The organism is Pseudohongiella acticola (assembly GCF_001758195.1).
In the GTDB taxonomy this organism is placed as follows: domain Bacteria; phylum Pseudomonadota; class Gammaproteobacteria; order Pseudomonadales; family Pseudohongiellaceae; genus Pseudohongiella; species Pseudohongiella acticola.
Map to the genome: position 1 here is coordinate 1,153,267 of NZ_MASR01000001.1, position 461,373 is coordinate 1,614,639.

Genomic DNA, 461,373 nt, shown 5'->3' on the forward strand with positions numbered 1-461,373 from the left:
ACATCGAGGCCTTTGTCTACCCTAACGAAGGCAATGCCTTTGCCCGACGCCCCGCACGCCGAATCACTGTTGCGCTGCGTTTTCCGTCAGCGGTCAGAATGATCAGTTCAGTACAGGAGGTCCGTGATCGCGCCAGCGACAGCGAAGTGATCCTGCCAACAACACGCGCCCTGCTGCCCCCGAATCAGGATAGTACTTCGTCACGCGCCGGTCCGGTCATGGAAGACCTGCTGATTCTGCTGGAAGACCAGGTCGATGTATTTTTTAGTGCACTGACACCGGAGTCCGAAGCGGACGATGACCGCTTTCTCGCCTCAATCGATTATCAACGCAACCGTGACGACTATGAAATTGATATCCGCCGCATCATTGATGAGTTTGATATAGAGGTCAATCGTGACGTCAGAGCGGTGGCACAGCGGCAGCCGGACGTCAGCCTGCCACTGAACGGTCAGTCCCGTCGTGGGGATATTGTCACGGTTGATCTCAATGCCAACGGCATGGACGATATCATTGTGTTCACCGAGCGTAATGATGAAGCCGTGACGGGTATGATATGGCTGTCAGGATTTAACTAAACAAAAACGCAATCAGAAAAATAATTCAGGTCAAAAATAATGAAAAAAATCGTCTGGATCAGCTTTATCAGTGCGCTCGTCATTGTCAATCTGCTGGCATTTGTTGCCGACTATCTGGGTGGCGTTTACATCGCTCTGCCCTATCGTCTGGTGGTTGTGCTCGGCATCACCATGATCAGCTGCGTATTCGGCGGCGCCTGGGTTCTGATGTCCCGTGCCGACGAAGAGGTGCCCAACAACCAGAACAGCCCTCAGAACAGCAACCAGAGAACTGACAACAGCAATGGGCAGTAAGCTGAAGCCTTTTCTTACAGCGGCCAGACCCAAAGCAGCACTGGCAGACTGACGGCGACCACAACAATTTCAACCGGCAGGCCCAGTTTCCAGTAGTCGCCGAATTTGAAACCACTGGGACCCAGAATCAGCGTGTTGTTCTGGTGCCCAATGGGCGTCAGAAATGCGCAGGAAGCACCGATGGCCACAGCCATCAGGAACGAGTCGGCATTGACACCCAGTTGTCCTGCAATACTGATGGAAAGTGGACACATGACAGCAGCCGTTGCGGCGTTATTCATGAAGTCCGACAGTGTCATGGTGACGATCAGCACCAGTGCCAGCGCCACCACCGGGTTGCCCTGGGCAACCGAATCCAGCAGCGCCGTTGCCAGCACATCCGCCGTACCCGTGCTGGCCATGGCCCCAGCGACAGGCAGCAATGCCCCCAGCAACACAATCACTGGCCAGTCAATGGCACTGTAGACTGCGCGCGGCGGCACGATGCGCAATGCCATATAGGCTAGCACGGCTGCTGAAAATGACACCGCAACCGGCAACAGCCCCAGTGCAGTGATGGCAATAGCACTCAGAAAAATGCCAACCGCCAGCACGGCCTGCCCCTTGACCGGCACGCGGATATCCCGGGTCGCCAGCGGCACACACAGGTAGTCCCCGGCAAACCCGGATACCGCTTCCGGTACGCCCTGCATCAGCAGAACATCACCGGCTTTGATGGTGGTTGAACGCAGGCGCTTGATAGAACGGCGACCCTGCCGGGACACTGCCAGCATGTTGATGCCATAACGTGTGCGTAACTCTATATCGGTTGCCGAGCGCCCCTGCAGTGGCGACCCCGGCATCACCACAAGCTCCTGAATCACCAGTTCATCTGATTTAGCCGGTGCCTTGCTGTCAGCTTCGCTGTCGTCGCTATCTGCGCTCTTGCCGTCCCCGCCAGAGGCGGAGCCCGCGCTCTTGGCAGCGCCTTTGCTCACAGTGGCTGCTTTCTTGCTGGAGCCTTTACCGCCAGCCGCTTCTGTCTTGACAGCGTCGTCCGAACCTCGCTTGGCTGAACGTGCCTTTTTGCTGTCAGTCTTTTTGCCTTCACTCTTTTTGGAGTCCTTCTGCTCAGCACCCTCTGCGTCTGCTTCTTCCTGGTCCTGGTCTTTGTCGCTTTCCAGCACCTCCTCTTCCAGTTTCAGGCCAACACTGGATAGCGCCGCGCCCAGCGACTCCGGTTCTGCTTCGATGACCAGAATATCGTCTTCCCGCAACACCCGGCGTGAATACGGAGCAATGACCCGTACTTCACCCCGCACCAGGCCGACAATCTGCGCATCTGCTTTTTCCAGATGCACTTCCACCTCGCGCAGCGTTTTGCCAATGGCCTTGCTTTCGGCTTTGATGCGGACCTCGGTCAGATAGGTGCCAGTATCAAAGCTGGCGGTCTCGGCATTGCGCCGTGCCGGCACCAGCCGCCAGCCCACCAGACCCACAAAAAGAATACCAACAACCGTGATGGAAAGACCCACCGGGGTAAAATCGAACATGCCATAGTGACCCATGCCCGCTTCCGCGCGAAAACCCGAGACAATCAGGTTGGGTGGTGTCCCGATCAACGTCGTGGTCCCGCCCAGTATCGAACCGAACGCCAGTGGCATTAATACTCGACCGGGCGGCAGGTCCTGTTTGACCGCCACCTGCAAGGCGACCGGCATCAATAGCGCCAGAGCACCTACATTGTTCATAAATCCGGAGAGAATGGCCGCGAGCGCGGTCAGGGAAAAAATACTGAGTGTCTGTCCGGCGCTGGCAGGCAACACTTTCTGTGCCAGTGCATCAACAGCACCAGTCACCTGCAGGCCGTAACTGAGCACCAGTACGCAGGCAACCGTGACCACCGCTGGATGGCCAAATCCGGCAAACGCGTCAGCCGAAGGCACCAGGCCGGTGAGGATACAGGCCAGCAACGCACCACCGGCAATCATGTCATGGCGCCAGCGCCCCCACATGAACATACCCATGCTGCAGACCAGAATGGCAATTATTATCAGCTGGTCTACCGTCATACGCGCACTCCATCCTTTGCCTACAGCCTGCATTGCATGCCCTGAACAACACCCTGGGGTCGCAGGCCTTTGCCGTATTAGACACTAACACCTGAACAGGAGCAATGCCCTGTCGTGGCAACCGTTCATCGCGTCCTGCTTGTTGTCTGTCCACGCTTTCTGGTACGCTCCAGCGACCCTGCAGCCTCTGCAGATCCGGCAAAACAAGGAGCTTGATCGTGAAAAAAACAATGTTTAAAACAATGATGAGTACCCTGGCGTCAATCACATTCGTGGCGCTGACCGCGCTGCTCGTACCGGCCCACGCGCAAGCCCAGGCACAGGACAATGGTCCCGTCTTCGAATTGCGTACCTATACTGCAACCCCCGGTAATCTGGACAAACTGCTGACACGATTTCGTGACCACACCATGGCGTTGTTTGAAAAACACGGCATGACCAATGTCGGTTACTGGGTGCCCACCGACCCGGAAGCCGCACAAAACACGCTGATTTACCTGCTCAGACATGACAGCCGCGCTGCCGCCAACGCCTCCTGGAGCGCCTTTGGCTCTGATCCAGCCTGGGCCGTGGTGAATGAAGAATCCAATCGCGATGGTGCGATCCTGCAGGGCGTCGAGCGCAAGTACCTGACTGCTACTGATTTTTCACAGATGAAGTAACAGACATTGATTAGACCGTCAGCGCAATCGTCATAATGGCCAGACAATGGGCATCAGGATTGCGCCGACAATAAAGATCAACAACGTCAATGGCAATCCCAGCTTGAGGAAGTCAACAAAGCGGTAGCCACCCGGCCCCATCACCAGCACGTTGGTCGGATGCGAAACCGGGCTGGCAACACTGACTGCAGCGGCCAGCGCCACCGCCATCATGGCGGCGTGTGGCTGAACATCCAGACCGATACTCACCGATAGCGCGATCGGCGCCATGATCACCACCAGCACCACGGTCGGAATGATCAATGTCCCCATGACGGTCAGCAGGTACAGGCTGGCCACAGTCAACCACGGGCTATGATTCCCGGTCAGCATCAGTAATTGATCCGACAGGTATATGGCGGCACCACTGCCCTGCATGGCCGCGCCCAGCGGCATCATGCCAGCCAGCACCACGATCGAGCGCCAGTGAATCGCCTTGTAGGCCTGCTCCATGTTCAGGCAGCGTCCCAGCACCATCAACGTTGCACCAATCAGCGCAGCGATATAGATTGGCATCACCCCCAATATCGACAGCAACACCACCAGCGCCATACTGCCGACCGCAACTGGCGCCCGTGACTTGTCCACCTCTGGTGCTGACACCGGGTTCAGAATGATCAGATCAGCATTCCGGTTCAGTGCGGCCAGCTGTTTCAGGGGCGCCACCAACAACAGGGCATCGCCGCGCTGCAGCTCCATATCACCCAGACCAGACCTGTGCGGCCGTCCGCCACGCCACAGAGCTGCGACCTCCACCTGCCATGCCTCCCTCAATTTCAGGCTGGCGACGGTTTTATTGTTGATCCATTTATGTGGATGCATGATCGCCTCCACCATCGCCAGCTTGCCCTGCTCAAAAATTTTCATGTAAGGCGTGGCGTCATCCAGCATGCGTAATTGCTGCAAACCCCGCAACAGATCAAAATCTTCCTGGCGGCCCTGCACCAGCAGCAGGTCACCACCCTGTATTTCCTCGTCAGCCGGCAAGGGCCGGATAAAATCGCCATCCCGGAACATGGCCAGCAGGCGCAGATCAAATGCCTTGCCCAGGCGGGTATCGCCCACACTGCGACCCGCCAGAGCCGCTTCCTTAGGTACCCTGAGTACCAGCAGACGTTCATCCAGCTGGTATTTCTGCTGCACGCGTTCCTTGTCGAGCGGCGTCCCGCCGATCAGCTGGTACTTCTCACGTAGCGTTTTGAGTACTTTTTCGTCCCCCTGGATCAACAACTGGTCGCCACTGCGAAAGGTATAATCAGCCAGTCGCGTGCGACGCACGGTTTCACCGCTGAGCACTGCCAGCAACCAGGACTGGGTTGAATCATAGAATTCGGCGGCGGTCATGCTTTTGCCTGCCAGCGAAGAGTCATCACTCAGTGTGACTTCGTACAGGCCTGCGTCTTCCAGCAGCCGGTCGTGTAGCACTGGTGCCTCACGCTCGATAGACAGTTCGCTCCATTGTCGCAGCAGTTTGAAACGATCCAGCCGCCCCTGTGTTAACAGAATATCGCCAGCCTGCAGCCGCGTCACTGACGAGGGCAGGGCCTGGGTATGTCCGCCGCGACTGAGCGCGATAATCATCAGTCCCGCCGCACTGGTCAAACCGGCTTCGCCCAGGCTCTTACCCACCAGCAACGACTCGTCGGGTACCTGGACTGCAAAAATACGCTCCTGCAGACTGTAGAGCTCACGCAGATCACGGCTGTCTCCGGTCTCGGCAACCGGATCCCGGGCCGGCAACCAGTGCCGACCGACCAGCGCAACAAAGGCGGTGCCAACCAGCAACACCGGCACTGCGATAGGGGCGAAGTCAAAGAATCCAAAACCCTCAAAACCCGCTTCCTGCAGCGCGGTGCTGACCAACAGATTGGGCGGCGTACCGATAATGGTCAATGCGCCGCCGAGCAGACAGCCAAACGCCATCGGCATCAACAGCCGCGACGGCGTCGCCCCCACCTGGCGCGCGACACCAACAACCACAGGCAGCAGCAATGCGGTGACACCGATATTGTTCATGAACGCGGACAATATACCCGCCAGCAGCATGAAAGTGATCACCAGTGCCATTTCGCTGCTGCCGGCGACCCTGATCACCCGCTGGCCCATGGCATCAGCAATACCGGCGCGGGTCAGCCCGTCACTGAGGATGAACATGGCCCAGATGGTTATCACTGCCGGGTGACTGAAGCCGGCAATGGCTTCTTCAGGACTGACCAGCCCGGTCACTGCCAGCGTGCACAGCACCAGCAACGCAACCACATCCATGCGTAATTTTTCGGTGGCAAACAGCAGCACCGCCACCAACAGAATGAGCAATACCAGTGCGATATCAAATGTCACTCAACGCATCCTTTTGTGTGTCACTCACGACGTCATGCCTCAGGGTTGCAAACAACGGTCAACAGCACAACCATAATCCCAAAAAAAACCTGAAACATCAATATGATAAATCTGTCTCCGCATAATTCCCAAGTCAACAGGGGCGTGGCACTCAGTTCTCCGCCTGATCGTAGCAGGCTGATTGAGCTTTGTTTGGAAATGTGATTATATCTGCGCCCATGAAGACACGACTGACAGTACTCTTGCTTGCCCTGATGTCCCTTGCTTCCTGCTCCGACGAGCTGGCGAGTAACCGGCCCTTTATTCTGACCACAGCAACCACCGGTGGCGCCTATTATCCCATCGGGGTAGCCATTGCGACCATCGCTAAATCCCAGCTCAGCGACGAATACGATATCAGCCTGTCCGCCATCAGCTCCGCAGGTTCACTGGAAAATATCAAACTATTGCGGGACAACCAGGCTCAGTTTGCCTTATTGCAGGGACCATTCGCCGCCTGGGGCTGGAATGGCGAAGGCCCGATCGGACGTCCCCAGACCGAACTACGCTCGGTCGGCGCGGTATGGCATAACGTGGAGCACTTTGTGCTGATGAGTGATCTGGCAGAGACCGGTACCATGCAGGATTTTCGCAACCTGGATGGCGAACGCTTTGTACTGGGCGCACGTAACTCCGGTGCCGAACAGACCGGCCGGTATATCTTCGACGCGCTCGACATTGACTATGAGAACCGTCTGTCGCTGGCCTACATGGGTTACGGCGGTTCCGCCAATGCCATTCAGGACGGCAACATTGTTGGCATGAACGTTCCCGCAGGGGCGCCGGTCAGTGCCATTACCCAGGCTTTTGCGCAGATGGGTGACAGTATTTCGCTGCTCAATTTCACGCAGGCAGACCTGGACGCAATTAACAGCCGCTACGATTTGTGGGACTGGTATGACCTGCCCGCTGGCACATACCCCAATCAGACAGAGCTGGTGCGCTCGATTTCCAGCCCCAACGTGCTCGCCGTTCGCGCCGATGTGCCGGAGGATGTGGTTTATCACATTACCCGTACTATCTGGGAAAACCTGGCGGCGTTGCAGGAAATTCATGGGGCGACACGCGACATGCGACTGGATCGCGCCGCGCGCGGTCTCGGAGCGCCACTGCATCCGGGTGCCATTCGCTATTATCGGGAACAGGGCCTTGAGATTGCTCCCCACCTGATAATGCCCGGCGACGACCGACCCGCAAATGGCGATGTTCCTTACGCCACTAACAGCGCCACAGAACAATAAAAGCAGCGAGACCGCATTATGAAATCACCTTTACTGAAATGGGCTGCGTTCTTGTTTGCCCTGTTTCATGTCTACGTCAATGTGTTTGCCACCATGTCGGAACTGTGGTTTTCCGCCATTCACTTTGGCGGTTTTGTTGCGTTGTGCGCGCTGTCAAGCAATGAAAGGAACGCAGATGGCGTAGCGCCCGGCATGGCCATGAAGATCCTGAACGTGGTACTGGCGGTTGCAGCGGTCATCGTGACCGCTTACATGATCCTGTTCGAAGATGCGCTGTACGCACGCGAAGCTGAATTCATTCTGTCCGACTATGTCATCACGGCGCTGGCAGTGGGCCTGGCCATCGAGTTCACGCGCCGCACCACGGGCTGGTTCATGCCCATACTGATTCTGATTTCACTGAGTTACATCCTGTTTATGGGTCGCTACATCAGCGGCGTGTTCTCATTTCCCGGTCTTAGCCTGGAGACAGTGCTTTACCGCAGTTATTTCAGTGAAGAAGGCATGTTTGGCATGACCGCCAACATCTCTGCCACCTATGTCTTCATGTTCATTCTGTTCGGCTCCTTCCTGCTCAAGTCCGGCGCCGGTGACTTCATTGTCAATTTTGCGCGTTGTCTGGCAGGCCGTTTTACCGGCGGTGCCGGTATCGTCGCCGTGGTTGGCTCCGGATTGATGGGGTCGGTTACCGGTTCTGCCGTCGCCAATACCGTGTCCACCGGGGTCATCACCATCCCGATGATGAAGCGCTCCGGCTTTAATTCCCAGTTTTCAGCCGGTGTGGTCGCCGCCTCTTCTACCGGTGGCGCGTTGATGCCGCCCATCATGGGCGCTGGCGCCTTTGTGCTGGCCAGTTATACCCAGATTCCCTACCTGCACATCATTGCGGTCTCGGCGCTGCCCGCGTTGCTGTTCTATCTGACCGTGATCTTTTTTGTACGTATCGAAGCCAAACGACTGGGCCTGCTTGCCGACAAGGCCGGTGACCATGAAAGTATCTGGCGGGTAGTCAAACAGGGTTGGCACTTCATCATCCCGCTGGCCGTGCTGGTAGGTTTGCTGGTCGCCGGCTACACCCCGATTCGTGCCGCTGCGGTCGCCATCCTGGCGGTCATTGCCTCATCCTGGTTATCACCGACACCCATGAAACCCGGTGACATTTTCGAAGCGACTGTGGATGGTGTGCGCACCATGGTTTCGACCGCGTTGCTGCTGGTCGCCGTTGGCCTGATCATCAACGTGGTCACCACGACCGGTGTCGGCAACGCCTTCTCACTGATGATCGTGGAATGGGCGCAGGGCAGCCTGCTGATCAGTCTGGTCCTGGTCGCACTGGCGTCTCTGATTCTGGGCATGGGCCTGCCGGTCACTGCCTCCTACATCGTGCTGGCAACGCTGGCCGCGCCCATTCTTTTCGATCTGATTGCTCAGGATCAGATGCTGACGGCATTGCAGGCCACCGACCTGCCAGCCAGTGTCACTGCCACCCTCAACCTGTTTGGCGGTGACCCGATGGTGGCACTGCGCGAAATGCCTCTGGAGATGCGCCAGATCCTGCGCCAGGAGCTGCTCAGCCCGGAGCTGCTGACGGGCATGCTGCTTAGCGCGCATCTGATCATCTTCTGGCTGTCGCAGGACAGTAACGTGACGCCGCCGGTTTGTCTGGCGGCCTTCGCTGCGGCCGGTATTGCCGGCACCAAACCCATGGCGACCGGCGTGACATCATGGAAGATTGCCAAAGGCCTGTATCTGGTGCCGGTGCTGTTCGCTTACTCGCCATTGATTTCAGGCACCTGGCCGGAACGGTTTTATACATTCTTCTGGGCCGTCATCGGTCTGTTTGCCCTGGCAGGTCTGTTACAGTGGCGATTGGATCGTCCCCTCAATCTGATGACAGCGGCGATGCTGGCAGTCGGCGCCGGTTTACTGATGTGGGCCCCCTTGAGCGTCTATCATCATATTGCAGGCGCATTGTTGGTCGCTGCTGTTGTATTCTGGCAACGGTATCAGGAAAAGGTGGCGAACACGGCACAGGCCTGACATATATACATTCATCCACGCCAGAACCGGACAAGCGTCAGCGCTTAAGAGAAGTTTCCGCTCATGTTTTCTGAAAAAGAACTTAATCTGGAAGAACATGAACTGCGGGAGCAGATCAGAAGCCTGTCCGGGCCGCAGCGGGCTTATTACCTACAACGGGAAAGCGCCGGACTAAAGAGCCCCGATCGTTATCTGCTGTTGAATCGGCTGTTTCCGCTGGGACTGCATCATTTTTACCTTGCCCGCTGGGGCCGCGGCCTCCTCAACAGTGGTTTGACCATTACCGGGCTGATTCTGCTACTGGGCACCGACCAGGTTGGTTTCGGCCTGATGTTGCTGACTGCCATGGTGTTTGTTGAAATCCCGCAACTGCTCAATGCCAGGCACCTGGTCCACAGTCGAAACAATCAAACCATGGCCAGATGCCTGGCGCGCGCTCAGAAATACAAGCCCAGTGGGGGCAGCCGCTGATGTCTGCTGCAATGCTGCTACCGCTTTCCTCACGGTTGCGAGTCGTCAGTGTTCGGGCTCAGCAGCTGTTCGTCCGCATTCGTCCTCACTTCCCGTTAACGGTGTCCGGCCTGGCGGTGCTTGCCATGGCACTGCTGGCATTGCAGGGTTTCGGCTACCGTCGCATGGACCTGGTCGTGTTTGCGCTGACCGTCTGTGCACTCAGCATCGTCACGTTCAGTGCCTTGATGGTTACCCTGTCCGGCCTGTGGCTGCGTCAACGTCTGCGACGTATCACCGCAGACGCCTTACCCCCTTGTCAGGCCGAAGCCGGATTCCCCAATGAAACCGGGTTCCGGTTGCCCGCGCTGGCCTGGTTGCCGCTGATGACACTGGAGTGGCGCGTCATCGCGCCCGATGACTTTGTCACGATTAACAGAATCAATTCGGATGATCACACCCAGGACGAAGAAATAACGCCGTGGCGACGCTGCCGTAGCAATCAGCTGGTGCGATTATTCACCCTGCGCGATGTGTTGGGTCTGTGTCGTTTTTCGTGGCGTCAGGCACAACACATGCCATTACTGGTATTGCCACAGACAGGCCGCATTCGCACCCTGCCGGTGCTGCGCTCAATGGAATCAGAGGATGGCATTCCCAACCCGGCCGGCAGGCCGGAGGGTGACCGCATGGATATTCGACGTTACGCTGCCGGTGATTCAGTACGCGATATCATGTGGCGGGTGTACGCCCGCAACCGACACCTGAATGTTCGGCTGGCAGAGCGAAGTGTTTTTCACAGTGACCGCACCCTGGCCTATCTGGTCACAGGCGACGCGGACGAGGCCGCAGCCGGCGTCGCCCGCTTCGCCCTGAGCCGTGGCGCCATTGGTTCACCCTGGGTATTCGGCGCCGATGCCAGCGACGACACGGCCACCTCACTGGCCGCCGCGTTACCGCTGATTGCCGGCTCCCGACCAATCAATGCAGCGTTGCGGCAATCCACACCTGATTACGGCCTGGATCGGTTTCTCAACCGACAGGGTTCGACGCAGTCTGCCTGCATCATTTTTGCACCGGCCACGCCCGGGCCCTGGACTCAGCGATTGCAAAAAACGCTGCAGTCCCAGCCCGGACCATTTTCGGTGGTTTTCAGCACTGATGGCATCAAAGACAACAAACCCGAACCCTGGTGGCGGTCTCTGATTCTGGCGCAGCCAGCGGCCGCCGGAACATCGAAGGACAGTCAAAGCACCGCAACGCTGCGACAACTGATGACCGAGTTTCACAAACTGGGGGCGCATGTTGTAATGGTTGACCGGCAATCCGGTCTGTCTTTTGACCAGCATCTGAAAAGAGTTTAATGTCATTCGCTTATGGCTGAGCAAATCAATGATTGAAACCACATCACAGACTCAGGGCCTGACCCCGACGTCATCGCCGCGCGCGCACCAGAGTGCCGTCCGGGCCTTGATACTGGCCATTGCCTGCTGGGTATTGAGTACGCCGCTGACCACCGTTGCCGGTTCGGCAGCTGCCTTCTCCGGCTGCCTGCTGGCCTGCCTCTGGCTGGACCGACAGACGGCGCAGGCTCGCATTTTTCATCTGCGCTCGCCCCTGATTGTGTTTATGATTGTGGTCGCGGTTGCAATCAGCGCCAGCATTGCCGGGTGGATGACCAGCACCTCGATGATTGCACGGACGCTGGGTGCAATGACGAGTTACCAGGCGGGACAGATCGTGTTCTGGCTGTTGCTGGCCGCGGGCATCGGTCTGACTCTGAGGTTGCTGGCGCGACGCCACAGCTGGGGCAGTATTCCGGAGCTGTTGTTTGTTGCCAGTGCCTTTGTCATTACCCTGGCAGCCCATCAGCGCGGCATGATCGACAGACCCTATTTCATAGGCGATTTTGCGCTGATACGGGGCATTGATCCGTCCTCCATTCTGATGGCGATTGGGGTCGTTGCGGTCTTGGCGCTGGCCGTCCTGTTGATGATGGAGAACAATCACAAACGCCTGCCCTACCATTTTTCCGTGCTAGCGGTGCTGTGTTTCTCGCTGTTGGCATACGTGCAGTTCTTTGGCATGCCCACGCCCAGCCTGACCGATGACCTTGGCCTGACTGGACAATCCGCAGCAGGCGGCGGGTCACAGTCTGACAACCCGTTCCGGGATGGTGAAAACGATGCCAGTGACCGCGAAGCGCCGGTTGCCATTGTTCTGTTCCGCGACGATTACGAACCTGACAGCGGTGCGTACTATTTCCGCGAATCGGCGTACTCACAATTTAATGGCACACTGCTGTGGACGGCTGAAGGTGACAGCCTGGATCAGGATCTGGTCAGTGACTTTCCCTCATCGGCGATCGAAGTATCAGACCAGATTCCGGCACAGGATAAACGCCGCCGGGTAACCACCACCATCGGCCTGCTGACGCCTCATCGCAGCCCCTTTGGTCTCGACGCACCGGTGCGTTTTGAGCGCGCTCCCAATCCCAACAGCCTGCGCTTTCGACAGACCTACACTGTCGAATCGCTGGTGCCAGAATTCAGTTTCGCTGATCTGATCGGACGTCAGGCCGGCTCACCGGACTGGACGGTTGGCCAATGGACCGAATATCTGGAAATGCCCGATGATCCGCGCTATGGCGATTTTGCCCGGGAGCTTATTTCAGGGCTACGCGCTGAATTTGCAGACGACCCTTATGCCAAGGCACTGGCGGTGAAGGAATGGCTGGACACCAATGGCATCTACAGCCTGGCCAATGAACATGCCTATGCCACCGACCCGGCCGCCTCGTTTCTGTTTGGCGACATGACCGGCTACTGTATTCACTTCGCCTACGCCGCCACCTACCTTTACCGCAGCCTGGGCATTCCGGCCCGTGTCGGTATCGGTTACTCGGTGCCGTCAGCCAATCGCGCCGGTGGCTCGGCATTGCTGATACAGGCGGTACATGGCCATGCCTGGCCGGAGATTTACCTGCAGGGTCTGGGCTGGGTCATCGTTGACCCCACGCCGGCACGCACCCTGGTTGACATGTCCACCGACCCGCAGGATTCATTGCAACAGATGCTCGCCGACATGTTACGTGATGACGCCGCCTTTGAAGCCTTTCTGCGCGATCAGGGTGGTGACAGTAACTGGTCGCTGGCCGGTCTCGTGCGCACAGCAGTGGCGATGATGGCAGCACTGCTGCTGGCTGCCTACCTGATCAGGATATATCGAGTGCTGGCGCCCAACTGGGCAAGCTCTCAGCAACAATACCGGTTGCAGTATCGGGCCGTCCTGGACTCGCTGGCAGCCTTCGGCATGACGCGCAGACGGGGCGAGAGTCGCGAAGCATTTGCCCGCCGTCTGGCACCGACACTGCCTGCTTTCAGCGAACTGACACAACGACATTTGTCTGTGACACCGGGTTACGGCGTATCACCTTCGGGGGCCTGGCAACTGGCTGCCAGCCAGGCAGGCGACGGCAGTGGCAGCGAAAAACGACACTGGCGGCAACAACGCAAACACTTGCAGCGCCAGCTGGCACAATCACAGACGCGGTGGCGACGCAGTATCGCCCTGCTGCACCCGGTCCCTTGGCTGGCCAGCCGTTAAGCCATGATCCATGACATCAACAGCAGCAACTTTATGCAGGAGTAAACAATGCAAGTGATGGAAGCGGAAGCCTCAACAAGCCCGGCACTGACGGAAGCCAGTGATGTCCTGCAACGATTGGCAGGCGCAGTGCGTGCGCAGGTAATCGGGCGCGATGACGTTATTGATCTGACCGTGATTGCTCTGATGGCCGACGGTCATGTGCTGTTGGAGGATTTTCCCGGCTCTGGCAAAACCACCCTCGCCAAAGCACTGGGTGAAGCCATTGTTGATGATCAGTCGCCCACAGAGACCAACCACGCTGTACCCATCGCCGCTTTCCGCCGCATCCAGTTCACACCGGATTTGTTGCCTTCGGACGTCACCGGCAGCCCTGTGTTTGACACCAACAGCAACAGCTTTCATTTCCGTCATGGCCCCATCTTTGCTCACGTTGTGTTGGCAGATGAAATCAACCGGACCTCCCCCAAGGTACAATCGGCGATGCTGGAAGCGATGGGTGAGAAACAGGTGACGGTCGATAATATTACCTATGCGCTGGACCCGCTGTTTTTTGTTATTGCCACGCAGAACCCCCTGGACCTGGTCGGTACATATCCGCTGCCGACACCGCAACTGGACCGCTTTCTGTTTAAGATCACCATGTCGCATATCGATCGCGATGCAGAACTGGCCGTGCTCGACACCTGGCAACAGCGCCGTAGCCCGGCTGCCGACCGCGTCCGCGTGACCCGCAATGAAATTCTTGCGGCCCGTCGCAGCATCGACGAGCATGTGTATATCGCCGATGGCATTAAATCCACACTGGTCGACATATCACGCGCATTGCGCGCAGATGAACGCGTATTACAAGGCAATTCCACACGCAGCCTGGTTCTGATACTGCCCGCACTGCAGGTGCTGGCCGCCCTGCGTGGTCGCGCCTACGTCAATGCCGATGACCTTGACATGCTGTTGCCCCATGTACTGGCGCACCGGGTAGAACTGGCGCCCGGCGTTGCCGATTTTGCCAAAGTGCTTCGTGATTGCATGCGCGAACCGCTCGAACAACTGGCACGAAGCACGCTCAAGGCTCACTAGCCAATCGACAATTACACTGGTTTTTATGTCATTTAAATATTTGTCACACGATGCCGGCATCATCCGCCTGCCCGCGTTTGCCACAGGCGTGATAGCGGTCGCCCTGCTGCTGGCTGCGCCGGCCCTGCAGGCGCAGGAAACCGGCAATGACTTCGATGGCATTCAATTCGGCTCGCAACGACTTTGTTTTGGCATGAGTGGTATATCTGAAGAGCCGGCACTGGCAATCTGTGACGCGCTGGCGCTGGGCGAGAATGTGCGCGCACGGGAACTGGCCCAGCAATGGGTTAGCGAAGAGCCTGAGGCACCGGGGGCGCAGTTTGCTCTTGCCGAAGTTCTGTTTCGTGTTGAAGGCAATTTACCCCGCGCCCTGTTCCACCTGAATATTGCCGAGTCCCTGACCGGCTACAGTTCTCTGGGGCGGGCCATGGCGTCGGGCAATCTGGAGTGGCATTACCTTACCCTGAGCCAGCTATCCTATGCCCATCAATTGATTGGCGACCAGGAAAAATCGCTGGCTTACCTGGATCAGATCAGCGCCATCTACGGACAGGACACAGAATCGTTTCGTGGCTGGCCACTGATTAAAATGAAACGCTACGATGACGCCCGCGCCAGTGCCGAAAAAGTGTTGAGTTCAAGCGACAACCCGCGTGAACGCAGCCGTGCCTGGAACACCCTGTGTGCGGTTGAACTGGCCGATCTGCGGCCGGCGGAATCCCTGCAGGCCTGCGAAAATGCAATGACTGAGGATGAAGGCATCGCGGCCTCTCAGGCCGAAGAGCTGGACACAGTACACCTGCTCAATGCATCGGAAGTGTCGCTGAACCTGCTGCGTTTCGAGGAAGCAGAGGACTATCTGGATCGCGCATCACGCCAGATTGACCCGGACAGCGTGGGCAATCCGTGGATCTATAAACTTTACCTGTATATGAACCAGGGCCGTTTCGATGACGCCCGCAATGCCCTGGACAATATGCTGGTCTGGCGCAACAGCCAGTCACCGCTGGTCGGGGTAATGAATCGTACCGACCATTTTATGGTCAGTGGTATTTTCCTGATGCTGGCCGGGTACCCCGAGGACGCTGCCAGACTCACCCAGACCGCGCTCAATCAACCCGACCGCACTGGTTCCTATACCGCTGACGAAGCGCAAAAAGACTCTTTCGCCGCGCTGGTCAACAGTGTCGCACATCAGGTCCGTTATCAGCGGCTTCGTGAAGAGCTGGCCACCCTCCCCCGTTTTGGGGCCTGGCGCCTGCGTATCGAGGCTCAGGCAGCACGTTTCCGCGCCTGGCGCTCCGCGCGACATGCCGCCTCCCTGTTTGCCAACGCCGAGACGCTGAGTAACCGACTTCGTCCCTATGCGCCACTGGACGTTCATATACCGGAATGGCTGGAACCGGAATTGATCGCATTGATTGGCCCGGGGGTCATGCAGGAACTGCTTAACGACACTGCAAGTGAAGGTGCATTCGCACTGAACCAGGGCTATGTGTTTGCCTACCAGACTGAAATCGCGGCTCGCCAGGGTCAGCATGCCGAGGTATTGACCATGGCGGAACAGGCCCTGGCACAATTGCCTGCCCAGGAAGCCATGCTACGGGCGCGGGTGTCAGCACGGCTGGCGCAGGCCGCGTGGCAGGAAGGCCAGCGTGGCCGGGCACTGGACCACTATGCGGCGGCGCTGCGCCAGGACCCGACTGTGTTGCGCCGTCTGGACCTGGCCGTTCCGATCACACCGGGCGGCAGCAACAGTCCATTTGGCGCCGAACTGATGTCTTACCTGCAACGCTCTCCCCGGTTCGCTGTTGTCGATCAGGGCCTGCCGCTGGAAATTCTGTCAACCGACACGCCCAGCCTGTGTCTGCGCGACCGCTCCGGCGATGCGCTCTCCTGTGTCGCCTTGCAGCCAGCAGACCCGGCGACGGCCCGCGCCGATTCTCTCCTCGATGACAGTACTGACGCGCAGAGGCTGGCACGTCAATTCCACGACAGCACCTTCAGTCTCGCGTATACTATTGACCGTTCTCAGCGCGTTGCCCTGCTCGGCAACAGCGTTATCTTCAGTAACCAGAACTCCGACCTGCAGCAACGACAAGAGTCCGTGCTGCAGCGCTGACACCACCTTCAGGCAGGTTTATGCACAATATCCCGGGATCATTGTCTCGCGGCTTGATACTGTTGCTCGCCGCCGCGTCCGCTCTGGGCCCGGTCGCCATGCAGATCATGTTGCCCGCCATCCCTGTTGTTCGCGAACGCTTTATGGTCAGCACCGGCACGGCGCAGCTTACGCTAAGCCTGTCGATGCTTTCCATTGCCATTGCCACCCTGATCTATGGTCCGCTGTCGGACCGTTACGGGCGACGGCCGATCATGCTCACGGGTATCTGTATCACCGTGTTTGGCTCACTGCTTTGCATGCTCGCAGGCAGTATTGAATGGCTTATCGTGGGACGCATCGTGCAGGCTGCGGGCGGTGCTGTCGGTCTGGTACTGGCGCGCGCCATCGTCCGCGACGTCTACCCGGCCGATGAAGCGGCTGGCATCATTGCCACGCTGGTAATGGTCATGGTGGTCATGCCCATGCTCTCCCCGCTGGTTGGCGGTGAAATGCTGGTGCGCTTTGACTGGCACTCAATTTTCTACCTGGTCGCCGCCATCTCACTGGTCATGCTGGTTGCGATGTTCCGCTACCTGCCTGAAACACTGCATCAAAAGGTCAATTTCACGGGCGTGGGCAGCATGCTGAAGGGATTTGCCACCTTGCTGCAATCGCGTACTTTCTCGGCCTATGCGTTTAACGTCGCCTTCGTGTCCGTGGTGTTTTTCAGTTTCATTTCGGCGGCGCCGGAAGTCATGGTGTCCGTGTTCAATCGACCGCCCAATGAATACGGGTACTACTTCATCATGGTCCCGCTCGCCTTCATGATCGGCAATTACATGGCACGCGGGCTGTCGAAGAAATGGGGCATTCACCGGATGATCAGCATGGGGTCCCGGCTCAGTATTGTTGGCATCTGCATCGCCATCGGCCTGCAGCTTGCCGGCTTTCACCATCCACTGGCGCTGTTTACGCCCATTGCACTGAGCACCTTCGGCAATGGGGTTTCCCTGCCCAACGCTCAGGCGGGCGCCATCAACGAATTTCCTGCCATGGCAGGCAGTGCGTCGGGGCTTACCGGTTTTCTGCAGATGGGTCTGTCGTCAATTGCGGCGCAGCTGGTCGCACTGCTGTTCAATGGCACCGTGTACCCGATGCTGCTACTGATGCTGGCTGCGGCGCTGATCTCATTGTGGAGTTTTACCCGGGTTCGGCGCTGATACATGGCCAAACGGGATTACACGCGGCGCCCGCAAAGGGCGCACACAGGAAGATTTGAAGTAGCGTTACAGGCCGGCGTGGGCTTCGACGTAGTTCACGGTGTGATTCTTGATGTGCTGCAGTGACATGAACATGTCGCTGTAGGTCTGGGCCGTGACTGCCTGGCAATCGCCAGTACGCAGACGATCAAGGTGTCGCTCACGCATTTCCTTACCCATCTTCCTGATCGCTTTCGACTCCGTGATCAGTGCTCTGAATTCGCTCGCATCAGCATCACGTTCGCGCGCCTTGGTCAGGCGATCAAAATAAGCGGCAACTTCATCAAAGAAAGTCAGTATGTCGGCCCAGGCTTCCGGGCTGATCTCTTCGTTGCGCTTGAACAGACGACTGCGATAGATACTGAAAGACTGCAGGGCGTCGGCAATGCTTTCGATTTCATCAGCCATGCGCATCAGGCCATACGAGCGCGACGATTGCCCTCGCGATACCGATCCCGTCAGCACAATGGTAATGAAATTGATCATCTCCTCTTCGATATTATCGGTGATATCTTCGAGGTGATTGATGCGGTCAAACAGTTTCTTTTTGTGTTTGGGGCTGGTCACATACTCCCGGGTGACCTCAAACATCTCCCGCGTAATGTCGACCATATTGTCCATTTCCAGCCCGGCCTGCTGCAACGCCACCTCAGGCGCCATGGTGGTGCGATTACCAAGGTAGCGAAGTTTGTGGACTTCTTTTTCTTCTTTCTGCGGCACCAGCCAGATCACGGTTTTGGTCAGGAATCCAATCAGGGGTATCCAGAACAACACGTTAAGCACATTGAACATGGTGTGGGCGACGGCAATATGCCAGCCGATATTGGGACGGGAACCGTCTTCTGCCTGCAGATTGGCCTCGCCAGCGACAACAAAATCGATAAAATCGACATACCAGGGGAAAACTGCCACAAACAGGGCTGCCCCCAGAATGTTAAAGATGGCGTGCGCGCGCGCTGCCCGCACGGCTGAGGTATTGGCACCGATGGCAGCCAACTGTGCGGTAATGGTGGTGCCGATATTCTCACCGATAATCAGTGCCACGGCGGTGTCAAAGTTGATGACGCCCGTGGCTGCCAGGGTGATGGTGATACCCAGCATGGCGGAACTGCTCTGCACAATCACTGTCAGGAAGCAGGCCAAGGCAATACAGGCAAGCAGGCTGCCCAGAGACTGCGCATCAAACAGATAGAGATAGGATATAAAGTTTTCGTCGGTCCGCAGAGGCACAAACGCGCCACTCATGAACTCCAGACCAGTGAATATCAGGCCCAGCGCCACCAGCGCCTTGCCCAGGGTGTTCAGCCAGGTGCGCTGGGCCGCCACCATCGGGTAAATACCCAGACCGATGAACAGCAGGCCGAACTTGCCGACTTTGAAAGAGATGATCCAGCCAGTAACAGTGGTGCCGATGTTGGCACCCAGGATGACACCGATAGCCTGTTTCAACTCCATCAGCCCGGCATTGACCAGACTGACGGTCATCACCGTGGAAATACTGCTGGACTGGACAAAAACAGTGATGCCGATACCTGCCAGCACCGCCAGTACACGGTTTCGTGTCAACGATGCCAGTATGCCGCGAATAGCTTCTTTGCCGCTCGACTGCAGCGACTCCGACAGGTATTTAAGACCCAGAAAGAAGATGCCCAGGCCACCAATCGCAGTGTAAGAAATTTCAAAATAGTCCATGGGCGCGAAGTCTATAAAACCAGCGGCCATATTACAATTTGTTTACAGTGTGGCAACAGAAAAATCTTACACGCGTATCAGGAGGCAGGACCGGTCAGAGTCGTAAACACCGCGGTTACCAGCAAAATGAGGATGGTCAGCCCAATCTGGCCAGCAATCGAGCGACGCAGGCGCAATGCACCTGTCAGCATCAATTGCGGCACCAGCATGAACTTGTGTCTGGCGCTCAGGCCCAGCAACCCGGCCACCAGCAGCAACTTTAAGGTCAGCAATTGACCGTAAGCGGTGGTTACCAGAGCTCCGGGGCTGTCGACCAGCTGCCATGTTAACCAGAGCCCACTCAGGAACAACGCGCAGAGCACAACCCAGGCAGACTGGCCAAACAGCACCATTAAACGCTGCAGAGACTGCCGATCAGCCTCCGGTCTGCCGGAAACCTCGGGGCGACTCAGGAGATACAACGGAACAAATGACCCCGTCCACAGACAGATCGCGGTGATATGCAGCACCAGCATCAGCCGACTGACCAGCGTCAGCTGACTGACATGGCCGAGCACGGCAAAGGACAGGGAAATGCACAGCACAGCCCCAGCAGCGAGCGCCACGGTGACAGAGGCAGACAGGATTCCGGACCGGGCTGTTGCCGTCGATACGGACTTCGCGATATACCACTGACCTGCAGCCAGCAGCGCCAGGAAAAAACCCGCCAGGCGCCAGCGAAGCCCGTCACCCAGCGAAGACTGCGCCAGAATCTGCGCGATTACCGGGTCGAACATCCCGCCAGCGCCACGCTGATTGATGGCACCCACCTGAAACAGAAAAAATGCGCTGGTCGCCAGGATGCCCAAAACCGTCGCTGGCAGTAACAGGTGGGACAGCACACGCCTGTCAACATCAGGTCTGTCGCCAGACAACTGACGGCATAACCAGGCCACAAAGACAGCGCCCGGTATTGCCAGCATGGCCAGGTACGACAGCCATTTGGCCAGCAGTACGGCGATATCCCACAGCGATGCGCTCAAAACCGGTCTCAGTGGTGGTGATGTTCGTTTTGCTCGTGCGTCTGCACTTCGGCCTCTTCGCCGCCATCACTGACCACAAAATTGAACAACCCGGTGATGGTGTGCCCATCAGCCCCAATGATTGTCCAGTTCACTGTATGGGCGCCCAGCATCAGATCGGGCAGCTCATAACTGAACATGCTTTGCGCGTCTGTCGACGGGCTGAAACCAAACTCGATATTGTGGCTGGCACCGTGGACCAGTGCCAGACGCAACATTCGCACATCACCATTAAAATTCAGCACCAGCTGCTCGGGAGACACCACTACCGCCTCATGACCGGGCGCCGACGAGGTCAGCTGATTGTGAGCCAGGGCCTTAGCTGCTGGCACCATGACAATAGCGACCAGCATGACTGCTTTCAACCAGGACAATATTTTCATAGTAACTCCTTGAAACTGATAATCAGGTGTACGGATGAATATCCGAATTTAGCCACATTGTACACCGATGTGCTGAATACGCGCTTAACATCGCCTGTGACAATTCGTCGCATGCTGCCACCCGATGCCTTCAACCGAGCAATCCATGCTGAAACAATACACGTAGTCCGATACAATGCAGTACAGTTGGAAAGCAACGTTAATTCATATGGGGAATGTTCATGAACAAGAAAACCTGGTTAAGCGCCGCCGCCATCACGCTGGGCTCCTATGCTTTGTCCTTTTCTGCTATCAACAATGCCCTGGCTCAGGGCCTGCCAGAATACAGTCTGGAGACGATTACCAGCGACATTCAGATGCCATGGGGCATGGTATGGCTGCCCGAAGGCGACATATTGGTCACAGACCGAAACGGAGATATCTTCCGGGTTAGCAATGGTCAAGTCGGCGACCCGCTGGGTGGCGTGCCGGAAGTACACACCAATGGCCAGGGCGGCCTGCTGGATATAGTGCTGCACCCGGACTATGCTGACACCGGCTGGCTCTACATCAGCTACGCCAGTGAGGAGGGCGCGGGCGAAGGCAGCAATACCGCTATCATGCGCGCACGCCTCAATGGCAACCAGTTGGTAGACCAGGAGGTACTGTACAAAGGCGCCGAGAATTCCATGCGCGGCCAGCACTATGGCGGACGTATGATTTTTGACAACGACGGCTACCTGTATTTCTCCATCGGTGACCGCGGCGACCACTTCACCAACGTACAGGATCTGACCCGCGATGGTGGCAAAATCTACCGCCTCAATGCCGATGGCAGTGTTCCCTCAGACAACCCCTTTGCCGGCCGTGATGACGCCAAAGCAGCGATCTGGTCCTACGGTCACCGCAACCCGCAGGGTATCGACATTAACCCGACCACCGGCCAGGTCTGGGCCAGCGAACACGGCCCGCGTGGTGGCGATGAAATCAATATTGCCGAAGCAGGCAAGAACTATGGCTGGCCCTATGTCGGCTATGGCATCAATTACAACGGTGAGCCGCTGGCTGAAGCCAAATTCGGTGAAGGCGTAGAGCAGCCCATCTGGTATTGGGATCCGTCCATTGCCGTGGCCGGCATCACCTTTGTCACCAGCGAGCGTTATCCGGAGCTGCAGAATCATCTGCTGGTGGGTGCTCTGCGCGCCACCAAACTGGAGTTACTGGAAATTCATGACGACCGCGTGCTGCGCCGCACAGATCTGCTGACCGATATTGGCCGCGTACGATCGGTACGTCAGGGTCCGGACGGTTATGTCTACCTGGGCATTGAAGGTGAAGGCATCAAGCGGCTGGTGCCCGCTGATTGAGCGGGTATTAACAAGTAAAAAGTAATCAACGTAACAGGCAGGAAATAGAAGACGGATGAGCGAGAAACTACTGGAAGGATACAAACGTTTCAAAGCAGGTTATTTTGCGCAGAACAAAGACAGACTCAGGGCGCTGGCTCAGGACCAGCGCCCCTCTTATGTGTTGATAACCTGTTGTGACGCCCGGCTTGAGCCATCATTGATTTTTGATACCGAGCCGGGTGACCTGTTTGTCATCCGCAATGTTGCCAACCTGGTGCCGCCTTACGAAATCGAGGGCTCCTATCACGGCACCAGTGCGGCATTACAGTTTGCCATTACAGTGCTGGAAGTGCCGGAGATTATCGTGCTGGGTCACTCGCGTTGCGGTGGTATTCGCTCGCTGGTAACGGGTCAGGACAAAATGGAAAAGGACTCATTCATTTCCCGCTGGATGTCGATCGTGGCACCAGTGGCGAAACTGGCGAACCCGGACAACCCCATTGATGACAAAACCCTGTCTCATTGTGAACAGACCGCTGTAGGATATTCGTTGTGCAATCTGATGACATATCCCTGGATTGCCAGCCGGGTGGAAGCCGGCACTCTGAAGATGAACGGCTGGCATTACGATATTTACAGCGGGGCGCTGAAAAAGATCCACGATCAGGACACCATCTCGACCATCATTGAATCGGACGAGACCTCAGCGGACTAGCCGATCGACCTCATCAACATCCGCCCCTTGTCAGGCGGATGTTGATGAGGTCGATGCACTGCTCTGTGCGCTGGCTTTGCGACCAGGCAAACGCGCTGCCAGGCGATCACGAAGATCATTGGCGGCGACATAAACGATCGGAATAAACACCAGCGTAATCAATGTCGACGCCGCAAGCCCGCCGATCACCACGCGGGCCAGTGACGCCTGCATTTCCGCGCCCGCCCCGATACCCACCGCCAGTGGGAACAGTCCCAACACGGTAGTCAATGTTGTCATCAGAATGGGTCGCAGGCGCAGACGACCTGCTTTCACCACGGCCTCAATCACCGGCATCTGTTCTTCGCGACGCATCAGATTGATATAGTCCACCAGCACGATGGCATTGTTCACCACGATACCAATCAGCATCACCATCCCCATGAAGCTTTGCATATTCAGTGTGGTGCCCGTCAGCAAGAGCGTTGGCACCACACCGATGAATGCCAGCGGCACCGAGAACATGACAATGAGCGGATCAAGGAAACGCTCAAACTGCGCTGCCATGACCATATAGATCAGTATCAATGCCATCACAATGGCCATGATGAAATCGCGCTGCGCCTTGATCTGCTCTTCATACTCGCCGCCATAAACGATGGAAAAACCGTCCGGCAAACTCATCGTGGCCAGGTCAGCCTGAATCGCCTGCACGGCATCACCCAGCGCAACACCGCTGTCGAGATTGGCATTAATGTACGTCACACGCTGACCATTAATTCGGCGGATATCCGTGGGGCCACGATCATAGGTCGTGGTAACGAGAGATGACACCGGCACCACCTGACCATCACCAGCGCGCACCGATATATTATCTATGTCCTGAACATTCAGGCGGTCTTGCGGGCGCAGGCGTACGATAATGTCCACTTCGTCGCCCTGCTCGCGGAACACACCTGCCCGCGAACCGCCAATGCTGCTCTGAATGGCACGACTGACGTCAGCTACACCAATGCCCAGACTCGCCATACGCTCACGATCAAACCGCACATTCTGCTCAGGACGCCCTTCCAGGCGACTCAGATTGACATCGGCAATACCAGGCACGGTTTCCACTCGATCACGAATCGACTGCGCCAGTGTTTCTGCCATATCAAGATCATAGCCGCGCAACTCGATCTGCACAGCGTCTTCGCCACCAGAGCCGAATATACGTCGCATGATCCACATGCCTGTCTGCGCGCGCACCTGCACGCGCATGCCGGGTATGGCTGATTCAACACGAGCCCGGATATAGTCGGTCAGGTCATCAGCATTCATGCTGCGCTGGCTCTGATCAACCAGCGCAAATTCGATCTCGGCATTGCTGTTGCGCACATCGCGCGTGTAATAAAGCACGTCATCCCAGGGCACGATTTCCTGAACGATGTTATCCATTTCCATCATGTAGGAATGCAGAATGGCAATGTTGGTGCCTTCGTCCATATTCATACGAATACTGATCTGATCGGCTTCAGTCTGGGGCGCCAGTTCGTAAGACAGATACCTGACGCCATACACCGACGCTCCCAGCAATAGTACTGTCGCCCCGACAATGGCAAGACGGTGATGCAGTGACCAGCTCAGTATCGACTCGTAGCGTGCCTCCACTGCCTGCAGGAAGCGCTCATTGCCTTTGAGCGGCCCGGTACGCTCAGTGTCAGGCACAACGTTCAGGAAACGGCTCGACAGCATTGGCACCAGTGTCAATGCGACAAACAGTGAACACACGAGCGAGAACACCACCACCAGGGCCAGCTCCTGAAACATGGTGCCGGTCAGCGTCTGCATGAACACCACCGGCAGAAAGATAACGCAGGTGGTAATGGTTGACGCCACGATGGCGCCGGTGACCTGGCGAGTGCCCTGGCGCGCCGCGCGTTTTTTTGAAGCACCGTTCTGGCGCAGACGCACGATGTTCTCGATCACCACAATGGCATTATCAACAATCAGCCCCACACCCAGTGCCAGACCACCGAAACTCATCTGGTTAAGCGTCAGACCACCAAAGAACAGCAAGGCAAACGTGGCCACAATGGCGATGGGAATGGAAACGGCGATAATGCTGGTGATTGAACCGTTACGGAAAAACGCCATCAACACGATAACAGCAAGAATGCCGCCCCAGACGGCGGAGTTACGGACGCTGTCTATCGAATCCTGAATAAACTCGCTCTGGTCAGTCACGATCAGCATGTTGATGTCGGAGCGTTCCTGATTGATACGCTCGGCCTCGCGGCGAATCTGCGCGGCAACTTCTACCGTATTGGCACCAGACTGTTTGCGAATACCCAGGCGCAGCATGGGAACGTCATTGATCTCCACGTAGCGCCCCATGTCAGCGCGGTCATACTCCACGTCGGCAACGTCGGAAACCCGCAGCGCGACGCCATTGACAGTGCGAATAACGGTATCCCGAATCTCATCAATAGTGCTGTACTCACCCAGCGATCGCACGTAAAGGTCGCTCAATCCGCGCTGCACATTGCCACCCGGTGAGTTGCTGCTCTCGCGGCCAATGGCCTGCACAATATCATTCATGGTCAGACCGCCGGCCAGCAGCCGGTCGCGATCAACCTCGATGCGGATCTCGCTGTCGATACCACCCCAGACATCAATCGCGCCGACCCCCGGAATTTGCTCAAAACGTCGCCGTAGATCGCGCTCTAGCACGGTGGTCAGGTCCATCAGGTCCATGTTGGACTGCGCACCTACCACCACAATGGCAGAATCATCAGGATTGAATCGGTTGATGCGTGGTGTGTCGGCATCTTCCGGCAATTGCCGACGCAGGCGATCCAGCGCTTCGCGCACATCATTGCTGACCGAGTCCAGGTTGGTGCCCTGGGCAAAACGTATTGACACCCAGCTGTTGCCCTCGCGTGAGTTCGAACTCATGCGCTCCACGTTCTGCACCGTTGACAGCGCATTTTCCAGCGGCTCGGTGACCAGCAACTCCATTTCTTCCGGACCGACATTGGGATAGCTGATCTGCACCGAAAGTTCAGGCATTTCGATTGGCGGCAACAGGTCAACCGGCAGATAACGAAACCCCAGGGTGCCCAGAGTGATGATGATCAGAAACACCATTGATGTGGCAATGGGCCTTTTTATTGAATTTGCAGTTAACGCCATGATGTTGTTGTCCGTCTGGGAATCGAAGGATTAACTGTCGGAGAGGGCCTGACGATCTTCGCGCGACTGCTCGATGATGTTGAAAATGTCACGGCTCTGCATTCGCTGCATTTCCATGATGCGATCCCAGGGCATCAATCGGGCGCGTGCCTCGCTGATGGCACCCACCAGCATGTTCTGGCCTACAGTGATGACCCACTGCCCTTCATTGACACCCCGAACACCACTGGCCATGCGGCCAGCTGCAATCACATCAATCGCAACAAAACTGACCGGCATCGGTGGTGATACTGCCGGTGCGCCGTCCACATCTGCCACCGGACGCAGTTCCTCACCGGGTGCATTCATGACATACACACCTTCAACACCGGTGCGTGGATGGCGATAAATGGCGCTGTTGGGAATCAGCACTGCCTGCTCGGTCTCGCCGTAAAGCACATCAACGTTAACGAACATGCCGGGGCGCATCAGATTGTCCGGATTGGCCATATCAATATAGGCTTCGGTACGCAAGGTCTCCGGATCGAGAAAAGGCGATATCCGAGAGATATCAGCATCCAGCATGGTGCCCGGCCAGTTCTCTGAATACAGATTCACCGACATGCCTTCGCGAATATAGTTCAGCATGCGCTCAGTCAGCAGAATCTCGATGCGCACCTGATCAACATCGCCAATCAGAAACAGCGGTGTGCCCGTGCTGGCCATCTGGCCACGCTCGGCATTACGCAGACCAACCAGACCGCTGATGGGCGCGCGCACTGTGGTATTGACCAGCTCCAGGCGACGTTCTTCCAGTTGCGAGCGTGCCTGATTTTCCTGCGCTTCGCGCAGGTCCATATTGGCGCTGGCCACGGCCACCTGCACTTCAATGGTTTCCAGATTGGCCGTTGTCTCAAGTTGTCGTTCGGTCAGCTCGCGGACTCGTCGCGCCTGATTCTCCAGTTGTTGCAGGTTGGCTTCCGCCTGTCTCGTCTGCGCACGCGCAATGTCGAGCCCGGCGACGGCCTGCTCATAGCGTTCCACATATTCCGAATCACGTAACTGTACCAACGGATCACCGGCATTAACGTAATCGCCATTGTCGACATAGATCTCGGTGACAGGGCCGGAGACTTCCGGATAGATCTCGGTCTGGTTGCGGGCACTGACCCGCCCGGTCAGACGCTCTTCCAATGGCAGGGCGCCGCGTTGAGCCTGAACCGCCTCAACCGCAGGAATCGTCATTTGCCGCTGCCCGCCGCCCGGGCCTCCGGGACCACCCGTATTGCCGCCCCGGCCGGGCTCAGCCGGCTCCTGGCTGCACGCTGCCAACCCTGCAATCACTGTTGATGCCAATAATGCCAGCAGGACCGGTCGAGACTTTTGCTCTGATGTGGCCATGAGAGAACGCCCAAATAAAGAAAAATGATTTGACTGCTTAATACGGACGCTACCCACAATCAGTTCAAGCGCCCGTGAAATCAATCAGTTGCGTCTTGCAGATTAAACAGCACAACGCTGTTAATCCATCTTAACACCCGGCACTGGTCTTGTTTTACAGGCCGTTCATAGTATTGTGTTACAAGTGTTGTCACGATTGTGGTTATTGCCAGATTTCCGTCCCAATTCGGGCCTCCAGCTGCCCAGTGACTGCACTTGGCAGAGTTGCACCGGTAGTTTAAGTTAGCCTGTACGAGTGAAATTGGGTTTCCCGTCGGTCTTTGAGCTGATTCGTGGGCAAATCCATGGATATCGATGCATTTACACTTGGTTAAATACCCCCGATCAGGGCGGTTCAGGACATATTTATGAGCAGTTGGGACAACGCCTTTACCGGCAAACCCGGCACGGGTGCCGTTAATTCACACAGCTTTGGCGGTGCCGTCAGTTTCTTTCGTACCCCCTTTGGTCGTGACCTGAGCGATATCGACGTCGCGGTCATGGGCATTCCACTGGATATCGCGGTCACCAATCGCTCCGGCGCCCGCCTCGGCCCCCGCGCCATTCGCAACGCATCCATGTCGCTGGCATGGGAGAGACCCTGGCCGTGGCAGACTGATCCATTACAGGCCCTGAAGGTTGTCGATTATGGTGACTGCGAGAATAATGAAGGCGGTGGCCTGCTCAGCGTCAAGCACATTGAAACCTGGGTCAGCCAGATACTGGAAACTGACACGGCCACCCTTCTGCTAGGCGGCGATCACTTCATTTCCTATCCCAGCCTGTGCGCGCATTACAAAAAACACGGCCCGATTGCCCTGATTCATTTTGATGCCCACACCGACACCTGGCCCTCTTCAGGCAACGGCATTAATCATGGCACCATGTTCTACAGGGCTGCCAAAGAAGGCATTGTTCTGCCCGAGCACTCGGTACAGATCGGCATTCGCACCACCAATGATGACACGCTGGGTTACGACATTGTTTCGGCGACCCAGGTGCACGAACAAAGTGCAGCCGCTATCGTCAAACGCATTCGGGAAAGAGTCGGCGATCGACCCACCTATATCACCTTTGACATCGACTGTCTCGACCCGGCGTTTGCACCGGGCACCGGTACACCGGTCCCCGGCGGCCTGTCGTCGTTCCAGGCTCTGAATATCATCCGCGGCCTGAGTGGTATCAACCTCATTGGCATGGATGTGGTCGAAGTCGCCCCTGCCTACGATCACGCCGAATTAACAGCCCTGGCCGGTGCGCAGATAGGCATTGAACTACTGGCGCTGTATGCCGAGTGCCAGGCTGCCAGATCCTGAGATTTAATTTTTGTTGCCTTCGGGGCAACGACCCATAACGCTTTTGAGGTATTTTGCATGACGACACAACAACCGCCCGCATGGAGCCTCGACGACGCTCAAACGATGTATGCCATGGATGTCTGGGGCGACGGTTTCTTCAGTATTAACGACAAAGGCAATGTCTGCGTTAAACCCATTGAGGGTATGGACATCAGTGTTGATATTAACGATGTCATTGCCGAGGCCCTGGCCGAAGGCTCAACACTGCCGCTGATCCTGCGTTTTCAGGACATCATCAGTTCACGTGTCAAACGCCTGAATCGCAAATTCCGCGAAGCCATCGAAGGCGCCGGCTATGAGGGTGTCTATCGCAGCATTTTCCCGATCAAGGTTAACCAGCTGCAGGAAGTGGTCGCCGAAGTCATAGAGGCCGGGCGCGAGTTCGATATCGGGGTTGAGTGTGGTTCCAAAGCTGAGCTGATGGCCGCCCTGCCGATGATCGGATCAGACACGCTGATGCTGTGCAACGGCGTCAAAGACCATGTCATGCTGACCATGATGCTTAATGCGCAACAGCTGGGACAGCAGGTGATTCCGATCATCGAAAAATATTCGGAATTCGAACAGTTGATGATTCTGGCGGACCAGCGTGAACTGAAACCACGCCTGGGTGTGCGGGTAAAACTCAACACCCGCGGTGCCGGGCGCTGGTATGAATCAGGCGGAGCACGCTCCAAATTTGGCCTGACCGTGCCGGAACTGGTGCGGCTGGTAAAAATTCTGGAGAAGCGGGGACAGGGCGACTGTCTGGAACTGCTGCACTTCCATCTGGGCAGTCAGATCTCTGACATTCAGGTCCTGCGCAGCGCAGTCAAGGAAATCACCCAGATCTACGCCGACCTGGTCCTGCGCGGCGTCTCAGTCAAGTTTCTGGATGTTGGCGGCGGTCTCGGTGTCAACTATGGTGGCGATTATGATAATCCGGAGTCATCCATAAACTACGGCCTGCGCGAATACGCCAATGTTGTGGTCTACGCGGTCAAGGAAATCTGCGACGAGCGCGGTGTGCCGGTACCCACCCTGTTGTCGGAAAGCGGCCGCGCGCTGACCGCGCATCACTCCATGCTGGTCGTCCCGGTACTGGGTGTGCACCGCCCCGACAGCCCACCCATGCATGATGAGACACCGCCCGACTCACCGTCAGTCGTCAGCCGTATGGAAACAGCGTACGAGGAGGCACGCAGCACCGACGTAACCGGGATTCTGTTGGAGTGCTATCACGATGCCCGTGAAGCGCGCGAAGAAGCGGATCAGCTCATGCGCCTGGGCTATATGACACTGGACCAGCTGGCACACACCGACAGTCTGTACTGGAGTACCTGCCGGGAAGTCCTGCAAAAGCTGGCGGCGGCGCAACTGACACCGCCCCCCACTGAACAGCTGGAACTGGAGGAACAGCTGACGGACCTGTATCTCTGTGATTTTTCCGTGTTCCATTCCATTATTGACCACTGGGCCATACAGCAGGTATTCCCGGTGATGCCACTACACCGACTGCAGGAGCGGCCAGACCGGCGCGCACAGGTTGTCGATCTGACCTGCGACTCTGATGGCAAAATCGATCAGTACGTGCATGGTCACAGCAATACCAGCTGGCTGCCGCTACATTCCCATAAACACGGCGATGCCTACCACATCGGCATCTTTCTGGTCGGCGCCTATCAGGAGATACTGGGCGACGCCCACAACCTGCTGGGGCGTGTAGATGAAGTGCACGTTTATGCCAAAGAAGACGAAACCGGCAATTTCTGGATCGAAGAGACACTAAAAGGCATCTGCATCAAAGACATGCTCAGTCAGGTTCAGTACTTCCCCAACGATCTTGATCGGCGCATGAGCGAATTGATCCGCAAGCAGATCAATGCCGGGGTCATCAAGGCTGCGGAGGGCACCCGGATTCTCAACAACTACACCAAACGCCTGGATGAGAGCACCTATTGCACAACGGAAGTCGTGCGTTGACATGCTTCACGGCAACAACCGTATTTTATTATTGACAGGGACAACCCAATGCAAAAGAAATATTCAGAACACCCGGCCATGTTCAGGAACAACCCGCTCGGATTCATTCTGGCAGTCATATTGATACCGCTCGCCGTCGGTATCATCATCCTGATGGTATGGTACCTCAAGTGCAAATCAACCCGACTCGATTTCATCGGCAACGATCTGGTACTGGAGCGCGGGCTTCTTAGTAAAAACCGGACTGAACTGGACGTGAGCCGCATTCGCACGGTGAATGTTTACCAGTCCTTTTTTAACCGCATTTTTGGTGTCGGCAGAATTTCCATCTACACCGCCGGAGATGATCCGGAGATCGATGTCAGTGGTCTGCCAGACCCTCACGACCTGCGCGAGTTGATCAAAGCGGAACAGGACGCCTGAACATGGTCGGCGAGAGCGGAAACAAGGACAAGAAAGACGCCAGAGCACTGGCAATCGTTTTGATCCTTCTGGTTGCGGTACTGGCAGTCACGGCGGTGTTTGCCATGCCCGCGCTGGCTGAGTTCAGCGCTCTTTACCTGGCCCCCGGATTGGGCCTGCGCGATGCCGCCATCATCGCATTTGTGGTTACCATCGCGGTGCTGGTGGTGTTTGCCATTGCTGCAGGCGATGGCCTGCTTGGCGAAATCCAGTTTATGTTGCTGGGTTTCTTCGCCTTCTTCGTGATGTTGTGGCTGATGATCGCCTGGGTATTCTGAGAGTAGCCATATGTTACTTGCCAGCGTGCAATAGCTATGCTGCAATTGACCCGGCGACCAAAAACAACAATACCCTGAACAGCCACACGCGAAGGAGTTCGATTATGAAGAACCGATCGTTAGCTGTAGCACTTGTTAGCTTGCTCACCCCCTCCCTGCTTTACGCTCAAAGCGCGCCCTCGGCGAATACTCCGGACGCAACTGCGGCGAATACCCCTCAGCAATACACTGCCCCTCGCACCGAGTGGGGCCACCCAGCATTGCGTGGCGTCTGGAATTTCAGCTCGTCCATACCCATGCAACGCCCAGCAGCGCTGGGAGATCGCGAATTTTATACCATGGAAGAAGTCATGGCCCAGGAACAGGCCCGGCTGGATCGCGAAGCAGCCGGCGTCGAGTTGACCAACATCATCGGCGGCACCATTGGCGGTTACAACGACTTCTGGCTGGAGACCAACCCGCTTGACTACAACCTGCGCACATCACTCATCGTTGAGCCTGCCAATGGCCGTCTGCCATCTCTTGTACCTGGCGCGCCTGTTGCAACAGGTGGCCTGGGACCCGACTCGGTCGGTGAACGTCCGGTACGCTTCACGGTTGGCGGTGTCGGCAAGGATGGGCCCGAAGACAGAGGTTTATCAGAACGCTGCCTGCTCGGTTTCAATTCAGTGCCCCCGTTTGAGCCCAGTCTGTATAACAACAATGTGCAGTTGTTCCAGACCGAAGACCACGTGGTGATTTTTAATGAAATGATCCACGAGTCACGTATCGTACCGCTGGACAACCGACCATATATTCCCGAGCAGATAACCCAGTGGACAGGCGATTCCCGGGGGCGCTGGGACGGTGACACTCTGGTGGTGGAGACACGCAATTTCAACAACAAGACACAGAGCTTTTCCGGCGTCGGTGTCAGTGCTGACAAACTACTGGTGGAGCGCTTCACCCGGGTAGGTGAAGACCGCGTTGATTACCAGTTCACGGTTCAGGACGACAGCGCCTTCGAAGCCCCTGTGACAGCCCGAATTCCGATGTTCCGTGCCGACGGCGACCTGTTTGAATACGCCTGCCATGAAGGCAACTATGGGCTGGTCAATGTCCTGCGCGGTGCGCGTGTTGAAGAAGGCACCTGGGACCATGAAAACAATCGGGCGGTCAGGTAGTACCGGTCATCGCAAAAGTGTCAGTCAGCACTACAACAGCCAGGCAAATTCCGTTATAAACCCAAAGACACATAAAGCAGTCAAAAACGCTACACCAGGCAAAAAAATAAGAACTAAACAATAAAAAAGGCGCGACAATTCGCGCCGTACAGGGCAGAACATATGAAGAGCGTAAAACGGGCGGCCGGCATCGGCATACTCGCCGGACTGACATTGACCACAATCCCCGCCATTGCACAGGATCAGGGAGAAGCCCTGTTGCAGGCTCTGACACCGGTGACAGACGCCATGCTGAGCAATCCGCCAGCGCAGGACTGGCTGATGTGGCGCCGCACGCTGGACGCCTACGGTTTCAGCCCGCTGGACCAGATCAACAAGGGCAACGTCGCTGACCTCAATGAGGCATTTCGGGTGCCGCTGGGGCCCGGCTCCAGCACGCCGACGCCACTGGTGCACGATGGTGTGATGTTTCTACTTAACGCCAATGACACTTTGATGGCAATGGATGCCAGCAGCGGTGAGCTGTTGTGGTCCTACAAACACACACTGGCAGAGGGCGCCGGCCCTAGTTCAAAATTTGGTATCGCCCTGCATGGCAACAAGGTCATCATGCCGACCAACGACATGCGCATGCTGGCGTTGGACACAAAAACCGGTGACATTATCTGGAACCACGCGGTTGCTGACGTGAGCACCGGCCGGAGCGGTCACACGCTGAGAGCGACACCCATTATTGCCAATGGCATGGTGATTCAGGGGGTCAATGCCACCATGGTACCCGAAGGTGGCTTCATCATTGGCCTGGATGTGGAAACCGGCGAGGAAGCCTGGCGTTTTTATACCATCCCGCGTCCCGGCGAACCCGGCGACATGACCTGGAACGGACTCGAACTGGCCCTGCGCAGCGGTGGTTCGGTGTGGATGCCACCGAGCTATGATACTGAACTCGACCTGGTATATTTTGGCACCGCTCCCACTTACGACACGGCGCCCCTGTTAAATCCAACTGGTGCGCCTGGTGTCACCAGCGACGCGCTGTATACCAACTCGACGCTGGCCCTGCGCCCAAAAACTGGCGAGCTGGTCTGGCACTTTCAACATGTTGCCAATGACCAATGGGATCTGGACTGGACCTACGAGCGGCAACCGGTTTACCTGCCCGTTAATGGTGACATGCGCAAAGTGATCATCACCGCCGGCAAAATGGCGCTGTACGACGTGCTGGACGCCGCCACCGGCGAGTACCTGTACTCCATGGACATGGGTCTGCAGAATGTTGTGAAGTCTGTGGATCCGGTTACCGGCGTCAAAACCATGAATCCCAACGCCACACCCAGCGCCGAGATCTCGCAACTGGTATGTCCGTTTGCCGCCGGGGGACGCAACTGGCAGGTTAGCTCGATCAACCCTGACAGCAAAATACTGTTCCTGCCCATCACCCAAATGTGCATGAACGGCGGACCTACCGGCCAGGGGGGCATTCTGTCCACGGGCGCCTCACTGATTCCAACACCGGTACCGGGACGTGAGGGCGAATTTGGCCGACTGCAGGCCGTCGATCTGGAAACCCGAGAACTGTTGTGGGACTTTCGCGAAATGGCGCCACCGACAACGGCCATCGTGGCAACGGCCGGCGGCGTCATTTTTGGCGGCACCCTGGATCACCAGTTCAAGGCGCTGGATGAAAGCACCGGCGAGGTGCTCTGGCAAACCAGTACCGGCGACATACCGGCCTCGTTCCCCATCACCTACATGGCTGGCGGTAAACAGCATGTGGCGCTGGTGATTGGCCAGCCCACCATCCACGCCGGCACCTTCATGGGCGCTGTTACCGCCATGACCGGCGGCGCTGAGGGCCCAATGGGGAAACTGCAGAACAGCGGCGCCGCACTGGTGGTTTACGCACTAGACTGACACGCTGTGACTGGCTGCCAGCTGGCTGCCAGGCTGTTTGGATGACAGACTGTTTGGATATGACAGTCAGCTGGCGACACCGATGACGCCGCACGCAACGCGTGGACCGGCGTCACCGGAGGGCTGGCTCTCCAGATCATCGGCACTGGCATGAATCACAACTGCACGGCCCAGTATGGAGTCTTCGCCAGCAAATGATAAGTCCGGGTCAACCTCATTGGTCTGGGCGACACCGGCACCATTGCTAATCAGGTTGCCCAGGTCACCGTCATGACTTCGTTCTTCGTCCGGCGCACCGTGTGGCATGCCATCCGGGCTAAAGTGACCACCAGCAGAACTGGCATCCGCCGCCCGACAATCCCCGAACCGGTGGATATGGAAACCGTGAGAGCTCATCGGGCCCAGACCACTGACCTGTGCCCCTACTCTGACACCTTCCTCAGTATTGGAAAACATCACCACGCCTTCAACATCATTACCATCAGTCGAATGCAAAACGGCAACAAATTCGGAGAATGAATCAGCCTGTGATGCCACCGCGGCGCTGGTCCCAACGACGTCAGATTCCTGACTGCAGGCCCCCAGGACCGTTGCCAGGGCAACGCTGGTTACTATGGGTTTCAGATTTATCATAGACACTACACTCCATGTTATGATTGCTTCATCGCCCGTATTGACCGCATCTGAATCTTTGATCCAAATGCCTGATTTATCGCGCGATTATTTCAAAATCTGTCGCTGTCAATACAGGCACCGTCAACCACAGTATAGAGATCTGCCGGGCAGTTGCCAAATCACGACCAGCACAGCCAGGATGTTCATGCAGGCACAAAATAAAGCAGGCAATCCGTGCGGGCTATCTCGGGATTGTTGGTAACCATAAAAAATTTCATACGCACGCGCGCGTATAAGCGACCCCGATCCACGTAGAAGAAATGCAACAGGCGTTCAGTATCGTCGCTACTCTTGGCCTGCAGAACCTCCGTCAGCTCACCCTTGATGCCACCCAGTTCCGTGCCCGGTTCAACATAGTTGAAGTTGAGTTGCTCCAGATCGGGATATAACGTGACACCCAGCTCCTTTGGTAATTCACGACCATAGCCAATGAGGGCGCCCGGCAACAACTCAAGCCGCAGCGGGTGATGGAAATAATCCATAATGACATCGCTGGGATTCAGATCCAGCACTGTCGTCAGACTGGCGTACTGTGTCAAGCCAATCAGCGCTGTGCGATCGGACTCCTCGCTGCGGGCACCACCACATTCAATGGTGACGACAGGACAGAAGCGACCACTGAGATCCATCACCGACCCCATCACCAGATCCGTCATCACGACGCGGTGAGTAAACAGGCTGATCAATGCTTCGTGCGCCGGATCAATCGCTGTGATCACACCAAACGATGGTCCCAGACCGGAGGTGTTGTGAATATCAATCAGCGCTTCGGGCGCCAGTGCCTGCCAGCAGTCCAGAAGTGTCCGCGCGAGCTGGCTTTGCGGATTGTCGTCAAACGGGGCCCTAAAGCAACGGTTCAGATCTCGCTCGCCCGGCAGCATTCTGTGCGAGAATAACGGCGGCGCCCGCGCCGCATCAACATTCACAATAAAAATATGCAGATCCACCGCCGGCTCAATACCCTGGCGCAATAACGCGTGCACAGCGCTGACCCCGGAAGGCTCATTGCCGTGAAGCAAGGTGACCACCACGCGACAGCGACTGGCGTCGCGGCCCGACAACTGGATATGGGTGGGTCCCGGCAACTCTGCGAGAAACTCAGGCAATGATCCGGCAAAAGTATCCGGCAGTGGATTGCGCCAGACATGCAGCTTTGGCACGTTCATGTCAGGCTCCATTGCGACACCGGTATATTATCAAGACTGTTGCGTTGATACTCCTGTTGCATGGCAAGCAGCGCCTGCTCAGATGTCAGTGTTTCCTGCAACCGGGCGAACCTGTCAAGCTGCCACTGGGCGCCGGTCTGTCGACTCTCCAGTCGGTCCCCGATTATGTCCAGCAAGGGTGCGAAATCGGTGTCAACAAAACCCATTTCTGACAGCTGCCGCGGCAACATGGGGAGCAGACGTGCCAAAATACTGGCCGCCGAATGGTATTCCGGTTCGCTTTGGCTGGTTGAGGGCCAGATCAACTTTGCCGCCAGCCCTTTCTCTGCAGCCCGATAGAAATTACGCACACAGTAGTCAAATGGAATCGACGGAATCAGCTCACGCATTGACGTCTGTAACAATCGTCCCAGGCCGATCAGTAGCGCCGAGTTGGCCATCATGTCCTTGATGCTCGGGCCCGCGGGGAGTGTGCGCATTTCGATACGCAGATGCCCGCCATCGGCGGGATCATAAACCGGACGGTTCCAGAGCCAGACTGTGCCCATTTGAAGTCGAAGTTCGCTCAGTTGTGGCGCCTTTCCGGCACTCATCACCACAAACGGATCTTCATCACTACACACCGGCAGAATGGGCCGGTACAGGCGAACCGCTTCCGCAAACAGCTCGTGGGCGCCATGTCGAACCCAGGCGTTGCCATAATTGACACGCGCAGGGCGAGGATGCAGCGGGTCAGGTCGACGACAATCAATGGATTGCTTGAAAAGCGGCACCCGGGTTTCATGCCACAGGCGTTTGCCAAACAACAAGGGGGAGTTGGCAGCAATGGCCATCACCAGGGGTGTTACCAGCTGAATGGCATTGTATAGATCAGCGAACTCTTCGGGCTTCACTTTCAGGTGTACCTGAAACGATGTATTGGCACCTTCCAGCGTGACATCTTCCATATTCAGATCAATCTTGTCTTCGCCCTGAATGTTGATATCAAACGGGCCGCCGCGAATGCGCCTGAGCTCATCGGTCAGGGCATGATAGCGCGGCTCGTCCGTCATCACCGAACGACCCAGGTCGTCTGGCCGCAACATTGGCAGAATGCCGACAGGAAAAACACTTCCCTGCCAGCGTTCGGCGCAGGCATTGATCCGTTTCAGGGCCGTCAACGCTTCCGCTTCGGTTTTCTGAAAGCAGTTATCAGAGAGCAACACCGGACTGAAGTTGTATTCAAGATTAAAGCGATTCAACTCCAGCGTCAGTTGATCGTCCGCCAGTGCCTGCTGTATCTCCTTATTGATGGGCAGCGGCCGGCCCTGTGCATTGACGATATACAGTTCCAGCTCGGCCCCGAATGATGCCGGGCCGTCGCCGAATCCTGGCGTCTGCAACAGCGTTTCCAGGCTTTTCAGGTTGCTGCCAAGCCGGTCACGGAATCTGGTAAAATCCTCTTCGTCAAAGTCTGTTCGCTCGGTGGCCTGTCCCATCAGTGCTCCTTTTCTCCGGGCCCCGGGCCTGACAGTATCCTGAGGCTTTGACTGCTGATGTTGTGGTAATGGCAAGATTATGGCTTCAGAATAACATGATCCGACACATTAGCCTGGCTCACGCTGCAAAAACGAGGACATCCCATGCCTGAGGACATTCTGACGTTCTGGTTCGACGAAATTAGACCAGCACAATGGTGGAAAAAAGACGCGAGCTTTGATGCGATGATTGTTGCGCGCTTCGCGGACCTGCATGCGCAGGCGAGCTGTTGTGAATTGTATTCCTGGCGCAGTTCCGCCCACGGACGCCTGGCCGAAGTGCTGGTACTGGACCAATTCTCGCGCAACATGTTCCGCGATACACCGCGCTCGTTCAGCGCCGATCCACTGGCGCTGGCACTCGCCCAGGAAGCTGTCGCAACGGGCGCCGACGCTGAGCTAAGCCCGATACAGCGCAGCTTTTTGTATATGCCATACATGCACAGTGAGTCCCTGCTTATTCACGAACGTGCCATTGAGCTGTATACCCGCAACGGCATCGCGGAAAACCTGAGCTTTGAGATCAGACACAAGGAAATCATTGAACGCTTCGGTCGTTATCCACACCGCAACACCATCCTGGGACGTGAGTCGACAACAGAAGAGCTGGCCTTCCTGAAGCAGCCGGGTTCATCATTCTGATCAAGATGCTTAGTCCAACACAATACGAATGATAATGATTTTTATTTGCGTTTTAGCTTTTTAGCTTTTATCATGCATTTTCTGGCAGAGCATCCGCTGCACGTCCGGGTGTCTGATCCTGACAATACGACATAACGATAATCGAAAAAAAGGAGCGCAACCCATGGCCGAACACGGTCACAAGGCGGCCAACGCCAGCGTCAGCACCACAGAACCCGCTATCAGCAGTAAAGCCCTGTTCAAAGGCCAAAGAATCATAAGCATTGAACATAATGGCGAACACTACGCCCTGCGCATCACTGCCAGCGGCAAGCTGATTTTAACCAAGTAACTGTTTTGACCAAGAAACTGTTTTGACCAAGAAACTATTTTAGCCAAGAAACTATTTTAACCAAGTAAGTGTGACCTACGCTGTGATCCCCTCATTGCAGCGACTTCGAGTCCAGCCAGCCACCCGATTGCGTCAAGCATGGCAGCCAGCCCGACTCTCTTTTACAGGAGAGCCATGCCCATGCCCATGCCCACAATCATTTTATCAGCAACACCCCATATTCCATGCGGGCGCAAAACGCTCAGCATGCTGATGCCTTTGCTGCCCTTGCTACCATTACTCGGCGGCGCCATCTCGGCCCATGCTCAGGAAAGTGACTCTGTTGACGAGGTGCTCGTCACGGCGACCTATCTGCAACGGAGCGCTCAGGACATTGCGGGCACTGTGTCCGTAATCACTGACCAGGAAATAAAGCAGACACTGGCCGACAGCCTGGCTGATGTCATCCGCTACCAGCCGGGACTGGGCATGGACAGTGCCGCTCGCGGTGGCGATGAAGGTTTCAGTATTCGCGGCATCGGTGGCAACCGGGTACTGACCGTCATTGACGGTGTGCGCAGCACCGACATGTACGCGGCCGGGCCTTCTTCTTATGGAAAAGACGGGTTTGAAGTTGATGACCTGAAAGCTGTCGAAGTCATCCGTGGCCCGGCTTCAGTGTTATATGGTGCCGACGCGCTCGGTGGCGTTGTGTTGCTGAGAACGCGCGACGCAGCGGACTACCTGGCACCCGGTCAGGGCCTGCACACTGAGTTACGGGCCGCTGGCAGCAGCGACAACAATCAGGGCAAACTCGGCGCAACCATTGCCGGTCAGTCGGGCCGACTCGGCAGTGTGCTACAACTGACCCGTCGGGACTTTGAAGAGCAGGACGTCAATGGTTCCGGCTCGCTCAATCCGCAGGACGGCAACAGCAACAACCTGTTCTGGAAAACACAATGGGAAGCTTCAGCCAGCCAGTCTTTCAGCATTGCCATTGATGCCAGCGAACGTGAAATAGACACTCAGCTCGATAGTGAACTGAGCAGCAGCGTGTCCCGATCCGTTGGCACAGACACTACAAGTCGACAACGAATCAGCCTGATGCACAACTGGGAACTGCAAACCTCACTGGTGGACAATCTCAGTACACGATTGCATCGTCAGCGTACCAATGCCGACCAGCAGACCGGGCAGACCCGGACCAGTTACGCCTTTGTAAATCCGCGGAATCCAGCCAGTTTCCGCGGTACGCAGGCCGAACGTTTCACCAGTCTGGAGTTCAATCAGGACACAATCAGCGGCATGATCATTGCCGGCAAAAGTCTGGCATTGGGCAACACAACACACGACATGGTCTACGGCATCAGCCATGAACAGACCGAAACCGAACGTCCCCGTGACCGCTTTGATACCGACCTGAGCACCGGCACAATCAGCCGTGCCATTCCCAGCTACCCAATGGCACCGCCGGAAATCTTTCCCAACAAGACTTTCCCGGATACACGCACGGTGCGCAGCGGGCTATTTTTTCAGGATGAAATTGCTCTCATGGACGAGAACCTTATTGTCATTCCCGGCGTGCGCTATGACCGCTACCAGATGGACCCGGACACCGAAAGCCTGTTCACCGGAACCGGCGACATTTCCGACTGGGGTGGTTTTGAGATCAGCAAATTTGACGAAACCAAGGTGTCATATAACCTGGGCGCGATCTACCGGCTGAATGCCAACCTGACGACCTTCGCCCAGTACGCAGAAGGGTTCAGGCCACCAAACTTTGATGAAGCCAACCAAGCCTTTGTCAACCTGGGCCATGGTTATGCCACGGTTCCCAACCCGGACCTGAAAGCAGAAACCAGCCAAGGTATGGAGCTGGGGCTGCGTGGCACAACAGACTCCGGCCGCTTCACCCTCGCGCTGTTCGACAACCACTATGAAGATTTCATCGAAAGCGCACTGGTTGGCATGCAGGACGGCATCATGCTGTTCCAGGACAGCAATGTCGGTGAGGCAAGAATTTATGGCGCCGAGGCCACGTATGACTGGCAGCTCAATGCACAACTATCATGGCGCAACTCGCTGGCCTGGGCCAGGGGCCACGACGAAACCAGTGACACGGCGCTGAACTCGGTGGACCCTGTCACACTGGTCAGTGGTCTGCGCTATCAACGTAGCGATCGCTGGGCCATTGAAGGCATTGCCACCCTGGTCGGCAACAAAAGCCGTGTCGCTGCCGATGATCAGATTACCGGCGAGGCATATCAGGTTTTCGACCTGATCGGTCATTATCATTTGTCCCGCAGCGCCAGTATCCGGTTCGGTGTCTTTAATGTGTTCGATGCGCAATACGCCCGCTGGAGTCGCATTCGCGGTCTGAGCGCCGACGACGCCGATGCCATCGCCGATCGTCAGGCACCGGGCACAAACGCCCGGCTCGCAGTCAATTTTTCATTCTAGGCCGATACTTCAACCAGATATCTAAACCAGATAATCCAACTAACGCAACGCTGCCCAATATACGGGCAGCAAGGAGAATTTTGTGATGACAATTATTCGGGGTATTTCATTGGCCACCTGGTGTTTTCTGATGCAGGCAACCGCCCTTCACGCGCAGAACGTCAGCCAGGTTGGTGAAGGCAAATTCGGTGTCGTGGTGATGGCACATGGCGGACCACAGGCCTGGAACGAGGGCGTGACCGACATGCTGCGACCACTGAGCCGACAATATGATCTGGAAATCGCGTTTGGTATGGCTGATGCCTATTCATTGCAGGAAGCCATCAGCAAGCTGGAATCGCGTGGCGTCACCGACATTGGCGTAGTGCGGCTGTTTATCAGCGGCGAAAGCTGGCTCGAGCGCACCGGACAGATTCTGGGCCTGCAGGAAGGAGCGCCGGAGCGACCAGAACCGGACCCACAAATGCATGGTGAGCATGGCAATCATGACACCGAAGCGCAGCATATGGGCCACCGTATGGAATTCTGGCGCGTGGACAGCGATGCCCGCTTTCGACTGAGCCAGGAAGGTCTGTCTGAAGCGCCTGAAATGGACAAGGTTCTGGTCGATCGGGTGATGGCGCTTAGCAGCAATCCGGAGAACGAGGATGTGCTGATTCTTGCACACGGCCCCGGCGATGATGCTGAGAACGAACGCTGGCTGCAGTATATCAATGAACGGGCAGCCGGTTTACGCAGTGGATACAATTTTAATGCTGTCAAGGTTGCTACCCTGCGGGAAGACTGGCCGGAAAAACGCGACGCCGCGCAACAGATCGTCCGTGATTATGTCGGAAGCGCCAATGCCGCCGGACGCAAAGCCCTGGTCATCCCCTACCGGGTTCATGGTTTTGGTCCTTACGCTGATGTGCTGGCAGGTCTTGACTATGTCGCCGATGAAACCGGTCTGGTGCCACACCCTGCGGTCGCCGACTGGATAGCCAGGCAGATACGCACTCTGGAATAACCTGTGGCAGGCCATCCATTCCCCTTCCCCTGTCGGCTGGACGCGTCGAGTGTTAGCGGCTATGCTCCCTGCGTACTGGCAGGGGGAACGAATGATGAAAACGATTGGCATGCTCGGCGGCATGAGCTGGGAATCGACACAGAGTTATTACCGGTCCATCAACGAGGGCATCAAGGCCAGACTCGGCGGCCTGCACTCAGCAAAGATTGCGCTATACAGTGTCGATTTCGCGGAGATAGAGTCACTTCAGCATCGGGGCGAATGGGAACAGACAGCAGAAATTTTGGGCGACGCTGCGCTGTCAGTGCAACATGCCGGCGCTGATTTTCTGCTGATCTGTACCAACACCATGCACAAGGTGGCGCCGCAGATTCAGCGCCGTATTGATATCCCGGTGCTGCACATTGCTGATGCCACAGCCCGGGTACTTTTAGCCGACGGCGTTTCCCGGGTGGGCCTACTGGGCACACGGTTCACCATGGAACAGGACTTCTACAGGGAACGCCTGCAGGCACAGGGAATCGACGTGCTTGTCCCGGGCGATGATGGCCGTAACGTGGTTCATGATGTGATCTACACTGAACTGTGCCTGGGCGTCATCAAAGACGACTCCAGAGCACGATACCTGGACATAGTTGCACGGCTGGCAGACAACGGTGCCCAGGCCATCATTCTAGGCTGTACCGAAATCGCGTTATTGATCCGTCAGTCGGACACTCAGGTGCCCCTGTACGACACGACCGCTATTCACGCCAGCGAAGCCATCGCCATGGCACTTGCTGAATGAAAACGCACGGGCAAGACTAGTTAGCAAAGATGCGTGCCGCCAGCAACAGAATCACGGCATAGCGCAGGCCCTTGCCAAGCAACACCAACACCAGAAACAGGCTGAAACGCATACGCATGGTGCCGGCGACAAAGGTCAGCGGATCACCGACCACCGGCAACCAGGCAAACAGCAGGCTCCAGTAGCCATAACGCTTGAAATGCCGTTGTGCTCGTTGCAAACTATCGCTGCTGACCGGAAACCAGCGCCGGTTCTGGAAACGCAGAACTTCGCGTCCCAGGTACCAGTTCACGCAAGAACCCAGGGTGTTGCCCAACGTCGCCGATAACCAGAGCAGGGCCGGCGACAGGCCCTGCTGAAACAGCGCCAGCAACAGCACTTCGGATGAAGCCGGCAACAACGTAGCGGCGAGAAAACCGGTAACAAAAAGCGAAAGGTAGGACACGTGACACTCTATACAGTTGGGAATTCAGGCACGGCAATGACCGGTGGTTTTTTATGTCGCGCACCCTGATTGTTGACCTGCGCATCAGTGCCGATGAGTTCCTGCGCCACTATCAAGGCTCGGCGCGCCATGTCTCCTGCTATGCCCGGGACGGACGGCGCGTGCAATTCCCCACATCAATCCTGCAGCGTTTTATCAGTCACAACGGCATTGCAGGCAGCTTCAAGCTGGAGCTCGACGAAAACAACAAGCTGATCTCAGTCTCGCAGGTTGGCAAACTCTGATGCCACTCAATTGCGGTAGCCAGGATCCTTGGCATCCAGTGTGCGCAATAATCCCGGCCACAGCAACGGCGCCACTTTAGGCAATGTCTGCGACTGTTTACGTGTGGTCTCAATGGCCTGCTGGGACGGATAACACAGTTCACCACCGGCCTGGGCACGAATCTGTTTCTCGCAGGCGTTTTCCAGAAAATACATCAGCGTAAAGGCTTCCGGTATGGTCTTGCCCAGCGTCAGCGTGCCGTGGTTTCGCAGTATCATGATGTCCTTGTCACCCAGATCCTGAACGATGCGTTCACGCTCTTCCAGATTCAGCGCGACGCCCTCGTAGTCATGGTAGGCAATGCGCGGATGCACCAGCATGGCGGTCTGGGTGATTGGCAACAGACCGTCTTTTTGTGCTGACACCGCCGTGCCTGCGTGATTGTGCAGGTGCATGACGCTGCCGGCGTCCTCACGCGCCATATGGATGGCACTGTGGATGGTAAACCCGGCTGGATTCACCTTGTAGCCATTGTCGGACAGGATCTCGCCTTCCTTGTCGACCTTGACCAGCGACGAGGCCGTGATTTCATGAAACATCAGTCCATAGGGATTGATCAGAAAGTGATGATCGCCACCGGGCACACGCGCAGACAGGTGCGTAAATATCAGATCATCCCAGCCAAAGTGCGCCACCAGGCGATAGGCCGCTGCCAGTTCGATACGAACTTGCCATTCTTCATCGCTGACATTATCCGGACGCGCGGAAAACAGGTCTTGGGGATTGGCACTCATGGGTCTTCTCCAGATCAGAAACTTGCTGATCGCAATTGTTGCGTTTTGCGCCGACGGTTTCCAGCATTTTCTGGTCTGTATGGGCTGAGCTCAACGGAATAGTCTGTCGTCCACTTGCGTCGGCGCGCTGCTAAACTATTTCCGGCGTGTCATCCGGCACCGGCAACTCCAGGGTTTCCTTGATTTCTTCCATGACAATGTAACTTTTTGATTCGCGCACGCCAGGCAGCTTCAGCAGAATATCGCCCAGCAATTTTCGATATGACGCCATCTCCGAAATTCTGGCCTTGACCAGATAATCAAAATCGCCGGACACCAGATGGCACTCCATCACATGCGGCAACTTGATGGCGGCACGCCGGAAGTCTTCAAAGATACTGGCAGACTTGGTGGTCAGGCTGATCTCGACAAAGACCAGCAGGTTTGCCTGCAGTTTGTGCGGATTAAGCCGGGCACCGTAGCTGATAATGAATTTCTCCCGCTCCAGTCGTTTGACCCGCTCCATACAGGGCGTTGTCGACAAACCCACCCGTTCGCCCAGATCGACGTATGAGATTCGCCCCTCGCGCTGCAGGATGCGCAGAATCTGGCGATCGATCTTATCCAGCTCGCGACTGGAGGCTCTGCGAGTTTTCACACTTTATTCCCGTTGTTATAAACATTTGCAGTGATTATCACTACGTCTGACCATTGAAACAGAAAATACACGCAGTCGACCCATCTTACAATAGGCGCTTAGTCCATCCACAAACCAGCTTGCATAATTCAGTTTGCACAAGTCAGCGAGCTAAACCGACAGGACAGGACAGGACAGGACAGGAGTTAGTATGCAGCACGTCAAACAAGGACACAGCCTGATTCTGGGCAGCGGCATCATCGGCATTACCAGCGCCTGGTATCTGGCCAAAGCAGGTCATCAGGTGACGGTAGTTGACCGTCAGCCGGGTCCGGCCCAGGAAACCAGCTTCGCCAATGCGGGCATGATATCCCCTGGCTATTCAGCGCCGTGGGCGGCGCCCGGGGTGCCGCTGAAAGCCATCAAGTGGTTGCTGTCCAGACATGCGCCACTGGCCATCCGGCCAACGGCGGACCTGAGCCAGTACCGCTGGATGCTGCAGATGCTGCGCAACTGTACCGCGGATCGCTACGCCATCAATAAGGAACGTATGATGCGCCTGGCCGATCACAGCCGCCAGTGCCTGATCGCACTGCGCTCGGAAACCGGCATTAACTATGAGCAGCGTCAACGAGGCACACTGCAACTGTTTCGCACCCGCAAACAGCGTGATGCGGCAGCGCAGGACATCACTGTGCTGCAGCAGCTGGGGGTGCCGTTTGAACTGCTCGATCAGGACGGTTGTATTCGTGCCGAGCCCGGTCTGGCCAGCAGCCGGGACAAAATTTTTGGTGGACTGCGCCTGCCGCTAGATGAGACCGGTGATTGCCAGCTGTTTACCAAAGAACTTGAAGCACGCTGTCGTGCGCTGGGCGTGGCGTTCCGGTACGGATGTCGTATCGACACCTTGAACAGCGACGGCAATCGCATTACCGGCGTCAATATCATTGAGAGGGATGGCGGTACCGAAACGTTGACGGCGGACAACTACGTGCTGGCACTGGGCAGCTACTCGCCTGAACTGCTGCAACCACTGGGCATCAACCTGCCGGTCTATCCCGTTAAAGGTTATTCACTGACCGTTCCCGTACAGGACCAGAACAGGGCACCGGTGTCGACCATTATGGATGAAACCTACAAGGTCGCTATCACCCGCTTTGATGACCGCATCCGTGTCGGCGGCACCGCCGAACTGGCCGGCTTCGACTTGCGCCTGCGCAGCAAACCACTGGCAACCCTGCGCATGGTGGTCAACGATCTCTTCCCGGGCGGTGGTGATAACAATGACACCCGTTACTGGGCTGGCCTGCGCCCGATGACGCCCGACGGTACACCGGTGGTGGGTGCAACGGCTCTCAAGAACCTGTTTCTGAACACTGGCCATGGAACTTTGGGCTGGACCATGTCTTGCGGTTCGGCACAGTTGTTGTCTGACATTGTCGATGGTCAACGCCCGGCAATTTCGACTGATGGGTTCGACATTGGCCGCTACACAGGTCGGGATCCTGGGTCAGCCCACCCCTATCGACCGCAGGCACCGGCAGCCGGTTTCTACCACTCATAAGTGGTCTTCCCGGTGTTAAATGCAACTTTATGGTTGCATTTAACACTTGCCTTCGATTACTCTAAACGCAACCAGGAGGTTGCATATGAAAAATCAAGGCAAAACGTCAGATCAACAAACACAAGACAGTATTGTAAAGCTCGTTGATATCAAGGCGCCCGTGCCCCGGGTCTGGCAGGCCATCAGTGACCACCGGCAGTTTGGTGAATGGTTTCGCGTAAAACTGAACGAACCTTTTGTTGCTGGCGAAAAATCAACGGGCGTCACCACCTACCCCGGCTACGAAGGTTACGAGTGGCTGGCCATTGTGGAAACGGTGACACCAGAAAGCCTGCTGGCATTTCACTGGTATCATGAGGGTGAAGGCTCCGAGCTTGCCCTGAACGAAGAACCCACAACACGGGTTGAGTTTCACCTGCAGGCCATTGCGGGCGGTACTCGCCTGACCATTACCGAATCGGGGCTGTCCGCTCTGCCCGAATCACGACGTCAGGACATCATCCGCAGCAATACGCAAGGCTGGGACATCCAGGCCGATCACATTCGTGAATTCGTGGCCGAACATGCCTGAATCATCTGGGCACTCGCATCATCTGCCGGAACTGGCCGTGCCGGTTTTTGCCGCGCTCGCTGATCCGACGCGGCTGGCATTGTTGAGCCGATTGCAGGACGGGCAGCCTCACGCCATCGTTGACCTGACCGAAGGCAGCGGTCTGAGCCGACAGGCCATCAGCAAGCATCTGACGGTATTACATGATGCCGGGTTGGTAGAAAGTCGGCGTCAGGGGCGCGAGAGCCGTTATCTGTACCGGCCGCAAGGCATGCAACAGGCGCGTAGCTACCTGGATAGAGTGGCACAGCAATGGGACGATGCCATTGATCGGCTGAAGGCGTTTGTTGAATGACGCGAACGCTGAGCGCCGGGCCCTCAGCCAGGGGGGGCAGTAGCCATCAAGCCAGCTAATGATTCAACACAGGCCTCAGCACAGCGACACTATTGTTTTCCATTCGTCGTCGCTGACCGGCATCACTGACAGGCGATTGCCCTTCCTGACCAGTGCCAGTGACTCCAGTTGCGGCAGTACCTTGAGTTCATCCAGTGTAATCAGTCGCGGAAATTTTCTCCCGAATATCATATCCACGGCCGTCCAGCGAGGGTTGTCGGGTGTGCTTTTTGCATCATAATAGTCTGACTTACTGTCAAACTGGGCAGGGTCCGGATAGGCGTCACGCACCACGGTGACCATGCCGGCAATGCCAATATGCTTGCAGCTGGAGTGATACACAAATACCTCATCACCTACCGTCATGTCCCGAATGAAGTTGCGCGCCTGATAATTGCGCACACCTTCCCAGACAATCGCTATATCCGGCGATCGGGCAAAGTCATCAATACTGCATTCATCGGGTTCAGTTTTTACCAGCCACCTGGTCATCTTCGTTGTTCCTCAAAACCAATACCGTTATTCCGTCTGCAGCCTGCAAACCCAGCACGTCAAATCAGTACGTTAAAACCGTGCGCAGCATCTGCAGTGCCAATAGAATTACCAGCGCCGCAAACAGTTTCTTGAGCGTGGCTACCGGCAGACTATGCGCCAGCTTTGCCCCCAGCGGGGCCGACAGGAAACTGGCCGCCGCCATCATCAGCACCGCCGGCCAATAAACGAACCCAACCGTGTAGGCTGGCAGGCTGGCAATACCCCAGCCATTCAGGATGTAACCCATCGACCCCGCGAGTGCAATGGGCAGACCCACTGCCGCGGACGTACCTATGGCTGTCTGCAACCGCACATTGCACCAGACCAGAAACGGCACCGTCATGGTTCCGCCGCCAATCGCCACCAGCGCCGACACGCCACCAATACCGCCGCCGACTGAGGAGAGCCCCGCCAGCCCCGGCAGTTCGCGGGCAGGATCAGGTTTACGATTAAGGATCATCTGCACAGCGACGTAGGTCATGAACAGGCAGAAGAAAATGGCCAGCGGCTGAGGTGACAGCCAGGCTGCCAGAAACGTCCCGGCAAAGGTGCCGACCACAATGCCCGGCGCCAACCCACGCACGGCTGGCCAAAGCACCGCGCCGTGTTTATTGTGGGCGCGAAGGCTGGCGATTGATGTCGGCACAATCGCCGCCATGGACGTGCCCAACGCCAGGTGCACAACGTAGTCGGGCGCAAACCCCTGCGCCACAAACATGACCGCGAGCACCGGCACCATGACGGCGCCCCCGCCGATGCCGAACAGGCCAGCCAGAAAACCCGTGAAGATGCCCAGCAACAAATAACTGCCAATCCAGATTATCATTTATGCCTCGCGCTGCTTTTCATGAAAACTCAATGCAGGCAAACATCGCATACCTCAGGGTGCTTGTCTAACAGGTGTTGTTGTAGCATATATCTGTATAACCGGCGCTTTCCAGATAAGCTCGGCAGGCCTGTCACCGACCTGTCGTACTCGCGCACTAGCATAGAGCACAAACAAATCATTCCATCGCAATAAGGTGTCCTCTCATGTCTTCGCCACGCCACTCGCTTAGCCGCCGCCGTTTCCTACAGATTTCTGCCGCCACGCTGGGTGCGCTGGCAATCCGCGGACTGCCCATTTATGCCGCTGCCGCAGCGCATTTTACGCACGGCGTTGCCAGTGGTGACCCATTGCAGGATCGCGTCATTCTGTGGACCCGGGTGTTGCCAGGCGACGGCCAGGCGGACACCCTTGATGTGCAATGGCAGATCGCCGTGGATCCGCAGTTTGAGCAGATCGTGGCGGCTGGCGACACACAAACCGGCCCTGCCCGGGATTTTACCGTCAAAGTCGACGCTGCCGGACTGACACCCGGGACGTCCTATTTCTACCGCTTTACGGCCACGGGTATCCACAGTGCCACCGGGCGCACACGCACCCTGCCTGCGGCCGGCGCAGCACAGGCACGACTGGCCGTGGTGTCGTGTTCAAACTATCCGCAGGGTTACTTTAACGCCTACCGCGAAATAGCGGCGCGCGAGTGTGACGCGGTTCTGCACCTGGGCGATTATATTTACGAATACGCCGACGGCGGCTACGCCAACGCGGACATGCTCAACAAAGGCCGCCACGTCCAGCCTGAGCATGAAATTGTGTCGCTGGACGACTATCGCATGCGCTATGGTCTATATCGCAGTGACGCCGATCTACAGGCTATCCATCAGGCACACCCTTTCATCTGTGTCTGGGACGACCATGAGATTACCAACAACACTTTCCAGACCGGCGCACAGAACCACAATGACGGTGAAGGCGAGTTTGACGACCGGCGCCGTGCTGCCATCCAGGCGTTTTACGAATGGCTGCCCATTCGCGAGCAGGGCAACGTGGAAGATGGCATCATTTATCGCAGTTTTGACATCGGTGACCTGGCAACCCTGATCATGCTGGACACCCGACTGATTGCCCGCGATGAACAATTAACCCATGACATGAACATCGATACCCTGCGTCGCGGCCTGGCAGACTCTACGCGCTCCATGTTGGGGGCCACACAACAGCAGTTTCTTGCCAATGAGTTACGCCGCTCTGCCAGTGCCGGTATCCCCTGGCAGGTAATTGGCCAACAGGTCATCATGGGCCGCAAGGAGATACCGCTGGTAGCCGATGTTGAGTTCGCTGAAGACATCCGCCCGGATATCGCGTCGAGCCGTTATGGCATGTTGCGGGAACGGGGCCAGATGGGGCTGCCTTTCAATCTGGATGCATGGGACGGATACCCGGCTGACCGGGAACGCGTACTGGACCTGTTCCGTCAGCACGCCAACAATGCCGTGGTGCTTTCCGGTGACACTCATAGCTCATGGGCGTTTGATCTGCACGACGATACCGGCGAGGCAATCGCTGTTGAGTTTGGCACCCCCAGCATTACTTCACCCGGATTCGAGAACTTCATGCCGCTGCCAGAGAACGAGCTGGTCGCAGCGTTCATGCGCAACAGCCCGGAGATGCGATACATGCGTGGTTTGGGCAGAGGCTGGATGGAACTGGACCTGACCCGGGAGCGCATCGCGACCCGGTTCCTGTATGTTTCCACCATTATGGAACAGGAGTACCTGGTGGAAGAAACGGATCCGATGCTCACCGTAGCCGGCGAGCATCGGATCCGTTAAGTGTGGTAGTGCCCCTCCTGCGGTCCGCCGTTTTTTGCTCCTGCAAAAACGGCATTTGACCACCAGGGATGGTGGAAATGCCTGCAATGCAGGAGCAATTGCAGGCACCGCCATCCATGGCGGTCACATATTCCTGCGGTATTGGCCGCCTACTTCGAAGAAGGCGTTGGTGATCTGACCGAGTGAGCAGCACTGGACGGCGTCCATCAGGACTTCAAACACGTTGTCGTTGTTGATGGCAGCCTGCTTCAGGCGGGCAATGGCCTGCTCTGATTCGCTGGCGTGGCGCTGCTGAAAATCACGCAGGCGGCTTATCTGACTCTGCTTTTCTTCGTCGGTTGAACGTGCCAACTCGACGCTGAATTCCGCCTCCTCGTCTTCGCCATTGGGATTGAGGAAGGTGTTCACACCCACAATCGGCAATGAACCGTCATGCTTCTTGTGTTCGTAGTGCATGGACTCATCCTGAATACGGCCACGCTGGTACCCGGTTTCCATCGCGCCCAGCACACCGCCGCGCTCGGCGATACGCTCAAATTCCTGCATCACCGCTTCTTCAACCAGGTCTGTCAACTCATCAATGATAAATGCACCCTGGTTCGGATTCTCATTACGCGCCAGGCCCCACTCTTTGTTGATGATCAGCTGAATGGCCACCGCCCGGCGCACCGATTCACCCGTGGGCGTGGTGACGGCCTCATCATACGCGTTGGTGTGCAGACTGTTGCAGTTGTCGTATACCGCGATCAAGGCCTGCAATGTGGTGCGAATGTCATTGAACGACATCTCCTGAGCGTGCAACGATCGCCCCGAGGTCTGGATATGGTATTTGAGTTTCTGGCTACGTTCGTTGGCACCATATTTTTCGCGCATGGTGGTTGACCAGATACGTCTGGCCACGCGTCCCAGCACGGTGTATTCCGCATCCATGCCATTGGAGAAGAAGAACGACAGATTGGGCGCGAAGTCGTCAATGTTCATGCCGCGGGCCAGCCAGGCTTCAACAAAGGTAAAGCCATTGGACAGGGTAAACGCCAACTGCGAGATCGGATTCGCGCCTGCTTCCGCGATGTGGTAACCGGAGATCGACACGGAGTAGAAGTTGCGCACTTTATTGGCGATAAAGTATTCCTGAATATCGCCCATCAGTTTCAGACTGAACTCGGTAGAGAAAATGCATGTATTCTGGCCCTGATCTTCCTTCAGGATATCGGCCTGAACAGTGCCCCGCACTGACGCCAGTGCCCCAGCCTTTAGCTGCGCCGCTTCTGTAGCATCGGGTTCGCGGCCCTGTTCGCTGCGGAAACGCTCCATCTGCTGCGCGATCGCCGAGTTCAGAAACATCGCCAGAATGGTGGGTGCGGGTCCGTTGATGGTCATCGACACTGAGGTGGTGGGGTGACACAGATCAAAGCCGTCGTATAACACTTTCATGTCATCCAGGGTGGCAATGGATACGCCGGAGTTGCCCACCTTGCCATAGATGTCAGGACGCTCATCGGGATCGAAGCCGTACAGTGTCACCGAATCGAAGGCAGTTGACAGGCGTTTGGCATCGGCATGTTCTGACAGAGATTTGAAGCGGCGATTGGTACGAAACGCGTCACCCTCACCGGCGAACATACGCGTGGGGTCTTCGCCCTCGCGCTTGACGGCAAACACACCCGAGGTATAAGGAAATCGACCTGGCACATTATCCAATGCCAGCCATCGTAGAATGTCACCATGGTCGCTATATCGTGGCAGCGACACTTTGGGTACTCGCGTGCCTGACATGGTGGTCCAGGCCAGGGAGTTGCGTTGCGACTTGCCCCGGATGTCAGTGACAAGTTCATCTTCAGAATATGCCTGCTTTAACGCGGGCCAGTTCTCCAACAGGGCTTCACTGTCACCGTGCAATTGCTGTTGCCGCGTTTTGATCAAGGCGTCCAGGCTGCCAGTCAGGTTGTCATCTGGATTCGCGCTGTTCGCCATGTCCCGGGTCGCCTGTAACTGCTGCAGCTCTCTGGCGATCACTGCCTGCTGCTCGACCCGCTGTCGGTAGTCACGCACGGTATCGGCGATTTCAGCGAGATAACGTTGCCGTTGTGGTGGAATGATGACCGACTGCTGGGTCGAAGTACGGGTTGTGACCGGCGCCAGCTGATGCGTGAAGTCCGGCAGTCCATGCTGCATCAGCACCGGCACCAGCGCCTGGTACAGCGCCGTCACGCCATCATCATTGAAGCGTGCGGCAATGGTGCCGTACACCGGCATCTGCTCCACGGTTCTGTCGAAGGCCACGCGGTTGCGCTGCACCTGTTTACTGACATCGCGCAGCGCGTCTTCGCCGCCTTTGCGATCAAACTTGTTGATGGCGATGACATCGGCGTAGTCCAGCATGTCGATCTTTTCCAGCTGACTGGCGGCGCCGAACTCGGGCGTCATCACGTAAAGTGAATTGTTCACATAGGGCACAATGCCCGCATCACCCTGACCAATGCCGGGCGTTTCCACAATCACCAGATCAAAACCTGCCACCTTTACACTGCTGATGATGTCACGCAGATAAGTCGGCACTTCAGTTTCCGAGCGGCGGGTGGCAATGGAGCGCATGTATACCGAAGGGTGGTAGATGGCGTTCATGCGCACGCGATCGCCCAGCAGTGCACCACCGGTGCGGCGCCGTGTCGGGTCGATCGCCAGTACTGCGATACGCAGCTTATCGCCGCTGTCCTGACGCAGGCGCAGTATCAGCTCATCGGTGAGTGATGACTTGCCGGCGCCACCGGTGCCCGTGATACCCAGTACCGGTACATTGTCCACTGCGGCAGCTGCCTGCTGCAGCTGCGACTTCTGCTCAGCGCTCAATGCATCAAGCTCCAACGCACTGATCACCCGCGACAGCGCGACCCGATCGCCGGACTGGGTCGCAGCGATATCCAGCGCCGGCCCCGTTTTGCGCTCCACCGTGACCTTGTGCATGATATCGTCAATCATACCCTGCAGGCCCATGCTCTGACCGTCATCCGGCGAATAAATCCGGCTCACGCCATAGTCGTGCAGCTCTTTTATCTCGCTGGGAATGATGACGCCACCGCCGCCACCAAATACCTGAATATGGCCCGCGCCGCGCTCACGCAACATATCGACCATGTATTTGAAATACTCGAGGTGACCACCCTGATAGGAGCTGATGGCAATGCCCTGCACATCTTCCTGCAGTGCCGATTCAACGACTTCCTGCACTGAGCGATTGTGTGCCAGATGAATGACTTCCGCACCCGACGCCTGCAGCATGCGCCGCATGATGTTGATGGCGGCATCATGGCCGTCAAACAGGCTTGCCGCGGTAATAAAACGGGGAAATTCCAGGGCCGGAGAGCTGGATGGATGGATACTGACGACTGATGACACGATGTTGCTCCTGTCGGTTCGACAACGAACCTGATCTTCAACCTGCCTAGGCTGCACTTGTTATTTTGCGGTTGCTGCCGCCGTGACATCAGCCACGATAGCTGGCGATAGTTGTCCTGTGGACCAAGGTCATTTATTATATTGACGTTTACGTTAACGTCAATCAAGGAATTCAAGCCAACATGCCAGACACCTCCCAAGCGCTCAGCGCCAGCTTTCTGCGCAGTAATGCCCTGGACCCGCTCGACGACGGCCTAAAAACCTACACCATCTCGCAAATGGCGAAAGAATTCGACATTACCACGCGCGCCATCCGGTTTTATGAAAGTGAAGGCTTGCTGACACCTGTTCGCGAAGGCCGCAATCGCCTGTATAGTCAGCGTGACCACACACGCCTCAAACTCATTCTGCGCGGCAAACGATTGGGGTTTTCACTCGATGAAATCGGTGAAATGTTTGATCTGTATGACTCAGCCACCGGCGAACTGGCCCAATTGAGACACGTTCTGGATAAAATCGGCGAACGCAAACAGGTCCTCAGACAGCAGCTGGAAGACATTCAGTTGAGTCTGCATGAACTTAAAGAATTTGAAACCCTGTGCAAACATCGTCTGTCCCAGATGCGCAGCAACCACTAAACCCGAACAACCCATTCAGCCTAACCCATTCAGAAATAACACAAAAGATCAGGACACCCACATCATGAGCAAAGATTCAGTTGTCATTCTCGGCGGCGCGCGGACCCCTATTGGCGGTTTTCAGGGCCTGTTTTCAGCCACCACGGCGCCGGCCCTGGGCGTTGCTGCTGCCAATGCAGCACTGCAGCGTGCCGGGCTCGACCCGGCAGCACACGACTCGGCTATCGATGACGTATTGATTGGCTGCGTATTGCCCGCAGGTCTGGCCCAGGCGCCGGCACGCCAGGTTGCGCTGGGCGCTGGCCTCGCCGTAACCACACCATGCACCACCGTCAACAAGATGTGTGGTTCGGGCATGAAAACCGTGATGATGGGTATGGACCAGATTCTGGCCGGGAATGCGGATACAGTGTTGGCGGGTGGTATCGAGAACATGACTCAGGCGCCCTATCTGATCCCCAAAGGCCGTAGCGGTCTGCGCCTGGGCCACGGCGAGCTTAAAGACCACATGTTTCTGGACGGGCTTGAGGATGCCTACACCGGCCGCCTGATGGGCAGCTTTGCACAGGAAACGGCAGACAAGCATGGTTTGAGCCGGGAAGACATGGACAACTATGCCATCGAGTCACTGACCCGCGCGCAAAAGGCAATCGACTCCGGCTGGTTTGACGCGGAATCCGTCGGCGTTGATGTCAAAGTCGGTCGTACCGACACCAGGGTCGAGCACGACGAACAACCCGGCAAGGCCAACCCCGACAAGATACCCACACTGCGCCCGGCATTTGCTGCCGATGGCAGCATTACCGCCGCCAACTCTTCCTCCATTTCTGACGGTGCTGCAGCCGTGGTGCTGATGCGCGAAAGTAGCGCGCTGGAGAAAGGTCTGAAGCCCATGGCAAGATTGCTGGCCCAGGCCAGCCATGCCCGCCACCCCAGCGAATTCACGGTCGCGCCCATTGGCGCCATTGAAAAAGTGTTGCAGAAAACTGGCTGGACGGTTGACGATGTCGATCTGTTTGAAATCAACGAAGCCTTTGCCATGGTGCCAATGCTGGCCATGCGTGAACTGGGACTGGATCACAACAAGGTGAACATTCACGGCGGTGCCTGCGCCCTCGGCCACCCGGTTGGCGCTTCCGGCACACGTATCATCGTGACGCTGATGTATGCCCTGAAGAAACTGGGCAAAACCCGTGGCATTGCCAGTCTGTGTATCGGCGGAGGCGAAGCAGTCGCCGTTGCGATAGAAATGCTGTAGAAATCAGCCGGGACGCGCGGTGGCAATCCACCTGGCGTCCCGGCAACTGGCCTTAAACGCTATCTAATCGCGATATTGCCGTTCTGTACACGCACGGGCACGCCCGCGCTGATCCCGGTCGCATCCGGGACATTGATGACCTGTTGACCACCTGTCTCCATATCGATAACCACTTCATAATACGTCGATGACCCGCGATTCCGCTCAATGGTATTGCCCACAAATGCACCACCGACGGCGCCTGCGGCAGTGGCAATATCCCGCCCCGAGCCACCACCAACCTGATTACCGGCCACGCCACCAACAATGGCACCGATGACCGCGCCTGCGCCGCTGGAGTCGCCCTGCTGGGTGACCGGATTAACGGCGCGAATCACGCCACATGAAGTGCAGACTGGTTCCGGCTGCGACGAATTGTCCGCACCACCAACGGCGCTTGCCGTTTCCTGAGGAGAACAGGCACTCATAATAACAAGCGCCAGCACGGTAAGAAGAGAGAGTTTGAGTATACGCATATTGTCAATTTCCATATTGTGAACATGATGTATTGAGTGTTTGGACACTGATTGATCTTAGCACGTCTGCTTTGTGCTGTAACACACACCGCCAACCCCCGCTTAGTCACCGCGTCACCGCTGTGAGGTCTGCATTTCTGCTACCGATATGGCAAAAATACGCCAGCCGCCGGCAATGTTCTGAAACAGAATATCAAAACGGATAGCCTGGGGTCGGAATTCAAACCCGCCCCGCAATCTGAGCACACCATCTTGGTCGATTGCCGGGGCAATGTGATACTCCGGTTCCAGCAATATTGCGCGACCGACGTCTACCCTGTTTTCCCGCAGCGTTCTGAATAGCTGGGCCAGATCTGCAACGGTGTTGCTGTTCTGGAAATCAGGAGAGCCCAGTGCGTGCAGCACGGAATAGTTCCCGGTCCTGTTGGCACTGTCGACTGCTACCATGCTGGTCCAGACCAGACGTGCAAGCGTTGATTCGTCCGGCACCGGCGCCGCCTGTTGAGCCACTGCCAGGCCCGGCGCGCTGCTACACAGCAGCAGGACCGCCAGCACAATCGTCCGCATCCGGTTGCGGGACCGAACCAGAACACATGTCAGTAAATCCATCCTGGTACTCATATAAACGTCCATTGCCAAGCGTGATTGAATTCGTCACAGTGAACCCGGTAAGGAGTAAACCCTGTGATGAGCGAACCTGGTAATGGCGGCAGGGCTGGACAATTATTCGCGCCGGCCCTTCCGCTATATGGCCAACAGGCTCTTGTCGTTGACCTGCCAGCCAGGCTTTACTACCAGGCCAGCTGGGCACCCACTCTGCCACCCACTTTGGCGTCAGAATCAAGTCCGGTTGACATGCCGGCTGAAAAAACCAGCCGGTCTGTTGCACGGTAACTACCCGAGAACGCAAACGCTGACTCGCTTTCGAAGTAACCAAACCCTCCGCCCACGGCGAAGGTGGCGTTAGCGGGAACATAGGGAGACTCCATCGCCATTGCCATGGCGATACCGGCGCGGTTCTCCCGGATGCTGCGACCCTGGCGGGCGATTTCAGAATTCTGTGCGCCCAGTAATCCCTGCACAGAATCGTTAAACAGTGCGCCCAGGTCCATGGTCGCCAGGTTACCATTGGCGTCGGACGTGACCACTCGGGTGGTGCCCGTCTGCCGGCTGCGACTGGCATCGGAAGCGACGCCCGGCAACGTGTAGGTCTGGCTGGAAGAACCAATCACAACCTGGTTTGCCGCGGTAGCATTGACGCCGGCACCAATAGCAATTGAATTGTCGAAATCAGCACTGCTTTCGTCACCAATAGCGATAGCCTGCAGACCCGATGACGAAGCTGCTTCCCCGACGGCGACTGAGCGCACGCCACTCGCGTTGGCCAGGTGACCGAGCGCCGTCGCTCTTTCGACGGACGCTGAGCGCCAGCCATAAGCCGTAGATCCCGGGCCTGACGCGTTGGACTCGCCACCAACCGCGGTCGTGGAGTTGCCCATCGCTACTGAAGTGTCACCGATTGCTAACGCATCGACACCGTTCGCGATCGATTCATTACCGATCGCGGTGGCATTGTCAGTCTGTGCATCAGCATTTTCGCCGACCGCAACCGCGCGCACACCTGATGCTGTCGCCAGATGACCAACGGCAGTGGATCGCTCCCCAGAAACCGTCTGCCACCCGAAGGCACTTGAGCCTGGACCGGTTGCCACCGCTTCGCCGCCGATTGACGTGGTAGAATTACCCATCGCTACCGATGTATCGCCGATGGCGAGCGCGTCAGTACCATTGGCAATCGATTCGTTACCGATGGCCGTTGCGTTGTCGGTCTGAGCATCTGCATTCTCACCGACTGCGACGGACCGCACGCCTGTCGCCGTCGCCAGGTGGCCAACAGCAGTGGCGCGTTCTCCTGACGCGCTCTGCCAGCCAAAAGCTGTGGAACCTGGCCCTGTTGCAACAGACTCGCCGCCCACTGCCGTTGTGGAATTACCGGTTGCCGTACTGTCGGCACCGACCGCAACCGCATCTACGCCGGTTGCAGTAGACCCCGGGCCACATTCGGTTGTTGTTGCTTCGCTGGCATTGGAATTACATTCAACTGAGCCATCAGCATACGCGGGCGCACTGACAACAAAGGAAGACAAAAGGCCTGCTGCGGTAGCAGCAACAATGAGGTGAGATCGTACAAACTGTCCTGGATTTTTCATAAAAAGATCCTTGGCAAAAGCCATTTTCAGATACTGTCAGGAATGCTGTCGGATTCCGGTTTACGATTCTGTCGCTCACGGAAAACCTCGAGCACTATCCGGGAGTACGGCGAAGCCGGCGGATGGATCAGCCCGAAGGATGCGGGTATGCAGATTTGAGAACTGCATCACAATAAAAACCGGGGCAGAAAGCCCCGGCGTTAAAACGGTGAAATTATGATGACGCCAGACAGGCGTCTAGCAGACGTTCATTAATCGGTAGCAAAACAATAGAAATAACCATTGCCACCACTGCCCTGCAGATCCTGCAGGCTGCAACCACGTGAACCATGAGCGCTGTTCCAGGAGGTCGGATTGGCGCCACCACCCTGTCGGTCATGATGGCCCACCTGGGCACTGCCTTCATCGTTGCTGGTCCAATTGTTACAGGTGTGGTCTTCACCGTCCGTAAAGGCATTACCCTCAAGATCCGAGCCAGTCAGGATATCGTGCTGGTTTGGGCTGTCGCCACGCCCGTTCACCATAGCGCCGGTTTCGGTCAGGGAGTTTTCTTTGCTCAACTGATTGTTGTCACTGTGCAGATCGTCAACGTCTGCAGCAACCTGCACACCATTGGCATTAAACCACGGACCTGCGCCAATACGGTCGCGAGCATTGACTGCCGGCATGCCATTGCTCTCCTGTGCACTCAGGTAAGCTGCCCAGGTTTTTCCAGTCACACCAGCGGCCTGCGCCAGCACTGCACAATGCATGTCGGCACCGGCCAGCCCGCCAAGATAGGCGCCATTACCGGTGCCACTGCTGGTAATAAAAAAGCTCAGGGAATCATCCTGAGCCATGGTGCCGGCAGACATGCCCAGAACCAATGATGTCAGTGCCACAGAAATCGATTTTTTCATGGTACGTCTCCTCACAGTTGTTGTCGTTGTTTTTGAAGCCAATGCCGCCCCTTATTTGGGTTGTTTCGCCACCCTCAGATAGGGTTTGAGCGCTTTCCAGCCCTCCGGGAATTTCTTTTTAGCTTCATCATCACTGACCGATGGCGGGATGATGATGTCTTCGCCATTTTCCCAGTTCACCGGCGTAGCCACTGTGTGGCGGGCGGTCAGTTGAATGGAGTCAAGCAGGCGCAGAATTTCATTAAAGTTGCGACCACTGGTCATTGGATAAACCAGAAACGCTTTGATTTTTTTGTCGGGCCCGATGATAAACACGGAACGCACGGTGGCGTTGTCGGCTGCTGTGCGGCCTTCCGCAGACCCTGCCTCAGCTTCCGGCAGCATGTCGTACAGTTTGGCAACGTTCAAATCGGTATCACCAATCATCGGGAAGTTGGGAGCCGTTCCCTGCGTTTCTTCAATATCTTTTGCCCAGCCAGTGTGATTTTCCACCGGGTCCACGGACAGTCCGATGACCTTGGTGTTGCGTTTATCAAACTCAGGTTTCAGCCGGGCAGCAAAACCCAGCTCGGTGGTGCAAACCGGCGTATAGTCTTTGGGATGGGAAAACAGAATGGCCCAGCTATCGCCAATCCAGTCGTGAAAATTGATATCACCGTCTGTGGTTTTTGCCGTGAAATCCGGCGCAGTCATGCCAATTCGAATACTCATATGACTCTCCTTTTGTGCGTTTGGCACACAGAATACTACTGTCTGCAGGCAATTTGCGAGTAAAGACGTGTGAGCAGGAGCGAGATCGGAGCTCAACCGGCCCACCTCGCGGCAGACCGGTCAATCCATATGGCATCAAAAGCGGGAGGTGGCCTCAAAGGCCCGGTATCATAGACTCTAAGTCAAAGGCGAGATACGGCCAGCTCAATGCGGCTGGCAGCGCCGTAGATAACCGATGGCTCAGTGTGCAGTCGCTGCGGAGGCTGCAGCCCTGTCCAGGCCGGGTGCACCAGGTCCAGTTGATTACGAATGGACGCCACGGCTGAGGTATCGTTGGTGAGTGCGGCGACGTTATCCAGCATGTCATAGGCAATTCGGATGAAACCCAGCGCATCCTGGTACTCGTGTGCATTTTCCAGCGACAGATCGTCGCCCACGGCAATGTCGTACTCCGCAGCGGCCGTGCTGACCAGGTCGACAATTACGTCGCCCAGCAAACGTGCACTCTGGTTGCTGACTGCCAGCTCGGCGGCCGTGATACCCTGCAACAGCGCCTCATACGCCGCCTCAACGTCAGCCACCGGCTCACCGTTTTCGACGGCAGTGGCCAGGGCGGCCAACTGATCGGCAAAACCCGGCGCATTGCGTGACTCCAGCGCGGGCTGCAGTGCTGCGTAGATCTCGCTCTCAGGGTGTTTCATGTGCGTCGCTGATGCGTCCTCATCACCCTCGCGGTACAGGTTGACGCCGACATTGAGATGGCCCCGAATGAACGCCAGCTGCCCCAGATAGACGGCATCACTGGCGACCGAGTCGGCGCTGCTGGCGCCTTCGCCACCCTCACCGCCTTCACTGGCCGTCATCGCACCATGGTCCATACCCGCCATATCCGAACTTTCGTCACTGCTGCAGGAGGTCATGGCAACGCCAGCAACACAGACGACACCCAGACCCAGCCAGAGTTTGTTTTTTGACTCCATGACAGACACCCTCTTTGTTATCTCAATTCAATTTTTCAGATTAATTCAACCGGGCGCCACGCTCGGCCAACCCTGTGATTGCCTTCTTGCTCGTGGCACACTAAACTGAGCACAGCTTACATTAACCAATAATCATTCTCAATCGCATTCACCATGATTCTACCTGTTGCCAGCATTTTATCCCCAGATCTGATCCAGTCCTGTCAGCAATTGGCCAGCGACGATGCATTGTTTGTTGACGGGCGCAGCACGGCAGGCTGGTATGCCCGACAACACAAAAACAATCTGCAGGCGCGACCCGAGGCATCGTTAGACACGTTATTTGAGCAGATCAGAGCCGCCATTCAGGCACATGAACTGGTTCAGGCCGCTACCCGCCCGAAAAATATCATCCGCCTGTTGCTGGGCCGGTATGACGAAGGCATGCACTACGGTACTCATGTTGATGATGCACTGATCGATGGACAGCGCACCGATGTCTCCTTCACTGTTTTTCTCAATGAACCCGACTCCTATGATGGCGGTGAACTGGTCATTGATGAACCCTCAGCCGAGCGTCCATTCAAACTCGCGGCCGGCTCCATGCTGCTCTACCCCGCCACCACACTGCACCAGGTAATGCCGGTGACACGTGGCCGTCGCCTGGTACTGGTGGGCTGGATCAGAAGTCTGATCAGGGATCCGGCGCAGCGTGAACTGCTGTTCGATCTGGAGCGCAGCATTGCGCAACTACGCAAAGCGCCCGATCAGGCCGGAGCGCTGTCGCTGCTCCTGAAAACGCGCAGCAATCTACTTCGGATGTGGGCCGAAGACTGACGGCGCGCCAGAACGATATCAGGCCGAGTTGCGCGCTGCATTGATATTGCCAAACAGCGTGCGCACCACCATTTTTTCGTAAACCTCCAGACGTTTCTGGTCGTCCTGCTCGCGGCATTCACGGATGCGAATCAGGGCATATTGCTGGATTGTCAGCAGTGGCAGCACCACCTGCTCTCGCAACCGAATGCTGAGCCGGCTACGGGCATTATCCTGTAACAGTTCGTCCTGCCCCGCTACCTTCAACACCATTTCCTTGCTCAATAGGTACTCCTGGTAGATGTCCTGCCAGAATTCGCCAAAGCGCGGGTCGTTCTCCATGTAACGTGTCAGCTCGAAATTGGTTTTGCTCATGCTCTGCATGCTGTTCGAGATCAGCGCACGAAAGAATCGCGAGCGCTGATACAGGTCCAGGCAGGCATCCAGCCGGCCAAACTCTTCCTGTGCTTTCAGTGCCGTACCCAGGCCATAAAAGCCGGGCACATTCTGTTTCAACTGGCTCCACGAGCCCACAAAGGGTATCGCGCGCAGGTCTTCAAATTTAAGCGCACCACCGCCACCGCGCTTGGATGGGCGACTGCCGATATTGGCCATGGCGTAATACTTGAGCACGCTCATTTCTTCCAGATACGGCATGAATAGCTCATGCTGTTTGAACGCTTCGTATTTGTCGTAGCTGCGCTCAGCCAGGTCGCGAATCAGATTACGCTGCAGATCGTCCAGCTCGCGATCGGCCCGGTCGACCAGATTATTCTCCAGCCCGGCCGTCATCAATTGTCCCAGGTTATGACTGGCAGCGACCTTGATGCCGTAGTGTGAGCTGATGGTCTGGCCCTGCACCGTCATCTGGATCTGATTGCTTTCGATATTCTTGCCGTGTGCCGCATAGAACAGATATGCGTCGCCACCGCCACGCGCGGGTGGACCACCACGACCATCAAAGAACACGACTTCAACGCCGGCGTCACGTGAGACCCCGGTAATGGTTTCCTTGGCAGAATAGATCGCCCAGTTTGCCATCAGATAGCCACCATCTTTGGTGCCATCGGAGAAACCCAGCATGACCGTCTGGCGCTTTTTCCGCTGCTCCAGATGACGCTGATAGTACTCGTTCTGATACAGACTGGTCATGGACTGGCCGCCCTGGCGCAGATCGTTGACCGTTTCGAACAGGGGCACAATGTCCACACTGATCGGGTTATCGACCCAGCCACAGAGCCGGAACAATGCCAGCACCCGTGCCACATCGACCGGGCCACGGCAGTTGCTGATAATATAGCGATGCGCGCCACGTTCACCATTGCTTGCCTGGATACGGCGAATGACGTCAAACGACTCAATCGTGTCCCGTACCACCGGATCATCAAACTGGCTGGCATCAATCGGCTCATCGCGTCGGCACTGAAACAGCGCGTCAACCTGCTCCTGCTCGGTCAGCATGGCAAAATCATCGGGCAACAGGCCTTGGTAATGTTCGGCAATGCTCTCCATGGCGCCGGTGATTACCCGACTGTCCTGACGAATATCGATGCTGGCGAAATGGAAACCGAACAGCGTCAATTTGCGCCGGAATGAGCGCAGTGGCTCAAGATACATGGACTGATAGCGTTTGACGATCAACGTCTCTGCTTCTTCCAACGCTGCCATCATATCGCTGAGCGTAATATCTTCGCGATCGGCTTTTTCGACCAGTTCATCACGTATTCGTTTTTCCAGCCGGTCCAGCAACTCATAAACGTCCTGAAAGCTCAGCCGCCGTTTTAATGCACGCAGATCCTGGTGGTAACACTGCAGAACGGTACGTCGCAGACGCGCGGCGACTCGTAAGGTGGTATCCGTGGTGACAAACGGGTTGCCATCGCGATCGCCACCCGGCCAGAAACCAATACTGATCAGTTCGCTGTTGTTGTTTATTGACTCCGGGTAACGCGCGGCAAGCGGATCTACAATGTCGCCGATGGCGGGATACAGAATATTGCCCAGATACCAGGTCAGCAGCACCGCCTCGTCGTAGGGCGTCGGTTTCTGCTTTTTGAAGAACGGCGTATTGCCAAGTTGTTGCAGCAGGTCTCGCACTTCAGCGATGCGGGCATCACCAATCGCGGCACTGAGGTCAGAAATAATCGCCAGCACCTGCCCCGGATAGAACTGCGTCGGGTGCGCGGTGAGCACCACGCGCACGCCGAAATTTTTCAACAGCTGCGCCAGTTTTTCCGTACGGCCTTCATCCTCAGCACGTTCGGTCAGCCGCATCAGCGAGCTTTTTTCCTCAATATGATGAATGCGGCTGTAGGCTGCATCCTCCAGCGCATCAACCAGGACGACCTGGCGCTCTACATACTGAATGATCTTGAACAAGAACTGAACCTGCTCATCCTGAGTAAAGTGATCCCGATGTTGTTCAAAAAAATCACCGATGATCTGTCGCGGATCATCGCCTTGCGTCAGGCCGCGTTCACACGCTTCAGCCATCAGCGGCAACAGGGTTCCGGTCTGTTCCACGGCATCAAGGGGCAGTGTCAGAAACAAGCTGTTGTAAAGCTGATAATTCAGCTCTACCAGTTCTTCAAACAGTTTTGCGGTCTGGTCAGTCATTCGGCACCTGGTACGGGTGTAGGGTTTTTGGGATACGACGCCATCATCAATAGCGACGCAAAGAATACATATACTGCGCAGACGCCAAACAAACCATAGGCGTCCACACCGTGATCAATAAAATAGCCAAACAGCACCGGCGAGATCGCTGTTGCCAGCACCATGATCGCCATCATCATGGAGCGGATTGCACCCAGTTTACGCGTGCCGTAGATTTCAGGCCATAGCGAGCCGGTAATCGGCGGGCTGCTACCGGCTGACATGCCCAGCAATGCCAGCATTAAGAGCGCCGCCAGGTCCCCCGGCATCAGCGCCGCAATCAGCATGCTCAATAGCATTGGCAGCAGAAAAATGCCGACCAGTCGCGGGCCTTTGAAACGATCCACCAATACCCCGGACACCAGCGAGCTGACCCAGTGCACGGCACCGTAAACAATAAAACAGGTCGCCAGCCAGCTCAGGCTCCAGCCTTTGTCTGTCACCAGAAAGTTCTGATGGATAAAGACGCCAGTGATCAGAAAGGGGTTTGCCATCAGGCCAGGTAAGGCCAGCCAGAAGCGATAGTCGCGCAGCATCTCCCGACGTCCGGCGCCGCCATTGTCGACATCGGTGGCTGTCTGCCCCGGCTGACGAGCAGGCATCGGTGGTGTTGCCGGTATATTGCTGCGCTTCAACAGCCAGAGCATGAAGGGTATCAGGACCACAACAGCGGCTATTGCAATCAGGCCAAAACTCGCCTGCCAGCCAATGGCGGCGATCATTGCTACTGCCATCAGCGGCAGTACAATCTCCCCCAACGGAACGCCCGACATGGCCACACTGATGGCCTTGCCGCGTTCAGCGACAAAGTAACGTGACATCGAGGTCATGCCACCATGCGGCAGCAGCGACTGGCCAAACAGTCGCAACAGAAAAAAACCGATCAGCAGCGTCACCAGACCGTTTGCCTGCGACAGCACGGTCAATGCTACTGCCAGTCCCAGTGCCACCGCCACCGCATACGACCGTAGCGGAAGGCGGTCGATCAGACCGCCCGCCCACACCACGGTCGCCGCCGAGACCAGTGTTGCCAGCGAATAGGCCGTGCCGTACTCACCGGCACTGAGGCCCAGCGTGCGCTGAATGTCAGCACCAAACCAGGCAACAAAAAACGACTGCCCGAAATTGCCCCAGAAAACAGCCGTAAACCCGAAGCCCAATAATGCCCAGTGTTGCCGCAAAAAAACCAGATATCCTGTCAACACATACTCCTGCTTATGACTGCCATTACCGCAACAGCTCATCCAGAGTCAGGCCATAGCTGGGCGCAAAAGTTTCCAGAAAATACTTCACCTCGGGACAGTCGTCCCGCTCCAGGCGTTTGTGCACATCTTCTTCTGCCTTGCGAAATTCCGGGTTACCGGCCTGTACCTCGGCCTTGCATTTAAGGTAAGCGCATATGGTGTCAGCAGACTTGATCAACGAGTGATATTCTGCGGAAATTTCCGCTTCCACCAGCACCGGCCGGAAATCCGCCTTCAGGTCCTCAGGCAGCAGGTTCAGAAGTTCATGATCTGCCTGGTGTTCAATGGCCTTGTAGGCTTTGGTGATCTCCGGCGAGTGATATTTGATCGGCGACGGCATATCACCGGTAATGACTTCGCTGCAGTCATGGTATAAGGCCGCTACCACCACGGCGTTGACATCAACGTTGCCGCCAAAATAACGATTCTTCGCCAGCGCCAGCACATGCGCGATAGTGGCTACCTCCCAGCTGTGCTCCATGACATTTTCGCTGATCACGTTGCGTTTCATGCCCCAGCGCTGTAGCCAGCGCAACTTGCTGATATAGGCATAAAAATGGCTTTTTGTGATCGCGGGTCCTGTTTTTGACGGCTGCTTTGACGCAGGCTGTTTTGACGAGGGCTGCTCTTGCGAGGACATAGTGGGCTCTTCAGTAAACCTTAAGCGTGACTTCTGGCCGCATTATACCCCCCAGAACCGGTTAATGTCCGTGCCAACTGTCGCAAACTGATCACCGTAGCGGCGGAGCGTTTGGTTCAGCGGCAGCGCACTGCTAATATACGGCTGCGCGCAGTCACACCCTTTTGATGCAACCAGAACCAGGCGCAACGACCAACAGCGAGCAAACCGAGCATGAGCAGTAAACCGGACCGGAACAGCGCCAGCAACCTGAAACACCTGATTAATGGAAAATATGGTCTGGCCCTGACTTACTGGACGCTCTACCTGGTTGGTGCAGGGGCATTTTTTGTGTCAGGAAGCCTTGCCGTAGCCGATGATGCCTGGACGGTTTATGTGGTCCTGCTCGGGTTGATGCTGGCATGGACGTTTGCCCTGCTCACAGGCATCAAGTTCGCCTATCGCGGAGAAGACCCGGGCAAGGCGCTGGGCCGCATTGCCATGCTGTTTCTACTGCTTAACATGACCAATGCCCTGGCGACCCTGAGCTTTATCTGAGACTCAAGCCAATGGTCAAGACTTGCTGGATTTGGTTTTTTGCCTTGCCGAGTCGTGGACCATGGCCGACGACGCTGCGGACGGTGTCCGCATGGCGGGCGGGTAGACTCTGGCGCCGGTTTTTCTGGCAGGGTCACGATCGGCGGGGAACAGATCACCCACATCCAGGCGGAACGCCTTGCACAGCTGCTCCAGGGTATCCAGCGTTACATTCTGATCTTCGTTCTCAATACGCATGATGGTGGATTGAGCCACGCCGATTTTGCGGGCAAACACCCGCTGCGGCACGTCGCCGCGGGCGTTCCTGATAAAAGCTGCCAATCTTGCGCGCAAGTGAACCATACATGGTTTATACTTTCATTAACGAACCACATGCGGTTCAAGCGAATCAACTGCAGTCGCAGGCACCGATCAACACCAGCAGGAAGCAGGCAACACCGTCAGGGGTTCCACTCAGCGCCAGCTGCTGGCGCCCCTGGCGTTTTTTGCCGTCACTTGGCTTTTCCTGCCTTCCCCGCCCTTCCCAGGGACGCCAGCCATCCTGCCCGGTCATCGACTGTTTGCGCCAATGCCTCAGCTGAACTATGCTTGCTGCCATATCAGCTTGTCTGCCCGACTTTCATCACAAGATCCCGTTAAAGGACTTCAACATGGCTCAGACCCCCCCTGTGACTCCCCGACAACCCGGCTTTCTTGGCTGGATCGAATATAACGGTAATCGCCTGCCCGACCCCGTGTTCATATTTTTCTGGCTTATTCTGTTTGTTGTGGCCATCAGTGTGGTTGCTGCGCTTGCTGGCCTGAGCGCAGTGCACCCTACCCAGTTTGAGGTTGATGGCAGTCCACTGATCATTGAAGCAGCCAGTCTGCTATCCGCAGACAACATTCAACGCCTGCTGGTTGAAATGCCAACAACATTTACTCACTTTCATCCTCTGGGTTATGTCCTGCTGGTGATGCTGGGCGCCGGTGTCGCGGAGCGCAGCGGCCTGTTTGCAGCGGTCATGAGCAGCGCGGTCAAAGCCGCACCGGCAGCTCTGTTGACGCCGGTGGTGGCGCTGCTGGCCATGGTGGGCAACCTTGCCGCCGACGCGGCGTATGTCGTTCTGATACCGTTGGCCGGGGTCGTTTTTGCCGCCGCCGGTCGACACCCGATCGCCGGTATTGCCGCCGGTTTTGCCGGCGTGTCCGGCGGTTTTTCCGCCAACCTGATTCCGGGTCAGCTCGATGCCCTGTTGTTTGGAATCACCGAGGCTGCGGTCGTGACGCTGGATACCAGCTGGGTGATGAATATTGCAGGCAACTGGTATTTTATTGCCGCCATGACTTTCATCTATCTGCCGGTGATCTGGTACGTCACTGATAAAGTGATTGAGCCCCGTCTGGCACCCTTGTCGGAGGAGAACAAAGGCTCGGCGGCGCTGGCGCAACGTGAATCGGACGTGCTCAGTGACAGCGAGCACCAGGGTATGCGACGGGCTGGACTGGCGTCGCTTGGGGTCATTCTGGTCTGGGCGCTGCTGTGTTTTGCGCCCGGCACACCGCTGATCAATGAGGATGCCGGTGCCGCCAGCATGCAGCCTTTTTATCAGTCACTGGTTGCTGCCTTTTTCATTCTGTTTCTGGCCAGCGGCTGGGCCTATGGCAGTGCCACCGGCAGTGTTAGCTCACACCGCGATGTCGTGCGCATGATGTCAGAAGCGATGGCAGACCTGTCCTATTACCTGGTGCTGGCCTTTGCGGCAGCGCATTTTGTGGCCATGTTCAACTGGTCCAACCTGGGTCTGATTTTTGCCATCAATGGTGCCGCAGTCATTCAGGCGACGTCGTTGCCAATGCCGATCCTGATGGCACTGATCATATTGCTGACCGGCATGATCAACTTGCTCATCGGTTCAGCGAGTGCCAAGTGGGCATTGCTGGCACCGGTGCTGGTGCCCATGCTGATGCTGCTGGGCATCTCACCGGAAATGGCCACCGCCGCCTACCGTGTTGGTGACGGTGCCACCAACATCATCACGCCACTGATGCCTTACTTTCCACTGATCCTGGCCTTCTGTCATCGCTGGCAGAAAGACTTCGGGCTGGGCAGTCTGGCTGCGACAATGATTCCTTACAGTATCTGGATGATGGTGACGGGTTTGATCCTGACCATGCTATGGATCTGGTTGGGCTTGCCGCTGGGGCCGGGGGCAGTGTCCGGCTACGAACTGCTGTAGATCACGCTGGTCCTTTCGCTCCAGTGTTGTCGGTCCATGGAAGTCCCGAAGCGCTTCGTTTCGGAAACGCCTGCCGTGGCTGGCTTGAGCAGATCTTCCACTGACGAGGATCCAGGCCGGATGTGGAGGGGGTTGTGAGCGAGGGTGTACCCGAGGAACCTCCCCCTCTGCAGCCGCGAGCCGCCAGGCGCTGACTTCGTGAGGCGTGTGCAAAGAAAAAGGGGACGAAGGATTAAATCCCTCCGTCCCCTTTTCAGTTGAGCTGCGTATTACTGCGCAGCGACTTCGGTCGCCGGGCTCTGATCTACGTACTGCCAATTGACCGCACCGAAGAACATCTCATCCCAGCTTTGCAGACCCCAAGGTACCGAACGCTCCGGATCCGGGTTGGCCTTGTTCTGGCTGGAGTTGTCGAAAGCGCCTGTGGCGACAATTTTGGTACCGGCAGGTACCAGCTTGGGTTCGCGCAGCTTGTAACTTAACTGCCAATTGTAATTGTAGTTGGCAATATTGATCAGCTCCTCACTGCTACCATCAGGGTATTGCGCTTCGAAACGCATACGCTTGCCGCGGAAATGCATGTGCGGCAGGAATGAATGCAGGTAGGCGTCACGTGGCACAGTAATTGTCTGCGCCATTTCGAAGTCTGGATCATTCGGTGGAATGTTGGTCCAGGTCGGCGTGAAGATACAGGCACACTGTCCAGACATGCGTTTCTCTGGCACATAGCCTTCGGGATAGAACCAGATACCTATCTCACTCTCATCTACCGTTTCGCGCCCGGTTGTGGTGTAGTGTAGCTGCAGCGCCAATTGTGAGCCAGCACGCAGCAGTCCACCGGTGTTTTCTGGCTCATGATACGGCGCAGCACCAGGGATATAGGCGGTGATGCTGGGTTCGTCAGGATTGCCACCACCCAGGAAGCTGCCGCGGCCATCAGAGCCGGGAGGCAGTATACTGTTCAGGGTATGGTGAAGTACCGTGCGATCACCCGCAATGTACTGACTGGCACGGACCCAACGGTCTTCGGTCAGCCCCTCAAACGGCACTACCACGCTACGATAATCCAGTACGCCCGTCGCCGGGATGCTCTGCGCCGGCACTTTCACAATCAGATCCGGCTCACCAAAAGCCCATTCGGTTGCTGGCCATTCCAGCATGGCCAGCGGGTCCTGGTCACCGTCTTTCTGTGAACCCTGAGCGATCCAGTGCAGCAGGGTTTGCTGATCGTCCACACTCAGTACGTAATCATTGGTGAAATCGCCAACATGGGGATCGATCTGACCCGGCGGCATACGCTTGGTCATCAGCACTTCACGAATCATGGGTGACCAGCCCTGAGCCATGGCATGGCTGTCCATGGCAAACGGCGCAATTCCGCCTTCCCGGTGACAGCTGGCGCAATTTTCCGCCAGAATCGGTGCCACTTCTTCACTATAGGATATTGTTCGTGCCATATCGGCATCGCGCGCCGGGTAGCTGATCGCCTCTCCGGTCACGGCCAATGACGACGTTGTCACGGCATTGCCGGCATCTATCTCCTGCAGGGCTGTTGCCAGGCCACTGACCGGCCCGCGATAGGTCACCTGAAAGCTGCGTGGGTCCAGCACCAGTACTTCGCCTGCTGCGCGCACACCCAGTGCATCTGCAACAATCTGGGCATCGTCAATCAGCACAGGTATGTCATGACCTTGTGACGACACGGTAGCGACGACCGAATCACGTGACTCCCCCAGGGGGTTAAGCATGAAAAACTGGAAATCATCAGCATGAGCTGCTTTGGCAGCCTGGAATTCGGGCAGGGCCTGCTGTACTGCCGTGCTGTTATTGGTTTGCACCATCAGCACGACGGCTTTGTGATTATCGTACCAGGCCATGTGGTGAAACAGGCCTTCATGATCCAGCAGGGCAAAATCGCCCACGCGCTCACTGGTCTGCTGGGCACTGGCACTGAAGCTAAGTGCAGCCAGCACCGACAACGACGCGGTTAACAAACGTTTTTTCATGACTTCCTCCGGGGGAAAATAACGCTATTAAATTTTCTTGTTCAGCCGGTCTACCGGGCCGATATCAGCAATCGGGCACAGCAACCGGACACGGCCCGCAGGGGAAGACAACCAGACCGTTCATCCATTTATTTGCTGACGCTAGCACAGCGTCTGATATCGCACAATAGCGCTTGCGCCGGTTACAACGGGGCTGCGACAGACGCCCATAAAGGTTGACTGGCACGCTTTATTTGCTGCCCGGACACGGCTATTTTCCGTTGTGTGATTTTTACGTTACACTTGGCGACGATGCAAAACCCGAACAAACGCTCAGTCACTCGCAGATCACAGCGGACAGGGTCTCCCGCATTGCTGTGATGTTACGAATTAACACTATAAATCAAAGGATTCATCATGAAAGAAGCTGTGATCGTCGCGACGGCGCGCACCCCGATTGGCAAAGCTTATCGAGGCGCTTTCAATAACACCGATGGCCCGACGCTGGGCGCGCACGCGATTCGCGAAGCCGTCAGCCGCGCCGGCATTGCACCGGATGAAATCGATGATGTGGTCATGGGTTGCGCCGTACAGCAGGGTACCACCGGTTACAACATCGGTCGTCTGGCCGCCGTGGCCGCCGGTCTGCCCAGCTCTGTCTCCGGTATGAGCATGGACCGTCAATGTGCCTCCGGCATGATGGCAATCGCCACAGCAGCCAAACAGATCGTCTGCGACAACATGCCGATTGTTATTGGCGCCGGTATGGAATCCATCAGTCTGGTGCAGAACGACCACCGCAACAAATACCGAACTGTCGATGACAACGTTGTTGCCATGTCACAACACGCCTACATGCCGATGTTGCAGACGGCAGAGGTGGTTGCCAAGCGTTACAACATCAGCCGCGAAGCCCAGGACGAATACAGTTTGCAGAGCCAGCAGCGTACAGCTGCCGCACAGGCTGCCGGAAAGTTTGACCAGGAACTGGCGCCCATGGAGTCCAACATGGGGGGCATGAACAAGGAAACCGGCGAAGTCAGTTTCAAAAAGGTCACACTGGCAAAAGACGAAGGCAACCGCCCGGAAACCAACATCGAAGGGCTGTCGGGCCTGAAACCTGTCATTGAAGGCGGCTGTATTACTGCCGGCAACGCCAGCCAGCTTTCCGATGGCGCGTCAGCAAGTGTCATCATGGACAGCAAACTGGCCGAACAGAAAGGTCTGACACCACTGGGCGCTTACCGGGGCCTGGCGGTGGCCGGTTGCGAACCGGATGAAATGGGTATCGGTCCGGTATTTGCCATCCCCAAACTGCTCAAGCGCTTCGGCCTGAAAATGGATGACATCGGGCTGTGGGAACTGAATGAAGCCTTCGCGGTTCAGGTTCTGTATTGCCGCGACAAACTGGGCATCCCCAATGACCTGTTGAATGTGAACGGTGGCGCGATTTCGATTGGCCATCCTTACGGAATGAGCGGTGCGCGTATGGTCGGCCATGCACTGATTGAAGGGAAGCGTCGTGGTGCCAAATACGTGGTCTGCACGATGTGTATCGGCGGCGGCATGGGCGCCGCCGGACTGTTTGAAGTGTACTGATACAGAAAAAGCGCACACGGGATTCCTTCCCGTGTGCGCTTATCTGACCATTAACACATCCGTGTTAACATCCTTGTCACAACTTCACTTACATCCTTGCACACATCCATGTTGAAACTGTCGTCGTGTTCAGAAGGTAAACTTCAGGCCCGCTGACAACACATCAACTTTGGAATCGAAATCGCCACCTGCGATCGGTCCGATTTCATCTTCTCCCAGATCAACGTCCAGTCGATCATAGGCCACGCGTAAATCAAGACTCTCAGTGATGCTGAACTGAGCGCCTACACCGTATGTCAGTTCACTACCACTGAAGGACTCACTAAACGGCCCCACGCGGACATCACTGTCCCACCAGAAGCGTCCTGCTTTTGCGATCAACGCAAAGCTGTCGGTTAGCGGCAGTCGCCCTGTAGCCGCCAGGCTGTAGCCGTCGATCTCGGATTCAGCGAGATCTCCTCCAGCCTCACCGAAGTCGGTATAACCGCCCTCGATGCCAAAATAAGGATTTAACTGCCACCCAGCAAATAGTTGGGCAGCGTTGTTGTCGTCGTCAAATTCGCTGTCGTCGACGCTGACGAGGCCCAAAGCACCACCGACGTAGGGCCCAGTTTCGTTGGCCAACAACGAAGTTGAGTATGAGCCTGCTGTCAGACCTGCAATGATGCAGAGGGTTTGTATTGTCGTTCTTTTCATATTCAGCTCCTGCTGTTTCCTATCCTGATGGTCGTAGACACCACGGCTTGTGTCCGTTCCGATGCACTGAGGGTGTTGCAACCGCCGTGCCAGAATTAAATATTCAATCTATTCAGAAGCTTATGAAAAAAGAAGGCGTTTGATTGGTCAGCCGGTGTCGGGCAAGCGCAACAGATTTGAATGCCAAATCACAGGCCATTGATTTAAATGAAATTTTAATGTCGGCGAGACCCAACACATGAATCAGACGCCGCAGTCAGGGGCCTGTGGCGGGGTATCCGAGCAATTGCAGAACGCCATCAACGGGGATCGCCGGATATTGTCCTGCGCTGATACCATCAACATTGCTGGCTTTAAACAGCGCGTTGTAGACAGCCTCTTCTGTGGCTTCAACAACCGACTGGAACAGCGGGGTCATATGCTCATTGGGCCAGTCCTGCAGCGTATGTAACTGCTCACGTCGCGTGATCGTACGACGGACGCTGGTGGCTGTTGAGAACGCCAGTGCGTAGTCGCCAGAGCCGTTCGACATGACTGAACCAGTGCGCGCAATGCCCAGAAAAGAGCGAGCAGCCAGGCGCTCAAGGTTGCGGTCAGACAGCGGGGCATCGGTGGCGATAATAATCATCACTGAACCATCCGGACTGGTGGCAACCGCCAACGGATCCCCTGGCACCTGCAGATCCTGCCGGCGCACGGGCGTGCCCATTATTGTCAATTCGCCGCCATAGTTGGTCTGCACCAGCACGCCCACGGTAAAACCGCCGGCCTCCTGAGGCAGAACCCGGGAACTGGTCCCGATGCCACCTTTCCAGCCAAAACTGACCGTGCCCATCCCGGCACCAATACTGCCCTCTTCAACCGGGCCCGGACCTGCCGCCTCAATGGCAGCAAGCGCATGTTGCGGTCGCACCGCGCGCAAACGGATATTATTGATACGGCCATCATTAGTCTCACCGACAACGGCGTTGACCGACCGCACTGCTTCGTTTCCGGGCTGCGCCAGCGTCCACTCAATGACACCGGCGGCCGCTTCCGGCACGGACAGGGTATTGGTCAGTAGAATCGGCGTTTCAATCTCACCCAGCTCAATAACCTGAGTGGTCCCCATCATCTTGCCATAGCCGTTACCCTGCGAAAATCCGGCGGGTACTTTGTCCTGATACAGGTTCCCTGTGTGCGGCAAAATTGCAGTGACGCCGGTACGCACATTGTCTTCCGCAGTGATCGTGACATGCCCTACCTGCACTCCTGACACATCAGTAATGGCATTGTGGGTGCCGGGTTGATAGATGCCCGGCGCGATGCCAGCCTCCCTTGCACGCGGGTCATCGTCATTAGCGAGTGTATTGCCGCAACAGAACATCAGCACCAGACTCAACTGGCGTATTTGCATCGTCAACTTCATCGGTAAAGGCTTCCTTTTGGCAATCGCTCAGACCGCGAACAGCTGTGTCTCAATGTCCTTGAATGCCTTGAACTCGAGCGCATTGCCGGATGGATCCAGAAAGAACAGTGTCGCCTGCTCGCCGGGTTCACCCTTAAAACGGATATAAGGCTCGATAATGAATTTTGTGCCAATAGCGCGCAGCCTGTCTGCCAGTGTGGCCCATTCCGCCATGCTCAGCACCACACCAAAATGCGGCACCGGCACGCCATGGCCATCGACATGATTATTGCTCTGGTTAACCTGCCCTTGCGACCCGATACCAGGGTTTACGTGCACCACCAACTGGTGGCCAAACAGGTTAAAGTCTATCCACTGATCGGAGCTGCGCCCCTGGGGCAGCCCCAGCTTTTTACCATAAAAATCATGCGCCTCTGCCAGATCCCGAACCTGGATGGCGAGATGAAAAGGCCTTAGTTGGGTGGTCATGCACACTGCCTCATGAAAGTTTTTGCCATTGTAGTCATTCCGGACTCGGTTTGCTTCGCAAAGATTTGGTGGTACTGAGCTTGCGTTTGCCTTCAAGGCGTTTTCGTTTCGCCGAACGTGGAACCCGCGTCGGCCGTCGTGGCGCATCCGTACGCGACGCATCCTCAAGCAGGGCCTGTAACCGCTGCAATGCGTCTTCGCGGTTTTTTTCCTGAGTCCGGAAACGTTGCGCCTTGATCACAATAACGCCTTCCGAGGTCATACGTCGGTCTCGCCGCGCCAACACCAAAGCCTTGATATGCTCAGGCAGTGATGACGCCGGCACATCAAATCGCAAATGAATGGCAGATGACACCTTGTTGACATTCTGGCCTCCAGCACCCTGTGCCCGAATAGCCGTCAATTCGATTTCTGTCGGCGGTATATCAAAAGAAGCCATAAAACATATCTCGATTCATCAAGTACGACACGATATTGTCAAGCTAACACAACGATCCGCCTCAAACTGGTGCAGACACCGATAAAAAGAACCAAAAAGTATCGTCAACCTGAGCGCTGTAAACTCAAACATCCAGATCCGAATTAACATTCAGACCGCCATAAAAATTAATTTCTTTACATATCATAAAGATAACAATACAGCATAAAAGCTGGCACGCACAATGCATTATTACAGACATAGCACTGATATTCCCCTATCAGTTGCTAGAAATGGAACTGACTCTCCCCTTTTCCATTGATGGGTGATACTAGCCCACGTGATGCGCGCGGATTACCTGCCATCACGTGGGCATTTTTTTGCCCGCCCGGAACCTGCAATCCGCCTGCGTCTGCTAAACTCGTCCTGCTCATTCAGTCTTCTTGTATTACTTTGAATCCGGGAACCATCATGCCTGCCGTCAAACCACTCCCTGCATGGCTCCGCATCTGCATCGTGCTGCCGATACTTGCGCTGGCTTCTCCACTGTACGCCTGGGACGCGACCGGACATCGGCTCAGTGTTTATGTCGCCTATCAGAGCCTGACTCAGACACAACGTGAGTACTGGCATGAGGTATTACAGCATCATCCTCGCTTTACCGCCGACTTTGAGCAAGCCATGCCTGACGCTGTTCGCGCTGCCTCCAGCGATGAGCAGACCCGCTGGCTTCTGGGTCAGGCGGCAGTCTGGCCGGACCTGGCCCGCGGTTTGCCCGAGATCATTCGTTCGCGTTACAACCAGCCTGACTGGCACTGGATAGAGGGCGCCTGGCTACGTGATCACGCGACAGTCCAGGGCAATCTCTACATCGAAACCAGGCCACTGCCTGACATTGCCGGCGCACCGGCAGACAACAGTCGCTTTGCTTCTCATGCCAGCAATGTCCTGACAGCGTTGGAGCGGGCTGCGTGGCAGCTTGAACACGAAACCGATGCGGGACAGCGTGCCATTGCACTGTGCTGGCTGCTCCACCTGATTGGTGATATTCACCAGCCGCTGCATACCGGTGGCCTGGTATCAGCAAGACTGTTTCCCGCCGGCGACCGCGGTGGCAATGCCATATCGACACGCGGCGGCAATCTTCACGCAATCTGGGACCAGGCCTTGCGCGGTTCTGATTTCAATGACAATCTGCAGGCAGTTTCCCGGCAAGCTGCCAGCCTGACCTGGCAACAGGCGTTCGCCCCGACTCTCTGGCTGCAGGAGAGCCGCAGTCTTCTGTTGCGGCAGGTCTATCCTGAACGCGTGATCGCCGAGGTGCGACGCGGTGAAAGCAGGGGGCAAAGGCCAGACAGCATCACCTTGAGCAACGATTATCAAAGCAATATGAGACAAACTGCCAGGCTGCGACTCGCCGAGGCCGGTTACCGAATCAGCAGTACTCTATCAGACATCACTGGAACCCTATGATCAGTTTTCACAACATTCCCAGCAAAAGAAAACCTTTCGCCGCGGTTATCGCCGCTCTTGCCATTCTGCCCTGGCCAGCGCTGGCAGCTGAGGAGGCTGAACCGGTGATGCTTGAGAAGCCACTGTGGGAGCTCGGTGCAGGGGCCGGTGTGCTGGTTCAACCGCATTACCCTGGATCATCACAGCACCAGACCCGCGGCCTGGGCCTGCCGTACGTGGTCTACCGTGGCGATGTGTTGCGCATAGGGGACGGCCAGACAGCGCGCGCAGTTGCCGCCGAAAACAATTTTTACGAACTGTCTCTGTCTTTCGCTGCCGCCTTTGATGCAGACAGTGATGGTAACGAGCTACGTGAAGGCATGCCCGATCTCGACTTTATTTTTGAAGTCGGTCCCCAGCTGGTCTTCAGCCTGGCTGATTTTCAGTTCAGCGACACCAGCTACAGTGAGCTTGAACTGTCATTACAGGCACGCGCTGCCTTGTCGACAGACTTCAGCGGTGTAGACCATCATGGTTATGTCTTTGAACCCATGCTGCGCTATCGCCACTACGGGTTTTTGTCACCACAACTTGAAGCGACCGTTTCGATCAGACCGGTATGGGCAACGCGTGATGTGCATGGCTACTTTTACGATGTAGAAACCGAATTTGCTACCGCTACCCGCACGCCGTTTGAGGCATCATCAGGGTACTTTGGCACCGGCGTCAATTTCTCCGGTACCTGGCACATCAATGACAAGGCACGGATAATTGCGGGTATTCAGACCAGCTTCCATCACGGCGCGGAAAATCGTGACAGCCCCCTGTTTGAGGACGACTTCACTGTCGGTGCTGCAGTGGGTTTCATCTGGTCGCTGTTTGAAAGCAAACGCACAGTCATGCGGCCATAACCCGAAAGAACGTAAATTGAGAACAGAAACAGAGTACCAAATCGATGGCAGAACCGCTGAAAAACCAGTACGGCCCGGAAATAGCGCATCGTATTGCCGACATGATCAGCGCCACATATCCCTCTTTCAGACGTCAAATCTTTCTGGATTATGTGCTAACGGATTACGACAGCCTGGAACTGATGCCACGTGGCTGGCATATGGCGGACGGACTGTTTCATGCACTGCCAGACAATTATGCCGAGGCTATCGATATTCTGTTGGCATCGTTGCCAACCGCCAAACCGGCAGTCAGCGAAACCTCCCCCACACAGGACCGTGAAGGTGGTTCACTGGCGCCGTTTCTGTTCATGCCGCATACATTTTTTGTTGCCCGTTACGGCCTGGCGGACTTCGAGACATCAATGCGTGCGCAGTACGAGTTGACGCAACGCTTTACCGCAGAGTTCAGTATCCGCCCCTTCCTGCAACAACAGCCGGAAGCCACATTAAAACGACTGCAAAACTGGGTAAACGACCCGAGTGAACATGTCAGAAGACTGGTGTCCGAAGGCACCCGGCCACGATTGCCGTGGGCCTCACGATTGCCCGCGTTTCAGCGTGACCCCGCGCCGGTTTTGGCGCTACTTGAGCAACTCAGGGACGATGACTCACTTTATGTGCGCCGTTCAGTCGCCAACAACCTCAATGACATAGGCAAAGACCATCCGCTGATATTGTTGTCCACTGCGGAGAACTGGTTCAGGAACGCCAGTGTCGAGCGAAAATGGATCGTCAGGCATGCCCTGCGAAACCAACTCAAGGAAGGACAGCCGCGCGCGCTGGCCATCTTTGGTTTCAAGTCAGCCAGCAACATCGGAACAGGTGATATCAATATTCAGCCGGGCAATGTGAATGTGGGTGAACGCGTCAAATTCAGCGCGACACTCACGAATAACAGTGGCCAGCGGCAGATGTTACTGATCGATTTTAAGGTGCATTTTGTCAAAGCCAATGGCGCTGCCCGCGCCAAAGTGTTTAAGCTTACCCAGACCAGCCTTGACAGCAATCAGTCCGTCACAGTCAGCAAACACATTTCACTGGCGCCGATGACAACACGCAAACTCTATGCTGGCAAACATCAGATAGAACTGCTGATCAATGGTCAACCCTACCCACTGGGGGCATTCAATCTGAACATTCCTGCCACAACCTAACGGGCATCCGTTAGGCGGTGCTTTTTCATAAACCCCTGGTCAAGGTGGTTCTTCCACTTGCCTATCAATCTGCCACTCAATGTAAAGCCCGCGTAATGCACCAGGGCCCCGCCATCGGCGGTCGACAACAGCGCCAATGCGCTTTTCTGCGGCCGGTAAGCTGTCAGCTCACCACCGGTCAGTTTCGCCTTGATATTGCGGGCAAGCACTGCGCCGTGTCGCACAGAATAAACACCTGATTTTTGACTGCCTGCATGTGCAGCACTGTCGCCGGCCACAAATACGTCAGACGAGCTTGTCGATCTCAGCGTATCGTCAACACGAATGAAACCACTCTGATCACACATCAGTCCACTATCCTGATACCAGCTCTGCGCAGCGGCACCGTTGACCAGTATCAGTGCGTCGAGCTGTTGCAGCGGGCGCTCACCATTCATCGCCTGCCCCTGACGCAGCTGATCAATGTAGACATCCTCTCGCAGCTTGACACCGCGCGCCAACAGCAGGTTGCGCGCGCGGTGCATCAGTCCACACGCATGACCCTCAAGCAACGCCCGTCCACTGAACACATGCACGTCACTGGCCGGCAGGCTTTTACGCAATGCCAGTGCCAGCTCCACAGCCGCAGCACCACCGCCGAGAATGCCCAGTCGCGCCGGCGCCTCCCCGCGCTGCCATAGCTGCCAGCGCTGAAAAAACTCGGCGAAAGGTTTGGCTGGCACCAGATCGATGCTGCCATCATTCAGAACCGGAGGCGGCGGCCTGGACCCAGTGTTGATGGACAGGGTCTGATAAGACAAAGCTCCTGCCTTTGCCAGCGTGATCACGTTACCAGCCGCATTTAGCGCCACCACACTATCGTCAATCAATTCGATACCCAGTGCCTGGCACAAGGGTGCCAATGCGATCGCACAATCCGCCGCTGTATACCGGCCAGCCAGCAAACCCGGCATCATGCCGGAATACCAGGCGTCAGGCCCCGGATTGATCAGTACTGTCCCGGCAGGCGGTCGAAAACCATCGTCGAGCCAGCGCCTGAATAACACCAGGTGGGCGTGGCCTGCACCTGCCAGTACAAGCGGACTATTAATCGGGGCGTCTTTCAAAATTCACAATCCAGGCATGGTCAAAGAGACTGTTCATGGGCCATCAATGGTACGCGACTATGGCGTGCGCCAACAGACTCTGGTGCCATATACATGAGGCCCCGAGACTGACAGCCGGAGACTGCAATCTGCAACCGAATCAGTTAGCATCACCTGACCAAGCCTTTCCATTGACACACGTTCAATCTGTACGAGGATACCATGCCCGATACCGACACCATTGCCTGGGTCGACCTGCGCAGCGATACCGTGACCAAACCCACAGCGGCCATGCGCCAGGCCATGTTTGACGCCGAAGTCGGTGATGATGTGTGGGGAGAGGATCCTACCGTCAGGCAACTTGAACAGACTCTGGCCAACATGACCGGCATGGAGGCCGGTCTGTTTATGCCGTCTGGCACCCAGTCCAATCTGGTGGCTTTGCTGTCACATTGTGGCCGCGGTGACGAATACATAGTTGGGCAGCAGGCTCACACCTATCGTTATGAAGGCGGTGGTGCTGCGGCCCTGGGCGGCATTCAGCCACAGCCACTGCCAATGACTGCGGCCGGCGCACTGGACCTTGATGAGGTGCTCGCCGCCATCAAGCCGGATGACTGCCATTTTGCCCGTACCCGACTATTGTGTCTGGAAAACACCGTTCACGGCCAGGTACTGCCGCTACAGTATCTTGCTCAGGCCCGGGCACTGGTCGATTCCAATAACCTGCAACTGCATCTGGACGGCGCCCGCGTTTTTAATGCGGCCGTCGCCCTGCAGTGCCCAGTGGCAGACATTACCCGTCACTTTGATACTGTGTCCATCTGCCTGTCAAAAGGTCTGGGAGCTCCGGTCGGTTCGGTCCTGCTGGGACCGGCGGATTTCATCGAACAGGCCAGGCGCTGGCGCAAAGTCTGCGGCGGCGGCCTGCGCCAGAGCGGTCTGCTGGCAGCAGCCGGCCTGCACGCGCTTGAGCACCATGTCGAACGCCTCGCAGACGATCATCGGCGCGCTAATGAACTGGCCCAGAGACTCACCAACGCCGGTTACACGCTGGCAATGCCGCAAACCAACATCATCTTCATCAAGGTAGACGGGCTGGACCGGGAACGGCTGGCACAATGGCTGGAACAACACCGGATCAAGGCAGACTGTCTGGGCCGCGACAGCGTCAGACTGGTCACACACCTTGACATAGACGATGCCGGGCTTGAGCGTGCTGCGCAGGCTTTCGAATCATTCATGACCGAGGAGCACAGAACATGAAAAATTTCCTGAAATCAGCTGTCATTACAATGGCGATGCTGCCCGTGCTGCTGTCATGCAATTCTGTGCAGGCTGCACGTGAAATCGCAGACGATCAAAGCATGATAACGGATGAGCGCGTTCAGCACCGAAGTTATACCTTTGAACCCACGGGCGAAACGCTGCCTTATGCTGTTTTTGTACCAACCAGTTACACGGCAGGCTCACCGTCTCCGCTGGTAGTGTCTCTGCATGGATTGGGACGAACTTACGACTGGCTGATGGGCTACGACGGCTTACTGGACTACGCGGAGGCGTACGGTTTTATCGTGGTCACACCACTGGGATATGTCAGACGCGGCTGGTATGGTTCTCGCCCCACCGAAACAGCTGTTCACGCCGAACATAGCGAAGCCGATGTGATGAATGTGATTGCGCTGGTCAGGAACGAATTCAGTGTTGATGAAGAACGCACTTACCTGTGGGGCCACTCCATGGGCGGCGCCGGTACCTACCACATCGCTGTCAGGAACCCGGGTATGTTTGCCGCCCTGGCGGTTGCAGCACCGGCGCCACGAGCTGATCTTTCGCCCACCGTGTTATCCCCGATACGGGACACACCGATACTGGTCCTTCAGGGCACCGAAGATGAACTGGTCCCGGTAGAAAGAACCCGCCAGTGGGTGGCAGCCATGCGGTCCCTTGGTATGCCGCACCTCTATATCGAGCTGGAAGGCGCGGATCACACTGATTTTATTGCCAGCAATCGCACCAACATGCGAAAAGTCATGAATTTTTTTGACACAGTGGGTGCGCGTCGCTGAAACGTCGGCGCCTTATCAGGCGCCGGTATCAGCTTCAGGCTCAGTTTCAGGGTTGGCAAAAATGCCCAAATCTCTGACCTGTTCGAAATAGCCGCTCACCCGCAGGTCAATCACAATTTCTGCGTCGGTATCATTCCGGTAGTACCAGCCGTGCTCACCGCTGACCGGCGCCACCAGGCTACCAAAGGAGTTCATACTCTGCTCCTGTTCTCGATAACGATACCAGTAGGAATCGTCATCCGGGTCATGGCCGTGGAAGTCGACATAGACGGGCGCACTGGAAACCCACTGATACATCAGCACCTGATCCTGCTGCATGACAGCCTTGATTTCCGTGCGTTCTGTGGGTTGCAAAACAACCTGTACGTTTTCGCTACGATAGGGCCCCTGCTGGTTCTGATAAACAGCCGGGTTTTCCAGTGGCGCCGGATCGCCTGATCCGGCCCCGGAGCATGCTGCCAACATCAGTGCTGCCACACCAAAAATGCCTGTCCTGATCACAAATCCCTGCATTCCCATGCTCCTCAATTAAACCTGACTTATTTATCTGCTAGTGCCGCTCAGTGTAACAGGTCACCCCTGTCCTGAAATAACAACGCGATTTCCGACGCATCGAAGCGATAGTCCGTGCCACAGAACTCGCAGGCAATGCTGACCTCGCCCTGCTCGATAATGATGCTATCAACTTCTTCTTTGCCAATGGATACCAGAGCTCGTGCGGTGCGCTCGCGAGAGCAGCTGCATTGATAGTGAAACTCTCGGGGCGGATACAGTTTCACATTTTCCTGGTGATACAGGCGATGCAGTAATTCTTCATTGCTCAGCGCCAGCATTTCGCTGGTGGTCAGGGTTTGTGCCAGGGTAACCAGGTGTTGCCAACGCTGCTCGCGCGTACCGTCGTCGCTGGCAGCCGTCGAGCCCGGCAATTGCTGCAGCAAAAATCCGCATACCTGATTGTCATCAACAGCGAAATAAAACCAGCTTTCCAACTGTTCCGATTGTTCGAAATAGGTCTGTAAAGACGCCGCCAGTGAGCCGCCTTCCAGCGACACGATGCCCTGGTAGGGATCCGCACGTCTTGAGTCAACGGTAATCACCAACAGGCCCTCACCGGCAAGCGCATCAAAATCAGCGCTCTCGGGGACTTTTTCGAATCTGGCAATGCCCCGAATGGCACCCTCGCTGGTGCACTCCGACATTACCAGGTTCAGTTCACCGTCACCGCGCACCTGCAACACCAGGCGCCCATCATATTTGATGGCGGACCCCAGCAGCACTGCCGCTGCCAGAAACTCGCCCAGCAGAGTGCGCACGGCAGGGGGATAGCCATGATCGCTGACGGTATCGGTGTAACTGCGCGTCAAACGGACAATTTCGCCACGCACATCGTCATCGGCGAACAAAAATCGCTGACAGATATCAGTTGTTGGCGCTTCGGGGGGTACTGAGCTTGATTCAGACATACGGCTTCCTGTACAAACGGTGCTTTGCTCTGAGGCTGAACATAGGGCAGCAGACGGTTTCAGTCCGCTCAATGCCTGCATTTTACGCACGCCGCGCAATGAATGCACTGATTACACGGATTGCACCGTGATCTGATTGAAAACAACAGGCCCTTGCGGCAAGATTAACCGGCATCGACAGCTTTTCCAACAACATCTGAAACACAAGGTGACTGCCCTGAACAAGAACGACAACTCACCAGGACCGGCTGCTGGCAAATTTATCCTGACTGCGTTGGCAGGCATTTTACTGATGTCATCGCCACTGGCAGGGCTGGCGCACGACATGACCGAAACCGCCCGTGAACGCATGGCATCAGGCGGCTATCTGGAAGTCATGTGGACAGGCGCTGAGCATATGTTAAGCGGTTATGATCATTTGCTGTTTCTGCTTGGCGTCATGTTTTTCCTGAGCCGCTTTGTCGATATTCTGAGATTTGTCACCGCGTTTACTGTTGGCCATACCCTGACCCTGATTGCTGCAACCTATGCCGGCATTACTGCCAATCATTATTTGATTGACGCGGTCATCGCCGTCACCGTTGCCTATAAAGGTTTCGAAAATCTGAATGGTTTCCAGCGCTGGCTGGGGGTGCAGGCACCAAACCTGTTGCTGATGGTGTTCATTTTCGGCCTCATTCATGGCTTTGGCCTGTCCGCCCGACTGCAGGAAGTCACACTGGCCGACGACCCAGCCCTGTTAAGCAAAATTCTGTTGTTTAATGTGGGTGTCGAATTTGGCCAGATTGCGGCGCTTATGGTGATGGCATTCGCCATACGCGCCTGGCAACAGGTTCGTGGTTGGGACCTTGCCAGCCGGCTCGTCAATATCGGACTCATCGTTGCCGGTGCTGCCTTGCTGATATTTCAGCTGTCCGGATACGTGCAGGACCGCAGCCTGTCACAGGACATAAGCTTTGACATCTTCACCGACCGCGAGCAGATGATGGGACAGGTGCGCCGTGCCGATGGCACTGCTCTGGTTAATACGGCACTGTTGATAGAGCCAATTTCCGTGCCAGCTGGCGAGACTGACGATGCCACTGAGCTGAGCACCGATGCGCAGGGCTGGTTTGTCTTTAGCGGCCAGATGAACCGGGATTATCGCTTGCAGCTGGCCGATGGCAGCGCTGCCACCGATATTGCGCTGGGCACCGTCGCCGATGCCCATCTGCATGAAGTGCATATACCCTTTTATGTTTACCTCGCTATTGCATTGCTGTTATCCGTGATTCCCGCCCGTGTATTGCGCAGGCGGGAAGCGACGCGCCAGCGCTGACGCCTGTGCAACATTGCGGATCAGCCGATCACCGGCACTCTGGGCCAGCGTAAGCAATGACTCGGGATGAAATTGCACCGCGCTCCAGGGCCTGGTTCTGTGCTCTATTGCCATCACACAGTGATCATCACTGCTGCGCGCACTGACAACAAAGTCATCAGGCACCTGACCCGCGTGAATTGAATGATAACGCCCCGCATTAAAGGGACTCATGACGCCATCAAACAGCCTGCCGCCCTGATGCACTATCGGCGAGGCACTGCCGTGTACTGGCCGTGACAGCAGCGCCAGGGACCCGCCCGCGTATTCGATCATTGCCTGTAAACCCAGGCAGACGCCAAATACAGGCAGGTCCAGCGTTTCGCACAGCGCCAGCGTGGTATTGCAATCAAAATCGGCTGGCCGCCCCGGCCCGGGTGATAAAATGACAAGATCAAATGCCTGCTTCTGCAATGCGGCTCGTGCAGCTTGAGGCCGCAAGGTGGTTACATCAACACCTGTCGCCCGAAAACTGGCTGCCAGTGTGTGAACAAAGGAATCCTGATGATCAATCATCAAAGCCTTCAGGCCAATGCCCGTTGCTGACGAAATTGACGTTGAACCCTTGTTCCCGGGTGAGTCCGTATTCTTCATCGCTGGTTGCAGCACTGATAGCAAGGCAGATGCTTTCAGGCGGGTTTCCTGTTCTTCCGCCACCGGATCGGAGTCCTGCAGCAGCGTCGCGCCCGCCCGCACCTGCGCCACCGCCTGCCGTATCTGCACCGTGCGTATAGTCAGACCAGTGTCCATGGCCCCATTAAATCCCAGATGACCAAACGCACCGCCGTACCAGCAACGCGGTGTTTTTTCATGGTCTTCAATAAACTGCATCGCCCGCTGTTTCGGAGCGCCAGTTACCGTCACCGCCCAGGTGTGAGACAGGAACGCATCCAGCGCGTCGAAACCGGACTGCAATCGACCCTGCACATGATCAACGGTGTGTATCAATTTTGAGTACTGCTCTACCTGACGGCGCCCGACAATGCGAACACTGCCTGGCACGCAGACCCTGCTCTTATCGTTGCGATCGACATCTGTACACATCGACAACTCGGCTTCATCCTTGCTCGAATTCAGCAGTTGCCGGATACGATCGGCATCTTCCATTGCATCGCTGCCCCGGGCAATGGTGCCAGAGATGGGACAGGTTTCCACCAGGTCACCCAAAGACGCATCAGGCCTGACTCGCACAAACATCTCGGGTGACGCAGACACCAGATATTCCTGCTCACCCAGATTGATCAGCGCAGCATAGGGAGACGGATTACTGGCCCTGAGCCTGTCAAAAATTGTTGACGGTTGACACTGCAGCTCGGTGGAGAATGTCTGACCCGGCACCACTTCAAACAGATCGCCGCATTTAAAACGGGCCCTGGCTTTGTCGACGACAGCGGCGTACTCTCCGGGCTGATGGTCGCTGGCAACTGTGGCCTGCGTTTGATGCAGGCTGGCGACGCTGGCACAAGAACGGGCGGTAGTATCAACCTCAGGTGGCACTGCCTTGCCCTGCCGATTCAGGCCCCCGGTAGTAAACACCTGACCGGCACTATCACGACAGTAGAAATCGAAGCGGTGGATTACACCCGCACCACTGTCACTGTCCACCGTCAGGATTTCATCGGGCAGGTACAGAACCAGGTCGCGTTGATCACTGGACCTGTGCTGGCGCTGCGTTATCGACTCAAACTGGAATGCCAGATCATAGGCAAACGCGCCGTACAGACCCAGCAACTGGCTGTGGACGCTGGAAAAATGTGTTATCAGGCGTCGCAGAATCGAAAACACGCTGGGCTGACGGGTTCGCATCTCTTCGGCAAAAAAGCCATTCGATGTTGTCACCCTGCAGACAATGCTGGTTTCTGACACTGACTCAAGCAGATAGTCGGAGCTGTCACCAGCAAGCGCCCTGTGACATTCGTGCAACAGCAATTCACCACGCGCATTAAGCGCCTCAATACGAACTGCTTGCTGGCGGGCGGTAATACGGACAGGGGGAGTGGTAAAAACCCGTTCGTGGCGACGGTAACGGCCCGGATAATCAACGCCGCAAACCATCGCCATGCCACAATAATTGTCGAGTAGCGCCAGTCGACGGTTCATCTCTGCTTTACCATCACAGACTTGTTGCTGGTGATTGATGCGGACACCACCGGCGGTGGTATAGGTAGTCTGGTTTATGTGATTCACGTTGTTTCCTCTCGTGTCGGAGAGGCTGCACCCGCTACTATGGCGAGGCCGGAATCGAGGAGTAATCACACAGTTGGAGCAGGATTTTTATCAAGACACAGGCCGCCTTCCTAACGGGGGCAGCCTGAAAAAGACTCAGATCAGATAGTCTGATCGTATTTTTTCTGGCGGCCCTTGTTGATAAACCGCCAGAAATACTGTGTTTGCATGTTCATGGGGCGAGATAATGCCCCGATTGCGGCCGGGCTGTCAAGACTCAACTGAACCCGTGCCGATTTACCAGGAAATGGCAGCTCCGTCGTAGGCGAAAAAGAAACCACTATCGACCGGCCGGGCGCTGTCAATCACCTTCAGCATTCCGGCAACACTTGTGTTGGTGTCGATCAGGGCATTGGGGCCACCCATGTCTGTCAACACCCAACCCGGATGCAGGCTCAACACGATGAACTGCTCCGGCTGCAAATCTATGGCCAACGATTTGGCGGCCTGGTTCAGTGCGCTTTTGGCCGTGCGGTACAAATATGAACCACCGCTGCCATTGTCACTGATTGACCCCATCTTTGAACTGATAAACGCCAATCGACGCTCAGTGCCTTTGCGCAGGTTTGGCAGCAACGCCTGGGTCAGCAGCACCGGCGCTATTACGTCGACCAGCATAACCTCCGCCCAGTCACTCTCGCGCAAAGATCCAATATTGGCATCCCGCGGCCCATACATGCCGGCATTGTTAATCAGGACATCAACGGCATCACCGTTAAGTGCATCTACCAGTACCTGACGCGACTCGGCGCTTGCCAGGTCCAGTGGTAACACGCGGAGTGCCGCATTGGCACGTTGCAGATCTCGCAGTTCGGGAACGTTTTCTGGTTTTCGGCAGGTTGCCACAACATCATGGCCCTGACCCAGCACCTGCTTGACTAATTCAAGCCCGATGCCGCGATTGGTGCCTGTGATAAGATACTTCGCCATAAACCTAACCTCATGTTTTAAATAAATATAACTTTGATCGTCTGGATTCTCTGACTAATACCACTAAAGTACCATTTCGGCCGCCCGCTGTCAGGCTGTCGCAAATATAAAGGAGCCTGACGCGGCGCACCTGACACGTGTGTGACTTCTGACGGTAGAGTGTTATAAACTTCCGGACGGTTGCTCCATAGTGCGCTGGCTACGTTGCTGTCAGGGCTGGGTGGATAGCCTGGCCGGTAGCTTGGTCGAAAGTCCGGCGCACAAAATCAACAGACAGAGGCTCATCATGAAAAGACTGTTACTGCCCACAAGACTGGCCGGATTACTGCTAGTTGGTTCAACACTGGCAACGCTGGCATTTGCCCCCTCACTGGTTGCACAGGAACGCGACCTCAGTCGTGCCAGCCCTGAAGAAGTCGGCCTCAGCGCTGACGGCGTCAATGATCTTGCCGATGCCATGCGCAAGGAAGTTGACGAAGGCAATCTCGCCGGAGTGGTCAGCGCATTGATGCGCAATGGCAAACTGGTTCACCTGGATGCTTATGGTTATCAGTCAATTGCGGACCAGGAACCGGTCACTGAAGACACCATTTTCCGTATCTTCTCGATGACCAAACCTGTGACCAGCGTGGCCATGATGATGTTGCTGGAGGAAGGGAAATTCTCTCTGGATGACGCCGTATCCCAGTACATTCCTGAGCTGGCCAACCTTGAGGTCGCAATTGAAGATGGCCCTGGTGGTTTCCCGGTCACCGAACCCGCCAACCATGAAATGACCATTCGTGAATTGATGTCGCACACAGGCGGACTCACTTACGGGTTATTCTCCCGATCGCAGGTCGACTCGCAGTATGTCGCAGCCAACATTCTGGACACCGAAGGCACATTGCAGGACATGATCGATAAACTATCGCGCATTCCGCTACGCCAGCAACCCGGCACACTGTGGCACTACAGCGTGTCCGTGGATGTTCAGGGTCGCCTTGTTGAAGTGTTATCCGGCATGCCGTTTGACGAATTTCTGCAGGAACGCATCTTTGAGCCGCTGGGCATGACCGATACCGGGTTTTATGTTCCAGAAGACAAACGTGATCGTTTCGCAACCATGTACATGTCCGGCCAGAACGGACTGACCGCACCAAACGATGGTTTCGGCGGTGATTATGCTGCCCCCGTTTCTTTTCATAGTGGCGGCGGCGGACTTGCATCGACAATTACAGATTACATGCGCTTCACGCAGATGCTGGCGAATGGCGGCGAATTCAACGGTGAGCGTTTGCTGGAAGAAACCTCGGTCGAGGCGATGCGCAGCAACCAGTTGCCAGCCGGCATGGACGAAATCCCTGGTTATCCGGGCAACCAGTTTGGTCTGAACTTTGCGCTCGTGACCGATCCGGCGAGAAATGATGGCGTCAGTGAAGGCAGCTACTGGTGGTGGGGAATCGGTGGCACCTGGTTCTGGATTGATCCGGTGCAGGATCTGGTTTTTATCGGCATGATCCAGAACCGCAACCTGGGTTATGCTCGACAACTGCAGGGTATCAGCAAGCGCATGGTTTATGATGCGATCGCTGAATAAATACTCTGCTCAAGCAGATCTTTAGGTAATGACCCCGCTATAGGCATGTCGCTAACATTACTGGCTGCTGCCAGAGCAGCGAACAGAAGGGGGTGGTACTTTTCGCATGGCGAAAAGTAACGCACCCCCTTCTTCTTTGGCTACTGCGGTGCGGCTTTCTCAGGTCATAACCCGGTCGTTATTGCCGCAGCTGTTTTGCCAGTCTGACTCGCCACTGCAGATAAAAGAGAGGCCACGGCGCGTGACCTTTGCTGGCCAAAGCCCACCGCCCTGGTCTCTCCTGCCACTGGCCGTAGCGTCCTTAATTCATACAGTCTTTAATTTCGTCCGCTATCAGCGGCGCAGAATCATCAGCCAGCGACCGATGTTGAGAATGTTGGCGAGCGCACCGGCAAAATAAGTCAGGGCCGCCGCTTTAAGCACCTGCCGCGCGCCCCTGTGCTGATCAGACGAGATGTATTCACCATCCACCAGAATGGGTAAAGCCTTGTTGAAACTGGCATCCCACTCCTCCGGCAATACAATCAGATACGCCAGTGCTCCCAGCAGTTGGAACAATACACTCAGCCCGATGACGATGCCGATTGCGATGGGGGAACGCAGCACCATCGCCGCAACCGGCACCGAGACCATCAACGCCACGCCTATTTTGCTGAACCTGGCCGCAGTGGGCATGTATTTCTGACGCAACTCAAATATCGCTTCGTTGCGGTGGAACTGTATCGCATGTCCCACTTCATGAGCGGCGACTGCGACCGCCGTGACAGACCGACCTTTGTAATTACTCGGACTTAAACGGACCGCGCGAGCGGCCGGATCAAAGTGATCGCGGCCCTCCTCGGTCGATTCCACGATAACGCCTTCCAGACGGAAGCGAGATATCAGGTGTTCCGCCAACTCACCACCGGTGCCGGACATGGCCGGGTCGTCGCGGTGGTGCTTTTTCATTACATAATTGACCCACATCTGTGGGAAGAACGCCAACACTGCCAGTAACAACCCCAGGACCAGCAATAGCATTGTCAGAACCCACGCAGACTGGCGTATCGATCACGGTGAAAAACGGCATCGCCCAGTGTCTGCTGGGCCACACGGGCACGCTTCAGGAAGAAACCGATATCAAACTCGTCAGTCATGCCAATACCACCATGCATCTGCACGCCTTCATTGCTGACCAGCATATAGACCTCCGACAACTTGGCTTTGCACATGCTTGCCAGCGCCGGTATGTCTTCGCCGGCATCGCCACGATCCAGTTCATATAAGGCTTTAAGCACCAGTGATTTGCATAGCTCAATTTCCGAATACATGATGGCGGCACGGTGTTGCAGCGCCTGAAATGCACCAATAGGCACTCCGAACTGGGTTCGCTGCTTCATATACTCGACAGTCTGTTCAAATACCTCCTGAACGCCGCCCAGCATTTCCGCGGCGAGGCCTATGCGACCAATATCCAGGGTGCGCGATAACGCTGGCCAGCCTTTATTTTCTTCTCCCAACAGGGCCTCAGCAGGTACTTCAACATCAACAAATTGAATGTTGCCAGCATTGCGGTTATCGACCATGTGCAATCTCTGAATGTCGACACCCTGACTCAATGGGTCGACCAGAAACAGACTGATGCCGTGCTGCTGCCCGGTCTCGCCTTCCGTACGGGCAACCACGATCAATTGATCGGCTACGTGGGCATCGAGGACAAAATCCTTGCTGCCATTGAGTATATAACCTGAACCGGTTTGCACGGCTTTCAGTTCGATATGCAGCGGATTATGAATAGCGGTTTCTTCCAGCGCCAGCGCCATCAGGCTCTCGCCATTGGCGATACCGGGCAGCAGCTCCTGCTTTTGCTCGTCGCTGCCGGCCAGATTGATCAGCGTCGCGCTCAATAACACCGTTGATATCAGCGGGGTCGGCACCAGCGTCCGCCCCGTTTCCTCAAGCACCAGCCCAAGACCGGAATAGCCGAATTCAAAGCCGCCATACGCTTCCGGAATAGCCATGCCGGCCCAGCCCAGCTCGACCATGGCCTGCCACAACTCTTCGGAATAACCATCGGGGTTCCTGTTGTCCCGCAGACCACGCATTACTGAGATGGGTGCCTGTTCGCGGCAAAAATCACGGGCCGATTGCTGCAACATCAGTTGATCTTCATTTAATACCATTGTCATGACTCAAGATCCCTCTTTCTATTTCGCCGCAGCGTTTTTTGCGGCCGCAGCGTTCTTAGCCGCTGCATTACTGACCATGGATGTCATATCAGGCAGGTCCAGTACGCGTTTGGCAATGACGTTCAATTGCACTTCATAAGTGCCGCCCTCAATCGAGTTGCCTTTGGAGCGTAACCACTGCCGCGCAACCGCCAGTTCCTGTGCCGAAAAATCACTTTCGTCTTCAGTCAGTGACTCCCAGCCCAGTGCCTGTGTCCCTGCGGCCTGAAGCGCCAACTCATAGCGGCGTTTGTTTAGTTCACAGCCATAATTCTTCAGCATTGACGATGTTGCATTTGGCCCCTTGCTTTGTTTCGCCTCTTGGGCAGAACGCAGGGAGGTCAGGCCAAACGCCTCACTGTCTATCCTGAACTGTGCAATCTGGTCACGCAGCACCGGATCCGAGAGCTCCACCACATCGCCACGGTACAACATTGCGGTTTCAGCCAGGTTGTCTGCCAGACCGCCACGATTGTTGCGACCACTGGTGAGACCAAACGCGGAAATCATGGTGCGTTCGTGCTGCAGCAGACGCTTTGCAATACTCCAGCCATCGTTGAGACGTCCTACCAGATTGCCTGCGGGCACCCTGACGTCATCAAAGAAGGTTTCGCAAAACACTGAATTACCGCTGATGAGCTTGATCGGTTTGGTACTGACACCCGGACTTGCCATATCAAACAGAATAAAGCTGATGCCGCTGTGTTTGGGCGCTTCAAAGTCAGTGCGTACCAGGCAAAATATCCAGTCGGCCTGATCGGCGTAGGAGGTCCAGATTTTTGAGCCATTGATGATGTAGTCGTCACCCGCCAGTATTGCCTTGGTGCCCAGCCCGGCGAGATCCGATCCGGCACCGGGCTCGCTGTAACCCTGACACCAGCGTATCTCACCGCGAATGATGCCGGGAATATGCGCCAGCTTTTGCTCATGCGTTGCCATCTCCAGCAACACAGGCCCCAGCATGCTGATACCGAAGCTGACCAGGGGCACTCTCGCCTTGATGCGCTGCATTTCCTCCGCCAGAATCAGGTTTTCAGCTTTACTCAAGCCACCGCCACCGTATTCGGCGGGCCAGGTTGGGGTGGTCCAGCCCTTGGCAGCCATGCGTTCCAGCCACAGCTTGCTGTCCGGGTTTTTGAACACTGCGTTTCGTCCACCCCAGACGGTTTCGTCTTCGGGCATGGGCGTACGCATGGAGGCTGGACAATTCTCCTCCAGCCAGGCGCGGGTTTCCGCGCGAAATGCTTCCAGTTCGGGCAAAACACACCTCCGATTAACCAAAATATGAATATCTGTCAGCGCTAAAGTCTAACAAGCAGCACGCAGAAACACTATGGAAAAACCGGGGTGAAATCAACGAAATTTATAAATATCGTCGGCTTTATACGCAGCCGTGATAGTCAGCGAATCAGACCAAGCATTCGCGGCAAGCGCCCATCGATAAACATAAGCCCGACAAAAATCACCAGCATACCTAGCAGGTGCGATGGCAGTATCACCTCGCCCAGAAATATCAGCCCCAGAATGATCGCTGATACGGGTGCAATCAATGTTGTCGTGGAGAAGTTGGTAGCTCCAACCAGTGGTAGCAGTCGATACATGACCTGAAAGGTGAAGGCGGTTGAAATCAATCCAATCGCCAGTGCCGCCAGCCAGGTTCCCGGCATTGTCATCACCGGCAAACCCTCAACTGACAACGCCACCGGTAACGCAATAACAGCGGCGCCAGTCAGCGCGATGCAGGTCAATGCAGTGGGTTCAACGGCCCGAAAACTACGCGCGATGTTCAACGCCAGGGCATAACACAGAGTAGCCAGCAGACACGCAGCTATCGCCCACAGACGAGTGTCGCCACCGGCACTGAGGGCAGGCAATGCAAGAATGGCGACGCCGGTAAAACCGACCATTACACCAATGCTTCGCGTCCAGGTGATGCGCTCACCGTTCACCCAAAAGTGCGCCACTATCACTGTCATGATCGGTGTCAGGGCGTTGATAATGGCCGCCACGCCGCTGGCGAGGCTGGCCTGTGCAAGTGGGAACAGGGCAAAAGGAATGGCGTAATTCAGAACGCCCAGCATGCCCAGCCGTAGCCATAATCCCGGATCACGCGGAATCGGCTTGCGCATGGCAAACAGGAATAGCCAGCAACCCAACGCACCAATGCTGACCCGCAGCGCCGTCACCCACAACGGCCCCAGCTCACGAATCAGTAGCGCGTTGAATATGAACGAGCCGCCCCAGATTCCGCCCAGTGCTACTATCCAGAACCATTCCCGCAACGTCATTCAGTCTCTTCCCTAAAATAATCCAACACTACCCTTGGGCTGCGGCATACGCTCACCGGAAACCGGGAAAAGAGGAATGGGTATTTCAATCCACAATCGCCTGATTAACAACGTTGTGAAAACCCTCACGAATTCGAATGTGCGAATACGGGCGTATCTGCGTCAACACGATCGCCACCAGTTCTTCAGCGGGATCAATCCAGAACAGCGTACCAAACGCGCCACCCCAGGATACCGAACCTTCAGAATCAGAGGTATGCGCGACTGCGCGATCCAGCACGACCGAGTAACCCAGACCGAACCCCATGCCTGGCCCGCTGAGCCACAGCGGCAGATCACCGGTATGATTGGCAAACATCAGTTCGACGGTTTTGGGACCCAGCAGGCGCACACCATCAAGCTCACCGCCATTGAGCATCATCTGTTGAAAACGGATGTAGTCATGGGCAGTTGATACCAGACCGCCCGCACCCGAGAAGAATGTGGTCGGTTCAGCAACGTAGCGGCTATTCTGATCACCGACCTCGGTCAGCATCATTCGATTGTTATTGTCCGCATCAGGCCCGTACAGCGTGGCAAACCGATCCACCTTGTCTGCCGGCAGGTAAAAATAGGTATCGTGCATCTGCAGCGGCGTGAAAACCCGTTCGCGCAGGAAGGTATCCAGATCCTGTCCGGAGATTACTTCAACCAGTCGCCCCACAACACTGGTCGCTGCCGAGTACTCCCAGCGTGTGCCCGGCTCGTAGCGCAGCGGCAGTGTCGCCAGGCGCTCAGTCCAGCTGGCCAGATCTTCGTCACCACGGACAGCCGATACCTGAGAGTAACGCGGCACGTCGCCGCGATAGCTGTTCATCAGCCCTGCGGTATGGGTCAGGATATGGGTAAAACTGATAGGTGTTTGTGCTGGCCGCAGGCTGGTACTGCCATCTTCGTTTTCAACTTCGAGCATCATGTCGCTGAATTCTGGCAACCAGTCCGAAATCGGATCATCAAGCTGAAACCAGCCTTCCTCATAAAGCATCATCAAGGCCATTGAGGCAATGGGCTTGGTCATCGACGCCATACGGAAAATGGTGTCGGTGGTCATTTCCTGAGCGCGCTCGACGTCCTTCATGCCGTGCGCCTCAAAATGCACAACCTTGCCCCGGCGCGCAACCAGCGTCACCGTGCCTGCGACCATTTCGTCGTCGATGTAACGCTGCATGAAGTCATCAATTCGGGTGAGCCGTTGCGCCGACATACCGACGCTTTCGGGACTTGCCATGGGCAGTCCGGATGCCGGTGTGTCTGCCGACGCAGAGAAAGACAAACCGAGCAGTAGCGGCATCAGGTATTGAGTTATTCGCATGTTGCAGTCCCCGTTCATTATTATTGACTTGAACTGTCAGTATACACGAAGGCGGGGGCGCCTCTAGGCCCAGACAGGCCGGTTAGGTCCACTTTACAGGCGCCGCAAAGTGGACCTCGCGTGGCATCAGCCGCGTGGCATCAGCCGCGCAGCACCACACGCCCCTGTACCTGACCTGCTTTCAGATCCGCCAGCGCCTGACTGGCCTGATCCAGCGCCCGCTCCTCGATCCTGATCGGAGCAATGCGACCAGCCCGGACCAACTCCATCAGCTCGCCCATCTCCTGCAGACTGCCAACGTAGGTGCCCTGGATGATGCGGGCATTCATTGGAATGAACGGCAGTGGAATATTGAGGGCGCCACCATAAAGCCCAACGATGATGATCTTGCCGCCTTTACGCAGGCAGCCCAGACCGTAATTGACAGAAGCCTCTGCACCAACAAAATCAATGGCTGCAAACGCCCCGCCACCGGTCAGCTTCTTGATCTCCTTCACCGTCGCTCTGTCCCCCGAATTGAAGACTGCCTTGGCGCCAAGCGCTTTTGCAGCCTCCAGTTTGGCGTCATCAATATCAACCACGATGGGTTTGATGCCCTGCGCCAGCGCAACCTGCAATGCCATCATACCAACGCCGCCAGCACCGATCAGGACGACTTCATCGCCTTCGGTCAGTGCGCCGACTTTTTTCAGAGCACTGTATGCGGTCAGGCCGGAGCAGGCATAGGTGGATGCCAGTGAGTCGTCGACGCTGCCTTTGTCAAACAGATAACGCGGATGCGGCACCATGACATGATCGGCAAAACCGCCCTGGGCCACAGTGCCCAGACCACGGCCCGGCGTGCACAAGTGCTCATCCCCACGACGGCAGGATGCACATTCGCCACAACCGATCCATGGATACACCACACGACGGTCACCGACGCTGACATCTTTCGCATCAGGCCCTACCGCCACTACTTCACCAAAGATTTCGTGACCCAGTACCAGCCCAGGTCGACCAACCTCAAGTTTCTTGTCATTGCCCAGATTGAATTCACCGTCGTGCAGGTGAATATCTGAATGGCATACACCGCAGGCCACCATTTTCACCAGCACCTGTGTATCTGTGGGTGCCGGGGTTTCAGTCTCTATGCGCTCCAGCGGCGCGCCGGGCGCCGCAGTCTGATAAGCAATCATGCGATGCTCCTTTATGAGTTTTCTTTGGCCCAGTCAGCAAAAGTTTTGCCTTCGCTGGCCAGTTTGACCAGCAACGGTGCCGGTTGCCAATAGTCCTCACCCAGTGTGCGGGCAAACTCATTAATACGGGCAACCACGTTCTTCAGACCGACCTCATCGGCGTAGAACATGGGGCCGCCCTTGGCGACAGGGAAACCGTAGCCGTACAGGTAGACCACATCGATATCACCCGGACGTTGCGCAATACCCTCTTCCAGAATCAGCGCACCTTCGTTGATCAGCGGGAAGAACAGACGATCAACAATTTCCTGCTTGCTGATTTCACGCTGCTCAATGCCCAGCTCTTTGGCCTTGTCGCGAATCAATGCTTCCACCTCGGGGTCATTCTGGCGCGCGCGGGTTGCTGCATCATATTTGTAATACCCGGCACCCGACTTCTGACCCATACGACCCATTTCCACCAGCGCAGTGGCAATGCAATGCGTCTTCGGGTCGTGCTCGACGTCGGTACGTGCCTGACGTGCCTTGTAGCCAATATCCAGCCCGGCCAGATCGCCCACGGCCAGCGGGCCCATGGCCATGCCAAACTCTTCTGCGGCCGAGTCAACCTGCTCTGGCGTTGCACCATCAAGCAACAGCATGTGCGCCTGACGACCGTAGCCCTGAAGCATGCGGTTGCCGATAAAACCGTAGCAGACACGTGACAGGGCACACACTTTGCCAATTTTCTTGCCAATCTGCATTACCGTGGCCAGCACATCGTCAGCAGTCTTGTCAGCGCGAACAACTTCCAGTAGTTTCATCACGTTGGCTGGACTGAAGAAGTGCATACCGACAACATCCTGCGGACGCTTGGTAGCTTCAGCAATCAGATTGACATCCTGATAGGAGGTATTGGAAGCCAGGATAGCGCCGGGCTTGCACGCAGCATCCAGCTTGGCGAATACCTCTTTTTTGATATCGGGGTTCTCGAACACAGCTTCAATCGCCAGGTCAACATCACCCAGATCAGCATAATCCGTTGTGCCACTGATCAGTTCCATACGCTTGCCCATATCCTGCTCGGACAGGCGACCTTTCTGGACGGTAATGGTGTAATTCTTGCGAATAATACCAAGACCACGCTCAAGCGCTTCGTCATTGATCTCCACCATCACCACCGGGATACCGGCATTGGCGAAACACATGGCAATGCCACCACCCATGGTGCCGCCGCCGATGATGGCTACTTTCTTGATCTCGCGAACCGGTGTGCCTTTGGGCAGATCCTTGATTTTTGCCGCTTCACGCTCGGCAAAGAAGGCATGACGCATGGCGCGCGACTGAGGTGAGGTCACCAGTTCGGTAAACAGTTCACGCTCGACCGCCAGGCCGTCGTCCATGGATTTGTTAACCGCCGCTTCGACACAGGAAACAATCCTGTCCTGTGCGATCTGACCACGAGCGCGTTTGGCCAACGCCTTGCGATAGCCGTCAAAGAAGCCGGGCTCGATGCTGGCCGGATCAATAGTGATATCCCGCACACGCTTCAATGGCGCCCCTGATTCCACCAGGTCCTGCGCGTAGGCCACAGCCGCCGCCTGCAGATCATCGCCGCTCAGCACTTCATCAATCAGCCCCATGTCACTCGCCTTGTTGGCAGCAACCGGATCACCTTTGGTGATCATGTCCAGGGCAGCTTTTGCACCGGCAATACGAGGTACCCGTTGCGTACCGCCTGCGCCGGGCAACAAACCCAGTTTCACTTCGGGCAAACCGACCTTGGCTGACGCAATCGCACATCGATAATGACAGCACAGTGCAGTTTCAAAGCCGCCACCAAGCGCGGTGCCGTGGATGGCGGCAACCACCAGCTTGGACGAGTTCTCCAAAGCGGTCAAAACGTCTGGCAGTGAAGGTTCTTTGGGTGGCTTGCCAAATTCAGTGATATCGGCACCCGCAATAAATGTGCGCCCCTCACACATCAGCACCAACGCCTCGGTATCATCGTTCTGGGCGTTCTGCACTGCAGTCAGAATACCTTCACGGACTGCCTGCGAAAGGGCATTGACGGGTGGACTGTCTACCTTGATAACACCGATATTCTTGACAACTTCGTAACTGACGACACTGGACATGAGTGAATCCTTTACATTATTTTAAGAAAATTTAGACTCCGGGAACCAACGCCCGCTGGCACTGCATCATGAGCACCAAATATTAAAACGCTGATTCCGGAATCAAGTTAAATCTGATCAATCAAGACGTTCTATAACAGCAGCAACACCCTGGCCGATACCGATACACAGGCTGACCATGGCATAACGGCCACCGGTTCGCTCGAGCTCGCGCAAGGTTGTCAACGCAATGCGAGCGCCGGACGCCCCCAGTGGATGACCTATGGCAATTGCACCACCATTGGGATTAACCCGTGGATCGTTAAAATCCACTTCCAGCATTTTCAGACAACCCAGCACCTGAGTCGCGAATGCTTCGTTGATTTCAATGATATCCATATCGGACAGCTTCAATCCGGCACGATCCAGTGCCTTGCGCGCTGCAAACACCGGCCCCAGGCCCATTACTCTAGGCTCAACCCCTGCCACAGCACCGGCAATGATGCGGGCGCGCGGTTTAACGCCATATTTTTCACCCATGGCGGCATTGCCAATAATCAACGCTGCCGCACCGTCATTGATGCCGGACGCATTACCCGCCGTGACCACGCCACCTTCAAACAGCGGACGCAGCCCGCCAAGTACGTCAACGGTGGAGTCCGCACGAGGATGCTCATCTGCATCCACCACACGCGGCGGCTTTTTACGACCTTGCGGCACCTCTATCGGAATGATTTCATCCTTGAAGAAACCGGCAACGCGTGCTGCCTCATATTTGGCTTGTGAGGCCGCCGCAAAGGCATCGCTGTCCTGGCGGCTGATGCCCAGATCAGAGGCAATATTGTCTGCCGTCTGAGGCATAGTATCATCACCAAATCCTTTAGATATCAACGGATTGGTAAATCTTGCCCCCAGGGTACTGTCGGCGATCTGCTGACCACGATCGAATGCAGACTGCGCTTTCGACAGAATCAAAGGCGCACGGCTCATTGATTCCACCCCACCGGCCACAAACAGGGCACCTTCACCGGATTTGACACCACGACTGGCATCCAGCACGGCCGCCAGACCAGAGCCGCACAGACGGTTCACCGTCAGACCAGCCACTGATGTCGGCATACCAGCCAGCAGCGCGGCAAATCGACCCACGTTACGACAGTCTTCGCCGGCCTGGTTGGTATTGCCCATGATGACATCTTCATAGGCCTCCGGGTTGAACACATTTCGTCCCACCACGGTTCTTATCACATGAGCAAGCAGATCATCAGGACGCAGTGGTGACAACGCGCCACCGTGACGGCCGAATGCGGAGCGGCCACCATCATAAATAAAGGCTTCTTGTAATTGACTCATAGCACTGTTCTCTTGTTCCCCATAGCATGCAAAATAAGCAGGGCCGCAATGGTAGCACAAGCAAACATACCGTGGAATTCGACTCGGGACGGGCAATCGCGTTATTATGACGAGCTTTCGTTCTATAGAATTATTGGCAACGTTTACGGCAGAGGCTAAGCATGATACGAGACCAGGAAACGCTTAATCAACTTATTGATATTGTTGATCGTTTTGTTCGCGAGCGGTTGGTTCCCGCCGAGCACCAGGTGGCTGAAGAATATAAAGTTCCTGACGACATTATTCAGGAAATGAAGGAGCTTGGCCTGTTCGGCATGACGATTCCGGAAGAGTACGGCGGCCTGGGCCTGACCATGGAAGAAGAGATTCACGTGGCGATGGCGCTGGGTCGCACATCACCCGCATTTCGCTCCATTCTGGGCACCAATAACGGCATCGGTTCAGCTGCCGTGGTCTTTGACGGCACCGAAGAACAGAAACAGAAATTCCTGCCCAAATACGCCAGCGGCGAATGGGTTGGCTGTTTCTGCCTGACCGAACCCGATGTCGGCTCCGATGCCGGCGCCCTGAAGGCCACCGCCGTTCGCGACGGTGACCACTATATTATCAACGGCACCAAGCGCTACATCACCAATGGCCCGGTCGCCGACACGTTTAATGTGATGGCCCGCACCAACCCGGACATCAAAGGCGCGCGCGGCATATCTGCTTTTATTGTGGAAAAAGGCACGCCCGGCATCACTCTGGGTGCCATAGACAAAAAAATGGGCCAGGCCGGGTCGCTGACCTGCGATGTCATCTTTGAAGACTGTCGTGTACCTGCCGCGAACCTGATTGGCGACGAAGGCCAGGGCTTTATTACGGCCATGAAAGTGCTGGACCGTGGCCGCCTGCATATCGCCGGCTTCAGCGTGGGCATCGCCGAGCGGCTGATTGATGACGCGCTGCACTATGCCATTGAACGCAAGCAGTTCGGCAAACCCATTGCCGAGCACCAGCTCATCCAGGCGATGCTGGCCGACTCCAAAACCGAAAGCTATGCCGCCAAATGCATGGTGCTGGATGCTGCTCGCATGCGTGACGAGAACAAAAACGTCAGCACTGAATCAGCCGCCTGCAAACTGTTCGCCACCGAAATGGTCGGCCGTGTGGCTGACCGCGCGGTGCAGATCCACGGCGGCGCGGGTTACATCTCGGAATATGCGGTTGAGCGCTTCTACCGAGATGTGCGCTTATTCCGTCTGTATGAGGGCACCAGCCAGATCCAGCAGATCATCATCGCCCGCAACATGATCAAGGATGCTTCCTGACGCCTGAAATTCCAGCCGACCGCTGTTCAGTGGCAGCCGGCTTCCGGAATCAGCGTGACGCTCCTCCGCTGGCTAGCGTCGCTCGCTGTCCCACTACTCCCGAAATCCTCGCTCACGGCAAGTAGTACAAGGGACGACCGGGCTGAAAGTGGATAGAGAGCATAATGTCGCAGGAATGCACTAGCCCAGCGGGTGGCGGGTGCTAACTTGAGGAGCGTATGCGACCCTTGGCAGGTTTTTGCTCCTGCAAAACCTGCATTCCCGTCATCCATGGCGGTCAGACGGTTGCCGCATCCGAGCCCCCCATGGATGGGTTCACGGGCGTCTCCGAAAGGCAGCACCCGCCGCCCGCTGGGCGGTCTCCACAACGACACTAATATCCTCCTTCCCCTTTACAGGCAACACGCTTTAACCAGCAAAATCAGCGCTGGAACGGCAAAAAACGCAAAATTCACTTGTATTTCAGCCAAAAATCCATAAACTGCGTTCCCTCTGTCACTTCTCGAATTTTAAGCCCTCGGGATGTCAGACCATCATTGATAAATTTACCACGCATGGTGTGGAGGCTTATAGCCCGACGAATACTGTCTAGTTACAGCAAAACGCAGGTTAATAAGTTCACCGCCATCTTTTTTTGGGGCCCGGATTATGAGCACAATCTCCTCCATTAAAGAGTCTCTCAAACCAACCGACACCAGCGCGAACGAGAGTGAATGGCCGACTTTCACCGGTGCGCCGGCGGACGACGCGAAAGATCACTTTATACACCGCAATGGTCTGGAATTTGCCGGCACACATTTGCTGATAGACTTTTGGGGTGCAGAGAATCTGACCGACCTCGACACCATGGAAAAAGCATTCCGTGACTGCGTAGATCACTGTGGCGCGACACTGCTGCACATTCATATGCACCACTTTACGCCTAACGGCGGCATTTCCGGCGTCGCCGTGCTGGCAGAGTCACACATCAGCGTGCACACCTGGCCAGAACGTGGCTATGCCGCTTTTGATATTTTTATGTGTGGCGATGCGCAACCCGAAAAAGCGGTCCCCATCCTCAAGGAAGCGTTTCACCCGACCCGCGTGACCGTTGGTGAACAGCTGCGCGGCCTGACCGAACCGGAAAGCGACGAGTAAGCACAGAACCCGTTGTTCATAATGCCTGGGCGCCCGCCGGCGCACAGGCTTCCCCAGCCCGGCTCATAGCCCTTTAACCGCAACAACTGCCTCGCAGCCACAGGAGACGCCTGATGTCAGCTCGTGATTGGACAGAAACACTCTATTCAGGCTATGGCCAATCATTCACTGTCGACGAAGTGCTGTTCGAGCATAAAACCGACCATCAGCACCTGATGATCTTCAATAACCGGCAGTTCGGCCGCGTCATGGCACTCGACGGTATCGTCCAGACCACCGAGCGGGACGAATTCATTTACCACGAAATGCTCACGCATGTGCCCCTGATGGCGCACGGCAATGCCCGCCGGGTGCTGATTATCGGCGGTGGCGACGGCGGCATCCTGCGTGAAGTCTGCCGACATCCTTCGGTAGAACACGTGACTCAGGTGGAAATAGACCAGGCCGTCATCGACATGGCTCGCGAATACCTTCCCGCTCACAGCGACGGTGCCTATGACGACCCCCGTGCCAATATTGTCATCGGCGACGGCTTTGATTTTGTGCAAAAAACCGATCAGCGCTTTGATGTCATCATCTCTGACTCAACCGACCCGCAAGGGCCAGGGGAGATCCTGTTTAGCAAGGATTTTTATGCCGGCTGTCAACGCTGCCTGAACCCGGGTGGCATTCTGGTCACCCAGAATGGCGTGGTTTTCATGCAAACAGATGAAGTTACCAACACCGCTGCACGGCTCAATCGCCTATACAAAGACTGGCATTTCTATGGCGCCGCGGTCCCCACCTATGTCGGCGGCATCATGACCTTTGCCTGGGCCAGCGACGACCCGGGCCTGCGCCGCACTGACCTCGCTACGCTGCAGAAACGCTGGCAGGCCAGCGCCATTCGCAGTCGCTACTACACCCCGGAATTACACCACGCCGCTTTCGCCCTGCCCCAGTACGTGCTGGACCAGTTGGCGCCGCTGAAACAGGCCTGACTCCAGGGCTGCCATCACATCGACCCGACTTGACAAGCAACCCGTTGTATACCCAATATGAGGCGCTGACTGGGACTTTGCGCGGGGCTTGCAACACTGTGACACGTCTGAAAAAACTACTGGTCATTGTTGATCCAGACGATGACAGCGATTTTGTTATTGAGCGAGCCATACTGCTGGCATTTTATGGTAAAGCGGACGTTCTGCTGGTCATGAACAAAGCCAATGCGTTGCCACAGCACAGCGATGTCCAGCCCGGCCTGGCAGCACGCTTTTTCCGCAGTCAAAAACAGCTTTTCACCGAGCACTATCAAGCCAGACTGGCAGCGCTGAAGACCCGGTTTGAAACCCAGGGCATTAACACAGAAACCTATTTTACCAGTGACAAGAACAGCGCTGACGTCATCCTGCGCAAAATCCGGGAATTTGAGCCCGACATGACGCTGAAAAGCGTCCAGGCCACGTCCGCATTGTCTCGCATACTGATTACCAATACCGACTGGAAACTGGTCAAAGGCTGCCCGACTCCGCTACTTCTGGTAAAGGCATGCCCCTGGGCCGAAGACGGTGCCATCCTGACCGCGGTTGACCCGCTACATACAAAGGCACAACAGAATCAGCTGGACCATCTAATGCTGGACACGACCGTCAACCTGGCCCGATCGTTACAATTGAATGCCAGGGTTTTTCACTGCTACTTCCCGGACCTGAGCGCCATGTTTCCCAAAGTGGTTGATGCGGAACTTTATATCCGGGAGGTCAGGGAGATTCATTGGAGCAAGGTCAAAGCCCTGCTTGGCGAACATGGCCTGAGCGAAGACCAGGCCACACTGACCCGTGGCGACCTGATCAAGACCCTGTCACAGACCATTCGCACTGCCCGGGCCAATATACTGGTATTGGGCGCGCTGTCCCGCAATGCTGTCGAAAGTGCCATTATCGGCAGCACGGCCGAAAAAATTCTCTACGACACGCCATGTGACGTACTCATCATGAAACACAACGGATAACACTCTGAATTATGCCTGCAACGCATTTGAGAATCCTGACGCTGAACATCCATAAGGGCTTTGCCATGGGACCCCGACGTCTGGTCCTGTCACACATTCGTTCTCAGCTTCGCGACAGCAAAGCGGACCTGGTATTTCTGCAGGAAGTGGTGGGCGACAACCAGAAACACAGCAGAAGAGTGCGGCACTGGCCCGCCGAGACGCAACTGGAGTATCTGGCCGATACCGTATGGACGCATCATGCCTATGGCAAGAACGCGATTTATCAGCATGGCCATCACGGCAACGCTATTCTCAGCGCCAACCCTTTCAGAAGCTGGGACAATATTGATGCTTCGTTTGTAAATTTCTCTCAGCGCGGTTTTCTGCATGGCGTGATTGCCGATGATATCCATCTACTTTGCATACATTTTGGACTATTCGAAAAAGAACGACGCCTACAGACCACCCGACTCATTGAGCATGTAAACCGAAGTATCCCGACGGATGCGCCACTCATTGTCGCGGGCGATTTCAATGACTGGCGACAGACGACGCACCGCGCCCTGCTCAACGGCCTTGGTGTCAACGAGGCCCATGAAACTGCCCACGGCGCCTGCGCAAAAACCTTTCCTGCGTTCCTGCCGGTACTTCCCATGGACAGGATCTACCTGCGCGGCTTTGATATTCACGCCTGCACTACGCTGTCAGGCAACCATTGGCGGGAATTCTCCGACCATTGTGCCATGATCACGGACGTCAGCTTACGCAACACTTAAAGCAGAGGACATGGAATAGCAAAAAGGAGCAAGGACGATGGCAATTGATGTACTGGTCTGGTTGTTACCCCCTTTCGTACTGACCATAGGGCTGCTGACTGCCGGGCATGCGCTGCTCAACAAGCGCGACCCGAAAGCCGCCTTTGGCTGGATAGCCCTGTGCATCATTCTGCCGCTGGCGGGCCCCATTCTATATTATCTCTTCGGTATCAATCGGGTTCGTTCCCGTGCGAGAAAAGGCTACGACAGTAAACTCAACCGGGATGCGCTCACCACGCTCAATGATCCACCCGGCACCTTCTTTCGACCGCTGTCGACGATTGGCGAAACGCTCACCGGCAAAGGTCTGAGTGCCTGCACGCAGCTGGATCTGCTGGAGAACGGCGAGGCGCTCTATCCCGCCATGATCAAAGCCATAAACACAGCCCAGAACCGTATCCTGCTGGCGTCCTATATATTCGACCACAACAACAGTGGCTTGCAGATTGCCGATGCCCTGGCCGCCGCCGTTGCTCGCGGAGTCGAGGTCAAGGTTATTGTGGACGGGCTGGGTGAGATGATGTATCTGCCGCGCATAGGTGAAGCGCTAAGGTCGCGGAACATAGAATTTGCCAGATTCAACCCATTGCGACTGTTCCCGCCCTCGCTGAACATCAACATGCGAAGCCACCGCAAGCTGCTTATCATTGACGGCACTCACGCCTTTACCGGCGGCCAGAACATCGGTGACCGTCACCTTGCAGATAATGAAAGCAACCCGGACCGAGTGCTGGATATGCATTTTTGCCTGCGGGGAAAAATAGTAGATGACCTGGAGTGGGCATTCTGGAAGGACTGGTACTTTTGTACCAATACCAAGCCCACCATTCCGTTTATGGGAAGCAACGCCAATGACGATAATGCCAAAATCTGGAGCCGGTTGATTCTGGACGGTCCCCACAAGCGTATCGACAAACTCAACAATCTGATACTCGGTGTAATCTCAGCTGCCAGATCGCGTGTCCTGATCATGACACCGTACTTCCTGCCCACATTCGACATTATCGGAGCTCTTATCGCGGCTCAGTTGCGCGGCGTCCAGGTGCAGATTCTGTTACCGGGACACAACAACATCGCAGCAGCACACTGGGCCATGCAGAATACCTTACGGCAGTTACTGGAAGCAGGACTGGACATACGTTATCAGCCTGCCCCTTTTGTCCACAGCAAACTGTTACTGATTGACGAGTGTTACACGCTGATCGGTTCCGCCAATATAGACCCGCGCAGCCTGCGACTGAATTATGAGTTGGCCGTGGAACTTTTTTCCACTGGTGCCAACGCCAGTATCAGCGCGTACTACGAAAAAAAGGCTGCGCAGGCGGTTTCAGTTACGCTGGATGATCTAAATAGCCGCAGCCTGCCCAGGCGCCTCAGAGATTCGCTGGCCTGGCTGTTCTCGCCATATCTGTGACCCGGGCTGGGTTGGCCGCACGAACAGCTCAACAATGCAGCGCCGGAGCATCGACTTCTCATTTTTCAGTGACTCAGTTACACTCTGATTGCCTGAAGTTTTTTTGATCCCAAGCAATTTCATTTACGACGGAGTACAGAATCATGAGCTATCAAAGCGTTTTAGTCGCCGTCGATCTATCCAATGAGTCCGCCAGGATAATTGAGCGCGCACTGGAACTGGCCGGAGGCGACGTTGGCAGAATTTACCTGGCTCACGTGGTCGAACCGGTCGCAGCCGCTTATCCAATTGATGCCTATGCCATCAATATGACCAAACTGCAGGAAGAGGCGATGGCCATTGCCAGCCAGAGACTGGCGGGCATTGCCGATAAACACGGTGTACCGGCAGACCGACAGCTGGTTCTGGCTGGCGCCGCCGCCACCGAAATTCGCAGTAAAGCCGAAGAAATCGATGCGGACCTTATTGTCATCGGCAGCCATGGTACGTCAGGCTGGAAGCTGTTACTGGGCTCCACCGCCAACAAGGTACTTCACGGTGCCTGTTGCGACATCATGACAGTTCGCGTCGGCGATTGACGCATAAGGATACTGGTAAACCTCCAGTGTCGAACCTGAAGGCCATTGCCGACGACTAAAGCAATCATGGGAGCATCACAGGCATGACCATAGACTGGATTGCGTTCACCCCCTGGACCGCGTTGGCAGGTGGCCTGCTAATTGGCCTGGCGGCTGCGATGTTTATTTTGCTGAATGGCCGCATTGCCGGTATCTCCGGTATCGTTGGCGGCCTGCTGACAGCAAAACAGGGCGACAACCTTTGGCGGGTGCTGTTCATTGTCGGCATGTTGCTGGCGCCGATACTCTGGCTGGGATTCTCGCAATTGCCGCCAATACAGATTGACGCTGATTATCCATTGCTGATCATTTCCGGGCTGATCGTTGGCATCAGCACCCGCTACGGCGCCGGTTGCACTAGCGGTCATGGCGTGTGTGGTATTTCGCGCCTGTCACCGCGCTCAATGGTGGCGACACTGGCCTTTATGGGGACCGGGTTTCTGACGGTTTATGTTATCCGCCACGTACTGATGCTCTGAGGATTGCACAATTGAAAACTCACTTCCCGACTGCATTTGTCACCGGGCTCATTTTTGGGCTGGGGTTATTAGTGTCGGGTATGGCCAATCCACACAAGGTCCTGTCCTTTCTCGACCTGGCCGGTGACTGGGATCCGTCACTGGCACTGGTCATGCTGGGCGCCATCGCGGTGAGCATTATCGCGTTCAGCTTTATTAGAGGACGTAACCAGTCCTTGCTGGGTGAACCACTGCGGCTCCCCGTTAAAACCAGACTGGACACACGGCTCGTCATCGGCAGTCTGGGTTTTGGTATTGGCTGGGGTCTGGCGGGATTCTGCCCGGGGCCAGCCCTGGTGGCACTGGGTGCGGGCGAGAGCAAAGCAGCGGTTTTTGTTGCTGCCATGTTGACAGGTATGGGATTGTTCGAATTGTTGGAAAAACGCAAATCCGCCAGTCACTGATCAACCAATCCTCTGCATCTCAGTTCAGCAGATTGGCCGGGGAGTATTGATCGGTCAGAATTCGTGTGGATGTATCCCAATCCGGTCGTGTTGTCAGACGCGGCGGATACTCCATCAGGTTAACGCCATAAGGTTCCAGCGCATCGTACAATTCTCGTGCCGGCGAGCGAAGCGATCCCGGCGAAGGCAATTCATTTTTTGTCGCCAAAATGAGCCTGTTGCCGCTGCCCGGCAGTTTAAAATTGTAGAACTCGCCAAACACCGCCTGGTAGGTTACCGACTCATAGTCGTACAGACGACTGGATGAAAACGTGTTGGCGACCACCACGCCGTCCGGCGTCAATATCGCCCTGACCTCTTCCAGAAACTCTTTGCTCAGCAAATGCTCCGGGATGTATTCGCCAGAAAAAGCATCCAGCACAATATAGTCATACTGCTCATCACGCAGCCCGGCACGTTTGATGAAAACGCGGGCATCGACAACATGTGCAGCCATCGCCTCGTCTTCACGGAAACCAAAAAATTCCTCCGCAACCGTCACCACCGCCTGGTCGACTTCCAGTACATCAATACTGGCATCAGGAAACAGATCGCGCATGGCCATTGGAATGGTACCGCCGCCCAGGCCGGCTACCAGAATTCGTTTCGGGTCCGGGTTGATCAACAAACCGGCAAAACTCATTTTGGTATAGTTGAACACCAGTCGCTTCGGATCCCGCAGATCAATACACGTCTGGTTCATGTCACCACGATGCACATTAAACAGCATGCAGCGCTGATCATTGAACTCGGTTACAACCACATCACGGTATTGCGATCGCTCTTCATGAATGATCTCGCGCTGGGCGTGTGTCTGCGTCATGCTCATGGCAAACAGCAATGCCATCACTATCGCTGCTGACATCAATGCAGTGCTCTTCATGGGCTGACCTCCGGTATCGCAGCGCTGTGTTCTGTTTCAGGAAGAGACGGACTGCGGCAGGTTCCCAGTACCACCGCAGCGCACAATAACAGGGCCGCCACACAGCCCCACATCACGGTATTGATATCAAACCACAAGACAAAATAGAACGACGTGCCCAGCGTGCCCAGCGCGCTGCCCAGCGTCGAGACAAAATACAGCATGCCGGCAACTCCGCCACTGTGCTCCTGCGACGACACCAGCAAGCGCACAGAATAGGGAGATACCATGCCCATCACGCAGATAGGCAGAAAATACAGCAACATGGCTGTCAGCAATGAGCCATAGCGCGGATCTTCCACGGCCACGAATATGGCGGTCATCACCGCATCGGCCAGAAAAATGATGGGCAGGCAAAGCAGCGCTGCCAGCACAAAGAACGCGCCGAACGTTCTGGGGCCCGGGCGACGCAAGGACAGGCGCCCACCCCACAGATAACCTAATGAAAGCGACAGCATGAACACAGCAATAATGCTGCCCCAGACGTGCACACTGCTGCCAAAATAAGGCGCCAGCACGCGTCCACCCAACAGCTCGATTGACATGATGACAAAGCCATTGAGAAACGCCACAGTCAGAATGACCATTCGCGTCCAGGGCGTGTGTTTGATCGGGGTGGCACTGGGATCAGGGGTTGACGGCGATGACTCCAAAACAGCTGACATCCGGGTAGTTCCTTGGGCAGGCGCAATCGTAAGAATTGAACGGTAAACGAGAATATCACAGCCTGACCGGTGGGTTCAGCCCCAATACGGCGATATTTGCCAAATCTCTGACGGCAGCGTATCCTCTTGCGCCTGATCTCCAGCCACCGCCCGATTAACACAAAGCAACCCTCATGTCGTCGCCCCTGCCATCTAAGTCGCCCGCGCGTTTGAGTCTGTTCAAGCTCGCCGGGCCTACTATCGTGGGCAATTTGCTGTTGTCTGTAGTGCATCTGGCGGCCATCAGGATTGTTGCCGCGCTGGGCTCAGACGCAGTCGCCGCAGTCATTGCGGCAGACCGCATCTATATGGCCGTGCAACTCATCGTTTTTTCCATCACCGCCGGCACCACCGCTATGGTTGCGCATGCCTGGGGCGGCAACAAACCGGAAGAAGCCGACCGGGTGGTAAAATTGTCTGCCGTGGTCACTCTGATCGCCTCTGCATCGCTGTGCCTGGTGATACCCTGGCTGGCACGCCCACTGGTGGGCATTTTTGGCCTGCAGGGTGACATGCTTGACCAGTCAGCGCTATACCTGACAGTGCTGGTCTTTTTTAATATCTTTTTTTCATTCCTGGCAGTGATCAGCGCAGCCCTGCGCGCCGCTGGTGATGCCATGACACCGGTCTGGGTCGCAGCCATTGGCAATGTCATCAATATCGCACTGGCCTATGCGCTGGTTTATGGCGTCGGTATAATTCCTGCGCTTGGCATCCTGGGCGCTGCCATTGCTGCCGGTCTTTCATACGCACTGGTGGCCATCATCTTCTACCTGATGTGGCGCAATCAACGGCTTCTGCTGAAACCTCTGCGACAACGCTTTTGGGAGTCTGCGCGGTTACGAAAACTGATACGCATTGCGCTGCCTGCAGGCATCGAACAGTTTGTGTTTAATGTTTCCATCATAGCGTTCATGTGGGTGGTTTCGCTGTATGGCACCGAGGCATTTACCGCTTACGGTATTGGCGTCAACGTGCTTTCCATCTCCATTGTTATCGGCATGGGCTTTGCAATCGCGACGGCCACCATGACCGGCCAGAATCTGGGCGCCGGCCAACCCGACGAGGCTGAACAGGCAGCATGGCGAAACCTGAAGATATCCTTTGCCACCATGGCGCTTATCGGGCTGGTGCTGGGTGTCAATGCCCGGGTGATTGGCAGCTTTTTCATCAACGATGCATTGGTGCTGGACTACCTGGTCGCGCTCACCATCATGGTCGCCGTTGTGCAGCCCATGATGTCGATTGAATTCACATTGGGCGGGGCACTGCGTGGTGCCGGTGATACGCGCTCACCTGCCCGTATCATGGCGACTGGCTTTCTGCTCGGGCGAGTCATTCTGACGGCCGTGTTCTATTGGCTGGAATTAAGCGTGCACTGGATCTACGCCGCGCTGATCGCGGATTACATCATCAAATCCGCCATGTACATGCACGTATTCCGTAAAGGCAACTGGAAAACAGCATACAACGGCGGTCCATAAATGCTCGTGTTTGAAGGGATTTTTCCGATTCTGGCGCTTGCGCTCGCGGGTTACCTGTCAGCTCGCACTGGTTTCCTGAAAGAGTCTGAATACCTTGCCATTGCCCGTTTCACATTCACTCTGGTGATTCCATGCCTGTTGTTTATCAACATGGTGCATGCCGATATTCCGGACAATTTCGGCCTGGATTTTCTACTGGCTTTTTACCTGCCGGTTCTGCTCGTTTACCTGTCGGCCTTACTACTGGCTCGCCACGTCTTTAAAGCCAATGCGCGCCTGCAGGCGGTAATGGCGATCGGTGCCACCTATTCCAATACCACTGTGGTTGGCATACCGCTGGTGTTACAGACGCTGGGTAGCGCAAGCCTGCTGCCATTGTTGATGATCATTGCCACCCAGAATCTGGTGTTGTTCAGTGTAGCGACCGTGTTCGCGGAGCGCGAACAGTTTGATATGCGCACCCTGGCTCGCAGTCTGCTGCGACTTCTGCGGCAATTGCTGAGCAGCCCATTGACGACGAGTCTGATCGCAGGCCTGGCGTTTAATCTGCTGGAAATCGGTTTGTATCGACCAATTGACCTTAGTCTGTCGCTGATGTCGGAAGCAGCAATTCCGACAGCGCTGTTTGTGCTGGGCACCTCACTGCACCAATACCAGGTCGGCCGACAATTGCCGGCTGCTCTGATGATCACGGCGATGAAACTGATCGTCCTGCCCCTACTGGTATGGGTTAGCATGTATCAGGTGTTTGACATTGACCCCCTGTGGGCAAAAACCGCCCTGCTCGGTTCGGCCATGCCGGTGGGCATCAGCGCCTATGTGTTTGCCATCCGGTATCACACCGGGCAGCCGGCTGTCGCGGCCGCGTCGGTGATATCAACCCTGTTGAGTCTTATACCGTTAACACTGATTCTGCTGTGGATTAGCTGAGTCAGAATCGGTAGCGCCTTACTCCACCACTGCTGACCTGAAGGCAGCTGTCACAGTCGTGAACGGCTGATGACCAGTTCGCACATTTTGCGCAGACTGTGAACCTTCTCAATCAGGCGCGCGAAACGTTCATCCTGGGTCAGGCCATTGGCGTAGCGATAATAGATCTGCTGTCCGATACCCGCCAGTCGAAACAGACCAAAACAGAAATAGAAATCGATGTTGTCGACAGGAATGCCGGTGCGCTCGCTGAATCGGGCAACGATCTCCTCGCGGGTCGGCGCGCCAGGTGCGTCGCTAGGCATGGCACGGTACTGGCGGAAGAATTCGGGGTCGTCGGCCTGTGCCCAGTATCCCAGTGTGCAGCCCAGATCCATTAACGGATCCCCCACCGTTGTCATTTCCCAGTCCAGCACTCCAATCATCTTTAGCGGGTTGTCAGCCGACCAGATAACATTGTCGAGTTTATAGTCATTGTGAATGACTCCAACCACACCACTTTCGGTCGGCATCTTATCTTTCAGCCAGTCCATCACCGGCGCAAAATCCGGTGCATCATCAGTCACCGCAGCCAGATAACGCTTACTCCAGCCTTCAACCTGACGCGTGACATAACCTTCGGGCTTACCAAAATTCTCCAGACCCGCCGCCTTCAGATCAACCGAGTGCAATTCGCCCAGAACATCAAACAGGGTAAAAAACTGCTGACGAACCTGTTCCGGTGACAACTGCAGACCCGATGGGTATTCACGCCGGATGACGATGCCTTCAATATATGACATCAGATAGAAGTCGCAGCCCAGCACATCGTGATCGTCACAAAAGTGCACGGGTTTGGGCGCATAAGGAAAAACCTTGTCAAGCGCGGTCAGGATCCTGAACTCCCGCCCCATATCGTGGGCCGACTTGACGGTGCTGCCAAAAGGCGGACGTCGCAGCACCCACTTGTGCTCACCGCTGGTCAACAGATAAGTCAAATTGGAATAACCACCGGGAAACTGGCGCACGCTCAACTGATCGACCAGACCGCCCAGCACCGGGCGCAGATGCTCGCGCAGCTTATCCATGTCCAGCTCTTCACCTGAGCGCACCTGCTGGGGCTGATCTACCAGTTTATGCTCTTCCTGTTTAACGTCGTGAGTCATGAGTTATCCTTATTTTTCAGCATCTGTTCTTGATTTTATCTGAAGCTAATGAGGTCACGCCAGGCGGGCACCTCCAGGTGCGCCAGGCTGTTGAAGCTGGCCAGCGATACCTTGCCACGGCCATAAACCAGACGGGTCACTGAGCTGTTGTTTACCATCCAGTTGGTCGCTAGAACCTGATTATCAGGCAATTGCAGGGCGCGCTGCAACGCCAGTGCGATGACTCCCCCCGAGGTCGAGATCAGCACACGGCTGCCGCCGGTATGGCGCTGCATCAACTCATCCAGCGCCCCATGCACGCGCGCCTGAAAATCACGCCAGGGTTCAAAATCAGTGTCCTGAGTTGATGCCTGCAAGGTACCGTTGATCCAGTGCGTGGTGGCAGCTTCCAATACCAGCTGGAAGGTTTTTCGATCCTTGATGGGCAGCGTCAGCCCGGCACCGAAGCCTTCCTTTTCGGCGTAATCCCTCATATACAGGCGCATTATCGGTTCGCCATTGTATTCATTGAATCCGGCGTGCAGTTGCGTTTCCTGCGGCTCACGCAGTAGCGACCGCAGGCAGTCTGCAGTTTCGATCTGGCGTTTCAGTTCGCCACTGTAGATGTGGTCAAAGGGGTCGTTTAAGGTCTGCCAGTACTGGGCCAGGATTTCGACCTGTCGAATACCCTGCGGACTCAACTTGTCGTAGGAGTCGGCACCAAAAGATGCCTGCCCGTGCCTTACTAATATGAGTTCGCTCACGTGATCGCCTCTCCTTGCAATGCGGTATTATAATTGAGTACCCGTTGATTCAAAAAAAAAGGCTGACCGCAATCGCAGGTCAGCCTTTTATCGTAGCAGCATACTGATCAGCAAGCAGATGCTGACAGCAGACTAGTTACGGCAGACCATCAGAGCGCAGCATAGCGCATGGTCTGATAGTCGGTATCACCAAACTGATGCTCAATGGTGGTAACCCGCTTGAAGTAATGCCCCACATCAAGCTCGTCAGTCACGGCGATACCGCCATGAATCTGAACAGCCTCCTGACCTACCAGGCGCATGGCGCGACCAACACGGCTTTTGGCCGCCGCCACTGCTTTGGCTTTGTCAGCAGCGCTGGCTGCACTGTCGAGTTTCATGGCTGCCATGATTACGATTGAACGCGCCAGCTCGCACTCGACAAACATGTCCGCCATGCGGTGCTGCAGCGCCTGAAAGGTGCCGATGGCAACGCCAAACTGTTTGCGCGTTTTGGTGTATTCCACAGTTTTCTGCAGCAGGCAGGTCAAAGCACCTACGGCCTCGGCACTGACTGCCAGCGTGGCTCGGTCGATTACGACCTCCAGTGATTCCAGCGCTTTGCCTTCCGTGCCCAGCAGCGCATCCGCCGTCACCTGCACATCCTGCAGATGTATTTCAGCGGCACGGTGACCGTCCACGGCGGTATAGCTTCGTGTGCTGACGCCTTTGGCGCCGGCATCAACCACAAAAACTGAAATGCCATCGCGATCAAACTTCTGCCCCGATGTACGCGCGACCACCAGCAGCTTGTCAGCGGCAGGACCGTTAAATACAACAACCTTGGTGCCGGAAATCACATAACCGTCGCCGGCCTTGCTTGCAGTAGTCGCAACTGAGGCCAGATTGTAACGGCTATCAGCCTCTGCGACCGCTGTGGCCAGTTGCAGCTTGCCTTCCATGATCGCGGCCAGCATGTCCTGCTTTTGTGCCTCACTGCCCAGCTCGCTGACCAGCCCTCCACTGAGCACGGTTGTCGCCAGGAACGGCTCAACCACCATGCCTTTGCCAAACTCTTCCATCACCACCATCAGGTCCACAGCAGAACCACCAAAACCGCCGTCCTCTTCGCTGAACGGTACCGTCAGCCAGCCAAGTTCGGCGAACAGGCTCCAGTAGTCCGCGCTAAAGCCCTGATCGCTCTCAACAATTTTTTTGCGTGTATCAAAGTCGTACTGGCCTTTGACAAATTTCTGCACGCTGTCCTGCAGCATCTGCTGCTCTTCACTGTAGGAAAAATCCACGATGTATTACCTCTCGAAAATAGTCAGTGTGCGATTACAGGCCCAACACAGCTTTGCTGATGATGTTCTTCTGAATCTCATTGGATCCACCGTAGATCGATTTCTTACGGTTATTGAAGTAGGTGTTGGCACTCGCTGCCACCGAGCCCTTACCTACATGCTCACCGTCAAAGCCGTCAGTGAATTGCTCTGGCACATGCGGCAGACTGTGGTAAGCCGCCACTTCCATATAGAGCTCATCGATAAACTGGGTAGCTTCGGTACCAACAATCTTTAGAATCGATGATTCAGGGCCTGGCGCCTTACCCACACTCACGGCGGCCAGTGTACGCAACTCGGCAAACTCGAGCGCCAGCACCTGGATCTCAACTTCCGCCAGCTTGCGTTTGAAGACCGGGTTATCCAGCAGCGTGCCGCCGTAACCATCGGCAGTATTGGCGGCCAGATTACGCAGCTTTTGCAGCTTGAGCTTTGAGTTTGGCACCTGGGCAATATTGGTACGCTCGTGCGTCAGCAGCACCTTGGCATAGGTCCAGCCTTTGTTTTCTTCGCCAATCAGGTTCTCGACCGGTACCTTGACGTTGTCAAAATGCACCTCGTTGACTTCGGGTTCGCCGTCCAGCAGCACGATGGGCGACAAGGTAATACCCGGCGTCTTCATGTCGATCAACAGGAAGCTGATACCTTCCTGCTTCTTCACCGTATTGTCGGTGCGCACCAGACAGAAAATCCAGTCAGCATACTGCCCCAGCGTGTTCCAGGTCTTGGTGCCATTAACGATGTAATGGTCGCCTTCGCGCACGGCCGTGGTTTTTAATGACGCCAGGTCTGAACCGGCATTGGGCTCGGAATAACCCTGACACCACCAGACGTTGCTTTGCAGAATATCGGGAAGGAATCGCTTTTTCTGTTCTTCGTTGCCGTAGCTGTAGATGACCGGCGCCACCATTTTCATACCGAAAGCGACCGGCTCCATGGCACCGTACAAGCCCATTTCCAGTGCAAAGATGTATTTTTGCGTTGGTGTCCAGCCAGTGCCGCCGTATTCCTCGGGCCAGTTCGGCGCAACCCAGCCTTTTTTGTAGAGAATTTTTTGCCAGCGCACAAAGTCATCTTTCTCCAGCTTGATGCCATTGTCTACCTTGTGCTTGATGTCTTGCGGAAATTCCGCTTTTAGAAAGTCCTGGACTTCTTTCTGAAACTCTAGTTCTTCAGTAGTGAAATCAGCATTCACAGGGAATCTCCCGAAACATTAGTAAATTCAACTATTTGCAGAATAAAATAGCAATACAAATACCATTTTTTTATGCCTGTATGACGACTTCAGGCAGTCCTCAGCCCCAGTATGGCAACAACAGGAACCGTGCAGGGAGGCAGACTTTAACACTTTTTACCCGTCGTGAGAATGCAGTATTCGAACAGTTGTTCGATAAATTTCACGCCTAATCACTGGCCTTCCTGCCTACTGCTTCTATATCATCGCGCGGGTCCGGTCATTAATACGATCCGAGGCTCAAAAGCGATTAAAACGACTCGATAGCACGCAAGGAATCATCATGACTGACGCGCCACTGGACATCTTCCGCCCTGATCTGTTCCGGGGAAAGACGGCACTGATAACCGGCGGCGCGCGTGGTATCGGGCTTGCCATTGCTGAGGCCTTTGCCCGTTACGGCGCCAACCTGGTGATCGCCGGTCGCCACGAAAACAGCCTTAATGCCGCTGCCGAGCGCTTTGCGGCCAACGGTACTGCCTGCCTTGCGGTAAAGACCAACATTCGCGAGGTCAGCGATGTGGAAGCCCTGGTCGCCGCCGCCACTGAACGCTTTGGTGATATCGACTTCCTGATCAATAATGCCGGCGGCCAGTTCCCGGCCCGGCCATCGCAGATCAGCGACGGTGGGTGGCGCGCAGTGGTTGACCTGAACCTGAACGGCACCTGGAACATGTGCAGCCGGGTCGCGCCCCTGATGGCTGCGCGCGGGTTCGGCGCCATCGTCAATATGGTTCACGTATATTCATTCAATCGCGGCGCGCCTCCGTTCGTGCACTCTGGCGCAGCGCGCGCCGGTGTCGTCAGCATGACGCAGAGCATGGCCTATTATCTGGCCCGACAGGGTGTCACCATCAATGCGCTGGCACCGGGCACCATCGACACCCAGGGCGTGCATGAGGAAGAGTTCGCTTCTGCCGAGTACAACGATCTGGCGGAAACGACGTTGCGTGATGTCCCCGCCCATCGTATGGGCACAGCCGAAGAAATGGCAGCCGTCACCCTGTTCCTGTGCTCCCCGGCTGCGCGCTATATCAATGGCGCCAGCATCGTTGCTGATGGTGCCCAGTTTATGGGCAACTGGGCGCCCATGGTCGACCCGGAACAATACTGACAATGATCAGCGTTTCGCTGGCGATACTGCCAAAGACAATGGCGCGGCATTAAACCATCCGACTTGAAGAGAAACGCACATGGATTGGCTACAAATAATAGTGCTGGCGCTGGTTCAGGGCATCACTGAATTTTTGCCCGTGTCCAGCTCTGCACACCTGATTCTGGTGCCCGTACTGACAGGCTGGCAGGATCAGGGACTGGCATTTGATGTTGCCTTGCACGTGGGCAGTCTGGCTGCGGTATTGATCTATTTCCGTGACGACCTGTGGGCGATGACGCAAAGCTGGCTGCAATCGATTGTTAGCCGCCGCCTGGACAGTGACGCCCGGCTTGCATGGGCGGTGCTGCTTGGCACGATTCCGGTGGGACTGGCCGGGCTTGCCTTTCAGAATGTCATTGCGGACACCCTGCGCTCACCACTCTACATGGCTGCCGGGCTTATTGTGTTTGGCCTTGCACTCGGCTGGGCGGACTGGAAACATCGCGGGCAACGTGACGAACGTCAGCTCAACTGGAAAGACGTTGCGTTTATCGGTTTCGCCCAGGCGCTGGCTTTAATTCCGGGCACGTCGCGTTCCGGCATCACCATCACGGCGGCACTGTTGCTGGGGTTGAGCCGGGAGGCGGCAGCACGTTTTTCTTTCCTGCTGTCGATACCTGTGATCATGATTGCCTGCGGCCTGGAAACAATTGAGCTGGTCAACGTTGGCGCGGCCACAGACTGGTCAGCGGTGCTGGCCGGCATCGTCATTTCCGGCATCAGCGCCTACCTGTGCATTCACTACTTTCTGGAGTTTATCAAACGCATGGGCATGCAGCCGTTTGTTATCTACCGCATTGCCCTGGGGATGGTGCTGATTCTGTATTTTCTCTGACCGCGACGGATTGGCAACCAATAACGAATCAGCCAAACCTGATTGATCGTACCCGACTCAACCCTGCCGTCATAACCAGCACGGTGAACACAGCCAGAACCGGCAGTACAAATAGCAGCAGATCACTCACGCGTTGATCGGACAGACCAAAAATCGCAATCACCAGATAAACCAGCGCCGCCATGATATGGATGATGAAATAAGTCATGACCCATTGATGGCGTCCACTGCCAACTGGCCAGGCCCGCCCGGTCAGCAGCCAGCGCAAGGCGACAACAACGCCAAACAGATCAGTCGGCCAGAACAGCAACAGATTCAGGTTGCCGTGAATATCCTGATGACTGGAAAACAACCAGCCCAGGCTCATGATCAGGCCATAGACGCCGCTGAACAGGGCTATGACCAGGCCCAGCAGACCCAGCAGGCGATAGCTCAGCGCTGGCATGCGCAAGGACAGACCGGGTTGGCTGGAGAATGAAGCAATTGACGCTGACCTCAGGCACAGCAGCAACAGCAGACCCGGGATCACCAACAGGCCAGCCATTTGGTAGGGGTCTACACCGGCCTCGGGCGAAGGAAACTCCATCAGAACCTGCTGATCGGTCAACAGCCCGGCACGATCCAGTTGCTCGCGCAATTCCAGTGGCAGAAACATCTGCTCCCACTGTGTCATACGCCGGTCGATGCGTTCATTCATCAACACATCAAGTGAAAACGAGATCAGTGGCCGGCTGGCATAATGCGCCTGCACTTCATCGCGGAATGTTGATCGGGTCAGCGCTCTGTTTTGCTCGCTGAGCAGACCGCCCAGCGCCTCATCCAGATAGTCGCGCACACGCGTTGTGCAATTATCGAAAAAATAATCGTATTCGTAGACAAGATTCTCATCCCGAATATTCCACGCCAGGCGCTCGTAAAGACGCTGCTTCTGGGTGTTACTCAGTACCAGCTGATCCTGCCAGACCGTGCGCGCTTCCTGCTGATATCGGCCCAACTCCCAGCCTGGTGGGGTCACTCCCAACTGATAGTCCATGATGCCGCGTGCAAAATTGGCCGCAAAACGCACATTGCCGATACTGGCATCAAACAGCCCCCAGTTGAACACCAGGTCCGTATTTGTACTGTCATCCACCAGGCGCAACGCAGTGTGGCCAAAGTTGTCCCAGACGCTATCGCCGACATCGACGGTGATCAGATAGAACCTGACCTGGTCAAAGTCCGTCGGCACGAGGATGGCAGGACCATCAATGGGAGGTGGAGATGAATTAACCTGCGTTTGCGCGCGCAAATCAGTGGCAGTCAGCAGCGCCCAGAAAGCGATAATGACGAACATCAGGCTCAGTAGCCCGCCACGCATGCCTGCGTCGGCCATGGGCGCGCGGACACGGTGGTGCGATGGCAAAACATGAGTCAATCTGGAGTAAATCAATGATCAGCGATGCTTCTGTTGTGTAACCCGTTATGGAGATAAGTCGGTGTTTCATCAGGCAAACACGCGGCCACTCTGTAGTGGCGTCATCATATCAAAGAAATCTACGCGATCAAGCATACAATGCGCCTGCCGCGGCCTGGCGGCACACTGACCAACTCCGGCTTGCCGTCATACCCGTCAGTGCCTATGATAAGCGCCCAGAACAAATCTCTTTGACAGGCCCCGGGTCCGTCAAATCTGCCAACCGAAACACGGAGAACAGTGCCATGAACGGTGCCCGAGCCCTTATCGAAACCCTGGCCAATGCCGGCGTAGAACTTTGCCTTGCCAACCCCGGCACATCCGAAATGCACCTGGTACAGGCACTGGACCAGGTGCCGAAGATGCGCAGCGTACTGGCCCTGTTCGAAGGGGTGTGCACAGGGGCCGCCGATGGTTACGGACGTATGACCGGCAAACCGGCAGCAACACTGCTTCATCTGGGGCCGGGGCTGGCCAACGGCATTGCCAACCTGCATAACGCGCGCAAGGCCGGTACTCCCATAATCAATCTGGTTGGCAACCACCCACAGTTTCACATGGGCTACGACGCCCCGCTGACGTCCGACATCGACACGCTGGCGCGTAATTTCTCCTGCTGGATCAAATCCTGCAGCACGGCGGACACCCTGGCGCAGGACGGCGCGGAAGCCTACACGGCGACCTTGCGCGCCACGCCGGGATCACAGGGGCAGATCTCTACATTGATCCTGGGCGCAGATGCAGCCTGGGGTGATTCGCCCGGAGTGGCCAAAGCCAATGGCATTCCCCGTCGCGCGGTGGTGGATGCAGCCAACGTCGAGGCCGTTGCGCAGGCGCTGGAAAGCGGCGAAAAATGTGTTGTTGTGCTGGAACATGATGGTGCCACCGCAGCATCGCTGGAGCTGGCAGGACGCATCAGCGCCAAGACCGGCTGCCGCATCATGACCGGCACCTTTCCGGCCCGCATTGACGGCGGCGCTGGCTCAACCGCGGTAGAGCGCATGCCGTACTTCCCGGAACATATCCTGGCGTCACTGGAAGGCGTCAGGCATCTGATTCTGGTTGGCGGCCAGATTCCAGCCAGTTTCTTTGCCTATCAAACCACGCCCAGCCGCCTGGTACCTGAAGGCTGCGAAGTCCATACGCTGGCACGAATTGAAGAGGATGCCAACAATGCCCTGCAGCAATTGTCGGAACGACTGGCCGCTGACCAAGCAACACCGGCCCGCTTTGAGCGCGCAGACCTGAGCATCCCCAACGGTGACATGAATACGCGCAACATGCTGCAGGTGATTGCGGCCACCCTGCCCGAGAATGTCATAGTCGCCACCGATTCAGGCGCCGGCAATGCGGCCCACCCGGTCTGCCAGACCGCGGCGCCGAACACGTGGTTAAGCCTGACCGGTGGCTCCATTGGTCAGGGCAGTCCGGTTGCCACCGGCGCCGCGCTGGCCTGCCCCGACAGACGCGTGCTGGCTCTGCTCGGCGACGGTGGCGCCGCCTACACGATTCAGAGTCTGTGGACACAGGCACGCGAGCAACTGAACGTGACCACCGTCATTTTTGCTAACCGAAAATACAATATCCTGAATATCGAATATGGCCGTCTGGGCGTCACTGACGTCGGGCCGATTGCCGCCAGTCTGTTTGATATCGGCAACCCGGACATCGACTGGGAAATGCTGTCCAAAAGCATGGGGGTACCGTCTGCGACGGCAAACACGGCGGAAGAGTTCGCCCGTCTGCTGCAACGCAGTTATCAGGAGCCAGGACCGTTTCTGATCCAGGCCATGTGTTGAAATTCGCTAAGAATTGGCGAGCCTCACCGGCGTGCAAACCAGGAACAAAAATAAACAACTGATTTTTATGATCTTTAATTTATTGGCACGGATCTGGCTTTAGTATTAATAATTGTAATAGTACAAGGTAGAGCCGGGTCGAGTGTCTGCCCGAGCATTGTTCTTTATCGCAGTCGCTGCAGGAGTGTCTGATCATGAATGTCGTTAAAAACGTTTGTACCATCCTGGTTTTCCTTGTTCTGGCCATGCTGGCTTTACCGTTGATTGGCGCCGGGCTGGGCCTGATTGTTGTGCTGGCAGCGGCTTTTATCTGGTTGCTGCCTATCCTGATCATTCTGAATTCGGACAAGACCAGTGGCGGCGAAAAGCTGGCCTGGATACTGGCCATCATATTTCTGTCGTGGTTTGCCTGGATATTCTATTTTCTGCTGGCACCGATCAAACCGCGCCGCGATTACTGGTATGATTAATAAATAACCACAGGTCAGCAAACTAAGTGAGGAGACATGACACAGGTGATAGCCCGCAATGCGGAATGGCTGCAGCAGGTTCAGGAAGACATCATTGACCCGCACCGCCCCATCATTGACCCCCATCATCACTTGTGGCGCAAACGTTTTAATCAGGACTATCTGCTTGCGGACCTGTGGGCAGATACTGACACCGGCCACAATATCAAACAAACTGTATTCATAGAATGTCGCGCATTCTATGACAAGGAAGTCGAGAGCCATCTGCAATCCCTCGGCGAAACCCGGGTCATTACCGATATCGCGAGACAGAGCCACCGGCAACCGGAAAAGGCGCAATTGAACGCCATCGTTGCCAATGCTGACCTGCGCCTGGGTGACGATCCCGGCTTTCTGCGCAGCGTACTGGAAGCCCATCAACAAATTGCTGGCGACCTGTTCAAGGGTATCCGGCAGGCCGGCGCACGTGACCCGAGACCCGAAGATCTGGTTATCCCCGGCCCCGCGCCTGCCTATCTGTACGGTCAGGAAAATTTCCGGCAGGGCCTGAAATTGCTTGGCACCATGGGGCTAACCTATGATACCTGGCACTATCATCATCAGAACGAAGATTTCTGCGATCTGGCCGAAGCGGTGCCAGATACCACGCTGATTCTGGACCACTTCGGCACGCCGCTGGGTGTCGGCGTCTATCGCGGCTCGCGCGATGCAATATTTACCCAGTGGAAGCAGGACATGCGGCGCCTGGCACGATGCCCCAACGTTTACGTGAAACTGGGTGGTCTGGCCATGCCTGACAATGGTTACGATTGGCATACCCGTGACCGCCCGGCCAGTTCAGACGAACTGGTCAGTGCACAGAAACCTTATTACATGCACATGATTGAGTGCTTTGGCCCGGAGCGCTGCATGTTTGAAAGTAATTTCCCGGTGGACAGGCTTTCAATCAGCTACCCGGTGGTGTGGAATGCATTCAAAAAACTGAGTGCTGATTTTTCAGAAACGGAAAAACACGCGATGTTTTATGGTACCGCAGCCAGATTATATCATCTGCCAGACCCTAAAGACTGAGAGGGGCGACTGAGGGCGGCACGATAAATACCACCTCTGCCGGGCTGACTCAGTCTACAGCGGGACGTGGCACGCGCTTTAGCACGGCGCTGCTGGTAAGAATGGTTTTGCCATTGGCCTCAATCACTGCGCGCGCGAATATCAGCGAACCGCCCTTGCGCGTCACTTCACCCCGGCCGGTCACCAGATCCCCGTCAAACGCCGGCCCGACGAACTCGTTGTTACAGGTAACGGTGACCACCCCTTCATGCGTGCCGCCGATAGCTGCCAGACACAAAGTATAGTCGGCGAACATCATCAGGATGCCACCATGCAGTGTGTTGTGCGCATTGCAATTCTCCGGCCCGACTCGAAAGACCGTGCTGATGTCATCGCCATCGAGCTTAAAAAAGAAAGGGCCGTTGTGGTCTTCTGCGCGATCGCCATGCCAGTGCGTGTAACCTGCAGGCACGTCCATTTGCCTCGGCGACCGGGTAGTGCCTTCCGCGTGACTAGTCATCCTTGTCCTCGTTATTAGCTTTGTCATCGTCATCATCGCCGCTTGCCACATCGATGGCAGCACCGGCAACCTTGAATGGAACCTTGGCAACTTCCAGCGTGACGTCAACGGCCGATCCCACCACGGTGCCCAGACAGCCCGCCAACAGCAAACATGTTGTCGCCATTACCAGCAGCCTGCAACCGCGCGAAACCGCATTTAGCAGCGTCATCCGATCAAGCATGTTTTATCCTCTGCGATTGAAACACCTGAATTTTCTCCAGCCCCCTTCCTGTCTCCACCAGCGCCCGGAAATCATCAGCCAGGCGCTCGCTTTCCTGCAGCACACGCTGCCAGTAGCGCAGGCGCTCAACGGCATCCAGGTGTTTAAAGTCATTGCGGTCAGGAATCTTGCCATAAGGTAATGAGGCGACGAACTCCCGCGATGGGGACAGTAACACTACATTGTCATAATAGTCGCGATGCGCTTTTCGCCAGGGTACGAACCTGTCGAACCAGCCCGGCGTTATCCCCGCGTAAAAGTGCGGGTACAGTACCAGCCCTTCAGACTGTTGGAAAGGCAAATCAAGGTGGTAATCGGTAATACCGCCATCACGAAAGACACTGCCCGGTTTTGTACCACTGACATTTTGTACAGACTCCATGATAAACGGAATCGAGCCACTGGCCATCAGCGCATCGGGCACATTCTCCGGCGTCAATGCAACGTACTGACTGGGAAGATCCGACAATGGCAACGTTTGTGCGCCGTCATGGGAATTGTGGAAAATATGGCGTTCAAAGAAGCAGGCCAATGCGCGCCGGCTGAGCAGATTGCCGGCAGCACTGGCCGCCAGTCCCAGGCTCAATGGCAAGCGGCGATCTGAGCGCAGCAATCCGCGAGCGCGATCAGCGATGACATGCAGGCGCATGACAGCGTTGCCGGCGATATCTGCCGCGCCCTGTGCTCCCATGACTGCTGACAGCATGGCCCGCGCTTCACGGCTGATCACCTGCGCATCGGGATTCTGCGAATAGGTCTGCTGAGAATAAAATTTTGCCAGTGTCTCCAGCGCGATCACCGGGTCGCGCTGCGCAAAACAGGCCAGCCGCCAGGCACCCGCAGACGACCCGATCATGTGTAAGGGTGTTTGCCGGTCGTGAAAAAAAGAAGACGCAAGGTAACGGTCAATACCATGCAAAACAAACCATTTCGGCCCCCCTGATGCGCCTGCCAGCCAGGAAAAACTGTCGGCAACGAACCCTTCCGAGCGCAAACGTTCCAGCGCACGCGGTCCGGCAAAGATCCTGAGCGAGGTCATGCCCTGACCCGGCCTCGGCAGCCTGACCGGCAGGCACGCGTGGAGTGCCCGCACAAGCACCTGAGTTGTGGCTTGAATGGAGGCCTGAGCGCAGGCTTGGATGGCGGCATGATGGAAAACTCCTTGAATCGGGTCAGTCGGCCCCAGACCCATCCCATTATAGGTGAATCAGGTGGCAAGATCAGGCACCGGCGTCACAAATTATCACAGCTTGATGCCACCACCCCTTGGCCTTCGCCCGTGTCGCCGTTAGTATTGTTGTTCAGGCTTGCCCGATCTGTCCGGTGCAGGCACAATCATGCTGGATTTCATGACGCAGGTTTGAACGAACGTATGAAAAAATCGATGAATACCCCGAGCCGCTCCCGGCTGGGCCCAGTGTTACTGGCCCTCGGGGCCTGCCTGTTAACCATTCAGGCCAGCCACAGCTTCGCCCAGACAGGCGCAACCGTGCAGGAGCGTGCAGTCGCGACATCAAGCTCAGAGCTGGCGCAGCGACATTACCGTCGCGCCAATACCTATAACAATCTCGAGCGCTACGACGAAGCGGTGGAAGAATACCGACTGGCCGTCGCTGCTGACCCGAATCTGGCCGATGCCTACCGTAATCTGGCCAATATCTATCTGAGCCGGGACCAACAGCAGGCGGCCATCCCCATGCTGGCGCGGTTTATTGAACTGCAGCAGGAGGCCAGTACGCCCCTGACAGCCTCCCTGAAAACCATCGGTGAACTCCTGCGCCGCGCTGAGCGCTTTGAGGAATCCATTGAGTATGATGTGCGTGCCATCCACGCCGACCCCCGGGACGACTCGCAGGTGCACCTGATTGGCAATCTTTACGACAGTAAAGGCCATACCGATAAAGCCATTCGGGTCTATCAGACGGCAGCCGAGGTGATGCCGGACAATGCCTTCATGAACCGGACGCTGGGCAGGCTCTACGAACGTGAAGGTCGCCTGGAAGACGCACTGGCGCAGTACCGCAAAGCTGCTGAAACTGATCTGAGCTCACAGTTTTACCGCGAGCTGGTGCAGAACCTGGAAACAAGACTCGATCAACAGCAGGGTCAGGGCTAATAGAAATGCTCGACACGGCTGGACTGAAAACAGGCTCAGCCGGCATAAGCGACTGGAGCCGGCCCTGCCGTGGCTCCGGTGGCAGAGCAGCCAGCTCAGCCACGGCGCGATAAAACTCCTCGAAGTCCTGACCACTGCTGTCAAACAGGGCTGAAAATGCCGGCACCCAGGTATAATAAGACCCTACGGTGGACAGCTGCGCGTTGTTCAGAGGCCCCCGGAACCACGCGCGATAGCGATCATTGCCTGACTCCGTTTGCTCGCGCCAGTCCTGCCGCATCTGTTCCTGTAACGCCTGCTTTTGTACAATCATGTCCTCCTCGCTCACATGACTGGCAAACAGGGCGGTAAAACGTCTGCGATAATCCAGCACAAAATCAATGAAGCGCTGTTGCTCAAGCAAATCCTGCACGGACTGCACAAACAGTTCCGGCTGCTGCTGCAGATCAAGCCAGCGCCGCAAACCTTCCTGACTGACGAAACTGGCAAAACTTTCGTTGAACGCTGTATCACCTGGCAGATATAGTTTCTGGTGCGCCAGTTCATGGAAAATCAACGCCACCAATTGATGATCCGGGCGCTGAATAACGGTACTGGGCACTGGATCATTAAACCAGCCCAGTGTTGAATAGGCATCCACACCACCAACAAAGACATCCATGCCCCGGGCCTGCAAATTGCTGGCATAAGCCATAGCTGCATCTTCAGAGAAGTACCCACGGTAGTCGACGCAGCCCGCAATCGGAAAACACCAGGACACCGGCTGAGTGGAAAATGGCGGCGCAGCAAAAACATCCCACACCAGGTGGCGCCGTTCCAGCTCCACGTAGCTCTGGTAGCTGCCGTTCGCTGACAGTTCGAGACTCTGCTCAGCGTAATCAGTCGCCTGCCGGACAACCTCCAGTTTTTGACGCAAGACTGGATCCAGTGAGGGATCTGACAATAGCTCTTCGATGGGCTGCCGCTGCCACAGCAGTGAAACCTGACCCGTCACTGCCTGGGTATAATACGCCACACTGTCGCAGGCGCTGACAGCAGCCAGCACCAGCGCAGCAATCAACAGGTTCCGCATTTTGCCAGGCATACGCTTGCTCAAGGTCGCTCGTGCAGTTCAATCTCGAAAATTTTCGCCCACAGCTTGCCTGTCACCAGCAAACGCTCGCGCTCAGCGTCCCAGGCTATGCCGTTAAGCACGGCGTCACTGCTCTGCGCATCAGCCAGTTCCCGTAACCCTGACAGATCAATCACAGACTGCACTTCACCCGATTGCGGATCAATGCGGACTATTTCGTTGCTGGTCCAGATATTGGCCCAGACTTCACCCCTGATATACTCCAGCTCATTCAGGTAACGCACAGGTCGCCCCTGAAAAGTCACTGCCACACTGCGCACTTCCTGGAAGCCATCCGGATCATAAAAAAACAGCCGATCGCTGCCGTCACTGATAATAAGATGCTCTCCATTCCAGGCCAGCCCCCAGCCTTCGGTGGCCAGATAATGCGAATCGAGGGTGTCAAAAGTCTCCAGATCGTGAACAAAAACCATGTTCTCCCGCCAGGTAAGCTGGTAAATGCGATCTCCGGCCACAGTGATGCCTTCACCAAAATAGCGGCGACCCAGCGCTTTCTGCTGCAGCACTTCGCCATCGTCCAGATTCAATTTGCGCAGGGCGGACTCACCGTACTGACCTGTACCCTCATACAAAAAGCCATCATGCATGAACAGGCCCTGGGTAAAATAGCGGGTATTGTGAGGATAACTATTAATCACTGTATAGTCATAAATGCTGATGTCGCCGCGCGCGCCGCAACTGACCAGAAACAGCAGCAACACCAGCATCTTGCGCGCTGCTCTGAGGTGTATTTGTGGATGCATCATGTTATTTTGCGCTCCAGACACTTTTTAAAATCAACGACGCCGAGGGAACCCATTCATGTCAAATGACTGCCTGTTTTGCCGTATTGCTGCCGGAGACATACCTTCGCAGGAAGTGTACAGCGATGAACATGTCTACGCGTTTCACGATATTAACCCGACAGCGCCAACACATATACTGGTAATTCCGCGCAAACATTTGAACAGTGTCTGCGACGCTGGCCCCGACGATGAAGCCCTGATGGGCAAGCTGCTACTGACCGGGCAACAGATTGCGCAGAAGCAGGGGGTCGCCAGTGACGGTTTCAGGCTGGTGATCAACACTGGCGACCAAGGTGGCCAGACCGTTCATCACATACACCTGCACATTCTGGGTGGCCGCCAGATGACCTGGCCGCCAGGCTAGGCCCGGACCTGTAGACCTGTCAGTAACTCGCTATAGTCGGGCCCGAATATCCTGTAAACCCTGCCCCGTGGCCGGAAAGACGCCTTTTTCAGTAATCAGGCCGGACACCAGTCGTGCGGGGGTTACGTCAAAGCCAAAATTGCTGACCCGGGTTGCCGCAGGTGCAATCGCGACCTTGCGCTTGACCCCTGCCTCATCAATTCCTGAAACATGAGTGACCTCATCACCGGCCCGCTCCTCTATCGGTATGTCACGCACACCCTCTTCCAGCTCAAAGTCGATGGTCGATGTCGGCAGGGCTACGTAAAACGGCACGGCGTTATCATAGGCTGCCAGTGCTTTGAGGTAGGTACCAATCTTGTTACAGACATCGCCACTGGCGGTGGTGCGATCGCTCCCCACCAGACAGACATCCACCATGCCATGCTGCATCAGATGGCCACCCGCGTTATCAACCACCAGTGTATGTGGTACGCCGCTCTGTGCCAGCTCCCAGGCTGTCAGCGAGGCGCCCTGATTACGGGGTCGGGTTTCGTCCACCCATACGTGCACGGGTAATCCTGCCTGATGCGCTTTGTAAATTGGTGCCAGCGCTGTCCCCCAACCGCCAGTAGCCAGCCAGCCCGCGTTACAATGGGTCAATATATTCAATACTGAGTCGCCACCGAGTGCCTGCTTTTCAGTCAGCAACGCTGACAGCAGCTCCAGACCAAAATCGCCAATGGCGCTGCAGGCGGCGGCATCTTCTTCCAGCATGGTTTTGGCCATCTCCAGCGCCGCCTCAGCACGTTGTGCCTGCGGCACCGACACGAGTCCTTCTGACAGGCGCGACAGCGCCCATTGCAGATTTATCGCTGTTGGCCGGGTTTTTGCCAGGGTTTCACAGGTCTGCGCCAACGCGCCGGCATCGCGCCGCAACGCCAGATGAACGCCAAATGCAGCCGTGATACCAATGAGCGGCGCACCACGCACCTGCATATTCACGATGGCGTCACAGGCCTGCTCCAGAGTCTCGATTGCGACGACCTGCAGCTGATGAGGTAGTTGCGTCTGGTCAATGATCCTGAGTTGCTGGGCGCTATCGTCATACCAGAGAGTGCGCTTTTGATCGCGAGAGGTGCTCACACGGGGCTCCTGTAAGGGAAAAAATCAGGGACTGCAGGCGCTTGGTGTGTGTAGTTTACCTGCCCGGAAACGAAAAACGCACCCCTGAAGGTGCGTTTTTATAGAACTGCGCTGAGCAATGCGGAGGGGCCGCGGCTCAGGGTTCCACAATCGAGATATTCATGATCCCGGCCTGGCGAGCTGCATCCATCACCATAACCAACACGTTGACGTTAGACGTCTCGGCTGGGCGGACGATGACCGTTGCAGAAGGATTCTCCGCCTTCAGGCGGTCAATGTTGGCGCGCACCTGACTTTCGAGAACGGCACGAGGTTCACCATTAAAACGAATCTCGTTATTCTGGCTCAACTCAATGAGAATGTTTTTGTTCTCATCATCCGTTTCCGGAGGTGTATCGTTATTTTCGTTACTGGCCGCGTCGATTGCCTGCTCGGACAGGAAAGTGGCTGTCACGACGAAGAAAATCAACAGGATGAAGACCACGTCAAGCATGGGTGTCAGGTCAATATTGCTTTCGTCTTTTTTTCTGCTGCCTGCCAGTTTTTTCATAAATTAATACCACAGAAACTTTAAATATTTGTTTTTATTGACTTTTAGCCACCCTTCACGCGGTGGAGACTAACAGCCCAACGACACTTTGCTGCCGGAACACCGACATTAGATGGCTCAAGTATACCTGATATCGACCCGACCACAACAGGGTAAACAACAGATAGACCTTGGGCCTTATATGCCGTAAACGGCGACTTTATTTCAGCGACTTGACAGTGAAGGCAACAACTTCCGCCAACTGCTTGGCACTCTTGCCTTCGCGTGAATGCACACGCAGCCCGCTAAGGGTATTGATCAGGATGTCAGCAGCCAGTTCCGGGCTGACACCCTTGGCCAGATTTCCTGCCTTGTCAGCATCCTTGAGGCGCTTCAGCAGGGATTTTCGGATATTGCCGTAGTAGGTCTTGACCAGCTTCTGGATGTCCTTGTCGTAGTTGATACTTTCACAAAAGGAATTAACCAGCAGACAGCCCATGGTGCGGCGCTTGTTACTTGCACTCAACACAGCCAGGTCAAAGTATTTTTCAATGGCGGCCCAAGGCGCCAGTTCTTCATTATTGAGGGAAGCAGACAGCTCTTTGTCAACCAGTTTGCTGTAGTGCTCCAGACAGGATTTGAAAAACGTATCTTTGTCGCCGAATGAGTTATACAGCGTCCCACGATTGATGCCGGTAACATCAAGCAATTTTTGTACTGAGCTGGCTTCAAAACCTTCGCGCCAGAACTGCTCCATTGCATTGGTCAACACATCTTCGTAAACAAACTCAACTGGTCTTGCCATAATAAATCACACACTCTGGGGTTAAAAAACGGGTTATTGGAACGATCCAATACTGCAATTCGATTTTAGTCCCGGCGATTCTAGACTATCAACATGGCTTTTTACATCTAATGATACAAAATGCCACAATTGCACATGATTGCGTCAACAACCTATGCAATTCCATGATCAGGAAATATTGCCGCGTCATTCATTTCTGAACACCCATACTGTTTAGCGCCCGGCGGTGCTCACAACAATCCGATCAAAGCAAAAACCAGCCCCAGTATACCGCCAACAACGCCGCCCCAGACCACCAGCCAGCCCAGATGTTGCTTTATCATTCTCTGCACAATCTCTTTGACCTGTTGCGGCGTCAGCTCCTGCAAGCGTCTATCGACCAGCTCCTCGATTTTGCTCAGCACTGCCTCGCTGCGACTGACAGCACCCACCTTTTCGTCAAGCGCACTGATAAAGGCAGGAGACGCCGCAAACGATCTGAGATACTCTCGCATGCGCTGAGCGAAGGGTTCGCGTAAACCTTCAAGTGCTTTAGGCCCGCCAATCATGCCTACCATGCCACCCATTGAAGACTGCATGATTGATTCAGACAGTGAATCAAACGCCCTGTCCAGATCAAGCTCATCTATCATGGCCGGCATCAATTGCTGCAGGCCGCTGCTCATCACGGACTCAGTATCAAAAAATCGCTCCAGATTATCGCTACTGAAGAACTGCTCCATGACCATGTCCTTGATGCCGACCTTGAATTCTTCGAAATGCAACGCGATGACACCCGAACCATAAAAACCGGGCACTCGCTCGAAAAGCATATGAATGGCCAGTGAATTGGTCAGTGCGCCCGATAACGCAAACAGCCCTACACTCAACACCACACTGCCAACAGCTCCTGGTAACAGCAACCCCGTCAGCGTCAGCAGCAATGCACAGATATTGGTCAGTAAACCTTTGTCCAACATGAAACTCCTTGCATCATTATTAATATCAGTTTTACAGGCGTCGGTGCGAAAACACCGGCATTTTTCGGCGCAGCTCGTGTAGCGCAGGCAAATCAATGTCCGCGACGACGATTCCTTCTCCGTCAGCCAGCACGTCCAGCACGCGACCCCAGGGATCGACAATCATGCTGTGTCCGTAGGTTTCACGGCGCTCATTATGCACGCCACCCTGACCGGCACCAATAACATAACACTGATTCTCGATGGCGCGGGCCCGCAACAGAACTTCCCAGTGTGCTTCTCCGGTTACCCGCGTGAACGCGGACGGCACCGTCACCAGTTCCGCACGTTCGTTGAACAGGCGCCGGAACAATTCCGGGAAGCGCAAGTCATAACAGATCGTCAGCCCCAGACGCGCGACCCCGGTATCCACCACCACAACCTCGTCACCCGCCTCAAAGCTGTCAGACTCGGCATAACGGGCCTGCCGATCACTGACCTCAACATCAAACAGGTGCATCTTGTCGTAGCGGGCGATAATGCCACCCTGTCGATCAAAAACCAGCGATGCGGGCCTGACCCGGCCATCAGTTAGCAGTTCAGCATCGACACCGTCGCGGGACGGCCGCGTCAGCAGAGGAATGGTACCCGCCACCAGCTCAATGCCATGGAGCCGGGCCTGTGCCGACAGAAATCCCTGCAGCAGGCCATTCATGTCGCCTTCGTGCTCAGCAAACTGAGCCTGGGGCCCGCCATCAAGCACAGCAAAGTTCTCCGGCAAAACCACCAACGCCGCGCCAGCGGCCGCTGCTTTGGCAATCAGTCTGCTGGCCGAGGCAATATTGGCATGGATATCAGCGCTACTGACCATCTGCACTGCCGCTACCCTGCTGTGAACCATCGACATATTAGTTACCTCCTCCCGTAAATACCTGATTCAGGCGCGGCTCGACACTCTCCCAGGGGCCGTCCAGGGTGTAATGTGCACTGGTCAGGTCATCCACCTGATCACCAAAAATCTGATCGAACAGGAACACACCAACGGCCACCTGCCAGTTGATCAAATTATTAAGCGCTGCGAGACCACTGAGCCAGGGAATATTGTCACTGACCGGCAGTGTAATATAAAGATCGCCGTCAATCGTTTCCGCCGCAAGATCCACTTCCCCGGCAATCTGGAACAGACTGGACGGACCAATGATCTGCAAACGGTCTTCAATCGACAAGAGCCCGTCCTCCAGTACAACCTTGCCGCGAATTTCATCGTAGGCAAGCCCTGAGCCGGTGATATCTTCGCTGAAACGCAGACGTCTGAGAATCGCGTCGAAATTGATGATGCTGATCAGGCGCAAGGCACTGTTGGCTACACCCGCGCGCTGCTGAAAGCGACCATTATTGACCTCAAGGTCAATCTCACCATTCAACCCCAACGCAGAAAAATAAGCGGGACTACCTCGCCAGTATAGCCGCGAGTCGAACCGTGCCGATTCACTCTGGATACTCGGAGCGTAACCATATGCACTTAACACAGATGCCAGGTCGCTGGCCGCCAGAATGCCGGTCAACTCACTGTCATGGCCGTCGCCATCATAGCGCCAGCGAAACGTTGCCGGCTCCTCTTCAGTGCCGATCCGCAGCCCTCGGGCATTCACAATGAGATCAGTGAATTCGGCTCCCTGCGCATCCGACTGCATCAGGAACTGCCATTTCCCGAAGGGCGAGCCCGCCAGTGTCAGCTCATCTATTGCCAGCTGAATATTGGGAAAGTCTCTTGGATCCAGCTCACTCAACGGATCATTGCGCGGCAATATGTATTCAACTGTCGGTAGCTCCTGCAGATCCAGCTCTGCGCCCGTGACCGGTGGTGTCCCGGCTTCACTGTCCAGCGCTGCCAGCTCATCTTCAGTGGCACCGCCAATGGATCGGCTAAGATGCAGATGCTCCAGATTGACCTGCCACGGCTGCGCTGCGGACTCCGGCAACTGTATCGAGCCGGCGATCGCATCGCTGCTCAGGCCCAATGTCCAGGTACTGTCGTTTTGCGCCATCTGTACACTGACCTGTTCAAATACCTCATCAAAAACAGTCAGCCGGCCTATCATCAACTCTGCGGTGCCGGTCACGCCCGGATCAAACCCGGATGTCATTGCCGCATTGCTACTGCCGGTTGTCACCAGTCGGCTAAATGCCTGCGACCAGTTCTGGAAATTAAATTCGGGTATTGTGCCCAGCACGGAGACGCCTGGGGCGGCCTCGTTCAGCCGTCGCACACGCAGACCATCTGCGTTAGCACCGAAATAGACCAGCCCGTTGTGAAGGTTGCCTTCGCGCAGACTCAAATTCATCTGCATTACATCCTGCAGAGACATGTTCAGCCCAAGCGACTGCGGCATGAAATCCAGTGTCAGGTTAAACGCCTGTGAGGCATCGTCAACCTTGGCAAACGGAGCGGGCAAGGCAAACCCGATACCACGCAGGTCACTATTGATCTGTAAGCGCGGATGGCGCTGTTCGGTAGCGCTGGATCCCGGCACCGGCAGCGTGACTTCGGCGCGGTAAGCGGATGTACCTTGTGCCTCTCGCAGCAGTGTCGACACCAGCGCCGGCATTCCTGGCCAATTCGACAATGCATCAACGCTCACTTCGCCGGTAACACCAACTCGGGTGCCTTCCGGCTCACCCTCCATGCCATCGGCCTGTACCTCTACGTCAACAACATTGCCCAGAAGCGTGGCCGTCATGTCCTGACTTTGCAGGCCATCTACGGAATTGTAGACCAACCGCCCGGAGATATTGCCCACATCCAGATCGTACTCGGGCATGAGTATTCGATTGTCCGCAAATGCAAACGCCAGATCGACCTGCGGCCGGGCATTGTCTACGTACAACGGAATATTCAGAGCAAGACTGAAATCGGTGTCACCGTCTGCCTGCCAGCTCGACAGGTATTGGCCAACACCTTGAGTCACCGGCGTCGACTGCAGGTAACGCAGTCCCTGTTGCGCACTGCCACGACCGGTACCGCTCACCGTCAACCAGCTACCGCCCTCGGGGCTGGCACGTACCGACGCCACGCTGGAGTTAAAATCAATACCCAGCGAGCTTCCCGCCGATGCCGTGATATCCACATCACCATTATCGATGGTGACAATGCCATCCAATGCTTCGATTGCAGGCCAGTCTGGATCAAACTTAAGTGTTCCATCTGATACTTTATAGAACATCTGAAGCGTTCTTGCAGCCGTCTCTGCACCGCTCTGTACCTGCCCGCGAAAAATCAGACCACTGCCGCCCGCCCGCCCACCGACCACGGCGTCATTGACCCAGCGCAAAATCCCCTGCGCAGATTGTGGTGCCCCGGGAGCAGTCGGCAGGTACAACGATTTGCGTGATACGTCCGCAGACAGGGCACCAACCATCAACTCAAGATTGATAAGCCGGTCTTCGCCATTCTGAATATCAGTGGCGAATTGCGCGCGAGCTTCCAGGTCATCAGACTCGACAACAATGACACCGCTGGCAAGACGAATATTCAGATCCGAGCGCCAGTCAGCATGGAACCCCATTCTGCCATTGAGTCGGTGATAGGCCCACTGATCGTTGAACAGACCGGGCAGGTGCACCATCACATCGTCGCTATCGACTTCGACAAACCCGTCGAGCAGACGCTGATCAGCATCGAAGGCAAGCTCTGCATAACCATCGACGCCCCAGAAGGCAGGTGCTCCACGGTGCGCACTGATAGCCGCAGCATTCAGGTTGGTCGTCACTGCCGCTGTTTTTAATGCATCACCCTCAAGTGCGGCCGCTATTCTGAGATCACGCACCTGGCCACGCGGATTGAACTGTTCGATTTCGTCACGCAATACACCTTCCGGCGCCAGCGCCACCAGCAGTCTCGACGCTACACCCAGTTCAACCACATCAATATGCGCTGTTGCCTGCTGCCCCACCGTGTAATCTGCGGTCAATCCGCCGAGTGGCCAGCGGCGATTGCCGAAGTCAAACGCCATGTCCTCGATATCGAGCCGCCAGCGTTCGGCATCTGCGTCATGTTGCAGATGCAGCCAACCCACTGTCAGGTTCTCAACACGCGTGGCCACCGAGCGTTCCACGCCCAGGTCTGCGCGACCGCGCCAATGCAATCCAGCCAGGGCACCCTGCTGCAGGGTCAGCCACAATTCACCGTCGAGGCTGAGTTCATTGATATCGATGTCGGCAGGCTGAACAGCATGCAGAAATTCGCTGTAATCTGTACCTGGGAACGCCAGATAAAGCTCGCCCTGCAATTGTTCAAGGGTGTCACCCGTCAGCTCACCCTGCGCATGCAGTGGCGTCTCAATACCTTCCTGATAGGCCGTCAGGCTGACCACGTGGCGCCCCTGCAGACTCTGAATCTGAAGATGAGTATCGTTAAACCGTGTGACCTGCCCACTAAGGTGATGAAACGCGACCCGGGTCTGCTCCAGCTCCAGCAGTGCCAGACTTTTTAGCCAGTCCAGAATCTGTGCCGGTGACACCGCCCCGGCTCCAGTTGTGGTCAGGCCGGCCAGCGACCACCTGCCATTGCTCTGTTCGTGCAGTGCCAGGTCAAGTTGGTGCAGTGTGGTGTGCCCCAGCACGGGTCTGAGTTGACGCACGCTGGCGGGTATATCGGGCGCAACACTGATCTGGTCCAACACCAGAGTTGCTGACTCGTCTCCGTTTCGGGGGTTGATGGTCAGATCCTGAATCAGAAATCGGGGACCAAAACCCTCCCATTCACCGTCAATACTGCCGAATGTTACGCTTGCATCCAGCATCTGTGACAGACGCTGCTCAAGCGCCTGCTGGTAGTTTCCCACCATCGGCGTCAGCTGCCGGCCCAGGGTGACATACAACGCCAGTGCCACCAGCATCACCAGTAGCAAGGCGAACACAACCTGCAATATCGCCCGGCCAAGGGATTTGGTTACTTGAAGAATCATAGATGCCTGTCAAAACCGCGGCCCGTCAGACCATTCCTGCTGCCCATCAAAACAGAACAACGTCATATTGTTCCTGAGTATACATGGGTTCAACCTGAAACCTGATGGTTTTGCCAGTCAGCGCCTCCAGGTCTGCAAGCGTGCCAGACTCTTCGTCCAGCAGGCGATCAACCACAAGTTGGGAGGCCATCACCAGCAACTCATCATTTTCATACGCCCGGGCAACACGGACGATTTCACGGAAAATTTCGTAGCAGATGGTTTCCGGCGTTTTCAGACGGCCGCGCCCCGAGCACATGGGACAGGGGCTACACAGTATCTGCCCCAGACTCTCCCGCGTGCGTTTGCGGGTCATTTCCACCAGTCCCAACTCTGAGATGCCTGAAATCATGGTTCGGGCATGATCCTTGTCCAGTGCTTTGCCCAGGGTCCGCAGCACCTGACGCTGATGTTCAGGCTCATCCATGTCGATGAAATCCAGAATAATAATACCGCCCAGATTTCTTATTCGCAGTTGCCGCGCAATGGCCGTGGCCGCCTCCAGATTGGTTTTTAACACGGTTTCCGCGTGATTCTTGTTGCCCAGATAACCACCGGTATTAACATCAATTGTGGTCATCGCCTCGGTCTGGTCAATAATCAGGTCACCCCCGGACTTCAGTTTGACCTGACGACCCAGCGCCTTTTCCATTTCATCGTCAATGTTGTACAGATCAAATATGGGCCGCTCACCGCGGTAAAGCTCAACACGGTGCAGAGACTCGGGAATGAAATCGCCGACAAAGGTGTTGATCTCCTCAAACGCTTCGGCGGAGTCTACCCGGATCTTTTCCACCTGCGGCGTAATCAGATCCCGGACCGCGCGCAGATACAATGGCAGGTCCTGGTACAACACCCTGACCTCTCTGCCTTTTTCGATACGCCTGGCGACTGCGGCCCAGAGCTTGCGCAGGAAACGAATATCCTCGCTCAGCTCGGCATCACTGGCGCCTTCGGCCGCCGTCCGGATAATAAAACCACCCTTGTCCGCCACCTGTTCCTGCGTCAGACAACGCTCAAGCGAGGCCTGTAGACGCTCACGCTCCGCTTCATCTTCAAGTCGCAGGGAAATGCCGATATGGGCATTACGGGGCAGGTACACGAGGTGCCGGGAAGGCAGTGTCAGGTGGGTGGTCAGGCGAGCGCCTTTGGAGCCAATCGGGTCCTTGGCCACCTGAACCACAATCATTTGCCCTTCATGCAGCAGTGTCTGAATGTCCGCAACACCGTCATCGCTGACTTCCAGACCATCGGCACCTATCGGCGTGATGTCGGCGCAATGCAGAAATGCCGCGCGCTCAAGGCCAATATCAACAAAGGCTGCTTCCATCCCCGGCATCACCCGGACCACCTTGCCCAGATAGATATCGCCAACATGACCACTGCGGCTGCGGCGCTCAATGTAGATTTCCTGCAGCAGTCCATTGTCGGTCAGCGCCAGGCGGGTTTCCCGGGGTGTGACATTTATCAATATCTCTTCACTCACGCGCGACTCTCCGGGCCTACAATTATTCTGTTACAAATCTATCTCGGATCATTTGCAGCTGCGGCTATCACCTGCCGTTTTCAAGCGTGTTCCTGATGCCAAAGTCTGCCAGCAGCCGGCCTGTTTCAAACAGCGGCAATCCCACCACACCTGAGTAGCTGCCTTCGATTTTCTCGACAAAAAGCGCACCCGCACCCTGCACTGCATAGGCGCCGGCCTTGCCTGCCGGTTCACCGCTGCGCCAGTAGCCAGAAATGTCCGCATGACTCAGGTCGCGAAACCAGACACGTGTGCTAACACTGACCTGTTTTATCTGCTCACCCCGCATCACACAGACAGCCGTCATCACCTCGTGACAACGCCCTGACAACAGACCCAGCATACGTGCAGCATCCGCTTCATCACGTGGTTTACCCAGCACCGACCGCCCACATACTACAATGGTATCGGCGCCCAGCACGGCGCTACGCCCGTAAATCTCCGGCAGGGCATTAACCGAAGCCGCCTTTTGCCGGGCCAGCCGGTTGACATAGGCTGCCGGTTGTTCCGCTGGCAACAGGGTCTCGTCAGTGTCATGCACCAGAATCCGGTACGCAACGCCAATCTGATCGAGCAATTCGCGGCGCCGTGGCGATGCCGAGGCGAGCACCAGGATCGATGATGGACTGGTTGAAATAATGGGTTCCGACTCACTCATGTCAGCGTACATTGAACCCGCGTCGCAGTTGACGCATGACCAGGAACAACCAGGGCCAGACAAAAGCACTGGATACCGCGCCCAGCAGGAACAACAGGCTGCCGGCATCGGTCTGCTCGGTTGCCACTTTAATCCAGTAGGTCATGGTCATGTTGATGCCCACCAGGGCCAGGATCATGCCGCTTTGCTGCAGAGCAGAAAACATGCGCAAGCGCTGGTGCAGGCTGAGGGTAATGTAGGCGATGAGGGCGAACGACAACGCGTTCAGCCCCAACAGCGAGCCTTCCAGAATATCCATAAACAGACCCGCGAACCAGGCCGCGCCAATACCGACTCGGTAGGGCAGCGCCATAATCCAGTAGATCAGCACCATCGCCACCCATTGCGGCCGGTAATGCATGGCCCAGTCAGGAAAAGGCACTATCGCCAGCAGATACGCCAGCAACAGGCTGAGAATGATGATCCACACGCCATTCGCTCTGGGTACCATGATCAAACGTCTCCCTGAGTAGTGGTCGGGGTGGCAGCCGCTTCAGACTCCGCAGCGTCAACAGGCGCGGCATCGGCGGGCGCGACGGCTTCTGCAGGCTGAGAGTCGGCGGTCTGAGAATCCGTCGCCTGGGGATCCGTAGCTTGGGGATCCGTAGCCTGGGGTTCTATATTCTGTGATTCGGCAGCTTGGGCCTCGCCATCGGCGTCATTGACCACGCCCGTGTCCGGCAACTCTGGTAACAGTTCCAGACTGCCTCCTCCGATCACCTCGTCGTCCGGCACCACCAGCATGACGTGTCGTGTCCGGTCCATCTGTGCCAGGGGTCGGGCTCTGATCAGGGCAAATGGCTGGCCCGGGTCATGAAACACACGAGTCACTTCAGCGACTGGATAGTCCTTGGGATAACGCTGCCCCAGCCCTGAGCTGACCAGCAGGTCGCCGACCACAATATCCGCAGTGTCCGGTACGTATTCAAGCTCCAGCCCGGGCACATCGCCTCTGCCGCCACGGGCGATGGCACGCTCGCCATTGCGATTGACCTGCACCGGGGTGCCGTGACGGGAATCCGTGATCAGCAGCACCCAACTGGTAAATGGCAGCACTTCGACCACCTGCCCCATCAGACCATGGGCATCCAGAATGGCCTGGCCTTCAAAAACACCGTTATGCGCGCCACGGTTGATCAGCACCCGACGGGAACCCGGATCATTGGAGACATTGATGATTTCTGCGGTGATGACACGCCCCTGCACGGCCTGTGATGCTTCCTGAAGTTCGCGCAGACGACTGTTCTCACTGGCCAGACCGGCCAATAGCTGCAACTCGCGCTGGGCGAACAGCAACTCCTGACGCAACTGTGCGTTTTCTTCAATGAGGTCGCGCTGGGACACAAATACATCGTCAATCCACGACGACGCGCGGGCGGGAATGTCCGCCACCCAATACACCGGTGTACTGACATAGGCGACGGTGTAGCGAACACGATCCAGGTAGTCGAACCGCGAATCGGCAAACATGACGCCAAGCGATAGCGCCATGAACACCAGCAGACGATACTCCAGCGACACCCCTTTGATAAATAAGGTTTTAATAGCAGAACCTCAGCCTGTTCAGCATTAGTCAACTGGTTGGCGTTAGATCCCGGACAGCAGATTCGGCCGGGACCGGGTATTCCACTCCGGAACCAGCACTCTGATTCCGGAGCCATGAATCACTCGAGCGTGAGCGCATCCATTTCGTTGGAATCCATCAGCTCCATGGCCTTGCCGCCGCCCCGCGCCACACAGGTCAGCGGGTCATCAGCAACAATCACGGGCAGGCCCGTCTCTTCCGACAGCAACTTGTCCAGGTCTTTCAACAACGCTCCGCCACCGGTCAGCACCATGCCGCTCTCGGCAATATCGGATGCCAGTTCCGGCGGAGACTGTTCCAGCGCACTCTTCACCGCCTGCACAATGGCTGACAGGGTTTCCTGCAGCGCTTCGAGGATCTCATCGCTATTCAGCGTAAAACTGCGTGGCACACCTTCGGCCAGATTACGGCCGCGCACGTCGATTTCACGCAGCACGCCTTCTGACGGATAGGCACAACCAATTTCCTTTTTGATGCGCTCGGCAGTGGCATCCCCGATCAGGCTGCCATAGTTGCGGCGCACATGCGTAATAATGGCTTCATCAAAACGATCACCACCGACACGAACCGATTCAGCATAAACCACGCCATTCAGAGAAATAATGGCAATTTCGGTAGTCCCGCCACCGATATCAACCACCATTGAACCACTGGGTTTCTCCACCGGCAGTCCTGCACCAATGGCGGCCGCCATGGGTTCTTCGATCAGACGTACTTCCCGGGCCCCGGCACTGATAACAGACTCACGGATGGCGCGGCGCTCAACCTGGGTGGACTTGCAGGGCACACACACCAGCACACGCGGGCTGGGCGGGAAAAAGCTGTTTTCGTGCACTTTGCTGATAAAATGCTGCAACATCTTCTCGGTCACCTGAAAATCGGCAATCACGCCGTCCTTCATCGGTCGGATGGCCGTGATGTTGCCCGGCGTCCGGCCCAGCATGCGTTTGGCGTCGGCACCGACCGCAGTCACCGTTTTCTGGCCATTGTGGTTACGGATCGCAACAACGGAAGGCTCATTCAGGACAATGCCTTCTCCACGCACGTAAATCAGTGTATTCGCCGTGCCCAGGTCAATTGACAGATCGTTGGAGAACATTCCCCTTATTTTTTTGAACATTGAATTCTTGCTTACCTCAACAATAATCGGAACGGTCCGGGAGCCGGACCCGTTAACCTGCTCTTACAGCAGACAGACAAAACGAGTGACAGTTCCGCCCGGAAAATCGCCCTCAGGATCGATCTTCGACGGAACCAGCGCAAACCTGGAAGGAAACTGTTGCCTCAGACCGGTCATAATCCCGTATAATCACGGCTTCTCCAGCAAATAGATACGCACTCTAGCAATGCTCATGTATTAGGGCAAGTATCAAAAACATTCCGGTGTCGGGCTTGAGTCAAGAACCTGGCAGGCCCGGTATTATCGCATACTCAGGAGCCTTTTGATGGCCTTAGACAACACAGACGTGGAAAAAATTGCGCATCTGGCACGACTGCAGATCAGCGAGTCAGACACCCTGGAAGTTGCCCAGCGAATCTCCAACATTCTCAATATGATCGACCAGATGCAAAATGTGGACACATCCCAGGTGGCGCCCATGGCACATCCTTTCGATGCCACCCAGCGGCTGCGCCCGGACGTCGTCACCGAAACCAATCAGCGCGACCAATACCAGAAGATTGCACCGGCCACACAGGACGGTCTGTATCTGGTCCCCAAGGTCATTGAATGACCCCGCCCGGTGTTGCCTGCCCGGCCCCGCTCGCACTTTGACAACAACATCGCTGACTGCTGACATTCATCAGATCAGGCAAGGATACAGACGCATATGTTAAGCAAAACCGTTGCTGAACTGGCCACCGCACTGGCCAAAAAGGAAGTGTCCAGTGTAGAACTGACACAGGCCTACCTGGATCGTATCGCACAACTGAACCCGGCACTGAATGCCTACGTGACGACAACGCCGGAACTGGCACTCAGCCAGGCGGCTGCGGCCGATGCCCAACGTGCCGCTGGCAATGCCACACCATTTACCGGCATTCCTGTCGCCCACAAGGACATCTTCTGCACGCGCGACGTACTGACCGCCTGCGGCTCACGCATGCTCGCCAACTTCACCTCTCCCTACGATGCCTGTGTTGTCGAACGCCTGCAGAGCGCCGGCGCGGTAATGCTCGGGAAAACCAACATGGATGAGTTCGCCATGGGGTCATCCAACGAAACCAGTTATTTTGGTGCGGTTCACAACCCCTGGGACCAGGACCGCGTGCCAGGCGGCTCTTCCGGCGGCTCTGCTGCAGCCGTTGCCGCCGACCTCTGTGCCATCGCCACCGGCACCGACACCGGCGGATCAATTCGCCAGCCCGCGTCCTTCTGCGGCATCACCGGCCTGAAGCCAACCTATGGCCGTGTTTCTCGCTGGGGCATGATCGCGTTTGCCTCCAGCCTGGATCAGGCTGGCCCACTCAGCAAGAGCGCCGAGGATGCCGCCCTGATGATGAACGTCATCGCTGGCGCCGATGCCCGAGACTCGACCTGCCTGGATATCCCGGCAGAAGATTTCAGCGCGCAATTGAACCAGCCACTGACCGGTCTGCGCATAGGTCTGCCGCGAGAACATTTCAGCGACGGCCTCAGTTCGCAGGTACAGGAAATTCTGCAACTGGCCATCAAGACACTGGAAAGCCTGGGCGCTACCGTCAAGACAGTGGAGTTGCCTAACAACCATCTGTCGGTGCCTGCCTACTACGTTATTGCACCCGCGGAGGCTTCAGCCAATCTGTCGCGTTTCGACGGCGCCCGCTTCGGCTACCGCTGCGAGAACCCGGTTAACCTGGAAGACATGTACAAGCGCAGTCGTGGTGAAGGTTTCGGCGACGAAGTCAAACGTCGCATCATGGTTGGCACCTACGCTCTGTCCGCCGGCTATTATGATGCCTACTACAAACAGGCGCAGAAAATTCGCCGCCTGATCAAGCAGGATTTTGACACAGCGTTCAAGGACGTTGATCTGATTCTCGGCCCAACCTCGCCGCACACTGCATTCAAACTCGGCGAGAAGAACAGCGACCCGGTCACCATGTATCTGGAAGACATCTACACCATCGCCGTTAATCTGGCGGGCCTGCCCGGTATTTCACTGCCCGCGGGCATGCTGGGTGGTCTGCCCATTGGCATGCAACTGGTGGGACCGGCGTTGTCCGAGTCACGTCTGCTTAATGTGGCACATCAGTTCCAGTTAAACACTGACTGGCACACACAAAGACCGGAGGTATAACACATGACCTGGGAAACCGTTATCGGTCTGGAAGTACATGTACAACTTGCAACACAGAGCAAACTGTTTTCGGGCAGCAGCACACGATTTGGCGCTGCCCCCAACACCCAGGCCAGCCTGTATGATCTCGCCATGCCCGGTACACTGCCGGTAATGAACGAAGAAGTTCTTCGCATGGCGGTCAGCTTTGGCCTGGCGGTGGACGCCGAGATCGGTCAGCGCTCTGTTTTTGACCGAAAGAACTATTTTTACCCTGACCTGCCCAAAGGTTATCAGATTAGCCAGCTTGACCTGCCCACGGTGGGTCGCGGCACGCTCAAGATCCAGCTTGAGGATGGCAGCGAAAAAATCATTGCCATTACCCGCGCGCACATTGAGGAGGACGCCGGCAAGTCCCTGCACGAAGATTTCCAGGGCATGTCCGGTATCGACCTGAACAGGGCCGGTACGCCGTTGCTGGAGATTGTGTCCGACCCCGACCTGCGCAACGCCAAGGAGGCCGTGGCCTATCTGAAGAAGCTGCACTCCATCATTCTTTACCTGGGCATTTCCGATGGCAACATGGCACAGGGTTCCATGCGCTGCGATGCCAACGTGTCGATCCGCAAAAAAGGAGACACGGAATTCGGTACGCGAACCGAAATCAAGAACGTCAACTCGTTCCGGTTTGTGGAAAAGGCCATTAACTACGAAGTACAGCGCCAGATCGAGATTCTGGAAGACGGTGGTCGCATTGTGCAGGAAACCCGCCTGTACGATTCAGACAAGGACGAAACCCGTTCCATGCGCAGCAAGGAAGTTGCCAACGACTACCGTTATTTCCCCGAGCCCGACCTGCTGCCGCTGGTGATCGACGATGCCTTTATTGAGGCCGTGCGGGCCACTCTGCCGGAGCTGCCGGGCGCCCGGTGCCAGCGCTTTGTGTCGCAGTACGGGCTCAGCGAATATGATGCTGACGTGTTGACCAGTAGCCGGGACATGGCTGAATACTTTGAGGCCGTGGCAGGTCTGTGTGGCGACGCCAAGCTGTCAGCCAACTGGGTTACTGCCGACCTGCTGGGCCTGCTCAACAAGCAGGATCTGAGCATCGACCAGTCGCCGATCAGCCCTGAATCACTGGGCATGCTGATCAGCCGCATCAAGGACAACACGATTTCCGGCAAGATTGCCAAAACCGTATTCGAAGCACTGAGTGAAGGCGAAACCGATGTTGACACCATCATCGAATCGCGTGGCCTGAAGCAGGTCACCGATACCGGGGCCATCGAAGCCTTGGTGGATGATGTGATCGCGGCCAATCCGGACCAGGTGGCACAGTATCGCGGCGGCAAGGAAGCAGTGTTCGGTTTTTTTGTTGGTCAGGCCATGAAACTGTCCAAGGGCAAAGCCAATCCGGCTCAACTCAACGAATTATTGCGCAAGAAACTGAGCGCGTGAAGGTGTTCCAATGATTGAAGAGAAAAAAACAGGCAAAGAAAGAACCCAGCCCGCCACACGCAACGAAGAGTGGTCGGACGAGCGTATTCAGGGGTTTCTTGAATTGGAACCGCCGGCCGGTGTACCGGCGGACTATCACATTCTGACCAAAGCCTATCGCGGCATGTTACCTGAGCACTTCAGCCGGTTTGTGCCGTTTTTTGTTGCCGCCGGACACGACATCAATGTGACCCTGTCCGATGGCACAACCTTTCTGGATCATGTGGCCCAGCATCGCGCGGCAACACCCTACATGGAAGTGCTGGAAGCGGCTGGCGCCAAATCCGGCAAACCGGCCTGACACCCACGGACGCACTCGCGCTACTGTTCCTTCATGGCGCTGAACGCTTCAGCGCCGAGGGCGGGGTTTACCGGAGCCGCCTTTGCCGCCACCGCTTCTGCCACCTCGTGCTGAGGGCTTGGATTCATCCTTGAAATGCGATGGCCGGGTAAAGGCCGGTGGCTCTGCCAGCAGATCTGCTTCTGGGTAAACACAGGGCAACTTCTGTCCCAGTTTGTCTTCGATATTGGGCAGCAGAAATGAATCCTCTTCACAGGCAAAGCTGATTGAGGTGCCGATGGCCCCGGCGCGCCCGGTGCGACCAATACGATGCACATAGTCTTCGGCTTCTTCGGGCAGGCTGTAATTGATGACATGGCTGACATCATCGATATGCAGGCCGCGACCGGCAACATCGGTTGCGACCAGCACCTGAATATCGCCATCACGGAATGCCTCCAGCGTTTTTACACGTTTATTCTGCGCTACTTCACCGGACAATAATCCGCAACTGACGCCGTTTCTATACAGGCTGTCTGCCAATTTGCGCACCTGGTCCCGGCGATTGTTAAAGACAATGACCTTGTCGGCGCCGTCAGCCTTGATGATGTTATAGAGCAATTTGTATTTATCTCCCGTGGTCACCAGATACACGATCTGTTCAATGGTGTCGGTCGCAACACGTTCCGGTGCAATCTCGATCATCACCGGGTCCATAGCCCAGCGCGAGGTCAGCTCGATAATTTCTGGCGTAAACGTGGCGCTGAACAACAGTGTCTGGCGGCAGTCCTTGTGCGGTGTGCGACTGACAATGGTGCGCACCTGGGGAATGAACCCCATGTCCAGCATTCGGTCAGCCTCATCAATCACCAGGATCTCGACGAGCCCAAGATAAAGCTGATCGTTCTGCAGGAAATCAATCAGGCGGCCCGGTGTTGCCACCACAATATCAACCGGTCGTGAGTCCACCGCCGCCAGTTGCTTCTTGTAATCCTCGCCTCCCACCATCGCCACGACATGAAGCCCGCAGCCTTTGCTGAGGTTCTGGGCATCGCTGGCAATCTGCATCACCAGTTCGCGTGTAGGCGCCAGAATCAATGCCCGCGGCTCGCCAATAAAGCGCTCTTCCGTGACCGGGTTCTTTAGCAGATCATTGATAATGGTAATCAGAAACGCTGCTGTTTTGCCGGTGCCGGTTTGTGCTTTGCCGGTGACATCAAAACCACGCAGCGTATAACGCAGGCTCTGTGCCTGAATGGGTGTACAGAACTTGTACCCCAGCTCCTTGATGGCGCGCTCCAGTGGTTTCTCCAGTTTAAACTGGCTAAATGGGATATCAGGCACCACCGGCGGCGCATCAACTGCCGCGTCGGGTTGAGGGCCTTCCTCAGCGGAGGAAGCGTCTTCCGCAGCAGCACTGGCATTGATGGTGGCAGCCTGGACAACGGCCTCGCTCATCTGTCCGGCTTTATCCGCTGATGGCTCTTTATGCGCTGAGGGCTCTTTATCCGCTAAGGGCTCTTTATTTGCTGAGGGCTCTTTATTTTCAACAGAGTCCGTGGTCTCGGCCGACTCTTTGTTTTCAGTGTTCTGCATGTATGACAACCTTTATAAATCTGTTCAGGAAGCGCCCGCCCCACATACTTTACATGCAGGGTCACGCGGCAAACGCAATTCTCGCCAAGTGGAACTCATGGCATCAAACAATAACAAACGCCCACACAGGCTCTTGCCCATGCCGGATAAAACCTTGATCGCCTCCAGTGCCTGCATACTGCCGATGACGCCAACCACAGGCGCCAGCACACCATTACGGGCACAGCTCATCTGCTCATCGTCGCCGTCCTGATACAGACACTGATAACACGGACTGTCAGGCTGACGACTGTCAAACACCGCCACCTGACCTTCCAGACGGATCGCAGCCCCGGAAACCAGCGCCACCTTGTGCTTTACACAGACCGCGTTGATGGCAAAACGTGTACTAAAATTGTCGCAGGCATCAACAACCAGGTCGACCGGTCGCCCGATCAGTTTTTCCAGTAACGTTCTGTCGACGCGCTCATTAACTGTCGTTATCTTAACATCCGAATTCAATGCCAGCAGTGTCTGGCGGGCGGACTCAACTTTACTGCCACCAAGCGCACTCTCTCGGTGCGCCACCTGTCGCTGCAGATTGCTGATCTCCACGACATCGTCGTCAACAAGAATCAGATGCCCGACACCCGCCGCGGCCAGATACATGGCCACCGGGCTGCCAAGCCCACCCACGCCAACCACCAGTACCGTCGCGTTCAGCAACCGGGTCTGCCCCTCTACATCAAAAGCGGGCAACATAATCTGTCGACTATAGCGCAATAACTGCTCATCACGCATATGTGTTTTCTCCCGATTCTGCAAATTGCCCCAGCGTCACGCGCTCATGGCCAGCCAGATCGCACTCGCTGCGCACTTTCCGGAAACCTGCTGTCGCCAGTAATGCACGCACCTCGGCGCCCTGTTGATAGCCGTGTTCAAGCAACAGATAACCGTCCTCACGTAGCTTGTGTCCGGCCTGTTGGCAGATTGTCGCCAGATCACTCAAACCACGGCTATCGGCAACCAGCGCAGTGCGTGGTTCGAATGGCAGACCGCCGAGCTCAAGATGTGGATCACCCGCGTCAATGTAGGGCGGATTGCTGATAATCATGTCAAAGCGAGTGTCGGCTGGCAACGCCTCGCACCAGTCGCCAACACTGAATTTGACCTGAGTCAGATTGAGCTGCACCGCATTGTCGCGGGCAACCTGCAGCGCCTGCTCACTGCGATCGGTCGCGTAAATGTGCCAGTGCGCCCGCTCGCTGGCCAATGCCAGGGCGATGGCGCCACTACCGGTGCCCAGGTCTGCCACGGTCAGAGCGGGGTCCGCGCGGCTGGTGCCGGGCTCCCGATTCATTATCTGACCCGTCTCCTGCCCCATCTCAAGACCCAGATTCAATGCCAGCTCCACCAACAACTCCGTTTCCGGCCGGGGTATCAGCACCGCAGGCGTGACCTTCAGGTCCAGCGTCCAGAAGCCGCGTTGACCGGTCAGGTAGGCGACCGGTTCGCCCGCAGCCCGCCGCACCACCAGCGCCTCGAACACAGCATGCTGGTCCTCGCTTAAATCGGTATCGGCATGACTGAACAGATAGCTTCGCGTTTTATGCAACACAAAGGCCAGCAGCACATCAGCATCAAGCTTTGCGCTGTCACTGGTTTTCAGAGCAGAGACCGCCTGATCCAGAGCCTGACGAATGCTGACCATCACAGGCTCACGCGGCCAGCTCGGCAAGCAGATCGGCCTGGTATTCATGCACCAGTGGCTGGATAACCACATCCAGCTGCCCTTCCACGACCTCGGCCAGTTTGTACAAGGTCAGGTTGATGCGATGATCGGTGACACGCCCTTGAGGAAAATTATAGGTCCGGATTCGCTCCGAACGATCACCGGAGCCAACCAGCAGGCGCCGTGCATCTGATTGCTGTTTGTCAGCCGCCTGCTGTGCCATGTCATTAAGGCGCGCGCTAAGCAGGGACATGGCACGCGCCCTGTTCTTGTGCTGCGAGCGCTCATCCTGGCATTCCACCACCATACCCGTGGGCAGGTGAGTGATACGAATTGCGGAATCGGTTTTATTGACGTGCTGACCACCGGCGCCACTGGCCCGGAAGGTGTCGATACGCAGATCGCCTTTGTTCAGCTCAATCTCTTCCAGCTCATCGGCCGCCGGCAGAATCGCCACGGTACAGGCAGAGGTATGAATACGCCCCTGAGTTTCTGTCTCGGGCACACGCTGAACCCGGTGTGCGCCTGACTCAAATTTCAGCTGACCGTAGACCTGCCTGCCTTCAATGCGGCAGATAACTTCCTTGAAACCGCCATGTTCGCCAGCGCGCTGGCTGATGATTTCCATCTGCCAGCCCTTGAGTTCGGCATAACGTGCATACATCCGGTGCAGGTCACCTGCGAACAGCGCAGCCTCATCGCCGCCAGTGCCAGCACGAATCTCCAGAAACACATTCATGCTGTCTTTTTCGTCCTTGGGCAGCAGCAGTTTCTGCAGGCTCAGCTCCAGTGTTTCAATAGCCTGGCGCAACTGTTTACATTCTTCGTCGGCCATCTCGCGAATATCGGGGTCTGCGTCACGCTGCATTTCCTGCGCCTGCACAAGCCCGGTCTGCGCTTCAAGGTAGGTTTCAAACTCACGCACGACTGGTTCGATGTCGGCAAATTCACGCGACAGGGCACGAAAGCGATCCTGGTCGGCGATGGTTTCGGCGTCACTGAGCAGGGCCTGCAGCTCCTGGCAGCGTTCGGCCAGGTGTTCCAGTTTTTGATAGATTGATGCTTTCATGATTTATTCACCCAACTCATACAGTTCCTGCGTCAGGCGAACCAGATCTTCACGGCCCTCGGCACTGGCCTTCTTCATTTGCACACTGGGTGAATGAATCAGCTTATTGGTGATACTGCGCGCCAGTGCTTCCAACACCTGCTCTGCCGGCATGCCCTTTTCCAGCGCCTTTAGCGCTTTCTCCAGTTCCAGCTGACGCGTTTGGTCCGCCTTCTCGCGAAATGCGCGCAGCGTCGCCACCGCGCTCAGCGCGCGCAATTGACGCAGATACTCATCGACGCCGCGCTCGATAATGGCACTTGCCTGCTCGGCGGCCAGCGCGCGGCTTTTGACATTGTCCTCAATCACATCACGGATATCATCGACACTGTACAGATAGGCATCACTGATCTGGCCGACTTCCGGCTCGATATCCCGCGGCACCGCCAGGTCCACCAATAACATGGGTTTGTGGCGACGTTTTTTGATGGCACGCTCAACCGCGCCCTTGCCCAGCAGTGGTAACTGACTGTTGGTCGAGGACACCACAATATCGGCCTGTTCAAGCTCATCCGGTATATCCGACAACAACACTCCGCGCGCGCCAAACTTGTCACCCAGCTTGACCGCGTTCTGCAGGGTACGATTGGCCACGACGATACTGCGCACGCCCCGGTCGGTCAGGTGCCGGGCGACCAGTTCGATGGTGTGGCCGGCGCCAATCAGCAGCGCGTGCAGACTGCCCAGGTCCGAGAATATCTGCTCCGCCAGCGTGACCGCGGCATATGCCACTGATACCGGGTTTTCGCCGATCGCAGTATCGGTGCGTACCTCTTTGGCAATGGAGAAAGCTTCCTGGAACGCTCGCGACAGCTCAGCTTTGGCGACGCCCAGCTCTTTGGCAACGGCATAGGCGGATTTGATCTGACCCAGAATCTGCGGCTCACCCAGCACCATCGAATCCAGTCCGCAGGCAACACGCATCAGATGGCGAATGACATCATCGCGCCAGTGAAAATAACTGCAGGCACTCAAGTCAGCAGCGTCAACACCGTGATAATGACTCAGCCAGAGCAACAGTTTTTGCTGCTCAAGCACCAGACGCGCCGGGTCGACACCGGCATCGCCAACAACCTGATTGCTGTCGCTTGCCATCAGCGCAGCGTCCGCCACAGGTCCACCCAGGTCGATATCAACGTACAACTCAGTACGGTTGCAGGTGGAAACAATCACCGCTTCCCGGACATGCTCCAGGGCAGTCACGCGCTGCATCGCATCGGCCATTTTTTCCGGCGGAAACGCAACCTGCTCCCGTAAGGAAACATTGGCGGTATTGTGATTGATGCCGAGCAGAACCAGCGCCATAGAGAGCCTTGCTGAAAAAATGCGCTATCTTACTAAAAGTTGGGGTCGTTTTCCTGCTTTTAACACAAACCATTATCCGGTCTGGCATGAACACTCACAAAAACAGGACTGTATTATGCGCGCGGGCCGGTCACAATTGTAGTCCTGCCGTGTGGTCTTGCCACAGTACAGTTGTTACAATCGATCAGCGCCCTGGTGGGCCAAGACCTGGAATTATGATTAAACTTCAACATTTTCTGTTACTTCTCAGCCTATCTGCGCTGGGCGCCTGCTCGGCGTTGCAACCCACTGCCGATGTGGACGCGACCGATTCAGCACCCGTTCTCGCGCAGCCTGACCCCCAACCGGTTGAGTCTGATCAAGCCGAACCGGACGCGGAAGAAGACATCGCTTACGGCAATTTCACCCGGGATCAACTGGAAACAGCCCTGCTCAGTGAATTTGGCGGTATGCGCGGCTACCTGCCGCAGGCGGCAGAGAACTACTACGAACTGGCACTGGAAACTGGCGATACCGGCATTATCCGCCGCGCCGTCGAATTTGCCTCGGCTACCGGCAACAATGATGCTTTGCTGGAGCTGGCAACGCTGTGGCTGCAACACGAGCCCGATGCACTGGACCCCCACCTGATCGTTGGTTACGAATTTCTGGAGCAGGCGTTGTATATGCGTGCCCTGCCGCACTTTAACCAGGTGCTGAACCTGGGAGGCAATGTTGACTTCACTGCGATGTCTGCACGCACCTATGACCTCGACGACAGGCAGCGCGATGTTATCGCCACTGAACTGGAAAGCATGCGTGAACAGCATTCGGACGAAGCCACCCTGTACTATGCGCTGGCCCAGATCTACGATCAGAGCGGCGATACCGCCGCTGGCCGAGCTATGCTGGAGACAGCCACTGAACGCTTTGGCGACAATCCGCGCACAGCATTGCTGGAGGCACAGCTGTTGCAGAATGCCGGTCAGGCCGGCGCCGCTGAAACCCTGCTCGGTGAAGCCGTCGCCCGGTACCCCAGGCACCGCCTGCTGCGCTACAGCTACGCTCAATTACTGGTGCAGAACGACAAGCTACGCGACGCTGCCGTGCACTTCACCGAGCTGCTGCGCCTGACCCCGGGCGACATGGAAACCCTGTATTCGCTGACGTTGATCAATCTCGAGCTGGAGGAATACGACATCGCTCTGGAGCAGCTGCGCACCTTGCTGAGCGCAGGCCACCGCGTCAATGAAGCACATTTCTACCTGGCCGTTATTTTTGAATCACGCGACCAGCTTGCCGATGCCCTACACCATTATCAGCAGATCGGTCCGCGCTCGAACGCCTTCCTCTCCGCCCAGCGCCAGATTATGCGGCTGTTTGTGGCGATGGAGCGCTTTGATGATGCCACCCGCTGGCGCCAGCAACGCAGCATCAGCACGCCGGAGCTGGGGCCAATTTTGCCCGCACTGGAAGCCGAAGCGCTGGTCAATGCCGGTTATTCAGAGCGGGCCTCGGTCGCACTGGATGCCGCGCTGACACAATATCCGGATAATATCGACCTGCTCTTTGCGCGGGCGCTGCTGAGCGAACAACAGGACAACCTGCCCAAGGCAGAGCAGGATCTGCGGCATATAATCCAGCTGTCGCCGGACAACGCTCGCGCGCTCAACCACCTGGGTTATGCTCTGGCCGTGCGCACCGATCGTTATCAGGAAGCGCTGGAATTGATACAGCGCGCCATCGACATAACACCGGACGACCCCGCCATCATCGACAGCCTGGGCTGGGTTCAGTACAAACTCGGCCGCCTGGATGCTGCCCTGACCAATCTGAGAGCAGCCTACTCGGCGTTCCCCGACGCCGAAGTGGCTGCTCACCTCGGAGAGGTACTGTGGGCAATGGGGGAGCAGAATGAAGCGCTTGAAGTCTGGCAGGAGGCACTGACCAAGCAGCCGGACAGCACACATGTGCAGGAGACCATGGAACGCCTGGTGCCCGCGCAATGAACCGGTTTCGTCAACCAGCCACGTTATTGCCCCACCCTGCCGCCTGGGCGTCTATCACCCTGACGTTGATGCTGGCCGCCTGCACCGGCACGCCGCGCATCGATGCACCGGTCAACACCGAATGGGAACAGCGTCGCCAGGTACTGCAGGATATATCGCACTGGGAATTCATTGGCAGCCTGAACGTGCGCGATGCCAGTGACGCACACAGTTCACGCATCCGCTGGCAACAGCAGGACGAAACCTATCAGATCAACCTGTGGGGCACCTTTAACGTGGGCGCGACACAGATTGATGGTCGCCCCGGCGAGGTGCAGATCGTGCAACAGGGTGAGGACCCGGTCTTTACCGAATCACCAGAAACGCTACTATATCAAGAGCTTGGCTATGAATTGCCGGTGACTGAACTGAATCACTGGATCAAGGGCATACCCGCGCCCGGCCCCAGCAGCAACCTGGTGTTCGGCGAGAGCAACCAGTTGCGGTCTTTTCAGCAGATCGGCTGGCAGGTCAGTTACATGGCGTACACCAATTTCGGACTGGAAACCTTGCCCACCCGCATCCGGATCGAAAAAGCCCCCCTGCGCCTGGACCTGACGCGGCTGCGCTGGACACTGCCTGACCTTCAGGCTGGCGCGGGCAATTGACCATGGCCAACGCTCTGACCCTCCTTGCGCCAGCCAAGCTGAACCTGTTCCTGCATATTACCGGGCGCCGTGACGACGGTTATCACAACCTGCAAACTCTGTTTCAACTGCTCGACTACGGCGATTCACTGCATTTCAGCCAGCGCGATGATGAACAGCTGCACTTCAGCTGCACTCAAACCGAACTGGAGAACGATGACAACCTGGTCATGCGCGCCGCCCGGCTGCTACAGCAGACCCTGACGCAACTGGCGTCAACAATGCCGGCCGGCGCCAACATCCATCTGGATAAACGCATTCCGGCGGGCGCCGGGCTGGGCGGCGGCAGTTCGGATGCCGCCACCACGCTGGTGGCACTGAACCGGCTCTGGCAGGGTGGCCTGTCCGCGCACGACCTCGCCAGCCTGGGCCTGAAGCTGGGCGCCGATGTTCCGGTGTTTGTCATGGGCCACTCTGCCTGGGCCGAGGGTATTGGCGAAAAACTGGAACCAATTGAGTTGGATAAGCAATTTTTTGTGGTGCTGACACCTGCCTGCCATGTCGCCACGGCAACGATTTTTTCGCATCAGCAATTGACACGGGACTCAACACCCATCAAAATGTGCGCCTTTCTGGCAGGGCAGTCCCGAAATGACTGCGAAACACTGGTCAGAAACCTGTATCCGGCGGTGGATGCCGCGCTTACCTGGTTGTCAGGATTCGCGCCAGCCCGCATGACCGGCACCGGTTCCAGTGTATTTGCCGCGTTCTCCGATGAGGCGCAGGCCAGAACGGTATTGAAGCAGTTGCCAGTCGGGATCGACGGGCCACTTGCCGGGATCAGTGGTTTTGTTGCCCAGGGGGTTAACAGATCAGCCCTCAGCGAGCTTTGATACCGACTGAAAATAGCTTAGAATAACGATGTTTTTTGGGGTGTCGCCAAGTTGGTAAGGCACAAGGTTTTGATCCTTGCATGCGTTGGTTCGAGTCCAGCCACCCCAGCCATATTCCAGAAGTCGGACTCTGTCCTCGCTACAATCAGGCGACTGACAGGGCCCGATTCCGGTCTGCCGGTTTGATGCAGCATCTAAGCGATCATTCAACGACCACAGCGAATGACCTGGGCGGATAAGACCATCAAACGACCACAGCAAAAACCAACCCCGAAGAAACGCTCTAACTGCGCAAACGGCAAGTCAGAAGGTAATCAATCCATGGCTAACAACCTGATGGTGTTCACCGGCAACGCCAACCCGGTACTGGCGGAAAAAATTGCCCGCTATATCGGCATTCCTCTCGGTGATGCCCAGATCGGCAAATTCAGTGACGGCGAAATCGCTGTTGAAGTCAGGGAAAATGTGCGCGGCAAAGATGTGTTTATCATCCAGTCCACTTGCGCCCCCACCAATGACAGCCTGATGGAACTATTGTTGACGGCCGATGCCATGCATCGTGCCTCGGCTAACCGGATTACCGCAGTGATTCCCTACTTTGGTTATGCCCGCCAGGATCGTCGCGTACGCTCAGCGCGTGTTGCGATCAGCGCCAAAGTTGTGGCTGACATGATTTCTGCCGTTGGCGTCAACCGTGTACTGACCGTTGACCTGCATGCCGAACAGATTCAGGGTTTTTTCAGCATTCCAGTGGACAATGTTTACGGCTCACCGGTACTGACCGATGATATCGAGCTGCAGAAATACGAAAACCTGACCGTGGTCTCACCTGACATCGGTGGTGTTGTCCGCGCACGCGCCGTGGCCAAGCAGTTGAACGTTGATCTGGCCATCATCGACAAACGTCGCCCGCAGGCCAACGAAGCACAGGTCATGCACATTATCGGTGAAGTCAAAGGCCGCACCTGCCTGATCGTTGATGACATGGTGGATACCGCCGGCACCCTGTGCAAAGCGGCGGCAGCATTGAAAGAACACGGCGCGCTCAAGGTCGTCGCTTACTGTACGCACCCGGTGCTATCCGGCAACGCGGCGGAGAATATCGCCAATTCCGAACTCGATTCACTGGTGGTTACCGACACCATCCCGCTCAGCGAAAACATCAGCAAACTGCCCAACGTACGCCAGCTCAGCATGGCGCGACTGCTTGCCGAATCCATTCGCCGGGTCAGCAACGAAGAATCCATCAGCGCCATGTTTGAAAGCGCTGAGCTTTAAGCAACAAAGCAGAAACAGGCAAAAATACGAATTTCCAACTGGAAATTTACACCGGGGTGCTGAATTGACGGTGCCCCTTTTACCGATACGTCTGTGGCGCCGGTCGCAAGCAAAACAGACGTTCTAGAACTGGAGACATAACATGTCTAATGAGTTTGATCTGAATGCAACAGCCAGAGAAGACCTGGGGAAAGGTGCGAGCCGCCGCCTGCGTCGTCTGGCTAACGAAGTCCCGGCAATCATTTATGGTGGCAGCAAAGCGCCACAGAATATTTCGATTCCGCACAAGGACATCCTGAAAGCAACGTCCAACGAAGCCTTCTTCTCGCACATCATCACGCTGCACGTGGATGGCAAGAAAGAACAGGTTGTTATCAAGGACCTGCAGCGTCACCCGGCCAAGCCGCGCATCATGCACGCTGACTTTCAGCGCGTCAGTGCCAAGCAGACCATTACCGTCAAGGTTCCGGTGCACCTGCTTAACGAAGACAAGTGCAAAGGCGTGAAACAGGGCGGCGGTAGCATCCTCAAGACCATGTCTGAAATCGAAGTCATCTGTCTGCCCAAGGATCTGCCTGAGTATCTGGAAATTGACATGGCGAACATCGATGTTGGCGACGCCGTGCATATCTCCCAGATCGACTTCCCGAAAGGCGTCAGCAGCCTGGAACTGTCACACGGCAATGACTCTGACCACGACCACGCTGTGGTAACAGTCCAGCCTCCACGTGGCGGCATGGCTGAAGACGAAGAAGACGAAGAAGCTGGCGAAGAAGCCGGCGAAGAGTGATCCCCGCCTGTTATGAGCACTGACACGCTCAAACTGATTGTGGGCCTGGGTAACCCGGGCTCACAATATCGTGGCAACCGGCACAATGTCGGCGTCTGGTTCCTGCAGGCAATCTGTCAGCAGTATCAGGCCGAGCTGCGCCCCGAAGCTCGTTTTCACGGCGAAACCGCTCGCGTCAGCATAGACGGGCACGACATCCGCCTGCTCTTCCCCACGACTTTCATGAACCGAAGCGGCCTTTCCGTCTCGGCGCTGTGTCATTATTTCGATGTTACGCCATCACAGATGCTGGTGGCTTATGATGAAATCGATTTTCCCGTTGGTACCACACGCCTGAAATCCGGCGGCGGCCACGGCGGTCATAACGGCATACGCGACATCATCAACGCCCTGGGCGGTGAACGAAATTTTTATCGTCTGCGTATTGGCGTTGGTCACCCGGGTGACAAAAACAAGGTTGCCAATTATGTGCTGAGTGATCCGGGCAAAGATGACAGCATCCAGATTCAGCATGATATCGATCAGGCGCTGCGCGTCCTGCCTATTGCGGCCAGCGGCAAGTGGAATCCGGCCATGCTGGAACTGCACAGCCAGGAAAAAACGTCAGGCGACTGACAACATGACAGACATTCGTCCATTCAGATTACAGGATACAGACACATGGGTTTCAAATGCGGCATTGTTGGCCTGCCCAACGTAGGTAAGTCCACACTGTTTAATGCCTTGACCAAAGCCGGCATCGCCGCGGAAAACTTCCCTTTCTGCACGATTGAACCAAACTCCGGCATCGTGCCCATGCCCGACCCACGACTGGACGTGCTGACAGACATCGTCAAGCCACAGAAAACCATTCCCACCAGCATGGAGTTTGTTGATATCGCCGGACTGGTTGCCGGTGCCTCCAAAGGTGAAGGCCTGGGCAACAAGTTTCTGGCCAATATCCGCGAAACCGATGCCATCGCCCATGTCGTACGCTGTTTTGAAGACAGCAATATTGTGCACGTGGCTGATGCCATCAATCCGGAAGCGGATATCGAGACCATCAACACCGAACTGGCGCTGGCTGATCTGGAAAGTGTGGAAAAAGGCATTCAACGCCTTACCCGCATCGCCAAAGGTGGCGACAAGGACGCAGTTAGACAGATTGCCCTGTTTGAACGCGTGCGTACGCACCTGGATACAGCAAAACCGGTTCGCACGCTGGGCCTGGACAAGGATGAACTGGCCGATATTTACGGACTTCACCTGCTGACGATCAAACCTACCATGTACATCGCCAACGTCGATGAAGATGGATTTGACAACAACCCCTTGCTGGATCGCGTCGCCGCGGTTGCAGAGTCCGAAGGCGCAGTACTGGTGCCTATCTGCAACAAACTGGAATCAGAAATTGCAGAACTGGCAGACGACGAAAAACTGGAATTCCTGCAGGACCTGGGCATGGACGAACCGGGCCTGGACCGTGTGATTCGTGCCGGCTATCAGTTGCTGGGACTGCAGACCTACTTCACCGCCGGCGTCAAAGAAGTCCGCGCCTGGACAATTAAAGCAGGCTCAACTGCGCCTCGTGCCGCCGCCGCCATTCATACCGATTTTGAGCGCGGGTTTATCCGCGCCGAAGTTATTGGTTATGACGATTTTGTCGCTGGCAAAGGTGAGCAGGGTGCCAAGGATGCCGGTAAATGGCGCCTGGAAGGCAAGGAATACATTGTGCACGATGGCGATGTCATTCACTTCCGCTTTAACGTCTGATCACTGACGCCTGGCTGCCGCCAGGCTCTACCGACTTCACAGGGTTCCCGACCAATACAGCGTGCTGCCATAACGCCTGAACAATTAGTGGTTGTAAATGCGAATCCTTATCATTAATATACTCACTCAAAATCATACGCCCACTACGCTATGCCGAGAGAGTACCCATGTCTGTAATCAAAGTTCCTGGCCCAAGTATCCTGACACTTGGCTGTGTCGCTGCGCTTCTTCCGCTGTCAGCCTTCTCCCAGAGTAACAACGCCAGCAGCGTGTCAGAAGAAATCATCGTCACTGCCACACGCTCGGAAAAACCATTGAGCCAGATCCCCAATACGGTCACTGTGATCGGAGAACAGGATTTGACTCAGCAGATTGGCGTCAACAACGATCTCTCGACCATTCTCGGCAATCTGATTCCCAGCTTTTCCCCCAGCCGCCAGAAAATGACCAGCGCTGGTGAGAGCCTGCGCGGACGTGATCCGCTTTACATGGTTGACGGCGTGCCGCAATCGAATCCATTACGTGACGGCTCCCGGGATGGCCATACCATCGACCCTCTGATGCTGGAACGCATTGAGGTCATTCATGGCGCCAATGCCATCCATGGCATGGGGGCGTCTGGCGGCATCATCAACATGATCACCCGCCGTCCCACAGAGCAATGGCAACACAACGTGCGCGTGGAAACCCTGGCACAACAGGAAGACCTGGGCGAAAGCCTGGGCTACGGTGCCAGTTACACACTGTCCGGCAAAACCGGCAATGTCGATGTGCTGGGCAGCGCCACGTATCGCAGCTCAGGCATCAGCTATGACGCCGACGGTGTAATTGTCGGTTTTGACAATGCCCAGGGCGACACCATGGATTCGGAAACACTTAATCTGTTTCTGAAAACCGGCTATGACTGGGATGACCAGCGTCTGGAACTGACCATCAACCGCTACGACCTGTCCGGCAATAACAACTGGACGGGTGTCGATGGTGACTACGCAAATGGCGTTCCCACCACCGCGTCCGAAACCGGTGTTCAGGGCGAACCCGTCAGCAATGAAATCACCATGTTCAGCCTGGCGTACAGCAAGGCCGACTTTTTTGGCCATAACCTGCGCCTGCAGGGTTTCGATCAATCGTTTGCCGGCACCTACGGCGGTGGCACTTTTGGCACCTTCGCTGACCCCGCCTTTGGCGGCACGGTGTTTGATCAGTCTCAGAACAACTCCGAGAAACGCGGTCTAAAACTGACACTGGCGCGCGATGATATTGCGGGTCTGCCACTGGGCATTGTATATGGCGCTGACTTTCTGAATGACAAGACCAATCAGGCCCTGATTCTGACCGGGCGCAGTTGGGTGCCGGACACCAACTACGAGAATCTGGCGTTGTTTGCCCAGCTTGAATACACCGGGATCGACAATCTGACGGTCACCGGCGGCGTCCGCCACGAAGAATCCGCGCTCGATGTGGATGATTTCACGACCCTGTTCTCATACAACGGCGGCCAATTTGTTGAAGGCGGCAGTCCTGAGTTCACCGATACATTGGGCAATATCGGCCTCACCTACCAGATCACCTCGGACTGGCGCACATTTGCCAATTATTCAGAAGGCTTCTCCATGCCTGACGTCGGCCGCGTACTGCGGGGCATCAACACGCCCGGACAGGACGTAGAGAGCTTCCTCAACCTTGAACCCATCGTCACCGAAAACACCGAGCTGGGTCTCGAGTTCGACAATCAGACCTTCTCCGCTCAGCTTAGCTACTTTGCTTCCGATTCCGACTTTGGCCAACGGCTGCAGGCCAATGCCGATGGCATCTTTAGCGTAAAACGCGAGCGCACTGAAATTGATGGCCTGGAATTCCGCAGTGAATGGACACTGTCAGCGACGGATGTGCTGGGTCTGCGTTACGCCCAGACCGACGGCGAATACGATTCCGATGGCGATGACCGTGTTGATACCGATCTGGGTGGTGCCAACATGGCTCCCGATCGCGTCAATCTGAGCTGGGAGCGCCTGTGGACGAACAATCTGAATACCCGCTTACAGATCAACGTGCTGCAGGATCGCAAATTCCGCAACGCCGCCGGCCTAAGCAGTGCGCGTTTTGCTGGCTACACAACCGTCGATCTGTTCGGCGAATATTCCACGAACATCGGGCAGTTCCGGCTTGGTATACAGAATCTGGGCAACAAGGACTATTTCACTTATTACTCACAGACACAGGGTTCTGATAGCCGAAACTTCAAGGGCATTGGTCGAAGCTTCAATCTGTCGTGGAATATGCAATTCTGATGCGCGCGATTCTGCTTCTGCTGCACAAATATACCGGGCTGTTTCTGGGGCTGCTATTGAGCATCACCGGCATCTCAGGCAGCCTGATTGTGTTTGATCGCGAGCTGGATGAAATGCTCGCCCCGGAGACTGCCAACTTTGAGCCGGCACAGTCTCTGGCCTCAATTCAGCTTGCCCTGGATAACGCCACAGCCGCAGTTGATAACGGCTCTTCCCCTACCCGCATCATGCTGGGGCGGGATCTTCAGGCGCCTCATATCGTGCGCTTTCCGGCTCCAGAAGGCTCACCCGGACCCATCGAAGCCAGTATTGATCCGGGCACAGCCCAGGTATTGGCAGTGCGAACCTGGGGCGAGTATCCGGTCACCTGGTTTTACCATCTGCACCTGTCGTTTTTAGCCGGTCCAGTGGGCGAAATAGTGGTCGGCATCATGGGCTTTTGCATGCTGTTTTTCACCATCAGCGGCATTGTCATCTGGTGGCCCAAAAACGGCCGGTGGCGCCGCGCACTGACCATCAAGCGTCATGCAGGCGCCTTCAGGCTCAATTTTGATCTGCACAAAACGGTGGGTGTTTACTTTACGCCTCTGTTCGTCATGCTGGCGCTTACAGGCATGGAAATCGTCTGGCATGATCCGGCTGAAAAGCTGGTGTCAGCGTTTCTACCGGTGACAGAAGCGGATGACGTGCGCTCGCAGGCCAGCGGTATCACACCGGTGTCCGCTGATCAGGTGGCGACGTCGGCGCAAGCCATCTTCCCGGATTCAGCAATCATGCGTATCTACCTGCCAAACGCAGACGACGCCGCCTTTGACGTGACTTTTAAGCATCCGGAAGAGCCCTGGAAGGAGTACGCCCGATCTGCTGTTCAGATCGATCAGTACAGTGGCGAAGTGCTGTCAGTGTGGGATGGGCGTGAAGCGCCAGCAGGCAATGTGTTTCTGGACTGGCTGTTTCCACTCCACAATGGCGATGCACTGGGCCAGATAGGTCGATGGCTGGTCTTTATCAGCGGTCTGCTGCCAGCCTTGCTGTTTGGCACCGGCCTCTACATGTGGTGGCGCAAACGACGGCCGGAAAAACCGCGACAGGTTAGCACAGGATCTTGACAAAGCTTTTCTAAATAGACAGAATGCGCATCCTCGCAATGGCTATGTAGCTCAGCTGGTTAGAGCACAGCATTCATAATGCTGGGGTCAGTGGTTCAAGTCCACTCATAGCTACCATATCAGGGCATCTGTCAGCGCCGCTGACGATGCCACAAAATGCCCCGACGTCATGCGCCGGGGCATTTTTTTAGAATCGCTGCGCAAATTTCCGTATACTGCAGCGTCAAGCTTTCACAGCAAGCGCTTTGACGCGACCCGGGTACCTGACGTCATGACCGACAGCCATTCTACCAATACACCACCACCCACTGACAAAACCAGCAAAGCCCCTGGCGGCTTTCTCGGCAACCTCGCCTTTAATATTCTGATTCCGGTGGTGATTCTGAGCCGGTTTAGCGGCGAGGAGAGTCTCGGCCCGACCTGGGGCATCGTCATCGCACTGCTGTTCCCGATCGCCTACGGCCTGTGGGATCTGCGCGAATCGGGCAAGATCAACCCATTCTCGGTATTGGGCGTGGTCAGTGTATTTCTGACCGGTGGCATCAGCCTGCTGGAGCTGGACCCGCAATATATTGCCATCAAGGAAGCCGCCATTCCCGCCATCATCGGCCTGGCTGTGCTGATCAGTCAGCGCACCCGCTTCCCCCTGGTCAAGACACTGATTCTCAATGCCCAGATGATCAGGGTAGACGCGTTGTATACAGCGCTGGCAGCCAAAGGCAATACTGCTGTGTTTGAACGGCGGTTGTCGCAGGCGTCACTGATCATCGCCGCGTCATTTGGACTGTCGTCAGTGCTCAATTACGTGCTGGCGCGCATCATTCTGGTCAGCCCGCCCGGCACCACCGAGTTCAATGCCGAACTGGGTCGCATGACAGCTTTGAGTTATCCCGTCATTGCCCTGCCCAGCATGATCGTGTTGCTGATTGCCATCTGGTTTGTTTTTTCCCAGATCAAACGCCTGACCGGAGACAGCCTGGAACAGTTTCTGGTGGACCAGAGTCAGGGCTAGACGCCGGTTTCCACTTCCATCGGAAATACCACCAGGTGCTCCATCTCTACCCGTATACCGATCTGCATGCCTTTGGCGTGCACATGGTGGCTGGGCACCAGGCTCAAAATCCGGGCGCCACTGTCCAGCGCCAGCGTGTACATGAACTCAGCGCCGCGAAAGGCTTTCTCCAGCACTTTTGCAGTCGCCTGACTGTCATCATCGTGAATGACATCATCAGGTCTGATCAGCACCGATACCAGCGCCCCGACCTCATGCCCCAGGCTCTGGTCCGAATGCAGCACGCCCAGCTCGGTACTCACTGACACATCGTCGATCACCGTGCCTGGCAGAAACACGCCTTCCCCGACAAAGTCGGCGACATAGGCCGTCTCGGGCTCGTGATACAGCGCAAACGCAGTGCTCCATTGCAGCAACTGCCCCGCCTTCATCACACCGATTTCATCCGCCATGGCAAATGCTTCGAGCTGATTGTGGCTGACCAGTATGGTGGTAATACCATCCTGCTTCAGCACCTCGCGGATCTCGCGAGCGATGTCTTCTCGCAACTCCACATCAAGACTGGCAAACGGCTCGTCAAGCAACAGAATCCGCGGCTTGGGCGCCATGGCGCGTGCGATCGCCACCCGCTGTTGCTGGCCGCCCGATAAACGATGGGGAAACGCCTGCAGTAATTCGCCAATACGCAGCATGTCTGCCAGTGCATTGATACGGCGCTCACGTTCGCTGGCCTTGACATGTTTCAGGCCAAACGCAATGTTCTGTTTCACGGTCAGGTGTGGAAACAGTGCATAATCCTGAAACACCATGCCCACCTGTCTCTTCTCTACTGGTACCCGGAAACCCGGCTCACTGACCCGATGCCCGGCAACACTGACACACCCGCTGGTCACGGCTTCGAAACCGGCAATTGCCCGCAACAACGTGGTCTTGCCACAACCACTGGGCCCCAACAGGCAGCCAATGTCACCCTCGTTCAGTTGCAGGTCAATGTGCTGCACGATAGGCGTGTTCTCCAGCGCCACCGAAACATTGTTTAACTCAAGTGCGTATGTCATGACCTGGCCTGGATGCGGATATCGATAGACTGATGATGATAACAGGAATGATGCCAGCCAGAACAATCATCAGCGCCGAGGCAGCAGCCTCCGTCAATCGTTCCTGGTTGGCCAGTTCATAGGTGCGAATCGCCAATGTATTAAAATTGAACGGCCGCAGAATCAAGGTAGCAGGTAACTCTTTTAAGACATCAACAAATACCAGCAGACTGGCGGTGAGCAGGCTGCCGCGCAACATGGGTATATGAATGCGGCGCAGAATCTGCCACGACCCCATGCCCATTGAGCGACCGGCATCATCCATGCTGGGCCGGATTTTACCCAGGCCGGCATCAACCGTGTTCATCGCCACTGGCAAAAAGCGCACGATGTAGGCAAAGACAACGGCTATCAGGGTGCCGCTGAAAACCAGGCCGGTCGAGATACCAAACTGCTGCAGCATCCAGGCGTCAATTGAGTTGTCGACCCAGGCGAATGGAATCAGCACACCGACCGCGATCACCGTGCCAGGAATGGCGTAACCCAGACTCAGTATGCGCACACTGCCACGCATCACCAGTACCGGTTGCAAACGTTTGGCGTAGCTGATGAACAGCCCCAGCACCAATGCAATGACCGCGGCGGTCAGTGCCAGCCGCAGGCTGTTACCCAGCAGCGTACTGAAGGCGCTGAAGTCAATCAGATTGCGGGTATCCCATGCCCAGTAGGCGAGCTGCAGAAACGGAACCAGAAAACCCAGCACAACCGGGGCGGCACAGAACACTAGCGCAAGCCATTTTCGCGCACCTAACAGCTGGATCTGGGGCAGTCGCGAATATTTGCTGCTGGTGTGGTGATAGCGGGCACGACTGCGTGACCAGTGTTCAGTCAATACCAGCACCAGGATGAACAACATCAGCACTGCCGACAGTTGCGCTGCTGCCGTACTGCTGCCCATGCCAAACCAGGTGCGGAAAATACCCGTGGTAAATGTGGACAGTCCAAAATATTGCACGGTGCCGTAGTCCGCCAGCGTCTCCATCAACACCAGCGCCAGCCCGGCAATGATGGCGGGCCGCGCCAACGGTACAGCAACACGGGTAAACGCCCGCCAGGGGCCAGCACCCAGTGTGCGCGAAACCTCCAGCACACAGACTGACTGTTCAATAAAGGCCATGCGTGACAGCAGGTAAACGTAAGGATACAAAACCAGCGCCAGCATGGTAATCGCGCCGCCCATTGAGCGAATAGGAGGGAACCAGTAGTCACCAAAACGCAGGTCAAATGTCTCGCGGATGAAGCCCTGCACCGGACCGGTCACATCGAGCATGCCCGTGTAAGTATAGGCAATGATGTAGGCGGGCATGGCCAGTGGTAGCACCAATGCCCACTCCAACAGTCGACTGCCGGGAAACCGGTTCATGGTGACCAGCCACGCCGGCGCAACGCCAAGTACCAGCACCAGTGCGCCGACACCCGTCATCAACATCAGCGACTGGCCAATGTAATCCCACAGCAAGGTGTCAGCCAGATGTGCCCAGACACCATCACTGTCGGATCCGATGGAGGAGAATACCGTGAGAACTGGCACACTCAACAATAAACAAAGGGCAATAATCGAAATTATTGCCCCGTGTTTTGTCATGGCGTCTCTGAGTGTAAACAATGCATTCAAAGCGATGTCATTCTCTGCATTATCTCCAGTCAGCTCTGTCCATCAGGCGCACAGCTTCAGCATTGTGGATACCCAGTTGTTCAAGTGCCAGCGGGTCCGCCTTGAACTCGCCCCAGGATTCCAGCGTGGCACTGACCGGAACATCAGTGCGAATCGGGTATTCGTTGTTGGCTTCAGCATACCAGGTCTGGGCTTCGTCGCTTACCATGAACTCCAGCAATTGAACGGCCTCTGCGCGGTTAGGCGCATGCTCGCTGACACCGGCACCACTGACATTGATATGCGCACCACGACCGTCCTGATTTGGCCAGAACACGTCAACGGCCTGCGCCTGCTCCAGCTGATCATCACTGGTCGCGTTCAGCATGCCGGCCAGATAATAGGTATTCACCACAGCAAGCTCGCACTGGCCGATGGCAACCGCAGCGATCTGGTCACGGTCGCCACCCTGAGGTGAACGCGCCATGTTGGAAACGAGCCCACGCGCCCACTCCTCTGTCGCCTCAACGCCATTATGGCTGACCAGTGACGCGGTCAAAGACTGGTTATAGATATTGGAGGATGAACGAATGCAGATCTTGCCGTCCCATTTCGGATCGGCCAGGTCCTCATAAGTAGACAGCTCGCCCGGGTCAACCCTGTCCTTGTCGTAAACGATGACGCGTGAGCGCAGAGACACGCTGAACCACTGATTGTCACTGTCACGATATTGTTCGGGGATACTGGACGTCAGCACGTCGGAGTCAACAGACTGCAGCAGGCCCATTTCTTTGGCCCGGTGCAATCGACCCACATCAACGGTCAGCAGGATATCAGCGGGTGAATTGGCACCTTCCAGATCCATCCGGGTGATCAACTCGTCAGCGCCACCGGTAATCAGGTTAACCGTAATACCGGTCTGCTCGGAGAACTGATCCAGAATGGGTTTGATCAGGTTTTCCTGACGCGCGGAATACACATTTACCTCAGCAGCACTGAGCACGCCGGCGGCCAGCAAACTCAAAGTCGCGACCGAGGACAAACAAACCTTTTTAAAAGATCGTGTTGCGCTACCACGACGTTGTAATCCAAACAGCATATCAACCTCCCGAAACAGAAATGTCTGAAATCCGGGATAATGATAATTGCTCTCATTTAGATTTGCAATTTATATCTTCTCAGCGCAACACATCTTTTGCAGAGCCTGAATTCATTGCCCGGCTGCGTCAGCTTCAGCCCGCCGTTCGCCCGCCAGAATGCCGGGCAAACCATAGTTGCCTTCATGGCAGGCGTACTCATACATGCGCGAGTCGCTGGCATTAAAGCTCATCTCGCCACGCCAGACCTGCGTGTAATAAACAGGGTCTTCCACTTCGAACTCATACAGGATCTGATCATCTGAATAGCGCGTAAAGCGCTCGATAACACGGCCTTCGTCAGACAGGTTGACCTGTCCCTCACCCGCCTGCTGCGGATGCAGATGTCGTGTTTCCACCACCAGCGTATCACCCTCCCACCAGCCAATGGCGTCTCCCAGCCACTGCTGCAGTTCAGGTGGCCGGCGCTCGCCATCAATCGGGATAATACGGGCATCCTGGTTCATTTCCACCTGAATCATCAGGTAGTCATCAGTCTGCACAAAGCGGTAATGATTGTTGTACAGCACATTGAGCATGGGCGGCCCGCCGGTGCCGCCAAAACCGATCAGGCAACGCTCACCCAGCGAGCGTCCCTCGGGGCCATCGTTGCTGCTGAATTTTGCGCGATATTCACGGCGCAGTTGTTGGCCCTGTTCGGAATACGGAATGCGACCATCTGCCGGTTCAGTGATCCAGGAAGTGCGATATTCACCTTTTACCAGGCCAAAGCTGCTGCCCGGATCAATCCAGAAGGCATTGTAACCACGTCCCATGCCCAGATCAGAGCCATCCAGCAGCTCACCCGCCTCAAGGTTGTCATCGGTGGCCTGCCGGACATTCTGTGGGTGGGCGGCGGTGACGGCTGCCAGCTCATCCGGGTCGATAACCAGTTCGTCGTAGCGACTGCTTCGCTGTAGCGTGGTGATAGAAGCATTCGTCCACAGACCCTGAAAATCGGGCTTGCCGGAGGGCGTTCTGGGGGGTTCATAGGATTCCTGAGCGGCAAGGGTGGGTAATGCCATGACTGAGACCGTCAGTGCCAGCACAGAAGCCAATCGAAATGCCCGGCGCACAGAGAGACTGTCGCCGCGGGTGGTTGTATAAGGAAGACGCATGGTCTCAATTCCCCTGTCATTATTGTTTAAGGAACAGCCTGCAAATTAAACCACCTGTGATCAGGAATCAAGCACGGTCGGAGCACTGCCGTAATCGTCGGAAACCGGCAATGCTGCGGCGAGTTACCGCAGTTCAGTGCCTGCACCTGTGTTGATATGCGATACTGATCGGGCTTATCATGCCCTACCATTATAGAGTCGACCTGCGCCGGACCTGACATCCTCGATCGCGATAGAACCGACCCACGGGAATCCATATGACACGCGTTAATCATCTGAAACCTTACCTGTTGCTTGGCGCCGTCGTGCTGACCGCCTGTGGTGAATCCGGCGTCGATGCGCCTGTTGCAGAAAACAGTGGGCCGGACTACAACCTGACCCTGAACATGACCGAATTTATGGCCCATGTACTGGAGCCAACGGCCGACGGCCTGTGGCGCTCAGCTGGCTGGGTGCTGGACGAAGTGGATGGTTACTACGAGCTGTATCCTACCGATGACGAAGGCTGGCAGCGTGTTGAGAATCAGGCAGCGATGATTGTCGAAGCTGGCAATGCGCTGATGCTGCCTGGTCGTGCCATGCCGCAGGCAGAATGGGCAACGTATTCTCAGGCCATGAGCACCGTGGGGCTCACCGCCATGCAGGCTGCCCGCGAGCAGGATGAGGAAGCGATATTCCAGGCCGGCGCACAACTCTACAGTGTCTGCACGGCCTGCCATCAGGCCTTCAACCCTGAAATACTGTCGCGTTTTGCGCCGGGCAGTCTGTCAGACTGATGCACATCACAAGCCCGACAAAATACGCCCTGATGATCATGATGGCCCTGCTGGCAACATTGCTGCTGGCAACCGGCGCCCACGCTCACAACATTGCTGACGGCGATGCCGCCTTTGTCGCCGGTAACGCCGGTGCCGCTGTATTCCCGTTTATCTATCTCGGCGCCAAACACATGGTGACGGGTTACGACCACCTGTTGTTTCTGGCCGGGGTCGTGTTTTTTTTGTCACGTCCCGCCCAGATCATTCAGTACGTCACCCTGTTTGCCCTGGGTCACAGCATCACGCTGATTGTGGGTGTGCTGGCTGACATTCACGCCAACGCCTACCTGATCGATGCTGTGATCGCCCTGTCGGTTGTCTACAAGGCCCTGGAGAACATGGGTGCCTTGAATGGACTGGGTCGCTGGCACCCCGACACGCGCCTGGCGGTGCTGGTGTTTGGCCTGTTCCATGGCTTTGGCCTGGCCACCAGTCTGCAAGAGCTCGAACTGCATCCCGACGGTCTCATCATCAACCTTATCAGCTTCAATATCGGCGTCGAAATTGGCCAGATCATTGGTTTATCGCTGATTGTTGCCGCTTTCAGCCTCTGGCGTCAGCACCCGAGCTTCGAGCGGACTGCATTTATCAGCAATGCCGTGCTGATGAGCGCCGGATTTATGTTGCTGATTTATCAATTGACCGCCTGGCAGCTTGCCAGCTGAGCCGCTTACAATTAAACCCGAAACGCAGGAACGTATTGTCATGGAAACAAACAAAACTAACCGCAACCTGGCCGTGGCCATCAGCGCCGCGTTCATCGCCGCGATTGCCGTGTTTGTCACTATCATTCTGCCTGCCGAGTTTGGTCGGGACCCGTTGGGCACTGGCCGCATACTGGGCCTCAGCAGCGTGTCGACCACGACGGCGGATGCCCTGAACTCACAACTGGAGTTTCACAAATCGGACGAAGTGGAGTTTATTCTTGAGCCTTTCCAGTCACTTGAGTACAAATACCTGATGGATGCAGGCAATGGTCTGGTTTTTAGCTGGCATGCTGATGGTGAGCTCTACTTTGACATGCACGCTGAGAACACAACCGTCGAAGACACCGAGGAAAGTTATGCCGAAGGTGACGCCGATCAGGCCATGGGCGTTTACGAAGCCGCATTTAACGGCATGCACGGCTGGTTCTGGGAGAACCGGGGCTTCGACACTGTCACGCTGCGACTGCAAACATCAGGATTTTATGTGCTGGCAACTGAATACAGAGGCGGCGGCAGCACTGATCGCACCCCTGCACCGGTGTTCAACGACTGAGTGCCTGCCAGCGGAATTGCAGAACAGCGCTAACCGACAAAAAAAAGCACCTGTCTGATTAATCAGACAGGTGCTTTTTTTGTTTCGCAAATTCAATCGTCGATTCCCGCCGGCTAGCCGGCGGAAAGTCGACCCGGTCTGTTACTGACCCGGATCAGCACCATCTTCCGGTGCGCCAATGCCTGAGGAACCCATGAACAGTTTGCGGCCGTCAGGGAACGTGATATCACGTCCGTTGGCGCGACAGGCTGGCGAGCACAGGCGGTCCTTACTCTGGTAACCGGTTACCACGATTTCCGTGCCGATTTCCAGTGAACGACGGTTGATGCCTCGACGCAGCAGCGTGTTGGGCGTGCCGCCCTCAGCCATCCAGGCCTGCTCACTGCCATCATCGTTGGTGTGGCGCAGATGGATCCAGGAATGGGGGTTAATCCACTCCACACGTGTAATCGGACCACGCAGTGCTACCGGCAGGTTGGCATCAAATTCGGCAGAGAACGCGTGGTGCGCGGTTGCCGGCGTTTTAACGCCCATGGCAGCAATGCCACCAACGACTGCGACAGCAGCTACAAGCAGTTTCATTTTCATAAAAATCACCCCTATTCATTTAGCTAAGCTAAGTAAAATGTTACCTCTGTAGACACCCTAAATCCAGTCCCTCGCAGGTCTGCCTGGCGCCTTTTAGCGGTCTTTTGTCTCATCATGCAGCATCAAGCCTTAACATTGCCTTAACACCGCCTTAACCCGTTAACGCCGCTCTGGTCAGAACGGCATCGTCATGTCTTCAATAGGCTCCCCTTTACGGAAGCGGCCAAACAACAATTCTTCTACAAACTCCACACATTTGAATTGGGGGAGTTCAAAATTCTCTTCCAGTCGGCGATACAGGGGCATGCTGATGGTCCACGGCTCAGTGTAGAGCTGCGGATCTTCGATTGTCGCTTCGTACTGAATGACATTCTCGTTCACCATGGTGTAACGCTCGGTGACGGTAGACTCCCAGGACCGATAGTTACCCGCCCGGTCATACCAGGTCTGATCAATCAGACCGGATACTTCCACCACGAAGGTATCACCTTCCCAGTAACCATGGGACTGGCCCATCCAGGAATCAATGGGCGCCTCGCCCGGATCTTCAAGATAGACATTACGCACAGCGCCGGCAAACGAGTAAGCAATAAAAAAGGCACTGTCACTCTGGAATACCTGGAATGGGTGCGGCAGATACGTGGCGCGCGGCACACCCGGCATGAAACACTTGATCTCGGGGTCGCGGGCCAGCCAGTTTTCGCGATTTTCATCGCGCTGCGCCAGCGCCTCCTCCTTGTAAGGAATATACCCGTCATTCGTGGTGATGACGCCCTGGCTGGCCGGGACCGCACCAATCGCGCCCATCGCCACCACTTCCGGCGCTGGCACCGGAACAAAGTCTCCGGGCACCATGGCAAAGGCTGATTTTGGTGGCGCCGGCTCCAGGTTGTTGTTGGCGTTGCTCAACACCTGCCAGATACCATTCATGTCCGGCTTGCCATCAGGCATGCGCGGAATGGAGGTGGCTGTAGGATTGCTCTGGGCCTCCGCAGTAGACGCGCTGGACGTCATTTGCGTGGAAGTTTGAGTGTTGTCTGGCGAGCAGGCCATAAAGCCTACGGCCACTGCAGCGGATAATAATTGTAGTTTTTTGAACCCGTTATGCATATTGTTTTTCACCTCCCCTAGTTATCGAATGATATAACCATTTCGATTTTTAGCTGTCAAGCGCAAAACGACAGGTAACCGATCTCTACCGAGGAGGATCGGGCCGGTCCGCGTGGCTACCGTTGACACGGAACCAGCCAGCGATGCTGTAACGGTCGCGAACCGCCGGTAACACCTCATGCGGCACCTCAGTGCTCAGGAACACGACGACGGTGCCATAGGCAGGCATGACCTTGTGCACTACCTCGGCACCTGCTTCGTCGTAGATGGCCAGTTCACCGCCATCGGCGAGCTGCCAACCCGGATTCAGGTATGTCACCAGTGACACTTCCCGCCGCGCACCGCGTTCAGTGCCATCAGGACGAAACGCATCAACATGCTTCTTATAGAAATCACCTGGCTGATAATGGGCAAAATGCGACTCAAAGGAAAACAGGCCCAGAAACAGCTCGCGATTCAGAAATCGCTGCAGACGCCCACTCCAGTCCAACCATTGCTGTTCTGCCTCAGCGGAGCCATCAATCCAGCGAATCCGGTCTCGCCGAACAAAGGGGTTGTGCACGTGATCCTGGCTGCGACCAACGCCTGCCTGCGCAAAAGCCTGCTCATCCGTCAGTCGGACCTGCTCAAACAGCGCTGCGGCCAGCTGCGGAGGCAAGGCATCAGGCACCACGCACCAGCTGCGGGCGCGCAAGCCACTGGCAATTTGTTGAAAAACTGACGATTCATATCCGGACCCATCGTCACCCGGTAGTTTGATGACCGCGCTCAATCAGTGATCTTCCTGGCTGCTTTTCATGATCTGATCCAGATAGGTACTGGTCCGGGTCAACTCGTAGCGTCTGAATTTGATCCGTGGGTGCAACTCCCGCATCCTCGAACTTAACAGGCCATGCGCGGAATGCAGCTGGGCATCAGTGATAATGCCGTTAATGTCACATTCACGAGCCAGTTTTAACAGTCGATCGAAGTTCACGATAAAATTCTCGGTATGTGTGGTGCGAATCTGGGTGCCATAAAACAAAGGCAACAGGTTTTCGCTGCGTCCGGATAAAATCAGAAAACGTCGGGAAAAAATCTCGAAGTCGCCAGTCGCAAACTGGTGCCACATCTCCATGAACTCGGCATCACTGACACTGCCATCGCCGGCCGGCCCTTTGCCTGACTGCAGCAACAGTCCGCTGATGCCGCCAAGCTGGCGTCGGGTATTGTCGGCTATCTTGAAAAAGGTTTCCTGCCGGGCATTGCGCTCATTCGCAGCCAGTGCCTCAGCCTGGCGCGCTGAAACGACATTGCTGTGATAAAGCTCACGGTTATTCTGCGCCAGAATCGTCTGTTGAATAAACAGGCCGATCACCAGCCAGAGAAATGCGAGCGGCGCAAAGGCACCTTCCAGGAAGTTGCCCATTTCATCAATTGGCAGATCCGCGAAATTGCCCCAGCCAACATTGGTGGAAATATACAGCATGCCCAGTAACAACCAGACCAGCGTGACCACCAGACCGAATAGAATCCGCCAGTCGCGGCGATCAAATCCGGTACCCATGCCAATATCATCCTCACTGTCATGTGCAGACTGCGATGACGTCTCGGCGAGCGCTTTATTGTGACTTTCTGACTTTGACATGCAACCACCCCGGTAAGGGCGGCAGAATACTTCGCTCCCGGGTTGTGGTCAACACGCGCTGGCGTTTCGCGATGCCGGTTTATCTGACAGCAGACTGGCCAGTTTGTCTTTAATCGCAAAATTGGCGTCCCGCTGACCGGGTTTGCGATGCTCGGTGGCATAGCTTGCAACACACGCCCGCAACGTTGGCAGTTCGGCAAAGAAACAGGCCAGCGCATCCTGGTCAGCCGACCCGGCATTGACACCAAACCCCAGCTCTTCCAGGCAGATTGCGTTGAGCTGCTGCTCAAATTGCCCGACCATTGGCATGGCGAAATAAGGTTTACCCAGGTAAATCGCCTCACTTATCAGGGTAAACCCTGCCGTCGCCAACACTGACTGGCAGCTTTCCAGATCACGCAGAAAACCATCGGTGCTGAAGGCACGGAAGCTCAGGTTGCCATCGACACCCTCGCGATTGCAGCCGTAAACCAGAAACTGATGCTCCGGAAACGCTTTCAGGACATCCAGCAGGGCGTCGAAATGGCTGGTGACATAAACCAGATGGTGATCACCAAAACTGGGCTGACAGGCCTGAACCTCGCGCCTCAGAATTGGTGGAAACAGGAAGATACGCTCATTCTTGCGTTCACCGTAATAATAGGTAGTCGCCAGTGCCGCTGACGGCGACGGCACCATCAAACGAATCAACATGACAGTTAACCAGCGTGACAGCATCAATCGTGACGGTGACCGGAACTTCATATATCGCATGCGATGCTGATTATCCAGACTGATCAGCGGCAATCTGCGCCACCACGCCAGCCATGCCGTCGTGGGTTCAAAATCAGTCACCACATAATCAGGCTGAAAGGTATCAACCTGCAGGGACAATGCCCGCAAGCGCCGCCATGCTTTGGCCCCGCGGCGCAAGTTGTGCCAAAGCGTTTTTAGCGGGCGTACCCGATTATTGATACTGACAATGTGCAGGCCTTCAATTTCAATAACATCAAACTCAGCGCTCAGGTTACGGTAACCGCGGTCGTAGCTGACCAGCTTGACCTCGTGTCCGCATGACAACAGGTAACGTGTCATCTCCGTGGCCCGTGAGGAATGACCAGACCCCTCGCCTGAAACTCCGTACAATATCCGGCTCATTGATCCTCCACCCGCATTGCTCTGTCGTTTGATCCGGTTCGCCGTGTTGGCATGCGCGCCAGTATAAGGAAGAATTGTGACAGTCCTGTTAAGGCAGGGCCGGCACCCACGACAGGTGCTTTGATTGCCAACGGCGCACAGACCACGGATAATTCACCTTCCGAGCAAAGGATGTACTTATGGCCACCAGCAAAACCACAAAAACCAGAGCCGAAGCGCCGTCAGCGCAAGGCTTCGAAGAATCGCTGGCACAACTGGAGACGCTGGTCAGCGATATGGAAGACGGCAATCTCAGCCTTGAAGAAGCGCTCAGCGCGTTTGAGACCGGCATCAAACTCACGCGGCAGTGCCAGCAGGCGTTACAGGCAGCCGAGCTCAAGGTACAGATGTTAAGCAATCCCGACGGCGAGCCATCAGCCATGGCGCTGGACGAGGCAGCGGATGAAGAGGCGGGCCCATGAAGCTGGCACCACCCACCGACCTGCCGGGTTTTCTGCAAGACTGTCAACGCCGCTGTGCCGAGCAGATGGCATCATACCTGAACCAGCAGACTGACATGCCAATGCGCCTGACCGAAGCGATGCGCTACAGCACGCTGCTGGGCGGCAAACGTATTCGGCCGGCGCTGGTTTACGCCAGCGCTGCCGCACTGTTCGATAGCGAAGATGATGGCAACGGCCACGGCGGTCTCGACAGTGACGATAACCATGGCACCGATGTGGCAGCCTGCGCTGTCGAATTCATCCATTGTTACTCACTGGTGCATGACGACCTGCCCGCCATGGATAACGACGATTTGCGCCGGGGCAAACCCACACTGCACCGGGCATTCGACGAGGCCACGGCCATTCTGGCCGGCGATGCGTTGCAGGCCCTTGCCTTCCAGATCATTGGTGAAACCCAACTGCTGGCAGCAGAGCTGCGCCTGCGCATGCTGACCGTGCTGGCGCAGGCCGCCGGCTGTCAGGGCATGATTGCTGGCCAGGGTATCGATCTGGCGGCGGTAGGCAAATCGCTCAATGTCGACGAACTGGAAACCATGCACCGTCTGAAAACAGGCGCCCTGATCGGTGCCAGTGTCGAGCTGGGTGCACTGAGCGCGGGTTGCACGCGCTCCAAGACGCTGGAGAGCTTGCGTCACTATGCACGCTGCATTGGCCTGGCGTTTCAGGTCCAGGACGATATCCTCGACGTTGTCGGTGATACCGCGACCCTTGGCAAAGCACAGGGGGCTGATCTCGCCCGCAACAAACCCACTTATGTCAGCCTGCTGGGCCTGGATGGCGCTCGCCGCAAAGCCGACGCACTGGTTGAAGAGGCCGTGTCCGCCCTATCTGATCTGGGCACTGGCAAGGCCATGCTGGAAGCCATTGCGGTGTACATTACAACGCGCCAATACTGACGACACAGGTGGCTGATTGCCACCAATATAAGGTTTGACGATGACACTGCTGTGGATTAACGTAACTGATTACCCAAAACGGCGCATGCAAGGGCTTGCCTGGCAACCCCGGCAGACCGGCAACTTATCGAAGATCGACACCGCACTGCCCGGCGCCGACTTGCAAGTTCAGGCTTAACACCCATGCTCAATGAAATCCCTCTCACCCGTCCGGAAACACCCCTGCTGGACCAGATCAACACGCCAGCGGACCTGAAAAAAATGGATCCGGACCTGTTCGTTGATCTGGCGCGCGAGTTGCGTCAGTTTCTGCTCTTCTCTGTCGGTCAGACTGGAGGCCATTTTGGTGCCGGACTGGGCGTTGTCGAGTTGACCATTGCACTGCACTACATTTTCGACACCCCCGAAGACAAACTGGTCTGGGATGTTGGCCACCAGAGTTACCCGCACAAGATACTGACCGGGCGCCGCGAGCAGATGCTGACCATGCGCCAGCCTGGCGGGCTGGCGGCGTTTCCCTGCCGGACAGAAAGCGACTACGACAGCTTTGGCGTGGGTCACTCCAGCACCTCGATCAGTGCCGCGCTGGGCATGATGGTTGCCGCCCGCAAGCAAGAGCTGGACCGTCATGTCATTGCCGTCATCGGCGACGGCGCAATGACCGCCGGCATGGCGTTTGAAGCACTGAATCACGCCGGCGAACTGGATGATAATGTGCTGGTCATCCTGAACGATAACAATATGTCGATCTCGCGCAACGTAGGCGGTCTGTCGAGCTATTTCGCGCGCATGTGGGCCAGCAAGCCCTACAATTTCATCCGCGCCGGCAGCAAACGCGTGCTGTCGCATATCCCACCCGCCCTGAAAGCGGCACATCGCGCCGAAGAGTACATGAAAGGCATGGTGTCCCCCGGCACGCTGTTTGAAGAGATTGGTTTCAATTACATTGGCCTGATCGATGGCCATGACACCCATCGCCTGATTGAAGTTCTGCGCAACATCAAGCAACTGCGCGGGCCACAGTTGCTGCATATCGTGACGCAGAAAGGTAAAGGCTATGAAGCCTCTGAAAACGACCCGTTTGGCATGCACGCGCTGACCAAAATTGAAGCCAAACCCAAGCGACCGCAGGCGACTGGTGTGCCCAGCCCGACCTATTCAAAGGTGTTCGGCGACTGGTTGATTGACATGGCGCCTCGCGATGACAAGCTCATCGCCATTACCCCGGCCATGAGCGGCGGCTCTGGCATGGACAGTTTTGCCGAACAATATCCAGACCGGTTTTATGATGTCGCCATCGCCGAGCAGCACGCAGTCACCTTCGCTGCCGGCATGGCCTGTGATGGACTCAAACCCGTGGTCGCGATCTATTCCACTTTCCTGCAACGCGGCTACGATCAGTTCATCCATGATGTCGCCCTGCAGAATCTGAATGTGCTGTTTGCCATTGACCGGGCCGGGCTTGTGGGTGAAGACGGGCCGACTCACGCCGGCAGTTTCGATTTAAGTTTCATGCGCTGCATACCCAATCTGGTCATCATGGCCCCCAGCGATGAGAACGAATGCCGACAGATGCTGACTACCGGCTACCATCACACCGGGCCAGCAGCGGTGCGTTACCCTCGCGGCAAAGGGCCCGCAGCCACGATCGAACAGGAAATGCAGACACTGCCGCTGGGCAAAGCCCTGATCAGGCGTGAGGGCAAACGCATTGCCATCCTGGCATTTGGCAGCATGGTAAAACCGGCACTGGTTGCAGGCGAAGCGCTGAATGCAACCGTGGTCGACATGCGCTTCATCAAACCCATGGACGAAGCCATGATCTGTGAACTCGCCGGCCAGCATGTACTGATCGTGACAGTAGAAGAAAATGCGGTTGCCGGTGGCGCCGGCTCCGCCGTCAATGAAGTACTGATGCAGCATGACTTGCAACTGCCCGTGTTAAACCTGGGACTGCCGGATGCATTTCTGCAGCACGGCCACGTACCGGACATGCTCAGCTCGGTTGGCCTGGACGGCGACGGCATTGTCGCCGCGGTCAAAGCTAAACTGAAGCGCTGCAAGATCCCCCTGCGCCCCCGCAAGACCAGCGCCAAAGGTGTTAAACAGGCATAAATCCAGCACACAACAATCAAGTATCGGGAAATCCTATGGAGTCCAGCAACGAACGCAATGCTCGCCACAAAAAGGCAATGCAGCGCAAAAAAGAACATGTTGATCAACGCATAGCTGCCGCAACAACAGACAAAGGGCTTGTGGTTGTGCTGACCGGCAATGGCAAGGGCAAAAGTTCATCGGCCTTCGGCATGCTGGCACGCAGCGTCGGTCATGGGCTGCGCTGCGGGGTCGTGCAATTCATCAAAGGTCAATGGGAGTGCGGTGAACACCTGCTGTTCAGTCAGCACCCACAGGTTGAGTTTCACGTCATGAACACCGGCTTTACCTGGGAGACACAGGACCGTGATGCGGACATCAGCGCGGCCGTATCTACCTGGGAGCACGCCGAAGCACTGTTGCAGAACGCCAACGTTGACGTGGTGCTACTGGACGAATTGACTTACATGCTGACATACGGCTATCTGGATGCCGACAGGGTGATTCGGGTGCTGAGTGAGCGACCAGCGCATCAGCATGTCATCATTACCGGGCGCAATGCCAATGACCGTCTGATCGAACTGGCAGATACTGTCAGTGACGTCACGGACATCAAGCACGCGTTCAATGCCGGTGTCCGCGTGCAGAAAGGCATCGACTACTGATATGACCTCCCGTCCATGAACAAGTGTTATCGCAGCCCTGTGTGCGCTCTGATGTCGGCAGTCCTGTGGCTGCTGCCATGGGCCGTGACTGCCAGCGACGATCTTTCCGTCACCGACGCCCTGTCTGTCACCGACGATGATGGCACTCGCATCACCTTGACCGCACCTGCAAAACGTATTATCAGTCTGGCGCCTTCCATGACCGAATTGCTGTTCAGTGTCGGCGCTGGCGAGCAGCTGGTAGGCGTCATGGACTACAGCGACTACCCACCTGAGGCCCTGACCCTGCCCGTGGTCGGGCGCTATGATGCACTGGATATGGAGCGCATTGTTGCACTGCAGCCAGACCTGATCATCGCCTGGCGTAGCGGCAATCCCCGCGGCGCCCTGAACCGTCTGTCTGAATTGGGATTTCCGGTTTATGTGGCGGAACCAGATTCCTTGCACAGCATTGGGGAACACCTGGCACGTCTTGGCGTGATCACTGGGCACGCCAGCAGAGGCGAAGACCTGAATCAGCAGTTCATTGAACAGATTCAACAGCTACGTGCCAACTATGGCAACAAAACAGCGATCAGGGTGTTTTACCAGGTATGGCACAGCCCGATGATCAGTGTCGGCGGAGAGGAACTGATCAATGACATGATCCAGCTGTGCGGGGGAGAGAATATATTTGCCGAGCTGCCGGTCGGCCCCAAGGTCAACCTGGAGGACGTACTGGCACGCAATCCGGAGGTCATTATTGCCAGCGGCTCGTCGGCACAGGCACCCGAGTGGCTTGAAGACTGGCTGGACTGGCCACAACTGGACGCGGTAGCGCAGCAACAGCTACATGTCATTCCACCGGACCTGGTGCAGCGGCATAGCCTGCGGGCCCTGCAGGGCGCCACCCAGATGTGCGAACATATTGACCAGGCTCGCCGCTAACGCTTCAGCAGGTGCCCCATCTTGCTGACCTTGACGGCGAGATAACTTTCGTTATGACTGTTAAGGCCGGTCTCGATCGGCACCCGTTCCGACACCGTGATCCCCAACACTTCCAGCGCTTCTACCTTGTCCGGATTATTGGTCAGCAGTCTCACATCACTGACGCCAAAATGTGCCAGCATCGGTTGGCAGACTTCATACTCGCGTCCGTCCGCGGCAAAACCAAGCTGTTCATTCGCTTCTACCGTGTCGGCGCCCAGGTCCTGCAGAGAATAAGCCTTGATCTTGTTCAGCAGGCCGATACCGCGACCTTCCTGTCGCAGATACAGAATCATGCCACGACCCGCCTTCGCTATCGCCTGCATGGCATACTGCAATTGGGGGCCACAGTCACAGCGCAGACTGAACAAGGCATCACCGGTCAGGCATTCGGAATGCACACGACACAGCACGGGTCCGGCGGCGGACAGATCTCCCATGGCCAGTACAACATGCTCTTTCCCCGTTACCAGATCCTCAAATCCATGGATGGTAAATTCACCCCACTCAGTGGGCAAGGTTGCCTGGGCAACAAATTTGACTCTCACCTGTTGTAACCTCTCACAGAACCAGAACAGCAATCAGCTGTAGACAAGCCAGCGCCATAAGCCCGGCAAGCACATCATCAATCATGATACCCAGACCACCTTCCACGTACTTGTCGCACCAGTCGATGGGCCAGGGTTTAAGAACATCAAACACACGGAACAGCAAAAACCCCAGCGCCAGCCATACCCAACCGGGCGGCGCCAGAAACATGGTCAGCCAAAGGCCAACAAATTCATCCCAGACAATACCACCGTGGTCGTGAACACCGATATCTTCTGCTGTGCGCCCGCATAACCAGACGCCGACAACAAAGCTAAGCGCCAGGAACAACAGATAAACACCCGCGCCCATCGGTGGCAGCAACAGATAAATCACCACCGCAGCCACTGTGCCGAAGGTCCCGGGCGCCCGGGGCGCAGCGCCGCTTCCCAGACCAAAGGCCAGAAAGTGGACAGGATTGCGCCATACCGACGCCGGTGTCTTATTCATCACCCTCATCCCCGAAATGTCGGTAACCGCTGAGTTGCAACGGCCGCGGAGCACCGCCCGCCTCGCGCACCATGATACCTGAAGCGCTAACCACCTCGCCAACCCGGGTAAATCTCAGTCCCAATGCACTGATGGCCGCCTGCGCCTGCGCTTCGCACTGCGGCGGCACGGTCACGCACAACTCATAGTCGTCGCCGCCGCCAAGCAATACAGACAGTCGCCCCTGGTCTGTCAGTAATTTCGCAGCCAGATCAGAAACCGGAAGCTGAGAGCTTTCTATGATGGCGCCCAGCGCGCCTGATTCAGCAGCACTTGCCTGCAGGATGTGGTTGAGGTCAGAGGCCAGACCATCAGAGATATCGATAGCCGCCGATGCCAGACCGCGCAAAGCCATGCCGGCCTGTGTACGGGGTTCCGGCTGGTAAAAAGCAGCCTGCAGAAATGCCCACTCGTCAGCGCTCAGGTTCGCTACGTCATGGCCCGGTTTGTGTGTCAGATACGGTAGCGCCAGGGCGGCATCACCCAGCGTGCCGGTAACATATATTGCATCACCCGGCCGGGCTCCGCTGCGGCGCAACGCTGCACCAATCGGCACCGTTCCGTGTACCTGAATGGTAATTGCCAGTGGTCCCCGGGTGGTATCACCACCCAGCAGGCTGCATTGATACTGGCTGGCACAGGCTGCCAGGCCTTGACTGAACCCTTGTAGCCAGCTCTCACTCACCTTCGGCAAACTCAGTGCCAGGGTAAAACCCAGGGGCTCCGCTGCCATCGCTGCCAGATCACTCAGGTTCACCCGCAGGCTGCGTTGAGCCAGCGCTTCCGCATCGGCATCACTGGGGAAATGCACGCCGTCGTTCAATGTGTCGATCGACATCGCCAGCACATGGCCGTCAGGCACCTGCAACAGAGCACAATCATCGCCGGGCCCGAGCACAACGCCAGGTCGGGAAAAGGTCAGCGCAGGGGTCGCAAAATATTGCCTGATCAGCTCAAATTCGGCCAGTGCCACGCTGCTCCAGTTCTCGCAATTGTCTGGCGGCCCGATCCAGCACGCCATTGATGTATTTGTGCCCATCGGTCGCGCCGAACACCTTGGCCAGTTCGACCGCCTCATTGATGACAACTTTATAGGGTACATCAATGCGGTGCGCCAACTCATAGAGGCCAAGGCGAAGCAATGACAATTCAATAGGGTCAAGTGACTTTATTTCACGGTCCAGCCACGGCCGCAGCATTTCATCCAGTTCGTCGACATGGGAAATGACATCGGGAAATACCTGTTTAAAGAACTCGCGGTCGATTTTGCCCTGGTAATACACCAGAAACTCGGCCAGGATATCGTTAACGGGCGCACGCGCAATTTCCCACTGATACAGGGCCTGCAATAACATCCGGCGGGCCTTCTGCCGCTCGTTCAGCTTCTTGCCTTTGAGTTCACCGGCGCCTTTGTCTTCCGGATCTGTCTCGGGTACAGCCTGGTCAGGCAATGAGCCGCTGATTCCTGGTATCTCAATCACGCAATCATGCTCCCAGCTTGTTGATGACGCTGACCATTTCGATCGCGCCCATGGCTGCTTCTGCGCCTTTGTTACCGGCTTTGGTACCGGCACGTTCGATGGCCTGCTCAATAGTATCGACCGTCAGTACACCAAAGGCCACCGGTACATTGGCGTCAAGGCCGACCTGACTCAGTCCCTTAACGCATTCGCCAGCAACAAACTCGAAATGCGGTGTACCACCGCGGATAACCGCGCCGAGCGCAATCACGGCATCATAGGAACCGTTGGCCAGTACCTGCTTGGTCAGCAATGGCAGCTCGTAGGCACCTGGCGCCCACACCAACGTCATCTGGCTGTCCTTGACGCCATGGCGGCGCAGCGTGTCGATAGCACCGTCAATCAGCTTTTCCACAATAAAACTGTTGAAACGTGAGGCAACAATAACGTACTGGCCTTTGCCCGGCGTAAAATCGCCCTCAATCGTGCGGATATTACTCATGCTTGGATCCCCTGATTAAAATTTCCTGATGGTGCCAGACGGTCTTTGCTCAGGCCGGCACATCAAACTCAACAAACTCCACCACTTCCAGGTCAAACCCGGTCAGTGCATTGTATTTCGCCGGATAGCTCAGCAGGCGCATTTTGCCAACACCCAGGTCCCGCAAGATCTGCGATCCGGTGCCAATGGTGACATCACTGCCCGCGTGCCGATGTCGCCGCGGTATGATTTTCTTGGCGGTCAGCACGCTGTTGATACTCTCATTGATGTCTTCTTCGTAGTCGTCTCCGGACAGCAGTACCGCAACCCCGCAACCTTCGGCGGCGATGCGCTCCAGAGCGCGACTGAACGACCAGCTGGTCTGCCCGGGCACCACCACATCACAGACATCGCGCAAGGTGCTGGCTATATGCACGCGCACCATGACCGCATCATCCTTACTGAAGTCGCCCATCGTGAACGCCATGTGGGTGCCACCGGAGATGGTGTCTTCGAAGGTGTGCAAGGTAAATTCACCGTGTTCGGTGCTGATCCGGTTGCTGTCCTTGCGCACGACCGTATGCTCGTTGGCGATCCGGTAGTGAATCAGGTCAACGATGGTGCCGATCTTCAGGCCGTGCTGCTCAGCAAACACTTCCAGATCGGGACGACGTGCCATGGTGCCATCTTCATTCATGATTTCGACAATCGCTGCCGACGGCTCCATGCCCGCCAGCCGGGCCAGGTCACAGCCTGCTTCGGTGTGGCCGGCCCGACGCAGTACGCCACCTGGCTGTGCCATGATCGGAAAGATGTGGCCTGGCTGTACAATATCGTGAGGTCTGGCATCACGGGCAACTGCAGCCCGGATGGTAACGGCACGATCAGCCGCGGATATACCCGTGGTGACACCCGCCGCCGCTTCAATCGACACCGTGAAATTTGTGTTGTATGGCGTATTGTTCTTACTCACCATCAAGGGCAGTTCCAGCTGCTCGCAGCGCTCCCGGGTCAATGTCAGACACACCAACCCACGCGCATTCTTGGCCATGAAATTGATGTCTTCAGACCGCACTTTTTCCGCGGCAATAACCAGGTCGCCCTCATTTTCGCGATCCTCGTCATCCATCAGAATGACCATTTTGCCCTGGCGAATGTCTTCGACCAGCTCTTCAATCGTATTGAGTTTCATAGTGCTCGCTACTTGGTTTGCTGTGTGTTTAGCTGCGTGTGCGCCGTTTTTATAAACGGCCGGTTAATGACCAAACCCGTGTTCGGCCAGAAACGCTTTGCTCAGACCCGTCGCATCCTGAGTTGAACTGCCACCCTTGTCTGACTGTGCTGCGCGATCACCCAGTATCAGGCGTTCCAGATAGCGTGCTATCAAATCCACCTCGATATTCACCCGCTGACCTGCCCGGTAGGTATGAATCACGGTCGCCTGCTGTGTATGGGGAATGATGTTAACACTGAAGCTGGCACCCTCCACAGTGTTTACCGTCAAACTGGTACCGTCGATACAGATTGACCCTTTCTGCGCAATGTAACGCGCCAGCGCGTCCGGCACCCTGAATGCCAGTCGCCAGCTGCCGCCATCACTGGTTTGCGACAGCAATTCACCGACACCATCGACATGACCACTGACCAGGTGCCCACCCAGTCGCGTCTGCGGCGTCAGCGCCTTCTCGAGATTGACTTTGGCACCACTTTTTAAATACTGAAACGTGGTCAGGCTGATGCTCTCATTGGACACATCAGCACAGAAATTATTGTTGCCCAGCTCAGTAACAGTCAGGCAGCAGCCATTTACCGCGATGCTGTCACCCAGTTGCACATCGCTCAGGTCCAGCCCCGGGCAGCGGATTTTCAGACGCCACTCACTGCCAAGCAGTTTAAACTCGTCGACGCTGCCAATTGATTCAATTATTCCGGTAAACATATCGATAATTCCTGGCTATCAACCTAGATGCTTCAGTCGAGCGGTAATACAACAGTCATCGGCAATCTGGCGCACCCCGGTAATTTCCAGCGCTATATGATCCTGCATGCGATTGATGCCAGGCAGATGAAACAGTGGCAAGGCATCACTGCCAAGGAACCGGGCACCAATATAAATCACAACTTCATCCACCAGACCGGCCTGAACCATGGCGCCACTCAATGTGGGCCCGGCCTCCAGCATGACTTCATTGCATTCGTAATCCTGCGCCAGACAGGCCATGGCCGCGCGCAGATCCAGACGACCACCCGGCTGCAACGCAACTTCCCGAATGTCGGCACGCGAACCCTGATAGCGGGCGCGCTGCTGCGGGTGCGGCTGCCCCGTCAAAAACAACACCTCACCCGGCAAGCCGATCAGTCTTGAGTCCGGCGGCGTACGTAACGATGAATCCAGTACCACGCGCATTGGCTGCCGATCACCGATCAGCGCCGCCTGCTCCTCATCCAGCTGTTCCGGACGCACGTTCAGGCCCGGGTTATCACTCAGTATGGTATTGACGCCGGTGACCACCGCACAACTACTGGCCCGCATCAATTGCACATCGGCTCGGGCGGCATCGCCGGTTATCCATTTGCTTTCACCCGACGCCATGGCCGTGCGCCCATCCAGGCTCATTGCCATCTTGCAACGGACCCAGGGCAAGCCCTGCCGCATTCGCTTCAGAAACCCCCGGTTCAGCGCATCGGCTTCTTCCGCCAGTACTGGCCCGCGCACACGGACGCCGGCCTCGCGCAGTCGCTGCAGGCCCTGTCCGGACACCTGCGGATTAGGGTCAACGCCGGCATAAACAACTTCAGCCACGCCTGCCTGGATCAGGGCCTCCGAACACGGCGGCGTTCGACCCATGTGAGCGCAGGGTTCCAGCGATACATAAGCCGTTGCGCCGCGTGCCCGCTCACCCGCAGCAAGCAGGGCGATGGCTTCGGCATGTGCTTCTCCGGGCTTTTCATGAAAGCCCTCACCCACGATTTCGCCGTCACGCACAACAATGCACCCGACGCGCGGATTGGGGCCGGCACTGAGCACGGACTGCGCCAGCGTAATGGCTCGCTGCATGTATTGCTCTGTCGTCAAGGGTACGGGTCTCCGATGGTCTGGCCTGCGATGAGTGTTCGCGCACGGATCGTTTGACTGGCGGTGCTGTTGGCACCGTCAGATCGTCGCGTGCTTACTCGTTCGACAGCCGGTCAATTTCGGCACGGAATTCATTCAGATCTTTGAAGCTGCGGTACACCGATGCAAACCTGACAAATGCCACCTCATCAAGCTGGCGTAATTCACGCATGACCTGTTCACCCAGCACGCGCGATGGCACCTCGCGCTCTCCGGTGCCCCGAAGGAAGTGTTTGATACGATTCACCGCCGACTCCACGTCTTCAATACTGACAGGACGCTTCTCCAGTGCCTTCATCAAGCCGGAATACAGCTTCTTCTCGTCAAAAGACTCCCGGTTGCCGTTCTGCTTGATTATTCTGGGCATGACCAGTTCGGCGCTTTCATAGGTCGTGAAGCGCTCCGTGCAGGTGATGCATTCACGGCGACGTCGCACCTGGTCGCCTTCAGCAACCAGCCGCGAATCAATCACCTTGGTATCCAGCGCGCCACAAAAGGGACAATGCATGGTCGGGCGTCTCTGCAGCGCTTACTTAAGCGCTTTTGTATACGGGAAAGCGGGCGCACAAAGCTTTGACCTTGTCACGCACCGCATCGATTACTGCGTCGTTGTTGATGTCATCCAGAATATCGCACATCCAGCCGGTCAGTTCGGCGACTTCTTTTTCGCCGAAGCCACGACGGGTGACGGCTGGCGACCCAATACGCAGGCCGCTGGTCACAAAAGGCGGACGCGGATCATTGGGCACCGCATTCTTGTTGACGGTAATGTAGGCGCGACCCAGCGCAGCGTCGGCATCCTTACCGGTCATTTCCTGTTTGACCAGGCTGAGCAGGAACAGGTGATCATCGGTACCGCCGGAGATCACTTCAAAACCACGAGACATGAAACCTTCGGCCATGACCTGAGCGTTTCTCACCACCTGCTTCTGATATTCCTTGAACTCTTTGGTCATGGCCTCCTTGAAACAGACCGCTTTGGCAGCGATCACATGCATCAAAGGGCCACCCTGACTTTCCGGAAACACAGCAAAATTCAGTTTCTTCTCAATTTCCGGATTGGCTTTGGCCATGATAATACCGCCACGTGGCCCACCCAGGGTTTTGTGCGTGGTGGTGGTGGTGACGTCGGCGATTTTGACCGGGCTGGGGTAAACACCTGCGGCAACCAGACCGGCGATGTGCGCCATGTCCACCAGCAGGTAGGCACCGACCTTGTCAGCGATGTCACGGAAACGCAACCAGTCGATGACGCGTGAATACGCGGAGAAACCCGCCACGATCATTTTGGGTTTGTGCTCCAGCGCCAGCGCCTCAACCTGATCGTAATCGATCTCACCGGTATCGTCCTTGATGCCGTACTGCACGGCATTATAGATACGACCGGAAAAACTGACACTGGCACCGTGCGTCAAGTGACCACCGTGTGCCAGACTCATGCCCAGCACGGTATCACCGGGCTTTAGCAGCGCCATATAGACCGCAGCATTGGCCTGAGAGCCGGAATGGGGCTGCACATTCGCATAATCCGCGCCAAACAGCTCTTTCGCGCGTTCAATGGCCAGCGTCTCGACATCATCAACAAATTCGCAACCGCCGTAGTAGCGCTTACCCGGGTAACCTTCAGCGTACTTGTTGGTCAGCACGCTGCCCTGCGCCTCCATGACACGCGGGCTGGTGTAGTTTTCTGAGGCAATCAGTTCGATATGCTCTTCCTGGCGCTGGCGCTCACCTTCGATGGCGGCCTGCAACTCTGGATCAAAGTCTTTGATGGTCATGCTGGTACTAAACATGCAGTTCCCCATGGCTGGAAATTTTGATGAGGCCGTATTTTACATGATGTCGCGCCTGTGAGCATCCGGAAATTGCTTCGCTGGCGCCAACAACGGCAGAACTGATTGACAATGACAGGGCCTGTGCCTTTCAATGTAGCCAATTGTTACAGGGCAGGCTCTCAGGCACGGCGCAGAGGACAGAGGACAGGCACATCAAACAGATCGAGCTCAGACTGAAGCCAGACACGCTGCCATTGCTGCTGGCCCTGGCTGCCGGATTTCTGCTGGTGATGCATGTCTGGCTGACGTTCCATCACTACCGGGTCAGTGATATTCCCTGGGTTATCCGCCAGCTTTTTGATGTTGACGAGGAAAACAACATTCCCACCTGGTTTTCATCAGCCAACCTGTTGCTGACAGCGATGCTGACGCTGTTGCTGGCGACCGGCAAATGGCAGCACCGTGACCGCTGGCGGATGCACTGGATACTGCTGGGCTCGGGTTTCCTGCTGCTGTCGCTGGATGAAATGGCCGGCCTGCATGAAAGCCTGAATGTCGTGACTGAGGCCTCCTGGGCCATCTATGCTCTGCCTTTGATGTTGATAATTGCGATAGTATTCATGCGCTTTCTTTATTTTCTGCCTGCACGCACAGCGTCGTTATTTGTTCTGTCAGGGCTGATCTTTCTGGGAGGCGCGGTCGGCGTGGAGCTGTACACCGAACCATTTCTGTACAATGACGAGCTCAATACGCTGGCCTACAATCTGTGGACGGCAGTAGAGGAAGGCATGGAGATGTTCGGAATCATTCTGTTCCAGTATGCCCTGCTCGAATACATGTCCCGGGACAATGGTTTATTATGCAAAATTGCAATAACCGACTGATATCAGCCGTCCGCCGGGATGCCGCCGCGAGCGGGTTTAGCCAGACAGCAGAATAATAAGAACGGAATGGAAAGTGGCGTTATGGCACTTCAACTTGATATTGCCACCCTGGCATTGATGTTTATCACACTGGCGATGACGTCGTTTGTCGTCATGTTCCTGATCTGGCGCATCAACCGGGATATGCCGGGCGTGGTGTTCTGGATGCTGGCCACGCTGCTCAATATCTCCTCTGCCCTGGCAACATTGCTGGATGCCCAATACGGCTGGGCTGGCGGCTGGGAATCAATTCTGATCACCAGCACCAGCCTGACTGCCAATATGTTGGTGCTGGAAGGCGCACTAAGATTCCGCGGCTTTGACTCCAGACGTCGATGGCAATGTTTCCTGATACTTATTCCGGTGTTTATGCTGGTCAGTTGGCTTTATCGCATGGATCCGGCGGCTCGCGGGGTCTTCCATGACTTTCCGACTATGGCCTTTCAGTTGCTGGCAGCAGCCGCGCTGGTCTGGCGAACTGGTAGCCGCGAGGAGCTTAAGGCCAACCTGCTGGCAGCGATTGCCAGTCTGTTTATCGGGCTGACCGTGGGTTGGCGATTGCTGCTAACACTGGGCGGCAGCGAGCTTGCCGGAGATGTTACTGACTCAACCGCCACACAATGGTACCTGTTTGCTGGCGCAAACTTTCATGTAGCCTGGATTTTTGGTCTGAGTGTGGCCTGCTATTTCCGCTCCAGACTCCAGGTCATGTCGCTTGCTCGCGAAGACTCGCTGACTGAATTGCCCAATCGGCGCGGCATTGACGATAAACTGTCACAAACCCTGGCTGAAACCCAGCGCAGCGGCGAACAGTTCGCGCTGATCATGCTGGACATTAACGATTTTAAGCAGGTAAACGACAAGTACGGTCACAGCGCAGGTGACAACGTGCTCACCGAATTGGGTCGGCGCCTGCGACAGGCAGTGCGGGAAGCTGACTTCGCCGGGCGCCTGGGCGGTGATGAGTTCATCATCCTGGCGCGACAGATCGAAACCGATGAACTACTGGTACAGATGGTGACCCGGTTGCGACAAAAACTGAACGGCCCAATGCAGCTGGATGCTGGCAACGTCGATATCGACGTCAGTATAGGCACCGCCGTATCTCCCGACGATGGCGATAATCCCGACACCTTGTTGGGGGCTGCGGACTCGCGCATGTATCAGGACAAAAAGATACAAAAGCAATCAACTTAAAAAACCATGTTATTGTTTCAATAATAAACTCTTACTATAAAATCAAACTCAAACCCTTTAATCACAGAGCAGGTAACATCATGAGTCTCGTCAATTTTGAATCCTTAACCAATTTATCCCTGGCTGCCGACATGGACGAATCGTCAAAACAGTTGCTGACCGAGGTTCTGGTTCTGGTGCTTGCCCGCGCAATCAGATCTGACACCAACGTCGAACCGGCCGAGATCGTGACCGTTCAGAAAATCCTGGCAGATGTGCTGGGTGAATCCATCAGCGCTGCTGACATCAAGGTTGCTGCGAGTTCAGAGTTGTTTGAGCGCCAATCACTGGACCGATACCTGAAAAAGGCAACCCGCAAACTCAATGACGAAGACCGCATTCTGATCATGCAGTGCCTGGTTCACGTATTGCGGTCTGACGACCATATCCGGGAATCCGAACTGGACTACTTTGACCGCATCGCCAACGCCTTAAAGGCGACTCCTTCCGAGATTGCTGGCCTGCGTGCTGGCCCGGCGCACTGATTGTCACTGTCTGGTGACAGACTGTACCGGGCCGCACAAGGTCATTGCTGATACAGTATTTCCGGCAACTGTCTCGCACGTAAGTCCGGCAGGCTGCGACCCGAAATGACAACGGGTCCCAGGCCTGTGCGGTCACTGTCGATAAACTCAAAGTGCGCCCGTAATAATGCATTAACGTCGTCCGGACGCTCCTCGGCAAAGAACAGCCGGGCCCCCTCAAATTCCACCACCGCATAGGCGCCGGGAATGGTGTCTTGCAGCCAGTGCGCCCATTCGACACCAAAGAACACATCGTCGTTTCCCCACATGATCAGGGTCGGTGCGTTAAACGCTTCCAGCGCGGGCTTGATGGCAACGGTCTCGGCATTGTTCTGAGTGGCGATATACCGGTTCACGGCGTCGCGTGTGGTGGCCGTCTGAATTAGCGGCTCGGTATAGATCTGCAACAGTTCTTCTGTAACAAACAACGGATCTTCATAGACCACGGCGGCCAGGCCGGCGCGGGCGCTGCTCACGTCGAGCATATATCCATGCAGCACATCATCCATTTGTCCACGAGTCGCCAGATCATGCACCGTGCTCAGGGCCTTTGGTGGCCAGTTGTCATGCACATCCGCGTTACTGATGACCAGTGACCGGACACGCTCAGGTGCTTTAGCGACGATCAACTGGGCGACACCGCCGCCACTGTCGTTGCCTACCAGGTCAAAGTCCCGAACACCCATCGCATCCATGGTTGCCAGCACCATGTCCGCCTGAGCGGAAAAACGCAGATCCTGATCTGCACTGATGTCAGTATGACCCAGACCCATTAAATCAATGGCAATGCCCCGGCGGATATCCGACAACTCTTGCAATTGATGACGCCAGTGCCAGGCGTTAAGCGGAAAACCGTGCAGATAGACCACAGCCGGGCCACGACCATGTTCCACTACCGATATTCGCCCGTAATCGGTCTCGATGAAGTGACGGGAAGCGTCAAACCAGGAAAATTTTTGCCCATCTGTGCGCGGTGTTGTTCCACAGGCTGTGCTCAACAACGCCAGCACAAGCAATAAAACCTTTGATTTCATAACAATTTTCATCACTCACTCCATCGATCAATAGTCATAAATGGCAGCGCGGAGGACTCACTGACGTGAACTTTACTGGCGCCTCGTTATTACATAATACAATTACGTAATATACTTATGTTATGTAACATAATTAGGTTATGCAATAGTTTTTTATGGCACACTGGTGATACAGCTATAATGGGTGAACCAAAAAAATGGCGAATAACCATGCAAAATGAGCAGGACCAGATTCAAAACGGGGACAAGGGCGGAGTGCACAGCGGGGCACAAACCGGAGTCGGCAGCGGCCGACGCGAAGCCAATGCCAAGGCAACGCGCGACGCCATGATCGCTGCCGGACGGGCTGCCTTTACCCAACATGGCTTTGCCGATGCCTCACTGGACGAAATCGTGCAGGACGCGCAGGTAACAACCGGGGCGCTGTATCACCATTTCGGCAACAAAAAAGGGCTGTTTCAGGCAGTTGCCGAGGGAATCGAAGAAGATTTAATGAATCGCATCAGCGCGGAGCTGAGCGATGACATGAGTGGGTGGGAACAGCTGGAACTGACCATGCACCTGACCTTTGCCCTGTGCGCCGACTCAGGCGTGCACCGCATTCTGTTTAGTGATGCGCCTAACGTCATTGGCATGCGCGAATGGCGTAACATCGAGTTGCGCTATGGTTTTGGTCTGGTTCGTCGCATGCTCAACAAATTGAACGAAGACGGCGAACTGAACTGCTGCTCAGTCGATCTTACCGCCCAGATGCTGCTCGGGGCAGTCATGGAAGCAGTGCATGCCGTGGTCATGTCCGAGGACAGCGAGCGCACCGCAGCAGAGGCTAAAAAAACTCTGCTCGGCTTTATCAGCACACTCAAGGTTGCCCACGGCGCGCCCGCCTAAATGCCTGTGGGTAATCAGTCGCGGTAGCTACTGGTCGGTGGCAACTGCGCGCCGGACAGATCCGCCGGCACACTGGTTTCACGTACGACCCGATGCGTCAGGGTACCAATCCCCTGAATTGTGGCGCTGATGGTTTCACCGTCGATCAGGTAACCGGAACCAGTTGCACGCTCGACCCGGCCAGACCCGGTGCCACCAGACGTACCACTTTGCAGCACATCGCCCGGAAACAGTGTGATCAGTGAGGACGCGTATTCGATAAGCTCAGGAATATTGTGGATCATGTCGCCGGCGCGGGCCTCCTGCACGGTCACGCCATCAACAACGGTAATCTGGTGCAGTCGCTCCATGGGATCACCATAAAACTCTTTTGGCACAATCCAGGGACCGTGTGGTGCGAAAGTGTCATGGCCTTTACCAACGAACCAGTCCAGTCCTGAACTAAAGCCACCTGGTGGACGGCCACCGCGGTCAGAAATATCCATGGCAACCATATAGCCAAACACATGATCGTAGGCGCGTGCCGCAGAGATGTATTTGCCCGAACTGCCAAAAACGATGGCCATTTCCACTTCGTATTCAATCTCATCACGACCAAACGGCATGATCACATCCTGACCGTCACCGATGATGGCACCGCGCGTGGGTTTCAGGAACAGATAAGGGACGCCGCGGTTTTCCCGTCGCTGCCGTGTGCGTTCGGCCAACTGCTCTTCGGTGCAGCCTTCGCAGGCATGCGTATAGAAGTTCACGGCCGCATTCATGATCTTGCTGGGGTACTGAATAGGCGCGCGAATGTCGACATCTTCAACCCGGTGCACAAAGGCCGGACCATCACGGGTGTCAAGGCGCTCTTCGGCGACCAGCCAGTTGACGATCTCGTATACCCGATACTTCAGACCGTACTCATAGTTTTCGATCAAACCAAGCATGTCGTCCGGCATGTCGAGCTGGGTATATTGCGGCATGAACTCCAGCGCCTTGTTAGCCTCTACCAGGTCAACAATCGTGCTATCGTCGCGCATCACCAACCCGACAAACTGCTCATTGCCAACGGCAAAGGTGCCAACCTTGTAAGGTTCGGCAGGCTCAATGGCTGGCTGTGCCAGGGCGCGGGCGGGTGCGGCAATAATGCAGAATGCCGCCACCAGCGTCAGGACCCACTGGAATCTTCTGGTCATCTCTTATACTCCATTAATTTATTATTCTCGTTTGGGTGCAATCAGAGTGAATACGCTAACGCTAAAGCCTCGCGCTGTCCAATAGCTTGATCGTGACACGGTGAAATTCTGTCCTGGTCATGCATTTTCACGTCGGCTTCCGGAAAACATGCTGAACAACCCGCCCGAGGCTGACTCCGTGATAGAATGCGGCATACAGGCAGCGCGTAACGCTGCTGTCGCAGCTATTTTTGTTTCAAAAATCGACAACACCCTCAAGGCTCGGAGATTTACTCGCTATGGCCCAGTTCGTTTACACCATGCATCGCGTCGGCAAAGTCGTCCCCCCGAAAAAAGAAATTCTCAAGGACATCTCTCTGTCGTTCTTCCCGGGCGCCAAGATTGGCGTGCTGGGCCTCAACGGTTCTGGCAAATCCACACTGCTACGCATCATGGCCGGCGTCGACAAGGAATATAACGGCGAGGCACGCGCGCAAACCGGCATCAATGTCGGTTACCTGCCTCAGGAACCGGCACTGAATCAGGACAAGGACGTGCGTGGCAACGTCGAAGAAGGCATGGGCGAAACCATCAAATTGCTGGAAGAGTTCAATGCCATCAGTGACCGTTTTGCCGAGCCCATGAGTGATGACGAAATGACCGAACTGCTGGAAAAGCAGGGCGATCTGCAGAATGCGATAGATGCGGCCAATGGCTGGGATCTGGAGCGTACCCTGGAAATTGCCGCCGACGCTCTGCGCCTGCCGCCCTGGGAAGCCGATGTCAGCAAACTGTCAGGTGGTGAAAAACGCCGGGTCGCTCTTTGCCGACTGCTGCTGTCCAACCCTGACATGCTGTTGCTTGACGAGCCTACCAACCACCTGGACGCAGAAAGTGTGGCGTGGCTGGAACGTTTCCTGAAAGAATTCCCTGGCACCGTGGTGGCGATCACGCACGATCGCTACTTCCTGGATAACGCTGCCAGCTGGATTCTTGAGCTGGACCGTGGTTACGGCATCCCCTTCGAAGGCAACTACACCAACTGGCTGGAGAACAAGGAAAAGCGCCTGGAGACAGAGCAGCGTCAGGAGGCCGCGCGCGAAAAGACCATACGCCACGAACTGGAGTGGGTGCGCAACAACCCCAAAGGTCGGCAGGCCAAGAGCAAGGCGCGACTGGCCCGGTTTGAGGAAATGAATTCACAGGAATTCCAGAAGCGTAACGAGACCACCGAATTGTATATTCCACCGGGGCCGCGTCTGGGCGACAAGGTCATCGAAGTCAACAACCTGAGCAAGTCCTTCGAAGACAAAACCCTGATCAGCGACCTGAGTTTCTCGGTGCCCAAAGGGGCTATTGTTGGCATTATCGGCGGCAACGGTGCCGGTAAAACCACGTTTCTACGCATGCTGACCGGGGTAGAACAGCCGGACAGCGGCAACATAGAATTGGGCGACACCGTTGACCTGGCCTACGTCGATCAGAGCCGCGACTCGCTCGACGGCAGCAAAACCGTGTGGCAAGAGCTGTCGGAAGAGCAGGATATCCTGCAGATCGGCAAATACGAAGTGCCCTCACGCGCCTACGTCGGGCGCTTCAACTTCCGCGGTGGCGATCAGCAAAAGTTCATCAAAGACCTGTCAGGTGGTGAACGTAACCGGGTGCATCTGGCCAAGCTGCTGAAACGTGGCGCCAATGTCCTGTTACTGGACGAACCGACCAATGATCTGGACGTGGAGACCCTGCGGGCGCTGGAAGAAGGCCTGCTTAACTTCCCGGGATCGGTTATTGTGGTGTCGCATGATCGCTGGTTCCTGGATCGCATCTGCACCCACATCCTGGCTTTTGAAGGTGACAGCCAGGTCGTGTTCCATGAAGGCAACTACACGGATTATGAGGCAGATCGCAAGAAGCGATTGGGCGATAACGCCAACCCGACGCGCATCAAATATCGCAAGCTCGCGTAAACTGTCTAAATATGCAAAAGCGATCAAGATTCAGCGGCAGGGGCCGATAAGGCCCCTGAGGAGTGCACTGTAGTACCGAGCCTGAGGATCTGTAGCGGATCCGAAGACAACGCCCGATTTCGAAACAGAGCCTGTAAAATGACTGATAGCAACGGCCCCAAGACCGAGACCGACCCTCAGCGCTCGTTTACGCGTATCTTTTTTGATGCCGAAACGGTGGTCACGCAGGACGACCATATCTGGCCCGTCCAGTTAATTGATATTTCCCTGCGCGGCATTTTGATTCAGGTACTGCCAGACCAGAAAATTAATGACAACAAACTGGTCGACATCAGCATTCATCTGGGCGGCGATATTCAGATCTGCATGGAAGCGCGTGTTGCCAATCACCGTGACGACAAGGTGGGGCTGGTGTGTGAACATATCGATGTTGACAGCATGACGCACCTGCGGCGTCTGGTAGAGCTCAATATGGGCGATGCCAGCCTGCTTGAGCGCGAACTGTCCGTGCTCAACTAAGTGGCCCTGCCTGCATGCCTTAAACCCGCAAGCCGCAAAAAGTCTCAACAAAAGATTGCAACAGAGGATCGCAACAGAAATCCTTCAGATGTCGAGAGCGGCACGCAACCGGGCCAATCTCTGTTCCCTCTCAGCAAAGGTCAGCGGCTGTGACGGATCCTTTTCCAGTGCCGGTGGCATCGGATCCTGCAGGTCCTCCCCACGAATGACGCGCTGGCACAACTGCCGGTAATAATAGGCAAACACCGGGAACACCTTGTCCTCGGCCTCTGTCGCCAGAAAAAACCAGTCAGTGGCTTTGCCGGCCTGATACACGGCCGGATGCGACCAGCCATAAGCCGCCTTGGGTGCGGGGGCACGGCATGCTTCAGTATAGGCATCACGCTCGGAAGGCAGCCCAAACAGCCCGTAGGATTCTTCACAGGCACGGATCACCGCGGAGATGGTAGGCAGGAAATCCTGACTCTTCACCAACCGCCGGGCCGCTGTTACCAGCTGTTCCGGGTGGAAATCAGCCAGACACTCCAGCCAGTATTTTTTCGCCATCACCAGCCGGTCAGGGTCACCATAGGCCTTGTGATACTGGTTGTGGTAAGCCAGCTCAAACTCTGCGAACAACTGATTGATTGCGTCAACCTGGTCAGGTCCGTTGCTGTGGTCTGCACCTGATCGTTTATCACCGGCCGAGCCCGAGGTCGAGTTGGAGCCTGAATGGCGTTTACTCCGCCCAGCTTCTGTCTGTGAAGCGCCTGAACGTGGCTTCAAGGCTTTGCCCGCCTCGTTCAGCAGATTGTTTATCTCGTGCATGCGTCAACCCCGTTGCCGCGCCAGCGTCCAGACGCCGCGCCCAGGAATATTTGATGAATTGCAAAAAGCGGGTATTCCAGGAGGCCTGGGGCTGCCCGGTATCACGCCAGTAGAGAACAAATTCCGGTACCTTGTTACGGGCAAAGTCTTCGTCAATTTCAGCGAGTCGCAACACATCAAACACTTCGGCACTGGGCTGCCAGTTTTCGCTGATCGGTCGCGGCACCCCGTCGTTGACCACGGATGCCTTGTAACGCGCCCATTGTCGGCGTATATGTTCGATGAAACGCGTATTCCAGGTACCATTCTGGGCACCCCGCTCACGCCAGTATAAAACAAACTCCGGCACAGCGTCTTCGACAAAGGTTTCATTGATGCCCGCATTACACAAAATATCAATCGCATCCTGACTGGGCTGCCAATTCGCCGACATGGTGGTCTCAAGTTCGGCGGCACCCCGACGTGTCTGCTCCTGGCGCCATTCTCGCAGCACGTGCTTATAAAACGCGTTACCCCAGGAGAACCTGGACTGGGCGCGATCGCGCCAGTACATGACAAAACCCGGCACCCGCTCCAGCGCAAACGCATCCGGCACGCCGTGCTGCCGGCACAGACTGAGCCATTCATCGCCGGGCTGCCAGTCAGGCGCAATGTATCCGGCGGTTCCCCTGCCCGCTTCCGTGGTTTTGCCGGCGGCGACCATTGCCACTTTCGCCGACGTTACGGGTGTCGGTTCAGCCGGTGCCAGCGGCGTAGCATCGTCCGCCGGTCGCTGATTGATGGCAATGTACCATCCGTCTTCCTGACCGGCGCGCGCCTCTACCAGAATCAGACCCAGATCCTGCAGGTTCTTTTGCACCCGACGAATATCAATCCAGGCCCAGAATGGCAGCGCATCGAGTAACGCCTGTTGCTCCAGCAACAGCCAGGTCAGTCCTTTACGTTCTATACCCGGACGATGGGCCATCAATTCACTGAGCACGTGCAATAACACCGCCTCTTCAAGGCCGATGGTAGCTGCCAGTGTCGGCGAAATGATCAGGGGACGCTCAGGGATCAGGGAAGATTGCATGTCTGGACCAGAGTTTGCATTATTAAGTAAAGCAAGATTCGATTGAGTGATCGGCTGGAGCGGTTTTTACCAGCGCCGCTGCCTTGAAAGACCAGTGCCAGGAGGTGGCATCCACACCGACAAATTGTGATTCTGCGTGAAAGCTTACCACATCAGCGCGCCGTCACACGACAGGGACAACGCACAGACCCGGCAAGGAACACAGTGCCGGACACGGCGCTGACCACATGGGATCGACCACCGCAGACGCACCTTTATGGTGCAGCGCACTGACATGGTGCGCCTCAGCGGCCACTAAAGGACGTCAAAATGCCAGCCCCCAACCACAGCGCTGATGATCGCGCCTTACATCTCTGGCAGGCGCTTGCCGATGCCGACGGGCTGCCGCCAGCGTGGCTTGCCGACGCCGTCCAGTATGTGGCGCCGCTGGCCAACAGGCTGGCTGAGCGACACGCAACACAACCACAACCGCTTGTGGTTGGCATAAACGGTGCACAGGGAACTGGTAAATCAACTCTGGCCAAAGCGCTTGCCCTGATGCTTGAAACCCGGTTCAGCCTGAAAACCACTGCATTATCACTGGATGACTTTTATCTTGGTCACGCTGCGCGCCAGCATCTGAGCCAGACTGTGCACCCCTTGCTGGCCACACGTGGTGTACCCGGCACGCATGACATTGCGCTGGCGCTTGCTACAGTGCAGTCACTGCGTAGCTCGCATGGCATTGTAGCCCTGCCGGCATTCGACAAAGCCAGTGATGATTGCGTTGCGGAGTCGGCGCGCCGCCACACCTCAGCGCCACGCGATGTCATCATACTGGAAGGCTGGTGTATCGGCGTGTGCCCGCAGACAGACGCCGCACTGACCGAGGCGGTGAACACGCTGGAAACACAGGAGGACACCGATGGACGCTGGCGACATTACGTCAACGACTGCCTGGCCGCTGACTATCAGGCCCTGTTCGCAAACATCGATTATCTGGTGATGTTGAAAGCACCTGATTTTGACTGTGTGCTGGAATGGCGAAGCCTGCAGGAGACCAAACTGGCAGACAGACTTAAGGCGCAGAATCACGATGGCACCCGGATCATGTCCGCCGACGCCATTGCAAGATTCATACAACACTACGAGCGACTGACCCGCCACGGCTTCGCTACCTTGCCAGAGCGGGCGGATACCACCTTTTACCTGGACACAAACCACCGCATCTGCGACCAGAACCACAGAGCCTATCAGTAACCGTGATGACTTCCCGAACCGGCAAACAGACTAACAGTCAACCCAAAACAGCAACGGCAGCCAGCAGGATCATTGTGCTAACCGATCTCGACGGCACTCTGCTGGATCACTATAACTATTCCGCCGAACCTGCTCTGGCCACCATACGTAAACTACAAAGACACCGGATACCCTTGATATTCAACACCAGCAAAACGCTGGCAGAGTGCGAAGCGCTCAGTGAAAAACTGGGACTGTCGGATCCGTTTATTGTTGAAAACGGCTCTGCCACCTACTATCCAAAGCGGCGCTTCCGCACCGCGCCTGCCGGTGGTACATCGTACGGCGCCTACTGGCAGGTGATCGCCGGGCTGAGTTACGAAGACATTCGCGAGCGCCTGGCTGACATCAAGCCGGACTACCGCATGGTCGCTCTCAGTGATTGTTCACTGGGCGATATCTGCGCCTCCACGGGCCTGAGTATGACCGCAGCGCGGCGCGCCCAGAATCGGCAGTTCAGCGAACCGCTTATCTGGCAGGACAGCGACGACGCGCTTCAGCGCTTCCGACAGGCGCTGGCGGACAAAGGTTTATCGACACTGCGCGGCGGGCGTTTTTTGCACGTGCTGGGCGACACCGACAAAGGCAAAGCACTGACTGCCATAAAAGCCGTCTACAGTCAGACCAGTGCAACGGTTGTCGCCATTGCGCTGGGTGATGGTGATAACGATATCGCCATGCTGCAGGCTGCAGATTACCCGGTTTTGATTCGCTCGCCGGCACATGCGCTGCCCGAACTGGTGACCACGCGGCCGGTGACCATCAGTGACCAGACCGGGCCCGCCGGATGGGCTGACAGCATCAAAGGCCTGCTCAAAAAGCTTTAACTGAACATCAACAGGAGGATACAGGTATGGGCGACTTTCACCAGAACGGTGTCATCACCACACTGCACAATCTAAGCAACCGTCCGCTGGCGGAACTGGAGTACGAGCTGGAAGTATTTTCCAAAATGCGCCCGATGACGTTGATCCTGCCGTCCCTGTATTCCGAGCTTCAGGGACCGGCCTTACCTAATATCATCAAAGAATTATCACAGGTACCTTATCTCAGCCAGATCGTGATCGGCCTGGATCGCGCCAATGAAGCCGAGTATCGACATGCGCGCGAATTCTTCTCCGAGTTACCACAGCACCACCGCATTTTATGGAACGACGGCCCTCGCTTGCGCGCCATCGATGAACGCCTGCAGAGCCAGGGACTGGCACCGACCGAGGCAGGCAAAGGTCGCAATGTCTGGTATTGCCTGGGCTACACACTGGCTTCACGAAAAAGTCAGGCCATCGCCCTGCACGATTGCGACATCCTGACCTACAAACGGGAAATGCTGGCAAGGTTGATCTATCCCGTTGCCAACCCCGGTTTTAACTACCAATTTTGCAAAGGTTATTATGCTCGGGTCGCCGATGGAAAAATCAACGGACGGGTGTGCCGGCTGATGGTCACGCCCCTGCTCAGGGCACTAAAAAAAGTGCTGCCGCAAAGTGAATACCTGGACTATCTGGACAGCTACCGTTACCCGCTGGCCGGTGAATTCTCATTCCGCACTGAAGCCGTCAATGATCTGCGCATTCCCAGCGACTGGGGCCTGGAAATAGGAATTCTGTCAGAGATGTTTCGAAACAACGCCACCAACCGCTTGTGTCAGGTCGACATCGCCGACAATTACGATCACAAACATCAGGACCTGTCGGCAGACAATGCCGAAGCCGGGCTATCAAAAATGTCCATCGACATTGCCAAGGCCATTTTCCGCAAACTCGCCACCAACGGCGTCGTGCTGTCGAGTGAAACTTTCCGCACCATCAAGGCAAGCTATTTTCGTATCGCGCTGGATTTTGTCGAAACCTACCGCAACGACGCGCTGATCAACGGACTGACACTGGATATCCACAAGGAAGAACAGGCCGTGGAGCTGTTTGCCCGCAACATCAAGGCGGCCGGGGAATATTTTCTCGACAACCCCATGGAGACTCCGTTCATACCCAGCTGGAACCGGGTGCGCAGCGCACAACCCAATATTCTCGAAGAATTGAAAGAGGCCGTCGAAGCCGACACCCGGGAATTCATGAACCAGGCAGGATGACCATGGCGGACCTGAACACACGAGTCAGTAATCATTTACAACATATCTACCCGGCGCTGAACAGCGCCGACATTCAGCAGCTGGCACTGTCATTGATAACCACCATGCGGCTTGAGCCCGAACAGGTGCATGCCGGCCGTCAGCAGCAAATCTGGGATCAGCGCGATGTTTACCTGATCACCTATGCCGACAGCATCAAATCGGCCGCAGACGAGATGCCGCTGCAGACGCTGCAGACCTTCCTGTGCCAACACCTGAAAGGCAGCATCAGCGGCGTGCACGTATTGCCGTTTTTCCCGTGGAGTTCGGACGATGGCTTTGCTGTCAGTGATTACAACACGGTACACCCGGCGCTAGGTAACTGGCAGGACATCGAAGCACTGGCCGGCGACTTCAAACTCATGGCAGACCTGGTCGTCAACCACTGTTCTGCATCACATACCTGGTTCCAGCAGTTTATTACCGGGCAATCTCCCGGCAAAGACTATTTTTATACCGCCGATCCGGCGCTGGATCTGAGCGCGGTCACCCGACCGCGCACCAGTGAGCTGTTGCAATCGGTGCCAACGGCCGATGGCACCCGGCATGTCTGGTGCACCTTTGGTCACGACCAGGTCGATTTTGACTTCCGTAACCCGGATGTATTGCTGGAGTTTGTTCGCATCATCCGTCTGTATCTTGACCATCAGATCCGGGTTTTTCGCCTCGATGCGGTCGCCTTTATCTGGAAAGAGCCTGGCGGCAATTGCCTGAACCTGTTGCAGACGCACGAGATTGTGCGCTTGCTGCGCGCACTGATTGAACATGCCGACACCGAAGCGCTGATCATTACTGAAACCAACATACCAAAACGTGAAAACCTGAGTTACTTTGGCAATGCCAATGAAGCCCATAGCATTTACAATTTCTCACTGCCACCGCTATTGGTATTCACTCTGCTGAACGGCAATTGCCGTCACATAAAAAACTGGTTGATGAGCATGCCGCCTGCCCAATTGGGCACCTTCTATTTTAATTTTATCGCCTCGCATGACGGCATTGGTCTGCGGCCGGCCGAAGGCCTGCTCAGCGACCAGGAGATTGAATCCCTGCTCGCGGGCATTGAACGATCCGGTGGCCGTATCTCCTGGCGCGCGACCTCGGCACTGGAGCGCCGCCCCTATGAGATCAACGTCAGCCTGTGGGATGCACTGGCTTGCACCCTGGAGGATCAATCCGGCGCACCCGACGCCTGGCAACTGCAGCGCTTTATCTGTGCCCATGCAATTCTGCTGGCATTGGAAGGGGTACCGGCATTCTACATTCACAGCCTGCTGGCAACCGGCAATGACGAGGCACGTCTGGCGCAGAGTGGGCACAACCGTCACATCAATCGCCACCAGTGGTCTCAGAGCGAACTGAACAGGTTGTTGGAGGACAACAACAGCCACCATGCCCGGGTATTGGCGGCGCTGAAATCACTGATTGCCATCCGTCAACAACAACCGGCCTTTCACCCCAATGCAACGCAGTTCACGCTGCACCTGGGCGATGGCATCTTTGCCTTCTGGCGCCAGAGTATCAATCGGGAGCAAAGTATTTTTGCGCTCAATAATATTTCCCTGCAGACGCACCACATTCCGTTGTCAGACATCAACCTGATCGACACCGAGGACTGGTACGACCTGGTCAGTGGCCAGCACGTTGCACTGGACGACCAGGAGATAGTGCTGGCTCCGTATCAGACGGTCTGGCTCAGCAACCGCCGCCCCGACACCAGTGGTAGTACCAGCGCGGGCAGCAGCAAGGCTGCAGACGACAACTGAACCGGTAATAACCAGCCGGTCACCACCCAGGGCAGCACCGCGCAGCTGCCCCAGAACAGCACGGCATACCACAACGCATGCGGCTTCTGCTCCAACAGGCGACTGTTGAGCCAAAGCCCGCCGCCCAGCGGAATAAAGTGCGCCAATGCCAGACCAAATTCAGGCACGTTGACGTTCAGCAGAAACCAGACCGTGAACCCCATCAACAAAATGTGAAGCGCCAGCACGGTCAGAGCCAGAGGCATCGGAGGCCTCGGGTCATACTTCTGCTGATTGCCCGGCACACAGCGCGCCAGCGGGAAGCGTTCCTCAACATCGGCCGGCCGCCAGCCAGTGGGCATAAACCACAACCGCAGCTTGTCCCGCCAGCGCCGCGCGTGCAGACAGTCCTGCCACAATTGCCAGTGCACATGAAAATTGGCAAAAAAAGGATTCCAGCTTTGCAGGGGTTTTCGCACACCATAAACACAGGGCTCGTCATCCAGCTCATGCTGATAGGTGCCAAACATCCGATCCCATAAGATAAATACACCGCCAAAGTTGCGGTCGATGTAGGGATCATTGATGGCGTGATGCACCCGATGATTCATCGGTGTCACCAACACCTGCTCTGCCCACCCCAGCGTCTTGATAAAACGCGTATGCACCCAGAACTGATAGATCAGATTGAGCGAACCCACCGTCACCACCACCGCTGGCGGAAAACCGGCAAACAGCATGGGCAGGTAAAAAATTGAACCAATCAGGAAACCATTGAATGGCTGACGCAGCGCCGTGGTCAGGTTGTACTCTTCACTTTGATGATGAACAACGTGAATACCCCACAACACATTGATTGTGTGCTGACTGCGATGGCTCCAGTAATAACAGAAATCGTAAAACACAAAAGCAGCCAGCCACAACCAGGGCGTCATGGTCAGTTCGCCGTGAGGCAGCACGGCCCACAGAGTGGCGTAAGCCAGGAAACCCATAAACCGGGTCGCAAACCCCAGCGTCTGGCTCAGCATACCCGTGCTCAACGACGCAATGGCATCGTTCAGACGGTAGTAACCGGTCTTGCGCCTCAGGTCCACACTCAGTTCAACCAACAGCAGCAGCATGAACACCGGTATGGCATACAGAACAAGATTCATGGTTAACCCGCTATTTTGCCGCCCGTGACTTCCGGTTCGGCTATTCTTCTTTGCGACGTTTGTTCCCTGCGACTATAGCAGCTCCAGCAATTGAAACCAGTGCCGACAGGACCGACTTCCCATTAAGGTATTCTGCGACGCAGTCGATAACCCGGGGTAACGACTGATCACCGGGCCTTTTCATGCCATATCACAGACAGCTTACCTGCCTTGTCCTCCTGTTGTCGGCCTGTAGCCTCAGCGCCTGCAATAATCGATTTCAGGCCTATCCGCGCGCCGTTAACGTTGCCGGCTCGGAACAGCCCGTCGCCCGTTCAGCCGCACATTGGGACCTGATGGCCAGCAACGAGGCGGCATTGATCGCAGACAGCTTCGAGACGCCTCCGGCCCTTTTTGTCGCCCCGGCAGATGACAACGACAGTCCATTCAGGCAGGCCTATCATCGACTGCTGTCGGCGCAACTGATCAATAACGGCGCCAGCGTCATGCTCAACCCGGGCAGCGCAGCGCTGCAGCTGGACTACGACATCCTGGTGGTGACACATGACAATGGCCGCAGCCTGCGGCCACGTACCGGGTTCTTTTCCGCGGCCTTTGCCATCGCCGCTGTTGCCGGCAATGTATCGAACTGGGCAGACAACGAACTGGCCATCATTCCCCTGGCCGCAGGACTGGATTTACTCACGCATTTCTGGCGCGACAGCCGGGAAACCATGTCTGAAGTCATTATCACCACCAACCTGCATGACGGCAGTCGCTTGCTGCGCTCAGACGCACGCATTTATTATGTACGTGACGCCGATCTTGCCAATTACCAGACACGGGGCAAAACCTTCAGTGTGGTCGGGACCTGATGCCATGAAGCGTGTATGCAAACGACCTGTCTTATTGTTGCTGACACTGACGATTTTTGTTGCTGCCCTCAGTGGCTGTAAAACCGTCGCCAGAACCATCGGCAACCCGGTCATTACCAACAACCACCAGGCTGCACAACGTCTGATTGACATCGCTGGCGACCAGCTCGACCCCAATGCCAGAATGCTCGCTGCCAGCTTTGCCAGCATCGACAATTTGTCACTGTCATCCTCTTTTGGCCGTATTGCCTCACAACAACTGGTGTCGGCATTCGCCGCCGAAGGTTATCAATTCGTGGAACTGTTGCTGCGCAACAGTGTTTACGTAGATCATCGACAGGGCGAGTTTCTGCTGTCGCGTGCTTTGACTGATATCAGCGCCGAACACAACGCCGATGTTGTCCTGGTCGGCACTTACGCCATTGCAGAACGCAACATCTATGTGACCGCTCGCCTGATCCGGACCCGGGACAGCATCATCCTGGCCTCGCATGACTACGCCGTACCTTACACCCCTGACATGCGCAGTCTGTTGCGACCCGAACGCTGGTAAGCAATACTCCGGAGTATTATGTCCGCCGCCGACACCAACAACAGCATGCTTGGCATCCGCCAACGCATTCTGCAGACAACCCTGTGGGCAACCGCGGCACTGGTCAGTATCGCCTATATTCCCAGCGTCATTCTGGCCTATCAACTGCAAATCTGGAGCCTGTTGGTCATCGACAACGTTGCCTGGGTAGCAGTGTTCGTGCTGGCCAGCGCAAAGCAGGCGCCCTATCACCTGCGTGCCGGTCTATTCCTGGGGTTATGGGCGGCTATTGGCGTATTTTTGTTATGGCTGCTGGGGCCAGTGGGCGCAGGTACCGAATGGCTGCTGACCGTGCCCGTGCTATCCGCACTGTTCTTTGGTTTTCGCGGTGCTTTTATTGGCATTGCGCTTACGCTTCTTATCCTCCTGAGTTATGGTGCACTTCTGGTGCTGGCACAGGCACCCGACCCGGCCTACGGCGATTTAGGCTACACGCTCGAATCCTGGTTTGGGGTCAGCGGCACATTGCTCTTCCTGTGCGCGCTGGGTTCACTGACAGCAGCGCGATTACTGGCCAATCTGGAAGCGACTATCAATGAGCTGGAGTCCTCACGCCAGCGTATCGCGGAATCCCTGAAAGAGCGCGAACAATTACAGGAACAGTTACTGCATTCACAGAAACTCAGCGCGCTCGGCATCATGGCCAGTGGCATTGCCCACGACTTCAACAATTTGTTGCTGCCCATGCTCATGGCCAGTGAAGAGGCGCGCGAACTCGCCCCGGTCGGCAGTACACAGCGACAACATATAGACAACACCATTGTCTCTGCCGAACGTGCCGCGCATCTGGTCAAACGAATTCTCAGCTTCAGCCAGCACAACAATGCAGATGCCAGCAGCACGCCCGTTGCACCCGCCCTTCGTGAAACTGCCGCGCTGCTGCGTAGCACCATGCCTGCCAACATCGCCATCACGACTACCATCAACGCCAGTGACGCCTGTATCCTGGCATCAGCCGACATGTTGCACCAGATCACCATGAATCTGGGCACCAATGCCTGCCTCGCCATGAAACCCGGAGGCGGAGAACTGGCTTTCAAACTGGACCTGTCCGACTCTGGCGAACACGTGGTATTAACCGTAAACGATACCGGCCCGGGGGTTCCCGAAGACATCCAGCACCGGATTTTCGAACCGTTTTTTACCACCCGTGACGCCGGCGAAGGCACGGGTCTGGGACTGGCCATTGTGCATAAGCTGGTGACTGAACTGGGCGGCAGTATCCGTGTCGATTCGCGCCCTGACGCCGGCACTGTTTTCACCCTGACATTCAGAACCACGCCTGCGGCGGCAGCCATATCCGGGGCGGTGTCCAGCTACACCACCACGCCAGAAACAACACAATCGCCTGCCGCCTACCGAGTCATGGTGGTCGACGATGAAGAACTGGTGCTTGCCACCATTCGCATGACCTTGCAGCGCGAAGGCTTTTATGTGATTGAACACGCTTCCGCCGCCCCGGCATTACGTCACCTGCAAGACACCAGCAAAACCACGATAGATCTACTGATTTCAGATCAGACCATGCCAGGCATGACAGGCATAGAGCTCGCCACTCAAGTTCGGGCGACACTGCCACAGTTGCCGATATTGCTGGCATCCGGCAATCTTAGTGAGACGGAACGCAAACAGATCCAGTTGCTGGGCAATGTCGTACCACTCGACAAACCGTTTAGTCGAAACATGCTATTGTCGGCTATTGACGCCATACGGTCAGTTCGAACACCCTTATAACCATACTAAAAACCGAAAGCAGGAAGCCTAATGATTCCCGATCCACTGTCACGTCTGTTTATTCCCGCCAGCCGCATTATCCTTGCCATTTACTTTTTCCTGCCCGGCATGATGAAGTTTACCCAGTACGACATGCATGTGGATTATATGGCATCGCATGGCATGTTCTGGATTCCTTTCTTTCTGATTTTGAGCGGGCTTATCCAGGTCGGTGGGTCGGCGGCCCTGCTTGTTGGTTATCGTGTGCCACTGGTTGCGTTTGTGCTGGCAGGGCTGACCTTTGTCATCAGCCTGGTAATGCATGATTTCTGGACCATGGAAGCAGGTCTACAGCAATCCCATGAAACCCAGAATTTTTTCAAGAACATGGGCATCATGGCCGGGCTTCTGGCCCTCAGTGGCGCAGGTGCCGGTGCATTCAGTCTGGATAACCGCAAGGCCAGAGCCTGAAGCCAGCATTGCGTTGCCCCCGGTTTTTTCGGGGGCCGGGGCTTTTTTGGGGACAGGTCTTGGAAATTGCCAGCGATTCTGACATATTATCGACCCCGTTAGCCGTTGCCAGCGCCCATGTTTTGTGCAGGGACCGACAACGGCGAGAAGTACGCAGGACCCCTTCGGAGTGTAGCTCAGCCTGGTAGAGCACTGCCTTCGGGAGGCAGGGGTCGGAGGTTCGAATCCTCTCACTCCGACCAATTCCCGATTAGCTATCAGCTCTGCGCCAAGCTACAATCAGGCCATGACTTTATCCACGCCAAAACTTGTCCATCGTTTGATTCTGCTGCTTGTGTGCAGCGGGTTGTCCCATGCTGTGTCTGCTCAGGCAAATAACCCGGCCGAGCCAGATGCGCCTGCTTCAGTAAGCCCTGAACCATCCGCTGTCGGTCGTTACAACGTGGAAATCGGCCTGGAAGCTTTTCAGGACGAAGACTATGACACCGCATTACAGGTCTTCACCGAAGGCGCGATGATCGGACACGCCATCGCCCAATACAACCTGGCATTGATGTATCAACAGGGCATTGGCACCGAACAGAATTTCGAACGCGCCATGCAGCTGTATGCGCTGTCGGCACAACAGGGAATCGTGCGCGCCCAGTTCAACCTCGGCGTCATGTATGACCAGGGCCAAGGCATCGAACAGGACTACCGGGAAGCCTATTACTGGTACGAGCAGGCCGCCGAACAGGGTGATGCGGATGCGCAGTACGCCGTCGGCACAATGAACTTTTATGGTCAGGGCCGGGCCGAGAATTTTACCGAAGCCATGCGCTGGTACCAGGAGTCCGCACGACAGGGCCATCGTGACGCCCAATACAATCTTGGCGTTCTGCTGATCAGTGGTCTGGTCGGTGAGCCCAATCCCACCGCTGCAATGACATGGTTCACGCTGGCGGCAGAAAAAGGCAGTGTTGATGCCCAGTACAATGCCGCTCTGATGTATGCCACTGGCCAGGGTGTGACACGTGATGCCGCACAGGCCCGTGACTATTTTACCCAGGCTGCCGAGCAGGGCCTGCGCGATGCGCAAACCCGGTTGGGCATTCTGTATGCCACCAGTGACCAGGACGGGTTACCACGGGACTATGAACAGGCGCGTTACTGGTTCAATCGCTCAGCGCATCGCGGCGATGCCACTGCACAGTTCTTTCTGGCCCGGATATTCGCAGACGGCCTGGGTGTCGAACAGAACCTGTCGATTGCCCACATGTGGTATGAACTGGCATACCGCTTTGGTTATGAGCACGCCGTCAGTTCACTGGAACGCCTGCGCGCAGAAATGGATGAAGAAAGCACACTACAGGCGCGGCTGATGGCCGCACGCTGGATGCGTGCCTACGCTGAACAGAACCCTGACTCGGTGCGTATTACCCGCATTCCTGACGACGCTGTCGATGCGGCCAATGAAAACCCCGATGAATCCACTGACAGCCCTGCCAACGACAGCAACAACCTGCCAGACTGATCCGGCTCACCTCTTTCTACGTATTACTGTGCGGACAATTTAAGGCAAATTGTCATTTCACATTGATGTAAAACCCCGCGTTTTAGCGCAACATCTGGAGATTGCAGTATGTCATTGGAAGTAATTGATTTTGGTGCCTCGGATATCGATAACAAATTGGCGAACATGAGTGCCTCACAAATCGATGATCTTGCCTTTGGTGCCATTCAGCTCGACGCCAACGGGATTATTCAGCAATACAATGAAGCAGAAGGGGCCATCACCGGACGTTCACCCAGCCAGGTAATTGGCAAGAATTTTTTCACAGACGTAGCTCCTTGCACCAACACACCAAAATTCAAAGGTGCGTTTGAAAAAGTCGTCGCGGACCGCGGCAGTGTCATGCTGGAGTACACCTTCGATTACCAGATGTCACCCACTAAGGTTAAGGTACATATGAAACCGGCACTGGTCGGTGGCAGCTTCTGGATTTTTGTAAAAAGACTCTGACCCATGTGGTGGCAACAACCCGGGCTGCTGGAAACGTATCTGCATGACTTTCTCAGCGATTCATTGCATCGCCGCGGCCTGGGTGACCTGCTGCTAAACTGCGATACACCGGCATCAGGTCTGCTCGCCGACCCCCGCTATTTCGGTTACAGCTCGCTGGACATGGTTGAGCTGGCCCGGCGTTTTGCATTGGCATTGGGCCTGGACCGTACCGGGATTTCCGATCTGCTGTTGGCCAGGCGCTCTGCCGAGGGCTGGCTGGGTGTTGCCCGGCGCAGTCTGGAGATTGACGACAGCACGCTGCACTTCTACTCATCCGGATCCACCGGCGAACCCACAGCAAGCGCCCACAGCCTGCACAGACTGAAACGTGAAACGGATTTTTTCCAGACGCTGCTACCGGTCCCAAAGCGCATTGTCAGCACAGTTCCTTGCCATCACATTTACGGATTTATCTGGAGTGTGCTGCTTCCCTCGACACTGGCCTGTGAACAACTGAGAATACACCCGACGCGTTCGCTACCGGAAAACTGGGCGCAACAACTTCGTGATGAAGACCTGATCGTAGCCACGCCCGAAGTCTGGACCCTGTTGCTCAACCAGCAGATAAAGCTGCCCGACCGCTTCACCGGCATCAGCTCAACAGCGCCACTGCCCGTCGCGACTGCCGCCGCCATTCGCAGGCGATATCCCAACGCTACCCTGACCGAAGTCTACGGCAGCAGTGAAACTGCCGGCCTGGCCTGGCGGCAACAAGACAATGTCGCATTCACCCTGTTGCCATTCTGGACGTTACAGAGCCAGAACGGTAGCTGGCTAGTGCAAGACCAGGACGATGGTCAACAATATCCGCTCAGTGACCGATTGCAGCTGCATGACAGCTCACATTTTTCCATCCTGGGCCGGACCGACACCGTGATACAGATCCACGGCAACAATATAAATCTGGCACTGCTGGCAGACACGCTGCAGACCCACATCGGCATCAAGCAAGCCCGCGTGCGCAGCGACAGCAATAGTGGCGACCCCGGCGGCAGCCCCTCAGGACTGCACTATTTCCTGGTGCTGGATCAGCCCCCAGCTGACATCAGTCAATGGTGCCGGAACTTCAGCGACTGGCTCGCCGATAGCCTGGGCAACGTGCCACCACCCCGATCTGTGATCATCGCGCCGTCGCTGCCGGTCAATACCTTAGGTAAAACCGTGTCCTGGGATCCATCCCAATACCCATTGGTGACCGGTTGTTTCCGCTCCGGCTTCGGGTCGACCTGATACGTAGCAAAGGCTGCTCGACAAAAGATGCCACTTCCGCTAATTTGTGCCGTCTGCGGGTGTAGCTCAATGGTAGAGCAGAAGCTTCCCAAGCTTACGACGAGGGTTCGATTCCCTTCACCCGCTCCAGACGCTACCTGCTCGCGATATCGGAACGCTGACGCACATGCATTTGTGTAGTAAAGTCAGTGTTGACCCCAACAATAATCGCGAGACCAGAACAATGTCTGAACACAAGACTCGCTCCACCGCCCGGCTGCCTGGACTGGCCGTGGGGCTCGCTGCCCTGTTAGCCTTGTCAACGTCACTTGAGGCCCAGGACACCGATGCCCTCAACACCGTCGTCGCCGGTGATCACCGCTCCGCGACCAATCAGGCTCGCGATGAATACCGCAACCCTGTCGACACCCTGACCTTTTTTGGCGTCGAGCCTGATCACACCGTGGTGGAGATTTTCCCGGGTACCGGCTGGTATACCGAGATACTGGCCCCCTACCTGCGCGACGAAGGCAAGCTCATCGCTGCCGGTTATCCCCGTGACCCTGAGGTAGCGTCCGCCTTCATGATTCAACTCAACGGCACCTTTGATGCCATGCTTGATGCCCGCCCTGATCTTTACAACCGGGTTGAGGTTGCTGAGTTGCATCCGCGTCAGCGTTCCGTACTTGCCGAACCAGGCACGGTGGACGCCATTCTGGATTTCCGCAATGCGCACAACTGGTTCAATTGGGGCCCGGCCGAGATGCTGGGCGCCTGGCACGAGGCACTCAAGCCGGGCGGCATCGTGGGCATCGTTGATCACCGCATGGACCCTGCCCGCGACGCCGGCAACGGTTACATTCACGAGAAGACCCTGATCAACACCATGGAAGAATATGGTTTCCGATATGTTGGCAGCACTGAAATCAATGCCAACGCCAGAGACACCAAGGATCACCCCGGAGGCGTCTGGAATCTGCCGCCGAACCTGCGCGATGTCGCCGAGGCAGACCGGACAAAATACCTGGAAATAGGCGAAAGTGATCGCCTGACCATGCTGTTCAGAAAGAACTGACGCAGGCCAGCTGTCATCCACCTACAATCAACAATAAAAGGAAAATCAGCCATGTTCAAACTGAACCTGAACCTGAGAACATACCTGACCAGTTGGTGCCTCGCTGCCACGCTGGCATTAACCCTGGGCAGCACTGTTAGCGTGGCCCAGCCGGCGGCGCCCGACAACAAAACCGTGGTCATGGTGCCCATGCGCGACGGCGTGCAACTGGCCACCAATGTTTATGTGCCCGAAGGCGAAGGCCCCTGGCCGGTGATCCTCACCCGCACGCCCTACGACAAGGACGGCATTGATCGCAGTGTTGCCAGCTATCACGAGCGCGGCTACGCGGTAGTGTCGCAGGATGTGCGTGGGCGCAATGACTCTGAGGGTGAAAACCGGCCTTTCGAAAATGATATCGAAGACGGCTATGACACCGTGGAGTGGATTGCATCGCAAACCTTCAGCGATGGCAATATCGGTATTTTTGGCACCTCGGCGCCCGGCATTACGTCCAATCTGGCTGCCGCATCGGCGCCACCAAACCTGACCGCAGCCTATGTCACCGTGGCACCGGACAGCCTGTTTTACCGCTCGCGCTTTGTCGGCGGTGTCTTCAAGGAAAGTCATTCCGGCGGCTGGCTTCGTGGCCAGGGCGTCAGTGAAGACGCCATCAATGCTTACAAGGCCCGCGCGGTGCTGGATGAACAGTGGCGTGCCACCGACTTCCTGTTCCACCGTGATAATGTCGAGATTCCGGTTTACAACGTCGGCGGCTGGCATGACATCTATGCCGAAGGGTCGCTGCACAACTTTGTCTATCTGCAGAACGAAGGCAATCCACAGGCACGCGGCAAACAGAAGCTTTTTATGGGCGCCTTTGGCCACGGCACATTGCAGGGCGACCTTGAATACCCGGGCGGCGGCATGATCAATGGCAGCCTGGAAGAGCAGCTGCGCTGGTGGGATTACTGGCTCAAGGACATCGATAACGGCATCATGGACGAACCGCCGGTCAGCATTTACATGATGGCCTCGGCCCGCAAGGGCAACGTGTCCGACAAGAACCGCGTCATTCACATGGACAGCTGGCCGCCGGAAAACCTCGAAACCCGATACTACCTGCAGCCCGACATGAGCCTGGCCACGGATCCCCCCGTCGCGGCCGACGCCAGCGAGACCTACACCTTTGATCCGGCCAATCCGGTACCCACCGTTGGTGGTCAGAACCTGGGCGCCGATGTCGGCCCTCGCGATCAGCGTGAAATCGGTCCACGGCAGGATTATCTGCGTTTCAGTACACCGGTGCTGGAGGAAGATGTTGTGGTGGCAGGCCATATCGACATGGAACTGTTTGTTGCCACCGATGCGCTGGATACCGACTTTGTGGTCAAGCTGGTCGACATCTATCCGGATGGTTACGAAGCCCTGATTCTTGACTATCCGATCCGGGCACGTTTTCGCGACGGACAGAATCCCGGCGATGTAAAAATGATGACGCCGGGCGAGGTTGAACGCCTGGTAGTCAATATGTGGAGCACGGCGCAGACATTCGAAGCCGGCCACCGCATTGGTGTGCATGTCACCTCCAGCAACTACCCCCGATTCGCCGTCAACCCGAACAACGGCGCGGCACTGGATGACAGCAGCACACCGGCGCAGGAAGCCCGCAACACGGTCTATTTTGATGCCAACCGACCCTCGGCGATTATCCTGCCCGTGGTCACCGAATCACTGGATTAACACTTGCATCAATAGCCCTAAGCTCAGAAGAATAGCCTGCTCCCGCACTGCCAGGCCAGCTGCGGGTGCAGGCGGGTGCTTTCCCGGATCAGCTCTGCTAGAATACGCGCCCTCTAACGCAGACACCGGATATTACAGCCATCATGGCAGCTCTCAGTTCCCCGGCGCACCGGCCCCTGGCCACGCCACCTTAAGTTTCCGTCTACAAACTCCCGTCATTTCTTGATGGCAGACTGCGCAATCAGTCTGTGCATGGCATCGACGGCCAGCAGGCCGCGTCATGCGCAGCTATGACTTAACCATAATTGCTACTTTTACACAGTAACCCGGGGCCTCATCCATGTTACATGCCTTGAAACAAAGCTGGTTCTCCAACATCCGTGGCGACGTGCTCGCCGGTATCGTCGTCGCACTGGCATTGATTCCGGAAGCCATTGCGTTTTCGGTGATCGCCGGGGTTGACCCTAAAGTAGGTCTGTACGCCTCCTTTTCCATCGCCGTGATTACCGCCATTGTCGGTGGCCGGCCCGGCATGATCTCTGCCGCTACCGGCGCCATGGCTCTGGTCATGGTCACGCTGGTGCGCGATCACGGCCTGGAATACCTGCTCGCCGCGACCGTATTGACCGGCGTGTTGCAGATTCTGGCGGGCGTGTTCCGGCTCGGTCTGCTAATGCGCTTTGTATCGCGCTCAGTGGTGACCGGCTTTGTTAATGCCCTGGCCATCCTGATTTTTATGGCGCAGTTGCCTGAGATCACCGGTGACAATGCCACCCTGCCGGTGTTCGCAGTACTGGCGGCCGGACTGGCGATTATCTACGGCCTACCTTATATCACCAAGGCCGTGCCCTCACCGCTGATCTGCATCGTGCTACTGACTGGTATTGCGATGTACTTCGGTATCGACTTGCGCACGGTTGGCGACATGGGTGAACTGCCAGACAGCCTGCCGGTGTTCCTGATCCCGGACATCCCGCTGACCTGGGAAACGCTGCAGATCATTTTCCCGTTTTCAGTGACGCTGGCGATCGTCGGTCTGCTGGAATCGATGATGACCGCCACCATTATTGATGATTTGACAGACACGCCCAGCAACAAGAACCGTGAGTGTGTGGGCCAGGGCGTGGCCAACATCGGCACCGGCTTTATCGGCGGTATGGCCGGTTGCGCCATGATCGGGCAGTCGGTGATCAATGTTAAATCCGGCGGCCGCAAACGCCTGTCATCGTTTACCGCTGGCAGCGTGCTGCTGATTCTGGTGGTGTTCCTGGGTGACTGGGTTGGACAGATTCCCATGGCGGCGCTGGTGGCGGTGATGATCATGGTGTCTATCGGTACCTTCAGTTGGTCGTCAGTCGCTGATCTGCGCAAGAACCCGAAGAGCTCCAGCATTGTGATGATCTCCACCGTTGCCGTTGTGGTCATGACTCACAATCTGGCGCTCGGGGTGTTGCTGGGGGTGCTGCTCAGCGCTCTGTTCTTTGCCCGCAAGGTCGGCGACATCCTGTATATTGGTTCAACTCTGTCGCAGGACGGCGATCATCGCGAATATCAGGTTGTGGGTCAGGTATTTTTCACGTCCGCTGACCAGTTTATCGGTGGCTTTGATTTCAAAGAGGCCGTGGATAAGGTTACTATCGACCTGACCCGCGCGCATTTCTGGGATATCACGGCCATCAGTTCGCTGGACAAAGTGGTCATCAAATTCCGGCGCGAAGGTGCCGATGTCAATATCGTGGGTCTGAATGAAGCCAGCGCAACATTGGTGGACCGGTTTGCCGTGCATGACAAACCTGATGCTGTTGAACGCCTGATGGGCCACTAGCGCCCCGTTAGCTCAGATACACAACCCGGCGCACAACTGACCGCAACAACAAGGAACAGCCGACATGTCAGACATTCAGATTCCGGAAATGACAGGCAAGGTAGTGGCCTGCATCGATGATTCAATCTACGCCGAAGCGGTGTGCGACTATGCCGCGTGGAGCGCCAGCCGCATGAACACGCAGCTCAGCCTGTTGCATGTGCTGGATAAAACCGAGAACACCACGGCACAGAATCTCAGCGGCAGCCTGGGCCTGGGCGCCCAGGAAAACCTGATGCAGGAACTGGCGGAACTGGATCAGCAACGCGCCAAGCTGGAACTGGAAAAAGGCAAGCTGATGCTGCAGGCGGCCATGCAACGTGTGGAAGAAAAAGGCATCGTCAATGCCGAATCACGCCAGCGTCATGGTGAGCTGGTCGACACACTGATCGAGCTGGAACCGGAGACACGTATTCTGGTGGTGGGCAAACGCGGCGCTGACACCGAGTCTGCACACGGCCACATTGGCAGCCATCTGGAAAGCATCATTCGCGCCCTGCACAAACCCATTCTTATCGCTCAGCAATCCTTTGCCCCACCCAAAAAGATCATGGTGGCCTATGATGGCAGCGCCACCATGCGCAAAGGCATTCAGATTGTGGCTGCCAGCCCGCTGGGACGCGGTGTACCGCACCACGTGGTCATGGTGGGCGCGGATACCGAAGTGGCGCGCGAGCAACTGCGTGAAGCCACAGACGCCCTGAGCCAGGCTGGTTTTGACGTCACCGGCACCATCATACCCGGTGATGCCGACACTGCGCTGGCGGAATATCAGGAGCGTGAGAACATTGATCTGCTGGTCATGGGCGCTTACGGACACTCCCGCATTCGTCACCTGATTCTGGGCAGTACCACCACCGCCATGATCAAACGCACCCGGGTGTCGCTGCTGGTGCTGCGCTAACAAGCCAGACGCCGCACAGAGACATCGGTGCTGGCGGTGCTGCGACACTATGCCACATTGAATGCATCCCGAGCCTGAGTAAACTGACAACATCAAAATACTCAGACTCAGGAAACATTCATGCTGACGACACACGCTCAACCAACATTTGCTCAACCAGCTTCTAGTCAACCAACATCTGGCCAGCCAAAATTCAGCAAACGGCTTCTTGGTTGCGCCATCGCGCTGGTCGCCGTTGCCAGTCATGGCGCAATGGCGCAAGACGGCAGTGCCACTGCTCCCGTCGAAGAGATACTGATCTGGGGCAGTGACGCCGGTCAGCGTTCCAGCATGAGCCATCCGGCCAGCGTGCTGACGCAGGATGATCTGGCCAGTATCAATATCGCCACCACCGAAGATGTGGTCAAGTACGAACCCAGCCTGGTCATTCGCCGTCGCTTTATCGGCGATTCCAACGGCACCATCGGCATTCGCGGCGCCAATATGTTCCAGACCTCCCGTTCCATGGTGTTTGCCGACGGTGTGCCTTTGCACTACCTGCTGCAATCACGCTGGAACGGCTCGCCACGCTGGTCCATGGTGTCCGCCAGTGAAATAGCACAGGTTGAAGTGCTTTATGGACCCTTCTCTGCTGAGTACAGCGGCTATTCCATGGGCGGTGTGGTCCTGATCGAATCGGCGATTCCGCAGCAGCGTGAATTCCATTTTGACAGTTCCTATTACTCGCAGGAATTTGACGCATACGGCTTCGATGATCGCGTCAACGGTTACAAAACCTTCTTTTCATTCGGAGACAAGATTGGCGACACCAGCCTGTATTTCTCCTATAACCGCCTGGAGAATGATTCGCAGCCACAGACGTTTTACTTCGGCGCCAACAACAGCAGTCCGACAGCCAGCAATGTCACTGGCGGTGTTATAGGCAACGACCAGTACGGCAACTCCCAGCTCTGGTTTGGTGATACCGGTGTGGTCGATACCGAGACCCAGAACTACAAAGTCAAAATCGGTCACGACATTGGCGCCTGGTCCGGACTACTGAACATTGCCTATGAAGATCGCGCTTCCGGCCACCAGCCCAACGCCTATATGCGCGACAGCGGCGGCGACCTGATCTGGAGCGGCAATGTTCGTCAGGACGGCGATGGCATCAGCATTCCTGCCGGTCGTCTGGGTGTCGGCGAACAGGAACGTGACAGCCTGTCGCTGGGTCTGCGTGTGCGTGGCCCATTGACTGACAGCATTGACCTGGAAAGCAATTTCAATCAGTTTGCCATTGTCCGTGATGAAAGCCGGGATTCACTGCGCAATCCGGCAGACCCGGGATTCACACCGGCGGGTCAGGTTACCGACTTCGGTGATACCGGCTGGCAGAGCGCAGAAGTAAAGCTGACCTTCAATGACCTGGGCGTCGACAATCTCGGCCTGGTCACTGGCCTGCGCTACGATGCCTACGAGCTGAACATTGATGTCTACGACTCCAATGATTACCAGTCAGGTGACAAAGACAGTCTGAACAGCAGCAGTGGCGGCGAAACAGACGTCAGTGCCGCGTTTGCTGAACTGAGCTGGCTGCCCACGCAACAATGGGCGTTGACACTGGGTGGTCGTTACGAATCATTCAACAGCGACAGTGGCTACTACACCACATCGGTTGGCGGTGCCGTACAGCCGGTAACAGTGCCGGGTCAATCACGCAGTGCGTTTTCACCCAAATTCACGGCCGCCTATCAGGCGACCGATAACTGGACCCTGAGCTACGCCGTGGCCGAAGCCTACCGCTTCCCGATTGTGGAAGAGCTGTTCAGCCAGTATCAGGCCTACAACACCATCAACCAGGCCAATCCGTCATTGAAACCGGAAGCCGGGCTGCATCACAACATCGGGGTTGAATACGGTTTTGACGGCGGTTATATCCGTGTCAATGCGTTTCAGGAAAGCATTGATGACGTGATTGAAGCGCAGTCAGAAACGCTGGCAGGCGGCGTGTCTGTGCGAACCTTTATCCCGATTGACCAGGTCGACACACTGGGCGCTGAATTTATCGTCAACGCCAGTGATCTGTGGCTGGACAATCTGGATGTCCGCTTCAACACAACCTTCACCGATAACGAAATTGTCCGCAATCGCGTCGATCCCAGCATTGAAGGCAATGTCTATCCAAGACTGCCTGAGTGGCGTGCCAACCTGCTGGCGACCTACCACATCAGTGATGACTGGAACGTTGGTCTTAACTACCAGTATGCTGACACCAGCTTCGGCCGTAATGATAACCGTGACACCGAGCAGAACGTGTACGGTGCACAGGATGGTTATTCGCGCGTGGGCATCAAGACAGACTACCGCTTCGCAAACGGCTTCTCAGTGGGTGCAGGTGTCGACAATATCGGCAACGATATCGACTTCGTTGCCCACCCATGGCCAGGTCGAACTGTTTATCTGAACGTGTCATACGACTGGCAGTAATGACAGAAAACCGACCGACTGACCGTCTTGCGTTTATCGCGTGAGACGGTCAAACAGTTCAAAATAACCAGGGAAGGTTTTTGCCGTGCAGCCCGGATCATTGATGGTGACCGGGCTGTCACCAAACGCAGCCAGAGAAAAACACATCGCCATGCGATGATCGTCATAGGTATCAATCTCGGCCGACAGGATTCTTGCCGGTGGCGTAATCACGATGTAGTCGTCACCCTCTTCCACCGTGGCACCGACCTTGCGCAGCTCTGTGGCCATGGCGCTGAGACGGTCAGTCTCCTTCACCCGCCAGTTATAGATATTGCGAATCGCAGTCGATCCTTCAGCAAACAGTGCCGTGGTGGCAATGGTCATCGCCGCATCGGGGATGTGATTAAGATCCACGTCGATGCCTTTAAGCTGGCCGCGACTGACTTCGATCCAGGTATCACCCCAGGCCACTTTTGCGCCCATTTGTTCCAGAACATCGGCAAACCGGGCATCACCCTGCACACTCGCCGCCCCGGTACCATGAACACGCACCGTGCCACCGGCAATAGCGGCGGCCGCCAGAAAATACGAGGCTGACGAAGCGTCACCTTCCACCATGATGTCACCCGGTGCACGGTAGTGCTGACCGGCGCGCACCACAAAGCGCTGATAGTCGTGGTTGTCGACTGTCACGCCAAAGCGTTGCATGACATCCAGGGTAATACGAATATAGGGTTTGGACACCAGCTCACCTTCAACCACAATCTCCAGATCGCCCTCACACAAAGGCGCGGCCATCAGCATGGCGGTGAGAAACTGGCTGGAAATATTGCCACGAATGCTGACCTGGCCACCACGCAGGCGTGAACCACGAATCAGCAGGGGCGGGTACGATTCTTCGCCCAGATAAGTGATATCGGCGCCGGTGGCACGCAGGCAATCGACCAAGTCACCAATGGGGCGCTCATACATGCGAGGCTCACCGGTCAGGGTAAACTCGCCGTCACTGGCGGCCAGCGCCGCGCACAGGGGGCGCATGGCGGTACCAGCATTGCCCAGGAACAACGTCAGTGCGCCGTCGTACGAGAGACGCCCGCCTTTGCCCTGCACCAGGCATTCAGTTTTGTCATCACTTAGCGTCAGTTTGACGCCCAGCGCGGTCAAGGCCTGCAGCATGTAACGCACATCGTCACTGTTCAGCAGGTTGCTGATGCGGGTTTCCCCCTCAGCCAGGGCCGCCAGCAACAGGATACGGTTGGACAGGCTTTTGGAGCCCGGCAGGGTAATTTCCCCGTGGGCAGTGCTGACGGGCGCCAGCACCAGGGACTCGTTGGTTTGGGAAGACATAATGGAAACACGCATTGGCAGACGGGAATGCATTGAGTATAGCGGATTACAGCGCTACGCTCAAAAAACGAGCACGGTCAGGGTAATCACTACTTGCCGGTATTACCCGTCGCGCCAGCATCCGTTGAAGCCTGACGCTGCGGCTTGCCGCTTTGATACTTCAGGCGGTTCTCCCAGCGTTTGCGCGCGAATCGGCGCATATTGGGAATATCATCGGTCTCGTCCATGATGGCCTGGCCCAGTATGGTCTCCAGCACGTCCTCCATGGTCACCAGGCCCAGCCAGGTGCCATATTGGTCGTAGACCATGGCCATGTGCTGGTGTTCAGCCAGAAATGCGCTGAGCAGCGCCTCAGCGCTGATTTCATCGGTGACAATCTTGACTGGCTTGATCAGGTCCGCCACATTGGCATCCGGGTCAGCGTCCAGCAGTTCGGCGCGAAATACCACTCCGTGCGGGTGTTCTTCCTGATCCACCACCGGGTAGCGTGAGAATGCGGTGTCGCGCATGGCATCAAGAATGTCGTCAACCGCTGAGTCTGCCAGCAGGTACTCGCAAACCGTCTTAGGCGTCATGATGTCCTTGATCAGCACTTCATGCAGATCCAGAATATTGGCAATCACCCGGCGCTCGTCTTCGTCCAGCTGATCGGTGTCCCGGCCCAGATTGGTTAATGCCTTGATCTCCGAACGCAGATCAACGTCCGATGTGCCCACCCCCATCCATTCAGTGATTTTGTCCGACATCATGATGAACGGTTTCAGGATCAGAATCAGGAAATTCAGGGTCGGCGGTAACCAGGGCACCAGACTCTGCCAATAACGTGCACCCAGGGTTTTGGGGATGATCTCGGACAGGATCAGCACCAGGAAGGTCATCACCGCCGATGCAACCGCCAGATAGCCATCACCAAACACAATGCCCACCTGCGCACCAACACCGGCTGCACCGAAGGTGTGGGCAACGGTATTGAGCGTGAGGATGGCAGCCAGAGGCTGGTCAATCCGGTCTTTGAGTTTGCGCAGCTTGCGATACAAAGACGGATCGGTTTGCCGAAAACGCGTGACGTGACTGGGAGTTAACGAAAGCAGCGCCGCTTCCAGCAAGGAACAGACGAAGGAAACGCATATGGATAAGAGTGCAAATACCAGAAGTAGGCCCATAGAGGGTCTTTGAATCTCCAAAAAACAGGGGATTTAAATGCTACTACACTAAGCGGCGCGGTCACAAACATTTACGTCAAAGGCAATCACGCTCAGGCGCTCAGCGCCGACGTCATTGCCTCCCCCGAATTGCGTTGCCAGAACTTTTCGTGCGCAAAGTAGACCACCGTATTGATGGCTGGCTCTACCAGCGCCACAGCGCCACCAATGAGCATGCTGCCAGTCATGGCCCATGCCACAGTGAAGGCAGTGATAAAGTGCAGCACGGCAAAGCTGGCGGTTTTTTGTACCTGTTTCATAGTCCTGTCCTCATTCGGTTGAAGTATGGTCACCAGCGGCGCTGGCGGCTACTTCGATGGAGAAAGCATAGGACAGGTGAGGCGCATTGGGAATTTGTTAATTCCTATCTTGATGATAATAATTATCAATAGCATTTTGCGCACACGCTGCAGACTCTTGTCCTTTTAGCCCCCCAGCTTCAGGAAATTAAGAAATTCACGCCGGGTCTTAGGCCCATAGGTTTTAAAGTGCGGTTGCGGATTGTTCATGTAAGCCAGTTTGCGCTGACTGACACTGTCAGCGGCCAGGAAGCTCTGGATTTCCGTGGCGGAGATGCGGTACGGCACCGCCGCATTCAGACCAAACACTTTGCGGCGCAGCTCAGGGGTGATCTCGGGATAATCAAAGCGCTCCTGAAACTCCTGTGAAATCTGGAAGGTGCGGAATGCCTGAATCTGGTCCTGCGGCGAGCCGTACCAGATGGAGTCGGTGCCCCACAGTACATTGTCGTGACCGACATATTTAAACAGTTTGCCCAGTGAATGCGCTGCATTGTCAGGGTCGCGCATCAACAGACGCCAGGTGCTGCCAAGCTCGGCATAAACATTACTGTTGGGCGCGACATCGTTGTCGATCAATGACTGAATCAGGGTATCGATACCCATGCGGTTTTCACCGGGCGCAAAAGCCTGTTCGGTGATGGAGTTGTCATAACCCGAGTGATAGATCAGGAAGTTCATGTCCGGATACATTTTCGCCACCACGCCAACATCGTCGCAGCGGCTGTGCTCCAGTGACACCGGGCCAAAGGGCAGGCCTTTGTGAATACAGATATTGCGCACTCCCAGCGAGCGCGCGCGCTCAATCATCGCCAGACCGGGGTCATCGCTTAACCAGTAACCAACGCCGCCGGGGCCAAACTGGGTATAGGTTTTAAAGGCACAGATATCCCAGCGCTCAGCCAGCTCGTCCATCGCTTCCAGGTCGCCATCCTGGTTGGGATTGACGCGGCCGTGGATCATCAGGCGTTTGCTGCCGTCCAGCTGCGCCACGATATTGCGGGTTTCGTTGGCATCTTCGATGGTCACCGGTTCACGCTCCTGCGTTGAGGGCACAAAACTCAACACCATAATGGAGGTATCGCTGTCCAGGAACACGTCCTTGATAAATTCATCGGCACTCAGGCAGTTGAGATAGGCACGGTCGCCCGGCATATCGGCCAGCTCACAACTGGCTTTTTCCATACCCGAATATGGGGTTGAGTTTTCCGGCACCAGGTTCAGCCAGGCGCCATTGGGATTCACATAGTGACCTTGCACATCAAAGATGAACTCGTTGCCATCGACCTCGGCCTGCGCCAGTTGCAGATCCAGCGCAGCATCATCACTGATCTGGTGAAAACCACCGCGTTTGCCGACGGCCGCATTGGCGGCATTAAACGCCAGCAACGTGCTGGCGGCACCGCAACTGGACACCAGAAATTTGCGACGGTCCCAACCGCGACGTTTGGCATGCGTGGTCGCATTGTCATGGGCAAGCTTATTGGCTTCGACATTGGTTGCCGACAAGGGCATGGGCGCGTATTCGCCATTGGAGGTGGTGTCGATCTTGATGGGCAGGCGGGTTCCGTCTTTATCGATATCGTTGTTCATGGTGCGGCAACCTCTTACATTTGAATTATTGGCGGGTCGATCGCTGAACGTTCACCTTCGAATGTAGCAAGAAATCCGTCACCTGAACATCAATTCCCGACGCCACAGACGTTCCTTCCGCCGCAACGTCGGGCGCATCAAAGTCAGCCGTCAGCCATAAAAAAACCCGCCGTACCTTGTCGGTGCGACGGGTTTTTAATGCTCGGGCCCTGACGGATCAGAGCCCAGGCAGCGTCACCATCAGTCCGGCAGAGCCAGTGCTGTCAGTGTGCCACCGGTTTGCAGCATCACGTACTGCTTGCCTTCGTGCTGGTAGTTCATCATGCCATAGCGGCTTTGCTCAGGCACGGCAACAACGCCCAGTTGTTCGCCAGTCTCTTTATCGACTGCAAACAGAGCTGGCGTGCCGTCGCTCATGGAGCTGGCGTACATCAGCATGGTATCGGTGACCGTCATTGGCGCAACAGTACCGCTGCCGGTGTTGCCAACGTCGATGCCTTCCAGCGCCGGATGGTTCTTGACGCGATCAGGGGTTTCACCAACAGGGATGAACCATTTGTGATCACCGGTGTTCAGGTCGATCGCAGTGATGCGGCTGAACGGTGGCTTGAACAGTGGCAGACCCTGTGGACCACGCACCAGTGCTGAACGCAGCGGAGCGTAAGCTGTGAAGGTGGTGCCTGTCGGCAGCTCGAGCATGGCATCACGCTCCTGCGCCGGTGCCATGATACGGTTGGTGCAACCCTTACGTGAGGTTACAAACAGCGTACCCGTGGTCGGATCACCAGCAGCCGGACCATCGATGTTGACACCACCGATGTCACCTGGACACCACAATGCGGCAGTCTTGCCCATTTCATTGTCACGGTGCAGTGGTGGCTGGAACAACGGACCGGTTTCAAACTCGGAAATGGCTTCAATAGCCTGCTGGCGCAGTTCCGGTGTGAAATCGATCAGGTCGTCGTGGGTCAGACCCTGCATATCGTAAGGCGCTGGTTTGGTCGGGAAAGGCTGTGTTGGAGACAACACTTCACCCGGGATCAGACCCGCCGGTACTTCACGCTCTTCGATTGGCCAGATTGGCTCACCGGTTTCGCGGTTGAAGACGTAGGTAAATGCCTGTTTGCTCACCTGCGCCACCACGGGCACAGTCTGACCGTTTTGCTGGATGTCCAGCAGTACGGGTGCAGTCGGCGTATCGTAATTCCAGATGTCCTTGTGGACCAGCTGGAAGTGCCATGCACGCTCACCAGTAGAGGCATTCAGCGCGATCAGGCTGGTGCCATACAGGTTATCGCCCTGCAGGTGACCACGATAGAAGTCGATGGACGCAGCATTGGTCGGAATGTAGACCATGTCCAGTTCCGGATCGGCGGCCACAGGTGCCCAGGAAGAAATCTCACCAGTGTATGCGCGTGGGTCTTCGAGCTGGTTGCCATCGCCATCCTGCCAGGTATCCCAGCCGAATTCGCCTTTGTCCGGAATGATGTTGAAGGTCCACTTGTGCTCGCCGGTTTTGCTGTCAAAACCGAGGATGTCACCGGGAATATTCTCGAAACGGGTCTGGTTGTAGCCCTGCTCTGCCGAGTTAGGTACAACAACCGTGCCGTTCACCACGATGGGTGGAGACGAGCCAGTGATGTAACCTTCTTCCAGCGGGATGCCGTAGTACGGGTCAAACTCGTAACCATTGGCTTCTGCCAGGATTTTCTGCAGGTCGACAACACCGGTTTCAGGGAAACCTTCAACACCGATCTCGTGACCAAAACCTTCCAGCGGTGCGCCGGTTTTAGCGTCCAGCGCGGTCAGGAAGAAACCCGGGCTGATGATGTAGATAACACCTTTACCGTCGACTTCCGCGTAGCCTACGCCTTTACCGTAGTCTTTACGCATGGAGTATTCGTGACGGAAAGTGTGCGGTTCGCGGTAGGACCAGATGGTCTCGCCGGTTTCCGGGTCCATCGCAACCACATGGCGGCGATCGCCGGCTACTGTGTATAGAACGCCGTCGATATAGCTTGGCGTTGAGCGACCACTGCTGGCACCAAAGCTGGCGCCGTCCCAGACCCAGGCCGTCTCAAGGGATTCAAAATTGTCTGCGTTGATCTGTGACGCCGGCAAATATCGGGTATGCGCAAAATCGGACCCGAGGCTCATCCATTCGATTGACTCTTCCTGGGCAGTCAGCAGCGCGGGAGCGCCCATCGCCACGCCTGCTGCCAGAGCAGCCAGGCCGGTCAGCACAGGCTTTTTGACAAAGCCGCCTGCCAGTAATTTACTTTTCATATTCACGTGCACTCTCCTCATCAAGCCAAAAACAATATTCGGGCTTTTGTGGTTTTCTTGTTGTCAGCATTCGCCAGGACGTACCCCACCCACACCGGCTAAGCAGTTCTGCAGCCCCCCTTCTACAGGCTTACTGAACCGCTGGCTTACTGAGACTCGCTCTCAGAGGGAAGGAGGGTCGAGGATACCGCAACACCTGCGCCAAGTCCATATGAGCGCCTGTCATGGATTTAATGTCGCCATTTTGCTACTTTAGAAGTCCGATTTGCCGCATTTTACCGGACCCGAATTTATGACAGCCGACACGCCCTCTGATGTTCACCTGAAACTCCGCAACCTGACCGAGGACGACTACCCGCAACTGGCGCGCCTGATGGAAGCCGTGTACCCGGATATCGGCGGCGCCTGGCCGGAGTCGTCAATACGCCGGCTGATCAAGGACTTCCCTGAGGGGCAGATCGCCATTGAGGACTATGGCAACCTGGTCGCAGCCGCGCTGACTATCCGTTGCGACTATGATCGCTTCAGCCGCCAGCACACCTACGATGACCTTATCGGCCGCCGCGAGCAGATAAAACATGACCCCGATGGTGATGCCATGTACGGCATGGACCTGTTTGTTGACCCCGAGTACCGCGATTTGCGCCTGGGCCGACGCCTGTACGATGCCCGTAAGGACATGTGCCGCGATCTGAACCTGCGCGCCATTCTGGCCGGTGGCCGTATCACCAGCTATCACAAGTTCGCCGAAGAAATGACGCCAATGCAGTACATCGCCGCGGTCGATCGCAAAGACGCGCACGACCCCATTCTCAGCTTTCAGCTGGCCAATGACTTTGAGGTCAAACGCCTGCTCAAGGACTACAACCCGCAGGACGAAAAGTCCCAGGGTTACGCCACCCTGCTGGAATGGAACAACATCCTGTACGAACCTGAAACCAGCGATCTCAGCCAGCGCCGCAAAGCCGTGGTACGTATCGGCATCCTGCAATGGCAGATGCGCCTGACCAGCTCCTTTGATGCCTGGCTGTCACAGGTGGAGTATTTCGTTGACACCATGGCCGACTATCAGGCCGACTTTGTCCTGTTCCCGGAATTCTTCAACGCGCCACTGATGGGGCTGGGTGACCAGACCAATCAGTTCGAGGCCATCCGCTTCCTGTCCACTTTCGCCAACCGTTCCATTGAAGCGCTGTCCGAGTTTGCGATTACTTACAACATCAACATCATCGCCGGCAGTATACCGGTGATGGAAGGTGACAAGCTGCTCAACAAAGCCTACCTGTGCCGTCGCGACGGTACCGTAGACTCACAGGCAAAACTGCATATCACGCCGCACGAACGCCGTGACTGGGTGATTGATGGCGGTGACAGCCTGCAGGTATTCGACACCGACGCCGGTCGCATCGGCATTCTGATCTGTTATGACGTGGAGTTCCCGGAGCTGTCGCGCATGCTCGCCAAGGGCGGCATGGACATTCTGTTTGTGCCGTTCTGGACAGATACCAAAAACGGTTTCCTGCGGGTGCAACGCTGCGCCCAGGCGCGGGCCATTGAAAACGAATGCTACGTCGCCATTGGCGGCAGCGTCGGCAACCTGCCACAGGTGCATAACGTGGACATCCAGTATGCACAGTCCGCCGTGTATTCACCGTCGGATTTTGCCTTCCCGCACGATGCCATCATGGCAGAAAGCACACCCAACACCGAGATGGCGCTGGTGGCCGACCTGGACCTGGACAAGCTGGTGCAGGTGCGTCACGAGGGTTCTGTCACCAACGCCAAGGATCAGCGCCACGACCTGTACGAAGTTCGCTGGATAGGACCGGAAAAAACCGAAGCCGATCCAAGCGATCAGGCCCAACAAATCTCGGAAGGCGATACCACCAAAGGCTAGCCCTGAAGCTTTACCCGCCGGCGGGCGCCATCGGTAACAGCCGGGCTGTTAGCGACAGCGTGTAAGCGCCGGTGGTGCCGGGGTCGTAGGTATTAACGTAGATTGAGTAGTGATCATATTCGGCGGCAAACACCACCTGAGCATCAAGACTTTCTTCTTCGAAATCATCATTTTCCAGCTGAATCAATACCTCGTCGCAGCTACCCACGCCGATCAGCAGAAAACTGTCGAAGTCATCCGAGCGCAGCGTCACGGTATATTCCATGCCCGCCTGCGGGCGTAACTGAAAACAGTCCGCATAGGTACCGTCATTCATCTGCGGATGGGACTCCTGCAATTCACCGGCGTGCACCGTCCCGGGCGACAGCTCCAGGCCGCTGTAAACCAACGGGGCGGACGGCGTCTGGGCTGTTTCTTGCGCTGCATCCTGTTCCGTGACAACCTCTTGTGCAGCGAGCGGCATGCCGACGAGCAGCGCCGCCCCTGCCAGCGCCAATCGGCCCGCAATCTTCATTGATGCTGTGACTTCAACCTTCATAAAATCGTTCCTTAAACCTGTAGCAGCGGCTGAATTTTTTTCAGCGCGGCGTTCACCCGCTCGGCCAGTTGCCAGGGCGGATTGATAATATACATGCCCGAGCCATGCATCCCAAATTCATCCGATTGTGTCGCCACACTCAATTCAATGTTGATGCTGTCGGCGACGACGCCCAGCTTCTGTTTAATCAGACCACTCAGATCGCGGGATTGCCCAAGCAGCGGGTACCACAGTGCAATGATACCGGTCGGCCAGCGACGATGCACTGCCAGCACGGTTTTGATGGCCTGCTGATAATCCGCCTTGATCTCGTAAGCCGGGTCCATCAGTAACACACCCCGGCGCGGCGTCGGCGGTGTCAGCGCCACGGCACCTTCAAAACCATCGCGGTGATGAACGCTGATCCGCGAGTCCCGCTTGAAGTTGTCGCGCACATGGTCAATTTCAGTGCTGTGCAGCTCCATCAGTATCGCCAGATCGTCGGCGCGCAACTGTGCCTGCATGATGGCCGGTGACCCCGGGTAATTGCCAATACTGTTGCCGGTATCGGTCGGGTTGATCTCTGCCACCAGGGCCAGGTAGTCACTCACCAGGTCAATATTCTTCAACTTGTCGCGTTGCTGCCACAGTCGCAGAAAACCCTGTGCCGCTTCACCGGTCTTGCGTGCCGGCTCACTGCTCAGATTATAAAAACCATTGCCACTGTGGCTGTCGATTGCCACGAAGGGTTTGTCCTTGTTGCGCAATTGCTGCAGCACTGCCAGCAGGGTCAGGTGTTTGAGCACGTCAGCATGATTGCCGGCATGATAGGCATGGCGGTAACTCAACATACGATCGGTCTCGCAAGTTGCGACGGAGAGTCTGGGTGAGTCATGAAAATCCTAAGGCTGCTATGTGTTGGTACGGACGCGTTAATGTTTGTGCGTCTGCTGCTTGTCCTGACGATACATCAGGTAGCCCGCCACGGATACCGCCACCACCACGACGGCAATGATGATAGTGGCCAGAGCATTGATCTGCGGACTCACGCCCAACCTGACACTGGAGTACACCACCATGGGCAAGGTGGTCGCACCCGGCCCGGAAACAAAACTGGCCACCACCAGATCGTCCATCGACAGGGTGAACGCCAGCAACCAGCCGGCAACCAGCGATGGCGCAATGACCGGCAGGGTGATGGTAAAAAACACCTTCAGCGGACGTGCCCCCAGGTCCATGGCAGCCTCTTCCAGCGATGCATCCATGTACGCCAGCCGACTTTGCACCACCACGGTGACATAGGCCATGCAGAAGGTCACATGCGCCATGATGATGGTGCTCTGACCACGACTCGCGGGCCAGCCAATCAGATCAGCCATCGACATGAACAACAGCAGCAATGACAAACCCAGAATGATCTCCGGCATCACCAGCGGTGCCGCCACCATGATACCCAGCGAGCGCGCGCCCCATTGACGCCGAAAACGCACCAGTGCCATCGCCGCCAGCGTCCCCAGTACCACCGCAAGCGTCGCCGCCACAGCAGCAACCTTGATACTGAGCCATGCCGCGGACAGCAACTGCTCATTCTGCATCAGCTCGCCGTACCAGCGGGTGCTGAAACCGGCCCACACCGTCACCAGTCGGCTTTCATTAAACGAATACACAATCAGGCTGAGAATCGGCGCATACAGAAACACATAACCAAATGCCAGCGCTGTCCACAGCCATGGGAAACCACGCCTGGGTTTTTGGGCAACCTTCATGTTGCCTCCTCCAGTTGCGCCCGCATCTCGTACCGCCGCAATAACAGGAACGGCAGTATCAGCACCACCAACAACACCGCCGCCAGCGACGATGCCACCGGCCAGTCGCGATTGTTAAAAAACTCGGTCCACATCAACTTGCCCAGCATCAGACTGTCCGGCCCGCCCAGCAGGTCAGGTATCACAAACTCGCCCATGACCGGAATAAACACCAGCATGGCACCAGCAATGACACCTGGCACTGACTGCGGCCAGGTAATGCTAAAGAATTGCCGCACCGGACGCGCGCCCAGGTCGGCAGCTGCCTCCAGCAGCACCGGGTCCAGTCGCGACAACGTGGCATACAGTGGCAACACCATAAACGGCAGGTAAGCGTAGGTGACACCGATATAAACCGCCAGCGGTGTGTGCATGATCGCCAGTGGCTGCTCAATGACACCCAGCCACAACAGCAGGTTATTGAGAATGCCGTTGGTGTTCAGAATACCCATCCAGGCATACACACGAATCAGAAAGGAGGTCCAGAATGGCAGAATCACCAGCATCAGCAAGGGCATGCGCAGATGCGTGGGGGCGCGTGCGATGGCATAGGCCATGGGGTATCCAATCAGCAGACACAGTGCGGTGGAAATTGACGCAACTTTTAATGACCCCAGCAGTGCGCTGGTGTACAGACTGTCATCCCACAACAGGCCGTAGTTACCAAAATTGACCACAATGTTGACCAGGCCGTCAGCGGTTTCACGAATCCAGCCCAGATACGGTGGCTGCGCCAGCGCCGGTTCCGACAGACTTATTTTGACAATAAACAGAAACGGCAGGCAGAAAAACACCACCAGCCACAGCCACGGTATTCCGGTAACCAGCCCGCGTGCGATATTCACCTGGCGCAGTCGTGCGCGCAGGTTTTCCGGCAGGCTGACAGAGCCATCGCGGCCGTTCACAGTGCGAGCAACCCGCAACGATCCGCATGCCAGCCCAGCGCGATGGTCTGGCCCCAGGTCAGCGGCAACTCCGCCAGTGCCTGCACGTTGGGCTGGGTATACTTCACACGTTTACCCGAGGCGAGTTCAACATGATAGATCGACTCATCACCCAGGTAGGCGATTTCGCGGATCACACCACTCATCGTATTGGGCAGCTCATCACCAGCTTGCGGTTGCCGGATTTTTTCCGGGCGCACGGCCACTGTCACCGGCATGCCAATGGTCATGGGCTGACTGTGACGCACACATAGCTGACCGCCGGCCTCGTCACTGTCGACCCAGACCTGATCACCCTGCTGACGACACACAATGCCGTCAAACAGGTTTACATTGCCGATGAAGCTGGCCGCGTAACGACTGAGCGGGAATTCATACATGCGGCGCGGCGAGTCCACCTGTTCAATGCGACCTTCACGCATCAGCGCTATTCGCGACGACATGGTCATGGCTTCTTCCTGATCATGCGTCACTACAATAAAGGTAATGCCCAGGCGCTCCTGCAAATTCACCAGCTCGAACTGCGTCTGTTCCCGCAACTTGCGATCCAGTGCACCCAGTGGTTCATCCAGCAACAGAATTTTTGGCAGCTTTGCCAGCGCCCGCGCCAACGCCACGCGTTGCCGCTGACCGCCAGAAAGTTGATGCGGTTTGCGATGGCCGAGCTTTTCGATCTGCACCAGCGCCAGCATTTCACGCACGCGCTCATCACGCTGCGCCTTCGCCATGCGATCCTGTTTCACACCGTAGGCAATGTTGTCTGCCACACTCATGTGCGGGAACAGTGCGTAGCTCTGGAACATCATGTTGACCTGACGCTCATAGGGCGGAAGATCGGTGACGTCTTTGCCGTCTATAAAAATACGGCCTTCGCTGGGGGTTTCAAACCCCGCCAGCATTCTCAGCAGCGTGGTCTTGCCGCAACCGGATGATCCCAGCAGGGAGAAAAACTCTTTCTCTTCGATATCCAGACTCACGTTGTCCACAGCATAGGTGCTGCCAAAGACCTTGGTGACATTCCGGATGCTGACCAGCGCTTCCTGCTCAGGTTTAGCCACAGTGTTGTTCATCCACCCGCCTCGAATTTTGCCTGTAACAATTCAGGTTGTGACACTCGGCATTGCGACAATGCCCCTCTGCAATCAGCGCCCGGTTTTTACTCGCGTCCACAATCGGTTCATGCTGCGGATCTGGGAATCACTGGGTGTCTTCAGCACTATAAAACGTTCCTGCGTAGCAGGCGGCGGATAGATACCCGGGTCATTGCGCACTGCATCATCCACCAGGTCCACCGACGCAGTATTGGCATTGGCATAAGCAACATGGTTACTCACGCCGGCAATAACCTCTGGTTCCATAATGTAGTCCAGAAACGCGTGTGCGTTGGCAACGTTGGGCGCGTCTGCCGGGATGGCAAATACATCGGTCCACACCACGGCGCCTTCCGACGGCGCTGCGTAGGCAATGTTAACGCCATTATCAGCTTCGTTGGCACGATCACGGGCCTGCAAAACATCGCCAGAATACCCGTGCGCGACACAGAGATCGCCATTGGCCAGATCACTGATATAGGATGAGCTGTGGAAATAACGAATGTGCGGGCGCACTGCCGCCACCACGTCAGCCGCTTCCTGCGCCTCGGCACTGCCGTAGGCATCGGTGGGCAGGCCACGGTAAGCGCGGGCGGCCACAAACACTTCAGTGACATCATCCATCAGCGACACACCACACGCCGACAGACGCGACACGATTTCCGGATCAAACACCAGCCGCCAGGTATCCAGTGGCATGTCGTCGCCCAGAATGGCCCTGACCTTGTCGACATTGTAACCAATGCCGGTCGTACCCCACATGTAAGGCAGCAAATACTGATTGCCCGGATCAATGTCGCTCAAAGACTGCAGAATGACCGGGTCAAGATTACCCAGGTTGCTCAACTGGCTTTTGTCCAGTGGCTGATACAGGCCGGCGCGGATGTGTCGGTCAGCAAACGGACGTGCCGTCGGCACAATCAGGTCGTAGCCGCTGCGGCCAGCCAGCATGCGGGTCTCAAGTACTTCGTTGGAATCGTAAACATCGTAGGAGACGTCGATGCCGGTTCGGTCCTGAAATGCACTGATGGTGTCTTCAGCAATATAGTCCGACCAGTTGTAAACGTTGACGCTGCCCTGAGCCATGACATGACAGGTAGTGCCGGTGAAAGCCAGGGCTGTGACAAGAGCAAGACGACGGGCAAGCTTTTTCATCAGGGAACTCCTCCGCGGAGACTACGATATAGACCACGATATTGACGACAATACAGAAGACAGACCGGCTGTTCCCGGGGGCAGCATTCGGCATCCAGAAGCACCCACCGTAAAACGCGCATAATAGAGCAATCTGGCAAAAAGAAAAGTGTTTTTTACGCCATTGAAATTGTCGCAAAAGCCTTGCACCATAAGGGTTCGCCGGCTGCTTTGAGGCCAACAACGACAGCCGCCGCGGGCATTCAAACACGATTCGTATTATCATGACGCCCCAAACTTCCGGATAGACTCTCAGCCCATGTCAGACAGCCCGTTTTCTTTCTTCGCCAGTTGCGCCAAAAGCCTTGAACCTCTGTTGGCAGAAGAGCTGCAGCAATGCGGCGCCAGCGATGTTCGTCAGACAGTTGCCGGTGTCAGTTTCACTGGCACGTTGCTGGAAGCCTATCGGGCGGTGATGTTCTCCCGTATGGCCAGTCGTATCATCCTGCTTTTGCACGAACAACTGGTGCCGGATGCCGATGCCCTGTACGCAGCTGCCGACAGCATCGACTGGACGCAGCACATGAGCAGCCGCGACAGTTTTGCCATCAGCGCCGCCGGGACCACCCATAATCTGCGCCATACCCAGTTCATTGCCCAGCGCATCAAAGACGCCATTGTCGACCAGTTCCGCAACAGCGGTCAGGACCGGCCCGACGTGTCCAAACAGGACCCGGATCTGCGTATCCATGCTGTTATCAAGAAGGGTCGCGTCAGCCTGGGTGTCGACCTGGTCAACGGCAGCCTGCACCGGCGTGGCTATCGCCAGGAACAGGGTGAAGCGCCGATGAAAGAAACCCTGGCCGCGGCGCTGCTGATTCGCGCCGACTGGCCTGCCCTGATGCATAAGGATAACGCCATCATTGTGGATCCCATGTGCGGGGCTGGCACGTTGTTGATTGAAGCCGCATTAATGGCGCTGGACGTCGCCCCGGGACTGTTGCGCGAAAGCCAGCTGTCGGCGTGGCCACATCACGACCAGAGCGCGGCCGCTGTTGTGCGGCAGGAGGCGGAGCAGCGCAAACAACGCGGCGCCACCTGGACCGGACAGGCATTGGGCAGCGACCACGACCTGCGCTCACTGGGCATGGCGCGGCGCAATGCGGAACGGGCCGGGGTCTGGGACCACGTCGAATTCAGCTCAACCGCGTTGCAGGACCTCAAACTGGGTCAGGCACCCACGCTGTTGATTACCAACCCACCTTACGCCGAACGTCTGGGCGACGAGGCACAGGTGATGGCGCTGTATCAGGCGCTCGGCGATGTCATTCGCCGCGAAGCCATGGGCGCCGAGGTTGCGGTCTTCACCGCCCGTCCGGAATGGGGCAAACTGATTGGCATCCACAGCCACAAACAATATGCCCTGTTTAATGGCGCGCTGCCGGCCAAATTATTATTGTTCCGGGTTGATGACGATTCCGTTTATCAGAACCGAAAAACAGCGGTCGCCGGTTCCCAGCTAGTGACAGAGGATGCGCTCGACAATGGCGGCCAGATGCTGGCCAATCGCCTGCGCAAGAATCTCAAGAACACCGGCCGCTGGGCGCGCCAGCAAGGCCACGGCTGCTACCGCCTGTACGATGCCGATATGCCTGAATACGCCTTTGCCATCGATGTCTATACGGACATGGAAGGCCAGATGCACATCCACATGCAGGAGTACAAAGCCCCCGCCTCGGTCAGCGATGCCGACGCCGAACAGCGCCGGCGCCAGTGCGTGCTCGCGGTGCAGGTTGTGTTGCAATTGCCCTCGCAGTTTATCAGCATCAAGGTGCGTGAACGTCAACGCGGCAAACAGCAATACCAGCCCACACGTGAACAGGGCGAAGACATCGTGGTGCAGGAAGGTGATGCCCGGCTGATCGTCAACCTGGAGCGTTATCTGGACACGGGCCTGTTTCTCGACCACCGCCCGATGCGCCGCTATGTGCATGATCATGCCGCCGGCAAGGACGTGCTGAACCTGTTCTGTTATACCGGCTCGGTCAGCGTGCAGGCCGCCCTGGGCGGCGCCCGGCGCACGGTCAGTGTGGATCTGTCCAGCACCTACCTGAGCTGGGCGCAGCGCAACCTGGCACTGAATGAGCTGAACCTGAGCAGCAATGAGCTGGTGGAAATGGATTGTCTGCGTTACCTGCAGAAATGCCGGCAGGACTTCGACCTGATCTTCCTTGATCCGCCCACGTTCTCCAATTCAAAAAGCACCGACAACGTGCTGGACATTCAACGCGATCACGGTGAACTGATTGAACTGTGCATGCAGCGACTGCGCCCGCAGGGGCTGTTGATTTTCTCCACCAACATGCGCAAGTTCAAACTGGACCCGGCACTGGCGGAGCGGTTCGACATTGAGCCGTTTTCCGCTGCCAGTATCGACCGGGACTTTGCCCGCAACAACCGGATCCATCAGGTCTGGTTATTGCGCGCCCTTGCTGTCTGACGGTTTTGACCCCATCGGATCCATGTGCGGCACTTTACCGGCAGCCGAATCGGCCAGCGTATAACCAAGGTGGTCGGCATGCAATGAACGCAGCAGTGAGTACGCCATAAACACCAGCAGCACACAGAACGGAAAGCCCATTGTGGTGATGACGTTCTGCAAAGCCGGCAATCCGCCGCCGAGTAACAGAGTGGCGGCAATCAGGCCCAGCAGCAAGGTCCAGAAGACCCGTTGCCCGGTTTTGCTCTTCTGATTGTCGTTACGTGACAGCACATCCACCACCAGCGCCGCCGAATCAGCGGAGGTGGTCAGGAATACCACAATCACTACCAGACTGAGCACCGAAATCAATGTCGAGGCCGGGAAGTAACTGAGAAACTCGAACAGCGCCACCGACACATCAGCCTCTACCTGAGTGGTCAGATCCACGCCCTGATTCAGCTCAAGATCCATGGCGGCCAGACCAAACACGGTAAACCACACCACCGTGAACAGCAGCGGCGCACCCAGCGCACCGCCAACAAATTGCCGGATGGTACGCCCTTTGGAAATGCGCGCAATAAAGATACCGACATACGGTGCCCAGGAGATGGTCCAGGCCCAATAGAACACCGTCCAGCTCTGCTGCCAGCTGGTGCCCTGGTAGGCTTCAGTCCAGAACGACATCCACGGCAGATTCTGCATGTAGTTGCCAAAATTCTGCACAATGCCGGAGGTGACAAACAGGGTCGGCCCTGCCACCCAGACAAACAGCATCACGATCAGGGCCAGAACGATGTTGATTTCCGACAAACGCTTGATGCCACGATCCAGCCCCAGCGCGACAGAAATGGTCGCAACAATGGTAATCACCACCACAATCAGTAATTGTGACAGCTGGCCAATAGGCACACCGAGCACTGCATTGAGACCACTGTTTAATTGCAGCGTACCCAGTCCCACTGACACAGCAACCCCGAACAGCGTCCCCAGCAACGCAATAACATCAATCGTCCACCCCAACGGACCAAAGATTCTTTTGCCCATCACCGGATAAAAAATGCTGCTGATGCGCATCGGCAAACCCTGACGATAGGTAAAATACGCGATCGCCAGCGCAGGCAAAGTAAAGATGGTCCAGGTGTGCAAACCAAAATGATACAACGCAATGTTCATGGCATTTTTGGCTGCGTCGACGGTGCCGGCTTCAACATCTTCAAGCGGCGGATTGGCAAAATGCGATAACGGTTCGGCCACCCCCCAGAACATCAGGATGGTGCCGATACCTGCGGCAAACAGCATGGCAAACCAGGTCACCGTCGGGTATTCCGGCCCTTCGTCGTCCGGCCCCAGCCTTACATGACCATAACGACTCAGCGCCAGCCACACCAAAAAGATCAGCAGACCACTGACACTGAGCACATAGAACCAGCCGAAGTACTGAAAGGTAAAGGTACCTACTTCGCCAAAGAACGCGGCAAACTCGCTGTTAAAAGGAATCGCCAGACAGACAAACAGTATGGCAATACCGGCGGCGCTAAAAAAAATCTGGGGAATGGCGTTCAGACCCAAAAACCCGGCTAATCGATCGAACATCATCGTTCTCCGTTTTTGTTTGCTGATGCCAGCTGTGCTCTTATGCGAGCGCAGCCAACAAGGATTTATCATAGGTCTTCAGGGCAGATACATCACCCTGCTGTACCTGCTTGAGCCAGTCAGGATTGGCGATCAGCGCTCGACCCACAGCGACAAGATCAAACTCGTCCGCTTCCAGTCTCTGCAACAGTTCGCCAATATCAGCACTGCCTGCTTCGCCGCCCATAAACGTGGTAATGAACTCCTCGTTCAGACTGACACTGCCCACGGTAATCGTGGGCTTATTGAGCAACTTGCGTGTCCACCCCGCCAGATTCAGCTCGGAACCGTCGAATTCCGGTTCCCAGAATCGACGCTGGCTACAGTGAAAAATATCAACGCCGGCATCGGAAATCGGCGCCAGCACTTCCATCAGCTCATCCGGCGTGGTCGCCAGACGCGCGTCATAGTTCTGTTGCTTCCACTGCGAAAAGCGGAAAATGATGGGGAAATCTTCACCCACGTGCTCGCGAATGGCCTGCACGATTTCTACAGCAAACTGGCTTCGCTTCGCACGCGACCCGCCGTATTTATCATCACGCGTATTGAGGCCTTCCCACAGGAAGTCATCAATCATGTAGCCGTGCGCGCCATGGATTTCCAGTGCATCAAAACCCAGCATTTTGGCGTTACGCCCAGCCTCACCAAAGGCTTTAACAATCTCATCGATTTCGGTGGTTGTCAGTGGTTCCCCTACTTTTTTCCCCGGCAGGGCGTAACCCGATGGGGTCGCGCTGGGATAATCCGGAAATGGCCCGCTACCCGGTTTGCGGGCACAGCCGACATGCCACAACTGGGGCGCAATCTTGCCGCCGGCAGCGTGCACGGCTTTGACCACGTCGGCCCAACCGGCCAGCGCTTCATCGGTATAAAAATTGGGGATGGAGGAGTCGAATGATGAGGCTTTATGGCCCACCGTGGTGCCTTCCGTAATGATCAGGCCCACATCACCTTCAGCGCGACGCCGGTAGTAATCAACAACATTGGCTCCCGGAACCCCGTCTGGCGAGAACTGTCGTGTCATCGGTGCCATTAACAGGCGATTTTTCAGGGACAGTTTTGGTGTGGTGAATGGTCGCAATAAAGCATCAATCGACATGTCTTGTTACCTGTACTGATATAATGGAAATAGAAACCTGGAGATAAAACCAGCCATAAAAAAAGGCTGCTCCGGTCAGGAAGCAGCCTTCTTTCTACGGTCTGCTTATCGAATCAGCTTACTAACTTACCTTATTCGGGCAGGTCTGTGTAAGAAAAATAGCCGATAAACATCTCTTCCCAGCTTTGCGGGCCGCTAACTGCGGGCACTGTCGGGTCCGGGTTGCCCGGGTTGTATTCGGAGTTGTCGAACAGGCCCTCCACAACTACCCGTGAACCCGCAGGCAGCACCATGGGTTCGTCCATTCGGTAAGTGGGCTGCCATGCGAAGTTGTAATCGGCCACATTGATGATGTTTTCCACGGTGTTATCCGGGTAGATCACACGGGCAGACATGGCTTTGCCGCGATAATGCATGTGGGCTCGGAAGCCATGCAAAACGATGTCATCTTCAAACACATGGCTGGCGGCCATTTCGTGGTTCATGTCACCCGGTGGAATTGCCAGATCACGGGCGGACACAGAATGCGTGTGGAACTCGAGGTCTGGCGTTTCGTTTTCATCATAGAACCACATGCCGACTTTGGTGTTGTCGACAGTTTCCTGACCAAACGATGTGTAGTGAACACTCATACGCAGGGCCGAACCGACCGGCACCTTGATGCCCGTATTGGTGGGGAATTCAGTCGCATATTCTTTGCCCGGCGCATAACCTTCGAGGAATTCACGGCGAGGATCGTTATCGGCCTCGTCGATGGTGCCTTCGTTGTTCTGGTCATCGGCCACCACATAGGACAACAGATGGTGCAATACCCGCTTGTCGCCGGGGATGAACTGAACGGCTTTGACCCATTTTTCTTCGCCGAACTCCAGCGGAATAACCGTGTTGATGTAATCAATGACACCGGTTGCCGGCACTGCAAATGGGGGTACTTCAACAATATGATCAGGTGCGGAACCATCATGGGTCCACTCGCTGGCGGGGGGCTGGATCTGGGTCAGTGGATCAACGCCGGCCTGGGCCTGCAAGCCCCAGACCGCAGTCAGCACGAGTGCTGCGGACAATGTGGTTTTTTTCATTATTACGGCTCCTGTCACAACCTGTGAGGATGCGCGGCCACGTTAAGGCCGCGATGCTGTTAATTTTTATTATGTTCTGCATACAAACCGCCTTGCATTATTCATGATCGTAAACCAGTCAATCGCCTAAGACAATATGGCACCCACCCTAATTGCAACAAAGTGTTACTCCACTATTGACAAGAATATCGCCAGAACCAGACCAGCTAAACCGATGTCAAAAAAAAGCGCCCCTATTCAGGGACGCCTTTTTTGATGCCTGGACAGCGTCTGTCCAGGCATGGGCCAAGACCTTGAGGTCCTGGCTGGACTTACATATCGGTGTAAGAGAAGTAACCGATAAACATCTCTTCCCAGCTCTGCAGACCACCCAGCGCCGGTACCGTTGGATCGGGTACACCCAGGTTGTACTCAGAGTTATCAAACAGACCCTCCACGACAACGCGTGAACCGGCCGGAATCACCATCGGCTCTTCCATCTGGTAAGTTGGCTGCCAGGCAAAGTTATAGTCAGCCACATTGATGATTTCTTCTGACGTATTGTCAGGATAAATCACTCGTGCGGCCATTGCCTTGCCACGGTAGTGCATGTGAGCACGGAAACCACGCAGCAGGATGTCGTTCTCAAACACATGCGTTGCTGCCATCTCGTGATTCATCGCGCCTGGCGGAATCACAATATTTTCTGTGCGGTTGCCTGGTGACACCGAGTGCGTGCGGTATTCCAGTTCAGGCTGGTCATTCTCGTCAGCGAACCACAGACCCACACGGGTGTTGTCCACGGTTTCCTGACCGAATGAAGTGTAGTGAATGCTCATGCGCAGCGCGGAGCCTGTTGGCACCTTGATACCAGTGTTCTCGGGGAACTCAGTGGCATACTCCTTACCGGGCGCATAACCTTCCAGGAACTCACGACGCGGATCGTTCACCGCCTCATCAATCATGCCTTCGTTGTTGGCCGTATCTTCAACTACGTAGCTCAACAGATGGTGAAGCACGCGCTTGTCGCCAGGGATAAACTGAACGGCCTTGACCCAGCGCTCTTCTTCAAACTCAAGCGGAATCACGGAGTTGATGTAATCAATCACGCCCGTGGCTGGCACCTGAAAGCTGGGCACCTCAACGATATGGTCGGGCGCTGTGCCGTCGTGCATCCACTCACTCTGGGGTGGCTGAACTTCAGTCAACGGATCGACACCGGCATGGGCGAGGCCACTTGCGGCAATTGCCACTGCAGCCGTTAGAGTCGTCTTGATTTTCATAAGCACCTCTCACGGGTTCAAAGCCAATCAGAATGATGGCTTCGTGAACTTTCTTCATGATGGTCGGTATACTGCTTAATTACCGATTTTATAGTTTGTTGTACCCCGATCCTACTCCAGAAATACGCGGCTTACAAGGATAGAAAGCCCTTTAAAAACGCAAAAAGGCCGTCTCGTTTTCACCAGACGGCCTTTTTAATCAATCACTTATCATGATTCAGTCGCGCGGCGAACCGGCGTTGATCCAATGGATCAGCTTCTGACGTTCTTCGGTCGGGATATTGCCCGAGTTTTTGAAGCTTTTCACGGCAGGGTCAACCTGCATTGGCGGCATACGGTTAGTCATGATCACTTCACGAATCATCGGGCTCCAGCCCTGAATCATCATGTGGCTGTTCATGGCGAACGGTCCGATACCACCTTCAACGTGACAACCCACACAGCGCTCGATCAGAATCGGAGCGATTTCGGTTTCGTAGTCAGGGGCCTCAGCCACGTACTGATCGGCAACCGGGAAATCCAGCGCGCAACCTTCGGCCTCTTCCATGTCTACCGTGACAGTATCCATCTGACGTGAATCAGCGCCATCGGCAACAATGGCTTCCAGCGTCTGACCCAGCGGCGCTCGTGCCCACTGACCTGGCATCGGACCACGGTACAGGATATTCATGCGAACCGGATCCACAACCACAACCTGACCGGCCTGAGTCACACCCAGCGCGTTGGCAACCAGCTGCGCATCATCGTCCATGATAGGGAAATCGTAGTTCCAGACTGCTTCTTCAGCACGGATGTCGGCGCGCTCGTCATCTACCGATGAGTTCAGCATCAGGAAACTGACGCCACGGTGATCCCAGTTAGTGCGCAGCTGCTTGTAGCGCGCAATGTTTTCCTGGTTCATGGAACAGCCTGACGCCTGCGACACAATAACCACAGCCTTGTTGAACGCGTATTTGCTCAACTGGTGGGCCTTGCCGGTGTCGTCGATCAGGGTGAAGTCGCCTACGCGCTCTGGCGCAGCGTGTGCGTTAATACTGAGTGCGGCAGCTGCTAACAGTGCCATCCAGCTAATTTTCTTCATGATGAACAAACCCTCATACTCTCTCTGGATAATTCTGCGTTACGTCAACCTTAATATGGGTGATGACGAACGACGTTATATTATTGTTCTGTCTTGTAGATTACAGCAATCAGAATACAACAGATTATTTGCAACAAACCACAGACATCTCGTATGAATTGCCTGTGCCTATCACCTGTCACTCACTCTCTGACCGCCAAGTATACTGTATTCGTGCCGCTATTTCTTAATCTGGCGCAAACTTATGACAGTTTAGGACACTTATCACACACAAACAAAAAGGGCTGCTTCTCAGGGAAGCAGCCCCTTTTTATGTTGTGCTGCTCAATCAATTACTTACAAACAGCTGACACTTATTCAGGCAGGTCAGTGTAGGAGAAGTAACCGATGAACATTTCTTCCCAGCTCTGCAGGCCGCCCATGGCATCCACGGTTGGATCAGGCACACCCAGGTTGTACTGAGAGTTGTCAAACAGACCTTCTACAACAACGCGTGAACCGGCTGGCAGTACCATTGGCTCGTCCAGCTGGTACGTTGGCTGCCATGCAAAGTTGTAGTCAGCTACGTTGATGATGTCCTCAGACGAGTTGTCCGGGTACACAACGCGCGCACTCATGGCTTTACCACGGTAGTGCATGTGAGCACGGAAACCGTACAGCAGGATATCGTCCTCGAACACGTGTGAAGACGATGCTTCGTGGTTCATGGCGCCCGCAGGGATTTCGATCTGGTTCATCGGCGTTGCAACTGAGTAAGTGTGGAACTCGTACTCAGGCGTCTCGTTTTCATCAGCAAACCACAGACCAACACGGGTCGCGTCAGTTGTTTCCTGACCGAAAGACGTGTAGTGAATGCTCATACGCAGAGCTGAACCTTCAGGAACCTTGATGCCTGTGTTTTCGGGGAACTCTGTTGCGTATTCTTTACCTGGAGCATAACCTTCCAGGAATTCACGACGCGGATCGTTAACTGTTTCGTCGAGCATGCCTTCGCCAGCATCGGGCGTATCAGCAACAACGTAGCTCAACAGGTGGTGAAGAACGCGCTTGTCACCCGGGATGAACTGAACCGCTTTCACCCACTTCTCTTCGCCGAATTCCAGAGGAATAACGGAGTCGATGTAGTCGATAACACCGGTTGCAGGAACATTGAAGCTAGGCACTTCAACAATGTGGTCTGGCGCAGAACCATCGTGGAACCACTCACCGTCCATTGGCTGAACTTGAGTCAGTGGGTCAACACCGGTAGCCGCGTTAGCCTGAAAGCTTACTGCAGCCGCCATAGCGAGCATAGCAATACTGGTCTTCTTCATTCTGGAATTCCTCCCGCAGGGTTTAGCGGCTGAACGCTGACAGGGATTATCCCTGACAACAACTACCACCTTAACTGTCTTGTATCTGCATCATTGGTTTTCAGCATTGGGATAGATCGTAAACCAAGTTTTTCAACTAGTACAATGTTTGCCATGCCATTTTTGCAACAAAGTGTGTCGGTTACGGTGCATCCAGAGGATTCGACTTGCCTCGAACGCGGGCGTATTATGCACGCATGACAAGTATAATGCACCTGACCAGAAAGTCCGCCGGACGCCTGCGCCGGTGGCTTTGCAACCACCACCGGGCTTCATCGATCCTGGCGGCTCTGACATTGTTTTTCATCGCTGCAATACTCCCTTTTGACTACCCCCAGCTTCTCTTCAAGAGCGCACAGGCACAATCCGGTGCGTCACAGGTCTGGCTAACCGACCTTGACGGCGCCGTTGGCCCGGCCTCATCTGACCATTTCCGGCGCACACTGGAGCAGGCGGCTGAGGCCAACGTCTCACTGCTGGTGCTGCGCATGAATACACCCGGCGGACTGGACAGCGCCATGCGCGACATGGTCAGCGCCATTCTCGACTCACCGGTACCGGTCGCCACCTGGGTCACACCTGCAGGTGCCCGAGCCGCCAGCGCCGGCACCTATATCACCGCCGCCAGCCACATAGCTGCAATGTCAGCGGCTACCAATATAGGCTCCTCGACACCGGTCAGTCTCAGCGATGGCAACAGCGCTGAATCCGCTGCCGGTCAAAAGGCGATAAACGATGCGACTGCCTACCTGCAGGGACTGCAACAGTTGCGCGGACGCAACACCGACTGGGCCGCCCAGACAGTGTCGGACGCCGCCAACCTGACCGCCTCGGACGCGCTTGATCAGGACGTGATTGATATCATCGCCAACGATCTGGACGCGTTGCTGCAGGCTGCCCACGGCCTCAGTGTTGACACTGCCCGCGGCACGCTCTCCATCAACGTCGATAGCGCCGACATCACGATCATTGAAGCAGACTGGCGGCACGACTTCCTCAACGTCATCACCAACCCCAATATCGCCTACATTCTGTTGATGGTCGGCATCTACGGGCTGATCCTGGAATTCTACAACCCCGGCCTCGGCCTTCCCGGCATCACCGGCATCATCTGCCTGCTGGTCGGCGCTTATGCACTGCAGTTACTGCCTATCAGCTATGCCGGCCTGGCCCTGATGGTCATCGGCATCGGGCTGATTGTGTTCGAAGTGATCTCACCCAGCTTTGGCGTCTTTGGCCTGGGTGGGCTGGCGGCCTTCGTGCTAGGCTCAGTCATGTTGATGGACACCCAGTCAGCCGCCTGGCAGATCTCGCTGCCACTGATCGCAGCGGTTACCGTTGCCACCGCCGGCCTCATCATTCTGGTACTGGGCGCAGCGTTGAAAGCACGACGTCAACCGGTTGTCACCGGCGACCCGGCCATGCTGCAGATGACAGCAGTGGCCGTGGAAGACTTTGAACACGAAGGCCATGTGCACGCCAGCGGTGAAATATGGACGGCCCGCACCAACTCGCCGGTGCACAAAGGTGACCGCCTGACCATCAATCAGATCAATGGTCTGATGCTGCATGTCAGCAGACAGGGCCGGCCTGAGCATTAACTTAAGCGATCAATGACGGAGATATTATGGAAGTTTTCAGCCTGGTACTGATGGCCATCGCCATTGGCCTGTTGTTCAGCACGTTCAACATCCTCAAGGAATACGAACGCGGTGTGATATTTATGCTGGGCCGGTTTCACAAGGTCAAAGGTCCCGGCCTGATCATTGTCATCCCCATCATTCAGCAGATGGTCAAAACCAGCTTGCGCACTGCCGTCTGGGACATTCCTTCGCAGGACCTCATCACCAAAGACAATGTATCGGTCAAAGTGAACGCTGTGCTCTACTTCCGCGTGGTCGACCCGCAAAAAGCAGTGATCAATGTCGAGGACTTCATGGAAGCCACCAGCCAGTTGGCACAAACCACATTGCGATCTGTACTGGGCCAGCATGAACTGGACGAACTGCTGTCCGAGCGCGAACGTCTGAATCGCGATGTTCAGGATATTCTGGATGACATGACCGATGGCTGGGGCATCAAGGTGTCCAACGTCGAGATCAAACACGTCGATATCGACGAAAGCATGATCCGCGCCATTGCCCAGCAGGCCGAAGCCGAGCGTTCGCGACGCGCCAAGGTCATTCACGCCCAGGGCGAATTCGAGGCCTCCCAGAAACTGGTGGAAGCCGCCAGCCAACTGGCCACGCAACCAGCCTCCATCCAACTGCGGTACCTACAAACGCTCACCGAGATTGCCGGCGAGCAAAACTCGACCATAGTTTTCCCGCTGCCCATGAATCTCATGGAAGGCCTGGGCAAACTTGGCGCCGCGCTGCAGACGCCGGATCAGGGACAACCTGCGCCCGCTAAAACACCGACAGCACCGACAAAAAAACAGCCTGGCAATAAAGCCGACGCCGCGCCGGCAGACACGGAGCAATAGCGCTCACAGGGCAACTGACCATGAGCAGATTCGCCGCCATTTGCCGAAAAACGCTGCCGATCCTGTTGGCTGGCAGTCTGGCATTGCCCGTGGCGGCAAGCGCCGAGGGACCCGAATGCGTAGTTTTGTTACACGGCCTCAGTCGCACTGATTACTCCATGAAAAAGCTGGAGCGAGAACTGGCAGAAAGCGGCTATTCAGTTGCCAATACCGACTATGACTCGCGCCATCACAGCATCGAAGAACTGGCCGATGTCGCCGTGGAGTCAGGCATAGCCCAATGCGAGCAACACCTGGTGCGCAAAATCCACTTCACCACGCATTCATTGGGCGGCATCCTGGTGCGACACTATCTGGCACGCAAACCCATCGCCAAGCTCGGCCGCGTGGTCATGCTGGCACCACCCAACCAGGGCAGCGAAGTCATCGACGTTTTTGGCAATATGCCCGGTTTTCAGATGTTCAGCGGCGAACCCGCGCTGCAACTGGGCACAGGCAGTGATAGCGTTCCTCTGACCCTGCCCCCGGCACATGAATACGAACTTGGCATCATCGCCGGCACCCGCTCCATCAGCCCCCTGTTTTCACTGGCATTGCCGGACCGGGACGATGGCAAAGTCAGCGTGGAAAGCACCAAAATTGACGGCATGAATGATTTTATCGAGGTACCCTACACACACACTTTCATCATGCAACGACAGGAAGTTATCGACCAGACGCTGTATTTCCTGCGCAATGGACACTTTATTCACCACAACAGCGACGATAGCGACAGTACCCTACAGCCAACTTTGTAGTATTACTACATTATCGCGTAGTTGCTGACTGTTTCCCGCCACTTACCAACAAATGCAGACAAAAGGGCTCAAGCAAAACCGCCCGCAAGCTGGATTTTAGCAGGCACATGCTTTATCCTTGCGGCCCTCGCCAGACTGCCTATCAGTTGCCAGGACGGCGCAAATCGACATCTTCTGCTGATTTAAGAACCCGGGAACCATGAAAAAGATATCTGACTCCAGCACGACCAAAAGCAGCTCGCAGAAAACGAGATACGTTTACAACTTCGGCGAACAGACCGATGGCAATGCCAGCATGCGTGAGCTGCTCGGCGGCAAGGGTGCCAACCTGGCAGAGATGGCCGCTATCGGCCTGCCGGTGCCCCCCGGCTTCACCGTCAGCACCGACGTTTGTACCTATTTTTACGCGCACGGCCGCAGCTATCCAAAAACACTGGCGAAAGACGTGGAAGTTGCCGTCAAGTCGGTCGCGAAGCAGATGAAACGCGAATTCGGTGGCCGTGACAATCCGCTGCTGGTGTCAGTCCGCTCCGGTGCGCGTGACTCCATGCCCGGCATGATGGACACCATTCTCAACCTGGGCCTGAATGACGAAACTGTTGAAGGCCTGGCCAGTATCTCCGACAACCCCCGTTTTGCCTGGGACTGCTACCGGCGCTTTATCCAGATGTACGGTGATGTGGTGATGGGCGTACAGGCATTGAACGAAGAATCCGAATGCCCGTTCCACGCCCTGCTTGATAACATGAAGACATCTCTGGGCAAGGAGCTGGACAACGAACTGACAGCTGAAGAACTGCAGGAACTGGTCCAGCGCTACAAAAAACTGATCGCCGACAAAACCGGCAAAAGCTTTCCGCAGGACGTCTATGAGCAGCTGTGGGGTGCAGTCGGCGCCGTGTTTGGCTCCTGGAAAAATGATCGCGCCATCCTGTATCGCTCGCAATACGGCATCCCTGCCGAATGGGGCACCGCCGTTAACATCCAGGCCATGGTATTCGGCAATGCCGGCGATGACAGCGGAACCGGCGTCGCCTTTACCCGTGACCCGGCCACTGGCGAAAAGGTGTTTTACGGTGAGTACCTGACCAACGCGCAGGGCGAAGACGTGGTTGCCGGTGTACGCACACCCAAGCCCATCGCAGCGATGGCAAAAGAACTGCCAAAGAATTTTACCGATCTGGAAAAGGTCCGCACCCGCCTGGAGAAACACTTCAAGGACATGCAGGACTTTGAGTTCACCATCGAAAACGGCCGCCTGTTCATTCTGCAGACCCGTAACGGCAAACGCACCGGTCTGGCGGCGATCCGTATCGCCGTCGAACTGAACAAGGAAAAGCTGATAGACCAGAAAACCGCATTATTAAAAATCCCGGCAGAGTCTGTGGACACGCTGCTGGTGCCGGTTTTTGACGCCAAAGCACAGAAAGAGGCGAAGCTGATCTGTACAGGTCTGCCTGCTGGCCCAGGCGCGGCGACGGGCCGTATCGCATTCACCGCAGCCCAGGCTGAAATTGAAGCGCGCAAAGGCAACAAGGTTATTCTGTGCCGTTCGGAAACCTCGCCTGACGATCTCAAAGGTATGCTGCACTCACAGGGCATCCTGACCACACGCGGCGGGGTCTCCTCGCACGCAGCGCTGGTTGCCCGTCAGCTGGGCAAGGTCTGCATCTGCGGCGCCGCCGATATCACCATCAATTATGAGCGCAAAACGCTGACGGCTAACGGTATCACGCTGAAAGAAGGTGACTACATCTCCATCAACGGCACCACCGGTTCAGTCTATCAGGGTCTGATCGAAAGCGCGGACTCTGAGGTCAAGCGTGTACTTGAAGGCACGATGAAGGCCAGCGAAAGTTACACCTACGAGCTGTTCAACACGGTCATGGAATGGTCAGACAAGTATCGCAAGCTGCGCATCCGTACCAATGCCGACACACCGGCCATGGCCCAGACTGCGGTGGCGTATGGCGCGGAAGGCATCGGCCTGTGCCGTACCGAGCACATGTTTTTTGAAGGCAGCCGCATCGATGATATGCGCCAGATGATTCTGGCCGTGGACGGTGTTCAACGCCGCGAAGCGCTGAAGAAACTGTTGCCAATGCAGCGTAAAGACTTTGTTGGTCTGTTCAAGGCAATGGCGGGTCGACCGGTCACCATCCGCCTGCTGGATCCACCGTTGCACGAATTCCTGCCACAGGATGATGCTGTGCGTCGCCAGCTGGCTGACAAACTGGGCCTGCCGCTTGAGTTTGTCATTGATCGCATCAAGGCCCTGCATGAAGAAAACCCGATGCTGGGCTGCCGTGGCTGCCGTCTGGGCATTCTGTATCCGGAAATCACGGAGATGCAGGTGCAGGCGATTTTTGAAGCAGCGGCTGAACTGCTGACGGCGAAGAAGCCGGTTGAAGTTCATCCGGAGATCATGATCCCGCTGGTGGGCTTTAAGGCGGAGCTGGCGGATCAGTTGGCAATTGTGCATCGCATCGCTGAACAAGTGATGACCAGGAAGAAGATCAAGTTCAAGTACATGGTCGGCACCATGGTGGAAGTGCCACGTGCTGCCATTACTGCGGATGAGATTGCGGAACATGCTGAGTTCTTCAGCTTTGGTACCAATGACCTGACACAGACCACGCTGGGCCTGAGCCGTGATGACATGGGTCTGTTCTATGATGAGTACCAGCAGAAAGAAATCTACAGCAAGAACCCGTTTGCCAGCCTGGATAAAACTGGCGTTGGCAAACTGATGCAGTTCGCGGTGACCAATGGGCAGAAGACCCGCAAGGATCTGAAGCTGGGTATCTGCGGCGAGCACGCGGGCGATCCTGACTCGATTGATTTCTGCCACAACCTGGGCCTGCAGTACGTGAGCTGTTCACCACCCCGCGTACCAATCGCTCGGTTGGCGGCTGCGCAGGCTGCCTTGCGGGCCGCCAAGTAAGCTGCAATTCAAGGGCGACTTAGCCCCGGTCGCGCTGTCCGGTGGGTGAGGTTCACAAATCAGTGGTAAGGCGTGGATGAGGGGTATATGCCCTCAGGACACGCCCGTGAACCCATCCATGGGGGGCTCGGATGCGACCGTCCAAGGGTCGCATACGGTCCTTCAGCCATATACCCCTCATCCCCGCTTCAAGTGTTGTGCCAGCTGTCGGCAAAACACCTACAAAGTCTCCCATTTTAAATCAGCACTCCCGTCGGAACTGGGCTATACAATTATTAAGCCCGATCGAAACAACGCCAGCTTCACTCTTGGGTGTTTTTCAATTGGACTTAAAAAGCTAATAAATCTACCAAGGACAGGAAATCTAAAATGCGTGAGTTAACTAATACGGAAGTTGAATGCGTCTCTGCTGCGGGCTTGTCGTCCGGAGAAGCCGGCGTAGTTTCAAGTGTATTCGCAGCTGGTGCAACGATGACAGGATCGTTTGCGTTGGTCCCAGGACCCCATACACCCGTCGCTGCTGCGATCAGCGGCGTCATGGCGTTGGGCGCATCCGTGTTCGGATTGTATTCCGCCAGCACTTCATGAAAATGTTTTCGTAAAGGGTGTATGCAGACGCTTTTAGTCCATTGCTATGACGTCTGTATGCAGCTTTACGATGAGGAGATAATCTCTCTCAGATGATTATTTATCAGACAACAATCGGCAAAGGGTACAACCCGCTTTTTCCACTAAACAGCTTACTACCAGCGAAGATTCAGACGGTCTCACTCAACCCCGTTTACAATACGACCAATAGGGTCCTGGCCTGCGCAAATATAATAATTTCCATTTGCTTGATCATTTTCTTATCCATGATTATTGCATCGGACAGGGTTGTCCCCGCTGCAGGTATTGCGCTGCTAACCATTACCGTTTTTTCGTGGCATCTGGCGTCAGCGTTGGTACGCAACAAGAACAGCATCAAAGCCCACCAAAACGTGCACAGCAAGGACTTTGTATTTTGCTGGTACACCTTTGAATGGATAGTGGTTTTTTTGTCGACCACACTGCTTTTTCTCTACCTACGGAGCATTGAACCGCCACTGCTCCCCGATAGTTTGCTCGCGCTCCTCGCCAGTCTCTCCGCAGCAATGCTCTTCCTACCCCTTGCTCAAGGATCAAGATACTTACTAACGCGCAAATAGCGCAGGCCGTCTATGCTTCGACCATCCGATTTAACCTGATCGAGGCCATCCTGCCGAGCGGGGGTGGTGGGGGGTATGACTGAAGGACCGTATGCGACCCTTGGCATGTTTTTGCTCCTGCAAAACCTGCATTTCCGCCATCCCTGGCGGTCAGACGGTCGCCCCTTTCGAGGCCGGTGGCAGGGCGTATACGTCGAGGAACAATCAGGGCGCCAAAGGCGACCGTTCCGAGACCTATACACCCTGGCGCCGACCGCCGATCGAAGTCTTATCGAATGAACTGCTAAAAACTTCGTGTTCCACGCCGGAAGGCTTTGTTACAATGCCAGCAAGCCTGAATCCTCCCGACCCATCGGGCCCGGGCCAAGCGACGTTAATCCCATACCCAGCCGATGCTGAAGGAGCAAAAGCCTAGCATGAGCACAGAAGCCATCAGAATCGAAGATTTTTACCCGCTGCCCACCTTTAACCGCATTAAAGCGCTTGCCGATACCCAGGAAACGCCCTTTGTGGTCATTGACCTGAATACCATCAGCGAACACTACGACACGCTGACCGAGTATTTCCCCTACGCCAATGTCTACTACGCCGTTAAAGCCAACCCGGCACCGGAGATTCTGACGCTGCTGCGCGACAAAGGCTCCAACTTTGACGTCGCCTCCATCTACGAGCTCGACAAACTGCTCGGGCTGGATGTCAGCGCCGATCGCTGCAGTTACGGCAATACCATCAAAAAGAGCAAGGATATCCGCTACTTTTACGACAAAGGTGTGCGCATGTTCGCCACCGACTCGGAAGCAGACCTGCGCAACATTGCACGCGCAGCGCCCGGCTCTCGCGTTTATGTGCGGATTCTGACCGAAGGCAGTCACACCGCTGACTGGCCACTGTCGCGCAAATTCGGCTGCCACACCGACATGGCCATCGACCTGTTGATCCTGGCGCGTGAACTTGGCCTGGAGCCCTACGGTGTGTCCTTCCACGTAGGTTCGCAGCAACGTGATATCGGTGTCTGGGATGCCGCCATCGCCAAAGTGAAGGTTATTTTTGAGCGCCTGCGCGACGAAGACGGCATTGAACTGAAAATGATCAATCTCGGCGGCGGTTTTCCAGCCAACTACATTACCCGCGCCAACACGCTGCCTACGTATGCAGAAGAGATCACACGTTTTATCCAGGAAGACTTTGGTGAAGATTTTCCACAGATCATTCTGGAGCCGGGTCGCTCACTGATATCCAATTCCGGCATCCTGGTGTCCGAGGTTGTGCTGATTTCACGTAAATCACACACCGCGCTGCACCGCTGGATCTTCACCGATGTTGGTAAATTCTCCGGCCTGATCGAGACGCTGGATGAAGCCATCAAGTTCCCCATTCATACTGAAAAAGCCGGGGAAACCGAAGAGGTGATTCTGGCCGGACCTACCTGCGACAGCGCCGACATCATGTATGAGCAATACAAATACGAACTGCCACTGAACCTGGCCACCGGCGACCGGCTGTACTGGTTCTCCACCGGCGCCTACACCACCAGCTACAGCTCGGTGGAATTCAATGGTTTCCCGCCGCTGAAGTCATACTTCGTCTGACAGCCAAGCGTGACCTTCCGGGTCTGGCGAGAGAGCCCCTCAGTCAGGCCCTGGAGGTTACGAAGTCACGGAAATCCTGCTCACTCAGCGGCTTTGAAATGTGATAACCCTGCAGAAAATCGCAGCGGTTAAGGCGCAGGAACTCAGCCTGCTGTTCCGTTTCCACACCTTCGGCAACCACTTTGATATTGAGTTTGCTGGCCAACAGCAAAATGGTTTCTACCAACGTGGTTTCCGTAGACTTCACGCCCAGATCCTGAACAAAAGAACGATCGATTTTGACTGATGATACCGGAAAGCGGGAGAAGTAACTCAGGCCCGAATACCCGGTACCAAAATCATCAATGGCAATCTGAACGCCTGCCTCGTGCAATTGATCCAGAATCTTATGGGTCTGGTCGCTGTCTTCTACCAGCACCCGCTCAGTAATCTCAATGGTCACCCGCACGGTTGTTTCCCTCTCCAGCTCCCGCAGCCACTCCTGGGCATCGTCATCACGCAGATGCAGCAAACGCGGCGACACGTTAACCGACAAGGCCAGGGGCCGCTCCAGTGACGTGTTCAGCTCATTGAGGAATTGCAGTGACGATCGCAACACTAGCAGATCAATGCGGTTGATCAACCCTCGCTCCTCGGCGATGGGAATGAAGGTATCAGGCCCGATCCAGCCTTCCTCATGCGGCCAGCGTACCAGCGCTTCACAACTGACCACACGGCCGCTGGCAGCGTCCACAATGGGCTGGTAGAACACCGTCAGCTGGTTGTTGTCGATCGCCATGACCAGCTCATTGTACAGGTGATGCTTCTGCTCCGACTCCAGCTGCATGGCTGTGGTGTAAAACTGCCAGGAGTTTCGGCCAGATTTTTTGACTTCGTACATGGCCTGGTCGGCCTTGATCACCAAGGTATCAACATTGTCGCCATCGTCAGGGTAGAACGCCACGCCGATACTGACACTGCAATAGACCTGGCGCCCGGCAATGACAAAGGGTTTGCGCATCGCCGCCACAATGTCATCGGCAATACGCGAGGCCACCGTGGCAGAGAACACGTCGACCAGCAACGCCACAAATTCATCACCACTATAGCGCGCCACTGTATCCAGGGACCGAATGCTGTTCTGAATACGTTGTGCCGATTCCACCAGCAGCTCATCCCCGGCATCGTGCCCCAGGTTATCGTTGACCGATTTAAAATTATCCAGATCAACAAACAGCACACCTATCCGTGTACTACGGCGCTTGGCCTGGAGCAGCGCGGTATGCAGGCGATCCTGGAACAACCCCCGATTGGGCAGACCGGTCAGGCTGTCATAGTTGGCCTGATACTCGATCAATTGATCGACTTTTTTCTGTTGGGTGATGTCCTGCAGCGCACCAATCAGTTCCACACGGCCAGCGTCCACGCCTACAACTTCTGCCTTCATGTGCACCCAGATGACACGTCCTTCGCGGCGACGCAGCTCCAGTTCCTGATCCATACGCTGGCGCAGTTTGACCGCCTGCGTAATATAGTGCTGCAACAATTCAGCGCTGCGCGTATCCAGACTGTAGCAGAAACCTTCCATATCAACGCTGGCTTCATCCCTCGGCAACATCATGATATCGCGTGTCTGCGTCGACAGTTCAACAAACTGACCACGGGACCAGCGCCAGCCGCCGACCTGTGACACGGTCTCAACCGCGCGCAAAAAACGTTCATTGCGAAAAATGATGTTTTTAAGTACCCGGTTGCTTTCAAACTGACGATAGCGCAACGCCAGCAACACCGACAACAACAGGAAAACTGCGACACTGCCCGCCCTTAGCAGAATGATGGCATTACCGCCCGTCAGCTGAGACGGCGGCAACACCGCTGCGATTTCCCACTGGCTGCCACCGGCAGACAGCGGCATGATGACCGCCGAATCGGCATCAAAGGTTGCAGGTGCACCAAAAAACGCAGGCGCCTCGACATTGTTGCCAGCCTTGCGCATGGCAAACGCCAGCTCGCCCGGCAGGTCCAGCAAACCGGCGTTACGATAAATCGTATCGGCGAGAATGGGCGCCGATACAATGCCCCATAATTCGGGTTCGGCATCGTCGCTGTTGACGTACACAGGTGCTCGTCCGAGGAAGGCCCGCCCACCCTGCACCAGATCGAGAGGCCCGGCAATTACCATTTCACCGCTTTCGACTACCTGCAATACTTCATCACGCTGATTGTCCTGAGTCAGATAATTCAGACCAATGGCGGCTTCATTGCCGGCGATCGGATAGATGTAGCGGACTACCAGGCCAGGTGCTGCAGCAAGATTGACCAGCGCCGGCTCACGTGCCATCACCGTGCTGGCGTATAGCCGGTACTGCTCCTCGGTAAAATCCGGATAGGACGCAATAAATGCGGCCAGGCCATTGATCAGGGACAGGTTGTTGGTAAGCTCGCTTTCCAGCTGATAACGAATGGCGCCCAGACGTTCACTGACGGCCTGGCTTTGCTCGGCCCGCAACTGCGCCAGGTAACGGATTTCAATACTGCTTTGCAGGGCGTACGTTATTGCCGCCAGCACCAACAGGGACAGCAGAAGAGATTGCTTCTTGACCAGCGTATTGATCATCGAACAGCACCCGTAAGGGACTTGGAGGGCGATGCCTCAGGTTTCAGGCATCCGGCAAATCCTCCATCATGATACCCAAGGTATCGGACTTGAATTCGCGGCGGTAAAGAACAAAAACAACAAAGGCAGACAGCGCAATAAAGAACCAGGCGTTTACAAACCAGCTTAGTGCCGCCATGCTGAAATAGTAACTACGCAGGCCGTTATTAAAGTTGCCCGATGCCTTGGAAGACATTTTTGATATCGAGTCGACGTGACGCGCCATTTCTTCTTCGCTGGGCAGCAGTTTGAGTTCGGGCGCCCCACCAATCATCACCGAAACCAGACCGTATTGGCGCAGGCTCCAGGTGAACTTAAAAAACGCATAGACAAACAGGAACATCAGCAACATCACTTTGACTTCCCATTCGCCGCGCGTGCTTTGATCGGAGAACGGAAAATCGGCCAGCATGCCGAGCACCGCATCTGAAGAATTCAACAGTGTCATCAGGCCTGCGAGCACCAGTAATGACGCCGAAGCAAAAAATGATACGTTTCGCTCCAGATTGGCCACAATATTGGTATCGGCAATGCGGTTTTCCCGCGTCAGTGCCATCCGGATCCATTGCTTGCGAAAACGGTGCATGGCATAAGCCAGACAGGGTGTATCCACCGCGCGCAGTGACGTGTAGTAAAGATAACCACGAAAGCAGGCCAGGAAGAATAGCAGGGCCACTACATTGAACTGATTGTCCTGCAGGTAACTTAATATTGTTGGTGCCATGACGCGATCATCTGATAATCAATAACAGGGTGACAGTAAACCACGCGCGACCGGCTTACAAGCCTTTAAATACGAGGATTGGCCAGTTTCAGTTCACTGCGGACCGGTTCGGCCAGTAAGTCAAACCTGAAATTGGGTGACCAGCGAACGTAACCGTTCTGCCAGCCCGGCCAGCGACTCACTGGCTTCGGTCGATTGCGCCACGCTGCGACCGGTGTGTTCGGCAACATCACTGATACCGTGGATATTCTTGTTGATTTCGCGAGCCGCCGACGTCTGCTGTTCAGCCGCACCGGCGATCTGTTGCGTCATCTCCTCGATCAGTAACACGCCCTGAGTAATACGCTCCAGCGCCTGATCGGTTTCCTCGATCCGTTCTACCATGGCCGTGGCACCAGTGCGGCTGCCCTCCATGACCTTCTCGGCTCTGACCGCACCGCCCTGCAGCTTTTCAATGGTTGCCTGAATCTCAGTGGTCGACACTTTGGTTCTGCTGGCCAGCAAGCGCACCTCATCGGCCACCACAGCGAAACCGCGGCCACTCTCGCCCGCCCGCGCTGATTCGATGGCCGCATTCAGCGCCAGCAGGTTGGTCTGTTCAGCGATGTTTTCGATAACCTGCAAAACGCTGCCAATCTTATCGCTATCATTTCGCAGTTCGGTGACAACCTTCACCGCATTTTCGATTTCACCCGACAGAGCGCTGATCGCAGTCACGGTGGCGGCAACCACGTCGCGGCCGCTGGAGGCATCCACGCTCACCTGCCGTGCGCTGTCTGCAGCACGGTGAGTGTTGGACGCCACCTCTTCCACGGTTGTTGTCATCTCATTCATGGCGGCGGCAGTACTGTCGATGCGATTGTTCTGGTTAACGATACCGTCACTGGTCACTTCGTTGACCTGGGCCAGCTCGGTGGCGGCGGCTGCCACCTGTTCAGCGTACTGCATTACCTCATCCATCATCGTGCGCAGGCTGCCCTGCATGACATTGATGGATGCCAACAGACTGCCACGGTCGTTGGGGCGCAAATTGATTGATTCAGTAAGATCGCCCTCAGCCACCCGATGCACAACCTGCGCCGCATACTCAGGGTCACCGCCCAGCGTTTTCACGACACTGCGCACCAGCGTGATACTGACGGTGATGGCGACCAGCAGCACCACTAACGTCACCGCAACAATGGTCCAGAGCATGGTACTGAGCTCTGCAAACGCGATGTCCTGGCGGGTCTCCTGTACCAGGCCCCAGCCCAGCAGAGGCATGAAGGTATAGCTGCCCACCACGGGCGTGCCCGACGCATTGGTGTATTGCCCGACGCCGCTGCGACCGGCGGCGATGGCCTCACCGGCCTCGGTGTCCACGGGTTGATCCATTTGACGAATTGAGGAAGCCGGCGTCACCGGCAAGGCGTCGGCACCCAGCAGATATACTTCTGAGCCTTCACCGCGGCCCAGTTCGCTGACCCGGCTCAGGATGGTATCAACGCGCACTGCGCCGCGCATAACGCCAACCACCTGACCATCAACAAAAATCGGTATCGCCACGGTGCTGACCTGATTGCCGGTCGCCCGTGAAATCACCGGCTGCGAGAACGCATCTTCTCCACTGATGGCCTGACGGAACCAGGCCCGGTCGGAGACAGCAAAGGCCTGCGCCTCGTCGGGCGTCATGATGCGACCGCTATTGCCGGCATACTCCACGCCGACAACACCGAAGCCGGCAGGGTCGACAAGAAAGATGGTGTCATAGAAACCCTGGGCATTGGCGATCTGCAGCATCAGGTGTTCTATCCGCGTCAGATCCTGAAAACGAACCGTGTCCAGGCTGGCCAGATAGCGCATTTCATCCTGCCGCGCCAACGCCCAGTCAAGAAATGAGCGTACATTCAATGACCCCGACACTTCCATCTCACTCATGGTGACTTCCGTGAAGGAGTCCCGGTAGGACACATAGACCAGCGTCGACACCAGTACAACGGAGACCAGCACCACACCGGTTATCCATAAGGTCAGGCGAGCACGGAAGCTCATGGAAGATAAAGATTTGACTGACATGCTGACGCTCCGGGCCCTGTCGACACTGGCGCTGCCAGTGATCCACTTAAAATGATATTATGAGCACCTGCATCGAACGTTGCACAAACACTGAGCCAACCATTCACACACAAGTAGTGCGCCCTTGACTGTCTACATCGGCCAGACACAGGTGTTTCTTGAGTTGAGTTGTCCCGATAACAAACCCGACGGAACCGTCAGTCCACCATGTACAGAAGAAAGTTCTTATTCGTCAGCGCCCTGACAGCGCTCATGGTCATTGGATTCATGGCCACCAGCCTGACCAGCTACTTTGTTGCTCAGGATTCGCTGTCGCGCAATATTTCCGAGCAGATGCTGCCGCTGACCAGTGACAATATTTACTCGGAGATTCAGCGCGACCTGCTGCGCCCCATCCTGATCTCTTCCGTCATGGCGACCGACACATTCGTGCGCGACTGGGCGCTGAATGGTGAAGCAGATGACGAGCGCATTATTGCCTACCTGCGCGAAATACAGCAGCAGTATCAAACCATTACCGCATTCTATGTGTCCGATGAAAGCCGTCGTTATTACCACCCCAGCGGCGTGCTGAGAACAGTATCGCCGGATGAGCCAGGCGACGAATGGTACTTCCGGGTACGCAATATGCGTGCGCCCTTTGAAGTCAATGTGGATACCGACACCGCTGATCGCAGCCGGGTCAGCATCTTCATCAATTACCGGGTAGTGGATTACAACAACAACTACATTGGCGCCACCGGGGTCGGCCTGTCGGTCGAGGCTGTGACGCAACTGATCGAAACCTACCAGGAGCGCTATAACCGCTCCATCTTTTTTGTTGATCGCCAGGGCAACGTCACCCTGACCGGACGTGGTTTTGACCAGGCCATGCGCCTGCAGGATCAGGATTCCCTGGGGCCACTCGCCACCCAGATTCTGAGCACACCCAGCGCCGCCATCAACTTTAGCGATTCACAGGGCAATCGTGTTTATCTGAACAGCCGCCTGGTGCCCGAATTCGACTGGTATCTGATTGTCGAGCAGAACTCATCGACCTCTTCCCAACAACTCGACAACACCCTGTTGCTGAATCTGGGACTGTCACTGGCCATCATGGTGCTGGTGCTGATTATTGCCCACTTTACCCTGCGTTCGTATCAGCGCCGGCTGGAAGACATGGCTACCCGGGATCGCCTGACTGGTGTCGCCAACCGGCACCTGTTCGAGATGATCTTTGACCACGTCACTAAAAACAATCAGCGCTATGCACGCCCGATCGCACTGATCGGCATCGATATTGATCACTTCAAACGTATCAATGACACGCACGGCCATCAGGCCGGTGATCTGGTACTGCAGGCGGTGGCCAATGCCATCCTGCAGCACACCCGTGATAGCGACACGCTTTGCCGCTGGGGTGGCGAGGAATTTGTCCTGCTATTGGACAATTGCACCAGCGAAGCGGCCATGCAACGGGCCGAGATTATCCGCAACGGCGTCAAAGCCCAGGTGGTTGCCTTCGGGCGCGCCCAGCTGACCGTGACCCTGAGTCTGGGTGTGACCACTTACCATCAGGGCGAAGCTCTGGACGCCCTGGTTGCCCGTGCTGACACCGCGCTGTATCAGGCCAAGGAAGAGGGCCGGGATCGCAGCGTACTCGCGGGTTAGTCCTGCCCCTGACTCAGCTCCTGATGTGACAGGGGCTGGTTACGCAGGGGCTGTCTACGCTGGGGGCTGTCTACTCAGGCGCTAGCTGCGCAGGTGATAACCGGTTTTGAATATCCAGGCCACCGCGGCCAGACAGGCAGTCAGGAAAAACACAATAATGCCGATGCTGACCCAGACACTGACATCGGACTGACCGTAAAAACTCCAGCGCAGCCCGCTCACCAGATAAAACACCGGATTGAACAGAGTCACCATCTGCCAGACCGGTGACAGCATGCTGACCGAATAGAAGGTGCCACCCAGAAACACCAGCGGCGTTACCACCAGCAAGGGAATCATCTGCAACTTCTCAAAGTTGTCGGCCCAAATACCAATGATGAAACCAAACAGGCTGAAGCTGATCGCCGTCAGTATCAGAAACATCAGCATCACCAATGGGTGATCTATCTGCAGATCAACAAAAAACGCGGCCGTGCCCAGAATGATCAACCCCAGCACCAGCGCCTTGGTGGCCGCAGCCCCGACATAACCCAACACCACCTCCAGCATGGACACTGGCGCCGACAGCAGTTCATAGATGGTGCCGGTGAACTTGGGAAAATAAATACCAAAGGCGGCGTTGGAAATACTTTGAGTCAGCAGCGACAACATGATCAGGCCAGGCACAATAAAGGCGCCGTAACTGATGCCATCAACCTGGTTGATGCGCGAACCAATGGCGGCACCAAACACGACAAAATACAAAGAGGTGGTGATCACCGGCGCCACCACGCTCTGCAACAGAGTGCGACGCGTGCGCGCCATTTCAAAACGATAGATTGCGTTAACAGCATGCAGATTCATCAGGGTTTCTCCTTCAACCTTTTTCCACCAGGCGAACAAAAATGTCTTCCAGCGAACTCTGCGTAGTGCTCAGGTCGCGGAAATTGATCTGCGCGTCGCGCAGCGCGTCCAGCACGGTGGTAATGCCGGTGCGTTCAGCCTGGGTATCAAAGGTGTAAACCAGAGTATGGCCATCGTCCTTCAGTTCAATTTCAAACGTCTTCAACGATGCCGGCAGCTCTGCCAACGGCTGCTTCAGCTCCAGCACCAGCTGTTTCTTGCCCAGTTTCTGCATCAGGCTCTTTTTGTCTTCCACCAGGATCAGTTCACCATCAGCAATCACACCGATACGATCTGCCATCTCCTCGGCTTCCTCGATGTAGTGTGTGGTCAGGATGATGGTGACGCCGCTGTCGCGCAGCTTGTGCACCAGCTGCCACATCTCGCGGCGCAGCTCGACGTCAACACCGGCCGAGGGTTCATCCAGAAACAGGATGCGCGGCTCGTGCGACAGCGCCTTAGCAATCAGCAGGCGACGCTTCATGCCGCCAGAAAGCGTCCGGATCATGTTGTCGCGTTTTTCCCACAGCGACACGTCCTTTAGCACCTTTTCCACGTAGGCCGGATCCTTGGCCTTGCCAAACAGGCCCCGACTGAAACTCACCGTCACCCAGGGTGTTTCAAAGGCATCGGTGGTCAGTTCCTGCGGCACCAGGCCAATCAGCGAGCGTGTGTCGCGGAAGTCTTTTGCGATATCCTTGCCGTCAACAGTAATCGTGCCGCTGGTCGGCTGGGCGATGCCACAGATGGTGGAAATCAGCGTGGTCTTGCCGGCGCCGTTGGGGCCCAGCAGCGCGATGATTTCACCGGGATAGATATCCAGATTGATGTTCTTGAGTGCCTGAAAACCACCTTTATAGGTTTTGTTCAGGTTCTTGATCGATACAATAGGTTCCATGTGTCATTCCGTTTGACAGCCGCTTTACAGGGCCGCCAGTGCTTCGGAGAGTTTAGTCACGCCGATGATTTCCATCCCGGCGATCGGCGATTTTGGGCAATTGGCCTTGGGCACAATCGCTTTGCGGAAGCCATGCTTGGCGGCTTCCTGCAGTCGTTCCTGGCCGCTGGGCACCGGACGGATTTCACCCGCCAGCCCCACTTCACCAAACACCACCAGCTCATGCGGCAGCGCGCGGTCACGGAAGCTGGACACGATGGCCAGCAACAGTGCCAGGTCGGCGCCGGTCTCGGACACCTTGACGCCGCCAACCACGTTAACAAACACATCCTGGTCAGCCATGTACAGGCCGCCATGACGATGCAGCACGGCCAGCAGCATGCCCAGCCGATTCTGATCCAGCCCCACTGCCAGTCGGCGTGGATTGCCGCCCTGACCGCCATCCACCAGTGCCTGTATTTCCACCAGCAGGGGTCGGGTGCCTTCCCATAACACCATCACCAGTGAACCGGGGCTTTCCTCTTCCGTACGCGCCAGGAAGATCGCGGACGGATTCTTGACTTCCTTCAGACCCTTTTCGGTCATGGCAAACACGCCCAGCTCGTTCACTGCGCCAAAACGGTTCTTCTGGCCACGCAAGGTGCGATAACGGGTGTCGCTGCCACCTTCCAGCATGATGAAACAGTCAATCATGTGCTCCAGTACTTTGGGGCCGGCCAACGTGCCGTCTTTGGTCACGTGCCCGACCAGAAACAGCACGGTACCGGTCTGCTTGGCATAACGGATCAGGTAGGCGGCGCATTCACGCACCTGCGATACACTGCCCGGCGCCGACGGCACCTCACCGCTGTGCATGACCTGAATAGAGTCAACCACCAATAGTCGGGGCTGCACCTGCGACGCCAGTTCACAGATGGTTTCGACCTGGGTTTCCGCCAGCATTTTCAGATTCTTTTCCGGCAGGCCCAGACGCTTGGCGCGCATGCCCACCTGCTGCAGGGATTCCTCACCGGTCACGTACATGGCCGGCATCTGCTGAGCCAGCATACACATCACCTGCAACAACAAAGTACTTTTGCCAGCACCGGGGTTACCGCCAATCAGAATCGCCGATCCGGGCACCAGGCCACCGCCCAGCACACGATCCAGTTCCAGCATGGTGGACGAGAAGCGCGGCACCGCAGCGACATCAATCTCAGACAGGTCCTGCACCGCCTCGGACAGCACACCGGCATACCCCTGGCGGCGGAAGTCGGCCTGCACCGACGGCGACTGATTGCTTGCGCCCACACTGATACGCGTCAGCGTATTCCACTCTTTGCAGGCCACGCACTGGCCCTGCCATTTGCCATGTTCAGTGCCGCAATCACTGCACACATAGGCGGTTTTGGTTTTTGTGGTCTTGGCCATAAAAAAATCAGTTACTGATAAATGAATTTAACGCGCGAGGTGACCTGACAGAACAGCTCGTAGGCAATGGTCTGGCACAGATCGGCGATACGTTCGGCCGGCAACTGACTGCCCCAGCCCTGCCCCCACAATAACACCTCATCACCAGGCACGGCGGGTATACCGGTGAGATCAACCGTCAGCATGTCCATGGACACGCGACCGGCCAGCGGCGCCTCGTACACCTTGCCGGCAGCATGGATCAACACCGGCGTGCCTGACGGTGCATGGCGCGGATAACCATCGCCATAACCGATACCGATAATGCCAACGCGCATGTCCTGCTGACAGTGATACGTGGCGCCATAACCGATGCTATCACCGGCAGCAACCTCATTGATGGTGACCAGGCGCGATTTCAGGTTCATTACCGGCTGCAGGCCAAAAGCCGGACCGTGCTCACCCACCATTGGCGAGGCGCCATATAACATGATGCCCGGACGGCACATGCTGAACTGCGCCGATGGCCACGCCAGAATGCCGGCCGAGGCCGACAGGCTCATGCCATCGGTCTGCGGGTCCAGCGTAACGCTGTCTGCCAGCGCATAAAAATTCTGTAACTGTTCAGCTGCCAGCGGTTTGTCCGGTTCATCGGCGGTGGCAAAGTGCGACATCAGCGTCAACGATTTCTGCTGCGGCAGGTTTTTTAACCACGGCCAGATCTCAGCAAAAGCCTGTGGCGACATGCCCAGCCGGTTCATACCGGTATTGGTTTTCACCCAGATGCGCAGCGGCTGGAACACCATACCTTTTGCCAATTCTGCTTTTAACAACTCCGCCTGCCAGGGCGAGTGCATCACCCACATAAAGCCGGTGGCCAGTATTTCGGTCAGCTCGGCGGCATTGACCGGGCCACGCAGAATCAGGATATCGCGCAGTCCCAGCGCCTGATACACCCGGCGCGCCTCAGCCAGCGTGGCCACAGCAAAACAGTCACCGCCGCGCAGTTCATTGCTCAGCGCGCGGGCAATCGGCTCCACACCGTGGCCATACGCATTGGCCTTGATCACCGCGCATAAACGACTGTCAGGCGCATAGTGTCGCGCACGCCGGAAGTTGTGCTGAACGGCTGCCAGGTCAATCTCGGCCCAGCTGTGTGCATCAACAGGCGGCGTGCTAACCATAGTTGTCGTCATAGTCAGGCAGCGCCAGATTTTCGAAGCGCAGCAGATGCCCGATAAAGCCGAGCTTCACGGTACCGATGGGACCATTACGTTGCTTGCCGATAATGATTTCGGCAATACCCTTGTCCTGTGTGTCCTCGTTATAGACTTCATCACGGTAAACAAAGGCAATAATATCCGCGTCCTGCTCGATGGCGCCTGATTCACGCAGGTCCGACATCACCGGGCGTTTGTTGGGACGTTGTTCCAGACCCCGGTTCAACTGCGACAGGGCGATGACCGGGCATTCAAATTCGCGCGCCATGGTTTTTAACGAGCGCGAAATTTCCGAGATTTCGCCAACCCGGTTATCACCAAAGCCTTTGATCTGCATCAGCTGCAGGTAGTCGACCACGATCAGGCCAACGCCGCCGTACTCACGCGCAATACGCCGGGCCCGTGCCCGCATTTCCGTCGGGCTGAGGCCAACCGCATCATCAATCAGCAGGGGGCGATCTTTTAACTTGGCGATGGCCGAGGTCAGTTTGGGCCAGTCCTCTTCTTCCAGCTGACCGCTGCGCAGACGGGTCTGGTCAATGCGGCCGATGGAGCTGAGCATACGGAAGATCAGACTTTCTGCCGGCATCTCCAGACTGAAAATCAGCACCGGCTTGTCCTGACTCAGGCCAACGTGCTCGGCCAGGTTCATGGCAAAGGTGGTCTTACCCATGGACGGTCGGCCGGCAACAATAATCAGATCGGATTTCTGCAGACCCGAGGTCTTCTTGTCCAGATCCTTGTAGCCGGTGGAGAGGCCGGTGATGCCGCCCTTGGATTTGATCAGCTCATCAATTTTCTCCACCGCCTTGGTCAGCAGCGGATTGACCTGCTGCGGGCCACCGTCCTGCGCGCGGTTATCAGCAATCTTGAACACCGCCTGCTCGGCCAGGTCCAGCACCTCGGCAGCCGGTCTGCCAGCGGGATTAAAGGCATTGTCGGAAATCTCGTTGGAAACACGAATCAGCGTGCGCAAGGTAGCGCGCTCACGAATGATCTGCGAGTAGGCGCGGATGTTGGCCGTGCCGCGGGCATGACTGACCAGGTCCGCCAGGTATTCGGGGCCGCCGGCGGTTTCCAGTTCATTGAGGCTGTCCAGCGCTTCCACCAGTGTTACCACGTCAATGGGTTTGCTGGTCTCCACCTGTTTCAGCATGACGTTAAAAATCAGCTGGTGTTCGTGGCGGTAAAAATCTTCCGACTGCAATACTTCGGCGACATCATCCCAGGCGGTGTTGTCCTGCATCAGGCCACCCAGTACCGCCTGTTCGGCTTCCACTGAGTTGGGCGGGACTTTTAATGACAGGACGCTGTTGCTCGAGGCCCCGCCGGCAGCGCGAGGCGATGATGATTCCTTGGATTCGGACATATTGCTGAGTTTCCGGCATGAACTGGCAAAAAAAAGCACCGCGACCCGAAGGCGGCGGTGCTCTATTCTCCCACTACCCGGTTGTCTTCACAACCAGCAGTTGGCGCCCCTCAGGGCGTGCGTTACCGGTATCAATCAGGCCTGCTGTTTGGCAGGAACAACCGCAACGGTAATGGTTTCTTCAATTTCAGAACCCAGGTCAACGCTGATCTCGTAGTCGCCGATTTCGCGGATCGCACCGATCGGCAGACGAATTTCTGATTTCACCAGATCACTGCCAGCAGCAGCGTTGGCGGCATCAGCGATGTCCTTGGTGCCAACAGAGCCGAACAGCTTGCCTTCGTCACCAGCGTTCACTTCGATCTCGACGCGCAGGCCTTTGATCTTGTCAGCACGGGCCTGGGCAGCGGCCACTTTCTCGTTGTGCGCAGCCATCAGCTCAGCACGACGGGCTTCAAAGTCAGTCAGGTTGGCTTTGGTGGCCGGAATGGCTTTGCCTGTCGGGAACAGGAAGTTACGTGCGTAACCTGCTTTCACCGCAGCTGTGTCACCAACGCCGCCAAGACGACCTACTTTTTCCAGTAATATTACGTTCATGTTGTTTTCCTCAATTTTAGCGCTAATTTCGTCAAGTCTGCTTCTGAATCCGGCCCCGGAAGTCGTACCAACTGTCCGCAAGTGCGAACACGGCTACCAACTGGGCCAGCGGCGGATTCAGCATGAGCATATAAAATGCGATCAGCCAAAGCCGCGATAAATGTTTGATCCCAACCAACCCATGCACCAGCGCGACACCGGCAAAAAACAAGGGCATAACAAAATACATTGTCCAACCGGCCAGCACTGTCACGCCGAAACTTGCCAGCACAAACAGCGCCATTAACGCCACCGCCACCCTGGGCTGCAGGCGAAACTGGTGAAACTCCTGCTGAAAACCACCCGGGTTAAACAACAAGGCCTGCCACCAGCGCGCCAATATCACCAGGCATATCGCCAGGAACATGTGCATGACGCCAAACAGACTGATCAGGACACCCTGCATCATGCCTGCCGACATCTCAGGCATTTCCGGCATCTCCGCCGCACCACTGGCCAGGAACATTTCAACCTGTTCCGTCAGCAGCGCCAGAAACTCCGGTCGCAGCCGCAGTGTCAGCTCAGCGCCCACCCCGACCAGAATGCCCGCCAGTATCGTGGGCTGCCAGGACGAGGTCTGCCGCAGCACAGTGGCCAGTGCAAACACCCCCAGAAGCAGGATCAGCGGGGTTATATCCCCGGCCATCGCCCACCCCAGCAGCGGAAGCGCTGCCCAGACTGCCACCAGCAACGCCTCGCGCGGCCCGTGTCGTAAACACACCAGGCCCAGTATCGCGGGACTCAGCATGTTGGCCAGCGGGATCAGACCGCACAAAAACGCAACCGTGATCGCCTGACGGCGGCCGTTCATTGCGTATTGTGCTAAACCCCGCATATCACTCTCATTTCAGTAAGAGCCCTGTATAAACAGGAATCAAACGTTGTGGCTGTCCGTGTACGGAATCAGGGCCAGGTGACGCGCGCGCTTGACGGCAGTCGCCAGTTGACGCTGATAACGCGCCTTGGTACCGGTAATACGGCTGGGAACAATTTTGCCTGTCTCAGAGATATAGGCTTTCAGAGTTTCCAGATCTTTGTAATCGATTTGCTTTGTGCCTTCTGCGGTAAATTTGCAGAACTTACGGCGACGGAAAAAACGTGCCATGGTCAATATCCTTTAAAAAAACTGTGATTATTTGTCGTCTTCGTCGCTGTCGTCATCGGAGTCAGCGTCGTCGCCATCGTAATCGTTGTCGTCGCTGTCATCGTCTTTGTCGCTTTCCGCTTCTTCGCGGGCAGCCTGACGCTCAGCGGCTTCATCTTCCAGACGACGCTTCTGCTCGGCACGGGCACGACGCTCACGGCTTTCGCGCTCGCCCTTCAGAATCAGGGATTCTTCAGTCACGGCTTCGTCAGTCTTGATTACGAGGTTACGCAGGATGGCATCGTTGTAACGGAACAGTGTGACGATTTCGTCGAGCACTTCCTGGTTACATTCTACGTTCATCAGCACGTAGTGAGCCTTGTGAATCTTGTTGATCGGGTAAGCCAGTTGACGACGGCCCCAGTCTTCTTCACGGTGGATCTTGCCGCCGCTCTCGGTGACCATCTGCTTGTAACGCTCAACCATGGCGGGGACCTGATCGCTTTGATCAGGGTGTACTACAAATACAATTTCATAATGTCTCATAGAGACTCCTTATGGCAATAAGTCTTCCGCATGCACAGTTAGTGTGACAAATGTCGGTAAGACAAGGAGTGAACAATAACCCCGGTTCAATCTGCTGTTCAGCCTTCACTTGGCTGCAGACGTGCCTTCCGGCAGGAATTCAGGGACCGGGCATTTTAGGGAAAGTTGCTAACAGATGCAATCTAATTTGCCCTCAGGCGACTGAAAAACGTATTCGAGGCAGCCAGTGCGAGGCAAAAACAGGCGCAAAAGCGGAGTTTACGACGTGTAAATGAGCATTTTAAGCCTGTTTTTAACGAAGCAATGGCAACGCAGATAGTTTTTCAGTTGCCTGAGCGTTGTCTTACGGCTTCAAACAGACAAACACCTGTTGCTACTGAGACATTGAGGCTGCTGACTGCACCCGCCATGGGGATGGAGATCAGGAAATCGCAGTGTTCACGCGTCAGGCGGCGCAGGCCCTTGCCCTCGGAGCCCATGACCAGCGCGCGCGGGCCGGTCAGGTCGGCTTCGTACAGGCTCTGCGTGGCTTCACCGGCGGCGCCGCTGATCCAGATGCCGCGTTGCTGCAGCGCCGCCAGGGTGCGACTGAGGTTGGTGACGGCGACCAGATTGACCTTTTCCGCGGCGCCGCTGGCCACCTTGCGAACGGTCAGGTTCAGCGTCGCCGAGTTATCCTTGGGCACAATCACCGCATCCACACCGGCCGCATCGGCCGTGCGCAGACAGGCGCCCAGGTTATGCGGATCGGTGATTTCATCCAGAACCAGTAATAAAGGCGGATGTGGCAGTTTATCCAACAGCGCCGTGAGGAAGGCTTCATCCTTGACGGTGTCACGCCACTGGCACAACGCGGCTACACCCTGATGCACCGGGCCATTTTTACCAGGTCGCGCGCCTTTTGCGGACTTTTTACTGTCGCCGGCAATACGCTTTTCCAGCTCGGCGCGCGGCACCACCTTAAACAGTAGTCCCAGCTCCTGCGCCAGCGTCCGCACTTCCTCAATGCGCTGGTCGCTGCGCTCCTGCTGCAGCAACAGCTCGTGCACATCTTCCGGGTGCCGTCGCAACAACTCGCTGACGGCATGAATGCCCACAATCCACTCGCGTGCGGACATTAATCAGACACCCCAAGCTTTCGCATCAGGCGCTTGAACATGCCCGCCGGTTTCTTGCCGCCCGCGTCTTGCTGTGCGGGCTGTCTGGCCGGCTGTTTAGCCGCTTTTTTAGTAGACGGCTGCGAGTCCTTCACCGGCTGCCGGGCACGACGCTGCGCGGCGGTCTGGTCCGGTTTGCGCTTACGCCTCTGGGCGGGTTTCTGCTCAGTTTTTGGTGCTGTTTTTGCTCCAGCTTTTGCCCCAGCCTTGGATGCAGTCTTGGGTGCGCCCTTGGTTGAAGTCTTTTTGGCAGCCCCGGTTTTAGCACCGGCCTTTGTGCCTGTCTTGGCGCCCGCTTTACCAGCGCCGCCCGTTCTGTCTTTGACCTTGGCATTACGCTTGGCGGGCGCAGATCCGTCGCCGCTTCTGGCGCTCGCGCCTTTCTCTGATGCCTTGCCAGCCCCCCTGCCTGAGCCCTTGCCTTTGCCGCCACCCTTGGCACCGCTCTTACCGCCCCGGCCCTTGGCTTTGCTGTCAGCCGCGACGTTGCCGCTGGAGTCCAGCAGCTGCAGATCAATCTTGCGATCATCCAGGTCTACGCGTGCAACGCGCACCCGCACCGAGTCACCCAGGTGGAAGGTGGTGCCGCTGTGCTCGCCGACCAGCATCTGGTGTACCGGATCAAACTTGTAATAGTCGTTGGCCAGCGCGGTGATATGTACCAGGCCTTCCACATAAATATCGTTGAGCATGACAAACAGGCCAAAGCCGGTGACCGAGGCCACCGTGCCCTCAAAATCATCACCGACGCGATCCTGCACATACTCACATTTCAGCCAGTCCTGCACATCATAACTGGCGGCATCGGCGCGGCGCTCGTAGGTCGAACAGGTCTCACCAAAATGCTGCATGTCTTTTAACTGGTACGGATAGATTTCCTTGCGCGTCAGTTCGGGCGCACCGTCCACCTGACGGATCTGCTGCTTTTTCTTGCCCTCACGAATCAGGAAACGCAGCGCCCGGTGCACCAGCAAGTCCGGGTAACGGCGAATGGGCGAGGTAAAGTGGGTATAGGCATCAAAGCCCAGACCAAAGTGGCCAATGTTCTCCGGCGCATAGACCGCCTGCAGCATCGAGCGCACCAGCATGGTCTGGATAAGATGCGCATCCGGGCGATCGCCGACGCTTTCCAGAATCCGCTGATAGTCTTTCGGTTCGGGCTTGTCCTTGCGGGTCAGCACCAGGCCCATCTCCCGCAGGAAGGCGCTGAGGTTGTCCAGCTTCTCCGGGTTGGGGCCTTCATGGATGCGGTAAAGCACCGGCAGGTCGGAGTCTTCCAGGAAGCGCGCGGTGCAGACGTTGGCCGCCAACATGCATTCTTCAACCAGGCGGTGGGCATTGTTGCGGATCACCGGCACGATCTCGGCTATTTTGCGGGTCTCGCCAAACACAATGCGGGTCTCGGTGCTGGAGAAATCCAGCGCACCGGCCTCCTGCCGGCACTTCGCCAGTCTCAGATAGGTCGCATACAGCGTTTCCAGGTGCGGCAGCACATCGGCGTAACGTTCACGCAGGCGATCGCGAGATCTGGCCCGAACATCACTGTCCGACTCTTCCAGCATGTCCGCCACTTCAGTATAGGTCAGGCGGGCGTGCGAGAAAATCACGCCTTCATAAAAGCGGTAGTGCTCGACCTGGCCACTGGGGCTGAGCTCCATCTCACACACCATGGTCAAACGATTGACCTTGGGCTTGAGTGAACACAGACCGTTGGACAGCACCTCGGGCAACATCGGCACCACGTGGCCCGGGAAGTACACCGAGTTGCCACGCTTCTGCGCCTCATCGTCCAGCGGCGAATTGGGTTTTACATAATGCGACACGTCGGCAATGGCCACGTAGAGGCGTGAACCTCCATTGTCCATGGGCTCACAGAACACCGCGTCATCAAAGTCCTTGGCATCCTCACCGTCGATAGTGACAAAGGGCAGGTGACGCAGATCAATGCGGTTGGCCAGATCAGACTCGGCCACTTCTTCGGTCAGGCCCTCGACGGCACGCTCAACATCCTTGGGCCACTCAAAGGGAATGTCATGACCACGCAGGGCCACATCAATCTCCATGCCCGGCGCCATGTGGTCGCCCAGGATTTCCGTGATGGCACCAATGGCCTTACGGCGGCTATCAGCGTAGCTGCGGATTTCTGCCACCACAAACTGGCCGTCTTTGGCTTTGCCAATGTCTTTTTCCGGAATCAGGATCTCCTGGCTGATGCGCCGGTTGTCCGGGACCACCAGGCCAAAGCCACTCTCGTGATAGAAACGTCCGACCACCTGCGTGGTGCGGCGCTCCAGCACCTCCACAATCATGCCCTCACGGCGGCCACGCCGATCCACGCCCGACACCCGCGCCAGAACGATGTCACCGTCAAATACCTTGACCATCTCGCCCGGACTCAGGAACAGGTCGCCCGAACCATCCTGCGGAATAAAGAAGCCCATGCCTTCCTTGTTACCCTGGATGCGGCCCTTGATCAGCTCCATCTTGTCCGCCAGACCGTACACACCCCGGCGGTTGCTGATGAGCTGGCCATCACGGGCCATAGCGATCAGGCGGCGGCGAAGGGCCTCCAGCTGATCCTCGTCATCAGTCAGTTCCAGGTGCTCACACAGGTGCTCATAACTCACCGGCTCGCCGACTTTCTCCATGTAGTCCATGATGAATTCGCGGCTGGGGATGGGTTTTTCGTAGTTTTCCGCCTCGCGGTTGGCGAAGGGGTCTTTGATGGGAGCACTGCCTGTGGGGGTGTTACGATCCTGCTTTCGGTTTGACATATTTCTCTATTTTCTCGTTTCGTCGCTATTTTGCGGCAGTATACACGCCTGAGCAGCTTAATTCTTGAAGATTTTGTGTCGACCCCATTGACAGCATGGGTGCAGATGGGCAAAATGCGCGCTCTGAAAAGCTTCACCCCGCAATGCCCAGGTGGTGGAATTGGTAGACACGCTAGCTTCAGGTGCTAGTGATCGAAAGGTCGTGGAGGTTCAAGTCCTCTCCTGGGCACCACAGATATATCCCCTTGATTTATAAACAATTATTTTAGCGATTTTCATCGTGATTTGGCCATGGTACCGCAAAGGGTTCCACAAATGGCAAATTTCATTTGGAAAAATCGTCACGGGCGCTATTATTTCCGCGTCCGGATTCCAGCACGCTACCTTGCCCACTTTGGCAATAGCTCAGAAGTGCGTAGTCCATTACATACTAGTGACAGGACGACTGCCAAGCGATTGGCGAGGGCGTATATGGTCGCTTTCGATAATCAACTGAATGGACTCGATGAGATGAAAAAAACTCGCAACAAACCTCTGAGGACGGATTACACGGTTAGCTTCAATGTCACAAAGGACGACGAGTGGACACTGGACATCGACATGCCTGACGAAGAGCACACCAAGATGGGCGATGAGGCTGTAGCGAGAATAATCAAGTCCAACCTTGATGAGTTAGAACAACGAAGGGATGAGTCATACAGTGGTGAGAGATCTAATCCACGTCCGCTGCCCGGCCGCGCTGCGAGACTTCCACTCCTACGCGACGCAGTCGAGGACTACCTAAGCTGCAAAACCTGGGACAGCCAAACTACCAAAGTGCAACAAACAGCAACTCTCAGACTTCTGACAGATTTCTTTGGCGACCGCCCTATAGATGATATTAAGCGAAGCGAGGCCAACCTATTCGTTGAAAAGCTGTCTTTGCTGCCCCCTAGAATGCACGGCGTTAATTCGCCCTACAAAGCCCTCTCGATGCAAGAAGTGATCAAGCAACACAAAGGCGAAACCATATCTCCTAAGACCCAAAAAGACCACTTAACACGGACGAAGTCGTTCTTTACTTGGCTGTCACTCAGGTACGACGACCTGCCTGACAGCCCATTTAAAGACTTAAAGCTTAAAGACCGGCGTGTTGGCCGACGAAGGCACGCATTTTCAGACGACGATCTGATGCGGGTTTTCACAAGCTACCTCTACAACCAAGATCCGTGGCCAGCGCAAAAGCAAGGGAAAGAGCCATCCAAGTTCTGGATACCCCTCATACTTGCTTACACCGGCTGTCGACTAAACGAGGCCTGTCAACTATATGTAGACGACATAATTACAGACGCTCAGGGTAAGACTGCTCATTTTTACTTGAACGAAGACCGACCCGATCAAAGCATAAAAGGTAGGCTCCCTCGCAACGTTCCAATTCACAAAGCACTAATCGATGCAGGGTTTCTAGAATATGTAGCTGCAATGCGCCGGAAAGCAGAGCCGCGCCTATTCCCCGAGCTTATATATACAGATAAAGGTGACGGATACGGCAAAGCTATCGGGGAATTCTGCCGAAGCTTCTTCAAGTCCTTAGGTGTGAAGGGTACTCCCCACTGCTTTAGGCATAATGTCGTTGAGCGGCTAACCAAAGCAAATGTCACTAAAGACCTCATCCAGTCCATAGTTGGGCATATTGGCCAAGGCAGCACCGATGTCACGGTGAAAAGTTATGGAGGTGGAGAGTTCGACTTCAAACAAAAGCTCACGGCATTGCACAAACTTAGATACCCTTTTGACGACCTAGTGATCACATACGCTGATTTCGAGCAGCGGACCAAACGAGCATACCGCTTGAATTCACAGAAGCCTGGGAGTAGTCCGTAATCATAGAATAATCTGGCCATGCTCCGAAAAACAGTATTCGGGCCGGACGATTTTTTGAGCTTCAAAGAGGCTCAGATCTCAGTTTTTTGGTTTTTCAGTGGAACGTAAAAGAGAAATTTCGTAGCTATTAATTAAATTAATATTATTGTTGCAATTATATTGTGACAACAGGCGCGCTGCCTTCAGCTAGAAGCTAGCACTCCATATCTACAACTAAGAAAGGCCGACGTTAAAATCTCGCCTCCCGCCTCTTTTTTCCCGCGATCCGCGCTGCTAGGATAAAAGCCATGTTTGTATTTCACTGGTGAATAACCTATGCAGCTTCGACACGAAATCAGCCCATTTGACATACCTTCCGTACCGCCGATGTCATCTGGCTCGCCACGAAAAACCCGAAAAAAGGCCGCGGCAAAGAAACGCTACAAGCCAGTAAAATCCGGAACCTCAGCCAAATTCAGAGAAGCCCACGCAGTAGTTAAATTTATAGACCCCCTTACACGAGAGTATAGGGCAATAACTAGTGAGTCAGATCCATGCCTACCCTTTCAATTCAAGTCAAAAGTAGAAATCGAGGTGGCCTGCTCAGTACACTGCCTTCTAAACGATCAATCATTGGTGACTATAGCTCTTACTGTAAATGTATCCCCCTCCAATCAAGCCAAGATCTTAAAAGGTTGCTCGCTGGATTACATTCGAGACTGTATACGGAATGCTCTTCGACCATTCTTCCAAGGACATCCTATCCCAATCATTCTAGTGTTGGAGATGCATTCCCGACAAGGACGCCCTCACTTTCATGGTTCCTTCGGGATTCCAGTGGAACTCTATGCACCCGAACTCTTGGTTGAAATGGCAGCAGCTATCGAAAAATGTCCTGCATGTAGGAAGTATGTCAAAGTTGGAAACAATGAGACCGTGGTCCTGAAAATTTCCTATAACAAGAGGGATGACGCTCCAGGAACCGAACCCCGTCCGGTTGATGCTGGCTGGATAACTTACCTTATTAAGAAGTTACGCATGACGACCCGTCTTAGACTAGGTAGCCAAGTGGTCAGTATTAGTAACGACTTGAGAGCCCAAATTGACTGGGAGATCTCAAGCGAGGGCTACCTTCACTAGAGTGTCTAATCGCTTCACCAGATGCTCCGGCTTGATGTGTGTATATCTCTGCAGCATTGACAGACTCTGATGGCCACTGATAGCTGCTACCTCCACAGTGGTCAATCCCTTCTCAAAGAATCTACTAACTGCTTCATGACGAAGATCATGGAATCTCAACCCACCAATCCCGGCATTCTTACTTATAGCTGCAAATCGCTGAGAGACCACTGACGGGCTTAAATTGAAAACCTTAACACCATCACTCATACGTCTCTGAATTGCCTCCAAAGCAACCATAGACAGCGGTATGACCCTTTCCAATCCGCTCTTGGTCTTTCTCAGAGTCAACGTCCGGCGATCAAGGTCTACATCTGTCTTTTCAATGCTTAGAAGTTCAGAGCGCCGGGTAGCACATTCCATTGCCAGCAATATAATGTCATGCATCTCCGGGTCGCTTTTAGCAGCCGCAAACAGTCTTTGCTCCTCGTCTTCTGACAGACGACGGATTCGACCACACGGCATCTTAGGTAGTCTTATACTAGGGACTCCCTGAGGCAGCGGAATGCCAAAATCAGTCCCCGCTAGTCTCAGCAATCTCGTCAGCAAACTAAGCTCATGAATGACCGTCGCGGGATTCGCTTCCAGGAGTCGCTGGTCGCGATATCCACTCAGAGTATAGACTGACAGCCTGCTCAAGCTAACGTCGCCCAAAACGCGCCCCAAGCGCTTTAAACGCGAGGTCTCAGGCTTGCTCTCCCTCCCCTGCTGTCTGATTCGATCAAGATAGAGATCAATCAACTTTGACAGGGATACATTGTCTGATGCTCGGGGATCAACGAACGTCCCCAGCGTGACCTTCGACTCTGTGACACGCACCCAGTTAACTGCGTCAGACTTCTTATCAAATGACTTAGCAATGGGCTTGATTCCCTTTAGACGAATCTGAGCTTGCCACTTGTCCCGAAGCTTTCTGATCGTTGCCACCTGAGGTCTCCTTATAGCTATCTATGAGCAGATAGTAGGACAGAGCCAACACGGTGTCGGGTGTTTTCCTAGCTTAAATAATTGGCAATGTGACCAGATTGTGCCGTACGATTTATTAACCTTGTTAGAATGCAATAGAACAAGGCCTACCCTTTTGTTTTATATGAATATATTCAAAGGGTTACGCCAGCATTGAATTGGTATGTAAAACCAATTCCTGACCAGATGCGGCTCGATATGTTTAAGAATTGGTTTGTTAGGGCGGGGTTCTGATCATATGGGAACGAAGTAATCTTAGACCACACCAATGACCTAGGGCCAGGGACTGGCTTGATGCTAAGAGCCGGAGCGATATCACGAACAAACGATAATGCGAACTATTATTACCTAAGGAATGAGTGTCAGAGGAAGTTGTTACTCTTAGAACCAATCCGAATACCCTGATGATGATGGCCCCATATTTCGCCGGCTCCTATGGATTCATTTCCCTTATACAAGTCGTTAGACGAGCAGCTTCCCACACACTCTAGAGCTAAACCCCCAATCCCGTGATTTGCTCGATTCCGCCCACGATGATCTGAAACCGCCTATGGTCGTCCCAATCGTAACTTTCATGATCTTTGAGATACACCTGTATCACCACTCCACTAGGACTGACAATGATTTTAAGTAAAGCGTAAGGCACTGCGACTAAAGACTCACCCTTTTAATGCTCTTCAATCTACTGCCCTGGAATCCTTGAATAGAACACGGGACCAACGATAACCCATACTTCCCCAAACCGGGCAACCATAGCTGCGGGTCTATCCTCCATGTCGAGACGAATCCCTGCCTTGAAGCGCTGGCGCTGGAACTACAAACCACGGTATAAAGGGACCTACGGGATTTTTAGACTAACGAAAAGAGAATAAGTTATGCGGTATCTATATTGCGCTTTGTTAGTAATTGGCATCAGTACAAACGCAAATTCAGACGAAATCGAATCAGACTTATACTTGCTATGCGCACCAGACCTTGAGATTTATTATTCAAGTCTGATTGCAGTTCATTCCGAAGACAAAACTTGGTTCAGCCTCGCTCTCGGCGACCGGAATTTTGAATTTAACGTCAAGACTTTTTCTCGACTCTTAACTGAAGGAACCGCGGCTAACACCGGAGATACAGCGTTCTTCTCTCCAGATTCCATAACACTTAAACAAAAAGGCCCTTTTACCGATGAAGAAGAGATTTGGCGCATTAACAGAATGAGCGGCGCCGCATCAACTATGCGAGCCGGCAATAGAACTAGATACGATTGCACACCTATAGAACTGAAAGAAGTTTATACGACTATCGATGCAGAACACGAAAAACGCTTGGAGGCAGAGAAGGCAAGAGAAGCTAGAAAGAATACACTGAGAGAAACAAGGCTGTTTTAGATTTAGCGGGAAAGGGTTCTACAGCGATTGTAATACCCCACGCAAACAATTGCTTTTCTGCAGTTTTTGCTCTAAACGTATCTCTATGCTCGTGCTTGCACGACTCTATGAATAAGCGTGCGCGCGCTGATCTGACAGGAACGTGCTAGCGGCATTTGGGTTCGTTGTCTTTCAGCTAGCTAACAACGACACTTGAGAAAACAGTCTATTGAGATGTCGCGCAGAAAGACTGGATAACCGTGCTGGCGCACGATATAGATGTTGGGCGGCTTGAGCCATGATTGAATTGGAAAGCAAATTGGTCCCTGGCAGAGAGTGCGGTGGATGCACCGCGTGTTGCGTAACTCTGCGTATTGAGCAGCCGACCCTAAAGAAGCTAGCCGATGTGCCTTGCCAAAATCTGTTGCCTGAGGGTGGTTGTGGAATCTACAAGAACCGGCCGGAGGTTTGTCGCACTTGGTACTGCGGATGGAGAATCATGCCTCAACTTGATGATGGGTGGCGTCCTGATCGATCAAAGATTATTGTTAGGCTAAATGGCGGAGAGGAAGGCGGTCTGACCTTGCAGCCTCTTGGAAAGGCAAGCGAATTGCTCACTTCCGAAAAAGTCTTGAGAATTGTCGGGGCCTGCGTCGAAGGCGGTGTGCCAATCTACATTTCGGTTCCAACTAAACCCAATAAATGTCATGCGCTACTGCATTTGAACAATGCATTCAAAGATGCCGTCGCTTCCCGTGAGCTGCAATTAGTACAGATCGAAATGCTTAGGGCCTTAGAACATGCCTATCAGGTGGAGACGGACCCCATTGTTCCGATCAATGATGATTGAGCGGCCAGAGGTCCTTCCGGAAGCTGTCAGTGCGGCGCCGCCCAACAAGGCGATGCAGGCGGAAAGAGTCAACATGTCACGCCTTATGCGGGCGCAAAGCCGCGCCACCTTAACTCTTCCGTGAACTAGCCCCCAATTAAACCGGACACTTCGTTTGATGTTAGGACCTAGGCATAGCACTAGGCTTAAGAAGTGTCTAAGAATGGATAGAATCGAAGTCATAACCGGGGTACAGCGTCGCAGACGGTACACCGCAGAAGAGAAGGCGGTGATGGTGGCCGAATGCCTCAAACCGGGCATGTCAGTCTCGCTTGGCGCTCGAAGACATGGTATATCTGGTAACGTCGAAGCCCATCAAAAGTTGTAATGCTTAGGACCAACGCGGATGTCTTGATGATGATGGTGCCATATTTTGCCGGCTCCTGTGATTGACTTCCCTTATACAAGCTTAGAACCGAGCGCCTAACCTATAAAGACCTACTGAAGTGCCCGTGAAGTCGGTGTAGAACATGCCTCAAAAATGATAGGTGACTTGCCAGTTCCTTCTCACCATATGAACTAGCCCGCATTCACTTAAGACTACTGTAATACTTGCCCCTCAGTAGTTGCGGCTGACTACGATTCACTGACGTGGACGACGTAGAGATTGTGCCTGCAGTCGGGCTTGATTCCTGGCTCAACGAACACCACTGCCTCTTTGTGCCGCTTCAAATTTTTGACAAGATGCCTTGTCGCAGCTCTTACCTCAGGTGTGTCTAGAAGAACGAGAAACTTAAGACAGTTGGTGGGATCGATCCGTGATTTGCTCTTGCCCTCCATGAGAGCGTCTATATCTTTCACGATCCCGTTGCGTTGAGCAGAACCGTAAACCGAACCTCCGTTTATCGGTACATTGCACTTTACTTCGGCGACTACGCCGACAGGCTCTGGAATTTCTAGATCAAAGCCGTTGGTGTTGGGTTGGCTTTGTAGAATCGAATTTCTAAGTTCACCTCGAGTTTTAGCATCCAATTGAAGGGTTTCGCCGAGCCAAGTACCAAATTCCAAGCAAATTTTCATAGTAAAGATGTTATTGATATCGCTAAGAACGGCCTTCAGCCCAGCAAGTGCCTTTCTGTCCAGGCGGGAATAGTAGTCCAAGTCAGGTAGAGCAAAATTTTTATGGAAAAATGAATTAAGGCGTTCCTGCAGTGCGCGCTCGCGATCGTAGACGGTCATTGCACCACCCCTCCAAGGGGTTTTACCCCGATTTTACGGAGATTTCAGAAAAGCCTGATTATAGGCAAACGTAGTGTTTAAGTCGAAGAGAAGAAAGTTCAGCCCCGAGTTCAATCTAGATGCCATTGAGCAGGTTCGACAGCACGGCGTCAGCTGTGCCCCGGTTGCCCGTGAGCTGGGTATAGGCTCCAATTTTTTGTCACGCTGGAAGCGGCAGACAGAGACCGAGGGCACACAAGCCTTTGGCGGCACCGGCAAGTCCAGAGACGAGGACATGGCCCGCCGCACGCGTGAAGAAAGACCGGGTGAACCGACGACGTCACCTCATAATTGAGTAGCAGTGCGATTTAGAGCCAAATACCCCTAGCAGAGTAGATTGAACGTGAAGAAGCGATATACAGACGAACAGATCACCGATTGCTGCAAGAGACTGAGTGCGGCGTGCCGCCCAAGGATTTGCGCCACCGGCGCCGATTCACTGGCGAGCAGCGGCCCACCTAATCTTTTGGGGCAAGAATGATAACAAGTACGGACATCACTGCAAAAATACTAGTAAGCGAGAATAAATATATCGTGCGAAATGACACGCCAGCTCTATCTTCTGCATAGATTAAGGGCCTAACCACGCTATTAGGGGATTCAGGTTCACCGTAGTGATATATTCGCTCGCTCTGTCTGAGAACTATTCTGATTTGTTGCAGGTTTTGCACTACTCCCGCGTCTGTTCTCCACCCGTCAGAAAAAAATACCGCATTGATCCAGATAAAAACTACAATGCCGGCCGTGATTATCCCGTGTCGCTTTTTTAGCTTAGGTGACATTTTCATTCGCCTTCTATGATTTGCCGAATTGCCAAGTCCATTATATGCCAGATAGGTTTTACCCCGATTCTACGGAGATTTCAGAAAAGCCTGATTATAGGCAAACGTAGTGTTTAAGTCGAAGAGAAGAAAGTTCAGCCCCGAGTTCAATCTAGATGCCATGGAGCAGGTTCGACAGCCTGATGTTCGCTATACCCCAGTCGCCTGCCAGACTAGCGTCGGTAGCAATCTGCTGTTCTCCTGTACTATCACGAGCCTCCGCTAATCGTACACGGATGAAGCTTTTCCTCCCTGCCAAACAAAAAAACACTATACTCACCGCGAAAACAACGAAAAGCAGGCAACCCCATGGGCAATAAAGCATTAACACGAGCACCTATAGCTGTATTCCTGGTCTTTGTTGCCCTGATAGCCACATCTCCTCAAGCTCTCGCTCAGAGCCAAATCGTCAAGAAATCGAACTCTGACATTTGTCACCCACCGGAGAGTAGTTACTACGAGCGGACTCGAAACTACCGGCCCTTTGAGACCCTTCAGGCGTGCCTCGACAGTGGCGGGAGGCTCCCAGCTAACCTGAGTCGCTCAGCAGTCTCAAAGGTCTCCTCAGAGCCTCTACCACGCTCCACGACAAGATCTGCATCGAGTAGCGGCTATGACCGATCTCGGTTCGGCCAAGGGTGGGATGACGCTGACGGGGATTGCCAGGATAGTCGAGCAGAGGCATTGATTGCGACCTCTAACACTCAGGTGCGATTCGCGGACAGCCGGCGCTGCAGGGTCACAACAGGTCGTTGGGTATCCCCGTTTACGGAAAATATCATTCAGAACTCATCAGAGATCGATATTGATCATGTTGTGCCACTGCGCTGGGCTTGGGACCGGGGTGCCGCTCAGTGGTCTCAGCAGGAACGAGAGAATTTCGCCAACGACCCCGTAAACCTAATACCTGTGGAAGCGAGTCTCAATCGAAGCAAGGGTGCCCGAGGCCCTGATGAATGGCTGCCACCATCAGGCCAGTGCAGCTATGTAGCAAGGTTTGTACGGATCGTAAGAGTCTATGGCCTGAATATGAAGGCGAGTGAAGAGCGCAGTATTCAGGCGCTTCTAGATCGATGCCAGGACAATTAATCGGGCCGCGGCTACTGACGATGATGTAATCCAAAGCCACAAATTAGTGAAAAACTAAGCACGACTGTAAATCGCCTGCTATAACCACAGTATAGCCAGCAGGAAGCAGCAGGACCCCGCCCTTCGGGGCGGTTTTAACGTTAGTGGCTCAGGCTCTCCACCCCCGATTGTTATGCTTAGAACCAGTGATGAACGCCTGATGATGATGGTGCCATATTTTGCCGCACCTATGATTCACTCCCCTTATACAAGTGCCATCAACTGCCAACCCCAGTGACGCAAATTCCGATATAAACTATAAGATCAGCCCTTATATCAACATCGGAGGCGACTCATGAAAACCCACATATTTACTCGCAAGGAGCTTTACGATCTGGTCTGGCAAACGCCAATGACGAAACTCTCAAAAGAAGTCGGGCTGTCAGATCAAGGTTTAGCAAAGCTTTGCAGACGAAGACATATTCCCATTCCCCCACGCGGATACTGGGCCAAACACGCAGCAGGACAAAAGGTTACCCAGACACCGTTGCCGGAACTCGCAGATGATGTCGCACGCGACCCAATAGTGATAGAACAGGTTGATAAAGCGCTGACGAAACCCAGGCCAGAGGTAGTAAAGGCTCTTGCTTCGACCCCTACACCCGATATCAGTGTACCTAGAAAGCTAGTAAAGCCGCACCCGGTAGTTAGCCGTTGGCGCGACGAACGAGAGGCGTCGATCCAGCGCAACAAACGGTGGCAAGCTCACCTTCCTGTGTCAATGCGCGACCATTCCCGGAAGCCCTTCACTAACCTTGAAATGAGGCGCCACCGTATATTGGACACTATATTCAAAGCTATTGAGAAGTGCGGGTACAAGGTCGGGCCAGGAAGCTATGACCAATCGTGGGAACTAACCTACGAAGGGATACCAGTGGAGTTCAACATCACTGAGCGGTACAAACAAGTAAAAATGCCGCTTACGAAGGAAGAGCTTGTCGAGCCTTGGAACAGAGGCAAAACCCACAAAATTGAGCGCCAATTCAGCGGCAGATTGATGCTCAATATAAAGACCTGGCTCCCCAGAGGCCTTGCGACTCGCTGGGCAGAGGAAAACGACGAGCATACCCTAGAAGAAGATGTTCCGGATATTGTGAGGATATTCAAGGCTGCCGGACCCTTGCTGGTAGAGCAAAAGCGGGAAAGAGAGGACCAACGCCGTCGAGATGACGAGGAGCGGAGCCGACGGCATCGAGAGGCACAGCGAATCAAAGCTGACGAGGAGTGCTGGGAGCGCTTCATTGCTGCTTCCAACAGGAGCCAAGAGGCCGCCCGAGTGCGAGAGCTGATTCAAAGGATAGAGGAAATGGCGGCCACCCAAGACTCAACAATAGATGTCGACGGCAAGGCGATAACGGAGTGGATACAGTGGGCGAAAGGCTGGGCAGTGCGACATGACCCGCTATCTGGGAACATAGTAGATTTTTTCGCAAGAATCTCTGAACCAAAGAATGGCAGCCCTTGGCTCATTTAGCTGTATTAGTTCAGATCAAAAATCTCAACTTACTGAAAAACAAAGCGCGACTTAGAATCACCTGCTATAAACATAGTATAACCAGCAGGAAGCTGCGGCCCACCCCTTTGGGCGGTTTGTTACAATATTGTCAAATGAATAATGAAACTTGTGATATGTTGCTCCCGGAAACGCATAGGATCTGTGATGCCAAGTCCGCTCCGTACTATTGCATGCATGCTCGATAATGTAGCTTCTGACAAAAGATCATCCGATTGAGACTTCCAATGCGCCCACTCCCAGATAATAGTTAAGCCCAGTGATCTTCCCTGTTGTTGACATGAAACTATATCTCAATTCTAACTAAGATCTAGCTCGATATTTTTTTACAAACTGTGTTATTTGCAATTCGCCTCGGCGAATTGCGCAGTCCTGTGGGCGACCCAAACTCGAATTTTTTCGTCGAGCCAGGGATTCACATTGGCCTTGTATCAAAAAAAGTCCGCACAAAGCGGACCATTTTAAATGGCGCACCCGGAGAGATTCGAACTCCCGACCAAGTGGTTCGAAGCCACCTACTCTATCCAGCTGAGCTACGGGTGCGTAAAGACATCATTATATAGTGATCAGTGGCATAGATCACCCGTCTGCGGGCAGATTATCAGTCTTCTTCTCGATAGAAGCCTGATACCGTTCCTGCCTTGCAGGATCAGTTGAGCCTGGCGCGAGGGCTCAGCGTGAAATACCATAACACCGGAGTAGAAGCCGGCCAATTGATATGAAACATACGGACACTCGCTTGCCGGCGAAAGAGAGCGGCGCTCGCAAGAAAGAGGACACCTCAGTGAAACTGCGGAGAATAGTGGGCACGGCCATCTCTGACCAAAGAGCGTGAAAAACTGTCTTTCTAACGTAGCTAAATATGGCTTCAAGGATACAACGCGCAATAGTAGACGAAGCGCTCATATCCGAGTGAATAACATCTTACTAGGGGCGTTCATCCGCCAGCATTACTACATTTTCTGGTTACCGTGCTTGCTACAGGCACCGAACTTCAATATAATTCTATAATAAACTGATTTATTTAGCTATAATCGCCAGAAATATTATTCTGGTTACCAATAAAAGAGGCTAAGCATGGCTACTGGCATCACCAAACGTGAGCAGCACTCAAAGGACGCGATTTCCGCCGCTGATTTCTATCAGGAACCTATTGCCTTGCCGTCGAAAGGTGATGAGGTCACGCTCAGCTATCCTAACAAGGCCGACCGAGCAGACATAATCACGCCGACTGCGCGTCGGTTTCTGCTATTAAGCGGCACGGACACGACAGAAGTTAGTAAAATCCCAGAGAACGCCTTCATTCTTGACGATAACTTCTTTGTTCTCAATGAATTGATACGTGAAAATGTAAAAGTAAACCTGTTTTACCTTGACCCCCCATATGGCACAGGTTTTGACTTCCATTCTCGAGATCTTGAGCATGCGTATAAGGATAGCATGGGGCCAGCTGCCTACATTGAATTCATGCGACGTCGCCTAATCCTCATGCGCGAAACAATGGCAGACGATGGCTCGATATATGTCCATATTGGTCATCAGATGCTTGGTCACTTGAAAGTCGTGATGGACGAAGTATTCGGCTCTGCTAACTTCCGTAACCTCATCACTCGGAGGAAGTGCAGTAGCAAGAATTTTACTAGCAAACAGTACGCTAACATACATGATTACATTCTCTTTTATTCCAAGTCAAAATCTTATAAGTGGAACAAACCGGGCATTGAACCGGAGAAAGAATGGATCGAGAAAGAATATCCAAAATTTGATAGCCTTGGGCGACGATACAAGCTCGTCCCTGTTCATGCACCAGGCACTCGTAATGGTGAGACTGGACAGCCATGGCGCGGAGTCATGCCGCCGTCAGGGAAACACTGGCAATATACACCTACCAAGCTTGACGAATTTGATCGACAAGGTGATATCCACTGGTCTAGCAATGGGAATCCGCGCCGCAAAGTCTATTGGACAAAAGGAAAAAAAACATCGCTAACTGATTACTGGGATCAGTATCGCGACGCATATCACCAAAGCATCAAGATCACTGGCTACCCGACTGAGAAAAACCTAGAAATGATTAAAATGATCGTCGGGGCCAGCTCTGATGCAGGTGACATCGTAGTCGACCCGTTCTGTGGCTCAGGGACAACGCTTCACGCTGCAAGAGACTTGGAACGACGATATCTAGGTATCGATGCCTCATTCAGCGCGGCCAAGGCAACTATACACCGCATGCGACACGGCTTGAAACCGATGGGAGACTATGTAAACGGGACCGCAAAGAAAGCCGGTAATCAACCTCTACTCTTAGAGAGTGAACCCGAGGGGCCACTTTGTAGTTTTATAGTCGATAGTCAACTGATTGAGGCGTATCCGAATGAAGTCCGTGATATTTCCAAGATTTAGCCTTCCAACCATTCTGGAGTTATCCTCGCTGCGGCCAATTTCATCGTGACTACGCGTACTCGTCCGTCCCATTGGCCATCCAGCACACATGACTCTTCCCAGGTATCCCCATGTATGAGGCCAGGCCCGTCTGACAAGAAAATCAATTTGAGACGAGTCGACGTAAATTCGTCAAAAGCTTTAGCTTTTTCGACTTTATTCGAGTTGCCGCCAGTCCGGTCGTCAGACTGCGCACCGCCTCGCGTGGAGTCGTAGCGAGCAAATCCAACGGCTAATACCTCCTGGTCGCTATAGCGACGGATTACAAAGTCACATGGATAAGAGCCGTCAAAGTCGGGATAGAGTTGTGACAGCTCGATATCACGCCCGGCACCACGTGGACCTTCGATAGAATACTGATCTTTAAAATGATCTTCGAACCAGTCAAAAAATGTCTCTGTGAGCTGATAACCGAGCTGTCCCCGCATGTCGTATTCCCCAATCAGTGCTGCCAATGCATACTTATACTCTGTTGACAGGCCTGAGAATTGAGCTTTTAGCTTCGAGATCGGCTTGAACGTGTTTCCATAATTTTGGATAAGGGACTTAGTGCTAATTTTCCTGATTTTTTTAGTAGTCTCGGTGTCGAGTACAGGAGAAACGCAGCGGCGATACATCTTTAGAAGTGCCATACGCTGATCCGCATCTCGATCCGTTGATCGGATTTTTTCCAATACATCTGCGCTCGATTCGGACTCATTGATGATTTCGCAAAACAAATCAATAGCATTACCGTACTTCTTGATCAGGATTTCCAGCACTTCGGGGAACCGAATCGTGCTGTCTATCGGTGTAATGATTCTACTTACATCAGTAATGGTCCGAAGAAAATTATCGCCACTCAAGGTGCAACCTCTCTATTCTTATTTGTTTTTGTAAAAAGTAATGCGTATCAACTATCTAGGAGAAATACCATTGAGCCAGCTACAGCATCTGATAGGCGCGTACCCACAACTCTCTGACCTGTTTCAGAAACTTTCTCCACTAGAACCCCTAAAGCCCCAGTCGCTGCCCATAGCGGAAGCTGTTACTAAAATTGTGGTGGGGCAGATGCTATCACGCGCTGCGGCCAATACGATATACTTTCGCATTCAAGCACGCTGCGCAGACCATAAGCTGGTAGGAAGCTGGAAACTAACCGAAGCGGATTTGATTAGCTGCGGTTTATCTCGCCGTAAAGCCCGAACGATCCGAGAATTTTCCGCCTGTTACGAAAGCGACCCTGGCAGCATCGAAGCATGGCGCAGACTCGATTATCAGGAACTTAGGCTAGCAGTATCAGAGCATTGGGGGTTGTCCCAATGGTCCGCAGACATGCTAGCAATTTTCTACTTCGCGATGCCTGATGTTTTCCCTGAAAGCGATGGCTCAATTATCCGTGCTCGCAAAATTCTTGAAGAACGTTTTTTGCCAGCGAAATTAGAGCCAGACCGAAGTCGCCCGTTCCGAAGCTATCTTGCTCGTTACATGTGGGCGCTCCTGGATGAAGGAGTTCTAAGTTAAATTAGGAAAATAAGAATTAGTGATGGCACGCCACCAAAAGCTGCGAGATGCCATTACATAATGGTATAGGCGATTAGCTCTCGGGGGGATGCGGTGTTTTATCGACTGCATTGCAGCCAGGAACCTACCTAGCATGTTGAATTTTGGATTAGAGTTAACTTAGTACTTGCTTTGTAATAAATCTGGCGCTTACCTCAGCCCTTCCGCTCTTAAAAGCCCTATGACGCATGCCCTGCTCCATTGATAGCGATCCTTAATTAGTAATGCGCATCATTATCATTAATTTGGACTATAGGCTTCCTGCTTGTTTCTAACAACCTTAAGTCTTATCATCAGAGTTGGGAATAATGTCACAATGGGTATTCACACTGGCCCTCCACGAGACAATCAAAAAAAATATAGCCTTACAAATCAAACAGATAAAATGCGGCGTCGAGGTTCAAGTCCTCTCCTGGGCACCATTAGCTTCTATAGAAATTCTAATAGATTACCCTCCGCCCCTCTACATATAGGAATTGTTTAGGCTCAAATCCATCGAAAGACCTCATTGCTTCTACTTGCCCCTCAATTTCAGGCTTAAACCAAATCACCCCAACACCAAAAATTTACACTCTCTTCAGATTTAGACCTGCTCAAAATACCGCCACTCTATTAACGACCCCTGCTCCAGAATCAACCTCCAGCAGTATTGAAATTCAGTCTTGACCCCATATGACACTGGATAAATCGAACAACAGCCTATGCCTGTAATCCAATTCATCGGGACCAAACTTTGACAGCTCATGAAAATCCAAACCGTACCTTTTTCGGAACGCATCAAAGTCAAGCTTTGATTTGTATGTATCCGATCTAAGAGTTTCGTTCCAATAAAGAGTACCGGCATAGGTTTTTAGCTTTTCGACATACACCTCATTTGAACTAGATATATTGTCTTTACCCTTCAGTAAGAGAATCCCACCAAGCCTGTTTCGTTCAGCATCAAACCTCTCGTCATCACCACCAAAAGCATCCAGATTAAACTGGTTATTAGACAAGATATGTTCTACATGGAAACCGGTTTTCTCACCCCGCCTGGAAACTAAATCTTGAATAGGATGCTTGGGACTGACCTTCATACCATTTGCGATAAATTGATCAATTCGAGCGAAGTAGTAACGAATGAAACGTTTATTGAGTGATACAATCGAAGCACTACGGAAGTAACCCCATTGGAAGCTCTCGCTCACTGCACCTGAGCGCCTCTGCTCCAGAATATGGCGCAAGTGCTTTTCAAAAACCGGAGCAATTTCTTCAAGAGACACATCTCTAATCCCTCTCGCCACCAGGAAAAGCTCCGTTATGACCTGGTTACTATCGTAACTGTTTTGCAGTTGCAAAAGAGTGAAGAATCGATCTAGCTGTCGTGACACTAAAGCTATTTTTTGCGTTTCTTCAGGATCATCCAGCCTGCAGGAAGAAAGAATCAACATGAACTGAGTATCAAGATCGTTAAGATTATTATAAAAGACACAGGGATAATCATCGTTTAGTTTCTGGGCGCCATCCCAAACTCGCGCGTATAGATTTGAATAATAACGAAAAGTACCTGCTAAGAACGATTTAACAGCAATTGAATTGTGCTCGAGATCAAGCACCTGGTTCATGTCGCTCTTAAACATCTCTCGGTGATAATCACCATCAAATCGCTGCCCTTCTTTACGAGAAAGGACAAACCTAGCTTTCAACCAAGACCGAAAAAACGCGTCTATTTCATTATCTCGATAGGCATTTACTTTACTAGTTTGCCGCTCCCATATCTCGTTGTAATTCCCCTTATCTAGCTCAATTTTATCAATCTGCCCAAGTAGTTTACCTTTTAGTATTTCATAGGGCCTCAATCGCACACCTCGATCATTGATAACCTCAAACACCATAGGGACATCAGTTTGCTCAACCGCCAAATTAATCAACACTAACCTAGACAAGAAGTAGAATACGAAAGTCTCTAGCTTATGCTGGCTATCAATACACTTATCAAGCCACTGATCGATAGTCAGGTAGTTGCTAACCATGTTTACGGCAGTGATACCTCCAGACGTTTGAATTAAGCCAGGATCTTCTCCCTCGAACAGCCCATCCAACACGCTCTTAAAACGGACATGGTTCATCCAGAAGTTACGCTCCACGCCACTGTAACCTGCAACTTTGTTTTCTAACCAAGGCGCTGTCTTGGACTCATATGTTTTTGCCATGTGGTGAAGTTTAATCAATATCAACGTCAATGTCGTAAGACGTTGCTGACCATCTACGACATACACTCGCCCATCAATCACATTAGTGACATAAGTGTTAAGGTAATACCAAGGGTAATATGCCGTTACTGTTTCTTTACCCGGATCTAGATCAAGGTGTTTCTGATAAGCCTCTCCAAACTGGTAATAAATATCATCCAACAAGCGTTGAACGGGTTCAGCTGTCCACTTATAGTCACGTTGATAGAAATCAATGTAGTAAACGGTGTTTGAGAAAACTGAGTCTATATTCTGTTTATCAGGGGAAATATCCACTTTTTAGTACCAAACCTCCTCATTTAAAGCTATCTATCGCGCCTACAATAAATTAACCGGTTTGCCAACACATCCCGTGCAGCCACTGCAACAAATTCAAACCAGCAGACTGTGCATTATTTAGGGCGCCCTCATCCATTGCAGTATCCATTAAAAAGCGAATGATTTCTCGTAAAAGAGCCCTGAAAAATCAACTATGTTTACTGAAGAGACTTAAACCCCCGGCTGAACTAGATCCCAATTAAACCGGACACGTCGTTGGCGAATGGGTAATGTTCGGTTTATCACGGTCAACTAGAAGTAAGCAGTGTTTTAACATGCAGCTAGCTCTTGATTCCGATATTGATTCGCCAATGAAGCCTCAGAGATGGAGAATAAAACTACACGAGCAGAGTGTGATGTTGTAGTACAGGGACCGATAGCGCGCAACGACAACGCCTATGCAGAGTCTTTGTTCCGACCATTGAAATACTGCTGAGCGGTATTAAGTATTGGTGGCGATTCAATCAGGCTTTATCGAACAATTCTCCGTCCAGCCAGACACTGATTGTATCGATTAATGCGCCTTGCCCTTCGGGCAGCGTTAACGCCATCAGATTGATTGGCAGTACGGTTAACTCTATATCACTGCCTCCCAAAGCCGACAGCACCCGCCATATTGTCGGCTCTCGATTCACAGCGACCGGATAGGTCAACGAGACCCGTTGACAGCCGAGGACATGACCCGCAGTCAACACCTGATAAGTGTCTGCCGCTTTCGGTCTCGAGCCTAGACGCTTATATTTGGAGTCGGTGACAGCGACAGGGATACCCCGGCTGTCTCGGAAAATCACATCCGGTACAGTTTCCAATCTACTCCCTTCTCCAGCGATTATCTCTCCAAACTTGAGTACACCCTTCTGGATTCGTTTGCCGCGCTGACTAGCCGCGCGCTGGCACAACCAGTAGACGTAGTTTTCGTAAATAACGTCTGAGTTCCACAGGAAACCGGACAACGCTTGGTGCCCGGCGGCGTGGTGGACACCAGCTCCCTCCAAAAGCAACAGCCCGACCATCCGAGCGGCCTCCAGTCCTTGGTGCTGGAGGCCGAGTACATTTCGTTGCGCGTCGAAGAGGTGAGGAGGTTGTCTGCCAACATGGTTAAGGCTGGCCGCTATCTCGCGCACTGCCCGGGCTCGTCCAGGTTCTTTCACTGTTGCAGCCAGACACTCAGCAGACCAGCGCAGCAGCCGAGCCAAAGCATTGTCATCAGTCAAGAGATCAGCGACGTAGGGAAGCTCCCACGGACGCGCCACCCACTCACCAAGTCGCGAGGTGTCCAGATTCCCCCGAAGCGTAAAGCCAGCTGCTTTCTCCGCAACATATCCGCGCGGAAGACCGCGAGCTGCGCCCTTGGCGTAAGACGCGAGGAACATCTCAGCGAGTAAGTCAGGCATGGATAGTGACGTAAGATGATTGGCGCTCGTCAGGTTGTCGTCGACGTGACCGCCCTCGACGACCGTGAGAATTCGCCACAACACCGCCTGCCAGCTGCCATTAGCGGTACTCAGAAACTTCGGCGCGATCTCGATATCGGTACCGCCAATTCGGACGACACCTGTTACCCCTTCTGCTCGAAGCTTCACGAACCCATTGTCCATGTCCATCACCCGGACAGGATCAACTGAGAGTCCCAGTGCTCTACTCCAGCGTTTGTTCGCCTCTGCCAGCAAGCGGAGATCGAGATCCTCAGCAGGGTGAACGACTGGTACGCCGTATTCTTGGAGCTCTATTCGCGCCGGGGCTGTCAGCGCGTCAGCCACCTGAAGGACCTCTTGATGACTTCGATGTCGAGTTCGCTAACCCGGACGGGCGCAAGGGTACTAGCTGCGACAGTGCTGCCCAGGTTAGTTCGTAACGTCCAAGCGTAGCCGCCGGCTGGCGGCGCAGTGTCGACGTGTAGGAGATCGAGCAACTGCTGAGGCCGACCTGAATACCTGTCCTCAAGCTGGGGGAACAGCATCTCGTCCCAGGTCTTGGCGAGGCTGCGCCAGGCATCGTTTTCCTCGACGGGCTGTATGGTCCCGTCGTCTGCAGTTTTCTTAGCCAATACCGGTGTGAGAAGACCGTGGCCGAACTCGAATTCGCGACCTAGGTCGGTGGAGACGGCGACGTTCAGTCGGTCGAGGAGGAGGTAGCTGGTTACGAACGGGCTGAGCGTTTCCCAGTTTGCATCGGTCGGTGCAGGGATAGTGGTCTCGTCCAGATCCCAGAGCTGGGCGAGGACGCTGAGGCTGGGGCGCATCTCGATCCGATTGAACCGACGCGCAAGGGCGCTGTCGATGGGCACGGCTGCTCGGTCTACGCTGTTCATCGTCGAGACAATGTAGATATGCCTCGGGAACGTGAATCCCTCGGGAATCGAGGCGGACTTGCCACCAGGGCGGCTGATCTCCTCACTTTGGCCTTCCTCGTAGGTCAGCTGTCGAAGTGGAAGCGGTAGGGGAACGAGCCCGCCATCCCGGTAATCAAAGTCTAAGAAGGTCATGAATTCGCCGAAAATGCGAGCGGCATTGCCCCGGTTGATCTCGTCGATGAAAATCACAACCGATTTGTACTCGGATTCAGAGTCGGCGAGCTCAAGCGCGGCGTCGAGGAAGATCCCAGCCCACGGCTGGAGACGGGTGCCGGTGTCGGTGATTTCTGGCCGCAGCCCCATCACAAAGTCCTCGTAGCCGTAGGACTGATGGAATGTAGTCCACACCACCTTGATCGGTTGCGGGATCGTGATTTCCTGTTCAGGCCTACTGAAAGGCTTCGCGGCGTCGGCGACGTCGAGGAGTATGCCTTTATGAGCCTTCGGCGGGTTGTTCAGAGCATCAAAAAGCTCGCTAATTAGCCGGGTCTTCCCAGTGGCCGGCGGTCCATAGAGAAGCGCGTTCCTGCCTGCACTCCAGGAGGACAGGATATCGTCGATCTTGTTAGTCATGACCTATCTCCTTCCGCATTGATTACGCCACCCACAGCTATGCCTTCTGGGTATAAATCCCATGTCGGATCGTTGCGTTTCATGCTCGCTGGCCTCGGCCCCTGCGTAAAACCGGCGTAGTAGTCGCCTTCGATGGTCTTCGCGATGTAGATACGGAGCCCGCCTTCAGGGAAGTACGAGAGGGCCTCCTGCGTGCTGCCGACGCCGTCGGGTGCGGTTGGAAAGCCTCGCGCCGCGACCCAGGCTGGATGGCGTTGGGAGCCCGGCTGTTGCCGGTTCTGACGCGCGATACGCATCCGACCGCCCTTCTTCTTATGGAATTCGATCGGACCCGACTCACCTGGCTGGCCGACGACACCGGCATCGATGGTGATGATCGGCAATTCATCCACGTTGGCTCCGGTAACACCGAGGAAGCTGAGGGTCGCAACAACCATCGAGTTCGGGATTTCGATGTAGAGGGAGCCACCGCCGCTCTTGATCCGATGGTATCGCTCTATGTTGTAGAACTCGCCCGGCTGGACATTCCGCCACCAAATGCGATCGATATTCTGTTTTTCCGCCATGGTTAAAAGGCCTCGATGTGGTATAGATGCTCAAGCACAGATCCATCCTTGACTCCGGCATTGCTGCGGTACCGGACATGCGGATGCTCGTGTAGAGTGACCTTGCCGAAGTCGCTCAGGATGGCTAACAGCTCCTCCTCATGAACTTGGCCGTCCTGGCTATAGGAGATGAACACGTGTGGTACATCTAGCCGCTTAAGCGTCTCACGGAATGCCTGGCCGGCGCTACGCCGGTAGCAAAAGTCAGACGCCTGCTCCCTCCACGGCCGCAGCCCGCCGTCGCCGGCAGCTACTGGTTCGTCCTCGCGAGCTATTGTCTCAAGGACATGATAGTTTCCGGCATACTGTCGCTTGGTGTAAGGCGGGTCGAGGTAAACCGCATCGACGCGGAGAGACGAAGCGTGCTCTTCAATCGGTCCGTGCAGCACTGTGTGATTACCAGGTGTTCGCTCAAACTCGATCGCGCCGAATGTTAGCGGTTGAAGGGAAGGTTGGGAGAGCTTGCTCAGGAAATACCCGTAGGTGCCGCTAATGTTAGCGACCTTATTAGTGGCCAGAATCAGATGATGGAGCAGCACGCTGTGCTCGATCTCGGTGATGGCACCGGTTGCGGCCAGTTTGCGGATGCCGTCTCGGATACCGTCGATGTGCGCGGCGTTGACCGCCGAGAAATAGAGGCGCGGAGCACGCCCGTTCGCGGGCTTGCCGGCCTCGCCAAACTCTTGGAAAAAATAGCCCTCTACGGGCGTAGCCGAGAGCATCCAATCCAGCGCCTTGTAGTAGCCGCCTAGGGATTTGAAGGCCGGAGCCTGCTTCGCGAGCAGACGTGTTCGTGCGTGAATGACGGGGAAGGTTAGTGCATCGGCTGCGGTGACTGAGTAGCCGACACGGGCCAGAGCCAATGAAACAGAAGCTGTGCCGCACATCGGGTCAGCAATCGATGAGCCCGCCGGGAGTACACGCGTGACCTCCCCGACAATCCAATCGACCAGCCGCGTCTTGTTACCTAGGTAGCGATACGACATAACTACTCTCTGCTGCTCTGGCAGTCACGACTTTTATTTCTAACAACTACGCGCTCGTACATCCGGCGGTAGGTGCCATCGCCTTTTGGGAGATAGAAACGGGGTCCGCCCTGCTGATAGGCCCCCTTCTTCGCTACCTGCGACATTGGCCGGCTGAGGGTTTTGCTGGAGCCGAGAATGTCGAACTGATCTGGGCTGTACTTGTCGAGGAAGGTAATAGGCACCCCCATGGGACCATCGTAATCGTACGGAATGTCCATGGTCTTGCTGACCTCAATCCCGTCGAAGTTAGCATATTTCGGATATTCATCTGGGCAGTAGCGCCTCTGAAGATCCAAGTTCTCGTGCCGGCCGGGATAATCGAGATTGGTGAACCAGCGGACGCCCTTTACGCGGATATATTTGTTGCCGTGCTCGTCGACTCTCGATCCAGCCGCCGTGATGGGGTAATCGTCCGGCACACGGAACTCACGGTCACCGCTGCGTACACTGGGGCCATACCAAATCAAGTTTTCCTGGAAGAGCGGAAAGATCTCTGTATAGGTCACGGCATTCATGTTGCCGATGATCACGAACTTCTTATCGTACTCGACCAGCTGGGCGACATATTCCCGGAATAGCGAGAAAGGCGGGTTGGTTACCACTATGTCGGCCTGTTTGAGCAGTTCGACACTCTCACCGCTGCGGAAGTCGCCGTCGCCAGTGAGCAGCTTAATGCCGATTTCCTCAGCACTCGGGATGCTATTGCCATTCTTGCCGCCGGTATACTCTAGGTAGACAGCTTGATCAGAGCCCTTCTGCCCGAAGAGGTTAGCGTCTTGGCTTCTATAGCAGGTGGTGACGAGCTTCTTCAGGCCGAGTTTCTTGAAATTGGTGGAAAAATAGCGAAAGAAATTACTGGATCGCGGATCGTCACAGTTGCAGTAGACAACTTTGTCCTTAAAGTGGCTCGTGTAGTGCTTCAGCTCAAGCTCAATATCGCTAAGTGAGGTGTAGAACTCATCCTTCTTCGCTTGCCTAGCTTTCTTAAAGTCACGGTTTCGGGCGGTTCTCGTCATCTGCATCTCCTCAAGGTGAAGAAGGATACCGTCCTTTCGACAAACGTCAAGTTGTCCCCGTATTTACCGCCGCAATCTGCTGAGGCAAATGGCAACTGCGCGGCCTTTATGAATCTGATGGATGCCATTAACTCGAAGAGCCATAAAGTCTGGCTGGCGAGTCAAGTTACGGATCATACATGGCGGATGAGCCGGGAGCGCCTTTCAGCGCGCTGCACCACGTGGGATGGGTTGCCGCTGGCACACTGAGGCTAGAAGGAGGGATTACGACAGAGCCAGCAAGCTCTAGAATGCCCCATGAAGGATCAAACAGCAGTTCAAGCTATAAACGCTTCCACGGACTCGTATTCTACAATGACATAAAGTGGAGCACGATGAATTACCAATTACGCGACCGTCAACTTAATTTACAAAGCAAAATTGGGCACGCTTACGTCAACGACGGATTGGTAAATTGAGGACTGGAACCCAGGTGATGAAGGGCTCATTTCAGCTCGGATTTTAAGTAACACAAATAGTAACATTACCACAAACTCTAACTAAATTAATTAATGTAATTCAATTGCTTATAGACTTTTCAAGAGTCTCTCTTGGCACCATCATTTCTGTTACCCTCCTCTTACATTGAATTGCCTTCGTTGTTTTCGCCGCGCAAGTACCGGTTAAAAAACGCCATTTGCGTTCTGAGCAAGTGAGTCTGCAGAGGGGGCGGACGGATGCCGTGGCGCTGGCCCGGGTAGGTCATCATCTCGAACACCTGGCCGCGCTCTTGCAGCTCTGCGAACAATCGGGTGGAGTGATCAAACGTCACGTTGTCATCCGCCATGCCGTGAATAATCAGCAGAGGGGTCTGGTAACCATCAAGGTGGGCAAAGACCGAGCCGGCGTCATACCCTTCGGCATTGTCCTGCGGGGTCGACATGAAGCGTTCGGTGTAGTGTGTGTCGTATAGCGCCCAGTCCGTAACCGGCGCCCCGGCAATGCCTGCGGCAAACCTGCCCGGCGCCTGCAGCGTGGTCATCAATGTCATGTAGCCGCCATAGGACCAGCCCCACAGACCCACCCTGTCGGCGTCCACAAAATCGCGCGCCTGCAGCCAGTCCAGCCCGGCCAGCTGGTCCTCAACTTCAAGAATACCCATGCGCAGATGCAGCGGCGCTTCAAAGGCATGGCCGCGGTTTGAACTGCCCCGGTTATCGACCTTAAAAAGCACGTAGCCGGACTGGGCAAGAATCTGATCGCGCAGTGACTGCCATCCCCTGGTGACAGTCTGTACGCCTGGCCCGCCATACACCTGAACAATGGCCGGACAGGGCGTCGCTGCAGTGCAGTGGTCCGGCCGGTACATCTGCCAGTGCAGTTCGGTCTGCCCGTCTGCGGCCGTCAGCGTGCCATACTCGGGTCGGACATGACGCGCCAGATAAGGCGCGTAAGGATGAGCCTGATTCAGTGGGTTTTCCTCCACCCAGGCAATGCGTTCACCTGCAATGGAATACAGCCCGGTGTTGGGTGGGGTGTCGATGTCGGAGTAGGTGCCGATAAAGCCTGACCCGCCAGCACCGACCGATACGTTCCAGCGTCCTTCGCCAGACGTAATCCGCTGCGGTTCGCCGCCATCCAGGTTCACTGAGTACAGGTGGCGTTCCAGTGGTGTGTCCCTCCAGCCGGAGAACCAGACAATACCCGCGTCCTCGTCGACGGCTTCCAGGCTATCGACCACCCACTCACCCGATGTGATATCGCGGGCTAAGCCATCTGCGCCGACATGACGGATATGGCGAAAGCCAGATTGTTCGCTGAGATAGAGCAGACTGCCCCCGGCAAGTGTTTGCAGATCGTGCGCCAGATTGATCCAGGTATCTGCCTGCTCTGTGATACGTCGTGTTGTGTCTTCAGCACCCGTGCGCGGATCAAGTGCAAGCAGGTCCCACTGCGTCTGCGCCCGATTCTGTCGCTGCACCCATAAGGTCTCGCCAGACTCGCTCCAGTTGACGCGGCTGAGGTAGATGTCAGTGTTGCTGCCCAGATCCATCTCGGCTATCTCACTCATGTCGCCAGAGGCCTCACCGATTCCGCGAGAGCCAAGGTCGATGACGTGCAGTGTCACCAGGGCATTTGGCGTGCCGGCCCGCGGATACCGCTGTTCTGACACCGAAACGGCGTCGGCAGAAATGCCGAAGCGCTCCACCACCATCACCGGGCTTTCATCAACTCGAGCAACCGCGATGCGACTGTCATCGGGCGACCACCAGTAACCGGTGTAGCGGCTCATCTCTTCCTGGGCAACAAACTCGGCCATGCCCCAGCTGATGACACCGCCGCCTTCGGTCGTCAGGGCACGCTCTTCCCCGGTAGACAGATCATGTATCCATAGATTCTGGTCGCGGATAAAGGAGACGAAACCGCCGTTTGGACTGACCTTGGCGTCGGTCTCAAACGCCTCGGTTTCGGTCAGGCGGCGGGTTTGTGTACTTTCCACATCGACGTAGAACACATCGCCGTCCAGAGGCACCAGAACCGCTGCGCCGGTTTCGTCCCATTGATAGGTCACCACCCCGGAAGAGGTGATGCGCGATCGCTCGCGGAACTGGATTTCAGCCTCCGTCAGCTCGCGCTCTTCTGGTACCAGCTGGCGCGCATCGACCAGCAAGTAGGCCTCGCCGGTGGCAACATCCATTGCCCACAAATCCTGCACGGTGCGGTCATTGTCTTTTGCGCGCAGGAAGCTGATGCGACTGCCATCGGGTGAGAACTGCACATTGCGGGCAGTTGGGCCGGTCAGATCTGGCGAGCCGTAGAGACGCTCGATGGTCAGTTGTTCACCGGACCCGTCGGTAATCGGTGTGGCTGCCCGCTCGCAGGCGACAAGAATGAAGGGCAAGACAACAATTAACGCGCCACGCATGAAAACCTCGGTGTATCAGTGTGTTAGAGGAGGACAACAGTAGCCCTGAAATCGCCGGAAGTCCAGTTCAACACCACAGATCTCATGTGGTTAGTCGCCGGTGGGCCTATTCACTATTGTCATGCTCTTGTCGTCTTACCGAATGGTAAAACTCAGATTGGAAATGAGATAGCCCACCGAATAGTCACATGCGCAAACAAAGTGATACTATAGTGACACTTTAGGGGAGTCGCCGCATGAAAGTTGAACTAGTAACCAATCTAAAGCGTCAAGCGACCAGGATCCTTGCTGACTTGCACCAAAGCAAGGAGGCTGTCCTGATTACCGAGCATGGTCAGCCGTCCGCGTACCTGGTTGATGTGCAGGACTACGAATTTATGCAACGCAGGCTGGCGCTGCTGGAAGGATTATCCAGAGGAGAAAGGGCTATCCTGGAGGGCAGGACTAGCTCCCATGAGCAAGCCAGGGAGCGGATGGAGAAGTGGCTGAAATAGCATGGACTGATCCGGCGCTGGAGCAGTTGGAAGAAATCGCACAATACATTGCATTGGACAAGCCAGAGGCCGCTTTCGCTTTTGTGAAGCGGATATTTTCTGCGGTTGATCGGCTTGGGTTGTTTCCTGATTCGGGACATGTTCCGACAGAGCTACCGAGCTCTATCTACCGGGAGCTATATGTCAGGCCCTGTCGCATCTTTTACCGTCAGGAAAACAATGTTGTTCTGATTGTTTACGTCATGCGGGAGGAAATGCAGTTGCGCAGATTCCTTTTGGACGCCTGATTGGATAGCTAGGCCGGTCGTTTGTCGTGGAGAATGGGCGACCTGGAGCACAGCGGGCCTGATCGATACCGGCAGTGCAATGCCTTGGGGCTTCCGAAAGGCTGCTTATCCTGCCTACCGATATCAATCAGTATGATGCCAGCGGCGCCGGCACCCGCAGCACCGCATGGCTAAACAGCTCACCACACCAGATGAAACGCCTCCTGCCGCTTAAACACCCAATGCCGCTCCCCCTCCGCATCCAGATATGCCTCTTCCTCCTGCCGGCAGTTCGCCTCCTCACCATCCCACTCGGGAATGGCTCGAGTGGCCTGCAACTCAATGGAGTGCCAGGTCGACGGCAATAGAACGGCATCGCCTCTGACCGGTACGCCGTCCTGCCCGTCCCAGCGGCCGATCAGCGGACCGGCGCCGTGGCCGTGGTCACCGATGGGGTGAGTATAGACCGTGCCGGTGATGCCTTCGGCGCTGATGCGCGCCAGCGTCGAAGCCAGGATGTCGTTGCCGGTGCGGCCGGGTTCCATCTCTTCCAGCAGCAGTTCCTGCATGCGGTTGGAATCGGCCAGGCAGGCCTGCAGACCGGCGGGCGCTTCAGTTTCGCCGGGTTTGAGTACATAACCCAGATGCTGGGTGTCGGTATGCAGGTTCATGGCAACCACGCCGAAGTCGGTCCACAGCAGGTCACCGGGCTGGATGACGGTGTCACCGCTGATGCGACCGCTGCCCTGCCGCGTAACATCGACTGAGGGCTGGAACCAGACCTGATAGCCCAGCCCCTGTACGCGTTGGCGCAGCCACCAGCGGACATCGTCGGTGGTGGTTTCGCCCGGTGTGATCACGACACTGGAGAAGGCCTCGGAGATTACCGCGTGCACGGTCTCCATGATCATGCGGTAACGCGGCATCATCTCGGGAATGCGCAGTGCGATGTAATTCATGGCCAGGCGCGGTTCGCGCACCACGCGATCCAGATAAGGGCCAAGTGCTTCTTCCAGCACTTCTCTCTCACCGGCATGCAGTCCGTCCGAGAACGCCCAGTTTGGATCAATGTTCAGCGCAATACTGTCCGGGTCGCGGTCTTCGATCAGTTCGCGCAGCAGCTGCCATTGCTCATCCCCGACGAGTTCGCCGGTTTCCTGCGTGGGCGCGGGCCGGGTGGAACGATAGGCTTCAAACACGCCGCCCTGGTCGCCGCCGCCCAGCGCCAGCCGCTCGACTGTGTCGTCCGGCTGCAGTGTGAAGACATAGATGGAACGGCGCCGGGCGGCGAAGGTGGTGGGCGCGGTGATGGACCAGAACACGGGGTCTTCGGCGTACTCGCGCATGGACAGGACCCACATGTCGACGTTGTACTCGCGCATCAAGGTCGGCAATACACTCTCTACCCGTGCTTCCAGCCAGGCCTGCTGTTCGGTGGCCTGATCACGCAGCGTGGGCAGCGGCTGCACGTGGGCCGGGGCGGATTCGGGCACCTGAAGCGGCGGCTGGGCCTGCACCGGCGTGACTGCCAGGGCGGTGACTACGAAGGTGAGCACAAGTGTGGTTAACGCGGTGACTGGTTTCATCGAAGGGTCCGTCGGAATAAGTGTACAGCAGAAAGTATCGCGAGATCAGGGAGTTGTCCAGCGCAGCGGATAGGGATGCCGCAGATACCGATTGGGTCTGGCAACGACCTGAGTTTGATAACCGTTGGTGTGCAGACGAAGTTACGCTAAGCTCGGCAGCACATGCAGTGTATGCCGCCGACGCGCAGCTGCTGAAAAACACCCATTCACGGAGCCCCCAATGAATTATCAACGCCGAAGCCGCGCATTACTCGTGATGATCGTCGCAGTCCTGTCACTGGCCGCCTGCAGGCAGCAGGAACCCACACCACCGGCCGCTGCGGTGTCGCAGGAGACCGCGTTTGCGCGGCCTGCCGGCGCTGAGACGTTTACCGCGATTATCTCGGGGACGCGGGTTGGGCAAATGGACGTGCAACACGGCGACGTCACCAATGTGGGTTATGAATACCGTAACAATGGTCGCGGCCCATCCGTTGAAGAAGTCATTGAATTTAATGATCAGGGTTTACCAAGCAGCTGGCATATTACGGGCGCAACAACCTTTGGCAATATCATCGCCGAGGACTTTGAGATTGAAGGCGGCAGAGCGGTCTGGACAGATACCACCGGGGCCAGCGCAGAAGAATTAGCGGAGGCCAATTTGTATGTCGCCCAGGAGTCCAGTCCCTATGCCTTGTGGGTATATGCACGTCTGCTATTGGCTGCTGAGGGAAATACTCTGGCGGTGCTGCCAGCCGGCGAGCTTAAACTGGACGCTATTGAGAGCCTGGATGTCACCGGCAGCGATGGCGCTTCCATTGCTGTCACCACCTATGCGCTGTCGGGCATTGACCTGAACCCGAGTTACTTTGCGCTGGATGAGGACGGCCTGCTGTTTGCCTCCATGAGCGAAAGATTTGCGCTGGTGCGAACCGGCTTTGAAGCTGAAGAGCAGCGCTTGCGTGACCTGGCTGCCGAATACGCCACCCGCCGCTTTGAAACCATACAGGAACAAGTCACCCGCGTGTTTGATAAACCGGTGCGCATCAATAACGTCAGGGTTTTTGATCCGGACAGCTTGAATCTCTCCGAGCCGGTCTCCGTGCTGGTGGCGGAGAATCGAATCGCATCGATTGACGACGTGACACAGGCGCCGGATGCCGATGAGATTCTGATCGATGGCGCAGGCGGCACCCTGGTGGCCGGAATGTACGAAATGCATGCGCATGCGGGCCAGGGCAGTGCCCTGCTTAATATTGCCGCCGGGGTCACAAGCTTTCGTGATATGGGCAACAATAATGAGGTGCTTGATGACCTGATTAATAAAATCGAGTCGGGCCGACTGGTCGGGCCGCGCATTCATCGCAGCGGCTTTATCGAGGGCAGAAGCCCGTTCAACTCCAACAGCGGCATCCTGGTGTCGACACAGGAGGAAGCACTGGATGCCGTGCGTTGGTATGCCGATCAGGGCGATTTTCATCAGATCAAAATCTACAACAGCATGACGCCAGAATGGGTGCCAGCGATGGTGACTGAGGCGCACGATCGCGGTCTGCGTGTTGCAGGTCACGTGCCCGCCTTCACCAATGCTGATGCCATGATTGCGGCTGGGTACGATGAGCTGACGCACATCAACCAGGTCATGCTGGGCTGGGTGTTGGCACCTGACGAAGATACCCGCACCTTGTTGCGGCTGACAGCCATGAAGCGATTCCCCGCCATCGACATCAATTCTGACGCGGTGCAATCGACCATTTCCAGCATGGGAGAGCGCGGCATGGGCATTGACCCGACGCTGGCAATTCATGAAAACCTGATGCTGTCCCGCAATGGCGAGGTGGCGCCCGGCATGGTGGACTACATCGATAACATGCCCGTGGGTATTCAGCGTAATGCCAGAACTGCGCGTTCTGAAATTGCCTCACCAGAGGATGACATTGCCTATCGGCAGGGCTTTGCCAAAATTCTGGAAACCGTGCGCGAAATGCGGGATCAGGGTGTGGTGATTATTCCCGGGACCGATCTGGGCGGCTCGTTTAGCTATCACCGCGAGCTGGAGCTTTATCAGGAGATTGGCATGACGGCCGCTGAGGTGCTGAAAATGGCGACGCTTGATATGGCCAGTTACCTGGGACAGGACGATGAACTGGGGTCGATTGAGCAGGGTAAACTGGCTGATTTTTTCCTTGTCCCGGGTGATCCGACGACTGACCTGAAAGCCATCAAGACGATTTCAATGGTGGTTAAAGATGGCAACGTCTATTTTCCCAGCGATATTTATCCTGAGTTTGGCATTCAACCGTTTACCGACGCGCCGGTGATTGTGTCAGGCGCGGAATAGTCCAGACCGCGCTGACAGGACCGTCTGTCGCGATCGTTGGCATCAGGAATGCCTTGAACTGATCGGTTTTAAGGTCTAATCTGTGTACTTCTGTAACAGATAGTTGATAAGGACTATGTTATGAAAACTCCGTTCCGCCTCGCGTTACTGACCCTGACGGCCGCTGCGTCGTCTCTTATTCATGCCGGTGAGCGCGTGGGTGACTTCGCCCTGATCGACCACACTGGCTACCAGCACCACATGTCCTGGTACGATGATCACGATGCCGTGGTGTTCCTGCCGCAGGCGGTGGGGCTGACCGATCAGGCCTCACTGAGCGCCCTGCAGGCAGTGTACAACGAGTACGCGGATCAGGATGTTGCGTTCTTTCTGATCAACCCCGGCCTGCAGACTGACCGCGAGGCGGTGGCCAATGCGATTGCTGACATTCCCCTCCCCGTGTTGATGGATGATGCCCAACTGGTATCCGGCGCACTTGGCCTGACGCACATGAACCAGGCGGTTGTGTATGATCCGGCCACCTTCGAGGTGGTGTATCGCGGCCCTGTGCAACAGGAGCTGGAACAGGCGATTCGTCAGTTGAAGGCTGCAGAATCTGTCGAACTGGTTGAAGTCGCCAGCAACGGCCGCAGCATTGAATACGGTGGCGTAGATGCCACGGCAATCTCTTACCAGGATGATATTGCGCCGATCATTGCCGAGAACTGCGCTGAGTGTCATCGCGCGGGCGGCATCGCCCCCTTTGCCATGGACAGTAACCTGGCCGTGCAGGGCTGGTCGCCAATGATCCGTGAGGTGGTGATGACCAAGCGTATGCCGCCGGGTCAGATCGACAACAAGGTTGGCCACGAGATCAAAAACGAAATGAACCTCAGTGATGCGGAGATGCAGACACTGGTGCGCTGGATTGATGCCGGTGCCACCGTGCAGGACTCGGACGCTGATCCGCTGACACAATTGGTGTGGTCGGATACCAAGTGGAAAATGGGTGAACCTGACCTGATCATCAAAGTGCCACCGCAGGTTATCCCGGCCACCGGCGTGGTGGACTACATGGATATCCCCATCGATCTGGGCCTGACCGAGGATCGCTGGGTCAAGGGCAGCGAAGTGGCGCCGGGCAGCCCGGAAGTGCTACACCACATCATCACCTCGGTGGTACCACCGGAGGGTCAGTCGGATCCACAAACGGCCTTCATGGAGGCCATCAACAGCCTGCCGGAAGAGCGTGCCCGCGCCATTCGTACCCAGATGTTTGCCTCAATCGCCGCTGGCGAGCAGCCTGACATTGACCGTATCTTCCGCGAGAACCCGGACATTGATGTCGGTGTACTGCTGGGCGGCGGTGATGCCGATCAGGCTTCCGTGGCCGGTTATGCGCCGGGCAACAGCGTGTCCTGGAACCCAGAGGGTGTCGGCGGCCTGCTGCGCGCCGGGTCTGGCCTGAGCCTGCAGATGCATTACACCACCACTGGCAAAGAAATGACCGACGCTACTGAGATCGGCATCTACTTCTATCCGGAAGGCGAAGTGCCAGAAGAGCGCATGTCTGGTGGTGTGGGTAATGCCTTCACGCTGTCCATTCCGCCCAATGCCAAGGATCACGAAATGGAGTTGGTGACCTATGTGCCGGAGGAAGCAGAAATCCGCAGCCTGATGCCGCACATGCATTTCCGCGGCAAGCGCATGAAGTTTATTGCCGAGTATCCCGACGGTTCGGAAGAGTTGTTGCTGTCAGTGCCGGCCTATTCCTTCAACTGGCAGCTGTCGCATGAACTGGCCGAGCCGCTGCGTGTGCCGGCGGGTACCAAGATCATCGCCCGCGGCGCCTTTGATAACTCGGCGCAGAACCGTTTCAACCCCGACCCGACCACGGAAGTGAACTGGGGCGAGCAGAGCTGGGAAGAAATGTTCATGGGTTTCTATGAGTGGAAACTGGTCAGTCAGAACAACTGACCATAACAATCAAGACTGCCGGCGGCACATCCTCAGTGCCACCGGCATCCCCGCCTTACGCTCCGCACTGACCTGGCCCTCTCGGCGTTTACCAGACCTGGCTAGACAAACCATGCATTTTAGAACGACCTAAAATGCATAGCTCCCACGCTCACTTCTCGCAGAAATATCTGCTGATCTGCATATTTATATTTCCTTGCTTAAGAAAAGGGGGCAAGCTACGCATCAGGTCAATAACAAAACTACAGGTAATCACCCATGAAACCTGCCAAAGCTGTCACGCCGTTTCGACACACAGTGCTGTGGTCCATGCTGTTTGCCGCGCCACTGAGTATGCTGGCTGATGCCCAGACATCCCAGCGCTCAACCTACAGCGCGGGCGAAACAGTATTCAGTCATTTTATTATGAACACGGAAATGACCGATGACCGCTTAGTCTACTTTGAGGATGTAAACGGTGACGGGTTTACCGACATTGTGGTGACCGGGTACACGCCCGTCAGTCGGCCGGCACAAGGTGAACAACCGGGCCAGATTCTGCTGAACAATGGCGATAACACCTTCCGCGCCGCGACCGGTGACAAACCACAAACGGAATGGGCGCGGGAGGTACTGGTCGCAGATTTCAACAACGACACCATTCCAGATATCTTTATTGCTGACCATGGCTGGGATGCAGCGCCCTTTCCCGGCTTTCGCAACCAGTTAATGCTGGGTACTGGCCAGGGTTTTATCAATGCCACCGACCGACTGCCGAATTTATCCGACTTTTCTCACAACGCCGCCGTCGGTGACATCAACGGCGATGGTTTTATCGATATTCTGGTGACCAATTCACCTCAAGGCGACGCAGCGAAAAGCCCCTACTTCCTGATCAACAAAGGCAGTGCGCAATTTGAGCTGGATCGCTCGCACCTGCCGGCCAACATTACCCGGGGCGACAACAGCGAATTTGCCTGGGCAGTGGAACTGGCCGATCTGGATGGCGATGGCCATACTGACATGATCTTTGGCCGCAAGCAGGGCGTTAACACCCTCCCCACGCGCATTTACTGGAACCCGGGTAACGGCAATTTTACCAACGCCGCGGTCACCAACTTGCCGGAAATGCAGCGGTTTGTCAGCGGCGACCAATACGAAATCATTGAGATCAAAGCCTATGATGTCAATGGCAATGGCCGGCGCGACCTGATCATGAGTGCCTACAACGCCAGCTTTCGCGGCACCGCCATGCAATTGCTGAGCAACAATGGCAACCGGCAATTTTCCGACAGCACTGACGTCTGTTTGTCGGGCGTGGATCAGGATCCGGACAATGCGCGCAATACACCGTATTTTCTGCGCCAGGCTGATATCAATTTTGACGGTGTGCCGGATATGCTGGCGATGAGCAACAATGACACCTCAGCGCAGACCACCATGTTTTTTGAGCGCGGCAACACACGTCTGCGCGCGATATCGCGTGAGAGCCTGGGCGTTAATGCGGAAACCGCACAAAGACTGCAATACGCCCAGGCCATTGTCGGCAATGGTGTATTTGGTTACGCCGAGGTGTTTACGCTGCTGGACAATGGCCAGCGCAAACTGGGACTGAATTACGTACCGGTCACGTCGTCAAGCGTCCCACCCGTCGCCAGCCGGTTTGATGTGTGCAGCAATCTGATGACATCTGCGGTGGATGCTGCTGATTTTGGCCGGATCCAGTTAAGTTTCAGATTGCTCAGCATGGAGCCCAGCGTGCGAATTCAGGTGTTGCCAGAAAGTATCAAGGATCTGACCAGCTTGCCGGGTGCTCATGCCAGCTTCGATCCTGTATCAGGCCTGCTACGGGTGCCTGAGTTGGTGCTGGACGACGCTGTCGCCTACCGCGGCATGGTTTTTCAGCTGATTGATGGCGATCAACTGATTTTTGAGCTGGTTGCGACTGACTAAACGCTTCACCGGCCAAAAGTCACTTTTTACGGCATTCGGCTTTATTTTTAGCTGTTTAGTGGTAGAGTCGGCAGTGACCGGGTTCAAATATGAATGAGTTCATGAAGCCAGATGCAGTCCATCATAACGAACATGCCCAAAAGTCTGTTAATTAAAATTAGTTGCTGGTGTAGACGCCGGAGAAAAATATGATTAAGTTATTGAATGGTATGGTTTTTGGTGGCAGGCGGGCAGTTTATGCCGGTGCTGTCGCATTGGCTGTCACACTGGGCTCCGGTCCGGCCATGGCGCAGGACCGCGTCGGTGATTTTGCCCTGCTGGATCAGGACGGCAAATTCCACCATATGGCGTGGTATGACAACAACAAGGCGGTCGCGTTTCTGGTGCAGGCCAGCAATGATGCGGCGACTCAAGAGTCGCTGGCGTCGTTTAATGCGCTGAAAGAACAATACGCCTCGCAAAATATCGTGTTCATGATGATCAACCCGCTGGGTGAGGCGCGCGACATCGTGAAAGCTGACGCCGAACGCCTGGGCATCGACATCCCGGTGCTGATTGATGATGCGCAGGTCATTTCTGAATCCATGGGCATCGACAAAACCGGCGAAGCCTTTGTTTACGACCCCAAGTCATTCCGGGTGATTTACCGCGGCCCGGCCGACCAGTCACTGGCTGACGCGCTGGCGGCTGTGGTCGCCGATGAAACCATTGCCAATGCTGTGGTCGCCACGCAGGGCACACCGGTCAGCTATCAGGCGCATGAGCAACTGGCGCAGGCCGGTGTCTCCTACAGCAAGGATGTGGCGCCGGTACTGGCAGAAAATTGCGCTACCTGTCACCGCGATGGCGGTATCGCCCCGTTTGCGCTGAACAGCCACGCCATGGCACAGGGCTGGTCACCGATGATTCGTGAAGTACTGATGACCAAGCGTATGCCACCGGGACAGATTGACCCGCATATCGGCGAATTCCGCAATCACTACACGTTGACGCCTGATGAGCAGCAGAAAGTATTGCACTGGATTGCCACCGGTTCCGAGAAAGACGGTGACAGCGATCCACTGGCCGAGCTGACCTGGTCCCAGGAAAAATGGGCCTTCGGCGAACCCGATCTGATCATCAAAGTGCCATCACAAAGCGTCCCGGCCACCGGCGTGCTGCCATACAGAGACGTGGTGGTGCCGTTGGAAGGCCTGGAGACCGACCGCTGGGTGCGCGCCAGCCAGTATGTGCCGGGCGACCGAACGGTTCTGCACCATACGCTGAACGCCTTTATTGTGCCGGGTGAGCGTCCTTCGCAGGGCCTGATTACCCGCTTCAGTAATCCCGATCAGGCCTATATCACGCCGTATATTCCTGGCGCTGATCCCCATGTGGAAGAGCCCAACACCGGCGGCCTGTTGAAAGCCGGCACATCACTGGCACTGAACCTGCACTACACAACCACCGGCCGCGAAACAGTCGATGAGAGTGAAATCGGTGTCTGGTTCTACCCGGAAGATCAAATTCCGACCGAACGTCGTCTGGGTGACTGTGCCTGTATCTTCACGCCGACCTGGACTGATATCCCGGCCTACGATCCGGATTTTGAGCAGACGGCGGAAGTGTTGATCACTACCGACGCAGAAATCATGGCCTTTACCCCGCACATGCATTTCCGTGGCAAGCGCATGGAGTTTGACGCGCATTACCCGGATGGCACCGTTGAACGTTTGTTGAATATTGCCCAGTACAACTACAACTGGCAGATGGAATACCAACTGGTTGAACCAAAATTTGTACCGGCCGGTACACGTGTGGTGGTCACCGGTGCCTTTGACAACTCAGAGCAGAACAAAGCCAACCCTGACCCCTCACGCGTTGTACCCTGGGGCCAGCAGAGCTGGGATGAGATGTTCTTTGGTCAGGTTTACTGGAAAGAAGTGAAAACCGGCGAAGAGGTCAGCGTTAACTGATCCAGTCGCAGCAAGCATAAAAAAAGGGGGCTTTTGCCCCCTTTTTTTGTCCGCGATTTTTGCCTCAGTCGGGTCCTGTATTGTTCTCCGCAAGGCGTGATCGGCGATCATTAATGACAATCGATACTCACAGAGCCTGCGGTGCTGGTCAAGGGAGACAGGCGAGCCTGAGCGCTGTCATGCCACCGTCTGCTCCACTCCCAGGTGTGCCAATACTGCCTCAGGCGGCCCGTCATAGGTCAGTGACGGCTGGTTGCCGACATAACCGATGGCATCCCAACCCTCAGGGGTCGCGTAATAGGCCGCCGCTGCCAGCGAGCGAAAGCGGCTGAAGAAACGCGCCGCGGCCTGCAATTCATCTGCTGCCCGTGCCTGAAAACAGATGTCGTCGCAGATGGCCTGTTGTTGTGACAGCGTCAGGCCAGCAAACACATTAGCAAAACGCCTACCAGATTCTGCGTCCAACCAGTCGAGTCCGGGCAGCACGATACCACGATCACGCAGCTGCGCAGGATACGGTGCACTGACCCACTCATCAACAAAATCGACACAGCGCAGTTGACTGGCAGCCGGACCCAGATTGTCAGCCGGCAAAATGACGTCGGCCAGGGCGATGGCGGCGGCGCGCTGGGTCGGACTCAGCGTCAGGGGCCACAGATCGCCGGGGTTGTGTGTGTGGTTAAGCAGCGGGTCTTTACCGTAACCGTTGGCGGTAATCACTGGCTCACCAGGCCCGGGTTCGGCGCCGAACACCTGGGCATCGCCCAGCTTCAGGCTGGCGGCGACAGCAACAAACCATTTTATGACAGTACGGCGTGGCAGACGCGACGTCTGACCCACAACAATGGGGACGGCGCTCGGTGATTCCGGTTGCAGATACTGATCCTGATCCTGAAAATTGTGCGACATTACAGCAGCCCCCTTCTTGACTGATCGACCAGATAGTCACCCGCACGCCAGGCCAGCGCCATGATGGTGAGGGTGGGATTTTTGTCGGCGTTGGACGGAAACGGTGTGCCGTCGACCAGGAACAGGTTTGGCACTTCCCAGGTCTGGTTGTATCCATTACACACCGAGGTGGCGGCAGCGGTACCCATGATGGCGCCGCCGACTTCGTGAATGATCTTGCCGCCCGGTTCGATGCGATTGCGGCCATTGGTGACGCTGCGCACGGTGCCGCCCATGGTTTCAATCAGTTCGCGGAATGTCAGCTCGGCGTGGTCGCACATGCGCTGTTCGTGCTCTGCCCACTGCCAATGCCATTTAAGCACCGGAATGCCCCAGGTATCGCTAACGTTGTTATCAAGCTCGGCAAAACAGTTGTCGTTGGGAATCATCTCACCGCGACAGGCGAACCCCATAAACGAGCCGTAATACCGCCGTGCTTCCTGTTTGTAGCGACTGCCATAGGCGCCATTGCCCAGATCATCGGGCAACGGATTGCCGCCGCCGGGCATGCCACGCGTAGCGCCCATCTCGATATGATAGCCCCGCGGAAAACCAAGTGCCTGTGCCTGCTGGTACAGCCACCACGGTGCATAAAAATGTGAGCCACCTGCCCCGTCTTCGTTATAGGGTGGCAGATTCTCCAGCGCCGGAATTTGGCCCTGCAGGCTGGTACCGACGGTGTCCATGATGTATTTGCCGACCAGCCCGGAGCCGTTGGCGATACCATCCGGGAACAGCGTGCTTTTTGAATTGAGCATGATGCGCACGGTTTCACCGCTGCTGGCGGCGAGCACCACCGCGTTGGCATTGACCTGTACATCCTGGCCTGTGGTCTTGTCGACAAACAGCACACCACGGGCTTTGCCATTGTTGCCCACTAGAACTTCGCGCACGTGAGCATTGGCAACAATATCCAGATTGCCAGTGGCCAGCGCGGGCGGCAGATGCACGGTGGTGCTCTGGTAGTTGGCACCGGTGGAACAGCCACGGCCGCACGGTGTTGCCCAGAAGCAGGCAGCTCGGGCGCGCATGGAGTCACCAACAATTTTCTGCGCCCAGGCGTTGCCGGGGAACAGCACTGCTGGCAACCGGTCGGCGTCAAGCGTCTGTGTCAGCACCGCACGATGAATGGGAATGATGGGGATGCCCAGGGTCTTGCCATGTTTCTGCGCCAGCAGCTCACCGGCCCGGGCTTTGGGCGGCGGTTGCAGCACACCGTCGGGTGAGTTGGGTGTGTTTTCCAGACCTTCATTGGATCCGTAGACACCAATCAGTTGTTCCACTTTTGTATAGTAGGGTTCGACGTCTTCGTAGTCGACCGGCCAGTCCAGACCGAGTCCGTCGCGGCTTTTGGGTTTGAAGTCGTAGGGGCCATTCCGCAACGAGATCCGCCCCCAATGGTTGGTGCGGCCACCCATCATGCGTGCTCGCCACCACCAGAACTGTTGTTCCGGTTTGTCGCTGGCCTGGGTGTAGGGTTCGGCGGGCATCTGCCAGCCGCCGTCGACAGTGGCATCAAGAAAACCGAACTCTTTGTCCGGCGTCGAGTTCCCCAGCAGCGGCGCCTGATCGCGACGCTGGAACATCGGTGTCTCGGCGACCGGATCATAGCCGCGCCCGGCCTCCAGCATCAGGCACTTGATACCTGCCAGCGTCAGCGTGAAGGCCATCTGACCACCGCCGGCTCCGGAACCGACAATGATGACATCGTAGTCTTTGGTGGCATCTTCGGCTCGAATCATTGGCATGGCGGCTTCCCGAAGTTTTGTGATTATTTTGTCCGATCTTAGACCGAAGCGTTCAGCAATGCCAATACTGTCATGTCGCTGCCCCAACAATAACCGCCGACACGACTACATCCCAGCCGGTAGCGGGTTACTTAAGTCACTTTACACACACACCATATTCCGTTTCACTGGCACACATTCAGTCCATCACGCCCGATCCATGGAGACGCACCGATGAACACACTCAAGCGCATGGCAGCACAGATCATCCTGAGCACAGGCCTGCTGGCAGCCGCCACCAGCCTTCACGCCGATGTCTGGGACACGGCGACGCACGGTTACGCTGACAACGACGGTGTGCGCATACATTACGCCAGCGTGGGTGAAGGCCCGCTAATGGTGATGATTCACGGCTTTCCGGATTTCTGGTACAGCTGGCGACACCAGATGGAAGGCCTACAGGATCAATATCAGGTTGTGGCCATTGATCAGCGTGGTTATAACCTGAGCGGTCAGCCGGCAGGTGATGAGAACTATGACATGCGTTTGCTGACCTCGGACGTAGCAGCGGTCATACGCGAGTTTGGCCAGGACAGTGCCATTATTGTCGGTCACGACTGGGGCGGCATGGTGGCGTGGAATTTTGCCTTTGCCTACCCTCAGATGGTGGATCGGCTGGTGGTGATGAACCTGCCTCACCCCCACGGCATGATCCGGGAACTGAGCATCAACGAAGAACAGCGCGCCAACAGTGGTTATGCACGGGCCTTTCAGGGTGGCAGCCCGTCAGATCCCAATATCTTTTTTGGCGGGCCGATGATGCCGCAGACCCTGGCCGGCTGGGTGCAGGATCCGACCGCACGACAACGGTATATCGAGGCGTTTGCGCAGTCCGACTTTGACGCCATGCTGGCCTACTACAAGCGTAACTTTCCGCCCCTGCCACCGCTGGCAGAGACGGCTCCGCCGCTCTCACCCGACGTACCACAACTGAACGTGCCCCTGTTGGTGATGCACGGTCTGGACGACACCGCGCTGCACTCTGACGGGCTCAACAATACCTGGGACTGGAACGATGCCAGCACCACCATCGTGGCGGTGCCGGACGCAGGACATTTTGTCCAGCAGGATGCGGCTGACACAGTAACTGACACCCTGCGCTGGTGGCTGGGCGCGCAATAGGATGGAAGCGGAGTCTGGGATAACAGATGGCTTGTCAGCTGGCATTTCTGACAGGGCTACGGTCAGGCGTTGACGTCGGCTACCACCGCGCCCTCGGAGAGGTTGACCGCGATCACACGGTTTCGCCCCTCCTCCTTGCCGGCGTAAAGCGCCTGATCCGCTGTATCCAACAACGATTCCATGTCATCAATATCAGCGCCAGCAACAGAAACAACACCCAGCGTTAACGTGACGCAGTCTGAATCCTGGTCGCGGTACGGTATTTTTTGACTCTCCAGACCCGCCCGCATGGCTTCAGCCACCCGATAAGCCCCATTCGGTCGGGTATCGGGCAGCAGAGCGACAAACTCTTCGCCACCGTAACGACAGACCAGATCATGAGGTCGACGCGCCGCAGCCTTTAGCACATTAGCCACTGCAATCAGGCAAGTATCGCCAGCTGAGTGACCATGAAAATCATTGTAATGTTTAAAATGATCGACATCACAGATGATAAGTGACACCCAGCCCTTGGAGCGACGGGCGCGACGCAGCTCCTTGGCCATGGATTCTTCCAGAGCCCGACGATTCTTCAGGCCGGTCAGGTGATCGGTTAGCGCTTGCCCGCTCATGACACCCAACATCGCATGATTCATTCTGGCGAACTCCCAAGCAACCAGACTACAGACCAGCACCGTAGCCAGCAAGGCAATAAAACGGGTAACCAGCTGCGCCTCTGCAGACTGCGGATTAGGTGATATCAGGCCATTGACTTCGGCAACAAAAAGAACGGAGAGAATGAGAATGACGACTGCGCAGGCGATCAAACCGGCTCGGGTACCGATCAGCAATAACGCCAGTACCGGCAGCATCGGCGCCATCAGGATGGTAGGGCCTTCAAAACCGCCGGTATTAATACCTGAACTGACCAGACCAAGGGCCATCACGACTAACAACAGCCAGCTGGCAATTATGGGTGAGCCCCGAAAGTGTACGTAAAGAAAGTTGCAGACTGTCAGAACAAAAACCAGTCCGGCAGGGATAGGGGGGGCGATCAAACCCCAGTGTAACGAGCCTTAGGATCACAAATACGAACACAGCCAGCATCAGTAACAGATTGGCGTACTGAACCAACGTTGCCCGGCGCTGACTGAAAGAACTGATGCTAGTGTTAGCCAATTAAATGCTTCTCCTGTTTCCTGCTACCACCTCGGCACCTCACTGCGCTTGGCTTCGCGAATCACATCGGCACCGTCTTCTGCCAACAGGAACCCCTGCTCTACCAGCGCATTGACACTGTTGGTGACGGCGCTGACGTAGGCGTCATGGGACGGATAAAGCCGCCGCAGTTTTTCCTGACTGAAAGGAATTTCATGGCCGGCGATACGGCAGAAAGACTCGCCGGTGGAATTTCCATTCCAGGTACTTGTGGGCACGTCAACGTAGGGGGAGCGCAGACCGCCAACAACATTGCCATGTTCATCCAGTACGGGTTCGCCATCCACCACGTCAATCAGATCGGCCCGTGGTGGCGCAATATCATCACGCGCCCATTGATCCAGCCACACCAACGCGGCATTAAACGCCAGCCGGTTGGGGAAACGGCTACGTGGTCCTTCGTTACAGGCCAGCGGCGGCACCGCGCGACCGGCCTGGATCAGATCCTGTGGTTTTGGGCCCCAGTACAGTTCGTCCGGTGAGGCATGGCCAGATCCAGCGATTTCATAACGCCGAAAGCGGTTACCAGGCGCATCACTGTCCGGTTGCCGACTGCCAATGCCGGCCAGATAGTCGGACTGACTCATGACATGAATAACGGGCACACCGGCATTCTCGATGGGGCGACGCGGATCATCTCTGGGCACACGCTCAGCGCACTGATGAATGGGTGCCGGGCCACTGGACACCGCCACCAGATAACCGTCAAACAGTGACTCGCCGCGGACACTTACCACTTCGGGGTGAATGGCGTTGATGTAGGTGTAAAGGAAACTGCCGGTCTGTGAATAACCCCAGGCGTAAAGCATCTCGGCGGCGCTGGCCGTGCCGTCATAAACAAACGGATTGTCGGCGTTGGCGCTGCGCAGCCACGCCGCCACCTGGCTGTGAATGTCCCAGACCAGTCCGTTCTCGGTCGCCTGCGTGGTATCACGGCTGACTTCACAGTTCAGCGGGTCGCTGGCGGCCAGTGGGTTGGCCCAGGACAGGTCCGCGTAGCGCTCGGCATCAAACTGCTTCAGGGTCTCCACCGCAATCGGTTTGGCGGTGATACCGACCCAGGCATCGCCGTTGCGCAGCATCTGTGTATGCGACATGGCCCAGCCGATATTGAGGTCAAACAGATTGGACGGGTTGAGCATTTCCACCACCACGTTTCCGCTGAAACGTTCAGCACGGACCGGGCGCCTGACCAAGACGCGAGTGGTGTAAGGCACATCAGCGGTGCGCACGGTCAGCGTGCCACGTTCGGGCCAGTCATACACATTGGCCTGCCCGCTGATGAAATACTCTTCTTCAATATAACCCATCTGCGCAAGATCCTGCGGCTGCAAGGTATGCGCGGCGGCGCCAAAGGGATGTGACTCAGCGCTAACTGGCACCGGCCCACTGACCTGTGGTACGGGAATGTCGGTTTGCACATCACCGGCTGACTGCGCGTGTACTCCACCTATGTGAGCTGCCAGCGCGAGCAGACCGGCACTAAACGCTGTTCGCTGTCTGATTGTTTTCATGGAATCCTCATCTCCTCACTGTCCTGTTGTCGTGCCCGTTCGAATCGATTGCCTGGCGTTGGCGACCGCAGCTGCTCCAGCCAGAATACGCCGTCATAGGGGTAACTGTTGCCACGCGTACCAATAAAATCGGCATCACCATCGCCGTCCAGGTCATGGGCAATGAATTTGTCGAACATGCCACGTTTGCGCCGTGACACGTCGTGACGCGTCCACGCCGTGGTGACCTCATCCGGCTGCTCAAACCAGCCCAGGCGACCGAGCGGATCACTGATTCGGGTATTGGCATCGTCGGCTTCGCGCTCGCCGCGGCTGTAGCTGCCAGCGAACACATCCATATCACCATCACCATCAATGTCCGTCACTTCCAGTCCGGTGATGCTGTCGGGCAAAAACGTGCCGATGTAGTGGGCATTCCAGGCATCACCGGTTCGCGCCGGCTGCTCAATCCAGACCAGGCCGTTGCCGACACGGCCGTTACCGGCACCGATGATATCCAGCCGCCCGTCACCGTTAAGATCGGCATATTCCAGATTGAAGCCGGCCATGCGGGCACCGTTGATGCCGATGGCATGCTCAATAAAATCGAGTGAGCCGTCGCCCGGATTTTCGAACCAGGCCAGACGTTCTTCGCCACGCGAGCCGATGACAATATCAAGATCACCGTCGCCATCCAGATCTACCGGTTCAGAATTCTGTGGGATACTGTAATGACCCAGTTCGTGCTCCTGCCAGTTGATGCCCTGCAGGGGATCGCCGTTGACCTTGAATACAGACACCGGATTGGACACGGCAAAATCTTCCGGCCCCGGAATCTGGGCGCCTTTATTAGGCGCTATCACCTCGGGTGTGCCATCGCCGTCCAGGTCGGCGGCAAAAACACGGATATAACTGCCGCGCCCTTCGGTCATGGGCAATTTCAGTCGTGGCCAGGGTGTGTTTCTGACACCGGTGCCCGGATTCTGCAGATACAGTATGTGAGATAACTCGGCGGCGATAAGAATGTCGAGAAAACCGTCACCGTTGATATCGGCAATGGCGGCGTCTTCAGGGGCAGCGGCATCCAGACCTTCGGCGACCGTAATGTTATGCCACTGTTGTGGACCGGCGCTGCCAAAAGCAATGCGGACATGGCCTTCGGGCGGTGCTTCAAAACCAGGCGTAAAGTTGGCGGAATCATAACTGGAATCGGATTCGTGCACGGAGACAATATCCTGATAGCCGTCTCTATCCAGATCTGCCATCACCAGTCCGTCGCCACCACTAAGCACGAAATCCAGCGTAGCGACATCATCAATCAAATGTTCACGCCAGCTGATGAAGTGGCCGTCACGGGTGGTCGCGTCTGTCGCCCGCTCGCCGACGCCCTGCGCCGATACAGTACTTACGCTTGCCAGTGTGAGCAGTAACAGCAAGCCTCTGGCTGTTGTCAGGCGGAAAATTGTCAGGCTGCGATTGTCAAAGATTGGCATCTCGTCGGGCTCCCGATCTAATTATTATCCCCTAGTCTATAAACATTCCGGCTAAAGAGCCATTGGCAAACGTCAGCGACCGCGCGATACTCCAATCACTGAGTCCTGCTAGAGAGCGTGATGTGATGCGAGGTTTGCTGCTTGTGATTGGCGCAATGTGCGCCCTGCTTGTTGCCTATGTGATGTATCTGGCGAATGATGCCGGTGAGTTCCGCACGCTTGCCGATCAGCATCCCGACCAATGTCGTCGGATCACGGGTATGCCCGGCAGCGAAGATATCACCCTGCATCCTGAGAGCCGCTTTGCCTATATCTCCAGTGATGACCGGCGCGGCGTCATTAACGGGAACCCGACGCCGGGCGCCATCTTTCGCTACGACCTGAGCTCTGCTTCCACCACACCGTTGAATCTGACGCCCAATGCCGACCTGCAATTCCGGCCGCACGGCATTTCACTGTTTGTTGGCGACGATGGCCGGGAAACCCTGTTTGTGGTCAATCATCCTGGTGAATCGCTGTTTGGTGCTCCCGAAGGAGAAAATAACGAAGCACTGCACACCATTGAGGTGTTTGACGTGGTGGACAATGCACTGATGCATCGCCAGACCCATGCCAGTGAGTGGCTGATCAGCCCCAATGATGTGGTGGGCGTTGATCATGATCGCTTCTACGTTACCAACGATCACGGCGCCGGGCCGGGACTGATGCGCCAACTGGAAGACTACCTGCGCCTGCCCTGGGCCAATGTGGTTTATTTTGATGGCGACGTGTTTAAAGAAGTGGGCGATGGCCTCAGTTTTGCCAATGGCATCAACATGTCCCCTGACGGCACACAGCTGTATGTTGCGGAAGTCAGTCGTAACCTTGTCCGTATCTATCAACGCAACCCGGGCACTGGTTCACTGTCGTTGCAACAAACAATCGATGTGGGGTTTGGTGCCGACAATATCGAGATTGATCCTGCTACCGGCGACCTCTGGATAGGGGGACATCCGCGCCTGTTGACTTTTTTGCGCCACGCCGCTGATGGCAGTGTCGATTCACCGTCACAGGTAGTGCGGATACGCCAGGTCGGTGCCGGTTACCAGATTACGACTGAATTTATGGACAGCGGCGAACTGATTTCCGGGGCCAGCGTCGGCGCATCAGACGGACGCCGGCTACTCATCGGCTCGGTATTTGAAGATCACATCATGGATTGTTCTCTGTAAAGCGCGTGGAGCTGGACCGCGCCAGCGCGGCATGCATCCAGCTTGTGGGCAGGTGCCGCATCAGAAACACCAGCAGTTTGTAGTTCCATCCCTGCACCGACACCAGGCGGCCTTTCTCCAGGTCTTTGAATGACTGGCTGACTACCTGCTGGGCGGTCCACGCGCGGGTAAAACCTTTGTCCTTGTAGAACGTGTCCGGATCAATGCCCATGCGCGAGTGAAAATCGGTGATGGTAAATCCCGGGCACAACGCCAGCGCTTTCAGCCCATCCTGACGGTAAGCCAGGCCAACACTTTCGGTAAAACTGCGCACGTAGGCTTTGGTCGGTCCGTACAGCACACTTTGAGTGGTGGGCAGCCAGCTGGCGACAGACGCGACATTAATCAGAATACCTTTGCTTTGCAACAGGTGCGGAATGCCCGCATGGCTAAGCTGGGTGGTTGCGGTGACGTGCACATCCAGCAGCGCACGGTGTTTTTCCCATTCAATCTCACCCAGCCGGCCATCCTCGGCGTACCCGGCATTATTGACCAGTGCATCCAGATTTGGCAACTGACTGATGGTATCAACTAGGGCCTGTAAATCGTTGCGATAGGACAGGTCACCGGTCTGTACAGTAACCTCAATGTCGCATTCTTTTTTTAATCGCTCAGCCAGTCGGGTCAGTTCCTGCTCCCGGCGACCGGTCAGTAACAGATGATAGCCCTGACGGGCAAACGCATCAGCGTAGGCGGCGCCAATGCCGCTGGTGGCGCCGGTGATAACGGCCAGTCGTGGTGACATGGTTGACTCCTGCAGTCAGAAAACCCAGAGTATACCTGACGACTCAATACTTCTCGCGCTTTACCCCGGGAGCATTGAGTTTAGCTAAAACTCCAGTCATAACAGGAAGGAGACCGTCATGAAAATGAACACACTTAAAACTTTTGCCCTGCTCTGCTGTTTCTGGCTCAGCCCGGCAACACTGTCAGCCCAGGCAACAGATACCGATGTCAACGCCGAGGCGCTCGACGGCGCCATGGCGGCACTGGATGAGTTCATGGTCGCTTTTAACGGTCGTGACATGGAGGCCTGGGCTGCCACGCTGAATTATCCGCATGTGCGCTTCGCCAGCGGCACGGTGACGGTGTGGCAGAACGCCGAAGAGTTTGCCCGGGAAGCCACGTTTGCCAATCTTGAAGCAATCGGCTGGGACCATTCGCACTGGCTGAGCCGTGAACCGGTGCTGGTATCACCTGGCAAGGTGCATATCCACACGGTGTTTGAACGCTTCAATGGTTTCAACCAGCAGATCGGCACTTACCAGTCGCTGTATATCGTCACGCGCGACGAAGACGGCAACTGGGGTACGCAGGCACGCTCCAGCCTGGCACCGTAACCCTCACCGTGAAAAAGCCTGAGAATGATCCTGCCAGGCCGGCAGCAATGAATTGCAAATAGTAACGATTATCACTACTATTACGCATTTCGCAGCAGGATAACCCGGCATGACCGTCTTTTACTGGCAACACATCAGCGCGTTCTGGGCCGTCGCTGCCACCGGGGTGATGCTGATCGGCATCTGGCTGATTTACCGTTCCTGGCGCTGGCAAAAGCGCGGCGGCTTGCTGCCAGGCTGGGCGCTACTGGCGCTGTCACTGGCAACCTGGAGCCTGGCAGGTGGCACCTGGATTGGCCTGCCCATTGGCGCCTGTGCATTGATGCTACTGGTGCTTGCCTGGATTGCGCTGCAGGGGCAATGGACAACACTCGACCGGGTGCCATCGATCCGATCACCTGCAAACGCTCCGGTTGGCGACAGCACGTTGTCGTCCTCTTCAACTCAGATACCTTCCCTGCCATTACGGGTCTGGCTTCGTGGCGGCGCCCGTGTCCTGGTGGCCGGCCCGTTGGCCGCGGTATTTGCACTGACCACTGGCGTGTTACTGGCACAACTACTCATGGCGGTAGATGCTGACCGTGTTTTTACAGAACGACTGGCAGTGACAGTTATCTGGACCGCAGGCATGGCCTGGGCCAGCATCGCCACCAGACTGCTGCGTCCGACCATGATCATGGCAGGCAGCTCCGCAGCGGCGCTTGGCCTGCTAATGTTAGTACGCTGAGCTCTCAATTATCGACAGGAAGTTCGACATGACCCGTGTAAAAAAACCCGACGCCAATTTTTTCCGGCAGATGTTATCCGGTCACTCGGTGATGGGGTTGACGGCGGCGTTCCTGATGTACGTCATCTGTGTCAGTGGCACGCTGGCGGTGTTTTACAAAGAGTTCTGGCGTTGGGAGCAGCCCACCGCCACCGTCGAAACCATGGAGGTCAACGGTCAACGCATCGAGCAGGCGCTGCGCAACGCCATTGCTGACCTGGGCGCTGATCCTGACGCCGATCTTGGCGAAGCACCTGCCAGAATCGGAATGGACATGCCCACCTCGGACTGGCCACGCATGTCCATCAGTTACGGTGAGCATCGGCGTTATGTCGCCGCTGACGGTTCGCTGCTGGGCGATGTCGAGCGGCCATGGACATCGTTCCTGGCGCGACTGCATTTTGCCCTGAACCTGCCTCTGGAACTGGGCGTGGTGATTGTGGGCATTTTTGGGGTACTGCTGATGGCGCTGATTGTGTCAGGTTTTCTCGCCCATCCGGGCATTCTGCGCGATGCGTTTTCGCTGCGCCTGGCGCGTTCGCGGCAACTGCAGCAGACCGACTTACATAATCGGCTCAGCGTCTGGGCAGCCCCTTTTCACCTGATCATTGCGATCACCGGGGCCATACTTGGGCTCGCGGGCGCCATCAGTCTGGCAACGGCATTGTTGACCTCACCAGATGCGGGCGACCCGGTACCTGCTGACCAGGGCAGCGGAACTCAGGTTGCTACGGCGACAGCAGCACTGCCGGACTTCGATACCATCTGGCGTTCCTTCAGCACACGGTCGCCCAATGACCAGGTGTTTTACCTGACGGTTTATCAGCCTGCTAGCAGCCAACAACGGGTCGAGCTCAACGCCATCCGCCCGGACCGTCTGTTCTGGTCGCAAAGCCATCATTATGCTGCCAACGGCGAGTATCAGGGACCTGGTGGCGGTGATGCTGCCAGCATCGGTGGCCAGATGCAGGCATCTCTGTACCGGCTGCACTTCGGTCATTTTGGTGGCATGCCAGTGAAAATCATGTTCCTGCTGTTGGGCACCGCGCTTTGTGTGGTCACCGTCACCGGTGTCAACATCTGGCTGAGTAAACGCCGCCAGCGCAAACTGCCCACCGACACCATCGACCGGTTATGGCAGGTGAGTGTGTGGGGAACGCTGTTGCTGTTGTCACTGTCGGCGGTGCTGCAACTGGCACTGGGCATACCGCCCATACCGGTTTTCTGGATTGGGCTGCTGGTGCTTGTCGCCACTGCCTGGCGCTGGGGGACGCCAACGTTATGGGCGTGGCGATTGCGACAACTGGGTGGCTTGGTGACAGCACTGGTACCCTTGGTGCACACCCTGCGATATGGACAGGCGGCGTGGCAAGGCGGCAGCCTGAGCATCAATCTGGTGTGGCTGGCACTCGCGGCCAGCCTGTTTATCTTACAGACAACAACAGCCCGATCAGCAGCGAAACAGACACAGCCGGCCGGTAGCTGAGTCAAACCGCTATCTAAGCCAGGCCGGTAACAGAGACAGACGCCCCGGCCACCAGCCTGTGGTTAATGAATCATGAGTTCGTAACAGGACTCAGAAGTCGTAGCGCAGCGTGCCGGTGATGTTGCGCGGCTGGCCGTACTCCAGCTGACTGTAGAAACCAATCTGGCTGTAGTAGGTTTCGTCCAGCAGGTTATCCACGTTCAACTGCGCCGACAGATTGCTACTGATGTCGTAACGCGCCATCAGGCTGACCAGGCTGAACGCGTCCTGCTCCAGGCGATTGGTGGCACCGGTCACCGGGTTGGTGGCGTTCATGTACTCACGCCCCTGCCAGTTGACACCACCGGCAACAGTCAGTCGCTCAAGCGCACCGCCAAACCGGTAGGTGCTGTAAAGTTTCAATAGTTCGCGCGGATTGTCTGTGTTGACATCGTTGCCCGCAGCATCTTCCACATCAAAGCTGGTGTAGCTGAAGCTCAGGTCCCACGCCTGTGTCAGCTGCCCCACCACTTCGAGTTCGTACCCGGTGCTGTTGGCGCCCTCTGCAGCAAAATAGGCCTGGCTGTTATCCGAGCCCGGTACAATGAAGTTGCCGTCGGGCTGACCCAGATCATCCTGCAGAATATCGAATACAGCGACAGTGGTTTGCAGGGCGCCATCAAAAAACAGGCTTTTCAGACCCAGCTCCTGGCTTTCCCCGGTGACCGGATCCAGAAAGTCGCCGTTGCGGTCCTGCAGATTCTGCGGCTGGAAGATCTCGGTATAACTGGCATAAACGGTATGCTGATCATTGAACTCGTATAGCGCGCCAACGTAGGGAATCAGCACGTTGGTGTCGCCAAACGTGCGTGGCGTACCGTAGTAGAGGCCGTCCTGCTCCCAGTCTGCCAGGCGAGCACCGGTAATCACTTTGAACTGCTCGGTCAACGACAGACGCGTTGCCGCGTAGACACCAAATTGTTCGGTGGTGACATCAATGTCTACGTTGCGGGCACCCCACGTCGGCTGTGGGTAACTGCCATCCCAAAGATTGAAGTTACCGACCGGCGCGATGTTAGTACGGGCGCGGGAAAAGGCAATATTGTCTTCATTGTGATCCACGACACCGAAGGTTAACTCATGGCTGCGACCAAACAGCTGATAGTCACCATTGACGTTCAGGCTGATGCTGGTCTGCTCGCGATCGGTATCCGCATTGCGGGGCGACGCTCCCATCCCCAGCCCGGTTTCGCGATCAGGCGTGCCAGACATGTACAGCAACATCTGTTTTGAGGCGTTAACGTTATTGTTCAGGCTGAGCTTGGCGTTCCAGCCATTGCGAAATTGATGAACCACGTCTACGTAATAGTTTTCCACTTCAGAAGACCAGGTGGTCCAGTCGGCACCAATGGTTTTGCTGCGCGCCCAGTCGGTACGCGAGCCATCCGCGTGCCAGGTGGGCAGGCCGCCCCAGGTGGACGCTGTTGGTTCATTGTCCTGATAGGTGGCGCCCACGCGTAACAGGGTCTGGTCAGTGACATCGATATCAACAACACCATAAAGCACTGTCTTGGTATCACCACCCAGATCACGGAAGGAGTCACCATCCTGATAATGTGTCACCACCCGGCCGCGAACGGTGCCACTGGCATTCAGGGCAGTACCAACGTCGGCAGTGACACTGTAATTGTTCCAGCGCCCGGCTGAGGCGCTCAACGAACTGGTAAATTCGCGGCTATTGGCATGTTTGCGCACCAGATTGATGGACGCTGACGGGTTGCCGGCGCCGGTCAGCAGACCGGTGGCACCACGCACCACTTCGACACGCTCGTACAGGCTGGTATCAGACTGGGTTTCACCGGCGTTGTTGCCCGGCTGCCAGTAGATGGGCACACCATCAATCTGATAGTTGTTGACGGAGAAACCACGCGATGAATAGGTGGAACGGGTGCTGTCCTGAGCCCGGGCAGACACACCGGCGGCGTTGTCGACAACATCGGTCAGCGAGCGCAGATTCTGGTCAGCGATACGTTCGGCGGTCATCACGCTCACGGACTGCGGCGTTTCATAAAGACTCAGGCCCAAGCCGGTGGCGGAATCAAGACGCTCGTTGGTGGTGTAACGGCTGGTCACCACAATTTCGTCAACGCCGTCACTAGCGTCGGCATCGCGTTGCGAGGACTGGGCATGGCCAGCACTGGACAGTGCCAGCGTCAGCAGCGAGGCGAATGAAGTGATAACGGCGGCGTGGCCTGAGAGTGGTCCACGCGAAAAACGGGATGCAAACATGGTCTTTATTCCTTGCCAATGTAACGAAAACACGAATGCTATCGATAATCGTTATCGTTTGCAAGAAAAGCGATTAAATTTGGCTTATTGTCTTAATGGCGCTTTCATTGGCCCGTGATCGGATGCACTAGTTGCCCTGATTGACCGCTTTCACCACCTCACGGGTCAGATCCCACTGGCTGAACCCCTGTCGTCCATAATCCAGCCCCCGGCGAACAATCACCAGGTCATGGGACGGCACTACCACGGTGTACTGCCCACGGTTGCCGTTGGTCGAATAGGCGTCTGCCGGAATGTCATCGCGGCCTTCCGGCACCAGCCACCACTGTCCGCCGTACTGACTACCCCGGCCGACTGTTGCTGGGGCTGGCGTACGGGAGAATTCAATCCAGTCTTCAGAGATCAGCCGCTCACCATCCCAGACGCCATTGTTGAGGTAGAGCAGACCAAAGCGGGCCAGGTCGCGGGCGTTGGTATACACCTGACTGCTAAGAATGAAATCACCAAAGCGATCAGTGCTCACCAGGGTGTTGCGCATGCCAATGCGGTCCAGCAATGCTTTGCGTGGGAACTCGGCATAGGTGTTCTCGCCGCCCAGCGCCAGTTTCATGGCATATATCGCCAGCAACGTATCGTAGTTCTCGTAGTCCCAGCGTGTGCCCGGTTCACGGATCAGCGCGCGTGCAAGCGCCCCCTGCACCGAACTGCTGCCGGCCCAATAAGAAAGGCCTGACCCCGTAGCATACTCCATACCGCCATTATCGATACTTTCCAGCCCGGTGCTCATGTTGAGAGCGTGACGCAGAGTGATGTCTCGTCTTGGATCCGAGCCGGCTGAACCGGATTGCGGCAACCAGTCCAGCCCCAGTGGTTCGTCCAGCGCCATCAGCCCCTGATCCACGGTCATACCGATCAATGTCGAGGCAATGCTCTTGGCCGTGGACCAGGTCCGGGTGCGGGTATCCATGTTGATACCGTCGGCGTAACGCTCATGGATAATCTGACCCTGATACACCACAATCAGGCTGAGCGTGTCCTGCTCGGGCGTGGGCCGATTGAAGGCCCAGTCTGACGCGGCCTGCAGCGCCCCGGCATCAATACTGGCCGGTAAGGGTTGCGGCTCAATCAGGTCGCCGTCAGGCCAGGGAATCTGCGCTGGGTCGCCGGCAGGCAGCGGCAAGGTCAGTTCCGGCAGCTCATCGATGTCAGCCAGGGTCTGGTCTGGTGCCAGAATGATGCAGCCGATGCCGTCGCGAAACGCTGCCCGCATCACCGGCACGGCACCGGGTGTGCCAACTTCAACTGCGCGGCGTTCGTAGTCAACATGATAGTCACCGCCCAGCACCGTGCCGATGGGAGCGCGCAAAAATGCCAGTTCCTGACTGAACACCTGTTCCAGTGTGCGCTGGCTGGTGAACAGCCCGTTGCACATGAAAACAGCCTGCTGACCGCGTTGCACCATGGCCCGTTGCGGTGCCCAGTAATCGTAATTCTCGGCCTGCTGGGCAAAACCATCGGCTGACAGCACCAGGCTCAATATCGCGGCTGACATCATGGACCTTTTCATGTGAGTGCTCCTTTCCGGCAAACCTTATTGTCTGTGCAATGCCCCGAGTTATACCAGCCCATTGTCGTTGTGAACAGGTCGTTGTGAACAGATCGTAGTGTACAGATCGTTGTTTACAGTCTGTGCCCGGCCGGGATGGTGTTTACCATTGATCTGGGCGACAATTCTGTCAACCAGGGAATGCGCAGCAGCAAAGGTGAACAGCGCCATGATCAGACTGGCGGTTTTTTTAATGTGCATTTTTTGCCTCGCATCACCCGGCCTTGCCCAGTCAGGCGATGTTGCATGGCAGATATGGGCTGATGCCCAACCTGACTCGCGAACAGCTGCCGACAGCCGGCAGAGAAGCCAGAACCGACAAAGCCTGCTGAGGTCACTGCAGTCGCCGCTCGCGGTGCTGGTGCCCGATGGGCGTGAGCTGTCATCCATCACTCTCAATGGCGAGATCCTTACCCTGGCGATGTTGCCAGCACATAAGGGGCACACCGGCAGCCTATACCTGCTCCCATCTGAAGCAGAGCCCGCCCGCTCGCTGTCCTTGACCGTTAGCACCCCTGCGCCGCCGATACCGGCCGTTCCGGTACTGGTCGGTAACTACAGTGCTCTGCAATCCGTGCTACAGCAGCGCGACATATTATTCTGGCAATTGCCAGCCTGGGCTGCCTACGCCAGTGCGTTTCTGGTGTTGGTGATGTGGCTGGCCTGGTCTGCGCAATTTGATAGCCGGCTGCACCGAACACTGTTCCAGGCGCAACTGACCGCCTGCGTCTATCTGTGCTGCCAGCTGGGCAATTCCGTACTCTGGCTGCTGGCCGGTTACCTGTCCATGGCGGTTTGGGCCTTACTGTTGGTGGCAGTGTTGCTACACAACAGACGTCTCAGCGGTGTGCTGCCTTCGCCAGCGGCGCGTCAGTCCGTTGTGTTCGCGGCGGTGCTGCTGCTGTTGCTGATATTGGTTGATGCGGGGCTCGGGCTGTTTTTCGCTGACGCTGGGCTCGGACTGTATCTCGCTGACGCTGAGCTCAGGCTGTTTCTCGCTGACGCTACGCTCGAGCTGTTCGAACTGAGCCTGGCAGTGCAGCCTGGCATGTATCTGCCACTGCCTGCCGTAGGTCAGGTGGTGATGATTCTTGCAGTACTGTATTTACTGGTGTCGCAGCATGTGAACAATCAGGTTGAGTTGACTCAATTAAACGTCTCACTGGATCAGCGCGTACAGCGGGCCACCGGCGAGCTGGAACGGCGCTACGCGGAAATGAAAGCGGATGCTCTGGATGCTGCCGGCCTGCATGAGCGCAAGGTCATCTTTCAGTCATTGCACGAAGACCTCAGCGACAAATTGCTACACCTGATTTATACTGCCGCCGACGCGGATGCGGAAGAGCTGGCGCGAGCGGCCCTGAAAGATCTGCGGGACACCCGGAATCTGCAAAGCGAGTCGCAGCAGAACCTGGGTGAATTGATGGCAGATGTGCGCAATGAAATCGACACCCGATGCGAGCAGGCGGGTGTCAATCCAGGCTGGCACCTGTCCGACTCCTTATATGCAACAACGCTGACCGCCCTGCAGGCATCCTGTGTTACCCGTACGCTACGAGAAGCACTCAGCAATGTATTAAAACACGCCAGCGCAGCGTCGGTGCAGATTGGCGCGGAGCTGACAGCGGGACAACTACATTACAGTGTCAGTGACGACGGTCACGGCATCCGCCCATCGCCCATGGCCGGGCGTGGTCTTGCCAACATGCAGAACCGCGTGCGTGACCTGGGCGGCTCAATGCAGGTGACATCCTCCAGCGCTGCCGGCACCACCCTCAGCTTCAGCTTACCGGTGGAACAGCCATGAGCGAGGAGACAGCCATGAGCGGAACAACAGCCATGAGCGGGAAGAAAGCCATGAGCCCACTTACTAAAGTCATCAGCGGCCTGTTTGCCGCCCTGATCCTGATCAGCGTGACTCTGGTCTGGCTGCTGACCGCAAACCCCAACTACGTCTTCATCACCGACGCCGACGTTATGGATCCCGCCTCGTATGATTACCCGGATGCCAATGCTCAATGGCGCCCCACGTCACTGCCCCGATCCTGGTCCCGGGACCCACAGCACGACAATGCGTTGGAATATGCATGGTATCGCATTCCATTGCCCGAGGCGGTTCGTGAAAATGGATGGACACAGATTTTGATGCTGCGCCACATCATGAATGTCGAAATCTGGTTGGATCAGCATTACCTGGGTAGCGGCGGACCGGCCTCACCAGACAATCTGCAGCGCAACTGGAACCGCCCGGTGATGTGGCATATTCCTGAAGCGTGGCTAACCGGTGAAAATCAGATGCTGTACTTCCGTCTGCATTCTGTGTCAGATTTTGGCGTCATGAGCCCCTTTTTTATGGGACAGACCGAGGCGTTGCAGCAGCGCTATCGTATCCATCATTTTCTACAGATAGAACTGGTCAAGATCGGTTTAATGGCAATGTTCTTTATAGCCGCCCTGAGTCTGTTTGCGTGGCTGGAAACACAAAACCCGCGCTGGATGCTGACCCTGCTGATGAGTTTAAGCTGGTCGCTGCCCTTGTCCTACATCGTCGCGCCCAGTGTGACTTTCGGGGAGATGAATTTTCTACGCCTGACACACTGGGGCACGGTCACCGGGGCCGTTTGTCTGCTGGCGTTTGTCTATGCATACTACCTCAGCACTCCACTACGACGGTTGCGTTGGCTGGCCCTATTGCCGGTGTTGCACGGCGCCGTATTGATCGCTACACCTAAATTGCAGATTGTTGCTGTGGGCAGTGCCGGGCAACTGCTCCTGCAACTACTGTTTGTGGTCCTGCTGGTGAAACTGTTTCGTCACGGCACAGCACCCAGACGGCAGTTGCTGGCAGTCAGCGCCGGCCTGCTCATCATGCTGTTGGCAGCGCTGCATGACATAACGCTGGTACTGAGCACAGCGACCACCCGATGGCGCTGGGACATGCTGTGGGCCTATATCACCCAACCCGTCATGCTGCTGATTCTGACCTGGCTGGGCCTGGCTGCATTCAAGAAAGGTACATCGGCTCTCAGGAATTTAAACAGACTCCTCCAGACTCGCCTGTCCGCAGCGGAGAACAATATCAAACAGGTTTATGCCGACCAGGAAATACTGGAACGTGAAGTTCGTGTCGCCGCCGAACGCGAGGCAATCTATCGTGACCTGCATGACGATCTCGGCGCCAAGCTGTTATCGCTGGTACTCAAGTCAGAGCGTGGCCCGATCCGCGATCTGGCACGCAGTGCGCTGCAGGACCTGCGCGACATTGTCAGTCGCGTCGCCAACAATGACTCCGTGCTCGCGGCGGCACTGGCCGACAGCATGGCCGAGCATGAGGGCCGGGCCTCCGGTCTGGGCATAGCGTTCGATTGGGATATCGATGCGGCAACAGAGGACCTGATCTGCCATAGCAGCCTGATTCTGAAAATGCGTCTGTTGCTGCGTGAGTTGATCAGCAATACCTTATGGCAGGAGGACGTGCAACGCATCGAATTTGTCGCCCGACTGGATCAACAACAGCTGACACTGCGACTGAGTCATGACGCGCCCACAACAATTGCCTTGTCGCCTTTGCTGCGCAAACGCCTGGCGGCACTGAATGCAACGCTGCAGCCGACATTGCCAGCGCCAGCAGCGCAGCAGGATCTGCCGCATTGCCTGAGCGTTTCATTACCGGTGGTTACAGAACCGGCAGCGGCATCAGCCTAGAAGACATCAACACCGACGATGCCCATGCGAGAGGCCTGCATCGCAGCTTCTGCCCGACTGGAAATATTCAGTTTGCTGTAGATGGTTTTAACATAACCGGCGGCGGTGTGTTTGGAGATATCAAGCATGTCCGCCACTTTCGGAGACGAATAACCCTTGGCAATCAGGCCCAGTACTTCGCGCTCGCGTGCGGTCAACGGCGGGCCTTCCGGGGTTTCCCGTGGCGCAAAAAAAGCCAGCAGATGACGGGCCATGGAGGGTGACAATGGCGGTTGGCCATCGGCAATCTTCTGCAGCATGGTGGTCAGTTCCTGGCGGCCCTGATCTTTCAGCAGATAGCCTGAGGCGCCTGCGCCGAGCGCAGCAAACAAATGCGCGTCATCATCAAAAACACTGGTCACAATCGACATCACTTGCGGGTGATTGCGGTTCAGCGCATCAATCAGATCAATGCCCGATCCGTCGGGTAAACCGATATCCACCAGTGCAATGTCGGGCACCTGTTCAGCTATTTCCCGACGCGCATCCGCCAGCGTTGGCGCAGCCACCACGCTAATGCCGGGGAAGGCATCCTGCAGCGCCGCTCGCAGCCATTCTCTGGCATCCGGCAGATCCTCGACTATCACGCCATATTTCAAAGTTACGCTCCCGGCAGACGCCCACGACCGCTAATATCGTTAATCTTAGCATTTGCGGTAAAAGAAGGCTTTTCGCCCATTAAATGTTTATCGGGCCACCATCTTGGGTAAAAACCTGTCTGACGGCTATCACTGAGGGCGGGGATTGACAAGTGCCGGCAAAAGTGGGAAGAAAAAACGGCCGACACCCTGAGGTGTCGGCCGTCATAACAGCGTTTACAGGCTGGAAAAAGGGAGCTTTACAGTCCGTCCAGCGCCTGGCTCAGTGTTGCCGATGGGCACATGGCCGGCGACACCAGCGCAGCATTGGGCTGGTAATAACCACCGATCTCAACCGGCGAACCCTGCACACCGTTCAGTTCGGCGACAATGTCGGCTTCCTTTTCGTTGAGGAATGTTGCCAGTTTGCCAAAACGCTCCGCCAGATCACTGTCCTTGCTCTGCGCCGCCAGCGCTTCTGCCCAGTACATGCCCAGGTAAAAATGGCTGCCACGGTTGTCGATCTGACCAATGGCGCGGGCCGGTGACTTATCGTTGTCGAGGAACTTGGCGGTCGCCTGATCCAGTGCATCGGCCAGGATCTGTGCGCGCTGGTTATCCGTGCGTTGCGCCAGGTGCTCCAGTGATGCCGCCAACGCCAGGAATTCGCCCAGCGAGTCCCAGCGCAGATAGTTCTCTTCCACGAACTGTTGCACGTGTTTGGGCGCAGAACCGCCAGCACCGGTTTCAAACAGGCCGCCACCGTTCATCAGCGGTACGATGGACAGCATTTTGGCCGAGGTGCCCAGCTCCAGAATGGGGAACAGATCGGTCAGATAGTCACGCAGCACGTTGCCGGTAACCGAAATCGTATCTTCACCATTTTTCATGCGCTTCAATGTATGCCGGGTCGCCTCGTCGGGCGCCATGATCTGGAGATCCAGACCGTCAGTGTCGTGCTCTTTCAGGTAGGCGTTAACCTTCTTGATCAGCTCATTGTCGTGTGCGCGGTTGTTGTCCAGCCAGAACACGGCCGGCATGCCGCTGAGACGCGAACGGGACACAGCCAGTTTGACCCAGTCACGGATGGGCGCGTCCTTGACCTGACACATACGCCAGATGTCGCCTTTCTCGACTTCGTGCGAGAACACGGTATCGCCGGCCTTGTTCAGCACCACTACTGTGCCGGACGCCGGAATTTCAAAGGTCTTGTCGTGTGACCCGTATTCTTCCGCCTTCTGTGCCATCAGGCCAACGTTGGGGCAGGTGCCCATGGTGGCAGGATCGAAGGCACCGTGGTCACGGCAGAAACTGATGGTTTCCTGATAGACACCGGCATAGCAGCGGTCCGGGATCATCGCCAGGGTATCCTGACGCTCGCCCTTGCGGTCCCACATTTTACCGGAATCACGAATCATGGCGGGCATTGACGCATCAATGATGACGTCACTGGGCACGTGCAGGTTGGTAATGCCTTTGTCGGAGTTGACCATAGCCAGTTCCGGCTGGCTGTTGTACACCGCCTGGATGTCGGCTTCGATGGCGGCACGCTGGTCTTCCGGCAGGGTCGCGATTTTCGCGACCACGTCACCAAAGCCGTTGGTGGTATCAACGCCGAGTTTTCTCAGGGTATCGGCATGCTTTTCAAACACCGGCTGGAAAAACACATTAACGGCATGACCGAACATGATGGGGTCGGACACTTTCATCATGGTGGCTTTCAGGTGCAGGGACAGCAAAACGCCCTGCTCTTTTGCAGCCGCCGTTTCTTTGGCAAAAAACGCCTGCAGATCGGCCGCGCTCATGCGAGCCGCATCAATGATCTCGCCGTCCAGCACCTTGACTGATTCGCGCAGCACCTGCTCGCCTGCCACGGTACGGAAAATGATTTTCAGGTCGTCGGCATGCGCAAACGTCATCGACTGCTCGCTGCCGTAGAAATCACCCTGACTCATGTGGGCAACACGGGTTTTGGAATCAGACGACCACTTGCCCATGCGGTGCGGGTGTTTTTTGGCGTAGTTCTTGACCGATGCCGGTGCGCGGCGATCGGAATTGCCTTCACGCAGCACTGGGTTCACCGCAGAGCCCTTGACCTTGCCGTAACGCGCCTGAATGTCTTTTTCTTCGTCAGTCTTGGGCTCAAACGGGTAATCGGGCAGTTTGTAGCCCTGCGCCTGCAGCTCCTTGATGGCAGCTACCAGTTGTGGAATTGAAGCACTGATATTGGGCAATTTGATGATATTGGCTTCCGGCGTCTTGGCCAGCTCGCCCAGCTCCTGCAGGGCATCACCGATGCGCTGATCTTCGTTCAGGTATTCCGGGAAGGTGGCAATAATACGACCCGCCAGGGAGATATCACGGGTTTCCACGGCAACGCCGGCGGCCTTGGTGAAGGAGCGAATGATCGGCAGCAGTGAATAGGTTGCCAGGCGCGGTGCTTCATCCGTTTCAGTGTAGATAATCTTGGCGGTATCAATCGACATAGCTGTTCCTGTTCTTGGTGTCTTGGCGGGAATTTCTGGAAACCACGGATTATAACACTGAAACCGGGCCTAAGTGTGGCAGTCTGTTACCAGTTGCGTGACATTCGCAGAGGCCGGATGCGTACTAACGGACCCACATCCAGACCGCTGCCAGGATCATGAACAGGTTCTCGGTCAGTGACACAAAGCCCAGCGGTACATTGCTGTTACCGCCGACGCAGGCGCATTTAAGCTCCCGTTTGTCGATGTAGACCGCCTTGAATACGGACACGGCGCCTATACCACCAATCAGCAGCGCCACCGGATACACCAGCCAGGCGCTCAGTCCGGCCAGCATGCCGACACCGACATAGAACTCGGCAAAGGGGTAAACATAGGCGTAACGCACCACGCGCATGGCCAGCAGGTCGTAAACGATAAACTGATTGGAGAATGCCGTCAGGTCGCGCAGTTTCTGTATCGCCAGCACACACATGGTGATGGCCACAAACCATTCAAGAACGGGAATAAGCTGCGGCGCACCACGAATGTTCCAGATCAGCGCCAGCGACATGGCAAAGGCGGACACGAAGATGGCCAGCACCGGGACGTAGGTGACGCCCTCTTTTTTCTCGGGCGCCATGCCAAAGTGCTTGCGCAAGGCTTCATAACCACCAATGCGCTGACCATCAATGAATGTCTGAGGCGTGGTGTCGACCTGATGCTCGGCCTTGAACGCGTCCGTCTCTTCGCGGGAGGTCAGATGCCGGTCATCGACCTGATAACCCTTGCGTTTGAGCAGGTCCAGCGACTTGAGCCCGAACGGGCACAGGTGTTTGTCCATCACCATTCGGTGCAGGGTTGCGGTGTGCTCCTTGTTGTCAGCCATATGCCCTCCTTCCTCGTTGCTGAACCAGCAGCTGAACCAGCAGCTGAATTGTCCGCCGAGCTGTCTGATGCACCGCTCGTTGACAGATTTCTGCCTGATCACGACACAAAAACCGTAACATATCGGCCGCAGGCGCTCAAAAACCGTGATTAAAAGCGGTGTTTAAAGCCAGCGCCGGACCTGTGCCTGATAGGCCTCAAATTCGGCTCCAAACTTTTCCAGCAATACCCGTTCTTCCGGTTCAATCTGATAACGACTGATAAAACGCACAAACAGCGCCAGGCCCAGATAGGCGGTGATGTCAGCTAGGTACAGCGCCACCCCGAGCAGTACGATTGCCATCCCCAGATACATGGGGTTGCGGGTACGCTGGTAAATACCACCGGTGACCAGACGCGAGGTCTGCTCCGGGTGCAGTGGATGAACGGTGGTGTGGGCGCGGCGGAAGGCGTTCGCCCCCAGACTGGCCACCGCGATCCCGACCAGTGCCAACGCGATCGCCAGCGGCAATACCCAGGCTGCCGTCAGCCAGCTTAACGGATAAAAACCCTGCATGTACCACATCAGCAAAACACACAACAGTGCGACCAGGGGTGGCGGTATTTTTAACTCCAGCGATTTCATGGTCATCCTTCTGTTGATTTGACGAGGGTGGTTTGCCTGTGGACGGTGCCAATGTGACATTTTGTCTCACAATCAGGCTGCCCGCTACCGCTCGCGACAGACGGCGGTTATAGTAAGACCTGAATAACAAAGCCGGAACCGCAGGCCCGAGACTCACCACAGGATAATACACCACATGTTTGCCAACCGATTGTATGCCGTTGTCATGGCGCTGACCATGATGCTGACGGCAGGTTCTGCCCAGGCCCAGCCACCACGCCAGCCCGTTGAAGGCAACCCGGTTCGCACACCCTACTCCACCGATGTGCAACCGGAATGGTTAACGCAGGTGATGCCGGCAGCCGATTCATTCTCCGACAAACAGGGAGAGCCGCCCGTCTACGAAGCGTTTCAGGCAACCGACAACGGTGGTCGGGAACTGGTTGGTTATGTTTTTCTGACCGCGGATGTGCCACCGGAAGAGCGTGGTTTCAGCGCTCCGATCCCGATGCTGGTGGGTATGAACCTGAACAATGAACTCACCGGCATGAAGATCCTCAGCTATGTTGAATCCTATTCCAGTACACTGGGCGACTTCCTTGCCGACCCGGTGTTTCAGGGTCAGTTTGCCGGGAAATCGATTGCCGATGACTTTCGCCTCAACAGCGATATCGATGGCATTACCGGCGCCACCGTGAGCACCTTTGCCATTACCCGCGGCATTCGCGAAGCCGCGCGCCGCGTTGCCGGTGCCTATAACGGCTTTACCCCGGGCTCAGCACTGGAGCGAGCCCGGCACGCAAAAATTCTGGAAGAAATGCAGCAGTCCAGCTGGGATGATCTGGTTGAGCAGGGCGTCATCAAGCAGATCAGCATGACACTGCCGGCAGGTGAAATCCTGACGCTGACCTTCATCTATATGGGCCACCCGGCGCTGGGTGAATATTTAATTGGTAACACCGCCTACGCGCGCGCCGAGCGTGATGCCAGCGCCCGACTGGGCGGCAACCAGATGATCCTGATGGCTGTGGGCGGTGATGGTTTTCAGCAATTCCGGCAGGACCGCTTGCAGTTGCAGCAGGGCGATCTGCCCATGCGACGCCTGACCGCCAATCTGCTGGTAACTGCCGGCAATGCTGATGCAGGCCTGATCGCCGACCGCGCTGAATTTGCCGGTGCCATTGTGCTGGATGATCGTTACGACCTGTCACAGCCCATCAATATCTTTTATCAGCCACTGGGCAGCCTGGAGCCTTACGAGCTGCAATATGAAATCCTGGGCCTGGGGCAGCGCCTGGCCAGTGGCGAGGCGCTACTCAGTGAGGCGGAAATTGAGCGTATCATCCGCCAGGAAAACAGTGCCCTGCATCAGTTTCTCAATGATCCGCCGTGGGGTGTGACGCCCTGGAACGAGGTCGCCATGCTGCTGCTGATCTTTGCCCTGGTGCTTATTGCCTTTTTCCGCAAGGACGCACGTTGGCGCTGGGCGGCACTGACACTGGTGATGGTCTACCTGGGCTTCATGAAGGCTGGTTTTCTGTCGGTGGCGCATATTACCGGCGTCATGCTGCAGGGGCCGGGTTTTCTGCTCAGCAACCTGCCGCTGCTGATGATCGTGGTGTTCACCGTGGTTACCACACTGATCTGGGGTCGCCTGTTCTGTTCATCGCTGTGTCCGTTTGGCGCCGTGCAGGACTTCATTACCCGTTTTTCACCGCGGCGCTGGCGCGTAAAAGTACCGCAGAAATGGCACGATGCCGGCATTTACCTTAAATACGGCTTCCTGGCCGTCATTATCGGTGCTGCGCTGTTTGCCAATAACGTTGGCATATTCCAGTATTTTGAGCCCTTTGGCACCCTGTTTTTCCTGAGCGGATCCATACTGCTGTTTGCCATTCTGGCGGCGATTCTGGCCGCCTGCGTGGTTGTGCCCCGCTTCTATTGCCGATACGCCTGCCCGCTGGGTGCAGCACTGGGCGTGGTGTCGTTTGTCAGCCCGCTTCGTATCAAGCGTGTGCCGCAGTGCACTGTGTGTACCGTCTGCGAACACGCCTGTCCGACGGGCGCGATCCGTCGCGAGAACATCGACTTCAAGGAATGTGTGCGTTGCGATATCTGCGAACGCAAACTGATCGACAAGGCCGGTTCATGCCGTCACGACATGAGCAAAATCATTGTGCGCCACAAGGAACTGAAAGCAGCGCCGTAAGCGCTGCCTACAATCCAACACTCAGTCCAGCACAATGGGCAGGCGCTCGGTATAACGGGCGTCATTGATGCGCGCTGGCGCCAACTCACCGGCCAGCAGGCGCTCGACGTCATCGGTAATCAAGGCGATGGCGTCAATGCGCACTTCAGGATCCAGCGCCGCCACCATGACACCGCCCCACAGGCTGAGCATCCGCGTATCGATAATCCGCTCGTCATTGTCCTTGGCCCACTCGGCTGCAATCAATACGCCCAGGTTGTCACGCATCTCCGCCACCTGCTCGCTCTGCTGCGGACTCAGATCGCTGAGCACTACCGGTGTCATGTCGTTCCAGCCCGTTGCCATCATTTCCCAGCCTTCGTAGAAACGCACAACCCAGGTCAGGTACTCAACATCGGACTGCTGTGCCTGATTGTCCAGATCCTGCTGATAGGCCTGCAGGAAAATTGACTGCTCTGGTACTGTCTCCGGCCATTCACTGAGCACGCGCGAACTGGCACAGCCAGCCAGCATCAGCAAACACAGCACGATCAGGGGTATACGACAGCGAGGTAAACGCACAAACACTCTCCAACAGACGGTTGATTCAATTGACGACTATCGCCATTATAAGCAAATCGAGCGCGCATGCGAGACGCCGCGCCAAACCCGACAGGATCCAGCCCGCGCCATGACCCGATCAACCACCAAGTCTGCAACAACAAAAACCTCAGTTGCCACGGCGGCGAAGAATACCGTTAAGCGCGCAGCGAAGCCCAAACCCTCCGGGCCCACTCAGACTGACAGCCAGCAGGACGATGCGGATCTGCATCTGCGCCTGGACAATCAGCTGTGTTTTCCGCTGTACGCCGCCTCGCGCCTGATCACCCGGCTGTACCAGCCTTTCCTGGACCCGCTGGGCCTGACCTACCCGCAATACATTGTGCTCATGATCCTGTGGGAAGACGCTCCCTGCACGGTCTCTCATATCGGCAAGCGCGCCTTGCTGGCGACCAACACAGTGACGCCCCTGCTGAAGCGCCTGGAAGTCATGGGTTATATCGAACGTACCCGAAATCCGGATGACGAGCGCGTGGTGACGCTGTCCCTGACCCGCAAAGGCAAGCGTCTGAAACAGCAATGCGCCTGCATTCCACGGAAAATGTTTGAACGTGCCGGCTACCCTCTGGAAGAAGGCATCAAACTGAAACAGCAACTGGATGACCTGATCAGACACCTGCAGTGAAGGCGGCAGCGACCGCAAGCCAGACACGCTTCACCGCAACGCATTGCGATTTTATATCGCGCGCGATATTATCGCCTGCAACTATCGCCTGTGATAATCACCCACAACATTATTGAGCGATCACGCAGCACCATAACTCACCATGAGGGAAACCAGCATGAAAAAAACATTTTCCGGACGCACACGACTGGCTATCGGCGTTGCCGCCATTGCCGTGACCACGGGCCTGGGTGTCAGCCAGTTGATGGCGCAATCAAGCCAGCCCATTGAAGTCACTGCCGACACCTTTGACTGCCTGACCGAGATGACAGCGGTGCGTGGTTTTTTTGTCGACAACCTGCTGGGCGATCTGGACGCCACCGTTGCTGCGGCCAATGCTGCTGAGGGCGCGCCCTACCCGGTTGGTTCCGTGGTGCAACTGGTGCCGACTGAAGTCATGCTCAAGCAACCCGAAGGCACCAGCCCGGCGACCAATGACTGGGAGTTTTTTGAACTCAACGTCAGCCCGGAAGGTTCGGAGATTGCTGTCCGTGGTTTTACCGATGTGGTTAACCGCTTTGGCGGCAACTGCCTTGATTGTCACATCAAGGCAGAGCCACAGTGGGACATGGTCTGCGAAACTGGCCACGGTTGCGATCCGTTGCCGCTGAGCCGCGAAATGCTGACCGGCATCCAGCAGGCAGACCCGCGCTGCCGCGCGCCTGAAGTCTGAGCGCTGGCATCAGCAACCGTGAACGCTGGCACTACTCTCGCAGTGTCAGCGTCTGCAGGGCCGGGTCTGCCAGAATGTCTTCTTCATAAAATGGCAGATCCAGCCACTGGCTCTGTGAGTACAGCCTGGTCTGATCAGCATAGTGCTCAGAGCGCGGATCTTCGGACTGTGAATAACTCAGAATGGCACGCGCATCGACACGGCCCGCTTCATCCCAGCTGATCACCTGCATGTAGCTGTTGCCGTGCAGAATGGGCGTGTAGGCGTTCGCTTCCGGATTAAACCGAGCGGTGATCACGCTCCACATGCCGGTACCACCATCACCGCCAGGTATCGGTATCTGTTCATCATTTCGGGTTTCATACTGCAGTGAGCCCAGCGTCGCATCCAGAGCAATGCCTTTGCTCTGGAAAAACGTTTGTGAGTGCGCCAGTGCCTGCAACAGTCCGCTGCGCACCTCAGGACGGGATACCGCCAGCTGACGCGGTGTATTGACCGGGTCAGCTGCATCAAACGGCACCACGTAACGATCATCGATTCGCGCCGCCTGACGCCAGAACTCGCGCCAGACATGGGCGCCCCGGCTGTCAATGTCATCGCGACGGTCCCAGTTGGCCAGTGCCTCGCACGCGGGTGTCACGTCAACACCGACCTCGTCCAGCATGACCGGTTCACTGTTGTCAGCGCACAGCGCCAGCACGTCATCCAGAAACTGTTCGGCACCAAAATGGCGGTGGCTGAACAACATGTCCTGAATATCCTGCGGCCCCATTTTGTCGCCATCAGCCAGTGCCTGCTCGATAAACGTCAGCCCAGCGCGTGTCCGCAGACTGGCTGTGCTGCGTTCAGATCCGATAATGGGCGAATAACCTTCCAGCGGCTCGCGCGGTGTCGACAGCCAGTAGCTGTCATTGGCATTGTGTACATAATCGTCACGCCGGATACGCGGCATATTGTCGGCCGGCATGGCGCCAGGTATCTCTGATTCATCGGCCTGATACCACTCGCACACGGGGCTGCTGCCGTTGAGCAAGACCACGCGCGAAGGAACATTGTCGGCACCAACACGGCAGGTTTCAATCAGCTCACTGTCAACATTGGGGACCACGCTGATGTCGGCATAAAACGCGGTACCATCAGAGTCAGCTGCAATGGTATTGGTCCACGAGACGCCCTGCAGACTCAGCGCCGCTTCCACCTCGTCAATGTTCTGCGCCTTGTTCAACGCATCATAGGTATCGGCTGATCTGTCGTTGTACAGATTGACGTCGCGAATGGCAAAAGCCATGGTGTCGGTCCATGGCAATTGATTGGACACCACCATCGGGCCGTAGTGACTCATGTAGACATCACGCGCCACCATGCTCACACCGCCTTCCTGATTGGTGACCGGCACTTCAATGCTGACCCTTTCCATATCACGGTATTCATCGCCATAGCGGTAGCGCGTGGGATTCTCCGGATCCAGCTCCAGCGCATAAACTGTGGAGCGCATACCGGTCGAAACAGTGTGCGTCCATGCCACGTTGTGATTGAACCCGATGGCAACACGGTTGGTTGTGTACAGGCTGACGCCCATCACATCCACTTCACCGGGAATGGTGGTGTGAATCATGTGAAAGCGCGAAGAGCCCTGCCAGGGATAATGCGGATTACCCAGCAGCAGTCCACGACCTGATTCAGTCACCGCGCGGCCCATGGCGACAGCGTTGCTGCCAATGCCGGCTTCAATATCAAAGTTGCTATCGACACTGGCCACTGTTGCGCCGGGCGGTGCTGCGTTCGCCATTTCGCGCTGAAACAGACCCAGACCATAACGAATGCCAACACCGATGGTCAGTTTATCGACATCCAGTTCGGAGATGCTGCGCACCCAGTCGGCGCCAGCACAGGCCGGCGGCAGGTCGTCACCGTGTTCTGCCAGGTAGCGGTTATAGCCGGCAACGTAACCGGCTGAGAACGCGATGGTTTTGTCCTCCTGGTCCGCACGATAGCCATCAATCATGTCGGCATCCAGTACCGCCCGGTGGAATATATCGCTCTCCATGTTGCCACCGGCCTCACCAAAGTTGCGAGACAAGTCGCCGTTGACCATCAACACGTCACGGGCAATGGTGCAGACGGCATCGCGCGCCGTTGCGTAAGCGAAGCCATATCCCAGGCTGCCCCAGTCGTCGGCTTTCACATGCGGGATACCATAACCGGTCCAGCGAATATCAGTCTCATACTGATAGTTGGCCTGCGCCGTCGCCGGCGCATCAGATGGCGTTGATGACATCTGCGCGGGTTCCGAACAGGCGCTGAGGACAAGGAAGGAGGACACGAGCACTGAGGTGACGGGGAGCACTGACTGAGGCATTGTTATTCTCCGATAGGGGGTGTCTGGGGTTCAGCATAGAAGCCGTTGACAGGGTTGTCAAAACAATCCCCCAGGCTACGATGCTGTCGCCAGCGAGAGTCATTGTCAGTGCGCCGCAAACAGGCTACGCTCAATGCCTTCAATGTCGTGGAGACAGCCATGAATGCGAAACTTAAGACTGTGCACAAGATTTTGACCACATCGGTTTATATCGGCCTGGTAGCGATGACGGCTGGCACTGTCCTCCCCGGCCCGAATGCTGCACAAAACAGTGCAGCAGAAGACAGCGCCGCGGATCAATTTATGGCCCGGCTTTCACAGCTTTGTGGTCAGTCCTATCAAGGCCGTGTTGCCGTCAACACCCCGCAACTGGACGATGATCCGTTTGTCGGCCAGACCCTGGTGATGCATGTACGCGAATGCAGCGATAATGAAATCCGTATCCCTTTTCATGTTGGTGAGGATCGCAGCCGCACCTGGATTCTGACCCGTACCGACGATGGCCTGCGACTGAAGCATGACCATCGTCATGCCGACGGCAGCGAAGACGTCATCACCATGTATGGCGGCGACACAAGAGCCGACGGGACAGCCACGCGGCAGGAGTTTCCTGTCGATGACTACTCCATCGACATGTTTACCCGCGACAACATGATGGTGTCCCTGACCAATATCTGGGCCATGGAAATTGAACCCGGCGAGCGCTTTGTTTACGAACTGGCACGAAGCGACTCTGATCGCCTGTTCCGGGTGGAATTTGACCTCACCGGCACTGTTGCCACGCCGCCTGACCCATGGGGGCACCCGCCTCTTTTGTAACGGGCGCTGACTTGTGAGGGGCGCCCGCTTAGTCCACTTCCGCAAAGAACGCGCGAATATCTGCCAGCAACAGTTGCGGTTCTTCCATGGCGGCAAAGTGTCCACCACTCGGCATGTCGGTCCAGCGCACAATATTGTAGGACTGCTCAGCCCACAGCCGGGGCGTCAGGTAAATTTCTTTTGGAAATATGGCGCCGGCTGTTGGTACACTGACAAACCCCAGCGGCTCAGTTAGCGGTACGGCGCGGTTTTCGTAATAGATACGCGCCGATGACGTAATGCTTTGGGTAAACCAGTACACACTGATGTTGGTCAGCAGATCATCGCGACTGAACTTGCTGTCCGGATCATCGCCCTCCAGATCACTCCAGCCATGAAATTTCTCGCCAATCCAGGCCGCCAGGCCGGCCGGGGAATCATTCAGCCCCACTCCCAATGTCTGGGGTTTGGTGCCCTGAATCTGCTGGTAAGCCACTTCATTGGCCATATAGGCCTGGCGTGCCTCGCGGCGCTCGGTATCAGCGGCCGGCGTTGCTGCCAGGATATCAGGGTCGCGCGGCGCACTGGCGAGCACAAAGTTGGAGTGCAGACCGATCAGCCGCTGCGGGTAGCGCGCGGCCAGTATCCGGTTGATGATGCCGCCCCAGTCTCCACCTTGGGCGCCATAGCGCTCATATCCCAGACGCTGCATCAAGGCGGCCAGCATATGCGCCATACGTTCCGGGTTATAACCCGGCTGGGTGGGTTTGCCGGAGAACGCAAAACCGGGCAACGATGGCGCGATCACATGAAAGGCATCGGCGGCGCTGCCACCGTGCTGTTCCGGATGCGTCAACGCATCAATGAGGTGGCGGAATTCGACAATGGAACCCGGCCAGCCATGCGTCAGCAACAAAGGCATTGCATCAGGGTGCGGTGAGCGCTGATGGATAAAATGCAGGTCAACACCATCGATGTGGGTGACAAACTGATCGAAGCGATTAAGCTGCGCTTCCTGCTCGCGCCAGTCCAATTCATCGCGCCAGTACGTCAGCAGTGTTTTTAACCAGGCAGTATCAGTGCCATAGCCCCAGCCAGTGTCGGGCAACTGATCTGGCAGACGGGTGCGTTGCAGGCGCTCCTTCAGGTCAGCCAGGTCTGCATCGGGAATCGAAATCTGAAAGGGCGTTATGGCTTCATCTGACATGGCGACATCGCTTTGCTTTTGGGCCTGGGAGAAGGCAGGACGAAGTGGCATCAACAAGACCAGACTGCCACAAAACGCTACCCACAGGATGCGCCTCCAGCCCATTTCTGTCTCTCGGTGACCGCGCTGCATATGCAAGACCTGATTCGTTAATGTTGTCTCGATAGTATCTGGCCACCACGTCTGATTCAAGCGACTTGTACTGCCTGGCAAATTCGGTTTTACTGCTCCTTCAAAAAAAATTCGAGGTCGCCATCATGCCGGATTCACCCTTCAGTTTTATCCTGTCAGCCACCCTGCTTTTGGTCATCAGTACCGCCAGCCAGGCGCAGACCGCCAACGTGGCCCTTCAGCAGCCGGCTACTGCCGTCACCGCAGAACGCCAGGCCAGCCTGCGCACCGAACTGCCTTTTGACGACGATCGGGATTTTGCCGAATCGCAACGCGGTTTCATCGCCGCGCCTGACTACCGACAGATTCTGGGCCCAGCAGGCAACGTGGTCTGGGACATTGGCAGATACGATTTTTTACTGCAGGATCAGGATTACGACAGCATTCACCCTTCATTGCAGCGCCAGGCCACGTTGAACATGAACTACGGCCTGTATGAGGTGGTGCCGGATCTGATTTATCAGGTGCGTGGTTATGACCTGGCCAACATGACCGTGATCCGGGGCGAGCAGGGCTGGATTCTGTTTGATGTGTTGCTGACGCGGGAAACCGCAGCCGCCGCGTTGGCCTTTGTCAATCAGCAGCTGGGTGAGCGCCCGGTCACGGCGGTTGTGTATTCGCATTCACATATTGACCATTTTGGGGGCGTACGCGGCGTCATTGATGACGAGGATGTGCAAAGCGGTCGCGTCAATGTTTATGCGCCCGCAGGGTTTATGGAAGAAGCGATCTCCGAAAACGTATATGCCGGCAACGCCATGAGCCGACGCGCATCCTATCAATATGGCAACCCGTTGACACCAGGACCCTTGGGGCAGGTTGATTCCGCCATCGGTAAAGCCCTGGCCCGCGGCAGCAGTGGCCTGATCGCTCCGACTATTGTGGTTAGCGATGATTTTGAGGAACACACCATTGACGGCGTACGCGTGGTATTCCAGAACACCCCCGGTACCGAAGCCCCGGCAGAAATGAACGCCTGGTTCCCGGATCACAATGTGTTCTGGGCGGCGGAGAACATCACCGCCACCATTCACAACATTTACACCCTGCGCGGCGCACTGGTGCGCGATGCCCTGTCCTGGTCACGACAGATCAATGAAGCCCTGTACCGCTTTGGTCAGGATGCCGACGTCATGATTTCCTCACACAACTGGCCGCGCTGGGGCAATGAACGCATCCAGGAAGTCATGCGGGATCAGCGCGACGCTTACGCCAATCTGAACAATCAGGTACTCAACCTGGCCAATCGTGGTGTCACCATCAATCAGATGCACAACGAGTACCAGGTACCACAGTCACTGCAGCAAAGCTGGAGCGTGCGTCAGTACCACGGTTCCGAGTTTCACAACTCGCGCGCGGTCATCAACCGCTACCTGGGCTACTGGGACGGCAATCCGGCCACTCTGGCACCACTATCGCCGGAAGATTCGGCGCCACTTTACGTTGAGATGATGGGCGGCGCGGAAGCCATTCTGCCACGTGCGCAGACCCTGTTTGATGAGGGCCGTTATCGTCTCGCTATGGAGATTCTCAACAAGCTGGTATATGCCGAACCTGACAACCAGACCGGCAAAGATCTGCTGGCAGCCACTTTTGAACAATTGGGATATCAATACGAGAGCGCCAGCATGCGCAATGCCTTTCTGACGGCAGCGCAGGAACTGCGTCACGGGGTGGCAGCGGCAGGCCCGGCGCGCGGAACAAGCCCGGATCTGGCACGCGCCATGACCACTGCTCAGTGGTGGGACGCCGTCGCGACCCGCGTGGACAGTCAACTGGCCGATGGCATGGCGTTTAAAATCAACTTCAGTACGCCCGATAACGGCGAGCAGTTTGTTATTGAAATGCGTGGTGGCACACTGACCAACATTTCTGGCTACCGTGCCGACGATGCCGATGCCAGCATCACTATGAACCGTAGTGCGGTGGATCAGGTCATTATGGGACAGGCAACTTTGGCCAGTCTGCTCGTCAGCGGTCAGGGTCAGGTCACCGGCGATGTTGACGTGTTACAACAGTTGGCATCGGTACTGGTGGAATTTGACCCGGTTTTCGAGATCATGCCCGGCACGCGCTGAGATGCGGACAGAATGCGCTCACTCGCTGGTCACGTAAGCCGACATTTCTATGCCGAGCAGGCGATTGCCGGCCAGTTCCACCGAACCCAGATAACGTTCGTGACCGGTGGATGAGAACTCGAAATCGTAGCGCCGGTACCACTGCAGAACGCTGGTATCACCGCGACGCAGGCGGCTTTTTTGCAGCACCATGCTCTGGTCGAGCAATTGCAGATTCAGCTCTTTGCAACGACGCGCGGCATACTGCAGGGCGAACGCCTTGGCATCGCGTGATCGCCACCAGTGGTTGACCAGCACCACCAGCAGGGCCAGCCAGACCAGATCCATCAAACTCAGCATAAGGCGGTTCTTCTGTCAGGGTAAATGTTGTAAGCTCGGCTGCATCATACCAAAGCCTGAGAGCACCTGAGCATGAAAAAATCATTTTTGCGCTTCCAGTACAGCATGGCTGCCGCCGTGTTCTGTCTGGCAGCGCTGCTGAACCCCGCTGCTGTGCTGGCACAAACCGGCACCCACAACGAGAATGCGCTTATGAATGAAGAATCGCCTGTCCCCGGCATCAGTTTTCGTTTCATTGAGACCAATGGTATTCGCATGCGGCTGGCCACCATGGGCGACAGCGGCCCTCTTGTGATCATGGCGCATGGCTGGCCGGAGTCATGGTATTCATGGCGGCACCAGATCAAGGCCGTGGCCGACGCCGGCTACCGCGTGGTTGCGCCCGACATGCGTGGCTATGGTGCCACCGACGCGCCAGCGGACGTGGAAGACTACAATATCAGGACGGTGGCAGCCGACATCGTTGGCATCGTTGATGCTTACGGGGAAGACAAGGCCATCCTGATGGGTCACGACTGGGGCTCAATCGTGGCCTGGAACACGGTGCTACTGCATCCCGAGCGCTTCTCCGCGCTGGTGGCAATGAGTGTGCCGTATTCCGGGCGCCCGGCGGAATCTCCGCTGGCGAGCTGGCAGAGCGCATTTGGCGAGAATTTTTATTACATTCTTTACCATCAGGAACCCGGCGTTGCTGAAGCGGAATATGATGCCGACCCACGCGGCCTGCTCAGCCGCCTGTACCTGTCACCCGACTCGCCGCGTGAAGCGCCGCAGGTCACTGATCGACACCGGTCAGCCGGAGGCTGGATTCCGCGATTGGGGGCAGCCAAAGGTCTGCCCGACTGGCTGACGCAGGATGACCTGGATTATTTTGTCAGCCAATTTGAAGCTGCAGGCTTTCGAGGCGGTGTAAATTATTACCGCAACTTCCATCGCAACTGGGAAATCACGCCGCAACTGACCGACAAGAAAGTGACGGTGCCGACGCTGTTTATTGCAGGCGAAAACGACGTGGTGATTGGCGGTGCATCTCAGGGCCGTTTGCAGGGCGCGATGAACCGTGTGGTGGAGGATTTGCGTGGTGTGGTGGTGTTGCCGGAAGCCGGCCACTGGATTCAGCAGGAACTGCCGGAAGAAACCAATGCGGCAGTGCTGGAGTTCCTGGAAGGGCTGTAAACCCTTCCAGGATCGCCTTCACATCATCGATTGCTGGTAATTTTCCAGACCCACGGAATCGATCAGACTGAGCTGGGTTTCCAGCCAGTCTACGTGTTCTTCTTCACTTTCCAGAATCGAGGCCAGTAGCTCACGGCTAACGTAGTCGCGAATGGACTCGGCGTATTCGATGCCATCACGCAGATCCGGGATAGCCATATTCTCCAGCTTCAGGTCACACTCCAGCATCTCTTTAGTGTGTTCACCAATCAGCAATTTGCCCAGACTCTGCAGATTGGGCAGACCTTCCAGAAACAGAATGCGCTCGATCAGCTGATCGGCATGTTTCATCTCATCGATGGATTCTTCATATTCCTTGTCGGCCAGTTTGACCAGACCACGGTCCTTGTACATGCGTGAATGCAGGAAATACTGATTGATCGCCACCAGCTCGTTACCAAGCGCTTTATTCAGGTGTTTGATCATGGTTTTGTCGGCTTTCATGAATGACTCCTTATCAGACGGTGCATTTCTGGCGAACAACGCCCGAAAACAGGAGATAAGGGTGCTCTTTTACGCTCGCCAAGTCAAGGTAAAACCTTGCTAAGCCATTGACATAAAAAAGAAAAAGAGAGTGAAAACGAGAATGATTCGGGTTCGCCAGAGGCTGGCGAGGATGTCATGCCGCGTAGGCGAGATCCTTGATTGCGGAAGCCGCATCCTTGAGGCCGGCGGCGGAAATGGTTTCCGCGATGATCTGCTTGGCAAACTTGCCACAACGTCCGCAGTCACTGGCCAGGCCCAGATTGGCCCGCACATCGGCCATGGATACGTCACCGCCGGCGCAATATTCGCGGATCTGCGTATCGGTAATCTGACGGCATATGCAAACGTACATTCGGACGACCTCGGTAACAGGACTTGTTTCAGAACAGGATTAAGAATAAACGCGAATAGGAATGATTGTCAATACGATGCGCGAAAATATTTCATCCCCTCCCGCCTTGTCTCCATCGAGTGTCGCCCGGGCAACGCCTCTCGACAATTTCAGTTATAGTAGAACCGTGGCTCATTTATATCCGCAGGCTCTTTTATGCTGACCAACTCTTTGCTGACCAACAACAAGAATCCCGACAGATTGTTAACCCGCATGCTGCTCGCTGCAGTGCTTGCCGCTGGCCCCACACTGACTGCCCAGGCCCAAACCCAGGAGCAGGAGCAGGACCAGAACCAGAACCAAGAGATACCGCGCACGCTCGAGGGCCGGCCAGATCTGCAGGGCATCTGGACCAACGGCACACAGACACCACTGCAGCGTCCGTCGCGTTATGGCGATCAGCGCACGATGAGTGCAGAAGAAGCGCTGGACATGCAGCAGGGCGCGCAACAGCGTGAACAGCGAGCAAACGCGCCCAGCGATCCGGACCGGGCACCGCCCACCGATGGCAATACCGCCGCAGCCTACAACACCTTCTGGCTGGATCGTGGCTCGCAGGTGGTCAACATAGATGGCGAGTACCGGACCTCCATGATCATCGATCCGGCCGACGGTCAGATTCCTTTCCGCGACGACGCTCCCGAACAGAACCTGATGGAGCACTGGCGTGACATCCATGGCGACGACGCGTTTCTGGGGCCGGAGATGGCCACCATCGGCGAGCGCTGCCTGTTGTTTTATGACTTTCGCACCTCTAACTCCAGTGCCGGCCCACCGATGATGCCAATCATCTACAACAACAATTATCAGATCGTGCAGACACCGGACTATGTCGTGATCACGGCAGAGATGATGCACGATGCCCGCATCATCCGCCTGCAGGGCGAACACCTGCCACCAGAGGTGCACAAATGGATGGGGGATTCGGTAGGGCACTGGGATGGAGACACGCTGGTCGTCACCACGCGCAACATGCATCCGCAGCAGTCGCACTATGGCTCCGGTCCGGGCCTGGAAGTGACCGAAACGTTCAGGATGACAACCACCGGGGAGATCGTTTACAGCTTTACCATGAACGACCCGGTGGCCTACACACAGCCGTGGACTGCAGAGATGGTGTTATACGCCCGCCCGGAAGGGGACCGCATTTATGAGTATGCCTGCCATGAAGGCAATTACGCCCTGCCCGGCATCCTGGCCGGCAAACGCCGCCAGGAACAACAGGCAGAATAAAAAGAGAGGAATACCAACCGACCAACGATGGTAGCTTTTTAAAGCGGACCCCGTTCCCAAGGCCCCCAGATGGCAAAGGTAATTCCCGGCGTCTGGATATTGATAAACAGGAATTCACCCGTCGAATCAAAACAGGCACCGGCGACTTCCTGCTGTCGATAGTCACCCGGCGCACACTGTTTCCCAGACGATGAGATATTGCCTTCGCTGAGCACAATATTGTTCTTGGCAAAGATGAATGTATCACCGGTGACCTGCAGCCCCATCACCCGCTCACCAAAGCCGAACTGATCGCCGACACCGCCGCCATCTTCACACAGGACGACGCCGCCACGTGGGCTCACCGCGATGTTGTCAGGGTTATTGGCCATCTGCGCACTGGTTGATGCAAACAGGCAACGCAAGCGATTTTCTGCCGGGTCCAGCATCCACACGGCACCTTCACCCTGCCCGGGCTCACCGTCCGCGTTTTCGCCAGCACTGGTATCAACAATGTAGAACAGGCCCTCCGAGTACCAGATACCTTCTCCGCGGCTGATGCTCAGGGCGCCGGCTTCGTTAGCCTGCAGATACGGACCACTGAGATCGCCAATCGGCCCCATATCCGGGTCGATAATATCAACCCATTCAACCTCGACCTCCTGTCCCAGCTCGGGCACGAGCAGGCCAGCGCGCTCAATGCCCACCACTTTCGCGGCCTGCAAACGGCCACCCTTCTCAAGGGCGCCTGTCTGCTGACTGTCATCATTGGGTATAAAACGGTAAATCGGCGAATGGTTACGGTTATCTTCGGTCAGGTAGACGTAACTGTTGGCCGGATCAACGGCAACTGCCTCGTGTTTGAAGCGTCCCATGTCGACAATCGGTTCGCCCGTGGTCTGCGCCGGGTCGGCGGTCACTTCGAACACATAGCCGTGCTTACGGCCACCCGATGCGCTGTTGTCGTTGGTGGTCTCTTCACAGGACAGCCAGGTACCCCAGGGTGTGACGCCACCGGCACAATTGGCCAGCGTGCCGCCAAGGCTGGGCGACGTACGCAGTTCGCGGCGCTCACTTCTGGAAAAATGGATATTGGTGGTACCACCGGCTGCATGCTGGCCACTGGCCATGGCCGCTTCATCGTACAACCCCAGTGCGTTGATCAACGGACCCGCACCACGTTCATGATTTCTGACCAGAATGATTTCATCACCCTGCTCGGCAATCACGCCCATGCCATCGTGGCTCAGCGGCACTGACTGACCATTGCTCATGGTGTCACCGCTCCACGACAGGGTGGCGTAGTTAAAGCCTTGCGGAAGTTGCAACAGCTCCAGGCCGGTGACGGAATCACGCACCGGTGCTACCGGCCCATAAGGGCTGTCCATTAACGCCGATGCCGGGGCGTTGGCTCGCTGCTGCGTGGCCATGGATTGCAGGGCATTGACCGCCGGGGACCCAGCAAAAGCAACGGCCATGGCGCTGCTTTTGAGCAGAGCGCGACGCGGGGGATTGTCCAGCTCGTGTTGTGACATGGGTCTACCTCATTCCAGTTGTATTACGCACGGTGCATTTTTTTGCCGCGCGCTTGACGCTATGACAGTTGTTTTTTATCGGGCCTCCATTCAACAGCAAAATTGTGACAACGGAATTACAACAACCGATGCTGAACCAAATTCATGGCTGTTACGTATACCTGCTCGCGCCCATACAAATCCGACATTTCGGTGATAAGAATTTAACCCTGTTTCAGTATCGGCCGCTATAAACACTATGCCCTTCACGCTATCTTCAAAGAGCCCCAGATAATGAATTCGTCAAAGCAGACTGGCCAGTCATCCGATCACCACAAGCGCGCCGATGTCATCATGGTCGGCGTTCTGGCTGTCTGCCTTGTCTACGCGCTGGCGTTGGCATTCTGGCACAGTACCTGGGGCAGCGCCGTGGTTGTTGGCGGCGGCACCTTGCTGGGCATGATCGTGATGCTGCAGACATTAAGAGGAACACGCCTGTTTCGTTGCCTGATGGGCGTGGCGTTTATGGTCATGTCGGCCCTGCACATCCATCAGAGCCACGGCACCATCGAAATGCACTTTTCCATTTTTGTCTTGCTGGCGCTGCTGATTTTTTACCGTGACTGGTTACCCATCGTGGTAGCAACCGTCACCATCGCCATCCACCATTTTCTGTTTTTTTATATGCAGATCAATGGTGTTGGTGTGTGGGTCACAGAGCACGCGTCCTGGAATATGATTTTCATACATGCAGGCTATGTCATCGCCGAGGCCGGCGTGCTGGTTTATCTGGCGATACTGGCCTACAAAGATGCGTTAGAGGGCGAGTCCATCGCCAATGCCACCAGCGTCATGTCCCGCTCAGGCGACAGCATCAATCTATCCTATCGTGTCGAACTGGATTCACCCGTGGCAGAAGCCTTCAACAACTTTATCACGCAACTGGAATCGCTGGTGGTGGGCGTCAATCAGAAACTGGAAAACCTGCGCACCATGGGCGATGCGCTCACCGAAAAATCATCACAGGTCAGCAGTAGCGCTGAAAAACAGGCCGGCGAAAGCGACTACATGGTGCAGGCCATGCGCGAAATGAGCTCGGCCACGGCAGAAGTTGCGCGTAATGCCGAGCAGGCCGCTACTGCCGCCCGCAACGCCGACGACCATGCGGATCAGGGCAACCGGGCGATGCAGAATATCAAACAGGAAATCGGTTCTCTCAACCAGGATATCGAACTGACCGGCGAGGCAGTGTCAGGGACGGCAACCCTGGCGGGTGAAATCTATCAGGTGGTGGATGTCATCAAAGGCGTCGCCGAACAGACCAACTTGCTGGCACTGAATGCCGCTATCGAAGCTGCCCGCGCCGGCGACCATGGCCGCGGCTTTGCGGTGGTCGCCGACGAGGTACGTAATCTGTCCAGGCGCACGGCGCAATCCACCGCCGAAATCCAGAGTTTCATCGAACGCCTTCAAAAAGCCTCTGCTTCCGCACATGAAGCTATGGGGCGCAGCCAGAGTGCGGTTCAGCGCTGTCTGCAGGCCGCCGACTCGAGCGCGGCAACCCTGTCGGAAATGGCAACCGAGGTCACCGACATTTCACGCATCAACGCCATGATCGCGTCTGCCACTCAACAGCAGACCGCGGTCGGCGATGACGTCGCCAGCCACTTGAATGAAGTTGATGGCATTGCACGCAGCAACGCTGCACAGGCAGTCGATCTGGCCGGCCTGTCTGCCGAGCTGCAGGCGCTCAGCGGGGAGCTTGAGGGTCAGCTGCGTCGGTTTAAAACCCAGCGCACGCACTGATTTATTCCAGCACCAGACTCAGTCGCGAGAAGGAGCACTACACCATGAGTCAACTGCGGGTATTTTACGATGGTCAATGCCCTTTGTGCCTGACTGAGGTTAATCACCTGCGGCGCCTGAATAAGGCGGCGGCACTCGACCTGCAGGACATCAATGCCAATGATTTTGGTCAGCGTTTCCCACATATAGACGTTGTCGCTGCCGATCGGATACTGCATGGGGAACGCGCCGATGGCACCCTGATCTACGGTCTGGATGTCACCTGTGAAGCCTGGCAACTGGTTGGCAAGGGCCACTGGTTCTCTTTCCTGCGCTGGCCCTTTATTCGCCCCATTGCCGACCTGGGGTATCGTTTTTTTGCCCGCCACCGACACCGCATCTCCGCCTTAATCGGTCGCCGTACTGCCTGTGACGACAGCTGCCAATGAAACTGGCGCTGGTACTGGGTGACCAACTGAGCACAGATATCTCCTGCCTTGGTGAGCTCAACAAAAACAAAGACCTGGTCGTCATGGCAGAGGTCAACGACGAAGCCCGTTACGTCAAACATCACCAACACAAGATAGCTCTGATATTCTGCGCCATGCGGCGCTTTGCCAACGCATTGCAGGCCGATGGCTGGCGGGTGCATTACCATTACTTCAGCGCCGATACACCCTATCGAAGTTTGCTTGATGTTGTCGCCGCTGTGGCGGAGGACCATCACCCGGAAGAACTGGTGATGACTGAATGCGGTGAGTACCGGCTGCACCACAACATCGTCAGCAACTGGCAACGCACATTGAACATACCGGTCACCATCCTCAGTGATGACCGCTTTTTTTGCAGCAAGCAGCGTTTCTCCGACTGGGCCCGTGGCCGCAAACAGCTGCGTATGGAGTATTTTTATCGCGAGATGCGTCGGGATACCGGCCTGCTGATGAACGGCAATCAACCGGCAGGCGATTCGTGGAATTTCGACGGCAGCAATCGGCGCCGCTACCGTGGCTCACCGGCGCTGCCCGAGTTGCCCAGGTTCAGATACAACGCTGACGACAAGGCTGTGTTCGACCTGGTGGCAGAACACTTCAGCGACCACCCAGGCACACTGACAAAGTTCAACTGGCCAGTGACGCGGACACAGGCATTGCGCGCACTGGATGATTTTGTGCGCCACCGACTGCCCTGCTTTGGCGACTTTCAGGATGCCATGACGCAGAGTGAATCGTTCATGTTTCACAGTCTGTTATCAACCAGCATCAACTGTGGTCTGCTTGCCCCCCGCGAAGTCTGCGAGGCCGCCCAGAGCGCCTACCAGGACAACAAAGTGCCATTAAATGCAGCGGAAGGTTTTATTCGTCAGATTCTGGGCTGGCGCGAATATGTACGCGGCATCTACTGGCTGATGATGCCCGGCTACGCCAGCAACAATGGCCTCGGTAATTCACGAAGCCTGCCTGCTTTTTATTGGAGCGGGGAGACTGACATGAACTGCATGCGCGAAGCATTCAATAACACCTTTGAACACGCCTACGCCCACCACATTCAACGCCTGATGGTGACAGGCAACTTTGCTCTGCTGGCGGGTGTCGCACCAACGGATATCTGTGACTGGTACCTTGCGGTGTACGCCGATGCTTATGATTGGGTAGAACTGCCCAACACCCTGGGCATGGTCATGCATGCCGATGAAGGGTTGCTGGGCAGCAAGCCCTATGCTGCGTCCGGCAATTACATCAATAAGATGTCGGACTACTGCAAACAGTGCCGTTACTCGGTAAAGACCAGCACAGAACAGGACAGCTGCCCGTTCAACAGCCTGTACTGGCACTTCATGAGCCGACACCGTGATCACTTTGATCGCAACCCGAGAATGACCATGGTGTATCGCAGCTACGACAAAATGGCTGCGGACAAGAAGCAGGCGCTGATGCAGCGCGCAACATATTTGCTGAAGAATCTGGACAGCCTGTAATGGCAGACGCTGACAAAACACAATTCAATCTGATAATCGGCGCCGGCAGCGGCATTGCCGGCGCCTTGATCACTGCGCTGGCCAGTGAAGAACCGGACTCTGGTCTGTTACTGGTCAGTCGCAAGCCGGTAGATCTGCCCGAGTCTGCATCAGTGCCAGTACATCAGTTCCGCTGTGATTATTCCGAAGCCGGCATCGCGCAACTGGGGCAGGATCTCTCGCCCTGGTACGGGCGCATCCGGCTGGTGGTGATCAGCACTGGCATCTTGCACAATGATTCCATCAAACCGGAGAAGCGCGCCGAAGACCTCAACATGAACAACATGCTTGAAGTACTGCGTATCAACACCGTCATTCCGACCCTGTTCCTGATGAAGCTGTTACCGGCGCTGCGCGGCGAGCAGCCATGCCGGGTGTTCACCTTAAGTGCGCGGGTCGGTAGCATTGCAGATAATCACAAAGGCGGCTGGACCAGCTACCGCGCCTCCAAAGCCGCACTGAACATGGTCATTAAAACGGCTGCCGTTGAATATGCGCGCCGCGCACCCAATGTAAAACTGATAGCGTTTCATCCGGGCACCGTCGATACCGCCCTGTCGAAACCGTTTCAGCGCAGCGTGCCGGAAGGCAAGTTGTTCAAACCTGACTTTGTCGCCAACCGGTTGCTGACAATAGCCGCCGACCTGCCAATTGACGGTGACGCCAGTTATCTGGACTGGGCAGGAAAAAGCATTGTGTGGTAGAAAGATTTGCGCCTGAAGACCAGGTGTCAAATGTCTTTATTATGTAAACATCACTGAAAAGGAAACTCATGATGCGTCACTCATTGATCGTAATTCTACTGGCCAGTGTCATGGCAGCGTGCTCATCATCTCCGCCAGACGGGTTGACCGTGGTTGAAGACTTTGACATCAACCGCTACACCGGACGCTGGTATGAAATCGCACGCCTGGACCACCGTTTTGAGCGTGGCCTCAGCAATGTCACCGCTGAGTATACGCTGCAGGACAACAACGATGTGGCGGTGCTCAATCGAGGCTACGACGAAGACGAACAACGATGGGATGAAGCGGAAGGCACTGCTAAATTTGTCGGCGAAACGGATCGCGGGTCGTTAAAAGTCAGCTTTTTCGGGCCGTTCTACGGTGGCTACCATATCATCGCCCTGGACCACGCCAACTATCAGTGGGCCATGATCAGCGGCCCGTCACGGGATTATCTGTGGATTCTCGCGCGCGACCCGACACTGGCACCTGATATTTATCAGAACCTGATAGAGCAGGCTCGCACCAGTGGCTTTGCCACCGACGCGCTGATAGAAGTCGACCAGCAACGGCATCTGCCATGAGCTGCCTGCTGAACACGCCTCACATTGCGGTCATCGGCGCAGGCCTTGCCGGCGTGTCCTGCGCATCACAGCTGGAGCAACTGGGCATGCGGGTTACTGTCTTCGACAAGTCACGCGGAACCGGGGGCCGCATGAGCACCCGGCGCGGCGACCAGTGGCAGGCTGACCACGGCGCGCAATATTTCACCGCCCGTGATCCGTTGTTCAGCAAAGAACTTTTACGCTGGCAACAAGCGGGCGTGGCCAGCGCATGGCAACCCGCAGTGGCCGTGCTGGATGCGCAGAACCCGGATGCCGCCAGGCGCCATGACAACGACAGCGGTACCGTGCGCTTTGTTGGCGTGCCGCGCATGTCATCGCCGGTTCGCTGGCTGGCTGACGAGCTTCAACTAACCCTGTCCGCCCGGGTAAATGCACTGATCAGACGCGAAAACCGGTGGCGGCTGTGTTTCGATGACAGCGTTGAAGACCGCGCGCGACTGGAGAATATTGACTTTGATGCCGTGGCGCTGGCCATCCCGCCAGAACAGGCAGTCGCGTTGATCCGTCCCCATGCCGCTGCTTTCGCGGCGCAGTGCGACACCCGTGCCATGCGGCCATGCTGGGCAGCGATGCTGCGCTTTGATGCCCGTGTCGCGCTGCCCTTTGATGCCGCCTTCATTAATGACGGCCCGCTGCGCTGGATCGCACGCGACAATCACAAACCCGGACGCCCAAGCCAGGAAACCTGGGTTCTGCACGCGACCGCTGCCTGGAGTGAACAACATCTGGAAAGTAGCGCAGATGAGGCGTCACAGGCGCTGACAGACGCGTTCAAGGCCCTGGGCGGCACAACCCCCACCACGGCGACGGCACATCGCTGGCGCTACGCTGAACCGACAACACCGGCACAAAGCCAGGGCTGCCTGTGGGATGCCGCTCTGAACCTGGGGTTGTGTGGCGACTGGCTCAGTGCCGGTCGGGTGGAAGGTGCCTGGCTCAGCGGGCGCGCACTGGCCCGGAGCATAACGTCGCTGGAGTAGCCCAGCCCCTGTATCACGCTGGTTCTGGAATAAACCGATGTGCTGATCCGTTAATCCACCATTAATGTGGTTTGCGACATGATAGACTGTCCAGACAGTTATATTCACAAAGGAGTGATGACTATGTTTAAACTGATGAAATTCCCCGTTTTTATACTTGTTGCGACCGCGATAGCGGCCTGCACCACCAACCCGTATACGGGTGAGCGGCAGGCCAGTCGGGCGGCGCAGTATGGTGCCCTCGGCAGTGTTGTCTGCGGCCTGATCGGCGCTGCCGACAGTGGTCAGCACGCGCGTAACGCGGCACTGGGTTGTGGCGCCATCGGCGCAGGTGTTGGCGCATACATGGACGCCCAGGAAGCGGAACTGCGGCAGGAGCTGCAGGGCACGGGTGTTCAGGTTCAGCGTAATGGCGATCAACTGGAATTGATCATGCCTGGCAACATCACCTTTGCCACTGATGCTTACACCATCCGTCCAAATTTTGAACCGGTGCTGACGTCGGTTGCCACGGTTCTGCACAAATTTACTGACACCCGCATGCGGGTAACCGGTCATACCGACTCCACCGGTGCTCGAGACTACAATTACGATCTGTCCAATCGACGTGCGACCAGCGTTTCCAACTTCCTGGCGGCACAGGGCATTGCGCAGAGTCGACTGATCAGTCAGGGCATGGGACCGGATGAACCCATTGCCAGCAATGACACTGAATCAGGGCGCGCGATGAACCGCCGCGTTGAATTGCAGATTATCGCTGTTCAGTAATCAGCACTGACGCCATGCCGCAGGCCAAGATCAGGAGCAGCGTTAAAATCAGGCCAGCCGTGCTGGAAGATCTTGACGCCCTGTACGAACTGGAGAAGGTCAGCTTCGACAGTGACCGGCTCAGCCGTCGACGCTTGCGGCACTGGATTCAGGCCTCCAATCGTGAACTGATGGTCGCTGTGGAACGGGAGCAGTTGCTGGGTTACGGCCTGGTGCTGTTTCACGGCGCGACCCATCTGGCCCGCCTGTATTCAATTGCCATTGCCAAACAAGCCCGCGGCAAGGGTATCGGTGCCAAGCTATTACAGGCACTGGAATCAGCTTCAGTAAACCGCCAGCGCTTTTTTATGCGCTTGGAAGTTGCCAAAGACAACACTGCAGCCATCCGACTTTATGAGTCTGCCGGCTATGTCGCGTTTGGCACTTACGAAGACTACTACGAAGATCACCGCGATGCCTTACGTATGCAAAAAATCATACGTGACGCGCCCAAGCGAAAACGCGGTCATACCGTACCGTGGTACCAGCAGACGACCGGCTTCACCTGTGGCCCGGCATCGCTGATGATGGCCATGGCAACACTGGATTCACGTCATAAACCCGACCAGGCCACCGAGTTCGACATCTGGCGGGAAGCCACCACCATCTTCATGACATCCGGCCACGGTGGCTGTCATCCCTTTGGCCTTGCCCTGGCGGCGCACAAGCGCGGATTTAATGCCCGCATCTACGTCAACCAGAGTGGACCCTTATTTCTGGAAGGTGTGCGCGCCCCCGACAAGAAAGTGATCATGTCTTTGGTACATGATCAATTCCTGGAAAGAGTGCAGGCCTGCAAAATCCCCATTGCCTACCAGGACATCACTCAACAGGATCTGGAACAGGCCATCAAGGACGGTGCCATTGTGCTGGCGTTGGTGAGTAGTTACCGGCTGGATCGAAAGAAAGCCCCGCACTGGGTCACCATCACCGCCTACGATGACGCCTGCTTTTTTGTGCATGATCCGGATCCGTCCCTGGAAGAACAGACCGGGCTCGACTGTGAGGATCTGCCCATTGCGCGCAATGACTTTGCCCGTATGTCGCAATTTGGCAAAGACAAACTGCGCACGGCAGTGGTGATCAGCGCCCCCGGTTCTCGAGCCGGCGCGCGAACTCGCTCATGACCTGCATATAAAGTTCATCACCGATAAACGCATCTTCCACGCCCTCTTCCAGACTCGGATTGTCGTTCACCTCAATCACATAAACTTTGTTGCCTTGCTGCTTGATGTCGATGCCATACAGGCCATCGCCAATGATTCTGGCTGATTTTAAGGCTGCGTCCAGTACTGCTTTGGGCACTTCGTAGGTGGGCAAAGTCTCCCAGCCGCCACTGCCGATTCTGTCCTCGCCATGGTTATAAATCTGCCAGTGGCCTTTGGCCATAAAATAACGGCAGGCAAACAGGGGCCGATTGTTCAGCACACCGACACGCCAGTCGAATTCTGTATACAGATACTCCTGGGCCAGAATAAGCGCGGATTTGGCCAAAAGTTCATTCAACATTTTTTTCAGCATGGTGCGGTCTTCGGCCTTCATCACACCTACCGAAAATGCACTGTTGGGTATTTTAAGAACGATTGGGTAACTAAAAACCGACTCCAACGTATCCAGCGAGGCATCACTGCCTGAGGACACAATACGCGTCAGTGGCGTTGGCACATCGTTGTAGGTGAAGGCATCTTGCAGGAAAACCTTGTTACAGCAACGCAGAATCGAGGTCGGGTCGTCCATCACCACCAGCCCCTCTATCTCTGCCTTGCGGGCGAAGCGATAGGTGTGATGATCGATGGCTGTGGTTTCACGAATAAAAAGCGCGTCGAACTCACCCAGACGGGCGTAATCCTGCGGGCCGATAAATTCGACCGCAAAACCCATTTTCTGCGCGGCACGCTCCATTTTTTTCAGCGCTTTGGCGTCACTGGGTGGCAGTTTTTCCCGAGGATTGACCAGAATCGCCATATCCCAACGACTGGCTTTGCTGCTTCGGGGTTTTCGCCAGACGCTTTGCGTGAATTTTTCCAGTGCGGCAACAAATTCCGGTGCCTCCTGCTCATCCAGCTGGGCAAAGGCAATGGCATGCACCGAGCGCACCTGCCAGCTATCCGCAGTGACGCTGTCGTCAACAGCATCCACTGGCGCAACAGCCTCGTTCGGGGCGACAGCAGTTGCCGCCTGTGCCCCCGGCAAAAAGGCCAGGCGAACCTCAAGAATCGGACAGGGAAAGCGTTCGAACAAGCGGCGCGCCAACATCTTCAGTTGTGGCAACGCGGTACGGCCAAAATAGATTCTGAAAGCATAACCGTCGTCGGTTCGTGTCAGGTCCTTCTGGTCCAGGTCTTCCAGAACTTCGGCGGCCTGCACCAGGGTCAGTTGTTGACTGCTCAGATCGGTGAGCGTATTGGCCGGTGGCAAAACCTTGTGCTCGCGCGCCTCGGCCAAAAGGGAGCAGTAGTAGCCGGTACTGAGATACTGATCGGTATTACACAGATTGATGATCCGTGTTTTTTTCTGACCCTTGATCGGGTGTTCAGTCAAATAGGTTTCGAAACTGATGACGGCTTCACCGGCCAGGGTGTGCGTCCATTGATCAAGATCGTCAACAACCAGGTAGAGCTGGGGCATACGGGTCAGGACTCCAAAACAGGAACGATTGCAGAAAGGAAACCGTCAACGCCCGAAACGGCTGCGCGTTAGCGCTCCCGTATCAGGCTCAGCACATTGCTGGCGTAGGCGAATGAGGCCAACAGAACCAACAGTGCCAGACCAAACCATTGTGCCGTATATGCGTAATGACTGCGAGTACTGAAATCGGGTTGCGACCAGTGCCTGCCCAGTACGCCGGGCTGTCCGGCTTCCAGGCGCAGTACATACGGATAAACCGGCTCACCCAGCAACTGACGGGTCTGTTCGATATTCAGGCGTGGCAGCCGCACCGGCCAGCTATTGTCCGTCACCTCACCGGCAGGAACCGTTGTCTCTGGTAGGTGGAGACGCGCGAGCACTGACGTTTCGCCCTCCACCGCAGACACCGTTGGCGGCCCGCCATCGTTACCGGGTGCGATCCAGCCACGGCTTATCAACACCAGATCACCACCCGTTGCCGGCCGAAACGGTGTCACCAGTTCGTAGCCGGGACGCCCCTGAAAAAACTGATACAACACCAGAAAAGAGATTTCGCTGTGAAAACGCCCCTGCAAGGCCACCCGCAGATTGTTGCTGACGTCGGTTTGTGGCAGTTCCGAAAACGGCACCGGGTCAGCTTGTGCCGCGGACTGATAGGCCGCTGCCAGCGCGCGTTTTTCTGCCGCCCGATCCAGCTGCCAGAAACCCAGGCTGATAAACATGCCGCAACTTAGAAAAATACACAGTACGATGAAAGCATCAACCTGAACCGTGAGCCTGCCAAGTTGCAAGGTTGTGCCCAGACGCATATCAGTTCCCCGGAATCGAAATATCCACGTCAGTCACGTCACCAAAAACCTCAAGCTGATCACCCAGCTCCGCGGCATTGCCCACAACCAGAATACGCAGCGCATCAGGTCTCAGGTATTGCTGCGCGACACGTTGCACATCGGCCACCGTCACGGCGCTGACTTCTTCAACCAGTTGCTCGAACGTATCGGGTGGCAGGCCGGCATAGTCATTGGACATGCGCTCGCGCAGCACCGAGGCGATGCTGGTGTACTGAAACACCAGCGTATTGAGAAACTGATCCTTGGTCCGCGCCAGTTCTTCATCGCTGATGGCTTCGTCCTGCAGACGCTCAATCTGCCCGACAATCGCGGCAATGGCTTCTGCGGTTGACTCACTTTGTGTCATCACGCCAGCAGTAAAGGTGCCCGGAAAATGCACACCGCTGCCGTATGAACCAAACACGGAATAGGCCAGACCCATTTCACTGCGCACCACCTGCATCAATCGACTGGAGAAACCACCGCTCAGCACCCGGTTCATGACCTGCAGAGCGGCATAGTCGGGGTTGTCTCGCATGCCGCCGATATGCCCGAGCAGGACATAGCTCTGATTCACATCGGGCTTGTCGACCAAAAAGACACCTTCGCTAAACTCATAGTCTACCTGCGGAAAGGTCAGTGTCAGTTCGTCACCAGCGGGAATGGTGGAGAACGCGTCGCTAAGTCTTGCCTTCATGTCCGCCATGTCAAAGTCACCGGTGACACCAATCATCATGTTGCGGCCGACAAAAGAGCGCTCATGAAATGCCACCAGGTCGTCGCGGCTGATGTTGTCCAGTGTCGCGTATTCAATGCGCCGACTGTACGGGGACTCCTGCCCGTAAATCAGGCGCTGGAACTCGCGTCCCGCGATACCGCCCTGATCATCGTTGCGGCGGGCGATACTGCTGCGCTGTTGCGTCTTGGCCAGCGCCAGTCTCTCTTCAGGAAACGCCGGATTGCGCAGCAGGTCAATAAACACCGGCAACAGGTCATCAAAATCGTCCGCCAGCACATTGAATCGAGCCGAGCCGGAGCTGAAACCGATACTGGTTTCCATCACTGCAGCACGATCTTCCAGCAGTTCGTTGAGGGCATTGCCGGGGTATTCCCGGGTACCGCCGCTGCGCATGACGGTACCCGTCAGCGATTGCAGTCCAACCTGTTGCTCAGGCACCAGAATGCCACCGGTCTGCACCATCACGTTGACGTCAATCAGCGGCAGTTCCTTGTCCTCGACCAGGTAAAAACGGATGCCATTGTCCAGCTCAAAAATTTCCAGGGACGGCATATCAAAGTTGTTCAGCGTTGGATAATCAAAATTTTCCCAGGGGCGGTCCTGCGCCGTTGCCGAGCCACCGAAACAAACAAGACAGACCGCTGTTGCCCATAAACGAATTCTGTTAATCATTGGCCTGCCCCTCCGTCACTCGCCCGATCAGATCCACTCGCACTGGCCGCATTCTGGATACTACCCACGGTACGACTCTGCTTTACCAGGTAGGTTTGTGCAACCCGCTGCAGATCATCCAGTGTCACCGCTTCCAGATCATCCAGGTAGGTAAACGCATCCTGCCAGCTGCCAAGCTGGGCGTGCGCCTGCGCCATGTTCAATGCCAGTCCCATGTTGGAATCGAGTCCACGCACCACACCTGCCCGGGCATTGGTGACGGCACGGTCCAGTTCCTGCTGTTCTATTTCACCAGCCTTGGCTTTGTCGATCTCTTCTTCCAGTACACGCTCGATGTCACTCAGGGGGACGCCCGCGTTGGGTACGGCAAAGGTGACAAACAGCGACGGATACCGTGAGCCAGGGAAACCGGTCAGGGCCTGCACCCCCAACGCCAGTTGTTCGTCCTGCACCATGCGACGATACAGCCGTGAGGTTCGGCCCGACGACAGAATTGTGCTCAGCATTTCCAGCGCGGCAGCGTCGGGATGATCCGCCGCCACGGTTTTGTAACCGGCAATGAACAGCGGCTGGCTCTGCTCCTCTATGACAAAGCGACGCTCACCGCGTTGCGGCGGCTCGATGGTCTTGACGGTCGGCGGATGTTCTGCCGCCGGCAACCGGCCGAGGTAGGTTTCCGCCAGTGCGCGCATTTCCTGTGGGTCAACATCTCCCGCGATAGCCACGGTCATGTTGGAAGGCACGTAATAGGTTTCAAAAAACGCCTGCGTGTCAGCGATAGTGGTGGCAGCGATATCTGAGGCCCAGCCCACCACGGGGTTGCGATACGGATGAGCAGAATAGGCCACGCTGAGGAATTCCTCCAGCAGCCGCCCCTGCGGATTGGAATCGGTTCGCATGCGACGCTCTTCCATGATCACGTCTTTCTCTACGTAGAACTCGCGGAACACCGGTTCACGAAAACGTTCTGCCTCCAGGTAAAACCAGAGTTCAGCTTTGTTCTGCGGTAGCGAGTAGAAGTAGCCCGTGGCATCGGCGCTGGTAAACGCATTCAGACCGACTCCGCCTTCACGCTCAATCAACTGTGAAAACTCTTCGCTGTTGATAAAAGTGCCGGCTTCCTGCTGCCACTGCTCGAAGTCCTGTCGCAAAGTTTCCAGCCGGGATTCATCAGGGTCTGTGCTGTAGGATTCCTCAAGCCAGGCCTGATAGGCCGCGTCCATTTTATCCAGTGCTGCCTGCTCGGCTTCCCAGTCCCGGGTACCGATGTTGCGCGAACCTTTGAACGCCATGTGTTCGAAAATATGCGCGACCCCAGTGTTGTTTACCGGCTCATCAACACCACCGACATTTACAAAGGTGACAAAGGTCGCCACCGGCGCCACCGGCCTTTCGATAATGATAAAGTGCAGCCCGTTGTCCAGGGTAAACTCGGTGACACGTTCAGCGATGGCGTCAACGTCCTGAGCCGACAGCCACGACGACATTGTCAGTGCGGTCAGCGCCAACGCTGATCGGATGGAAAAAGTTTTCATAATGATCCCGCTCCCCTGCTTTTCCTGTTACCTGCTTGCACTCTTGGCACCTTGCAACCTGCCTGTCGATCTCAGCTATTGCCGCCCATCAGCACGATGCCAGCCAGAATGAATCCTGCACCCAGCATCTGCGCCGAGCTGATGGGTTCAGAGAAAATGAAGCGCCCGACCAGCAATACCATCAGCACCGACAACCCTGTGTATACAGGATAGAGTATAGACACTGGGCTGCTGCGCAGCACAACAATGTAATAAAAGAAAATAAAACCATACAGCGACAGCGCCACAAAAACGCCTTTCCACTGCGACAACAACAACTGAATGTAATCGTCATGAGCCTGTACTGACACCCATTTAAGCACGGCGTGCGAGGTAGCCAGCAGAGTCGCCAGAATGGCAGCGTGCGTCAACAGCATCAGATACTTGCTCATGTCTTGTCCGCTTTCGGTTTACGTGGTTTTGTTGCTGCAGACTGGGTTGCCCGCTTGCTTGTGGATTTGGCTGCGGGTTTGGCTGATGGCTTGGCTGATGGCCTGGGTGCACGCTTTACAGTGCGACCGGTGGCCGCCACCACGGCATCCAGGGTACTGCTGCCCTGATCGATCAGGTAACCCGGCCGACGTTTCACTTCCTCATAAATGCGCCCGACGTAGATACCAATCAGACCGACACTGAACATCAACACACTGCCAATAATCAGGATCAACAGAATGACCGTGGTGAATCCATCCACGGCAGCACCGGACAACTTGTCGAACAGCGCCATGCCGCCAATAACCAGGCTGACCAGAAACGTCAGGCCGCCCAGCAGCGTAACAATCTGCAGCGGGTAAGCAGTGAATGAGGTAATCGAATTTATTGCGTAGCGGAACAGTGCAGTGTTGCCCCAGGCCGAACGCAACCGGGTAGACTCGGGCACATCAAACGGAATCTGCACTGCGTCATAGCCCATCCATTTGACCAGACCGCGGAAAAAACGGCCGTGTTCGGGCAGCTGGCAGTAAGCACTGACCACTGTCCTGTCCAGCAGTTTAAAGTCACTTTCCCCGCGGATACTGAGTTTGGTCAGGTAACGAAAAAGGCCGTAGTAGATCTGCACCAGGGTTCGGCGTAACGCGGTTTCATTGCCCCGCGACTGTTTCACCGCTTCCACCACCATTGCGCCCTGTTGCCAGTGCTCAACCATTTGTGCGATCAACTCCGGTGGGTGCTGCAGATCACTGTCCATGACCACACAGGCATCAAACTCGCGCGCAGCACTGAGACCGGCATGGATCGCCGCTTCTTTGCCGAAGTGACGATTGAGGCGCAGTACTTTCAGTAGCGGATCTTCTTTGCCCGCGTCCCGCACCAGCGCGCTTGTATTGTCGGTAGATCCGTCATCAACAACGATCAACGTAAATGTGATACCCGGTACAGCCTGCAGACAGGTTCGCACTCGTGCCATGTTGGCAACAATATTGGCCGCCTCATTGAGCGCCGGTACAATAACAGCAACAGATTTCATTCAGTTCTGATTCCTTGACCATTCAACAGCGGCGCCATCTCGCACCACACGATGGGGTTCCGAATAAGTGATCCAGCCTTCCGGCGAAGTATAACGCAGATAAAACGGCGCATTGTCCGCCAGCGTGACCCGTAACTGCCCGGCCGGTGGTAGTGGCAACACGCCCAGTGTGTCTGATACCACATGGTAGCTGCCTTCCTGCGCGGGACCAAACTGCCAGCTGAAATACCCGCGCTGATAGCTGTACTGCAGTGACAGCGGTGCGTCCGGGCGCAGGCGCTGGGCAAAACCTGTCAGGCGTGCCGCGATGTCATCAGACATGTCGCGCATACACTGGCATTCCGCGTCATAAGTAAAAAGTTGACTGACGTCCAGTTCCGCCAGATAGATGTCGTCCACCACCGGCAAAGGCGAACCATCACCACTGATACGCTGTTTCAGGTCGGTGAGCCCGGTGACGAACCAGTACGATGGCAATACATTGGCCGACGGCACAAATGCACGGCTGTCGTCATGACGCCATAAGAAGTCCGCCTGCACATCGAACTCGGTGCCAATATCCGCCACTGTCCCCCGCGTCGGCACGGCATGCATCAGGGTAATCACGATAACCAGTGGCACTACCAGCCAGGGAGCCGCACTCAGCGCGCCCGCGCCTTTCCCGGAACCGGCATTGGCCGTGGTTGAGTGCCCGGCCAGCATCGCATTGTGGCGCCGCTGGTCCATCGCCACAATAACCCGGTCCGCACACCAGGCCAGCGAGAAGCTCAGCAGTGTCCACGGCAGCAGCAGGTAGCGATCGGCCAGCATGATCCCTGGCGAACGCACCAGCGGTATTAATGGCAGCAGCACCAGTGCTGCAATCAGTAATGCCCGCCATGGCACACGCCGTTGCCCAATTGCATACGCCAGCCATAGACCCACGACCAGCACCACCAGCAACGGCCACCAGGACCCAGCCAACAAAGCTGGGAACGTTGCAAAACTGGCGATAACGTCGCCCATAAAGGCAGGAGAAAGATATTCACTGCTGCTGACATAACCGCCACTGAATGAATCCAGCATGTAACCACGCCATAAGGCATAACACAGTGTCAGCGCAAAGAAGGCAATACTCGCTTTAATACGTCGGCGCCAGTCAGCCTCGGGCAACAGCACCAGCAAGGCTGGCAGGGGCACATAAACTTCTTTGGCGGTCACGGCCAGCGCATACATCAACAGCGCCAGTAATACTGTCCAAAGCTTAGCGGTACGCAGATACAGAACAAAGGCATACACGGCGACCAGCGCAAAGACCAGACCCTCTATGTAGTGTCGGGTCATCAATTGCTCTGCCACCAGCATGGTGGGCAGGCCCAGAACAAACAGCGCCGCGCCCGCAGCTGCAAAAACCGGCAGGCACCACAGACGTAAACACGAGTACAGCATGAACGCTGCAGCAGCGATCGCGAGCAACTGGTGCAGGTAAAACAGGGTCGGGTTCAGCCCGAACAGAATCATGTCGACTTCGAAGGAGAAAATCAGCCAGGGTGTCAGGTTGGCCGGCGAAAACTGTTGCCAGACCTCCGGCCGGGTGAAGTCCTGCCAGAATGAGTATTGATGCGAGTGCAGTAGAATCTGGGAGTCGTCCCAGCGCCAGTTGGCGCCAATCACACCCGCATTGACCAATAGCACCAGTGCCAGCATCAGCAGCAACCCGAGCCCGGCTTTCAGCAGGTTTGTCATCACTCACTCCCTTATTGCGCCCGGCTGCAGTGCCAGCATTGTGCTGCCAGATTCCATCATTAAGCCAATCATGTGTCTGAATGGCTAAATTGTTGTTATTCAAGCCATCGGCGGGTCTAATGGTACTGGTACTGGCATGATTTTACTAACTATTATTTCTGGCCTTATTATTGCTTTATGGTCTATTGTCACTAAGGCAGACACATATGGCCTAGTTGGCGAAACCGTGTCTGCTGACGACTCCAGTCTATAACAATGAAGGAACCCAGATAATGGAAGTTTTTGCGTTTATCGTTATGATCGTGCTGATTACTCAGTTTTTTGACTACCGAAAAAGCATGGCCAAACTCAACAACAAAGTGAGTGAGGTCAATGACAGCCAGGTGCAAAAGGAGCTGGAGAACGTCAAACAGCGGCTGGCTGTGCTGGAACGCATCGTTACTGACAAAAATTACGACCTGAAGGAAGAACTGGGCAAGCTGTAATTCCCGAAGCTAAGGCATTGCAGGTAGCTAATAACAACCGTTAACGAAACGTTAACGTTTCACCAACAGTTATCTAACTCCCGCTATCGGGCGCTCTTTGCTCTGTTCCTGTACTTTTACGGCTTTAAACAGTGCCGTAAAGGAAGAACAATGCCCGTAACCAAACGACCTCTGTTCACGCCTGTAACATCCCTGAGCGCGATCAGCCTGCTCCTGCTTGCCGTCAGCAGTGTGCAGGCACAGTCAACGATCGGCGCCGATGCGATCGGCGTACAGGAGATCCTGATCTCCGAGCGCAGCATAGAAAGCACATTGCCGCTGGAACTGGCCAACTTTGGTGTAGACCTGGAAATTGTCACCGACCAGCTGGTACGCGATCACGGTTTTGTCGACGTCGCCCAGTCGCTGGAAATGCTGGTACCGGGTTTGCACCTGACCTCACAGGCCGGTGCCTTCAGTTATGTCAATGTGCAGATGCAGGGCTCACGCAGCAGCGACATCCTGTGGACACTGGACGGTGTGCGCATCAACAACCGACTCTATAACAGTACCAGCCCGGCCGACACGCTGCCGTCCAGCATGATTGAGCGCGTGGAAGTGCTCAAGGGCAGTCACGGCCTGATGTACGGCACCCAGGCCATCGCCGGGGTAGTCAACGTGGTAACCCGTGGTTTCTCCAGCACCACCGATGGCAATATCACGGTTGGTACCGGCAGCCATGGCCTGCAGCGGCTCAATGGTTATATCCGCGGCGCGCTGGGCCAGCAGAATCAGCACAAACTGGTGCTGTGGGCATCAAAGGATGAAACCGATGGCTACGAGATTTATGACCGTTACCAGCCCACCGCCACTGACAAAAAACGCGGCTACGATGTTAACAGCGTTGGCCTGAAGTACGGTTTTGAATTCACCCCAGACCTGAGCCTGAGCATGACCGGTATCGTCACCGAGGCCGAACTGGGCTATCCCAATGTCAGCCGCATCTCCATCAATGACCGTAGCGAGAACATTTTCAGCGCCAAACTGGACTATATCCCCAGTGACACCGCCAAATTCGAACTAAAGGGTTATTACCACACCTGGGATACCGACTATTACACGCCGCCCAACCCCTCGGATTACTGGGGTTATGAAGACATGGGCATGTCGGCGGCAGCGGTGCTGTCGCCGCACCGCTACTTTGATTATCACATCGGTTATGACTTTCAGACCTATACCGGCCAGGACGACTACCTGCTGATTTCAGGCGAACGTGAAGATGTGCACGCGGTGTATACCCAGGTGCGCAGCAGTGACGAGCTGTCCGAGCGCTTCCGGGTGGCTGCCGGTGTGCGTTACAACAAAACCGGTGGCAATGATGCCACGGTGTGGAATGTCTCGGGTGTGTATGACCTGACCGACAACCTGTACGTGCAGGCCATGGCCGCGACATCCTTCATGCTGCCCAGCGCCGAGAACCTGTACCGCATCCATTGCCCCAGTGGCGAGAACTGTACTCATGGCAACCCGAATCTGGCCCCGGAAGAAAGCATCGCCTTTAATGCCGGCGTGGGCGGCAACTTCAACCTGTGGCAACGTCAGTTCAGCTGGCAGGTTTCTGCCTGGGACCGCACCGTTGACAACCTGATTACTCGCGCAGCGATTCCGGCAGAAATGGTCGGCCAGTTCCCGGACGGATTTACCAATACTTTTATCAATGTCGCCAACGAAGTCGATGTCACCGGGACCGAGCTGCTGCTACGCGGCCCGGTCAGCGAATCACTGTCGTTTGACCTGAGCTATACCTACAGTAAGGAAGTAGACACGGGCACTGGCCAGCAGATTCAGGATCGCCCGCGTCACCAGTACAAGGGTTCGCTATCTTACGATCCGCAGAATCAGCGCTTTGGTGCCAACCTGGCGATGAAATATGTTGGTGACAAATCCACCGATGTCACCGGTTTTGGCCGACAGGCTTATGGCGACTACTATGTGCTGGACGCCGGTGCCCACATTTACCTGGACGCCAACGAGCAGCATCGCGTGACGCTGCGCCTGGAGAATCTGCTGGATGAAAAGTACGCCACCTCAACCAGCTCGGCAGCGCTGACGGGCTCCGATCCGCAGGAACGCTTCCAGTGGCGCCGACTCGGGGTACCACGTACCGTGCACCTGAATTACAGTTACTCGTTCTGATAGTCACACGAACCGGCCAGAGAATTCTATGCGCCTTATCCTGATCATACATCGCTATCTGGCCGTGGCCGTGGGCCTGCTGATGACGCTGTGGTGTCTGTCCGGTTTTGTAATGATGTACCAGAGTTTTCCCGAGCTGAGCAACGAACAGCGCCTGAATGGTCTGGAGCCGCTGGAGCTGAGTGCCTGCTGCAACCTGGGCCGCTTTGCCCCGCATGATGACACGCCCCTGGGCGGATTCCGCATAGAAATGTTATTGGGAGAGCCGGTGCTGCGCACAGGCGGCAGGGATGCAGCCATTGTCAAACTGGCGACTGGACAGCCGCTAACGCCATTGACCGAGGCAGAGATTCTGACCGTAGCCGATCAGTTTGGCAGCGGCAACAGCGTAGATGGCTCGCCCCGCTCGCTGGGCATTGTTGATATCGATCAATGGACATTACAAAGTGCCCGACACAATGCACCGGCCTGGCATATCGCCTTTGACGATCCGACAGCCACCGAGATCTATATCAACGGCACCACCGGCGAGGTGTTTCAGTTCACCAATCGTCGTCAGCGCGTGCTGTCCTGGTTCGGCGCCATCCCGCACTGGACTTACCCGACCATTTTGCGGCAGAACGGCCCGCTGTGGACCCAGGTGGTTATCTGGTCGTCAATACTGGGAACCTTCCTGGCTGCGACCGGACTGTATGTCGGCATCTCCCGATTACGACGGGACCGACGCAGTAACAAGCTGGGCTCGCCTTACGCGGGCTGGTGGTACTGGCATCACATTACCGGCCTGGTGTTTGGTGTGCTGGTACTGACCTGGGTGTTCAGTGGATTGATGACCATGAACCCCTGGGGTGCGCTCAGCGAATCGGGCGGCGGTGATTATCGGGCACAGATCACCGGCTCGGCCCGCTGGGGTGAGCTGAAACAGCTGCTGCGCGCCATCGGCGGTGATGCTAATGGCAATCGGGTGCTGGCGGATGACGCCAGGCAGATCACGCCCGCCGTGTTTAACAACGAACTGTTCCTGCTGGCACACAACGCAGATGGCAGCCAGTTGCGCCTGAACAGCAATGCCCAGGCGGCGCCACTGGCACTTAGCGCCATCGAGCGCGCCGTCGACGGACTGGGCACGCCGATGCAGAGCAGCGGCCTGCTGCACCAGGAAGACAATTACTACTATGGCCACAAGCGTGACGTCACCCTGCCCGTCTATCGCGCCGTTCTTGACGACGACGAGCAGACCCGCCTGTACATCAACCCGGAAAGCGGCGCCGTGCGCACTCTGGGCAGCACCGGGCGCTGGTCACGCTGGATCCGTACGGGTTTGCACGATCTGGATTTTCCGGTACTGCGGCTGCGGCCGATCTGGGATATTGTGGTGGTTTTCCTGTTGCTGGGTGTGACGCTGGTGTGTGTCACGGGTACCTGGATGGCAATGCGCCGCATTCGCCGGGACTATTTATCCCTGCGAGGTTAGCCCTACGGGGTTAGCCGGGCTCTGCGGAATCGAGTGATCTGCCTTGGCCGCTGGCATACTCTGCAGCGCCGATTTTTTATTCAGCGCCGATCTTGTTTAGCCATAGCGATGTGGTATCTTAGCCGCCCGCAGCACTCCGGCTGCCTTCCTCCGGGCAAATGCGCAACCGTCAATTTTCCGGTACACTCTTTTTGTCTGCGCACCTTTCCTCACAAGGATTCTCATCATGAAAATCGGCGTCTTGTCCCGTAATGCCAAACTCTATTCCACAAGACGGCTGGTTGAAGCAGCCCGCGAACGCGGTCACGACGCACGTGTCATCGATGTGCTCAAATGCTACATGAATATTACCGCCAATAACCCGACCGTATTTTTTAAGGGCAAGGGCCAAGGCGATCCGGAGGCACTGGAATTCGACGCTGTCATCCCGCGCATCGGCGCCAGCGTCACCCTGTATGGCGCCGCAGTACTGCGCCAGTTTGAAGTAGGAGGCACTTACTCCGTTAATGAATCCATTGCCATCACGCGTTCGCGCGACAAGCTGCGCGCTCACCAGTTACTGGCCCGACGCGGCTGTGGCCAGCCGGTCACCAGCTATGCTCACTCGGCCGATGCCACCGACAATCTGATCAACTCGGTTGGCGGCGCTCCGCTGCTGGTCAAGGTGCTCAAAAGTACACAGGGTAATGGCGTGGTACTGGCCGAGACCCGCAAGGCCGCAGAAAGTCTGATCAATGCCTTCCGTGGACTGGAAGCTGACTTCCTGGTGCAGGAATTTGTCAAGGAAGCGAGCGGCTCGGATATCCGCTGTTTTGTGGTGGGCGACAAAGTGGTTGCTGCCATGCAACGCACGGCACAGGCAGGTGAATACCGCTCCAATCTGCACCGTGGCGGCACCGCGCAGGTCATCAAGTTGCGCCCCGACGAACGCAAGCTGGCCACCAAAGCCGCACAGGTCATGGGCCTGGACGTGGCCGGGGTCGACATCATCCGCTCAAATCATGGCCCACTGGTATTGGAAGTAAATTCCTCACCTGGTCTGGAAGGCATCGAACAGGCCACCGGCATGGATATCGCCGGCGCCATTATCGACTATATCGAAAAAGACTCTCTGAAAGGCCCCAACAAGATGAAGGGCAAAGGCTGAGGCGCTCGCGCGCTGACCGGAATCCAATTGACTGGGATCCAACCAGGCTCAAACCCATCCAAGCTCAAACAAAAACGCCCGACGCTGAAACCACAGCGTCGGGCGTCAATTTTCGCGTTCGGTCAGCGCTGTTGCTGAACCGAATCCTTACTGAGCCGGGACGGGCGGCGGTACCGGGATGTCCAGCAACTCTGGCGCAGTCAGACTGCTGGCAACGTTAGTGGCCGTGGTAATCGCTGAGCGGTAGTCACCTGCTGGCAGCTCTACCCATGAATCCGACGCTTTGTCCCAGACTGCAGTCGTTGTTCGATCTTCAGTCTGGTATGCCAGCATCAGTCGACCAATGCGTGTCATTGTCACTTCCTGCTCAACACCATCGACTTCCATCATGGTTTCGTAAGTATCCAGCGTGCGGCCATAGCCGCCCTCGGCCTGATACAGGGCAATCAGCAGACTCAGTTTCTGAGACAGGGGCGCCTCGGGGTTGTCCACCAGCCCACGAATACGACTGACTTCCTCACGACGCTCTTCCAGGTCGAAAGGCAGATCGGATTCAACGAATTCTTCCATGCTGGCCATCATGCGCTCGATCAGATCATTCAACGGCGAGGTTTCTTCGTTGGAGATCATGGCAGCGTATTCTATGGATTCGGCCATTTCTGTGATCAGCTGTTCCTGCAGCGCTATCCGGTTACGGAGCTGCGCGTTGGTCAACGTCAGTGCTTCAAGCTCGTTATTAGCCTGATCGAACTGCTCTTGCAGGGATTGTGCGCTCAACGGAGCACTCAGCACGGCGAATATTACCGCAGCTGCGGCCAGAGGCGCGGAAGCCAGTGACCTGGAAAAGTATTGCAGGGACTTCATAATTATTCTTCCTCGTTGGGGAGCACCATCTTAAAACAGTTTCGGGGGCGAAAACAACCCATCACCACCCCGCGAACCGTGGTCTTTTAACATATATCAGATGAATGTTGATGTGTGATGACAGGCTGCTGTCACCGGCCTGGTCTCCGCGTCAGCGTGCCTGTTCTGTATACAGGTGGCAGGCCACCAGTCTGTCCTCATCAGCCAGCGGGAGCAACTGCGGCGTCTTCTGACGACAGACCGGCATCACTTTGGGACAGCGTCCGGCAAAACGGCAGCCCTCGGGGACATTGACCGGACTGGGGATTTCCCCCTGAATTGCCGTCGACTCGCGTTGCCTTTCGGTGTCCGGATCCGGTTCCGGATTGGAGGCAGTCAGCACTTCGGTATAAGGATGCCTGGGCGAAAAATAGACGTCACTGGCATTGCCCAGCTCTACCAGCGACCCCAGGTACATGACGGCCATGCGATCACTGATATAGCGCACCATGGACAGGTCATGGGCAATAAACAGCATGGTCAGACCCATGGACTTTTTCAGGTCATTCAACAAGTTGACAACCTGCGCCTGCACGGACACATCCAGTGCCGAAATCGGTTCGTCACAGACAACAAATTCCGGCTCCATGATAAGCGCACGGGCAATACCAATGCGTTGGCGCTGGCCACCGGAAAACTCATGCGGATAGCGCGAGGCATGGGCGGCGTTCAGGCCCACGCGTTGCAGCCACTCACTGACCAGTGCCTGTTTTTGCGCCTGCGTCATGGACGTGGCACGCAATCCTTCAGCGATGACCTCACCCACCGTCATGCGAGGATTCAGTGACGAGTAAGGGTCCTGAAAAATCATCTGCATTTTGTGCGCCAGCCGTCGGAAATCTGCCGAACGGTAGCGCGCCGGCAGCTGTTCGCCGCGATAGCTAAGCGTGCCTGAGGTTTTATCGTGCAGGCCCAGCAGCGTCTTGCCCAGCGTGGATTTGCCGGAACCACTCTCGCCTACCAGTCCCAGTGTCTCGCCTTCATGAATGCTGAAGCTGATACCGTCGACCGCATGCACACGCTGACCGCGGCCCAGCTCAAAATATTTGGTCAGTCTGTCGAGTTGAATCAGTTCGGTCATCGCGACGCCCCCGCCTCAGCCCGGTAAAGGCCATCAATCTGACGCTCCTGCTGAGGATGCTGCAGCCAGCAACGGGAATAGTGATTGTCCCCGATAACAAACGGTGGCGGATTATCGCCCTGGCAAACCTGCATCGCCCACGGGCAGCGTGCACAATAGGCACAGCCGGCCGGCGGCGAAAACAGATCCGGCGGACTGCCCGGGATGGGCTGAAGCTGATGCGCCGCATCCGAGTTGTTGCTGGGCATGGCCAGTTTGAGGCCCAGCGTGTAGGGATGGGAAGACTTATAGAAGAGATCGTCTACTGACGCCGATTCCACAATCTGTCCGGCATACATGACAGCCACTTTGTCGGCCATGCGTGCCACCACGGCCAGGTCATGGGTAATCAGAATAATGGCCATGCCGGTTTCACGCTGTATGTCTTTCAGCAGATCCAGAATTTGTGCCTGAATGGTCACATCCAGAGCGGTGGTGGGCTCATCGGCTATCAGCACGGACGGTTTGCAGGCAATCGCCATGGCGATCATCGCGCGCTGAAGCATGCCGCCGGAGAATTCGAAGGGGTATTGTCGGGCGCGTTTTGGCGCTTCCGGTATTTTTACCAGCTCCAATAATTCTATGGCACGGGCAAACGCCTGTGAGCGCGAGTAGCCACGATGCACTTCCAGGGTCTCGGCAATCTGATCACCAATGCACATGGTCGGGTTCAGCGACGACATCGGATCCTGAAAAATCATGCCGATTTCGTCACCGCAGATGGCCTTGCCATTCAGCTGGGTTTTGCCCAGGAAATCCTGTCCCCGAAGCCTGGCGGAGCCTTTGCGAATGCGTCCCGGTGGCATCGGGATCAGCCCCATCACCGCCTGCATCGACACCGACTTGCCACAACCTGACTCACCGACAATGGCCAGCGTCTGGCCCGCTTCCACACTGAAACTGACACCGCGCACGGCTTGCACGATGCCGCCGAAGGTAGCGAATTCGACGTGCAGATTATCAACGCTCAACAGAGTGTCGCCGCTCGACTGGTTGTCATTGCTCACTTGGGCGCTCATTCCGTGTTCCTCATCTTCGCATCCAGGGCGTCGCGCAAGCCGTCTCCCAAGAGATTGAATGCCAGCACCGTGATGCTGATCATGGCGGCAGGAAATATCAATTCATGCGGATGCGTCAGCATGGTTTTCAGGCCCTCGTTACACATGCTGCCCCAACTGGCTGTGGGCGGCGCCACGCCCATGCCAATAAAGGACAAAAAGGCTTCGGTGAAAATGGCCGCCGGCACGGCAAAGGTCAGTGTTACCAGAATCACACCGAGTGTATTGGGAATCATGTGGCGCAGAATCAGGTAGTTTTGCGACGCCCCCAGCAGGCGCGCAGCACTGACATAGGCTTCTTCACGTATCTGCAGAATCTGCCCCCGTACCAGGCGCGCTGTGGCAGGCCAGGACAGAATGATGAGCGCGACCAGCATCGGAAAAATGCCGCTTTCCCCCGGGCCAATGCCAAACACCACCTGAAACAGGATCATGAACAGCAGGAAGGGCAACGCCACGACAAAATCGGCAAAACGCATCATCAGTGAATCCAGACGGCCACCAACAAACCCGGAAGTGGCGCCGTATATCACACCAAAAGCAACAAAAAACAAAGGTGCCAGCAAACCGATAAACAGGGATACGCGCGCCCCTGCCATTAACCGCGCCAGCATGTCTCGGCCCAGGTAATCAGTGCCCAGCGGGTGCCATGACAGCTGCACTTCATCGCCAGGCTGCAACGTTTCGGGTTCCGTCACCAGATTTCTTGCCGCGACCTCGTCCACCGTAATCACCCGTCGCACATCCGCCGTGACGGTGTCGTAATTTCCGGTGAGCTGGCCGAGTTCATTCAGCTCGGCAATGGAGTAATAGTAAGTTTCCGGTGACAGATTGAGCCGGTCTTCGTAGTAGTTCAGCTCGGGATTATTGATGGTCAGCAGTGGCAGGCCCAGCGTCTGGGCATTCTCAGGTTGGTACTTGTTGCGAAATACGCGGTATCCATCAGCACCCGGCATGACACGCCATTTGAGTGTGACGCTTTGCGTGTCCGGTTCAGATGCCAGCCACAGATTGACGTCACCGGCAGGTGGCTCGCTGGTGCCATCCCAGACCTCAAAGGGTTCGACGATAATGGCACGCCGGTCCGCACCCGGCCCGATACTGATCTGATCAATATCCTGCAGTGCCGGATCGACCCGCCAGACCAGCGGCCCAATAAAGGTAAAGATCAGCAAGCCCACAATAATGCCGAGTGACACGATGGCGCGCTTGTTGGCCTTGAGACGACCCCAGGCATCCTGCCAATAGGAACGCGACGGACGCACCAGTGCAGGTGCTGATGATTGTCCGGCCAAGGGCTCGAAGTCAGAGGGACGCAACTGGCGAATGATAGGATTTTTTTCCATACTGAGTTCTATTCCTGTCTTCGCATCATTGCAGTCTGACTCTGGGATCGATCCAGCTGTACACCAGATCAACCAGTATCACCATCATGACCAGAAACGCACCGTAGAACACAGTGGTACCCATGATCACGGTATAGTCCAGTTGCTGCACCGCCTGGACAAAATATCGACCCAGCCCCGGGATGGCAAAAACCAGTTCCACCACAAACCCCCCCGTGGTGATGGCAGCAATGGCCGGACCCAGAACGGTAATGACGGGCAACACAGCGTTGCGCAGCTGATGTCGGGTAAATATGCGCGTGGGTGACAGACCTTTGGCTTTCGCCGTACGAATGTAGTCCGAACTGATTACCTCCAGCATGGAGGATCGCATCAGGCGGGTCATATAGGCCATGGTGCCCAGGCCCAAAACCAGGGCCGGCAGTATCATATGCGACACAGTGCCCCAGCCGGCCACCGGCAGCACGGACACGCCGGTAAGCGCGTTGACGTTGACCAGGCCAAGTTGACCCAGCGCGGCAAATACAAAACTCGGAATGGATATGCCCAGAATGACCAGAAACATGATGATGTAGTCAGGCAGGCGATTGCGAAACAGCGACGTCAACGCGCCAAACAGAATGCCACCGAGCGCGGCAAACATCACGGCAAGAATGCCTAGCGTAGCGGACACCGGAAAATGCTCGCGGATGATGTCATTGACCTCACGATTCTGCTGCGTGTAGGAGATGCCAAAGTCACCCTTCAGCATGTTGCGCATATAGATGAAGTACTGCTCCGTTACTGGCCGGTCAAGGCCGTAGCGTGCCTCCAGATTGGCGCGAATCGTGGCATTGGTGGCGCGCTCGCCAGACAGCGGGTCGCCAGGCACGTTATGCATGCCTATAAAGGTGACCGTGGCGATAAACCAGACTGTGACCAGCCCCTGAAGCAGACGTTTGCAGGTATACCACCACATAACTGATTATTCTCCGGGCTCGATCCAGGCGTGAGTGAAGTCCACTTCCGAAGCAAATACATGCCGGACAATGCCACGCACCTGCGAGTCCGTAACGTAGACATAACCACGCTCATAGTCGGGCATGATCACTACATCTTCCGTCAGAATTCGCTGGATTTCCCCGAACGCGTCAAAACGTTCCTGCCGGTCCAGCGAACTCTGCGCAATGCGCACCTGGGCGTCAAGCGCCGGGTTGCTGTAACGGCCACGGTTGCTGAGGTTCCAGGATGCAAACAGGTCGGCAAACGTCAGCGGATCATTATAGTCCGGCCCCCAGCCAGCACCAACCATATCAAAGTCACCGGCAGTCATCTTCTCCAGTCGCTGCCGGAAAATCTGCGCATCAATCAGCAGATCAATATCCAGATAGCGCTTGAAGACTTCCTGGTAATATTCAGCCTGAATGCGCGCGACCGGCGTCTCACTGGACAGGAATACCAGCGGAGGCAGCTCCTCAAGTCCGAGCTCATCCAGCGCCATCGCCAGATGTTCCCGGGCCAGCTCTATATTTCGCGGCTGTTCAGGGACCGGATACTCATCACGGAAAGGTCCGTCCATGCCCTCAACCCAATACGGGAACAGACTTTTTCCGGGCAGATAACCTGGCAATTTGATGACCCGGTTCACCAGCTCGCTGGAGTCATGCACCAGGCTCAGCGCCTTGCGCAGATGCCAATTGGAGGTCAGACGTTCCGGCCGATGGTTGAATTCGGTATAGAAAACAGTGCCTTCCATGAACTGACTGAGCGACCAGCGTTGCAGCATGGCCTGATCCAGCATTTCTGCGGTGAGGTCGGCGATAACGATTTGGTTGTCCTGAAACAGATTCAGGAGGGTATTAGAATCCGACGTCATGTGGGCGAAATTGATGCCATCCAGCCGGATCCGTTCGGCGCCCCAATAGTCGGAATTCTTGCGCAACTGCATGCTGGCGCCGTGCACCCAGCTGGTCATGACAAAAGGACCGTTATAGATCATCTCGTCAGCATCGGCACCGTAGCGGCCATTGGTCTGGTTGTAGAACTCCTCATTGACCGGCAGATAGGTAACGTATCCCACCATGCGATCAAAATAGGCGATCGGCGTCTCAAGGTTGACCTCGAGTGTGAAGTCGTCAATGGCTTCCACACCGACTTCGTCGACTGATACCTCACCATTGTTGGCTTTTTCGGCATTCAGGATAGGGTAGAGAATGAAAGCGTATTGCGAGGCGGTTGCCGGATCCAGAACTGTTTTCCAGGCAAATTCAAAATCATGCGCGGTGACCGGTGCGCCGTTGCTCCAGCGCGCGTCATCCCGCAACCAGAAGGTAAACCGCGTGCCGTCCTGCTCCCAGCGCTCGGCAACACCCCCGACCAGCTCGCCGTTGGCATCGTAGCGCAGCAGGCCTTCCATGACGTGGTACATCACGATGGCACTGACCGCATCACTGGCGCGCATACTGTCCATCTGCGGGGGTTCTTCGCGCAGATAGCTGGTAATGGTGTTGTTTTCGACGTCTACCGCCATCCGCGACATACCGGCAGCACTGCTGGTCAGGCTGGCCAGCACATTGAGCACAAACATCATCGCGACCAGCAAAGCCACGGCGGCGGCGGCATAGATAGCCAGTTGTTTACCCGCTGCCCGGGTCAGTCTGTCGCCGGTAGCCTGTTTAACGTCTGCGGGGTCAGTTTGATTCATCGTTACAACTATTTCCTGCCTGAATCGTTTTTTGTTTCATCGATCGCCTGCGTTTTTATTCGGCCGCCTGCGCTGGAAACGCCAAACCGCAAGCATACCCCAGCGTGACGGTGAGAGTCGATAGATGCAAGCGGGTTTATTGAATGCATTCATTTTTGAGCCAGAAACACCCAGCAAAGCCGTCCCTGTTGCCATGCATGGCCAATTCATCCCGCTTTTTACCCTATTTGGACGGTAGGCGGTCTGGCTTATTTCATTCAGGGGCGTAAAATTGCACTATCGGAATTGCCTTTAAAAGGCAGCAAGCATTCTCGTACCGGACCCGAGTCCATGATCCGGATAGTGCACCGTAAGAATAAAGGTCAGACTAAAGGACAGTAACATGCGTACAAAAATTATCACTAAACTCGCGATCGTACTCGCCCTGCTCAGCGTCATGCTGTTCAGCGGGTCCGCAGCCTATGCGACCTGGGGTAGCTGGGGCAGCTGGAGCTGGGGTGGCTGGTCGACGTCCTCATCCAGCCACAACAGTGGCAAATCTGATAAATCTGACAAGTCCAGCAAATGGGGCAAATCAGATAAATCCGGCAAATCTGACAAATCTGACAAATCTGACAAATCTGACAAATCTGACAAATCAGATAAGTCGGACAAATCCAATAAATCTGGCAAGTCTGATAAATCTGGCAAGTCTGATAAATCAGATAAGTCCAAGAAATCCGACAAGTCCGGCAAATCGGACAAGTCTGATAAATCCAAAAAATCAGGTAAATCGGACAAGGATGACGGCCCAGTTGTAGCGCCAGTGATTGACGGCAATTGTGCGATTTATCGTGCCGGCCAACACACCGTGGTGGGTAGCGTCTGCCTGACCATCATTGATGATACGGTATTTGTTGATTACCTGATGGAAGGCGGCTGGACGCTGTCCAATCCGCACCTGTGGATTGGTGACACACTGGCCAGCGCGCCAACAACCCGCAAGGGTAACCCCATTCCGGGTCAATTCCCGTTTAATGCCGATGTGACCAACGTTGAGCAATACACCTTCGAAATTCCGGTGTCCTCACTGAACGTTAACGCCGACCTGCTTTGCACCGATGGCTCAACGCTGTTGGTGGCCGCGCATGGCGAAGTCGCCAACCCTGATGAATCCGGCAAATCTGACAAGTCTAATAAATCTGACAAGTCCGGCAAATCTGGCAAGTCCGGCAAATCTGGCAAAAACCACAACGGCCAACATGAGTCCGCATGGGCTGGCGAGAGCCGATTCACCAAGAAAGGCAACTGGGCAACCTATTTCGGCATCGCGCCAGAATGCGAAACCGAAGAGCCACCACCGCCACCACCACCGCCCGCGCAGGCCTGCCAGATGCTGGAAGGAACCCTGCCGTACAGCAGTGGCGGAACGCTCACTAACGCTGTTATAAACCTGAGCCCAATTCCGGCTGGCTCCGAAGTCGTGATTCCGGCTTCCCGCGTCGCGACGCTGATCTCAGCGACGCCGGCTGGGCGGACGGGTACTGGCACAGTCATTGGTTCTGCCACAGTCGTCAACCTGACACAGCCGACCCGAATTACCTTCGCTGAACTGGAGGTACTGGAAACTGAAGCGCCTCTGGGCAATATCTACGTAGGTACCAAGAACGAAGAAGGTGTTTACGAGACCGGCGTCAATGCTGTGCAGTTCAGCAGCGCCTTGCCTGCTGGCAGCTTCACTATGGTGATGCGTGTCGAGATCTGCAACATTGATCTGGGCAACCCGGGCGGCCCGAACTAAGCCGTCTGACTTTCGCCAGAAACAAAAAAGTCGCCAACTGGCGACTTTTTTGTTTCTGGCCCTTTTGTTTTTAGTTAGCTGTTAGAGCACCACACCTCACTGTACATCAACGCACCCTGCGCATTTCCTGCGTCTCGCCTTCCGTGGTCTGCAGCATGATATCGTCGCTCTCAAACTCCACGCGGCTAACCACTTCCTGGCCAAGCGCGTTCAGGCGAATATGGTCATCATCAATCCACTCATACGGGAAGCTGATGCCAAACTCACGCACCGTGATTTCTTCTACATCGTATTGCAGCGTCATGGCCTGACCTTCGAATTCGGCCTGCCAGGCGCCCTGAATCAGCACCTGCTTGGACGGTCCCTGATTACTGGCACACGCTGCCACCAGCAGGCAGATTGCTGCTATCCCTGTTACTCGTGTTGCTTGCATACGCCATCTCCTTGACTTACTGGCTGCCTCGCCATGTTTTCTGAATTTGCCGGACGGCATACTGTCACCCGGATGCCTCAGTGTAATAAACTAAAGGCCCTGACACTATGCCCTGGATTCGGATACAGCATGACAAATAAGATCGACGCGTTTAAAACAGGCGTTTATCGCCATTACAAGGGCCCGCTATACGATGTCATTGGCGTAGCCCAACATAGCGAAACCGGCGAGGCTCTGGTGGTGTACCGCCCTCAATATGGCGAACGCGGCCTGTGGGTGCGTCCGTTGAGCATGTTCCAGGAACAGGTCAGTGTCGATGGACGCTCTGTGCCCCGTTTCGATTTTGTCAGCAGCTGATTGCTAGCCGACGTTGCGCTGCTCTGCCTTGGCGGCAATTTTCTCCTGCCGGCGGCGTTTGATAATCACCGACATCGGCTCGCCGATATGGCTTTCTCCGCGCTCTCGTGCCAGTTGCATCTGTCGTTCGCGCTCCGCATAGCGCTGAATCTGTTCCTGGCTATGCCGGTCGTAGCAGTGCGGACAGCTGATGCCGGGGCGAAAAAACTCGGAACGCTTTTCATCTTCGGTAATCGGCATACGGCAGGCATGGCACTGATCATAAGAGCCACGTTCAAGCTGATGATTAACGGTGACGCGATTGTCGAACACAAAGCATTCACCCTGCCACAATGATTCTTCCTGCGGCACTTCTTCCAGGTATTTGAGAATTCCGCCCTGAAGGTGGTAAACCTCATCAAAGCCCTGTTGCTTCAAAAATGCCGTGGATTTTTCACAGCGAATACCGCCCGTGCAGAACATGGCGACCTTTTTGTGCTTGTCCGGGTCCAGCCTGCGCTCAACAAACTCGGGAAACTCACGAAATGCCTCAGTTTCCGGATTAACAGCGTTGGCAAAGGTGCCAATCTGGTATTCGTAATGGTTACGCGTATCGATGACCAGTACCTCAGGGTCAGCGATCAGCGCATTCCAGTCTCTGGCGGGCACATAGGTACCGACAATATGACAGGGGTCGATGTCATCGACCCCCATGGTGACAATTTCGTTTTTGAGTTTGACCTTGGTGCGATAGAACGGGTTGTCGTCGGTGAAAGACTCTTTCACTTCGACATCACCAAAGCGCTCATCAGCACGCAACCACGCCGTTACTGCATCAATGCCCTCGCGCGAACCAGCGATGGTGCCGTTGATACCCTCACGCGCAAGCAGCAACGTGCCTTTGACCTGGTTATCCAGCATGACGCGGTGCAGAGGGCCCCGCAGATCGGCGAATTCCGGTACGCGTACAAAGCGGTACATCGCCGCCACTACCACCGACCCTGTTTGAACATCTGGCATATTGTCTTTCTCCTGAGCTGTCTCCGGAACGTAAATCCGGCGCTTCATGGCTGTCATTGCGTTAAAGCGCGCGCATTTTACACCATATCCAGCTCGTGCTCATTGATTATGCGTAAAAACGCATCACCATACTTGTCCAGTTTGCCCTGGCCGACCCCGTTGACTGCCAGCAATTGCTGCGCATTCAGGGGCCGCAGCTGCACCATGTCCAGCAACGTGGCATCGTGAAAAATGACGTACGGCGGCACATCAAATTCCTCGGCCAGTCGCTTGCGGCATTGTCGCAGAGCCTCCCACAGGCGTTTGTCTTCCGGCAACATGTTCTGATCATGGCGCTTACCCCGGCCTGACCGGGTCGACACCTCCTGCACATCTATACGCAGCAGCACGGTCTCCTCGCCTCGCAGCACCGGTCGGGCCCTCTCGCTCAGGTAGAGTCCGCCGTAACTGGCGTGATCCACACCCAGATAACCACGGGCCACCAGTTGCCGGTATACCGACTGCCACTGGGCCTTGTCGATATCAGAGCCTATTCCAAATGTCGTGACACGGTGATGTCCGTTGTGCAGAACCCGTTCGCTCTCAACACCACCCAGCACTTCGATCAGATAAGCCACCCCAAAGCGCTGACCGGTCCGGTAAACACAGGACAGCGCTTTCTGCGCAGCCTCCGTGCCATCCCAGGTAGGTGCCGGATTCAGGCAGGCATCACAGTTACCACAGGTGTCCGGCGCCTGCTCGCCAAAGTATTCGCGCAGGGCCTGGCGGCGACAGCTGGTGATTTCGCAAAGCCCCAGCATGGCATCCAGACGCACCCGCTCCAGACGTTTGAACTGTTCGTTGCCTTGTGAGCCATCCATCATCTGGCGCAACTTGATCACATCCTGCAAACCATAGACCATCCAGGCGGTCGCAGGTTCCCCATCACGTCCCGCGCGACCGGTTTCCTGATAATAGGATTCGATGCTTTTGGGTAAATCCAGGTGAACGATAAAACGCACATCGGGTTTGTCGATGCCCATGCCAAAGGCAATGGTTGCCACCACAATGACGCTGTCATCACGCAGAAACCGCTGCTGATGCTCCAGTCTCTGAGCTGCGCTGAGCCCGGCATGGTAAGGCAGCGCGCTGAACCCCTGCTGCTGCAGCCACAGCGCGGTTTCTTCGGTCTTGCGCCGGGACAGGCAGTAAATGATGCCGGCATCACCACTGTGCTCCTGTCGCAGAAATTGCAACAGCTGCTGGCGCGGATTGCGTTTCTGCGTGATGCGGTATTGAATATTGGGACGATCAAAACCAGTCACAAACTGGCGGGCATCGTGCAGGCCCAGACGCTCTATGATTTCATGACGGGTCGCGGCATCGGCCGTTGCGGTCAGGGCAATGCGGGGAATCTGGGGAAAGCGTTGCTGCAGTACTGACAACTGCAGATAGTCAGCGCGAAAGTCGTGCCCCCACTGGGACACACAATGCGCCTCGTCAATAGCAAACAGAGCGATGGAAAGGCCCGCCAGCATGTCCAGCGTACCTGGTTGATTCAGGCGTTCTGGCGCCAGGTACAACAGATCAAGCTCACCCTGGCGCAAAGCCCGCATGACCTGACTGTAGTCTTCAGAGGACAGAGACGAGTTGATGAAACCCGCGCGTACACCGAGCTGCTGCAGCGCGTCCACCTGATCCTGCATCAACGCAATCAGCGGTGAAATAATCACGCCAACACCCGGACGGATGATGGACGGTATCTGATAACACAAGGACTTGCCGCCGCCCGTAGGCATCAGCACCAGTGCATTGCGACCGTCGAGAACTTCATCAATGATTTCAGTCTGGGCACCACGGAAATGGTCATACCCGAAAACTGACTGCAGAACAGTCAGCGCAGAAGAATTTGTAGACATGGTTTATTACAGTCCGGCCTGCAGTCGCTCCCGATAAGCAGGCAGGCGGCCTTTGAGTTTTTCGGTGTTTTCCGGGCCGAGACGCAGAAGCTGTTTTTCCACAGGTGACATGTCTTCGATGCGGCCTTCCGCATAAACATACATGACCGAGGGTTTAATTAGCTGAAAGGGTCCGGTTGCTGAATCAGCCGCCATGACCTGATCAATTGCCTGCACCAGCACTTCGTCAAAATTGCCTCGACCCAGACCAAGCTCGGCGTAGGCTTCCTGAAACAGGGGGCGCAGCGCACGATAGATTGTCATCGCCTGCTGGGGCTGGAGGCTGACCAGGGTATCAATCAGGTTGTCAAAACGGCGATAACTGGCCGGTTGCATCTGGAATAGATTCTGATCTATTTCCTGCACTACCAGTTCGCCATCGACATCGCGCAGCGGATAGTCAGCCTGGGGTAATTCACCCTGGGCGACATTGTAGGTAAAGACAACAAATTTGCGGATGACATCATCAGGCGCCAGCAGGCGCAGCAGGCTGGCGCCCATTTCCATGCCAGCCAATCGCGTCAGCACGGCGCCGTCGCTCTCGTTCAGCGGCGGCAGAGGTTCTGCATCGCCCTGTTCAGCCTCAGGCTCGGGATCTGTCTCGGCCACCACGGGTGCCGGCTCGGCTTCCTGAACCGCAATTGGTTCTGCCTCGACCGGGTCAACCGGCGCAGGCGTTGTCACCGGCGTTACCGGCCGTGGTACCGGTCGCTCAATTTCCTGGGTGCGGGTAGCCTCGGGCGGCTCAAAGGTCAACCCGAGGTAGACCAGAAAAAGAACCCCGATCAGGGATAAAACAGCAATAATCGCCAGTGTCTTGTGTGCCATAGTGGTATCCATTCTTGCACAGGCCAGATGACGGGAGCAAGACGAACGCACCCGGCACCATGGTTATGCCCGTAATCATCATGATTTCGCCATAAAGCCCGACTGGGTTTAGCGTGCAGCGCTCTGGTTGTGTCGCGGAAAGCCAAGCTCCGCCATGCTGCGAGCCAAATCGGTTCCGGCCGTGTTCGGGTTGGTCGCTTTGTCTATTTGCACCACAATTCCTTGCGCATCAATGTAATAAGTCCAGCGATTGGCGTAACCGCTGCCCCCCAGCACACCGTACTCCGCCGTCATGGCTTTGTCCGGGTCAGACAACACAGGGAAATCCAGCTCGTACTCAGCGGCAAATTCCGTGTTTTTCTCGACATCATCAACACTGGCCATAAAATACGCCACATCAAAACGTTTTATTTCATCGCTGCTATCGCGAATGGCTTTGCACTGAATGGTGCAGCCACCGGTAAACGCAGCGGGGAAAAATGCCAGTATTACCGGTTTTTCGCCAACAAAATCGGACAGCCGATAAGTGTTTCCATCTGACGCCTGCAACTCAAATTCTGGCGCCTTGTCGCCAACCTCCAGTGCACTGGCCAGTGACGCCAGCAGCAAAACAGCGCTGCCCAGCCCGGTTGCGACAATCTGACTGACTGATGTTTTCATGGTATTGCCCTGTGTTGTGATGACGCAAAAATGTGATTTACCAGCGCGGCAGCGATGAGCGCCGGGTGTCGCGCCGCAATTGTTTAAGTGCTTCGTCTACGCTTTGCATTGCCAGCCGGGTTTCCTCGGCGTTGGCTTCAGCAAAATCGGGGTTTTCGGCCAGTAGCGCTTCCATCTCGCGCGCCGTGGCCTGTAGCCCCATTCGCGTCCGTTCAGCCTGATTACGACGCTGACTGGCAGCCGAATACAGATAGTCCGGGTTGCTCACCCGCTCCTGCCAGCAGACCCGTTGAAAGCCGCCACTGGCGGTGGGTACCGTGCGGCAGACGGTCTGACTGACGTACTGAGGCTCGTGTAATTGAAAACCGGACATACTCTGATAATTAAACTGCCGCGCCATCTCCATCTCGGTTGCGGCAATCGACTTCAATAGCGACCATTGCTGCCCGACATCATTACGTTCGCGGGCATGGCCCAGGATCAGTTCCTGTTGCTCATGAAGATCATGCAGGGTCTGCACAGCCTGCGGAGATCCGGCACGATATAGCAGATTGTAACGCAATGCCTGCAGGCGCCAGGCACCTACTTTCATCAATGCGTCTGCGTAAGCAACGCTGTCCTTTGCGTGCATCCGGGCCTGCAGGTCAAACAGCAGATCGGAATAAATATCGACCTGTTCCCATTCTTTCAGCCCTATATTGGCGTCCACCAGCGCATCCAGCAACTCGACCTGGCGCTCACTGTAGAGACCATCATTCACCCGAACCAGCTGCATGGCCTGCTCCAGCACACCGTGCGCCAGCTCAAATTCCTCCAGCTCGAGGTAAGTCCGCCCCAGATCGTCCTGCAACTCAATCAGTGACGGATCAAACGGACCGGACGCCACACTCAGATCATTGATTCGATCCTGCAACGCCTGTGCCCGTAGCAACCGGACCTGCCGCTCCGCGGCGAGCACCGGATCCTCTACCTCTGCCTCTGCCGAAACGTCTGCCTCTGCTGGTTGCGACGCGTCAGTTGCTGGCAGCTCAGGCGTGGCCGGCACAACCAAGACCTCGCTTTCCGGCTCCGTCGCGTCTGACGCCATTGGCTGCGCTTGCGCCATAAACGGCACTATCAGCAACAGCACGCCACAACGGGCGATTGTGCGGGCGGCAGTAATCAGGGACAGCAAATGCATAATGATTCCTGTGGTCGCAATAATCTGTGCTTGCAATAACAGTTGCACTAACAGGACCGCTGGCGGTGGCAACAACATTCAGATTTAAAGTATACGTCATATCGTCGGCGTACCGAGAATTCTTCGAAACACCCCGCGCAAATAGACAATTTCCATGATAAACAATGTGATAAAAGCGATTTGTCACATAAAATTCACAAAAGCTTTACCTCGGCGTCATATCACCCCGATAAGGTAGGCCCAATTCTGCCACAGCGAGGTGACCACAATGAACGCTGTTTCAAGACGCACGACCGGACCCGTCAAAAAATATCGCTCCATATTCATCTCAGATCTGCACCTGGGTTTTCGAGGCTGCCAGGCTGACAGGTTGCTCGATTTCCTGGCTCACACAGAGTCCGACTTTCTTTATCTGGCCGGTGATATTTTTGATGGCTGGGAAATGAAAAAACGACCGTACTGGCCACCCGAGCATCAGGAAGTAGTCAAAATGATTCTGCACAAGGCCGCCAATGGCACCCGTGTCATCTACACGCCAGGCAATCATGATGAATGCGCCCGCGATTTTTGTGGTCATAGCTTTGACAACATAATGGTCCGGGACACCGTGACTCACACCACCGCGGACAATAAGAAGCTGCTTGTCCTGCATGGTGATCAGTTCGATACCGTGGTGCAGGTCAGCCCCCTGCTGGCGCACATTGGCTCAAGCATGTACGGCAAGCTGTTGATGCTCAACCGCCTGGTCAATGGCTGCCGCAGGTTGATGGGCAAGCCTTACTGGTCGCTGGCGGCGCACCTGAAGCACAAGGTCAAGAATGTTGTCAGTTACATTGGCCGCTTTGAAGAAGCCGTGATCAACTCGACACGATCGCAACAACTGGACGGCGTGGTCTGTGGCCATATCCATCATGCGGAAATTACCCAGTTCGGCGATACTCTGTATTGCAATACCGGCGACTGGGTGGAAAGCTGCACAGCGCTGATTGAACAGCCAAACGGCAGCCTGGAGATTCTGCGCTGGGTAGACGAAAGCCAGCGTCATGGCACATTGGCCGACGAGCAGGCATTGCCCAAAGCGGCGTGAGATTGCCTAAAGCGGCCCGAGATAGCCCAAAGCGGCCTGGTTCAGCTGTCGTCATCATTCGCCCGGCCTGTCCCCGGGCGCGTCGACAGCGATGGCAATCAATCGTTAGCACAGCACAGAAGCAACTCTGTGCCGGGTGGCTGGCAGTCTGCGTAGTTTTACCTGATAATCGGTCCCCAGTATTTTAAACAGTTTTTTACCAAAGCCCCGGGGGGAGCCAGTTATGCAAGATCATTTATGCTTTTATATCAACGGCCAATGGATCAGGGAAACCGATCGCGAAACGCTGGATGTCATCAATCCAGCCACGGAACAGGCGTTTGCCAAGATAGCCATGGGCACAGCCAAAGACGTTGATGTTGCAGCCAAGGCAGCTCGTGCGGCATTCCCGGCGTGGTCACAATCCACTCGCGAGGAGCGCCTGGCCGTACTCGACAAGATCATCGCCGGCATCAAGGCTCGCAGCGAAGAGCTGGCACAGGCAATTTCCCAGGAAATGGGCGCACCCATCAGCTTTGCCCGTACAGCTCAGGTAGGCACCGGCATTGGCCATTTTGCCACCGCACGTGCCCTGCTGGAGAGCTACCAGTTTGAAGAAGTTCGCGGCAAGACCCAGGTCATCAAAGAGCCGGTCGGCGTCTGCGGTTTCATCACACCCTGGAACTGGCCGCTGAATCAGGTCACCTGTAAAATTGCCCCGGCCATTGCGACCGGTTGCACCATTGTTATCAAGCCCAGCGAACTGTCACCGGTCAGCGCCATCATCCTGGCCGAAATTATTGCAGACGCAGGCTTGCCTGAAGGTGTGTTCAACCTGGTTAACGGTGATGGCCCGACGGTTGGCGCAGCCATTTCATCACACCCGGAAATAGACATGGTGTCATTTACCGGCTCCACCCGCGCCGGCCGGGAGGTCGCCAAAGCGGCGGCCGATGGCATCAAGCGCGTTTGTCAGGAGCTGGGCGGCAAGTCTGCCAATATCATTCTGGAAGACGCTGCCGATTTCGCCAAGGCAGTGGCCGGTGGCGTCATGGGCTGTTTTGGCAACTGCGGCCAGTCCTGCAATGCGCCAACGCGCATGCTGGTGCCACAGACACGCATGGCGGAAGTCATTGAGATCGCGAAAGCCGCAGCAGCCAAAGCGGTCCCAGGTGACACCCAGGACGAAAACACCCGTATCGGCCCGGTCGTGAGCAAGGCCCAGTTCGACAAAATTCAGACACTGATTCAGGCTGGCATTGATGAAGGCGCAACGCTGGTTATCGGCGGCGTCGGCAAACCTGACGGTCTGAGCACCGGGTATTACGTCAAACCCACCGTGTTTGCCAATGTCACCAACACCATGACCATTGCCCGCGAAGAGATCTTCGGGCCGGTGCTGAGCATCATCGGTTACAGAGACGAAGATGATGCCGTGGCCATTGCCAATGACACCGAATACGGCCTGTCCAACTATGTTTCCGGCGAACCGGATCACGCGCGCGCGGTCGCCCGCCGCCTGCGCTCGGGCATGGTCCATATCAACGGCGCCGGCCCGGACTTCGCGGCCCCCTTTGGTGGCTACAAGCAGTCTGGCAACGGCCGTGAATGGGGCGTGGAAGGTTTCCATGAGTTTCTGGAAATCAAGGCCATGCTGGGTTACAACGCATGAGCGTGCTGATCAACAAGGCAGCCATCGATCTCGGCATCATTACCCGTGATGCCGAGCCCATGCTGATGTTTTACCGCGACCTGCTGGGCCTGGAAGTTGAAGGCGTGATTCCGATGCCATCGGGCGGCACCATGCATCGACTGAAGGTCGGCGAAAGCATCGTCAAGATCGTACAGCTGGATCGTGAGCCACCCGCCGATGCACCGCCAGGTGGCATCCCGGGCGCAACCGGCTACCGTTACTGGACAATTCACATCAGCAATCTGGCCGCCGTGGTTCAGGTGTGCGAACAGGCGGGCCACAAAGTCATTGTGCCGCCCAAGGTGATCCGGCCGGGCGTGACCATTGCCATGGTGGTAGATCCCGATGGCAACTGGGTGGAATTGTTGCAGGCCGATTGACGCTTTTCCCGATGGTTATTATCGCTACGATCGAGACCGCAGCACAGCGCTGGGGGTGGGGGCAGGCAGGCTCGAAGCTACTGACCTCGACGGCGACTGATCGAAAGCGGTAGAGCAGATACAGGCAGGGGGAGCAGGTGGCTACTTGCTCGCCCCCTGCTCCCCCTGTCTGTATCTGCTCTAACTGCTATATCTCAGTGAGCGATTTGTATCAGTGGTTTTCGCTGCCGTCGTGTACGTGCCCGTGCTCAACCTCTTCCGCACTGGCATCACGAACGCTGACAATCTCGACTGCAAAATGCAGCGTCTTGCCGGCCATCGGGTGGTTGGCATCGATAGTGACCTGATCACCGTCTACCGCTGTTACCACAATGTGCTGCTCGCCCTGTGGGCCCTGAGCAGTGAAACCCATGCCAGGCTCAACCTTGTCCACGCCTTTGAACATGTCTTTAGACAGGGTCTGTATCAGTTCAGGGTTGCTCTCACCATAGGCTTCTGCCGGTGGGATGGTAACCTTGAAGCTCTGTCCCGAAGTCTTGCCTTCCATTTCTTTTTCCAGACCCGGAATCAGGTTATTTGCGCCATGCAAATACGTCAGCGGCTCACGGCCTTCAGAAGTATCCATGACTTCACCTGCGTCATTGGTCAGGGTGTAGTTGATACTTACTACCGCATTCTTGCCGATCATTAAACTCATTGTTTCAGTTCCTGTATTTAGACTTTGACGGGCGTCACCCTAACATTTCTCGCCCGCCATGTCTCGGCAGAAGCCGGATTAGCACCGTTTTCCCCGCATTTTTCTGTTTATATACCCCTGATCAGCGATCTTTGTACTGATCAGCGTAACGATCCTGCAAGCGCCGCATGCCACCCAGCCAGCGGTCATAGTCGCCGGCCTTGCGCTGGATATACGTCAACACTTCAGCGTGCGGCAGACACAGGAAACGCTCCTCGGCCAGGGTTTCGATGACGGTCTGCGCCAGTGCATCAGGCTCCAGCATGCCGTCCACACCGGCCACACCGCCGCCCTGGGTGTTGGCAGTCATGTCGGTTTTCACCGCCTGCGGGCACAACACAGACACCTTGATGCCGCGGCTACCGTAGGTGATCGACAGCCATTCTGCGAAACCGACAGCGGCGTGTTTGGTGACGGCGTAGGGCGCGGAACCGATCTGGCTGAGCAGGCCCGCGGCGGAGGCAGTGTTGAGCAGATAGCCCTCACCACGCGCCAGCATACCCGGCAACACTGCCCGGGCGGCGTAGATATGGCCCATGACGTTGATGTCCCAGATACGCTGCCAGGCATCATCAGTGACATTTTCATCACCGGCAGTAAAAATGCCGGCGTTGGCACAAAACAGGTCGATATGCCCGAACGCATCAATGGTTTTTGCCACCAGTGCCTGAACATCGTCTTCCTTGCTGACATCGGTGACCACGCCTAGCGCCTGGGTCTGGCCCTGGCCGGAAATCAATTCAACAACTTCATTGATGCCTTCCTGTTGAATATCTGCCACTACCACAGCGCTGGCGCCTTCGGCAGCAAATCGCTGACACAGCGACCTGCCAATACCACGTGCTCCACCCGTGACCACCACGACCTTGTTTTTTACCTGCATGGGTATTTCCCCTGTTGTTACCGGTTTATATAATTGTAATCCATCTTATTCCCAAGCATAGCCACCTGATCGGGCATGCGGCAAGCAGAAAACAAGCTCCATTTATGCTATTGTCTGCACCGGTCTAAAGTCAGCACCGACTGAGACAGGCCACCCGCCAATGACTCTAAGGGAGAGCTCAAGTGGAACACTATTCAAACACGTCAGCCACACGGACGATCATCATGACTCAAAAACCTTTGCGTGGACGCAAATTGCTGGCCGCCTCGTGTGCAGCCGCCATCGCCGCCGCGATGATGCCGGCGCACGCACAGGACACAACACCCGCCGTTGAAGAGATTCAGGTCATCTCGTCTTCGCGGCGCCCGGAAGACCTGAGCAATGTGAATGCCAGTATCGCCATTCTTTCCGAAGATGAACTTACACTGACATCCCACACACATATTCAGGAAGCGGCCAATCGACTGCCCGGCGTTAATATCAATCGCAATAACGGTCAGGAAAGCCTGATTTCCATCCGTTCGCCAGTATTAAGCGGCGGCGGTGCCTGCGGCGCATTTCTGCTCGCCGAAGAAGGCATCCCGCTACGCGCGGCAGGGTTCTGTAACGTCAACGAACTTTTTGACTCGCATTCAGAAAATGCCGAGCGCATTGAAGTGATCCGCGGCCCGGGCAGTGCCTTCTATGGCTCAAACGCCGTACATGGCATGATCAACGTGGTATTGCCGGAGCCGGATGACCGCCGCGAAATTTCTCTGGAAGCCGGTCCGCGCGGAACCCTGCGTGGCAATGCACGCGTCGGTTTCGAGAATGACAACTTCAGTCATACCTTCCTGGTCAACGGCATCAGTGAAGAAGGCTACCGACCTGACAGTGGTTTCGATCAACAGAAACTGTCCTGGCTCTACCAGACCACACTGGCCAATGGCACCGAACTGGATGGCGGTATCACCACCACCAACCTGAACCAGGAAACCGCCGGTTATGTGAACGGTACCGACGCTTACAAGGATGACGACCTGCGTCGCACCAATGCAAACCCGGAAGCCTACCGTGACAACCGCAGCATGCGCGCCTGGACCCGGATCAGCTACACCCTGGATTCTGGCTGGGATGTTGTGATGACGCCTTACTATCGCAACACGGATCTGGATTTCAAACAACACTTCCTGCCTGGTTCGCCGACGGAAACCAACGAACACAGCAGTGTCGGTGTGCAATTCGCGTCGTACAAAGACCTCAGCGAAAACACCCTGCTGTCCGCTGGCCTCGACCTGGAATTTACTGAAGGCGAGTTAACCCAGGGCCAGGACGGCCCGACCCAGGGCTCGCCCTTTCTGGTCGCTACGGTGCCTGCAGGCAAGCATTACGACTACGAAGTGGACGCCACTCAGATTGCCCCCTTCGTGCAACTGCAACATTACTGGGACAATGGCTTTGACGTCACTCTGGGCATGCGTTTTGAGCGCATGAACTATGACTACGACAACAACATGCTGACCGGTCGCACACGTGAAGATGGCACCGTCTGTGGATTCGGGGGGTGTCGATATAACCGCCCTGCCGACCGATCTGACACCTTCGCCAATGTTGCGCCCAAGCTGGGCATTCGTTACCAGATTAACGATACTCACAATGCCCAGTTCAGAGTGACACGCGGTTACCGCGCGCCACAGGCGACCGAGCTTTATCGTCTGCAGAATGACCAGACTGTTGCCGACCTGGACCCGGTTGAAATCGACAGCGTAGAACTGGCATTTCAGGGCAGTACGGGTAACTGGACCTACGAAGCTGTAGCGTTCTACATGGACAAGGATAACGAGATCATCAATAACGCTGATCGCGTCAACCTTAACGGCATTCACACTCGCCATGAAGGCGTGGAACTGAGTGGCATGTACCAGCTGTCTGACGACTGGCGCCTGAGCGCGGCTTACAATCATGCGCGCCACACCTACCAGAACGATCAACTGGTGGGTGGCGTCAATCTGGATGGCAATGATGTTGAGTCTGCACCACGAAATTTTGGTACGGCTCAGATTCAGTGGTCGCCAATCAGCACGTTGACCACCGAACTGCAATGGGTTGCCATGGGCGAGTATTACACCAACCCGGAAAACCTGAACAGCTACGAGGGGCACAATGTGTTCAACCTGCGTACGCGTTGGCAGGCAACGGATGCACTGACACTGTCAGTCAACATCCTGAACCTGACTGACCGCAAGTATGCGGAGCGGGCTGACTGGACTACCTTTGGTGGTGACCGTTACTTCCCGGGTGAGCCGCTGCGCGCGTTCGTCGGGCTGGACTGGCGCTTTAATTAACAGCCTTGAGCGACTGTAAACGGCCTTGAGCGACTGTAAACGGCCTTGAGCGACTGTAAACGGCCTTGGGCCGTCACCGGCCGACAGGATGAGACATTGACATGAATGACGGACTGCTTGCGAGACTGGAATCCTTCTTCCGGCAGTCACCGTCGTCAACGGGTCTCATCCTGCCGCCCGATCCTGCCGAACATGGCTATCAGCCAGATCAACAGATCGACGGCAGGCACATGCGCCGTGCCGGTGTGCTGATACCGGTAATTCGATCACGTGACGGCGGCGACAGCCGCATCATGCTGACATTGCGTACCCAGCACTTACGCGCCCATGCCGGCCAGGTGAGTCTACCCGGTGGCAGCGCCGAGCCTCAGGACACCGATATCATTGGCACAGCACTGAGGGAAGCCGAGGAAGAAACCTGTCTGCCCGCCAATGCTGTGCAAGTGATGGGCACCCTGCCAGCGCTGATCATGCCTTCAGCTTTTCATGTAACACCGGTGGTGGGATTGGTGGACGCCGACGTGCAACTGCAGGCTTGTCCGATAGAAGTGGCGGAGATTTTTTATGTGCCAACAACCTTTCTGCTGAATCCGAAAAATTACCGCGTTGCCAGCATGGAGTTTCAGAACCGTGAACGCCGCTTTATGGAAACATATTTTGACGGCTACCGAATCTGGGGTGCCACCGCCGCCATCCTGCACCATCTGGCAAAACAGATTAACGCGCCCTGATCAATTTTTCGGGCTCTCGTCGAATCCATCCATCAATGCCGACCGCTCATCTGCTGACATGCCGTCGCCCGGCTCTGTCATGCGCGAGTAATAAACCCGGTTTTTACCGGCCTGTTTAGCCTGCAGCAGGAACTGGTCTGCACGGTCCAGAAACATATCGGCCGTAATCCGCTCAGTGGCTCGATAGACATCTACTCCCATGCTGACCGTCAGCGGCACTTGCTGGCCACCGTCCATCAATTGAATGTGAGTCACTCCCTCCCTGATACGCTCAGCCAACTGGACCGCATCGCGTAACTCCGTTGATGGCAACACTAACACAAACTCTTCGCCACCAAATCGACAGGGCACATCAAGTTTACGCAGCGAGCGCTGCAAAAAGGTGCCAACTGTCTTCAATGCCTGATTACCAAACTCATGACCGTGATTGTCATTGACGAGCTTGAAGTCGTCAAAATCCAGCACAATGATCGAGAACGAACCGCCGCTACGGTGTAATCGCTCAATCTCCTGATTCATCGCCCACATCAAATGCCGGTAGTTGTACAGTCCCGTCAGCGCGTCAGTCAGCACCTGCTCACTAAGCTCATCGACCTGCTGCCGAAGCTCTGAAATCTCATCCAGATACTCGCAGTCATCATGACAATCGGAACAACGTGGCGGTTTACTCAGCAAGGGGGCATATCCTTAAGGGGCAATATCCAATGGCGGGGTATCTTCAAACAGCTCCCGGAAAAAATTCGCCAGCGCCTGCTCCGCTCTGATATTGGCAGTTTGACTATAGACAGCGCCAAAATCCGGGCTGTTGGCAGCCGGATTGGTAAACGCATGGCAGGTTCCGCCATAGACATGCACCTGCCAGTCAACATCCGCCGCGGTCATTTCAGACTCAAAGGCCATCACCTGCTCCGGCGGTACCATGGGGTCATCGTGACCGTGCAGACACAGAATGCTTGCCTGAATATCATGTGCAGGGGCATCGCCTTTTGCCAGCAGACCATGAACACTGGCGACACCCTTTACATCTGCGCCAGACCGGGCAAGTTCCAGTACGGCCATACCGCCAAAGCAGTAACCCACCGCGCCGATATTGCTGCCATCTACCTGCGACAGACTGCGTGCTGCTTTCAATGCTGCCTGCATGCGTCGGCGCAGGAGTGTCCGGTCGTCAGCGAAGGGTTTCATCAAGGCAGCATTGCCGTCACTATCGCCGTCCTTACCAAAGACCCCTTTGCCGTATATATCAACCGCAAAACCAACATAACCCAGCTCTGCCATGCGCTCCGCTGCTGCGCAGGCGTTTTCGCGTCGTCCGGCCCAATCATGCCCAATCAGTACACAGGGCTTTTCGGCGCCCGCATCCTCATCATAGGCGATATAGGCCTCGAGCACGGCGTCACCGTCACGGTATTCGATATATTCGGTTTTCAACATGCAGGCACTCTCCTGTGTGCCGACGCGCTGGTTTGAGCGCCCGCACAGCGATATTGCGCGGCGACTACAGCTGCGCCAGAATGTTCTCTGCGGAGCTGACGTCGATACCACCGGCGGGCTCCACAGCCAGATAACTGACGTTGCCATTCTCCACGATCATGGCAAAACGCTTGCTGCGTTTGCCCATACCAAACCCGCTGGCATCCATGGTCAGACCCAGCGCCTCGGCAAATTCAGCATTGCCATCGGCCAGCATCAGCAGCTCGTCGGCGTTCTGCGATTTACCCCAGGCAGACATGACAAAGGCGTCGTTGACCGCCATACAGGCGATGGTATCGACACCTTTGGCTTTGATTTTATCCGCGTTCACGACAAAACCGGGCAAATGCGTGACCGTACATCCCGGTGTAAAGGCGCCAGGCACGGCAAATAACACGACTTTTTTGCCGATGAAAATATCATCCGTTGTGATGTTCTCCGGGCCTTCTTTACCCATGATTTTGAACGTCGCTGACGGAACGGTATCGCCCATTTGAATAGACATGAAATGACCTTTGAGGTTGGTTACAGTTGTTGTTCAGCCCGATAGTATCAAAACTGCATAAATAAACATCCATCGGATACGTTACCGACAGGAAATTTGCTCAATCTGCATGGGGGGCATCGGGGGCATCGGGGTACCGGGGTTAGCTCACGGGTCAATTGTCTGAAATCACCGACTCGATCCATTCCAGATGCCGACTCACCCGTTCGTACACCACGATGGCACCATAGCGACCGGCACCGGTGCCGTCTGCGGTGCGGGCAAGCTCACCGATGGCGATGCCCGCCAGCTGCAATTCCCCGTCTTCCAGAATCAACGCTGGTCCGCCACTGTCGTCCAGCCCGGGTATGCCTTCGAACTCCAGTGCCCGCCCATCCCGATTGCGCGGATCGTTGAACTCGAAGCGAAGACGATCATCCGCCTGCATCACTGTATTCTGCGCGAAGCGCAGGCGCCCGTCAGCGACAGAGGTCCCGGTTGTGCCGATTCCGGTGTAGCCCCAGCCCAGAAAGGTCATGGCCTGCGCCGATTCACTGTTGCCGCGATAGGGCGCCAGTACTGACGCCGTTGACGGGGTCGACAGATGCAACAGGGCCAGATCAAACTGACGTGAATGTAATCGCCCCGACATATCGCCAGACCAGCCCGGGTGCAGAAAAACTGAATCAATATCATGCACCTGGCGATCAACCTCGACGGCGTATACGTCATTATCCGCCAGCGCCGCCTGCATCGGTGTTTCGGAAACACAATGCGCAGCGGTCAACGCCCATTGTGGTGCCACCAGCGTTGCTACGCAGACTTTGCGACGCCCCTGTTGTGCCAGCGGAAATACCCCCGGGTACTCGCCTTCGCTGGCGAGATAACGGGTATATCCGGTATCATGCCTGATCACGATCGCGTCCGCAGGCACCAACACAAATGCCAGCAGCGCGAGCCAGATCGCGACTCTGTTTGCTGATCCGGATTTTTCAGGCCAAGTGTTCTGACAGGAGTTTGTCATGAGCGAGAGCAACCAGTCCAAATCGACACCAAACGCCGAAGAGCGCGAATACGAGAAGTCCGGGCTATATCCGGAAAATGAAAAACCTTTCCGTATCCTGGCACTGCTGGGCTGGCTTGGCGTTGTTGTGATCTGCCTGGCCGGTGCTGCGGCTGTGCTGGATTTTGTGCTGTTGTAAACATCCGGGGGTCAGCGACGGGGACGTCGACCCGGGCGCAGGTTCGGGCGCTCACGCTTGCTGTTGACGCTTCGCAGGATCCGGGCCAGACGATAAATGACTAGAACAACGGCCAGCACAACAAATCCAAGAATACTCGCGACCAGCCATTGTTCATGGCTCCAGGTACCCGGATTTGACAAGACTTCCGACATTGCACAACCTCCTGCTGCAGTTTCCAATACCCGGTCATTATGCGGCAAGCTCAAAAACTTGGCCAGTGTAGGCCGGATGATGTCACCCTCAATTTTTGGCCAGACCTGCCGCTAGATCATACAGACCCGCAAGATTCGGTACGGGTAGCCAACTCTCAGCAGCATGCAGGGCAGGAAAATACGATATGACAAATGCACTCGTCGCAGCCCGCGACCATGATGATGCAGACGACAACGCTGCACATTTGATCAAACACGTCAGCTTCACGCTGGGCGAGGAAACCTATGCCATCAACGCTGCCCGCGTCAACGAAGTCCTGCGTTATACCGAAGTCACTCCGGTCCCGGGTGCACCGTCATTCATACTCGGCATCATCAATCTGCGGGGTAATGTGGTAACGGTCATCAATGGTCGCGGTGTGTTTGGCCTGCCCAACCACACCATTTCCGAACACTCACGCATCATCGTGGTAGACATTGAAGACTTTGCTCTTGGCATCGTGGTCGACAAAGTGTCGGCGATTGTTGATCTGAACGCGGAAGAAATAGAAACCCCGCCGGCGACCGGTGATGAAGCGGGAGCCCGCTTTATTCAGGGTGTCTACAATGAGGATGATGAACTGTTGATTCTGGTGGACTTCAGTCGTGTCACCGAGTTGCTGCCCCGCTAGGTACATCGCCAGTAACATTGATAGCGCCTTTGACAGCAACAGCCAGGGACATCAGCCCTGGTGCATCACCGATGCGACCAGGTTCTCGATCTCCTGCAGACGCTCATCGGTATCATTCAGTGCCAGCAATTGTTGCTTCTGATGCATCGGCACCGGCAGCAGCTCACTGAGCCGCCAGGCAAGTTGGCGACTGTCATCAAAATCGATGTCCAGATCCAGACTCTCAATCATCGGGTGCGCCGCCAGGTCCCGCAGCAAGTCCACCAGTGACTGATGCTCCTCGCTAAGTGGCAACGCCGGCTGACCTAAATAGTCTTCGGCAGCAAATTGCACAGCCGCCATCAGCAGTTTGTCGTCGCGCGCCCAGCAATCCTGCACGCTGAACTTGTGCCGCCCTTCCACGGTAATGCCCAACAACCCGTTAGGCAGTTGATCCCAATCGACAATCCGGACATAGGTGCCAACCCGTTCTACCTGCTGATGAACACCTGGACGAACCGTTTCTTCGCCCTGACTGATCAGACAGATGCCAAAGCCAGAGTCGGTTTTCATGCAATGACTGACCAGATCGATATAACGCTGCTCAAAAATCTGCAGTGGCAGGCGCCCACCAGGAAACAGCACCGAACGTAGCGGGAACAAGGGTATCAATTCAGGCTCACTGATCGCACCCATCAGGACTCTCCGCGCCCCAGTGCCGTCAGCAATTTGCCATGAATACCACCAAAACCCCCATTGCTCATGATCACGATATGATCCCCGGTCCGGCAATGCCGGCTGAGATAGGCCACAATGTCATCAACGCTGTTGAAGTTCAGCGCAGGCACCGGGCTCTCCGCAATAATACCTTCTATATTCAGACCGTTACCGGCACCCGACATCCACAGGCACAGATCGGCAGCGCGGCAAGAAGCCGCCAGACAGCTCTGGTGAACGCCCATTTTCATGGTCGCCGAGCGCGGCTCGATGACGGCCACCAGGCGACTGCCGGGAATATCATTGAGCCGCTGCCGGATACCGTCCAAAGTAGTTTCAATGGCGGTAGGGTGATGGGCAAAATCGTCATAGACGTGAATGCCCCGTACTTCACCCAGGAATTCCATGCGTCGTTTGACACTGGCAAACCTGCCCAATGCGTCGCAGGCGACACTGAGGTCGACGCCAACATGATGTGCAGCGGCAATTGCAGCGACAGCATTGCCGACATTGTGGCGACCGGTCAGGGACCACTGCAGCCTCGCGCTCACCGTCTCGCCCAGGTGACTGGTCTTGCTGATCTCACAGAGCCCGCCATCGGCCTGCAGCAGCCGTACTCCCCAGCCGCTGGGGCCCGTGCTGGTGTCGCTGTCGTAACGGGTGTCAGCAGCATCCGGCTGAACCGGTCCCGCAGGCACACCTGGCCCATCGAGCAGGGCAAAGCTCTGCGTGGGCGTCCAGCAGCCCTGCTCCAGCACTTGTGCCAGCGCTTCATCAAAGCGTGGTCGTATGATCAATCCGTCACCGGGCACCGTTCTGACCAGGTGATGGAATTGCCGTTGAATCGACGCAAGATCGGGGAAAATGTCGGCATGGTCATATTCCAGATTGTTCAGGATCAGGGTTCGCGGCCGGTAATGGACGAACTTAGAGCGCTTGTCAAAAAAGGCACTGTCGTATTCGTCGGCCTCAACAACAAAAAAATCGGTGCCACCGAGCCGCGCAGACACCGGGAAGTTCTTTAACACGCCACCAATCAGATAACCTGGCTGCATGCCGGCGCATTCAAGTATCCACGCCAGCATGGCACTGGTGGTAGTTTTGCCGTGAGTACCGGCAACAGCGAGTACCCACTTACCCTGCAGCACATAACGCGACAGCCACTCCGGTCCGGAACAATAGGCAAGCCCCTGGTTCAGTACGTACTCCACGGCCGGGTTGCCGCGCGACATGGCATTGCCGACAACAACAAGATCCGGGTGCGGGTGCAGATGCGCCGGATCAAAGCCTTCACAGAGGCGAATGCCCTGTTCTTCCAGCTGTGTGCTCATGGGTGGGTAGACATTGGCATCGGAGCCACTGACCGTGTGACCCAGCTCTTTCGCCAGTACTGCCAGACTGCCCATGAAGGTGCCGCAGATACCAAGGATATGAATATGCATATAACTTCCTGTAAGCTGATTAACCTGAATGTTATGGCTGCCAACGGGCAACCATCAGGCTGTTGCGAAACTGTAGCAAATCTGTAACAGGCAAACCTGAAAAATTTGGCGAAATTTTATGATAACACCGGTCTTTTTTTGGTTCGGGCCTTGGCATTTACCACAGCGATCAACCCAGCGATGACCTCAGATGCCATGACACCGTCCAACGATGACCTGCTGCGATTCGCGAGCTCAGTGTACGCCCAACCCGGCATTCAGGCGCTGTGCCTGCGCCTTCAGGATGAAGGCAACGCTGATGTCGTTATGCTGTTGACGTGTTGCTGGTACGGCCGCTGCTACGGCAGACTGACAGACGACCAGCTGACCAGGGCAATGGCGTTCAGTGAGTCGTGGCGAGCCCAGCTGGTGGCGCCGCTGCGTCAGGCCAGGCGTTGGCTCAAGCCTCATCCCGCAACTGCCTTTGCCATGAAAGGCGCCGATCAGGAAGCTCTGCGGCAACGCATCAAAGCAATCGAGCTGGACGCTGAATTCGTGCAACTGCGCACGCTGGCCGGGGTTCTGGTTGAAAGTTCGACTGCAGCCAGGCCGGAACACAATACTGATCCGTTGGTCAGCATACAGTCCAACTTGATACTTTATGCACAACGAGCCGGCATGGACGTGGATGAGCCTGAGTCATCCGCCCTCAACGAGGCCGACCTGGCAGCACTGGCGCAGGCGGCGTTGACACAGGGCCCGCTGACATAGCCCCAGCCTTCGGCTCAATCCTCGACCGTGCCTGCAGCGGCACCCTGCCAGCGCTTCACCAGGCCCGATTCGATATCAAACAGATCCAGTACCCGGCCGACACTGTGGTTGATGATGTCGTCAACGCTTTGGGGTTTGGTATACAACGCAGGCATCGGCGGTGCCACAATGGCGCCAAGTTGGCAGGCTTTCAGCAGCAACTCGCAATGCCCCACGTGCAATGGCGTTTCACGCGGCATCAGCACCAGCCGCCGCCGTTCTTTCAGTACCACATCGGCGGCGCGCGTGAGCAGGTTATCGGCGTAGGAATGCACAATCGCCGACAGGGTTTTCATCGAACACGGGGCGACTATCATGCCGTCGGTACGAAAAGAGCCACTGGCGATACTGGCGGCCAGATCCTTGACCGAATGTACCTCGTCGGCCATGGCCATGACCGCATCTGCCTGCCAGTCAGTCTCCAGGCTGATATTTAAACGAGCAGCGCCCGTCAGCACCAGGTGCGTTTCTATGTCCGGGGCGCTTTTTAATACGTCCAGTAGACGGATCCCGTAAATCAGGCCGCTGGCGCCGGACATCCCTATAATGAGTCGTTTCATTCTGCTTCCTGTGTGGTGCTTCCTGTGTGGTGCTTCCTGTGTGATGCTTCCTGTATAGTCTGCTGGCCGACTGGCGACAACAATTCATCGGCATTGATTGCCAAGCCAGCGGGCACTTTGTAACATTATGCCCGACACAGCCCACATTGCACTACCCGTACTCCCCCGCCGTGACCGCAGAGGCCACCGCGGGCCAACGCCGGTCGACAACACCGGCACGGCAAACGCGGGCAGCGCACAGACACCATACACGCAGGCAGCACACAGGTTTTTCCATGGCTAAAGCTAATCTATTCTACGCCCAATCCGGGGGCGTCACCGCTGTCATCAATGCCAGCGCCTGTGGGGTTATCGAAACCGCACGTCAGCACAAGGCCGAGATCGGCAAAGTCTATGCGGGCCGAAACGGCATTATTGGCGCGCTCACCGAAGAACTCATTGATACCAGCAAAGAAACCGCCGCCACCGTTGCCGCGCTGCGACATACACCAGCAGGCGCCTTTGGCTCATGCCGCTATAAATTAAAAAGCCTGGAAGATAACCGGGCCGAGTACCAACGCCTGATGGACGTGTTCCGGGCTCATAATATCCGCTACTTTCTGTACAACGGCGGTGGCGATTCCCAGGACACCGCCAACAAGGTGTCCATGCTGAGCCAGAAAGAAGGCTTCCCGATCACCTGCATTGGCATCCCCAAGACCGTGGACAACGATCTGCCGGTCACGGATAACTGCCCCGGGTTCGGGTCGGTCGCCAAGTACGTTGCCGTCTCCATCCGCGAAGCCGGACTTGATGTCGCGTCCATGTGTGAAAGCTCAACCAAGGTATTTGTCATGGAAGTCATGGGTCGTCATGCCGGCTGGATTGCCGGGGCCGCAGGCCTGGCTGCCGAGAAGGAAGGAGACGCGCCGCATATTATCATTTTCCCTGAAATCGCTTTTAACAAGGCTGCGTTCATGCGCAAAGTGAAAGCCTGCGTCAAACGTCATGGTTATTGCGCCGTTGTTGTCTCTGAGGGCGCGCATTACAAAGACGGCAAGTTCCTCGCCGACGCCGGCGGCACAGATGCATTTGGCCACACGCAACTGGGTGGCGTGGCACCTTTCCTGGCCAACCTGATCAAACAGGAACTGGGATACAAGTATCACTGGGCCGTTGCTGATTATCTGCAACGTTCCGCCCGTCACATTGCCTCTGCGACAGATGTGGAACAGGCCTATGCCATGGGCAAGGCGGCCGTGGATTTTGCGCTGGCCGGGAAAAACGCGGTGATGCCCACCATTGTTCGCAAGCCTGGCAAAAGCTACCGCTGGACAGTCGGCGAAGCATCGCTGGCCGAAGTGGCCAATGTAGAGAAACCGATGCCACGGGACTATATTACCCGGGATGGCTTCGGCATCACGCAGAAGGCACGCGATTATTTTTCACCACTGATTCGCGGCGAAGATTACCCGCCATTCAAGAACGGACTGCCTGATTATGCCCGCCTGAAGAATGTCCTGGTTACCAAAAAGCTACCGATCTGGAAAGCACCTTAAGCGCGCCGCAGACTGACACGGGTAGCCGTGGATCAGGGTGCCAGCCGGTCTATCTGCCAGTGCCCGTCAACACAGTTTGAGTACTGAAAGCGATCATGCAGACGGTTGGCGCCACCCTGCCAGAACTCGACCCGAACGGGGCGAACCCGAAACCCGCCCCAGAACGTCGGCAACGGAATGTCCTGGTCGGCAAAGCGTGCCTTGACCGACTCAAACTGCTCCATCATTGCTTCACGCGACGCCAGCACCCGGCTTTGCGGCGACGCCCAGGCACCCAGCTGACTCTCGCGGGGGCGGCTCTGGAAATATGCTCTGGACTCGTCGGCACTGACCTTTTCTGCCACGCCACACACCAGCACCTGACGCTCAACAGGGTACCAGGGGAAATGCAGACTGACCTTGGCATTGGCGGCGATATCAAGTGACTTGCGGCTTTCATAGTTGGTAAAAAACACAAAACCCTGTGCATCAAAGCCCTTCAGCAGAACCACGCGCTGATTGGGCTGCCCGTCCGCATCGGTAGTTGCCAGCACCATGGCTGTAGGGTCAACCATTTCCATTTTGATGGCCTGGTCCAGCCACAGCCCGAACTGAGCGACCGGATCGGCATTCAGTTGCTCTCGCGTCAGACTGCCGGTGAGATACTCACGCCGAATTGATTGCAAATCCATAACCTGAACCCTTAGCGGATAAATCGACCATACTGCCAGTACTGGTCTCTGCGACTGCCAGTGGAATAATAGAAGGTGCCGTTGCCATGTTTTTCATTGGCGTAAAACTCACCTTCATAACGCTCGCCGTCGGGCCAGCGGTAAGTGCCATCACCCTCATACAGATCCTCAACAAACTCGCCCGTGTAGTTCTCAACATTGTTCTGTAACCAGTGCTCAGAATGCTTGTTGGGGGTCCAGTCCTGCACACCAAAGAAATAGGCGCCACGACCATGGCGCAGGTCATTCTGCCACTGACCTATATACAAATCTGACACACCGTTCCAGTAGGTACCTCGCCCCTCGCGGACACCCATGACCCAGTCTCCTTCATAGTAGGCTCGAGCGCTACGACTGACCATGACCTCGTAACGCCCCTGACCGTGGAATTCGCCGTCCTGAAAGGTACCCTCATATCGATTGGTGCCTATCTCGGTTCGTACCTCAAGAATGCCGTATCCGTCTTCGCAATCCCCGTACGCGCACTCGCGACTCAATTCCGCTGGCGGATTGACCAGCCAGTTCTGCGCCGACGCAGTGGACACACAGGCCATTGCACTAAACAGTGTCAATGCAGCTGCTATTTTCAGATTCATGTTTCACTCCTGTAAACCAGATGGCGTTTCGCCACCCTACTTTGCCTGCGATTGCGCTGAGACATCAACCAATCATCCGTGTCAGGCGGACAGTTGTCTGAGTACTGCCAGCGGACTGCTGTTGACAACTTTACGGGTAGCGGCAAAACCCAGCCCGGCAATGATGACTGTACCTGCCACAGGACCGGCAATCCACACCCAATAGTGCATGGCGAAGGTCTGCTGGAACACTTCCGACTGCAGGTAGTACAGGCTGAGTTCTGCGCCGACGGTAGCAATCACCCCCGCCAGCAGGCCAATAAAGGCAAACTCTATTACCAGCGAGGTCATGATCAGTTTGCGTCCCGCGCCCAGCGTACGCAGGATGGCATTCTCCCGGAAGCGTTCATCAAGGGTGGCGTTGACGCATGACAGCAATACCAGCGCACCTGCAAGCAGCACCAGCGCCGCAATCAATTCAATCGCTGAGCTGACCTGGGCAATGATACTCTGGATCTGCTCGATCAGGGCATCTACTTCGAGCACTACGATGGTCGGGAATTGTCGCAGCAGGTCGTTGAGCAACAGTTTCTCTTCCCCTTCCAGTAACAACGTGGACAAGTAGGTCGCACCCAGATGGTCCAGTGTGCCCGGCGAGAAGATGAAAAAGAAGTTTGGCTGCATATTGTCCCAGCGCACAGTACGCATGTTGTCGACAATCGCAGTGACCTCTTGTTCATTGATGCGGAACACCAGCTCGTCGCCCAGGTTGACGTCAATGCGTTCAGCGTAATCCTGCTCTACTGACACGCGACCAGGGCTGTTGCTGTCACCCCACCAATAGCCGGCTACCACTTCGTTATCAGGCGGGAGCTGAGCAGTCCAGGTGACCTGACGATTTTCAATACGCTGTGGCCGTTCTGCATCGCCAGCGCCAGAAGAGCCCGTGTCGGACGACTCCGCATCAGCGGTGTCAGTCCCTGTTTCCTGCTGGTCGGCGCCAGCGCGTTCAGTCATGGTTGAGCGGCCCTGTTCGCCATCATCGTCGTCCCATGGGTGCGGTGCCGGTTCGCCGTTTACCGTCAGCAGGCCAGCCGACACCATGGGGTAAAACGGGTTGGCGGCGACCTCATTTTCCTGCAGGAATGCCTGCATGCCCGCAACCTGACTGTCGCTGATATTCATCATGAAATGATTGGGCGTATCTTCCGGCAGTTGCGCTTGCCAGTCATTGATCAGGTCTGTGCGCAACAATGCCAGCGTCAGCAATGACATGATGGTCAGTGAAAACACCAGCACCTGCAGCACGCTCTGCCGCCGTCGTCGGCGCACGGCTGACATCGCCAGCATCCACGCACTGCCCGCGCGCATACCAGCAGCAGAGCCTGTCCGCAGGAAAACATAAGACATGGCACTCAGCACCAGTGCCACGCCCGCCACAGCAGCGATCAGAATAACGCTGATCAGCACATCCTGGCTGTACCAGAGAATCAGTGCCAGTGCGCCGGCAATACCAAAAACATAGGGCAGTGACGTACTGAGCGGCGCATCGGCCAGGTCCTTGCGCAATACCCGCAGTGGCGAGGTGTGCTTCAGCGCCAGCAACGGCGGCATGGCAAATGCGAACAGGCAAATGCAGGCGGTCAGCGCGCCCAGCCAGAAAGGCATCAGCGAAGCAGGTGGCAACGCAATGGGGATCACGGATTGCAGCAGCACCAGAATGCCTTCGTGCACCAGCCAACCCAGACCCGATCCCAGCACAATAGCGATCAAAAGCAGCGAAAACAGAATGCCAAAATAGATCACCGATATCTGGTTGGAGGTGCAACCCAGCGTTTTAAGAATGGCGGCATAGTCAAAATGGCGTTCACTGTACCGCCGCGCCGTCAGGGCAATCGCGATACCGGCCAGCAATACCGCAAACAGACTGCCCAAGAGCAGGAAACTCTCGCCGCGCGCCAGCGCATCACTTACTTCCTGACTCTCATCACGCACATCTCGCAGGCGGTAGTCATTGTCAGACTGCTGCCGCACCCAGTCGGCAAACACATCCAGCACTGCCAGCTCGCCAGCAAACAGGTACCGGTAAGTTACCCGACTGCCCGGCTGAATGATATTGGTCACCGGCACGTCATCCAGATGCATCAGTACCCGAGGGCCGGCATTGTCCATCATGTCGCCTTGTTGCCGGTCAGGCTCCTGTACCAGTACGCGCGAGACCACAAACTCACCATCGCCGACATAAAGCGTATCGCCAATATCAATGCCCAGGCTGGGCAGAACACGCGACTCAACCCACACCTCACCCCGTGCCGGCCCCCCGGTCTCGGTATAGGCGGCGCCAAACGGCTGGTCAGCCACGCGCAGCTCGCCGCGCAACGGATATCTCTCGCTGACTGCCTTGGCTGCCACCAGCAGATTGCCCTGATCAGAGAAAACCATTGAGGCAAACGCCTGAACTTCGGCCGTGGCCAGACCCCGCTGTGATGCCTCCGCCAGCCATTCGCGTGGCGGCTGCTGACGACCACTGAGCACACGGTCTGCAGCCAGCATGGTGGCCGACTCCTGCACCAGTGCACGCTCCAGGCGATCGGTAAACAGGGCGATACCGCTGACCGAGGTTACCGCCATCACCATGGCCAGCAACAACAAGCGCAGCTCGCCGCCGCGCCAGTCACGCCACAACAGGCGCAGGGCAACTCTGAACAGCGTCGTCGGTGTGGCAGAGACCGTCTGCGCTGAGTCAGACATGGGCGGGCTCTCCGGTAGTCACGTCCTCAGTGATCTCACCGGCCACCAGTCGCACCAGGCGGCCACACCGCTGCGCCAGCCGGTCATCGTGGGTGACCAGCACAAGGGTGGTGCCGAATTCAGCGTTGAGCGAAAACAGCAGATCAATAACTTTGGCCCCGGTGGCGGCATCCAGATTACCGGTGGGCTCATCGGCAAACAGGATTTTGGCTTCAGAGGCAAATGCACGGGCAATGGCAACGCGTTGCTGTTCGCCACCGGAGAGCTGATTGGGGTAGTGCTGAAGGCGCGACTCCAGGCCGACCCGCTGTAACAGATTAGCTGCCTTGCTGCGGGCATCACGGTCATTTTTCAGCTCAATGGGCAACATCACGTTTTCCAGAGCCGTCAGACTGGGCAACAATTGAAACGACTGGAACACAAAACCCACAGATCGACCACGCAACTGGGCGCGCTCTTCTTCATCCATGGCACTCAGGTTCTGGCCATCGAGCAGCATGTCACCGGTGCTGGCGCTGTCCAGTCCGGCCATCAGGCCCAGTAAGGTCGACTTGCCTGACCCCGAGACTCCGACAATAGCCACCGCCTCTGCAGCTTCAATGCTCAACGAAATATCCTTCAGGATGACCAGTTGGCCCTCGCTGGTTGCCACCTGTTTGCACAGATTCCTGGCTTCAATCATTGCTGTCATACAGACCATTGCCTCTGAGTAGATACGGGGGAGCTGAATGACCGCCCCGGGAATTAAATAATACGTCCACGCGCCTGTAACCGGTTCATTACATCAGTGGACCGGGATTGAATCCCGATCGTATAAACAGTACTTTACCCTGTATTGACATGTTGCGGAGACCAACTGTCGCCGGAAACCGCCATTGTAACGAGATTGTACGGACTTATGACCCCTATGGCCCTGAATTGCAAAATACCAGCACAACCACAACCGGCTCGCCTCGACCGCACCCGGTATGGCGCCCTGCTGGGCCTGCTTTTGCTGATCGCGGGTGTTTTCAGCAACGTCAATGCAGAAGCAGACAACACTCGCGTGCTGCTGGTGTTCGGTGACAGCCTGAGCGCCGCCTATCGTATGGAAGAACGTGACGGCTGGGTCGCTCGCCTGCAACAACGCCTGCATGACCAGCCCGCGCCGGTGCAGGTCGTCAACGGCAGTGTCAGTGGCGAAACCACCGCCGGCGGCCGCGCCCGACTGCCGGCCATGCTCAGCGCCCACAGCCCGGACATCGTGATTCTGGAACTGGGCGGTAATGATGGTCTGCGCGGCTTGCCTGTGACCAGCATCCGCGAGAACCTCGAACACATGATTCAGCTAAGTCAGCAGGCCGGTGCCCAGGTGATATTGGCCGGCATCCAGATTCCACCCAATTATGGCCCTCGCTACACAGCGCCGTTCTACGCACAGTATGAAGAGCTGGCAGAACAATATGACCTGGTACGTATCCCCTTCCTGCTTGAAGGTATTGCCGACAATGCCGCCCTGATGCAGGACGATGGCATTCACCCCACGGCCGAGGCGCAACCGATGATAGTCGACTCCGTCTGGCCGGTGCTTCAGCAAGTACTCAGGGCAGAGGTTTCACCCTGATCACAGGTCTCTGATCCGACATCAGCATCAGCATCACGGCCGCCCCCAGATTACAGAACGCCATCAGTAGAAAGGCATTGTCATAGTTGCCGAAGCGGTCATAGTAAGCGGCAGCCAGCACAGGCCCCAATGCGGTCATAGCGAAGGTGAACGGCATCGCTGTGGCACGCACAGCTCCCAGATAACGACGGCCAAAAAACGTGGCCCAGATCACCTCCTGCAGCGGGATCAATCCACCCCAGCCCACCCCCATGATCAGAAATGCGGCATAGACCAGAAAATCGTTCTGCGCCTGCACCGCCAACACAATGATGATCAGCGAAAAGCCGGTGATGCCAGCACCGATGGCTGCCAGTGGCCGGGCGCTGTAGCGATCGATGAACAGCCCCCAGAATGGTTTGCTGATAAACGATGGTATCGAACTCAGAGAAATCATGGAGGCGGCAACAATGCGCGAATAACCGGCATCGGTCATGAACGGCACAGTCTGCAACAACATCACCGTAATCGAAATCTGGAACAGACCAAAGGCCACCACCAGCGCATAAAAGCGTCCCGTGCGCATGGCCTGGCGCCGCGTCATCGAACTGGCAAAGTCCAGGCGTGCCTTGTCACCCATTTCTGACGCCATTTCATCGGCCGTGTGTCCATCCGGGTTCATGGCATAGTCTTCCGGGCTGCGGCGAATAACCAGTGCGGCTGGCAGCGTCAACACGGCAGCACCAATACCCAGCACGTGCCATGCCTGCCGCCAGCCGAACATATCAACCAGCCAGGTCGTCAGAGGCGGCAATAATACCCCGCTCAGTGATATTCCCATGGCCGCCAGAGCAACCGCCCGCCCCCGGCGCTCGACAAACCATTTGCCCAGCGTGACATTAACCACCAGGTTGCCAATCATGGCTGCACCGATGGTCAGGATGACACCGTTGATCAGCACCCACTGCGTCAAGGTCTGAACGCTGCCCAGAAAGTAAACGGCAATTGAAAGAACAATCAGGCCGAAAAGGATAAACGGTCGGCCGCCGTATTTATCAACGCCGGCGCCAATAAAAAAGCCGGTAAATGCCGCCACCATCTGTCCGATGGAACGCGCCGAGGTGAATTCGGCACGTGTCCAGTCGAAGGTTTCGGTCATTGGAATCGTGAACGGACCGATAATGTAATTCTGCAGACCAACGGCCACAAACTGGGTGACAAAGGCAGCCGCAATAATCCAGTAGCCGTAAAAGACCGGTTGTTTATCCGCCACGGCTGGCGCTACTCAGATCGGGCGCCGGCGCTGCTGCGATTATCGCCTGATAGCGGCGCAACACTTCGTCCATGCCCAGCTCCAGAGATTCGACAACCAATGCATGACCGATGGATACCTCCAGCACCTGACCGCCTGACAGAAACAGCGCCAGGTTGTCCAGATTGAGGTCATGACCAGCGTTTACCCCCAGACCGCACGCTACGGCGCGGTCGGCGGTCTCTAAATAGTCCTGCAATACTGCCTGAGTTTGCGCACCATCGCCGGCAGCAAAAATGCGGGCAAAGTGTTCCGTGTATAACTCGATTCGATCAGCGCCAACTTCTGCTGCCAGTTCAGCGGCTGCCGGCACGGGATCCAGAAACAGGCTGCTGCGCACACCCCACTGTCGCAACAGGGGAAGGACCTGACCCAGTAGTTCCCGGTTTTTTGCCACCTGCCAGCCATGGTCCGAGGTCAGTTGACCCGGTTCGTCGGGCACCAGCGTACATTGCGCCGGTCGCAGGGCATCGATCAGCGCCATAAAATCAGACGAAGGATAACCCTCGACATTGAACTCCACGTCAGGATGGTCCTTAAGAAAGGCAGCAAGATCACGCGCATCCTGTCGGGTAATATGTCGCTCATCCGGACGCGGATGCACAGTAATCCCTTTGATACCGTGACCGATGATTTTGCGCACAAAATGCAGCAGATCAGGATAATTGGTGCCGCGGGAATTTCGCAGCAACGCGATCTTGTTTACATTGACACTGAGGACAGTCATGAGCTTGCCTGTGGTTTTCCGGAAGAGTTTTCAGAGAGAAAGTCGAGTACCAGACGATTAAACGTTTCGGGTTTTTCCGCATGCAGCCAATGGCCGGCCTGCATCAGCGTTTTGATGGTCGCACGCGGAAAATGTCGCAGGGTTTCATCGCGGTGCGAGGTGTTGATATAGTCAGACAGGTCTCCTCGAATGAACAGTACGTCCCCGTCGAAAACACCGTCACTTTCCGGTTTGTCCCGCAATGCCGGATAACTGTCTCGCAATACCGGCAGGTTGATACGCCAACTGTAATTGCCTTCACTGTCTCGCGTCAGATTGCTGAGCAGGAACTGCCTGACCACTTCGTCTTCAACCCAGGAGGCCAGCTGCTGCTCTGCCTGCGACCGGCTCGTCAACGCCTCAACATCCAGTGCGCACATACCGTCAAAGATTTCATCATGCTCGCCACGCTCACCACCGTACTTCACCGGTGCGATATCGGCGATCACCAGACGCCTGATGCGTCCAGGATGATCCATGGCCAGCTGCATGGCAACCTTTCCACCCATCGAATGCCCCAGCACATGCGCAGACTCAAGTCCCTGGTCTTCCATGAAGGCGAGCACGTCCTGCGCCATGACGGGATAGGACATGGCATCGTCATGCGGTGAACCACCATGGTTGCGCAGATCGAGGGCGTAGACGGTGTAGTGATCGGCCAGCTTGCGACTGTGCCATGCCCAGTTGCTCAGGCTGCCAAACAGCCCGTGCAATATAAGCAGGGGTTCGCCGGTTTCACCATTCCGCCGAAAGTTCAGCTTCACAGGTTGCCCCTGATCCAGCCCAGCACTTCATCATGATGGGTCTTGGTTTTGACCTTGTTGATAACATGCCGCAGCTTGCCGTCCTTGTCGATGATGTAAGTCTGGCGCAGGATGCCATCATATTCCCGGCCCATGAATTTTTTCAGGCCCCAGGCACCGTATTTGTCGGCCACAGCATGATCTTCATCGGATAGCAGGCTGAAATTCAGGGACTCCTTGTCGATGAACTTCTGCAACCTGTTGACCGGGTCCGGACTCACACCCAGAACCACCGTGTCCTGGGCGGCGAGCTCCGCCTCGCTGTCTCGCAGGCCACATGCCTGCACCGTGCAACCGGGTGTCATGGCTTTGGGATAAAAGTACAGAATGACATTCTTTTTGCCCTTGAAATCAGCCAGCGCAACCGTGTTTGCGTCCTGATCCTGCAACCTGAATGCCGGTGCTGACTTGCCAATAGCGGGAATAGACATAAATTTGCTCCTCGAATATTGGCAGTAGTATACCGTCACCATTGGTTTGCTTCATCCCCTGGCTTGAGACTGGCGGGGTTAACAGGCCATAATGCCATTGCTACACAGCAATGCACGCACGACAGAACAAGATAGAACAAGACAAAACAGTATAAAAAGGCAGCAGACATTTATGGCAGCAGCCAGACGCATCGTGGTGTTAACCGGCGCCGGCATTTCCGCCGAGTCCGGCATCCAGACTTTCAGAGCCAGCGACGGTCTGTGGGAGAATCACCGCATCGAGGACGTAGCAACGCCAGAGGGTTTTGCCGCCAACCCGGTGGCGGTGCACCAGTTCTACAACGACCGGCGCCAAAGGCTGCTGGACACGGACATTCGCCCCAACCCGGCGCACAGTGCGCTGGCGCGACTGGAACACACTGTTGTCGATCGCCCAGAGCATGACTTTCTGCTGGTCACGCAGAATATCGACAACCTGCATGAACGCGCGGGCAGTCAGGCCCTGGTGCATATGCATGGCGAGCTACTAAAAATTCGCTGCGAGCAAAGCGGACTGATCTTTGATACACGCGAAGACCTGACATTGGATACTTGTTGCCGGTGCTGCCGCGAACCTGGCAACCTGCGCCCACACGTGGTCTGGTTTGGTGAAATTCCGCTGGCCATGGCCAAAATCAGCAAGGCACTGGAACAGTGCGACCTCTTTGTTGCCATCGGCACGTCCGGCAACGTCTACCCGGCCGCCGGTTTTTTTGAACTGGCACGTGACCATGGTGCGCACACCGTAGAGCTGAACCTGGAATCAACCAACGCTGCGTTTGACGAACACATCTGTGGCCCGGCAAGTACCGTGGTACCCGAGTTTGTTGAGCGCCTGCTCAGGCGTGCAAACTGACCTGGAAGTTGCTGATTGTAGTGGCTGACGGTAGTGGGGGATTTTTGCTGGAGCACGATTCGAAGGAATAAAAAAAGGCGAACCGAAGTTCGCCTTTTTTGTTCGAGCCGGGTTAAACCCGGCTGAATCCCCTTACATGCTGTAGCGCAATGTCAGGGAATAACGGCGACCCAATGGATCGTACGTAGACGGGTACACGTTACCTGTATTGTAGGCAGTAGCACCGATGTTGGAACCGACAACGTCAGGCTCGCGGTCAGCCAGGTTGAGGATGCCCAATGTCACTTCAAACTCTTCAGTGACGCTACCACGCACTGTCAGGTCAAAGTAGTTGGCTGCGTCCATAGACCTGAACTGGGGCTGGTAGGTACCAGAACCGGGCTCAACGTCCATCTCAGACAGGTATCTCCACAGCAGTGACACATCCACGTTGCGGTCCAGTACATTGGTCTGCAGCGTGGCACGCTGGTTCGCCATGAAGTCAGGCTGGGGTGATGCACAGTTGCCGCTGTAGAAGCCGGTGCACTCACGATTCAGGCCGGTCGGGCTGGCCTGGAACAGAGACTGCTCAGTCCAGTTAAGGCTGCCGTTGTAGCTCAGCGACCCAATACCACCGAGATCAAACGTGTAGCTTGCAGTCGCGTCGATACCGGAAGTTTCCAACGTACCCTGGTTGCTCAGCACCAGTGGCAGACCAGCTGTTGTGGCAACGTTGCCGAACAGGTTGCCGGTTTCAGGGTTACGACGGATACCAGTACAGGCCGGGTTTGAAGCGGATGCACCTGACACAGCGATGCTGCCGGAAGCAAAGTTAGGCCCGAAACAGGCTGAGAATACGTCATCCGGTGTCGGATCAGTAATCGCGTCCTCAACCATGATGCTGTAGTAATCCAGCGTCAATGAAAGGCCGGGAATCGCTGATGGCTGCCAGATCGCACCAATTGTCCAGGTTTCCGCATCTTCAGCTGCCAGATCGGGGTTACCACCGGTAGTCACGTTCACCTGACCAGCTGGATCGACAATGATACTGCCGATCGTATTGGAAGGCGCGCCTTGAGCCAGACACACGGCCAGCAGATCTGGATTGCCGTTAGGCGCAGCGCCAGCACATGGGTCAGAAGAGAAGTTATCCAGGCCGGTGACGGCCGGATCGAACAACTCGCTGATGTTAGGTGCACGCGTTACTTTCTGGAAGTTACCGCGGAATTGCAGATCTTCCGTTGGTGACCAGGTACCGCCGATTTTCCAGGTATCCTCAACACCCGTAGTCGAGTAGTCAGAAGAACGGAAACCGAGCTGGAGAGTCAGCTCTTCGATCAATGCCATGTTCTGCAGAACTGGAACGTTGGCTTCGAGGAAGAATTCAGACACGTCATATGTGCCGAATGTGTTAGGTGCGGCAGCACCATTACCCAGAACTTCACCCGGTGTCTGCGTCAGCAGGTCGTTGGTCAGGCCAGCCGTGTAGTCGCGGTGCTCGTAACCGACAACACCTGAGATTGGCGCATCAACGGTAGGCAATGCCCATGGCAGGTCACCACTGACAAAGGCCTGGAACTGATCAAGCTCGGTGAACTCAGAACCGCCGTTACCCACATCGAGGAATTGACCAACTTCTGGTGTAATGCTGCCCAGAGGACCCCAGAGATCGATTGGCACACATCCGCCAGATGTATCCAGACAGGTATCTGGATTAGTGGCGCGAACGGCCTGAGTCAGACGTGACCGAGTACCGTTACCACCCTGCTGCTGACGCAGGTCAGATTGACCGGTGGCGTAGAACAGGTCCCATGACAGGGTGTCAGTGAGATCGCCACGGGCGCCGGTTTTGAACTGCCACGCGGTAGTTTTGCGCTCATTGGTACGAGGACCCAGTTCAAGGAAACGACGCGCGTAGTTGACATTCACTTCCTGGTAAGCAGGATCACTTGGGTCGGTTGCGCCAGCAGCCGCAGAACATTCAGCCGCACTGATCTGGTACGCGCCACACAACTGATTACGCGTCGTAGTCGCGATAAACGGATTCGACAGCGGCGTCATGGCAGAAAAACCGAAACTGCCCGAGGGCGCAAGGTTGGTGATGTTTGAGCTTTGCACAAACAGCATTTCAGAATACCACTCAACATCATCTGTCAGCTGGTAGTTCGCGCTGCCGTAGGCACGATACTGCTCCAGAGGAAGCTGGAAGAGGTTGAACGGGTTGAAGTTAAAATCCTGATAATACGGCTCGAGGCTGGAACCGTCTGGCGACGACTGCAGGAAGCCACCCGTGTAGCCCGGCACCACAGCAGCAATATCAGCAGTCTCAGCGCCCGGCAGTGTAAAGCGGGTCGGTATTGTTGTAGATGAACCACCAGCGTTGCCGCTGATTGACGAGATATTGTCGATACTGTAGTCACGCTCACCTTGAGTCAGCGCTGTACGATCAGTGTAACCCATGCTGATAACAGCGTTACCACGGTTGTCGTCAAAGTTGCCACCCAGTGTCAGATCGAAACGGTTTGATTCGCCACCACCTTCAAATGTATCGGCTTGAGAAACACGGATGTCCAAGCCTTCAAAATCGGTACGGGTGCGGAAGTTGATAACACCGGAGATAGCGTCGGCACCGTAAGCAGTGCCCGCACCGCCAGTCAGTACGTCTACACGCTCAAGCAGCGCTACCGGGATGATGTCAAGGTTTGTGCGACCCTGAAGGTCGGCTGGCACAACGCGAGTGCCGTTCAGCAGGGTGATGTTACGATTGCTGCCAAGGCCACGCAGATCGATAAACGTAGAACCACCGTTACCGTTGTTTACTGAGGCGCCAATGTTGGGTACTACACCTGGAATTTCACGCAGGAATTCTTCAACAACGTTGACCTGACGCAGTTCAATGGTTTCAGCGTCAACTGACGCTACTGGGCTCGACAGAGTCAGGTTCGGGCTGGTAATACGCGACCCGGTAACAACCACTTCTTCGAGTTCCGCAACTTCCGGCTGAGCCTGGGCTACAGACATCGCCCCCATGCCTACGGTGTACGCACCCGACAGCATGGCCAGCTGGATAGCCCGGCTTAGTTTTGTATTTTTTATCATCAGTTTCTCACCTTTGATTGTAGGGGCCGCGCCAAATTTTTAACCTGCAAATCAGTCGTCAACGCCCTATACAGTAGATATTTATTTTAGTTGTGACGTCACCATTACAATTTGTAACACCACAGTACCGGGCATTTTTACCACAGCGGTGCTCACATTGGAATATGCATATCGTCATATTGACTGACAAAAATGAACTAATTCACATTTGCGAGGTCGAAGTCAGGATAATTTCATCTCAAAACCGGGTCGGGTCACGACAGCGTCAGCCTAGCAACACCTGTAATGCCGTCGGCAGATAGGGGCGGCCCCGCTCATTAACCGCGGTCGTAATGACCCTCGCGCGCAGCATCATTTCCGCAGTTTCAGCATGCACAATGGTCTGCTCAAAGGCCAACCTGATTTTTGATTCCCTGACCGGCGCGACGCTGACCTCAAACGCGTCGCCACTGCGCAGTGAGCGCAGAAAATCAATTTCAGCACGCACCACAACCACGATGATGCCATCAGCGGTAAGCCGGGCAAAATCGAGACCGCGGGTTTTGAGGAATTCATGCCGGGCGTGTTCAAGGTAATTCTGGTAAACAGCGTTGTTCACCACACCCTGCATATCACATTCATAATCGCGAACCGTCATGCGATGTTTGAACAGGGTCATAAGAGACCTATAGGGGAATAACCATCAACAAAGTGTCACTAGCCGGAAGAAGTGCCACTAGCAGAAAGAAAAGAGCCATTGGCGAAAAATGCCGCCTGTGAAAAGTGGTGCCGACACCAGGAGTCGAACCCGGGACCTACTGATTACAAGTCAGTTGCTCTACCACAGCTGAGCTATGTCGGCGTCTTCAAAAGCGTGCGACCGTAGACATTTGGTCAACACTTTCAGGCCGCGCATACTAACAGTGAAAAAATCGTTCGGCAACATTTTTTTATCAAAACCCGATCAACCCGGCAAAGGATCAATTGAACACCCGGGGATTATAAGATAACTTACTGATTTAACCGCACTCATGGCAGACAGTACGATGGTAAGGGCTCTCCAGACGGAAGCATGGCGTCAGCTTCAGGCTCATCAGTCACAGCTTTCCAACTCGGGCACGCGGATTACTGAACTGTTTGCTCAAGACCCCCAGCGATCTGCGACATTGGGACTTACCTGCGGCAACATCCACGTCGATTTCTCCAAACACCTGCTGACGACGCAAACGCTGATGTTGCTGGTGCAGTTGGCAGAAGCCGTCGATTTACCGCAGGCGATTACAGATCTGTTTCGTGGCGATGCAGTAAACAACACCGAATGCAGACCAGCCTTGCACATGGCGCTGCGGGGGCTGGATGTCGAGACACACCCCGACATCAAACCGGACGTCGACGACGCTCTGGCCCGAATGCAGACGCTGGTTGACGCGGTGCATTCGGGCACCTGGCGCGGCTACTCCGGGAAGATCATTCGCGATGTGGTGAACATTGGCATCGGCGGCTCCGACCTGGGTCCTGCCATGGTCACCCGGGCACTGCGGGCAAACCACCTGGATGGCATTCGCAGCCATTTTGTATCCAATGTTGACCCGGCACATTTGAGCAACTGCCTGTCCCAACTGAACCCTGAAACCACGTTATTTGTGGTGGCCTCAAAGTCATTTGGCACACTGGAAACCATGCAGAACGCCGGACAGGCCAGACGCTGGCTGATCGCTGCGGCTGATGATCAGGAACAGGTCAGGGTCAACCTGCACAAACACTTCATTGCCGTATCAGCAAACAAACAGGCCGCCGTCGACTTTGGCATTGAGGCCAGTCAGGTATTCCCCGTATGGGATTGGGTTGGCGGACGCTTTTCACTCTGGTCAGCCATCGGCTTGCCCATAGCCATGGCCGTCGGCATGCCCCGGTTCCGCGAACTGCTTGCCGGTGCCGAACTGGTTGACCAGCACGTGGCAACCACACCTCTTGCCTCCAATGTACCTGTGCTGATGGGGCTGCTTGCAGTCTGGTATCGCAACTTCTGGGATGCCGGCAGCCATGCCGTCCTGCCTTATGCACAGGACCTAGAGCTGTTGCCGGGATTTCTGCAGCAACTGGAAATGGAAAGCCTGGGCAAGTCTGTCGACCGCGACGGCGAAGCTGTCGCTATCAGTACCGGCCCGGTGATCTGGGGCAGCGCCGGCACCAACGGCCAGCACTCATTTCATCAGTTATTGCACCAGGGAACCGGGTTTGTGCCCGCCGACTTTATTGCTATCGCCAGCCCGAGTGTCGCTGATAACCTGCAGCAACACCAGCACCTGCTGGCCAACTGTTTCAGCCAGAGTCGCGCCCTGATGGAAGGCAAAACCAGTCAGCAGGCAGAACAGGAACTGCTGGGCGCTGGCGAAGACGGCGCCCGTGCGGCCAGCCTGGCGAAACACAAGGCTGTTCCAGGCAATCGGCCCAGCACCACGTTTTTGCTCGACAATTTGAACGCATTTAATCTTGGCAGCCTGATCGCCTTGTATGAGCACAAGGTCTTCGTGCAAAGTGTGGCCTGGAACATTAACGCCTTCGATCAATGGGGCGTCGAAATTGGCAAGCAACTCAGCGCGTCTGCATTCGCTGCGCTGAATGGCGACGAAGCAGCCGCCCAGACACTGGATCCGTCAAGTCAGGCCTTGATCGGACTCTGTCTGCGCCAGGCCGGGAGCACAACATGACAACACAGGAAAATCATCCTGCCAACAGTGCTGACAAGATCATCGTTGGCAGTGAAGAGTGGTGCGCATTGCCGACGCTGGGCATCCCGGCGGTCAAGGTTCGCGTCGACTCAGGTGCCAAGACATCCTCCCTGCACGCCTTCAACATCCGCCCGTTCCTGCGGGCGGGCAGCTCCTGGGTCAGCTTTGAAGTACATCCGTTACAAAACAACCGGCGCACAATTATTCGCTGTGAAGCCGAAGTCATTGACAAACGAGTGATCAAAAGCTCCAGCGGCATCGGCGAGAAACGCTACGTTGTGCGAACCAGCCTGCAACACCGCAGCGAACAGTGGGACATTGAACTGACGCTGACCAATCGCGACTCCATGGGGTATCGCATGCTGCTGGGAAGAGAGGCCATGAACGGTCGCATTCTGGTGGACCCCGCGGCGGGTTTTCTGGGCGGAGATATAAAGAGCAAACAGATTGAGGCGATGTATCAGGAACACACGCGCGAGACGTCGGGGCTGCGTATCGGCCTGCTCGCCAGCAATCCGGATTTGCCCAGCAACCAACGCATCATGGAAGCGGGCGAGGAGCGCGGACACCGAATACGTTTCTACGATGTACGGCAGTGCTACATAAAACTGGATGCCGAGCATCCGGAGATTCACTACCGCGGTGGTCGCCTGCTGAATGGACTTGATGCCGTTATCCCGCGCATCAGGCCGGATCTCACATTTTATGGCTGCGCACTGGTCCGCCAGTTCGAAAATCTGGGTATCTACTCACTGAACAGCGCTGCGGCCATCAGTCATTCCCGGGACAAGCTGCATTCGTTGCAACATTTGCTGCAGCAGGGCCTGCCCATTCCTACCACCGGTTTTGCCGACAGCCCGCTTGATTCTGATGATCTTATCGACATGGTCAATGGCGCGCCCCTGGTGGTAAAACTGCTGGAAGGCCCACAACGGCGAGGCGTGGTATTGGCAGAGTCGAAAACCGCAGCCGAAAGTCTGATCAATGCATTCAAGTCGCTGCAGGCGAACCTGCTGGTACAGGAATATGTCAAGGAAGCGGACGGCAAGTCGTTACGCCTGCTGGTGGTCGACAATAAAGTTGCCTGTGCCGTAGAGCGGCAGGCACTGCCCGGTCAATTCCGCAGCAACAAACAGCACGGCACCAGCATCGTTGCCGCGCGCATCAGCAGCGAAGAACGCAGAATCGCCATTAAGGCCGCCAAAAGCATGGGCCTGCGGGTCGCCGGCGTTGATATTATCCGCGCACGCAAGGGACCATTGCTGCTGGAAGTCAGCAGCTCGCCATCACTGGATGACATGGAAGATGTCTGCGGCAAAGACCTTGCAGGCGCATTGATCAGTGCCATTGAAAAACAGCTGGGCTGGAAACGCAGGCTGGCAAGCCCGATTGGCACCAGCGATGCCTCATCGAATCTGACACAGTGACTTCTGACATCGCAACTCCTGACAAAAAGCGGCTCCTGATACAGTGACTTTGGCCAGCAACAAAAATCACAGCCTGACTTATCGCAAGGCGCAACCCTGGGAAATGGACTGGGCATACCAGATATTCAAGACCGGCATGCAGTCCTACATAACCCGAACCTGGGGCTGGAATGAACTGTTTCAGGAACACAGCTTCTATGCCAACCTGCCGCCCTCAAGCTTTATCATTGCCAGTACGGCAACGCAGACGCTGGAAACGGTCGACCCAGAACAACCCGCTGGCGTGGACATTGGTGGCTACTGTCTGAAGCAGAAAGCCGACCACCTTTACCTGGAGATGCTGCTTGTTGACCCAGCCTGGCAACGCCAGGGTTACGGGTCAACCATCATGACAGAAGTGCTGAAACAGGCAGACAGCGTGGATCTGCCCGTTCGCCTTAGTGTGTTAAAAATCAACCCCGCTTTCCGTTTCTACCACCGCCTGGGTTTTGTCATCGAGACCGAAGACGAGATTCGCTACCGTATGGTCAGGGCTGCATAAGCGCCAGCAGCTCTGCCGTTTTTGCCTGCATCAGCGCTGTGTCCCGGCGTGACTCGACATTCAGCCGCACAACGGGCTCGGTGTTAGACATGCGCATGTTGAAACGCCATTGCTCGAACTCCATGCTGAGCCCATCGGTACGATCCACCGCCTTCGCCTGTGGCGCGTACACTTTCTCGACCGCAGCCAGCAAGGCCGCGGCATCAGCGACAGTACGATTGATCTCGCCACTGGCAGGGAATGCGGCCATGCGTTCGGCAACCAGTTGTGACAAGGGTTTGCCTTTGCGGGATATCAGGTCACATACTAACAGCCAGGGAATCATGCCACTGTCACAATAGGCAAAATCACGGAAGTAGTGATGCGCGCTCATCTCGCCACCGTAGGCTGCGTCTTCCTGACGCATACGCTCCTTGATGAACGCGTGTCCGGTTTTGCACTGCACAGCTTTGCCGCCCAGTTGCTCGCAGATTTCAATGGTATTCCACGTCAGCCGGGGATCATGGATAATTCTGGCACCCGCCTCAAACTCCAGAAAACTTTGCGCCAACAGACCGACAATGTAGTAGCCCTCGACGAAGTCGCCGTTTTCATCAAAAAAGAAGCACCGGTCAAAATCGCCATCCCAGGCGATACCCATATCAGCCTTGTTGGCCTTGATGGCATCAATCGTAGGCGCGCGATTTTCTTCCAGCAGCGGATTGGGCACACCGTTGGGAAAATGACCATCAGGCTCATGATGGACACGCACAAACTCAAATGGCAGTTTTGCAGCCAGCGCGTCAGCCACCGGGCCCGCGCCGCCATTGCCGGCATTGATCACCAGCCGCAAAGGCTTCAATGCAGCAACGTCAATGTATGACAGCAAATGCGCAATATACGCGTCTCGAGTATCTTCCTGACGCAGACTTCCGATGGCGCCGAGCGCTGGGAACTCGCCCGCCTCGGCCAGCCGTTTGATGTCATGCAGGCCGGTGTCACCACTGATCGGACGCGAACCCTCGCGCACCAGCTTCATGCCGTTGTAGTCCATCGGGTTGTGACTGGCAGTGACCACAATACCGCCTGCCGTTTTCAGGTGGGAGGTGGCAAAATAGATTTCTTCGGTGCCGCACTGACCAATATCAATAACGTCGGCACCGCCCTCGGTCAAACCGCGTATCAGCGCATCACACAGCTCACGGCTGCTGAGCCGGATATCATGCCCTACAACCACGTCCCTGGGCTCAAGATAGGCCGCATAAGCGCGACCTATGCGATAGGCAATGTCAGCATTTAGCTGATCAGGCACCCGGCCCCGGATGTCGTACGCTTTGAAACAGCTAATGTCCATATCAAACCCTCGCCAACGCTCAGCGGCGCGAATAGATGTTCTGGTAATTGTAGTTGGTGGCTTCAACAAAACCTTCGACGCTGCCGCAGTCAAAGCGCTTGCCCTTGAAGCGGAACCCAAGCACTTTGCCCTGCTCTGCCTGTGTCATCAGGGCATCGGTAATCTGCAGCTCCCCGTTTCGGCCAGGAGGTGTGGTTCGAAGGATGTCAAAAATGTCCGGCGTGAGAATGTAACGCCCTATGATGGCAAGATTGGACGGGGCATCTTCTGGCTCAGGTTTCTCCACCATCTGGCTGATGCGGAAAACGCCGGGCTCAACCTCGTCACCGTCGATCACCCCGTATTTGTATGTTTCCTCACGCGGGACTTCTTCAATGGCAACAATGCTGCATTGATACTTTTCATACAGGGCCACCATTTGCGCCAGCACGCCGTCGGCCTCGGTGACACAATAGTCATCTGCCAGCACCACACCAAAAGGCTCGTTGCCAATCAGGGTTTCGCCGGTGAGGATGGCGTGTCCCAGGCCCTTCATCTGCACCTGCCGGGTATAAGAGAACGTGCACTCTTTCATGACATGACGCACTTCTTTCAGGGCGTCCTCTTTTGAGGTGCCGGCAATCTGGGCTTCAAGCTCAAAACTGATATCGAAGTGATCTTCAATCGCGCGCTTGCCGCGGCCAGTCACAATGGCGATCCCCGCCATACCAGCAGCCAGCGCCTCCTCGACGCCGTACTGAATCAGAGGTTTGTTTACCAACGGCAACATTTCCTTGGGCATGGCCTTGGTGACGGGCAGAAAGCGGGTACCGTAACCGGCCGCAGGAAACAGACATTTCTTGATCATCGCGAGTAAACTCCTTTATTTGACGGTCGGGACGCGACCGTACACATCCTCAAATCTGACGATATCGTCTTCACCCAGATAATCTCCGGTCTGAACTTCAATCAATTCAATCCATTCATCACTGTTGTTCTGCAGCCGGTGCTTGCAGCCCAGCGGCAGAAACGTTGACTGATTGGCTGTCAGTGTAAAAACGCGCTCGTCACAGGTCACCGTTGCCTCGCCGCTGATCACCACCCAGTGCTCTGCCCTATGATGGTGCATCTGCAAGGACAGGGCTGCACCAGGACGGACCCTGATATGTTTGACCTGAAACCCCGGCCCATGCGCCAGGCTTTCGTAAGACCCCCAGGGCCTGTACACCAGCGTATGGCTGACGGCTTCCGGGCGTTCCTGCTGCTCCAGCCATTGCACAATCTGTTTGACGTTCTGTACCTGATCCTTGTTTGCCACCAGCACAGCATCAGCAGTTTCCACGATGACTGCATTTTCAATGCCAACCGCCGTCACCAGCCGTGATTCCGATCGCAGATAACTGTCTTTGACGTCTACACAGTGCACATCACCTATGACCACGTTGTTATCTTCGGTCTTGTGCTCACTGACGTCCCAGAGCGCACTCCAGGCGCCCATGTCACTCCACGCCGCAGACATCGGTATGACAACGGCATCGGCGGTTTTCTCCATCACTGCGTAGTCGATTGAATCCGCTGGGCAGCTGGCAAATACGTCGGCATCGATTCTGACAAAATCGCCATCCTGATGCGTCTGCTGGCAGGCGTCCCGGCACACGGACACCATTTCGGGTTGCAGACGCGTCAACTCCTGCAGCCATTTATCAGCCGTGAACACAAACATGCCACTGTTCCAGTAATAGGAGCCATCAGCCAGATAGGCAGCGGCGGTTTTGGCATCAGGCTTTTCGACAAATCGTGCCACTGCAAACGCGTCTACATCGCCCGTTGGCGCCAGATTCTGACCTTGCTGCCGGTCACCTGATGTATCGCGTTTGACATAACCATAACCGGTTTCAGGATAGCTGGCCTCAATACCAAAGGTGACCAGGCGGCCGGCCCTTGCCTGCTCAGCACCGGTCTCTACGCATCGACGGAAAATGGCTGGATCGCGAATGATATGATCGGCTGGCAACACCAAAAGAACCGGCTCATCGGACTCATGTGAACCAGGCACCGTCTGCAATTCAGCATGGCGGGCGGCGAGCAGGCTGGCGAGCGTAACCGCAGGCGCGGTGTTGCGCCCTTCGGGCTCAAGCAGGATACTGGCATTGTTTATCCCCAGCACCCGCAGTTGCTCGGCGACCAGAAAGCGGTGCTCTTCATTGCATATCACGATGGGAGCGGCCAACCCGGTGATGCCGTCAAGCCTCGCCAGCGTTGCCTGGAACAGGGTCTGGCTATCGACATCGGTAGCGGAAGCGGAAAATGCGATAAACTGCTTGGGGTTAAGCTGGCGCGAGAGTGGCCACAGGCGGGATCCAACGCCACCAGCCAGAATTACCGGGATGATCATATCGTTTCCTTGGAAAATCAGGGCCGCAAGTCTAACCCAGAATAACCATTGCCGTCAGTCAGTCACAAGACGGCAACAGGCATTACGGTAAAATAGTATCGATTATTTCGCCCGCTCGCGATAATATTGCACGCTTTGCGACAATCTGGTGCCAAAATAGCTTATGAATACAGGATTTACGCCCAAAAGCTCCTACGAACGTGACGAACTGCTCGACTGTGGTTTCGGCCGCATGTTTGGTCCTGGCAATGCCAGGCTGCCCGTTGGCAACATGCTGATGATGGACAGGATCGTCGACATCAACAGTACCGGTGGAGAGCACGGCAAAGGCCTGATCATTGCGGAACTCGACATTCGGCCCGACCTCTGGTTTTTCGACTGTCATTTCCCGGAAGACCCGGTCATGCCGGGCTGTCTGGGGCTCGATGCCATGTGGCAACTGGTCGGATTCTATCTGGGCTGGCGTGGCAATCTGGGCAAAGGCCGTGCGCTGGGCTCTGGCGAAGTCAAGTTCAGTGGCGAAATTCTGCCCTCAGCCAGCAAAGTAACCTACGAAATTTCACTCAGCCGCATTATTGAGCGTAAACTTGTGATGGGTGTTGCCGATGGCACAGTCGCGGTAGATGGCAAAGTCATTTACACCGCCAAGTCCCTCAAAGTCGGCCTGTTCACCCCTGACACAAATTTCTGACAGACTGAAATATCTGCATTACAGCACCAATAGGTTCTAACGAGGTAATTATGAAACGCGTTGTTGTCACCGGTATCGGTATTGTTTCCTGTATAGGTAATGACCAGCAGACCGTGCTGGACGCACTGCGTGATGGGCGCAGCGGCATCAGCTACAATCCGGAATATGAAGAGATGGGCCTGCGCGCGCACATTTCCGGTCGGGTCGACATCAATTTTGAAGAGCATATCGACCGCAAGGTTCTGCGTTTCATGGGCGATGCGGCAGCGTATGGCTATATCGCCATGGACCAGGCCATCAAGGATGCCGGTCTGGAAGACAGCGATGTTTCCAACGAACGCACTGGCATCATCATGGGTGCGGGTGGTTCTTCCTCTCAGGACCAGGTGGAAGCGGCTGACATCCTGCGCACCAAGGGTCTTCGCAAAATTGGCCCATACCGCGTGCCACGCACCATGGGCAGCACCGTATCAGCCTGTCTGGCGACACCTTACAAAATCAAGGGCGTGAACTATTCCATTTCATCCGCCTGCGCCACCAGCGCACACTGCATCGGTAACGCAGTTGAATTGATCCAGTTGGGCAAACAGGACGTTGTATTCGCCGGTGGTGGCGAATCAGAACACTGGACACTGACCAACCTGTTTGATGCCATGGGCGCCTTGACCACCACACACAACGATGAACCTGAAAAAGCATCGCGCCCCTTTGATGTATCGCGGGACGGCTTTGTCATCGCCGGCGGTGGCGCCGTTCTGGTTATCGAATCACTGGAGCACGCCCAGGCCCGTGGCGCCAAGATCTATGCAGAAATCACTGGCTACGGAGCCACATCGGACGGCTACGACATGGTAGCGCCATCCGGCGAAGGCGCCATCCGCTGCATGAAGATGGCACTGGCCACTGTCAACAAACCCATCGACTACCTGAACACGCACGGCACCAGCACACCGGTCGGTGATGTCAGTGAATTGAGGGCAATCAGGGAAGTGTTTGGCGACAAATCGCCGATCATCAACTCGACCAAATCACAAACCGGTCACTCGCTGGGCGCGACCAGTGCCCAGGAAGCCATATACAGCCTGCTGATGATGAAGAACAATTTTGTCAGCGCCTCCATCAACGTTACGGAACTTGCACCCGAAGCAGCAGGCCTGAACATAGCAACGCGTCGTCTCGACGATGCCAAGCTCGACTGCATCATGTCCAATAGCTTCGGCTTCGGCGGTACCAATGCGACCTTGGTGTTTGAACGTTATCAGGACTGAAGCGGCCCGCCACTGCCGCGCAGGGTTGTTGCTGCTGGCAACAGCGCTGATCAGTGCGCCGCTGGCAGCTCAGCCGAGCGGACTGTTCGGCGACAGCCGACCGCAGTTTCTGGACGTGGACGCGGCGTTTGCCTTTTACACCAGCCTTGACGCCAGCGACACCGTATCAGTTCACTGGACGATTGCACCGGACTACTACCTGTACCAGGACAAGTTCGGCTTCAGCCTGGTGGGTTCCGACGGCAGCACCCGTGAACTGGCGGTCGCACTGCCCGACGGATCCTCCCATCACGATGAGTTTTTTGGTGATGTTGAAGTTTATTACAACAGCCTGACGACCACCATCCAACTGCCGGACGAGAGCCAGGACCAACACTACCGTCTGCAAATCCAGTATCAGGGTTGTGCCGAAGCCGGGCTTTGTTACCCGCCCCAAACACGGCTACTGGAAATATCGCCCTGACCCGCACCCTCGGCAACAGCCCGAAAACAGAAAAGATCAGAGAAAAGCCACAATTTGAAGGTGAAAATCTGTGAAAAATCTGACAAAATGCCGCCATTAAAGCAAAAATCCGAATCGCGGAAACGACTATGGCGACCATTCTTGTGCTGCACGGCCCCAATCTCAATCTTTTGGGCACCCGTGAACCCGAGGTTTACGGCTCGGAAACACTGGACGATATCAACGCCCGTCTCAGTAACACCTGTCTGGATGCCGGCCACCACCTGATGCATCTGCAGAGCAATGCAGAATACGAGTTGATCGACCGTATTCACGACGCCCGCCGTGAAGGCATCAATTTCATCATAATCAACCCGGCCGCCCTGACCCATACCAGCGTTGCGCTGCGGGATGCGCTGCTGGCTGTCGACATTCCGTTTATTGAGGTGCATTTATCCAATGTGCACAGGCGGGAAAGCTTTCGCCATCATTCGTATTTTTCCGACATCGCCGTTGGCACCATTACCGGACTTGGCTCACAAAGCTATGATCTGGCGCTGCAGGCGGCACTGCAACACGCTGAAAATTAAAGAAATAAACAACCTAAAAAGAAGCAAATCCCAGGTAAAGAGACATTATTATGGATATCAGAAAAGTAAAAAAACTCATTGAACTGCTCGAATCGTCCGATGTCGCGGAAATCGAGATCAAGGAAGGCGAAGAAGCCGTTCGTATCAGCCGCGCCAGCAAGGTGACTCCTCAACCCGTGCAGTATCAGAGCGCACCCGCGCCGGCTGCTCCCGCGCCAGCGCCATCAGCACCCGCTGCGCCAGCACCGGACGCAGGCAAGGACACCCAAAAGGTTCGTGGCAATGTCGTAAAGTCGCCCATGGTTGGGACCTTCTACCGGTCACCCTCGCCGTCATCACCCGCGTTTGTTGAAGTCGGCCAGCATGTAAAAGTGGGCGATGTCATCTGTATCGTAGAAGCCATGAAGATGATGAATCAGATCGAATCCGATCACAGTGGTGTAGTGGAAGCGATACTTGTCCAGGACGGCGAGCCCGTTGAATTCGACCAGGCACTGGTCACCATTGTTTAAGGGTTAACACCAATGCTTGAGAAAGTCCTGATAGCCAATCGAGGCGAGATAGCCCTTCGAATCCTGCGGGCCTGCAAAGAGCTTGGCATTAAAACCGTGGCGGTTCATTCCAGCGCTGATCGCGACCTGATGCATGTGCGTCTGGCCGACGAGTCGGTCTGCATTGGTCCCGCCAGTGCCGCCAAGAGTTACCTCAATGTGCCTGCCATCATCAGCGCCACGGAAGTCACCGACGCCGTCGCCATTCACCCGGGTTACGGCTTCCTGTCTGAAAATGCCGATTTTGCCGAACAGGTTGAACGCAGCGGATTTGTTTTTATTGGCCCACGCGCAGAAACCATTCGCCTGATGGGAGACAAAGTTTCTGCCATCAAGGCCATGATTGAAGCCGGCGTACCGACGGTGCCCGGCTCTGACGGGCCACTGGACAATGACTCCGATCGAACCCTGAGCATTGCCAAGCGCATCGGTTATCCGGTGATCATCAAGGCCGCTGCTGGTGGTGGCGGTCGCGGCATGCGTGTGGTGCACAGCGAAGCAGCACTGCTGAAAGCTATTTATGTGACCCAGTCCGAAGCCAAGGCGGCATTTGGCAGTGATGTTGTGTATCTGGAAAAATTCCTGGAAAACCCGCGTCACGTGGAAATTCAGGTGCTCGGCGATGGCCAGGGTAACGCAGTTTATCTGGGCGATCGTGACTGCTCAATGCAACGACGCCACCAGAAAGTGATTGAAGAAGCACCTGCACCCGGCATCCCCGACCATGTCCGGGCCGCCGTGGCAGAGACCTGCATTAAGGCCTGTAAACTGATGAAGTATCGCGGCGCCGGCACTCTGGAGTTCCTGTACCAGGATGAGCAGTTCTTTTTTATCGAAATGAACACGCGCGTTCAGGTTGAGCACCCGGTCACTGAAATGGTGACTGGCATTGATATCGTCAAGGAACAACTGAAGATTGCCAGTGGCATGCCACTGTCCATCAAACAGGAAGATGTCAAAATCAAGGGCCATGCCTTCGAGTGCCGTATTAACGCCGAAGACCCTTCATCTTTTATGCCCTGTCCCGGCAAGATCAACCTGTTCCACGCCCCGGGTGGCAACGGCATACGGGTCGATTCGCACATTTACAGTGGTTACACTGTGCCGCCGTATTACGACTCACTGATCGCCAAGCTGATCAGCTACGGTGTCGACCGCGACGAAGCCCTGGTGCGCATGCAGAACGCGCTGGACGAGCTTCTGATCGATGGTATTCGCACCAACACGCCGCTGCACAAGGACATACTGCGAGATCATAATTTCCGCAAAGGTGGTGTCAACATTCACTATCTGGAAAACATGCTTAATGGTCACAAAAAGGCCTGACGGCTGAGCCCGATTCCCGGGAAGCGGATATTCCTATGCCATGGTTACAAATCAAGGCGCGCATCACCGACGCTGAAGCGCCCCTGATGGAACAGCTGTTCCAGTCAGCGGGCGCGGTCTCGGTGACGCTGCTCGACGCCGAAGACGAAGCGGTTTTCCAACTGGACCCCGATAGCACCCCTTTGTGGCAACAGACCATGCTGTGCGCGCTGTACGAATCCGACGCTGATGCCGATAGCATAATCGCCCTGATCACTGCCGGTAGCCGTTTGCAGGAAAGCGATCTGCTGACAGAAAACATTGCCGACCAGGACTGGGAACGCGCCTGGATGTCGGACTTCAAACCCATGCGTTTTGGCGACCGGCTCTGGGTCTGTCCCAGCTGGAGCGAACCGCCGGAACCAGAGGCAGTCAATATCATGCTTGATCCGGGCCTGGCATTTGGCTCAGGCACTCACCCCACGACTGCGCTGTGTCTGGCCTGGCTCGATAGCCAAGAGCTGACCAACAAACGTGTTATCGATTACGGCTGCGGTTCCGGCATTCTTGCCATCGCCGCCGCCCTGCTCGGCGCCTCGAGCGTGGTGGCCGTGGATAACGACCCACAGGCAGTGACCGCCAGTGGCAACAACCGTGACATGAATGGCGTCTCGCCCGAGCTGATGACTGTGCATCTGCCGGGTGAATCACATGAACCGGCCGACGTGGTCGTGGCCAATATCCTGTCTGGCCCGCTAGCGGAATTAACGCCAGTGCTCGCCAGTCTGACGCTGCCAGGTGGCAAACTTATTCTGTCCGGCGTCCTCTCTGAGCAGACAGAAACCCTGATGGCATCCTATGCACCTTATTTTGCCATGCAGCCACCTGTCATCAGCGACGAATGGGTGCGAATCGAGGGCACCCGTCTGAACACGGTGGTCTGATTATGTGGACTGTGATTGACACAACAAAAGCCGCTGACAGGGGCAGCAGAACTGCCACAACGCTGGCATCCCAGTTGCCCGAACTGGAAGATGGCGACCAGATTATTGCTGGCACGGTTGCACATCGTCAGAAAACATCTGCCTGGCGCAGCGCCGGCTACGCGGTTCTGAGCCTGCTGTTGGCAGCAAGCCTGATTGCTCAGATCGGCTACCCGCATCTGGACCGACTCAGCCAGCATGAAACCCTGCGGCCATGGCTGTTGTCGTTTTGCCAAACCCTGCAATGCATATTGCCCATCCGCCAGGACAGCAGCCTGATCGCGAGCCGAGGCCTGTCCATTGGCCCGCATCCCGATTACCAGAACCTGTCGCTGATGACCCTCACATTTACCAACACGGCTGACTTTCCACAACCGCTACCCGCGATCGAGCTCAACTATTCTGATGTTGCGGGCCAGACCGTTGCCGCTCGACGCGTTTATCCGCGCCAGTACCTGAGTGAATCGTCTGCGGCGCAGGCGGCATTTGCGCTGTCACCCGGCGAGAACGTCAACGCACACCTTGAATTTGCCACGCCGACTGCCGATGCGGTGAATTATCAGGTACGATTTGTTTATGAGTAGTTTTACCCTCGGTCGACATACGCTGCGGCAGCCCCTGATCCTGGCCCCCATGGTCGGCGTCAGCGATCTGCCGTTCCGTGAAATCTGCCTGCAACAAGGGGCGACCCTGACGGTTGCGGAGATGGTTACGTCCAACCCCGAGCTCTGGCACAGTGAGAAAAACCGCCTGCGCCTGAAACGCTCGTCGACCTGCGGCCCCGACATCGTGCAGATTGCTGGCTTCGACCCGCAGATGATGGCGGACGCTGCCCGTATCAACGCAGATCAGGGCGCCGAAGTGATCGACATCAACATGGGATGCCCAGCCAAGAAAGTGTTGAAAAAAGCTGCCGGTTCCGCGCTGCTGAAAGATCCCGCACTTGTCGAGCGCATCCTGCTGGCTGTCACCGCCGCTGTTGACGTTCCCGTCACCTTAAAGATTCGCACGGGCTGGTGCCGCGACAACCGCAATGGCCTGGACATCGCCCGAATCGCAGAAGACTGCGGCATCGCCATGCTCAGCGTGCATGGTCGGACCCGGGAGTGCCGTTTTCTGGGCGACGCCGAATACGACACCATTGCCGAGATAAAACAACGCGTCTGCATTCCTGTTATTGCCAACGGCGACATTGATAGCCCCCGTAAAGCCCGCTACGTGCTCGATCACACACAGGCTGATGGCCTCATGATAGGGCGTGCGGCACAGGGCAGTCCCTGGATCTTCAGGCAGATCCGTCAATATCTGGATACCGGGTCGGTGTGTGACAAACCTTCAACGCAGGATATCTGCAACCTGATGCTGGATCATATTCGCGCCCTGCATGCATTCTATGGTGATTTTCGTGGCGCACTCTTTGCCCGTAAACACATAGGCTGGTACAGTAAGGACCTGCCGAGCGGCGAGTCACTCAAGCAGCAGTTCATGCAACTTGAGGATGCCAGATCGCAACTTGATTTGCTGACAGCGTACCTGAACGCGGGCATCGGCAATCAACCCGATACCAATGCCTGGCCGATGTCTGTGCCGCGCCCGACTGATAACCGGAGACCGCAGGTAATTGCCCGATGAAAAAAGAAGATCCGACTAACGGACTGCCCGCAGAGGTGCTGCTACCCCCTACCGAACCAACGGCATTCAGTCTTGAAAGCAGCCACTGCAGTTTGCGCGAAGCCGTGGAAAGAGCGATGGCAAATTACTTCGCGGACGTCGACGATGAAGGGATGATCAGTGACCTGTATGAGCTGGTATTGAGCGAAGTTGAAGCACCATTACTGCAGGCAGTTCTCAAGCACACCGACGGCAACCGCAGCCGGGCCTCTACCATGCTGGGCCTGAATCGTGGTACTCTACGCAAAAAATTGAAGCAGCACGGCCTGCTGGATTATAACCAGCGCCGATAGCATTGCTCCCAGCGTCAGCAGTCGCCGCTATTGTCAAATTGACTTAGAACTGCCCCACCCCACCTTTTTAACACTGCATTCAAGTAAAGATTACGTTATGTCTACAGATAACCCTGCTGTCATCCGACGCGCCCTGATCAGCGTCTCGGACAAAACCGGTATTGCCGACTTCGCTCGCTCCCTGCATCAGGCGGGCGTGGAAATTCTGTCAACCGGAGGTACCTTCCGTCTGTTACAGGAAGAAAAAATCCCCGCCATCGAGATTGCTGACCACACCGGCTTCCCGGAAATGATGGACGGTCGGGTCAAGACCCTGCACCCAAAAGTACATGGCGGTATACTGGCGCGCCGCGACATTGATGGTGATGTGATGCAGGAACACGACATTCCGCCCATCGACCTGGTTGTGGTCAACCTGTACCCGTTTGAAGCCACCGTCGCCCGGCCTGACTGTGATCTGCCCACAGCCATAGAGAACATCGACATTGGCGGCCCTACCATGCTGCGCGCAGCGGCCAAGAACCACGCCTGGGTTGCCGTGGTCACCAACCCGGAAGACTACGTCTGTATTATCGCCGAAATGAAACTGAACAATGGCGGCCTGAATCAGGCAACCCGGTTCAACCTGGCCGTGAAAACCTTCGAGCATACCGCCGCGTACGATGGCGCGATCGCCAATTATCTCGGACGCATCGTCTCCGGCAGCGACTACCCGCGCACCTTCAGCACGCAATTCCATAAGCGGCAGGAGCTGCGTTACGGCGAGAATCCACACCAAAGCGCCGCCTTCTACAGCGAAGCATCGCCACAGGAAGCCAGTGTCAGCACTGCCTCACAATTGCAGGGCAAAGAACTGTCCTACAACAATATTGCCGACACTGACGCCGCCCTGGAGTGCGTCAAGAGCTTCTCCCAGCCGGCCTGCGTTATTGTCAAACACGCAAACCCCTGCGGTGTTGCGCTAGCCGACAACATTGAAGCAGCTTATCAGCTCGCCTTCCAGACCGACCCAACGTCAGCATTCGGCGGTATTATCGCGTTCAATCGCGAGCTTGATGCAGCAACGGCAAAGGCCATCATTGATCAACAGTTCAGTGAAGTGATCATTGCCCCTAACGTAGCCGATGACGCACTGACCGTGCTTGCAGCCAAACCCAATGTCCGCGTTCTGAGTTGCGGTGAGTGGGCGGCACAGGCATTGCCAGCCTGGGACTTCAAACGTGTTAATGGTGGTTTGCTGGTGCAGGATCGTGACACCCATCAGATCAGTCGGGACGACCTGACCGTGGTCAGTAAGCGCCAGCCCAGCGAACAGGAGTTGAATGACCTGATGTTTGCCTGGACGGTGGCGCAGTTTGTTAAATCCAATGCCATCGTCTATTGCAAGAACCAGCAGACCATTGGCGTCGGCGCCGGCCAGATGAGCCGGGTGTACAGTGCCAAAATTGCCGGCATCAAGGCCGCCGATGAGAATCTGACCGTGGCGGGTTCAGTGATGGCGTCAGACGCCTTCTTCCCGTTCCGTGACGGTATTGATGCTGCTGCAGCGGCCGGCATTACTGCGGTCATCCAGCCCGGCGGCTCAATGCGTGATGCCGAAGTCATCGCAGCGGCTGATGAAGCTGACATGGCGATGGTTTTCACGGGTATAAGACACTTCAGACACTAAAACGAAGCGGACTGGGTTTATGAATATTCTGGTACTTGGCAATGGCGGGCGTGAACATGCGCTGGCCTGGAAAATGGCGCAGTCGTCCAATATAGAGACGGTGTTTGTTGCCCCGGGCAATGCCGGTACGGCTACCGAAACCGGCATTGAGAATGTCGCCATCGATCCGCTGGATTTTCCGGCCCTGGCTGATTTTGCCAGGAACAACAACGTCGGGTTGACGGTTGTGGGTCCCGAAGCGCCTCTGGTGGCCGGTGTCGTCGATTATTTCACGGAGCAGGGCCTGCGTTGTTTTGGCCCCAGCAAAGGCGCAGCGCAACTGGAAGGATCCAAAGCCTTTACCAAGGATTTCCTGGCACGACACAAGATTCCCACCGCCAGCTACCAGAACTTCACCGACGCCGACGCTGCCATCGCCTATGTCAAGGCTCAGGGCACCCCCATTGTGATCAAAGCCGATGGCCTGGCAGCGGGCAAAGGCGTCATCATTGCAGAGAATCAGGACGACGCCGAAGTCACCATTCGCGATATGCTGTCTGGCAACAGTTTTGGCGATGCCGGCAGCCGTGTGGTCATAGAGACATTTCTGCAGGGCGAAGAAGCCAGCTTTATTGTCATGGTTGACGGTGAACATGTGCTGCCGCTGGCAACATCACAGGACCATAAACGCCGCGACGAAGGCGACAAAGGACCCAACACGGGCGGCATGGGTGCATACTCTCCAGCGCCGGTTGTCACACAGGATACCCACGACCGGATCATGGCCGAAGTCATTATGCCCACGGTGCAGGGCATGGCCGCGGAAGGCAACCCCTATACCGGTTTCCTGTATGCCGGGGTGATGATCTCCGATCAGGGTGCCGTCAATGTCATCGAATTTAACTGCCGCTTTGGTGACCCCGAAGCACAACCAGTGATGATGCGCCTGCAATCAGACCTCAGCGACCTGTGCGAGGCAGCGCTGGACCAGCGTCTGCATCAGGTTCAGGCACACTGGGATGATCGCGCCAGTATTGGAGTGGTACTGGCCAGCGGCGGTTACCCCGAAGCGTACGAGAAAGGTGCGGTCATCAACGGCCTGCAGAATACCGTCGGTGATGAAAGCAACGCCAAAGTGTTCCATGCCGGTACCACGCTGAAAGATGGTAAGGTAGTCACTAACGGTGGGCGCGTGCTGTGCGCCGTGGCGCTTGGCGACACCGTGACCCAGGCACAGCAGGCCGCCTATGCGCTGGCTGACCGAATCAGCTGGGACAAAATGATGTGCCGGCGTGACATTGGTCACCGCGCCATCACCCGGGAAATGCAACGGGCCACGCCCGCCTGACGACTCGAAAAGCAACAGATCCAACTGTCAGGCAGGTGTGTGTAATCAGAGCAGGCTTGAACTGGCTTTAACTGGCTTTAACTGGCTTTAACTGGCTTTAACTGGCTGACAAGGACACAGGGGAAGGAGGCATACCATGGATACGAAACAGGATTTATTGTCATTCGATCTGGCTGACCGACTGGTTCTGCAGCTCGACCAGGCCCTGCACACACTGATTCCTGGCAGCAGCACCGCCAATCGGCATTCACCGGCGCTCGCTGCCGACGATGCTGAACTGTCCGATAGCGAGCGCCAGCAGGCCGCTGCATTAATGCGCATCAACCATACCGGAGAGGTGTGTGCCCAGGCACTGTATCAGGGACAGTCCCTGACTGCCCGGCTGCCCGATGTGCGTGCCAGCATGGATCATGCTGCGCGGGAAGAAGTTGACCACCTGGCCTGGTGCGAAAGCCGCCTGCAGGATCTGGACAGTCGCACCAGCCTGCTTAATCCGGTCTGGTATGCCATGTCTTTTGGCATGGGCGCCGCCGCAGGACTGGTTGGCGACAAATGGAGCCTGGGCTTTGTTGGCGAAACCGAACGTCAGGTATGTGACCACCTGGAAGATCACCTCGACCGATTGCCGGCCAACGATCAGAAAAGTCGTGCGGTGCTGACGCAGATGATTGTTGATGAGCGCACTCACGGTGACGCGGCCATGGCCGCCGGCGGCGCTGAACTGCCCTTACCCGTCAAGGCGGGTATGAAACTGATGGCAGGGGTCATGAAAACATTGACCTACCGGATCTGAGACCATAGCGGTGTCCCATCTCCCCCGTCTATTAAAGATTTTTGCGGTTGCCGCCAAGTACCGCCTGCATACACTCAGCCCGTTGACGGCGCGCTCATGGCTGGTACGTCTGTTTATGGCCATTATCGGCCTGCCCTGGACAGGCAGCGCCGCGCGTCGGTTGTCACCGGAACAGCGCCTGCGCAGGGCACTGGAAGAGCTGGGTCCGATTTACATCAAATTTGGTCAACTGCTGTCGACGCGGCGTGACTTTTTGCCGCATGCGCTCGCTGATGAACTGCAGAGCCTTCAGGACCGGGTGCCCGGTTTCACCTCACCCAGCATCACCACGATTGTTGAGGCCGCGCTGGAGAGCCCCTGGCAGAACCATTTCAGTCATATCAATAATAATGCACTGGCATCCGCATCCATTGCCCAGGTGCACGAAGCGACGCTGCTGAACGGTGATCAGGTCGTCATCAAAGTGCTTCGACCCGGCATCAGTGAAACCATCCGCCAGGACATTGTTGTACTCAAGTGGCTGGCCCGGCTGATCGAGAGACATGTTCCAGATGGCCGCCGTTTGCGCCCGCGGGAAGTAATCGCAGACTATGAGCACGTCATTCTGGGCGAACTCAACCTGATGTCAGAGGGCGCCAACACCACCCTGCTGCGCCGCAACTTTGAACACTCATCCCTGCTTTATGTGCCTCAGGTTTACTGGGATGTCAGCCGTGATGGCATGCTGGTGACCGAACGCATCAATGGCATTCCGGTGTCTGACGTCACACAACTGACTGCGCGCCAGGTCGATCTGAAAAAGCTGGCAGAAACCGGTGTCGAGATTTTTTTCACCCAGGTATTTGAGCACAGCTTTTTCCATGCCGACATGCATCCCGGCAATATCTTTGTTGATGCTACGGACCCACAAAACCCGCGCTACATTGCCATCGACTGTGCCATCATTGGTTCACTGAGTCGCGAAGATCAGCAATACCTGGCGCGCAACCTGTTGGCCATTTTCAAGCGCGATTATCGTAAAGTGGCTGAACTTCACGTCGAATGTGGCTGGGTGCCCAAAACCACCAAAGTCGTTGAGTTCGAAGCGGCCATGCGCACCGTGTGTGAACCCATTTTTGAAAAACCGCTCAAGGACATATCGTTTGGCTACCTGCTGGTACAACTGTTCCGCACCGCCGGGCGTTTCAATATGGAGGTTCAGCCGTCCCTGGTGTTGCTGCAAAAAACGCTGCTCAACGTTGAAGGACTGGGTCGCCAGTTGTACCCGGAGCTGGATCTGTGGCAGACTGCGCTACCGTTTCTGGAGAGCTGGAACCGTCGCCGCATGAAACCCTCGTTCCTGTGGCGCGAGTTGAAAAATCATGTGCCCGACTGGGTCGAGCAATTCCCGCACCTGCCGCAACTGGTACTGAACAGCCTGCATCAGCAGGACAAACTGCAGGCGCTTAATGACACCCTGCAAACCGTTATCGGGCAACAGCGGCAACAGGAAAAGCGACGGCGACGGAACACAAAACGCCTTGTCACGGCGACTGTGGTGATCGTATTGCTGGCCGCATTTTTGTATTTTACGCAGTGAAAGAGCATACTGGTAACATGATTCATACAGCCTGGCTGGATCAGATCAAGTGGAATGACGATGGTCTGGTCCCTGTTGTAACACAGGACCGCCAATCCCGTCGTCTGCTTACCCATGCCTGGATAAATCGTGAAGCGCTGGCACTGACGCTGGCGGAAGGCCGCGCCGTGTATTGGTCGCGCTCGCGCCAGAAAATCTGGCGCAAAGGCGAAGAATCCGGCAATGTGCAGCGTATTCATGACATTCTGCTGGATTGTGATGGCGACACCGTCTGTTACCTGGTTGAACAGATTGGCGGTATTGCCTGCCATACCGGGCGTGAAAGCTGTTTTTACCGGACATTGACGACGGTTGACGGCGAGCCGGGCTGGCAGATCAGCGATCCCGTGTTAAAAGAGCCATCGGCCATGTATACAAAACCCGGCCACTGACATCAGCCCCGGATTTGAGTTAACAGAAACGTCATAAAGCAATCGACTATGATTACAACCAAGAATACATCAGAGGGCACACCCACCAACACATCAGGGGCCGATGTGCTGGCACAACTGGCCACCGTCCTGGCTGAACGCAAGCAGGCTTCTGCCGATGCGTCATACGTCGCCAGCCTGCACCAGAAAGGCCTGAACAAGATACTGGAAAAAGTCGGCGAAGAGGCCGTAGAGACCATTCTGGCAGCGCGCGATGCGGAGGCCGGCGGCGATGCTGCCGCATTGATCAGCGAAACCGCCGATCTGTGGTTTCACAGCATGGTCATGCTGAGTCACCTGAACCTGAGCCATGAGCAGGTATTGGAAGAACTGGCAAAGCGATTTAACATGTCTGGCCTGGTGGAAAAAGCATCCAGGGCCGGTTAGATAACAGCAACATCATATTCAGCGTCACTCAGGTGACAACTTTTAGGGTATATCGGAGGAAACATGGGTATCGGCGGCATCAGTATCTGGCAATTGCTAATCATCGCACTGATCATAGTGCTGTTGTTTGGCACCAAGAAGCTGCGCACATTGGGCTCCGACCTGGGCGGTGCGCTCAAGGGCTTTAAGCAGGCAGTTAAAGACAAGGACGACGACAGTGAAGAAGACGAGCCCGGGCAGCTGAACTCCGAGGCCATGCACAACGAGGCGCACACTGACGCCCAGGCCGACAAAACGAAAGACAAGTAAGCGCAACGATGCCGGAAGCCACAATGGCGCTTTCGGTTAATTGCGCCTCTCGACGCGACAACTGCTTCATCCTGGCAAAGGTTTTCAAGGCCCGGCTCCGGATTAAGAGATCTGCTTCGTGAGTTCATCTTCATGGTAACAGCACGTGGAACGCAGCAATGTTTGATATAGGCTTTATGGAGCTGCTGCTCATCGGCATCGTAGCGCTGCTGGTACTGGGCCCTGACAAACTGCCTGGCGCCATCCGCACTGGCGCTCTGTGGTTTGGTCGCGCCAAACGCAGCTTCAATAACGTCAAAGCCGAGATCGAGCAACAGATCAACACCGATGAGATTCGACGTCAATTACATAACGAATCCATTCTGGGCGATATCGAAAAGGCCCGAAAGAACGCCGATAAACTGATCAAAGACACACAAGCAGATATCAAGAGCACTGAAGAAAGTGTCAAGCGCTCAATCAATCCGGACAGTAACAACAAGGTAGCTGGTAAAACCACATCCAGCGCCGACGAAGGCGTACCCACGCCGCCCCCCGAAGGCTATCAGGTGCCGGAGAAGGCAAAAACCGCGCCGCCAAAAACTGCCAATACGGAACCGGAAACACCTGAAGAACCCGCACCCGCTATTGACGATGAGCAGGCAAATCCCAGCGAAGACTCTGACGACACAACATCGCAGGATATCTATAGCACCCCACCAACCGGCATCGTTAGTATGCAAAACGGGAAGTTTTCCGCCACTGATGATAAACCGAAGAACTCGGACTCATCTTCCGGCGAGAAATGAGAGACTGACATGACGCAAGAGCCTTCAGCGGATAAAGAGCCTTCAGCGGGCAAAGAGCCTTCAGCTGGCAAAGAGCCTTCAGCGGGCAAAGAGCCTTCAGCCGGTAAAAGTAAACACCACTCCGAGGTAACGGGCGACCTGACCCTCGTTGGCCACCTGGTCGAGCTTCGCGATCGCCTCCTGCGCTGCATTGCCGCCTTGCTCGTGATTTTTCTCGGCCTGATCTATTTTGCCAACGACATTTACACCTTCGTTGCCTCGCCACTGGTCTCCGTGTTGCCCCCAGACACCAGCATGATCGCGATTGATCCGACGTCACCCTTTTTTACGCCTTTCAAACTGACGTTCTATGCGTCGCTGTTTATCTGCGCACCCTACCTTCTGTTTCAGATCTGGGCATTCATCGCACCCGGCCTGTACAGAAATGAAAAATCACTGGCCATCCCGCTGTTTGTTTCCAGCGTCCTGCTGTTTTATGCCGGCATGGCCTTCGCCTACTACGTTCTGTTTGGCGTTGTGTTCAGCTTTTTTGTTTCCGTGGCTCCCGAAGACATTGCCGTCGCCCCCGACATTGCCAGTTACCTGAGCTTCGTATTAAAAATATTCTTTGCCTTCGGCTTTGCCTTTGAAATTCCCATCGCCGTTTTCCTGTTTATGTGGGCAGGCCTGATTGAGCCGGAAAGCCTCAAGAAAAAGCGTCCCTACGTCGTGGTCGGATGTTTTGTTGTGGCCATGCTGCTAACGCCGCCTGACCCGTTCACGCAATCCCTGCTGGCACTTCCCATGTGGATGCTGTTCGAACTCGGTGTGTTTTTTGGTACCGCCTTCCTGAAGAAGAAAGCAACGGAAGAGGCACAGAATCCCGACGCCTGACCTGCGTCGATAGAGAACTTATTGCCGCAGAAGAAACGTGACCGGCCCGTCATTCTCCAGCAGGACTTTCATATCCGCACCGAACACGCCTGTCACCGTATCAGTGTGCTGTAGCCGCAACCACTCAACCAGGTCATCATACAGGGCTTCAGCCTCTGCAGGCGGCATTGCTGAAGAGAACCCCGGCCGCAATCCTTTGTCGGTTGACGCAGCCAGCGTGAACTGCGACACCAGCATCACCTCAGCAGCAACGTCTGTGGCACTGCAATTCATGCGTCCTTCAGCATCCGCAAACACCCGGTAGTTGAGCACCTTGCTTAGCAACTTCTCGCCGGTTGCAAACGAATCGGTTTTTTCGATACCCAGAAAAACAACAAGCCCCCGACCGATGGCGCAATGTTCAGCGCCATCAATACGGAGGCTTGCATGATTAACCCGCTGTATCAAAGCTATCATGGAATACACCAATGTCAGTTATCTGCGCACGATGCCCAGTAGTGAGGGGTTGTGAGCGAGGGTGTACCCGAGGAACCTCCCCTTGCTGCTGGGCAGCGTACGCCACCACTGCCAGGAGACTCCTCGTGGAGCGCTCACTTAACCCCGAGCCAGCCCACCACGGCTGGCACGCTTGCGATCACTCTCCGTCAGATGCTTTTTACGGATGCGAACACTTGCCGGGGTAATTTCGACCAGCTCATCCTCATCAATAAACTCCATCGCCTGCTCCAGCGTGTGCCTGACCGGTGGCGTCAAGGTGATGTTTTCGTCGGTACCCGAGGCGCGAACGTTAGTCAGCTGCTTGCCTTTGATGGGGTTGACCACCAGGTCATTGTCACGGCTGTGCAGGCCGATGATCATGCCTTCGTACACTTCCACGTTTGGCTCAATGAACAGACGACCACGCTCCTGCAACGCCCACAGCGAATAACCCAGCGCCTTGCCAGTGACCATCGAGACCAGCACGCCATTTTTGCGCGCCGCCAGATCGCCGGGTTTGGCCGGACCATAATGATCAAACACGTGGTTCATCATGCCAGTGCCCGACGTCATGCTCAGGAACATGGAGCGGAAACCTATCAGACCGCGCGTGGGCACGGTAAAGGTCAGACGCACACGGCCTTTGCCATCCGGCAACATGTCGGTCATCTCCGCGCGGCGCAGGCCCAGCTCTTCGATGATGGAACCCTGATGCTCGTCGTTACAGTCGATCATCAGAACCTCGAATGGCTCGCTGACAACACCATCGATTTCTTTCATGATTACCTGCGGACGAGAAACCGCCAGCTCAAAACCTTCTCGACGCATGGTTTCGATCAATACCGACAGGTGCAATTCACCACGACCAGACACTTTGTACTTATCAGGTGTTTCACCCTGTTCAACGCGCAGCGCTACGTTGTGAATCAGCTCGCGATCCAGGCGCTCCCTGATATTACGCGTGGTGACAAATTTGCCCTCACGGCCGGCAAACGGTGAATCGTTGACCTGAAAGGTCATGGTAATGGTGGGCTGATCCACGGTCAGTGGTGTCATCGCCTCAACATGGTCCGGGTCACACAGGGTGTCGGAAATGTTCAGCCTGTCCAGACCGGTAATGCAGATAATCTCGCCCGCGCTCGCCTCGGTCACATCCACCCGATCCAGGCCGAGGTGGCTTTTTACCTGTAAAATCTTGCCTTTACGGGTTTCACCGTCCTTATCAATCACAGTCACCTGCATATTGGGTTTTGCAACACCGCCGGTGATTCGACCGATACCGATAACACCGACATAGCTGTTGTAGTCCAGGGCACTGATCTGCATCTGAAAAGGTGCATCGGCATTTACCGGGGGTGGTGGCACTTTATCAATGATGGTCTGGAACAACGGATTCATGTCATCGGCCAGATCATCAGCTTCCATACCGGCAATGCCGTTCAAGGCTGAGGCGTAGATCACCGGGAAGTCCAGTTGCTCATCGGTGGCACCGAGTCGATCGAACAGGTCGAATACTTCGTTCAGCACCCAGTCAGGGCGTGCGCCGGGGCGATCCACCTTGTTGATAACAACAATCGGGTGCAGGCCCTGGGCAAAGGCTTTCATGGTCACAAAACGGGTCTGGGGCATGGGTCCGTCCACGGCGTCCACCAGCAGCAACACGCTATCCACCATGGACATCACGCGCTCGACTTCACCGCCAAAATCAGCGTGTCCGGGAGTGTCCACGATGTTGATATGGTAGCCATTCCAGTTAATCGCGGTGTTTTTGGCGAGAATGGTGATGCCGCGCTCTTTTTCCTGGTCGTTTGAGTCCATAACCCGCTCTACGGAACCACCGCGATCTCCCAGCGTACCGGACTGTTGCAGGAGTTTGTCGACCAACGTGGTTTTACCGTGGTCAACGTGGGCGATAATGGCGATATTGCGGATCTTCTCAATCACTGGGGACACCTATTACAAAAAGGGGGGCACTGCCGAAAAAAAGGTGGGCGATTATACATCAGCTATCTTGACAATTCCATTACATGGGCTGCATTCACTCAGAAATTCGACCTACCAATGATTATCACTGACAGTGATCTCCGAAGACCCTGAAGCCACGATCGGCCGTTGCAACACCCCTGAATGCCACACCTGACCGCTTCGAGCTCCCTGACGACAACCTTTCAGACTGTGACGCAACGCACATTGTATTTTCCTATTCTGCGGGGTCCATCACAGTTTCTCCAACAAACGACCAATTCGTTCAAATATAACGATCCAAAGACAAACCGCCGCCCGTAACAGAACTGACGACAAATTTCACAGCCATAAAGGAGGAAAACACTGGTGTGTTTTTCAGGCGCTGTGAGGAAATGAACACCACGTCACATGGAGTTAAATATGAAAGCGAACAAGATCAATCGATCGAAATGGACACGTTATGCACTGGCGGCAGCCATCACCAGTGCCTCCGCACTGGGCTACGCCTCAAGTCACCGCGAAGCACCGATGATCGCAGGCATGCCACGACTGGATGCAACCGATCTGTATATGTTTCGCAGTTATGAAGAGGGTCGGGAAGACTACGTCACCATCATTGCCAACTACTTTCCACTGCAGGCTGCCTATGGCGGTCCCAACTATTTTGACCTGGAAACGGCTGGCCTGTATGAAATTCATATCGACAACGATGGCGACTCAATTGAAGATCTGACTTTCAGCTTCGATTTCTCCACGATCCTGGCGGGTGTTTCAGTACCCGTCAATGGTGTTGATATCCCGATTCCATTGATCAATGCTGGCGGCATCGGCCCGGATGCAACCGACACCGCCAATGTCAATTCACGACAGGAGTATCAGCTCAGCGTGATTCGTGGTCCCAGCCGTGCCGGCGCCAAAGAGATTGCGGTAAACGCCAATACTAGCGACACAATGTTCCGTAAACCGGTAGATAACATTGGCACCAAGTCAATTCCGGAGTATGCGCAGTACGCCAACTCTCACATCTACCCGGTCAGCATCCCGAACTGCAGCACGGCTGGCAGAGTTTTTGTGGGGCAGCGTAATGAGGGTTTCGCGGTTAATCTGGGACAGGTTTTCGACCTGGTCAATCTGAACCCGCTGGGCTCTGAGGATGCGGTTGCCAATCCCATTGGCGCTGCCAGTGTTACCTCGCTGGCACTGGAAGTACCAATCTCCTGCCTGACCGAAGAAGATCCGGTTATTGGCGCATGGACGACGTCGAGTCTTAATATGGGCGACCAGGAACCAATGCAGGTTTCACGACTGGGCTTCCCACTGGTTAACGAAGTGATTATCGGCCTGCCTGACAAGGACAAGTTCAACAGCAGCCATCCGCATGATGATGCTCAGTTTGTTCATTATGTGGAGAACCCATCACTGCCGTTCCTGCTGGAACTGCTGTTCTCGGACGCGGGCGCTGTTGCTCCCAAGAACTTCCCCCGCGCTGACGTGATTGCTGCGGTAACGGGCGTGCCCGGTCTTAACCTGCCGGCCAATATTGCCAGCGACATGTTCCCGCGCAGTGAGATGCTGCGATTGAACACCAGCATTGCGCCCAAGCCTGCTGCTGAGCAGTTGAACATGGGTGTGCTTGCCAACGACACTGCCGGCTTCCCCAACGGTCGCCGTCCCGGTGATGACGTTGTCGACATTGCTCTGCGTGTCATGATGGGCGCACTGGTTGACGATGCCGAAGTGGCACCGAACAACAAAGCCCCCTTTACTGACCAGACTACGGTCAGCGCGGCAGACTTTAAAACCACGTTCCCCTACCTCAACGAACCGCTGCCCGGCTCGGCAGTGCAGTGAGTTGTTGAACCCCCTCTGAAATAAATTTTTTGGAGACTATGCACGGTGCGGAGCAGGGAAGCTCCGCACCATGTTTCTAAATCAAACTACCCAAACACAGGTCAAACTGATTATGTCCGCGAACATCAACGGTCTCGCATGTATCCTTTTTGCGCGTCGCATACTGCTGACCGCGGGAGCGATAGCGTGTGCGATATTGCCTCTGACCGGGAACACACAACCTTACACGCCCGATAGCGCTGACAGAATTGTGGAAACCCTGCCAACGGCTATTGTTGAACTGGCGGCAGACATCCGCCGCACACAGAGATCGCCATCAAATTCGACCACAGAAAATAACGCCGACATCATGCAACGCGCCATGGACTCGTATCAGGTAGCATTGGCGACAGGCGAGGCGCGCGCCTACGGCCGCACCCTTTCAATTCTGCATAGTTGGCCTGAACGTGAAAACAAGCCTGTCATGTACCATATCCTGTTGGCGGCGGTACTCCAGCACAACCATGAGTTTGACGCTGCTCTTGAGCAGCTACAGCCTGTTCTGGCCGCAGAGACCAACGGCACCGACCGCTTGTCGCCATCACAGGCCCAGGCACAGACCCAGGCACTGATGATGCAGTCACAGATTGGCCTGGTCACGGCAGACTATGCGCTTGTTAAGCAAAGCTGCAACAGATTGCAGGACTCGGCCCGACGCCCGGTTTTTGTCAACTGCCAGGCCCAGTTGGATGGTGTTACCGGTAATACCGGCGCCGCGCTGACCCTGATAGCTGACACGTTTAGGACCGGCACAGATCTCAACACCCTCGATTACCAGGAGTTGCTGACCACAGCAGCCGTTGTCGCCCATCGCACAGGCGAGCAGTCACAGGCAGAGGCTTATTATCAGGGCGCCATGCGTTTTGCGCCTGACAATAACTACCTGAACGTCAACTACAGCAACCTGCTGCTGGAACAAAACCGGTTAGACGAACTGATTGCGTTACTGTCACCAGATGCCGATAGCACAATGAACGCCGAACTTCGCATTTTGCTCGCCAGAGCACTACGCGCGCGCGGAGCTGAGCCCGATCGCGAACAGGCGGCTGAAATCATCGACGTGCTGACGCAGGAATTCGAACTGGCCTTGATGCGCAACGAAGCCATTCCGCATAAAGAGTTTGCCCAACACTCGCTTTACCTGGTTGATTCACCCGTAGCCGCCCTCAGCGCCGCCAGAGAAAACTGGATGTTACAGAAAGAGCCTTCCGACACTCGCCTGCTCGCGCAGGCTGCCGTTGCCAACGATGACCAGGAAACGCTGTCGGAGATCGAACAGTGGATCAATGACGTTGGCACGCAAGATGTCAGATTGCAGGCTATCCTGACGGCCAACCGGGAGCCACGCTCATGATAAAAAGAATTCTTCTGGCAGCCCTGCTGATATGGCCCGCGCTGGCATCCGGCCACAGCCTGAGCGACAGCTTTATCGACCTTTCAGTTGAGAACCAACAGGTTTCAGGTCACTGGCTCATCGCCGTGCGCGATCTGGAACTCGCCGTGGGCGTTGACCAGAACATGGATCGCCAGGTTACCTGGGGCGAGATACTGCAACAACGTGATGCGATCAATGAGTATGCACTCGCACGCCTTCAGCTGACCATGGCCGGCGCTGAGTGCCCGTTGCAAACAGGTGAGTTTCAACTGGAGCAACGCAATTCAGGTGTATTTTTGTATCTTCCGCTCAGTGGCAGCTGCAGCAGCCCTGGTGAGCTCGCCATAGACTACAACCTGTTGTTTGACATAGATGCCTCGCATCGCGGCATCCTCAACATCGCCTACAATTCCGAATCCTATCTGCGCCTGTTTTCACCGTCAGAGCCCACACACCAGCTTGAGCAAACTGGCTCAGCGGCGGCACTGGCAAATCTGTGGACCTTTCTGATCGAAGGTGTCTGGCACATCTGGATAGGCCTGGATCACATTCTGTTCCTGTGTGCGCTGATCATTCCCATCATGCTGGGCAGAAGCCGCGCAGAACGCCCCGGTGAGCCCTCCGCTGCAGCGTCATCATCAGCAATATTTGTTGATATTTTTAAAGTCGTAACCGCATTTACGGTAGCCCACTCCATAACCCTGATTCTGGCAACGTTGCAGATAGTGGTGCTGCCAGCGCGACTGGTGGAATCGGTAATCGCCCTGTCAGTGGCGGTGACCGGCCTCAACATCATTTTCCCGATCTTCCGTGGCCGCAGCTGGCAGATAGCGTTTGGCTTTGGCCTTATTCACGGCTTCGGATTTGCTGGCGTGCTCGGAGACCTGGCACTGCCAACGCACCTGTTTATCAGCAGCCTGTTAAGTTTCAATGTGGGCGTCGAAATCGGGCAACTGGTCATTGTTGCCGTGCTGGTGCCAGTGCTGTGGTTGCTGGACAAAACCGCACTCACACGCCGCCTGACAACGATCGCCAGCGGCATCGTGATTACCGGGTTTGGATTGTTGTGGCTGGTCGAGCGCTCTCTGCCAATGCTGTTAAGCTGAGGGCCGGTAGACGCCGACGTTCTGGTAGCCGGCGTCTTTCAGGTGAGAGGCATGCAGGCGACTCATCATGCCTTTGTCGCAGTACAACAGATATTGTCGGGACGCATCCATCATCGCAAATTGTGTGCTCAGCTGATAGAAAGGAACCACCGCTACCTCGTAGTGCTCATCGCTCAATGGCGCCCGTTCCTGCTCTTGCGGGTGACGTATATCAATCACCATCGCTCCGGCAGGCACGTCTGTGACCTGCTCGGGCTCAACGTCACGGTGCTCGAGCACTTCGACCACCCGGTCAATCATCTGAACTTCACGCTCAGCCACTGCTGCGCTTATCAGTTCAATATCCAGTTTCGCCTCTTCCTCAAGCACTCGCTGAAGCTTCGCATTTGTGGTCGGTTTTACTGATACCACACCACAATACTCTGGCACCTGAGCCGAGAACTCCTCAGTACCAATGCGCCGCGCCATGTCAATAATGTCCTGTTTGTCGGTCACAATCAGGGGTCGCAATACAAGCATATCCGTTACCTGATCGATCACATTCAGATTGGGCAGGGTCTGACTGGCAACCTGCGCTACGCACTCGCCGGTTACCAGTGCCGACAGCTTCATTTCGCGGGCGATCTGATCAGCCGCACGAATCATCATGCGCTTTAGCACAACAGCCATGTGGCCGCTGTCTACCCGGGTCAGTATCTCGCCCAACAACGGCTCAAACGGTACACTGATGAATTTGACACGATGGGAGGCTCCGAACCGCATCCACAGATACAATGCGACCTCCTTTACCGCCAGTTCATGCTCCTTGCCACCCAGGTTAAAAAACAGAAAATGAGTCTGTACGCCACGACGCATGAACAGATAACTCGACACCGCCGAATCAAAGCCGCCTGAAATCAGCGACAACACCGGCTCCTGCGTCCCCATGGGGTATCCGCCCAACCCGCGCCATTGCTGCGTTACCACATACAGGGTCTGTTGACGGATTTCCAGACGCACGGTGACGTCCGGCTGCCTCAGATCGACCCCGGACGCGCCGGTCTCGCGCAACAGAGCCGCGCCCAGGTAACGCTCCAGCTCCATGGAGCTGAAGTCATGATTGCCTTGACGTTTACTGCGTACAGCAAAGCTGCGGCCCTGCAATTGATCGCGATAATGAGGCAAAATTTCTGTCAATATGCCGTCAAAATCCGGCAACGGCTGTTTACTCACCTGACTGATCAGCGAAATTCCCGGCGTATTGCGTAACACGTCGACGACCTGGGCCAGAAGAGTTTCATCTGCAGTGTTGGTTTCCACTTCCAGAATGTCCCAGTCACCGGTTACACTGATCCGCGAATCGATCCGGCCCATCAGTATCCGCAGATTACGCCGCAGTGTCTTGATCAGTCGTTGACGCACCGAACGCGTCTTGATGGTAATTTCAGGGAAAAAGCGGATAACATAAAGCATGGTACTGACCTTGTGTTCGAAATGGACGACAACCGGTGACAGCTGACGGAATTAATTCGGTTGTAATAGTGAGACGGACGCATCAAAAAAGGGCATTATGCACCAAAAAGGCGCCAACTCGAATTTGGCGCACTTTTTTGGTGCGCTTTTGCGCATTAGCCTGACACGGGTTATCAGCAAGCACCGCGTATACAGGGGCTCTGGGCAGCAACAGGAATGGCATATATCTTGCTCATTCACTGCTACTCGGGCATGGTATGCGAGCGCCATTATAATGCCGAATGCCCGGTTTGTTGAGTGCTGAACCAGCACACGACCGGCATATAAGAAAATAAACACTGAGCAACGGCAGCAATCAGCGGCTGTGTCAGATTTTAAAACTGTGACTTTAAACCGTCACCCAATTCTCGATCACACGGAGGATCAGGAATGTCTGAGAAGACTTTAAATTTAATCAAAGAGAACGACGTCAAGTGGGTAGATCTTCGCTTCACCGACACCAAGGGTAAGGAGCAGCACGTTACTTTCCCGGCGGCGGTTGTAGATGAAGGCTTCATGGACGGCGTTATGTTTGACGGCTCCTCAGTCGCTGGCTGGAAGGGCATCAACGAATCAGACATGATCCTGAAGCCGGACGACACCACAGCGGTGCTGGATCCGTTTGCTGACGAGATACAGGTTAACCTGCGCTGCGACATCATCGAGCCGCGCACCATGCAGGGTTACAACCGTGACCCGCGCTCCGTGGCACGTCGCGCTGAAGAATACCTGAAATCAACCGGCATCGGTGATCAGGCGTTTTTTGGACCGGAGCCCGAGTTCTTTGTCTTTGACGAAGTCAAATGGAACGTGGCAATGGACGGCGCTTTCTTCAAGATTGGCAGCGAAGAAGCAGCCTGGTCGTCAGGCAAGAGCATTGACGGCGGCAACATGGGTCACCGCCCTAAAGTGAAAGGCGGCTATTTCCCCGTGCCTCCGGTTGACTCGCTGAGCGACCTGCGCGGCGCAATGTGCGACACAATGGAATCCATGGGTCTGGAAATTGAACTGCATCACCACGAAGTGGGCAACGCAGGTCAGTGCGAAATCGGCACCAAATTCAACTCACTGGTCTACAAGGCAGATGAAGTTCAGATCCTGAAATACTGCGTGCTGAATACAGCTCACGCGTTTGGCAAGACTGCCACCTTCATGCCCAAGCCACTGGTTGGCGACAACGGCTCAGGCATGCATGTTCACATGTCCATCTCCAAAGATGGCAAGAACATGTTTGCTGGCGACGGTTATGCAGGCCTGTCCGAAACCGCCCTGTTCTACATCGGCGGTATCATCAAGCACGCCCAGGCACTGAATGCCTTCGGCAATGCCTCTACCAACAGCTACAAGCGTCTGGTTAAAGGTTTTGAGGCACCCACACTGCTGGCGTACTCATCGCGTAACCGTTCAGCTTCCATCCGTATTCCGTACGTGCTTGGCGGCAACCCGAAAGCCATCCGTATCGAAGTGCGTTTCGGTGACTGCACAGCCAACCCTTACCTGTACTTCGCCGCGCTGCTGATGGCCGGCCTGGACGGCATCAAGAACAAGATCCACCCTGGCGACCCCGCCAGCAAGGACCTGTACGACCTGGAGCCGGAAGAAGAAGCGGAAATTCCAAAGGTTTGTTACTCACTGGATCAGGCACTGGAATCACTGGACAAGGATCGCGAATTCCTCAAGCAGGGCGGCGTATTCTGCGACGACCTGATTGATGGCTACATCGCGCTGAAGCAGCAAGACTGCACTCGCCTGAACATGTCAGCCCACCCGGTTGAGTTTGATATGTACTACAGCTGCTAAGTAAGAACGCCCACGCCACGCCGGCAAATACGATCACCGGTGTACGTGGATAAAAAAGCGCCTGTCGGAATATCCGATGGGCGTTTTTTTTGCTTTGCCAAAGAGCACGCATGCCTGCAAAATTGCGCGACGCACCAACATAGTGCATAGTTCGATGTATCACGCGCGCCCTGAGATCACCATCAATACCGGTAAACGCTAAAAAACGCGCCATAAATGTTCATTCACTGCACAACGCTCCGGAATGAACCAATTTACTGAAAGTGGTTTGTTTATTGCATGACCTTGCCCCATATAACGAGGTATTCCGACATATCATGCAATCCAGTAGTAATTCTTACAGACGATTATTGGACACTCTGGCAAGCTCCATTCTGGTGCTGGACCAGGATCTGCGCCTGCAATATATCAATCTTGCAGCAGAGAGCCTGCTGGCTATCAGCGGCCGACAGGTCAACAATGCCTTTGTCGGCGATATTTTCCTGAACGCGGATGATGATGTTGCCGATATCCGACAGGCAATTGTTGGACACCACAGCTTTACCAAGCGCAAAACCCAGTTGCACCTGGCGAATGGCAAGAGCCTGCAGGTGGACTATACCGTGACGCCACTGACCGACTTTCCGGACGCGGCAGTGGTCATAGAAATTCAGAGCATGAACTATGCTGAGCGAATCAGCCGCGATGAAACCCTGATTTCAACTCATGAAACGACCCGCGAGCTTGTGCGCGGCCTTGCGCATGAAATCAAAAATCCGCTTGGCGGCATCCGGGGTGCGGCGCAATTGCTCGCCAGTGAGCTGCCCAACTCCGAGCTGGCTGACTATACCAATGTCATCATTGAAGAGGCGGATCGCCTTCACAAACTGGTGGACCGCCTGGTTGGCTCGCGCAAACCCATGGAGTACAGCTCACTCAACGTTCATGAAGTGCTGGAACGTGTCCGCAATCTGGTTGATGCTGAAGTCAGTGACAGAGACATTACCCTGGTGCGTGACTACGATCCCAGTATTCCGGAGTTGCAAGGAGACTTCGAACAACTTATTCAGGCAGTGCTCAACATCGTGCGCAATGCGGTGCAGGCACTGGACAGCCCGCACGTCAGACATCGCTCGGGATTGATCGAACTGAAGACCCGGGTTATGCGCAACGTTACCATCGGCACCGTGTTTCATCGCCTGGTAGCACGACTTGAAATCGTGGATAACGGGCCCGGTGTACCACCGGAATTGATCGACAATATCTTTTTTCCGATGATCAGTGGCCGCGCCGAGGGCACCGGCCTGGGCCTGTCCATTGCTCACTCCATCGTGAACCAGCACAAAGGCATTATCGAGTGCAGCAGCGAGCCTGGCCGCACACGTTTTTCCATGTACCTGCCAGTCATTACGCAGGCACAGGCAACGTCGGACCATCACGGCAATGGCTCGGGCAAACAGAGCGCAGGTGTATTTAGTGGCCAGTTTGGCAAGTAGTTTAAATGGGGTATTGATACCATGAGCAAACATAATACGGTCTGGGTACTGGATGACGATAAATCCATCCGCTGGGTATTGGAAAAGTCCCTCACCCGTTCTGGCCTGAGCACTCATTGTTTTGACAATGGTGATGACCTTCTACACCGCCTGGAAAAGGATAGACCTGACGCTATCATCAGTGACATCCGCATGCCCGGTATTAACGGCCTGGACCTGCTATCAACAGTTCATGAGCGCTTCCCCCAGCTTCCGGTCATCATCATGACTGCGCATTCGGACCTGGACAGTGCCGTATCATCCTACAGCCGTGGCGCTTTTGAATATCTGCCCAAACCGTTCGACATTGATGAAGCAGTGGCGATGACACAACGGGCACTGGAGCATGCGCGCGAACAGGACATCGACATACCCGCGCCAATACTGGAGAACAGCAAGGAAATTATTGGCGAAGCGCCGGCCATGCAGGAAGTATTTCGTGCCATCGGCCGCCTGTCGCAATCCAATATCACCGTTCTGATCAATGGCGAATCCGGAACCGGTAAAGAACTGGTGGCGCACGCGCTACACAAACACAGCCCACGGCGCGAGAAGCTTTTCGTCGCGCTGAACGTGGCAGCAATTCCAAAGGAGCTGATCGAGTCGGAGCTGTTCGGCCATGAAAAAGGCTCCTTCACCGGCGCGACAGCACATCGAACCGGCCGCTTCGAACAGGCCAATGGCGGCACGCTGTTCCTCGACGAAATCGGTGACATGCCGGCCGATACCCAGACCCGCCTGTTACGCGTGTTGTCTGACGGCGAATTCTATCGGGTTGGCGGCACCACACCAATCAAGGTCGATGTGCGCATCATCGCAGCAACGCACCAGAATCTGGAAAAGCTGGTGGCTCAGCATTTATTTCGTGAGGACCTGTTTCACCGTCTCAACGTTATCCGCATCCATATCCCTCGCCTTCGCGACCGCCGCGAAGATATTCCTACGCTGGGTCGCCACTTTCTGGCCCGAGCCGCTGAGGAACTGGATGTGGAGGCAAAGGTCCTGCGCCCTGAAACCGAAAAATACATCACCGGCCTGAACTGGCCAGGCAACGTGCGGCAGCTGGAGAACTTCTGTCGCTGGGTCACGGTGATGGCTTCCAGCCGCGAAGTTCGAATCGATGATCTGCCTCCGGAACTGATGGAACATCAGGCGCAGAACAGTAGCGCTCGCGACTGGACTCAGCTGCTGGAGGAATGGGCTGACCAGGAATTGAATCTGGGCCACAAGGGTATTCTGGAGCAGGCCACGCCTGAGTTCGAACGCACCATGATCCAGGTTGCGCTTAAACATACATTGGGACGCCGTCGCGATGCAGCCTTGCTGCTGGGCTGGGGTCGCAACACCCTGACCCGGAAAATCAAGGAACTCAACATCGAGGATGCGGGCAGCGACGACGACTGATCAACGCCCAATTGTCACGATCTGTGGGGGCAGGTTGAAAAATCACCCCCATGCACCTATATTTGCCCCTCAGCTATTGCCCTGCACCTGTATCATGCACTTCTGCCAGGCACTTTTTGACAGTCTCTCTTTGACAGGCAAATAACAATATGATTGAAATCAGTCACCTGACTCGAAAGTTCGAGCATTTCACCGCCGTTGACGACCTCAGCTTTACGGTTGCAGAGGGCGAAGTTCTTGGATTTCTTGGCCCCAATGGCGCTGGCAAGTCGACAACCATGAAAATCATCACTGGTTTTCTTGCACCCAGCGCCGGTACCGTCAAGGTTGACGGCCATGACATCAACGAAAACCCAATCGCCGTCAAAGCGTTGGTGGGCTACCTGCCTGAAGGCGCTCCCAGCTACCCCGATATGACCGTCCGGGATTTTCTGGACTTTATCGCCGAGATTCGTGGCTTCAGCGGCCAGGAGAAGACCCAACGAATCGCACAGGTAATCGCTGATGTTGCGCTGGACAGCGTTTGCGACCAGACCATTGATACACTGTCGAAAGGCTTTAAACGCCGCGTAGGGCTTGCCCAGGCCATCCTGCATGATCCCAAAGTGCTGATCCTGGACGAACCCACCGATGGCCTGGACCCAAACCAGAAGCATCAGGTGAGGCAACTGATCCGCAATCTGGCAAAAGACAAAATTGTTATTGTGTCCACGCATATCCTGGAAGAAGTCAGCGCTGTCTGCACTCGCGCCATCATCATTGCCAATGGCCGCATCGTGGCAGATGGCTCGCCGCAGGAACTGGAGGCGCGCGCACCGGCAGATACCGCCCTGATGGAGATGCCATCTGCGCCAGGCCGACTGGAAGCCTTCTTCCGCAGCGTCACTGAACAGGGAGCACTGTGATGGGAACCACCGGTATTATTTTCAAGCGCGAGCTGGCTGCGTATTTCAGCACCCCTCTGGCCTATGTGTTTATTGTTATCTTTCTGATCATGAACGGCATTGCCACGTTCGACCTGGGCGGCTTCTATCAGCGTGGCCAGGCCGACTTGCAGCCATTCTTCAACTTTCACCCCTGGCTGTACCTGTTCATGATCCCGGCCCTGGCAATGGGGCTGTGGGCCGACGAGCGCAAAACCGGCACCATCGAGTTGCTGTTGACGTTACCGATTCAGTTACATGAAGCCGTCATTGGCAAATTCCTCGCCGCCTGGGCTTTGAGCGGCAGCGCACTGCTGCTGACCTTCCCACTCTGGCTCACTGTTAACTATCTGGGCGAACCCGATAATGGCGTCATTCTCGCCGCCTATATTGGCAGCTGGCTTATGGCCGGCGGGTTTCTGGCTATTGGCTCCTGCATGTCGGCACTGACGCGCAACGCCGTCATCGCCTTTATCCTGACCGCAGCCATCTGTTTCCTGTTTGTTGTTTCCGGCTCTCCCATCGTCATGAACGCCTTTACCGGCTGGGCACCGCAAACCCTGATAGACGCCGTCGCCACGCTCAGCTTTCTGACCCACTTCGAAGCGATCAGCAAGGGGGTGCTGGATATCCGGGACCTGCTGTTCTTTGCTGCTGCCATTGTCGCCTGGCTGCTGGCCAGCGCGGTTGTTATCGAAATCAAGAAAGCGAACTAGGAGCTGGTCATGAAGAACAAAGCATTATTTTCACCCGCCGGCCTCGCATTGATTGGTATTGCCCTGCTCATTAGCGTTGTTGTCATCAGCAGCCTGCCACGGCTGCGTATCGACCTGACGCAGGATGATCTCTATACCCTTAGCGATGGTACCCGTGAGGTGCTGGACAATCTTGAACGCCCTATCGAACTGACGTTTTTCTATTCGGAAGAAGCCATCGGCCAGATGCCGCAGGTCAGGGCTTATGGCAATCGCGTGCAGGAATTGTTGCGGGAAATGGTCATTGCCAGCAATGGCAACCTGACTCTGGAAGTCATCGATCCTGAAGCGTTTTCGGCGCAGGAAGATCTGGCAACCAGCTACGGCATTCAGGCCGTCCCCCTGGCGGCTGGCCGCGAAGAAGTCTATTTCGGCGTAGTAGCGGCTGACCCGGGCACCCGGGTTGACGGCGAAACCGAGGTTTATGAAGCCATCCCGCTGGTGCGTCCGGATCAGGAAGAGTTTCTGGAGTACGAATTTTCACGCCTGATAAACCGGGTTCTGGACCCGGAGCCGACCGTGGTCGGGCTTATTACCTCACTCGACATTGATGGCGGTTTTAATCCGGCGACCGAACAGGCCACCGGGGCCTGGGCAATCATGGACACCGTACGTTACATGTACGACGTGCGCCGCCTTCAGAACGACGTCAGCAGCATTGATGAGGAAATCGATATCCTGATGCTGGTGCACCCGCAGGAGCTGTCGGAAACGACGCTGTACGCCATTGACCAGTTTGTCATGCGGGGTGGCCGCGCGCTGGTATTTGTCGACCCAAACTCTGATACCCAGACCCAGATCATGGTAGGTGGTGGTGGTTACCGCGACAACCTGGGCTCCGAACTGCCCGGTCTGCTGAGCGCCTGGGGCATCGACTATGATGCGACGCAGGTCGTCACTGACCAGGACCTGGCGCTGTTTGTGACCCTGGCTCAGGGCCAGCGTCCTACTGCACACTATGGCATGCTGGGTGTACCGCGCGAACATTTTGCCAACGACATTGTCAGCGGCCAGCTGCAGGTGATGAACTTATCGTCTGCAGGTTCACTCAACCCCGCAGATGCCTCACAAACCAACTTTGAACCGCTGATTCAGACCAGCGAACAGACCATGATGATGGGCACCGACTTTTTCCGTGAAATGGGTGATCCGACACTGCTGATCGATGACTTTGTGTCTGAAGAACAGAATCGCACGCTTGCGGCCCGGGTCTCGGGTCCAGCATCCAGCGCCTTCCCTGACGGTCCACCATCAACGGAGACAGCAGCCACTGATGCTGATGCTGATGCCAGCGAGACAGAACAGGCCGCAGCAGACAGCGACAGCAGTGAAACCGCATCGCAGGAGCACCTGAGCGCCTCTGTCAGCGATATTGGCGTAATTGTAGTGGCAGACTCTGATGTACTGGCTGATCGCATGTGGGCACAGTCACGGCAGGTTGCCGGACAACGCGTGATCAACGCCTTCGCCAGCAATGGCGACTTTGTCATCAATGCTCTGGACAACCTCAGCGGTAGCACGGAGCTGATCAACATTCGCAGCCGGGGTCGCTATGCACGTCCCTTCACACGAGTATTGGCCTTGCAGCGCGAAGCCGATGAACGCCTGCGCGAACGCGAAACCAACCTGCTGGAAAGGCTGTCCGAAACCGAGGAGCAACTCCAGGCACTCAACCAAGGCAGTGGCACCATTTCGCCGGAACAGGAAGCCGAGATCGAACGTTTTATTCAGTTACAGCTCGATACCCGTCGCGATCTGCGAGAAGTGCAGTTTGAGCTTAACAACGAGATCGACAGACTGGGTGCGGTGCTGAAAGCCATCAATACCGCCCTGATCCCTGCGCTGATCATCATCGCAGTGCTGATCGCCACATTGCTGCGCAATCGTCGTCGGAAGCAAACCCGCTAGGTTATGGGGATGGAAACAGTCACCCGGGTACCCCGCTCGGGCTGACTGTCTATCTTCAGGGTGCCGCCATGGGCATCAACGATCAGGTTACACAGATACAGCCCCAGACCAAAACCACCCGTATTACGCTGACGCGCACTGTCGACCCGATAGAAGGGCTCGGTGATATGACGCAGATGCTCTGCAGCAATACCTTCCCCCTGATCAATGATCTGCAGCACGGCCCGCTGCTCACCCTCGAAAGCCACCTTTATCGTGACGGGCTGGCCCCGGCCATGACGAATCGCATTATTGACGATATTGGCCATCAACAGGCGAATGCGCAGTTTGTCGAGACGCATGGAATAATCGGTGTCGGGCAGGTCCACTTCCAGGCCGCCTTCGTAATGCTGAAACTGCTCTGCCAGCATGCGGATGTAGTCAGCAAAGTCGACATCATCCAGAATCAGGGCTGAGTGCTGTGTGCTCAGTCGCTCAGCCTCAATCAGGTCGCTGATCAACAGATCAATTTCATTGATATCGTCACTCAGATTTTCACGCAGATCACCGTCTTCCATGAACTCAAGCTGCAACTTGGCGCGCGTGACCGGGGTCCGCAACTCATGGCTGATAGCCAGCAGCAACTGTCGCTTGGCTTCCAGCATGGACTGCAGGGAATCGGCCATGTGGTTGATACTTTCGGTCAGCTCACCCAACTCATCTTCGCGGGTTACTTCAACCCGGTAGCCCAAATCGCCGGCGCAGATTTTTTCAGCCCCTTCACGCAGTTTTGCAACCGGCTCCATCAGGCGACGGACCAGCCAGTAGTTGGAGAACAGGATAAATAACGCAAAACCAAGTCCGAGATAAACAACAATGTAGTCGTAGTCACTGAGCGACGGTGCCTTGCGGTTCAGGAAGTACTCATAGCCGCCGCGAGCAACACGAATCACCTGCTCGTTGCCGGCAGCAAGCATCTGCGAGTCATCGGACAGCGTGCGCACAAACACGGTACTGGAGATATCCAGATCCGACTCGTCATCGGATTGCCAGTTGATATGGGGACTGCGGATGATGATGGTCAGTGACAGGTCGCGCGCCAGTTCCGCCGCGCGCTGCAGATCCGGCGGAATGCCGATGGCATCAACCAGCAAACGCACATTGTCCAGATAGAACACCGGCAACGGATTCAGTCGCTCCCGGCGCCAGTTCTCATCAATCTGGCGAATGGAAAAGGTAATAACAAAAAAGAAAAGAATAACGGTCGCACTGAAAATCAGAAAGAGCCGGAAGAACAGAGATCCGGTCACTTTCGGCAGCAGGGATTTCATTGCAATTGACCGACAAAAGTATAGCCGCGCCCCCACACAGTCTTGATGAATCGCGGCGTTTTGGAGGTGTCTTTAAGTTTGTGACGCAAGCGGCTGACCAGGGTATCCACGGCCCGTGAGAACAGTTCAGCATCGATGCCGCGCAGGCGGTTCATCAACTCGTCCCGGGTAAACGTCTTGTTGGGAGACTGGATGAACAGCACCAGCAACTCGTACTCCATAGTCGTCAGCTCAACCAGTTCACTGTCCAGATGGACGGTACGGCGGCTGGTATCAACGTCCAGCCCCTCAATACGAGGCAGATCATTGTCCGCCCGGATTTCGTCGCCAGCGCGGCGCAGAATATTGGTGATGCGGGCCACCAGCTCTCTTGGCTCAAAAGGCTTGGGCAGATAATCGTCCGCGCCCAGTTCCAGGCCCACAATACGATCAGTGACTTCGCCATGGGCGGTCAGCATCATGATCGGCAAATGGCCATACACTGAGGTTTTAGCGCGGATTTCGCGGCAGATTTCAAAGCCGTCTTTTTCAGGTAACATGACGTCCAGAATCAGCAGATCAGGCTTGGAACGCTTGAGCAGCTCAAATCCCTTGCTCGGCGTGTGGGCAACCGTGACCTTCATGTCATAACGGTCCAGATACTGCGTCAGCAATTGGCCCAGTTTTTCGTCATCATCTATTATTAGTATCTGCTTCATAGGGCAGGAGTTTACGAATTTGCCGGACATAAATCAATCTGTGATGGCGCTCTGGCGTATAATGCCCGTTTTCAAACATACACCCACTGGTACAAACCTCGGTTGACGCATGATCAGTCTTAACAACGCCCGCCTGATGCGCGGTGAGCACACGCTGCTCGACAGCGCCAGCATCACCATCCACAAAGGCCAGAAAACCGGTGTCATCGGCCGCAATGGCAGCGGCAAATCCAGCCTTTTCGCCTGCCTGACCGGGCAGATTGCACTGGACGCCGGTGATCTGTTCATTCCGGATGGCCTGCGCTGCGCCTGGATGAAACAGGAGACCGCGGGGGCCAGGCGATCGGCGCTGGATTATGTAATCGACGGCGATGAACGCTACCGCCAGATCGAAGACCAGTTAGCTCGCGCTGAAGACAACAATGACGGTCATGCCATTGCCAATCTGCATAACGAACTGGACAAGATAGACGGTTATGATGTGCAGGTACGTGCTGAGCAGCTGTTGTCCGGCCTGGGTTTTGCCATCGACAGCTTTCAGCAGCCGGTTTCTGCCTTCTCCGGTGGCTGGCGGGTGCGCCTGAACCTGGCCGCTGCCTTGATGGCGCCCTCGGATTTATTGCTGCTCGACGAGCCCACCAACCACCTGGACCTGGAAGCAACCATCTGGCTGGAGCAATGGCTTAATCGTTATCAGGGCACACTGTTGTTGATTTCGCATGACCGCAGCTTCCTCGACAAGGTCATCGACCACGTCGTCAGTTTCGAGCAGAACAACCTGTTCATGTACAAAGGCAATTTCACTGCTTACGAAATTCAGCGCGCCGAACGTCTGGCTCAACTGCAGGCGGCGGCCGAGAAACAGATGCGGCGTAAAGCCGAGATCGAAGACTTTGTGCGCCGCTTCCGGGCCAAGGCCAGTAAAGCCAAACAGGCACAAAGTCGCCTCAAGGAACTGTCGCGTATGGAAGCGATTGCACCAGCGCACATCGATTCACCTTTCAGGTTCGAATTTCTGACACCTGAAAAAACCGCCAGTGATCTGCTCAATTTCAAGAAAGTCAGCATCGGTTTTGATCAGCCATTGGTGCAGGGCATCAACCTGAAACTGCACGACACCACCCGTATCGGGCTGCTGGGGTTTAACGGCGCAGGCAAATCAACGCTACTGAAAACGCTGGCCGAGCAGCTGCCGGTACTGGAAGGCGAGGTAGTCGCATCCAAACACCTGCGTGTTGGTTACTTTGCCCAACATCAGGTTGATGTCATCGACATGAAAGCCAGCCCGACCACTCTGATTCAACGCGCCGACCCCGGCGCACGCGAACAGGAGATACGTAACTTTCTGGGCGGTTTCGACTTCCGCGGTGATCGGGTGTCCGAGCCTATCGTCAATTTCTCCGGCGGTGAAAAAGCACGTCTGGCACTGGCACTGATTGTCTGGCAAAAGCCCAATGTGCTGTTACTGGATGAGCCCACCAACCACCTGGACCTGGAGATGCGGCATGCGCTGACGGTGGCCCTGCAGGGTTTCGAAGGCGCACTGGTGCTGGTTTCACACGATCGCCACTTGATGAACAACACCGTTGACGAATTCTTTACCGTTCACCAGGGCCGGGTCACCCCGTTTGCTGGCGACCTTGATGACTATGCCCGCTGGATGCAGGAACAAGGCAAAGGCGCCACAGCTGATTTTCAGCC

Annotated in this window: 398 protein-coding genes, 7 tRNA genes and 9 pseudogenes (2 of these 414 cut by a window edge); 206 read left to right on the top strand and 208 right to left on the bottom strand. The window is 55.9% G+C overall.

Translation table 11 applies throughout. The features are described 5' to 3' along the window. Together PHACT_RS04770 and PHACT_RS04775 are read left to right on the top strand one after the other, a co-directional pair. Positions 1 to 578 carry the 3' end of an FG-GAP repeat domain-containing protein gene (locus PHACT_RS04770; protein ID WP_070116143.1) on the top strand. Its footprint begins 1,240 nt before the window's first position, so only the last 578 of its 1,818 coding nucleotides appear in the window; its start codon lies beyond the left edge, outside the window; its stop codon occupies positions 576 to 578. 39 nt (positions 579 to 617) lie between these two features. Continuing rightward, positions 618 to 872, top strand: a complete 255-nt coding sequence (locus PHACT_RS04775) for a hypothetical protein (protein ID WP_070116144.1) — start codon at positions 618 to 620, stop codon at positions 870 to 872. A 14-nt stretch (positions 873 to 886) separates the two neighbouring features. On the opposite strand, the gene PHACT_RS04780 is transcribed toward PHACT_RS04775, so the two are convergent. Then, complete coding sequence (locus PHACT_RS04780) at positions 887 to 2,923, bottom strand: SLC13 family permease (protein ID WP_070116145.1); 2,037 nt, start codon at positions 2,921 to 2,923, stop codon at positions 887 to 889. 218 nt (positions 2,924 to 3,141) lie between these two features. Here PHACT_RS04780 and PHACT_RS04785 point away from each other — a divergent pair, with 218 nt between their 5' ends. After that, a complete protein-coding gene (locus PHACT_RS04785; RefSeq protein WP_245730584.1) occupies positions 3,142 to 3,585 on the top strand; it encodes an NIPSNAP family protein in 444 nt (147 codons plus the stop codon). Between the two features lie 30 nt (positions 3,586 to 3,615). Here PHACT_RS04785 and PHACT_RS04790 read toward each other — a convergent pair whose 3' ends face one another. Beyond that, the gene (locus PHACT_RS04790) at positions 3,616 to 5,964 is read right to left on the bottom strand and encodes an SLC13 family permease (protein WP_070116146.1); all 2,349 of its coding nucleotides are present in this window, start codon (positions 5,962 to 5,964) and stop codon (positions 3,616 to 3,618) included. Between the two features lie 218 nt (positions 5,965 to 6,182). On the opposite strand from PHACT_RS04790, the gene PHACT_RS04795 reads away from it, so the two are divergent. The 8 genes from PHACT_RS04795 (at position 6,183) to PHACT_RS04830 (ending at position 17,744) form a co-directional block, all read left to right on the top strand. Next, a complete protein-coding gene (locus PHACT_RS04795) occupies positions 6,183 to 7,244 on the top strand; it encodes a TAXI family TRAP transporter solute-binding subunit (protein ID WP_083264582.1) in 1,062 nt (353 codons plus the stop codon). Positions 7,245 to 7,262: 18 nt separating this feature from the next. After that, entirely contained in the window at positions 7,263 to 9,284 is a 2,022-nt protein-coding gene (locus PHACT_RS04800; RefSeq protein WP_070116148.1) for a TRAP transporter permease, read from the top strand. A 63-nt stretch (positions 9,285 to 9,347) separates the two neighbouring features. Then, positions 9,348 to 9,755 carry a hypothetical protein gene (locus tag PHACT_RS04805; RefSeq protein ID WP_070116149.1) on the top strand — a complete coding sequence of 136 codons (408 nt, stop codon included), beginning with the start codon at positions 9,348 to 9,350 and terminating at the stop codon, positions 9,753 to 9,755. Further along, positions 9,755 to 11,098 (top strand): DUF58 domain-containing protein, encoded by a 1,344-nt coding sequence (locus tag PHACT_RS16475; protein ID WP_070116150.1) that lies wholly within the window; start codon positions 9,755 to 9,757, stop codon positions 11,096 to 11,098. Before PHACT_RS04805 ends, PHACT_RS16475 begins: the two co-directional genes overlap by 1 nt. A 28-nt stretch (positions 11,099 to 11,126) precedes the next feature. Then, positions 11,127 to 13,340, top strand: coding sequence for a transglutaminase family protein (locus PHACT_RS04815; RefSeq protein WP_070116151.1), 2,214 nt, complete (start codon positions 11,127 to 11,129; stop codon positions 13,338 to 13,340). Positions 13,341 to 13,388: 48 nt separating this feature from the next. Then, complete coding sequence (locus PHACT_RS04820) at positions 13,389 to 14,420, top strand: AAA family ATPase (protein ID WP_070116152.1); 1,032 nt, start codon at positions 13,389 to 13,391, stop codon at positions 14,418 to 14,420. Between the two features lie 25 nt (positions 14,421 to 14,445). Continuing rightward, complete coding sequence (locus PHACT_RS04825) at positions 14,446 to 16,542, top strand: tetratricopeptide repeat protein (RefSeq protein ID WP_070116153.1); 2,097 nt, start codon at positions 14,446 to 14,448, stop codon at positions 16,540 to 16,542. A gap of 20 nt (positions 16,543 to 16,562) precedes the next feature. Beyond that, positions 16,563 to 17,744, top strand: coding sequence for a multidrug effflux MFS transporter (locus PHACT_RS04830; RefSeq protein WP_070116154.1), 1,182 nt, complete (start codon positions 16,563 to 16,565; stop codon positions 17,742 to 17,744). A gap of 66 nt (positions 17,745 to 17,810) precedes the next feature. Here PHACT_RS04830 and PHACT_RS04835 read toward each other — a convergent pair whose 3' ends face one another. The 3 genes from PHACT_RS04835 to PHACT_RS04845 form a co-directional block, all read right to left on the bottom strand. After that, positions 17,811 to 19,475, bottom strand: a complete 1,665-nt coding sequence (locus PHACT_RS04835) for a Na/Pi cotransporter family protein (protein WP_169819392.1) — start codon at positions 19,473 to 19,475, stop codon at positions 17,811 to 17,813. Positions 19,476 to 19,552: 77 nt separating this feature from the next. Next, entirely contained in the window at positions 19,553 to 20,497 is a 945-nt protein-coding gene (locus tag PHACT_RS04840; protein WP_070116156.1) for a CopD family protein, read from the bottom strand. A gap of 8 nt (positions 20,498 to 20,505) precedes the next feature. Further along, entirely contained in the window at positions 20,506 to 20,919 is a 414-nt protein-coding gene (locus PHACT_RS04845) for a copper resistance CopC family protein (RefSeq protein ID WP_070116157.1), read from the bottom strand. 221 nt (positions 20,920 to 21,140) lie between these two features. On the opposite strand from PHACT_RS04845, the gene PHACT_RS04850 reads away from it, so the two are divergent. Together PHACT_RS04850 and PHACT_RS04855 are read left to right on the top strand one after the other, a co-directional pair. Continuing rightward, positions 21,141 to 22,265, top strand: a complete 1,125-nt coding sequence (locus PHACT_RS04850; protein WP_070118158.1) for a PQQ-dependent sugar dehydrogenase — start codon at positions 21,141 to 21,143, stop codon at positions 22,263 to 22,265. Positions 22,266 to 22,320: 55 nt separating this feature from the next. Then, positions 22,321 to 22,962: a carbonic anhydrase gene (locus PHACT_RS04855; protein WP_070116158.1), complete on the top strand. Its 642-nt coding sequence runs from the start codon at positions 22,321 to 22,323 to the stop codon at positions 22,960 to 22,962. A gap of 30 nt (positions 22,963 to 22,992) precedes the next feature. Here PHACT_RS04855 and PHACT_RS04860 read toward each other — a convergent pair whose 3' ends face one another. Both PHACT_RS04860 and PHACT_RS04865 read right to left on the bottom strand, forming a co-directional pair. Then, entirely contained in the window at positions 22,993 to 26,115 is a 3,123-nt protein-coding gene (locus tag PHACT_RS04860) for an efflux RND transporter permease subunit (RefSeq protein WP_083264351.1), read from the bottom strand. A gap of 30 nt (positions 26,116 to 26,145) precedes the next feature. Beyond that, positions 26,146 to 27,495 carry an efflux RND transporter periplasmic adaptor subunit gene (locus PHACT_RS04865; RefSeq protein ID WP_083264352.1) on the bottom strand — a complete coding sequence of 450 codons (1,350 nt, stop codon included), beginning with the start codon at positions 27,493 to 27,495 and terminating at the stop codon, positions 26,146 to 26,148. 407 nt (positions 27,496 to 27,902) lie between these two features. Here PHACT_RS04865 and speB point away from each other — a divergent pair, with 407 nt between their 5' ends. The 6 genes from speB (at position 27,903) to PHACT_RS04895 (ending at position 34,671) form a co-directional block, all read left to right on the top strand. Next, a complete protein-coding gene (gene speB / locus PHACT_RS04870; protein WP_070116160.1) occupies positions 27,903 to 28,850 on the top strand; it encodes an agmatinase in 948 nt (315 codons plus the stop codon). A 57-nt stretch (positions 28,851 to 28,907) separates the two neighbouring features. Beyond that, complete coding sequence (gene speA, locus PHACT_RS04875) at positions 28,908 to 30,854, top strand: biosynthetic arginine decarboxylase (protein ID WP_070116161.1); 1,947 nt, start codon at positions 28,908 to 28,910, stop codon at positions 30,852 to 30,854. Between the two features lie 48 nt (positions 30,855 to 30,902). Further along, positions 30,903 to 31,277 (top strand): PH domain-containing protein, encoded by a 375-nt coding sequence (locus PHACT_RS04880; protein ID WP_070116162.1) that lies wholly within the window; start codon positions 30,903 to 30,905, stop codon positions 31,275 to 31,277. Positions 31,278 to 31,279: 2 nt separating this feature from the next. Beyond that, a complete protein-coding gene (locus tag PHACT_RS04885) occupies positions 31,280 to 31,594 on the top strand; it encodes a hypothetical protein (RefSeq protein WP_070116163.1) in 315 nt (104 codons plus the stop codon). Between the two features lie 296 nt (positions 31,595 to 31,890). Continuing rightward, positions 31,891 to 32,757 carry a hypothetical protein gene (locus tag PHACT_RS04890; RefSeq protein WP_070116164.1) on the top strand — a complete coding sequence of 289 codons (867 nt, stop codon included), beginning with the start codon at positions 31,891 to 31,893 and terminating at the stop codon, positions 32,755 to 32,757. Positions 32,758 to 32,919: 162 nt separating this feature from the next. Continuing rightward, positions 32,920 to 34,671 (top strand): pyrroloquinoline quinone-dependent dehydrogenase, encoded by a 1,752-nt coding sequence (locus PHACT_RS04895; protein WP_070116165.1) that lies wholly within the window; start codon positions 32,920 to 32,922, stop codon positions 34,669 to 34,671. Positions 34,672 to 34,737: 66 nt separating this feature from the next. Here the strand turns inward: PHACT_RS04895 and PHACT_RS04900 are convergent, their stop codons facing one another. The 3 genes from PHACT_RS04900 to PHACT_RS04910 all read right to left on the bottom strand — a co-directional run bounded on the left by PHACT_RS04900 (position 34,738) and on the right by PHACT_RS04910 (position 37,990). Next, the gene (locus tag PHACT_RS04900; protein ID WP_070116166.1) at positions 34,738 to 35,304 is read right to left on the bottom strand and encodes a superoxide dismutase family protein; all 567 of its coding nucleotides are present in this window, start codon (positions 35,302 to 35,304) and stop codon (positions 34,738 to 34,740) included. A 185-nt stretch (positions 35,305 to 35,489) separates the two neighbouring features. Continuing rightward, positions 35,490 to 36,512, bottom strand: a complete 1,023-nt coding sequence (locus PHACT_RS04905) for a M14 family metallopeptidase (protein WP_070116167.1) — start codon at positions 36,510 to 36,512, stop codon at positions 35,490 to 35,492. After that, positions 36,509 to 37,990, bottom strand: a complete 1,482-nt coding sequence (locus PHACT_RS04910; protein ID WP_070116168.1) for a hypothetical protein — start codon at positions 37,988 to 37,990, stop codon at positions 36,509 to 36,511. The genes PHACT_RS04905 and PHACT_RS04910 overlap by 4 nt, the downstream gene beginning before the upstream one ends. 144 nt (positions 37,991 to 38,134) lie before the next feature. Here PHACT_RS04910 and PHACT_RS04915 point away from each other — a divergent pair, with 144 nt between their 5' ends. The 5 genes from PHACT_RS04915 to PHACT_RS04930 all read left to right on the top strand — a co-directional run bounded on the left by PHACT_RS04915 (position 38,135) and on the right by PHACT_RS04930 (position 43,234). Continuing rightward, the gene (locus tag PHACT_RS04915) at positions 38,135 to 38,671 is read left to right on the top strand and encodes a DUF924 family protein (protein WP_070116169.1); all 537 of its coding nucleotides are present in this window, start codon (positions 38,135 to 38,137) and stop codon (positions 38,669 to 38,671) included. Positions 38,672 to 38,834: 163 nt separating this feature from the next. Beyond that, the gene (hemP, locus tag PHACT_RS15980; RefSeq protein ID WP_083264353.1) at positions 38,835 to 39,002 is read left to right on the top strand and encodes a hemin uptake protein HemP; all 168 of its coding nucleotides are present in this window, start codon (positions 38,835 to 38,837) and stop codon (positions 39,000 to 39,002) included. A gap of 180 nt (positions 39,003 to 39,182) precedes the next feature. Next, positions 39,183 to 41,441 (top strand): TonB-dependent hemoglobin/transferrin/lactoferrin family receptor, encoded by a 2,259-nt coding sequence (locus PHACT_RS04920; RefSeq protein ID WP_070116170.1) that lies wholly within the window; start codon positions 39,183 to 39,185, stop codon positions 41,439 to 41,441. A gap of 85 nt (positions 41,442 to 41,526) precedes the next feature. Continuing rightward, on the top strand, positions 41,527 to 42,447 hold the full coding sequence (locus PHACT_RS04925; RefSeq protein WP_070116171.1) for a sirohydrochlorin chelatase: 921 nt from the start codon (positions 41,527 to 41,529) through the stop codon (positions 42,445 to 42,447). A gap of 94 nt (positions 42,448 to 42,541) precedes the next feature. Next, a complete protein-coding gene (locus PHACT_RS04930) occupies positions 42,542 to 43,234 on the top strand; it encodes an aspartate/glutamate racemase family protein (protein ID WP_070118160.1) in 693 nt (230 codons plus the stop codon). A 16-nt stretch (positions 43,235 to 43,250) separates the two neighbouring features. On the opposite strand, the gene PHACT_RS04935 is transcribed toward PHACT_RS04930, so the two are convergent. Then, positions 43,251 to 43,679, bottom strand: a complete 429-nt coding sequence (locus tag PHACT_RS04935) for a YqaA family protein (RefSeq protein WP_070116172.1) — start codon at positions 43,677 to 43,679, stop codon at positions 43,251 to 43,253. Between the two features lie 53 nt (positions 43,680 to 43,732). Between PHACT_RS04935 and PHACT_RS04940 the strand changes: the two genes are divergently transcribed. Next, the gene (locus PHACT_RS04940; protein WP_070116173.1) at positions 43,733 to 43,963 is read left to right on the top strand and encodes a DUF2835 domain-containing protein; all 231 of its coding nucleotides are present in this window, start codon (positions 43,733 to 43,735) and stop codon (positions 43,961 to 43,963) included. Positions 43,964 to 43,969: 6 nt separating this feature from the next. Here PHACT_RS04940 and PHACT_RS04945 read toward each other — a convergent pair whose 3' ends face one another. Together PHACT_RS04945 and PHACT_RS04950 are read right to left on the bottom strand one after the other, a co-directional pair. After that, positions 43,970 to 44,737, bottom strand: a complete 768-nt coding sequence (locus PHACT_RS04945) for a class II aldolase/adducin family protein (protein ID WP_070116174.1) — start codon at positions 44,735 to 44,737, stop codon at positions 43,970 to 43,972. Positions 44,738 to 44,867: 130 nt separating this feature from the next. After that, positions 44,868 to 45,374, bottom strand: coding sequence for an Lrp/AsnC ligand binding domain-containing protein (locus PHACT_RS04950; RefSeq protein ID WP_070116175.1), 507 nt, complete (start codon positions 45,372 to 45,374; stop codon positions 44,868 to 44,870). Positions 45,375 to 45,564: 190 nt separating this feature from the next. Between PHACT_RS04950 and PHACT_RS04955 the strand changes: the two genes are divergently transcribed. From PHACT_RS04955 to PHACT_RS04965, 3 genes are all read left to right on the top strand, one after another. After that, the gene (locus PHACT_RS04955) at positions 45,565 to 46,917 is read left to right on the top strand and encodes a D-amino acid dehydrogenase (protein ID WP_070116176.1); all 1,353 of its coding nucleotides are present in this window, start codon (positions 45,565 to 45,567) and stop codon (positions 46,915 to 46,917) included. Between the two features lie 85 nt (positions 46,918 to 47,002). Further along, on the top strand, positions 47,003 to 47,488 hold the full coding sequence (locus tag PHACT_RS04960) for an SRPBCC family protein (protein WP_070116177.1): 486 nt from the start codon (positions 47,003 to 47,005) through the stop codon (positions 47,486 to 47,488). Further along, positions 47,481 to 47,822 carry an ArsR/SmtB family transcription factor gene (locus tag PHACT_RS04965; RefSeq protein WP_070116178.1) on the top strand — a complete coding sequence of 114 codons (342 nt, stop codon included), beginning with the start codon at positions 47,481 to 47,483 and terminating at the stop codon, positions 47,820 to 47,822. The genes PHACT_RS04960 and PHACT_RS04965 overlap by 8 nt, the downstream gene beginning before the upstream one ends. A 75-nt stretch (positions 47,823 to 47,897) precedes the next feature. Here the strand turns inward: PHACT_RS04965 and PHACT_RS04970 are convergent, their stop codons facing one another. Both PHACT_RS04970 and PHACT_RS04975 read right to left on the bottom strand, forming a co-directional pair. After that, positions 47,898 to 48,353, bottom strand: coding sequence for an EVE domain-containing protein (locus PHACT_RS04970; protein ID WP_070116179.1), 456 nt, complete (start codon positions 48,351 to 48,353; stop codon positions 47,898 to 47,900). A gap of 64 nt (positions 48,354 to 48,417) precedes the next feature. Next, positions 48,418 to 49,221, bottom strand: coding sequence for a sulfite exporter TauE/SafE family protein (locus tag PHACT_RS04975; protein ID WP_070116180.1), 804 nt, complete (start codon positions 49,219 to 49,221; stop codon positions 48,418 to 48,420). A gap of 206 nt (positions 49,222 to 49,427) precedes the next feature. Between PHACT_RS04975 and PHACT_RS04980 the strand changes: the two genes are divergently transcribed. Further along, positions 49,428 to 51,053: an alkaline phosphatase D family protein gene (locus PHACT_RS04980; RefSeq protein WP_070116181.1), complete on the top strand. Its 1,626-nt coding sequence runs from the start codon at positions 49,428 to 49,430 to the stop codon at positions 51,051 to 51,053. A 123-nt stretch (positions 51,054 to 51,176) separates the two neighbouring features. On the opposite strand, the gene icmF is transcribed toward PHACT_RS04980, so the two are convergent. Continuing rightward, positions 51,177 to 54,449 carry a fused isobutyryl-CoA mutase/GTPase IcmF gene (gene icmF / locus PHACT_RS04985; RefSeq protein ID WP_245730586.1) on the bottom strand — a complete coding sequence of 1,091 codons (3,273 nt, stop codon included), beginning with the start codon at positions 54,447 to 54,449 and terminating at the stop codon, positions 51,177 to 51,179. 182 nt (positions 54,450 to 54,631) lie between these two features. Between icmF and PHACT_RS04990 the strand changes: the two genes are divergently transcribed. Continuing rightward, on the top strand, positions 54,632 to 55,087 hold the full coding sequence (locus PHACT_RS04990) for a MerR family transcriptional regulator (protein WP_083264355.1): 456 nt from the start codon (positions 54,632 to 54,634) through the stop codon (positions 55,085 to 55,087). Positions 55,088 to 55,151: 64 nt separating this feature from the next. Next, positions 55,152 to 56,345: a thiolase family protein gene (locus PHACT_RS04995; protein WP_070116182.1), complete on the top strand. Its 1,194-nt coding sequence runs from the start codon at positions 55,152 to 55,154 to the stop codon at positions 56,343 to 56,345. A 59-nt stretch (positions 56,346 to 56,404) separates the two neighbouring features. On the opposite strand, the gene PHACT_RS16600 is transcribed toward PHACT_RS04995, so the two are convergent. From PHACT_RS16600 to PHACT_RS05025, 6 genes are all read right to left on the bottom strand, one after another. Further along, on the bottom strand, positions 56,405 to 56,860 hold the full coding sequence (locus tag PHACT_RS16600) for an outer membrane lipoprotein (RefSeq protein ID WP_281201716.1): 456 nt from the start codon (positions 56,858 to 56,860) through the stop codon (positions 56,405 to 56,407). Between the two features lie 114 nt (positions 56,861 to 56,974). Beyond that, entirely contained in the window at positions 56,975 to 57,469 is a 495-nt protein-coding gene (locus PHACT_RS05005; RefSeq protein WP_139141444.1) for a hypothetical protein, read from the bottom strand. 182 nt (positions 57,470 to 57,651) lie between these two features. Continuing rightward, positions 57,652 to 59,070, bottom strand: coding sequence for a YadA C-terminal domain-containing protein (locus PHACT_RS05010; RefSeq protein ID WP_070118163.1), 1,419 nt, complete (start codon positions 59,068 to 59,070; stop codon positions 57,652 to 57,654). A 251-nt stretch (positions 59,071 to 59,321) separates the two neighbouring features. Beyond that, positions 59,322 to 59,969 carry a hypothetical protein gene (locus PHACT_RS05015; RefSeq protein WP_070116185.1) on the bottom strand — a complete coding sequence of 216 codons (648 nt, stop codon included), beginning with the start codon at positions 59,967 to 59,969 and terminating at the stop codon, positions 59,322 to 59,324. Between the two features lie 51 nt (positions 59,970 to 60,020). After that, entirely contained in the window at positions 60,021 to 60,680 is a 660-nt protein-coding gene (locus tag PHACT_RS05020) for a peroxiredoxin (RefSeq protein ID WP_070116186.1), read from the bottom strand. 182 nt (positions 60,681 to 60,862) lie between these two features. After that, positions 60,863 to 61,660: a hypothetical protein gene (locus PHACT_RS05025; protein ID WP_070116187.1), complete on the bottom strand. Its 798-nt coding sequence runs from the start codon at positions 61,658 to 61,660 to the stop codon at positions 60,863 to 60,865. A gap of 153 nt (positions 61,661 to 61,813) precedes the next feature. Between PHACT_RS05025 and PHACT_RS05030 the strand changes: the two genes are divergently transcribed. Next, positions 61,814 to 62,476 carry a Fe2+-dependent dioxygenase gene (locus PHACT_RS05030; protein ID WP_070116188.1) on the top strand — a complete coding sequence of 221 codons (663 nt, stop codon included), beginning with the start codon at positions 61,814 to 61,816 and terminating at the stop codon, positions 62,474 to 62,476. Positions 62,477 to 62,494: 18 nt separating this feature from the next. On the opposite strand, the gene PHACT_RS05035 is transcribed toward PHACT_RS05030, so the two are convergent. Genes PHACT_RS05035 through yfbR form a run of 3 tightly spaced genes read right to left on the bottom strand, consistent with a single transcriptional unit; the run spans position 62,495 to position 66,994 of the window. Continuing rightward, the gene (locus tag PHACT_RS05035; protein ID WP_070116189.1) at positions 62,495 to 65,071 is read right to left on the bottom strand and encodes a phosphoenolpyruvate carboxylase; all 2,577 of its coding nucleotides are present in this window, start codon (positions 65,069 to 65,071) and stop codon (positions 62,495 to 62,497) included. Continuing rightward, positions 65,068 to 66,312 (bottom strand): MFS transporter, encoded by a 1,245-nt coding sequence (locus PHACT_RS05040; RefSeq protein ID WP_139141445.1) that lies wholly within the window; start codon positions 66,310 to 66,312, stop codon positions 65,068 to 65,070. Before PHACT_RS05040 ends, PHACT_RS05035 begins: the two co-directional genes overlap by 4 nt. Positions 66,313 to 66,337: 25 nt before the next feature. Then, positions 66,338 to 66,994: a 5'-deoxynucleotidase gene (gene yfbR, locus PHACT_RS05045; RefSeq protein WP_083264357.1), complete on the bottom strand. Its 657-nt coding sequence runs from the start codon at positions 66,992 to 66,994 to the stop codon at positions 66,338 to 66,340. A 213-nt stretch (positions 66,995 to 67,207) separates the two neighbouring features. Between yfbR and PHACT_RS05050 the strand changes: the two genes are divergently transcribed. After that, entirely contained in the window at positions 67,208 to 67,531 is a 324-nt protein-coding gene (locus PHACT_RS05050) for a hypothetical protein (RefSeq protein ID WP_070116190.1), read from the top strand. A gap of 15 nt (positions 67,532 to 67,546) precedes the next feature. Here PHACT_RS05050 and PHACT_RS05055 read toward each other — a convergent pair whose 3' ends face one another. Next, on the bottom strand, positions 67,547 to 67,873 hold the full coding sequence (locus PHACT_RS05055) for a helix-turn-helix domain-containing protein (protein WP_083264358.1): 327 nt from the start codon (positions 67,871 to 67,873) through the stop codon (positions 67,547 to 67,549). A gap of 46 nt (positions 67,874 to 67,919) precedes the next feature. Further along, positions 67,920 to 68,129, bottom strand: coding sequence for a hypothetical protein (locus tag PHACT_RS16160; protein ID WP_139141446.1), 210 nt, complete (start codon positions 68,127 to 68,129; stop codon positions 67,920 to 67,922). Positions 68,130 to 68,181: 52 nt separating this feature from the next. Between PHACT_RS16160 and PHACT_RS05060 the strand changes: the two genes are divergently transcribed. After that, a complete protein-coding gene (locus PHACT_RS05060; RefSeq protein ID WP_070116192.1) occupies positions 68,182 to 69,750 on the top strand; it encodes an AbgT family transporter in 1,569 nt (522 codons plus the stop codon). 269 nt (positions 69,751 to 70,019) lie between these two features. On the opposite strand, the gene PHACT_RS05065 is transcribed toward PHACT_RS05060, so the two are convergent. Next, the gene (locus PHACT_RS05065; RefSeq protein WP_070116193.1) at positions 70,020 to 71,756 is read right to left on the bottom strand and encodes a thioredoxin domain-containing protein; all 1,737 of its coding nucleotides are present in this window, start codon (positions 71,754 to 71,756) and stop codon (positions 70,020 to 70,022) included. Positions 71,757 to 72,152: 396 nt separating this feature from the next. On the opposite strand from PHACT_RS05065, the gene PHACT_RS05070 reads away from it, so the two are divergent. Continuing rightward, positions 72,153 to 73,334, top strand: a complete 1,182-nt coding sequence (locus tag PHACT_RS05070; RefSeq protein WP_070116194.1) for an acetyl-CoA C-acyltransferase — start codon at positions 72,153 to 72,155, stop codon at positions 73,332 to 73,334. Positions 73,335 to 73,463: 129 nt separating this feature from the next. On the opposite strand, the gene PHACT_RS05075 is transcribed toward PHACT_RS05070, so the two are convergent. The 4 genes from PHACT_RS05075 to arfB all read right to left on the bottom strand — a co-directional run bounded on the left by PHACT_RS05075 (position 73,464) and on the right by arfB (position 76,345). Continuing rightward, positions 73,464 to 74,030 (bottom strand): outer membrane beta-barrel protein, encoded by a 567-nt coding sequence (locus PHACT_RS05075; protein ID WP_070116195.1) that lies wholly within the window; start codon positions 74,028 to 74,030, stop codon positions 73,464 to 73,466. A gap of 256 nt (positions 74,031 to 74,286) precedes the next feature. After that, a complete protein-coding gene (locus PHACT_RS05080; protein WP_317622246.1) occupies positions 74,287 to 75,438 on the bottom strand; it encodes a P1 family peptidase in 1,152 nt (383 codons plus the stop codon). A 27-nt stretch (positions 75,439 to 75,465) separates the two neighbouring features. Next, positions 75,466 to 75,906, bottom strand: coding sequence for a VOC family protein (locus PHACT_RS05085; protein ID WP_070116196.1), 441 nt, complete (start codon positions 75,904 to 75,906; stop codon positions 75,466 to 75,468). 34 nt (positions 75,907 to 75,940) lie between these two features. Beyond that, on the bottom strand, positions 75,941 to 76,345 hold the full coding sequence (arfB, locus tag PHACT_RS05090; RefSeq protein ID WP_070116197.1) for an alternative ribosome rescue aminoacyl-tRNA hydrolase ArfB: 405 nt from the start codon (positions 76,343 to 76,345) through the stop codon (positions 75,941 to 75,943). Positions 76,346 to 76,795: 450 nt separating this feature from the next. Between arfB and PHACT_RS05095 the strand changes: the two genes are divergently transcribed. Genes PHACT_RS05095 through PHACT_RS05105 form a run of 3 tightly spaced genes read left to right on the top strand, consistent with a single transcriptional unit; the run spans position 76,796 to position 79,883 of the window. Continuing rightward, the gene (locus tag PHACT_RS05095) at positions 76,796 to 77,797 is read left to right on the top strand and encodes a S1/P1 nuclease (protein ID WP_070116198.1); all 1,002 of its coding nucleotides are present in this window, start codon (positions 76,796 to 76,798) and stop codon (positions 77,795 to 77,797) included. Next, positions 77,794 to 78,687 carry a MipA/OmpV family protein gene (locus PHACT_RS05100; protein ID WP_070116199.1) on the top strand — a complete coding sequence of 298 codons (894 nt, stop codon included), beginning with the start codon at positions 77,794 to 77,796 and terminating at the stop codon, positions 78,685 to 78,687. The genes PHACT_RS05095 and PHACT_RS05100 overlap by 4 nt, the downstream gene beginning before the upstream one ends. 44 nt (positions 78,688 to 78,731) lie before the next feature. Continuing rightward, entirely contained in the window at positions 78,732 to 79,883 is a 1,152-nt protein-coding gene (locus tag PHACT_RS05105; RefSeq protein WP_070116200.1) for a DNA alkylation repair protein, read from the top strand. Here the strand turns inward: PHACT_RS05105 and PHACT_RS05110 are convergent. Continuing rightward, on the bottom strand, positions 79,880 to 80,989 hold the full coding sequence (locus tag PHACT_RS05110; RefSeq protein WP_070116201.1) for an FAD-dependent oxidoreductase: 1,110 nt from the start codon (positions 80,987 to 80,989) through the stop codon (positions 79,880 to 79,882). The genes PHACT_RS05105 and PHACT_RS05110 overlap by 4 nt on opposite strands. Positions 80,990 to 81,190: 201 nt before the next feature. Between PHACT_RS05110 and ltaE the strand changes: the two genes are divergently transcribed. Together ltaE and PHACT_RS05120 are read left to right on the top strand one after the other, a co-directional pair. Further along, a complete protein-coding gene (gene ltaE, locus PHACT_RS05115) occupies positions 81,191 to 82,234 on the top strand; it encodes a low-specificity L-threonine aldolase (RefSeq protein ID WP_070116202.1) in 1,044 nt (347 codons plus the stop codon). Then, entirely contained in the window at positions 82,231 to 83,037 is an 807-nt protein-coding gene (locus PHACT_RS05120; protein WP_070116203.1) for a carboxylesterase family protein, read from the top strand. Before ltaE ends, PHACT_RS05120 begins: the two co-directional genes overlap by 4 nt. Positions 83,038 to 83,052: 15 nt before the next feature. Here PHACT_RS05120 and PHACT_RS05125 read toward each other — a convergent pair whose 3' ends face one another. Further along, complete coding sequence (locus PHACT_RS05125; protein WP_070116204.1) at positions 83,053 to 83,550, bottom strand: hypothetical protein; 498 nt, start codon at positions 83,548 to 83,550, stop codon at positions 83,053 to 83,055. 47 nt (positions 83,551 to 83,597) lie between these two features. Beyond that, positions 83,598 to 84,500: an Hsp33 family molecular chaperone HslO gene (hslO, locus tag PHACT_RS05130; RefSeq protein ID WP_070116205.1), complete on the bottom strand. Its 903-nt coding sequence runs from the start codon at positions 84,498 to 84,500 to the stop codon at positions 83,598 to 83,600. 292 nt (positions 84,501 to 84,792) lie between these two features. Here hslO and PHACT_RS05135 point away from each other — a divergent pair, with 292 nt between their 5' ends. Beyond that, positions 84,793 to 85,818 carry a HupE/UreJ family protein gene (locus tag PHACT_RS05135; protein ID WP_083264584.1) on the top strand — a complete coding sequence of 342 codons (1,026 nt, stop codon included), beginning with the start codon at positions 84,793 to 84,795 and terminating at the stop codon, positions 85,816 to 85,818. On the opposite strand, the gene PHACT_RS05140 is transcribed toward PHACT_RS05135, so the two are convergent. Then, entirely contained in the window at positions 85,762 to 88,044 is a 2,283-nt protein-coding gene (locus PHACT_RS05140) for an anthranilate synthase component I (protein ID WP_070116207.1), read from the bottom strand. The two genes, PHACT_RS05135 and PHACT_RS05140, sit on opposite strands and share 57 nt — an antisense overlap. 276 nt (positions 88,045 to 88,320) lie before the next feature. Then, complete coding sequence (locus tag PHACT_RS05145; RefSeq protein ID WP_070116208.1) at positions 88,321 to 89,013, bottom strand: SDR family oxidoreductase; 693 nt, start codon at positions 89,011 to 89,013, stop codon at positions 88,321 to 88,323. Positions 89,014 to 89,299: 286 nt separating this feature from the next. On the opposite strand from PHACT_RS05145, the gene PHACT_RS05150 reads away from it, so the two are divergent. Continuing rightward, the gene (locus PHACT_RS05150; RefSeq protein WP_070116209.1) at positions 89,300 to 90,592 is read left to right on the top strand and encodes a serine hydrolase domain-containing protein; all 1,293 of its coding nucleotides are present in this window, start codon (positions 89,300 to 89,302) and stop codon (positions 90,590 to 90,592) included. Positions 90,593 to 90,925: 333 nt separating this feature from the next. On the opposite strand, the gene PHACT_RS05155 is transcribed toward PHACT_RS05150, so the two are convergent. The 8 genes from PHACT_RS05155 to PHACT_RS05190 all read right to left on the bottom strand — a co-directional run bounded on the left by PHACT_RS05155 (position 90,926) and on the right by PHACT_RS05190 (position 101,065). Beyond that, entirely contained in the window at positions 90,926 to 91,612 is a 687-nt protein-coding gene (locus PHACT_RS05155) for a zinc metallopeptidase (RefSeq protein ID WP_070116210.1), read from the bottom strand. A 2-nt stretch (positions 91,613 to 91,614) separates the two neighbouring features. After that, complete coding sequence (locus tag PHACT_RS05160; RefSeq protein WP_070116211.1) at positions 91,615 to 92,760, bottom strand: acyl-CoA dehydrogenase family protein; 1,146 nt, start codon at positions 92,758 to 92,760, stop codon at positions 91,615 to 91,617. 18 nt (positions 92,761 to 92,778) lie between these two features. Then, positions 92,779 to 94,059, bottom strand: a complete 1,281-nt coding sequence (locus PHACT_RS05165) for an acyl-CoA dehydrogenase family protein (RefSeq protein WP_070116212.1) — start codon at positions 94,057 to 94,059, stop codon at positions 92,779 to 92,781. A 140-nt stretch (positions 94,060 to 94,199) separates the two neighbouring features. Next, the gene (locus tag PHACT_RS05170; protein ID WP_070116213.1) at positions 94,200 to 95,087 is read right to left on the bottom strand and encodes a DMT family transporter; all 888 of its coding nucleotides are present in this window, start codon (positions 95,085 to 95,087) and stop codon (positions 94,200 to 94,202) included. Between the two features lie 85 nt (positions 95,088 to 95,172). Continuing rightward, positions 95,173 to 96,438 (bottom strand): serine hydrolase domain-containing protein, encoded by a 1,266-nt coding sequence (locus PHACT_RS05175; RefSeq protein WP_169819394.1) that lies wholly within the window; start codon positions 96,436 to 96,438, stop codon positions 95,173 to 95,175. A 140-nt stretch (positions 96,439 to 96,578) separates the two neighbouring features. After that, positions 96,579 to 97,616: an alcohol dehydrogenase gene (locus tag PHACT_RS05180; protein ID WP_070116215.1), complete on the bottom strand. Its 1,038-nt coding sequence runs from the start codon at positions 97,614 to 97,616 to the stop codon at positions 96,579 to 96,581. Positions 97,617 to 97,627: 11 nt separating this feature from the next. Then, a complete protein-coding gene (locus PHACT_RS05185) occupies positions 97,628 to 99,733 on the bottom strand; it encodes a 3-hydroxyacyl-CoA dehydrogenase NAD-binding domain-containing protein (protein ID WP_070116216.1) in 2,106 nt (701 codons plus the stop codon). 117 nt (positions 99,734 to 99,850) lie between these two features. Beyond that, entirely contained in the window at positions 99,851 to 101,065 is a 1,215-nt protein-coding gene (locus PHACT_RS05190; RefSeq protein WP_070116217.1) for a 3-oxoadipyl-CoA thiolase, read from the bottom strand. Between the two features lie 161 nt (positions 101,066 to 101,226). Between PHACT_RS05190 and PHACT_RS05195 the strand changes: the two genes are divergently transcribed. The 9 genes from PHACT_RS05195 to PHACT_RS05235 all read left to right on the top strand — a co-directional run bounded on the left by PHACT_RS05195 (position 101,227) and on the right by PHACT_RS05235 (position 109,252). After that, positions 101,227 to 102,375 carry an acyl-CoA dehydrogenase family protein gene (locus PHACT_RS05195; RefSeq protein ID WP_070116218.1) on the top strand — a complete coding sequence of 383 codons (1,149 nt, stop codon included), beginning with the start codon at positions 101,227 to 101,229 and terminating at the stop codon, positions 102,373 to 102,375. A gap of 648 nt (positions 102,376 to 103,023) precedes the next feature. Continuing rightward, positions 103,024 to 103,512, top strand: a complete 489-nt coding sequence (gene speD / locus PHACT_RS05200) for an adenosylmethionine decarboxylase (protein WP_070116219.1) — start codon at positions 103,024 to 103,026, stop codon at positions 103,510 to 103,512. A gap of 113 nt (positions 103,513 to 103,625) precedes the next feature. Next, complete coding sequence (gene speE, locus PHACT_RS05205) at positions 103,626 to 104,492, top strand: polyamine aminopropyltransferase (RefSeq protein WP_070116220.1); 867 nt, start codon at positions 103,626 to 103,628, stop codon at positions 104,490 to 104,492. Between the two features lie 98 nt (positions 104,493 to 104,590). After that, a complete protein-coding gene (locus tag PHACT_RS05210; RefSeq protein WP_139141447.1) occupies positions 104,591 to 105,502 on the top strand; it encodes a universal stress protein in 912 nt (303 codons plus the stop codon). Positions 105,503 to 105,513: 11 nt separating this feature from the next. Beyond that, complete coding sequence (locus PHACT_RS05215) at positions 105,514 to 106,260, top strand: endonuclease/exonuclease/phosphatase family protein (RefSeq protein WP_070116222.1); 747 nt, start codon at positions 105,514 to 105,516, stop codon at positions 106,258 to 106,260. Positions 106,261 to 106,297: 37 nt separating this feature from the next. Next, positions 106,298 to 107,713, top strand: coding sequence for a phospholipase D-like domain-containing protein (locus PHACT_RS05220; protein WP_070116223.1), 1,416 nt, complete (start codon positions 106,298 to 106,300; stop codon positions 107,711 to 107,713). A gap of 143 nt (positions 107,714 to 107,856) precedes the next feature. Next, positions 107,857 to 108,291 carry a universal stress protein gene (locus PHACT_RS05225; protein ID WP_083264362.1) on the top strand — a complete coding sequence of 145 codons (435 nt, stop codon included), beginning with the start codon at positions 107,857 to 107,859 and terminating at the stop codon, positions 108,289 to 108,291. 83 nt (positions 108,292 to 108,374) lie between these two features. Next, positions 108,375 to 108,809: a YeeE/YedE family protein gene (locus tag PHACT_RS05230; protein WP_070116225.1), complete on the top strand. Its 435-nt coding sequence runs from the start codon at positions 108,375 to 108,377 to the stop codon at positions 108,807 to 108,809. Positions 108,810 to 108,820: 11 nt separating this feature from the next. Continuing rightward, complete coding sequence (locus PHACT_RS05235; RefSeq protein ID WP_070116226.1) at positions 108,821 to 109,252, top strand: YeeE/YedE family protein; 432 nt, start codon at positions 108,821 to 108,823, stop codon at positions 109,250 to 109,252. Between the two features lie 19 nt (positions 109,253 to 109,271). Here the strand turns inward: PHACT_RS05235 and PHACT_RS16605 are convergent, their stop codons facing one another. Both PHACT_RS16605 and PHACT_RS16610 read right to left on the bottom strand, forming a co-directional pair. Continuing rightward, positions 109,272 to 110,174, bottom strand: a complete 903-nt coding sequence (locus tag PHACT_RS16605) for a spermidine synthase (protein ID WP_070116227.1) — start codon at positions 110,172 to 110,174, stop codon at positions 109,272 to 109,274. Beyond that, positions 110,171 to 110,878, bottom strand: a complete 708-nt coding sequence (locus PHACT_RS16610) for a fused MFS/spermidine synthase (protein WP_070116228.1) — start codon at positions 110,876 to 110,878, stop codon at positions 110,171 to 110,173. The genes PHACT_RS16605 and PHACT_RS16610 overlap by 4 nt, the downstream gene beginning before the upstream one ends. A gap of 173 nt (positions 110,879 to 111,051) precedes the next feature. Between PHACT_RS16610 and PHACT_RS05250 the strand changes: the two genes are divergently transcribed. Next, positions 111,052 to 112,401, top strand: a complete 1,350-nt coding sequence (locus tag PHACT_RS05250) for an MATE family efflux transporter (RefSeq protein ID WP_070116229.1) — start codon at positions 111,052 to 111,054, stop codon at positions 112,399 to 112,401. Continuing rightward, entirely contained in the window at positions 112,402 to 113,331 is a 930-nt protein-coding gene (locus tag PHACT_RS05255; RefSeq protein WP_070116230.1) for an AEC family transporter, read from the top strand. 50 nt (positions 113,332 to 113,381) lie between these two features. Here PHACT_RS05255 and PHACT_RS05260 read toward each other — a convergent pair whose 3' ends face one another. The 4 genes from PHACT_RS05260 to PHACT_RS05275 all read right to left on the bottom strand — a co-directional run bounded on the left by PHACT_RS05260 (position 113,382) and on the right by PHACT_RS05275 (position 117,736). Then, positions 113,382 to 114,476 (bottom strand): phosphotransferase family protein, encoded by a 1,095-nt coding sequence (locus PHACT_RS05260; protein ID WP_070116231.1) that lies wholly within the window; start codon positions 114,474 to 114,476, stop codon positions 113,382 to 113,384. A gap of 35 nt (positions 114,477 to 114,511) precedes the next feature. Then, positions 114,512 to 115,219 carry a histidine phosphatase family protein gene (locus PHACT_RS05265; protein WP_070116232.1) on the bottom strand — a complete coding sequence of 236 codons (708 nt, stop codon included), beginning with the start codon at positions 115,217 to 115,219 and terminating at the stop codon, positions 114,512 to 114,514. A 149-nt stretch (positions 115,220 to 115,368) separates the two neighbouring features. Next, positions 115,369 to 116,502, bottom strand: a complete 1,134-nt coding sequence (locus PHACT_RS05270; protein WP_070116233.1) for an acyl-CoA dehydrogenase family protein — start codon at positions 116,500 to 116,502, stop codon at positions 115,369 to 115,371. A gap of 34 nt (positions 116,503 to 116,536) precedes the next feature. After that, entirely contained in the window at positions 116,537 to 117,736 is a 1,200-nt protein-coding gene (locus PHACT_RS05275; protein WP_070116234.1) for an acyl-CoA dehydrogenase family protein, read from the bottom strand. 322 nt (positions 117,737 to 118,058) lie between these two features. On the opposite strand from PHACT_RS05275, the gene PHACT_RS05280 reads away from it, so the two are divergent. Together PHACT_RS05280 and PHACT_RS05285 are read left to right on the top strand one after the other, a co-directional pair. Further along, on the top strand, positions 118,059 to 118,889 hold the full coding sequence (locus tag PHACT_RS05280; RefSeq protein ID WP_083264364.1) for an SDR family NAD(P)-dependent oxidoreductase: 831 nt from the start codon (positions 118,059 to 118,061) through the stop codon (positions 118,887 to 118,889). A 79-nt stretch (positions 118,890 to 118,968) separates the two neighbouring features. Further along, positions 118,969 to 119,766: an undecaprenyl-diphosphate phosphatase gene (locus PHACT_RS05285; protein ID WP_070116235.1), complete on the top strand. Its 798-nt coding sequence runs from the start codon at positions 118,969 to 118,971 to the stop codon at positions 119,764 to 119,766. A gap of 28 nt (positions 119,767 to 119,794) precedes the next feature. Here PHACT_RS05285 and PHACT_RS05290 read toward each other — a convergent pair whose 3' ends face one another. Next, positions 119,795 to 121,168: a lipoprotein N-acyltransferase Lnb domain-containing protein gene (locus tag PHACT_RS05290; RefSeq protein WP_139141448.1), complete on the bottom strand. Its 1,374-nt coding sequence runs from the start codon at positions 121,166 to 121,168 to the stop codon at positions 119,795 to 119,797. Positions 121,169 to 121,464: 296 nt separating this feature from the next. Here PHACT_RS05290 and PHACT_RS05295 point away from each other — a divergent pair, with 296 nt between their 5' ends. From PHACT_RS05295 to PHACT_RS05305, 3 genes are all read left to right on the top strand, one after another. Beyond that, positions 121,465 to 123,018 (top strand): acetolactate synthase large subunit, encoded by a 1,554-nt coding sequence (locus tag PHACT_RS05295; protein WP_070116237.1) that lies wholly within the window; start codon positions 121,465 to 121,467, stop codon positions 123,016 to 123,018. Between the two features lie 194 nt (positions 123,019 to 123,212). Further along, positions 123,213 to 123,488: a PLDc N-terminal domain-containing protein gene (locus tag PHACT_RS05300; RefSeq protein ID WP_070116238.1), complete on the top strand. Its 276-nt coding sequence runs from the start codon at positions 123,213 to 123,215 to the stop codon at positions 123,486 to 123,488. A gap of 36 nt (positions 123,489 to 123,524) precedes the next feature. Beyond that, positions 123,525 to 124,559: an amidohydrolase family protein gene (locus PHACT_RS05305; RefSeq protein ID WP_070116239.1), complete on the top strand. Its 1,035-nt coding sequence runs from the start codon at positions 123,525 to 123,527 to the stop codon at positions 124,557 to 124,559. Between the two features lie 49 nt (positions 124,560 to 124,608). Here PHACT_RS05305 and PHACT_RS05310 read toward each other — a convergent pair whose 3' ends face one another. The 3 genes from PHACT_RS05310 to PHACT_RS05320 are packed head-to-tail and all read right to left on the bottom strand — an operon-like array spanning position 124,609 to position 126,359. Beyond that, positions 124,609 to 125,058: a PaaI family thioesterase gene (locus PHACT_RS05310; RefSeq protein WP_070116240.1), complete on the bottom strand. Its 450-nt coding sequence runs from the start codon at positions 125,056 to 125,058 to the stop codon at positions 124,609 to 124,611. Further along, positions 125,051 to 125,224 (bottom strand): hypothetical protein, encoded by a 174-nt coding sequence (locus PHACT_RS05315; protein ID WP_169819395.1) that lies wholly within the window; start codon positions 125,222 to 125,224, stop codon positions 125,051 to 125,053. The genes PHACT_RS05310 and PHACT_RS05315 overlap by 8 nt, the downstream gene beginning before the upstream one ends. A gap of 49 nt (positions 125,225 to 125,273) precedes the next feature. Further along, positions 125,274 to 126,359 carry a patatin-like phospholipase family protein gene (locus PHACT_RS05320; RefSeq protein ID WP_070116241.1) on the bottom strand — a complete coding sequence of 362 codons (1,086 nt, stop codon included), beginning with the start codon at positions 126,357 to 126,359 and terminating at the stop codon, positions 125,274 to 125,276. Between the two features lie 333 nt (positions 126,360 to 126,692). On the opposite strand from PHACT_RS05320, the gene PHACT_RS15985 reads away from it, so the two are divergent. Beyond that, complete coding sequence (locus tag PHACT_RS15985; RefSeq protein WP_169819396.1) at positions 126,693 to 127,436, top strand: tetratricopeptide repeat protein; 744 nt, start codon at positions 126,693 to 126,695, stop codon at positions 127,434 to 127,436. A 70-nt stretch (positions 127,437 to 127,506) separates the two neighbouring features. Here PHACT_RS15985 and PHACT_RS16490 read toward each other — a convergent pair. Together PHACT_RS16490 and PHACT_RS05335 are read right to left on the bottom strand one after the other, a co-directional pair. Then, a pseudogene (locus PHACT_RS16490) lies at positions 127,507 to 128,520 on the bottom strand (aminopeptidase); the annotation flags it as partial. A gap of 8 nt (positions 128,521 to 128,528) precedes the next feature. Then, positions 128,529 to 129,314 carry a glutaminyl-peptide cyclotransferase gene (locus tag PHACT_RS05335; protein ID WP_245730595.1) on the bottom strand — a complete coding sequence of 262 codons (786 nt, stop codon included), beginning with the start codon at positions 129,312 to 129,314 and terminating at the stop codon, positions 128,529 to 128,531. Positions 129,315 to 129,369: 55 nt separating this feature from the next. Between PHACT_RS05335 and PHACT_RS05340 the strand changes: the two genes are divergently transcribed. Beyond that, the gene (locus tag PHACT_RS05340; protein ID WP_070116244.1) at positions 129,370 to 129,717 is read left to right on the top strand and encodes a histidine triad nucleotide-binding protein; all 348 of its coding nucleotides are present in this window, start codon (positions 129,370 to 129,372) and stop codon (positions 129,715 to 129,717) included. 30 nt (positions 129,718 to 129,747) lie between these two features. Here PHACT_RS05340 and mtnA read toward each other — a convergent pair whose 3' ends face one another. From mtnA to PHACT_RS05395, 11 genes are all read right to left on the bottom strand, one after another. Then, a complete protein-coding gene (mtnA, locus tag PHACT_RS05345; protein WP_070116245.1) occupies positions 129,748 to 130,842 on the bottom strand; it encodes an S-methyl-5-thioribose-1-phosphate isomerase in 1,095 nt (364 codons plus the stop codon). Positions 130,843 to 130,978: 136 nt separating this feature from the next. After that, positions 130,979 to 131,392: an ExbD/TolR family protein gene (locus tag PHACT_RS05350; protein ID WP_070116246.1), complete on the bottom strand. Its 414-nt coding sequence runs from the start codon at positions 131,390 to 131,392 to the stop codon at positions 130,979 to 130,981. Between the two features lie 199 nt (positions 131,393 to 131,591). Continuing rightward, positions 131,592 to 132,176, bottom strand: coding sequence for a TetR/AcrR family transcriptional regulator (locus tag PHACT_RS05355; RefSeq protein WP_070116247.1), 585 nt, complete (start codon positions 132,174 to 132,176; stop codon positions 131,592 to 131,594). A 230-nt stretch (positions 132,177 to 132,406) separates the two neighbouring features. Then, positions 132,407 to 133,135 (bottom strand): DUF445 family protein, encoded by a 729-nt coding sequence (locus PHACT_RS05360; RefSeq protein WP_070116248.1) that lies wholly within the window; start codon positions 133,133 to 133,135, stop codon positions 132,407 to 132,409. A gap of 31 nt (positions 133,136 to 133,166) precedes the next feature. Further along, a complete protein-coding gene (locus PHACT_RS05365) occupies positions 133,167 to 134,015 on the bottom strand; it encodes a carbon-nitrogen hydrolase family protein (RefSeq protein ID WP_070118170.1) in 849 nt (282 codons plus the stop codon). Between the two features lie 7 nt (positions 134,016 to 134,022). Then, positions 134,023 to 138,081, bottom strand: a complete 4,059-nt coding sequence (locus tag PHACT_RS05370; RefSeq protein ID WP_070116249.1) for a YhdP family protein — start codon at positions 138,079 to 138,081, stop codon at positions 134,023 to 134,025. A gap of 46 nt (positions 138,082 to 138,127) precedes the next feature. Further along, positions 138,128 to 139,606: a ribonuclease G gene (rng, locus tag PHACT_RS05375; protein WP_070116250.1), complete on the bottom strand. Its 1,479-nt coding sequence runs from the start codon at positions 139,604 to 139,606 to the stop codon at positions 138,128 to 138,130. 67 nt (positions 139,607 to 139,673) lie between these two features. Continuing rightward, a complete protein-coding gene (locus PHACT_RS05380) occupies positions 139,674 to 140,303 on the bottom strand; it encodes a Maf family protein (protein ID WP_070116251.1) in 630 nt (209 codons plus the stop codon). A 1-nt stretch (position 140,304) separates the two neighbouring features. Further along, the gene (mreD, locus tag PHACT_RS05385) at positions 140,305 to 140,793 is read right to left on the bottom strand and encodes a rod shape-determining protein MreD (protein ID WP_070116252.1); all 489 of its coding nucleotides are present in this window, start codon (positions 140,791 to 140,793) and stop codon (positions 140,305 to 140,307) included. A gap of 2 nt (positions 140,794 to 140,795) precedes the next feature. Next, on the bottom strand, positions 140,796 to 141,863 hold the full coding sequence (gene mreC / locus PHACT_RS05390) for a rod shape-determining protein MreC (RefSeq protein ID WP_169819397.1): 1,068 nt from the start codon (positions 141,861 to 141,863) through the stop codon (positions 140,796 to 140,798). A 143-nt stretch (positions 141,864 to 142,006) separates the two neighbouring features. After that, positions 142,007 to 143,047: a rod shape-determining protein gene (locus tag PHACT_RS05395; protein WP_070116253.1), complete on the bottom strand. Its 1,041-nt coding sequence runs from the start codon at positions 143,045 to 143,047 to the stop codon at positions 142,007 to 142,009. Positions 143,048 to 143,372: 325 nt separating this feature from the next. Here PHACT_RS05395 and gatC point away from each other — a divergent pair, with 325 nt between their 5' ends. From gatC to PHACT_RS05415, 4 genes are all read left to right on the top strand, one after another. After that, positions 143,373 to 143,660 carry an Asp-tRNA(Asn)/Glu-tRNA(Gln) amidotransferase subunit GatC gene (gene gatC, locus PHACT_RS05400; RefSeq protein ID WP_070116254.1) on the top strand — a complete coding sequence of 96 codons (288 nt, stop codon included), beginning with the start codon at positions 143,373 to 143,375 and terminating at the stop codon, positions 143,658 to 143,660. Positions 143,661 to 143,756: 96 nt separating this feature from the next. Continuing rightward, positions 143,757 to 145,205 carry an Asp-tRNA(Asn)/Glu-tRNA(Gln) amidotransferase subunit GatA gene (gene gatA, locus PHACT_RS05405; RefSeq protein WP_070116255.1) on the top strand — a complete coding sequence of 483 codons (1,449 nt, stop codon included), beginning with the start codon at positions 143,757 to 143,759 and terminating at the stop codon, positions 145,203 to 145,205. A gap of 3 nt (positions 145,206 to 145,208) precedes the next feature. Then, positions 145,209 to 146,642 carry an Asp-tRNA(Asn)/Glu-tRNA(Gln) amidotransferase subunit GatB gene (gene gatB, locus PHACT_RS05410; protein ID WP_070116256.1) on the top strand — a complete coding sequence of 478 codons (1,434 nt, stop codon included), beginning with the start codon at positions 145,209 to 145,211 and terminating at the stop codon, positions 146,640 to 146,642. A 10-nt stretch (positions 146,643 to 146,652) separates the two neighbouring features. Beyond that, positions 146,653 to 146,982 carry a PA4642 family protein gene (locus PHACT_RS05415; protein WP_070116257.1) on the top strand — a complete coding sequence of 110 codons (330 nt, stop codon included), beginning with the start codon at positions 146,653 to 146,655 and terminating at the stop codon, positions 146,980 to 146,982. Between the two features lie 48 nt (positions 146,983 to 147,030). On the opposite strand, the gene rhlB is transcribed toward PHACT_RS05415, so the two are convergent. The 5 genes from rhlB to hemA are packed head-to-tail and all read right to left on the bottom strand — an operon-like array spanning position 147,031 to position 152,681. Beyond that, positions 147,031 to 148,557, bottom strand: a complete 1,527-nt coding sequence (rhlB, locus tag PHACT_RS05420) for an ATP-dependent RNA helicase RhlB (protein WP_070116258.1) — start codon at positions 148,555 to 148,557, stop codon at positions 147,031 to 147,033. Between the two features lie 24 nt (positions 148,558 to 148,581). Beyond that, complete coding sequence (locus PHACT_RS05425) at positions 148,582 to 149,337, bottom strand: HesA/MoeB/ThiF family protein (RefSeq protein ID WP_070116259.1); 756 nt, start codon at positions 149,335 to 149,337, stop codon at positions 148,582 to 148,584. Then, positions 149,330 to 150,247 carry a peptide chain release factor N(5)-glutamine methyltransferase gene (gene prmC, locus PHACT_RS05430; RefSeq protein WP_070118172.1) on the bottom strand — a complete coding sequence of 306 codons (918 nt, stop codon included), beginning with the start codon at positions 150,245 to 150,247 and terminating at the stop codon, positions 149,330 to 149,332. The genes PHACT_RS05425 and prmC overlap by 8 nt, the downstream gene beginning before the upstream one ends. 7 nt (positions 150,248 to 150,254) lie before the next feature. Beyond that, the gene (prfA, locus tag PHACT_RS05435; RefSeq protein WP_070116260.1) at positions 150,255 to 151,337 is read right to left on the bottom strand and encodes a peptide chain release factor 1; all 1,083 of its coding nucleotides are present in this window, start codon (positions 151,335 to 151,337) and stop codon (positions 150,255 to 150,257) included. 3 nt (positions 151,338 to 151,340) lie between these two features. Next, entirely contained in the window at positions 151,341 to 152,681 is a 1,341-nt protein-coding gene (hemA, locus tag PHACT_RS05440) for a glutamyl-tRNA reductase (protein WP_070116261.1), read from the bottom strand. Between the two features lie 215 nt (positions 152,682 to 152,896). Between hemA and PHACT_RS05445 the strand changes: the two genes are divergently transcribed. The 12 genes from PHACT_RS05445 (at position 152,897) to PHACT_RS05500 (ending at position 164,420) form a co-directional block, all read left to right on the top strand. Next, positions 152,897 to 154,669 carry a tetratricopeptide repeat protein gene (locus tag PHACT_RS05445; RefSeq protein ID WP_070116262.1) on the top strand — a complete coding sequence of 591 codons (1,773 nt, stop codon included), beginning with the start codon at positions 152,897 to 152,899 and terminating at the stop codon, positions 154,667 to 154,669. Beyond that, complete coding sequence (gene lolB, locus PHACT_RS05450) at positions 154,666 to 155,316, top strand: lipoprotein insertase outer membrane protein LolB (RefSeq protein ID WP_070116263.1); 651 nt, start codon at positions 154,666 to 154,668, stop codon at positions 155,314 to 155,316. Before PHACT_RS05445 ends, lolB begins: the two co-directional genes overlap by 4 nt. Positions 155,317 to 155,318: 2 nt before the next feature. After that, on the top strand, positions 155,319 to 156,188 hold the full coding sequence (ispE, locus tag PHACT_RS05455; RefSeq protein WP_070116264.1) for a 4-(cytidine 5'-diphospho)-2-C-methyl-D-erythritol kinase: 870 nt from the start codon (positions 155,319 to 155,321) through the stop codon (positions 156,186 to 156,188). 36 nt (positions 156,189 to 156,224) lie between these two features. Next, positions 156,225 to 156,300: transfer RNA gene (locus PHACT_RS05460), tRNA-Gln, on the top strand. 209 nt (positions 156,301 to 156,509) lie between these two features. Next, positions 156,510 to 157,466, top strand: a complete 957-nt coding sequence (locus PHACT_RS05465; protein ID WP_245730599.1) for a ribose-phosphate pyrophosphokinase — start codon at positions 156,510 to 156,512, stop codon at positions 157,464 to 157,466. A 142-nt stretch (positions 157,467 to 157,608) separates the two neighbouring features. Further along, on the top strand, positions 157,609 to 158,256 hold the full coding sequence (locus PHACT_RS05470; RefSeq protein WP_070116265.1) for a 50S ribosomal protein L25/general stress protein Ctc: 648 nt from the start codon (positions 157,609 to 157,611) through the stop codon (positions 158,254 to 158,256). A gap of 12 nt (positions 158,257 to 158,268) precedes the next feature. Beyond that, positions 158,269 to 158,871 (top strand): aminoacyl-tRNA hydrolase, encoded by a 603-nt coding sequence (pth, locus tag PHACT_RS05475; protein ID WP_070116266.1) that lies wholly within the window; start codon positions 158,269 to 158,271, stop codon positions 158,869 to 158,871. A 45-nt stretch (positions 158,872 to 158,916) separates the two neighbouring features. Next, complete coding sequence (gene ychF / locus PHACT_RS05480; RefSeq protein WP_070116267.1) at positions 158,917 to 160,008, top strand: redox-regulated ATPase YchF; 1,092 nt, start codon at positions 158,917 to 158,919, stop codon at positions 160,006 to 160,008. A gap of 167 nt (positions 160,009 to 160,175) precedes the next feature. After that, positions 160,176 to 162,299 carry a TonB-dependent receptor gene (locus PHACT_RS05485; RefSeq protein ID WP_070116268.1) on the top strand — a complete coding sequence of 708 codons (2,124 nt, stop codon included), beginning with the start codon at positions 160,176 to 160,178 and terminating at the stop codon, positions 162,297 to 162,299. Beyond that, the gene (locus PHACT_RS05490) at positions 162,299 to 163,408 is read left to right on the top strand and encodes a PepSY-associated TM helix domain-containing protein (protein ID WP_070116269.1); all 1,110 of its coding nucleotides are present in this window, start codon (positions 162,299 to 162,301) and stop codon (positions 163,406 to 163,408) included. The genes PHACT_RS05485 and PHACT_RS05490 overlap by 1 nt, the downstream gene beginning before the upstream one ends. A gap of 40 nt (positions 163,409 to 163,448) precedes the next feature. Beyond that, positions 163,449 to 163,525: transfer RNA gene (locus PHACT_RS05495), tRNA-Met, on the top strand. A 154-nt stretch (positions 163,526 to 163,679) separates the two neighbouring features. After that, on the top strand, positions 163,680 to 164,420 hold the full coding sequence (locus PHACT_RS05500) for a VC0807 family protein (protein WP_070118174.1): 741 nt from the start codon (positions 163,680 to 163,682) through the stop codon (positions 164,418 to 164,420). Here PHACT_RS05500 and PHACT_RS05505 read toward each other — a convergent pair. The 4 genes from PHACT_RS05505 to PHACT_RS05520 form a co-directional block, all read right to left on the bottom strand. Beyond that, a complete protein-coding gene (locus PHACT_RS05505; RefSeq protein ID WP_070116270.1) occupies positions 164,417 to 165,478 on the bottom strand; it encodes an ABC transporter ATP-binding protein in 1,062 nt (353 codons plus the stop codon). The two genes, PHACT_RS05500 and PHACT_RS05505, sit on opposite strands and share 4 nt — an antisense overlap. Next, complete coding sequence (locus PHACT_RS05510) at positions 165,462 to 167,102, bottom strand: ABC transporter permease (protein ID WP_070118175.1); 1,641 nt, start codon at positions 167,100 to 167,102, stop codon at positions 165,462 to 165,464. Before PHACT_RS05510 ends, PHACT_RS05505 begins: the two co-directional genes overlap by 17 nt. Positions 167,103 to 167,151: 49 nt before the next feature. Beyond that, entirely contained in the window at positions 167,152 to 168,135 is a 984-nt protein-coding gene (locus tag PHACT_RS05515) for a Fe(3+) ABC transporter substrate-binding protein (RefSeq protein WP_245730602.1), read from the bottom strand. A gap of 186 nt (positions 168,136 to 168,321) precedes the next feature. Then, positions 168,322 to 169,365: a hypothetical protein gene (locus PHACT_RS05520; RefSeq protein ID WP_070116272.1), complete on the bottom strand. Its 1,044-nt coding sequence runs from the start codon at positions 169,363 to 169,365 to the stop codon at positions 168,322 to 168,324. Positions 169,366 to 169,622: 257 nt separating this feature from the next. On the opposite strand from PHACT_RS05520, the gene PHACT_RS05525 reads away from it, so the two are divergent. From PHACT_RS05525 to PHACT_RS05535, 3 genes are read left to right on the top strand one after another with little or no spacing between them, the layout of a single operon-like run. Beyond that, on the top strand, positions 169,623 to 170,141 hold the full coding sequence (locus PHACT_RS05525; RefSeq protein ID WP_070116273.1) for a hypothetical protein: 519 nt from the start codon (positions 169,623 to 169,625) through the stop codon (positions 170,139 to 170,141). Then, positions 170,141 to 170,848 carry a HupE/UreJ family protein gene (locus PHACT_RS05530; protein WP_070116274.1) on the top strand — a complete coding sequence of 236 codons (708 nt, stop codon included), beginning with the start codon at positions 170,141 to 170,143 and terminating at the stop codon, positions 170,846 to 170,848. The genes PHACT_RS05525 and PHACT_RS05530 overlap by 1 nt, the downstream gene beginning before the upstream one ends. 40 nt (positions 170,849 to 170,888) lie before the next feature. Then, entirely contained in the window at positions 170,889 to 171,443 is a 555-nt protein-coding gene (locus PHACT_RS05535) for a hypothetical protein (RefSeq protein ID WP_070116275.1), read from the top strand. Positions 171,444 to 171,584: 141 nt separating this feature from the next. Here the strand turns inward: PHACT_RS05535 and PHACT_RS05540 are convergent, their stop codons facing one another. From PHACT_RS05540 to PHACT_RS05560, 5 genes are all read right to left on the bottom strand, one after another. After that, positions 171,585 to 172,031 carry a DUF6152 family protein gene (locus tag PHACT_RS05540; protein WP_070116276.1) on the bottom strand — a complete coding sequence of 149 codons (447 nt, stop codon included), beginning with the start codon at positions 172,029 to 172,031 and terminating at the stop codon, positions 171,585 to 171,587. A gap of 174 nt (positions 172,032 to 172,205) precedes the next feature. Then, on the bottom strand, positions 172,206 to 173,141 hold the full coding sequence (locus PHACT_RS05545; RefSeq protein WP_245730604.1) for a hypothetical protein: 936 nt from the start codon (positions 173,139 to 173,141) through the stop codon (positions 172,206 to 172,208). 85 nt (positions 173,142 to 173,226) lie between these two features. Further along, on the bottom strand, positions 173,227 to 173,913 hold the full coding sequence (locus PHACT_RS05550) for a 2OG-Fe(II) oxygenase (RefSeq protein ID WP_070116277.1): 687 nt from the start codon (positions 173,911 to 173,913) through the stop codon (positions 173,227 to 173,229). Beyond that, positions 173,914 to 174,768: a hypothetical protein gene (locus tag PHACT_RS05555; protein ID WP_070116278.1), complete on the bottom strand. Its 855-nt coding sequence runs from the start codon at positions 174,766 to 174,768 to the stop codon at positions 173,914 to 173,916. It abuts the gene before it with no gap. Positions 174,769 to 174,816: 48 nt separating this feature from the next. After that, positions 174,817 to 175,905 carry an MJ1255/VC2487 family glycosyltransferase gene (locus PHACT_RS05560; RefSeq protein WP_083264369.1) on the bottom strand — a complete coding sequence of 363 codons (1,089 nt, stop codon included), beginning with the start codon at positions 175,903 to 175,905 and terminating at the stop codon, positions 174,817 to 174,819. Positions 175,906 to 176,084: 179 nt separating this feature from the next. On the opposite strand from PHACT_RS05560, the gene PHACT_RS05565 reads away from it, so the two are divergent. The 5 genes from PHACT_RS05565 to PHACT_RS05585 all read left to right on the top strand — a co-directional run bounded on the left by PHACT_RS05565 (position 176,085) and on the right by PHACT_RS05585 (position 180,993). Then, positions 176,085 to 176,366 carry an exodeoxyribonuclease VII small subunit gene (locus tag PHACT_RS05565; RefSeq protein ID WP_070116280.1) on the top strand — a complete coding sequence of 94 codons (282 nt, stop codon included), beginning with the start codon at positions 176,085 to 176,087 and terminating at the stop codon, positions 176,364 to 176,366. Beyond that, on the top strand, positions 176,363 to 177,307 hold the full coding sequence (locus PHACT_RS05570) for a polyprenyl synthetase family protein (protein ID WP_070116281.1): 945 nt from the start codon (positions 176,363 to 176,365) through the stop codon (positions 177,305 to 177,307). Before PHACT_RS05565 ends, PHACT_RS05570 begins: the two co-directional genes overlap by 4 nt. Before the next feature lie 183 nt (positions 177,308 to 177,490). Beyond that, positions 177,491 to 179,422 (top strand): 1-deoxy-D-xylulose-5-phosphate synthase, encoded by a 1,932-nt coding sequence (dxs, locus tag PHACT_RS05575; protein WP_070116282.1) that lies wholly within the window; start codon positions 177,491 to 177,493, stop codon positions 179,420 to 179,422. Between the two features lie 35 nt (positions 179,423 to 179,457). Next, positions 179,458 to 180,066, top strand: coding sequence for a cob(I)yrinic acid a,c-diamide adenosyltransferase (cobO, locus tag PHACT_RS05580; protein WP_070116283.1), 609 nt, complete (start codon positions 179,458 to 179,460; stop codon positions 180,064 to 180,066). 51 nt (positions 180,067 to 180,117) lie between these two features. Then, positions 180,118 to 180,993, top strand: a complete 876-nt coding sequence (locus tag PHACT_RS05585) for a cobalamin-binding protein (protein WP_169819398.1) — start codon at positions 180,118 to 180,120, stop codon at positions 180,991 to 180,993. On the opposite strand, the gene ribA is transcribed toward PHACT_RS05585, so the two are convergent. The 10 genes from ribA to glyA all read right to left on the bottom strand — a co-directional run bounded on the left by ribA (position 180,990) and on the right by glyA (position 188,958). After that, positions 180,990 to 181,580 carry a GTP cyclohydrolase II gene (ribA, locus tag PHACT_RS05590; RefSeq protein WP_070116285.1) on the bottom strand — a complete coding sequence of 197 codons (591 nt, stop codon included), beginning with the start codon at positions 181,578 to 181,580 and terminating at the stop codon, positions 180,990 to 180,992. The genes PHACT_RS05585 and ribA overlap by 4 nt on opposite strands. Positions 181,581 to 181,593: 13 nt before the next feature. Then, a complete protein-coding gene (locus PHACT_RS05595; protein WP_070116286.1) occupies positions 181,594 to 182,070 on the bottom strand; it encodes a phosphatidylglycerophosphatase A family protein in 477 nt (158 codons plus the stop codon). Next, a complete protein-coding gene (gene thiL / locus PHACT_RS05600; RefSeq protein ID WP_070116287.1) occupies positions 182,063 to 183,082 on the bottom strand; it encodes a thiamine-phosphate kinase in 1,020 nt (339 codons plus the stop codon). Before thiL ends, PHACT_RS05595 begins: the two co-directional genes overlap by 8 nt. Next, positions 183,063 to 183,590, bottom strand: a complete 528-nt coding sequence (gene nusB / locus PHACT_RS05605; protein WP_317622247.1) for a transcription antitermination factor NusB — start codon at positions 183,588 to 183,590, stop codon at positions 183,063 to 183,065. Before nusB ends, thiL begins: the two co-directional genes overlap by 20 nt. 4 nt (positions 183,591 to 183,594) lie before the next feature. Beyond that, positions 183,595 to 184,071, bottom strand: a complete 477-nt coding sequence (ribH, locus tag PHACT_RS05610; RefSeq protein ID WP_070116288.1) for a 6,7-dimethyl-8-ribityllumazine synthase — start codon at positions 184,069 to 184,071, stop codon at positions 183,595 to 183,597. Between the two features lie 49 nt (positions 184,072 to 184,120). After that, positions 184,121 to 185,242, bottom strand: coding sequence for a bifunctional 3,4-dihydroxy-2-butanone-4-phosphate synthase/GTP cyclohydrolase II (ribBA, locus tag PHACT_RS05615; RefSeq protein WP_070116289.1), 1,122 nt, complete (start codon positions 185,240 to 185,242; stop codon positions 184,121 to 184,123). Between the two features lie 63 nt (positions 185,243 to 185,305). Then, positions 185,306 to 185,989 (bottom strand): riboflavin synthase, encoded by a 684-nt coding sequence (locus PHACT_RS05620; RefSeq protein ID WP_070116290.1) that lies wholly within the window; start codon positions 185,987 to 185,989, stop codon positions 185,306 to 185,308. An 18-nt stretch (positions 185,990 to 186,007) separates the two neighbouring features. Next, the gene (ribD, locus tag PHACT_RS05625) at positions 186,008 to 187,108 is read right to left on the bottom strand and encodes a bifunctional diaminohydroxyphosphoribosylaminopyrimidine deaminase/5-amino-6-(5-phosphoribosylamino)uracil reductase RibD (RefSeq protein WP_070116291.1); all 1,101 of its coding nucleotides are present in this window, start codon (positions 187,106 to 187,108) and stop codon (positions 186,008 to 186,010) included. Between the two features lie 112 nt (positions 187,109 to 187,220). Further along, positions 187,221 to 187,673 (bottom strand): transcriptional regulator NrdR, encoded by a 453-nt coding sequence (gene nrdR, locus PHACT_RS05630; protein WP_070116292.1) that lies wholly within the window; start codon positions 187,671 to 187,673, stop codon positions 187,221 to 187,223. Positions 187,674 to 187,698: 25 nt separating this feature from the next. Then, positions 187,699 to 188,958: a serine hydroxymethyltransferase gene (gene glyA, locus PHACT_RS05635; protein WP_070116293.1), complete on the bottom strand. Its 1,260-nt coding sequence runs from the start codon at positions 188,956 to 188,958 to the stop codon at positions 187,699 to 187,701. A gap of 236 nt (positions 188,959 to 189,194) precedes the next feature. On the opposite strand from glyA, the gene PHACT_RS05640 reads away from it, so the two are divergent. The 3 genes from PHACT_RS05640 to PHACT_RS05650 all read left to right on the top strand — a co-directional run bounded on the left by PHACT_RS05640 (position 189,195) and on the right by PHACT_RS05650 (position 191,584). After that, positions 189,195 to 189,824 (top strand): hypothetical protein, encoded by a 630-nt coding sequence (locus PHACT_RS05640; protein ID WP_169819399.1) that lies wholly within the window; start codon positions 189,195 to 189,197, stop codon positions 189,822 to 189,824. 81 nt (positions 189,825 to 189,905) lie between these two features. Beyond that, positions 189,906 to 191,060 (top strand): GGDEF domain-containing protein, encoded by a 1,155-nt coding sequence (locus PHACT_RS05645; RefSeq protein ID WP_169819400.1) that lies wholly within the window; start codon positions 189,906 to 189,908, stop codon positions 191,058 to 191,060. A gap of 80 nt (positions 191,061 to 191,140) precedes the next feature. Further along, positions 191,141 to 191,584 (top strand): TerB family tellurite resistance protein, encoded by a 444-nt coding sequence (locus PHACT_RS05650; RefSeq protein WP_070116296.1) that lies wholly within the window; start codon positions 191,141 to 191,143, stop codon positions 191,582 to 191,584. A gap of 41 nt (positions 191,585 to 191,625) precedes the next feature. Here PHACT_RS05650 and PHACT_RS05655 read toward each other — a convergent pair whose 3' ends face one another. Continuing rightward, positions 191,626 to 192,657 (bottom strand): alpha/beta fold hydrolase, encoded by a 1,032-nt coding sequence (locus PHACT_RS05655; protein WP_169819401.1) that lies wholly within the window; start codon positions 192,655 to 192,657, stop codon positions 191,626 to 191,628. 210 nt (positions 192,658 to 192,867) lie between these two features. Between PHACT_RS05655 and PHACT_RS05660 the strand changes: the two genes are divergently transcribed. Next, a complete protein-coding gene (locus tag PHACT_RS05660) occupies positions 192,868 to 193,545 on the top strand; it encodes a TetR/AcrR family transcriptional regulator (RefSeq protein WP_169819402.1) in 678 nt (225 codons plus the stop codon). Between the two features lie 14 nt (positions 193,546 to 193,559). Here PHACT_RS05660 and PHACT_RS05665 read toward each other — a convergent pair whose 3' ends face one another. After that, a complete protein-coding gene (locus tag PHACT_RS05665; RefSeq protein ID WP_070116299.1) occupies positions 193,560 to 194,726 on the bottom strand; it encodes a fumarylacetoacetate hydrolase family protein in 1,167 nt (388 codons plus the stop codon). 278 nt (positions 194,727 to 195,004) lie between these two features. Here PHACT_RS05665 and ettA point away from each other — a divergent pair, with 278 nt between their 5' ends. Together ettA and PHACT_RS05675 are read left to right on the top strand one after the other, a co-directional pair. Next, entirely contained in the window at positions 195,005 to 196,672 is a 1,668-nt protein-coding gene (gene ettA, locus PHACT_RS05670; protein ID WP_070116300.1) for an energy-dependent translational throttle protein EttA, read from the top strand. A 138-nt stretch (positions 196,673 to 196,810) separates the two neighbouring features. Continuing rightward, positions 196,811 to 197,191, top strand: coding sequence for a PilZ domain-containing protein (locus PHACT_RS05675; RefSeq protein WP_070116301.1), 381 nt, complete (start codon positions 196,811 to 196,813; stop codon positions 197,189 to 197,191). 84 nt (positions 197,192 to 197,275) lie between these two features. On the opposite strand, the gene PHACT_RS05680 is transcribed toward PHACT_RS05675, so the two are convergent. Together PHACT_RS05680 and PHACT_RS05685 are read right to left on the bottom strand one after the other, a co-directional pair. Beyond that, positions 197,276 to 197,998 (bottom strand): replication protein P, encoded by a 723-nt coding sequence (locus PHACT_RS05680; RefSeq protein WP_245730605.1) that lies wholly within the window; start codon positions 197,996 to 197,998, stop codon positions 197,276 to 197,278. After that, positions 197,910 to 199,070 carry a DnaT-like ssDNA-binding domain-containing protein gene (locus tag PHACT_RS05685; RefSeq protein WP_070116303.1) on the bottom strand — a complete coding sequence of 387 codons (1,161 nt, stop codon included), beginning with the start codon at positions 199,068 to 199,070 and terminating at the stop codon, positions 197,910 to 197,912. Before PHACT_RS05685 ends, PHACT_RS05680 begins: the two co-directional genes overlap by 89 nt. A gap of 309 nt (positions 199,071 to 199,379) precedes the next feature. Here PHACT_RS05685 and PHACT_RS05690 point away from each other — a divergent pair, with 309 nt between their 5' ends. From PHACT_RS05690 to PHACT_RS05705, 4 genes are read left to right on the top strand one after another with little or no spacing between them, the layout of a single operon-like run. Then, positions 199,380 to 200,309 carry a hypothetical protein gene (locus tag PHACT_RS05690; RefSeq protein WP_070116304.1) on the top strand — a complete coding sequence of 310 codons (930 nt, stop codon included), beginning with the start codon at positions 199,380 to 199,382 and terminating at the stop codon, positions 200,307 to 200,309. Positions 200,310 to 200,314: 5 nt separating this feature from the next. Continuing rightward, a complete protein-coding gene (locus PHACT_RS05695; RefSeq protein ID WP_083264372.1) occupies positions 200,315 to 201,175 on the top strand; it encodes an HAD-IIB family hydrolase in 861 nt (286 codons plus the stop codon). A 26-nt stretch (positions 201,176 to 201,201) separates the two neighbouring features. Continuing rightward, positions 201,202 to 202,434: a glycosyltransferase family protein gene (locus PHACT_RS05700; RefSeq protein WP_070116305.1), complete on the top strand. Its 1,233-nt coding sequence runs from the start codon at positions 201,202 to 201,204 to the stop codon at positions 202,432 to 202,434. A gap of 2 nt (positions 202,435 to 202,436) precedes the next feature. Then, a complete protein-coding gene (locus PHACT_RS05705) occupies positions 202,437 to 204,239 on the top strand; it encodes a sugar phosphorylase (RefSeq protein WP_317622248.1) in 1,803 nt (600 codons plus the stop codon). On the opposite strand, the gene PHACT_RS15990 is transcribed toward PHACT_RS05705, so the two are convergent. Continuing rightward, on the bottom strand, positions 204,155 to 205,372 hold the full coding sequence (locus tag PHACT_RS15990) for a sterol desaturase family protein (RefSeq protein WP_083264373.1): 1,218 nt from the start codon (positions 205,370 to 205,372) through the stop codon (positions 204,155 to 204,157). The two genes, PHACT_RS05705 and PHACT_RS15990, sit on opposite strands and share 85 nt — an antisense overlap. 182 nt (positions 205,373 to 205,554) lie before the next feature. Between PHACT_RS15990 and PHACT_RS05720 the strand changes: the two genes are divergently transcribed. From PHACT_RS05720 to PHACT_RS05785, 14 genes are all read left to right on the top strand, one after another. Continuing rightward, positions 205,555 to 206,226 carry a hypothetical protein gene (locus PHACT_RS05720; RefSeq protein ID WP_070116309.1) on the top strand — a complete coding sequence of 224 codons (672 nt, stop codon included), beginning with the start codon at positions 205,555 to 205,557 and terminating at the stop codon, positions 206,224 to 206,226. Between the two features lie 4 nt (positions 206,227 to 206,230). Beyond that, positions 206,231 to 206,779: a FlgO family outer membrane protein gene (locus tag PHACT_RS05725; protein ID WP_070116310.1), complete on the top strand. Its 549-nt coding sequence runs from the start codon at positions 206,231 to 206,233 to the stop codon at positions 206,777 to 206,779. An 18-nt stretch (positions 206,780 to 206,797) separates the two neighbouring features. Beyond that, positions 206,798 to 208,552 (top strand): hybrid sensor histidine kinase/response regulator, encoded by a 1,755-nt coding sequence (locus tag PHACT_RS05730; protein ID WP_070116311.1) that lies wholly within the window; start codon positions 206,798 to 206,800, stop codon positions 208,550 to 208,552. Between the two features lie 30 nt (positions 208,553 to 208,582). Next, positions 208,583 to 209,002: a DoxX family protein gene (locus tag PHACT_RS05735; RefSeq protein WP_083264374.1), complete on the top strand. Its 420-nt coding sequence runs from the start codon at positions 208,583 to 208,585 to the stop codon at positions 209,000 to 209,002. 165 nt (positions 209,003 to 209,167) lie between these two features. After that, positions 209,168 to 209,244: transfer RNA gene (locus PHACT_RS05740), tRNA-Pro, on the top strand. Between the two features lie 116 nt (positions 209,245 to 209,360). Continuing rightward, on the top strand, positions 209,361 to 210,515 hold the full coding sequence (locus PHACT_RS05745) for an SEL1-like repeat protein (RefSeq protein WP_169819404.1): 1,155 nt from the start codon (positions 209,361 to 209,363) through the stop codon (positions 210,513 to 210,515). A gap of 108 nt (positions 210,516 to 210,623) precedes the next feature. Next, entirely contained in the window at positions 210,624 to 211,004 is a 381-nt protein-coding gene (gene pyp, locus PHACT_RS05750; protein ID WP_070116313.1) for a photoactive yellow protein, read from the top strand. A gap of 3 nt (positions 211,005 to 211,007) precedes the next feature. Then, positions 211,008 to 212,276 carry an AMP-binding protein gene (locus tag PHACT_RS05755; protein ID WP_070116314.1) on the top strand — a complete coding sequence of 423 codons (1,269 nt, stop codon included), beginning with the start codon at positions 211,008 to 211,010 and terminating at the stop codon, positions 212,274 to 212,276. Positions 212,277 to 212,331: 55 nt separating this feature from the next. After that, positions 212,332 to 212,405: transfer RNA gene (locus PHACT_RS05760), tRNA-Gly, on the top strand. A gap of 94 nt (positions 212,406 to 212,499) precedes the next feature. Continuing rightward, a complete protein-coding gene (locus PHACT_RS05765; RefSeq protein ID WP_070116315.1) occupies positions 212,500 to 213,330 on the top strand; it encodes a class I SAM-dependent methyltransferase in 831 nt (276 codons plus the stop codon). Between the two features lie 51 nt (positions 213,331 to 213,381). Then, positions 213,382 to 215,052 (top strand): CocE/NonD family hydrolase, encoded by a 1,671-nt coding sequence (locus PHACT_RS05770; protein ID WP_070116316.1) that lies wholly within the window; start codon positions 213,382 to 213,384, stop codon positions 215,050 to 215,052. Positions 215,053 to 215,392: 340 nt separating this feature from the next. After that, positions 215,393 to 216,877, top strand: a complete 1,485-nt coding sequence (locus PHACT_RS05775; RefSeq protein ID WP_070116317.1) for a SulP family inorganic anion transporter — start codon at positions 215,393 to 215,395, stop codon at positions 216,875 to 216,877. Between the two features lie 64 nt (positions 216,878 to 216,941). Continuing rightward, positions 216,942 to 217,820 carry a universal stress protein gene (locus tag PHACT_RS05780; RefSeq protein WP_397389503.1) on the top strand — a complete coding sequence of 293 codons (879 nt, stop codon included), beginning with the start codon at positions 216,942 to 216,944 and terminating at the stop codon, positions 217,818 to 217,820. A gap of 120 nt (positions 217,821 to 217,940) precedes the next feature. Next, positions 217,941 to 220,286 (top strand): TonB-dependent receptor, encoded by a 2,346-nt coding sequence (locus PHACT_RS05785; RefSeq protein WP_245730607.1) that lies wholly within the window; start codon positions 217,941 to 217,943, stop codon positions 220,284 to 220,286. Between the two features lie 33 nt (positions 220,287 to 220,319). Here PHACT_RS05785 and aroA read toward each other — a convergent pair whose 3' ends face one another. The 5 genes from aroA to PHACT_RS05810 all read right to left on the bottom strand — a co-directional run bounded on the left by aroA (position 220,320) and on the right by PHACT_RS05810 (position 226,995). Continuing rightward, entirely contained in the window at positions 220,320 to 221,615 is a 1,296-nt protein-coding gene (gene aroA, locus PHACT_RS05790; RefSeq protein WP_070118182.1) for a 3-phosphoshikimate 1-carboxyvinyltransferase, read from the bottom strand. A gap of 89 nt (positions 221,616 to 221,704) precedes the next feature. Beyond that, on the bottom strand, positions 221,705 to 222,778 hold the full coding sequence (locus PHACT_RS05795) for a CNNM domain-containing protein (RefSeq protein ID WP_070116318.1): 1,074 nt from the start codon (positions 222,776 to 222,778) through the stop codon (positions 221,705 to 221,707). Between the two features lie 92 nt (positions 222,779 to 222,870). Then, complete coding sequence (locus PHACT_RS05800; RefSeq protein WP_070116319.1) at positions 222,871 to 223,077, bottom strand: DUF2061 domain-containing protein; 207 nt, start codon at positions 223,075 to 223,077, stop codon at positions 222,871 to 222,873. A 165-nt stretch (positions 223,078 to 223,242) separates the two neighbouring features. After that, the gene (locus PHACT_RS05805; protein WP_070116320.1) at positions 223,243 to 224,709 is read right to left on the bottom strand and encodes an amidohydrolase family protein; all 1,467 of its coding nucleotides are present in this window, start codon (positions 224,707 to 224,709) and stop codon (positions 223,243 to 223,245) included. Positions 224,710 to 224,949: 240 nt separating this feature from the next. Continuing rightward, positions 224,950 to 226,995: an outer membrane protein assembly factor BamB family protein gene (locus tag PHACT_RS05810; RefSeq protein WP_070116321.1), complete on the bottom strand. Its 2,046-nt coding sequence runs from the start codon at positions 226,993 to 226,995 to the stop codon at positions 224,950 to 224,952. Between the two features lie 292 nt (positions 226,996 to 227,287). On the opposite strand from PHACT_RS05810, the gene PHACT_RS05815 reads away from it, so the two are divergent. Beyond that, positions 227,288 to 228,892, top strand: coding sequence for a bifunctional GNAT family N-acetyltransferase/carbon-nitrogen hydrolase family protein (locus PHACT_RS05815; protein ID WP_070116322.1), 1,605 nt, complete (start codon positions 227,288 to 227,290; stop codon positions 228,890 to 228,892). Positions 228,893 to 228,902: 10 nt separating this feature from the next. Here the strand turns inward: PHACT_RS05815 and PHACT_RS05820 are convergent, their stop codons facing one another. From PHACT_RS05820 to PHACT_RS05845, 6 genes are all read right to left on the bottom strand, one after another. Beyond that, positions 228,903 to 229,430, bottom strand: a complete 528-nt coding sequence (locus tag PHACT_RS05820; protein WP_070116323.1) for a hypothetical protein — start codon at positions 229,428 to 229,430, stop codon at positions 228,903 to 228,905. Between the two features lie 11 nt (positions 229,431 to 229,441). Then, complete coding sequence (locus tag PHACT_RS05825; RefSeq protein WP_070116324.1) at positions 229,442 to 230,260, bottom strand: 23S rRNA (adenine(2030)-N(6))-methyltransferase RlmJ; 819 nt, start codon at positions 230,258 to 230,260, stop codon at positions 229,442 to 229,444. Positions 230,261 to 230,341: 81 nt separating this feature from the next. After that, positions 230,342 to 231,175 (bottom strand): ABC transporter permease subunit, encoded by an 834-nt coding sequence (locus PHACT_RS05830; protein ID WP_070116325.1) that lies wholly within the window; start codon positions 231,173 to 231,175, stop codon positions 230,342 to 230,344. Next, the gene (locus PHACT_RS05835; protein ID WP_397389504.1) at positions 231,172 to 232,119 is read right to left on the bottom strand and encodes an ABC transporter permease subunit; all 948 of its coding nucleotides are present in this window, start codon (positions 232,117 to 232,119) and stop codon (positions 231,172 to 231,174) included. The genes PHACT_RS05830 and PHACT_RS05835 overlap by 4 nt, the downstream gene beginning before the upstream one ends. Continuing rightward, on the bottom strand, positions 232,116 to 233,228 hold the full coding sequence (locus PHACT_RS05840) for an ABC transporter ATP-binding protein (RefSeq protein ID WP_070116326.1): 1,113 nt from the start codon (positions 233,226 to 233,228) through the stop codon (positions 232,116 to 232,118). The genes PHACT_RS05835 and PHACT_RS05840 overlap by 4 nt, the downstream gene beginning before the upstream one ends. Positions 233,229 to 233,300: 72 nt before the next feature. Beyond that, the gene (locus PHACT_RS05845; RefSeq protein WP_070116327.1) at positions 233,301 to 234,404 is read right to left on the bottom strand and encodes a polyamine ABC transporter substrate-binding protein; all 1,104 of its coding nucleotides are present in this window, start codon (positions 234,402 to 234,404) and stop codon (positions 233,301 to 233,303) included. A gap of 298 nt (positions 234,405 to 234,702) precedes the next feature. Between PHACT_RS05845 and rlmKL the strand changes: the two genes are divergently transcribed. Further along, entirely contained in the window at positions 234,703 to 236,883 is a 2,181-nt protein-coding gene (rlmKL, locus tag PHACT_RS05850; protein WP_070116328.1) for a bifunctional 23S rRNA (guanine(2069)-N(7))-methyltransferase RlmK/23S rRNA (guanine(2445)-N(2))-methyltransferase RlmL, read from the top strand. Here rlmKL and PHACT_RS05855 read toward each other — a convergent pair. The 6 genes from PHACT_RS05855 to PHACT_RS05880 all read right to left on the bottom strand — a co-directional run bounded on the left by PHACT_RS05855 (position 236,860) and on the right by PHACT_RS05880 (position 244,331). Then, positions 236,860 to 238,458: a BCCT family transporter gene (locus PHACT_RS05855; RefSeq protein WP_070116329.1), complete on the bottom strand. Its 1,599-nt coding sequence runs from the start codon at positions 238,456 to 238,458 to the stop codon at positions 236,860 to 236,862. The genes rlmKL and PHACT_RS05855 overlap by 24 nt on opposite strands. Positions 238,459 to 238,498: 40 nt before the next feature. After that, positions 238,499 to 239,596 (bottom strand): NADH:flavin oxidoreductase, encoded by a 1,098-nt coding sequence (locus PHACT_RS05860; protein ID WP_070116330.1) that lies wholly within the window; start codon positions 239,594 to 239,596, stop codon positions 238,499 to 238,501. Positions 239,597 to 239,727: 131 nt separating this feature from the next. Beyond that, complete coding sequence (locus PHACT_RS05865) at positions 239,728 to 240,675, bottom strand: monooxygenase (protein ID WP_070116331.1); 948 nt, start codon at positions 240,673 to 240,675, stop codon at positions 239,728 to 239,730. 311 nt (positions 240,676 to 240,986) lie between these two features. Beyond that, positions 240,987 to 241,937, bottom strand: coding sequence for a monooxygenase (locus PHACT_RS05870; RefSeq protein WP_070116332.1), 951 nt, complete (start codon positions 241,935 to 241,937; stop codon positions 240,987 to 240,989). A gap of 217 nt (positions 241,938 to 242,154) precedes the next feature. Further along, positions 242,155 to 243,018 carry a redoxin domain-containing protein gene (locus PHACT_RS05875; protein WP_083264377.1) on the bottom strand — a complete coding sequence of 288 codons (864 nt, stop codon included), beginning with the start codon at positions 243,016 to 243,018 and terminating at the stop codon, positions 242,155 to 242,157. A gap of 353 nt (positions 243,019 to 243,371) precedes the next feature. Beyond that, positions 243,372 to 244,331, bottom strand: a complete 960-nt coding sequence (locus tag PHACT_RS05880; protein ID WP_070116334.1) for a monooxygenase — start codon at positions 244,329 to 244,331, stop codon at positions 243,372 to 243,374. Positions 244,332 to 244,567: 236 nt separating this feature from the next. On the opposite strand from PHACT_RS05880, the gene PHACT_RS05885 reads away from it, so the two are divergent. From PHACT_RS05885 to PHACT_RS05910, 5 genes and pseudogenes are all read left to right on the top strand, one after another. Continuing rightward, positions 244,568 to 245,971, top strand: a complete 1,404-nt coding sequence (locus PHACT_RS05885) for an NfeD family protein (protein ID WP_245730609.1) — start codon at positions 244,568 to 244,570, stop codon at positions 245,969 to 245,971. Between the two features lie 26 nt (positions 245,972 to 245,997). Beyond that, positions 245,998 to 246,741, top strand: a pseudogene (locus PHACT_RS05890) (slipin family protein); the annotation flags it as partial. Positions 246,742 to 246,875: 134 nt separating this feature from the next. Further along, positions 246,876 to 247,652, top strand: coding sequence for an alpha/beta fold hydrolase (locus tag PHACT_RS05895; RefSeq protein ID WP_083264380.1), 777 nt, complete (start codon positions 246,876 to 246,878; stop codon positions 247,650 to 247,652). Between the two features lie 199 nt (positions 247,653 to 247,851). Further along, positions 247,852 to 250,596 (top strand): pyruvate, phosphate dikinase, encoded by a 2,745-nt coding sequence (ppdK, locus tag PHACT_RS05900; protein WP_070116335.1) that lies wholly within the window; start codon positions 247,852 to 247,854, stop codon positions 250,594 to 250,596. A 1,603-nt stretch (positions 250,597 to 252,199) separates the two neighbouring features. Continuing rightward, positions 252,200 to 253,372 carry a type III PLP-dependent enzyme gene (locus PHACT_RS05910; protein ID WP_070116337.1) on the top strand — a complete coding sequence of 391 codons (1,173 nt, stop codon included), beginning with the start codon at positions 252,200 to 252,202 and terminating at the stop codon, positions 253,370 to 253,372. A gap of 43 nt (positions 253,373 to 253,415) precedes the next feature. Here the strand turns inward: PHACT_RS05910 and PHACT_RS05915 are convergent, their stop codons facing one another. The 3 genes from PHACT_RS05915 to PHACT_RS05925 all read right to left on the bottom strand — a co-directional run bounded on the left by PHACT_RS05915 (position 253,416) and on the right by PHACT_RS05925 (position 258,786). Next, positions 253,416 to 255,968: a bifunctional diguanylate cyclase/phosphodiesterase gene (locus tag PHACT_RS05915; RefSeq protein ID WP_070116338.1), complete on the bottom strand. Its 2,553-nt coding sequence runs from the start codon at positions 255,966 to 255,968 to the stop codon at positions 253,416 to 253,418. Positions 255,969 to 256,011: 43 nt separating this feature from the next. Further along, a complete protein-coding gene (locus PHACT_RS05920; protein WP_070116339.1) occupies positions 256,012 to 256,731 on the bottom strand; it encodes a DUF599 domain-containing protein in 720 nt (239 codons plus the stop codon). 120 nt (positions 256,732 to 256,851) lie between these two features. Then, a complete protein-coding gene (locus tag PHACT_RS05925; protein ID WP_070116340.1) occupies positions 256,852 to 258,786 on the bottom strand; it encodes a methyl-accepting chemotaxis protein in 1,935 nt (644 codons plus the stop codon). 207 nt (positions 258,787 to 258,993) lie between these two features. Here PHACT_RS05925 and PHACT_RS05930 point away from each other — a divergent pair, with 207 nt between their 5' ends. Further along, positions 258,994 to 260,436, top strand: coding sequence for a sensor domain-containing diguanylate cyclase (locus PHACT_RS05930; protein ID WP_070116341.1), 1,443 nt, complete (start codon positions 258,994 to 258,996; stop codon positions 260,434 to 260,436). An 81-nt stretch (positions 260,437 to 260,517) separates the two neighbouring features. Here PHACT_RS05930 and PHACT_RS05935 read toward each other — a convergent pair whose 3' ends face one another. The 11 genes from PHACT_RS05935 to rnr all read right to left on the bottom strand — a co-directional run bounded on the left by PHACT_RS05935 (position 260,518) and on the right by rnr (position 272,391). Continuing rightward, on the bottom strand, positions 260,518 to 261,279 hold the full coding sequence (locus tag PHACT_RS05935) for an ABC transporter permease (protein ID WP_070116342.1): 762 nt from the start codon (positions 261,277 to 261,279) through the stop codon (positions 260,518 to 260,520). 13 nt (positions 261,280 to 261,292) lie between these two features. After that, entirely contained in the window at positions 261,293 to 262,216 is a 924-nt protein-coding gene (locus PHACT_RS05940) for an ABC transporter ATP-binding protein (protein ID WP_070116343.1), read from the bottom strand. A 24-nt stretch (positions 262,217 to 262,240) separates the two neighbouring features. Beyond that, positions 262,241 to 263,626 carry a DNA repair protein RadA gene (gene radA, locus PHACT_RS05945; protein ID WP_070116344.1) on the bottom strand — a complete coding sequence of 462 codons (1,386 nt, stop codon included), beginning with the start codon at positions 263,624 to 263,626 and terminating at the stop codon, positions 262,241 to 262,243. A gap of 11 nt (positions 263,627 to 263,637) precedes the next feature. Then, positions 263,638 to 264,801: an alanine racemase gene (alr, locus tag PHACT_RS05950; RefSeq protein ID WP_083264381.1), complete on the bottom strand. Its 1,164-nt coding sequence runs from the start codon at positions 264,799 to 264,801 to the stop codon at positions 263,638 to 263,640. After that, complete coding sequence (dnaB, locus tag PHACT_RS05955) at positions 264,782 to 266,194, bottom strand: replicative DNA helicase (protein WP_083264382.1); 1,413 nt, start codon at positions 266,192 to 266,194, stop codon at positions 264,782 to 264,784. Before dnaB ends, alr begins: the two co-directional genes overlap by 20 nt. Before the next feature lie 135 nt (positions 266,195 to 266,329). Then, a complete protein-coding gene (rplI, locus tag PHACT_RS05960) occupies positions 266,330 to 266,791 on the bottom strand; it encodes a 50S ribosomal protein L9 (RefSeq protein WP_070116346.1) in 462 nt (153 codons plus the stop codon). Between the two features lie 31 nt (positions 266,792 to 266,822). Further along, complete coding sequence (locus tag PHACT_RS05965; RefSeq protein WP_070116347.1) at positions 266,823 to 267,665, bottom strand: YybS family protein; 843 nt, start codon at positions 267,663 to 267,665, stop codon at positions 266,823 to 266,825. 39 nt (positions 267,666 to 267,704) lie between these two features. Then, a complete protein-coding gene (rpsR, locus tag PHACT_RS05970) occupies positions 267,705 to 267,935 on the bottom strand; it encodes a 30S ribosomal protein S18 (protein WP_070116348.1) in 231 nt (76 codons plus the stop codon). Between the two features lie 27 nt (positions 267,936 to 267,962). After that, positions 267,963 to 268,460, bottom strand: coding sequence for a 30S ribosomal protein S6 (rpsF, locus tag PHACT_RS05975; RefSeq protein WP_070116349.1), 498 nt, complete (start codon positions 268,458 to 268,460; stop codon positions 267,963 to 267,965). 323 nt (positions 268,461 to 268,783) lie between these two features. Beyond that, entirely contained in the window at positions 268,784 to 269,578 is a 795-nt protein-coding gene (gene rlmB, locus PHACT_RS05980) for a 23S rRNA (guanosine(2251)-2'-O)-methyltransferase RlmB (protein WP_070116350.1), read from the bottom strand. Next, on the bottom strand, positions 269,578 to 272,391 hold the full coding sequence (gene rnr, locus PHACT_RS05985; protein ID WP_070116351.1) for a ribonuclease R: 2,814 nt from the start codon (positions 272,389 to 272,391) through the stop codon (positions 269,578 to 269,580). Before rnr ends, rlmB begins: the two co-directional genes overlap by 1 nt. A gap of 145 nt (positions 272,392 to 272,536) precedes the next feature. Between rnr and PHACT_RS05990 the strand changes: the two genes are divergently transcribed. From PHACT_RS05990 to PHACT_RS05995, 3 genes and pseudogenes are all read left to right on the top strand, one after another. Next, a tRNA-Leu gene (locus PHACT_RS05990) sits at positions 272,537 to 272,623 on the top strand. Between the two features lie 83 nt (positions 272,624 to 272,706). Continuing rightward, positions 272,707 to 272,880 (top strand): annotated as a pseudogene (locus PHACT_RS16755) (DUF6538 domain-containing protein); the annotation flags it as partial. Positions 272,881 to 272,901: 21 nt separating this feature from the next. Continuing rightward, positions 272,902 to 274,254 (top strand): site-specific integrase, encoded by a 1,353-nt coding sequence (locus tag PHACT_RS05995; protein WP_169819405.1) that lies wholly within the window; start codon positions 272,902 to 272,904, stop codon positions 274,252 to 274,254. Positions 274,255 to 275,349: 1,095 nt separating this feature from the next. Here PHACT_RS05995 and PHACT_RS06005 read toward each other — a convergent pair. Continuing rightward, positions 275,350 to 276,339, bottom strand: coding sequence for a site-specific integrase (locus tag PHACT_RS06005; protein ID WP_070116354.1), 990 nt, complete (start codon positions 276,337 to 276,339; stop codon positions 275,350 to 275,352). Positions 276,340 to 277,253: 914 nt separating this feature from the next. On the opposite strand from PHACT_RS06005, the gene PHACT_RS06010 reads away from it, so the two are divergent. From PHACT_RS06010 to PHACT_RS16000, 3 genes and pseudogenes are all read left to right on the top strand, one after another. Next, positions 277,254 to 277,757, top strand: coding sequence for a hypothetical protein (locus tag PHACT_RS06010; RefSeq protein WP_070116355.1), 504 nt, complete (start codon positions 277,254 to 277,256; stop codon positions 277,755 to 277,757). A 478-nt stretch (positions 277,758 to 278,235) separates the two neighbouring features. Further along, the gene (locus PHACT_RS15995; protein WP_083264385.1) at positions 278,236 to 278,586 is read left to right on the top strand and encodes a hypothetical protein; all 351 of its coding nucleotides are present in this window, start codon (positions 278,236 to 278,238) and stop codon (positions 278,584 to 278,586) included. Positions 278,587 to 278,788: 202 nt separating this feature from the next. After that, positions 278,789 to 278,932: pseudogene (locus PHACT_RS16000) on the top strand (transposase); the annotation flags it as partial. Positions 278,933 to 279,201: 269 nt separating this feature from the next. Here the strand turns inward: PHACT_RS16000 and PHACT_RS06020 are convergent. Continuing rightward, positions 279,202 to 279,804 carry a hypothetical protein gene (locus tag PHACT_RS06020; protein ID WP_070116357.1) on the bottom strand — a complete coding sequence of 201 codons (603 nt, stop codon included), beginning with the start codon at positions 279,802 to 279,804 and terminating at the stop codon, positions 279,202 to 279,204. Positions 279,805 to 279,877: 73 nt separating this feature from the next. On the opposite strand from PHACT_RS06020, the pseudogene PHACT_RS06025 reads away from it, so the two are divergent. The 3 genes and pseudogenes from PHACT_RS06025 to PHACT_RS06040 all read left to right on the top strand — a co-directional run. Continuing rightward, positions 279,878 to 280,099: pseudogene (locus PHACT_RS06025) on the top strand (transposase); the annotation flags it as partial. A gap of 874 nt (positions 280,100 to 280,973) precedes the next feature. Next, entirely contained in the window at positions 280,974 to 281,753 is a 780-nt protein-coding gene (locus tag PHACT_RS16005; RefSeq protein ID WP_083264386.1) for an HNH endonuclease family protein, read from the top strand. Positions 281,754 to 282,087: 334 nt separating this feature from the next. Next, positions 282,088 to 283,266: a hypothetical protein gene (locus tag PHACT_RS06040; protein WP_070116361.1), complete on the top strand. Its 1,179-nt coding sequence runs from the start codon at positions 282,088 to 282,090 to the stop codon at positions 283,264 to 283,266. Between the two features lie 505 nt (positions 283,267 to 283,771). Here PHACT_RS06040 and PHACT_RS06045 read toward each other — a convergent pair. After that, a tRNA-Arg gene (locus PHACT_RS06045) sits at positions 283,772 to 283,848 on the bottom strand. Between the two features lie 534 nt (positions 283,849 to 284,382). On the opposite strand from PHACT_RS06045, the gene PHACT_RS06050 reads away from it, so the two are divergent. Further along, complete coding sequence (locus PHACT_RS06050) at positions 284,383 to 285,708, top strand: site-specific DNA-methyltransferase (RefSeq protein WP_070116362.1); 1,326 nt, start codon at positions 284,383 to 284,385, stop codon at positions 285,706 to 285,708. Here PHACT_RS06050 and PHACT_RS06055 read toward each other — a convergent pair. Next, positions 285,705 to 286,592 (bottom strand): hypothetical protein, encoded by an 888-nt coding sequence (locus PHACT_RS06055; RefSeq protein WP_083264387.1) that lies wholly within the window; start codon positions 286,590 to 286,592, stop codon positions 285,705 to 285,707. The genes PHACT_RS06050 and PHACT_RS06055 overlap by 4 nt on opposite strands. Positions 286,593 to 286,662: 70 nt before the next feature. Between PHACT_RS06055 and PHACT_RS06060 the strand changes: the two genes are divergently transcribed. Next, entirely contained in the window at positions 286,663 to 287,250 is a 588-nt protein-coding gene (locus PHACT_RS06060) for a DNA-3-methyladenine glycosylase family protein (protein ID WP_139141451.1), read from the top strand. Positions 287,251 to 287,945: 695 nt separating this feature from the next. Here PHACT_RS06060 and PHACT_RS06065 read toward each other — a convergent pair. The 6 genes from PHACT_RS06065 to PHACT_RS06090 form a co-directional block, all read right to left on the bottom strand. Next, positions 287,946 to 289,796, bottom strand: a complete 1,851-nt coding sequence (locus PHACT_RS06065) for a DUF262 domain-containing protein (RefSeq protein WP_070116364.1) — start codon at positions 289,794 to 289,796, stop codon at positions 287,946 to 287,948. 506 nt (positions 289,797 to 290,302) lie between these two features. Next, complete coding sequence (locus PHACT_RS06070; protein ID WP_070116365.1) at positions 290,303 to 291,598, bottom strand: 5-methylcytosine restriction system specificity protein McrC; 1,296 nt, start codon at positions 291,596 to 291,598, stop codon at positions 290,303 to 290,305. Next, complete coding sequence (locus PHACT_RS06075) at positions 291,583 to 292,764, bottom strand: AAA family ATPase (RefSeq protein ID WP_070116366.1); 1,182 nt, start codon at positions 292,762 to 292,764, stop codon at positions 291,583 to 291,585. The genes PHACT_RS06070 and PHACT_RS06075 overlap by 16 nt, the downstream gene beginning before the upstream one ends. Continuing rightward, entirely contained in the window at positions 292,761 to 293,330 is a 570-nt protein-coding gene (locus PHACT_RS06080) for a hypothetical protein (protein ID WP_070116367.1), read from the bottom strand. The genes PHACT_RS06075 and PHACT_RS06080 overlap by 4 nt, the downstream gene beginning before the upstream one ends. 2 nt (positions 293,331 to 293,332) lie before the next feature. Then, complete coding sequence (locus PHACT_RS06085) at positions 293,333 to 294,355, bottom strand: DNA adenine methylase (protein WP_070116368.1); 1,023 nt, start codon at positions 294,353 to 294,355, stop codon at positions 293,333 to 293,335. 2 nt (positions 294,356 to 294,357) lie between these two features. After that, a complete protein-coding gene (locus PHACT_RS06090) occupies positions 294,358 to 295,413 on the bottom strand; it encodes an adenine-specific methyltransferase EcoRI family protein (protein ID WP_070116369.1) in 1,056 nt (351 codons plus the stop codon). A gap of 108 nt (positions 295,414 to 295,521) precedes the next feature. Between PHACT_RS06090 and PHACT_RS16760 the strand changes: the two genes are divergently transcribed. Further along, positions 295,522 to 295,662 (top strand): DUF4113 domain-containing protein, encoded by a 141-nt coding sequence (locus PHACT_RS16760; protein ID WP_397389517.1) that lies wholly within the window; start codon positions 295,522 to 295,524, stop codon positions 295,660 to 295,662. Between the two features lie 370 nt (positions 295,663 to 296,032). On the opposite strand, the gene PHACT_RS06095 is transcribed toward PHACT_RS16760, so the two are convergent. Beyond that, complete coding sequence (locus PHACT_RS06095; RefSeq protein ID WP_070116370.1) at positions 296,033 to 298,318, bottom strand: S9 family peptidase; 2,286 nt, start codon at positions 298,316 to 298,318, stop codon at positions 296,033 to 296,035. Between the two features lie 236 nt (positions 298,319 to 298,554). Here PHACT_RS06095 and PHACT_RS06100 point away from each other — a divergent pair, with 236 nt between their 5' ends. After that, on the top strand, positions 298,555 to 298,812 hold the full coding sequence (locus PHACT_RS06100; protein ID WP_070116371.1) for a type II toxin-antitoxin system Phd/YefM family antitoxin: 258 nt from the start codon (positions 298,555 to 298,557) through the stop codon (positions 298,810 to 298,812). Then, positions 298,800 to 299,099, top strand: coding sequence for a type II toxin-antitoxin system RelE/ParE family toxin (locus PHACT_RS06105; RefSeq protein WP_070118188.1), 300 nt, complete (start codon positions 298,800 to 298,802; stop codon positions 299,097 to 299,099). Before PHACT_RS06100 ends, PHACT_RS06105 begins: the two co-directional genes overlap by 13 nt. Before the next feature lie 179 nt (positions 299,100 to 299,278). Here the strand turns inward: PHACT_RS06105 and PHACT_RS06110 are convergent, their stop codons facing one another. Further along, on the bottom strand, positions 299,279 to 300,571 hold the full coding sequence (locus tag PHACT_RS06110; RefSeq protein WP_169819406.1) for a M24 family metallopeptidase: 1,293 nt from the start codon (positions 300,569 to 300,571) through the stop codon (positions 299,279 to 299,281). A 313-nt stretch (positions 300,572 to 300,884) separates the two neighbouring features. Here PHACT_RS06110 and PHACT_RS06115 point away from each other — a divergent pair, with 313 nt between their 5' ends. The 4 genes from PHACT_RS06115 (at position 300,885) to PHACT_RS06130 (ending at position 308,827) form a co-directional block, all read left to right on the top strand. Then, on the top strand, positions 300,885 to 302,984 hold the full coding sequence (locus PHACT_RS06115) for an amidohydrolase family protein (RefSeq protein ID WP_070116373.1): 2,100 nt from the start codon (positions 300,885 to 300,887) through the stop codon (positions 302,982 to 302,984). Positions 302,985 to 303,104: 120 nt separating this feature from the next. Continuing rightward, the gene (locus PHACT_RS06120; RefSeq protein ID WP_070116374.1) at positions 303,105 to 304,940 is read left to right on the top strand and encodes a thioredoxin domain-containing protein; all 1,836 of its coding nucleotides are present in this window, start codon (positions 303,105 to 303,107) and stop codon (positions 304,938 to 304,940) included. A 258-nt stretch (positions 304,941 to 305,198) separates the two neighbouring features. After that, complete coding sequence (locus tag PHACT_RS06125) at positions 305,199 to 306,872, top strand: FG-GAP repeat domain-containing protein (protein ID WP_070116375.1); 1,674 nt, start codon at positions 305,199 to 305,201, stop codon at positions 306,870 to 306,872. A 188-nt stretch (positions 306,873 to 307,060) separates the two neighbouring features. Further along, on the top strand, positions 307,061 to 308,827 hold the full coding sequence (locus tag PHACT_RS06130; RefSeq protein WP_070116376.1) for a thioredoxin domain-containing protein: 1,767 nt from the start codon (positions 307,061 to 307,063) through the stop codon (positions 308,825 to 308,827). Between the two features lie 177 nt (positions 308,828 to 309,004). Here the strand turns inward: PHACT_RS06130 and PHACT_RS06135 are convergent, their stop codons facing one another. Both PHACT_RS06135 and PHACT_RS06140 read right to left on the bottom strand, forming a co-directional pair. After that, positions 309,005 to 309,736, bottom strand: a complete 732-nt coding sequence (locus tag PHACT_RS06135) for a gluconate 2-dehydrogenase subunit 3 family protein (protein ID WP_083264389.1) — start codon at positions 309,734 to 309,736, stop codon at positions 309,005 to 309,007. After that, complete coding sequence (locus tag PHACT_RS06140) at positions 309,736 to 311,523, bottom strand: GMC family oxidoreductase (protein WP_070116377.1); 1,788 nt, start codon at positions 311,521 to 311,523, stop codon at positions 309,736 to 309,738. Before PHACT_RS06140 ends, PHACT_RS06135 begins: the two co-directional genes overlap by 1 nt. A 213-nt stretch (positions 311,524 to 311,736) precedes the next feature. Here PHACT_RS06140 and PHACT_RS06145 point away from each other — a divergent pair, with 213 nt between their 5' ends. Beyond that, positions 311,737 to 312,684 carry an alpha/beta fold hydrolase gene (locus tag PHACT_RS06145; RefSeq protein ID WP_070116378.1) on the top strand — a complete coding sequence of 316 codons (948 nt, stop codon included), beginning with the start codon at positions 311,737 to 311,739 and terminating at the stop codon, positions 312,682 to 312,684. A 62-nt stretch (positions 312,685 to 312,746) separates the two neighbouring features. Here PHACT_RS06145 and PHACT_RS06150 read toward each other — a convergent pair whose 3' ends face one another. From PHACT_RS06150 to PHACT_RS06160, 3 genes are all read right to left on the bottom strand, one after another. Beyond that, a complete protein-coding gene (locus PHACT_RS06150) occupies positions 312,747 to 313,607 on the bottom strand; it encodes a GGDEF domain-containing protein (protein WP_245730769.1) in 861 nt (286 codons plus the stop codon). 258 nt (positions 313,608 to 313,865) lie between these two features. Next, a complete protein-coding gene (locus PHACT_RS06155) occupies positions 313,866 to 315,395 on the bottom strand; it encodes an alpha/beta hydrolase domain-containing protein (RefSeq protein WP_070116380.1) in 1,530 nt (509 codons plus the stop codon). Next, positions 315,392 to 316,867: an FG-GAP repeat domain-containing protein gene (locus tag PHACT_RS06160; protein WP_070116381.1), complete on the bottom strand. Its 1,476-nt coding sequence runs from the start codon at positions 316,865 to 316,867 to the stop codon at positions 315,392 to 315,394. The genes PHACT_RS06155 and PHACT_RS06160 overlap by 4 nt, the downstream gene beginning before the upstream one ends. Before the next feature lie 125 nt (positions 316,868 to 316,992). Between PHACT_RS06160 and PHACT_RS06165 the strand changes: the two genes are divergently transcribed. Next, entirely contained in the window at positions 316,993 to 318,078 is a 1,086-nt protein-coding gene (locus PHACT_RS06165; protein WP_070116382.1) for a strictosidine synthase family protein, read from the top strand. On the opposite strand, the gene PHACT_RS06170 is transcribed toward PHACT_RS06165, so the two are convergent. Beyond that, the gene (locus PHACT_RS06170; RefSeq protein ID WP_070116383.1) at positions 318,059 to 318,862 is read right to left on the bottom strand and encodes an SDR family NAD(P)-dependent oxidoreductase; all 804 of its coding nucleotides are present in this window, start codon (positions 318,860 to 318,862) and stop codon (positions 318,059 to 318,061) included. The two genes, PHACT_RS06165 and PHACT_RS06170, sit on opposite strands and share 20 nt — an antisense overlap. Positions 318,863 to 318,980: 118 nt before the next feature. Between PHACT_RS06170 and PHACT_RS06175 the strand changes: the two genes are divergently transcribed. The 3 genes from PHACT_RS06175 to PHACT_RS06185 all read left to right on the top strand — a co-directional run bounded on the left by PHACT_RS06175 (position 318,981) and on the right by PHACT_RS06185 (position 321,709). Next, a complete protein-coding gene (locus tag PHACT_RS06175) occupies positions 318,981 to 319,457 on the top strand; it encodes a hypothetical protein (protein ID WP_083264390.1) in 477 nt (158 codons plus the stop codon). Between the two features lie 109 nt (positions 319,458 to 319,566). Beyond that, entirely contained in the window at positions 319,567 to 320,184 is a 618-nt protein-coding gene (locus PHACT_RS06180) for a hypothetical protein (protein WP_070116384.1), read from the top strand. Between the two features lie 28 nt (positions 320,185 to 320,212). Next, positions 320,213 to 321,709: a PepSY-associated TM helix domain-containing protein gene (locus PHACT_RS06185; protein ID WP_070116385.1), complete on the top strand. Its 1,497-nt coding sequence runs from the start codon at positions 320,213 to 320,215 to the stop codon at positions 321,707 to 321,709. Positions 321,710 to 321,799: 90 nt separating this feature from the next. On the opposite strand, the gene PHACT_RS06190 is transcribed toward PHACT_RS06185, so the two are convergent. The 3 genes from PHACT_RS06190 to PHACT_RS16315 form a co-directional block, all read right to left on the bottom strand. Further along, positions 321,800 to 323,977, bottom strand: coding sequence for a TonB-dependent siderophore receptor (locus PHACT_RS06190; RefSeq protein ID WP_070116386.1), 2,178 nt, complete (start codon positions 323,975 to 323,977; stop codon positions 321,800 to 321,802). Positions 323,978 to 324,104: 127 nt separating this feature from the next. Further along, the gene (locus PHACT_RS06195; RefSeq protein ID WP_070116387.1) at positions 324,105 to 325,544 is read right to left on the bottom strand and encodes a serine hydrolase domain-containing protein; all 1,440 of its coding nucleotides are present in this window, start codon (positions 325,542 to 325,544) and stop codon (positions 324,105 to 324,107) included. A 48-nt stretch (positions 325,545 to 325,592) separates the two neighbouring features. After that, entirely contained in the window at positions 325,593 to 325,784 is a 192-nt protein-coding gene (locus tag PHACT_RS16315) for a hypothetical protein (protein ID WP_169819407.1), read from the bottom strand. Here PHACT_RS16315 and PHACT_RS06200 point away from each other — a divergent pair. Further along, entirely contained in the window at positions 325,777 to 327,390 is a 1,614-nt protein-coding gene (locus PHACT_RS06200) for an ATP-binding protein (protein ID WP_169819408.1), read from the top strand. The two genes, PHACT_RS16315 and PHACT_RS06200, sit on opposite strands and share 8 nt — an antisense overlap. A gap of 14 nt (positions 327,391 to 327,404) precedes the next feature. Continuing rightward, positions 327,405 to 329,288: a sensor histidine kinase gene (locus PHACT_RS06205; protein WP_139141453.1), complete on the top strand. Its 1,884-nt coding sequence runs from the start codon at positions 327,405 to 327,407 to the stop codon at positions 329,286 to 329,288. On the opposite strand, the gene PHACT_RS06210 is transcribed toward PHACT_RS06205, so the two are convergent. The 4 genes from PHACT_RS06210 to PHACT_RS06225 form a co-directional block, all read right to left on the bottom strand. Next, the gene (locus PHACT_RS06210) at positions 329,285 to 329,926 is read right to left on the bottom strand and encodes a response regulator (RefSeq protein WP_070116390.1); all 642 of its coding nucleotides are present in this window, start codon (positions 329,924 to 329,926) and stop codon (positions 329,285 to 329,287) included. The two genes, PHACT_RS06205 and PHACT_RS06210, sit on opposite strands and share 4 nt — an antisense overlap. Before the next feature lie 239 nt (positions 329,927 to 330,165). Then, on the bottom strand, positions 330,166 to 332,391 hold the full coding sequence (locus tag PHACT_RS06215; RefSeq protein WP_070116391.1) for an NADP-dependent isocitrate dehydrogenase: 2,226 nt from the start codon (positions 332,389 to 332,391) through the stop codon (positions 330,166 to 330,168). Positions 332,392 to 332,515: 124 nt separating this feature from the next. Continuing rightward, on the bottom strand, positions 332,516 to 333,259 hold the full coding sequence (locus PHACT_RS06220; RefSeq protein WP_070116392.1) for a MauE/DoxX family redox-associated membrane protein: 744 nt from the start codon (positions 333,257 to 333,259) through the stop codon (positions 332,516 to 332,518). 162 nt (positions 333,260 to 333,421) lie between these two features. Beyond that, positions 333,422 to 333,883, bottom strand: coding sequence for a methyltransferase family protein (locus PHACT_RS06225; protein WP_070116393.1), 462 nt, complete (start codon positions 333,881 to 333,883; stop codon positions 333,422 to 333,424). A gap of 175 nt (positions 333,884 to 334,058) precedes the next feature. On the opposite strand from PHACT_RS06225, the gene PHACT_RS06230 reads away from it, so the two are divergent. After that, positions 334,059 to 336,071 carry a NosR/NirI family protein gene (locus tag PHACT_RS06230; protein WP_070116394.1) on the top strand — a complete coding sequence of 671 codons (2,013 nt, stop codon included), beginning with the start codon at positions 334,059 to 334,061 and terminating at the stop codon, positions 336,069 to 336,071. Between the two features lie 21 nt (positions 336,072 to 336,092). Here the strand turns inward: PHACT_RS06230 and PHACT_RS06235 are convergent, their stop codons facing one another. Beyond that, positions 336,093 to 336,632, bottom strand: a complete 540-nt coding sequence (locus tag PHACT_RS06235; RefSeq protein WP_139141454.1) for a hypothetical protein — start codon at positions 336,630 to 336,632, stop codon at positions 336,093 to 336,095. Between the two features lie 109 nt (positions 336,633 to 336,741). On the opposite strand from PHACT_RS06235, the gene PHACT_RS06240 reads away from it, so the two are divergent. Together PHACT_RS06240 and PHACT_RS06245 are read left to right on the top strand one after the other, a co-directional pair. Next, the gene (locus PHACT_RS06240) at positions 336,742 to 337,296 is read left to right on the top strand and encodes a MarR family winged helix-turn-helix transcriptional regulator (RefSeq protein ID WP_083264391.1); all 555 of its coding nucleotides are present in this window, start codon (positions 336,742 to 336,744) and stop codon (positions 337,294 to 337,296) included. A 157-nt stretch (positions 337,297 to 337,453) separates the two neighbouring features. Then, positions 337,454 to 338,008 (top strand): hypothetical protein, encoded by a 555-nt coding sequence (locus tag PHACT_RS06245; RefSeq protein ID WP_070116396.1) that lies wholly within the window; start codon positions 337,454 to 337,456, stop codon positions 338,006 to 338,008. Between the two features lie 31 nt (positions 338,009 to 338,039). On the opposite strand, the gene PHACT_RS06250 is transcribed toward PHACT_RS06245, so the two are convergent. Beyond that, positions 338,040 to 340,286: a penicillin acylase family protein gene (locus PHACT_RS06250; protein WP_169819409.1), complete on the bottom strand. Its 2,247-nt coding sequence runs from the start codon at positions 340,284 to 340,286 to the stop codon at positions 338,040 to 338,042. Between the two features lie 240 nt (positions 340,287 to 340,526). Between PHACT_RS06250 and PHACT_RS06255 the strand changes: the two genes are divergently transcribed. Next, a complete protein-coding gene (locus PHACT_RS06255) occupies positions 340,527 to 341,186 on the top strand; it encodes a hypothetical protein (protein ID WP_070118193.1) in 660 nt (219 codons plus the stop codon). 28 nt (positions 341,187 to 341,214) lie between these two features. Here PHACT_RS06255 and PHACT_RS06260 read toward each other — a convergent pair whose 3' ends face one another. Next, on the bottom strand, positions 341,215 to 342,504 hold the full coding sequence (locus PHACT_RS06260; RefSeq protein WP_317622249.1) for an epoxide hydrolase family protein: 1,290 nt from the start codon (positions 342,502 to 342,504) through the stop codon (positions 341,215 to 341,217). A gap of 125 nt (positions 342,505 to 342,629) precedes the next feature. Between PHACT_RS06260 and PHACT_RS06265 the strand changes: the two genes are divergently transcribed. Further along, positions 342,630 to 344,621 (top strand): alkyl/aryl-sulfatase, encoded by a 1,992-nt coding sequence (locus PHACT_RS06265; RefSeq protein ID WP_070118195.1) that lies wholly within the window; start codon positions 342,630 to 342,632, stop codon positions 344,619 to 344,621. 18 nt (positions 344,622 to 344,639) lie between these two features. Here PHACT_RS06265 and PHACT_RS06270 read toward each other — a convergent pair whose 3' ends face one another. Further along, entirely contained in the window at positions 344,640 to 344,960 is a 321-nt protein-coding gene (locus tag PHACT_RS06270; protein ID WP_070116397.1) for a DUF3301 domain-containing protein, read from the bottom strand. A 72-nt stretch (positions 344,961 to 345,032) separates the two neighbouring features. Between PHACT_RS06270 and PHACT_RS06275 the strand changes: the two genes are divergently transcribed. Then, positions 345,033 to 346,136, top strand: coding sequence for an alpha/beta fold hydrolase (locus PHACT_RS06275; RefSeq protein ID WP_245730612.1), 1,104 nt, complete (start codon positions 345,033 to 345,035; stop codon positions 346,134 to 346,136). Positions 346,137 to 346,154: 18 nt separating this feature from the next. On the opposite strand, the gene bfr is transcribed toward PHACT_RS06275, so the two are convergent. Then, complete coding sequence (gene bfr / locus PHACT_RS06280) at positions 346,155 to 346,619, bottom strand: bacterioferritin (protein ID WP_070116398.1); 465 nt, start codon at positions 346,617 to 346,619, stop codon at positions 346,155 to 346,157. A 175-nt stretch (positions 346,620 to 346,794) separates the two neighbouring features. Continuing rightward, entirely contained in the window at positions 346,795 to 347,013 is a 219-nt protein-coding gene (locus PHACT_RS06285) for a (2Fe-2S)-binding protein (RefSeq protein WP_070116399.1), read from the bottom strand. A gap of 195 nt (positions 347,014 to 347,208) precedes the next feature. Here PHACT_RS06285 and PHACT_RS06290 point away from each other — a divergent pair, with 195 nt between their 5' ends. Continuing rightward, positions 347,209 to 348,285: a hypothetical protein gene (locus PHACT_RS06290; RefSeq protein ID WP_070116400.1), complete on the top strand. Its 1,077-nt coding sequence runs from the start codon at positions 347,209 to 347,211 to the stop codon at positions 348,283 to 348,285. A 38-nt stretch (positions 348,286 to 348,323) separates the two neighbouring features. Here the strand turns inward: PHACT_RS06290 and PHACT_RS06295 are convergent, their stop codons facing one another. Then, a complete protein-coding gene (locus tag PHACT_RS06295; protein ID WP_070116401.1) occupies positions 348,324 to 349,799 on the bottom strand; it encodes an alkaline phosphatase PhoX in 1,476 nt (491 codons plus the stop codon). A gap of 273 nt (positions 349,800 to 350,072) precedes the next feature. Between PHACT_RS06295 and PHACT_RS06300 the strand changes: the two genes are divergently transcribed. The 8 genes from PHACT_RS06300 (at position 350,073) to PHACT_RS06335 (ending at position 357,842) form a co-directional block, all read left to right on the top strand. Continuing rightward, positions 350,073 to 351,584, top strand: a complete 1,512-nt coding sequence (locus PHACT_RS06300; protein WP_070116402.1) for a methyl-accepting chemotaxis protein — start codon at positions 350,073 to 350,075, stop codon at positions 351,582 to 351,584. A 44-nt stretch (positions 351,585 to 351,628) separates the two neighbouring features. Beyond that, a complete protein-coding gene (locus PHACT_RS06305) occupies positions 351,629 to 352,012 on the top strand; it encodes a thiol-disulfide oxidoreductase DCC family protein (protein ID WP_070116403.1) in 384 nt (127 codons plus the stop codon). Beyond that, the gene (locus tag PHACT_RS06310) at positions 352,009 to 353,538 is read left to right on the top strand and encodes a cryptochrome/photolyase family protein (protein WP_070116404.1); all 1,530 of its coding nucleotides are present in this window, start codon (positions 352,009 to 352,011) and stop codon (positions 353,536 to 353,538) included. The genes PHACT_RS06305 and PHACT_RS06310 overlap by 4 nt, the downstream gene beginning before the upstream one ends. Then, entirely contained in the window at positions 353,538 to 354,281 is a 744-nt protein-coding gene (locus tag PHACT_RS06315) for an SDR family NAD(P)-dependent oxidoreductase (protein WP_070116405.1), read from the top strand. The genes PHACT_RS06310 and PHACT_RS06315 overlap by 1 nt, the downstream gene beginning before the upstream one ends. A gap of 68 nt (positions 354,282 to 354,349) precedes the next feature. Then, complete coding sequence (locus PHACT_RS06320; RefSeq protein ID WP_317622250.1) at positions 354,350 to 354,886, top strand: lipocalin family protein; 537 nt, start codon at positions 354,350 to 354,352, stop codon at positions 354,884 to 354,886. Beyond that, complete coding sequence (locus PHACT_RS06325) at positions 354,883 to 355,908, top strand: NAD(P)/FAD-dependent oxidoreductase (RefSeq protein ID WP_070116407.1); 1,026 nt, start codon at positions 354,883 to 354,885, stop codon at positions 355,906 to 355,908. The genes PHACT_RS06320 and PHACT_RS06325 overlap by 4 nt, the downstream gene beginning before the upstream one ends. 123 nt (positions 355,909 to 356,031) lie before the next feature. Then, complete coding sequence (locus tag PHACT_RS06330; RefSeq protein ID WP_245730614.1) at positions 356,032 to 356,676, top strand: OmpA family protein; 645 nt, start codon at positions 356,032 to 356,034, stop codon at positions 356,674 to 356,676. Positions 356,677 to 356,690: 14 nt separating this feature from the next. Beyond that, positions 356,691 to 357,842: a GNAT family N-acetyltransferase/peptidase C39 family protein gene (locus tag PHACT_RS06335; RefSeq protein ID WP_070116408.1), complete on the top strand. Its 1,152-nt coding sequence runs from the start codon at positions 356,691 to 356,693 to the stop codon at positions 357,840 to 357,842. On the opposite strand, the gene PHACT_RS06340 is transcribed toward PHACT_RS06335, so the two are convergent. The 7 genes from PHACT_RS06340 to PHACT_RS06370 all read right to left on the bottom strand — a co-directional run bounded on the left by PHACT_RS06340 (position 357,799) and on the right by PHACT_RS06370 (position 366,351). Further along, a complete protein-coding gene (locus PHACT_RS06340) occupies positions 357,799 to 359,343 on the bottom strand; it encodes a RimK family protein (RefSeq protein ID WP_070116409.1) in 1,545 nt (514 codons plus the stop codon). The genes PHACT_RS06335 and PHACT_RS06340 overlap by 44 nt on opposite strands. 68 nt (positions 359,344 to 359,411) lie before the next feature. Beyond that, complete coding sequence (locus PHACT_RS06345) at positions 359,412 to 360,152, bottom strand: SURF1 family protein (RefSeq protein ID WP_070116410.1); 741 nt, start codon at positions 360,150 to 360,152, stop codon at positions 359,412 to 359,414. Between the two features lies 1 nt (position 360,153). Then, complete coding sequence (locus PHACT_RS06350; protein WP_070116411.1) at positions 360,154 to 361,584, bottom strand: M16 family metallopeptidase; 1,431 nt, start codon at positions 361,582 to 361,584, stop codon at positions 360,154 to 360,156. Then, positions 361,581 to 363,119 (bottom strand): M16 family metallopeptidase, encoded by a 1,539-nt coding sequence (locus tag PHACT_RS06355; protein WP_070116412.1) that lies wholly within the window; start codon positions 363,117 to 363,119, stop codon positions 361,581 to 361,583. The genes PHACT_RS06350 and PHACT_RS06355 overlap by 4 nt, the downstream gene beginning before the upstream one ends. A gap of 71 nt (positions 363,120 to 363,190) precedes the next feature. After that, positions 363,191 to 363,550, bottom strand: a complete 360-nt coding sequence (locus tag PHACT_RS06360) for a DMT family transporter (RefSeq protein WP_070116413.1) — start codon at positions 363,548 to 363,550, stop codon at positions 363,191 to 363,193. Next, positions 363,547 to 364,626, bottom strand: a complete 1,080-nt coding sequence (locus PHACT_RS06365) for a glycosyltransferase family 2 protein (RefSeq protein ID WP_070116414.1) — start codon at positions 364,624 to 364,626, stop codon at positions 363,547 to 363,549. Before PHACT_RS06365 ends, PHACT_RS06360 begins: the two co-directional genes overlap by 4 nt. Beyond that, positions 364,627 to 366,351 carry a hypothetical protein gene (locus PHACT_RS06370; RefSeq protein WP_070116415.1) on the bottom strand — a complete coding sequence of 575 codons (1,725 nt, stop codon included), beginning with the start codon at positions 366,349 to 366,351 and terminating at the stop codon, positions 364,627 to 364,629. It lies immediately after the preceding gene. Between the two features lie 272 nt (positions 366,352 to 366,623). Here PHACT_RS06370 and PHACT_RS06375 point away from each other — a divergent pair, with 272 nt between their 5' ends. From PHACT_RS06375 to rimK (PHACT_RS06390), 4 genes are all read left to right on the top strand, one after another. Then, the gene (locus PHACT_RS06375; RefSeq protein ID WP_070116416.1) at positions 366,624 to 366,836 is read left to right on the top strand and encodes a hypothetical protein; all 213 of its coding nucleotides are present in this window, start codon (positions 366,624 to 366,626) and stop codon (positions 366,834 to 366,836) included. A gap of 150 nt (positions 366,837 to 366,986) precedes the next feature. Beyond that, on the top strand, positions 366,987 to 369,011 hold the full coding sequence (locus PHACT_RS06380; protein ID WP_070116417.1) for a TonB-dependent receptor plug domain-containing protein: 2,025 nt from the start codon (positions 366,987 to 366,989) through the stop codon (positions 369,009 to 369,011). Positions 369,012 to 369,039: 28 nt separating this feature from the next. Further along, positions 369,040 to 370,485 (top strand): PepSY domain-containing protein, encoded by a 1,446-nt coding sequence (locus PHACT_RS06385; protein WP_070116418.1) that lies wholly within the window; start codon positions 369,040 to 369,042, stop codon positions 370,483 to 370,485. 226 nt (positions 370,486 to 370,711) lie between these two features. Continuing rightward, complete coding sequence (gene rimK, locus PHACT_RS06390; protein ID WP_070116419.1) at positions 370,712 to 371,632, top strand: 30S ribosomal protein S6--L-glutamate ligase; 921 nt, start codon at positions 370,712 to 370,714, stop codon at positions 371,630 to 371,632. A 147-nt stretch (positions 371,633 to 371,779) separates the two neighbouring features. Here rimK (PHACT_RS06390) and PHACT_RS06395 read toward each other — a convergent pair whose 3' ends face one another. The 6 genes from PHACT_RS06395 to PHACT_RS06420 all read right to left on the bottom strand — a co-directional run bounded on the left by PHACT_RS06395 (position 371,780) and on the right by PHACT_RS06420 (position 378,742). Beyond that, positions 371,780 to 372,496, bottom strand: coding sequence for a DUF3450 domain-containing protein (locus PHACT_RS06395; protein ID WP_070116420.1), 717 nt, complete (start codon positions 372,494 to 372,496; stop codon positions 371,780 to 371,782). A gap of 151 nt (positions 372,497 to 372,647) precedes the next feature. Continuing rightward, positions 372,648 to 373,616 (bottom strand): ABC transporter ATP-binding protein, encoded by a 969-nt coding sequence (locus PHACT_RS06400; RefSeq protein ID WP_070116421.1) that lies wholly within the window; start codon positions 373,614 to 373,616, stop codon positions 372,648 to 372,650. Next, positions 373,613 to 374,674: an ABC transporter ATP-binding protein gene (locus PHACT_RS06405; protein WP_070116422.1), complete on the bottom strand. Its 1,062-nt coding sequence runs from the start codon at positions 374,672 to 374,674 to the stop codon at positions 373,613 to 373,615. Before PHACT_RS06405 ends, PHACT_RS06400 begins: the two co-directional genes overlap by 4 nt. Then, positions 374,671 to 376,059 carry an ABC transporter permease gene (locus tag PHACT_RS06410; RefSeq protein WP_070116423.1) on the bottom strand — a complete coding sequence of 463 codons (1,389 nt, stop codon included), beginning with the start codon at positions 376,057 to 376,059 and terminating at the stop codon, positions 374,671 to 374,673. Before PHACT_RS06410 ends, PHACT_RS06405 begins: the two co-directional genes overlap by 4 nt. Before the next feature lie 25 nt (positions 376,060 to 376,084). Next, positions 376,085 to 377,017, bottom strand: a complete 933-nt coding sequence (locus PHACT_RS06415) for an ABC transporter permease (RefSeq protein ID WP_070116424.1) — start codon at positions 377,015 to 377,017, stop codon at positions 376,085 to 376,087. Positions 377,018 to 377,023: 6 nt separating this feature from the next. Then, the gene (locus PHACT_RS06420; RefSeq protein ID WP_070116425.1) at positions 377,024 to 378,742 is read right to left on the bottom strand and encodes a peptide ABC transporter substrate-binding protein; all 1,719 of its coding nucleotides are present in this window, start codon (positions 378,740 to 378,742) and stop codon (positions 377,024 to 377,026) included. A gap of 382 nt (positions 378,743 to 379,124) precedes the next feature. Between PHACT_RS06420 and PHACT_RS16430 the strand changes: the two genes are divergently transcribed. Next, positions 379,125 to 380,522, top strand: coding sequence for a hypothetical protein (locus PHACT_RS16430; RefSeq protein ID WP_070116426.1), 1,398 nt, complete (start codon positions 379,125 to 379,127; stop codon positions 380,520 to 380,522). Between the two features lie 106 nt (positions 380,523 to 380,628). Here PHACT_RS16430 and PHACT_RS06430 read toward each other — a convergent pair whose 3' ends face one another. After that, positions 380,629 to 380,955, bottom strand: coding sequence for a hypothetical protein (locus PHACT_RS06430; protein WP_070116427.1), 327 nt, complete (start codon positions 380,953 to 380,955; stop codon positions 380,629 to 380,631). Positions 380,956 to 381,084: 129 nt separating this feature from the next. Here PHACT_RS06430 and PHACT_RS06435 point away from each other — a divergent pair, with 129 nt between their 5' ends. Further along, on the top strand, positions 381,085 to 381,312 hold the full coding sequence (locus tag PHACT_RS06435; protein WP_070116428.1) for a DUF1653 domain-containing protein: 228 nt from the start codon (positions 381,085 to 381,087) through the stop codon (positions 381,310 to 381,312). 3 nt (positions 381,313 to 381,315) lie between these two features. Here PHACT_RS06435 and trhO read toward each other — a convergent pair whose 3' ends face one another. The 5 genes from trhO to PHACT_RS06460 all read right to left on the bottom strand — a co-directional run bounded on the left by trhO (position 381,316) and on the right by PHACT_RS06460 (position 386,916). Then, positions 381,316 to 382,311 carry an oxygen-dependent tRNA uridine(34) hydroxylase TrhO gene (gene trhO / locus PHACT_RS06440; RefSeq protein WP_070116429.1) on the bottom strand — a complete coding sequence of 332 codons (996 nt, stop codon included), beginning with the start codon at positions 382,309 to 382,311 and terminating at the stop codon, positions 381,316 to 381,318. A gap of 77 nt (positions 382,312 to 382,388) precedes the next feature. Next, the gene (gene recQ, locus PHACT_RS06445) at positions 382,389 to 384,209 is read right to left on the bottom strand and encodes a DNA helicase RecQ (RefSeq protein WP_070116430.1); all 1,821 of its coding nucleotides are present in this window, start codon (positions 384,207 to 384,209) and stop codon (positions 382,389 to 382,391) included. A 6-nt stretch (positions 384,210 to 384,215) separates the two neighbouring features. Then, positions 384,216 to 385,076, bottom strand: a complete 861-nt coding sequence (locus tag PHACT_RS06450; RefSeq protein ID WP_070116431.1) for a DUF3014 domain-containing protein — start codon at positions 385,074 to 385,076, stop codon at positions 384,216 to 384,218. Positions 385,077 to 385,184: 108 nt separating this feature from the next. Further along, positions 385,185 to 385,736 (bottom strand): peroxiredoxin, encoded by a 552-nt coding sequence (locus PHACT_RS06455; RefSeq protein WP_070116432.1) that lies wholly within the window; start codon positions 385,734 to 385,736, stop codon positions 385,185 to 385,187. A gap of 37 nt (positions 385,737 to 385,773) precedes the next feature. After that, positions 385,774 to 386,916: a hypothetical protein gene (locus PHACT_RS06460; RefSeq protein ID WP_070116433.1), complete on the bottom strand. Its 1,143-nt coding sequence runs from the start codon at positions 386,914 to 386,916 to the stop codon at positions 385,774 to 385,776. A gap of 268 nt (positions 386,917 to 387,184) precedes the next feature. Here PHACT_RS06460 and PHACT_RS06465 point away from each other — a divergent pair, with 268 nt between their 5' ends. The 3 genes from PHACT_RS06465 (at position 387,185) to PHACT_RS06475 (ending at position 390,055) form a co-directional block, all read left to right on the top strand. Further along, positions 387,185 to 388,003 (top strand): UDP-2,3-diacylglucosamine diphosphatase, encoded by an 819-nt coding sequence (locus PHACT_RS06465; RefSeq protein ID WP_070116434.1) that lies wholly within the window; start codon positions 387,185 to 387,187, stop codon positions 388,001 to 388,003. A gap of 223 nt (positions 388,004 to 388,226) precedes the next feature. Continuing rightward, a complete protein-coding gene (locus PHACT_RS06470; RefSeq protein WP_070116435.1) occupies positions 388,227 to 389,654 on the top strand; it encodes an aldehyde dehydrogenase family protein in 1,428 nt (475 codons plus the stop codon). Next, entirely contained in the window at positions 389,651 to 390,055 is a 405-nt protein-coding gene (locus PHACT_RS06475) for a VOC family protein (protein ID WP_070116436.1), read from the top strand. The genes PHACT_RS06470 and PHACT_RS06475 overlap by 4 nt, the downstream gene beginning before the upstream one ends. Positions 390,056 to 390,266: 211 nt before the next feature. Here the strand turns inward: PHACT_RS06475 and PHACT_RS06480 are convergent, their stop codons facing one another. Beyond that, complete coding sequence (locus PHACT_RS06480; RefSeq protein ID WP_070116437.1) at positions 390,267 to 390,752, bottom strand: FKBP-type peptidyl-prolyl cis-trans isomerase; 486 nt, start codon at positions 390,750 to 390,752, stop codon at positions 390,267 to 390,269. 121 nt (positions 390,753 to 390,873) lie between these two features. Further along, positions 390,874 to 391,674, bottom strand: coding sequence for an SDR family oxidoreductase (locus PHACT_RS06485; protein WP_070116438.1), 801 nt, complete (start codon positions 391,672 to 391,674; stop codon positions 390,874 to 390,876). A gap of 224 nt (positions 391,675 to 391,898) precedes the next feature. Here PHACT_RS06485 and PHACT_RS06490 point away from each other — a divergent pair, with 224 nt between their 5' ends. Both PHACT_RS06490 and PHACT_RS06495 read left to right on the top strand, forming a co-directional pair. Then, positions 391,899 to 393,998: a TonB-dependent receptor gene (locus PHACT_RS06490; protein WP_083264394.1), complete on the top strand. Its 2,100-nt coding sequence runs from the start codon at positions 391,899 to 391,901 to the stop codon at positions 393,996 to 393,998. 101 nt (positions 393,999 to 394,099) lie between these two features. Beyond that, a complete protein-coding gene (locus PHACT_RS06495; RefSeq protein WP_083264395.1) occupies positions 394,100 to 394,729 on the top strand; it encodes a CoA pyrophosphatase in 630 nt (209 codons plus the stop codon). Here the strand turns inward: PHACT_RS06495 and PHACT_RS06500 are convergent, their stop codons facing one another. The 4 genes from PHACT_RS06500 to PHACT_RS06515 form a co-directional block, all read right to left on the bottom strand. Beyond that, positions 394,730 to 395,404, bottom strand: coding sequence for a GGDEF domain-containing protein (locus PHACT_RS06500; protein WP_070116439.1), 675 nt, complete (start codon positions 395,402 to 395,404; stop codon positions 394,730 to 394,732). It lies immediately after the preceding gene. Positions 395,405 to 395,416: 12 nt separating this feature from the next. Continuing rightward, positions 395,417 to 396,163, bottom strand: coding sequence for a dienelactone hydrolase family protein (locus tag PHACT_RS06505; RefSeq protein WP_211284383.1), 747 nt, complete (start codon positions 396,161 to 396,163; stop codon positions 395,417 to 395,419). Between the two features lie 64 nt (positions 396,164 to 396,227). Continuing rightward, a complete protein-coding gene (locus PHACT_RS06510) occupies positions 396,228 to 396,707 on the bottom strand; it encodes a peroxiredoxin (RefSeq protein WP_070116440.1) in 480 nt (159 codons plus the stop codon). A gap of 154 nt (positions 396,708 to 396,861) precedes the next feature. Then, positions 396,862 to 397,710 carry a S1 family peptidase gene (locus tag PHACT_RS06515; RefSeq protein ID WP_070116441.1) on the bottom strand — a complete coding sequence of 283 codons (849 nt, stop codon included), beginning with the start codon at positions 397,708 to 397,710 and terminating at the stop codon, positions 396,862 to 396,864. Here PHACT_RS06515 and PHACT_RS06520 point away from each other — a divergent pair. Further along, on the top strand, positions 397,709 to 397,888 hold the full coding sequence (locus PHACT_RS06520) for a hypothetical protein (protein WP_070116442.1): 180 nt from the start codon (positions 397,709 to 397,711) through the stop codon (positions 397,886 to 397,888). The genes PHACT_RS06515 and PHACT_RS06520 overlap by 2 nt on opposite strands. Positions 397,889 to 397,899: 11 nt before the next feature. On the opposite strand, the gene PHACT_RS06525 is transcribed toward PHACT_RS06520, so the two are convergent. Beyond that, complete coding sequence (locus PHACT_RS06525; RefSeq protein WP_070116443.1) at positions 397,900 to 398,082, bottom strand: hypothetical protein; 183 nt, start codon at positions 398,080 to 398,082, stop codon at positions 397,900 to 397,902. A gap of 185 nt (positions 398,083 to 398,267) precedes the next feature. On the opposite strand from PHACT_RS06525, the gene PHACT_RS06530 reads away from it, so the two are divergent. Continuing rightward, positions 398,268 to 398,753: a chemotaxis protein CheW gene (locus tag PHACT_RS06530; RefSeq protein WP_070116444.1), complete on the top strand. Its 486-nt coding sequence runs from the start codon at positions 398,268 to 398,270 to the stop codon at positions 398,751 to 398,753. A gap of 51 nt (positions 398,754 to 398,804) precedes the next feature. Here PHACT_RS06530 and PHACT_RS06535 read toward each other — a convergent pair whose 3' ends face one another. Continuing rightward, a complete protein-coding gene (locus PHACT_RS06535; protein ID WP_070116445.1) occupies positions 398,805 to 399,428 on the bottom strand; it encodes an LON peptidase substrate-binding domain-containing protein in 624 nt (207 codons plus the stop codon). Further along, positions 399,428 to 400,891 carry a UDP-N-acetylmuramate:L-alanyl-gamma-D-glutamyl-meso-diaminopimelate ligase gene (mpl, locus tag PHACT_RS06540; protein WP_070116446.1) on the bottom strand — a complete coding sequence of 488 codons (1,464 nt, stop codon included), beginning with the start codon at positions 400,889 to 400,891 and terminating at the stop codon, positions 399,428 to 399,430. Before mpl ends, PHACT_RS06535 begins: the two co-directional genes overlap by 1 nt. Positions 400,892 to 401,041: 150 nt before the next feature. Here mpl and PHACT_RS06545 point away from each other — a divergent pair, with 150 nt between their 5' ends. Continuing rightward, a complete protein-coding gene (locus PHACT_RS06545) occupies positions 401,042 to 401,641 on the top strand; it encodes a TIGR02444 family protein (protein ID WP_139141455.1) in 600 nt (199 codons plus the stop codon). Positions 401,642 to 401,655: 14 nt separating this feature from the next. Here PHACT_RS06545 and PHACT_RS06550 read toward each other — a convergent pair whose 3' ends face one another. Continuing rightward, a complete protein-coding gene (locus PHACT_RS06550) occupies positions 401,656 to 402,240 on the bottom strand; it encodes a UbiX family flavin prenyltransferase (protein ID WP_070116448.1) in 585 nt (194 codons plus the stop codon). 275 nt (positions 402,241 to 402,515) lie between these two features. On the opposite strand from PHACT_RS06550, the gene PHACT_RS06555 reads away from it, so the two are divergent. Next, a complete protein-coding gene (locus tag PHACT_RS06555) occupies positions 402,516 to 403,778 on the top strand; it encodes a 6-phosphofructokinase (protein ID WP_070116449.1) in 1,263 nt (420 codons plus the stop codon). Between the two features lie 32 nt (positions 403,779 to 403,810). Here PHACT_RS06555 and pdxH read toward each other — a convergent pair whose 3' ends face one another. The 4 genes from pdxH to PHACT_RS06575 all read right to left on the bottom strand — a co-directional run bounded on the left by pdxH (position 403,811) and on the right by PHACT_RS06575 (position 408,505). Further along, entirely contained in the window at positions 403,811 to 404,449 is a 639-nt protein-coding gene (gene pdxH / locus PHACT_RS06560; RefSeq protein ID WP_070116450.1) for a pyridoxamine 5'-phosphate oxidase, read from the bottom strand. Between the two features lie 11 nt (positions 404,450 to 404,460). After that, positions 404,461 to 405,084: an MORN repeat-containing protein gene (locus tag PHACT_RS06565; protein WP_070116451.1), complete on the bottom strand. Its 624-nt coding sequence runs from the start codon at positions 405,082 to 405,084 to the stop codon at positions 404,461 to 404,463. An 81-nt stretch (positions 405,085 to 405,165) separates the two neighbouring features. After that, the gene (locus PHACT_RS06570; RefSeq protein ID WP_070116452.1) at positions 405,166 to 407,814 is read right to left on the bottom strand and encodes an ABC transporter permease; all 2,649 of its coding nucleotides are present in this window, start codon (positions 407,812 to 407,814) and stop codon (positions 405,166 to 405,168) included. Next, entirely contained in the window at positions 407,807 to 408,505 is a 699-nt protein-coding gene (locus PHACT_RS06575) for an ABC transporter ATP-binding protein (RefSeq protein WP_070116453.1), read from the bottom strand. Before PHACT_RS06575 ends, PHACT_RS06570 begins: the two co-directional genes overlap by 8 nt. A 216-nt stretch (positions 408,506 to 408,721) precedes the next feature. Here PHACT_RS06575 and PHACT_RS06580 point away from each other — a divergent pair, with 216 nt between their 5' ends. Further along, positions 408,722 to 409,417 carry an arylesterase gene (locus PHACT_RS06580; protein ID WP_083264593.1) on the top strand — a complete coding sequence of 232 codons (696 nt, stop codon included), beginning with the start codon at positions 408,722 to 408,724 and terminating at the stop codon, positions 409,415 to 409,417. Here PHACT_RS06580 and PHACT_RS06585 read toward each other — a convergent pair. From PHACT_RS06585 to bcp, 4 genes are read right to left on the bottom strand one after another with little or no spacing between them, the layout of a single operon-like run. Then, entirely contained in the window at positions 409,395 to 410,669 is a 1,275-nt protein-coding gene (locus PHACT_RS06585; protein ID WP_070116454.1) for an MFS transporter, read from the bottom strand. The genes PHACT_RS06580 and PHACT_RS06585 overlap by 23 nt on opposite strands. Beyond that, positions 410,659 to 411,435: a pyridoxine 5'-phosphate synthase gene (locus PHACT_RS06590; protein WP_070116455.1), complete on the bottom strand. Its 777-nt coding sequence runs from the start codon at positions 411,433 to 411,435 to the stop codon at positions 410,659 to 410,661. Before PHACT_RS06590 ends, PHACT_RS06585 begins: the two co-directional genes overlap by 11 nt. Next, positions 411,432 to 412,238, bottom strand: coding sequence for an alpha/beta fold hydrolase (locus PHACT_RS06595; protein ID WP_070116456.1), 807 nt, complete (start codon positions 412,236 to 412,238; stop codon positions 411,432 to 411,434). Before PHACT_RS06595 ends, PHACT_RS06590 begins: the two co-directional genes overlap by 4 nt. Then, entirely contained in the window at positions 412,235 to 412,708 is a 474-nt protein-coding gene (gene bcp / locus PHACT_RS06600; RefSeq protein WP_070116457.1) for a thioredoxin-dependent thiol peroxidase, read from the bottom strand. The genes PHACT_RS06595 and bcp overlap by 4 nt, the downstream gene beginning before the upstream one ends. Before the next feature lie 91 nt (positions 412,709 to 412,799). Between bcp and cobB the strand changes: the two genes are divergently transcribed. Further along, the gene (cobB, locus tag PHACT_RS06605; RefSeq protein WP_083264396.1) at positions 412,800 to 413,603 is read left to right on the top strand and encodes a Sir2 family NAD+-dependent deacetylase; all 804 of its coding nucleotides are present in this window, start codon (positions 412,800 to 412,802) and stop codon (positions 413,601 to 413,603) included. Between the two features lie 132 nt (positions 413,604 to 413,735). On the opposite strand, the gene PHACT_RS06610 is transcribed toward cobB, so the two are convergent. The 3 genes from PHACT_RS06610 to PHACT_RS06620 form a co-directional block, all read right to left on the bottom strand. Next, the gene (locus tag PHACT_RS06610) at positions 413,736 to 416,681 is read right to left on the bottom strand and encodes a TonB-dependent receptor domain-containing protein (protein WP_070116459.1); all 2,946 of its coding nucleotides are present in this window, start codon (positions 416,679 to 416,681) and stop codon (positions 413,736 to 413,738) included. Between the two features lie 265 nt (positions 416,682 to 416,946). Beyond that, positions 416,947 to 417,339: an acyl-CoA thioesterase gene (locus PHACT_RS06615; protein WP_070116460.1), complete on the bottom strand. Its 393-nt coding sequence runs from the start codon at positions 417,337 to 417,339 to the stop codon at positions 416,947 to 416,949. 105 nt (positions 417,340 to 417,444) lie between these two features. Continuing rightward, a tRNA-Thr gene (locus tag PHACT_RS06620) sits at positions 417,445 to 417,522 on the bottom strand. 169 nt (positions 417,523 to 417,691) lie between these two features. Here PHACT_RS06620 and pgi point away from each other — a divergent pair. The 4 genes and pseudogenes from pgi to PHACT_RS06635 all read left to right on the top strand — a co-directional run bounded on the left by pgi (position 417,692) and on the right by PHACT_RS06635 (position 421,360). Then, the gene (pgi, locus tag PHACT_RS06625) at positions 417,692 to 419,371 is read left to right on the top strand and encodes a glucose-6-phosphate isomerase (protein WP_070116461.1); all 1,680 of its coding nucleotides are present in this window, start codon (positions 417,692 to 417,694) and stop codon (positions 419,369 to 419,371) included. Next, positions 419,368 to 419,796, top strand: a pseudogene (locus PHACT_RS16665) (ATP-dependent zinc protease family protein); the annotation flags it as partial. The gene pgi and the pseudogene PHACT_RS16665, both read left to right, overlap by 4 nt. Before the next feature lie 84 nt (positions 419,797 to 419,880). Then, a complete protein-coding gene (rimK, locus tag PHACT_RS16670) occupies positions 419,881 to 420,819 on the top strand; it encodes a 30S ribosomal protein S6--L-glutamate ligase (protein WP_317622275.1) in 939 nt (312 codons plus the stop codon). 49 nt (positions 420,820 to 420,868) lie between these two features. Then, a complete protein-coding gene (locus tag PHACT_RS06635) occupies positions 420,869 to 421,360 on the top strand; it encodes a GNAT family N-acetyltransferase (protein WP_070116463.1) in 492 nt (163 codons plus the stop codon). On the opposite strand, the gene PHACT_RS06640 is transcribed toward PHACT_RS06635, so the two are convergent. Genes PHACT_RS06640 through PHACT_RS06650 form a run of 3 tightly spaced genes read right to left on the bottom strand, consistent with a single transcriptional unit; the run spans position 421,347 to position 425,067 of the window. Next, complete coding sequence (locus PHACT_RS06640) at positions 421,347 to 422,693, bottom strand: phosphohexomutase domain-containing protein (protein WP_070116464.1); 1,347 nt, start codon at positions 422,691 to 422,693, stop codon at positions 421,347 to 421,349. The two genes, PHACT_RS06635 and PHACT_RS06640, sit on opposite strands and share 14 nt — an antisense overlap. Before the next feature lie 19 nt (positions 422,694 to 422,712). After that, complete coding sequence (galU, locus tag PHACT_RS06645) at positions 422,713 to 423,540, bottom strand: UTP--glucose-1-phosphate uridylyltransferase GalU (protein WP_070116465.1); 828 nt, start codon at positions 423,538 to 423,540, stop codon at positions 422,713 to 422,715. A 15-nt stretch (positions 423,541 to 423,555) separates the two neighbouring features. After that, positions 423,556 to 425,067 (bottom strand): mannose-1-phosphate guanylyltransferase/mannose-6-phosphate isomerase, encoded by a 1,512-nt coding sequence (locus PHACT_RS06650; protein WP_070116466.1) that lies wholly within the window; start codon positions 425,065 to 425,067, stop codon positions 423,556 to 423,558. A gap of 163 nt (positions 425,068 to 425,230) precedes the next feature. Between PHACT_RS06650 and fabA the strand changes: the two genes are divergently transcribed. The 19 genes and pseudogenes from fabA (at position 425,231) to tatC (ending at position 441,056) form a co-directional block, all read left to right on the top strand. Continuing rightward, positions 425,231 to 425,758: a bifunctional 3-hydroxydecanoyl-ACP dehydratase/trans-2-decenoyl-ACP isomerase gene (gene fabA / locus PHACT_RS06655; RefSeq protein ID WP_070116467.1), complete on the top strand. Its 528-nt coding sequence runs from the start codon at positions 425,231 to 425,233 to the stop codon at positions 425,756 to 425,758. Between the two features lie 50 nt (positions 425,759 to 425,808). Continuing rightward, entirely contained in the window at positions 425,809 to 427,026 is a 1,218-nt protein-coding gene (fabB, locus tag PHACT_RS06660) for a beta-ketoacyl-ACP synthase I (protein WP_070116468.1), read from the top strand. Continuing rightward, on the top strand, positions 427,007 to 427,489 hold the full coding sequence (locus tag PHACT_RS06665) for a protein-disulfide reductase DsbD domain-containing protein (protein WP_169819411.1): 483 nt from the start codon (positions 427,007 to 427,009) through the stop codon (positions 427,487 to 427,489). Before fabB ends, PHACT_RS06665 begins: the two co-directional genes overlap by 20 nt. 128 nt (positions 427,490 to 427,617) lie before the next feature. Beyond that, complete coding sequence (gene aroQ, locus PHACT_RS06670; RefSeq protein ID WP_070116470.1) at positions 427,618 to 428,058, top strand: type II 3-dehydroquinate dehydratase; 441 nt, start codon at positions 427,618 to 427,620, stop codon at positions 428,056 to 428,058. Positions 428,059 to 428,108: 50 nt separating this feature from the next. After that, positions 428,109 to 428,570 carry an acetyl-CoA carboxylase biotin carboxyl carrier protein gene (gene accB / locus PHACT_RS06675; protein WP_070116471.1) on the top strand — a complete coding sequence of 154 codons (462 nt, stop codon included), beginning with the start codon at positions 428,109 to 428,111 and terminating at the stop codon, positions 428,568 to 428,570. Between the two features lie 12 nt (positions 428,571 to 428,582). Beyond that, positions 428,583 to 429,935, top strand: a complete 1,353-nt coding sequence (gene accC, locus PHACT_RS06680) for an acetyl-CoA carboxylase biotin carboxylase subunit (RefSeq protein ID WP_070116472.1) — start codon at positions 428,583 to 428,585, stop codon at positions 429,933 to 429,935. A gap of 35 nt (positions 429,936 to 429,970) precedes the next feature. Beyond that, positions 429,971 to 430,858 (top strand): 50S ribosomal protein L11 methyltransferase, encoded by an 888-nt coding sequence (gene prmA / locus PHACT_RS06685; RefSeq protein WP_070116473.1) that lies wholly within the window; start codon positions 429,971 to 429,973, stop codon positions 430,856 to 430,858. Between the two features lie 2 nt (positions 430,859 to 430,860). After that, complete coding sequence (locus PHACT_RS06690) at positions 430,861 to 431,481, top strand: DUF3426 domain-containing protein (protein WP_070116474.1); 621 nt, start codon at positions 430,861 to 430,863, stop codon at positions 431,479 to 431,481. After that, positions 431,474 to 432,529: a tRNA dihydrouridine synthase DusB gene (gene dusB / locus PHACT_RS06695; RefSeq protein ID WP_070116475.1), complete on the top strand. Its 1,056-nt coding sequence runs from the start codon at positions 431,474 to 431,476 to the stop codon at positions 432,527 to 432,529. The genes PHACT_RS06690 and dusB overlap by 8 nt, the downstream gene beginning before the upstream one ends. Continuing rightward, the gene (fis, locus tag PHACT_RS06700; protein ID WP_083264399.1) at positions 432,526 to 432,861 is read left to right on the top strand and encodes a DNA-binding transcriptional regulator Fis; all 336 of its coding nucleotides are present in this window, start codon (positions 432,526 to 432,528) and stop codon (positions 432,859 to 432,861) included. Before dusB ends, fis begins: the two co-directional genes overlap by 4 nt. Positions 432,862 to 432,958: 97 nt before the next feature. Next, entirely contained in the window at positions 432,959 to 434,530 is a 1,572-nt protein-coding gene (gene purH, locus PHACT_RS06705; RefSeq protein WP_070116476.1) for a bifunctional phosphoribosylaminoimidazolecarboxamide formyltransferase/IMP cyclohydrolase, read from the top strand. 19 nt (positions 434,531 to 434,549) lie between these two features. Further along, positions 434,550 to 435,857, top strand: coding sequence for a phosphoribosylamine--glycine ligase (purD, locus tag PHACT_RS06710; protein ID WP_070116477.1), 1,308 nt, complete (start codon positions 434,550 to 434,552; stop codon positions 435,855 to 435,857). 136 nt (positions 435,858 to 435,993) lie between these two features. Beyond that, positions 435,994 to 436,650: a 2-polyprenyl-3-methyl-6-methoxy-1,4-benzoquinone monooxygenase gene (gene coq7, locus PHACT_RS06715; RefSeq protein WP_070116478.1), complete on the top strand. Its 657-nt coding sequence runs from the start codon at positions 435,994 to 435,996 to the stop codon at positions 436,648 to 436,650. A gap of 10 nt (positions 436,651 to 436,660) precedes the next feature. After that, the gene (gene ubiB, locus PHACT_RS06720; RefSeq protein ID WP_070116479.1) at positions 436,661 to 438,229 is read left to right on the top strand and encodes a ubiquinone biosynthesis regulatory protein kinase UbiB; all 1,569 of its coding nucleotides are present in this window, start codon (positions 436,661 to 436,663) and stop codon (positions 438,227 to 438,229) included. Between the two features lie 17 nt (positions 438,230 to 438,246). Further along, positions 438,247 to 438,660 (top strand): phosphoribosyl-AMP cyclohydrolase, encoded by a 414-nt coding sequence (gene hisI, locus PHACT_RS06725; protein WP_070116480.1) that lies wholly within the window; start codon positions 438,247 to 438,249, stop codon positions 438,658 to 438,660. Between the two features lie 48 nt (positions 438,661 to 438,708). After that, positions 438,709 to 439,086 carry a phosphoribosyl-ATP diphosphatase gene (locus PHACT_RS06730; protein ID WP_070116481.1) on the top strand — a complete coding sequence of 126 codons (378 nt, stop codon included), beginning with the start codon at positions 438,709 to 438,711 and terminating at the stop codon, positions 439,084 to 439,086. 63 nt (positions 439,087 to 439,149) lie between these two features. Further along, complete coding sequence (gene tatA, locus PHACT_RS06735) at positions 439,150 to 439,395, top strand: twin-arginine translocase TatA/TatE family subunit (protein WP_070116482.1); 246 nt, start codon at positions 439,150 to 439,152, stop codon at positions 439,393 to 439,395. A 158-nt stretch (positions 439,396 to 439,553) separates the two neighbouring features. Further along, a pseudogene (gene tatB / locus PHACT_RS16765) lies at positions 439,554 to 440,012 on the top strand (Sec-independent protein translocase protein TatB); the annotation flags it as partial. A gap of 180 nt (positions 440,013 to 440,192) precedes the next feature. Further along, a complete protein-coding gene (gene tatC / locus PHACT_RS06745; RefSeq protein ID WP_083264401.1) occupies positions 440,193 to 441,056 on the top strand; it encodes a twin-arginine translocase subunit TatC in 864 nt (287 codons plus the stop codon). A gap of 18 nt (positions 441,057 to 441,074) precedes the next feature. On the opposite strand, the gene dtd is transcribed toward tatC, so the two are convergent. Together dtd and typA are read right to left on the bottom strand one after the other, a co-directional pair. Beyond that, positions 441,075 to 441,512 carry a D-aminoacyl-tRNA deacylase gene (dtd, locus tag PHACT_RS06750; protein WP_070116483.1) on the bottom strand — a complete coding sequence of 146 codons (438 nt, stop codon included), beginning with the start codon at positions 441,510 to 441,512 and terminating at the stop codon, positions 441,075 to 441,077. 138 nt (positions 441,513 to 441,650) lie between these two features. Beyond that, on the bottom strand, positions 441,651 to 443,477 hold the full coding sequence (gene typA / locus PHACT_RS06755) for a translational GTPase TypA (RefSeq protein WP_070116484.1): 1,827 nt from the start codon (positions 443,475 to 443,477) through the stop codon (positions 441,651 to 441,653). 441 nt (positions 443,478 to 443,918) lie between these two features. Here typA and PHACT_RS06760 point away from each other — a divergent pair, with 441 nt between their 5' ends. The 3 genes from PHACT_RS06760 (at position 443,919) to PHACT_RS06770 (ending at position 447,869) form a co-directional block, all read left to right on the top strand. Beyond that, the gene (locus PHACT_RS06760; protein WP_070116485.1) at positions 443,919 to 445,349 is read left to right on the top strand and encodes a DUF4331 domain-containing protein; all 1,431 of its coding nucleotides are present in this window, start codon (positions 443,919 to 443,921) and stop codon (positions 445,347 to 445,349) included. Between the two features lie 112 nt (positions 445,350 to 445,461). After that, the gene (locus PHACT_RS06765; protein WP_139141457.1) at positions 445,462 to 446,742 is read left to right on the top strand and encodes a hypothetical protein; all 1,281 of its coding nucleotides are present in this window, start codon (positions 445,462 to 445,464) and stop codon (positions 446,740 to 446,742) included. After that, complete coding sequence (locus PHACT_RS06770) at positions 446,739 to 447,869, top strand: HupE/UreJ family protein (protein WP_070116487.1); 1,131 nt, start codon at positions 446,739 to 446,741, stop codon at positions 447,867 to 447,869. Before PHACT_RS06765 ends, PHACT_RS06770 begins: the two co-directional genes overlap by 4 nt. Here PHACT_RS06770 and thiI read toward each other — a convergent pair. Then, positions 447,861 to 449,321, bottom strand: a complete 1,461-nt coding sequence (thiI, locus tag PHACT_RS06775) for a tRNA uracil 4-sulfurtransferase ThiI (RefSeq protein WP_070116488.1) — start codon at positions 449,319 to 449,321, stop codon at positions 447,861 to 447,863. The genes PHACT_RS06770 and thiI overlap by 9 nt on opposite strands. Before the next feature lie 429 nt (positions 449,322 to 449,750). Between thiI and glnA the strand changes: the two genes are divergently transcribed. From glnA to PHACT_RS06805, 6 genes and pseudogenes are all read left to right on the top strand, one after another. Further along, complete coding sequence (gene glnA, locus PHACT_RS06780) at positions 449,751 to 451,160, top strand: type I glutamate--ammonia ligase (protein WP_070116489.1); 1,410 nt, start codon at positions 449,751 to 449,753, stop codon at positions 451,158 to 451,160. Between the two features lie 317 nt (positions 451,161 to 451,477). Continuing rightward, positions 451,478 to 452,566 (top strand): annotated as a pseudogene (gene glnL, locus PHACT_RS06785) (nitrogen regulation protein NR(II)); the annotation flags it as partial. A 90-nt stretch (positions 452,567 to 452,656) separates the two neighbouring features. Beyond that, positions 452,657 to 454,078 carry a nitrogen regulation protein NR(I) gene (gene glnG, locus PHACT_RS06790; protein WP_070116491.1) on the top strand — a complete coding sequence of 474 codons (1,422 nt, stop codon included), beginning with the start codon at positions 452,657 to 452,659 and terminating at the stop codon, positions 454,076 to 454,078. A gap of 149 nt (positions 454,079 to 454,227) precedes the next feature. After that, positions 454,228 to 454,932: pseudogene (locus PHACT_RS06795) on the top strand (ABC transporter ATP-binding protein); the annotation flags it as partial. A 50-nt stretch (positions 454,933 to 454,982) separates the two neighbouring features. Continuing rightward, entirely contained in the window at positions 454,983 to 455,717 is a 735-nt protein-coding gene (locus tag PHACT_RS06800) for an ABC transporter permease subunit (protein WP_070116492.1), read from the top strand. Between the two features lie 9 nt (positions 455,718 to 455,726). Next, entirely contained in the window at positions 455,727 to 457,664 is a 1,938-nt protein-coding gene (locus PHACT_RS06805) for a GldG family protein (RefSeq protein ID WP_070116493.1), read from the top strand. On the opposite strand, the gene PHACT_RS06810 is transcribed toward PHACT_RS06805, so the two are convergent. Next, the gene (locus PHACT_RS06810) at positions 457,661 to 458,974 is read right to left on the bottom strand and encodes a sensor histidine kinase (protein WP_070116494.1); all 1,314 of its coding nucleotides are present in this window, start codon (positions 458,972 to 458,974) and stop codon (positions 457,661 to 457,663) included. The two genes, PHACT_RS06805 and PHACT_RS06810, sit on opposite strands and share 4 nt — an antisense overlap. Next, positions 458,971 to 459,672 (bottom strand): response regulator transcription factor, encoded by a 702-nt coding sequence (locus tag PHACT_RS06815; RefSeq protein ID WP_070116495.1) that lies wholly within the window; start codon positions 459,670 to 459,672, stop codon positions 458,971 to 458,973. Before PHACT_RS06815 ends, PHACT_RS06810 begins: the two co-directional genes overlap by 4 nt. A 109-nt stretch (positions 459,673 to 459,781) precedes the next feature. Between PHACT_RS06815 and PHACT_RS06820 the strand changes: the two genes are divergently transcribed. Next, on the top strand, positions 459,782 to 461,373 hold the 5' portion of the coding sequence (locus tag PHACT_RS06820) for an ATP-binding cassette domain-containing protein (protein ID WP_070116496.1). 361 nt of this gene lie beyond the right edge of the window; only the first 1,592 of its 1,953 coding nucleotides appear in the window; it begins with the start codon at positions 459,782 to 459,784; its stop codon lies beyond the right edge, outside the window.

Excerpts from the sequence above, each read along its gene's own strand:
- PHACT_RS04775 (WP_070116144.1), top strand. The coding sequence starts at position 618 with ATGAAAAAAATCGTCTGGATCAGCTTTATCAGTGCGCTCGTCATTGTC.
- PHACT_RS04780 (WP_070116145.1), bottom strand. The coding sequence starts at position 2,923 with ATGACGGTAGACCAGCTGATAATAATTGCCATTCTGGTCTGCAGCATG.
- PHACT_RS04795 (WP_083264582.1), top strand. The coding sequence starts at position 6,183 with ATGAAGACACGACTGACAGTACTCTTGCTTGCCCTGATGTCCCTTGCT.
- PHACT_RS04800 (WP_070116148.1), top strand. The coding sequence starts at position 7,263 with ATGAAATCACCTTTACTGAAATGGGCTGCGTTCTTGTTTGCCCTGTTT.
- PHACT_RS04805 (WP_070116149.1), top strand. The coding sequence starts at position 9,348 with ATGTTTTCTGAAAAAGAACTTAATCTGGAAGAACATGAACTGCGGGAG.
- PHACT_RS16475 (WP_070116150.1), top strand. The coding sequence starts at position 9,755 with ATGTCTGCTGCAATGCTGCTACCGCTTTCCTCACGGTTGCGAGTCGTC.
- PHACT_RS04815 (WP_070116151.1), top strand. The coding sequence starts at position 11,127 with ATGATTGAAACCACATCACAGACTCAGGGCCTGACCCCGACGTCATCG.
- PHACT_RS04820 (WP_070116152.1), top strand. The coding sequence starts at position 13,389 with ATGCAAGTGATGGAAGCGGAAGCCTCAACAAGCCCGGCACTGACGGAA.
- PHACT_RS04825 (WP_070116153.1), top strand. The coding sequence starts at position 14,446 with ATGTCATTTAAATATTTGTCACACGATGCCGGCATCATCCGCCTGCCC.
- PHACT_RS04830 (WP_070116154.1), top strand. The coding sequence starts at position 16,563 with ATGCACAATATCCCGGGATCATTGTCTCGCGGCTTGATACTGTTGCTC.
- PHACT_RS04835 (WP_169819392.1), bottom strand. The coding sequence starts at position 19,475 with ATGGACTATTTTGAAATTTCTTACACTGCGATTGGTGGCCTGGGCATC.
- PHACT_RS04845 (WP_070116157.1), bottom strand. The coding sequence starts at position 20,919 with ATGAAAATATTGTCCTGGTTGAAAGCAGTCATGCTGGTCGCTATTGTC.
- PHACT_RS04850 (WP_070118158.1), top strand. The coding sequence starts at position 21,141 with ATGAACAAGAAAACCTGGTTAAGCGCCGCCGCCATCACGCTGGGCTCC.
- PHACT_RS04855 (WP_070116158.1), top strand. The coding sequence starts at position 22,321 with ATGAGCGAGAAACTACTGGAAGGATACAAACGTTTCAAAGCAGGTTAT.
- PHACT_RS04860 (WP_083264351.1), bottom strand. The coding sequence starts at position 26,115 with ATGGCGTTAACTGCAAATTCAATAAAAAGGCCCATTGCCACATCAATG.
- PHACT_RS04865 (WP_083264352.1), bottom strand. The coding sequence starts at position 27,495 with ATGGCCACATCAGAGCAAAAGTCTCGACCGGTCCTGCTGGCATTATTG.
- speB (WP_070116160.1), top strand. The coding sequence starts at position 27,903 with ATGAGCAGTTGGGACAACGCCTTTACCGGCAAACCCGGCACGGGTGCC.
- speA (WP_070116161.1), top strand. The coding sequence starts at position 28,908 with ATGACGACACAACAACCGCCCGCATGGAGCCTCGACGACGCTCAAACG.
- PHACT_RS04880 (WP_070116162.1), top strand. The coding sequence starts at position 30,903 with ATGCAAAAGAAATATTCAGAACACCCGGCCATGTTCAGGAACAACCCG.
- PHACT_RS04885 (WP_070116163.1), top strand. The coding sequence starts at position 31,280 with ATGGTCGGCGAGAGCGGAAACAAGGACAAGAAAGACGCCAGAGCACTG.
- PHACT_RS04890 (WP_070116164.1), top strand. The coding sequence starts at position 31,891 with ATGCAACGCCCAGCAGCGCTGGGAGATCGCGAATTTTATACCATGGAA.
- PHACT_RS04895 (WP_070116165.1), top strand. The coding sequence starts at position 32,920 with ATGAAGAGCGTAAAACGGGCGGCCGGCATCGGCATACTCGCCGGACTG.
- PHACT_RS04900 (WP_070116166.1), bottom strand. The coding sequence starts at position 35,304 with ATGATAAATCTGAAACCCATAGTAACCAGCGTTGCCCTGGCAACGGTC.
- PHACT_RS04905 (WP_070116167.1), bottom strand. The coding sequence starts at position 36,512 with ATGAACGTGCCAAAGCTGCATGTCTGGCGCAATCCACTGCCGGATACT.
- PHACT_RS04910 (WP_070116168.1), bottom strand. The coding sequence starts at position 37,990 with ATGGGACAGGCCACCGAGCGAACAGACTTTGACGAAGAGGATTTTACC.
- PHACT_RS04915 (WP_070116169.1), top strand. The coding sequence starts at position 38,135 with ATGCCTGAGGACATTCTGACGTTCTGGTTCGACGAAATTAGACCAGCA.
- hemP (WP_083264353.1), top strand. The coding sequence starts at position 38,835 with ATGGCCGAACACGGTCACAAGGCGGCCAACGCCAGCGTCAGCACCACA.
- PHACT_RS04920 (WP_070116170.1), top strand. The coding sequence starts at position 39,183 with ATGCCCATGCCCACAATCATTTTATCAGCAACACCCCATATTCCATGC.
- PHACT_RS04925 (WP_070116171.1), top strand. The coding sequence starts at position 41,527 with ATGACAATTATTCGGGGTATTTCATTGGCCACCTGGTGTTTTCTGATG.
- PHACT_RS04930 (WP_070118160.1), top strand. The coding sequence starts at position 42,542 with ATGAAAACGATTGGCATGCTCGGCGGCATGAGCTGGGAATCGACACAG.
- PHACT_RS04940 (WP_070116173.1), top strand. The coding sequence starts at position 43,733 with ATGTCGCGCACCCTGATTGTTGACCTGCGCATCAGTGCCGATGAGTTC.
- PHACT_RS04945 (WP_070116174.1), bottom strand. The coding sequence starts at position 44,737 with ATGAGTGCCAATCCCCAAGACCTGTTTTCCGCGCGTCCGGATAATGTC.
- PHACT_RS04955 (WP_070116176.1), top strand. The coding sequence starts at position 45,565 with ATGCAGCACGTCAAACAAGGACACAGCCTGATTCTGGGCAGCGGCATC.
- PHACT_RS04960 (WP_070116177.1), top strand. The coding sequence starts at position 47,003 with ATGAAAAATCAAGGCAAAACGTCAGATCAACAAACACAAGACAGTATT.
- PHACT_RS04965 (WP_070116178.1), top strand. The coding sequence starts at position 47,481 with ATGCCTGAATCATCTGGGCACTCGCATCATCTGCCGGAACTGGCCGTG.
- PHACT_RS04970 (WP_070116179.1), bottom strand. The coding sequence starts at position 48,353 with ATGACCAGGTGGCTGGTAAAAACTGAACCCGATGAATGCAGTATTGAT.
- PHACT_RS04975 (WP_070116180.1), bottom strand. The coding sequence starts at position 49,221 with ATGATAATCTGGATTGGCAGTTATTTGTTGCTGGGCATCTTCACGGGT.
- PHACT_RS04980 (WP_070116181.1), top strand. The coding sequence starts at position 49,428 with ATGTCTTCGCCACGCCACTCGCTTAGCCGCCGCCGTTTCCTACAGATT.
- PHACT_RS04990 (WP_083264355.1), top strand. The coding sequence starts at position 54,632 with ATGCCAGACACCTCCCAAGCGCTCAGCGCCAGCTTTCTGCGCAGTAAT.
- PHACT_RS04995 (WP_070116182.1), top strand. The coding sequence starts at position 55,152 with ATGAGCAAAGATTCAGTTGTCATTCTCGGCGGCGCGCGGACCCCTATT.
- PHACT_RS16600 (WP_281201716.1), bottom strand. The coding sequence starts at position 56,860 with ATGCGTATACTCAAACTCTCTCTTCTTACCGTGCTGGCGCTTGTTATT.
- PHACT_RS05005 (WP_139141444.1), bottom strand. The coding sequence starts at position 57,469 with ATGGATTTACTGACATGTGTTCTGGTTCGGTCCCGCAACCGGATGCGG.
- PHACT_RS05010 (WP_070118163.1), bottom strand. The coding sequence starts at position 59,070 with ATGAAAAATCCAGGACAGTTTGTACGATCTCACCTCATTGTTGCTGCT.
- PHACT_RS05015 (WP_070116185.1), bottom strand. The coding sequence starts at position 59,969 with ATGAAAAAATCGATTTCTGTGGCACTGACATCATTGGTTCTGGGCATG.
- PHACT_RS05020 (WP_070116186.1), bottom strand. The coding sequence starts at position 60,680 with ATGAGTATTCGAATTGGCATGACTGCGCCGGATTTCACGGCAAAAACC.
- PHACT_RS05025 (WP_070116187.1), bottom strand. The coding sequence starts at position 61,660 with ATGGAGTCAAAAAACAAACTCTGGCTGGGTCTGGGTGTCGTCTGTGTT.
- PHACT_RS05030 (WP_070116188.1), top strand. The coding sequence starts at position 61,814 with ATGATTCTACCTGTTGCCAGCATTTTATCCCCAGATCTGATCCAGTCC.
- PHACT_RS05035 (WP_070116189.1), bottom strand. The coding sequence starts at position 65,071 with ATGACTGACCAGACCGCAAAACTGTTTGAAGAACTGGTAGAGCTGAAT.
- yfbR (WP_083264357.1), bottom strand. The coding sequence starts at position 66,994 with ATGTCCTCGCAAGAGCAGCCCTCGTCAAAACAGCCTGCGTCAAAGCAG.
- PHACT_RS05050 (WP_070116190.1), top strand. The coding sequence starts at position 67,208 with ATGAGCAGTAAACCGGACCGGAACAGCGCCAGCAACCTGAAACACCTG.
- PHACT_RS05055 (WP_083264358.1), bottom strand. The coding sequence starts at position 67,873 with ATGGTTCACTTGCGCGCAAGATTGGCAGCTTTTATCAGGAACGCCCGC.
- PHACT_RS16160 (WP_139141446.1), bottom strand. The coding sequence starts at position 68,129 with ATGGCAGCAAGCATAGTTCAGCTGAGGCATTGGCGCAAACAGTCGATG.
- PHACT_RS05060 (WP_070116192.1), top strand. The coding sequence starts at position 68,182 with ATGGCTCAGACCCCCCCTGTGACTCCCCGACAACCCGGCTTTCTTGGC.
- PHACT_RS05065 (WP_070116193.1), bottom strand. The coding sequence starts at position 71,756 with ATGAAAAAACGTTTGTTAACCGCGTCGTTGTCGGTGCTGGCTGCACTT.
- PHACT_RS05070 (WP_070116194.1), top strand. The coding sequence starts at position 72,153 with ATGAAAGAAGCTGTGATCGTCGCGACGGCGCGCACCCCGATTGGCAAA.
- PHACT_RS05075 (WP_070116195.1), bottom strand. The coding sequence starts at position 74,030 with ATGAAAAGAACGACAATACAAACCCTCTGCATCATTGCAGGTCTGACA.
- PHACT_RS05080 (WP_317622246.1), bottom strand. The coding sequence starts at position 75,438 with ATGAAGTTGACGATGCAAATACGCCAGTTGAGTCTGGTGCTGATGTTC.
- PHACT_RS05085 (WP_070116196.1), bottom strand. The coding sequence starts at position 75,906 with ATGACCACCCAACTAAGGCCTTTTCATCTCGCCATCCAGGTTCGGGAT.
- arfB (WP_070116197.1), bottom strand. The coding sequence starts at position 76,345 with ATGGCTTCTTTTGATATACCGCCGACAGAAATCGAATTGACGGCTATT.
- PHACT_RS05095 (WP_070116198.1), top strand. The coding sequence starts at position 76,796 with ATGCCTGCCGTCAAACCACTCCCTGCATGGCTCCGCATCTGCATCGTG.
- PHACT_RS05100 (WP_070116199.1), top strand. The coding sequence starts at position 77,794 with ATGATCAGTTTTCACAACATTCCCAGCAAAAGAAAACCTTTCGCCGCG.
- PHACT_RS05105 (WP_070116200.1), top strand. The coding sequence starts at position 78,732 with ATGGCAGAACCGCTGAAAAACCAGTACGGCCCGGAAATAGCGCATCGT.
- ltaE (WP_070116202.1), top strand. The coding sequence starts at position 81,191 with ATGCCCGATACCGACACCATTGCCTGGGTCGACCTGCGCAGCGATACC.
- PHACT_RS05120 (WP_070116203.1), top strand. The coding sequence starts at position 82,231 with ATGAAAAATTTCCTGAAATCAGCTGTCATTACAATGGCGATGCTGCCC.
- PHACT_RS05125 (WP_070116204.1), bottom strand. The coding sequence starts at position 83,550 with ATGCAGGGATTTGTGATCAGGACAGGCATTTTTGGTGTGGCAGCACTG.
- hslO (WP_070116205.1), bottom strand. The coding sequence starts at position 84,500 with ATGTCTGAATCAAGCTCAGTACCCCCCGAAGCGCCAACAACTGATATC.
- PHACT_RS05135 (WP_083264584.1), top strand. The coding sequence starts at position 84,793 with ATGTCATCGCCACTGGCAGGGCTGGCGCACGACATGACCGAAACCGCC.
- PHACT_RS05145 (WP_070116208.1), bottom strand. The coding sequence starts at position 89,013 with ATGGCGAAGTATCTTATCACAGGCACCAATCGCGGCATCGGGCTTGAA.
- PHACT_RS05150 (WP_070116209.1), top strand. The coding sequence starts at position 89,300 with ATGAAAAGACTGTTACTGCCCACAAGACTGGCCGGATTACTGCTAGTT.
- PHACT_RS05155 (WP_070116210.1), bottom strand. The coding sequence starts at position 91,612 with ATGCTATTGCTGGTCCTGGGGTTGTTACTGGCAGTGTTGGCGTTCTTC.
- PHACT_RS05160 (WP_070116211.1), bottom strand. The coding sequence starts at position 92,760 with ATGACAATGGTATTAAATGAAGATCAACTGATGTTGCAGCAATCGGCC.
- PHACT_RS05170 (WP_070116213.1), bottom strand. The coding sequence starts at position 95,087 with ATGACGTTGCGGGAATGGTTCTGGATAGTAGCACTGGGCGGAATCTGG.
- PHACT_RS05175 (WP_169819394.1), bottom strand. The coding sequence starts at position 96,438 with ATGCGAATAACTCAATACCTGATGCCGCTACTGCTCGGTTTGTCTTTC.
- PHACT_RS05180 (WP_070116215.1), bottom strand. The coding sequence starts at position 97,616 with ATGATTGCTTATCAGACTGCGGCGCCCGGCGCGCCGCTGGAGCGCATA.
- PHACT_RS05185 (WP_070116216.1), bottom strand. The coding sequence starts at position 99,733 with ATGTCCAGTGTCGTCAGTTACGAAGTTGTCAAGAATATCGGTGTTATC.
- PHACT_RS05190 (WP_070116217.1), bottom strand. The coding sequence starts at position 101,065 with ATGAGTCAATTACAAGAAGCCTTTATTTATGATGGTGGCCGCTCCGCA.
- PHACT_RS05195 (WP_070116218.1), top strand. The coding sequence starts at position 101,227 with ATGATACGAGACCAGGAAACGCTTAATCAACTTATTGATATTGTTGAT.
- speD (WP_070116219.1), top strand. The coding sequence starts at position 103,024 with ATGAGCACAATCTCCTCCATTAAAGAGTCTCTCAAACCAACCGACACC.
- speE (WP_070116220.1), top strand. The coding sequence starts at position 103,626 with ATGTCAGCTCGTGATTGGACAGAAACACTCTATTCAGGCTATGGCCAA.
- PHACT_RS05215 (WP_070116222.1), top strand. The coding sequence starts at position 105,514 with ATGCCTGCAACGCATTTGAGAATCCTGACGCTGAACATCCATAAGGGC.
- PHACT_RS05220 (WP_070116223.1), top strand. The coding sequence starts at position 106,298 with ATGGCAATTGATGTACTGGTCTGGTTGTTACCCCCTTTCGTACTGACC.
- PHACT_RS05225 (WP_083264362.1), top strand. The coding sequence starts at position 107,857 with ATGAGCTATCAAAGCGTTTTAGTCGCCGTCGATCTATCCAATGAGTCC.
- PHACT_RS05230 (WP_070116225.1), top strand. The coding sequence starts at position 108,375 with ATGACCATAGACTGGATTGCGTTCACCCCCTGGACCGCGTTGGCAGGT.
- PHACT_RS16605 (WP_070116227.1), bottom strand. The coding sequence starts at position 110,174 with ATGAAGAGCACTGCATTGATGTCAGCAGCGATAGTGATGGCATTGCTG.
- PHACT_RS16610 (WP_070116228.1), bottom strand. The coding sequence starts at position 110,878 with ATGTCAGCTGTTTTGGAGTCATCGCCGTCAACCCCTGATCCCAGTGCC.
- PHACT_RS05250 (WP_070116229.1), top strand. The coding sequence starts at position 111,052 with ATGTCGTCGCCCCTGCCATCTAAGTCGCCCGCGCGTTTGAGTCTGTTC.
- PHACT_RS05255 (WP_070116230.1), top strand. The coding sequence starts at position 112,402 with ATGCTCGTGTTTGAAGGGATTTTTCCGATTCTGGCGCTTGCGCTCGCG.
- PHACT_RS05260 (WP_070116231.1), bottom strand. The coding sequence starts at position 114,476 with ATGACTCACGACGTTAAACAGGAAGAGCATAAACTGGTAGATCAGCCC.
- PHACT_RS05280 (WP_083264364.1), top strand. The coding sequence starts at position 118,059 with ATGACTGACGCGCCACTGGACATCTTCCGCCCTGATCTGTTCCGGGGA.
- PHACT_RS05285 (WP_070116235.1), top strand. The coding sequence starts at position 118,969 with ATGGATTGGCTACAAATAATAGTGCTGGCGCTGGTTCAGGGCATCACT.
- PHACT_RS05295 (WP_070116237.1), top strand. The coding sequence starts at position 121,465 with ATGAACGGTGCCCGAGCCCTTATCGAAACCCTGGCCAATGCCGGCGTA.
- PHACT_RS05300 (WP_070116238.1), top strand. The coding sequence starts at position 123,213 with ATGAATGTCGTTAAAAACGTTTGTACCATCCTGGTTTTCCTTGTTCTG.
- PHACT_RS05305 (WP_070116239.1), top strand. The coding sequence starts at position 123,525 with ATGACACAGGTGATAGCCCGCAATGCGGAATGGCTGCAGCAGGTTCAG.
- PHACT_RS05310 (WP_070116240.1), bottom strand. The coding sequence starts at position 125,058 with ATGACTAGTCACGCGGAAGGCACTACCCGGTCGCCGAGGCAAATGGAC.
- PHACT_RS05315 (WP_169819395.1), bottom strand. The coding sequence starts at position 125,224 with ATGGCGACAACATGTTTGCTGTTGGCGGGCTGTCTGGGCACCGTGGTG.
- PHACT_RS05320 (WP_070116241.1), bottom strand. The coding sequence starts at position 126,359 with ATGACCTCGCTCAGGATCTTTGCCGGACCGCGTGCGCTGGAACGTTTG.
- PHACT_RS15985 (WP_169819396.1), top strand. The coding sequence starts at position 126,693 with ATGAAAAAATCGATGAATACCCCGAGCCGCTCCCGGCTGGGCCCAGTG.
- PHACT_RS05335 (WP_245730595.1), bottom strand. The coding sequence starts at position 129,314 with ATGATGCATCCACAAATACACCTCAGAGCAGCGCGCAAGATGCTGGTG.
- PHACT_RS05340 (WP_070116244.1), top strand. The coding sequence starts at position 129,370 with ATGTCAAATGACTGCCTGTTTTGCCGTATTGCTGCCGGAGACATACCT.
- PHACT_RS05350 (WP_070116246.1), bottom strand. The coding sequence starts at position 131,392 with ATGAAAAAACTGGCAGGCAGCAGAAAAAAAGACGAAAGCAATATTGAC.
- PHACT_RS05355 (WP_070116247.1), bottom strand. The coding sequence starts at position 132,176 with ATGGCAAGACCAGTTGAGTTTGTTTACGAAGATGTGTTGACCAATGCA.
- PHACT_RS05360 (WP_070116248.1), bottom strand. The coding sequence starts at position 133,135 with ATGTTGGACAAAGGTTTACTGACCAATATCTGTGCATTGCTGCTGACG.
- PHACT_RS05365 (WP_070118170.1), bottom strand. The coding sequence starts at position 134,015 with ATGGTTCACAGCAGGGTAGCGGCAGTGCAGATGGTCAGTAGCGCTGAT.
- PHACT_RS05370 (WP_070116249.1), bottom strand. The coding sequence starts at position 138,081 with ATGATTCTTCAAGTAACCAAATCCCTTGGCCGGGCGATATTGCAGGTT.
- PHACT_RS05380 (WP_070116251.1), bottom strand. The coding sequence starts at position 140,303 with ATGAGTGAGTCGGAACCCATTATTTCAACCAGTCCATCATCGATCCTG.
- mreD (WP_070116252.1), bottom strand. The coding sequence starts at position 140,793 with ATGGTACCCAGAGCGAATGGCGTGTGGATCATCATTCTCAGCCTGTTG.
- PHACT_RS05395 (WP_070116253.1), bottom strand. The coding sequence starts at position 143,047 with ATGTTCAAAAAAATAAGGGGAATGTTCTCCAACGATCTGTCAATTGAC.
- gatC (WP_070116254.1), top strand. The coding sequence starts at position 143,373 with ATGGCCTTAGACAACACAGACGTGGAAAAAATTGCGCATCTGGCACGA.
- gatA (WP_070116255.1), top strand. The coding sequence starts at position 143,757 with ATGTTAAGCAAAACCGTTGCTGAACTGGCCACCGCACTGGCCAAAAAG.
- gatB (WP_070116256.1), top strand. The coding sequence starts at position 145,209 with ATGACCTGGGAAACCGTTATCGGTCTGGAAGTACATGTACAACTTGCA.
- PHACT_RS05415 (WP_070116257.1), top strand. The coding sequence starts at position 146,653 with ATGATTGAAGAGAAAAAAACAGGCAAAGAAAGAACCCAGCCCGCCACA.
- rhlB (WP_070116258.1), bottom strand. The coding sequence starts at position 148,557 with ATGCAGAACACTGAAAACAAAGAGTCGGCCGAGACCACGGACTCTGTT.
- PHACT_RS05425 (WP_070116259.1), bottom strand. The coding sequence starts at position 149,337 with ATGCGTGATGAGCAGTTATTGCGCTATAGTCGACAGATTATGTTGCCC.
- prmC (WP_070118172.1), bottom strand. The coding sequence starts at position 150,247 with ATGGTCAGCATTCGTCAGGCTCTGGATCAGGCGGTCTCTGCTCTGAAA.
- prfA (WP_070116260.1), bottom strand. The coding sequence starts at position 151,337 with ATGAAAGCATCAATCTATCAAAAACTGGAACACCTGGCCGAACGCTGC.
- hemA (WP_070116261.1), bottom strand. The coding sequence starts at position 152,681 with ATGGCGCTGGTTCTGCTCGGCATCAATCACAATACCGCCAATGTTTCC.
- PHACT_RS05445 (WP_070116262.1), top strand. The coding sequence starts at position 152,897 with ATGATTAAACTTCAACATTTTCTGTTACTTCTCAGCCTATCTGCGCTG.
- lolB (WP_070116263.1), top strand. The coding sequence starts at position 154,666 with ATGAACCGGTTTCGTCAACCAGCCACGTTATTGCCCCACCCTGCCGCC.
- ispE (WP_070116264.1), top strand. The coding sequence starts at position 155,319 with ATGGCCAACGCTCTGACCCTCCTTGCGCCAGCCAAGCTGAACCTGTTC.
- PHACT_RS05465 (WP_245730599.1), top strand. The coding sequence starts at position 156,510 with ATGGCTAACAACCTGATGGTGTTCACCGGCAACGCCAACCCGGTACTG.
- PHACT_RS05470 (WP_070116265.1), top strand. The coding sequence starts at position 157,609 with ATGTCTAATGAGTTTGATCTGAATGCAACAGCCAGAGAAGACCTGGGG.
- pth (WP_070116266.1), top strand. The coding sequence starts at position 158,269 with ATGAGCACTGACACGCTCAAACTGATTGTGGGCCTGGGTAACCCGGGC.
- ychF (WP_070116267.1), top strand. The coding sequence starts at position 158,917 with ATGGGTTTCAAATGCGGCATTGTTGGCCTGCCCAACGTAGGTAAGTCC.
- PHACT_RS05485 (WP_070116268.1), top strand. The coding sequence starts at position 160,176 with ATGTCTGTAATCAAAGTTCCTGGCCCAAGTATCCTGACACTTGGCTGT.
- PHACT_RS05490 (WP_070116269.1), top strand. The coding sequence starts at position 162,299 with ATGCGCGCGATTCTGCTTCTGCTGCACAAATATACCGGGCTGTTTCTG.
- PHACT_RS05500 (WP_070118174.1), top strand. The coding sequence starts at position 163,680 with ATGACCGACAGCCATTCTACCAATACACCACCACCCACTGACAAAACC.
- PHACT_RS05505 (WP_070116270.1), bottom strand. The coding sequence starts at position 165,478 with ATGACATACGCACTTGAGTTAAACAATGTTTCGGTGGCGCTGGAGAAC.
- PHACT_RS05510 (WP_070118175.1), bottom strand. The coding sequence starts at position 167,102 with ATGACAAAACACGGGGCAATAATTTCGATTATTGCCCTTTGTTTATTG.
- PHACT_RS05520 (WP_070116272.1), bottom strand. The coding sequence starts at position 169,365 with ATGCGTCTTCCTTATACAACCACCCGCGGCGACAGTCTCTCTGTGCGC.
- PHACT_RS05525 (WP_070116273.1), top strand. The coding sequence starts at position 169,623 with ATGACACGCGTTAATCATCTGAAACCTTACCTGTTGCTTGGCGCCGTC.
- PHACT_RS05530 (WP_070116274.1), top strand. The coding sequence starts at position 170,141 with ATGCACATCACAAGCCCGACAAAATACGCCCTGATGATCATGATGGCC.
- PHACT_RS05535 (WP_070116275.1), top strand. The coding sequence starts at position 170,889 with ATGGAAACAAACAAAACTAACCGCAACCTGGCCGTGGCCATCAGCGCC.
- PHACT_RS05540 (WP_070116276.1), bottom strand. The coding sequence starts at position 172,031 with ATGAAAATGAAACTGCTTGTAGCTGCTGTCGCAGTCGTTGGTGGCATT.
- PHACT_RS05545 (WP_245730604.1), bottom strand. The coding sequence starts at position 173,141 with ATGCATAACGGGTTCAAAAAACTACAATTATTATCCGCTGCAGTGGCC.
- PHACT_RS05555 (WP_070116278.1), bottom strand. The coding sequence starts at position 174,768 with ATGTCAAAGTCAGAAAGTCACAATAAAGCGCTCGCCGAGACGTCATCG.
- PHACT_RS05560 (WP_083264369.1), bottom strand. The coding sequence starts at position 175,905 with ATGAGCCGGATATTGTACGGAGTTTCAGGCGAGGGGTCTGGTCATTCC.
- PHACT_RS05565 (WP_070116280.1), top strand. The coding sequence starts at position 176,085 with ATGGCCACCAGCAAAACCACAAAAACCAGAGCCGAAGCGCCGTCAGCG.
- PHACT_RS05570 (WP_070116281.1), top strand. The coding sequence starts at position 176,363 with ATGAAGCTGGCACCACCCACCGACCTGCCGGGTTTTCTGCAAGACTGT.
- dxs (WP_070116282.1), top strand. The coding sequence starts at position 177,491 with ATGCTCAATGAAATCCCTCTCACCCGTCCGGAAACACCCCTGCTGGAC.
- cobO (WP_070116283.1), top strand. The coding sequence starts at position 179,458 with ATGGAGTCCAGCAACGAACGCAATGCTCGCCACAAAAAGGCAATGCAG.
- PHACT_RS05585 (WP_169819398.1), top strand. The coding sequence starts at position 180,118 with ATGTCGGCAGTCCTGTGGCTGCTGCCATGGGCCGTGACTGCCAGCGAC.
- PHACT_RS05595 (WP_070116286.1), bottom strand. The coding sequence starts at position 182,070 with ATGAATAAGACACCGGCGTCGGTATGGCGCAATCCTGTCCACTTTCTG.
- ribH (WP_070116288.1), bottom strand. The coding sequence starts at position 184,071 with ATGAGTAATATCCGCACGATTGAGGGCGATTTTACGCCGGGCAAAGGC.
- ribBA (WP_070116289.1), bottom strand. The coding sequence starts at position 185,242 with ATGAAACTCAATACGATTGAAGAGCTGGTCGAAGACATTCGCCAGGGC.
- PHACT_RS05620 (WP_070116290.1), bottom strand. The coding sequence starts at position 185,989 with ATGTTTACCGGAATAATTGAATCAATTGGCAGCGTCGACGAGTTTAAA.
- ribD (WP_070116291.1), bottom strand. The coding sequence starts at position 187,108 with ATGCAGCGAGCCATTACGCTGGCGCAGTCCGTGCTCAGTGCCGGCCCC.
- nrdR (WP_070116292.1), bottom strand. The coding sequence starts at position 187,673 with ATGCATTGTCCCTTTTGTGGCGCGCTGGATACCAAGGTGATTGATTCG.
- glyA (WP_070116293.1), bottom strand. The coding sequence starts at position 188,958 with ATGTTTAGTACCAGCATGACCATCAAAGACTTTGATCCAGAGTTGCAG.
- PHACT_RS05645 (WP_169819400.1), top strand. The coding sequence starts at position 189,906 with ATGGCACTTCAACTTGATATTGCCACCCTGGCATTGATGTTTATCACA.
- PHACT_RS05650 (WP_070116296.1), top strand. The coding sequence starts at position 191,141 with ATGAGTCTCGTCAATTTTGAATCCTTAACCAATTTATCCCTGGCTGCC.
- PHACT_RS05655 (WP_169819401.1), bottom strand. The coding sequence starts at position 192,657 with ATGAAATCAAAGGTTTTATTGCTTGTGCTGGCGTTGTTGAGCACAGCC.
- PHACT_RS05660 (WP_169819402.1), top strand. The coding sequence starts at position 192,868 with ATGCAAAATGAGCAGGACCAGATTCAAAACGGGGACAAGGGCGGAGTG.
- PHACT_RS05665 (WP_070116299.1), bottom strand. The coding sequence starts at position 194,726 with ATGACCAGAAGATTCCAGTGGGTCCTGACGCTGGTGGCGGCATTCTGC.
- ettA (WP_070116300.1), top strand. The coding sequence starts at position 195,005 with ATGGCCCAGTTCGTTTACACCATGCATCGCGTCGGCAAAGTCGTCCCC.
- PHACT_RS05675 (WP_070116301.1), top strand. The coding sequence starts at position 196,811 with ATGACTGATAGCAACGGCCCCAAGACCGAGACCGACCCTCAGCGCTCG.
- PHACT_RS05680 (WP_245730605.1), bottom strand. The coding sequence starts at position 197,998 with ATGCACGAGATAAACAATCTGCTGAACGAGGCGGGCAAAGCCTTGAAG.
- PHACT_RS05685 (WP_070116303.1), bottom strand. The coding sequence starts at position 199,070 with ATGCAATCTTCCCTGATCCCTGAGCGTCCCCTGATCATTTCGCCGACA.
- PHACT_RS05690 (WP_070116304.1), top strand. The coding sequence starts at position 199,380 with ATGCCAGCCCCCAACCACAGCGCTGATGATCGCGCCTTACATCTCTGG.
- PHACT_RS05695 (WP_083264372.1), top strand. The coding sequence starts at position 200,315 with ATGACTTCCCGAACCGGCAAACAGACTAACAGTCAACCCAAAACAGCA.
- PHACT_RS05700 (WP_070116305.1), top strand. The coding sequence starts at position 201,202 with ATGGGCGACTTTCACCAGAACGGTGTCATCACCACACTGCACAATCTA.
- PHACT_RS05705 (WP_317622248.1), top strand. The coding sequence starts at position 202,437 with ATGGCGGACCTGAACACACGAGTCAGTAATCATTTACAACATATCTAC.
- PHACT_RS15990 (WP_083264373.1), bottom strand. The coding sequence starts at position 205,372 with ATGAATCTTGTTCTGTATGCCATACCGGTGTTCATGCTGCTGCTGTTG.
- PHACT_RS05720 (WP_070116309.1), top strand. The coding sequence starts at position 205,555 with ATGCCATATCACAGACAGCTTACCTGCCTTGTCCTCCTGTTGTCGGCC.
- PHACT_RS05725 (WP_070116310.1), top strand. The coding sequence starts at position 206,231 with ATGAAGCGTGTATGCAAACGACCTGTCTTATTGTTGCTGACACTGACG.
- PHACT_RS05730 (WP_070116311.1), top strand. The coding sequence starts at position 206,798 with ATGTCCGCCGCCGACACCAACAACAGCATGCTTGGCATCCGCCAACGC.
- PHACT_RS05735 (WP_083264374.1), top strand. The coding sequence starts at position 208,583 with ATGATTCCCGATCCACTGTCACGTCTGTTTATTCCCGCCAGCCGCATT.
- pyp (WP_070116313.1), top strand. The coding sequence starts at position 210,624 with ATGTCATTGGAAGTAATTGATTTTGGTGCCTCGGATATCGATAACAAA.
- PHACT_RS05755 (WP_070116314.1), top strand. The coding sequence starts at position 211,008 with ATGTGGTGGCAACAACCCGGGCTGCTGGAAACGTATCTGCATGACTTT.
- PHACT_RS05765 (WP_070116315.1), top strand. The coding sequence starts at position 212,500 with ATGTCTGAACACAAGACTCGCTCCACCGCCCGGCTGCCTGGACTGGCC.
- PHACT_RS05770 (WP_070116316.1), top strand. The coding sequence starts at position 213,382 with ATGTTCAAACTGAACCTGAACCTGAGAACATACCTGACCAGTTGGTGC.
- PHACT_RS05775 (WP_070116317.1), top strand. The coding sequence starts at position 215,393 with ATGTTACATGCCTTGAAACAAAGCTGGTTCTCCAACATCCGTGGCGAC.
- PHACT_RS05780 (WP_397389503.1), top strand. The coding sequence starts at position 216,942 with ATGTCAGACATTCAGATTCCGGAAATGACAGGCAAGGTAGTGGCCTGC.
- PHACT_RS05785 (WP_245730607.1), top strand. The coding sequence starts at position 217,941 with ATGCTGACGACACACGCTCAACCAACATTTGCTCAACCAGCTTCTAGT.
- aroA (WP_070118182.1), bottom strand. The coding sequence starts at position 221,615 with ATGTCTTCCCAAACCAACGAGTCCCTGGTGCTGGCGCCCGTCAGCACT.
- PHACT_RS05795 (WP_070116318.1), bottom strand. The coding sequence starts at position 222,778 with ATGGGCCTACTTCTGGTATTTGCACTCTTATCCATATGCGTTTCCTTC.
- PHACT_RS05800 (WP_070116319.1), bottom strand. The coding sequence starts at position 223,077 with ATGAAACAGGTACAAAAAACCGCCAGCTTTGCCGTGCTGCACTTTATC.
- PHACT_RS05805 (WP_070116320.1), bottom strand. The coding sequence starts at position 224,709 with ATGAACAACGATATCGATAAAGACGGAACCCGCCTGCCCATCAAGATC.
- PHACT_RS05810 (WP_070116321.1), bottom strand. The coding sequence starts at position 226,995 with ATGAAAAGTAAATTACTGGCAGGCGGCTTTGTCAAAAAGCCTGTGCTG.
- PHACT_RS05815 (WP_070116322.1), top strand. The coding sequence starts at position 227,288 with ATGACAGCCGACACGCCCTCTGATGTTCACCTGAAACTCCGCAACCTG.
- PHACT_RS05820 (WP_070116323.1), bottom strand. The coding sequence starts at position 229,430 with ATGAAGGTTGAAGTCACAGCATCAATGAAGATTGCGGGCCGATTGGCG.
- PHACT_RS05825 (WP_070116324.1), bottom strand. The coding sequence starts at position 230,260 with ATGTTGAGTTACCGCCATGCCTATCATGCCGGCAATCATGCTGACGTG.
- PHACT_RS05830 (WP_070116325.1), bottom strand. The coding sequence starts at position 231,175 with ATGAAGGTTGCCCAAAAACCCAGGCGTGGTTTCCCATGGCTGTGGACA.
- PHACT_RS05840 (WP_070116326.1), bottom strand. The coding sequence starts at position 233,228 with ATGAACAACACTGTGGCTAAACCTGAGCAGGAAGCGCTGGTCAGCATC.
- PHACT_RS05845 (WP_070116327.1), bottom strand. The coding sequence starts at position 234,404 with ATGAAAAAGCTTGCCCGTCGTCTTGCTCTTGTCACAGCCCTGGCTTTC.
- rlmKL (WP_070116328.1), top strand. The coding sequence starts at position 234,703 with ATGTCAGACAGCCCGTTTTCTTTCTTCGCCAGTTGCGCCAAAAGCCTT.
- PHACT_RS05855 (WP_070116329.1), bottom strand. The coding sequence starts at position 238,458 with ATGTTCGATCGATTAGCCGGGTTTTTGGGTCTGAACGCCATTCCCCAG.
- PHACT_RS05860 (WP_070116330.1), bottom strand. The coding sequence starts at position 239,596 with ATGTCGATTGATGCTTTATTGCGACCATTCACCACACCAAAACTGTCC.
- PHACT_RS05865 (WP_070116331.1), bottom strand. The coding sequence starts at position 240,675 with ATGAAAAAAACCACATTGTCCGCAGCACTCGTGCTGACTGCGGTCTGG.
- PHACT_RS05870 (WP_070116332.1), bottom strand. The coding sequence starts at position 241,937 with ATGAAAATCAAGACGACTCTAACGGCTGCAGTGGCAATTGCCGCAAGT.
- PHACT_RS05875 (WP_083264377.1), bottom strand. The coding sequence starts at position 243,018 with ATGAAGAAAATTAGCTGGATGGCACTGTTAGCAGCTGCCGCACTCAGT.
- PHACT_RS05880 (WP_070116334.1), bottom strand. The coding sequence starts at position 244,331 with ATGAAGAAGACCAGTATTGCTATGCTCGCTATGGCGGCTGCAGTAAGC.
- PHACT_RS05885 (WP_245730609.1), top strand. The coding sequence starts at position 244,568 with ATGACAAGTATAATGCACCTGACCAGAAAGTCCGCCGGACGCCTGCGC.
- PHACT_RS05895 (WP_083264380.1), top strand. The coding sequence starts at position 246,876 with ATGAGCAGATTCGCCGCCATTTGCCGAAAAACGCTGCCGATCCTGTTG.
- ppdK (WP_070116335.1), top strand. The coding sequence starts at position 247,852 with ATGAAAAAGATATCTGACTCCAGCACGACCAAAAGCAGCTCGCAGAAA.
- PHACT_RS05910 (WP_070116337.1), top strand. The coding sequence starts at position 252,200 with ATGAGCACAGAAGCCATCAGAATCGAAGATTTTTACCCGCTGCCCACC.
- PHACT_RS05915 (WP_070116338.1), bottom strand. The coding sequence starts at position 255,968 with ATGATCAATACGCTGGTCAAGAAGCAATCTCTTCTGCTGTCCCTGTTG.
- PHACT_RS05920 (WP_070116339.1), bottom strand. The coding sequence starts at position 256,731 with ATGGCACCAACAATATTAAGTTACCTGCAGGACAATCAGTTCAATGTA.
- PHACT_RS05925 (WP_070116340.1), bottom strand. The coding sequence starts at position 258,786 with ATGTCAGTCAAATCTTTATCTTCCATGAGCTTCCGTGCTCGCCTGACC.
- PHACT_RS05930 (WP_070116341.1), top strand. The coding sequence starts at position 258,994 with ATGTACAGAAGAAAGTTCTTATTCGTCAGCGCCCTGACAGCGCTCATG.
- PHACT_RS05935 (WP_070116342.1), bottom strand. The coding sequence starts at position 261,279 with ATGAATCTGCATGCTGTTAACGCAATCTATCGTTTTGAAATGGCGCGC.
- PHACT_RS05940 (WP_070116343.1), bottom strand. The coding sequence starts at position 262,216 with ATGGAACCTATTGTATCGATCAAGAACCTGAACAAAACCTATAAAGGT.
- radA (WP_070116344.1), bottom strand. The coding sequence starts at position 263,626 with ATGGCCAAGACCACAAAAACCAAAACCGCCTATGTGTGCAGTGATTGC.
- alr (WP_083264381.1), bottom strand. The coding sequence starts at position 264,801 with ATGACGACAACTATGGTTAGCACGCCGCCTGTTGATGCACACAGCTGG.
- dnaB (WP_083264382.1), bottom strand. The coding sequence starts at position 266,194 with ATGTCCGAATCCAAGGAATCATCATCGCCTCGCGCTGCCGGCGGGGCC.
- rplI (WP_070116346.1), bottom strand. The coding sequence starts at position 266,791 with ATGAACGTAATATTACTGGAAAAAGTAGGTCGTCTTGGCGGCGTTGGT.
- PHACT_RS05965 (WP_070116347.1), bottom strand. The coding sequence starts at position 267,665 with ATGCGGGGTTTAGCACAATACGCAATGAACGGCCGCCGTCAGGCGATC.
- rpsR (WP_070116348.1), bottom strand. The coding sequence starts at position 267,935 with ATGGCACGTTTTTTCCGTCGCCGTAAGTTCTGCAAATTTACCGCAGAA.
- rpsF (WP_070116349.1), bottom strand. The coding sequence starts at position 268,460 with ATGAGACATTATGAAATTGTATTTGTAGTACACCCTGATCAAAGCGAT.
- rlmB (WP_070116350.1), bottom strand. The coding sequence starts at position 269,578 with ATGTCCGCACGCGAGTGGATTGTGGGCATTCATGCCGTCAGCGAGTTG.
- rnr (WP_070116351.1), bottom strand. The coding sequence starts at position 272,391 with ATGTCAAACCGAAAGCAGGATCGTAACACCCCCACAGGCAGTGCTCCC.
- PHACT_RS05995 (WP_169819405.1), top strand. The coding sequence starts at position 272,902 with ATGAAAAAAACTCGCAACAAACCTCTGAGGACGGATTACACGGTTAGC.
- PHACT_RS06010 (WP_070116355.1), top strand. The coding sequence starts at position 277,254 with ATGCGGTATCTATATTGCGCTTTGTTAGTAATTGGCATCAGTACAAAC.
- PHACT_RS15995 (WP_083264385.1), top strand. The coding sequence starts at position 278,236 with ATGCCTCAACTTGATGATGGGTGGCGTCCTGATCGATCAAAGATTATT.
- PHACT_RS06020 (WP_070116357.1), bottom strand. The coding sequence starts at position 279,804 with ATGACCGTCTACGATCGCGAGCGCGCACTGCAGGAACGCCTTAATTCA.
- PHACT_RS16005 (WP_083264386.1), top strand. The coding sequence starts at position 280,974 with ATGGGCAATAAAGCATTAACACGAGCACCTATAGCTGTATTCCTGGTC.
- PHACT_RS06040 (WP_070116361.1), top strand. The coding sequence starts at position 282,088 with ATGAAAACCCACATATTTACTCGCAAGGAGCTTTACGATCTGGTCTGG.
- PHACT_RS06050 (WP_070116362.1), top strand. The coding sequence starts at position 284,383 with ATGGCTACTGGCATCACCAAACGTGAGCAGCACTCAAAGGACGCGATT.
- PHACT_RS06075 (WP_070116366.1), bottom strand. The coding sequence starts at position 292,764 with ATGACTAACAAGATCGACGATATCCTGTCCTCCTGGAGTGCAGGCAGG.
- PHACT_RS06080 (WP_070116367.1), bottom strand. The coding sequence starts at position 293,330 with ATGGCGGAAAAACAGAATATCGATCGCATTTGGTGGCGGAATGTCCAG.
- PHACT_RS06085 (WP_070116368.1), bottom strand. The coding sequence starts at position 294,355 with ATGTCGTATCGCTACCTAGGTAACAAGACGCGGCTGGTCGATTGGATT.
- PHACT_RS06090 (WP_070116369.1), bottom strand. The coding sequence starts at position 295,413 with ATGACGAGAACCGCCCGAAACCGTGACTTTAAGAAAGCTAGGCAAGCG.
- PHACT_RS16760 (WP_397389517.1), top strand. The coding sequence starts at position 295,522 with ATGAATCTGATGGATGCCATTAACTCGAAGAGCCATAAAGTCTGGCTG.
- PHACT_RS06095 (WP_070116370.1), bottom strand. The coding sequence starts at position 298,318 with ATGCGTGGCGCGTTAATTGTTGTCTTGCCCTTCATTCTTGTCGCCTGC.
- PHACT_RS06100 (WP_070116371.1), top strand. The coding sequence starts at position 298,555 with ATGAAAGTTGAACTAGTAACCAATCTAAAGCGTCAAGCGACCAGGATC.
- PHACT_RS06115 (WP_070116373.1), top strand. The coding sequence starts at position 300,885 with ATGAATTATCAACGCCGAAGCCGCGCATTACTCGTGATGATCGTCGCA.
- PHACT_RS06120 (WP_070116374.1), top strand. The coding sequence starts at position 303,105 with ATGAAAACTCCGTTCCGCCTCGCGTTACTGACCCTGACGGCCGCTGCG.
- PHACT_RS06125 (WP_070116375.1), top strand. The coding sequence starts at position 305,199 with ATGAAACCTGCCAAAGCTGTCACGCCGTTTCGACACACAGTGCTGTGG.
- PHACT_RS06130 (WP_070116376.1), top strand. The coding sequence starts at position 307,061 with ATGATTAAGTTATTGAATGGTATGGTTTTTGGTGGCAGGCGGGCAGTT.
- PHACT_RS06135 (WP_083264389.1), bottom strand. The coding sequence starts at position 309,736 with ATGTCGCACAATTTTCAGGATCAGGATCAGTATCTGCAACCGGAATCA.
- PHACT_RS06140 (WP_070116377.1), bottom strand. The coding sequence starts at position 311,523 with ATGCCAATGATTCGAGCCGAAGATGCCACCAAAGACTACGATGTCATC.
- PHACT_RS06145 (WP_070116378.1), top strand. The coding sequence starts at position 311,737 with ATGAACACACTCAAGCGCATGGCAGCACAGATCATCCTGAGCACAGGC.
- PHACT_RS06150 (WP_245730769.1), bottom strand. The coding sequence starts at position 313,607 with ATGGCCCTTGGTCTGGTCAGTTCAGGTATTAATACCGGCGGTTTTGAA.
- PHACT_RS06155 (WP_070116380.1), bottom strand. The coding sequence starts at position 315,395 with ATGAAAACAATCAGACAGCGAACAGCGTTTAGTGCCGGTCTGCTCGCG.
- PHACT_RS06160 (WP_070116381.1), bottom strand. The coding sequence starts at position 316,867 with ATGCCAATCTTTGACAATCGCAGCCTGACAATTTTCCGCCTGACAACA.
- PHACT_RS06165 (WP_070116382.1), top strand. The coding sequence starts at position 316,993 with ATGCGAGGTTTGCTGCTTGTGATTGGCGCAATGTGCGCCCTGCTTGTT.
- PHACT_RS06170 (WP_070116383.1), bottom strand. The coding sequence starts at position 318,862 with ATGTCACCACGACTGGCCGTTATCACCGGCGCCACCAGCGGCATTGGC.
- PHACT_RS06175 (WP_083264390.1), top strand. The coding sequence starts at position 318,981 with ATGAAAATGAACACACTTAAAACTTTTGCCCTGCTCTGCTGTTTCTGG.
- PHACT_RS06180 (WP_070116384.1), top strand. The coding sequence starts at position 319,567 with ATGACCGTCTTTTACTGGCAACACATCAGCGCGTTCTGGGCCGTCGCT.
- PHACT_RS06185 (WP_070116385.1), top strand. The coding sequence starts at position 320,213 with ATGACCCGTGTAAAAAAACCCGACGCCAATTTTTTCCGGCAGATGTTA.
- PHACT_RS06190 (WP_070116386.1), bottom strand. The coding sequence starts at position 323,977 with ATGTTTGCATCCCGTTTTTCGCGTGGACCACTCTCAGGCCACGCCGCC.
- PHACT_RS06195 (WP_070116387.1), bottom strand. The coding sequence starts at position 325,544 with ATGAAAAGGTCCATGATGTCAGCCGCGATATTGAGCCTGGTGCTGTCA.
- PHACT_RS06200 (WP_169819408.1), top strand. The coding sequence starts at position 325,777 with ATGTGCATTTTTTGCCTCGCATCACCCGGCCTTGCCCAGTCAGGCGAT.
- PHACT_RS16315 (WP_169819407.1), bottom strand. The coding sequence starts at position 325,784 with ATGCACATTAAAAAAACCGCCAGTCTGATCATGGCGCTGTTCACCTTT.
- PHACT_RS06205 (WP_139141453.1), top strand. The coding sequence starts at position 327,405 with ATGAGCGGAACAACAGCCATGAGCGGGAAGAAAGCCATGAGCCCACTT.
- PHACT_RS06215 (WP_070116391.1), bottom strand. The coding sequence starts at position 332,391 with ATGTCGATTGATACCGCCAAGATTATCTACACTGAAACGGATGAAGCA.
- PHACT_RS06220 (WP_070116392.1), bottom strand. The coding sequence starts at position 333,259 with ATGGCTGACAACAAGGAGCACACCGCAACCCTGCACCGAATGGTGATG.
- PHACT_RS06225 (WP_070116393.1), bottom strand. The coding sequence starts at position 333,883 with ATGAAATCGCTGGAGTTAAAAATACCGCCACCCCTGGTCGCACTGTTG.
- PHACT_RS06230 (WP_070116394.1), top strand. The coding sequence starts at position 334,059 with ATGTTTGCCAACCGATTGTATGCCGTTGTCATGGCGCTGACCATGATG.
- PHACT_RS06240 (WP_083264391.1), top strand. The coding sequence starts at position 336,742 with ATGACCCGATCAACCACCAAGTCTGCAACAACAAAAACCTCAGTTGCC.
- PHACT_RS06245 (WP_070116396.1), top strand. The coding sequence starts at position 337,454 with ATGAAAAAAACATTTTCCGGACGCACACGACTGGCTATCGGCGTTGCC.
- PHACT_RS06250 (WP_169819409.1), bottom strand. The coding sequence starts at position 340,286 with ATGTCATCAACGCCATCTGATGCGCCGGCGACGGCGCAGGCCAACTAT.
- PHACT_RS06255 (WP_070118193.1), top strand. The coding sequence starts at position 340,527 with ATGAATGCGAAACTTAAGACTGTGCACAAGATTTTGACCACATCGGTT.
- PHACT_RS06260 (WP_317622249.1), bottom strand. The coding sequence starts at position 342,504 with ATGCAGCGCGGTCACCGAGAGACAGAAATGGGCTGGAGGCGCATCCTG.
- PHACT_RS06265 (WP_070118195.1), top strand. The coding sequence starts at position 342,630 with ATGCCGGATTCACCCTTCAGTTTTATCCTGTCAGCCACCCTGCTTTTG.
- PHACT_RS06270 (WP_070116397.1), bottom strand. The coding sequence starts at position 344,960 with ATGCTGAGTTTGATGGATCTGGTCTGGCTGGCCCTGCTGGTGGTGCTG.
- PHACT_RS06275 (WP_245730612.1), top strand. The coding sequence starts at position 345,033 with ATGAAAAAATCATTTTTGCGCTTCCAGTACAGCATGGCTGCCGCCGTG.
- bfr (WP_070116398.1), bottom strand. The coding sequence starts at position 346,619 with ATGAAAGCCGACAAAACCATGATCAAACACCTGAATAAAGCGCTTGGT.
- PHACT_RS06285 (WP_070116399.1), bottom strand. The coding sequence starts at position 347,013 with ATGTACGTTTGCATATGCCGTCAGATTACCGATACGCAGATCCGCGAA.
- PHACT_RS06290 (WP_070116400.1), top strand. The coding sequence starts at position 347,209 with ATGCTGACCAACTCTTTGCTGACCAACAACAAGAATCCCGACAGATTG.
- PHACT_RS06295 (WP_070116401.1), bottom strand. The coding sequence starts at position 349,799 with ATGTCACAACACGAGCTGGACAATCCCCCGCGTCGCGCTCTGCTCAAA.
- PHACT_RS06300 (WP_070116402.1), top strand. The coding sequence starts at position 350,073 with ATGAATTCGTCAAAGCAGACTGGCCAGTCATCCGATCACCACAAGCGC.
- PHACT_RS06305 (WP_070116403.1), top strand. The coding sequence starts at position 351,629 with ATGAGTCAACTGCGGGTATTTTACGATGGTCAATGCCCTTTGTGCCTG.
- PHACT_RS06310 (WP_070116404.1), top strand. The coding sequence starts at position 352,009 with ATGAAACTGGCGCTGGTACTGGGTGACCAACTGAGCACAGATATCTCC.
- PHACT_RS06315 (WP_070116405.1), top strand. The coding sequence starts at position 353,538 with ATGGCAGACGCTGACAAAACACAATTCAATCTGATAATCGGCGCCGGC.
- PHACT_RS06320 (WP_317622250.1), top strand. The coding sequence starts at position 354,350 with ATGATGCGTCACTCATTGATCGTAATTCTACTGGCCAGTGTCATGGCA.
- PHACT_RS06325 (WP_070116407.1), top strand. The coding sequence starts at position 354,883 with ATGAGCTGCCTGCTGAACACGCCTCACATTGCGGTCATCGGCGCAGGC.
- PHACT_RS06330 (WP_245730614.1), top strand. The coding sequence starts at position 356,032 with ATGTTTAAACTGATGAAATTCCCCGTTTTTATACTTGTTGCGACCGCG.
- PHACT_RS06335 (WP_070116408.1), top strand. The coding sequence starts at position 356,691 with ATGCCGCAGGCCAAGATCAGGAGCAGCGTTAAAATCAGGCCAGCCGTG.
- PHACT_RS06340 (WP_070116409.1), bottom strand. The coding sequence starts at position 359,343 with ATGCCCCAGCTCTACCTGGTTGTTGACGATCTTGATCAATGGACGCAC.
- PHACT_RS06345 (WP_070116410.1), bottom strand. The coding sequence starts at position 360,152 with ATGCGTCTGGGCACAACCTTGCAACTTGGCAGGCTCACGGTTCAGGTT.
- PHACT_RS06350 (WP_070116411.1), bottom strand. The coding sequence starts at position 361,584 with ATGATTAACAGAATTCGTTTATGGGCAACAGCGGTCTGTCTTGTTTGT.
- PHACT_RS06355 (WP_070116412.1), bottom strand. The coding sequence starts at position 363,119 with ATGAAAACTTTTTCCATCCGATCAGCGTTGGCGCTGACCGCACTGACA.
- PHACT_RS06360 (WP_070116413.1), bottom strand. The coding sequence starts at position 363,550 with ATGAGCAAGTATCTGATGCTGTTGACGCACGCTGCCATTCTGGCGACT.
- PHACT_RS06365 (WP_070116414.1), bottom strand. The coding sequence starts at position 364,626 with ATGAAATCTGTTGCTGTTATTGTACCGGCGCTCAATGAGGCGGCCAAT.
- PHACT_RS06370 (WP_070116415.1), bottom strand. The coding sequence starts at position 366,351 with ATGACAAACCTGCTGAAAGCCGGGCTCGGGTTGCTGCTGATGCTGGCA.
- PHACT_RS06375 (WP_070116416.1), top strand. The coding sequence starts at position 366,624 with ATGGAAGTTTTTGCGTTTATCGTTATGATCGTGCTGATTACTCAGTTT.
- PHACT_RS06380 (WP_070116417.1), top strand. The coding sequence starts at position 366,987 with ATGCCCGTAACCAAACGACCTCTGTTCACGCCTGTAACATCCCTGAGC.
- PHACT_RS06385 (WP_070116418.1), top strand. The coding sequence starts at position 369,040 with ATGCGCCTTATCCTGATCATACATCGCTATCTGGCCGTGGCCGTGGGC.
- rimK (WP_070116419.1), top strand. The coding sequence starts at position 370,712 with ATGAAAATCGGCGTCTTGTCCCGTAATGCCAAACTCTATTCCACAAGA.
- PHACT_RS06395 (WP_070116420.1), bottom strand. The coding sequence starts at position 372,496 with ATGAAGTCCCTGCAATACTTTTCCAGGTCACTGGCTTCCGCGCCTCTG.
- PHACT_RS06400 (WP_070116421.1), bottom strand. The coding sequence starts at position 373,616 with ATGACCGAACTGATTCAACTCGACAGACTGACCAAATATTTTGAGCTG.
- PHACT_RS06405 (WP_070116422.1), bottom strand. The coding sequence starts at position 374,674 with ATGAGCGCCCAAGTGAGCAATGACAACCAGTCGAGCGGCGACACTCTG.
- PHACT_RS06410 (WP_070116423.1), bottom strand. The coding sequence starts at position 376,059 with ATGGAAAAAAATCCTATCATTCGCCAGTTGCGTCCCTCTGACTTCGAG.
- PHACT_RS06415 (WP_070116424.1), bottom strand. The coding sequence starts at position 377,017 with ATGTGGTGGTATACCTGCAAACGTCTGCTTCAGGGGCTGGTCACAGTC.
- PHACT_RS06420 (WP_070116425.1), bottom strand. The coding sequence starts at position 378,742 with ATGAATCAAACTGACCCCGCAGACGTTAAACAGGCTACCGGCGACAGA.
- PHACT_RS16430 (WP_070116426.1), top strand. The coding sequence starts at position 379,125 with ATGCGTACAAAAATTATCACTAAACTCGCGATCGTACTCGCCCTGCTC.
- PHACT_RS06430 (WP_070116427.1), bottom strand. The coding sequence starts at position 380,955 with ATGCAAGCAACACGAGTAACAGGGATAGCAGCAATCTGCCTGCTGGTG.
- PHACT_RS06435 (WP_070116428.1), top strand. The coding sequence starts at position 381,085 with ATGACAAATAAGATCGACGCGTTTAAAACAGGCGTTTATCGCCATTAC.
- trhO (WP_070116429.1), bottom strand. The coding sequence starts at position 382,311 with ATGCCAGATGTTCAAACAGGGTCGGTGGTAGTGGCGGCGATGTACCGC.
- recQ (WP_070116430.1), bottom strand. The coding sequence starts at position 384,209 with ATGTCTACAAATTCTTCTGCGCTGACTGTTCTGCAGTCAGTTTTCGGG.
- PHACT_RS06450 (WP_070116431.1), bottom strand. The coding sequence starts at position 385,076 with ATGGCACACAAGACACTGGCGATTATTGCTGTTTTATCCCTGATCGGG.
- PHACT_RS06455 (WP_070116432.1), bottom strand. The coding sequence starts at position 385,736 with ATGAAAACATCAGTCAGTCAGATTGTCGCAACCGGGCTGGGCAGCGCT.
- PHACT_RS06460 (WP_070116433.1), bottom strand. The coding sequence starts at position 386,916 with ATGCATTTGCTGTCCCTGATTACTGCCGCCCGCACAATCGCCCGTTGT.
- PHACT_RS06465 (WP_070116434.1), top strand. The coding sequence starts at position 387,185 with ATGAACGCTGTTTCAAGACGCACGACCGGACCCGTCAAAAAATATCGC.
- PHACT_RS06470 (WP_070116435.1), top strand. The coding sequence starts at position 388,227 with ATGCAAGATCATTTATGCTTTTATATCAACGGCCAATGGATCAGGGAA.
- PHACT_RS06475 (WP_070116436.1), top strand. The coding sequence starts at position 389,651 with ATGAGCGTGCTGATCAACAAGGCAGCCATCGATCTCGGCATCATTACC.
- PHACT_RS06480 (WP_070116437.1), bottom strand. The coding sequence starts at position 390,752 with ATGAGTTTAATGATCGGCAAGAATGCGGTAGTAAGTATCAACTACACC.
- PHACT_RS06485 (WP_070116438.1), bottom strand. The coding sequence starts at position 391,674 with ATGCAGGTAAAAAACAAGGTCGTGGTGGTCACGGGTGGAGCACGTGGT.
- PHACT_RS06490 (WP_083264394.1), top strand. The coding sequence starts at position 391,899 with ATGACTCAAAAACCTTTGCGTGGACGCAAATTGCTGGCCGCCTCGTGT.
- PHACT_RS06495 (WP_083264395.1), top strand. The coding sequence starts at position 394,100 with ATGAATGACGGACTGCTTGCGAGACTGGAATCCTTCTTCCGGCAGTCA.
- PHACT_RS06505 (WP_211284383.1), bottom strand. The coding sequence starts at position 396,163 with ATGTTGAAAACCGAATATATCGAATACCGTGACGGTGACGCCGTGCTC.
- PHACT_RS06510 (WP_070116440.1), bottom strand. The coding sequence starts at position 396,707 with ATGTCTATTCAAATGGGCGATACCGTTCCGTCAGCGACGTTCAAAATC.
- PHACT_RS06520 (WP_070116442.1), top strand. The coding sequence starts at position 397,709 with ATGAGCGAGAGCAACCAGTCCAAATCGACACCAAACGCCGAAGAGCGC.
- PHACT_RS06515 (WP_070116441.1), bottom strand. The coding sequence starts at position 397,710 with ATGACAAACTCCTGTCAGAACACTTGGCCTGAAAAATCCGGATCAGCA.
- PHACT_RS06525 (WP_070116443.1), bottom strand. The coding sequence starts at position 398,082 with ATGTCGGAAGTCTTGTCAAATCCGGGTACCTGGAGCCATGAACAATGG.
- PHACT_RS06530 (WP_070116444.1), top strand. The coding sequence starts at position 398,268 with ATGACAAATGCACTCGTCGCAGCCCGCGACCATGATGATGCAGACGAC.
- PHACT_RS06535 (WP_070116445.1), bottom strand. The coding sequence starts at position 399,428 with ATGGGTGCGATCAGTGAGCCTGAATTGATACCCTTGTTCCCGCTACGT.
- mpl (WP_070116446.1), bottom strand. The coding sequence starts at position 400,891 with ATGCATATTCATATCCTTGGTATCTGCGGCACCTTCATGGGCAGTCTG.
- PHACT_RS06550 (WP_070116448.1), bottom strand. The coding sequence starts at position 402,240 with ATGAAACGACTCATTATAGGGATGTCCGGCGCCAGCGGCCTGATTTAC.
- PHACT_RS06555 (WP_070116449.1), top strand. The coding sequence starts at position 402,516 with ATGGCTAAAGCTAATCTATTCTACGCCCAATCCGGGGGCGTCACCGCT.
- pdxH (WP_070116450.1), bottom strand. The coding sequence starts at position 404,449 with ATGGATTTGCAATCAATTCGGCGTGAGTATCTCACCGGCAGTCTGACG.
- PHACT_RS06565 (WP_070116451.1), bottom strand. The coding sequence starts at position 405,084 with ATGAATCTGAAAATAGCAGCTGCATTGACACTGTTTAGTGCAATGGCC.
- PHACT_RS06570 (WP_070116452.1), bottom strand. The coding sequence starts at position 407,814 with ATGTCTGACTCAGCGCAGACGGTCTCTGCCACACCGACGACGCTGTTC.
- PHACT_RS06575 (WP_070116453.1), bottom strand. The coding sequence starts at position 408,505 with ATGACAGCAATGATTGAAGCCAGGAATCTGTGCAAACAGGTGGCAACC.
- PHACT_RS06580 (WP_083264593.1), top strand. The coding sequence starts at position 408,722 with ATGGCCCTGAATTGCAAAATACCAGCACAACCACAACCGGCTCGCCTC.
- PHACT_RS06590 (WP_070116455.1), bottom strand. The coding sequence starts at position 411,435 with ATGACTGTCCTCAGTGTCAATGTAAACAAGATCGCGTTGCTGCGAAAT.
- bcp (WP_070116457.1), bottom strand. The coding sequence starts at position 412,708 with ATGTCTATTCCCGCTATTGGCAAGTCAGCACCGGCATTCAGGTTGCAG.
- cobB (WP_083264396.1), top strand. The coding sequence starts at position 412,800 with ATGCCATTGCTACACAGCAATGCACGCACGACAGAACAAGATAGAACA.
- PHACT_RS06610 (WP_070116459.1), bottom strand. The coding sequence starts at position 416,681 with ATGATAAAAAATACAAAACTAAGCCGGGCTATCCAGCTGGCCATGCTG.
- PHACT_RS06615 (WP_070116460.1), bottom strand. The coding sequence starts at position 417,339 with ATGACCCTGTTCAAACATCGCATGACGGTTCGCGATTATGAATGTGAT.
- pgi (WP_070116461.1), top strand. The coding sequence starts at position 417,692 with ATGGCAGACAGTACGATGGTAAGGGCTCTCCAGACGGAAGCATGGCGT.
- PHACT_RS06640 (WP_070116464.1), bottom strand. The coding sequence starts at position 422,693 with ATGGACATTAGCTGTTTCAAAGCGTACGACATCCGGGGCCGGGTGCCT.
- galU (WP_070116465.1), bottom strand. The coding sequence starts at position 423,540 with ATGATCAAGAAATGTCTGTTTCCTGCGGCCGGTTACGGTACCCGCTTT.
- PHACT_RS06650 (WP_070116466.1), bottom strand. The coding sequence starts at position 425,067 with ATGATCATCCCGGTAATTCTGGCTGGTGGCGTTGGATCCCGCCTGTGG.
- fabA (WP_070116467.1), top strand. The coding sequence starts at position 425,231 with ATGAATACAGGATTTACGCCCAAAAGCTCCTACGAACGTGACGAACTG.
- fabB (WP_070116468.1), top strand. The coding sequence starts at position 425,809 with ATGAAACGCGTTGTTGTCACCGGTATCGGTATTGTTTCCTGTATAGGT.
- aroQ (WP_070116470.1), top strand. The coding sequence starts at position 427,618 with ATGGCGACCATTCTTGTGCTGCACGGCCCCAATCTCAATCTTTTGGGC.
- accB (WP_070116471.1), top strand. The coding sequence starts at position 428,109 with ATGGATATCAGAAAAGTAAAAAAACTCATTGAACTGCTCGAATCGTCC.
- accC (WP_070116472.1), top strand. The coding sequence starts at position 428,583 with ATGCTTGAGAAAGTCCTGATAGCCAATCGAGGCGAGATAGCCCTTCGA.
- prmA (WP_070116473.1), top strand. The coding sequence starts at position 429,971 with ATGCCATGGTTACAAATCAAGGCGCGCATCACCGACGCTGAAGCGCCC.
- PHACT_RS06690 (WP_070116474.1), top strand. The coding sequence starts at position 430,861 with ATGTGGACTGTGATTGACACAACAAAAGCCGCTGACAGGGGCAGCAGA.
- dusB (WP_070116475.1), top strand. The coding sequence starts at position 431,474 with ATGAGTAGTTTTACCCTCGGTCGACATACGCTGCGGCAGCCCCTGATC.
- fis (WP_083264399.1), top strand. The coding sequence starts at position 432,526 with ATGAAAAAAGAAGATCCGACTAACGGACTGCCCGCAGAGGTGCTGCTA.
- purH (WP_070116476.1), top strand. The coding sequence starts at position 432,959 with ATGTCTACAGATAACCCTGCTGTCATCCGACGCGCCCTGATCAGCGTC.
- purD (WP_070116477.1), top strand. The coding sequence starts at position 434,550 with ATGAATATTCTGGTACTTGGCAATGGCGGGCGTGAACATGCGCTGGCC.
- coq7 (WP_070116478.1), top strand. The coding sequence starts at position 435,994 with ATGGATACGAAACAGGATTTATTGTCATTCGATCTGGCTGACCGACTG.
- hisI (WP_070116480.1), top strand. The coding sequence starts at position 438,247 with ATGATTCATACAGCCTGGCTGGATCAGATCAAGTGGAATGACGATGGT.
- PHACT_RS06730 (WP_070116481.1), top strand. The coding sequence starts at position 438,709 with ATGATTACAACCAAGAATACATCAGAGGGCACACCCACCAACACATCA.
- tatA (WP_070116482.1), top strand. The coding sequence starts at position 439,150 with ATGGGTATCGGCGGCATCAGTATCTGGCAATTGCTAATCATCGCACTG.
- tatC (WP_083264401.1), top strand. The coding sequence starts at position 440,193 with ATGACGCAAGAGCCTTCAGCGGATAAAGAGCCTTCAGCGGGCAAAGAG.
- dtd (WP_070116483.1), bottom strand. The coding sequence starts at position 441,512 with ATGATAGCTTTGATACAGCGGGTTAATCATGCAAGCCTCCGTATTGAT.
- PHACT_RS06760 (WP_070116485.1), top strand. The coding sequence starts at position 443,919 with ATGAAAGCGAACAAGATCAATCGATCGAAATGGACACGTTATGCACTG.
- PHACT_RS06765 (WP_139141457.1), top strand. The coding sequence starts at position 445,462 with ATGTCCGCGAACATCAACGGTCTCGCATGTATCCTTTTTGCGCGTCGC.
- PHACT_RS06770 (WP_070116487.1), top strand. The coding sequence starts at position 446,739 with ATGATAAAAAGAATTCTTCTGGCAGCCCTGCTGATATGGCCCGCGCTG.
- thiI (WP_070116488.1), bottom strand. The coding sequence starts at position 449,321 with ATGCTTTATGTTATCCGCTTTTTCCCTGAAATTACCATCAAGACGCGT.
- glnA (WP_070116489.1), top strand. The coding sequence starts at position 449,751 with ATGTCTGAGAAGACTTTAAATTTAATCAAAGAGAACGACGTCAAGTGG.
- glnG (WP_070116491.1), top strand. The coding sequence starts at position 452,657 with ATGAGCAAACATAATACGGTCTGGGTACTGGATGACGATAAATCCATC.
- PHACT_RS06800 (WP_070116492.1), top strand. The coding sequence starts at position 454,983 with ATGGGAACCACCGGTATTATTTTCAAGCGCGAGCTGGCTGCGTATTTC.
- PHACT_RS06805 (WP_070116493.1), top strand. The coding sequence starts at position 455,727 with ATGAAGAACAAAGCATTATTTTCACCCGCCGGCCTCGCATTGATTGGT.
- PHACT_RS06810 (WP_070116494.1), bottom strand. The coding sequence starts at position 458,974 with ATGAAATCCCTGCTGCCGAAAGTGACCGGATCTCTGTTCTTCCGGCTC.
- PHACT_RS06815 (WP_070116495.1), bottom strand. The coding sequence starts at position 459,672 with ATGAAGCAGATACTAATAATAGATGATGACGAAAAACTGGGCCAATTG.